The organism is Bradyrhizobium sp. UFLA06-24 (assembly GCF_054967145.1).
Genome location: NZ_JADFUE010000001.1, coordinates 56,310 through 517,682, shown reverse-complemented (window position 1 = coordinate 517,682; position 461,373 = coordinate 56,310). Strand labels below are relative to the sequence as shown.

Below are 461,373 nucleotides of genomic sequence, written 5' to 3'. Positions count from 1 at the left end.
ACCCAGCTGTTCCTGCAGCAGGAGAGCGGCACGACCCGCATCATCGATCCCTGGGGCGGCTCGTATTATGTCGAGCGGCTGACCCGCGATCTCGCCGCCAAGGCCTGGGGCCACATTCAGGAGGTCGAGGAGCTCGGCGGCATGGCCAAGGCGATCGAGGCCGGCGTGCCCAAGCTTCGCATCGAAGAGGCCTCGGCCAAGACCCAGGCCCGGATCGATGCCGGCAAGCAGGCCGTGATCGGTGTCAACAAGTACAGGCCGACGGATGAGGCGCCGATCGACATCCTGAAGGTCGACAATACCAATGTCCGCCGGCTTCAGATCGACAAGCTGAAGCGGCTGAAGGCGGAGCGTAACCAGAAGGACGTCGATGCCGCGCTCGCCGCGATCACGCGCTCGGCCGGCGAAGGTAATGGCAATTTGCTCGCGCTCGCGATCGATGCGGCGCGGGCCAAGGCCACCGTCGGCGAAATCTCGGACGCGATGGAGAAGGTGTTCGGCCGGCACCGCGCCGAGATCAAATCCATCACCGGCGTCTACAAGCGGGAAGCATCCAGCATGGGCAACCAGGTCGAGAAGGTTCAGGCGCTGATCGATGCCTTCGAGGAAGCCGAGGGAAGGCGCCCGCGTATCCTGGTTGCCAAGATCGGCCAGGACGGCCACGACCGCGGCCAAAAGGTGATCGCGTCGGCCTTTGCCGATATAGGCTTCGACGTCGACATCGGACCGCTGTTCGCCACCGCCGACGAAGCGGCGCGGCAGGCGGTCGAGAACGATGTGCACATTCTTGGCGTCTCCTCGCTCGCCGCGGCCCACCTCACCGCCGTGCCGGAGCTGAAGGCCGCGCTGAAGAAGCAGGGACGCGAGGACATCATGATCATCGTCGGTGGCGTGGTGCCGCCGCAGGATTACGATGCGCTCTACGCCGCCGGCGCCGAGGCCATCTTCCCGCCCGGCACCGTGATCGCGGACGCCGCCGAGGAGCTGATCCGCAAGCTGAATGCCCGGCTCGGACATAGCGAGGCGGCGGAGTAGATCCGCCGCCCCTCGGTCTGGCTGCATCAAACCGGTGGGCGGACAATCGCGACCAATCTTCACGACCGAGTTTTCGCACCGCGCGTTCTGCACTGGTTCATTTTGCGGTCGCTATGCTCATGCAGGCGTCCGAGCGCCGCGACGGCGGTCGGATACAAATCAATGGATATTGAAGTGACATATCTTCGTGCAAATGTGCGGGCCGGCCTCCTCGCAATTCTTTCCGCTGTCGCGACGATCGCCCTCGCTTACCCTTCCCTCGCCGCCGACCCCAAGCCCGACGCCGTCATCAAGAACAGGAACATTGAAGCCCGTGTCTTCCTCGACGACAGGATCAAGGCAGATGCGCCGCTCGCCGCCGATTGCCTGGCCGAAGGCAAGAAGTGGCTCGACAAGAACGCCGCCGAAGCTGCCGCCGCGCGCAAGCAGGATCCGCAATTCTTCAAGGACGGCGGCTGGGATTTCGAGCGCAAATATTCGATCCGCTCGGTGGTTGCCGACCGCTATGTCAGCGTGTTGCGCGACGATTACATGGATACCCATGGCGCTCATCCCAATTCGGACGTGAACACGATCGTTTGGGACAAGTCCGAGACCAAACGGATCTCGATCCGCCCGTTCTTCACCGAAACCGCCGACAATGGTCCGACCATGAAGGCGATGGTGAAAGCCGTGATCGCCTCGTTGCAAATCGAGAAGAAGAAGCGCGACAGCAGCGAGACCGCGACCGAGGACTGGTTCAGGGATCTCGCACCCAGCCTGCTGAAGATCGGCGCCGTGACGCTCGCGCCATCGACGGAAACAGGCAAGAGTTCCGGCCTCACCTTTCACTACCCACCCTATGCGGTCGGCCCCTACGCCGAGGGCCAATATGTCGCCTTCGTCCCGTGGGAATCACTGAAGCCCTTTCTGACACCTGAGGGGGCACGCATTTTCGGCGGTGCGCGGCCGAAGGGCGACGCTGACGAACAACCATAGGCAGGGAACCCGTGCTTACGCCGCCCCGGAGCGGCCGCTTGCGACATCCGTGCAAGACCGCGTAACATGTCGCCTCGATACCAGCCCGATTCCTGCGGGCGCCGCCGGGATCATTGATGCCAGGAATCACCCGCCGCATTTTCGCGGCCTCGTCTGTGGCCGCCGCAACGTCTGCTCTCCTCGCACCTGCACGCGCGCAAGCCTATCCGGCGCGGCCGGTGAGTTTGATCGTGCCCTGGGGCGCGGGCGGCGGCACGGATGCAACGGCGCGCATCATCGCCACGCTGCTGGAGAAGGAGCTCGGCCAGCCGTTCAACGTCGTCAATCTCACCGGCGGGTCCGGCGTTGTTGGCCATGCCGAGATCGCAACCGCGCGACCGGACGGTTACACCATCGGCATGCTCACGGTCGAAATCGCCATGCTGCATTGGCAGGCCATGACGCATTTGACACCGCGGAACTTCACCCCGCTGGCGCTGATGAACGAAGATCCGCCCGGCGTCCAGGTCTCCACCTCCTCGCCGTACAAGACCGCGAAAGAGCTGATGGATGCCATCAAGGCTTCGCCGCCGGGACGGTTCAGGGCGTCCGGCACGGGGCAAGGCGGTATCTGGCATCTCGCCCTGGTCGGCTGGATGCAGGCGATGGGATTGCCGGCAAACCAGGTCGCATGGTCGGCGTCGAACGGCGCAGCACCGGCCATGCAGGACCTCGCTGCGGGCAGCCTCGACCTCACCACCTGCTCGGTGCCGGAGGCACGCGCCACCATCGAGGCCGGTCAGGCGCGAAGCCTTGCGATCATGGCGCACGTGCGCAATCCGAGCTTCCCGGACGTCCCGACGCTGAAAGAGACGCTCGGCGTCGACTATTCCACCAGCTCGTGGCGCGGCATCGGCGCCCCCAGGGGCCTGCCCTCGGAGATCGCCACCAGGCTCACTGCAGCCTTGAAGAAGGTCTACGACTCCCCCGCATTCAAGGACTTCATGACCAGACGCGGTTTTGGCACCGTGTGGCGCGACGCCGGCCAGTTCGAGACCTTCATGGACCAGGCGGATCGCCAGATGGGCCAGGCCATGAAGGCCGCCGGTTTTGCCAAGGCTTGAACGACCAAGGGCCTGAGGGCCCCTCGCCTGCCTGCTCCCGCCGTTGTAAAGCAGGGCATGGTTGAGAAGAAGACTCCGCTTGATATCGCCACCCTCGCCCGCGACTTGCGCACCGGCCATCGCGCGGCGCTGGCGCGGGCCATCACGCTGGTCGAGAGCCGGCGCAGCGACCATCAGGCGCTGGCACGCGAGCTGCTGCAGATGCTGCTGCCCGACACCGGCAAGGCGGTTCGCGTCGGCATCACCGGTTCGCCCGGCGTCGGCAAATCCACCACCATCGACGCGCTGGGCACTTACCTGATCGCGCGAGGCAACAAGGTCGCCGTGCTCGCGGTCGATCCGTCCTCGGCACGCAGCGGCGGCTCGATTCTCGGCGACAAGACGCGGATGGCACGGTTGTCGGCGTCCGACGCGGCCTTCATTCGCCCCTCGCCGTCATCGGGCACGCTCGGCGGCGTCGCCGCCAAGACGCGCGAGGCGATGCTCTTGTGCGAGGCGGCCGGCTTCGACGTCGTTCTGGTGGAGACCGTCGGCATTGGCCAGTCGGAGACTGCGGTCTGCGACATGACCGATTTCTTCCTCGCTCTGATGCTGCCCGGCGGTGGCGACGAGCTGCAGGGCATCAAGAAGGGACTGGTCGAGCTCGCCGACATGATCGCGATCAATAAGGCCGACGGGGACAACCTCAAGCGTGCCAACATCACTGCTGCCGACTATCGCGGCGCGCTGCATATCCTCAGCCCCCGGTCCGAACATTGGCATCCGCCGGTCGTCACCTATTCGGCGCTGGCCGGCACCGGCATCGCCGAGCTCTGGCAGAAAGTCTTGGACCACCGCAAGGCGATGAACGCATGCGGCGAGTTCGCCGCGCGCCGGCGTTACCAGCAGGTCAAATGGATGTGGTCGATGCTGGAACAGCGCATGCTGGCGCGGCTGCGCAGCGAGGCCTCCGTCCGCGCCAGGGTGAAGAAGATCGAATCCGAGGTAGCCGACGGTCACCTCACGCCGGCTCTCGCCGCGGAGGCGATCATGAAGCTCCTGCATTGAGACCGCCTCACCTTTGCCCTGAGAAAGAGAGGTGAAGCGAAGCACGAGCCCCTACTGCTCAGCTGATCTGTCCGGCCAGCACCTTCGAGACGAAGCGGGCGGTCGCCTCGCCGACCTCCTGTGGCGCCTCCTCCTGCAGGAAGTGCGAGCCCTTCACAAGGACGGTCTGCTGATTGGGCCAGGCTCTGCAGAACTCGCGCTGTGCGCCGATCAGAAAACCTGCCGGCTCGGCATCGATGAACAGTTTCGGGATCCGGTTCTTCGACATCCAATCCGCATAGGCCTCGACGATCGCGACCACATCGGCGGGCTCGCCCTCGATCGGCAATTCGCGCGTCCAGGTCAGCATGGGCTGCCGGCTCGGACCGGGATTGCGGAAATAGCGGCGGTAGACGTCCATCGCCTCCGGCGCGATATGGCGCAGCGGCAGCAGGTACTCGATGAACAGGTTCTTCTGCAGGATCATGTCTTCGCCTTGCGGAGTCCGTTGCGCCTGGAAGAAGGCGCGCGTCGCCTCGGGCCATTCGGCCCAGGAACGGAACGGGCGCACGATGCCCTCCATGTAGACGATGGCTTTGACCCTCTCGGGATGACGATTGGCCCAGTGAAAACCGAGCGCCGAACCCCAGTCGTGCACGACAAGGATCACGTTCCTGCTCAGGCCCATCACGTCGAACCAGGCGTCGAGATAGCGCTGGTGATCGACGAAACGATATGACCCGTTCGGTGCAGGACCCGAATTGCCCATGCCGACATAGTCCGGCGCGAGGCAACGGCCGTACGGCAGCAGATGCGGGATGATGTTGCGCCAGAGATAAGACGGCGTCGGGTTGCCGTGCAGGAACACGATCGGGTCGCCGCATCCGACATCGACATAGGCCATCTGGGTATCCAGCACCTCGATGTACTTCCGGTAGGAGACTTCCTCGGTCGAGATTGGCGGATGATTGACGTGCAACATGATGAAACTCCGTTCTCTCGTTCGACACCAGTAAACTATTAATACCGGTGACTTGAGTCAACCGTCAAAAGTCATTAAGTGGTGTTCATGTCGAAGGAATCGCGCAAGTTCCAGGTGCCGGATGCATTGGCGAACATCTATGATTTCGCCAACACGCTGGACTTACGGCACTTCATCCATCACGGCGTGCAGCATCAGCAGGCGGAGGAACTGCCTGACGCCGCTGCGCTCGGCGATTGGATGCAACAGCGCCGGCTCGTCGATCGCGCAGTGCTGCCGTCTCAAAAAACCTTCGAAGCTGCTTTGCAATTGCGCGGCGCGATGCGGGATTATCTTAGATGCGATCCTGCGGAACGTCATCGCAAGTCCGCCATCACCACGCGCCTCGACAAGGCGATGGAGCCGTTTGCGCTCCGGGTCGCCAGCATCGGCAAGGATGGATTTGGACTGATCCCGTTGCAGACGGACGCGCAGGCCGGCCTCTCCATGATCATCGCCGAATTGTACAATGCCGCTGCGGCCGGGACGCTCGACCGTTTGAAGATGTGCGCAGCGGACGAATGCCAACGCGTCTTTTTCGATCGCTCCAAACCCGGCACGCGGCGGTGGTGCCAGTCCACGCTGTGCGGCAACCGGGAGAAGACCCGGACCTATCGCGAGCGGCACAGGCATGAAACCGGATCGGAGACCTAGCCGGCAGCTCGCCGGATCGGATATGCCGTGATAGACATGAGCGGGAGCCAATCCATTGTCCGACAAACTCCGCCTTCTCATCACCGGCTTCGGCCCATTTCCCGGAGCGCCGCATAATCCGACCCAGCCGCTGGTCACGCGACTGGCGCAACTGCGCCGTCCGGCGCTCGATGATGTCGCGATCTCGCGTCACATCTTTCCGGTGACCTACGCCGCGGTCGACCGGCAATTGCCGGAGCTGTTGGCAAAGGTGAAGCCGGATGCGCTGCTGATGTTCGGCCTCGCCGCGCGCACGCCTTACTTGCGCATCGAGAGCCGCGCGCGCAATGCCGTCACCATGCTCTGGCCCGATGCCGCCAATACCCGTTCGAGCAAGCGCGGCATCGCCGGTCATGCCGACGCGATGAATTTCGGCCCGCACACCGCAAGGCTGCTGCGCGCCGCCCGGCTGACCGGCATCGATGCGCGCCCCTCGCGCGATGCCGGCGCCTATCTCTGCAACTACTTGAGCTGGCGCGCGATCGAGAGCGTCAACGCTGGCGGGCCGCGGCTGGCGGCGTTCATTCACATTCCTCTCCTGACGCGCGACAGCGCCATGCGCCGCAAAGGCGCCCCTCGGATCACGCTGGATGAGCTGGTGGATGCCGGGGAAGCGATGCTGATGGAGATGGTGGGGTTGGCGCGGAAAGCGCGGAACACGCAGACCTTGCGGTAAACATTTAACCCTACCGCGAACAATCCCGGCGATCCCGCCCGCCCTGCGCTACCTAACCTTTCGCGGACTCTCCCGCGTCCGCCGGAGGACGCGTCATGGACCTCAATCGCCGTCATCTCATCGGAGCTTCGACCGCCGGCATCGCCGGCGCGCTCGCCATGCCTGTTGACGCTGCCCGCGGGGCGCCGCTGACGTCGCTGCTTGGCCGCGATGCGACCCAATATGGCATACGGCCCGGCAGCAACGAGGATCAAACGCGAGCCCTCCAGCGTGCGATCGACGAGACGGCCCGCGCGCAGGTGCCGCTGGCACTTCCGCCTGGAGTCTACCGCACCGGACTATTACGATTGCGTGATGGAGCGCAGCTGATCGGCGTGCGCGGTGCGACGAAGCTTGTCTTCACTGGCGGAGCCTCCGCAATCCAGAGCGACGGCTCTGACTCGATCGGGCTGAGCGGCATCAGCTTCGACGGCGGGGGCATCCCGCTGCCGACCCGACGCGGGCTGATCCATGTGCTCGGCGGACGCGACATCCGCATCACCGATTGCGCGATCACCGCATCCGGCGGCAGCGGCATCTGGCTCGAGCAGGTCTCCGGGGATATCTCCGGCAACATCCTGACCAAGATCGCCGTCACCGCTGTGGTCTCGTTCGATGCGAGGGGCCTCAGCGTGTCCCGCAACACCATTGTCGGCACCAGCGACAACGGCATCGAGATCCTGCGCACCGCCATCGGCGACGACGGGACGCTGGTCGCGGACAACCGCATCGAGGATATCAAGGCCGGTCCCGGCGGCTCCGGCCAGTACGGCAACGCCATCAACGCCTTCCGCGCCGGCAACGTCATCGTTCGCGGCAACCGCATCAAGAACTGCGACTATTCCGCCGTGCGCGGCAACTCGGCCTCCAACATCCACATATCGGGCAACAGCGTCAGCGACGTGCGCGAGGTCGCGCTCTATTCCGAGTTTGCGTTCGAGGCCGCGGTGATCGCCAACAACACCGTGGATGGCGCCGCCGTCGGCGTCTCCGTGTGCAATTTCAACGAAGGTGGCCGCATTGCGGTGGTCCAGGGCAACATCATCCGCAATTTGATCCCGAAGCGGCCGATCGGCACCGCTCCTGACGACGATGCAGGAGTCGGCATCTACATCGAGGCTGACACGTCGGTATCAGGCAATGTGATCGAGAATGCGCCGTCCTACGGCATCGTCGCCGGCTGGGGCAAATATCTGCGCGACGTGGCGATCACGGGCAATGTGATCCGCAAGGCGCTGGCCGGCGTTGGCGTTTCCATCGTACCCGGGGCCGGCACCGCGCTCGTCAACAACAACATGATTTCGGAAACCCCGCGCGGCGCCGTGGTCGGCCTCGACCACGCGCGTGCCGTGACGTCAGACCTGTCGGCGGACGGCGCGCAACGTTTTGCGCAGGTGGTGGTCGGCGGGAATGCTGTGCGGCAGTAGACAGGCGGCGATAGCTGGGCCGTTCATCCTTCGAGGCTCTCCATGGGACGCGTTGCGTCCCATGTCTCGCACTCAGGACGACGGGTTCGAGAAGCGTGAGTCATTCAGCAGCGTTTAGAACGTATTCCTCAGGAGCGGGTACTTCGCTTCGATGCCGTCGAGGCTGAAGGTGAATTCGACGACGCGCTCGGGGGCGGCGACGATTTCCTCGGCTGGCGGGGTGAATTGCGGCAGAAGCGTCGCCATTGCAGCCGGCGCTGGTCTCGCGGCGGGTGCCTTGAGCGTCGGCATCTCCGCGGGCGCGGTGAACGACGCCATCAGAGCGGCCACCTCGGCCGTTGGTGCGGCAAGCGGGGCGATCGGCGCCTCGACGATTTCGGCCAGCACGTCCGGCTTCGGCTCGAGCCTGACCGGAACGGCGCTCTCGCGCGCGATGTGCACGGCCTTCGGCTGCAGCGTCTGAGCCTGCACGGTCTGGGCCTGCTCGCGCGGAAACACGCGCGGCATCGTCGCGGGCGACCAGCCGAATGCGGAGGACACGCTGGCGGCGGCCGCGGCGACATCCCCACCAGTCGCAAGGGCGCGCCAGGTCTCGACCGCGCGTTTGGCTTCCTGGATGTTTTCGAGGAATGCGAGTTCGGAGTGATAGCGGCGCCAGCGCCCGGTCTCGAACATTTCGGAGAGATGCTCCAGCCGCTGCTCGGCGAGAGCGCACCAGCGTGCAGCAATGTCGCGACCTGCAGCCGCGGCACGAACCGACTCTTGGCGATGTGTCATAAATCAGCCCGTTTGGAGAAAATACGGACGCGACGCAACGCACACGAATCAATTTAGAAGCGACATGAATATTTTGTGGAAAAGATTTGACTTGTCCAGCAACGACACGGCTCTCGTCACAAAACTCCGTAGTCGTGCGGAGTTTTCAGCGGTTTGCGAGTCAAGCTTCGCACAAGCATAGCGGGCTTGCTGCGCGCCGGCCCCGACTCCCGGCGACGATCAACGCCCGGACTCAACCGCAAGCTGACCGCGCAAGACGCTTCAAGAAATCAGACGCTGAAAAGAAAAGACCCGTCCGGGGGGACAACCGGACGGGTCAAGCCATATGGGCGCTTGGGGTGGATGGGCGCTCGCGCCTGATATGACTGATGGGGAGGGATGACCGCTCCCACATAATTTGGTCGTGACAGCGGGCTGAACGTTCAAAAGCGGCGTTTGATTTTTTAACGTTTGGCCCGCGCGCAATGGTGTCGCAGGCGCTAGCGCGCCGCCGGTCTATCTGCCTGAGAAACCGTGGGTTTATCGTCCGCACTGGATAGCGACGGCTGTTCGATCGCGCGGACGCCGGGATCCTCGCGACGCTTCTCGGCATCTTCACGTTTAGTTGTACCTGCTACAGATGCGACCGGTGTCGTGTTGTCGGCGGGAACGGCCGTCACCGCGGCAAACGCATCGGCCTCGCCGTCGCCGTAGAGATCGTCACGCCCGGGGGAACCGAGGTCACGCGCGGTCTTTGCCAGCGTCATGCGCAGCGCTTCGGGCTTCAGGGCGTAGTTGCGCTCGAGCAGCAGTGCTGCGACGCCGGAGACATAGGCCGCGGAGAACGAGGTGCCCGACGTCATCTGATATTTGCCGTCGGGCGCCGGCAAGAAGATATCGACCCCGGGCGCAGCCAGGGCGATGTAGTTGCCGCGGTTGGAGGCGGTGAACAACCTGTCCTGCTGGTCGGTCGCGCTGACCGCGATCACGTTGGGATTGGCGGCGGGATAAAGCGGCGGCGATTTGGCGCCGGCATTGCCCGCGGCCGCGATCAGCACCAGTCCGCGCGCAGCGGTCGCGGCAATGGCGCGCTCGATCATCGCGTCCTTCGGACCGGCAAAGCTCATATTGACGATCTGGGCGCCGTGCTCGGCGGCGTAGTTGAGCGAGCGCAGGATGATGTAGGACGAGCTCTCGGCGCTGCCGGTGGTGCCGCCGAAGGCCCTGATGGCGATGATGCGCGCCTCCGGCGCGCTGCCCATCAGCTTCGCATGCGCGACGATGGCGCCTGCAATGCCGGTCCCGTGAACATGGGCCCCCTCGCCACTGCCGAGGGGGTCGAAATTGTCGGCAATGGAATTGGCGAGTTCCGGGTGCCTGGCATCGATCCCGGAATCGATCACCGCAATGGTGACGTTGGTGCCGTGCGCCAGCGTGTGCGCCTGCGGCAGGCGCAGCTTCGACAGCGCGTATTGCGCCGGATCGCCTTCGGTCGGCACGGCCGGCTTCTGGTCCTGAAGCAGGTAGCGGAAGTTCGGCTGCAGCGAGCGAACGCTGCCATCGGCCGCGAATTCGCGCCGCACCGTCTCATAGGGCCGGCCGTCGACAATGCGGAACAGGCCCACCGTGGCCCCGATCAACGGGAAATTCTCCGACGAGACGCGGGTCAAGCCGTGACGTCGCGCGAGTTCGTCGGCTTCGGTAGGCGATAGCGCGCTGTCGATCTCGGCGACGAATTCGTTGGCAAAGCTTCGCGTGTCGACGGTGGCGGGCGTGTTGTTGCCTCGTCCCTTGCCGGCGCTCTTCTTGACCGATTTGCCGGAGCCACCCCCGCCCCCATTCGGCTGTCCGAGGCACTCGCCGTCGGCATCGCGATAGGGCGCGGAGCAGGCCGGATAGAGGTTCGGCGAGTAGTGCGCATAGGGCAGAACGGGGTCCGGCGCCATCCGCGCGGTGATGTGAGGCACCGTCGTCACGCGCGGACCGCGATCGACGTTCATGGCGCGTGCCGCGACGTTCGGAGAGATCGTCGGCGTGCGCGAGGGAAGATTGATCGTAGGCGTACGCATGATCGCCTGGGCGTGCGCCACCTCGATGCCGAGGCAGGCGGCGAGCAGGAGCGCAGCTCCGACCGACGAAGCATGGGCCCCGGCTCGCAACTGACTCTCGGGCTTGCGCATCATGGGTGCGAAGGCGCCTTTAGGGCGCTGCCACGGCGAGATTGACGAACTTCTCGCGCTGCATCCTTGCGAGCAGCGCGTTCAGCTCATCCTGGCTCATCGCCTTGTCGAACTGGAGGCGGAACATGCCGCCCTTGGCATCGCCGATGATCGAGGCCTGGTAGTTATCGAGCAGCGCGGTGATGTCGGCGACGCGCGCCTCGGGCGTGAAGCGCACCAGCGCCCGCGACGGCGCAGCCGCTCCGAGCTCGCGCGTGATCGGCGCGCCGGTCGAGAGCGATGCGGTCTGGAAGGTCGAGGTCTGGGTCTTCATCAGCACGGCGCCGATGATGCCGGCCTGCAGCACCAGCGCGATGGAGCCGAGGCTTGCCGACCACGCCAGCGTGCGCGGCGACAGGCTTGCAAAGAACGCGGCGACACGTGTCGACAGCGGCAGTGAACCCGTCGACCGCGCCGGCTCGGCATCGATCGCGGCAAACAGCTTCTGCATCGCGCGGGCCGACGGAGCCCCCAGGCTCTCGTTCAGGTGGATGGTCTCTTCGTATTCGCCGCGGATCGCCGCATATTGTCTGGCAAGCTCCGGATCGCTGGCGAGCGCTTCCTCGACGCGGCGGGTATCACGTGTGTTCAGCGTGCCGGCGGCGTGCCAAGGCAGCAGCATCTCGATCTCACTGGGCTCTTGCTCCAGCATCTTCTTGCTCAATGCCATCATGGCCAGCCTCGCTCAATGCCGGCTGCCTTCAGCAGTTCGGCCAATTTCTTGCGCGCATAGAACAGGCGCGTCTTTACCGTGTTCTCCGGGATCCCGACGATTTCGGCCACCTCTTCTACTGACTTCTCGTGGTAGTAGACGAGGTCGACGATTTCCCGATGGTCCGGCGAGAGGCCCGTTAGACACTCCCGCAACGCTTCACTGGTATCCTTCTTCTGCACCACCGTTTCCGGATCGTCGGAGGAATCCTCGATCGCGTTGGCGGCTTCGTCGTCCAGCTCAAAATCCTTTCTACGCCTAAGCGCAGACAGGGCCTTGAATCGGGTGATGGCCAGGAGCCAGGTGGAAACAGCGGACCGACCCTCGAACTTGCCGGCCTGACGCCAGACGTCAAGAAACACCTCGCTGATGAGGTCTTCCGCCGTCTGCTCGTCCCGCACGAGCCTGAGCCCGAATCTGTAGACCCTGACATGGTGCCGCCCGTACAGCACCTGCATGGCGAGCCGGTCACCTTGGGCGATCCTGGCGATGAGGACCTCGTCCGTAGCCGCCTGTGTCACGCTCAAAGGCCGTCTCGCAAGGTTGGTCGGGTCGATGCGGAGGACGGTTCGACGGGAGGTGCAAAATTGTTCAACCTACCGCACTCATACGGGGACCTGTGTGATCTACCCCACATACGTGCGGTTTCCTTGTCCCACCTGCGGTCGTCCGCTTCTCTCTGGAACGGTAACATAATATGGAAACGCTCTCTTCGGACTTGCCGTGGGCCGGCACAGACGGCCCGATCGAGCCCGGTCCATAACACGCCCCATGCACCTTATGTCGCGCGGCGCCGGCTTTGGTCCGCGATATCGCCTGCGATGCCTAATTGGCTGCAAAATCCCGCACCGCCGAAGGCCCGTCACCGGCCAGTGGCCCGTTTGGATTCGGTTCGAAAAGGATACCAAACCTAAAGGCTTGCCACGTAGATTTTTTCGGCTGACATCCACCATTGGCGGGACCATGAGCACGGCCGCAACGTCCTTTCCGGAGCGGAATGCCGCTGAGGTTGCGGATCTCGTGCTTGCGTCCGATGCGACGTCCCCGGACGTGTGCGCGCGACGGATGCGGCAGCGCCGCCAGATGTATGTCGGCCAGGTCGCAAGCTATTCGCTCGGCGCCTCGGTGCTGCTGCTCTACGCCTTCGACGGCGCCGTCTCGACCAACGTTCCGACGCTGTTCTGGTTCGGGGGTCTGCTGATCATCGGCACCTTCACGGTGCTGTCGGAAGCCGGCGTCGGCGACAGGTTCGCCGACCACTATCTGACGGTCTTCCAGATCTCGGCGCATATGGCGCTGCAATTCGTGTTCCTGGTGTCGGTGCCGACCCTCGGGATCGCCTTTCTGGCGGTGCTGTTCCTGATCTTCGCATTCGGCACACTGCGCATGACCTCGCGGCAGGCGATGGTCACCTGGGGTCTTGCCACCTGCGGGCTCGCCTTCGTGTTCCTGGGCTCAGACCTGCCGATCGGGTTGCCGGTTGCGAGCCGCATCGAGCGCGCCGCTTCGATGCTGTGTTTCGCATTGGTGATCGGGCAGTGCGCCTTCCTCGGCCTGTTCGGCGCCACGTTGCGGAAGATCCTTTACCAGCGCAGCAACGAACTGAAGGCCGCCTATCGGCGCATCGAGGAGCTCGCCGAACTCGACGAACTGACCGGCTCCTATAACCGCCGCTGCATCATGCGGCTTCTCGACGCCGAGATAGAGAAATCGCGTCGGACCGGCAGCCCTTGCGCCATCGCGCTGATCGACCTCGACTGGTTCAAGCGCATCAACGATGCCTTTGGCCATCCCGTCGGCGACGAAGTACTGCGGACCTTCGCCCTCACCATCTTCGCCAACATCCGGCCCGAGGACCGTTTCGGCCGCTATGGCGGCGAGGAATTTCTGCTGCTGCTGCCCGGCGCCACGAGCGAGGCCGCCTCACGCATGCTCGATCGTCTGCGCCGCATCGTCGCCGAGCTCGACTGGAGCGCATTCTCGCCAGCCATGAGCGTGACGATTTCCGCCGGCGTCGTGACGCTGCGCGACGTTGATACTGCCGACACGTTCCTCGCGCGCGCGGACAGCGCGCTTTATTCTGCCAAGGCGCAAGGGCGCAACCGCATTGCCACGGGCTGACCACTTCAATTGCTGCCGGCGCGTGAGAAGACGCCGCCGGACTGAACGCTCCAGGACAGGGCTATGAGATCGAGATCCGTGAAGTCATCCGCAAATTTGCTCGAGGAATTGCAGACCGCGCTCGCGCACGGCACGGTCGCGCGCCGGGTCGAGACGCTGCGCCGCATCACCGATCTCTTTGTCGGCAACGCGGTGGATTACTCCGACGACCACATCCGCGTGTTCGACGACGTCTTCCAGTGCCTGATCGAGCAGATCGAAACATCGGCGAAGGTGCTGCTCGCCGACCGGCTCGCGCCGATCAACACCGCGCCGCCCCAGATCATCCGCACGCTCGCGCTCGACGACGTTATCGAAGTCGCCGGCCCCGTGCTTTCCAAGTCGGAGCGGTTGGACGAGACGACCCTGATCGAGATCGCGCGCAACAAAAGTCAGGCCCATCTCAAGGCGATCTCGCTACGGCGGGTGCTGTCGGAGGCGCTGACCGATGTGCTGGTGACTCGCGGCAATGAAGACGTGGTGCAGTCGACCGTCAGCAATCCGGGCGCGAGGCTCTCCGAGGACAGCCTCGCCGATCTCGTCACGCGCGCCGAGCGCGACGACGACCTTGCCGCCTGCATCGGCCTGCGGCCCGACCTGCCGCGCCATCATTATCTGAAGTTGGTCGCCAGGGCTTCCATGAGCGTGCGCAGGAAGCTGCAGGCCGCCCACCCCGAACTTGCCGACGAGGTGTCGAGCGTGGTCCGGGAGGCGGCGCTGCGGGTCCGTACCGCCGCCATGACCCGGCAGACCGAGATGGCACGTGCGCTCGTAAAGTCGCTCCATGACGACGGCCGTCTCAACGAGTTCCAGGTCACGACGTTCGCCGAGCAGGGCAAGTTCGACGAGACCAATGCAGGCCTCGCGGCGCTGGCCGGCGTCGCGGTCGAGACTGCCGAGACCATCATGATCGAGAGCCGCACCGAGGGCGTCATGATCCTCGCCAAGGTCGCCGGCATGCAATGGTCGAGCGTGCGCGCGATCATCGCCATGCGCGAAAAGCTCTCGGGCGGCTCGCAAACCGACATGCTGTCGCTGCGCGATACCTACGAGGCGCTGCGCAGCTCCACCGCCCAGCAGGTGCTGCGTTTCCATCGCATGCAGAACACGACGTCGGCGGCTTAATACCGCAACACCTTCGACCCGACCGCCGCGCCGATGGCCGTCACGACCGCGGTCGCGATCGTGTACCAGGTCGCGACGAACAACGGCGAGTCGTCGGTGCAGTGCGAAGCGTAGAGCGTGGCGGCAAGCCCGGCCGACAGCAGGCCGGCGAGTGCGCCGGCGAGCGCCGGCCGCGACGGCGCGCCGTGACGCAGGCCGAACAAGGCGCCGGCAAGAAGGGGCAGCGACATTGCGGGGATCGCCGACAGGCACGCCCGTGAGTTCTTGCCGACGAGCCGCATCGTCATCGGCATGGCCGGTGCCATCATCGCCTCGCTGCCGATGGCAACCGCAAGCAGTCCGACGGGCAGCAACAGGAGCCAACCCCAGCCGCGCATCAAGGCTTCGGGCCGCGACAGATGCAGGCTGATGATGATCGCGGGGATCGCGAGCGACAGCGTGACTGCGAACTTCATGTCGAAGAACGGATTGTGCATGGCGCTCATCACGTCCGAACGCACGCCCAGGAACGTCGCGAAGATCAGGATCGACAGCGGCGCCGCGACCAAAAGGCCCGTCGTCAGCAACGCACCGACGCGTGGAGCGCGGTGGGCGTTGTCGGCCGCGAGCGTGCGGATGAGTTGATCGGTGTCCATGATTAGTTGTCTCGTAATTTGGCCGTCAGGGCCGCAAGCCCGCGATGCAGCGCAACCCGCACCGCACCTTCGCTCATCGAGAATTTCGCCGCCGTATCCTTGATCGAGGCGCTATCGACTGCGATCGACTGCAACACGTCGCGCTGGCGCTGCGGCAGCGTGTCGAGCTGCGCGGCGACCTCGCCCGCCGAAGCCCTCTCCTGCGGCGCCTCGCCGGGCATCGTTTCGGCGAAATCGTCGATGTTGACGAAGACGCGCCGGCCGCGGCGCCTCAGCGCATCGATCAGCTTGTTGCGCGCGATCGCGAACAGCCAGGGGGCGAAGGGCGCTTCGCTGTCCCAGGTGTGCCGCTTCAGATGCACCGCCAACAAAATCTCCTGCACGATGTCCTCGGCCTGATCGGGAGGCTGCCCGGCCCTCGCCAGGCCGCGCCTCGCAGCAGCGCGCAGCACCGGCGTGACCGCTTTCAACAGCCGATGATACGCCGCATCATCGCCTGCCATGGCCGACCGCATCAGGCCGGTCCATTCGTCCTCACGTCCGCGCACGCGCGCCCCTCACCATTGCAATTCGGCCGCTCTTTCAATTTGTTACGCCGGAGCCCAACCGATCACGAAGTCGTGATCACTGGGCCTCGCCCCGAAGCAGCCGCAGATCGTCCGGTCAGGCTCATAACACCGATCGGCCCGTGCCGCACCCGGCCGGCCGGGGCGCCCAACCGCTTTGCCCCGGTTTTGCCCGGTGTGGCCCGAAGATTCCCACTTTTTGCCCCGCTGTCGTCATGCACCAGGGTCTCTGTTCGCCCCCGGGACGGGCGTATTGGGGAGATCGTCGACATGATGAAAGCCAGCGAATGCGCGGCATTGGTGGTTTTGGCCGGAGGATTGCTGCTGTCCGGCCTAACGGCGCAGGCCGCGCCGAGCTCTGCGGCCGGCACGAGCGCCAGCAAACAGGCCGATGAGAGCAAGCCAGCCAAGCCGCGAAGCCATTCGTCTCGCCGTCATACCGACAGCAAGACGGTGCAGAAATCCGACGACAAAGCCGACAAGCCCGACCAGACGGCTGCGACGGCGCAGGCCGACGGGGCCAAGACTGGGAACAAGGCTGGCACAGAGGCCAGCGCCGACGTGCCGGGCTCGAGCCAGATGCCGCCGGAAGTCGCCAATGCCAATGCGCAGCTGGCTCCTGCCGAAGCAACCCCGCCTGCGGCTGCGGCGACCGCAATGACAGGGCGCGCCAACGACAACGTTCAGGCGGCAGCGGATAACACCACGGCTCCCAATGCCGAGAGCCAGGTGGTCGCGTCCGACCAGCTCAACGACCTCGATCGCGCCCTGCAACAGGACAGCCCGCCCGCCCAGAAAGCAGTGATCGCCGCAACCGATGCGCAGCCGCGTCCGGCGCCGGTGATGGCGAGCAGCCAGCCCAACTCGGCCTGGGACCAGAGCTCCCTGATCGGCAAGATCTTCATCGGCGTCGGTACGCTGCTGACACTGGCCTCCGCCGCGCGCATGTTCATGGCCTGATCCGGGCTTAATTTTTGACCTGACGGATACTCCTCGGGGGCGCGCGGGTTGCGCGCGTCCCGGCGGCTCCTGGCCCCTTGAAGCCCACCCCGCCAGCGGGCACATTGCCGGCTCAATCAAAAGCGCGGGTGGAGCATGAGCACGTTCGAACACATCATCGTCGAAAGCAAAGGCGCGGTCGGCATCATCAAGCTGAACCGGCCGAAGATGCTCAACGCGCTCTCGTTCGGGGTTTTCCGCGAGATTGCAGCAGCCGTCGACGACCTCGAAGCCGACGACGCCATCGGCTGCATCGTCGTGACCGGCAGCGAAAAGGCTTTCGCAGCCGGAGCCGACATCAAGGAGATGCAGCCGAAGAGCTTCATCGACATGTTCTCCGAGGACTTTGCCGCGATCGGCGGTGACCGTATCGCACGCTGCCGCAAGCCGACCATCGCGGCGGTCGCCGGCTACGCGCTTGGCGGCGGCTGCGAGCTCGCCATGATGTGCGATTTCATCATCGCCGCCGACACCGCCAAATTCGGTCAGCCCGAGATCACGCTCGGGACCATCCCCGGCATCGGCGGCACCCAGCGCCTGACGCGTGCGATCGGCAAGTCCAAGGCCATGGATCTCTGCCTCACGGGGCGCATGATGGATGCGGTGGAAGCCGAGCGCAGTGGCCTCGTCAGCCGTATCGTACCGGCAGACAAGCTGATGGAAGAGACCATGGCAGCCGCGGAGAAGATCGCCGCAATGTCGCGGCCGGCGGTCGCGATGGCCAAAGAGGCGGTCAACCGCGCCTTCGAGACCACGCTCAGTGAAGGCATGAGCGTCGAGCGCAATCTGTTTCACGCGACCTTCGCGCTCGAAGACCGCTCCGAAGGCATGGCTGCCTTCATCGAGAAGCGCAAGCCGGTGAACAAGAACCGGTAAAGCCGACGGACGGTCAGGCTGGTGTAAGGCTGCGCCCCTTTCCGCAGAACCCCTGTGACGCGCCTGCAACAAGCACGGATTTCATGGGGGTTTCCTCCGCGGCAGTTTGCCTGCGCGACCGGCGCTGGGTAAACAGTTAAGAGAGCCGCCGTCGGCGGGGGCGGACAGCCGGGGTTTGCGGGATTACATGATTGGGCGTGCCGCCAGAATTGGTCGCGTGAGGACGCGGCGTCGATCGGGCGTGGGTCCTGTCCTGGCGACATGGACTACGCTGGCGCTCTGCTGCGCCCTGCCCGCTGCAGCCCACGCCGAGGCCCTGCCGGAAGCGCTGGTCAAGGCCTACCAGACCAATCCGCAACTCAATGCCGAGCGCGCAAGACAACGCGCCACTGACGAGAACGTGCCGCAGGCATTGGCCGGCTATCGGCCGCAGATCGTGGCGAGCCTCAGTGCCGGCTTGCAGGCGGTGCGCAACCTGCTTCCGGATAATACGATTCAGACCGCGTCGCTGAAGCCCTGGACCATCGGGGTCACGGTGTCGCAAACCTTGTTCAACGGCTTCCGCACTGCCAACAGCGTGCGGGTCGCCGAACTCCAGGTGCAGTCCGGCCGCGAGGCATTGCGCAATGTCGGTCAGGGCGTGCTGCTCGACGCGGTTACCGCCTACACCAACGTGCTGGCGAACCAGTCGCTGGTCGAAGCCCAGCGCTCCAACGTCGCCTTCCTGCGTGAGACGCTTTCCATCACCCAGCGCCGTCTCAACGCCGGCGACGTCACCCCGACCGATACCGCCCAGGCCGAGGCGCGGCTCAATCGCGGCCTTGCCGATCTCAATGCCGCCGAGGTCGCCCTCGCGGTAAGCCAGGCGACCTACGCCCAGGTGATCGGCAATGCGCCTACCGCGCTTCGCCCTGCCGAAGTGGTCGATCGCTATCTGCCGAAGAGCCGCGAGGATTCGATCGCGATGGCGATCCGCGAGCACCCGGCGGTCATGGCCGCGAGCTTCGACGTCGACGTCGCCTCGACCAATATCCGCGTCGCCGAGGGCGCGCTGCTGCCGAGCGCCAGCCTCCAGGGCAGCGTCAGCCGCAGCCGCGACAGCGACCAGACACTCGGCACCCGCGCCACCGACCAGGCCTCGATCGTCGCCAACGTCACCGCGCCGATCTATGACGGCGGCCAGGCCGCCTCGCAGACCCGGCAGGCCAAGGAAGTCACGGCGCAGAGCCGGCTGGTGCTCGACCAGGTGCGCAACCAGGCACGCACCGCCGCCGTCAGCGCCTGGGTCGCCAATGAAGGCGCCAAAATCGCGGTGTCGGCTTCGGAGTCCGAGGTGAAGGCCGCGACCGTGGCGCTCCAGGGCGTGCAGCGCGAGGCCGCCGGCGGACAACGCACCACGGTCGACGTGCTGAACTCGCAGGCCGATCTGATCCAGGCCAGGGCCCGCCTGATCGGCGCGCTGCGCGACCGCGTCATCGCCTCCTACACGCTGCTCAGCGCGGTCGGCCATCTCGACGTCAAGACGCTGAGCCTGAACACCCCGGACTATCTGCCCGAAGTGCACTACCATCAGGTCCGAGACGCCTGGCACGGCCTGCGCACGCCGTCGGGGCAGTAACTTTTCGGTCGACACCGATGAAGAGCCGCCGCATTCATCTGATGGGGGCTTCGGGCTCCGGCGTGACGACGCTCGGCCGCGCACTGGCGAGCCGGTTGGCGCTGCCGCATCACGACACCGACGATTATTTCTGGCTGCCGACCGCGCCGCCCTACCAGACGACGCGCCCTGCCGCCGATCGGCTGCGCCTGATGCGTGAGATGTTTCTGCCGCGTCTCGATTGGGTGCTCAGCGGCACCGTCACCGGCTGGGGCGACGAACTCGTCCGGTTCTTCGATCTCGTTGTCTTCGTGACCACACCGCGCGAGCTTCGTATGCAGCGTCTGCGCGCCCGGGAAGCGACGCACTTCGGTGCCGACGCTGTCGCGCCCGGGGGCTGGCGCGGCCAGGAGGTGGAGGCGTTCGTTGAATGGGCCTCGCACTACGACGCCGGTGATCGCAACGGACGCAGTCTCGTGAAAGACGAGGCATGGCTCGCCCGCCTGTCCTGCCCGGTCGTTCGCGTTGACGGGTCACGCCCCGTTGCCGAGCTGGTCGAGCTGCTATGCAGCGAAGCACAGCGACTACCCTGACCATGTGATATTGTTCTTCGCGACAAGGCATAAGGGAACGAAGCAGGAGTGAAGCCATGCTCAACCGACGCAGTGTCCTGCTTACCTCTCTCGCCGCCGGAGTAGCCATGAGCACCAGAGCCCACGCGCGTGCGTCGCAACCCGCAACGCCGGTCAATTTTGACGTCCCGCCGCACGCCTGCGACTGCCACACCCATATCCACGGTGATGTCGAGAAATTTCCGTTCTTCGCCGGCCGGGTCTACACGCCGGAGCCGGCCTCACCGGAAGAGATGGCCGCGTTGCACAAGGCGCTGCATATCGAGCGCGTCGTGATCGTCACCCCGAGCGTCTACGGCACCGACAATTCCTCCACCCTGTTCGGCATGAAGGCGCGCGGAGCGAATGCGCGCGGTGTCGCCGTGATCGACGACAAGACGACGGAGGGCCAGCTCGACACCATGCAGCAGGAGGGTTTTCGCGGCATCCGCATCAATCTCGCGACCGGCGGCATCAGCGATCCCGATGTCGGTCGCGCCCGCTTCACCGCCGCTGCCGAACGCATGAAGGCCCGCGCCTGGCACGTGCAGCTCTACACCACGCTGCCGATGATCTCCGCCATCAAGGATCTGGTGCTGGCTTCACCGGTCCCTGCCGTGTTCGACCATTTCGGCGGCCTCGAGGCCTCGCTCGGACTGGAGCAGCCCGGCTTTGCCGACCTCGTCGCGCTCGTCAAATCCGGCAAGGCCTATGTGAAGATCTCCGGCGCATACCGCTCGTCGAAGCTTGCACCCGATTACCAGGACATGGTGCCTTATGCCCGCGCGCTCATCACAGCGAATGCGGACCGCATCGTCTGGGGCACCGACTGGCCGCACCCCGATTCGAGTCACGTCGAGGGGCGGAAAGCCACCGACATCGCGCCGCTCTATCAGATCGACGATGGCCGCCTGCTCAACCAGCTTCCGGTGTGGGCGCCGGATGCGGATGTGCGCAGGAAGATCCTGGTCGATAATCCGGCGCGGCTGTACGGTTTCTGAGCCGCGGTGGCTGTCAGCGCGCGCGGCGCGAGAAGAAGGAGATCAGCACCGGCAACGTGACGAGGATCACCACCGGCGCCAGCATCATGCCGGTGACGACGACGACCGCGAGCGGCTTCTGCACTTGCGAACCGATGCCTTCCGACAATGCGGCCGGCAACAGGCCGACGCCTGCGACCACGCAGGTCATCAGCACGGGCCGGAGCTGCAACTCGCCGGTGCGGATTACCGCGCTCATGCGATCCATGCCCTCTTCGATCAACTGGTTGAATTGCGAGAGGATGATGATGCCGTCCATCACGGCGATGCCGAACAAGGCGATGAAGCCGATCGCCGCCGAGACGCTGAAGGCGGTGCCGGAGATCAAGAGGCCAAGCACGCCGCCGAAGATCGCCATCGGGATCACGCTCATGGCGAGCAGCGTGTCGGTCATCGAGCCGAAATTGAACCAGAGCAGGATGCCGATCAGAGCCAGCGAGATCGGCACCACGATCGACAACCGCCGAATCGCATCCTGGAGATTGCCGAACTCGCCGACCCATTCCATGTGCGAGCCGGGCGGCAGCTGGACCTGCTCGGCGATCTTCTGCTGCGCCTCGCGGATGGCGCTGCCGAGGTCGCGCTCGCGCACCGAGAACTTGATCGGCAGATAGCGTTCCTGCTGCTCGCGATAGATGTAGGCCGCACCGGAGACGAGGCTGATGGTGGCGACTTCGCTCAGGGGGATCTGGGTGATCGAGCCGTTCGGCCCGGGCGCACCGATCCGGATATTCTGGATCGCCTCGGCGCTGCGGCGATATTCCGGCGCAAGGCGAACGATGATCGGGAAGTGACGGTCGCTTCCCGGCTCGTAGAGGTCGCCCGCAGTGTCGCCGCCGATCGCGACCTTGATGGTGGCGTTGATGTCGCCGGGCGCGAGCCCGTAGCGCGCCGCCTTGGCGCGATCGATGTCGATCTGCACGGTCGGCTGCCCGAGCGAGGTGAAGACCGCGAGATCGGTAACACCCTGCACCGTCGACAGCACCTGTTTGATCTTGTTGGCGGTGTCGGTCAGTGCCTGCAGATCGCTGCCGAACAGCTTGATCGAGTTCTCGCCCTTCACACCGGAGACGGCTTCAGAGACGTTGTCCTGGAGATATTGCGAGAAGTTGAACTCGACGCCGGGGAAGCGGTCGTCGAGCTGCTTGAGCAGCTCCGCCGTCAGCACTTCCTTGTCGTGCGTGCCCGGCCACTCGCTCGCGGGCTTCAGCGGCGCGAAGAACTCGGCATTGAAGAAGCCGGCGGCGTCGGTACCGTCGTCAGGACGGCCATGTTGCGACACCACGGACTCGACCTCGGGCCGCGCACGGATCAACTTGCGCATCTCGTTGACGTAGGTGTTGCCTTCCTGGAGCGAGATGGTGGGCGGCAGCGTGGCGCGGATCCAGAGGTTGCCCTCTTCGAGCTTGGGCAGGAATTCGAGGCCGAGCAGCCGGCCGAACACGATCGTCATCACAACGAGGCCGGCTGCGCCGCCGAGCACGATGGTGCGGTTGGCGACGGCCCAGTTCAGCACCGGCATGTAGAGCCGGTGCAGAACCTGCATCACCCGCGTCTCGGTCTCCTCGACATGCGCCGGCAGGATGATCGCGGACAGCGCCGGCGTGACGGTGAAGGTCGCCAGCAGGCCGCCGGCGAGCGCATAGGCATAGGTGCGCGCCATCGGCCCGAAGATGTTGCCCTCGACGCCCGACAGCGTGAACAGCGGCAGGAAGGCCGCGATGATGATGGCGGCGGCAAAGAAGATCGAACGCGAAACGTCGGCCGCGGCACTGAGGATGGCGTGGCTCTTCATGCCGAACAGCGTCTCGGGAGACATCTGCTCGGATTCCGAGGTCGGCGTGGTCTGCGTCAGACGGCGGAAGATCGCCTCCACCATGATCACGGTAGCATCGACGATCAGGCCGAAATCGATCGCGCCGACCGAGAGCAAATTGGCCGATTCCCCGCGCAGCACCAGGATGATCACGGCGAAGAATAGCGCGAACGGAATGGTGGCACCGACGATCAGGGCACTGCGGAGGTCCCCGAGGAAGATCCACTGCAGCAGCACGATCAAGAGGATACCGACCACCATGTTGTGCAGCACGGTGTGGGTGGTGAGGTCGATCAGGTCCTTGCGGTCGTAGATGCGCTCGATGCGCACGCCCGGCGGCAGGATCGTCGAGCCGTTGATCTGCGCGACGAGCTGTTCGACGCGATTGATGGTCGGCGTGCTCTGCTCGCCGCGCCGCATCAGCACGATGCCCTGCACGATGTCGTCGGCATCGTCGAGGCCGGCGATACCGAGACGCGGCTTCTGGCCCACGGTGACGGTGGCGACGTCCTTCACCAGCACCGGGTTGCCGTTGGTCTGCGCCACCATGGTGTTGGCGAGGTCGTCGATCGACTTGATCAGGCCGACGCCGCGTACCACGGCGGATTGCTGGCCGATATTGACCGTGTTGCCGCCGACGTTGACGTTGGAATTGCTGACCGCCTGGAGCAGTTGCGGCAACGTCAGGCCGTTGGCGACCAGCTTGTTATTGTCGACTTGAAGCTCGTAGGTCTTGCTCTTGCCGCCCCAACCGGTGACATCGATCACGCCGGGCACGGCGCGGAAGCGGCGCTGGAGGATCCAGTCCTGGATGGTCTTGAGGTCGAGCACGCTGTAGTTCGGCGGACCGACCAGGCGATAGCGGAAGATTTCGCCGATCGGACTCAAGGGCGAGATCTGCGGCTGCACATTACCCGGCAGCGGCGCGAGTTGCGCCAGACGGTTCAAGACCTGCTGCAACGCCTCCTCATAGGTGTAGGCGAAGGAGAACTGCATTTTGACGTCGGAGAGACCGTACAGCGAGATGGTGCGGATGGTCGTGAGGTTCTTCAGGCCCGCGACCTGGGTCTCGATCGGGATGGTGATGTAGCGTTCGATTTCTTCCGCCGACAGGCCCGGGCTCTGGGTGACGATGTCGACCATCGGCGGGGTCGGGTCGGGATAGGCCTCGATGTTGAGCTGGTTGAATGCTATCAGGCCGCCGATGAATACGGCGACGAACATGCCGACCATCAGGAAGCGCCGGTTGACGGCAAGGGCGACGAGACGGTCCATTCAGGTTTTTCGCAGTTTCTTGGGGTCGTCGATTCAGCTACCGGACGCCGCGCGGTCGATGAACAGGCTGCCTTTGACGACGATCTGTTCGCCGGGCTTCAGGTTGCTGGTCACCTCGACGAGGTTGCCGTTGATGAGGCCGATCTTGATCTGGCGGAGCTCGACTGACTTGTCCTCACGCGCGACCCAGATGCGGACCTGGTTGCCTTCATAGATCAGCGCCTGCTTCGGCACCGCGGGCGCCCCGCGGTCGCCGGCTGAATAGATCGTGACATTGGCGAACATTTCCGGCTTGAGCAGGCCATCCTTGTTGTCGATGGTGGCCCGGACAAGCAGGCGGCGGGTGTTCGGATCGATCGCGGCAGCGACGTAGTTGATCTTCGCGGTCAAGGGACGGCCCGGCAGCGCCATCACGTTGACCAGGATGTCCTGCCCAACGCTGACCTGCGCAGCATCGCTCTCGCGCACGAAGGCGGTAAGCCAGACCGTGGAGAGGTCGCCGATCACGAACACCGGATCGCTGGCGCCGGCACTGACATATTGTCCGGGACCGATCTTGCGCTGCACGACCGTGCCGGAGAGCGGCGCGTAGATCGTGATTTCAGGATTGATGGTGCCCTTGTTCTGGAACGCCTTGATCGTTTCGTCCGTGAAACCGAGGATGCGCAGTTTGTTGTTTGCAGCCTCCAGCGCCGTCACCGCGGAGCGCATGTCATTCTGCGCCTGGACCTGGGTCGCTTCCGCCTGTTGATAATCCTTGAGGGGAATGGCGAGGCCCTCGTAGAGATCCTTGGCGCGTTTGTATTGGATGTCGGCGAGCTCAAGCGCCGACTTTGCCTTGTTCTGCGATGTCATCGCCGCGATGAAATCGTTCTGGGCCTGCACGGTATCGGCGGCCTCGATTGTAAACAGCGGTTGACCCTGCGTTACGCTCTCGCCGGGCTTGGCGAGCAGCCTGGTCACCCGGCCCGCATAAGGCGAGAACACCGGCGTCGAGTGGTCCTCGTCGACCGCGACCTTGCCTTCGGTGACATACTCGGCCCGAAACGTCTTGGCGTTGACCGGTTCGATCGTCAGCGTCGCCCATTCGGACGGAGTCGGCTTGAAATTCTGAGCGTTCTTGCGCGACTGGCTGGAGACTTCGGAGTGCTGCTTCTCTTTGGCACCCGCAAACATCAGGCCGTAAGCACCCGCCCCGGCAAGCGCCAGTAAAACTACGGATGTGATTACCCGTCGCTTTGTAAGCACCTGCAATCGTTTGGTATTTTCAGCTACCATGGGGCCCGGACATGTCTGCGACGATCTCGGCAGACGACTGCCTCATCGGTCGCGCTAATAGTGCCGAATTGAGATTTCAGACAACCTAAAAAACGCGGCTCGTCTTTCGGTTTGCGTTAAAATTTTGCGACACCGTCAGCTTCACGTCAGCTTCGGCGCGGCCATTGCGGCGGATGGCTGCCGAGCGGCATTGCCGGACGGCGCCATTGCGCCGGCGTCTTCGACAGCACGGCCGAATGGCGCACCGCCTTCAACGTGCCGAAGCCAGATGACACCGTTTCCATGAACGCAGCATGTACGGCCTCACCCGTAAGGTCGGGGGTGTTGAGGCCTCCATCGAGCCGGCCGAGATTCCACAGCCAGCGTCCGGTCTGCGCCAGCGACACGCGCACATGCCAGCTGCCGCCTTCGCTCGCCTGCCGCGCCTTGGCCATCATGGCGCCGAACGCCATCAGATAGCCGGTGGCGTGGTCGAGCATCTGCGCCGGCAATTCCTTCGGGCTATCGATGCCGGCGGCCTTCCCTTCCGCATCGTTGAAGCCGGTCGTGGTCTGCACCAGCGAATCGAAGCCACGCCGCTCGGCCCACGGGCCGGCATGGCCATAGGCCGACAACGTCACATACACGATGCCCGGATTGATCTCCGCGGCCTGCTCCGGCGAGAAGCCAAGAGCTGCGAGAGCGCGTGGGCGATAGCCTTGCGAAAAGACGTCAGCGTCTTTCAGCAGTTCGCGCATTTGCGCCCGACCTGTTTCGCTCTTCAACCCGATAAAGGTGGTGAGCTTGCCGCGGCCGGTATCGATGGTGAGCCAGGGAATGGCCGGCAGATCGGGCCCCGAAACGAGCAGCACATCCGCCCCATGCGCGGCGAGCGTGCGTCCGGCGACGGGCCCTGCGATGACGCGGGAGAGATCGAGGACGCGCAGACCCGCGAGCGGGCGTTCGCCTTCAGGCCAGGGCTTCGGCGGGGCATCGCCGATCTTCTCGATCGAGATCAGCGGCAGCTCGGCGAGTGCTTGTGCTTGCGGCAGCGCGGACCATTCGTCGTAAGAGCGCATCAGCGCAACGACGCCGCCGGCGGCATAGACCGCCGTTTCAAAATCCCCGCCCTTCCATTGCTTCAAGGCGGCCTGCACCTGCTCGCGCTCGGGCGCGCAGCCAAGCACCTTGCAGACGGCGTCGCGGTGGTGCGGGAAATTGGTGTGGCAGCGGACGAAACGGTCGTCGCCGGTCTTGTAGACGCCGGCAATGGCGTCCCAGGCCGGCGGTGGCGGCTTGTCGTCGAGGCGCAGATAACGCTCGGAACGGCATTCGGCAACGGCATGGCGCATGTCGACGGAGACATCCTGTGCCTCGCCGCTGCGCAGTCTCCAGATTTCGGCAGCGGCAAGGCCGGCGGCGGCGATCGTTGCCTGCCCCGCGACGGCAACACGGAACGAGGATGGGATCTGGGGCTCCTCTCCGGTCAGGCGCACGCGTTCGAGCGCGGTCTCATCGCCGCCGGCGGAGGTCCAGATACCCTTGAGGATGTCAGCGGGGCTTTGCATGGCCTCTTTTCTCCCTTTAGCTTTGCCACGATCCCATGAGCACGGAAAGGATTGCAATGGCTGCCATCGATCCCCTCACCGCCGGCGCCGTGTTCGTCGCGACAGCGGCCACCGACGCGGTCTATGTGATGTTCACCTCAGCGGTCGTCGCGCGCAAGCGTGTGCCGGCGGCGAGCTGGAGCGCGATCTGGTATCTGCTCTCCTCCTACGCCGTGATCAGCTATACCGAAAACGCCGTCTATGTCGCTTTCGCGGCGGCCGGCTCCTGGGTCGGCGCCTATGCATCGCTGACCTTCCTGCATCGCCCGCCCGGCGGTCCGCCGGTGGGGGCTGCGCCGGAGTGAGCCGGGGTCCTCCATCCGCGTCGTCATTGCGAGGAGCTCTTGCGACGAAGCAATCCTGGCTGTTTCCAGAGATGCATTTCTGGATTGCTTCGCTGCGCTCGCAATGACGAATTGGAGAGTTCTGGGGATCGATCGAAACAGCTACACTCTCTGCACCAACAACAAGGAAAACCCCACAATGGATCTCGGTCTCAAAGGCAAAAACGCCGTCGTGCTCGGCGGCACGCGCGGCATCGGTCGGGCGATTGCGGCGACGCTGGCCGGTGAAGGCGCCAATGTCGCGGTCTGCGCGCGCAATGCAGAGCAGGTCGCAGCGACCGTCAATGAACTGAAAGCGAGCGGCATCAATGCCACCGGCGGCACCGTCGACGTCACCGATGGTGTGGCGCTGAAGGCGTGGGTCGAGGGCGCAGCAAAGGAGCTCGGTGGCATTGACATGCTGTTTTCCAATGCCGGCGCCATGGCGCAAGGCCATGATCCCGCGTCATGGGAGCAGAACTTCCGGCTCGACGTGCTCGGCGCCGTGCACGCGTTCGATGCCGCTCGGCCGTTCCTCGAAGCCAGCGGCGCGCGCAACGGCGACGCCGCCTTCGTCATCATCTCTTCGATTTCGGCGGCGCAGGCCGATCTCGCCAGCTCCTACGGCCCGATCAAGGCTGCCCTGATCCACATGGCCAAGGGATTGGCGCGGCAATACGCCAAGAAGAAGATCCGCGTGAACGTGGTCTCGCCCGGCACCGTCTATTTCAAGGGCGGCGTCTGGAACATGATCGAGCAGAACATGCCCGAGCGTTACAATGATGCGATGAAGCGCAATCCGACCGGACGCATGGCAACGCCGCAGGAGATCGCGAGCGCCGCGGTGTTCCTGGCCAGCCCGGTGTCGGGATTCACCACGGGATCGAATCTGGTGGTGGACGGCGCGATCTCGAACCGGGTGAATTTTTGAATTTCACTCGGTCATGGCCGGGCTTGTCCCGACCATGAGGATGAGAATGTGTCGCGCGATCGCTTCAACAAACTCGTCATTGTGAGCGTAGCAACATCCTGCGCCATTCCCTCAATGAAAATCCCGCGACGGCGGCAGGATGCGGACGTTGCGGGGGTGGCGGATTTTTTGCGCGGGCATGTCCGCGAGGGCGCGGGGGTCTTCGTTGAGCGGCTCGACCAATGTGGCGCCTGCGGGTACCGGATGCTTGCGGCTCAGGGCATCGTTGGCGAGACCAACCAGATCGTGCGAGCGGTCGATCATCCGCTGGGCGATCAGATGCGTCACCTTCTCGGGGCTGCTCTGGATATAGCCCTGCACCTCGATGAGGCGCGCGCCCATCAACTCCTTGCGGTACTGCTCCATGACCTTGGGCCAGACCACGACATTGGCGATGCCGGTTTCGTCCTCCAGCGTCATGAACACGACGCCGCTGGCGCTGCCGGGCCGCTGCCGCACCAAGACCACGCCGGCGCAGCGGACACGGCGCCGCTCGTTCTGGTGGCTGATCTCCCTGCAGGCGACGATGCGCTCGCGCGTAAACATCTCGCGCAAGAATTCCATCGGATGGCCTTTGAGCGAGAGCCGGATGGTCTGGTAATCGGCAACAACCTGCTCTGGGCGCGGCATCTCAGGCAACGGCCTGGCGTGCTCGTCCGGCTGCTCGCGCGCGGTGGCCGCTTCGAACAGCGGCAGCGCGACGTCATCGGGCAGCCGCCGCACCTGCCACAGCGCCTCGCGGCGGTCGAGCCCGAGCGAGCGGAACGCATCGGCATCCGCCAGCAGGATCAGCGCGCGCTTGGGCAGGCCTGTGTCGCGGGCGAAGTCTTCGAGCGAGGTGAACGGACGGCGATTGCGCGCGGCGATGATGCGATCGGCCCAGTCTTCTTTCTTGTCATTCCGGGGCGACGCGTCAGCGTCGAGCCGGGAATCCATTCCTCTAGGCATATGCGGTCGGATGGATTCCGGGCTCGCGCTACGCGCGCCCGGGAATGACGACTGTGAGCGCTTCAGCCTCTCCTCGTCCTCGTCCAGCCAGTGAAAGCCGTCGATCTGACGAAAACCCAGACGCACTGCGCAGTATTTGCTGCTCCCCTCCTCCAGCGTGTTCTGCGCAAAGCTGTAGGACACATCGATCTCGCGCACCTCGACGCCGTTCTTGCGAGCATCGCCGACGATCTGCGCCGGCGCGTAGAAGCCCATCGGCTGCGAGTTCAACAGGCCGCAGCAGAAGGCGTCGGGATGATGATATTTCAGCCATGACGAGATGTAGACCAGCTGGGCAAAGCTCGCGGCATGGCTCTCCGGAAAACCATAGGAGCCAAAGCCCTTGATCTGGTCAAAGCAGCTTCGGGCGAAGTTTGCATCATAGCCGCGCGCGACCATGTTGCCGATCAGCTTCTCCTCGTATTGGCCGATGGTGCCGACATTGCGAAAAGTCGCCATCGAGCGGCGCAGGCCGTTGGCCTCCTCGGAGGTGAAATGTGCGGCCTCGATCGCGATGCGCATCGCCTGCTCCTGGAACAAGGGCACACCCAGCGTTTTGTGCAGCACATTGTAAAGTTCATTTTTGTCGCCGTGATCCGGCGACGGAGACGGATAGCTCACCTTCTCCAGACCATTCCGCCGCCGCAAATAGGGATGCACCATATCGCCCTGGATCGGCCCCGGGCGCACGATCGCGACCTCGATGACGAGATCGTAGAAGGTCCGCGGCTTCAGCCGTGGCAGCATGTTCATCTGGGCGCGGCTCTCGACCTGGAACACGCCGAGCGACTCGCCGGCACACAGCATGTCGTAAACCTTGGAGTCGTCCTGCGGGACGGTCGCCAAAACCCAACGCTTGCCCTTGTGCTGGTCGATCAGATCAAAACATTTCCTGATGCAGGTCAGCATGCCCAGCGCCAGCACGTCGACCTTCATCATGTTCAGCGCGTCGACGTCGTCCTTGTCCCATTCGATGAAAGTGCGGTCGTCCATCGCGGCATTGCCGATGGGGACATAGGTGTCGAGCCGATCCTGGGTCAGGACATAGCCGCCGACATGCTGAGAGAGATGGCGCGGGAATTCGATCAGCTCGGTCGCCAGCTCGACCGCGAGGTTGATCATGGGATTTTTGGGATCGAGCCCGGCCTGCCGGACCTGCATGTCGTTGAGGCCCTTGCCCCAGCTGCCCCAGACGGTATCGGCGAGCGCGGCGGTGACGTCCTCGGTCAGCCCCAGCGCCTTGCCGACGTCGCGGATGGCGCTGCGTGGACGATAATGGATGACAGTGGCGATGATCGCGGCGCGGTGACGGCCGTAGCGGCGATAGACATATTGCATCACCTCCTCGCGCCGCGAATGCTCGAAATCGACGTCGATGTCGGGCGGCTCCAGCCGCTCCTTGGAGATGAAGCGCTCGAACAACAGATCGACCTTGGTCGGGTCGACCGAGGTGATGCCGAGCACGTAGCAGACGGCCGAATTCGCCGCCGATCCCCGCCCCTGGCACAGAATGTTCTGGCTGCGTGCGTAGTGCACGATATCGTGCACGGTGAGGAAGTAATGCGCGTATTTCAGCTCTGATATCAGCGCGAGCTCCTTGTTCAGCGTCGCGCGCAGCTTGTCGTCGATCTCGCCGCCGAAATATTTGTCGACGCCCGCCCAGGTCAGATCCTCCAGATGCCCTTGCGCAGTCTTGCCCGGCGGCACCGGCTCATCAGGATATTGGTATTTGAGCTGGTCGAGCGTGAAGTCGATCCTGTCGGCAAAGCGCATGGTCTCCGCGATCGCCCCCGGAAAATCGCGGAACAGCCGCGCCATCTCGCGAGGCGTCTTCAGGAAGCGTTCGGAATTGGCTTCCAGCTTGCGTCCGACCGCCTCGATCGTGGTCTTTTCCCGGATGCAGGTCAGCACGTCCTGAAGCGGACGGCGGCCGGGATCGTGGTAGAGCACCTCGTTGGTCGCGAGCAGCGGCACTTTTGCCCTGGCGGCGAGATCGTCGAGCCGTGCCAGACGACGACGGTCGTAGCCGCGATAGATCAGGCTCGCCGCCAGCCACACGCCCTCGGCGCGGCTTGCTTTCAGCTTTGCGAGAAGGTCAAGCGCTTGCGCCTGATCGAACCGATGCGGCAGCATCAGGATCAGAAGCTGCCCCTCGGAAAATTCGAGCAGATCGGCAAAGCTGAGGCGGCATTCGCCCTTCTCGATCCTCGTGATGTCGTCGCCGCGCTTGCCCCGGGTGAGAAGCTGGCACAGCCGGCCATAGGCGGCACGGTCGCGCGGATAGACGAAAATGTCGGGCGTGCCGTCGATGAAGACGATGCGCGCGCCGATCAGCAGCTTCGGCTTGTGCAGCACCTTGTCATTGTCGAGCTCATTCCAGGCGCGCACCACGCCGGCGAGCGTGTTGTGATCGGCGATGCCGATCACTGGAATGTTGAGCTTGCTGGCCTGATGCACATAAGCGCGCGGATCCGAGCCGCCGCGCAGGAAGGAAAAATTGGTGGTGATGCCGATCTCGGCATAAGCGGGCGTATTCATGCGAAGAGACCATGCACATACCAGTTGGGCGACGCGGGCTTGCCGTCGGCGTCGAACACCTCTCCCTCGTAAAGGCCGTCGCGAAAGATCCAGAAGCGCAGGCCCTCGGCATCCTCGATGCGGAAATAATCCCGCGTCAGCTGCTTGCCGTCCTGCCGCCACCATTCCATGGCGATGCGCTCGGGTCCTTCCACCCGCACCACCGCATGTTTCGCCCGTCGCCAGGTGAATTGGTGCGGCGGACCGTCAGGCACGGTCGCGAACGGCACGGTGACCGGCTCCGGCTGGTCGAACAGCCTTAAGGGGCGCAGCGGCGGCTCACCCTCGGCACGATCGGGCCACTTGGCCTGCATGGCAGTGGCGAGATGATGCTGGGCGGGCGCGGCCAGCACCGCCTGCTCGGGGATGTGCGTGTCTTGCGGCAAATGTACGACGACGCGTTTTCCGCCGATACGCGCAGCGATACGATCGATCAGCGCCGCAAGTTCGTCATTGTCGTGGACATGCGCGTCGAGATCGCGCTGCTCCTGCACCACGATCTCGGTGCGGCTTGCCGACAGCCGCACCATGTCGAAGCCGAAGCCGGGATCGAGGGGATCGGCAAGCGCATCGAGACGTTCGCGGAACAGGCGGTCAATGACCGCGCTTCGCGTCACGGGACGTCCGGTTTCGACCGTGATCGCGCGCACCACGCCGTCGGTGCGGAAGAACGCGGCCTCCAGGCGGCGCGCGCCCTTGCCCTGCTTCTCCATGGAGGTAATCAACGTGTCGGCCAGCCGCGACAGCGTCATCGCGATCATGGTGTCGGTCGCGATCGGCTCGGCAAAACGTTTTTCCACGATGTAGTCGGGCAGCGGTTTTCGCGGATTGATCGGCGCATCGCCCTGCCCCAGCGCATGCGCAAGCAGCGTCGAGAACCGCGCACCGAACCGCGCCGTGATTTCGCTCGGGGCGCGCGAGGCGACATCGCCGATGGTCTTCAGACCGGCGCGGCGCAGGCCGGTGGTGATGGCCTCGTCCGCACCGAGCGCGGACACCGGAAACCTATCGATCGCCGCCGCCTCCCCGCCGTCGGCGACGATGCTGCCCGTGGCTTGTCGCGTCAGCGTGCGCGCGCAGACCGAGGTGCCGGCAATGGCCGCGCTGACGGCAAAGCCCTGACGTCCCAGCGCATGAACCAGCATCTTTAGCAGCGCCGCCTCACCGCCGAACAGATGCGCGCAGCCGGTAATGTCGAGGAACAGACCGTGCGGCGGATCGAGCGCCACCAACGGCGTGAAGCGGTCGCACCAATCGGCGATGTCGCTGAGCGTCTTCGCATCGGCCACGACATCGGCGTCGAACACTTTCAGATCCGGGCACATCGCCCGCGCATTGGCGAGCGGCTGGCCGATATACAGGCCGAGCCGCTCGGCGGGCTCGTCCAGCGCGTGGATCACCAGCGCATTGTTGTTCTTGATAATAACGATGCTCGGCTCATTGGTATTCTTACCCAGCCCGGCGCTGTTGAAGAACCGCTGAATCCGGTCGATGGGCAGGCGCGGCAGCCACAGGCTGAGAATACGCCGACGGTTCACTGAACTGGCACTCATCACAATTCCATTCCATGATCCAGCGGCCGCACGGGCCATGACGATTGCGCAACAGCTCGGCATCGAAGCGCGGGGCGCCCCAGGCACTCCACGCAGATCCCGGCGGCGAATGCGCCGCGCGCAGCATCCATCGCGTCTCCGCGGTTGAGGGTAGCGGCTGCGCGGCCAAGCGCAGCAACAGGCCGGTGACGCCGGAGCCTTGTGCAGCCAGCGTCAGCTTGCGGCTCGCCACGAGATCGAACTGTCTTGTCTCGCCCCAGAGCTCGAGCACGACGGCGCCGAGTGCATCGCAGGCGAGCGCATCGGCCGAGGTGCGCAGCGCGCTCTCGACATCAGCGGCGCGCACCATCACCACGCGGCGCGGATCGAGGCCGAGCTCGGCGAGCCCGCTCATCGACAGCGCGCCCGCTTCAAGCTCCGAAAAATCCTGCCGCACCCATAACAGCGGCCGCTGTGTCGTGACGCGGCCCGCAAGCCCCATCACGAAGCCCGTCCCGGACGCGCCTTGCCGGCCCTCGCAAAACACCTCGTGGATCGCCGCACGTGCGAGCCCGCCCTTCAGCGCGCGGTCGGCCTCACTATGGCCGAGCGCGACGCGGTCGTGATGATGCACGACCTCCGCCGTCTCGATCCGTTCGATCTGGCTGCGCAAGGTCGCAAGCGCGCTCATGCGTGCGCCGCTCATGCTCGCCGCTCCTTCAGAGGTGATTGCCGTGGCCTTCAAAAGAAGAACCAACGGCTGGCTCATTTGTTCATGATATGTTCTAATATAAAGCTAACGGCGCGCAGAGAGTCAATCGAATTGGCGCGCAAATGGATTCATGAACTGAATCAAAGGGATTCTAGGATGGACGTACAACGCAAGCTGGCAATTCTCGCGGACGCCGCCAAGTACGATGCGTCCTGCGCATCCAGCGGCACCGAAAAGCGGGATTCCAGCGACGGCAAGGGCATGGGCTCGACCGCGCCCGGTATGGGCATCTGTCATTCCTACGCGCCGGACGGACGCTGCATCTCGCTGCTCAAGGTGCTGCTGACCAACGCGTGCAATTACGATTGCCTCTATTGCGTCAACCGCGCCTCCTCCAATGTGCCGCGCGCCCGCTTCACCATCGATGAAGTCGTCAAGCTGACGCTCGACTTCTACCGGCGCAATTACATCGAGGGGCTGTTTCTCTCCTCCGGCATCATCCGCAGCCCCGACTACACGATGGAGCAAGTGGTCAGTGTCGCGCGCAAGCTGCGCGAGGAGCATCACTTCCGCGGCTACATACACCTCAAAACCATTCCCGAGGCCGACGACGCGCTGATCGCGGAAGCCGGCAAATATGCCGACCGCCTCTCCATCAACATCGAGATGCCACAGGAGACGAGCCTGCAGCAATTCGCACCCGAGAAGGACGTGCGCGCGATCCGCCGCTCCATGGGCCGGCTGCGGCTGAAGCTGGACGAAGCCGAAGAAGATCGAAGCGTGAAAACAAAGGCGAAACCACAGCGCTTCGCGCCGGCCGGTCAAAGCACACAGATGATCGTCGGGGCCGACAGCGCGAACGACCACACCATTCTCCACACCAGCGCCAATCTCTACGGCTCGTACCGACTGCGGCGCGTCTACTACTCAGCCTTCAGTCCGATCCCCGATGCCAGCCGCGCACTGCCTCTGGTCCAGCCGCCCTTGCTGCGCGAGCACCGGCTCTACCAGGCCGACTGGCTGATGCGATTTTACGGCTTCGCCGTCGGCGAGATCGTCGACGACAGCGCCATGCTGCCGCTCGACATCGATCCAAAGCTTGCCTGGGCGCTGCGCCATCGCGACCGTTTTCCCCTCGACGTCAACCGCGCCAGCCGCGAGGAGCTGCTGCGCGTGCCGGGCTTCGGCACCAAGGCGGTCGAGCGCATCATCGCGACGCGGCGCACCACAACGATCCGCCTGTCCGATCTCGCACGGCTGCACGTGCCCAAGCACAAGGCGCTGCCGTTCATCGTTCTCAGCGACCACCGCCCCTCGCCGCATCGCCTCGACGAGGCGCGGCTGATCGAACGGTTCAAGCCGAAAGCAACACAATTGGGGTTTGGCTTCTGATGCAGTACATCACCCTCGACAGCGAAACCGATTTCGACGGCTGGCGCAAAACCGCGCGCGCCCTCGTGCTTCATCATGTTGCGCCTGACGATGTAAGCTGGGCCGTGCGAGGCGGCGAAGCCGATCTGTTTGCACCGCCCGCGCCGTCGCCGATCCTCGAGGTGAACGACGGCACCTTCAGCGTATCAAGCAAATTTATCGACCTCGCCAAGGCTGCGATCCTGCATCGGGACGGCGAGCGCTTCGCGATCCTCTATCGCCTGCTGTTCCGGCTGAAAGACAATCACGATCTCATCGATGTCGCGACCGATCCTGATGTCGCGAAGATCACGGCGATGGCACGCGCGGTTCATCGCGACGAGCACAAGATGCATGCTTTCGTGCGGTTCCGCGAGATCGGTCGGGAACGCGAGCCGCATTACGTCGCCTGGTTCGAGCCCGAGCATCACATCGTCGAGCTCGCCGGGCCGTTCTTTGCAAAGCGCTTTGCCGACATGCCCTGGTCGATCCTGACGCCGGACCTCTGCGCGCATTGGGACGGCCACGCGCTCTCGTTCACGCCCGGCGTCAGCAAGAGCGAGGCACCGGGCGAAGACCGGCTGGAGGAAACTTGGCGGCGCTATTACGCCAGCATCTTCAATCCGGCACGGCTCAAGGTGAAGGCGATGCAGACGGAGATGCCGAAGAAATATTGGAGGAACCTGCCCGAGGCCTCGATCATTAAGCCCTTGATCGAAGATGCCGAACGCATGACCGGTGCTATGATCGCCAACGCCGCGACCGATCCGCACAAGCCTCAGAAGCGGCCGGAGGCTCCTATGAAACGCAAACCTGCCACCGACAGTCTCGAAACGCTTCGCGAGGAGGCCGCGCATTGTCGTGCCTGCCACCTCTACAAGGATGCGACCCAGACCGTGTTCGGCGAAGGCCCGAAGTCTGCCAATATCATGCTGGTCGGCGAGCAGCCCGGCGACAAGGAAGACCTCGCTGGCCATCCCTTCGTGGGCCCGGCCGGCCAAATGCTCGACCGGGCACTGGCGGAGGCCGGCGTCGACCGCAAGAAGGTCTATGTCACCAATGCGGTGAAGCATTTCAAATTCGTGCCGCGCGGAAAGATCCGCCTGCACCAGAAGCCGGCGACGCCGGAGATCAAAGCGTGCCGGCAATGGTATGAGCGGGAAGTATCGGCAATTCAGCCTGATCTCATCGTGGCGATGGGTGCGACCGCCGCGCAAAGCGTGTTCGGCAAGATCACGCCCATCGGCAAGACCCGCGGCCGGCTCATAGACCTCCCCGATGGACGCAAGGCTCTGGTGACCGTACATCCGTCCTATCTACTGCGGCTCCCCGATCCCGAGGCGAAGGTGGTGGAATATCAGCGCTTTGTCGCGGATTTGAAGATCGCCGCCTCCTTGCAACGGAGATCGTCGCGCGCCGCCTGACGCGAACCAACGCCAGGGCAACAAGCCCTGGATGACTCGCGTCGTTGCACTCGTCTGCCCGTCATTTCAACCGCCTGTCACATGCCACGCGCAAAATTGGGGCCTTGGGACAGGAGAATTTCCAATGAGTGACGTTGCATTGCCGGGCTCCATCGAGCCGGCCTTGAGTAGGGGGCCCGACCTCAATCGCGGATTCCATCCGCTCACCGGTGTGATCTACATGGGGGTGATCGCCGCCGCCCTGCTCTTCGTGGCCTACAGCATCTGGGTCGATGTCGATGCCACCGGCACACAGGTCAAGGCTTTCGCTCCCTTCCTCCTGCTCTTCGTCGCGCTTCTGATCGCACTCGGCTTCGAATTCGTGAACGGCTTCCACGACACCGCCAACGCGGTCGCGACCGTGATCTACACCCGCTCGCTGCCGGCCCATGTCGCCGTGGTGTGGTCCGGCATGTTCAATTTGTTCGGCGTGCTGCTGTCCTCAGGCGCGGTCGCGTTCGGAATCGTCTCGCTGCTGCCGGTCGAGCTGATCCTCCAGGTCGGCTCCAGCGCCGGCTTCGCCATGGTGTTCGCGCTGCTGATCGCCGCCATCATCTGGAACGTCGGCACCTGGTATTTCGGCCTGCCAGCCTCGAGCTCGCACACCCTGATCGGCTCGATCATGGGCGTCGGCATCATGAACGCGGTCCTGCACGGCCGCAGCGGCACCTCGGGCGTCGACTGGACCCAGGCCACCAATATCGGAAAGGCGCTGTTGCTGTCGCCGCTGTTCGGCTTCGCGCTCGCCGCCGGCCTGCTGCTGATTCTGCGAACGGTGCTGCTGCGCGCGACGCCCGCACTGTTCGGCGAGCCGAAGGGCGACCAGCCACCGCCATGGTGGATCCGCGGCATCCTGATCCTCACCTGCACGCTGGTGAGCTTCTTCCACGGCTCCAATGATGGCCAGAAGGGCATGGGCCTGATCATGCTGATCCTGATCGGCACCGTGCCGACCGCCTATGCGCTCAATCGCGCCCTGCCGGAGAGCCAGATCGCTGCGTTCAGCCAGAACTCGGAGGCGGCCAGCAAGATCATCGAGGGCAAGGCCGCCGGCTACAGCGTGATCGGCAACCCGCGCCCTGCCGTGACCAACTATGTCGCGCAGCACGAGGTGAACGGCGGCACCTTCCCGTCGCTTGCCGTGCTCGTGCGCGACATCTCCAAACAGGTGACCACCTACGGCTCGCTCGCCAAAGTGCCGGCCGAGCTCGTCGGCAACACCCGCAACGACATGTATCTCGTCTCCGAGGCGCTCCGGTTCCTGATGAAGGACAAGGAAGCCGAGCTCAGCGCCGCTGACGTCACCGTGCTCACTGCCTACAAAGGCTCGCTCGACAGCGCCACGAAATTCATCCCCGGCTGGGTGAAGATCGCGGTCGCCATCGCGCTCGGCCTTGGCACCATGGTGGGCTGGAAGCGCATTGTCGTCACTGTCGGCGAGAAGATCGGCAAGACCCACCTGACCTACGCGCAAGGCGCCTGCGCCGAGATCACCGCGGCCGCCACCATCGCCGCCGCGGACGTCTACGGCCTCCCGGTCTCGACCACCCACGTGCTGTCGTCAGGCATTGCCGGCACCATGGCCGCCAATGGCTCGGGCCTGCAATGGGCGACGATCCGCAACATCGCCATGGCCTGGGTTCTGACCCTGCCGGCCGCGATGATCATTTCGGGCGTGCTCTACTATCTGTTCTCGCACCTGTTCTGAGCGCAGCACGGCACGTGAAACAAAGGGGCCCGTGCGATGCACCGGCCCCTTTCATTCGTCCTTCGCTCAGCGGCTCATGACGCCGCGAGCTGTTCCTCGACCAGCTTGACCCAATAGGACGTGCCGAACACGATCGCCTCGTCGTTGAAATTATAGGCGGGGTGATGGAGACCGGCGCCGTCGCCGTTGCCGCAGAAGATGAAGGCGCCGGGGCGCGCTTCCAGCATGTAGGCAAAATCCTCACCGCCCATCAGCGGCGGCATTTCGAGCACATTGGCCTCGCCCGCGACCTGCTTGGCGATACGCGTCGCCACATCGGTCTCCGCGGCGTGGTTGTTCACGACGGGGTAATTGCGCTTGTAGTGCAAGTCGATCTTGGCGCCGGTGATCTGCGCCACCCCCGCCACCACTTCGCGGACGCGCTTCTCGACCAGCTTGCGCACCTCCGGCGACAGCGTGCGGATGGTGCCCCTCAGCGTCGCCGTTTGCGGAATGACGTTGCGGGCGTTGCCGGCGTGGAATTCGCAAATCGAGATGACAGCCGATTCCAGGGGATCGACACTGCGCGCAACGATCGACTGCAGCGCCGTGATCACCTGGGCACCGACCAGCACGGAATCGATGCATTTGTGCGGACGGGCGGCGTGGCCGCCGAGGCCCTCGATCATGATGTCGACCTCGTCGGTCGCCGCCATGATCGGGCCCGGCCGGATTGCAAACGAGCCGATCGGAATGCCCGGACCATTGTGCATGCCGTAGACCTGCTCGATGCCGAAGCGCTCCATCATGCCGTCCTTCACCATGGCCGCGCCGCCGGCGCCGCCTTCCTCGGCCGGCTGGAAGATCACGACCGCGTCGCCGGCGAAGTTGCGGGTTTCGGCGAGGTAGCGTGCAGCACCGAGCAGCATCGCGGTGTGGCCGTCATGACCACAGGCGTGCATCTTGCCGGGAGTCTTCGAGGCGTAAGGCAGGTTGGTCTGCTCCTCGACGGGCAGCGCGTCCATGTCGGCGCGCAGGCCGATCACCTTGAGCCCCTCGCCGGCCGGCTTGCTGCCCTTGATCACTCCAACCACGCCAGTCTGGCCAATCCCGGTGACGACCTGGTCGCAGCCGAACTCGCGCAGGCGATCCGCGACGAATGCTGCGGTGCGGCGGACGTCATACAGCAATTCGGGATTCTGGTGGATGTCCCGCCGCCAGGCCTGGATATCGGGTTGAAGGTCGGCGACGCGGTTCACGATCGGCATGGAGCGGTCTCAAGTTTTGTTGAAAATACAGCGCTGTCTACCATGCAAGCGCCAGTCCACCTAACCCCCGCAGATCAAGGGTGGTCCTGTCCCTGCTCATGGCCGGGCTTGTCCCCGTGGTCGCCGTCTGCCTATTAGGACGGAACGTTTAGGGACCATCCGGGTGGAAGCAGAATGCCAAGACGGCTCGAAGGTGAGTTTGACTACATTGTCGTGGGCGCCGGCACGGCCGGCTGCATCCTTGCCAACAGGCTGTCGGCCGACCCCAGGAACCGGGTCCTCATTCTCGAGGCCGGCGGGGACGACAACTGGATCTGGTTCCACATTCCGGTCGGCTATCTCTTCGCGATCGGCAATCCACGCTCGGACTGGATGTTCAAGACCGAAGCCGAGCCGGGACTGAACGGCCGCGCGCTGGCCTATCCCAGAGGCAAGGTGATCGGTGGCTGCTCGGCGATCAATGCCATGATCTCGATGCGCGGCCAGGCTGCCGACTACGACCATTGGCGCCAGCTCGGCATGACCGGCTGGGGCTATGATGACGTGCTGCCGCTGTTCAAGCGGCTGGAAGATCATTTCCTTGGCGCGAGCGAGCATCACGGCGCCGGCGGCGGCTGGCGGATCGAGGCGCCACGGCTGTCCTGGGACGTGCTCGATGCGGTCGGCGACGCCGCCGAGGAGATGGGCATCAGGCGCATCCCTGACTTCAACACCGGCGACAACGAAGGCACCAGCTATTTCCACGTCAACCAGAAGCGCGGCCGGCGCTGGTCGTCGGCGCGCGGGTTCCTCAAGCCGGCCTTGAGGCGCCCCAATCTGCGGCTCGAGAAGCATGTGCTGGTTGACCGCCTCATCGTCGAGCAGGGCCGCGCCGTCGGTGTTCGCTTCATCCAGAACGGCGAAATCGTCGAGGCGCGCGCGAGGCGCGAGATGATCCTCGCGGCCGGCTCGATCGGCTCGGTGCAGGTGCTGCATCGCTCCGGCATCGGGCCTGCCGACTGGCTGTCGCCGCTCGGCATCGACATCGTGATGGACAAACCCGGTGTCGGGCGCAATCTCCAGGACCATCTCCAACAGCGCGCGATCTACAAGGTCGAGGGCGTGCGGACGCTGAACGAGACCTACTACAATCTGTTCCGCCGCGGCCTGATGGGCCTCGATTATGCATTCCGCCGCCGCGGTCCTCTGACCATGGCGCCCTCGCAGCTCGGCATCTTCACGCGTTCCGATGCGACACGCGCGCGCGCCAACATCCAATTCCACGTGCAGCCGCTGTCACTCGACAAGTTCGGCGATCCCCTGCACCGTTTTCCCGCGATCACCGTCAGCGCCTGCAATCTCCAGCCGAGTTCGCGCGGCACCGTACGCCTGCGCTCGGCAAGCCCGGACGAGAAGCCGATCATCGCGCCGAATTATCTGTCGACCGACGACGACCGCCAGGTCGCCGCCGACGCCATCCGCACCACCCGCCGCTTGATGCGGCAGAAGGCGCTCGCAAGATATCGTCCGAGTGAGTATCTGCCCGGCCCGACCGTCGGCGACGACGATGCCTCGCTCGCAAAAGCCGCCGGCGACATCGGCACCACGATCTTCCATCCCGTCGGCACCGCGAAGATGGGATCGGCGAACGATCCCCTGGCCGTGGTCGACGAACGGCTGCGCTTCTATGGCCTCGACGGTCTTCGCGTCGTCGACGCCTCGATCATGCCGACCATCACCTCGGGCAATACCAACACGCCCACCGCCATGATCGCCGAGAAGGGTGCCGCGATGATTTTGGAGGATGCGAAGTAGCATCCGATCATATGATCAGTCATCGCTTTTCAATCGGTACCGCCAGTGCAGAGATCGCCATGCTGCAATGGGGTGAGAGCGGCAAGCCGCCCGCCCTGCTCGTGCACGGCACCGGCTTCGTCGCTGATGTCTGGGACGAGGTCGCGCGTGATCTCGCGTCGACCTACACTGTCTATGCACTCGATCGCCGCGGCCATGGCGCGAGCCACAAACCCGGCGCCTATCACTTCGCGGACTATGCCGACGATATCTGCCGCGTGATTGACGCTCTGGACTTGCGCGACGTGTACGGCATCGGCCACAGCGCGGGCGCGACCGATCTGCTGCTGGCAGCGAAGCTGCGCCCCGGGTACTTCAGGCGCCTGTTTGTGATGGAGCCCACCGTGATGAATCCGCGGGCAGAGCGCAATCCATCGGCCGGATTAAGCGAACAATCGCTCTCCCGCGTGCAGAGCGCCCTGCGTCGGCAGGCGGAGTTCGACAGTCGCGACGCCGTCTTCGAACGTTACCGGGTCGCGCCCGCCTTTGCGGATTGGACGGACGCTTCGCTGTGGGCCTATGTGCGGCACGGCTTCACGCCGCTCGATAATGGCCGGGTGCGCCTCTGCTGCACCCCCGAGATCGAGTCGGCGATGCTGCATCCGATCTACGAGGCGATGGAGCAGGTCTATATCGGCGACGCGCGCGGCAATCCCTTTGCCTGGCTCCGCGAAATCGCGTGTCCCGTGATGGTGACGACAGCCGAGACGTCGTGGCCGATCTACAAGGAGATGGCCTCACGCGCTATGGCGCTCATCCCGCAGGCCCGCGCCCTCGCATTCGAAGGCGCCGGCCACTGTGTGGCGCAGGAAGCACCCGCCCGCGTGGTGCAGGCGATCCGGGAATTTTCCGCTTAGATCCGCGTTCACCTCGCTTGTTCCGGGCGCAGTGCACCAAACTGCGCGCAGCCGAGTTGGGGGCTCAACCCCTGTGGCTCCCGCTCTGCAATGTATCGCCAACAGGCGCTGCGTTGCTTCCACGTGTGATCCCACCTCACGAAAACGTCATCGCCATCCCACGAATAAATCCGCCCCTCCCCCGATCAGCTCCTCAACGCCCAATTCCGGGCAAAAGGAGACGTGCGATGAGCGGACACGATCACGGGGAAGACGGCGTCAGCCGCCGCAAGGTGCTGGAATGCATGACTTGGGCCGGCACCGGGGTGCTCTGGACCATCACGGGTGGCGTGCCGCGCTCGCTCGGCATCATCGACTCGGCTGAGGCCGCAACCGCCGCCGCGCCCGGCATGACCTTCCTCCAGATCAGCGACAGCCATGTCGGCTTCGACAAGCCTGCCAACCCCAATGCGCTGGGCACGCTGGAGGAAGCCGTCAACAAGATCAATGCGATGCCGGTCAAGCCGTCGTTCATGATCCACACCGGCGACATCACCCATCTCTCCAAGGCCTCCGAGTTCGACAACGCCGACCGCATCATCTCACAGTCCAAGCTGGACGTGCACTACGTCCCTGGCGAGCATGACTTCCTGGACGAGGAGGTTAAGTTCTATCGCGAGCGCTACGGCCGCGGCACCAAGGGCGCGGGCTGGTACTCGTTCGATGCCGGCGGCGTACATTTCATCGGCCTCGTCAACGTCGTCGATCTCAAGGCCGGCGGCCTCGGCAATCTCGGCACCGAGCAGCTCGCCTGGCTCGAGGACGATCTCCGCGGCAAATCGAAATCCACCCCTATTGTCTTGTTCGCGCATATTCCGCTCTGGACCGTCTATCCGGAATGGGGCTGGGGCACCGAGGACGGCGGTCGCGCGCTCGAATATGTCAAGGGTTTTGGCTCGGTCACCGTGCTGAACGGCCACATCCACCAGGTGATGCAGAAGGTCGAGGGCAACGTCACCTTCCACACCGCGCGGTCGACCGCTTTCCCGCAACCGGCGCCGGGCACAGCCCCCTCGCCGGGACCGATGAAGGTCGAGGACGCCAAGCTCCGCTCGATGCTGGGCGTCGCCAGCGTCAACTTCAAGCAGAACGAACAGCGGCTGGCGATCATCGACACGCCGCTCCAGGGTTAATCCAGGGCTGAAGAGAAGCTGACCATGAAGACACTCAATCGCCGCGACTTCTCAGTCGATTTCGGTCTCACTTTGGCCGCGGCCATCCTGCTTCCCGTCGCGACAGCCCGTGCCGACGACACCAACATGGAGGTCCATATCGACAATTTCGTCTTCCAGCCGCCGGAGCTCAAGATCAAGGTCGGCACGACCGTGACCTGGACCAACCGGGACGACATTCCCCACACCGTGGTGTCGGCCGGCAAATTCAGGTCCAAGACTCTGGACACAGACGACAAATTCTCTTTCACCTTCACCGATGCGGGCGACTACAAGTATTTTTGTTCGTTGCACCCGCACATGACAGGGATGATCAAGGTTGAGTAACGTCTCCAACCAAGGCATCTCTGTCTTGCCCGGCCGGTGGTCCCACGCCGGCCGGGCTCGCACGCCTTCGGTCAGACCCAAAGGCGCAACGAGTTACGAAACGCAGCGAGAGGCAAAGCGAGAGGCGATGCCGGCAAGCGACGATTTCCAGAAGGCGCAGCGCTTCCGCGAGGCGGCCCTGCCCTATCTCGACGACGTCTACACGCTCGCACGCTATCTGCTGCGCGATGCCTCCGACGCGGAGGACGCGGTGCAGGAATGCTATTTGCGTGCACTGAAGCACTTCGACAGCTATCGCGGCCCGGCCATGAAGCCGTGGCTGTTCGCGATCCTGCGCAATGTCTGCAATGCCGAATATGCCAGGCGTGCGCACTCGCACGCCGCGATCGAGGACACACCTGGCGCGGCCGACCAGACGCCGATGTGGCAGGAGAACGAGGCAAGTCCTGAGACCGAGGTGCTGCGCAGCCGCGATGCCGGCGCCGTCCGCAAGATGATCGACGCGTTGGCCGAGCCGTTCAAGGAAACCTTCGTGCTGCGGGAGATCAACAACCTGTCCTATCGCGAAATTGCAGAAGCCGTCGGCGCCCCCGTGGGCACCGTGATGTCCCGCCTCGCCCGCGCCCGCGCCATGTTGCGTGCGGCCTGGACGGCGGAAGAGGAGCACTCGAAATGACCTGCGACGAAGCAAAAATCCTGCTTCACGCGCTGCTCGACAACGAGCTCGATGCCGGCCATGCGCGCGAGGTCGAAGCCCACATCGCCTCCTGCCCGGCCTGCACGGCCGAGTTCGCGGCGCAGCGGGAGATGAAGCGCGTGCTGGCCGACACCAAGCTGCGCTATAGCGCGCCGGCGGCCTTGCGCGCCCGTATCGAGGCCTCGATACCGCAAGCGCGGCCGCAGCCGAGCCGTCGTTCCGTGCTGCGCGGGTTCGCCATGGGGTCGGCGGTTTCCGCCCTCGCCGCCACGGGCATCGTCGCCGTCGTGCTGCGCCAGGACGACCAGCAGCGCATCCTCTCCGAGGTCGTCTCCGCGCATCTGCGCTCGCTCCAGGCCGGCCACCTCATCGACGTCGTCTCGACCGACCAGCACACGGTCAAGCCCTGGTTCAACGGCAAACTCGACGTCGCTCCGCCGGTGATCGACCTCACCGCGCAAGGTTTTACTCTGGTCGGCGGCCGGCTCGACTATGTTGATGCGCGCGCCATCGGCGCCGTCGTCTACCGGCGTCGGCAGCACATCATCAACTTGTTCGTGGCGCAGACCGCAAGCACCGAGCACCGGCCGCCGAAGACGCAAACCATGCAGGGCTTCAATTGCCGTCGCTGGGGCGAGCGCGGCCTGAACTTCTGGGCCGTCAGCGACATCGGCGGCGACGAGCTCACCGAATTCGTCGACAAATTCGAGGCGGCGATGAAAGCGAATGTCGAGGGATAGCGGCGCTTCCTTCGGAAGACGAGATTACAACTTTCGATTGCGATGACGGGGGCGCACTGCTAATTCAGCGCCATGATGCGCTCCCTCTTTCTTGCAGCAGCCGTTGCCTGGACGATAGCGGCTTCCGGGCCCGTAGCAGCCCGCGATGGACTCGCCACCACGATGCGAGCCGTCCTCTACGAGGAAGACCTGAGCGATCCAAAGGGTCATCGCGCAGAGGGACAAATCACCTGGCGGGTTGAACCGACGGCCGATGCCTCCGCACCATCGGGCGACGTCACGATACGCGGAAGCGTCGAGGTGCCTTCGCGAAGCCTGCGAATGACGCTCTCCATCCGCCGCAATTTCGATCCCACATTGCCTGCCACTCATACAGTGCAGATCGATGTCGCTCCAGGCTTTGCCGCTGGCAAGATCAAACAGGTCATGGGCCTTCTCATGAAGGCCAACGAGCAGGCCAAGGGTGCACCCATTACCGCGCTCTCGGTGAGGGTCGACGACACGCAATTCCTGATCGGCCTGTCCGCGGTGCCGCAGGATGCGTCCAAAAATTCGCTGCTGATCCGAAACGAGGACTGGATAGACATCCCGATCCTCTATGCAACGCAACACCGCGCCATTCTCGCCGTCGAAAAGAACAGCGACGTCCTTCCGCTGTTCAATACGGTCTTTGCCCACTGAGGTGGATACGGCCTGAACCCGCCTGAACGGCCGGCCTTACGCCGAACGCCGCACCGCGTTGTCGACCAGCGTCTTGCCGAGCGACCAGATCGCGCCGGGGACCTTGTGGCTGCCGGCGATGACTTCGTCGAAGGCGCGCTCGATCCAGCTGCAGTCTTCTTCGGTGATGGTGAGCGGGGGCAGCAGCTTGATGGTATGGCTGCCGTGGCCCGCGACCTGCGTCAGGATCTTGTGATCCTTGAACAACGGGACGGTGATGAGCTGGCAGAACAGGCCCTTGTTGGCGGCCTCGAGCACGTTCCAGGAGGCCCGCAGCCGCAGCGATTTCGGCGGGCCGAACTCGATGCCGATCATCAGGCCCTTGCCGCGCACTTCCTTCAGAAGCTCGTAGCCGGGCACCATGCGCGTCAGCGCGAGGCGAAGCTCGGCGCCGCGCTTGGCCGCGGCATCGATCAGCTTCTCCGATTCCATCACGTCCAGCGTGGCGATGCCCGCAGCCATCGCGAGGTCGTTCTTGGAGAAAGTCGAACCGTGCACCACGGCGCGGTCCATCTGATTGAAGATCTTGTCGAAGATGCTCTTGCGCGTGAGCACGGCGCCAACAGGCACGTGGCCGCCCGACAGCGACTTCGACAGCAGCACCATGTCGGGCTCGACATTCCAGTGCTCGACCGCGAGGAAGCGGCCGGTGCGGCCCATTCCAGTCTGAATCTCGTCGGCGACGAACAGAGTGCCGTACTTCTTGCAGAGCGCGGCCGCGCCCGGCAGGAACTCGTCGGACGGCATGTTGACGCCCTTGCCCTGGATCGGCTCGACGACGAAGGCCGCGACCTCGCGCGAGGCCAGCGCCTTCTCGAGCGCCGCCAGATCGTTGAACGGAACCGGAGTGCAGCCCGGCAGCAACGGCTCGAAGCCGGTGCGGAAGTTCGAATCACCGGTCAGCGACAGCGCACCATAGGTCAGGCCATGATAGCCGTGGGCGCAATAGACGATGCCGGGGCGGCCGGTGGCGCCGCGAGCGAACTTGATCGCCGCCTCGACGCATTCGGCACCGGAATTGGCGAAGAACGCCTTGTCGAGATAAGGAACGTATTTCAGCAGCCGCTCAGCCAGGACGCCCGCCAATGTCGAGACGTCGAACTGGACGAGATTGGGCAAATCGGCGTCGAGCACGCTTTTCAGCGCCTCGCGCATCACGGGATGATTGCGCCCGATTGCGAACACGCCAAAGCCGGACAGGAGGTCGAGATAGCGCGCCCCCTCGCGATCGTAGAGGTACTGCCCCTGCCCCTTCTGGAAGCCGACGTCGTAACCGATGGTCTTGAGAACCCGGACGAACTGCTCGTTCAGGTACCGATTATGCAGGGCGCTGCGCTGGGCCTGACGGTCCGCGAACAAGTGGGACATGTCTGGATTTGGACTGTTCATCCGCTACATACTTCGGTTGAGGGCCGTTTCGTCAACTGAAAACGGTCAGCAAGCAGAAAAGGGTCTGTGCGGCCTTTTGCCCTTTTTCGGACCATCTTCGCAAGCACAGCTTTAGACCATGTTGCACTGCCGAGGAACACAGATGCGTTTGGCCATTTACACCGCAATAATACTGGCTGGCGGTTACGCCGGCCTGACACCGGCGCTCGCCGCCGATCCAACCGGCGACTGGCGGGTCGCCGATGGCGTCGCCAATATCCGCGTCGCCCAGTGCAATGGAAGCATCTGGGGCGCGGTTTCCTGGGAAAAGCAGCCCGGTGGCCGCGACGAGAACAACCCGGATGTCTCAAAAAAGAACAGGCCGACATTGGGCATGGCGACCCTGATCAACATGAAGAAGACCCCCGGCGCCGAGCAGTGGGAGGGTCAGGTCTACAACGCCAAGGATGGTCAGATGTATAGTGCGACCATCACGCCTGTCGGCACCGACCAGCTCGAGATCAAGGGCTGCGTGCTGGGGTTCCTGTGCGGCGGCGAGACCTGGACTCGCGTTGGTCCGCCGATTCCCGCGAGCACCGCCAATGCCATGGCCAAGGGCGGGCCCAAAACCACCGGAGCGGCGCCCAAGGCTTCGCCGGCCCCCGGTGCCGCAGCAGCGGCTCCGAAGAGCGCCGCCGCGGCCAAGCCCGGTCAGAAGGGCGCTCCCGATCCCGTCGGCGACATCTGCCTACTCCCTGAGATTGCGGGGTTTGCCCATTAGGGCCGGCTGAAACAGCAGCACTGCGGCAAGCGTCGTCACCAACGAGAGTGCGAGCAGCTTGCCCATGCTGGACGTACCAGGATGGCTCGACAGCCATAGGCTGCCGAATGCGGTTGCCGTGGTCAGCGCGCTGAAGAAGATCGCGCGCGTCAGGCTGGTTTGAAGCAGGTTTGTCCTGCCGGAGCGCCACGCCACGACATAGTAGATCTTGAACGCGACACCGACGCCGAGCAGCAGCGGGAACGCGACGATATTGGCAAAGTTGAGCGGCAAGCCGATCAGGACGCAAATCTCGAGCGTCACTGCGCCCGCCACCAGCAACGGCACCAGCGTCATTGCAACGTCGACGAGGCGGCGCAGCGTGATCCAAAGCAGCAAGCCGATCACCAGCAGCGCATAAATGCCGGCATGGATGAACGCCCTCACGACGGTGTCGCCGGATTTCAGGATCGAGACCGGGCCGCCGATGGCGGTCGGTTCGGCCGCGAGCACGGCTGCCGCGAACTTGCGCAGCGTATCGTTGTCGTTCGGATCGCCCTTGGGCTGGGCCTCGACGCGGATGATGCCGTCCTTGCTCTTCCAGGCGTTGACGAGATCGGGCGGCAATGACTTGAGCGTGACCGGTTCGGCCTGCATCGCGTTCCTGAGCTGGCTGAACACGATCTTCATCGGCGTCACGAACACGTCCTGCGCCTTGTTGCGAGTCGCCTCATCCGCGTTGGCCAGCTTTTCCAGCGCATCCGCGAGGCGGCGCGAGGCGATCGCGCCCGGGCCGGCGGCGTCAGCTGCGGTGCGGCGGAGATTGTCGACCGAGGATTTCAGCGACTCGACGTTCTCCTGATCCGACGGCGGCGCATCGATCTGGTCCGGGTTGAGTGCGGGGTTCAGGATCTTGGCGCCCTCTGCGATCAGCTTCAGCTTCGGCTGCTGGTCCTCCGGGACGAAACTGTCGAGCGACATCACCCGCAGCACCTCCGGCACCTTCTCGAGCTTCGCCTCGACCTGCTTGGCCTGCTCTTCCGACGTAGTCATCACGTTGATGGCGTTGGCGCCGGTGTTGGGATCCTTGCGCAGGTCGAGGAAGGTCGCGATCGACTCCGCGTTCGGGTTGCGCAGGTTCATCGGGTTGAAGTCGAACTTCATGAAATAGAGCAGCGGCAGGCCGGCGACCGCCAGGAACAGCGTGCCGCCGACGACCAGCACGCGGTGCTTTTCGAGGAAATGATCGAGCGGCGCGAGGAAGGCGTACCCCACCGGCTCCTTCTCGCCGGGCGGGTTCAGCAGCTTCAGGAGCGCCGGCAGGACGGTGATCGAGGAGATGAACGCCACCAGCATGCCGACGCCGGCGATCTGACCGAGCTCTGCGATGCCTTTGTAGTCGGTCGGGATGAAACAGAGGAATCCGGCCGCGGTGGCCATCGCCGCGAGCGACAGCGGGATGGCGGAGCGTCTGGCGGCAAGCACCAGCGCTTTGCGGAGATCATCGACCTTGTAACGCTCCGAGCGGTAGCGGACGCTGTATTGGATGCCGAAATCGACGCCGAGGCCGACGAACAGCACCGCAAACGCGATCGACAGCAGATTGAGCGAGCCGACCATCATCAAGCCGGCGGCGGTGGTGATCGCGAGGCCGACGAAAAGATTGACGAACACGGCGAAGATGATCTTCGCCGAATGCAGGGCCAGCCACAGGATGAACAGCACGACCAGCACCGTACCGATGCCGTTGACGACGGCGCCTTCCTGGACCGTCGCATATTCCTCGTTGGCAATCGGGACCGGGCCCGTCAGCCGGACCCGCGCCTGATATTTGGTCGCAAAGTCGAGATCGGCTGCAGCTTTACGGATCGCGTCGGTGGCGCCCTTGCCGGGCTCCAACGCGTTGTAGTCGAGAATTGGCTTGAACTCGATGAAGGCGCGCTTGTCGGAATCCTTCAGCGGCTCGTCGCTGACGAGCTCGCGCCAGGAGAAGCTGGCATTGCCCTTGTTGAGCACGGTCTCGACCGTCTGTGCGATCTGGTTGAACGGCCGCGCGGTGTTGTCGAGCTTGACCTGGCCACGCTTGACGCCGGCAAGTCCGGTCTCCAGCGCGCCGGTCAGGCCGCGGATCGACGGATCGCCGGCCATGATCTCGATCAAGGGAGCTGCGGATTCGAACTGGCCGGTGATCTTGGCGACCTCCTCGGTCGGCAGGAACAGCAGGCCGTTCTTCTCGAAGAACTCGCCGGTGCCGAGCTGCTGCATCGACTGGAATTCGGTCTTGTTGTCCTTCAGCTTGGCAAAGAGCGCATCGGCCGCGGCGGTTGCCATCTCCGGCGTCTTGGCCTCGACGACTGCGAGAATCGTCGCGTCGCGGTCGAAGGCGCGGTCGAATTGCTGGTCGCGCTGCCGCCAGTCCAAATTCTGAGCAATCAGGGAGTTGATGTCGGTGTTGATGGCAAAGTGCCGGGACGTGTAATAGCCCGCCCCCACCGCCAGCAGGAGCCCGAGAACGACGACGAGGGAGGCAAACCGGGTACAGGCCCTGACGATGGCAACGACTACGCTCTGCAGCACATCTTTTCTTTCTAGTGTTAACAGCTTGCCGGAAACGCCCGCTGTTTAGCGGAGTTCCCGGGCGAAACCTATTGCCGTTTTGGGTCGTTCTCACCGTAACAAGGTTCGAGGTAAACGGCGAAAAACGATGGCAAAATCATGCGGGACGGCCGGTATAGCCGGCGACTTGAGGCGTTAAAGTGACGGAGGAGTCTGCGACAAATATCGTCGCCTTGCCGGCCTGAAAGGCTGCATTATAATACCAAAAATCGCCCGTCGCCGGAGCCCGCGGCTCATTCCTACCTTTCCTGATTGCCGATTTTTTGACACAAAGTGCTGCCGGAACCGGGTGGGCAGTTACCGCAGCCGCGAACCTATGATGCGGTTATTGCAGCATCGGCCCGTACAACATGCGCCCCTATCTGGGTGCCACGGGGACAATTGAGCAGATTGGTGCAACTTGCGTGATGGGCGTCCCATGGAAGTTTATCTGGCCCAGCCGCGCGGCTTTTGCGCGGGGGTGGTGCGCGCGATCGACATCGTGGAGCGGGCGCTGGAGAAATACGGCCCGCCGGTCTACGTGCGCCATGAGATCGTGCACAACAAATACGTCGTCGAAAGCCTGAAGGCCAAGGGCGCGATCTTCGTCGAGGAGCTGTCGGAGGTTCCGCCGAAGGCCGTGACCGTTTTCAGCGCCCATGGCGTCGCCCGCAGCGTCGAGGAAGAGGCCGCCGCGCGCGACCTGCCGGTGCTGAATGCCACCTGCCCGCTGGTCACGAAAGTTCACAATCAGGGGAAGCGCTATATCGCCAAAGGCCGTACCCTGGTCCTGATCGGTCATGCCGGCCACCCCGAGGTCGAGGGCACGGTGGGCCAGGTCCCAGGGCCCGTCCTGCTGGTTCAGAGCGTCGAGGAGGCCAAGGCCCTGGCGCTCCCGGCAGATACGCCAATGGCCTACATCACCCAGACCACCCTGTCGGTCGACGACACCAGGGACATCATCGGGGCTCTTCAAGCCAAATTTACAGATATTCAAGGCCCTGACATCCGGGATATCTGCTATGCGACACAGAACCGCCAATCTGCGGTAAGGGACTTGAGCAAGCTGGTCGACGTGATCTTGGTGGTGGGTGCTGCCAATAGCTCGAACTCGAACCGGCTCCGCGAAATCGGCACTGAGGCCGGCGTCGCGAGTTATCTGATCGCCGATGGCAGCGAGCTCAATCCCGAGTGGTTGAAGGGTGCCAGGACCGTCGGCCTCACGGCCGGCGCCTCGGCGCCCGAGGTGCTGGTGGATGACGTGATCGAAGCGCTGCGGCGGATCGGACCGGTGACGGTCTCGGTGCTTCCCGGCCACGAGGAAAACATCGAATTCAGGCTTCCGGCCCAGTTGGCTGCGAGCTGACCTACCGAATTTCAAGCCCAGAAAGAAACCTGTAATGGCAATCCCCTTCTTCAAGGAAATGCGTATCGGCGGCTATTTGCTCAAGCAGAAACTGCTTGGCCGCAAACGCTATCCGCTCGTGCTGATGCTGGAGCCGCTGTTCCGCTGCAACCTCGCCTGCGTCGGCTGCGGCAAGATCGACTATCCGGACGCGATCCTCAACCGCCGCATGACCGCGCAGGAGTGCTGGGACGCGGCCGACGAGTGCGGCGCGCCGATGGTGGCGATTCCCGGCGGCGAGCCGCTGATCCACAAGGAGATCGGCGAGATCGTGCGCGGCCTCGTCGCGCGCAAGAAGTTCGTCTCGCTCTGCACAAACGCCCTGCTGCTCGAGAAGAAGCTCGATTTGTTCGAGCCCTCGCCTTACCTGTTCTTCTCCGTGCATCTCGACGGCCTGCGTGACCACCACGACAAGGCCGTGTCGCAGCAGGGTGTGTTCGACCGTGCCGTGTCCGCGATCAAGGCGGCGAAGGCGCGCGGCTTCACCGTCAACGTCAACGCCACCATCTTCGACGGCCATCCGGCCGAGGAGATCGCGAAATTCCTCGACCTCACCGTCGAGCTCGGTGTCGGCGTCTCGATGTCGCCCGGCTATGCCTATGAGCGCGCGCCGGACCAGGAGCACTTCCTCAACCGCACCAAGACCAAGAAGCTGTTCCGCGACGTCTTTGCGCTCGGCAAGGGCAAGAAGTGGAATTTCATGCACTCCGGCCTGTTCCTCGACTTCCTCGCCGGCAACCAGGAATACGAGTGCACGCCGTGGGGCATGCCCGCGCGCAACATCTTCGGCTGGCAGAAGCCCTGCTACCTGCTCGGTGAAGGCTACGCCAAAACCTTCAAGGAGCTGATGGAGACGACCGACTGGGACAGCTACGGCACCGGCCGCTACGAGAAGTGCGCCGACTGCATGGCCCATTGCGGCTACGAGCCGACGGCGGCGACCGCGGCCCTCAACAACCCGCTCAAGGCGATGTGGGTGTCACTGCGCGGCATCAAGACCTCAGGTCCGATGGCGCCGGAGATCGACATGTCGAAGCAGCGCCCGGCGCAGTACATCTTCTCCGAGCAGGTCCAGAAGAAGCTCTCGGAGATCCGCAAGGACGAAGCCGAAGCCGCCGCGGCGAAGGCGGCGCGAAAGGCTTCAACGGCCGCTTGAGCGCGCGAACCATTACGAACGAACGAGGCCCGGTCGCCGATGGCGATCGGGCCTTTTGTTTTGCTCGGCGCGAGCGGCCCTCTGTGCACGGGACCTCCATTGGAAAAGATAGAAAACAACCCCATGCACAGTAGACGCGCGGTTGCTCGCTGCCGGGATCCAGATCGGCGAGCTTCGTTTTTTACGAAATTCGGTTGACCCGTCGGGCAACACAGTGGCACTATGCCAAGCTGGCCTTTTCGTAAATTGCGCCCGCACGGTGTTTCGTGAGACGCACCTTCTGCAAGGCCAGGGTTATCTTCATCCGAGGTCCATCGTCCCCTCGCGGACGATGATCCTCACGCCGCCCTGAGGATGCCGAGCTGCTGCAGCGCCGTCGCGCCGTCATCCAGCCCGATCTCCTCGACAATCCGGCCCTCCCTGACGCGGAGAACTGTCGTTCCGGTAAAGTGCATCTTGCGCCCGGAGTTGGCCGGAAGCGATCCGATCAGGAAATCACCGAAGGCGGGGCCGGTGTGCGTTCCGCCGCCTTCCCAGCGGCCCACCACCTGATCGCCCTCCGCGATGAGATCCGCCGTGCCCCAGAACTTGAGGTCCGGGAAGGCCTGCCGGAAGCCGGTGATGAACTTCATCACCTCGTCGCGCCCGCGCCGCGGCTCGTGCAGCGAATATTGCAGCAGCATGTCGGGCGCGGCGAGCTCCTCTACGATATCGGGGTTGAAGGGATTGCCCCAAAAGCCCTCGAACCAGCGGCCGACGATGGCCTTGTTGTCCTCTTCCTTCGACATGAGTGTCGCTCCTTGTTCTGCTCTAACCGTGCACCGACCATAGGCGCGCAAGGCCCGCGCCGACGACCCGATTTCCGACAAGCCGCAAATAGCGCCGCGACCGATCAGCCCCTTCCCGTTTGCGATTGCTCAAGAACCGCTCGACCAGCGTCGCTAGGGTCCATCTGCGCCTCAGCTGGTTCGGAGTCCGCCATGCACACACAGCACACGCGAACACCCTACGCGTCGGCCGCGCTGATCGTCCTCCTCTGCGTCATGGTCGATGTGGCCCTGCATCGCTTGTTTTCCTGGACGTTCGACTTCGACTATTTCGACAACGGCCTGCCGCAGAGTGTCTTCGTCAGAAACGGCACCTTTCCGCTCGCGGCCGTCGCCGGTTTCCTTCTGATGTTCGGATTCCTCGCGGCAGTCTTCCTTCGCGTGCGCCCCTCGCTCGGCGGATTGGCTCTTCCGGCCCATCAGCGCTTCTTCATGCCGATTGCGCTCATCATGTTCTTCGGCGTCCTGGAATCCGCATTCGTTTTCCCGACCCCACTCAGGGCGGAGATCATCACCGCGGTCGCCGACGCGCTTCCCTATCTCCTGCTCGGCTTGTTGCTCGACCGCTTCGTCCGTCCGAAGGATGGCCTGCGACAAGGACCGGCTGTCGAGATTGCACCCTGGTGGTCGATGCTGTGGGTCGCGCTCTTCTATGTCGGGGGACGCTACCTCGTCTCCTATCCCGTCCTGCACATCGCCTCCGGCTACATCGCGCGGCCGGCCGGCACCTTGATCTGGACCGTGGCCTGCGGGCTCAGCATGGGCGCCTTCCATTGGCTGGCAGGCTCTGCCTTCCCCGCGGCGACACCGCTGCAAAAGCCGCTGCGCGTCGCCGCGACGCTCGGGATATTCTGGCTCATGGTCCAGCTCTTTTATGCGCTGATCTCGGCGGTCTCGGTCGCCGACCTCGTCATCCGTGGCGCCGCCGATACGGTCTATCTCGCCGCCGGCATCTACAGTCTCGAGGCGCTGTTTCGAAGAAGCAAACCTAGCGCGTAGGATGGCGGAGCCAAGCGAGACCCATCAACTTTACGAGGCACGAAGCATGATGGGCCTTGCATGGTCGCGGAGCTCAGCGCGAACAGCGCTGCGACAGAAGAAGTACGGCTCTCACCGCAATTGCCGAGGGGCCGCGGGCCCAAAAGAAAAGGCCCAATCGCCAATGCGACCGGGCCTTGCTTTTCAGTAGTTCGCCAATCCCGCTCAGATCGTCTCGGCCACCAGCGCTTCGCTGTCCACCAGCTCCGTCCCGATCAGGAAGTCGCGGCAGCCGCGCAAGCTACGCAGCGCGCGGTTGAAGTCGATGCCGGTCGAGACCAGCGCATGCAGCGTCGCCGGATTGCGGACGATGCCGCGCAGGACGGCGGCGAGGTCGATCTGGCCGTTCGGCTTGATGGCGGCGCGGGCGAGCGCCGGCAGTGCGCGGTGGGCGGGGTCGCTGATGACGCGCACGGCCGCGAACGGCAGGCCGGCCTCGGCGGCATAGGCGGCGGCGATGTGGCTTTCCATGTCGACGGCGGAGGCGCCGGTCTCGGAATGCAGCGCCGCCTTGCACGAGGAGCCGGTGACCACTTCCTCGGCGCCGGCGAGGCTGCCGCGCACGACGCGGCGGCGGCCGGAGGTCAGCTTGTCGATGAGATCGTCGCTGAGCGACAGGCCGGCGGCCCAGCGGGCGTCGCCCGAGAGCACCTCGGTCGCCACGACGACGTCGCCGGACCGCAAGCTCGGGTCGAGCCCCCCGGCCACGCCGAACGAGATCACGCCGCGAATCGTATCAGGGTCGACCACGGTCAGCAGCGCCCGCAACTGGGTCGGGCTGCTGGATGAGCAGATCACGGCCATGCCCGGCCCGGCCGCGATGCGGGCCTCCTGAACCAATCCAGTCACGATCAGGATCGGCCGCGGATCAATGGCATTGCCCGCGGTAAGATAGTCCCCCGTCCCCAAAGTCACATTCCGACCCCTACCACCCTGCTGTTGGTGTTCCGCAAGTTCCGATATCGCGCCAGCGCCCACAGCGGAAAGAACTTCGGGTAACCATGATATCGCAGATAGAACACGCGGGGGAAGCCCGTGGCGGTGTACCGCTGCTCGTCCCACAGTCCTTTTTCGCCTTGTGTTGCAATCAGGTACTCCACCCCGCGGGCGACGGCCGGGTGATCAACCTCGCCCGCGGCCATCAGGGCAAGCAAGGCCCATGCCGTTTGCGAGGCGGTCGAGGGGGCGGCTTCCCATCCCTTGTAATCCAGCCGGTAGCTGACGGCGTCCTCGCCCCAGCCGCCGTCCTCGTTCTGGATCGAGGTGAGCCAGGCCGCGGCCTTCCGGATCATGGGATCCTTCTGGTCGACGCCGGCCATATTGAGGGCGCAGAGCACCGACCAGGTTCCATAGATGAAGTTCATGCCCCACCGGCCGTACCAGGACCCCTCCGGGTGCTGGGTCTTGCGCAAGAAAGCGACGCCGGCGGCGACCTGCTTGCTGGTCGCCTCGGTCTGGCCGAGCTGGGCCAGCATCGAGATGCAGCGCGCGGTGACGTCCTCGGTCGGCGGATCGAGCAGCGCGCCATGGTCCGAGAACGGAATGTTGTTCAGGTAGTATTCGAGGTTGTTGACGTCGAAGGCCGCCCAGCCGCCGTCGTCGCTTTGCATGCCCTCGATCCACTCCCGGCCGCGATCGATCGCGGCATCATAGCCGGCGACGCCGTGCTCGCGGCGCATGCGGTCCATCGACATCACCACCACGGCGGTGTCGTCGAGGTCGGGGTAATGCGCATTGTTGTACTGGAAGGCCCAGCCGCCCGGACGCACATCCGGCCGCTTCACCGCCCAGTCGCCCTTCACCTCGAGCTCCTGCTTGGGGATCAGCCAGTCGAGGCCCTGCTTGGCCGCGGGCACCGCCTTGTCGCCGCCGGCTTCCAGCAGCGCGTGCGCCGTCAGCGTCGTGTCCCACACCGGCGAGACGCAGGGCTGGCAATAGGCCTCATCGCCCTTGATGACGAGCAGCTTGTCGATGCCCCGGCGCGTGGTCGCGCGCGGCGGATAATTCTCGTCCTTGCCGAGCGCGTCATACATCATGACGATGTTGGCCATCGGCGGATAGATCGCACCCATGCCGTCCTCGCCGTTGAGCCGCTCCTCGATGAAGGCGAGCGCGGCGTCGATCGCGCGCTGGCGCAGGCTCTTCGGAAACATCGGCTCGACCACGCGCAAAATGCCGTCGAGCGCGCGGAACAGCACGAACCAGGCCATGCTCTGATGCGGCGCCTTCGCGGTCATGCCGATCGAGCGCGGATCCTGCAGGAACAATTCGTCGATGCCGACGCGCTTGGGATTCTTCGCCAGCGGCTTCAGCGCGGCGATCACCATCAACGGCACCATGGTGGTGCGTGCCCAGTAGGAGATCTTGTTGAGGTGGAACGGCGACCAGAACGGCAACAGCACAATCTCGATCGGCAGCACCGGCACCGCGCGCCAGGTCATGACGCCGAAGGTCGCCAGCAGGAAACGGGTGAAGACGTTGCTGTTGATCGCACCGCCGCGCGCGTGGATCGCCTCGCGCGCACGCACCATGTGCGGCGCGTCCACGGAATCGCCGATCATCTTCAGCGCGAAGTACGCCTTCACGCTGGCGCTCATGTCGAACTCGCCGTCATGCACCAGGGGCCAGCCGCCATGGGCGCCCTGGACGCGGCGGAGATAGTTGCCGATCTTGACCTCGAGCGCGGTGTCGACGGGCTCGGCCAGATAGTGGCGCAGCAGGATGTATTCGGCCGGAATGGTGCAGTCGGCTTCGAGCTCGAAGACCCAGTGGCCGTCGGGTTGCTGAAAGCCGAGCACGCCTTGCGTGGCCGACGCAATGCTCGATTCCAAAGCTTCACGGCTGATCGCGTTCACAGCATCCATGTCGCTCGATTGCTCCTGGCGTCGATTGAAAATGACCGGCACATGGCCGTCAGGGCCGCTTTGCGGCGAGGACAAGATCGGCGGCGCGATCACCCGACCGGACCGATCCCTCGATCGTTGCAGGCAATCCCGTAGCAGTCCAGTCGCCGGCGAGAAACAGGTTTTTCAGCGCGGTGACCGGCCCCGGACGCAGGGCATTCTGGGCCGGTGTTGCCGCAAATGTGGCACGGCGCTCGCGCACGATCTGCCAGGGCGGCAGTTCGCCGGAGACGCCGCCCGCCTTGCAGACGTCGTTCCAGATCGCCTGCGCCAGCTCCTCGCGCTGGAGGTCGACGAGGCGGTCGCCGTTGCTGATGGTGACGGAGAGCCGGTTCGGGAAGGCGAACAGCCATTCCACGACGCCGCCGATCACGCCGAGGATCGGCGCCGAGCCCGGCGGCGGTTCAAAGCGGAAATGCGCGTTGACGATGGCGCGGAATTCGGTCGGCGCGGTCAGGCCCGGCAGCAGGCTGGTCGCCGCGCGCGGCGGCACCGCCATCACGACCACGTCACCTGCAGCGAGCTGGATCACGTCCTCGCCGCCGAAATTGAGCGCGCTGACCTTGCCGTCGGCGCTGATAAAAGAGCGCAGCTCGTGGCCGAGCTGAACCGTGTGGCCGCGCTCGGTCAGGAATTTCACGGCAGGCTCGATCAGCACGGCGCTGAGCCCGTCGCGCGCGATCAACGGACGGCAGGCCTGCCCCCCCGCAAGCAGCGTCTCGCGCACGATGGCGCCGGCGAGCCCGGCCGAGCCCTCGGGCGGATCGACATTGAGCGCGGCGAGCAGCAGCGGCTGCACCAGGCGCTGATAGAGAACGCCTTCGGTCGGAATCGACTTGCCGACCAGCGTCTGTTCGGAGGCCCAGATCAGCGGCGCGAGCTTGAGATAATCGGTGAGGCCGGTGTCGGGCACGCGGCGGCTCTCGTCGAGCACCCAGGTCGGCCACCGGCCCGTGCCGAGATCGATCTGCCAGCGCTGCCCGGTCTTGATGTCGACGAAGGGAAATTGCGCGCTCGCGGGTCCGACGAGCCCCGCCTCGGTACCGATCGCGCGCGCATAGGCCCGCGCGTGGCTGTTGCCGGACAGCAGCAGGTGATTGCCGTTGTCGATGGTGAGGTTGGTGGCGCCGTCGAAATATGAGCGGCAGCGGCCGCCGGCCTGGTGCGTCGCCTCGTGCACGGCGACCTTGAAGCCGGCATTGGCGAGCCGCACAGCGGCGGAGAGGCCGGAAATTCCAGCGCCGATGATGTGAGCCGTGTTTTGCATCAGATGAAAGCGTAGCGGAGCAGGATCAAGATGCGTGTGATCTTCGACACACGCACCGGCTCGCGCGGCGCCGTGAAGCCGCGCGCGATCAGGAGGTCCAGGATGGAATGGTAGTATTTCGACATGATCCGCGGCGCGCGCACCGCGCGGCGCCTGTTGCGGTTCATGATCTCGTCCGACTTCTCGAAATGCGCCTTCGCGCGCTGCGCCAGCGGCAGGCACACTTTCGGCAGCGCCCGCTCGGCGATCACGCGGTTCGGATCGTTGGAGGTGATTCCGGCATGCAGCAGCGCCTCACGCGGCAGATAGAGCCGGCCGAGGCCTGCGTCCTCGTCGATGTCGCGCAGGATGTTGGTGAGCTGGAGCGCGCGGCCGAGATGGTAGGCGAGCAGGATGCCGTCCTCTTCCGGCAGGCCGAACACTCGCACCGACAGACGTCCCACCGCGCTGGCGACCCGGTCGCAATAGAGATCCAGCGTCGCCATGTCCGGCGCGCGGATGTCCTGCGGCACATCCATCTCCATGCCGTCGACGATGGCGATGAAATCCTCGCGCTTCAATCCGAAGGTCTTCACCGAGGCGACGTAGTCCTTCAGCCGCGGCGGCGGATTGCCCTGATAGAGCGCATCGATGTCGTTGCGCCATTGCTGGAGCGCGGCCAGCCGCGCATCGCGCGGACCGTCGGAATCGGCGATGTCGTCGACCTGACGGCAGAAGCTGTAGATCTGGAACATCGCCTCGCGCTGGTCGCGCGGCAGGATCCGCATCGCAGCGTAGAAGGAGCTGCTCGATGCGGACGAGCCATAATCGGCGCCGGGCGCGGTCGCCTCAAGCGTCATGGGCAGTCCCCGGATTTGTGATGGCCTTGCGGCCGAGCGCACGGCGGCCGAGTTCACCGGCGATGCCGGCAAGGCTGAAGGTGAGCAGTTCGAACTTGTTCAGATGCACGCGCTCGCGCAAGGGATCGCGCACCTTCAAGAGGCGCACGATGCGGTCGGCGTAGGCCTGGATCACCGCGACGTCGACGCCGAGGCGGACATCCCTGATCTCGGCAGCGAGTGACCTGCCCTGATTGAGCAGCGCCTCGTTGCGCGCGGCGAGCGACTGCAGGCAGGCCAGCATCGCCGGCGCCGATTGCGCGAGGCCGAGCTGCTCGACCGAGGCGCCGTGTGCTGCCAGCGCATCGCGCGGCAGATAGACGCGATTGAGCTCGCGAAAATCCTTGCCGCAATCCTGGAGGTGGTTGTTGATCTGCAGGCCCGCGCAAAGCGCGTCCGACGCCGCCCAGGTCGAGGTGCTCTCGCCGTGGACGTCGAGCATGAAGCGGCCGACCGGCATCGCCGAATAGCGGCAATAGTGGATGACTTCGTCCCAGCTCTCGTAGCGCAGCTTGGTCACGTCCATGCGGAACGCGATCAGCACATCGAGCGCGTGGCGCGGCGCCATGCCGCGCTCGGCCAGCGCGCGCCGCAAGGCGACGGCCTCCGTCTGGGTGTCGCCCTTGCCGAGCAGTTCCGCCTCGAGCAGGTCCAGATAGCGAAGCTTTTCGTCCGCCGGCAGGGTCGCATGGTCGGCGATGTCGTCGGCGGTGCGGACGAAATTGTAATAGGCCAGGATCAGCGCGCGATGACGCGGATGAATGATCCAGGACGCGACGGGAAAATTCTCGTCGCGGTCACCCTTGCCGGATCGCAATTCGCTCGCAGAGGTCATCGAGGGCTGATCAACAATCGTTTGGACAGAAAGGGCTTTTGCGCTCGCGGGCTCATGCCGGCGACGCCGCCGCGGCCCCCATATAGGGGAATACGGCCGCAAAACCAATCCTGTCTCGCGACGGCAGCCCTTCCCGATCCGGCCTGAAAAAGGCGGCCCGCGGCCGCCTTTGTGGGCCAATGGCCGAACTTACTGGTTATGGTTCTTCAGGACCTGGTCGCAGGCCTGCGAGATCTTGGCCCGGTTCTCCTTGAGGCAGGCCAGGATGGTGAAATCGCCCTGGTCGATGACCGGACGGCAGTACTTCTGCACATCGCGCGTGCAGGCCTTCTGCTCGGCGTCCGTGCCACGCCCCTGCTGGGCGAACGCAGCAGTGGACAGGGTGGCCGACAGCACGGTGAGGGCGACGAGAAGCTTACGCATTGTATTCCTTCATTCTGACGGCAGAATCGCACCGATCCCGGACAGCACAGGGCCGACGGAACAGATTGTTCTGATGGCAAGTTACCGCGGGATGAGAGCGGCACCGGAGAAGACCACAAGCGCTGGCAAATGCGGCCAAATTGGCGCCGCGCCTGCCAAACCAGGACTTCCCTCAACCTTCATTGACAGATGTAAGGGATTGATACTACGTCACAATTCTGGCGCTCGGCGTTTTACTGCATACCTGTTGCAGAGCTGCATCTGTCCGCCCGGCCTTTTCTGCCAGAAACACCTTGAAACAGAGAGAAATCGGGGCGGGTCGGTGACGGGCCCTCCGGGCGCAAAGCGCCATCAGCCGTCAGGCCTTGAGCCCGGGTGCGCCTCTTGAACCTGACACCGGCTCACAACACTAAACTTTCGATGTGGCGAGACTGCCCCGTGATCAACGGGGCGTCGTTCCAAAACGGGATATTGATGATGAAATTCATTGGACGATCTGAACTGGCAATCAAGGCAGCCGGCATTGGCGCGGCGCTGCTCTTCTCAGTTGCGGCGAGCCACGCCCAGTCGTCCGGACCGTTCGCCGGCTTCAACGGAGCCTGGAGCGGCACCGGCACGGTGTCGCTGTCCGACGGCTCGACCGAGCGCATCCGCTGCAAGGCCGACTACAAGGTCGCCGGCACCGGCCTCAACCTCAAGCAGGCGCTGCACTGCGCCTCCGACAGCTACAAGTTCGACCTCACCAGCGACGTGACCAGCCAAGGCGAGCGTATCTCCGGCAATTGGAGCGAATCCAACCGCAACATCTTCGGCAACCTCCAGGGCACCGCCGGCGGCGGCCAGATCGACGTGTTCGTCGAGGCCAACGGTTTTGCCGCCAACCTGTCTCTTCGCACCAATGGCGCCAAGCAGACGGTGCAGATCTCGTCCAAGGGCGAGATCCGCGGCGTCAACATCACGATGACCAAGAGCTGATCGCCCTTCCCGCTTCCAAGAGAAACAGGCCCCCGGTTCTCGCGAGCCGGGGGCTTTTTGCGTGATGCCTGCTGAATGCGCCAGCTAGACTAGACGCACTTCACCAAGCCCGCTCAGATCGCGGGCTTGTCCGGGCCTTGAAGCCTGGCGTGCAGATTGATCAGCCACATCGCCGTCGGCCGCAGGATGAACAGGTCGGCGACCAGCGCCGCCACCATCGAAAAAGCGCTGAGCCAGCCGAACAGCCGCAGCGACGGCAAATCCGAGAACACGGTGACGACGAGGCCGCAGGCCAGCACCACCGTGGTCAGGATCAGCGCCGGGCCAACCAGCACGGTGGCGCGCTCCACCGCGAGCGCCGAGCCGACGCCGGGCTTGCTCTCCAATCGCAGGCGGTTGAGGAAGTGGATGGTCGCGGAGAGGCCGAGGCCGAACGAGACGGTGAGCGCGACGACGCTGGCGAATTGCAGCCCCTCGCCCATCGCCCACAGCACCGTGCCCGACATCACCACCGGGAAGATGCCCGGCAGGATGCAGGCGAACATCACCACCCAGGAACGGAAGGCAAGGCCGATGAAGATCGCAACCAGCGCGAATTCGACGGTGAGGCCGCGGTTCAGCTTCTCGATCATGCCGGCCGAGTTGCGCGCGGCGATGGCGGCAAGACCGGTGACGGCGATCTCATAGCCGGGATGCTTCTTGCGGACAGCGTCGAGCTCGGAATCGAGCTTGTCGACGATCGGCAGGAGTTGGCTGGAATCCTTGTCCGGCACGCGGCCGGCCACGACCACAGCGTCCTGCTCGGCGTCGATGAAGCGCCGCACCAGATGCTCGGGGATCACGCCCACATATTCCTTCAGCGTCGCGACGTCCGCGCTGCCGGCCTTTTCCGCCAGCCAGCGGCGCAGCGTCTCCAGCGACCAGACGTTGCCGACGCCGGCCGCTTTCTCGACGGTCGCGTGCACGTCAGCGATGGCTTGCAACGTCTCAGGCGAATAGAGCGATTCCCCCTTGGGGAACTGGATCAGCACGTTGACCGGATTGGCGCCGGTCAGCTTGGCATCGAGCCGGTTGCTGGCGGCAACCGCCTGACGCTTGTCCGGCACCTGGTCGGCGAGCCGGTAGCGCGGCTGAAGATTGGCGTAGATGACGCCGAGGCTGGCCACGAACAGCAGCGCGATCAGGCTGAACAGGCCGGGCCGGCCGACCATGCGCACTGCGATCCAGTAGCAGAAATTGCGCAGCGCCTGCACGCCGGCATCGGCGCTCTGGAACTTGACCGCGAAGATCTTCTCGTTGCGCACGAACAGCACGCCGAACACCGGCACCAGCGACAGCACCGTGATCAGCGCGATGATGGTCGCGGCGAGACCGGCCTCGCCGAATTTACGGATCAGGTCGGAATTGGAGAACTGCAGCGCGATGAAGGAAATGCCGGCGGTGCCGTGCGTCAGCACGCAGGCCGGGCCCACCACCAGCACCGCGTTCTTGAACGCGGTGAACTTGTCCTGGCCGGCGATCAGCCGGTCGCGCGCGGCGAAGGTGAGCTGCATCGAGTCCGAGAACGAGATCACCATGATGAGCGGCGTCATCACGTTCAGGAACATGTTGAGATTGAAGTTGGCCCAGCCGAGCGCGCCGAGCGCGATCAGGATCGCGATCATCGGCGGGAACGCCGCCACCACCATGAACGATATCTTGCGGAAGAAGATGATGGCGATGATGCAGCCGGCGAGAATGCCGAGGATGTTGTAGGTGAGGCCGTCGCGCTCGACAGCGTTGCGGATCTCGAGCTGCATCACCGGCACGCCGGAGAGCTGCACGTTGAGCCCGGTGTCGCCGAGATCGTCCTTCATCAGCGCGCGGATGTCGCCGACGACCTTGCCGAGCTTGCTGGAGGCGACCACCTGCGGATCGAGCGACAGCACGACCAGCGCGAGCGTGCCGTCCTCCGACAGCAGCTTGCCGCGGATGATCTCGTTGTTCTTCACGGTCTCGATGAACTGGTCGTAGGCCGCCCCCTCGGGCAGCTCGGCCGGAAACAGCGCCGCCGGCAGCTTGCCCGGCGCCGGCGCCTGACGCGCCGAGAACAGCGAAACGAGGCCGCGGGTGCCCTCGACCAGTTGCAGATCGGTGACGAAGTCGCGCAGCTTCTCGAGGTTGTTCCGCGCCAGCAGGGTCTTGCCCTCGACCACGACGAGAACGTCGAACTCCTCGGCCGGGAACTTTTTCGTGACCTCTTCGTACTGGCGGAATTCCTGGGTGTTGGAGCGGAACAGCTGCGAGAGCGAATCGTCGATCTTGATCCGCTCGATGCCGAACACCGCGGCGACGATCAGCGCGAGCAGGACGATGCAGGAGACGATCGGCGCCCGGACCGCGATCAGCCCGAGGCGCTCCAGCCCGAAGGCGATCGAGGACGCAGGCCCCTGCTCGACCTTGTCGACATGAACCTCACTCTCGCTGTGCTTTTCGAGCATGCCTTGTCCAGTTCCTCAATCGGCTCTAGCTGTGAGCTTATTGCGCTCCGCGAACGGCTTGAAAACGCCATACCAATGGGAGGTTTGCCAATGGGAGGCTTGCCCTTTGAAAATGCGCGGAAAATCGCCGGCAGCGGTTTAGCAGGTCTAAAGCCCCCCTCGCAAGCGCACCAGAGGGCTGCCAACAGATCAAGATGCGGCGATTTCGCCAGAATGCCGGTCAATCCGGCTCAGTCGCGCCGATTCGACGCGGCGCGCGGTCCGCGCTCTCGTCCTTGAGCGCCACGCCCGTGACCTGCCGCGCCAGCCCCTCGCGCACGAGCCAGGCGATCTTGAGGGCCGCCTCGTCATAGCTCAACCCGGCCTTGTGGATATTCGAGACACAGTTGCGATCGGCGTCGGTCAGGCCGGGCCTGGGCGCAAAGGTCAGATAGGCCCCGAGGCTGTCGGGCGCCGACAGGCCCGGCCGCTCGCCGATCAGCATCAGGACCATGCGGGCGCCGAGGATAGCGCCGATCTCGTCGGCGAGCGCGACGCGCGCGCCTGAGGCGACGACGACACGGCCGGTCGCGACGGCCTCGCCCTCGCCGAGCCGCGGCAGCAAGCTTTGCAGCAGCGCGACGGAATGGGCATGGACCGCGGCGGCCGACAATCCATCGCCGATGACGATCGCAAGCTGGCATGGCGCAATGGCGACCTCCGCCAGCGCCGCAGCGGAGGGGGGATCGAGCTGCCGTCCGAGATCCGGCCGGCGCAGATAATCGCCGCGATCGGCGGCCCGGCTCGTGACCTCGGTGGCGGCAAGGCCGAGCGCCCTCACCTCGGTCATAAGACGCGGGCCGTCGAAGACGGCATGTACGGCATCGCGCGCGCGGGCATGGGCCAGCGTGAAATCGAGCAGCGGCTTGGTCGGCAGGCTCGCCCCGCTCCGCCCGAGCGCAACGCGCGCAGGCGTGAACGATCGGAGGTCGACGGTCGGGCGGGCCGGAACGGGCTTGTCGTTCATTCGGCGGGGACGGACGCTTCGCGCAGCCTGATCGAATAGTTCGACGCGTTCTGCTTGCCGCTGGAGGCCGCGCGCGCAAAGGTGATGAGATGATGCGCGATGACGGTGCAGCCGATCAGGCCCTCGATATCGCCGCGCTTGATGCGCCCCAGCGCGAACTTCCAGAATACGCGCCTGTAGTCGCCGAGAACGCCGACCTTCCAGAAGATGTTGCGCAGCATGACGAGACCGCGCCGGATGTTCGGCCAGTTCTTCATCTCGTCCGGCACCGGCATCTTGAGGCGGTTCACATAGACGTGGTCGCATTGATGCTGGAAGCGCGCGAATACTTTCTCGGGCGCGTAGGCGACGTTCATGGCGTGCTTCCAGGACGCCACGACCTCGTCATAGGGCAGCAGGAAGTCGACGTTGGAATCGCGGCCGTCGTCGTCGAGCAGACGCCCCTCGCGCTCGAGACGATCCCATAGCGGCGTCTTCGGCAAGGCCTGCAGCAGGTTGATGGTGAGCAGCGGAATCCGGGACTCCTCGACGAAGGCGAGCAGCGCATCAGCCGTGTTCGGCTTGTCGGTGTCGAGCCCCATGATGATGCCCGAGACCACCTCCATACCGTAGGAGTTGATGGTGCGCACGCCCTCCAGGATCGGGACCATCATGTTGTGGTCCTTCTGCATCGCTCTCAGCGCATCCGGGTCCGGCGTCTCGATGCCGCAGAAGATGGTGATGAAATAGGCCTCGCGCATCTTCTCGAGGATCTCAGGGCGCTTGGCGATGTTGAGCGTCGCCTCGCAGGCGAGCCTTGTCACATAGCCGGTCTTCTTCTGCCACTCGATCAGATGCGGGAGCAGGTCCAGCGCCGCCTTGCGGTTGCCGATGAAGTTGTCGTCGACGAAATAGACGGTGTCGGTCATGCCGCATTCGCGCAGGCGGTCGAGCTCGGCGATGATCTGCTCCGGCGTCTTGATGCGCGGATTGCGGCCGTACAGGCCGGGGATGTCGCAGAACTCGCACTGATAGGGACAGCCGCTGGAATACTGAATGCTGCCGAGGAAATAGCGCTTCACGTCGGCGAGCTCATAGGCCGGGATCGGAAACTCCGTCATCGGCACCCGGTCCTTGGTGGCGAGCACCACCTGGCTTTCGGGCCGCGAGGTATCGCGCGACAGAATCTCGATCAGCTGGTTGGTGGCATCGCCGAGCTCGCCGACATGGAGATAGTCGAACGAGGGATAATAGTCGGGACAGGCGCTGACCGAGGGGCCGCCGAGCGCGACCGGCAGATCGAATTCATGGGCACGGCGGCAGATGTCGTTCATCTGCTGGCGCTGGATGTGCATGCCGCTGACGAAGACGGCTTCGGCCCATTCGAATTCTTCCTTGGTCGTGCGGCGGAGATTCTCGTCGACGAACTTCACCTGCCACTCCCTGGGCAGGTAGGCGGAGATCAGCAGCAGCCCCTGCGGCGGCATGAAGGCGCGAACGCCATCGGTCAGCGGATAGGCGTGCTCGAAGGTACCGAACGAGGACGTGTAACGCGGAAAAACGCAGAGAATCCGCCGCGACGTACCGTTGCTTTCAGCTCGCATTCAAGCTCCCCCGCCACGCTCGACCTGGTTGCGGAAATTGCCAGCCAGACACATAGCGTAATGCTGCCGCCGGAATTTCTCAATATTGTGGCGCGAGCATAATTCCTGGAAGGACGGATGGTTTCCTTCGCGCCGCGGGGTCAGGCGATCAGCCGCGCAGCAAAATCGGGCAGCAGGCCTGCATCACCGGCCAGGCGGAAATCAGCGCCTGCGATGCCTGACTGCGCCAGCCAATCGTCGAATTCCGGCGCGCGGCGCAGGGCGAAGACGTCACGGACATAGAGCGCGTCGTGAAACGACGTCGACTGGTAATTCAGCATGACGTCGTCGGCGCCCGGCACCCCCATGATGAAGCTGACGCCGGCGGCGGCGAGCAGCGTCAGCAGATTGTCCATGTCGTCCTGGTCCGCCTCGGCATGGTTGGTGTAGCAGATGTCGACCCCGAGCGGCAGGCCGAGCAGCTTGCCGCAGAAATGATCCTCCAGCCCCGCCCGGATGATCTCCTTGCCGTCGTAGAGATATTCCGGGCCGATGAAGCCGACCACGCTGTTGACCAGCAAGGGCGCAAAGGCGCGGGCCACCGCATACGCGCGCGCCTCGCAAGTCTGCTGATCGACGCCGTGATGGGCGTTGGCCGACAACGCCGAACCCTGGCCGGTCTCGAAATACATGACGTTCGCGCCGACCGTGCCGCGCTTCTGCGACAGTCCCGCCGCCTGCGCCTCTTTCAGCAGCGCGAGGTCGATACCAAAGCTTCGGTTGGCGGCCTCGGTGCCGGCGACCGACTGGAAGACAAGGTCGACCGGCACGCCCTGCCCGATCAGCGACAGCGTCGTCGTGACATGGGTCAGCACGCAGCCCTGCGTCGGGATTTTCAGCCGCGCGACGATTTCATCGAGCAGCCGCAGCAATTGGGCGATCACGGCGGGATCATCGCTCGCCGGATTGATGCCGATGCAGGCATCACCGGCCCCGAGCAGCAGGCCATCGAGGATCGAGGCGGTGATGCCCCTCGCATCGTCAAAAGGATGGTTGGGCTGGAGCCGCGTACTCATCCGGCCCTTCAGGCCGATGGTGTTACGGAACGCCGTCGTGACCTCGCATTTCCGCGCCGCCAGAATCAGGTCCTGGTTGCGCATCAGCTTCGACACCGCGGCCGCCATCTCGGGCGTGACCCCCGGGGCGAGCTTGCGCAGGACCTCAGGCGTGGCCGCGTCCGACAGCAGCCAGTCGCGGAACGCCCCGACCGTCAGCGAAGCCACCGGCGCGAACGCCCTGGCGTCGTGGCTGTCGATGACGAGCCGGGTAACCTCGTCGGTCTCATAAGGAATGACGGCCTCGTTGAGGAATTGACCGAGGGAGATGTCCGCGAGGGCCATCCGCGCGGCGATCATCTGCTCGGCGCTCCCAGCGGCGAGCCCGGCCAGGCGGTCGCCGGAGCGCGGAGGCGTGGCCTTGGCCAGGAGGTCGCGCAGGTCGGAGAACGTGTAGGTCGTGGCGTCGATCGTGTGGCGGTAGACCAAAGGCCCCTCCTGAAATCCTCGGCCAGTGGCCGACCTCAATCGATCCTGAAGCCGGCGCTGAACTCAGGGAATACGCGCTCGGCCGCCGGTATGCACGCCGATGTTTGGCGCATCCGGCCGATCCTCGGGACCGACCTGCCGGGAACCACGTGGAATGACACCAAGCTTCTGAGATAGCTCGCATTTCCTGCGACGTCCGGCGTCCATCCCCGGCCCGCGCGTTAACGCTGCGTCCATCTTCATTCTGCATAATTTTCTCTCAATTTAATACGACCGCGCGCACCGGCCGCTCCTGGCCAATCGGGCCCGAACACCATGCAAATCGATCGATCTGGGAATTCTGCCAGCCTGGCAGGCCGTTTCACGCTGGCGAGCAAGCTCTACGCGATCTTCGCGCTTTTCGCCGTGCTCACCGCGGCGATCGCGATGCTGTCCGACTACAACAGCCGCCGCAGCGCCGAGCTGACCAGCGCGATCGAGACGGCGAATGCGGCCGCGCTGAACGTCGAGCGCGTCAACTCGCTCGTCTACGCGGTCGTGATGGAATCGCGCGGCGTCTACATGTCGACCGAGCCGAAGGTCGTGAAGAAGTTCGGCGACGGCCTGCTCAAATTCAACGCCCAGATTCTCGATGTCGTGAGAGGTTGGGAAAGCATCGTCAAGGCTGACGACGCCGAACAGTTCGCGACCTTCAAGAAGCGCATCGAGCAGTTCGTCGAGTTCCGCAAGGAGCTGGTTCGCCGCGGCGTCGAGATCAATGCGGCGGCGGGCCGCGAATGGGGCGACAACGACGCCAACCGCGCCGTGCGTTCTGCGTTGAACAAGGATCTCGAGGCGTTGTCCAAGGTCTATGCCGAGCGTGCCAAGCAGATCGCGCGCGAGACCGAGACCAACCGCACGCTGTCCTTCGTGCTGACCTGCCTCGGCGGCGTGGCGCTGGCTTTGGTCGTGATCGGCATCGTCATCATCGCCCGTTCGATCGCCCGGCCGCTTGCCGCCATCACGGCGACCATCAAGCAGGTCGCCGACGGCGCCGAGAACGTCGCTGTGCCGCACACCGAGCGCGCCGACGAGATCGGGGCGCTGGCCCGCGCCATCCAGATCTTCCAGGACGCGATGGGACGCAACCGCAACCTCGCCTCGCAGGTCTCGCAGGATTCGGCCGCACGCGAACAGCGCACGCGCCACATCGAGCAATCGGTCGAGGCGTTCCGCGAAGCGATCGGCGCGATCATGCGCGGCCTCAGTGACAATGCCAGCGTCATGCGCGAGACCGCGCAGACCATCACCCGCGTCACGGCGGATGCCAGCAACCGCGCCAGCACCGCGGCCAACGCGACGAAGCAGGCCTCGCACAACGTCACCGCGGTGGCGGGTGCGGCCGAGGAGCTGTCGGCATCCGTGGAAGAGATCGGACGCCAGGTGAGGCAGAGCGCGGGCGCAGTCGAGCAGACCGGCCAGCGCACCGAGAAATCGATCGCCGAGATCGAGAGTCTCGCGGCCGCGACGCAGCGCATCGACGGCGTGCTGACCCTCATTCAGGCGATCGCCGAGCAGACCAATCTGCTCGCGCTCAACGCCACCATCGAGGCGGCCCGCGCCGGCGACGCCGGCCGCGGCTTTGCCGTCGTCGCACACGAGGTGAAGGCGCTGGCGGGACAGACCGCCAAGGCGACCGCCGACATCAGCGAAAACGTCGCGATGATCCAGTCCTCGACCCGCAACGCTGTCGATGCCGTGCGCGAAATCGGCGGCGCGGTGCGCGAGATCAACGAAGTCACCACGGCCATTGCCGGCGCCGTCGGCCAGCAGGACGCCGCCACGCGCGAGATCTCCTCCAATGCGCAATCGGCCGCCCAGGGCAACGAGACGCTGGTGGCGAACATCACTTCGCTGCGCGATGCGATCGGCGAAACCGACACGGCCGCCGCCTCCGTGCTGACCGCCGCGAGCAGCGTGACCGCGACCGCGGAGACGCTGTCGCGCGAGGTCGAGAAGTTCTTCCAGAACCTGCGTTCGGACAGCCGTATGGCCAAGGCGGGATGACGGCGCGGCGTGCCTGCGCCAAGAGCGGCGGCCGGGGCCGGCCCTCCTTCTCCCTCACATCGTCAGCAGCGTCGTGATGGCGCGGCGCTGGTGCGTCCGGTTACCTTGACGAGCCGACAACCGAGGACGTCGCCCGAACTTCGCATTCGGACCACAAGCAGATGTTCATAGGCGCATCTCATGCCGGGAGATGTTACGCCGGAACGGCCGCACAAACATGGCGGCCAAGGGAACAGCGACCAGCGGCGCCGCCGATTTCGGCTGCGTCGAGGCTGCCAGTGGACTTGCAACGACCACCGCCGTCAGGCCTTTAGACGCGTGGATCGTCATCGCAGCCACAGACAGCCCCGCGATCACATCCACAAAGTAATGCCCCCCGACCAGCGGGGTCGCGACGAGCATTCCCCCATTCAGAATCAGCAGGGCGGGACGCAGCCACCAGATATTCCACAAGCTCCAGACGCTGACGAGCGCCATGGCAGCGTGAAAGCTCGGGAAGGTGAGGATGCCGCCGAGCTTGGTAAGGTTGAGAACTCGCAACGTGCCGTTGCGCAGCATCGGGATGTCTCGTGCCTGCCCTCCATATCCGTTCGCGTTGAATAGCTCGGTGTCGGAGGGCAGTCCGAATTCAAAATAGGTGCCGATCGCCGGAAGCAGGGAGGAGACGACAATCACCGCCCACAACGCCAATATTGATGCCATCACGAACTGCTGTAGACGGACATATTGCCCCGTCATCCCCAGTGCGACAGGGACGACGAAGCCCGGCACGAGGATCATCGCGTAAAACAATTTAGCGTAGATCAGGGATTTCGGGTGAGCCATCGCGAAATGGAAATATGCAGGCCAATCCAGGCCGAGCAATCGGTCAAGCTCGGCAAATCTCGCGTCCTGCAGTGGCATCCCGGCGCCCAAACCGATGTACGACAGCGGCGCCGCGCAGATCACGAAAAGACCCATCTGCGCAAACGCGAGCAGGGTAAACGCCGACCGCTCGCCCCAGCGCCGCCGCGTGAGCCACAACCCGGCAATCGCCAGTGCCGGCGCGGTGAGGACTTCCCTGCTCATCAAACCTTCCAGCGTGAAGGTCGTTGCGGCAAGCGCGATGCAGAGTGTCAGCGCACATCCGGCCACCAGACTCCAGTTGACCAGTCGTAACCTGTTCGCAATCCCCTGGTCGTGGCGACCGACCGAACGCCGCTCCTCCTTGACAGCACAACTTGCTCTCTCGAAGGGCGGGGCACCGAACATTCCAATTCCCATTCCAACGTACGTGCAATTTCGGGCGGCACTCCCGGAAGTTTAGTCGACGCACCGTCTGGTTGCACCTCTTCACTGGCGCCATCGTTACTATTGGTGAAAAGTTCGTTTCCTGATGTCGCGAAGGTCCTTCCGGTAATGGAACCTCGCTCACGAGCAGGAACAGGCGAGCCTCGAAGGCCTCGGCAACCGCGCATGATGCCACCGTGCAGTTGACCGACACGTCGGTTGGGCCGCGTGCATCAACATGGGCCTGCATCAGCCAAAAATAAAAGACCGTGCATGGGACGCATCGTCGAAACATCCAGAAGCAATTTGTTGACCAAACGAAATGATTGAGGCAGACCGCTATCGCAATTAGAAAGTGTACTCGCTAAGGTTGAATGATGGAATGACGCCCTTATCGGGCGTGGGAATGCTGGAATGCTGGAATGCCCGAAGAATTGTGGGATGCGCGATGGACGAGGTCCGCCGGCTCGATCGAAACTTGGGGACCTGTTACGGGCAAAGCCGCGATCGGACGGCTCGGGAGCCGCGCACCACACGCGCTGACGCAGCGTTGCTCCTGGCTGGTTGCCGGCCTTGCAACCGCCTTTGCAGCATCTTTGATGTCCACGCTCACTGTCGCAATCGATCGGGGCAGCGTCGAAACTTCAGTTCTCTCATTGCTGTTCCTGGTTGCGATCCATCTTGTTTACGGCAAGTGGTGTCCGGCCCCGGTGCTCTCCAACCTTGGCGGGGCGGTTGCCGTCCTCTTCGTCTCTATTGGAATGGCCGGCATCATCAGCCTTGTTGGCCTCAGGCACAACGCAGCGTTCATCGATGAAACGTTGGCGCGGGCCGATCAATACCTGGGGTTCGACACGCCTTCGATGATCGCGTGGTTCGCCGATCATCCGGTCTGCTCCGAGCTTCTCAAGCTGGCTTACGCGAGCTCCTTCGTTCAACTCTTCGGCCTCGTCGTTCTGCTTAGTCTGCTCCGCCGCTTCGACAAACTCTGGGAGCTCGTCTTCGTCTGCAGCTTTACCATCGTGGCATCGACGACGTTCTCGGTGTTCTGGCCCGCCATAGGCGCGTTCGCCCACTACGACTATGCAGCCGGGATCCTCGAGCGTCTGCCCATCGGTGCGGGACTCTATCACCTCCCAAAGCTTGAATATTTCCGGAACGCGGCATTGCCGGTCGTCTCCTTTGCGAACCTGCACGGAGTCGTGACCTTCCCCTCCTTCCACTGCTGTCTCGCCCTCATGACGGTCTTCGCCGCCACCGGAACGCGATGGTTGTTCTGGGCGTTGGTCGCCCTGAACGTCCTGGTCTTGGTCTCGGCTCTGCCGATCGGCGGTCACTACGTCATCGATCTGCCCGCAGGTGCGCTGCTGTGGCTGGCCGCCACCGCGGCTGCCGCGATGCTGAATAAACCGGAATCCGCGCGAGCATCGTCCGGTGATTTCCAATCCGTCTCGGCGCCAGCGTCAGGTGGCCGGCGCGCATTTCAAAACGAAAAGCCCCGGCGCGAAGGCCGAGGCTTGCGATCCAATCCGCGTACATCCGGCGAACCAATCGTCGAGACAGAGGTTAGCCACGAATCTTGTACAGATGATGACGGAATTCGGCGCCGACAAAATGACGCGGCGGCCTCGGAACCGGATCAACTGATCTCGGCTGGGCACTCCCTTTAGCCGCGCCGCTTTAGCGCGAGGCCGAGGCTGATCCAGCCCGCGCCCGCCATGATCAGATCGATGCCGAGGAAGAGGCCGAGGATGTACACGCTGTTGATCGGCCAGCGCGCGACGATCAAGAACCCGAGCAGCAGCGTGATGGCGCCCGACAGCGCCACCCACACCCACGGGCTCTCGCGCTTCATGCTGAAAGCGAGAAACAGCCTGACGGCGCCGGAGGCGATCAGCGATGCGCCGAGGAACAGCGTCAGCAAGACCGCCGCGAACAGCGGGTTGTCGAAGGTGAGAATGCCGGCGATGACATAGAGCGCGCCGAGCAATACCCAGATCATGAACTTGCCCCAGCTCTTCATCTGGAAGGCGCCGATGATCTCGGCGGCACCGGCGACGATCATCATCGCCCCGACCACGATCACACTCGCAACCGTCGCCATCACCACGCTGCCGAGCGCGACGAAGCCGGCGACGAGGTAGACGACGCCGAGGGCGACGATCCAGCCCCATTTCCCATGCAACGCTGCGATGCCGGAGCCGAGGCCGAGATGGGGAGAGGTATCCGAAGCAGATGTCATGACGCACCTCCTGCAGGTGATGCCCGAGCGCATCTCAGGTGATGCGGCGCCGGGACCCGGCAACCACAGCAGCCCGGCGGCCGCCTGCGTTGACGCAGATCAAGCGCGCGACCGCTCCATGGCCAGTTCGGCCTTGAGATTGTCGAGATCGCGATAAATTGAGGCGACCGCCAGGATCCGGCCGTCCTTGCGGTACTTCAGCAGACAATCCCGGTCTTTGATGCTGCCGTCGATGGCGATATCGTCAAAATTCTCGGCGTGGCCGACATAGTTGATCGGCACGTCGTAATGCTGGCTCCAGAAGAACGGCACGGCATCGAAGCGCTCGCGCTTGCCGAGCATGTTGCGCGCCGCGGTCTGGCCCTGTCGCTCCGCGACCACCCAGTGCTCGACGCGGATGGTTTGCCGCGAGTGCGGGTCGGGCCAGCGCGCGATGTCGCCGGCCGCGAAGATGCCGGCCACGCTGGTCTCCAGATATTCGCTGACGCTGACGCCGCGATCGGCCGCAAGCCCGGCCTGCTCGGCCAGCGCGAGGCGCGGCTTGACGCCGATGCCGACCACGACGAGGTCGGCATCGATGACGCCGCCGCTCTTCAGCGTCGCACGGGCGCCGTCGAGCTTTTCGACGGTGTCCTCGAGGTGAAAGACGACGCCGTTCTCCTCGTGCAGCGCGCGCACGAAATCGCCCATCTCGGGCCCGAGCACCTTCTGCATCGGCCGCTCTTCAGGCGCGACCACGTGCACTTCGAGCTTGCGCGCGCGCAGCGACGCCGCAACCTCGAGACCAATGAAACTCGCACCGATCACCAGCGCGCGCCGGGCGCTGCCGGCGGCCTTGATGACGGCGCGGCTGTCGGCGACGGAGCGCAAGGTATGGACATGCGGCTGGTCGGCGCCTGGTATCTGGAGTTTGACCGACTCTGCGCCGGTCGCGAGCAGCAGCCGGTCGAACGGCAGCTTGTCACCGTTGCCGAGCGTCACGCTGCGCGTCTTCGGATCGATCGCCGCGACGTTGGTGTTGAGCCGGAGGTCGATGCCCGCGTCCTTATAATAGTCCTCGCCCCGCAGCGGCAGCCAATCCTCCGGCGCGTTGCCGGCAAGATAGTCCTTGGAGAGATTTGGTCGGTCGACCGGCATCGCGCCGTCATTACTGAGCATGGTGATCGCGCCGGCAAATTCCTCGCGGCGAAGCGTCGCGGCCGCCGCGAAACCCGCCGCGCCGCCGCCGACGATGACGAACTTTTCGGGCGTCGGCGCGCTGCGATGTGCCATCGAGGGCTTTGGCGCCTTGCGCTTGCGCGCAACGGTAATCCTGTCGCCATCGTGCGTGACGTCCCACACCGCCAGCGCATTCAGCGCCGGCGGACGCGCCGCCTCGCCCGATCGCAAGGCGAAGCAGCCGTGATGCCAGGGGCAGCGGATGGTGTCGCCGACCACGAGACCCTCGGCGAGCGGACCGTGGTAATGACTGCACAGCGGCTCGATGGCAAAGATCTCGCTGCCGGCCTGCACCAGCAGAACATCCTCCTCGCCGACATGACCGAGCAGTTTGCCGTCCTTGAACTCGGCGAGCGCAACGCCTTTGGTCAGGTCCGGGCCGCTTGGCTTCTTCTCCTCGGTCATGGCAGCGTCTCCTTCGCTGGCGTGGATCAATCGTCCGAGTTGGCCAGCCCCAGCAATTCCTGGCGCGTCAGCGCATTGTCGCGGAACACGCCGAGCATGCGGCTGGTGACGAGATCGGTCCCCGGCTTGTGCGCGCCGCGCGTCGTCATGCAGTGATGCGTCGCCTTGATGATGACGCCGACGCCTTCCGGCTTGAGCACATCGTTGATCGTGTTGGCGATCTGCGCGGTCATCTTCTCCTGGATCTGAAGGCGCTTGGCGTAGACGTCGACGACACGGGCGAGCTTTGAGATACCAACCACGCGTCCTTGCGGGATATAGGCGACCCAGGCGCGTCCGACGATTGGCGCCATGTGGTGCTCGCAATGGCTTTCGAAGCGAACGCCGCGCAGGACGATCATCTCGTCGTAGCCTTCGATCTCCTCGAAGGTCTTTTGCAGGATTTCGGTCGGATCCTGCGCATAACCGGAGAAATATTCTTCGAAAGCACGCGCGACGCGATCCGGCGTGTCCCGCAAGCCGTCGCGCGCGGGATCGTCGCCGGCCCAGCGGATCATCGTGCGGATCGCCTGCTCGACCTCTGCCCTGTCAGGCCGCTCGCTCGGCGCCTGCGCGACCGCGACACGTTCCAGCCTGCGCGCTTGTGATTTCATCGAAAACCTCCCCTGCAACGGGCCGCACACGGAAGCGGCCCCACAGCTTGGACGGCGGCGACTGGAAAAGGTTCCCGGGATCAGGAAAAATCGGAGACTGGCCTCAGATCCTCATCGTGAGGCGCTGGATTCAGCCGCTTTCCGCACGTCGAGCACCGCCTGCGCCCATTCTGCCGGGCGCTCCTGCGGCAGATTGTGACCGGCGCCGGTGAACACGCGTCGCTCGAACAAGCCCTCGAACTTGCGCGCGTGATGGGCGGTGCCGGGATTGACGCCGTCGCTGTCGCCATCGATCGCGATCGTGGGAACGCGGACCGGAGGCTGTTGGGCCAGCTTGGCTTCGATCTCGGCATAGGCCGGATCGCCTTCGACCAGCGCGTAGCGGTGACGATAGGAATGGATCACGACATCGACGAAATCGGGATTGTCGAAGGACGCCGCACTTCTTTCGAACGTGGCATCGTCGAACTGCCATGCCGGCGACCACATCGCCCAGAGCTGACGGGCAAAACCGCGGCGGTTGCGCTCCAGCGCACGGCGGCCGCGCTCGTTGTGGAAGAGATACTGATACCAGAGCGCCGCCTCCTCCTGCGGCGACGCCGGCTCCATAGCGCGCGCAATGTTCTGGATATTGTAGGAATTGCCGGAGACGAGTCCGGTCACGCGGTCGGGATGAAGCACCGAGACCACGCAGGCCGCGCGGCCGCCCCAATCGTAGCCGCCGACGACGGCGCGCGCGATGCCGAGTGCGTCCATGAAGGCGAGGAGATCGGCGCCGAGCGCGGCCTGCTCGCCGGAGCGCAGCGTCGCCGGGGAGCGAAAACGCGTCGGCCCGTAGCCGCGCAGCCACGGCACCAGCACCCGCGCACCACCTTGCGCGATGAGAGGCGCGGCCTCGGCATAGGCGTTCACGTCGTAGGGAAAGCCGTGGCCCATGATGCAGGGCCAGCCGTCCGGCTCGCCGTATTCGCGATAGGCGATGTCGAGGACGTCGGTGCTGATGGTTTTTTGTTGCATGATTTTGCTGACGGAGTTGGAGGCCGCAGCCCGGATGGAGCGCAGCGCAATCCGGGCACGCAGCCATCCGCGAATCCCGGATTTCGCTGCGCTCCATCCGGGCTACTATAGGAGCGTTACTTCTGCGGTCCCGACAACGAGATGTCGCGCTCCGCACGGAAAACGTTGCTGTAGAGGTTGGCTATCCATTGCCGGCCGATCTCGGTCTTGTTGAGATAACCGATCTCGGTCTGGATGTGCGGTGCGACGCTGTTCCAATAGAATTGCGGATAGCGGTTGACGATGTCGGCGGGCGAATCGTAGCCGAGCTGGCGGTTGATGCCGACCTCCTCGAACTCGTAATAGAGCGCATTGGCCTTGCGCAGATAGTTGGGATCGCCGAGCTGGCCGATGAAGTCGGCGGCGCGCAGGATCGAGGCGTCCTCGTCATAATCCTGGCCTTCCCGGGCAGGAAAGCGTGTTCCCTCGATGGCGCGGGCAATGCGTTCCGGATCGAGCCCAGGAATATGCTGCAGCCGCCGCGTCACATAGAGTTTCGAGCGGTCGACGTGATACATCATCAGGCTCGCATCCGACGCGCCGCGCGGCAGCGAGATCTTGCTGTCGGCCGCATCGATCACGAAGCCGTCGGCGTCATCCTCCTCGAACAGGCCGCGAACATAGCCGATATCGTGGGCAAGGCACGCGATCAGGACGTGGACGTAGTCCCCGGCCGACAGATGCGTATGAAGGCTTCGGCCAGCGAGAATGGAATGACCGGCCAGCGTCACAAGCATCGTATGTTCGATGTTGTGGTAGAGCGCATCGCTGTTGCCGATACATTCCATTGCGGTGCGGGTCGCGCTCTCGACGATGCTTGCGGACGTTTCGTCGTACCGGCGGCGCATGAACGTTCCCAGCAACTTCTCCAGGGATTCTGCCGCTAGTCTCGGTAACGTGATCATGGATGCTGTCCCACGCCAACTCCCGACGTCTCAAACTTGCCCTCGACGCAGGCTCAGCATAGCGCAATCTGGGGCGGCTGGCCAAACTCGGGAACAAAAATACGTAAATATGTTGCCGTGCCGCCTCCGCAGCACCACGGCTGTGGCCACATTTCGATACACTCTCAGGTTGGGATACAATCCGGCCAATGGCCGACCGCAGGGGGATCGACGGGAGGCGTGAGCCGAACGTCCGTCGCTGTCAGACCAGGACCTCTGCACCGCATTGCGGACAGGCGCGTCAATTCCCTCGCGGATGCGATCGCGAATGACTCGCAACGACCTCCACCGTCACTCCACCAGCAGCACGTCCACGGCGACGCCGAGCTTCTGCTTCGGCGAGCCGACGATAATGCCGTCGATCGGCGAGACATCGGAGAAGTCGCGGCCGACCGCCAGCACGATGTGGTCGTTGGCGACCAGAAGGTCATTGGTCGGATCGAAATCGATCCAGCCGAGCTCCGCCCCGCACCACAGCGACACCCAGGCATGGGTTGCGTCCGCGCCCTGCAAGCGCGGCTGGCCCGGCGGCGGGATGGTGCGCAAGTAACCGCTGACATAGGCCGCCGGCAGGCCGAGCCCGCGCAGCCCTGCGATCATCACATGCGCAAAATCCTGACAGACGCCGTGCCGCTTGTCGAACACCTCGTTCAACGGCGTCGAGATCACCGTGGCCTTGGCGTCGTAGCGAAATTCGGTGCGGATGCGATGCATGAGATCGACCGCACCGGCGAGGATACCCGTATCAGGCGCAAAGCTCGAAGCCGCATAGGCACTGACGGGGCGCAGCACCGGCACCAGCGGGCTCGCGAAGACATAGCCGACCGGCGAAGAGGGCCCGAGGCTGGTTGCTTCGAACGCGACGTCGCGGATGCTCTCCCAGGACGGGCTGACGGCATCGCGCGCCGGCGGCTTCCGATCGACGGAGACGCGCGACCGGGAATCGATGCGCAAATTGCGATGCGCGGCGTCGATCACGACGCTCTCGGTCAGCGTGCCGAAGAAGTCGCGTCGGACGTGGCGCTCGGACGGACGCGGTCGGATCTCGACCTTGTGCGAGATCAGCTCCTGGCCATTGCCGTTCCTCGGCTCGAGCCGCAGCGTGCAACGGGCGAAGCTGACCGGGCTCTCATATTCGTAGGTCGTGACGTGCCTGATGTCGTAGATCACGCCAGCCCCGTCAGCTTTTCCGGTCGGCTCGCGTTGGGGCCGTGCGGGAAGTAGTGCAGCCCGATCGCTTCGGCGAGGCTCAGCAGATCCTGCTCCAGCGCAAACAGCGTCTTGACCTCGAGCTTCTCGGCTTCGGCGGTCGCCAGCATTGCCTGCACGGCCACGGCGAGCCGCTGCGGCTTTTCGATCAGCCCGTGCTCCTTCAGGCTCGGCAACGCCGCGATGTGCTCGTTCAAGGTCGCCACCTGGAATGCGACCGAGCGCGGATTGTAGGGATCGAGCACCGCGAGGTCCCGCACCGGCGCCAGGATCGGCGCCAGCAGATAGCGCGAGCGATAGGTGATCTGCGAATCCACCAGCGTCAGCAGGATATCGAGATCCTCGTCGCCGGCCTCGTCATAGGCAAATTGACGAGCAAAACGCGTGGTGTTGATGGCGCGCTCGGCGCGGCGACCGATATCGAGGAAGCGCCAGCCGGCGGCGCGGTTCATGTTCTCCTGCGCAAGGCCGGCAAAGCTCGCGAGCTCCTGCAGGGTCAGCTCGGCGGCGCTCAGCACGCTGTCGTCGTCCTCGACCTGGTAAGACAGGCGCTCGGCCATCTCGGTGATGACCTGCCAGGCGTCCGGCGAGAGCCGCTCGCGCAACGACGTCGCCGTGCGCAAGGCCGAGCGCACCAGCGACAGCGCCGAGCCGAAGCGCGCCTCGCTCTGCAGCGCTTCGGCAACGATGCGCGCCGGCGTCGCGCGCGAGGTTTGCGAGATCGCGCCCCAGGTCACCAGCAGGCGCTGGATCCGTTCGGCCGCCTGCAGCGAGGCCGCGGTACCCTTGTTGGGTCCGCTCGGCGAGCCCAGCGCGCGCACCAGCCGCAGCGTCGCTTCGGCGCGTTCGAGATAGCGGCCGAGCCAGAACAGATTGTCGGCGGCGCGGCTCGGCAGCACGCCGGCGATGCGGCGGATCCGCACCTTGTCGGTCGCCGGCAGCAGCGACGCGGTGGGAACCTTCTTGTCGGAGACCACCCAAACGTCGGCCGCGCGGGCGCCGTCGCCCATCGACACGGCGCGCGCGTCCGGCTGCTCCGCGATCCGGCAAAAACCGCCCGGCATGATGGCCCAGCCGTCCGGCGTCGCGGCCGCGAACACGCGCAGCACGAAGGGACGCGGCTTGAGCTGGCCGTGCTCCCACACCGGCATGGTTGAAAGCCGCACCACCTCCTGGCCGACATAATCCATGCCGCGCGCGCTGATGGCCTCGACCAGGCGCTGACGCCCGGCCGCATCGAGCTCGCTCGCCAGCACGGGGCCGCGGCTCTCGAAGCCTGGCACGCCGCGCTGATAGGCGCCTTCGATCGCGACCTCGCCGAGCCGCGACAACACCTCGTCGCGCGCGGAGCGCTGGCCGCACCACCAGGTCGCGATATGCGGCATCTTCAGCTCTTCGCCGAGCAGGCGGCGGCTGAGCGCCGGCAGGAAGCCGAGCAGCGCCCTCGCCTCCAAGACGCCCGAGCCCGGCATGTTGGCGACGACGACACCGTCCTTGCGCAGCACGTCGATCAGCCCGGGCACGCCGAGATGCGAGGAGGCATCGAGCTCGAGCGGATCGAGCGAATTGGAATCGACGCGGCGCAGCAGCACGTCGAGCCGCTTCAGCCCGGCCACGGTGCGGATGTGGATCCGGTTGTCACTGACGGCGAGATCGTCGCCCTCGACCAGGAGGAAGCCGAGATAGCGCGCCAGCGTCGCGTGCTCGAAATAGGTCTCGCTGAAACTGCCGGGCGTGAGCACGCCGATGCGCGGCTCGTCGCGATCGGCGCGGGCACGAAGCGAGTCGCGGAACGCTTCGAAGAACGGCGCGACACGCGGCACGTTCATCGACTTGTAGAGATCGTAGAAGGCGCGCGAGAGCACGAGGCGATTCTCCAGCGCGTAGCCCGCGCCTGATGGCGCTTGGGTGCGGTCGCCGAGCACCCACCAGCGGCCGTCGGGCCCGCGGCCGACATCGGCGGCATAAAGCGAGAGATAGCGCCCGCCCGGCGGCGGCACGCCGCACACGGGCCGAAGATATTCCGGGCTGCCGGCGATCGCGCCGGCCGGCAGCGCGCCCTCCGCGACCAGCCGCCCCTCGCCATAGATATCGCGCAGCACGAGCTCCAAGAGCTCGGCGCGCTGGGTGATGCCGGCGCAAAGCTGCGTCCAGTCGGACTCGTCGATCAGGAGCGGCAGGTGGCTGAGCGACCAGGGCCGGTCGGCGCTGTCGCCCGGCGCGCGGTAGGTGACGCCGGCCTCGCGGAGGTGGCGGTCGGCCATGCCGAAGCGGCGCTCGACCTCGTCGGGCGCGAGCGCGCCGAAGGCATCGAAGAAGCGGCTCCAGACCGCGCGCGGAGCGCCGTCGGGCCCGAGGAACTCGTCGGGGATACCAGGCAGGCGGCGATAGTCGCGGACCCATTGCGCGAGCCGGCGCTGGCCTTCACGCTGGCCTTGCGCCTGCCCTGCCTTGTTCTCTTCGGCCGCGCCCTCGCCCATGCGCCTCTCCCTGCCCCACCATCATACTCATTGCAGGAGCGGGGTCCGCAAGTCGAGGGTCAGCGGAAATTCACTTGTGCGTTCCTCGGGCGGCGGCTGCATCGGCCCCGGCGTATGGCCGTGGTCCTGGAAGCGCGCCAACCGCCGCGCCTCGGCCTCGTAGGTGTTGACCGGCTTGGTGTCGTAGTTGCGGCCGCCGGGATGGGCGACATGGTAGACGCAGCCGCCGAGCGAGCGGCCATTCCAGGTGTCGATCAGGTCGAAGGTCAGCGGCGCGTGGACCGGGATGGTCGGGTGCAGGCCGGACGCCGGCTGCCAGGCCTTGAAACGGACGCCGGCCACGGCCTCGCCGGAGCGCCCGGTCGAGGTCATAGGCAGGCGGCGGCCGTTGCAGCTGATGACGTGGCGGCCCTCGACAAATCCGTCCGCCTTGACCTGGAGCCGCTCGACCGAGCTATCGACATAGCGCACTGTGCCGCCGGCCGAGCCTTCTTCGCCGAGCACATGCCAGGGCTCCAGCGCCTGCCGCAATTCCAGCGTCACGCCGGCATGATGGACGCGGCCAAAGGCTGGGAAGCGAAATTCGAGCTGGGCCAGATACCATTCCGGCTCGAACGGATAGCCGGAGTTCTTCAGCTCCGAGAGCACGTCCTGGAAATCTTCCCAGATGAAATGCGGCAGCATGAAGCGGTCATGCAGCGCGGTGCCCCAGCGCACGAACTTGCCCTGTTGCGGCTCACGCCAGAATCTTGCGATCAGCGCCCGGATCAGGAGCTGCTGGGCCAGCGACATGCGGGGATCCGGCGGCATTTCGAGCGCACGGAATTCGACGAGGCCGAGGCGCCCGGTCGGACCGTCAGGCGAATAGAGCTTGTCGATGCAGATCTCGGCGCGATGGGTGTTGCCGGTGATGTCGACGAGCAAATGCCGGAACAGCCGGTCCACCAGCCACAGCGGGGTCTGGTAGCCCGGCGGCGGCACATGCGAGAGCGCAATCTCGAGCTCGTAGATGCTGTCGTGACGCGCTTCGTCGATCCGCGGCGCCTGGCTGGTCGGGCCGATGAAGAGGCCGGAGAAGAAATAGGACAGCGAGGGATGCCGCTGCCAGTACAGCACCAGGCTCTTGAGCAGATCGGGCCGGCGCAGGAACGGCGAATCCTGCGGGCTCGAGCCGCCGATCACGACGTGGTTGCCGCCGCCGGTGCCGGTGTGGCGGCCGTCGACCAGAAACCGGTTGGCGCCGAGGCGCACCTTGCCGGCATCCTCATAAAGACCAGTGGTGATGTCGACCGCATCGCGCCAGCTCGTCGCCGGCTGGATGTTGATCTCGAGGACGCCGGGATCCGGCGTCACCTTGATGACCTCGATGCGGGGATCGAACGGCGGCGCATAGCCCTCGACATGAACCTGGAGCTGCATCTCCTCGGCGGTGGCCTCGACCGCCGCGACCAACTCGAGATAATCCTCGATGCGCTCGACCGGCGGCATGAAGGCGCAGATCACCCCATCGCGGACCTCGATCGACAGCGCAGTACGGACGGGGACGGTCGTGTTGAGCTTCTCCGGCGCGACGCGCGACGGTGCTTTCGGCCGCTCCGGAAGAGTGAACACCGGCAGCTTGCCGCGCGCCTCCATGGGATCCTGCTCGACGATGTAGGGATATTGATTGGGCGGCACATAGCCGAGCGAGCCGATCGGCAGGCGCAGGCCGAGCGGTGAATCGCCCGGCGACAGGAACAGATGACCGCGGCGAAGCTGCCAGCGCTCGCTGCGCCAGCGCGGCGGCGCGTTCCAGCGCTGCACCGGTAGTACGTAGCCGCGTGGCTTGCGGAGACCTTGATCGAACACCCGCGCCATGCGCGCGCGATCCTCCGGATTGGACAATTTGGAGTCGGACGGATCGACATTGAGAGGAAGCTCGGCCTCCTTCAGCAGCCAGTACGCGGTGTCCTCATAGGCCGGAATGATGTAGCCGGGATCGAGACCGAGGCGGGCCGCCGTGCCCTCCATGAAGTCTTCGGCGTCCTCGGTCATGGCGCGCTTGGGATTTTCGATCTTGGCGATGAGATCCGCGTTCTTCCAGATCGGCACGCCGTCCTTGCGCCAATAGAGGCCGAAGGCCCAGCGCGGCAGGCTCTCGCCCGGATACCATTTGCCCTGGCCGTAATGCAAAAGGCCGCCCGGCGCGAAGCGCGTGCGCAGACGGCGGATCAGATCGTCGCCAAGCGCGCGCTTGGTCGGACCGACAGCTTCCGTATTCCACTCCGGCGCTTCGAGATCATCCACGGAGACGAAGGTCGGCTCGCCGCCCATGGTGAGGCGGACGTCCTGTGCGGCAAGATCGCCGTCGACCTGCTCGCCCAGATCGTTGAGCCGCGCCCAGGAATCATCAGAGAACGGCTTTGTGATGCGCGGCGCCTCGCGGATGCGCTTGACACTCATGTCGAAAGCGAACTCGACTTCGGCAAAGCCGGCGCCGCCGGAGATCGGCGCGGCCGAGCGATAATGCGGCGTGGCGGCAACGGGGATGTGCCCCTCGCCCGCCAGCATGCCCGATGTCGCGTCGAACCCGATCCAGCCGGCGCCCGGCAGATAGACTTCGGCCCAGGCGTGCAGATCGGTGAAATCGTTCTCGACTTCAGGCGGTCCTTCGATCGGATCGATATCGGGACGGATCTGGATCAGATAGCCGGACACGAAACGCGCGGCGAGTCCGAGATGACGGAAGGTCTGGATCAACAGCCAGGCGGAATCGCGGCACGAGCCGGCGCAGAAGGTCAGCGTCTCCTCCGGCGTCTGCACGCCGGGCTCCATGCGGATGATGTAGCTGATCTTCTTCTGCAGCTCGCGATTGAGCTCGACCAGGAAGTTGACGGTGTTCGGCGCCTCCCGCGGGATCGAGGCCAGATATTTTGCGAAGGCGGCGTCGGGCTTGATGGTCTCGAGATAGGGCGCCAGCTCGGTCTTGAGATCCCCGGGATATTCGAACGGAAAACTGTCGGAATAGGGTTCGACGAAGAAGTCGAACGGGTTGACCGTGGTCATTTGTGCCGTGAAGTCGACTTCGAATTTCAGCTCGGTGGTCTTCTCCGGGAAGACGTAGCGGGCGAGCCAATTGCCTTGCGGGTCCTGCTGCCAGTTCACGAAGTGGTTTGATGGCGTGACCTTGAGCGAGTAACTCAGGATCGGCGTCCGCGTGTGCGGCGCCGGCCGCAGGCGGATGGTCTGCGGTCCGAGATCGATCGGGCGGTCGTATTTGTAGTGCGTGACGTGGTGTAATGCGACGTAGATCGACACGGGATGCGGTGCTCCAGCAGCTTTTTTGAGCAGAACACCTGACGTCAATGCGATCAAGCACTAACAACGGGCAGAGAGTGCCTATGCAAGGTGCTGAGTGGATGCTTTCTTCCTTCTCCCCCTGTGGGAGAAGGTGGCGCGAAGCGCCGGATGAGGGGTTCTCTCCACTCGCGAGTCCGCTCGTGAGGGTAGATATCCTGACCCGATTTCGCTTTTAGCGAAGCCGCCCTCTCGCACAAGGGGAGAGGGTTACAGCGTGCTCTTGAGCAAACCTCACGCCGCCGAGGTCAATCGCTGCAGGAACTGCGTCACCTCGCGGCGGAGCGTCTCGACCTCGTTGTGGACGCGCTCGGAGGCGCTGTTGACGCGGGCAGCGACGCGGCCGGTGTCGGCGGCGGCTTCGCTGATGCCGGTGACGTTGGAGGACATCTGCGACGTGCCGGCCGAGGCCTCGTGAACGTTGCGTGCGATCTCGCGCGTTGCGGAGCCCTGCTCTTCGATCGACGCTGCAATCGACGCGGTGATGCCGTCGATCTCGGCGATGGTCTGCGCGATCGCCTCGACGGCCGCGACCGAATTGGTGGTCGACTGCTGCATCTCGCCGACTTTGGCGCTGATCTCCTCGGTCGCCTTCGCGGTCTGATTGGCGAGGCTCTTGACCTCGGAGGCCACGACCGCGAAGCCGCGGCCCGCCTCGCCGGCGCGCGCTGCCTCGATGGTGGCGTTGAGCGCCAGAAGGTTGGTCTGCTCGGCGATCTCGCTGATCAGCTTGACGACGTCGCCGATGCGCAAGGCCGCATCCGCAAGCGTGCGGATCTCGCTGCCGGCGCGGTTGGCTTCGTTCACGGCGCGGCCGGTGCTCGCAGTCGAGCCCGACACCTGGCGGCCGATCTCGGCAATCGAGGATGCGAGCTGCTCCGCCGCGCTGGCGACCGTCGCGACGTTGCGCGAGGCGTGGTCGGAGGCGCTCAGCACACCCGAGGTCTGGCGGCTGGTCTTCTCGGCGGCGGCCGCCATCTGGCCGGCATCGGATTCGAGATCGGTCGCCGCGCCCATCAGCGCGCCGGCCACTTGATCAAGATGCGTGCCGAACTGTTTGGCGAGACCGGCGATCTCCACCACGCGACGGCCGAGGCTGTCGGTGCCGGAATTGATGACGACGGCCGAACGGCGGAACGAGCCGGGCAGACCGCGCGCGAGTATCTTGCGAAAATACTTGCCGCGGCTGGCATAGTCCATCGACGCCGAAGCTTCGCGGACGAAGGCATCGGCGATGTCGAGCATGTCGTTGACCGACTTCTGCAGCGTCCCGATTCGTCCGGCCTGGCGCTCGCTCAGGATGCGCGCTTCGAGATCGCCATGCGCCGCCTTGCGGCACACGTCGGCCGCCTCATCGAGAGCGGCGGCGGTGCGCTGCTGGCTCCAGAGCGCGTAGCCGAGCAGCACGACGATCGCGGCGAGCAATGCCGCTGCAGGGATTCCGCTGACGCCGACCAGCAAAAGGGCGAACGCAACGACGGCAAGGCCGCAGGCGAGCGTGGTCGCGCCTTGCGCCTTAGAGAGAGAGCACAAATTCATCGTAACCGACACCCTGTTGCTTCAAGAGTCCGACCATCGCGTCGAAGCTCGCATGCATGCCCTCCTTGGCATTGGCATGCCGCGCCTCTTCCTCGCACAGCGTCTTGTAGATCGGCTTGATGCGTTCGACCTGCGCCGGATCCGGCTTGCGACGGTTGGAGTGATAGCCGACGATATTGCCGCGTTCGTCGAAAGTCGGCGTGACGTGGGCGAACACCCAGTAATGGCTGCCGTCCTTGGCCAGATTGACGACGTAGGCGAAGATTTCCTGCTTGGCCTGAAGCGTGTCCCAGAGCAGCTTGAAGACGGCGCGCGGCATGTCGGGATGGCGGATCAGGCTGTGGGGGGCGCCCATCAGCTCTTTCCAGGAATACTTCGCCATCCGGATGAAGACGTCGTTGGCGTAAGTGATGCGGCCCTTGAGATCGGTCTTCGATACGATCAGTTCCTCCTCACCGAGGAGATTTTCCACCCCAGTGGGACGTATCGCTTGCATCGGCTCGATCCTTCCAGGCCGGCCCGCAACGGTGCGGAGCCGCATCAGACCCTGTCTACGGCAACAGTGTTAACCAGATGTAAGCCGGGGAACTTTTGGCGGAGACCCCTGCCTCCGTATCATTACCTAGCGAAAGATCGTTGCAATTCGGGTCATCACACGCGCCGCCGAGCCGGTGCGCAAACACCGGTTTTTCGGCTGGTTCGAGTGTATTTGCGTGCTCGGCGCACGCAACACGGCTACATCGTTGCGCCGAGCACCCAGGGCGCGAACTCGGCGCCGCCGAAATCAAAACTCTCGCTCTTGGTCGGCTGTCCGGAGGCCGTCTTCAGGATGAGGTCGAAGATGCGCTGGCCGCACTCCTGGACGCTCTCCTCGCCTTCGAGGATGGTGCCGCAATTGACGTCCATGTCCTCTTCCATGCGCTTGTACATCGGCGTGTTGGTGGCAAGCTTGATCGAGGGCGCCGGCTTGCAGCCGAACACGCTGCCTCGTCCCGTGGTGAAGCAGACGAGATTGGCGCCGCCGGCGACCTGCCCGGTGGCTGCAACGGGGTCGTAGCCGGGCGTGTCCATGAAGACAAAGCCCTTCTTGGTGACGGGCTCGGCATAGCGCAGCACCTCGACGAGGTTGGTGGTGCCGGCCTTCGCCATCGCGCCGAGCGACTTCTCCAGGATGGTTGTGAGGCCGCCGGCCTTGTTGCCGGGGCTCGGATTGGCGTTCATCTCGGCGCCTTCGCGCGTCGTGTATTCGTCCCACCAGCGCATCAGGTCAACCAGCTTCTCGCCGACCTCGCGGCTGACCGCACGGCGCGTCAAGAGATGCTCGGCACCGTAGGTCTCCGGCGTCTCCGACAGGATCACGGTGCCGCCGTGACGCACGATCAGATCGCTCGCCGCACCCAGCGCCGGATTGGCCGACACGCCGGAATAGCCGTCCGAGCCGCCGCATTGCAGCGCCACGGTGAGCTCGCTCGCCGGCACCGTTTCGCGCTTGACCGTGTTGGCGTCGGCCAGCGCCTCGCGCACGAAGGCGATGCCGGCCTCCACCGTCTTGCGGGTGCCGCCGACCTCCTGGATGTCCATCGCGCGCAGGCGGCCGGCGAGCTTCTGTTCTTCCATCAGGCCGCCGATCTGGTTCACCTCGCAGCCGAGGCCGAGCACGATGACATGCGAGAAATTGACGTGCCGCGCGTAGCCGCCGAGGGTGCGGCGGAGCAGCGCCAGCGGCTCGTTCTGCGTCATGCCGCAACCGGTCTTGTGGGTCAGCGCGACCACGCCGTCGACATTGGGGAAATCAGCCAGCGGATTGTCGCCGGTGAAAGGATTCTTCTTGAAGACATCGGCGACGAGGCTTGCGACGTGCGCGCTGCAATTCACCGAGGTGAGAATGCCGATGTAGTTGCGCGTGGCGACACGGCCATCGGGACGGCGAATGCCTTCGAAGGTCGCCGGCAGATCGAAATTCGGCGTCGGCTTGACGTCGACGCAATAGGCATAGTCCTTGGCGAAATCGCCCATGCCGCAATTCTGCACGTGCACGTGCTGGCCCGGCGCGATGGCCTGCGTCGCAAAGCCGATGATCTGGCCATAGCGGATGACAGGCTCGCCCACGGCGATCGGCTTGATCGCGACCTTATGGCCGGAGGGAATGCGCTCGACCGTGGTCACGCCGTCGGCGACGACGGTCCCCGGCGGCAGGCTCGCGCGCGCGATCAGCACGCCATCATCGGGATGCAGGCGGATGACGGGACTGATGGTCATGGTGGTCTCCTTGGATATAACTATTGTGCCCCGGACGCAGCGCAGCGTGAAACGGTGCGCTGCCGAGCCGGGGCCCATCTATCGTGCGTCTCGCAAGCCACTGGGTCTCGGCTCTGCGAAGCAGCGTTACGCGCTGCATTCGCATCCGGGACACGAGGCTCAGGCCTTGCCGCCCGAATCCTTGCGGGTCGCGTTGACCTGCATCTTGGCATAGGTCGTCATCAGGCCGACCTCGTTGGAGAGCGTCACGAGCTTGAAGCCCATGTTGATGGCGCGCGTAGCGCCTTCGGCGCCGCTGCAATGGATGCCCGGATTGAGGCCGCGCTTGCCGCACTCCTTGATGATCTTCTCGTAGATCGCGAGGATCTCGGGCTCGGAGCGGTCGAGCTTCGGCTCGAGCCCGTAGGAGAAGCCGAGGTCGGACGGACCGATATAGACACCGTCGATGCCTTCGACGTCCAGGATCGCCTCCATGTTCTCGACCGCGGTCTTGGTTTCCATCATCGGCAGCAGGATGGTGTCGGCATTCGCGGTCTTCTGATACGAGCCCGCGGTACCGTACATGCCGGCGCGGATGGGGCCGTTGGAGCGGACGCCCTGCGGCGGATATTTGGAATAGGAGACCAGGTTCCTGGCTTCCTGCGGCGTGTTGACCATCGGGCAGATCACGCCATAGGCACCGCCGTCGAGCACCTTGCCGATGATGCCGGGCTCGTTCCAGGGCACGCGGACCATCGGGGTGACCGGATGCTTGTCCATGGCCTGGAAGCACTGCACCATCGACAGATAGTCCTGCACGCCGTGCTGCATGTCGACCGTGACGCTGTCGAAGCCGCATTGCGCGATCATCTCAGCCGAGAAGCCGGACGGAATAGCGAGCCACGCGTTGACCACGGCCTTGCCCGATTTCCAGATTTCCTTGACCTTGTTCGCCACGTTGCCTTCCTTCCCTGTTGCTCTCACTCGCCGCGGATCGGATTGGGCCGCACTTTGAGCGAAAAAAAGCGTCAATGTCCATGGCTCTCACCGCGCACGCACGCATATCTGGGATCACTCCTCCGCGCGTGTATCATCCTCGCTTCCAAGCCCTTCGAGACTCAGTTCGAGCTCGCCGAGCATCTCCTGCAACTCGACAAGCTTACGCGCCCCGAAACGTCGCGTGATTTCGGCATAGATTGCCTCCGATGTCGGCGCCACCGCGGCCATCAGTTTCACCCCGTCTTTCGAGATCGAAACCATGCTGCGGCGCTGGTCCGTCTTCGCCGTCTTGCGCTCGATCAGGTTGCGCGCCTCCAGATCGCGCAGGATGCGCGACAGGCTCGGCCCGAGGAGAAAGGCCGTGCGCGCGAGTTCCGTAACCTCGGCGGCCTCGATGGCCGCAAGCGCGCGCAGGATGCGCCATTGCTGCTCGGTCAAGCCGTGCTGGCGCAGCGACGGGCGAAATTGCCGCATCACCGCCTCGCGTGCCCGCAGCAGCGACATCGGCAACGAGCGCGAAAAGTCGCGCATCGGCACCTGATGCGCGGCAGGCGCGTTTCCATTGATGGGATCAGCCGGTCTCTTCGCCATGTCGCCCCTTCAAAGTCGCTCTTCAGACCGCAAAGCGTGTGCAGCGCAACATGCCCGAATTGGACTTGATGTATTCACTTAACATGTTAAGTATCTCCAGGCACCACGTTACGTGTGATCACAGATGGCGCTTTCCAAAGACGATATCCAAGCCTGCGCGAGCCGTCTGCACCAGGCGGAGAAGACCCGCGTGCAGATCCGGCAGCTCTCGCAGGATTTTCCGGGCATCTCCATTGCCGATGCCTACGCGATTCAGAAGGCCTGGGTCGACGTCAAGATCGCCGAGGGGCGCGTCGTCAAGGGCCACAAGATCGGTCTGACCTCGAAGGCGATGCAGAGCGCTCTCAATATTGACGAGCCTGACTCCGGCGTGCTGCTCGACGACATGTTCTTTGCCGACGGCGGGATCATCCCCACCGAGCGCTTCATCGCGACCCGCGTCGAGGCCGAGCTCGCCTTCGTCATGAGCAAGCGGCTGTCGGGGCCCGACTGCACGATGTTCGATGTGCTCAACGCCACCGACTTCGTGGTACCGGCGCTGGAGGTCCTGGACACGCGGATCGAGCGCGTCGATATCAGGACCAAGGCGACGCGCAAGATCTTCGACACCATCGCCGACAACGCCGCGAATGCCGGTATCGTGCTCGGCGGCCGGCCGATCCGCCCGCTAGACGCCGACCTGCGCTGGATCGGTTCGCTCTGCTTCAAGAACGGCCAACTGGAGGAGACCGGACTTGCCGCGGGCGTGCTCAATCATCCGGCGACGGCGGTCGCCTGGCTCGCCAACAAGATCGCGCCGCTGGGCCTTGCGCTCGAACCTGGGCAGGTTGTGCTCGCCGGCTCCTTCATCCGTCCGATCGAGACCCGCAAGGGCGACACAATTCAAGCCGATTACGGCGCCTACGGCTCGGTGAGCTGCTACTTCGCGTAACGCGACAAGAAGAGACAGGGAGCGAAACCGCAAATGCCGCATTTCACGATCGAATATTCGGCCAATCTCGACGGCCGTCTCGACATCGCCGCGGTGTGCGAGGTGGTGCGCAAGGCGGCGGTGGAGACCGGAATCTTCCCGCTCGGCGGCATTCGCGTCCGCGCCGTCAGGTGCGAGCATTATGCGATCGCGGACGCGCGGCAAGACTACGGATTCCTCGACATGGTGCTGCGCATCGGCGAGGGCCGCGACCTTTCAACCCGCCAGAAGGCCGGCGAGCACGTGTTTCAGGCGCTTTCAAAGCACCTCGATCCCGTCTTCGCCGCCAGCAAGTTCGCTTTATCGTTCGACATGCAGATCAACGACAAGGACACCAGCTGGAAGCGCAACAACATCCACGACGCACTGAAAGCGGAGGCAGCCCATGGATAAGTCCACGCCGAAAGCCGATGTGTTCCACGCCAATCGCGAGCGCGTTGCGCCGCTGCTGAAGACGCTGCGCGCGAGCGGCATCGGTCACATGATCGACGGCAAGATCGTCCCGTCGATCTCAGGTGAAATCTTCGAGACGAAATCTCCTGTCGATGGCGCTGTGCTCGCGAGCGTTGCCCGCGGCAATGCCGAGGACATCGACGCCGCGGCCACGGCCGCCGCCCTCGCCTTCAAATCCTGGCGCGACATGGGGCCGGCGATGCGGCGCAAGCTGCTGCATCGCGTTGCGGACGCGATCGAGGACAATGCCGACGAGATCGCCGTGCTCGAATGCGTCGACACCGGCCAGGCCTATCGCTTCATGGCCAAGGCTGCGATCCGCGCCGCCGAGAACTTCCGCTTCTTCGCCGACAAATGCGCCGAGGCCAGGGACGGTCTCAACACGCCGAGCGACGAGCACTGGAACATCTCGACCCGCGTGCCGATCGGCCCCGTTGGCGTCATCACGCCGTGGAACACGCCGTTCATGCTCTCGACCTGGAAGATCGCTCCTGCGCTGGCCGCCGGCTGCACCGTCGTGCACAAGCCGGCGGAATGGTCGCCGGTGACGGCGTCCATCCTGGCGAAGCTCGTCAAGGAGGCCGGTGTGCCCGACGGCGTGCTCAACACCGTGCACGGGTTCGGCGAAGAGGCCGGCAAGGCGCTGACCGAGCATCCCGCCATCAAGGCGATCGGCTTCGTCGGCGAGAGCGCGACGGGCTCGGCCATCATGGTCCAGGGCGCACCGACCTTGAAGCGCGTTCATTTCGAGCTCGGCGGCAAGAACCCCGTGATCGTGTTCGACGATGCCGATCTCGACCGCGCGCTCGATGCCGTCGTGTTCATGATCTACTCGCTCAACGGCGAGCGCTGCACCTCGTCGAGCCGCCTATTGGTCCAGCAGAACATCGCGGAGAAATTCGTGGAGAAGCTGACCGCGCGGGTGAAGGCGCTGAAGGTCGGCCATCCCCTCGATCCCGCCACCGAGATCGGCCCGCTGATCCACGAGCGGCACCTCGCAAAGGTCTGCTCCTATTTCGAGGTCGCGCGCCAGGACGGCGCCACGATCGCGGTCGGCGGCAAGGCCTATGACGGTCCGGGCGGCGGACATTATGTCGAACCGACCCTGGTGACCGGCGCGCATGGCAAGATGCGCGTGGCGCAGGAAGAGGTGTTCGGCCCGTTTCTCACCGTGCTGCCCTTCAAGGATGAAACAGACGCGATCGAGATCGCCAATGACATCCGCTATGGCCTCACCGGCTATGTCTGGACCAACGATGTCGGCCGCGCGCTGCGTGTCGCCGATGCGCTGGAAGCCGGCATGATCTGGCTGAACTCCGAGAACGTCCGCCATCTGCCGACCCCGTTCGGCGGCATGAAGGCCTCCGGCATCGGCCGCGACGGCGGCGATTACTCGTTCGACTTCTACATGGAAACCAAGCACGTCTCGCTGGCGCGGGGCACGCACAAGATTCAGAAACTGGGAATTTGACGCTCGTCCTTCCCTGGGGAAACGCCAATGCCCGTACCGCAACACGTCTTCGAACCGCCGTTCAACATCATCCGCTCCAGCCACGTCGTGCTCGACGTGACCGATCTGAAGCTGAGCCGCGACTTCTACGAGAGCACGGTCGGCCTGCATGTCGAGGACGCCGACGACAAGGTGGTGTACCTGCGCGCAGCCGAGGAGCATCAGCATCACTCGCTGGTGCTGCGCAAGGCGGCCGTGCCGGCCTGCGCCCGACTGGGCTTCAAGGTCGGCAATGACGGCGATCTCGACAAGGCCGCAAAGTTTCTCTCCGAAAACGGCCTCGCCCACGCGTTTGCGGATCAACCGTTCCAGGGCCGCACGCTGCAATTCACCGATCCCTTCGGCTTCCAGATCGAGCTCTATGCGTCGATGGAGCGGCGGCCGCATCTCCTGCGCCGCTATGACCTCTACCGCGGATGTCATCCGCAGCGGCTCGACCATTTCAATGTCTTCGCCGCCGAAGTACAGGACACCGTCGAGTTCTATGCGCGGCTCGGCTTCCGCCTCACCGAATACGCCGAAGAGGACGGACCGAACGGTCGCATCGCCGCCGCCTGGATGCATCGCAAGGGCAATGTCCACGATTTTGCGATCACCAACGGCAAGGGCCCTCGCCTGCACCATTTCGCCTACTGGACGCCGACGGCGATGAACATCATCCATCTCTGCGACGTCATGGCGTCCCAAGGTTTTGTGAAGAACATCGAGCGCGGCCCGGGGCGGCACGGCATCTCGAACGCGTTCTTCCTGTATGTCCGCGATCCCGATGGGCACCGCCTCGAGCTCTATACCAGCGATTATTTCACCGGAGATCACGACCACGAGCCGCTGCGCTGGTCGCTGCGCGATCCGCGCCGCCAGACCCTGTGGGGCGCGCCGGCACCGCGCTCCTGGTTCGAACAGGGCTCGCCCTTCACGGGCCAGCCCGTACGCGAGCCGAAATTCGTCGCCGACGTGCTGGTGGCGGATTGAGCCATGAAGCTCCCCCGCCTCGCCACATATTCCGTCAAGGGTGATGCCCGCTATGGCGCCGTCCTGGAGGGCGGCATCGTCGATCTCTCGCCGCGCTATGCCAAAGACTATCCGACGCTGCGCGAGGTGATCGCCGCCGGAAGGCTCGTGCGCCTTGCCGAAGAGTCGGCCAGCCTCACGCCGGATCGCGCGCTCGGCGATATCACCTGGCTGCCGCCGGTGCCGGCGCCGGAGAAGATCATCTGCATCGGCGTCAACTATCCCGATCGGAACGCCGAGTACAAGGATGGCCAGGAGGCGCCGAAATATCCGAGCATGTTCATGCGCTCGCCGCGCTCCTTCGTCGGCCACGACACGCCGCTGGTGCGCCCACGCGCGTCCGCGCAGCTCGACTACGAAGGCGAGATCGTGCTGGTGATCGGCAAGCAAGGCCGGCACATCCCTGAAAGCAGCGCACTCGATCACATCGCCGCCCTCACCCTGTGCAACGAAGGCTCGGTGCGCGACTGGCTACGCCACGCCAAGTTCAACGTCACCCAAGGCAAGAACTTCGATTCCAGCGGCAGCCTCGGTCCGTGGCTCGTGCCCTACACAAGGGAAGCGCAGATCGCCGACATCAGGCTGACCACGCATGTCAACGGCGAGCTCAGGCAGGACGATCGTACCAGCCGGCTGATGTTTCCGTTCCGCTACCTCATCAGCTATATCTCCACCTTCGCAACGCTCGTTCCCGGCGACATCATCGTCACGGGCACGCCGACCGGTGCAGGTGCGCGGTTCGATCCGCCGCGCTATTTGAAGCCGGGTGACGTGATCGAGGTCGCGGCTGAAGGCATCGGCACCTTGCGCAACGGCGTCATCGACGAAGCCTGAGACATCGATTGAAGTGGAATGATGCAATGACCACCCTCACCGGCGGCGAAGCGATCGTAAGCGGGCTCGTCGCCCATGGCGTCGACACCGTGTTCGGCCTGCCCGGCGCGCAGGTCTACGGCCTGTTCGACGCCTTCCACCAGGCCCAGCTCAAGGTGATCGGCGCGCGGCACGAGCAGGCCTGCGGCTACATGGCTTTCGGCTATGCGCGCTCCAGCGGCAGGCCCGGCGTGTTCAGCGTGGTGCCCGGTCCCGGCGTGCTCAACGCCAGCGCGGCGCTGCTCACCGCGTTCGGCTGCAACGAGCCGGTGCTGTGCGTTACCGGCCAGGTGCCGACGCAGTTCCTCGGCAAAGGCCGCGGCCATCTCCACGAAATGCCGGACCAGCTCGCCACCTTGCGCACCTATGTGAAATGGGCCGACCGGATCGAATATCCCGGCAACGCGCCGACCGTCGTTGCGCGCGCCTTTCAGGAGATGATGTCAGGCCGGCGCGGACCCGCCTCGGTCGAAATGCCGTGGGACGTTTTCACCCAGCGCGGCGATACCGCCGCGGCACAGGTGCTGGAATCTCTGCCTGCACCGCCGCCCGATCCTGACATGATCAAGCAGGCGGCTGCGCTCATCAAAAGCAGCAAGGCGCCGATGATCTTCGTCGGCAGCGGCGCGATCGAGGCGGGCGAGGAGATCCTCGAGCTCGCCGAGATGATCGATGCGCCGGTGGTCGCCTTCCGCAGCGGCCGCGGCATCGTCTCCAATGCGCATGAGCTCGGCCTGACCATGGCCGCCGCCTATAAGTTATGGGCCAAGACCGACCTGATGATCGGGATCGGCACGCGGCTGGAACTGCCGACGATGTCGCGCTGGCCGTACCAGCCCGACGGCCTCAAGAGCATCCGCATCGACATCGATCCGGTCGAGATGCGGCGCTATCAGTCGACCACCGCGATCGTCGCGGACGCCAAGGCGGCGACCGCCGATCTCGTCGCAGCCGTGCGCAAGGCCGGCTACAGCAAGACCGCCGGACGCCGCGCCGCGATCCGTGAAGCGACCGCGACGGCGCAGCAGGAAATCCAGCGCATCCAGCCGCAGATGGCGTACCTGAACATCCTGCGCGAGGTGCTGCCGGCCAATGCGATCGTGACCGACGAGCTGTCGCAGTTCGGCTTCGCCTCCTGGTACGGCTTTCCGATCTACCAGCCGCGCACCTTCATCACCTCGGGCTACCAGGGCACGCTCGGCTCGGGCTTTCCGACGGCGCTCGGTGCCAAGGTCGCAAATCCCGACACGCCCGTGGTGGCGATCACCGGCGACGGCGGCTTCATGTTCGGCGTGCAGGAGCTTGCCACCGCCGTGCAGTTCAACATCGGTGTGGTGACGCTGGTGTTCAATAACAATGCCTATGGCAATGTCCGCCGCGACCAGCGCGAAAGGTTTGAAGGCCGCGTCGTGGCCTCCGATCTGGTCAATCCTGACTTCGTCAAGCTCGCGGAGTCCTTTGGCGTGGCTGCCGCGCGCGTCAACGCCCCGGATCAATTCAAGGCCGCGATGGAGAAGGCGCTGGCGCATGGCGGGCCATACTTGATCTCGGTGGAAGTGACCCGGGACTCGGAAGTGAGCCCCTGGGCGTTCATTCACCCGCCGAAGCCGTAGTCCGTCATTCCGGGGCGCGCGTAGCGCGAGCTATGATGCGCAATTGCGCATCTGAGAATCCATAACCACGATCGGGAGTATGGATTCCGGGCCTGCGCCTTACGGCGCATCCCGGAATGACGAAAAGGATCACCGCGTCCTGCGAAACGTCAGATTGATCCTGATACGCCCCAGCAGCGCGTGCTCGCCTTCTGCAAGCGGCGCGACGCCGTGATAGGCAAGCCTGGAGGGTCCACCCCAGACAACGACGTCGCCATGGACCAGCCGAAAACGCCGCGGCTTGTCGCTGCGCGCAAGGCCGCCGAACAGGAAGGTCGCTGGCAGGCCGAGCGAGGCCGAGACGATCGGCGCCGAATAGTCGAGCTCATCCTTGTCCTGGTGCAGCGACAGCCGCGTGCCGGGCTCGTAGCGATTGACGAGACAGGCATCCGGCGCGAAGTTTTGGAAGCCCCCCTGCTCCGCCGCGCGGCGGGCGAGATCGCACAGTACCGGCGGCATCGCCGGCCATGGCGCACCGGTCTTGGGATCGATGGGATCATAGCGATAGCCGGTGTGATCGGTGATCCAGCCGCGCTCGCCGCAATTGGTCATCGCCACCGACATCTGGTAGCCGCCGGGCGTCGTCATGCGGCGGAACGGCGATTGCGCGACGATCGCGCGCACGGCTTCGATCAACTCGTTCTCGATCGGCCTGACAAAACCGCGCAGCAGCACGGCGCCGTCGGCGATCTCCTCACGGGACGGCTGCGCCTCGGCAACGTTGTCGAACAAATCAGCCGTCAATCGGAATTCTCATTTGGCATCGTGAAAGATCACACCCAGCGTGTGGCGCTGGCCGGACCTGATGCGGCTGACGCCATGGCGGAGATTAACGCGATAGGTGCCGCGTGTCCCCTGCACCGGGCGGTGATGCACAGCGAAAGCGACCGCATCGCCCTGCGCCAGCGGCACGACTTCGGCACGGGATTGCATGCGCGGGCGCTGCTCAGTCAGCACGAATTCACCGCCGGTGAAGTCGCGCCCCGGCTCGGACAGCAGGATCGCGACCTGAAGCGGGAACACGTGCTCGCCATAGAGATCCTGGTGCAGGCAGTTGTAGTCGCCGGCCTCGTATTGCAGCAGCAGCGGCGTCGGCCGCGCCTGGCCCGCCTCGTGGCAGCGCTTCAGGAACGCCGCATGCGCGGCGGGATAGTGGATGTCGATCCCCATCGCCTGGTTCCAGCTATTGGCAACGGCTTGCAAATGCGCATAGAGCGCCGGACGCAGCTCCGCGATGAGATCAGGCAACGGGTAGGAGAAATATTTGTATTCGCCGCGGCCAAAGCCGTGGCGCCCCATGACGATGCGGCTGCGGAAGTGGGCGTCGTCGGGATAGAGCGCGGCGATGGCAAAGCACTGCTCGGGCGTGAGCAGGTGTTTCAGAACGGCGCAGCCCTGAGAGTCGAGCTCGGCGGTGATTTGGGGCCAGTCGAGGGCGTCCACGTGGGTTGTGAGGTCCGCGGCGAGATTAGCAGGTGACTTGCGTGCTGTTGCTGTCATGGCTACGCCTTTCGCAAAACTATCCCGCCCCGCGCCACCCGATTTCCGATGACTTGCTCCGTCCGTCATTGCGAGCGGAGCGAAGCAATCCTGAGCTTCCCCCAAATCGGTGGACACCTATAGCTTAGGTAGCGAGAGGTGTCAGATGGCGAGACGGCAGCGTCGGTCCTATTCGGACGAGTACAAGCGGCAGGCAGTTGATCTGGTTTTGTCGAGCGGCCGCTCGGCGAAGTCGGTGTCGAAGGAGCTCGGGCTTGACGGCTCCGTGCTGAGCCGATGGGTGAAGGAGCGGGGCACGGTGGCAGCCGGCGGCAGCGCTGCGGCGCCCACGTCGCAAGCGGCGGTGCCGTCGGCGGACCAAGCCGACGTGATTGCGCGGTTGCAGCGGGAAAACGAGCAGCTGCGCATGGAGCGCGATATTTTAAAAAAGTCGATCGCGATCTTTGCTGGACCCCGGACATGAGGTTCCGCTTCATCGAAGATCGCCGCGCGGACTATCCAGTGAAGGTCATGTGCCGTGTGCTCGGCGTCTCGCCCGCGGGCTACTACGCCTGGCGGTCGCGGCCGGAAAGCCCCCGGGCCATGGCCAATCGAGAGCTGCTGGAGGACATCAAGCGGGTTCATCGCGACAGTCATGGCCGCTACGGCAGCCCGCGCATCCATGCCGAGCTCAAGGCCCAGGGACACCATGCCAGCCGTGGCCGAATCGAGCGGCAGATGCGCCATCATGGCGTTCGAGCCATCTCCGCCGGGCCACGACGATGCCGCACCACCGATAGCGGGCATGGCTTCCCGATCGCGCCCAACTTGCTCGGCCGAAACTTCTCCGCCGCCATGCGCAATCAGGTCTGGCTCGCCGACATCACCTATGTCTGGACCGGTCAGGGATGGTTGTACCTGGCCGCCGTCATGGACCTGTACAGCCGTCGTATCGTGGGCTGGGCGATGGACGACCATCTCCGTGCCGAATTGCCGCTCGCCGCGCTACGAATGGCGATCAAGGCACAAAAGCCCGGCGCTGGCCTGATCCATCATTCCGATCGCGGCATCCAATATGCTTCAACCGAGTACCGCCAAGCGCTGCAGGCCGCCGGCTTCCGCCCCTCGATGAGCCGCAGAGCCGACTGCTACGACAATGCCCCGATGGAAAGCTTCTTCCACACGCTCAAGATCGAACTGATCCATCACCGTCAATATGCGACCCGCGACGAAGCTGAGCGCAACATCTTCGCCTACGTCGAGGGCTTCTACAACCATCACCGCAGACACTCGGCCATCGGCTATATCAGCCCGGTCGAGATGGAGCTAAGATCGGCTTGATCCCTGTCCACTTTTTTGGGGGAAGATCAATCCAGGCTCGCTTCGAGGAGGGATTCTGGATTGCTTCGTCGCAAGAGCTCCTCGCAATGACGCAGGGAGAGAGTTACGGCGCAACCACTGCGGAAGCGCCTCTGGCCTCAGCCCCGCACCGGCAGCGTCGCCACGTCATATCCGTGCGTGATCGTGCGCTTCAGCACGGGATCTTCCAGCTCGAACTCGAAGCGTTCGGCGGGACGGATGCCGCCTTTGGCGGCGAAGGTTCCGCCGAACATGGCGCAGCCATCGGGGAACTTGCCGCCCTCGAAGCCGCGCGCGATCAGCTCGGTGACCGGCAGCATCGCATCCAGCGTACCCTCCTGGTAGAGCACGCGCTCACCTTTGATCGTGGCGTAGGAGCGCAAGATCATCCTGTCCCAATGGCCGATGACGTCGTCGAGCTCCCACAGCGTGGAGGCGATCGGCTTGTCGCACATCTGCTTGGAGACCGTGACGTTGTAGGCCTCGACCTTGCGGTCGGTGTGGTCGGAGCCGCAGCCGACGAAGATGCGGCCCTGCCAGCCGATCAGCACGAACTCGACCTCGCCGGAGGAATCGCCGCCGGTGCATTCGATGCTGTCTTCCTGGGTCAGCCGCCGTGCCGAGGCACGGTAGTAGATCGGCGTCGACGCCGGCGGTGCGATGCCCATCTCTTGCAGCTCTTTGATGTGCTTGTCGCGCGCGACCGGATCGCGGCCGGTCCAGCCGGCGATGACCATCTGGTCGATCGCCAGGGTCAGCGGCGTGGTGGTGTCCTGGGCATCAACGGTGAAAGTGAGGTCAAACACGAATGACGGTCTCCATGCCGGCAGCAAGTTCAAAGATACGGCGATCGGACCCGCCGGCACCCGCAAGCATCAAGCCGACGGGGATATCGCCCTCCCGATGCGCGGGCAGCGAGATGGCACAGCCGTCGATCATGTTGATCAGGGTGCAGTTGCGCAGCGCGCGCAGGTTTTGCGCGGTGAACGCCTTGTCGTCGGCAAGGTCTGCGATCTTCGGCGGCGTGTTGGCCGTGGTCGGCAGCACCAAGGCGTCATAGGGCGCGATGCGCGCATTGACGCGGGCGATCAGCGAGCGGCGCTCGTTGAGCAGATCGATGTAGTCGGCCGCGCTCTGCGCCTCGCCGCGCATGATGCGGACGGCGACACGGGGATCGTAGACGTCGCCCTTGGCGGTGATGAGATAGCGATGCCAGGCATAGCTCTCGGATGCGGCAAAGCCGCCCTTGGCGTTCATCGGGCCGATGTCATGGAACTCCGCCATCTCGATGCGTTCGATGACGGCGCCGTGGTCGGAAAGCGTCTTCAGTGCGCGCTCGAAAGTCTCGGCAACCTCCGCATCGAGATCGTCGAGCGCAATCGTGGTCGGCACCGCCAGCCGCATGCCCTTCACGGGACGTGGCTTCAGCGCGACGTTCGGCTCGTTGGCGAGCACCGCATCCATTATGGCACAGCAACTGACCGAACGCGCCAAGGGTCCGATACTGTCGAGCGAGAAGGACAGCGGCACGGTGCCATCGAGCGGCACGCGGCGCTGCGTCGGCTTGTAGCCGACGATGCCGTTGAAGGCCGCCGGAATGCGGCAGGAGCCGCCGGTGTCGGTGCCAAGCGCGCCATGCGCCATGCCATCGAGCACGGACACCGCCGCACCCGAGGACGAGCCGCCGGGCACGTGGCCCTCGGCCCGGTTCCAGGCGCCCTTCGGCGTGCCGTAATGCGGATTGATACCGATGCCGGAATAGGCGAACTCGGTCATGTTGGTGCGCCCGATCACGACGAAGCCAGCCTTGCGCAGGCGCGCCACCGCCGGCGCATCGTGCTCGGCCGGATCGGAATCGTCGAGCGCGCGGGAGCCGGCCCGCGTCGTCTGCCCCTTGATGTCGAACAGATCCTTGATCGAGACCGGGATGCCGGCATAGCGCGACGGCGCGGCTTTGGCCTTGCGCAGGCCGTCCATCGCATCCGCAACCGCCAGCGCGGCGTCCTTGTCGACATGGAGGAAGGTGCGCTGCCCTTCGCCGGCGGGATCGGCGATCCTGGCGATACAGGCTTCGACCAGTTTTCGGGAGGTCGTGCGACCGCTTTCGAGGTCTTCGGCGAGCTTCGCCAATGTCGGGAAATCGGGCATGTCTGTCTCACGGAATATTTGCGCGCGCAATCTATAGCGCGGCCTAAGTTCGACACAAGCATTGTGCGCATGATGGCATGCATGCGCATTGCTGGACCGTTGACGCACGATAGCCGATTGTCGCATCAAGATCGAAACAGGCGGGCACGAAGCCCGCCGTTTGGGAGGGTTTTCCGAGATGGCCGAACCGCAGCGTGCGCGACCGAAACCGACGCCGGAGACCCAGCACTTCTGGGACGGCACCAAGGCGGGCGAGCTGCGCCTGCAGCGTTGCGACGCCTGCGCGCATGTCTATTTCCCACCGCGTCCGTTCTGCCCGTCCTGCGCCTCGCGCAAGGTCAGCGTCTTCAAGGCGAGCGGCAAGGGCTTCCTCTACAGCTATGTGATCAACCACCGCCCCGCAGCGCCCGGCTTTACGCCACCTTATGCCATCGCCGTGGTCGAGCTTGCCGAGGGGCCGCGGATGATGAGCAACATCATCGACTGCCCGCAGACGCCGGAGGCACTCGAGCTCGACATGAAGCTCGAAGTCGCCTTCCAGCAGCTGGACGACAAGATCACTCTCCCCGTGTTCCGTCCGGCGAAAGGGTAGACCATGCGCAAGAACCAGGTTGCCGTGGTGGGCGCGGCCGAGACCACCGAGCTCGGTGTCATCCCCCATGCCTCGCAGCTCCAGCTGCACGCGGACGCGGCACTCAATGCCATTGCCGACGCCGGGTTGAAACTCTCCGACATTGACGGCTTTGCCACCGCGGTCGAGACGCCGCAGCAGGTCTGCCACTATCTCGGCATCAAGCCGACCTGGGTCGACGGCACCTCCGTCGGCGGGTGCTCGTTCATGCTGCATGTCCGCCATGCGGCTGCGGCGATCGAGGCCGGTCTGTGCAGGACCGTGCTGATCACCCACGCCGAGAGCGGCAAGTCGATGATCGGCAAGCAGCCGCGCTTCACCGCCGCGGACAGCCTCAACGGCCAGTTCGAGGCGCCCTATGGCGTCTACGGCCCGCCCAGCATGTTCCCGATCCCCGTGCTGCGCTTCATGAAGACCTACGGCATCACGCATGAGCAGCTCGCCTCGGTCGCTGTCGTGCAGCGGGAATGGGCAGCGAAGAATCCGCGCGCGATGATGAAAGATCCAATCACGGTCGCCGATGTCCTCAACTCGCGCATGATCGCCTATCCGTTCCGCCTGCTGCAGTGCTGCCTCGTCACCGACGGCGGCGGCGCGCTGATCCTGACGTCGGCCGATCGCGCCAAGGATTTTCCACGCAAGCCCGTCTATATCATGGGCACCGGCGAGAGCGTGGAGACGCCGATGGTCAGCCAGATGGAGACTTTTAATTCGTCGCGCGCGTTCAAGACCGCGGGGCCCCTTGCTTTCAAGGAGGCTGGCATCGCACACAAGGACGTGGATCATCTCATGATCTACGATGCCTTTGCGCATCTGCCGCTGTTCGGCCTCGGCGACCTCGGCTTCATGCCGCACGAGGAAACCGGCAAGTTCATCGCAGACGGCAACACCCGGCCCGGCGGCAAGCTGCCGCTCAACACCAATGGCGGAGGCCTCTCCTACATGCATTCGGGCATGTATGGCATGTACGCGCTTCAGGAGAGCGTGCGCCAGATGCGCGGCATCGCGCCGGCGCAGGTGCCGAACGCGAAGATTTCAGTGTGCCACGGCGTCGGCGGCATGTTCGCCGCCTCGGGCACGATCGTGTTTACGAACGAGAGGTAATCGATATGAGCAAATCACTGCAGGACAAGGTCATCATCGTCACCGGCGCGGGCCGTGGCATCGGGCGCGAGATCGCACTGCTTTGCGCCGGCGAGGGCGCCAAGGTCGTGGTCAACGATCCCGGCGGGGCCGCCGACGGCGCCGGTGCGAACGCCGCGCCGGCCGAGGAAGTGGTCGAGGAGATCAAGAAGCGCGGTGGCACCGCCGTGGCCAATTTCGAGTCGGTCGCCGAGGCGATCCCGGCCAGCAAGATCGTCAAGACCGCGACCGATCATTTCGGCCGGCTCGACGGCGTCGTCAACAATGCCGGCATCCTGCGCGACATGATCTTCCACAAGATGAGCGTGGAAGCGTTCGAGGCTGTCATCAAGGTGCATCTGATGGGCTCGTTCTATGTCAGCCACGCCGCGGCGCGCATCTTCCGCGAGCAGGAGTCGGGCTCCTTCGTGCACTTCACCTCGACCTCGGGTCTGATCGGCAATTTTGGCCAGGCCAACTACGCCGCCGCCAAGCTCGGCATCGTCGGTCTGTCGAAGTCGATCGCGCTCGACATGGGCCGTTTCAACGTCCGCTCCAACTGCGTCTCGCCGTTCGCCTGGACCCGCATGATCGGCACCATTCCCACCGAGACCGAAGCTGAGAAGGCGCGCGTCGAGAAGATCAAGCAGATGGGCCCGGAGAAGATCGCGCCGCTCTGCGGTTATCTGCTCGGCGATTCCGCCAAGGACGTCACCGGCCAGATCTTCGGCGTGCGCATGAACGAGATCTTCCTGTTCAGCCAGAACCGCCCGATCCGCTCGGTGCAGCGGAGCGAAGGCTGGACGCCGCAATCGATCGCGGAACATGGCATGCCGGCACTGAAGGGCTCGTTCTACAAGCTCGACCGCTCCGCGGACATCTTCACCTGGGATCCCGTCTAGCCTTATTTCAGGCATCTCTGCGCCGCGATCTCTGGTTGTCTTGTCCAGAGATCGCCCCGCTTTATGCCTGAATGCGGGCGAATGGTGTCCTCCCAACACAATCTTGGGAGGAAACCATGACAAGAATACTGACCAACCCCAACGACACTTCAGCAACGGAACCCGGCGGCCTCGGCCGCCGTACGCTCCTCAAGGGCGCCGCGACCGTCGCCGCCTCCGCCCTGCTGGCCTCCAGGGCCGATGCGCGCGACTACGGCGCCAATGCCGAGCCGCAGCGTTACCCCGACCCCGACATTGTCGTCATTGATCCCAAGCGCTTCAAGGCCAAGGTCGGCAACACCTCGATCAAGCGGCTCTATACCGGCTGCCTGTGGGCGGAGGGACCGGCCTGGAACGCGCAGGGCCAATATCTCGTCTGGAGCGACATCCCGGCCAACCGGCAGCTGCGCTATCTCGATGACGACGGCCACATTTCCGAGCAGTTTCACAAGCCCTCGAACGAGGCCAACGGCAACTCGTTCGACACCGAGGGCCGCCAAATCAGCGCCGAGCGCACCCGCCTCGTCCGCTACGAGCATGACGGCTCGGTCACAGCGCTCGCCGAGCAGGCCAACGGCAAGCCGCTCAACGGCCCGAACGACATGGTCGTGCACCCCAACGACAAGTCGATCTGGTTCACCGATCCCGGTTATGGCGCGATCAGCATCTACGAGGGCAAGCTCGCCAACACCGGCTCGGTCCAGCCTTACCAGAAGGAAGCCGTGTATCGGCTCGACGCGCAGTCCGGCCAGTTGACGAAAGTCGCCGACGAGCCGTTCAAGCCGAACGGCATCGCCTTCTCGCACGACTACAAGAAGGTCTATGTCTGCGACACCGGCATCACGCATTATCCGCAGGCGGAGAACGTGGTGTGGTCCTACGACCTCGACGGGACGAAGCTGTCGAACCCGAAGCGGCTGATCGACATGAAGCTCGACGGCAAGTCGGGCTTCCCCGACGGAATGCGCGTCGACACCGAAGGCAATATCTGGGTTGGCGCCGGCTGGGTCGGGCCGGGTTATGACGGCGTCCAGGTGTTCGCACCGACCGACGGCGCCCGCATCGGCCAGATCATGCTGCCGGAGACCTGCGCCAATCTCTGCTTCGGCGGCAAGAAGCGCAACCGCCTGTTCATGACCGCGAGCCAGTCGCTCTATGCGGTCTATGTGGAGACGCAGGGCGCGCACTTCTGTTAAAGGAAGCCTGTCTCCCTCCGCGTCATGGCCGGGCTTGTCCCGGCCATCCACGTTTTGCCGCGCGCCCGAAGAACGTGGATGCACGGGCATGACGGCTGAGCGAGCGTCCCTACCCCGTATTGCGCAACCCCGCCGAGATGCCGTTGATGGTGAGCTGAATCCCCCGCAGCACCTGCTCGTCCGGGTTCTGCGCGCGATGCTCCCGCAAGAGCTCGACCTGCACGTGATTGAGCGGGTCGAGATAGGGGAAGCGGTGCCGCACGGATCGCTCGAGCAGCGGGTTGCCTTGCAGCAGGCGGTCCTGACCCATGATGTCGAGCAGCGTCTCGATGCAGGAATGCCATTCGCGACGGATGCGGCCGAAGATTTTTTCGCGCAGGGCCTCGTCCGGTACCAGCTCGGCATAGCGCGAGGCGATCGCAATGGAGCTTTTCGCCAGCACCATGTCCATGTTCGACAGCAGCATGCGGAAGAACGGCCATTCCTGGTAAAGCTCTTTCAGGAACGGCATGCCCTTGTCGGGGTGCTCAGCGATCCACTGCTCGACCGCGCTGCCGAAGCCGTACCAGCCCGGCAGCATCAAACGGCATTGCGCCCAGGAGAACACCCAGGGAATTGCGCGCAGATCCTCGATGGCGCGGGTCTTCTTGCGCGAGGCCGGACGGCTGCCGATGTTGAGCGTGGCGATCTCGTTGATCACGGTCGAGGACCAGAAGTAGTCGACGAAGCCGTCGGTCTCGTAGACCAAGCCGCGATAGGCCTTGAAGGCGAGGTTCGACAATTCGTCCATCGCAATCAAGTATTCGCGGCGGGGCGCGCTCTGGCTCGGCTGCAACAGGCTCGCATCCAGCGTCGCAGCCGCCAGTATCTCGAGATTGTTGCGGCCGACTTCGGCGTTGGAGTATTTCGACGAGATGATCTCGCCCTGTTCGGTGATGCGTATCTGGCCGTTCACGGCCCCGCCGGGCTGCGCGACAATGGCGTCGTAGCTCGGACCGCCGCCGCGGCCGACGGAGCCGCCGCGGCCGTGGAACAGACGCAGCCGCACATGGTGTCGCTCGAACACCTCGACGAGGCCGATCTCGGCCTTGTAGAGCTCCCAGCCCGAGGTGACGAAGCCGCCGTCCTTGTTCGAGTCGGAATAGCCGAGCATCACCTCCTGCACGCTGCCGCGGCTGTCGACGAGGCGGCGGTAATCATGCACGGACAACATGCGATCCATGATGCCCGATGAGGCCTGCAGATCCTCGATGGTCTCGAACAGCGGCACGATGTTGATGGCGCTGCGGCCGGAGGGATGAACCAGCCCCACCTCCTTCAGCAGCACCGCGACCTCGAGCATGTCCGACATGCCCTTGCACATCGAGATGATGCATTGAGGAATCGCATCCGAGCCGAACATCGCATGCGCTTCCGCGGCGGCATGGAAGACGTTGAGCTCGCCCATGGTCTCGTCGCTGTACTTGACGAACGGCGACACCAGCGCGCGCGTCGAGCGCAACTCGTTGGTCAGCAGCGAGATGCGCGCCTCCTCGCCGAGCGCGAGATAGGACATGCCGGTATTGGCGGCATCCATCAGCTCCGCGATGGTGCGTTCGTGCACCGCAGAATTCTGCCGGATGTCGAGCCGGGCCAGATGAAAGCCGAAGCAATCCACCGCGCGCCGCAGCAACCGCAACCGGCCGCGGGCGATGACGCGGGCATTGTTCGAGATCAGCGAGCGGTGCAGCACGTCGAGATCGGCTTGCAGCTCCTTGACGTTCTGATAGGGCGCCCCCTTGCCGACCGGACGGCGGGTGATCTCGACCTCGAGCTTCTCGGCCGTGGCGGTCAGGCGGGCATAGATCCCGGACACCGCGAGACGATAGGGCTCACCACTCCGGTGCGGCGAGGTGTCGGGCGAGCGCTCCGCGAGCGTGCGCAGCTCCTCGGAGACATCGGCGAGATGGGCTGCGATCGACAATTCCGAACCGAGCACGTGCAGCTCTTCCAGGTAGAACTGCATGACCCGGCTCGACTGCAGCCGCAGCGTGCCGCGCATCACATCGGCGGTGACGAAGGGATTGCCGTCGCGGTCGCCGCCGATCCAGCTTCCCATGCGCAGGAACGAGGCGAGCTCGCCGGCCGCCGCGCCGCCCTCCTCCAGCCGGTCCTCCAGTGCGTTGACCAGCCGCGGCACCTCGCGCAGGAAAGTGTAGTCGTAGAACGACAGGCCGTTGGCGACCTCGTCGAGCACAGTGAGCTTGGTTCGGCGCAGCAGGTTGGTCTGCCACAGCGTCAGCACCTCGCGGCGGAGTTGCTCGTCGCTGGCGGCGGCCTCGTCCGCGGTCAGCGCGACGCGCTCGCGGCGGTCGAGCAAGGCCGCGACTTCCATCTCGCGGTCCATGGTGCTCTTGCGCCGGACCTCGGTCGGATGCGCGGTCAGCACCGGGCTGACGAGCGCGCTCCTGAAGAACTTGCGCAGTGCGTCGGCGCCAATCCCCGCGCTCTTGGCTTTGGCGAGCGTCTGAGCCAGGACGCCGGAACTGCCGTTCTTGCCGGCGCGCAGCTGACGGATGTTGTTCTGGTCCTCGGCGATGTTGGCGAGGTGCGAGAAATAGCTGAAGGCGCGGACGATCCGCACCGTCTCGGAGATCGACATGCTGTCGAGGATCTGCTCGAGCTCGCGGCGGGCGAGCCGGTCTTCATCACGGTGGAACCGGATCGAGGTCTGCCTGATACGCTCGACCAGGTCGAACACGTCGGCCCCCTCCTGGTCCCGCACCGTGTCGCCCAGGATACGCCCGAGCAGGCGGATGTCGTCGCGCAGCCGGACGTCCGCTTCCAGCGCCTGCACGTCCTCAGGGCGGTTCGGCCGGAGATCGGCGGCGTCGGACGATACGGTCTGGAGGGACATGGCTCGCTTCCCTTGCAGAGCTCCCAATGGCTCCTTGGTCGGGAGGAGTGTGCGATATTTTTCTACCGCAGTGCAAGATGAACTTGGGGGCGGCGCACACGCCAGCCGGATCAGGCCGGCACGATCACCTTGCCGATCGGCCAGAGCGCGATCCCCGCCAGCTTCAGATGCGCCCATGCAAAGGGAATGCCGATGATGGTGATCGCAAAGAGCACGGCAGTCAGCAGGTGGCCAAGCGCCAGCCACCAGCCGGCCAGCACGAGCCAGATGATGTTGCCGATCACCCCGAGCGGTCCGGTGCCGATATCGCCCATGCCGGTGACCTCGTCGCGGCTCACGGCGCGCGAGCCGAACGGCAGCAGCGTGTAGATGGCGATGTTGAAGGCCGCGCGCGCCCAGGGCAGGCCGATGATCGTGAGGGCCATGATGATCGACGCCACCAGCCAGCCGAATGCCATCCAGGCACCGCCGATGAGAATCCAGATGATGTTGAGCAGGATGGAAACGGGGGCCATGGGACGATCCGCAAGAGGATGATTTGACCATATAGCCACGAAAATAGTCGTTGCGAAGACAACGCCCGTGTCCACTCCCCGGTTTTATCTTTCGTGGGCCCAACGACCTCAACCACGAGCACCGGCGTCATCCTGAGGTGCGAGCCTTACGATGCTCCTGCATCGCAAGGCGAAGCCTCGAAGGATGGCCGCGGGCGCTTGCGGCCAATCCTGCGAGACGCCCAAGGGCGCGCACCTCAGGATGACGGTAGAGTTCGCGGAGAGGATTGTGGTCTCAGATATTTCGCCCCGCCCGCTCCCAATAGGGATCCCGCAGGCGGCGCTTGAAAATCTTGCCTGAGTCTTCGCGCGGTAGCCCCGCGCGGATCTCGATGTGCTTGGGCACCTTGTAGTCGGCGAGCGAGGTCTTCAGTCCTGCACGGATCTCGGCGGCATCGAGCGTAATGCCCGGCTGCGGTTCGACCACAGCCATCAGCGCCTCGCCGAATTCGGCGTCGGGGATGCCGAACACCGCGCAATCATGCACGCCAGGCAGGGTGTGCAGCACGGATTCGATTTCGGCCGGATAGATGTTGACGCCGCCGGAGATTACCATGTCGCGCTTGCGGTCGCAGATGAAGACGTAGCCGTCCTCGTCGATATAGCCGACGTCGCCTGAGGTGATGAAGCCGTCGCGATCGATCTCGGCGCGCTTCTCCGGCTTGTTGTGGTAGGTGAAGTCGGCCATTGCAGGCATGCGGGAATAGATCTCGCCGATATCGCCGACGCCGAGCACGCGGCCGTCTTCGCCGATGAAGCGCAGTTCGGCGCCGGGCGAGATCTTGCCGACAGTGCCCGGCTTCTTCAACGCATCCTCTGACGTTGCGAAGGTGACGGCGCTGGATTCGGTCGAGCCGTAGAACTCGTAGATCACCGGTCCCCACCATTCGATCATGGCGCGCTTGACGTCGGCCGGACATGGCGCGGCAGCGTGGATGACGTGGCGCAACGATGAGACGTCGTATTTCTTGCGAACCGCCTCGGGCAGCTTCATCAGGCGGATGAACATGGTCGGCACCATGAAGATGGTATCGATCTCAAAACGCTCGATCAGTTGCAGGAATTCTTCAGCCTCGAAACGCGGCATCAGCACCAGTGCGCCGCCGAGCTTGCCGGCGCGGATGCCGAAGGAGTTCGGCGCGGAATGATACAGCGGGCCCGGCAGGATCGCTCGGGCACCGGGCTTGAGGCCGTAGATCATCGCGCGCATGCGTTCGCCGGCGGCCTGCTGCTCCGGCGTCGGCGCGTTGCGGCGCACGCCCTTGGGATGGCCTGTCGTGCCGGACGTATAGATCATGTTCATCGGCTGCGGCACGACCGGACCGTCATAGGGCTGGAATTGCGCAAGCCAGGATTCGAAATCGATCGCGAAGTCGGGAGTCCCCAGATGATCGCGATCGATCTTGTAGTTGGAGAGGATTTCCGGCGGTGTCGGCACGCTGAGCACGGTGACGCCTTTTGGAATCGCGTCGCGCAAGGCGTGGAGCATGTCGGCATGGCCGATCAGCACGGATGTGCCGGTGTCGCCAAGGATGTAGTTGATCTCCTCCGGCTTGAAGTGCCAGTTGATCGGCACGCCGTAGGCGCCGAGCCGCATCGCGGCGTAGGCCGCTTCAAGGAAAGCGATGTCGTTCCGCATCAGCATGCAGACGCAGTCGCCTTGGCGGACGCCGATCTTGGCGAGGCCGGAGGCGATACGATCGGCGCGATTGGCGACTTCGGCGTGAGTGCGATCGCGTTCGCCGGAGACAATGCCAAGGAAGGTGGACGTTTCGCTCATTGTTGTTGTCCGATCTTTCGTCGGGTTAGGAACTTCGGCGACAACCGCCCTCGTCATTCCGGGATGCGCCGTAGGCGCAAGCCCGGAATGACGAGCTCAATCCGCAAACTTCGGCGCGCGCTTCTCCAGATTGGCGCGCACCGCCTCGGTCTGGTTGGCGCTGCCGATCAGCTTCTGCTGCTCGACGGATTCGGCCAGCAGCGCGCCACCCGGATCGACCGAGAGATTATTGAGCAAGCGCTTGGCGGCGCGGATCGCGTCGGGACTCTTGCCGGCGATTTCGCGCGCGGCTTGGAGCGCGGCTGCGCGCGGGTCGTCGCAGATGCGGGTGGCGAGGCCATACGTCATCGCCTCCTGCGCAGAGAAGATGCGGCCGGTGTAGGTGAGATCGCGCAGGATGTCGTCGCGGACGAGGCTCGCCAGGATCGGCGTTCCCGCCATGTCAGGCACGAGCCCCCATTTGATTTCCATGATCGACATTCGCGCATCTGCCGAGAGAAAGCGCATGTCGGCACCGAGCGAGAGCTGAAAGCCGCCGCCGAAGGCGACGCCGTGCACCGCCGCGATCACCGGTACCGGAAGCTGACGCCAGCCCCAGACCGCGGCTTGCGGGAAGTTCGCCTGGCCGTGTGTTCGCTTGGTGAGATCGCGATTTTCGCCACCCGGAATTCCATTGCCGCCCTTCTCCTTCATGGCGGCAAAACGCCCCATGTCGAGGCCGGCGCAGAATGCACGGCCTTCACCTGAGAGCACGACGGCGCGAACGCCCTTTTCCTTCGAAAGCCGCTCGGTTGCCGCAACAAGGGCCTCGAACATGGGCTGATCGAGCGCATTCATCTTGTCCGCGCGCACCAAGCGCACGTCGGCGACGCCTTCCGAAATCGAGATCGAGACGCGCTCTTCCATGGATGAATTCTCCCCTGTTCTTGTTCGGTGCCGCTTTACAGAAAGCTGTCGGCCGGATTTAGTCAATCGACCAATTAACTGACAATCCGTACGGGAGAAACAGCCATGTTCAAGGAAAATCTTCTGGCTGGGCGGCGCATTCTCGTGACTGGCGGCGGCACCGGGCTCGGCAAGTCGATGGCGGCGCGCTTCCTCCAGCTCGGCGCCGAGGTGCACATCTGCGGCCGGCGCAAGATCGTCTGCGACGAGACCGCGACCGAGCTGATGGATCAGTATGGCGGCCGCGTCACCAGCCATGGGGTCGACATCCGCAACGCGCTCGCGGTCGAGGAGATGGTCGAGACCATCTTTCGCGATGGGCCGCTCACCGATCTCATCAACAACGCCGCCGGCAATTTCATCTCGCGCACCGAGGAGCTGTCGCCGCGCGGCTTCGATGCCGTCGCCAACATCGTCATGCACGGCACGTTCTACGTGACCCATGCGGTCGGCAAGCGCTGGATCGCGTTGAAGCAGCCCGGCAATGTCGTCTCGATCACGGTGACCTGGGTGCGCAACGGCTCGCCCTATGTGGTGCCGTCGGCCATGAGCAAGTCGGCGATCCACGCCATGACGATGTCGCTCGCCACCGAATGGGGCCGCTATGGTATCCGCCTCAACACCATCGCGCCGGGGGAAATCCCGACCGAGGGCATGAGCAAGCGCATCAAGCCGGGTGACGAGGCCGGCGCGCGCACCAAGGCGATGAACCCGATGGGCCGCGTCGGCACCATGGAGGAGCTGCAGAACCTCGCGACATTCCTGATCTCCGGCGGCTGCGACTGGATCAACGGCGAGACCATCGCCATGGACGGCGCCCAGGCGCTCGCGATGGGCGGCAATTTCTATCAACTGCGCGACTGGAGCGACGACGACTGGAAAACCGCGCGCGAGAGCATCATGGCGCAGAACGAGAAGGATCGGGCGAAGCGGGGGTAATCTCTCGTGCCCGGACGCATCGCAGCAGCGTTGCAGCGCGTCCGGGACACGAAGCCGCGGCCGATTTCTCCCTTCTTGTCTTCACGCGCGGATGACGCCACACTCTCCGGCACAAAAACAAAACGCCACACGGGGGAAACATGTCCACACAGCCATTGGCTGATCTCGCCGACATGGTGCGCGAGCGCGCGAAGAGCCGCGGCAGCGCGATCGCCTACGAGTTCGAAGGCCGCGTCACCAGCTTTGCCGAGTTCGAGGTCAAGACCAATAAGGTCGCCAATGCGCTTCTCGCCATGGGCGTGAAGAAGGGCGACCGCATCGCCTATCTCGGCAAGAACAGCGACATCTATTTCGAGCTCCTGATGGGCGCAATCAAGGCCGGAGTGGTCATAGCGCCGGTGAACTGGCGGCTCGCCGGGCCCGAGGTCGCCTTCATCGTCGCGGATTGCCAAGCGCCGGTGCTGTTCGTCGGGCCGGAGTTCATTACACTGGCTCGCCAGATCAGAGATCAGCTTCCGGGCGTGCGCACCGTCATCACCACCGAAGGCGGCGCGCCGGAATGGCAGGATTTCACGGCCTGGCGCGATGCGCAGAGCGGCGATGATCCGAAGGTGCCGATCGACAGCAAGGACATCGCGATCCAGCTCTACACGTCGGGGACGACGGGCAAGCCGAAGGGCGCGATGCTGAGCCACGCGAACTTCCTCAATCTGGTGCAGACCGGAAACGCCGAGGACAAGCCGGAGTGGAACCGGTGGTCGACCGACGACGTCTCGCTGGTGGCGATGCCGATCTTCCACATCGGCGGCTCCGGTTGGGGTGTGATGGGACTTTATCACGGCGCCCGCGGGGTCATTGCGCGCGAGTTCGACCCGACCAAGGTGCTGGATTTCTTCGAGCAGTCGGGCATCACGAAGCTGTTCATGGTGCCGGCGGCGATGCAATTCGTGGTGCGGCAGCCGCGCGCCAGGTCGATGGACTTCTCGCGCCTCAAATACATGCTCTATGGCGCCTCGCCGATTCCGGCGGCGCTGCTGAAGGAGTGCATCGAGGTCTTCAAGTGCGGCTTCGTGCAGATGTACGGCATGACCGAGACGACCGGCACCATCGTCGCGCTGCCGCCGGAGGACCACGTCGAGGGCCTGGAGCGGATGCGCTCGGCCGGCAAGGCGCTGCCGGGCGTCGAGATCGCCATTCTTGATGCAGACGGCACCCCGCTGCCGCCGCGCCAGGTCGGCGAGATCGCCACGCGTTCGGGCTCGAACATGGCGGGCTACTGGAATCTGCCGGAGGCGACGGCCGCGACGCTCCGCAGTGACGGCTGGTTGCGTACCGGCGATGCCGGCTACATGGACGAGGACGGCTATCTCTATATCCACGACCGCATCAAGGACATGATCATCTCCGGCGGCGAGAACATCTATCCCGCCGAGGTCGAGAGCGCGCTATGCGATCATCCTGATGTCGCCGAAGCCGCGGTGATCGGCGTGCCTGACGACATCTGGGGCGAAGCCGTGAAGGCAGTCGTGGTGATGAAGCCGGGCAAACAGGCGAGCGCCACCGACATCATCAACTTTACCCGGACACGCATCGCCGGCTACAAGACGCCGAAGAGCGTCGAGTTCCTGCCGGCACTGCCGCGCAATCCCTCAGGCAAGATCCTGCGGCGCCAGTTGCGCGAGCCGCATTGGGCGGGGAAGGAGCGAAGGGTGAACTAGTTGATCCAGCATCCTCCACGGAGACATTGCTGGATTGCTTCGCTGCGCTCGCAATGACGGTGTGGAGGCAGAAGCGCGCCTCTCTCCTCCGTCATTGCGAGGAGCCGTTGCGACGAAGCAATCCAGACTGTCACCGCGAGAAGCGGTGCCGTAGGGTCGGCAAAGGTACGCGTTTAATGCTTCCCCGGCCCCATATAGCCGAACAGGAATCCCGCGACTTTCCGCATCTGGATCTCCTCGCTGCCTTCGGTGATGCGGTAGCGCCGATGATGCCGGTAGATATGCTCGAACGGTTTGTGGCGCGAATAGCCCATGCCGCCGTGGACCTGCATGGCGCGGTCGGCGGATTCGCAGCAGAGGCGGTTTGCCCAGTAATTGCACATCGAGATGCGGTCGGAGAGCGTGCGCTCGATCTGCTCCTCGGTGAGCTGGTCCATCTCCCAGGCGGTCTTGCGGATCAACAGGCGCAGCATCTCCGCCTGCGTGGCAAGCTCGACGAGCGGGAACTGGATCGCCTGGTTCTCGGCGAGCGCCCTGCCGAACGGCTTGCGCTCGCGCGCATATTTGACACTCTCGTTGATGCAGTAGACGGCCGCGCCGAGCGAGCTCGCGGCCTGGCGGATGCGGTTCTGGTGGACAAAGCATTGCGCCAGCGACAGGCCGCGGCCGACGTCGCCGAACTGCGCATCCTCGGGCACGAACACGTCCGTAAAGCTGACGCGGGGGTGATCGGTCGGCATGTTGAAGGTCCACATATATTCCTCGACCTTCACGCCGGGCGTCTTCGCCGGCACCAGGAAGCAGGTGATGCCGCGGGCATCGCCGTCGTTGCCGGAGGTGCGCGCGAACAGTGCGCAATGCGTGGCGACGTGCATGCCCGTCGTCCACATCTTCTCGCCATTGATGATCCAGCCCTTGAGGTTGTCGCGGGTCGCCGGCACCGCACGCGTCTCCATGTGGGTGGCATCCGAGCCGTGATGCGGTTCGGTGAGGCCGAAGGTGATGCGGTACTTGCCCCTGATGGAACCGTCGATCATCGCCTTCTGGTCGTCGCGGCCGTAGCGATCGAGCATCGTGACGACAGGGAAATTGCCGACGACCGAGTGTTCGTTCTGCAGGTCATTGTGCAGGCCGAGGCCCTTGGCCGCAAAATGTTCGCGGATCACGGCCATCCAGAGGTTGGAGCCGTCCTTGCCGCCATATTGCTTCGGCACCGGAAAGCGCAGGTGGCCGGCGGCATCGGCGAGATCCTTGGCCTTCCGCAGCAACGCTTCCCATTCGTGCCGCGGCAGGCCGCCATTCTCGAAATCGGTACGGGCCCATTCGCGGCGATGATCGAAGAAGCGGATGTTGTCGTCGGCCTCTTCCAGCGGCTTGATCTCGCGTTCGATGAAACGGTCGAGCTCTCCGAGGTATGCGACGAGATCGGCAGGCAATGAGAAATCCACGGCTCTCTCCCGGATTGATTTTTGTCGTTTTGCGTTGAGGCGCTAGGCGCGTCCCTGCTTTGCACGAATAAGGTGAGAAGAGCCCGCGCAAGTCAAGCAAGCCGAGAGTCGCGAGGCGCAAAGCGCACCCGCGCAATTCGATGGCGCGCCGGCGCCTTCGCGGGGTAGTATGGCCCCAATACTCCTTGACGAGAAAATGCGGGAGCACGCGATGGAGCTGAAATTCTCGAAGGTGGAACGCAAGGGACCGATCACGATCGTGACGCTGTCGCGGCCCGAGGTCTATAACGCGATGCACATCGATGCGCATTTCGAGCTCAACAAGGTGTTCGACGATTTTTCCTCCGATCCAGAGCAATGGGTCGCGGTCGTCACCGGCGCTGGCGACAAGGCGTTCTGCGCCGGCAATGATCTGAAGTGGCAGGCGGCGGGAGGAAAACGCGGCTGGGACAAGGGCGGCTTCGCCGGCCTCACCGCGCGCTTCGACTGCGACAAGCCGATCATCGCCGCGGTGAACGGCGTTGCCATGGGCGGCGGCTTCGAGATTGCGCTCGCCTGCGACCTCATCATTGCCTCGGAGAACGCGACCTTCGCACTGCCCGAGCCACGCGTCGGACTTGCCGCGCTCGCCGGCGGCCTGCACCGACTGCCGCGGCAGATCGGGCTGAAGCGCGCCATGGGCATGATCCTTACCGCGCGTCACGTCAGCGCCAAGGAGGGTTTCGAGCTCGGCTTCGTCAACGAGGTGGTGCCGCAGGGCGAGGCGCTCGCGGCCGCGCTGCGCTGGGCGGAGATGATCACCAGGAATTCGCCGATGTCGATCCGGGCGTCCAAGCAGACCATCCGGAAGGGCCTCGCAGTGTCGCTGGAGCAGGCGATCGAGGAACAGCGCGAGTATCCCGCGGTGAAGGCGATGGTGGCCTCGCAGGATTACATCGAGGGCCCGAAAGCGTTCTCCGAGAAGCGGCCACCCAAATGGGTTGGGAGGTAGGCCTCTGTCATTCCGGGGCGCGCCCGCTTGGGCGCGAGCCCGGAATCCATCGTACCTCAGGAACGGTGGATGAATGGATTCCGGGCTCGTCGCTACGCGACGCCCCGGAATGACGGCGGAGAGCGTGGCGCCCGCCTACACTCTGCGCCCCAGCTCCCTTTTGTATGACGCGTAGTTCGGCTGATCGACCGCGAGCTTATCCATCGTGGTCGCCCACAGATGCTCGGCGAGACCCGGCGTTGCGAGGTCAACCTCGCCTTTGGCGATGCGATCGGCGAGGACACGGTTGAGCTCCGTCACCGATCCGTCCATCCCGAGCAGCGTCCGCAGGCGCTCGACTTCCGCAGCATCGCTCCCCTCCTCCAGCGTCAGCTGCCGCGTGACGAGATCGAGGATGTTGACGGCGACGCGCAGCTTGAAAGCCTGATGGCCTGAGATCAGCGGCGCGATGTCGTTGCGCAAGAAATCGGCGACCGCCTTGGTCAGCTCGATCGGCGTCGGTTCGTCCTGCATGGGTCAGCTCCCGCGCGGCGCCAGCAGCCGCAACAGATCGATTTCGGTCTCGCTGGCGCGGCGGCCGATCATGGCACGCTCCATCGAATGATCAGGCCCCTCGCGGAACCGCTGCATCATGCCGCCGCACATGATGCCCCAGCGCAGCGTGCCCATCACTTCCCAGAATTTGACGCGCGCCGGATCGACCTTGCGGCCGACCGCTTCATAGCCCTCGAACAATTCCTCGCGTGCGCCAAAGCCGCCGACGGGCTTGTCGATCTCGCCGAAACGCCACGAATTGACGCAGACCCACCCGAGATCCTCCATGGGGTCGCCGAGATGGGCCAGTTCCCAGTCGAGCACGGCACGAACACCATCGGGGCCGACAATGAGATTGCCGTTGCGGAAATCGCCATGCACCAGTGTCGTCTCGGCGGAGGGGCCGGGATCGTGGTCGCGCAGCCAGCGTAGCGCCAGCTCGAACACGGGCTTTGGCCAGTTCAGGCTGCGATAGTCGCGCTCGAAATCGGAGATCTCCTGCGTGGCGCCGCGATTGCGCAACTCGGGCAGTTTATCCTGCGGCAGTTGATGGAGGCCCGCGAGAATGCAGCCGATCTGTCGCGCAAGCAGCGGCCGTGCCGCCGCGAACTCGTCATCGCGAAGAATCTTGCGCGCGATGGTTTCGCCTTCGACCCGCTGCATGATGAAGCCGGTGCCGAGATCATCTTCCGGCGTCAGCACATGCATCACGCGCGGCGACGGCACGCCGGCCTCATAAGCGAGCTGCATCAGCTGCGCCTCCGCGGCAAGCCCCGCGGCGCGCGTGGGCGCAGCGCCATAGCCCTTCGGCGAGCGGCGCAGAATCGCGCCGATCACGCCATCAGGATGCACGATGTCAAAGCGCCAGGTCTCCTGGCTGGCGCCGCCGGACAGTTTTTCCGCACCGGCGACGCCGGTCGCGCCCTTGCACCACCGCACGACGCTGCGTGAAAGTTCGGCCTCGATCATTTGCCTTTGAACTGCGCGGGCCGCTTCTCCAGGAACGCACCGACGCCTTCGCGAAAATCCTGGGTGTCGCCGGCGCGGAGCTGGCACTGGAATTCGAGGTTGAGCTGATCCTCGAAGGAATTTTCGGGGCTGTCCCAATAGAGCTTGCGGATCAGCGACAGCGCGACCGTCGGTCCGGAGGCGAGCTCGCGTGCGAGCTTCATCGCCTCCTCCATCAACACGCCATCGTCATAGACGCGGTTGACGAGCCCCCATTCCAGCGCCTTCTCGGCCGGCAGCCGCTCGCCCATCAGGGACAATTCGATCGAGCGCGCGCGGCCGACGAGGCGCGGCAACAGCCAGGTCGAGCCGCAATCCGGCACGAGACCGATGCGGCGGAAGGCCTGGAGGAAGTAAGAAGAACGCGCGCACAGGATCATGTCCCCGAGCAGCGCGAAGCTCATGCCCGCACCGGCGGCCGGACCGTTCACCGCAGTGACGATGGGACAGTGCAGATTGCGGATGCGGCGCAGGAACGGATGAAAGCCCGTCTCCAGCGTCAGGCCGGCCTTGGTCTTCTTCGACTGGTTGTTGCGACCTTGCAGATTGGCGCCCGTGCAGAACGCACGGCCCGCGCCGGTCAGCACGACGCTGCGCACCTCGTCCCTTCTCTCCTCGATCGCGTCGAGCGCCTCGGCCAGACCGCCCAGCATGTCCACGGAGACCGCGTTCATCACCTCCTGATGGTCGAGCTTGAGGACCGCGACAGCCCCATCGAAATCGAGCGTGACGTGTTTGAACTGCATGGTTTCCTCGTTGGTTGCGGCGAGCGTCAGTTTCGCAGGCCGGAATTTCGTCTTGCCGGGCCGCATATTTGATTTTTGGCGCGCTCTTGTCCATGGTGATCGGAGCATAGCAAGCAATCTTGCGCGCAGCGGCTGATGCGCATTCGCGCCAAAACAGGAAACGCGCCATGAACCTTTTCGACCTCTCCGGCCGCGTTGCCGTGATCACCGGCGGCAATGGCGGCATCGGGCTCGGCATCGCGCAGGCCCTCGCGGGCCAGGGCTGCAACGTCTCGATCTGGGGCCGCAATGCTGACAAGAACAAGGCTGCTGCCGCGAGCATTGCGGGCCTGCCTGGAAAGGTCGATGCGCGCGTCTGCGACGTCACCGATCCGGCCTCGGTCAATGCGGCGATGAAGGCGACGCTGGATATCTTCGGCCGGGTCGACGGCTGCTTTGCCAACGCGGGCATCGGCGGCGGTGGACGGCGTTCCTTCATCGAGCGCACCGAGGAGGAATGGCGCACGATGTTTGCGACCAATCTCGACGGCGTATTCCACGCTTTTCAAGCGGCCGCGAAGCACATGACCGAGCGCGCCAATGCCGGCGACCGTTTCGGCCGGCTCGTGGCCACCTCGAGCCTCGCGTCGATCTTCGGCACCGCGCGCAACGAGCACTATGCCGCGACGAAGGCCGCCATCAACGCGCTGGTGCGCGCGCTCGGCGTCGAGCTGGCTCGCCACGGCGTCACCGCCAATGCGATCCTGCCCGGCTGGATCAAGAGCGACATGACATCGGGGCTGATGGCCAACGAGAAATTCGTCGCCAACGTGATGCCGCGGATTCCGATGCGCCGCTTCGGCGAGGCATCCGATTTCGGCGGCATCGCCGTGTATCTGATGAGCAAGGCCTCGTCGTATCACACCGCGGACACGTTCGTGATCGATGGCGGCTATACGGCGTTTTGAGTTCGACAATCATCAAAGGAGGGGCAAGATGTTCTCACATGTCATGATTGGTACCAACAATCTCGACAAGGCAAAGACGTTCTACGACAAGCTGCTCGGCACGCTCGACGTGCGACCGGCCAGGGTCGACGGCCATCGCATCTTCTACATCACCAAGACCGGTGTGTTCTCCGTATCGAAGCCCATCAACGGCGAACCGGCGACGTGCGCGAACGGCGGCACCATCGGTTTTGCGGCCAATTCGCCGGAGCAGGTCGAGGCGTGGCATGCGGCCGGCATCGCGGCCGGCGGAACGCCGATCGAGGATCCGCCCGGCGTGCGCGAAGGCTCGGGCGTCAAAATGTATCTCGCCTATTTGCGCGACCTCGATGGCAACAAGATTTGTGCGATGCATCGGATGCCGAGCTAGCCACATCCTCCGCCGTCATTCCCCGCGAAAGCGGGAATCCAATACGCCGCGGCCTCTCAGACCACCGCTGACGTCTCGGAATACTGGATCGCCCGGTCTTCGCCGGGCGTTGACAGCGGAGTGTGAGGCACGCCGCTGCCGCTTGCTCCAGCACCATTCAAACAACATTTCAAACGCCGTCGCGATATTCCATCGCATGGCATGGCCGCTAAAAAAATACGCGCTCGCACTTTCCGGGCGCTGCGATTATTCTCCCGGCCAATACGATCTCTGACGTCCCCGGGAGGAACAATGACAAAACACACCTACATTCCCCGCACCACCAATTACACCCTCAATCCCGGCGACGAGCTCAACGATCTCAGGATGTCGGAGCAGGTCCGACCGCTCTACGATCACGTCAAGAAATTCATCCGCGATACCGTCGAACCGATGTCGATCGAATTCGCCAAGGCGGGCGAAGGCAAGGAGGATCGCTGGAGCTTCACGCCGAAGCAGCTCGAGGTGCTGGAGAAGGCCAAGAACAAGGCCAAGCAGGAAGGCCTCTGGAATTTCTTCCTGCCCGATGACGAGACCGGCCAGGGCCTGAAGAACCTCGATTACGCCTATATCGCCGCCGAGCTCGGCAAGAGCCCGCTGGCGTCCGAGACCATGAACTGCTCGGCGCCCGACACCGGCAACATGGAAGTGCTGGAACGCGTCGGCACCAAGGAGCAGAAGGAGAAGTGGCTGAAGCCGCTGCTCAACGGCGAGATCCGCTCGGCCTACGTCATGACCGAACCGAACGTCGCTTCTTCCGACGCCAAGAACATCTCGACCACCGCAAAGCTCGTCGGCGACGAGTGGGTGATCAACGGCGAGAAATACTACATCTCGGGTCTCGGCGATCCCCGCTGCAAGATCCTCATCGTGATGGTGAAGACCAATCCGGATGCGGCGCCCAGCAAGCAGCAGTCGCAGATCCTGGTGCCGCGCGACACGCCCGGCGTCGAGGTGCTCGGGCCGATGTATGTGTTCGGCCAGGACCACGCCCCGCGCGGTCACATGCATATGCGCTTCAACAATGTGCGCGTGCCGAAGGAGAACATGCTGCTCGGCGAAGGCCGCGGCTTCGAGATCTCCCAGCTTCGCCTCGGCCCGGGCCGCATCCATCACTGCATGCGCACCATCGGCAAGGCCGAGAAGGCGCTCGATCTGATGGTGCAACGCGGCCTCACCCGCGAAGCCTTCGGCAAGAAGATCGCCCATCTCGGCGGAAACATGCAGATCATCGCGCAGGCCCGCTGCGAGATCGAGGCGATGCGGCTGATGGTGCTGAAGGCGGCCAAGGCGATGGACGTGCTCGGCAACAAGGAGGCCCGCGTCTGGGTCTCCATGGTCAAGGCCATGGTGCCGGAACGGGCCTGCAAGATCATCGACCAGGCGATCCAGATGCACGGTGCCACCGGCATCTCGCACTGGACTCCGCTCGCCGAGATGTACCAGGACGTGCGCCATCTGCGTTTTGCCGATGGTCCGGACGAGGTGCACTGGATGGTGGTGGGACGCCACGAGCTGAGCATGGCTTGAGCCTTCCACTTTCACCTCTCCCCGCTTGCGGGGAGAGGTGAAGCAGGAAACCTAGGTCGCCGGCGCGATCTTGTCCTGCGTCTTCGTCTCGAAGTCGCTCGCATCGTGCCGCTCGTGGAGCTGGCTGGCGGGATCGCCGGAGACGCGGTTGACCATGCGGCCGCGCTTCACGGCCGGACGCTGCGCGATCTGGTCGGTCCAGCGCTGCACGTTCTTGTAGTCCTGCACCGACAAAAACTCGCCGGCGCCATAGACCAGCCCCTTGGCCAGCGCGCCATACCACGGCCACACGGCCATGTCGGCGATCGTGTATTCCTTGCCCGCGAGATACTCATTGTCGGCCAGGCGGCGATCGAGCACGTCGAGCTGGCGCTTGACCTCCATCGCGAAGCGATCGATGGCGTATTCGATCTTGAACGGCGCGTAGGCGTAGAAATGGCCGAAGCCGCCGCCGAGATAGGGCGCGCTGCCCATCTGCCAGAACAGCCAGGACATCGCCTCGGTGCGGGTCTTGATGTCCTTGGGCAGGAAGGCGCCGAACTTTTCTGCGAGGTAGAACAGGATCGAGCCGGATTCGAACACACGGATCGGCTCCGGACCCGAGCGATCCATCAGCGCGGGAATCTTGGAGTTCGGGTTGATGTCGACAAAACCGCTGCCGAACTGGTCGCCGTTGCCGATCTTGATCAACCAGGCGTCGTACTCGGCGCCCTTGTGGCCGAGCGCCAGCAGCTCCTCCAGCATGACCGTGACCTTGACCCCGTTCGGCGTCGCAAGCGAATACAGCTGGAGGGGATGCTTGCCGACCGGCAGCTCCTTGTCATGAGTGGGGCCGGCGATCGGCCGGTTGATGCTGGCGAACTGCCCGCCATTCTCCTTGTTCCAGGTCCAGACCTTAGGCGGCTCGTAGGCAGGGGCGTCGGTCATGAGAGGGGCTCCGGCAGAAAGATGCGCGTGCATTAATTAGCCCGACAATGGCCGATGGCAAGCCCCGCCGGCTCTGCGTCCCACGCGGGCCTCAGGGCGGCGTCATGCATCCGGGCTGACCCGCGCCATCCTGCAGGCGCACGGCGCAACGCCTGCGCGCAAGATGCTCGCCCGAATCCGGCGTGGCATCACAGGCAACGAAGGGTTAGCGTCGAACGGCCCTCGCATAGCACAACAAGAGAAGAGCAACGCGAAGGCCGCAGGGAGAGAAACATGAAATCGCCGATCTGCGGCATGCTGGGGATCGAGTTCCCGTTGCTCGCCTTCAGCCATTGCCGCGATGTCGTTGCCGCCGTCAGCCGCGCCGGCGGTTTCGGCGTGCTGGGCGCGACCGTGCATACGCCCGAGACACTCGAACGCGAGCTGAAATGGATCGACGATCACGTCGATGGCAAGCCATACGGCATCGACGTGCTGATCCCGGAGAACATCTCGACCTCGGGCGAGAAAGACGTCACCTGGAAAAGCCTGGAGGCGCGCGTGCCGCAGGCCCACCGCGACTACACGCGCGAGCTCCTGAAGAAATACGATATCGAGCTGACGACGACCGAGGTCGCCGCCGACCAGCCGCAACCGTTCGACGCCAAGACGGCACTGGAGCTGCTCGACGTGTCGTTCAATCATCCGATCCGGCTGATCGCAAATGCACTCGGCGTGCCGCCGAAGGCGATGATCGAGATGGGCAAAAAGCACGACGTCCCCGTTGCAGCGCTGGTCGGCGCCAAGGAGCACGCGCTGCGCCAGGTCGCGGCCGGCGTCGACATTCTCGTGGTGCAGGGCACCGAAGCCGGAGGCCATTGCGGCGAAGTCTCCACCATGGTGCTGGTGCCGGAGGTGATCAAGGCGATCAAGCCGATTCGCGAGGTGCCGGTGCTGGCGGCCGGCGGCATCATGACGGGCCGGCAGATGGCAGCCTGCATGGCGATGGGCGCGGCCGGCGCCTGGACCGGATCGGTGTGGCTTGCCACCGTCGAGTCCGAGACCACCGAGATCTTCCGCGAGAAGATGATCGCGGCGTCCTCGCGCGATGCGATACGCTCGAAGGGCCGCACCGGAAAACCGGCACGGCAGCTGCGCTCGGTCTGGACCGACGCCTGGGACCGCGCGCCGGAAAGTCCGGGCGCGCTGCCGATGCCGCTGCAAAGCATCATCAGCCGCGATGCCTTCAACTCGATCGACCGTGCCGCTGCGAGCGGCAATGCCAGAGCGCGCGATCTCGTCAGCTATTTCGTCGGCCAGGGCGTCGGCCTGATCGACAGCGTGAAATCTGCGGGCGCCGTGGTGCAGGAGTTCAAGGAAGAGTTTGCCGAAGCCGTCGAGCACATGAATGCGCTGGTGGCGGAATAGGCCCTTCCGTCATTCCGAGCGCAGCGAAGCAATCCAGACTGCCTCTGCGGAAAGATTCTGGATTGCTCCGCTGCGCTCGCAAGGACGAAACAACCGACATCGTGAATCAAAGAATGACCGACAAGACCAACACCCCCGAAGACCGTATCCCCGTCATCGTCGGCATCGGCGAGATCGTCGACCGCCCGAAGGAGATCACCGAGGGACTCGAACCGCTCGATCTGCTGGAGCAGGCGCTGCGGCGCGCCGAACAAGATGCCGGCGCCAAGCTGCTCGCCGAGGTCCAATCGCTCGACGTCGTCAATTTCCTGAGCTGGCGTTATCGCGATCCGGAGAAGCTTCTGGCGCAGCGTCTCGGGATCCAGCCTGCGCATTGCTACTACGGCCCGGTGGGCGGCGAGACTCCGATCCGCTACATCCATGAGGCGGCAAAGCGCATCGCCCGAGGCGAATGCACGGTCGCGGCGGTCTGCGGCGCCGAGGCGCAGTCGACGGTGACGAAAGCCGATCGCGCCGGCGTCAAGCTGCCGTGGACGCCGTTCGCGCACGATGTCGCGGAGCCCAAGCGCGGTGCGGCGTTTCAGAAGCCACTCGCCATCAAGCTTGGCGTGTTCCGGCCCGTCACGGTCTATCCGTTCTATGAAGCCGCCTCCTCCGCACATTGGGGCCAGACGCCGCGCGAGGCGATGGCTGAATCTGGAACGCTGTGGTCGCGCTATTCGGAGGCCGCCGCACAAAATCCCAACGCCTGGCTGAAGCGGCGCTATGCACCGGAGGAGATCACGTCGCCAAGCACCGACAACCGCCTGATCGCGTGGCCCTACAACAAGCTGATGGTGGCCAACCCGAGCGTCAACATGAGCGGCGCGCTACTGCTCACCAGCCTCGCCAAGGCGCGTGCGCTCGGCATCGCGGAAGACAAGCTGGTCTATCCGCTCGGTGGGGCATCAGCCGAGGACCCGGCCGACTATCTCCTGCGCGACCAGTTCTACGAGAGCCATCCGCAGAACGCGGTGCTGACGGCCGTGATGAATCTCGTAGGTGGCGACGGCAAAAAGTTCGATGCGATCGAGCTCTATAGCTGCTTCCCCTGCGTGCCGAAGATGGCCCGGCGGACGCTGGGTCTTTCCGCCGAGGTGCAGCCCACCGTCGCCGGAGGCCTCACTTTCTTCGGTGCGCCGCTCAACAGCTACATGACCCATGCGGCCTGCGCGATGGTACGGCGCTTACGCGAGGGCGCCAGGCTCGGCCTGCTGTACGGCCAGGGCGGTTTCGTTACCAAGCACCATGCGCTGGTGGTTGCGAAGACGCCGCCGCGCGAGGCGATGGCGCAGGAGACCAGCGTGCAGGCCGAGGCCGACCGCAATAAGCGCGCCGTGCCGGAGTTCGTCCCGGAGGCTTCGGGTAAGGGCAAGGTCGAGAGCTTCACCGTGCTCTATGGCCGTGGCGGCGATGTCGAGCACGGCGTGGTGATGCTGCGCACCGAGGATGATCGACGCACGCTTGGGCGGATTCATGCCCACGACAGTGCGACGCTGGCACACCTGCTCGACATGAACCGCACGCCGGTCGGCTCGCTCGGCGAGATCACGATGGCCGCCGATGACGTGCCGGAGTGGCGGGTGGCGTAACATCCTCTCGTATTCCCGACGCCTCCGCGAAAGCTCTCGTAGGGTGAGCAAAGCGAAGCGTGCCCACGTCCCGCCTCTTTGGTGAGACGACGTGGGCACGGCGCAAGCGCGCATCTGCCCACCCTACAAGACTGCGCTACCCCTTCGGCGCCTGCTTCTCCGACGCCGTCGCCGGCTTCCCGCCTGCACCGACCACGCGCACCAGGTCGCCGTCGGAGAGTCCATCCGGCGGGGCGGTGATGACGCGGTCGCCCGGCGCAATGCCCGAGGCGAGCTCGATCTCGCGGCCGAGATCGCGGGCGATAGTCACGGTCTTGAACTGAACCTTGTCGTCCGCGCCGACGGTCGCGACGCGCAGGCCGCTGCCGTTGAAGATCAGGGCGCTCGCGGGAATGCTGAGCGGCGCGGCGTCGCGCTGGAGATTCAGCTTCACACTGGCATAACCGCCCGGCATCAACTCACCGCTGGAATTGTCCAGACCAAGCTGCATGCGCGTGGTGCCTGAGGCGACGTCGACGGCTTGCGAGGACGCTTCCACCGTGGCCGGGAAAGTGCGGTTCGGATATTCGGGCAACGTAATCGTGGCCTTGGCGCCGATCTTGATCGCCGGCACGTAGTTCTGGGGAACGTTGACGTAGACGCGCAGCTTGGTGATGTCGGAGATCACGAACATGGCCGGCCCCGAGCCGCCGCCCGCATTGATCAGCGCGCCGACGTCGGTGTCGCGTGCGGTCACGACGCCGTCGAACGGCGCAGTGATCTTCTTGTAACCCGCCAGCGCCTCCAGCCGCTCGACATTGGCCTTGCCGGAATTGACGGCCGCGTTCTTGTTGGAAAGGTCGGCGGTGCGCTCGTCGATCTCCTGCGCGGAGACGAAGTTGGACGCGACCAGCGTCTTGCGCCGGTTCAGCGTTGCCTCCGACAATCTTGCGCTGGCCTGCTGGCTGGCGAGGTCGGCGCGGGCCTGCAAGAGCTGCTGGTCGAGATCAGGCGCCTCGATCTCGGCGATCACCTGCCCTGCCTTCACGCGCGCGCCGATGTCGGCGCTCCAGCTCTTCAGGTAACCCGAGACGCGGGCGAAGATCGGTGCGCGATAATAGGCTTCCAGGCGACCCGGCAGATCGATGGTGGCGTCGAGGATCTTGGCGCTCGGCTGCGTCACCGCGACGCTGGGAACGGCCTGATCGTCGGTCCATTCCTTCAGCTTGGAGCCCTGCTCCTCGCGAGCACGGATGCCGGTGCCCACGACGAGGCCAGCCGCGATCAGCGCCACCACGCCGAAGATGCCCAGTTTCCGGTGCGACACCGGGGCGCGGGATTCAGTGGGCGACATGCGAGGTCTCCAATGCGGCGGCGGCTTTGGCGCCTTGTTTCTTGTGTACCATACTGAACACCACGGGAACAAACATCAGCGTGGCGAAGGTTGCAAAGATCAGGCCGCCGATCACGGCGCGGCCGAGCGGCGCATTCTGCTCGCCGCCCTCGCCCAACCCCAGCGCCATCGGCGCCATGCCGATGATCATGGCGAGTGCGGTCATCAGCACCGGGCGAAACCGGACGAAGCCGGCTTCGAGCGCGGCCGCGATGGGGTCGCCGAGCTCTTCGTAGCGCTCGCGCGCGAAGGAGATGACGAGAACGCTGTTGGCGGTGGCAACGCCCATGCACATGATGGCGCCAGTCAGCGCCGGCACTGAAAGCGTCGTCTGCGTCGTGAACAGCATCCAGACGATTCCGGCCAGCGCGGCCGGCAACGCGGTGATGATCACGAACGGATCGGACCAGGACTGGAAGTTCACGACGATCAAGAAGTAGATCAGCACGACGGCACCCAGCAGGCCGAACAAGAGGCCGGTGAAGGCGCTATTCATGGTCTGCACCTGGCCGAGCAGCACTACCGAAGACCCCTTCGGCACCTCCTTCGCGGTCTCGGCGATCACCTGGCGGATGTCGTTGGACACCGCGCCGAGGTCGCGCCCCGAGGTGGTCGCAAAGATCTGCACCATCGACTGGATGTCGTATTGCGACACCACCGCGCTCGAGGTCGAGCGCTTGATGTCGGCGATGCCGCCGAGGATGGGCGACTGCGAATTGCCGGATGCGGTGATCGGCAGCGTCTGCAGCGCGCTGAGCGAATCGATCTGATATTGCGGCGTCTGCATCACGATCGAATAGGACACGCCGTTATCGGGGTTGAGGTAGTAGGTCGGCGCCACCTGCGAAGAGCCAGCGAGATTGACCACGAGACTGTTGGTGACGTCGCGCTCGGTCAGGCCGACATATTGCGCACGGGTGCGGTCGACATCGATGTTGAACGTCGGCGCGTTCGGCGACTGCTGGATGCGTGCATCGGCGATGCCCGGGACCTTGCGAACCTTGGCCAGCAGCTTGTTGGCATAAGCGAAGTTGGCGCCGAGATTGGCGCCGCGGATCTGCAGGTCGATCGGCGCCGGCGCACCGAAGTTCAGGATCTGGCTGACGATGTCGGCAGGGAGGAACGCGAAGCTGACGCCGGGAAACAGGCGCGGCAGCTGCTCACGCAACACCTTCACGTGCTCTTCGGTCGGCTTGTGGCCTTCCCTGAGCTTGATCTGGATGTCACCATCCTGCGGGCCGATCACACCCGTATTGTTGTAGGTCATGTTGATGCCGGAGATCGGCATGCCGATGTTGTCGGTCATGGTCTCGATCTCGCCCGGAATCAGCCTGCGCACGGCCTTCTGCACGTCGGCGAGCTGGTTTGCAGTCTCCTCGACGCGGGTGCCGACCTGGGTGCGGACATGCATCAGGATGTTGCCGGCGTCGACCGACGGAAAGAAGTTGCGCCCGAGGAACGGTACCAGCGCGAAGGAGGCGCCGACCACGCAGATGAAGCCGATCGCGAATACCGCGCGATGCGCCAGCGCGAGCCCGAGCAGGCCGCGGTAGCCGCCGCGGATGCGCTCGAACCGCGCCTCGAAGCCGCGCTGGAACCAGACCAGCGGGTTGCGCGACTTCGGCGGCTCGCCCTGATGATGGACGTGAGCCTGCAACAGATAGTTCGCCATGGTCGGCACCAGCGTGCGCGACAGGATGAACGACCAGATCATCGCGAACATCACCGCTTCCGCCATCGGCACGAACAGGAAACGCGCAACCCCGGTAAGGAAGAACATCGGCACGAACACGATGCAGATGCAGAGCAGCGAGACGAAAGCCGGCGTCACGATCTGGTTGGCGCCGTCGAGGATCGACTGTTCGACCGGCTTGCCCTGCTCCAGATGGTAATTGATGTTCTCGATCGTGACGGTGGCGTCGTCGACGAGGATACCGACCGCCAGCGCGAGACCACCGAGTGTCATGATGTTCAGCGTCTCGCCGATCGCCGACAGCATGATAATGGCCCCCAGCACCGAGAGCGGGATCGAGACCGCGATGATGATGGTCGAGCGCCAGCTGCCGAGAAACAGCAGGATCATGACGCTGGTGAGCAGCGCCGCGATCACGCCCTCGAAGGCGACGCCTTCGATTGCGCCGCGAACGAACACCGACTGATCGCCGATGAAACCGATCTTGAGCGCGTCGGGCATCTGGTCCTTGACTTCGATCACCTTCTGCTTGATGCCGGCGATGATATCGAGCGTCGAGGTCGCGCCTGCCTTCAGCACCATCATCAGCACCGAGCGGTTGCCGTCGACATGAACGATGTTGGTCTGAGGCGGATTGCCGTCGCGGACGCTGGCGACGTCACGCACATAGACCATGGCACCGTTGACGGTCCTGATCGGGAGGTTGCCGAGCTCGTCGATCTTCAGCGGCGAGTTGTTGAGCTGGATATTGTATTCGAACTGGCCGATCTTCTGGGTGCCGACCGGCGTGATCAGGTTTTGCGCCGCGAGCGCGTTGGCGACGTCCTGGCCTGACAGGCCGCGGGCCTGCAGTGCGGTGGGATCGAGGTCGATCTGGACCTGGCGCTGCTTACCGCCGAACGGATAAGGAATCGCAGCCCCCGGAACGGTGACGAGCGGCGTGCGGAGCTGGTTGATGCCGATGTCGGCGAGGTTCTGCTCGGTCAGGCCATCGCCCGACAGCGCCACCTGGATGATCGGCACCGTCGAAGCGGAGTAGTTCAGGATCAAGGGCGGCGTCGCCCCCGGCGGCATCTGCTTGATCAGCGTCTGCGAGATCGCCGTGACCTGCGCGTTGGCGGTGCGGATGTCGACGTTCGGCTGGAAGAAGATCTTGATGATGCCAAAGCCGTTATAGGAATTGGCGGTGATATGCTCGATGTCGTTGACGGTCGTCGTCAGCGCGCGCTGGAACGGCGTGGTGATACGGCCGGACATCTGGTCGGGCGGCAGGCCGGTGTATTGCCACACGACCCCGATGACGGGGATGCGGATGTCCGGAAAGATGTCGGTCGGCGTCCGCAGCGCCGCGAGCGGTCCGATGATCAGCAGCAGAAGCGCGAGCACGACAAACGTATAGGGCCGGCTCAGGGCAATACGGACCAGAGCAATCATGCGCCAGGCAAATCCAGGTCAAGCGAGAATACGGAATCCGCCCCCACGGCGATCCCGCTTTCCCTTTACCCGAGCACCGCCGGAAACGCTAATCGTCGCGCATTCACTTCCCTGCTACCGCACTGCAAGATTTACATCGCAGCCATGCGGCCGCACCCCTCACGCGGCGCGGACCGTATCGAGGAACTTGCCGACCTCGAGCTTGAGGCGATTGGAGTCGCGGGACAGCATCTGTGCCGCGGACAGGACCTGAGACGAAGCCGAACCCGTCTCGGCGGCGCCACGCTGGACGTTGCCGACATTGGATGACACCTGCTGCGTTCCCTTGGCCGCCTGCTGCACGTTGCGCGCGATCTCCTGGGTCGCTGCGCCCTGCTCCTCGACGGCCGCCGCGATAGCCGAGGCGATCTCGGAGAGGTTCGCAATCGAGCCTCCGATGTCCCGGATCGCGCCGACGGATTCCTGGGTGGCCGCTTGCATGTCGGTGATTTGCTGCGAGATCTCGCTGGTGGCCCTGGCGGTCTGCTCGGCGAGCGCTTTCACCTCGGAGGCGACCACCGCAAAGCCCCGGCCGGCCTCACCGGCTCGCGCCGCCTCGATCGTGGCGTTGAGAGCCAGGAGATTGGTCTGGCCAGCGATCTGGTCGATCAGCTCGATGACGTCACCTATCCTGGCGGCCGCTTTCGACAATTCACCGATCCTGTCGTTGGTCCGCCCAGCCTGGCCAAGGGCGTCGTTGGCCATCCGAGCCTGATCCTGCACCCGCCGGCTGATCTCGTTGACCGACGACGAGAGCTGCTCGGTCGCCGAGGCGACCGATTGCACATTGGAGGAAGCCTCGTCCGAGGCGGAGGTGACCACTACGGCCAACTCCATGGCGCGGCCGGCGGTGCTGTTCAAAGTGCCGGCGGAGGCCTCGAGCTCGGTCGAAGCCGAGGAGACCGTATCGACGATCTCGCCGATGGCCGTCTCGAATTGACCGGCAAGCCGGTGCATGTCTGCCTTGCGCTGCGCGGTCGCGATCTGATCCTGCCTGATCTTCGCCTCCGCCTCCATGCGCGCCTTCTCTTCCGCCTTGACCTTGAACAGTTCGACCGCGTGCGCCATGTCCCCGATCTCGTCGTTGCGGCCGAGGCCGGGCAGCACGAGGGCAAAATTGCCGGCGGCAAGTTCGCCCATGGCGCTCGTCAGCGCGGAGAGCGGGCGCGATATCCGTGCGAACGCGACCCAGAAGCTGAGCAGTGAAAGAGCAATGTTCGCAACGAGAATGCCGCCGCTGACTTCCAGGTTGAAGCTGCTGCTTGCGGCAAGTCCCGCAGCCTCCCGGTCAGCGTCCGCGGCAATGGCCTGCCCGAGCTGCAGGATCGCGTTGATGGCGCTGGTCGCGCTCGCCACGTAGTCGTTGCCACTGATCTTGTATTCACCGGCCTTGCCATCCTTGATCACGTCGGCGCGCAGCGAGCCATAGAGGCGGAAGTACTTCTGCTCGACGTCCTTTATCGCTTGAGCGAGATCGGCCGAAATATCGGCGCGCTGGGCAATGGGAGAGATCGTGTTCCAGGCAAGCTCGACATGGCCACGGAATCCGGACATCAAGCCGATGCCGTCGGCGGTGAGTTTTGCGCGGGCGCTGATCAAGCCTCCGAGAAAGGCCCGCTCGCGGCCGGCATTCTCGGCCATTTCCGCGGTGAGATGGCGAAGCCCCACAAACCGCGTCATCGCCGGCGACGGAGCATCGGTCAACGTCTCCAAGGTGAGCCGCAACCGGTGAGCCGCGGTCTCGATGAGGCCGGTCAGGGCCGGAACGAGCGCGCTGACAATGGCAGGATCGCGCCCGGTCCCCGGCTTGGCGAGTTCGGCGTCGACCTTTTGCCGCAGGCTCTCGATGTTCTGAAGCGCGCGTTCGGCCTCGGCGATGCGAGGTTCGGCGATTTGCATGGCGGGCAGGCTGCGCAGGCGCCGTGCAGCATCGCGGAACGACCGGTCGGACTCCGCGCGGATCCGGCCGATATCGGCACGGCGATCCTCAGCGATGGTCTCGGGCGCGTTCAGCGCCGCGTTCGTCATTCCCCTTTCGAGCGCCCATTGCCCGGCGCTTCGCAGCAATTGCTGCGAGATGCCGTTGAGCTCGACGAAGGCGTGCGCCTCCTCTCGGCTATGATAGGCCCGAACGGCCGTGAAAGCGGTGGCGGCCACTCCCATCAGCGCAAGCGCCGAGACAATCAGAGGCAGGATCGTTCCAATTCGCACGCGCACGGCCAGCTTCCCCTCTCCTGAGCGCTGCCGTCGAACAGGCAGCTGGGTGGAAGCAATAACCGGCTCTCACAACACCTAGTTGTCTCACATCAAAGATCGTCGCGGTTTCAACTCCGCGCCTGATTTCATCGGATTGTATGATTATCGAATGGTTGTCGACCGCGCGCCGGTCAAAGCACAACGATGGCGGCGATCGGAGCGATCGCCACCTTGACGTCCGGTCGTGCGCGCCGCTACGCCGCGCGCACGGAGTTCAGGAACTTGCCGACCTCGAGCTTGAGGCGGTTGCTGTCACGCGACAACATCTGCGCCGCTGACAGCACCTGCGACGACGCCGAACCGGTCTCGGAGGCGCCGCGCTGAACATCTCCGACATTCGACGAGACCTGCTGGGTGCCTTGGGCGGCCTGCTGGACGTTGCGGGCGATCTCCTGGGTGGCCGCGCCCTGCTGCTCCACGGCCGCCGCGATCGCCGCGGAGATCTCCGCCAGGCGCGCGATGGTGCCGCTGATTTCGCTGATGGCGCTCACCGACTCCTGCGTCGCGGACTGGATGCCGCCGACCTGCTGGCCGATCTCGCCGGTCGCCTTGGCGGTCTGCTCGGCGAGCGCCTTCACCTCGGAAGCGACGACGGCGAAACCACGACCGGCCTCGCCCGCACGGGCCGCTTCAATCGTGGCGTTGAGAGCGAGGAGATTGGTTTGGCCGGCGATGGCATTGATCAGCTCGACGACATCGCCAATTCGCGCTGCAGCCCGTGACAATTCGCTGACACGGTCGGTGGTGGCGTGGGCCTGGTTGACCGCTTCGTTCGCAATCCGGGATGAGTCCTGGACCTGCCGGCTGATTTCGCGCACCGACGACGACATCTCCTCGGCGGCCGTCGCCACCGAATGAACGTTGGCGGAAGCCTCTTCGGAGCCTGCCGCAACGGCGACCGACAATTCCTGCGCGCGGCCCGCGGTCGAGGACAGGGTCGAAGCGGAAGCCTCAAGCTCGGTTGCGGCTGACGAGACGGTCTCGACGATTTCGCCGATCGCGGCCTCGAAGCCGTTGGCGAGCTTCGTCATCTCGGCTTTGCGCTGGGCATCGGCACGGCGTTGCACCGCCTGCACCTCGTCGCGGCTGAAGCGGATGATGGTCTGCACGGTCTGAAGGTTGCGCAGTGCCTCGCCGATCTCGTCGTCGCGTTTGATCACGATGCGATTGTCGAGCTTGTCCTGGACCAGGTTGACCAAGGTTTCGTTGAGGTGCTGCATCGGTCCCTGGATCGCCCGCATGGTCGCAAGGCCGGCGAAGCCGCCGATGCCCACGCCCGCGACGGCCAGTAGCGACAGGATCAGACTGGTCGAACCCGCGGCGGACAGCACCCCGACGCCACACAGCGCCAGCATGAACAGCGTCTGAAGCGCCAGCATCGTCACGAGGCGCGCCTTCAGCGTCCTGGTGAAGATGGAAAAGCCGTCAAGCCAGGAACGACGGCGGATGATGCCGCCATCGATCCGATAGCCATGCGGCTTCTTCTCGCGGATCGCTGCGTAAACCTCTTCGGCGAGCCTGCGCTGGTCGGCCGGCAGCTTGGTCCGGATCGAGGTGTACCCCTTGACCTGACCGTTCTCGCGCATCGGTGACGCGGTTGCCAGCACCCAGTAGAAGTCGCCGTTCTTGCGGCGGTTCTTCACCGCGCCGAGCCACGGCTTGCCGGCCTTCAGCGTGTCCCAGAGATTGTCGAATGCCTCCGGCGGCATGTCGGGATGACGAACGATGTTATGCGGCTGGCCCATCAGTTCCGCCGACGAGAAGCCGGCAGCCGCGATGAAGTCGTCGTTGAAATAGGTCAGCTTGCCCTTGAGATCGGTGCGGGAGACGATCAGCGTCTCGTCGCTCACCGGATATTCGACGTCGGTGACGGGAAAATTCTTGCGCATTTGGGCCTCCAAACGAACGGACTATGAATTCATTCCAATTCGGACGGCCGCTATTCGAGTCGTCTGACGCGATTCTCGTAAAGCGAATTTAACTAATGATGAAAACCGGACCTACGTAAGTTTACGGAGGGCCTCACGATGCTACCTGCAGCGACATCATGTTACCGGCCACGAATAGAAAAAGAGCGGCACCAGCGGCGCCGCTCTTGCGTGAGATATATCGCCGCTGCCGCTTACGCAGCGCGGACGTTGGTCAGGAATCTTCCGACCTCGGTCTTGAGCCGGTTCGAATCGTTCGAGAGCATCTGGGCCGCCGACAACACCTGCGAGGAAGCCGTGCCGGTCTCGGTCGCGCCGCGCTGCACGTCCGTGATGTTGGAAGAGACCTGCTGTGTGCCGTGGGCCGCCTGCTGCACGTTGCGGGCGATTTCCTGAGTCGCAGCACCCTGCTCCTCCACCGCGGCCGCGATGGCCGAGGAGATTTCCGAAAGCCGCTCGATGGTCGAGGAGATCTCCTTGATCGCGCCGACCGAGTCGTTGGTCGCCGCCTGTATGCTGGAGATCTGCTGGCCGATCTCGCCGGTCGCCTTTGCAGTCTGCTCGGCAAGCGCCTTCACCTCGGAGGCAACAACCGCGAAGCCGCGGCCGGCCTCACCGGCACGGGCCGCCTCGATGGTTGCGTTCAGCGCCAGGAGATTGGTCTGGCCGGCGATGGTGTTGATCAGCTCGACGACGTCCCCGATGCGCGATGCCGCCTTCGACAGCTCGCTGACGCGCTCGGTGGTCGCACGCGCCTGGCCGACGGCGTCGCCGGCCATCCGCGCCGATTCCTGTACTTGGCGGCTGATCTCGCCGACCGAGGAGGCCATCTCTTCGGTCGCCGAAGCCACCGACTGCACGTTGGTCGAAGCTTCCTCCGACGCGCCGGCAACGGTGGTCGCCAGCCGCTGCGAGCGGTCGGCAGTTGACGTCAGCGTCGAGGCGGAGGCCTCGAGCTGCGTGGAGGCCGACGACACGGTCTGGACGATCTCCCCGATCATGGTTTCGAATTCGCGGGTGATGTTGTCGACGCGGCGGCCACGCTCGATCTTGGCTTCAGCGTCCGCGGCCGCGGCTTCGTCGGCAGCCTTCTTGGCGATCAGCGCGTCCTTGAAGATCTGGAGTACGTCGGCCATGGCGCCGATCTCGGTCTTCTCGCCGCGATGCGGGACTTCGGCTGACAGGTCGCCCTTGCCGAGCGCCTGCATCGGCTCGATGATGGAGTTGATCCCGCTCGACACGTCTTGGACGAGGTAGAAGCCGACGCCGATGCCGATGACGACGGCAGCAGCGAGGATGATCGAGACCAGCATGAACGCGAAGGAATAACTGTCGGCTGCAGCCTGCGCAGCTTCGTCACCACCCCTCGTGTTGAGCTCGATATCCTTCGTAAGAACCTCATCCGCCGCGAGGCTGATCTTGTTGACCGTTTTGAAGTTCAGTTCCTGGGCTTCGTGCGGGACCTTGCCGGCCTCCTTGCGCGAGAGCGCCATCACCTCCTCGGTGCCCTTTTTATAGTCGTCCCAGAGCTTTGCCCATTGGCCGTACAGCGCCCGCTCCTCCGGCGAAGTGATCATCGTCTCGTAGCGGCTGCGGATCTTGGCAAGCGCCTCGATCACGGTCGCCGCCGTCTTTTCGACGGTGAGCTTGTCCTCCAGCGTCTCGGACAACATGTGCTGGCGGACCACGTTGCGGTAGGTGATGACGCTCGCCCGGAGTTCGCCCAGCACGCGCACACTCGGCATCCAGTTCGTGGTGATGTCGACGGTGTTTGCATTCATCGACCGCATCTTCGCGACGGCGAGCAGACCCATACCGGTCATGGCGAGCAGCAGGAACGCCACGACGCTGATGATCTTGGCGCGGATGGAAATCGAAGCGAGCATAATACGGTCTCTTTGTGTTGGCGCGATGTGCGTCCGAAAGGTCTTGCGAATCAACCAAAGGGAGCAGCACCGACATCCTGCACCAGAGCACCTGTGAAGATGTTAACTACGACCCCGTACGAGTACGAAGCCTCAAAGAAGTGAACAGGCAGCTAAGAACGCTCTGCGCTTAGCGCATGAGCCCAAGCGCATCGGTGAAAAACTCCACGCCGCCGAAATTGCCTGATTTGAGGGCGAGCAACATGCCGCCTTTCTCAGCGCCAACCGCGCGCAGCACCGGAACCCCCGGGGCGATTTCTACCCCCACGAGAAATCCGGGAATCTTCAACCGGTCGACCACGGCGCCCGAGGTCTCGCCCCCCGCGACGACCAAACGGCGCACGCCGGCGCCCGCCAGGCCTTCGGCGATGTCCGCCATGGCCTGCTCGATCGCATGGCCGGCGGCATCGCGGCCGTGGCGCGCCTGAACGGCGGCGACAGCTTCAGGCGTCGCGCTCGAAGCGATCAGTACCGGACCGTCGGCAAGCCGCGGTCGCGCCCAAGCGAGCGCACGCTCGGTCTCGCTTGTGCCCGCGACAATTTGCTCCGGGTCGAGATGAAGAACCGGCATGGCGCGCTCGGCATTGGCGATCTGCTGAAGCGTCGCCTGCGAGCAGCTTCCGGCAAGGCAGGCCGCAGGTCCGCCAACGACGGCGCCCGCGTCACTGCTCGCCGAAGCCGGTTTGACCTTGCCCGTCGAGACCAGCGCCCGCGCCAGGCCGAGGCCGATGCCGGAGGCGCCGACCGACAGCCGATGCTCTGCGGCGACGAGGCTGATGGTCTCGAGATCGCGGTCGAACACGGCATCGATGACGGCCGCACCGATGCCCTTGCCCGCGAGTTCGGCGAGCCGTGCGCGCACGGCGTCCGCGCCGCGCGTGACGGTGGCGAGGTCGACGAGGCCCACTTGCGTCCGGCTCTGGCGCGTCAGCACGCGCACCAGGTTGGAATCGTGCATGGGATTGAGCGGATGGTCCTTCAGCGGGCTCTCGTTCAGCGGCACGGCGCCGACGAAGAGATTGCCCTGATAGACGGTGCGGCCGGTCTCGGGAAAGGCCGGCGTGACCAGCACGACGGCCTCGCCGCAATCCGCGCGCAGCGCGTCCATGACAGGGCCGATGTTACCGGCATCCGTGGAATCGAAGGTCGAGCAAATCTTGAACAGCACGTGACTCGCGCTGCGGCCGCGCAACCATTTTTCCGCTGCCCGCGAGCGCGACACCGCAAGGCCGGGCTCGATCGACCGGCTCTTCAGCGACACCACGACGGCATCAACTTCAGGCAGCGCAAGATCGTCGGCCGGCACGCCGATAGTCTGGACGGTACGCAGGCCCGCGCGGGTCAGCGTGTTGGCGAGATCGGAGGCGCCGGTGTAATCGTCGGCGATGCAGCCCAGGGCAAGAGTCACGGTTTCACTCCCGCATAGGGCTTGAACCAGGCAAGACCATCATTGGTCTTGCCGCGCGGATTGTATTCGCAGCCGACGAAGCCGGCATAGCCGAGCCGGTCGAGTTCGTCGAACAGGAACGGATAGTTCAGCTCCTCGCCATCGGGCTCGTTGCGCGAAGGAATGCTGGCGATCTGGACATGGCCGATGATCGGCATCATCTCGCGCAGTCGCATGGTGACGTCGCCGTGGATGATCTGGCAATGATAGATGTCGAACTGGAGCTTCAGGTTCGGAAGCCGCAACTCCTGGATCAGGTCGCGGGCGAAGCCGAAATCGTTGAGGAAGTAGCCGGGCACGTTGCGCGCGTTGATCGGCTCAATCACCACGTCGATCCCGTGCGGCGCGAAGAATTCCGCGGTCCAGGCCACCGACTTGTAGAACGCCTCGATCGCGAGGCGCTCACCGCGATTGGCGATTCCGGCCATCAAATGCAGGCGCTTGACGCCGGTCACCTTGGCATAGGGCAGCGCCGTATCCAGGCTCGCCTTGAGATCGGAGAAGCGCGAAGGCAGCGCAGCAAAACCCTTCTCCCCGGCATTCCAGTCGCCCGGCGGCAAATTGAACAGGGCCTGGGTGAGGCCATTGCGCTGGAGCCGCTCGCCGACGGCTTCCACCGGATGCTCGTAGGGGAAGAGAAATTCGACCGCGGTGAATCCGGCTTGGGCAGCGGCATCGAAGCGATCGAGGAACGGCACCTCGGTGAACATCATCGAGAGGTTGGCGGCGAAACGGGGCATTGCGGATCCTCTCCTACTTGTCGCCGGGAAGCTTGACGCCGGTGACCTGCGCATACATCCGCGCCACCGACGCATCGTCGTCGCGGCCCATGCCGGCGGCTGACGTCATCAGGAACATCTGGAGCGCTGCCGCAGAGACCGGCACCGGGAATCGAGCGCTGCGCGCCATGTCCTGGATGATGCCGAGGTCCTTGACGAAGATCTCCACTGCGCTGCGGGGCGTGTAGTCGCCGTCGAGCACGTGCGGCATGCGGTTCTCGAACATCCAGGAATTGCCGGCGGACGCCGTGATCACCTCATAGACCTTGCGGATGTCGAGGCCCTGCTTGGCCGCGAACGCCATCGCCTCGCTGGCGGCGGCGATGTGCACGCCGGCCAGCAATTGGTTGATCATCTTGAAGGCGGCGCCCTGCCCGGCCGCATCGCCGAGCTCGTAGAGCTTCGCCGCCATGGCATCGAGCGCGGGCCGCGCCTTTGCAAAAGCAGCCGGGCTGCCGGACGCGAGGATCGTCAGCTCGCCTTGGGCCGCCCGCTGCGCCCCGCCGGAGATCGGCGCATCGAGGTAATGCCTGCCGGTCGTTTCCAACTGTTTCGCCAGGCGCCGGGCCACGTCGGGATCCATGGTGGCGGATGAGATGAAGACACCGTCCTTCGGAAAGGTCTCCGCGACACCGTCTTTCCCGAACAGGATCGCTTCGGTCTGGGCGGCATTGACGACGACGCTGACGACGATGTCGGCATCCTTTGAGGCTTCGGCCGGCGTCTTCGCGCCGGCGCCGCCTTCCTTCACGAAACGCGCCACAGCGTCCGCCGAAACGTCACAGCCGGTGACGGAATGGCCGGCGCGCTTCAGCGATGTCGCCATGCCATATCCCATCGAGCCAAGCCCGATGACGGCGATGCGCTGGTTTTGTGAGGTGGAGGCGGACATGCAACTAACCCTTGCGAACGTTTCCTGGACGGCCGGCCTTTGCGGCGGCTCGCGATCTCGAATAACACGGCTTGGCCGCGCTGCCAAAGCGTGAGACAAGCGGACATGACGGCCATGAAAACTGAAACGAGCAACGAGACAAGGCTGCGCGAGGATATCTGCCGGTTCGGACGGTCCCTGTTCGAGCGCGGGCTGACGCCGGGCTCCTCCGGCAATATCAGCGTCAGGCTGGATGGCGGTGGCTGGCTGGTGACGCCGACCAACGCCTCGCTCGGTTTCCTCGATCCCGCAAAATTATCGCGGCTGGACGAACAGGGCCGGCTGATGTCGGGCGATGCGCCGACCAAGGAAGTTCCGCTGCATACCGCACTCTACGATACGCGCGAAAGTGCGAGGGCGATCGTGCATCTCCATTCGACGCATTCGGTCGCGCTTTCGATGCTGCCCGAGATCGACCCGCGCGCGGCGCTGCCGCCGATGACGGCCTATTACCTGATGAAGTGCGGCGCGACTGCACTCGTGCCCTATTACCACCCTGGCGACCCCGCGGTTGTGGACGCGATCAAGGGATTGGCAGGGAGATATTCATCCGTGCTGCTCGCCAATCACGGCCCTGTCGTCACCGGCGACACGCTGGAAGCGGCGGTGTTCGCGACGGAAGAGCTGGAGGAGACGGCGAAGCTGTATCTGCTGCTGCGCGGGATGAACCCGCGCTATCTTTCGCCGGAGCAGGTGAAGGATCTGGTGAAGGTGTTCGGGCTGACGCTGCCGGAGCATGGGCATCGGCATTGAGCCGCAAACTCCGTCGTCATCCTGAGGTGCGAGGCATGGGACGCGACGCGTCCCATGGGGAGCCTCGAAGGATGGGCTACAGGCGGCTTGCGGCTCATCCTTCGAGGCGCGCAAGAGCGCGCACCTCAGGATGACGGCAGCGCTCGCGGAGACAGCTGTAGCGGCTACAGCCCCAGATACGCCTTCCTTACATCTGGATTGCCCTTGATCTCCGCGGCCGGGCCCTGCATCAGCACGCGGCCGGTTTGCAGGATGTAGGCGCGATCGGCGATCTCGAGGCACTCGGCCATGCGCTGCTCGACGATCAGCACGGTCATGCCGGAGTCGCGGATCAGCTTCACCGCCTGGAAGATCTCGTCGACGAGCTTGGGCATGATGCCCTGCGAGGGCTCGTCGAGCATCAGGAGCCGCGGGCGCGTCATCAGCGCGCGGCCGATCGCGAGCATCTGCTGCTCGCCGCCGGAGAGCGTCTCGGCGCGCTGATCGAGCCGCTCGGACAGACGCGGGAACAGCTTGAAGACGAGCTCCAGCGGTCCCTCGCGATCGGCCTCGCCGCGATAGAGATAGCTGCCGAGGCGCAGATTGTCGCGCACCGACAGGCGCGGAAACAGGCGGCGGTTCTCCGGCACATAGGCGATGCCCGCCGCCGTGATGTGGTGCTGCGCCATGCCGTTGAGCCGCTTGCCATCGAAGGTCACGGTACCCGAGCGCGGACGCTCGGCGCCGGCGATCGACTTCAGCAGCGTCGACTTGCCGGCACCGTTGGCACCGGCGACACAGACGATCTCGCCCTTGGTGACTTCGATGCTGACCGCGGAGATCGCGACCAGGCCCTGATAGGCGGTCGTGATTTCATGCACTGACAGCATGACGATCTCCCAGATATGCCTTGATCACCTTGGGATCGCGGACGACCTCCGTGGGCTTGCCCTCGACGAGCACCTTGCCGAGGTCGAGCACGATGGCGCGATCGACCAGCGGCATCACGATCTCCATGACGTGTTCGACCATCAGCACGGTGATGCCGGCATCGCGCACCTTGCGCACCAGCGCCACGCCGGTCTGCGCCTCGGTCGGCGTCAGGCCGGTGAGGACTTCGTCGAGCAGCAGCAATTTCGGTTCGGTCGCGAGCGCTCGGGCGACCTCGAGGCGGCGCTTCTCGGCCGGGACGAGATCGCTTGCAAGCACGTCGGCGCGCGCGGCGAGGCCAGTAAACTCGAGCACCTCGTACGCCTTGCGGCGCGCCTCGCGCATCACGGTGTTGCGCACGAGTGCGCCGACGATGACGTTGTCGATGACGGTCATGGTCTCGAAGCTCTTGACCACCTGGAAGGTGCGCCCCACCCCGCGCTGGCAACGCTCGGCCGCCGGCATGTGGGTGACATCCTCGCCGTCGAACCAGATCGAGCCTTGCGTCGGCGGCAGGACGCCGGCGATCAGATTGAACAGCGTCGATTTGCCGGCGCCGTTCGGGCCGATCAGCCCGACGATCTCGCCGCGACCGACCGAGATCGAGACATCGCTATTGGCGATAAGGCCGCCGAAGCGCTGCCAGACGCCGCGGGTTTCAAGGAGCGCGGTCATCGTGTGGCTCCCTTGGCTTTAGAGCGGGAGAACAAGCTGACCAACCCTTGCGGCAAGGCCAGCGCGATCAAGACGATCAGCGTGCCGTAGACGATCAGATCGACGCCGCGCCCGGAACCGCCGATGAAGGAGCGCGTCAGCTCGGTCATCGGGATCAGGATGGCTGCCCCTAGCACCGGCCCCCAGAGGGTGCCGATGCCGCCGAGCACGGCCGGCAGCGCCATCAGAAGCGAGAACTGGAAGCCCATCACGCTCTCGGGATCGATATAGGCGAGGAACTGCGCATAGAAGGCGCCGCCGATGGCGACGAGAAAGGCTGAGACCGCGGCCGCGCCCATCTTGGAATTGAACACGACGACGCCGAGGCTCTCGGCCGCCTCCGGATTGTCCTTCACCGCGCGCCACCAGAAACCCCATTTGGAGTCTTCCAGCCACCAGGTGACGAACCAGGCGAGGCAGCACAGCGCCAGCGCGAAATAGAAGTACGGCAACTTGCTGCGCAGGAACTGGAATTTCAACCAGCTATCGCCGCGCACGGGAATGGTGATGCCCATCGCTGCCCCCGCCCACTCCCAGTTCTGGAACAGCAGCAAGCCGATCTCCGCAATGACGATGGTCGCAATGACGAAGTAATGGCCGCGCAGGCGGAAGAAGGGGTAGCCGAGCCCCATCGCGATGACGGCCGCGATCATGCCGCCGGCGAGCATGCCGAACCAGGGCAACACGCCGAACTTGGTGAACAGGAGCTCGGTGGTGTAGGCGCCGATGCCGAAATAGAGCGCATGTCCGAGCGAGATCTGCCCGCAATAGCCGGAGAGGATGTTCCAGCTCTGCGACAGCGCCGCATACATCAGGGTCAGGATCAGGATGTTCTGGACGTAGACATCCTTGACGAACAGCGGCGCGAGGGCGGCCAGCGCAGCCAGCACCGCGGCGATGACGAGATCGCGGCGACGCCGCGCGGCAAAATTGTTGTCCATCACATCGACCCGAACAGGCCACGCGGCCGGATGAAGACGACGAGCAGGTAAACAGCATAGATGCCGACCGACTTCAGCGAAGGTGGCAGCATCAAAGCGGTCATCGCCTCGACCAGGCCGACGATGATGCCGCCTGCGAAGGCCCCGAACACGCTACCGAAGCCGCCGAGCGCTACCGTGACATAGGCGATCAGCGCAAAGGACGCACCGACATCCGGATAAATGTAGAAGAACACCGCCATGATCGCGCCGGCGAGACCGACCAGCCCGGCGCCAAGGCCCCAGCCGAATGCGAATACGCGGTTCTTGTCGATGCCGACCAGCGCGACCGCGCCGGGATCCTCGCGGGTGGCCTCCAGCGCACGGCCGAAGTCAGTGCGGTGGATGAAGAAATAGAGCCCGGCGAAGGCTGCGATGGAGACCAGCGCACCGACCAGCTGCGGCTCCGGCAGGAAGATTCCGGCGAACGAGATGGTTTTGCCACCGAGCCAGGACTGCGGGATGCTGCGATAATCCGGCGTGAAGAAGAACTGCGCCAGGCCGCGCAAGACGATGGCGAGGCCGAACGTGGTGAAGATCTGCACCATGCCGGCATTGGTCTTGGCCCGCATGGCAAAGCGTACGATCAGGAGATAGATCACCGCTCCGAATACGAACATCGCCGCAGCGACCAGCGGCGCAGAGAGCAAGGGGTCGATGGCGAAGAACGTGAACAGGAAGAACGACACGTACATCGCGATCATCAGGAACTCGCCATGGGCGAAGTTCGTGACGTCCATCAGGCCGAAGATCAGCGCAAGGCCGACCGCGATCAACCCGTAGAGCAGGCCCATGAGGAGGCCGCTCGCAAGACTTTGGATAATGGCTTGGGCTGTCAATTCTGGTCCCCCGTTCGAAACGCCACGACAGGTTTCGTCATTGCGAGCGCAGCGAAGCAATCCAGAAATGTTTCCAGGGAAGCAGTCTGGATTGCTTCGTCGCCAGCGCAAAATTGCTGCGCAATTTTGTCGCGGGCTCCTCGCAATGACGATGTGGGAGCAGCTTGCTTCCCACAGCGCCAACCCTTACTTCATCGGCCAGATCGCTTCCGCGATTGCCGCCTGCGGCGGGAAGATGGTGACGAACTTGCCGCCGACATATTGCAGCAGCACCGGGTCGGCGTCGTTGTTCTGGCCCATCTCGTCGAACTTGACGCGCTTCCAGGGCATGATGGTCTGCTCGCCCGGGATGTCGGTGGCGGCAAGGGCGTCGCGGATCTTCTCGCCGTCGGTCGACTTGGCACGGTTGATGGCGTCGGCGAGGATGATCAGGCCCATGAACTGGCGCGAGGTGAGGTCGTTGAAATCCTTGCCCGAGCGCGCCTTGAACATGTCGTTGATCTTGCCGACCATCGGGCGCTTCTGAGCAAGGTCGAGCGAGAAGGTGCCACGCGAGATCACGCCTTCGAGCTTGTCGCCGACGGCGTCATAGAGCGCCTTCTCGGAGAAGCCGGCATCCTGTGCCACGATCGCATTCGGCTTGTAGCCGAGCTCGGCCATGGTCTTGACCAGCAAAATGCCGTCGGTGGTGTAGCTCGAGGGCATCAGCACGTCCGCGTTGGCCGTCTTGAGCTGCTGCACCTCGGCCGAGAGCGACGGCGAATTGGCGCGATACTTGATGTCGCTGACGATCTTGTAGCCGCGTTCGCTGGCGATCTTGGTCTGGGCATTGGCGGAATCGGTGCCGAAGATCGTATCCTCGTGGAACAGCGACAGCGTCTCGATCTTGGTACCCTTCTTCTTCATCGCATCGAAGAAGTCGAACATCGCCGCCGAGTACATCTCGTCATGCGGGGCGGCACGGAAGTAATATTTCAGGCCGCGGCGATGCAGGCTGGGCGAGGAATTGTCGGCGGATACGAACGGGACCTGGTAGCGCTCGCAGATCTGGCTGACGGTGACGGCGACCGCGCTCTGATAAGTGCCGATGATGGCGCAGACCTTCTCCTGCGTGATCAGGCGCTCGGCTTCGGCGCGGCCCTTCTGCGGATCGGCCTGGTGGTCGGCGAAGACAAGACGGATCTTCGCGCCGCCGAGCCCGGGCAGGCCCTCGCCCTTCGCTAGCGGCAGGTCGAAATCGGTGCTCTTGTTGATGACCTCGAGCGCGGTCTCGTAGGCCTTCTGCGCGTCGACGCCCTGCTGGGCGCTGCCGCCGGAGAACGGATAGATTACGCCGATCACGACTTCGGACGTCTGGGCCCGCGCCGCGAGCGGCACCAGCGCGGCAGTGGCGGTAGCTCCCAACAGCACGTCGCGGCGAGTGATTGTCATGGCAAAGTCCCCCTGTTCCTGAATTTCGACTGATCGAATGAAGCGATTGACGGATGCGGTAAAGCCCGAAGAAGCAGCAGACGCTGCCCACTAAATCACGGCCATGGCCCTGTTCTTAAGATCCGTCACCAGCATCAGGCCGGGCGAATGCGTGATCGCGAACGGAAGCTTTGCGGCATTGATCACCGATTGCGGCGTCACGCCGCAGGCCCAGAACACCGGGATCTCGTCATCGCCGACAGGCACGGGATCACCATAGTCGGGCTTGGCGATGTCCTTGATGCCGATCAGATGCGGATGACCGAGATGCACGGGAGCGCCGTGCACGGCCGGATAGCGCGAGGTGATCTGCACCGCGCGGATCGCATCGGCAGGCTTGAACGGGCGCATCGAAACCACCATCGGTCCCGCGAACGGACCTGACACGCCGCAGGCGATGTTGGTGCGGTACATCGGCACGCGCACGTTCTGCTCGATGTGGCGGATCGGCATGCCCTCGTCGAGCAGCGCTTCTTCAAACGAGAACGAGCAGCCGAGCACGAAGGTCACGAGATCGTCGCGCCAGTGACTGGTGATGTCGGTCGGCTCGTCGACGACTTCGCCATCGCGCCAGACCCGGTAGCGCGGCACATCGGTGCGAATGTCGAGATCGGCGCCGAGCGCGGGAATGTGCGGGCTGCCGACATCGGACATGCCGATGATCGGGCACGGTTTCGGATTGAGCTGGCAGAAGCGGTGAAAGGCGCTGGCATATTCCGCCGGCAGGATCGCCAGATTGCCCTGGACGAAGCCGGGGGCGACACCGGCGGTCGAGCCGACCTGGCCGCCGCGATAGGCGAGCCGCGCCTTTCGGCTGGGGAGCGTGTCGGGCGTTTCAGTTTGCTGCGCTGCCACCAAAACAGTCATGCGATCGACCTGCCTATAAACTCGACAAAGACAGCCAACACCAAGCGTGCTATAAAGTCTAATCTTCCTTTCTAATCGATATCGATAAATCCATTTTATCGGTCGGGAAAATCCTTCCAATGCTGGACTTCAGATCGATCGAAACCTTCCTCTGGGTCGTGAAGCTCGGCAGCTTCCGCGGCGCCGCGTCACGGCTCAATACGACCCAGCCGGCGATCTCCCAGCGCATCGCCCAGCTCGAACGCGAGATGGGCGTGAAGCTGCTGAACCGCGATCATCGCGTGGCTTCGCCCACCCCGAGCGGACGTCAGATGATGGTCTATGCGGAAAAACTGATCGGCCTTCGCGCTGCGATGATGGCGGAGATCGGCGACCGTTCGGCGATGCGCGGTGTGATGCGGCTCGGCGTTGCCGAAACCATCGTGCACACCTGGCTGCCGCGGCTGGTGAAGAGTGTGAACGAGGTCTACCCGAACCTGTCGCTGGAGATCGAGGTCGACATCACGCCGAACCTCACCGCGCGGCTGCTTGCGCAGGAGATCGAGCTGGCCTTCGTGGTCGGGCCGCTATCGGCCTCCGGCGTGCATAACCGCGTGCTCGCCGATTATCCGATCGGCTTTCTCGCGAGCCCGTCACTCGGACTCGGCGACGGTCCGGTAACACCGTCCGATCTCGCGCGGTTTCCGATCATCACCTTTCCGCGCAAGACCAAGCCTTACGAGGTCGTGCGCGAGGTGTTCGACCGGCCGGAGCTGCCGCCGATCCGCCTGCATGCGTCCGCTTCGCTGGCCACCGTCATCCACATGGCGGTCGAGGGGCTCGGCATTGCCGTGATACCCGATGCCATCGTCGAGAACGAGCTCGCCGACGGGCGGCTGCAGCTGCTCGACACCGATCTTGCCATCGCGCCGCTGACCTTCACCGCGAGCTGGCTCGCCTCGCCTGACGTCGTCGCGGTGGAGCGCGTCGCCGAGCTTGCACGGCAGATTGCGCAGAGCAGCCTCGCGGTTGACGCGGCCGCAGCGGCGCGTCATTGAGAAAGGCGCCGGACAAAAGAGAGAACGACCGCATGAGCCGAGCCGCCACCAACCTGCAAATCGATTCCGCCCGCCTCTGGGGATCCATCCACGAGACCGCGCAGTTCGGGGGGACGGCCAAGGGTGGCGTCAGGCGGCTGACGCTCAGCAGCGAAGACAAGCAGGTTCGTGACTGGTTCCGAAAAGCCTGTGAGGACGCGGGGCTTGAAGTGCATGTCGATGCGCTCGGCTCGCAGTTCGGATTGCGCAAGGGCCGCGACATGTCGAAGCTGCCAGTCGGCATCGGTTCGCACCTCGATACCCAGCCGACCGGCGGCAAGTACGACGGCATTCTGGGAACGCTTGGCGCGCTGGAAGTGATCCGCACGCTCAATGACGCCGGCATCGAGACCGAGGCGCCGATCTGCGTCGTCAACTGGACCAACGAGGAAGGCTCGCGCTTCGCACCCGCGATGATGGCCTCCGCCGCTTACGTCGGCGACTTCACCACCAACGACATCCTGTCGCGCAAGGACATCGAGGGCACGACCGTCGGCCAGGCGCTCGATGCCATCGGCTATCGCGGCGACAAGCCGGTCGGCTTCCAGAAGCTCGGCTGCTTCGTCGAGCTGCACATCGAGCAAGGCCCGATCCTGGAGGCCGAGGGCAAGACCATCGGCGTGGTCGATTCCGGCCAAGGCGTGCTCTGGTACGACGGCAAGATTTCCGGCTTCGAAAGCCATGCGGGCTCGACACCAATGCCGCTGCGGCGCGATGCGCTGGCGACGCTCTCCGAGATCGTGCTGGCGATGGAGGCGATCGCGAGGAAGCACGGGCCGAACGCGGTCGGCACCATCGGCGAGGCCGTGATCGCGAATCCCTCCCGCAACGTCATTCCCGGCGAGATCGCCTTCACCATGGATTGCCGCAGCGCGGATGGCGCCATCATGGATGCGCTCGACCGCGACCTGCGCGCCGCGATTGCCGAGATCGCCGCGCGCCGCAAGGTCGATGTCAAGATTGATCTCGTCTGGCGCAAGCCGCCGACGCATTTCGATCCGAAGCTGATTGCAGCGGTCGAGAACGCGGCCAAGACGCTTGGCTATTCCTCCCGCCGCATCACCTCCGGCGCCGGCCACGACGCCTGCAATCTCAATACCGTCATGCCGGCTGCGATGGTGTTCGTGCCGTGCAAGGACGGCATCAGCCACAACGAGCTGGAAGATGCCACGCAGGGCGACTGCGCCGCGGGCACCAACGTGCTGATGCACACCGTGCTGGCAATCGCCGGCGTCGCGTCCTGATCGGAGACAGACATGCGCGGAGTTTTCGTCGACGCCAACGAAGCCTTGGCCGTGATCATGGAGCGGCTGCAGAAGCCTGACGATCCCAAAGTTCGGATCCACCGGAATCCCGATATCAAGCCCGAGCAATATCCTGAAATCCTCGACGGCGCCGAGATCGCGATCGTCGATCACACGGCGCTTCCGACCGACATCGCCAGGAAGTGCACAGGCCTGAAGCACGTCGTGTTCCTCGGCACCGGCGCGCGCAGCTACATGAACCCGGAGGAGCTCGCGGAACTCGGCATCTCCGTGCATCTGATCAAGGGTTACGGCGACACCGCGGTGGCGGAAGCAGCGATTGCGCTGATGTGGGCCTCGGCGCGCGTCATCGCGATGATGGACCGCGAGATGCGCGCCGGAAACTGGCTGCGCGAGGATGGCATGCAGCTCACCGGCAAGACGCTCGGCTTGATCGGTTTCGGCGGTATCGCTGCCGAGGTCGCGCGCATTGCCTCCGGCAGCGGCATGAAGGTGATCGCCTGGAACCGCTCGCCGAAGAGCCATCCTGGCGTCGAATTCACCGACCTCGACACGTTGCTGGCACGGAGCGACGTGGTGTCGCTGCATCTTCTGCTCAACGACGAGACCCGCGGCATGATCACGCGCGAGACGATCGCCAAGATGAAGCCGGGCGTCGTCCTCATCAACACCGCGCGCGGCGCGATCGTCGATGAACAGGCAATGATCGATGCGCTGAAGTCGGGTCATATCCGCCACGCCGGCCTCGATGTATTCAACATCGAGCCGTTGCCAGCTGACCATCCGCTGACGAAGATCCCGAACGTGACGCTGTCGGCTCATTCGGCATTCCGCACGCCGGAGGCGAGCGAAAATCTGATTGAAGCAGCATGGGTCCATTGCCGCCGGATCGTGCAAGGATAAGAGCAACAACAATGGCCGACTATCGCACCATCAAGGCAGAACCGCTCACCAATGCCATCCGCGCCATCGTCAAGGCTGGCGGCTCCTCGGACCGCGAAGCCGAGCTGGTGTCCACCAATCTCGTCGAGGCCAATCTCAAGGGACATGACTCCCACGGCGTCGGCATGATCCCGCGTTATGTGCAGAGCGTCGTCAACGGCGGCCTTGCGGTGAACCAGCACGTCAAGATCGTGCTCGATACCGGTCCGCTCCTCACTCTGGACGGCCTCACCGGCTACGGCCAGGTGATCGGCCATGAAGCGATGGAGCTGGCGGCTGACCGCGCCAAGCGCAACGGCGTGTGCCTCGTCGGCCTCTCCAACGCGCACCATATCGGCCGCATCGGGCATTGGGCCGAGCAGTGCATCGACCACGGGCTGGTCTCGATCCACTTCGTCAACGTGATCTCGCGCCCGATCGTGGCGCCCTGGGGCGGCAGCGATGCGCGCCACGGCACCAACCCGTTCTGCGTCGGGATCCCGCGCGCGGGCAAGGAGCCGATCGTGCTCGACTTCGCAACCAGCAGGATCGCGCAAGGCAAGACGCGCGTTGCTCACAACAAGGGCGTTGAGCTCGAGCCCGGGACCATCATCGACAACGAGGGCAAGCCCACCACCAATCCGCGCTACACCGTGATCCCGCCGCATGGCGCCATCCTGCCGTTCGGCGAGCACAAGGGCTCGGGGCTCGCGCTGGTATGCGAAATCCTCGGCGGCGCGCTCTCCGGCGGGCAGGTGGTCAAGGGTCCGTCCGACGGCAAGTACAACGTCCTCAACGGCATGCTCTCGATCGTCATCGATCCGACCAAGCTCGGTACCGCTGAAAACCTCGCACGCGAAGTCGAGAGCTTCGTCGCTTGGCACACCGGCTCGCCACCCGCCCCGGGGGTCGACAAGGTGAAGATCGCGGGCGAACCCGAGCGCGAAACCAAGAAGAAGCGTCTTGCCGAAGGCATTCCGGTCGATCCCACCACGTGGCAGGAGATCCTCGAGGCCGGCAAGAAGTTCGGGCTGGATCAGGCGGCGATCGAGAAGATCGCTGGCTGAACAATAGCGCGGCAGATAACACGGCACCGTCCCGTAAACGGGACGGTGCCGTGTCTATTGGGTTGCGTTAGTCGACCATGTCCGCCACCGCCTTGCCGCACGCCGTGGTGTCGGCGTTGCCGCCGAGATCCTTGGTGCGCAGCGTGCGCTCGGCCAGCGTGCGTTCGATCGCCTCGACGATTGATTTGCCGGCGACCTTCTCCCCGAGATGCTCGAGCATCATCGCGCCCGACCAGATCGCACCGATCGGGTTGGCGATGCCCTGCCCCGCGATGTCAGGCGCCGAGCCGTGCACCGGCTCGAACACCGAGGGGAAATCGCCCTCGGGATTGATGTTGCCCGACGGCGCGATGCCGATCGTGCCCGTGCAGGCGGGTCCGAGGTCGGAGAGGATATCACCGAACAGGTTGGAGCCGACCACGACGTCGAACCAGTCCGGATGCAGGACGAAATTCGCGGTCAGGATGTCGATGTGGTACTTGTCCCACTTCACGCCGGGAAACTTCTTGGCCATCGCCTCCACGCGCTCGTCCCAATAGGGCATGGTGATGGAGATGCCGTTCGACTTGGTCGCCGAGGTCAGATGCTTCTTCGGCCGCGACTGCGCGAGCTCGAAGGCGAACTTCAGGATGCGGTCGACGCCGATGCGGGTCATCACCGTCTGCTGCGTCACGAACTCGCGGTCGGTGTCGGGGAACATGCGGCCACCGACGGAGGAATATTCACCTTCGGTGTTCTCGCGCACCACCCAGAAGTCGATATCGCCGGGCTTGCGGTTCGCCAATGGCGACGGCACACCGGGCATCAAGCGCACGGGACGGAGGTTCACATACTGGTCGAACTCGCGGCGGAACTTGATCAGCGAGCCCCACAGCGAGACGTGATCCGGAATCTTTGCCGGCCAGCCGACCGCGCCGAAATAGATCGCGTCGTGCTTGCCGATCTTCTCTTTCCAGTCGTCCGGCATCATCTGGCCGTGCTTCTCGTAATAGTCCCACGACGAGAAGTCGAAATGATCGAAATGCAGGGACACGCCGTGCTTCTTGGCGGCTGCCTCCAGAACGCGCAGGCCTTCGGGCATCACTTCCTTGCCGATGCCGTCGCCGGGAATGACTGCGATCCGGTATTGTTTCTTACTCATTAGGAGCGTCCCTGGTTGATCCGGCAGCTGCCGCGTTTGACCGCACTGCAATGGACCAAAGTCAGCGGCAGCGCAACGCTGCACTGCAATGTTGACCATGGCGCAGCCGAGCGCCTACTGATTTCATCCTGTTCCTCTCCTGCGAGTACCTCACATGGATCTGCATCTGCGTGGCAAGCGCGTCCTGATCACGGGCGCATCCAAGGGCATTGGGGCAGCCGCTGCCGAGGCCTTTGCCGAGGAAGGCGCAAACCTCCTGCTCGCCGCGCGCCGTGGCGATCAGCTCAAGGCCCTGGCCGACCGCCTTCGTTCGGCGCACCAGATCGACGCTGCGACGAGCATCGTGGATCTGCGCAGGACCGAGGACGTCGCGCGGCTCGCCAAGGAAGCCTCCGACATCGACGTGCTCGTCAACAATGCCGGCGACATTCCCGGCGGCTCCATCGACAAGATCGACGAAGCCACCTGGCGACACGCGTGGGACTTGAAAGTGTTCGGCTACATCAACCTCACGCGGCATATCTATGCGCAGATGAAGGCCAGGGGCGGCGGCGTCATCGTCAACGACATCGGTGCCGCCGGCGAAAAATTCGACGCCAACTACATCTGCGGCAGCGCCGGCAATGCCGCGCTGATGGCCTTCACACGCGCGCTCGGGGGCAAAAGCCTCGCAGACAACATCCGCGTGGTCGGCATCAATCCGGGCCCCGTCGGCACGGACCGTCACGTCACCCTGCTGAAGACGCGGGCCAAGCACCAGTTCGGCGACGAGAGCCGGTACAAGGAATTCCAGAAAGGCCTGCCGCTCGGCCGCCCCGCGCATGCGCGCGAGATCGGCGACCTCATGGCCTTCCTGGCTTCGGACCGTGCCGGCTACACGTCCGGCGTGATCTACACGTTGGACGGCGGCATCAGCGCCGGCTGGGGTTAGTTTCTTTCGTCATTGCGAAGCAAGAGTGAGCTAGGAGTCAAATACTTGTCTCAAGACCTGATCCGCGAAACCGCCTGCGCCGTCGTCGACATCTTGCGCTCCGGCGACGTTTCCCCACTCGAATTGCTGGATGTGGTGGAGAAGCGCGTCAAGGAGGTCGACGGCAAGGTCAACGCGCTGCCGACGCTGTGCTTCGACCGGGCCCGGGCCAACGCGACAGCCCTGATGCGGAAACCGGCCGGCGCGCGCGGCCTGCTCGCCGGCCTGCCGCTGCCGATCAAGGATCTGACCGACGTCGCGGGCGTGCTGAACACGCAAGGTTCGCCGATCTTCAAGGACAACATCCCGGCGACATCCGATCTCATGGTCGAGAACCTCGAGGCCAACGGCGCGGTGGTCTATGCCAAATCCAACACGCCCGAGTTCGGCGCCGGCGCAAACACCTTCAACGAAGTGTTCGGCGCGACGCTCAACCCCTGGGATACGACCAAGTCTGCGGCCGGCTCCTCCGGCGGTGCCGCGGTGGCGCTCGCCACCGGCATGGCCTGGCTCGCGCAGGGCTCGGACATGGGTGGCTCCTTGCGCAGCCCCGCGGCCTTCTGCGGCATCGTCGGCATGCGGCCGAGCATCGGCCGCGTCGCACATACCCCCAAATCCGCCATCGACCGCAATCTCGGCGTCGCCGGACCGATGGCCCGCAATGTCGAGGACCTCGCGCTGCTGCTGGACGCCATGAGCGGCGACTATGCAGACGATCCGCTGTCGCTGCCGGCGCCTGCCACCTCCTTCCTGTCGGCGGCGCAGTCCGGCAAGAAGCCGAAGCGCATCGCCTATTCGCCCGATCTCGGCATCACGCCTGTCGATCCCGAGGTGAAGGCGATCACGCGCAAGGCCGCCGAACGTTTCGCGGAGGCCGGAGTGATCGTCGAGGAGGCCCATCCGGACTGGCGCGAGGCGCATGAATGCTTCCATGTGCTGCGCGCCTTCGATTTCGCGATCACCAAGGCCAATCTGCTGCGCACCAAGCGCGATTTGCTCAAGCCCGAAGTGATCTGGAACATCGAGGAAGGCCTCAAGCTCACCGTCGAGCAGCTCGCGCGCGCCGAGGCCCAGCGCGTCGGCATGACCGCGCGCGCGATCGAGTTCTTCAAGACCTACGATCTGCTGCTGACGCCGACGACGATCGTGCCGCCCTTCCCGATCGAGCAGCGCTATGTCGCCGAATGCGCCGGCAAGCGGTTCGACAATTACATCGAATGGCTCGGCATCGTCTACGCCATCACGCTCGCCTGCTGCCCGTCGCTGTCGCTGCCCTGCGGTTTCACGGCTTCGGGCCTGCCGGTCGGCGTGCAGGTGGTCGGCGCCCCGCGCGCGGATGCGCAGGTGATCGCGGGCGCCAAAGTGCTGGAGGACATTCTGGGCCTGCGCGGTCAGACGCCGATCGATCCGCGCGTGAAGTAGTCGCCCTCCTGCCCCGGATGCAGCGCAGCGCGGCTTCGCGGTGTGCTGCAGGGGCCCGTCTCCCCCGAGGCCTCCCGTGCAGCTCTGGGTCCCTGCTCTGCGGCGCAGCGCTTGCGCGCCGCACCTTGTCCGGGACACGAGACCTCACCTCCTGCTCGTCGCCTCCAGACTGCGGCTATAGCGCGACATCGCAAAGCAAAAGGCGAAATAGATCGCAGCGACGAAGATGTAGACCTCGACCGAGAACTGCTGCCAGGCCGGATCGATGATCGCGGTCTTCGCCGTCGTCAGCAGGTCGAAGATGCCGATGATCAGTACCAGGCTGGTGTCCTTGAAGAAGGCGATGAAGGTATTGACCAGCGGCGGAATGACGTGGCGGATCGCCTGCGGCAGTACCACCAGCCGGTGCTTGCGCCAGTAGGACAGTCCGAGCGCGTCGGCGGCCTCATATTGCCCGCGTGGCACGGCCTGAAGGCCGCCGCGGATGACTTCCGCCAGATAAGCGCCCGCGAACAGGATGATCGCGATCTGCGCACGCAGCAGCTTGTCGATGTTGAATCCGGCCGGCATGAACAGCGGAAACATCACGCTCGCCATGAACAGGAGGCTCACGAGCGGCACGCCGCGGATCAGTTCGACATAAAGCACCGAGAGCGAACGGATCGCCGGCAGCTTGGAGCGCCGGCCGAGCGCGACCAGAATGCCCAGCGGAAAACCGAACGCCAAACCGAACGTCGCCAGGATCAGCGTCACCGGCAATCCACCCCATCGGTCCTGCGAGACGAAGGAGAGCCCGAACACGCCGCCCCACATCAGCACGCTGATCAGCGCGAGCGCGCCGATCCAGATGAAGCCGAGCTCGCGCCGCCAGAGCGCGCGCCGCGTGGAAAGATAGAACAGCGCGATGAACAGCACGACCGACAACGCCGGCCGCCACTGCTCGTCAAAGGGATATGTGCCGAACAATATGAAACGGTATTTTTCCGGAATGATCGCCCAGCAGGCGCCGAGGCCCCGTACCGCCTTGCAGGCTGCCGAATCATTCGCCGGCGTGAGCCACACCGCGTTGGCGATGCCCCATTGCGCGAAGCCGATCACCCCTTTTGCCAGCACCGCCAGCAAAACAAGGGTGAGGATGCCGTTGGGAATCGACGAGAACAGATTGGCGCGCAACCAGCGCAGCACCGGATTGCCGATTTGCGGACGGCGAGCCGCACGCGGTACGTCCGGCATGTCGGTGATAACAGTCATGCTCAACGCTCCGCCAGCGCGATGCGCGCGTTGTACCAGTTCATGAAGAAGCTGATCCCAAGGCTGATGGTGAGAAAGACGGCCATGATCAGCGAGATCGCCTCGATCGCCTGCCCGGTCTGGTTCAGTGTCGTGTTGGCGATCGAGACCACGTCCTGGTAGCCGATCGCGACCGCGAGCGAGGAGTTCTTGGTCAAATTGAGATACTGGCTCGTCATGGGCGGCACGATCACGCGCAGTGCCTGCGGCAGGATGATCTGTCGCAGCATGAAGCTGCGGCGCAGCCCGAGCGCGCTGGCGGCATCCCATTGCCCGCGCGGCACCGACTGGATGCCGCTGCGCACGATCTCGGCGATGAAGGCGGAGGTGTAGGTGACGAGCGCGATCAGCAGCGCGAAATATTCCGGCGCGAGGGTCAGCCCCCCGACGAAGTTGAAGCCGCGCAACTCAGGCCATTCGATCTTCCAGGGCACACCGAACAGCAGCGACACCGCCGCCGGCAGCACGACGATGAGGCCGAGCGCAAAGGGCCAGGCTGGCCGCGGCTTGCCGTCGCGCATCTGCTGGGCGACCAGCCATCGCCTGATGACAAAGAATGCAGCGCAGCCCAGCACGGCCGTGCCGAGCACCCGGAGTTGCGACGAGCCAACCGGGATCGCCGGCAGGATCAGGCCGCGATTGGAGAGGAACACGCCCTCGACCGGCCGCCACGCCGCGCGCGCGGCCGGCAGCGCCTGCATCAGCACGTACCAGAACAGCAATTGAAGCAGCAGCGGGATGTCGCGCAGGACTTCGACATAGACCGCGGCCAGCCGCGACAGCAGCCAGTTCGCCGACAATCGCGAAATCCCGATCAGCGTCCCCAGAATGGTCGCAAGCACGATGCCGATCACCGCGACCCGCAGCGTATTGGCGACGCCGACGACAAACGCCCAGAGATAAGTGTCTCTCGGATTATACGTCAGCAGGCTGTCGGCGATCGGCATTCCGGCCTCTCGGCCGAGAAAGGCAAAGCCCGTGGTGATGCGACGGGCCGAGAGGTTGGTGACGGTGTTGGACCAGAGGAAGAGGACGACGGCAACCGCGATGCCGACCACCAGGACCTGCCAGAACAGGCCCTTCAATTCGTTGGGGCCGAGCGCGCCGAAAAAGCTGCGGCGCGGCGGCCTGCGAACATCCGAGGTCACAGCACAAAAATCCTTCCCGAGAACAACGATTTCCGGCGGCGCGCATCAAGTGTTGCATCAAATCCGAAGCCATGCAACAAATGTTTCATGGCTGTGTCGGCGAAATCCTCTCCCTTAAGCGAACTCCGCATCGCGCTGCCCTCGCTTCCCCTGCGGTTGCAGGAGGTCGGACGTTTCGTCGCCGCCAACGATTACGACGCCACCACCCGCTCGATGCGCGATCTCGCCGCGGAAGCCGGCGCCGATCCCGCCGCCTTCACCCGCCTTGCAAAGGCGATCGGCTATTCCGGCTGGGACGAGTTGCGTGCCGCGCTGACCGAGGCCCGGCGACCGTCGCAGGCCTCGCCCTTCTCGGCGCGCGCGAAAGGTCGCCGCCACGGCCCGAACGCGGACGTCACCCTCATCACCGACAAGCTCGAGGCCGAGGCCGCCGGCTTGCCGCGCATCTCGGCTCACGCCATCGCGGACGCAGCCCGCGGCCTCCACGACGCACGACGGATCTGGATCGCCGGCTATCGCAGCTGTCGCAGCGTCGCGGAATTGCTCAACTACGAGCTCCGGCTGTTCCGCCCCGAACAGGTGCAGATCGTCGGCGCCTCCGGCCCCGACGATCTCGATCTCGGCGCATTCCGCCCCGGCGAGGCCGTGATCGTCATCGGCTTCATGCCCTATACAAATGCCAGCGTCCGCGTCGCACAGGCCGCCTATCACGCCGGCGCGACGCTGATCGCGATCGCGGATAGCGTCACCGCGCCGATGGCCGAAGGCGCCGATCATGTGTTGCTGTTCGAGGCGGCCTCCTCGCCGGGCTTCTTCCCGAGCCTCACCGGCGCGCTCGCGATCGCGCAATCGCTGGCCGCGGTGACGTTCTCGCTCGGCGGCGCCGCTGCCAGGAAGCGCCTTCAGGACACTGAAGCCCGGCTCGCCGCGGCTTCCACCTACGTCTCAGAAAGAGATTGACCATGAGCATCCGCACCAGCCGCGTGCTTCATCGCTCGTTACGGGAGACGCCGCCCAAGGCCGTCGGCGGCGAGGGCGTTTATCTCTTTGCCGAGGACGGGCGCCGTATCATCGATGCGTCCGGCGGCGCGGCGGTCTCCTGTCTCGGCCATCAGCATCCGCGCGTGATCGCCGCAATGGTGAAGCAAGCCTCGACCCTCGCCTACGCTCACACCGCCTTCTTCTCGTCCGAGCCGGCCGAGGCGCTCGCGGAGACTCTGGTTGGCCAAGAGCCGGGCGGTCTTGCCTACGCCTATTTCGTCAGCGGAGGATCGGAAGCGATCGAAGCCGGCATCAAGCTGGCTCGGCAATATTTCATCGAGCGCGGCGAGCCGCAGCGGCAGCACTTCATCGCGCGGCGGCAGAGCTATCATGGCAACACGCTCGGTGCGCTCGCCGCCGGCGGCAATGCCTGGCGCCGCGCACCCTATGCACCGCTGCTCTCGTCCGCCTTCAGCCATGTGACTCCGGCCTTCGCCTATCACGAGAAGCATGATGGCGAATCCGATGCGCAGTTCGTGGCACGCCTCGCCGCGGAGCTCGAAGCCGAGTTTCAGCGACTTGGCGCGGACACCATCGCCGCATTTCTGGCCGAACCCGTGGTCGGCGCCACCGCCGGAGCTGTGACCGCGCCGGAGGGCTACTTCAAGGCGGTCCGCGAGATCTGCGACCGCCATGGCGCACTGCTCATCCTCGATGAGGTCATGTGCGGCATGGGCCGTACCGGCACCACGCATGCCTGGCAGCAGGAGGGCATCACGCCGGACATTCAGGCCATCGCAAAGGGGCTCGGCGGCGGTTACCAGCCGATCGGGGCGATGCTTGCGAGCGGCAAGATCATCGACACCATCCGCTCGGGCTCGGGCGCGTTCCAGCACGGTCATACTTATCTCGCGCATCCGCTCGCCTGTGCGGCGGCGCTCGCGGTGCAGAACGTGATCCGCGAGGATCGCCTGCTCGACCGTGTCAAAGAGCGAGGCAAGCAGCTCGAGCAGCGGCTCACCGAACGTTTCGGCAATCATCGTCATGTCGGCGACATCAGGGGCCGCGGCCTGTTCTGGGCGATCGAGCTCGTGGCCGATCGCGCCAGCCGGACCTCGTTCGATCCGGCGCTCAAGCTTCATCAGAAGATCAAGGCTGAGGCGTTCGCCAACGGGCTCGGCTGCTATCCCGGCGGCGGGACCGTGGACGGCGTCCGCGGCGATCATGTGCTGCTGGCGCCGCCTTATATTGCGTCAGCTGACGAGATTGATCAGATCGTCGACAAGCTCGGCACGGCCGTCGACAACGTAGTGCGTAGTGTCAATCACTGAGGGGAGAGTTGCATGATGAGGAAAGTGGCAATCGCCGCGGGCGTACTCGCGGCATCAGCAATAGCCGCGCAAGCGGCGACGCTCGACACGGTCAAGAGCCGCGGCACGCTGGTGTGCGGTGTCAGCGCCGGCTTTGCCGGCTTCTCGGCACCGGACTCGCAAGGCAATTACAAGGGTCTCGACGTCGACTATTGCCGTGCACTGGCAGCCGGCGTGTTGGGGGATCCCAACAAGGTGCGCTACGTGGCACTAACCGCGCAGAACCGCTTCACCGCGCTGCAGTCCGGCGAGATCGACGTGCTCTACCGCAACTCGACGCAGACCTATTTGCGCGGCGTCACCCTGGGTCTGCGCCAAGGTCCGATCAACTTCTACGACGGCCAGGGCTTTGTCGTGAAGAAGGATCTCGGCGTGAAGGATCTCAAGGACCTCAAAGGCGCCACCGTTTGCGTCGCGCAGGGCACGACACACGAAGTTACGCTCGGCGATTACGGCCGCGCCAACGGCATCGACTGGAAGCCGCTGGTGTTCGACCGCGTCGACACCATGTACCAGACCTTCTTCGGCGGCCGCTGCGATGCGATGACCCAGGACGCCTCCGCGCTCGCCGGCGCCGTCACCACCGCAGCGCCGAACCCGGCCGATTATGTCGTGCTGCCGCAGACCATCAGCAAGGAACCGCTTGGACCGTTCACCCGCAACGGTGACGAGGTCTGGAGCGACATCATCACCTGGCTGCATTATGGCCTGATCGAAGCCGAAGAGCTCGGTGTGACGCAAGCCAATGTCGACGAGATGGCGAAGTCGCAGACACCAGCGATCCAGCGGTTGCTGGGCGCCTCCGGCGATCTCGGCTCGCGGCTCGGTCTGGACAACAAATGGCTGGTCGCGGCGATCAAGGCCACCGGCAATTACGGCGAGATCTACGAGCGCAATGTCGGCAAGGCGAGCCCGCTCAAGCTCGAGCGTGGCCTCAACGGCCTCTGGAGCAAGGGCGGCTTGATGTACGCGCTGCCGTTCAAGTAGCGACTTCACCTCTCTCCGCTTGCGGGGAGAGGTCGACGCGCAACGCGCGTCGGGTGAGGGGAACTCTCCGCGGATTCAACTCTCACCGTCTCCGCGGAGACTCCCCCCTCACCCCGACCCTCTCCCCGCAAGCGGGGAGAGGGAGAACAGGCATCCCCATGCGCATCGCCCTGATCCACGCTCTCAAACACTCCATCGCTCCGATCGAGGCGGCGTTCGCGGCCGCATGGCCGGAGGCGCGCTTGATGAACCTGCTCGACGACAGCCTGTCGGCGGACCTGGCGCGCGATGGCAGGCTCAACGACGCCATGACCGAGCGCTTTCTCGCGCTCGGCGACTATGCGGCGGCGACCGGAGCTAATGCGATCCTGTTCACCTGTTCGGCTTTCGGTCCCTGCATCGAGGCGGTTGCGCGGGCCCATGCGCCGATGCCGGTGCTGAAGCCGAACGAAGCGATGATCGAACGGGCGGTGACGATGGGCAAGCGCATCGGCCTGCTCTCGACCTTTCCGCCGACGCTGGTCTCGATGCCGCCGGAGTTTCCGGCCTCCGTCCGGATCGTGCCGAAACTCGTCGAGGGCGCGCTAGCCGCACTGGATCGAGGCGACCGCGCCACACATGACCGGCTGATTGTCGAGGCGTCCAGGGACCTGCACGATTGCGACGTCATCGCGCTCGCTCAGTTCAGCATCGCATCGACGGCGCCGCTGGTCGCGAAGGCTACAGGTCGGCCCGTCGTGACGACGCCGGACAGCGCGGTCGAGAAGCTGATGCGCCTCCTGAAGGCAGCGGCTTAAGCGCCTGCCTGTTTCTGGCGCCGCGCGTCCTTGATCGCGACCGCAAGGGCGGCTTTCGTCTCGTTCACGAAATCCTCGACCAGTTCTTCGCGCGTGGCATGCGCCGCCTCGCCGGTGAACAGGCCCTGCTCGGCGAGCATCACCACGCCGTGCAGCGCCGCCCAGACCTTCAGCGCCTGCCGCTCGCGCAAGAAGCCGACCGCAGGCGCGTCCAACGCTTCGATCACGAGCGCAAATGTCTCGCGCGTAGCCTCGTGCAACTCGCTGCCCTTGGCGGCGCATGACACCGTCCGCGAGGCGAACATCAAACGATAGATGCCGTTGCGGCGCAGGCCAAAATCGAGCGTTGCCTGCGCCAGGCGCGAGAGCTTCGATTGCTTCGACGGCTTTGCCATCGCCGCGCGCAACATCGCGCTGAACTGCCGGAAGGCTTCTGCCGTGACCGCGGCAAGCAATGCGTCGCGATCGGCGAAATGCCGGTAGGGCGCCGGCTGCGAAACGCCGACCTGCTTTGCCAGCGCCTTGATGCTGATGGCTTCAGCCCCGCCCTGCTCCGCCTCGCGCAACGCAGCCTTGATCAAGGCGTCGCGGAGATCGCCATGGTGGTAGGTGTTTCCGGCCTTACGAGCAACTTGTGAGCGCATGTCGCGGCGAAGCCTATAAGTTTGCGCTTGACAGGGGAAGCCCGGCGCTAATGTAATAGCATATAACTTCGCGACCAAAGCCGCGGATAAAACTCATATGGGGAACGCGCCACCTTTCGGGGTCGCGCATACGACCAAGGGAGCCGCCATGACAGAGCGACTGAGGGTTCACGTCGATCCCGACAAATGCCAGGGCCACGCACGCTGCAAGGCGCTCGCGCCGGAGCTGTTCGAGCTCGACGAATACGGCAACGCTCACGAAGCGGGCGACGGCACCGTTCCACCCGGCCTCGAAGACAAGGCCTGGCTTGCCAAGGCCAATTGCCCGGAAATCGCAATCGATGTGATCGAGGAGTAGCGCGGCCCTGCGCGCGCTCCGCGCGCCTTCACCGAACACGAGCCAAGGGATTTTCTCGAGATGTCCGACGTCAGCCAGCCTGCCGCCCATCCGCCTGTGACCGACTGGGTCAACGACTTCGACCACACCGATCCGCAATGGACGAAAGATCCCTTCCCGATCTGGGACGAGATGCGCGCCGCAAGCCCCGTGGTGCATACCGAACGCTTTCTGGGCTGCTATATGCCCACGACTTATGAAGCGGTACGTGAGATCGCCAACGACACCAAGCATTTCTCCTCGCGTCGCATCATCGTGCGCGACGTCCGGCCGGAGATCACCAGCAGGAATGCCGCCCCACCCATCACATCCGATCCGCCTGAGCACAAGCCCGCCAAGCAATTGCTGCTCCCGCCGTTCACGCCGGATGCCATGAAGAAGCTGGAACCACGGATGCGCGCGATCTGCAACGAGCTGATCGACGGGTTCATCGCGGACGGCAAGGTCGACGCGGCGGCGCGTTACAGCAAATACATCCCGGTTCAGGCCATCGCGCATATGCTCGGCATCCCCGAGAGCGACAGCGATCTCTTCATCAAGTGGATCCACATGATCCTCGAGCTCGGCATCAAGGACGAGAGCAAGCTGCTCCAGGCCGTGCAGGAGATGAGCGCCTATTTCATTGCTCATATCGAGGCCCGCAAGAACAAGCCGACCGACGATCTGATCTCCTACCTGATGAACGCCAAGGACAAGGAAGGCAACCCGCTCGAGGATTCCCACGTGCTGGGCTCGCTGCGGTTGCTCCTGATCGCGGGCATCGACACCACCTGGAGCGCGATCGGTTCCTCGCTCTGGCATCTCGCCCGGACGCCGGTAGACCGCGAGCGGCTGATCGCCGAACCCGAGCTGATGCCGACGGCCGTGGAGGAGCTGCTTCGCGCCTATTCGCCGGTGACGATGGCGCGCGAGGTGGTCCAGGAGACCACGATTTCGGGCTGCCCGGTCAAGGCGGGCAACATGGTGCTGCTGTCCTTCCCGGCCGCCAACCGCGATCCCAAGGTATTTCCGGATGCCGACAAGGTCGTGATCGACCGCAGGGAGAACCGCCATGCCGCCTTTGGCCTCGGCATTCACCGCTGCGTCGGTTCCAACCTGGCGCGCATGGAGATGCAGATTGCCCTGGAGGAATGGCTGAAGCGGATTCCGGACTTCCGGCTGGATCCGGCAGGCACGGTGACCTGGTCCCAAGGCACGGTGCGAGGTCCCCGCCAGTTGCCATTTCTGCTCGGAAAGGCGATGTAGGCCTTCTCAAATCAAGGGAGAGGCCGGACGTGTCAGAGCAAGCAACCCACCCGGCCTCCGACCACATCGATCTCGCTGACGCCAGGCGGCGGATCAAGGCGATCTTCATCGGCTCGATCGGCAATCTCGTCGAGTGGTACGATTTTTACGCCTATACGGCGTTCGCGCTCTATTTCGCCCCGGCCTTCTTCCCCGGCAACGACCCCGTCGTCCAGCAATTGAACGCCGCCGTGGTGTTCGCCGCGACGTTCCTGATGCGCCCGCTGGGCGGCTGGTTCTTCGGCTATCTCGCCGACCATTTCGGCCGCCGCATCTCGCTGACCCTGTCGGTCGTGTTCATGTGCTTCGGCTCGCTGATCATCGCACTGACGCCGACCTATGCCACGATCGGCTTTGCCGCGCCGGTGATCCTGGCCCTGGCCCGGGTGATCGAGGGCCTGAGCCTCGGCGGCGAATATGGCGCCAGCGCCACCTATCTCAGCGAGGTCGCCGATCCCAAGCATCGCGGCTTCTATTCGAGCTTTCAATACGTCACGCTGATCGGCGGCCAGCTCACCGCGATCATCGTGCTTTTGCTGCTGCAAAAGGTTTTCCTCACGCCCGAGGAACTCAAGGCCTGGGGCTGGCGCATCCCGTTCGCGATCGGCGCGGCCCTTGCGATCTTTGCCGCCGTGATGCGGCAGGGCCTCCACGAGACCGAGGCGTTCGAGGAAGCCAAGAAGGTGGTGAAGCCGACCGGCTCGATCACCAATCTGCTGCGTTATCCGCGCGAGCTGCTGCTGGTGGTCGGCCTCACCGCCGGCGGCACCGCAGCGTTCTATACCTTCACCACCTACATGCAGACCTTCGTCAAGCTTTCGGTCGGCCTGACCGAAGATCAGACCACCTTCGTGATCTTCGGCACGCTGATCTTCGCGACCATCCTCCAGCCGATCTACGGCGCGATCTCCGACAAGATCGGCCGCAAGCCGCTGTTGATCTTCTTCGGCGTCGCCGGCACACTCGCGACCGTACCGCTGCTGATGACGCTGAAGGAGACCAAGTCGCCCTTCATGGCCTTCATCCTGATCTGCTGCGCCTGGCTCTTCGTCGCCGGCTACACCTCGATCAATGCGGTGGTGAAGGCCGAACTGTTCCCGACCAATGTCCGCGCGCTCGGCGTCGGCCTGCCCTACGCCATCACCGTTTCGATCTTCGGCGGAACGGCACCGGCCATCGCGCTTTATTTCAAGACCATCAAGCACGAGGAATGGTTCTATTACTATCTTGCCGGAATCATCTGCCTGTCGCTGATCATCTATTCTTCGATGCGCGACACCAAGCACGCCTCGGCGATGCATCGCCACGAGTAGCCCATTCACGAGCAGAACATGGCCGACGAAACGCCATCCAACAGCAAGCTGACGCGCACCAAGGAGAAATGGGCGCGCGAAGGCCGCTTCCTCACCGGCAAGCTCACGCGTCCGGAGGATCAGCGCCTGCCGCCCGGCCAGCATCTCACCAAGGACTGGCCGGTGCTCGATCTCGGCGTCGTGCCACCCGTCTCGCGCGGGCGTTGGCGGCTCGACGTCTATGGCGCGGTCGAGAAGCCGGTGTTCTGGACCTTTGCCGAATTCGCCGCGCAGAAGCAGGACCGGTTCACCTCCGACATCCATTGCGTCACGACGTGGTCGCGCTACGACAATGAATGGGAGGGACTTGCGACGCGCGAGCTGCTCGCGGCCTGCCAGCCGCACGAGGATGCGCGCTTCGTCGTACTGCATTCCTACGACGGCTACACCACCAACCTCGCGCTGGAAGACTTTGCTGCCGAAGACGCGCTGCTCGCCCATAGCTGGTCGGGCCAACCGCTGTCGGATGAGCACGGCGGCCCTGTCAGGCTCGTCGTGCCGCATCTGTATTTCTGGAAGAGCGCCAAATGGCTCCAGGCCATCGAGTTCCTGACCGAAGACGCGCCAGGCTTCTGGGAAGTCCGCGGCTATCATAACCGCGGCGATCCCTGGGCCGAGCAGCGCTATTCAGGCGATTGAATCAAACAAGCACGGGGAAGCTCATGCCCACCGAACGCTTTCAATTCACCGGCGAGGGCGGCCATCAGCTCGCGGCCGCGCTGGAGCTGCCGGATGGCGAGCCCGCGGCTTACGCGCTGTTCGCGCACTGCTTCACCTGCGGCAAGGATGCCCTCGCCGCAAAGCGCATCTCGGTTGCGCTTGCCGCCAAGGGCATCGCGGTGCTGCGCTTCGACTTCACGGGCCTCGGCTCCAGCGAAGGCGATTTCGCCAATTCGACGTTCTCCTCCAACGTCGCCGATCTCGTGCGGGCGGCCGATCATCTGCGCAGCGTCCGCAAAGCCCCGTCGATCCTGATCGGCCACAGCCTGGGCGGCGCCGCGATCCTGGCGGCGGCCGGACATATTCCGGAAGCCAAGGCGGTTGCGACCATCGCGGCGCCTTCTGATCCCGCGCACGTCACTGGCCTCTTCAAAGAACATCTCGACGACATCCGCGCCCAGGGGGAAGTCGAGGTCTCGCTCGCAGGACGGCCGTTCCGGATCAGGCGCGAATTTCTCGACGACATCGCCGAACACGAGCTGATGAAGGACATCACGGGACTGCATAAGGCGCTGCTGGTGATGCACTCGCCTGTCGACGACACCGTCGGCATCGACAATGCCACAGGGATCTTCGTTGCGGCGAAACATCCGAAGAGCTTCGTCTCGCTCGACCATGCCGATCATCTGCTGACCAAGCCCGCCGACGCACTCTATGCGGCCGATGTGATCGCCGCCTGGGCGAGCCGTTACATCGACACGGCAAGCCCTTCGAATGCGATGGACCTTCCCGAACAGCCGCGCAAGGTTGTGGTGCGGGAGTCCGGCAAGAGCAAGTTCAACCAGATCATCACCGTCGGTCCGCATCATCTGGTGGCGGACGAACCGAAAGCTGCCGGCGGCGAGGATGCCGGTCCCGGTCCCTATGACTTCCTGCTGGCCGGTCTCGGCGCCTGCACCTCCATGACGATGCGCCTCTATGCGGACCGCAAGTCGCTGCCGCTCGACCGCGTCACGGTCACGCTGAAGCATTCCAAGATCTACGCCAAGGACTGCGCGGAGTGCGAGACGCGCGACGGCATGCTCGACCAGATCGAGCGCGACATCGCGATGGACGGCGCGCTGGATGCCGAGCAGCGAAAGAAGCTGATGGAGATCGCCGACAAGTGCCCGGTGCACCGGACGCTGACGTCGGAGATCCGCATCGTCACCAAGGCCGTGGACTAGCGCGCTAGAAGCACGAGGCCATCGTCCGCAGCGCTGCGCTGATCTCGTTCTCGCGCCAGGCCGCAAAGCCGAGCAGCAGGCCATGATCGCGCGGCTTGCCGAGCGCCAGGCTGGACAGGGCGCGCGTCTCGACACCTGCGTCGACCAACCGCTTCACTGCGGCCTGATCTGCGCGGCCGCGCTTGAGGCGAGCGACGAGCTGGATGCCGCCCGATGGCACCTCGACCGTGAGGACATCACCGAGATGCCGTGCCAGTCCCTCGGCCAGATGATCGCGCCTCGCGTGATAGAGCCGGCGCACCCGACGCAGATGCGCGAGGAAATGGCCGTCGGCGATGAACTCGGCGAGCGCCTCCTGGATATGGCTGGACGCGACCAGCCCGATATGCCGCTGCGCGATCTCGAATGTGCCGACAAGCGCCGAGGGAACAACGAGATAGCCGAGCCGGATATCCGACGTCATCGCCTTCGAGAAGGTGCCGACATAGAACACGCGGCCATGGGCATCCAGCCCTTGCAACGCCGGCACCGGACGGCTGTCGTAATGGAATTCACCGTCATAATCGTCTTCCACGATCCAGGTCTTGCCCGGCTTGCTCGACCGGAGAAACTCGGTGCGGCGCGCCAGGGACATCAGCCGCCCGGTCGGGTGCTGGTGCGATGGCGTCATGAAGATGAGCTTGGGCGCAGCCAATCCCGGCGTCCTCAGCATGCCCTGCTCGTCGAGCCTCATGCCCGTCACATGCGCGCCGGAGGCGCGGAAGGCGGCTGCGGCGCCGGGATAGCCGGGATCCTCGACCCAGACCTCGTCGCCCGGCGCGATGAGGACAGATGCGATCAGGGTCAGCGCGGCCTGCGCGCTCGGCAGGATCATGATCTGGTCCGCGGTGGCGCGAACGCCCCTGCTGGTCGCCAGATAATGCGCCAGCGCCTCGCACAGGCGGATGCGGTTGATCGGACCAAGCTCGCGTTTGGCGGCGCGCAACGCACTGCGGCGCAGGCAGCGCGCCCAGATCTCGTCCGGAAACTCCCTGAAATCTCCATGCCCCGGACGGAGCGGCCTGAGCGACGCCTGATAGGACATCGGCCAGTCGGTCTGCTTGAGCTTCGCGGCCCAGGGCGAGAGCTGCGGCTTGGCCGCGCGACCGCGTGAAGCCGTGGCGCCCGCTCCCTTGATGCGCTCGCCGCCGTCGACCGTCACCACCGGACGCCGGCCGTGCGATGCCGCGAGATATCCCTCGGCGGCGAGCTGCTCGAACGCGTAGGTGACGGTGTTGCGCGAGACGCCAAGGTCGCTCGCGAGCCGTCGGCTCGACGGCAGCGCGCGGCCTTTGGCAAGGCGCCCGGCTGCGATCAGGCTGCGCAGCTGGCTCGTCAGTTGCGCGACCAGCCCGTCGTCGCCGGCTCGCTTCAAATCGATCAGCGCGGAGATCATGTCGTCCGAAACTGGCACCTTGTTCCTTTCACATCTGGATCTTTTTCAGGAGCCAGCGCGGATGCTATCCGCCGGACCGGACTGCTTCAAGGACCCTGCGATGAACTCCTCCCTCTCTCCCCGCACTGCCGTCGGCCTGTTTCTCATCGTCGTCGTGGCCTGGGGCGTGAACTGGTCGGTGACGAAGCAGCTCGTCCAGTTTCTTCCGCCGCTGTGGACCTCGGCGATCCGGAGCTGGATCGCGCTGGCCGGCTTGTTCGTGATCCTTGCCCTGAGCAACAATCTTGTGATCCCGGAGCGGCGCGACGTTCCCGTGATCTTGAGCGTGGCGCTGCTGCACATGACGGTTTTCTCGGTGCTGGTGGCGGCCGGTGTGCGCTTCCTGCCCGCCAGCAAGGCCATCGTGCTTGGCTACACCACGCCGCTCTGGGTCGCGATCGCGGCGCCCATGCTCGGGAAAGATACGCTGACGGCGCCAAAGCTCGCCGGCGCCCTGCTCGGGCTGGTCGGCCTTGCCGTGATCCTGAACCCGACGTCCATCGACTGGACCAATGCCAACGTCCTGCTCGGCGCCGGCATGGTCATCCTGGCCGCGATCTCCTGGGCCGCGAACATCATCTATATCCGTGCGCACCGCTGGATCGCATCTCCACTGCAGCTCCTGATCTGGCAGGTGCTGGTCGCGACCATCGTCCTGACGGGATCGGCGCTGGCCGCGGATGGGCTGCCGCGCGCGGAATGGTCGTGGCGGCTCGTGCTGCTGTTTCTGTACTCCGGCCTGATCGGGACGGCACTGGCCTATTGGGCGATGTCGATGGTCAACAAGAGCATCTCGGCGCTGACGACCTCGCTCGGCACCACGGCGACGCCGCTCGTCGGCATTGCCACCGCCGCGATCCTGCTGGGTGAGCCGATCGACATCAGCCTTGGCATCGCGGCCGCGTTGATCGTCACCGGCATTGGTCTTGCGACGCTGGGTGACCGGTTGCTGCGCCGTCAGGCGACCGCGAGCGGCTGAACCCGCAACGCGCCACGCAGGCCTGCCGTCGTGCCGAGCAGAATGCCGGCGACCGCGATGAACGAGCCCGCCGCAAGCGTCGACATGCCGGTGAGCCCCTGCCCGATCGAGCAGCCGAATGCCATCACGCCGCCGATCCCCATCAGAGCGGCGCCACCGGCCGAGCGCAACATGTGGCGCGGCGAGGAATAGCCTTCGAGGTGGAAACGGCCCGTCAGGATCGCAGTCGCCAGACTGCCGGCGAAGACCCCGCCAACGGTCGCGATGCCGAAATTCAGCGTCAGGCCGGTCGAGAGCATGGCGTATTGCAGGCTGTCGGCGATCGGCGCGATGAAGGTGAGCGAGGTCACCGGCACCGGATTGAAGTCGTCGGCGCCAAGATAGCCGGTCACGTACCAGCCTCCGGCGACGAGGAGACCCACAATGACGCCCGCCGCGATCTGGCCCGGCGAGCGGCGGAACCCCGCATGCGCGAAAGCGAACAGGATCAACGCGAGCACGATCACGGCCGCAGCCAGCATGCGCGAGAGCGCTTCCGTCAGACCCAGCGTCGCCAGCAAGGACGGCAGCGTGTTCATGCTGACGGTCGCCTGCGTTGCCTGCACCAGCGCGATGCGCGCCGGCGCGATCAGGCCCTTGAGTGTCATCTGCGCGGCAATCGCAAGGACGATGACAACGATGAACGAGCGGAGATTACCGCGGCCGAGCAGCACCAGCGCGCGCGAGCCACAACCGTTCGACAGCACCATCCCGTAACCGAACAGGAGTCCGCCGAGGAACAGCACCGGCATCGAGAAGGTTGGTTGCAGGTAGATCGACTTGCCGAGATCCACCATACCCTCGCCGGCGAGGAACTGGCTGGCCGCGATTGCAACTGCGAGCGCCAGCGCATAGCTCCGCACCAGCCGCCCGTCGCCCTGCCCCAGCCAGCCGCGCATGCTGCTCATCAGGCAGAAGCCGCTGAGCAGGCCGACGGAGCCGTAGACCAGGCCAATGACGAGGCCGGCAAGGATGACGAGTTGGGTCGAGTCCATGACTATGGCTTCAGGATCACGCGATCCCGCGACGAGCCGGCGACCGCAACATACGCCTCCTTCGCCCGCTCAAGCGGATAGATCGCGCTCGCCTTGATGGGGAACGGCCTCAAGTGCCCGCTCGCAAAGCCTGGGCCGAGATCGCGCAGCACCGCACCGGTCGCTGCCGAGGACAGGCCGAGCGTGTCGATGCCGACATAGGTATGCTGTCCCCGATAGAATTCGAGGATGTTGAATTGCACGATGCGGTCGATCGCGGCGATCAGGATCTGGCGGCCGCGCAACGCGAGCGACTTGTGCGCCACCTGGAAATAGGGATCGCCGACCGTGTTGAAGACGATGTCGGCGCCCTTGCCGCCTGTGAGTTCGCGCACGCGCGCGGCAACATCGGCGGCCGAGGCGTCGATCACCTCGATCGGCGCATTGGCGTGGCCCGCATAGGCTTCGGCCTTGCGCACCACGCCGATGACGCGCGCGCCCTGCCAGGTCGCGATCTGCACCGCAGCCTGGCCGACCTTGCCGTTGACGCCGAACACCAGAACGGTTTCGCCGCGCTTTGGAACGCCAGCGCGACGAAAGCCTTCCATGGCCGTCACGAACGGCACGCCGATTCCGGCGGCCTCTTCCCATGACAATCCCTTCGGCTTCTCCACCACCGCATCCGCTTCGACAACGAGATGGCTGGCGTGGGTGCCGTCGCGGCGAATGCCAAGATCCCCGGAGGAACCGAACACGTCGTGACCGATCGTGCCGGCGGGCCCGTCGATCACGACGCCGGCGTAGTCGCGGCCGGGCGTGCGGGGGAAGACGGCATAGGGCATCAGGCCGGTCGCGGCCTTGATGTCGGACGGATTGACGGACGCGGCCTTGACCTCGATCAGCAGATCATTGGGACCGCGCATCAGCGTGTGATGCTCCACGACCGGCGCGACCGCGGCGGCGTTCTCGGCCTTGGCAGTGAGGCGAACGCAGCGCGCCTCGACGGTTTTGGGATCGGCTGATGACATGGACAAGGCCCGCGATTTCTCGCGGGCCTTGTCGCCTCTGGGGCCGGTCGAGTCAATCCGTCAAGTCAGTCCTTGGGCCGCTTGTCATAGAGGCGCTTGGCCTTGCCGAGCGAGCGCTCCAGCGTGGCGGGCGGAACTATCTGGACCTTCGAGCTGATCCCGATCGTGTTCTTGATGTGGGTCGAGATCCGGTCGGCGTGGTCGATCAGACCCCTTCCGTCCCAGCTTTCGGTGCGCGCCTCGGCGATGATGGTCAGCTCGTCCATGCGGCCTTCGCGAGTGAGCTCCAGGATGAAGTGGCCGCCGCACCAGTCGGTCGCGAGCAGGATCTCCTCGATCTGGGTCGGGAACAGGTTGACGCCCCGCAGGATGATCATGTCGTCGGAGCGGCCCGTCACTTTCTCCATCCGCCGCATGCCCGGCCGCGCCGTTCCCGGCATCAGCCGCGTCAGGTCGCGGGTCCGATAGCGGATCACCGGGAAGGCTTCCTTGGTGAGGGAGGTGAACACCAGCTCGCCCTTCTCGCCATCGGGCAGCACCGCACCGGTCTCGGGGTCGATCACTTCGGGATAGAAATGGTCCTCCCAGATATGCAGGCCATCCTTGGTCTCGATGCATTCCTGCGCGACGCCGGGGCCGATCACCTCGGAGAGACCGTAGATGTCGGTCGCATCCATGTCGAAAGCGTCCTCGATCTCGGCGCGCATGGCGTTGGTCCAGGGCTCGGCGCCGAAGATACCGATCTTGAGCGAGCATTGCCGCGGGTCGAGCTTCTGGCGCTTGAATTCGTCGAGGATCGCCAGCATGTAGCTCGGCGTCACCGTGATGATGTCAGGCCGGAAATCGTTGATCAGCTGCACCTGCCGCTCGGTCATGCCGCCCGAGATCGGTACCACGGTGCAGCCGAGCTTTTCGGCGCCGTAGTGCACGCCAAGGCCTCCGGTGAAGAGGCCGTAACCATAGGCATTGTGGATGATCATGCCGCTGCGGCCGCCGGCGGCGCGGATCGAGCGCGCCATCACGTCCGACCAGGTGTCGATGTCGGCTTGCGTATAACCCACGACGATCGGCTTGCCCGTCGTGCCGGACGAGGCATGCACGCGCACCAGCTTTTCGCGCGGCACGGCGAACATGTTGAAGGGATAATTGTCGCGCAGGTCCGTTTTCACGGTGAACGGAAATTTGGCGAGATCGGCGAGCTCCCGAAAATCGGACGGATGCACGCCGGCCTGATCGAACGCCTTGCGATAATGCGCGACGTTGTCGTAGGCGTGCTTCAGCGACCAGGCCAGGCGTTGCTTCTGCAACGCCATGATCTCGTCACGCGAGGCGCGTTCATGCGCATCCATTTCGGCGCTGTAGGCGCCGGCGTCATCCTTGAGCCTCGTCACGGCCATCCTCGTTTCCCCACATTGATCCGTTCTTTTCTTGATTGATCGCTAGTTTTCTTGCGCCGGCAGCCACGTGCCGGGAATGACACGTGAATGCCCGCGGAATTCCGCGATGACGACATCGCCGGCGGTGACGCGCACGTCGTAGATGCCGGAGCGTCCGCCGCGGGTGACCTCGCGCGCATTCGCGACGAGGCGGTCGCCGAGCCTGCCCGGCTTGATGAAAGTGATCTGTCCCTGCGCCGCCACCACGCGCTCATTGCGCGAGTTGCAGGCGAATGCAAAGGCGGAATCGGCAAGCGTAAAGATGAAGCCGCCATGGGCGATGCGCTGGCCGTTGACCATGTCCGGCCGCACCACCATCGCCAGCGTCGCAAAGCCCGGGCCGATCTCGACGATCTCCATGCCGAGGCCTTTGGAGGCATCGTCCTCCGCCCACATCGCGTCGGCGCAGGCGCGGGCGATATCCTCGGGCGACAAGGCGGCTTTGACGTTCACGCGCTTCTCCGGGCCAGGTGTTTGCACATGATGTTCTGCTGGTCGCCCCAAACTGTCAAATAATGCGACGCATTTGCATCGTTGAGGCCCGATGCGGCCGATCAGACCGGGCCTCAAACATGATCGTAATCGACCACGACGCGCGCCGAGGATGGCTTGGCCTGGCAGGTGAGCACAAAGCCCGCCTTCAATTCCCAGGGCTCCAGCGAATAATTGATGTCCATCGGCGCCTCGCCCTCCACCAGCTTGGCGCGGCAGGTCGAACACATGCCGCCTTTGCAGGCAAAAGGCAGATCGACACCGGCGCGCAGCGCAGCATCCAGGATCGCCTCGTCCTCGGCGACCGGCACGTCACGGCGTTTGCCGTCAATGATGAGGGACGCGATCGCCTTCGGCGGAGCGTCGGGCGCAACGACCTTCTTCGGCCTCGGCTTGCCGCCGAACTCGGAAACGAAGCGCTCGACGTGGATGCGCTCGTCCGCAATGCCGAGATCGCGGCAGGTCGCCTCGATCTCCTCGCTCATGCCAAGCGGACCGCAGATGAAGACGTGATCCACGCTTCCCGCCGGGACCAGCGAGCGCAACAGCACCCTCACCTTGTCGCCGTCGAGCCGGCCATGCAGGATCGGGATATCCTGTTCCTCGCCGGAGATGACGTGGAAGATCGAGAGACGATCGATGAAGCGATCCTTCAGTTCCTCGAGGGTCTCGCGAAACATGATATTGTCGGTGGTCCGGTTGCCGTAGAACAGGAAGAAGCGGCTGTCCGGCTCGCGCGCGAGCACCCCCTTCACGATCGACAAGATCGGCGTGATACCGGAGCCTGCGGCGAAACCGACGTGAATACGGCCGGTATCGCCGGACGGGATCACGCCAAAACGCCCGGTTGGCGTCATCACGTCGAGCTCGTCGCCGCGCTTCAGCTCGTCCGCCGCCCAGCTCGAAAACGCGCCCCCATCGACCTTCTTCACAGCGATGCGGATTTCGCCGTCATCAGGCCCGGAGCAGATCGAATAGGAGCGGCGCACCTCTTCACCACCCAGCGTGGTCCGCAGAGTCAGGTATTGGCCGGGGCTGAAGGTGTAATCGCCGGCAAGTTCGCCGGGAATGTCGAACGTCATCGAAACGGCGTCCGACGCCTCGCGGCGAAGGTCGTTGACGGCCAGGCGATGGAAGCGCGGTGCGGCTGCTGACATTGGATCGACTCTACATCGCTGTCATTGCGAGGAGCGAAGCGACGAAGCAATCCAGATTGCCTCCGCGGAGACAGTCTGGATTGCTTCGCTTCGCTCGCAATGACGACAGGGTTGGCATCTGGTTCAACTCAATGACACTTGAAATAATCGAATGGTTCGCGACAAGTCTTGCAGCGCCACAGTGCCTTGCAGGAGGTCGAGCCGAATTCGGACAGCAGCTCGGTGTTGTCGGAGCCGCATTGTGGGCACGCGACTGCCTGCTCGCCGAACAGCGCGCGGCGCGAGCCCGAGGCCTGCGGCGGCGCGATGCCGTAGGCGCGCAGCTTGCGGCGGCCGTCCTCGCTCATCCAATCGGTGGTCCAGGCCGGCGACAGCACGGTTCGCACCTTTGGATGACGGAAGCCGGCGCGCTCCAGCGCGAGCTCGATCTCGAGAGCGATCAAGTTCATGGCCGGGCAACCCGAATAGGTCGGCGTGATCGCGACTTCGACCTGGTCTCCGTCGAGAACGACATCGCGGAGCACGCCGAGATCGGCAATGGTGAGCACCGGAATCTCGGGATCAACCACGCTCGCGGCCGCATCCCAGGCGCGCTGGCGCAGCTCGGCCTTGGCATCGAGCACCGTTACCATGTCAGCCCCGGAAAACTCCGCTGCATTGATTGCAGTTCGGACAGGAGGTGGCCGAGATGCTCGCTGTGCCGGCCCGCGCGGCCGCCCTCTTGCATCCAGTCATTCTGCGGGATGCTGAGGGTTGCTTCATCGACGACATCGGAAAGCGTCGTCCGCCAGCGCCCCCGCAAAGCTCCGGGATCGATGGCGACACCGGCATGGATCAGGGCGCGCTCGCCGTCGTCGACGGCGAACATCTCGCCGGTGAAGGCCCAGAGGTGATCGATCGCAGCCTGTGCGCGTCGATGGCTTTCGTCCGTACCGTCGCCGAGCCGGATGATCCATTCCGAGGCATGGCGCAGATGATAGGCGCTCTCCTTCTCCGACTTGGCGGCAATCGCCGCGAGCGTCGCATCGCGCGAAGCCGTCATCGCGCGCCAGTAGAGATCGGCGAAGGCGGTATAGAAGAACTGCCGCACCATGGTCTGGGCGAAATCGCCGTTCGGCTGCTCGACCAGCAACAGGTTGCGATACTGCCTGACGTCCCGCAGATATGCGAGCTTGTCCTCGTCGTTGTCCCTGCCTTCGGTCTTGGCGGCATAGCTGTAGAGCTCGCGCGCCTGGCCGATCAGGTCGAGCGCGATATTGGACAGCGCCATGTCCTCTTCCAGAATCGGCGCATGCCCGCACCATTCCGACAGCCGGTGGCCGAGGATCAGCGCATCGTCGGCGCGTCGCAGCGCATAGAGCACAAGCGGCGTTTCGGAGACCTGGATGTTGGCGCAAGACATCACACCACCCCCATCACATGTGCCCCACTTCCTCGGGGACCTCATAAAACGTCGGATGGCGGTAGATCTTCGATTCCGCCGGCTCGAACATCATGCCCTTCTCGGCCGGATCGCTGGCAGTGATCGCGGCCGACGGCACGACCCAGATGGAGAGACCCTCGCCGCGACGGGTGTAGATGTCACGAGCGGCCTGCAGCGCCATGGTGGCATCGCTCGCGTGCAACGATCCCACATGCTTGTGCGCGAGCCCGTTGCGGCTGCGAATGAAGACTTCCCACAGCGGCGTGTTCGGCGTGGTCATAACGATCTCTCCTATTCGGCGGCTTGCGCGGTCTGGCGCCGTGCGCGCTTGGCCGCATAAGCGGCGGCTGCCTCGCGCACCCAGGCGCCCTCATCATGTGCCTTGCGGCGCGCAGCCATGCGGTCGCGGTTGCACGGGCCGTTGCCGGCGAGCACCTGCTTGAATTCGGTCCAGTCGATCTCGCTGTAGCGCCAGTGCCCTTCCGCATCCTTGATCATGCCGGGATCGGGAATGGTGAGACCGAGATATTGCGCCTGCGGCACGGTGGCATCGACGAACTTCTGGCGCAGCTCGTCGTTGGAGAAACGCTTGATCTTCCATCGCGTCGAGGCGTCGCTGTGCTGGCTCGCCGCATCCGGCGGCCCGAACATCATCAGCACCGGCCACCACCAGCGGTTCAGCGCATCCTGCGCCATCGCCTTCTGCTCATCGGAGCCGCGGCACAGCGTCACCATAATCTCATAGCCCTGACGCTGGTGGAACGACTCCTCCTTGCAGACGCGGATCATCGCGCGCGCATAGGGACCGTACGAGCAGCGGCACAGCGGGATCTGGTTCATGATCGCGGCGCCGTCGACCAGCCAGCCGATTGTGCCGATATCCGCCCAGGTCAGCGTCGGATAGTTGAAGATCGACGAATACTTCGCCTTCCCCGCCAGCATGGCGTCGACCAGTTCCTCGCGCGAGGCGCCGAGTGTCTCGGCGGCGGCATAGAGATAGAGCCCGTGGCCGCACTCGTCCTGCACTTTCGCCAGCAGCGCAGCCTTGCGGCGCAGCGTCGGCGCACGCGTGATCCAGTTGCCTTCGGGCAGCATGCCGACGATTTCGGAATGAGCGTGCTGGGAAATCTGGCGGGTAAGCGTCTTGCGGTAGGCCGCCGGCATCCAGTCGTTCGGCTCGATGCGTTCCTCGGCATCGATGCGCGCCTGGAACTGCGCAGCCTTGGCGGCGTCCTCGAGACCGCGATCGTCGGTCTCGGCCGTGTTCAGCGCCTGGGTGTACATGCGCATTCCTCCCGATGTATTGGGAGCCAATATATAACAAGAATTATCTCATGCAAGATATTTCTGTAACATAAATCAGGTACCGAACCTCCGCTCCAGGAGCTTTCGCGCCGGCGGCAGCGGCCCTTTCTCATTGGTCGCATGATCGTCGAGCCATTGTTCTGAGGGAGCCAGCAGGGCGCGATAGATCTCGCCGCAGAGCTCGCGAGCGGCCCTGCCCGGCCACTCCGCCGGCAACAGGCTCTCGGGCAGCAGCGGATCGCGCAGCACGACGCGGCGGTAATAGTGGATCAGCAGGATACGCGCGGTGAAGGCGTCGGCCTCGGACAGGTCCGTGCCGCGCGCGAGTGCTGCACGCAGCGGTTCGAACGTCTTCATGAATTTCAGATAGGCGTCCGCGGTGCGCTCCAGCGGCCAGCTGGCGCTGAGCAGACGACGGCCGTTGTCATCCTCGGCCGAGACTTCGAGGCGGATGGCACCTGCCGCCTCGTCCGGCACCGGCACGCCTGACGGGGCAACCCACACGCCCGGCAGCGGACTGCCGAAGCCGGCATTGCGCAACGCTTCGCGCGAGGCGTCGCGGTCTTCACCATTGCCGATCAGCAGCAGCTCGAAACGACCGGTCCAATCGGACGGCGGGGGACCGTAGATATGGCGCGTCGCCGCTTCGAAGGTCTCGCGGCCCTTCTCGGCCAGACGATAGAAGCTGTTGCGGCCGACCTTTTCGCGCGTCAGCCAGCCGTCGGCAGCAAGCCGCGACATCGCCGTGCGCACCACGCTGCCGTCGATGTCGAGACCCTCGAAGAATTCCAGCAGCGTGCCGAGCCACACCACACCGCCACGCGGCACGATGGCATCGCCGAACATGGTGATGACGATGGAGCCGGTGCGTGACGGCTCACGCTTGAGCTGATCGATGATGCGAGAGAGCGGATGCGCCATGCGGCAGGCTTAGCGCGTTTGGTGCGGCCGCGACAATGGAGGGAAGCGACGGCGGCTGCTTCCTCCCTCTCCCCGTTCTTACGGGGAGAGGGTTGGGGTGAGGGGCTCTCTCCGCCAACGAGATAGCCGTAAGACCTGTACCCCCTCAACCGGATCGCATCTCCGATGCGATCCGACCTCTCCCCGCAGGCGGGGCGAGGTGAAGAAGCGCACTACCTGTGCGGATCGGGATAGGCCAGGCTGCGCCAGCCGCTGCGATCGAACGGCCGCCACTGACCTTCCTTCTGGGCAAGGCGATCGGCGACCGCATAGACCACGGCCGGATGGTGGCCCATGCCGCAATGGCTGCTCTCGACCTCGATGCTCTCGGTCTGCGCGCCCGATTTCTCCATGCAGCCTTGCCAGGCGCAGACGCCGTCGGTGCGGCTGAAGATCGCGGTGGTCGGCACCGGCGGCGGGACGGCGAGCTCGCCGCCGAACTGCGGATCAACCTCGTCGGACTTCCGCCCGCTCGCCCACTCGTAGACACGCCAGGCATTGGTCGAACGCGGATTACCCGCGAAGGGGCTGCCGAGCGTGATCACCTGGCGCACGCGGTCGGGCATCATCTTGGCGAGCTGACGCGCATAGAGGCCACCGAGGCTCCAGCCGACCAGGCTGATCTTGCGACCGTGAGTGTCATTGAGCTCCTCGACCAGATCGACCATGGCGCGCTGCACGCCGTCGCGCAGGCCATAGTTGCGGCCCTGGCGCCAGCCGCTCACGGCGTAGCCTTTGCTGATCAGAAATGTGCGCAGTGCGCGCGTCGAGGCATCGGAGGCCACCAGGCCCGGCAACACCAGCACCGGATGCCCGTCGCCACGGGGCGCGAGGCTCAGCAGCGGCAATGCGCCGAGGAATGCACCGAACTCGTGGATCGCGCGCCCTTCCAAGAACATCAGGGTACGGGACGGCGGACGCAGCGTCTGGGCAGTAGCGGTCATCGATGGATCCCCTTGGGAAGAATTCGGGAAGAGCCCGCCGGCTGCGATGCCGGCAAACGGGCATGAATTCCAATACGCCGGCTTCTTGATCGTTCCGCAGCGCAATATGAATCAGCTAGGCGGCCGGTTCCATCCATTCAAGCGGGAGAGACGCAAGGCCACAATAGGTCCCGGCGTTAATGCAGTCGGTCGTGACGCAAAAGTCACAACAATCGGAGCAGGAATTCTACGGAGTAGAGCGCCAATCCCGCGAGGCCGCCGATCAGCGAGCCGTTGAAACGGATGTATTGCAGGTCGCGGCCGATGTTGATTTCGATCAGCGAAATCAGCTGCGCCATGTTCCAGGCCTTGACCTGGTCGGAGATGAAGGTCGAGACGCCGCTCTTCTGGTCGGCGACGAAGCTGCGCAGCACCGTCACCAGGCCCTTGTTGATCTCGCCGCGCAGCTCGGCATCGCCGGCGAGCGCATCGCCCGCCGAGACGAACATGCCGGCGAGATGATGCTGCAGCACCTGCGTCTCGCCGCTCGCGCTGCGCTCGATGAAGGATCGCGTGTTGGCCCAGACGGTGCGGGCGAGTTCGGCAAGCTCGGGCCGCGCGAGCAGATCGCGCTTCAAGCTATCGATGCGATCGATATAGGCTTGGTCGGTGCCGAGCCGGTCGACGAAGCTCAGCACCATGCGGTCGAACTCGCCGCGGAACGGATGCTTGGGATCGCTGCGCACCTCGTTGAAGAACGCGGTGGCGGACGCCACGATCTTGTTCACCAGGAACTTGTCGGCGCGATAGAGCTTGAGCAGGGTCGGCAATTCCGCGCGCACCTTCTCGCGGATCATCGCCATGGTCTCTTTCTGGTTCAGCGTCTCGTGCATCACGCGCAGCAGATCGTCGAAAAGGATCTGATGCCGTCCCTCCGCCACGAAGCCGCGCAGCGTGCCGGCCGCGAGCGGAGCGAGGTCGATCGCCTGGATCTGCGAGGACATGCGGCCGATGATGAAATTCATCAGGCCCGAGCTTTCGGTCGCGGAGACGGCCTCCGGCAAGAGACGGAGCGCAAAGCGCGCAAGGTCATCGCTGCGCTTGCGGTCGCGCAGCCAGTCGGCGACGAAGGAGCCGAAATCGATCTCCCTCAGCTTGGCCTCGACCGGGCCGGCCTCGAGGAAATGCACCTGAATGAACTCGCCGAGCTTGTCGGCGATGCGGGCCTGATTGCTCTGGATGATCGCCGTATGGGGAATCGGCAGGCCGAGCGGCCGCTTGAACAGCGCAACGACGGCATACCAGTCGGCGAGCCCGCCGATGGTCGCGGCCTCCGCGAAGGCGGCGATGAACCCGAACACGGGATGCACGGGCAGCAGCCATTTGGCCAGGACGAACAGGCCGAGCGTCGAAGCCAGCACCAGCGTCGCCAACGCCTTCACGCGGCGCAGCTCCGCCGCGCGTTCGGCATCGGCAGGGGAATCGAAGGAGAAGGTGGCGGGTGCGTTCATGGCTACACTACCCTACTCGTCATTGCGAGCGAAGCGAAGCAATCCAGAATCCCTCACGCGGTGACATTCTGGATTGCTTCGTCGCAAGGGCTCCTCGTAATGACGGCTGTGGCCCAAAACAAAAGGCCCGCCGAAGCGGGCCTCAAATTCAGTTTGGTCTCAAGCCGCGCCGGATCAGGCGGTCTTGTTGTAGACCTTGGCGAAGTTGTCCTGAGCGGACTTGGCACCGTTGGCGGCGAGCTTGCCGAGATAATCGGCGGTCGCCTTGGCGCGCGAGACGAACACTTCGCCGCGGGCGCGGAGCAGGCTCGACTGGATCTCGACGGCTTCGCTGACCGACTTGGCGGACGCGAGCTTGTCGATACCCGAGAAGAACGCCTCGGCGTCCTCGTAGATCGCCTGCTGGATGTTGCGGCTGATCTTGCCGGCTTCAGTGACGGACTCGGTCACCGCGTTCTCGACGGCGGCGGTCACGCGCTCGGAGCCAGCGAACACCTCGGCAGCACGGTCCTTGGCAGTGTTGGCGGTCTTCTTGACGAATTCGCGGGCAGCCTCGGGAACTTCCAGGTTCTGGATGTTCTTGAAAGCGTCTTTGAAGCCCTCGAAAGCGGTATTGGTTTCGGCGGTCATGGGGTTCTCTCCATCCTCATTGGTCTGAGCTATGGGCTCACCCCGTCCTCGATGGCCCGGGGCACGGCTTATATGGCATAGTTAATTGTGCGATGCAATATTCATGTTGCATCGCGATATCACGAAATCGTGAACAGCCTTGATAGGAGGCATCCTGATGCCTCCGCTCCCCGCCCTCTACTGTGCATGGGGTTGTTTTGCAGTTTTTGGGCGCATGGTGGTGCGTCAGTGCCGGACGGCGTCCGGCAGACCATAGGCCTCCATCTGGGCCCGGACCTGCGCGACATTGTGCCCAAGGACGACAATGTCGTGGGTCTTGCCCTCGACGTCCCGGACATGATCCCGCAGCAACGCCTCGGCCTTGAAGCCGAGGCTCTCGAACAGCGCGATCGCCGCCTGCTGGTCGACCGTCATCTGCACCGAGAGCTTCTCCAGCCCCGCCCCCAGCGCGAGCGCAAACGTCTCCTGCGACAGCGCCTTTCCCACTCCCTTCCCGCGCACCTCGGACGAGACCACCATCCGGATCTCCCCGACATGGGGCGACCAGGAATGCGGGTCGCGCACCAGGGTCCCGCAGCCGACGACCTTGCCGTCCTTCACCGCGAGCAGGCTCCGAATGGCGCCGCGCTCGATCTCCTTGATCCAGGCGGACAGCACCTTCGGCTCGCTGATGTTGCGCGGCAGAAACAACAGGTCGTGGGTCGGCAGCGCCTTGCCGAAGGCCAAGACGGCGGCCTCATCGGACGGCGACATCAGGCGGATCTCGATGTCGCCCGCATCCGTCTTGACGTGACGCGGGTAGGAACGTGGCTCGCTCATGTCGATCTTGTCCCCAGCCAGGAATCCAGTTTCGGCCATAGCCGCTTGATCGCGTTGGCGCCGGCGACGAGCGAGACGTGCCCGCCTTTCAGCACCACCTCTTCCTTGTCCGCCGACCCGATCTTCGCAATCAGGTGTTTTGCCGCCTCATAAGGCACGATGTGATCGTGCTCGGCGACCGCATGCAGGATCGGCACCTTGATGTTCTCGAGTTTCGCGGGACGACCGCCAACCGACATGGTGTCGTTGTACAGTTTGTTGTCCCACATCAGATCCTTGGTGATGGTGCGGAAATATTCACCCGCCAGCGGCAGCGTGTCGGTCGCCCAGCGATCGAACATCCGATACGATTTCACGAACTCGTCGTTCCAGATGTTTTCCCAGAGCTGGATCTGACTCACCGTGCGCGAAGCCGGGCGCAGCATCTCGAACGAGGACAGGATCATCTCCGGCGGCACGTTGCCGACGCTGTCGACGAGGCGGTCGACGTCGAAATAGCGACGGTCGGAGAAATTCGAGAACAGCTTCATCTCGCGAAAGTCGATCGGCGTGGTGAAGCAGATCAAATTCTTCATCGGCCCGTCCGGAAAGATCGAACCATAAAGCAGCGACAGCACGCCCCCGAAGCAATAGCCGATCACGGAGACATCCTGTTCGCCGGAATCGGCCTGTACGCGGCGGACGCAGTCCGGGATGAAGTCGAGGACATAGTCCTCCATCCGCAGGCTCTTCTCCTCGGGCCGCGGCGCGCTCCAGTCGAGCATGTAGACGTCGTAGCCGTGCTTGAGCAGGAACTCGATGAAGCTCTGGCCCGGCACGAGGTCGAGGATGTAGCCGCGATTTGTGGTCGCCATCACGATCAGCACCGGCACCCGATAGATCTCGTCCGACATCGGCCGATAGTGATAGAGGCTCATCGTTCCCCGCGAATGCAACACGTCCTTCGGGGTCGATCCGAGTGTCGGACCGGAGGTCGAGAAATATTCGACGCCCTTGATGCTGCGCTGGATCGCGCGCTGCACCTCGGCCTGGATGCGCTCCGGGATTGCCGCCAAATCAAGCCCCGTCGGCGCGTTCATTTTGGCCCTCCGCCTTCGGACGGCGGACGCTTTGTGCGCGGTGGCCGGAGCGCGCTGCCGATCGGCGATCCCGCAGGATTGGCCGACATCTGATTCAGCATCGCCCTGATTTCGCCGAGCTGCCCTTCGATCGACTGCAGCCGCTCGGCAATGCCGGTCATCTGCTCGCGGCTCGGCAGGTTCATCGAGAGCAGATACTTCTCCATGAGATCGCCGAACTGCTTCTGAGCACCCGCCGCAGCGCCGCCGGCGCGGTTCATGGCCTGCGAGAACTCGGGGGTCTCCATCGCCTTGGTGGCGAACGAGTTGAAGCCCTTCTCCATCTCGCCGACCATCTTCTGCCACAGGGCGACGGGGTCGGTGATCTTGTCGGTCATCGGCGTCCTCCAGGTCACGGGGGCTTCTTGCCCCTCTTTTGTCGCCATACCACACCGTTGCGACGGGCCGGTCAACGGCTAAGCGACAGCGCGATGTCGCCCGCACGGCTTCTTTGCGCCAGCAAACCATGCGATACAATTCCGACCTGCAAGCCAAGGGAACACACCGGTGAACGCCTCCGCCCATCAGCCGCCCCGGACCGTCCGCGCCAACGGCATCGACATCTGCTACGAGATCTTCGGCAATGACGACGCTGAGCCGCTGCTGCTGATCATGGGCCTCGGGGCGCAGATGATCCATTGGGACGATGCATTCTGCGAGCAGCTCGCCGCACGGGGCTTTCGCGTGATCCGTTTCGACAATCGCGATATCGGCAAGTCTAGCCATCTCACCGGCGGCAAACGCCTGACCCCGCTCGAGCTGCTGAAACTGCGCTTCCTCAAAATTCCCGTGGCCGCAACCTATAAGCTGATCGACATGGCCAAGGACACGGTGGGCCTGATGGATGCGCTCGGCATCAAGTCGGCGCATCTGGTCGGCGCCTCCATGGGCGGCATGATCGCGCAGGAGGTGACACTGTCGTTTCCGCAGCGCGTGCGCTCGCTGACCTCGATCATGTCGACAACGGGCAATCCGCGCGTGCCGCCGCCCACGCGTGAGGCCGCCGCCATGCTGATGGCGCCACCGCCACGCAGCAAGGAAGAGTTCATCGCCCGCTTCGGCGAGACCTGGAAGATCTTGCGCGGCGGCTCCTTCCCGGAGGAAGAAGCGCTCGATCTGGGCCGAGCCGAACGCGTCTTCGCCCGCGGGCTCAACCCGGCCGGGGTTGGCCGGCAGCTCCGCGCCGTGCTCGCCTCCGGTAGCCGGAAGGAGCGGCTGCATGGGGTCAAGATGCCGACGCTGGTGATCCACGGCACGGTCGATCCGCTGGTCCATCCGGAGGGCGGCAAGGATACGGCAGCGTCCATTCCGGGCGCGAAGCTGCTGATGATCGAAGGCATGGGCCATGCGCTGCCGATGCGGTTCTGGCCGGAGATCATCGGCGCCATCGACAAGCATGCGCATGGCGCTGCGGCGCAGGCCGCTTAGGCTTTCTTCGCGATCCAGATCACGTGACGTGCGCCGCCGCCTCTGCCGGTGGCGCGGACATTGACCTCGTTGACATCGAAGCCGGCGCGGCCGAGACGCTTGGTGAAAGCGGGGTTCGGTCCCGACGACCAGACGGCCAGCACGCCGCCCGGGCGCAACGCCACCTTGGCCGCTGTCAATCCGCCCGCACTGTAGAGCGCGTCATTGCCCTTCCGGGTCAGTCCTTCCGGCCCGTTGTCAACGTCGAGCAGAATGGCGTCGAACGCCGAGTTCTTCGTGCGGATGATTTCGCCGACATCGATTTCGCGGATGCTCACCCTGGCATCGTCCAGGCTGTCGCCGAACACCTCCGCCATCGGGCCGCGCGCCCAGGCGACTACCGCCGGCACCAGCTCGGAGACCACGATCTTCGCCTTGCTTCCCAGCACGGCCAGCGCCGCACGCAGCGTAAAGCCCATCCCGAGGCCACCGATCAGGACGACGGGCTTTGCGACCTTCTCGATCTGCTTCGCCGCAAGGGTTGCCAGCGCGGCTTCCGAGCCCGACAGGCGGTTGTTCATCAGCTCGTTGGTGCCGAGCTTGATGGAAAACTCCTTGCCGCGCCGCATCAGGCGGAGCTCTTCGTCGGAGCCGGGGATTTTTGCGGTGTCAAGCTTTTCCCAGGGAATCATGGGAGTGCTTTAGCACGATCCGACGAACAATCACCCTCCCGCCCAGACATCCAGCACATAGCGGTTCTTCGTACCCATATCTTCGATCCAGCGCGCGCCCGCGGCCGCATCGCTGCCGCTCTTTTCGCGATAGATCGCGACGAGCGCGGCCTTCACATCGGGCTCCATCCTGCTGCCGTCGCCGCAGACATAAATGATCGCGCCCCGTTCGATCAGCGGCCAGACCTTGTTCTTTTGCGCAGCGAGGACGTGCTGAACATAGGTCTTAGGGCCGTCCGCGCGCGAGAACGCGGTGAAGAGCTCGGTGATGCCACTTTCGGCGAGTGCCTTCAGCTCATCCGCATAAAGAAAATCCTGGTCGGGATGGCGGCAGCCGAAAAACAGCATTGACGGTCCGAGGCTGGCGCCCTTCGCCTTGCGCGCGGCACGCTCCTGGAGGAAGCCGCGAAACGGCGCGAGACCGGTGCCCGGACCGATCATGATAACAGGTACGGAGGGATCGTCCGGCAGCCGGAAGCCAGCCTTGGTTTCGCGCACGGTGGCGTAGATCGTATCCCCGGCCCGCCGGTTGGCCAGATAGTTCGAACAGATGCCTTTGTAGATACCGCGTCCAGAAGCGGCCGGCCCTTCGACCACGCCGACCGTGACGCTGCAGCGCGCTGGATCCACCGACGGCGAGGACGAGATCGAGTAATAGCGCGGCGCCAGTAGCGAGAGCATTTCCAGATAGGCATGGAACGGCAATTCGCAGGCGGGGTATTCGAGCAGAAGATCGAACACCGATTTGCGCCTCGCCAGAATCTCGCTGCGATAGCGCTCCAGCGGCTCGGCTTCTTCGCCGACAAAGGCCAAAAGCTTCGGCTTGGTAACCGGGCAGCGGGTGTGCTCGGCCATGATCTGGATCTGCTTGCGCGTCGCCACCTGCTGCAGCTCAACAAACTCGCTGAGCAGGCGTCCGACCGAGACGGCCTCGCCGACCGGCAATTGCGCGCGACGGCCCTCGGCAACTTGCAGCCGGATCTGATCAGCCGGCAGGAAGCCGAAGCGGCGGGCGACGGAATCCACCAGCGTCGGATCGTTGCGCGGAACGACGCTGAGGTGATCGCCGACGCGATAGCTGACGCTCGTCGGCAGCTGCACCTCGATGTGGCGCGTCGAGCGCTCCGACGGATTGGTCCCGCTCTTGTTCTGAAGCTCGTCATTGGCCAGCACCTTCATCGCCACAGCACCGCCCTGAGCGACGATGGTATTGACGGCAGTCACCGCGACCGGCTCGATTGCGTAGAGCGGATCGTCCTCGGCGGTGCGGGTGAAATTCCAGTCGATGCCGAACTCCTTGGTGGCGACCTGCGCGGCCGCCGGGAACCACTTCTGGAACTGGCCGTCGAGATCGCTGCGCGCATCGCCCTCGCCGCGCGGATAGACTGCGCGCGCGCCGTGCTTCGACAGCTGCTCATCGATGAAGCGCGGCACCGATTGATAGGTCGCAGCCCAATCGCTGTTGCCGCAGCCGAATACGGCGTAGCGCACGTTAGCGAAGGCATCCCCAGGCAAATCACCGCCGAGCCATTTCACGAACTGCGTCGCGTTGTCAGGCGGCGCACCGTTGTAGGAGGCGCAGATGATGAGGACGCCCCCCTGTTGCGGTAGCTTGCCGACGTACTCGTCGAGCGACCCGAGATGCACGGCAAAGCCATTGATCTCGGCGAGGTCGGCCATACGCGTCGCGAGTTCCTCGGCCGTACCGAGGTTGGAGCCGTAAAGCACCAGCATCGGGGTGTTGTGGCCCGGCCGCGTGGCCGGCTGGCGCGGCGCCGTCGGCGTCGAAGCTGCAGCCGCGACAGGCCCGCCATAAGCACCGCGCTCGCGGTCGGCGCGCGGACGCACCTTGATCTTGAAGCCTTCCGGCTTCATCGTCAGCGTTTCCTTCAGGTGCAACTGGTAGCGCTGGTGGTCGATCAGCTTGAAGCGCTGAAGGATCATGCCGAGCGCGAGCGCCGCCTCGTGCATGGCAAAGCCGCGGCCGATGCAGGCGCGCTGGCCATTCCCGAACGGCTTCCAGGCATTGATCGGCCGCTTGGCCTCGGCTTCCTTGCTGAAGTTCTCGGGATCGAACGCATCGGGATTGGGCCCCCAGACACTGGGATCGCGATGCAGCGCGGTCACCAGGATCGTGGTGAAGGTGCCCTTCCGGAGCTTGTACTTGCCGCCCCCGATGGTCTCGTCGTTCAGCGGCGAGATGCCATAGGCCGGCGCCGGCGGCCACAGCCGCAGCGCCTCCTTCAGGATCTGTGTGATGTAGGTGAGCTGCGTCACCTGCTGATAGGTCGGCTTGGCATTGACGTCGGGGCCGAAGACGCGGTCGACCTCGTCATACGCCTTCTTGAGAATGTCGGGATGCTTCAGCAGTGCATAGAGCGTGTACGACAAAAGGCCGCTGGTGGTCTCGTGCCCCGCGATCAGGAAGGTATTGATCTGGTAGCGAATGTTGACGTCGTCGAGCTGCTCGCCCGTGGAGCGGTCGACGCCGGTCATCATCGCCGCGAGCATGTCCTTCTTGTCGTCGATGCCTTCGGCGCTCTTCCGGCGCTCGGCGATGATCTCGTCGACCATCTTGTTCATGAAGGCGACGTCCTCGCCCAGCGTCTTGCGCCGCTTCTGCATCCAGAGCTGCTCGAACGGCAGGCCGCGCGTCATCATGATGGTTTCGAGCGAGCGCACCAGCGACTCGACGAAGGGATGATAGTCGCGCCGGTAGAACGAATTGAAGCGGTAGTCGAAGCCGCACAGGCCGATCGTGTCCAGCGTCAGCGCGGTCATATCGTGGACGACATCGATCTCGTCATCGGCGTTCAGACGCTCCCATTTCTGGACGAGCTGCTCGGCGATATCGACCATGCTCGGATGATAGGATTGCATGGCACGGTTGCCGAAGGGCTGCAGCAGGATGTTGTGCGCCTTGCTCCAGTTCGGTTCGTTGGTATCAGCAGTGAACAGCCCGTCACCACCGACCGCGCGCACCCGCCGCAGCGCGCCGCGCACCGTCTTGTCGAAACGCTTCTCGTCGGAGAGCTCGTCGACCAGATCATGGCCGGAAACGACAACAATCGGCGAGCCCATCATGTCGAGCCAGAAGATCGGACCCAGCTCCTTCGCAAGCCGCGTTAGATGCTGCACCGGCGCGGCCGAGTCCAGCGACAGCATGTTGCCGACCACTGGCTTGGTCGGCGGATGCGGAATCGGATCCAGACGGTTCTTCGATGACATTAAAAGTGCTTCCCCCTCATATCCCCGTCATTGCGAGGAGCCCTTGCGACGAAGCAATCCAGACGACCTCTGCGGAAAGATGCCCGGATTGCTTCGCTTCGCTCGCAATGACAAGTGCTAACCAAACCGCCTCTTACGCCATTCGATCAAGACGGCGCTGACCTCTTCCGGCTTCTCCTGCTGCGTCCAATGGCCACTGTCTTTCACCAGGTACTTCTCGAGGTCAGCCACCAGTCTCTCCATGCCGTCGGCCGCCGACGGCGGCAGCACGGCGTCGTTCTCGGCCATGATCATCAGCGAGGGCACGCTGATGTGGTGGTCCAATCCTTTCGAGCGTTCCCAATTACGGGTGAAATTGCGGTACCAGTTGATACCGCCGGTGAAACCGGTCTTCGTAAAGGTGTCGACGAACACCTTCTTCTCGTCGGCCGACAGGATCGGCGTGCGCGGGTCGAGCTTGGCGTCATAGGCTGCGACCATCTGCGGGAATGCCAGGTTGGTCTTGGACGAGGCGCCGACGCCCGCGATCGGCGCCTCCTCTGATTTCACCGCCGGCCGCGGCAGCGGCTTGCGCATGAAGGCATCAAAGGTCTGCTCGACGCGGCTGCCAAAGATCCTGTCCGGCTCGCGCGCGGGATCCTGGAACTGGACGATATACATCTGGTCACCGAAGCGCTGGCGAAACAGCGCAATCGGATCCATCGGCGCGCGATCCCAATGCGGCGTGTTGACACCAACGACACCGGCAACTCGCGTCGGATGCCGCAACGGCATTTGCCAGACGACGAAGCCGCCCCAATCATGGCCGACGAAGATCGCCTTCTCGATGTTGAGATGGTCGAGCAGCCCGACGAGATCGCCCGTCAAATGCTCCATGTCATAGGCCTCGACCGGTTCAGGCCGGTCGGTCGCGCCATAGCCGCGCTGGTCCGGCGCGATCACGCGGATGCCCGCCTCGCTCAGCGCCTTGATCTGGTGGCGCCAGGAGAAGGCGAGCTCGGGCCAGCCATGGCACAGCACGACCGGCGGCTTGTCCGTGACCGGGCCCGCTTCGTAATAGCCCATGCGGATTCCGTTCGTCGTCGCGAACTGAAGCGGCGGCATTTCAACCATTGTGAGGATCCTGACAAAGCTTGCTATTCAGCCGCGCCCTTGATGTCCGTCGCCGGCGGTGCATAGGCGGCTTCGAGCGCAGCAAATTCCTCCGGCAGCATGTCGCACATCACCTGCACATGCGGAATGATGTTGGCGCCGACGATGAAGCCGAAATCGAGCTGGTCGCGGTAGCTCTGAACCGTGATGTTGAGCGCCTGCCCGTGCGTCGAGATCGACACCGGGAAGATGTGCAAGAGCTCGGCACCGGCCGCGTAAAGCGTCTGCCGCGGGCCCGGCACGTTTGATACGGTGATGTTGGCGGCCGGCGGCAGCACGTCCGATAGGTTGGAGCGGCTGTAGAGCAGCGCGAGGATCTGCACCATGATCGGCGCGCCCAGCATCGAGATGTTGGAGACTTGAGGCATCAGGGCGCGAAGCGGATGCGACATCTCCTTGGACTTGGTCGATTGCGCGATGATGGCCTCCAGCCGCGCCTTGGGATCATCGACGTTGGTCGCGATCGAACAGATCATGCCGAACACCTGGTTGTTGGCCTCGGTGTTTCCCTCCTCGCGCAACGAGATGGGCACGGCGGCGGTCAGGGATTTCGCCGGCAGCGTGCCGTATTGCTGAAGGTAGCGGCGGACGACGCCCGAGGCGAGCGCCAGCACGACGTCGTTGAGCTTGCCGCCGGCCTGCTTGGCCAGCGCCTTGGCCCGCGACAGCGAGATCGACACGCCGGCAAAGCTCCGCTCCGACGAAATCGTCTTGTTGAGCATGGTCGGCGGCGACACCATGCTGGCGAGGCTTTCGCGCGATTTGGGATCGGCGATCTTGCCGAGGACGTCGGATACGCTCTTGAGCACGGTCGGTATATTGCCGGCAAAGCGCACCGCGCTCTCGATCTGGTACATTGCATTGTCGAACAGGATCGAGCCGATGTCGCTCTTGCCGGTGCGCGGCAGTTGCAGGTTCTTCGCGGCCGTCGACGCATCGAGCGGCTGGCTGAACAGCTGCTGATAGGAATCGAGCAGGTTTGCCGCGATGTCGCGCGGCTCCTGGCCGGGTTTGGCTCCCGCCGTCGGCGGCTCGACCTTCCGCGGGATCGGCGAGATATCGTAGATCATGTTGGTCAGCGCCGCGCCTGCGCCGCCATCGATAGCGGCGTGGTGCATCTTGGAATAGAGGCCGACCTCGTTGTCCTTCATGCCCTCGAACACGTAGAACTCCCACAGCGGGCGGGCGCGGTTCAGGAGTTTTGCGTGCATCCAGCCGACGATGCGCTCGAGCGTTGCGCGGTCGCGCGGCTGCGGCAGGCTGGCGCGGAAGATGTGACGGTCGATGTCGAACTGGTCGTCCTCAACCCAGGTTGGATGATCAATATCAAGTGGCGCTTTCTCCAGGCGCGCCTTGAGGATCGGCGCGATATGCAGCCGTGAGACGATCATCGCCTTGAAGTCTTCGAAGAAGTCGCCCTTGTAATCGTCGGGCAGGCGAAAGATCGCCATGCTGCCGACATGCATCGGCATCTCAGGCGTTTCCAGATACAAAAACGATGCGTCCAGCGACGACAGCTTCTTACCGTCAGCCATAGTTCCCTCCCGAAGAATTTGACGGGCGCTCTTGGACGGCGCTTCTCGTCAGACCGATACTGCCCGCTCTGGCGGGGCATATGCAATGGCAAACGGGCCTGACCGGTCAAACGGCCAGAACTCTCCCTCCGGTTGGGCCAGTCGATCCGCCACGGCCCACAACGCTGCGGGGTTGACGCCGAGCCCGACATGGCTCGCGAAGTACACCTCGATGTTCTCCGCACGGCCCGACGGGTGCAGCAGGCAGGTCCGCCAGTTCACGACACCGTCGCCGCGCGAATAGATCGAGGTCGCCGGCACCGGAAGTTCGCCGGCGATCGCCTCGCGCGCTTCCGCGAAATCCTCGACCCGCTCGCCCGACACCGCCTCGTACAGTGCCGTCGCATTGGTTGCCTTCACGTCGCTGGCAAAGGGACTGCCGAGCGTGACGACATAGCGAACCATCTCGGGCGCCTGAAGCGCGAGATCGCGGGCGTAAACGCCGCCGAGACTCCATCCTACCAGACTGACTTTTCGCCCGCTTGCGCCGTGGATTTCAGCGAGGCGCGCGCGCAGGCCTTCGCGCATTCGCGCTAGACCGCCGAGATTGCGGCCCATCCGCCAGGCATGGGTCTCATAGCCGAGCTCGCCGAGATAGCGCCGCATCGGCGCCATCGAGAGATCGCTGGCGAGAAATCCAGGCAGCGCCAGCACCGGATGGCCGTCGCCCCTGGGTGCGCGCATCAGGAGCGGCGATAGCAGGAGGCTGGCGTTGAATTCGAACAGAGCGCGTACTTCCGCGAGCAACAGGCCGAGGGCCGGCGGACGAAGCCGACCCGAGCCCGGCGCCCCGTCGCGCGCATCAGGCATTACTTCTTCTTGTCGCCGCCGCGCGGGCTGCCGAGACCGGCCATGGTCACGAACATGTCCTGAAACCGCTCGGCGATCTTGGGATCGAAGGTGAACCAGCTCTGGATCAGCGATTCCGGCGAGACCTTCTCGATGTTGCTCAGGACCTGCTGCTGGAGCTTGTCCATCACCGCGGTCTGCATCGGCGCCACGTCAGGCAATCCGAAGAACTGGCGGGCTTCGAGGGGGGTGCAGTCGATTTCGATATTAACTTTCATGTCCCCTCCGGACGAGATTCGAGCCGTCTGCCCGCAGTATCGCCGCGAGTTGTGGTGCGACGCAAGCGACCTGATGCGGGCGCGCCATGGCCGATCCGGCAATCGGCTGATATGGTCAACCAAAGTCGAAAAAGGCGGTGCTCCATGCCGGGCCGCAAGGTCAGCATTGCTGCACAGCGGTGCAACTTGGCGCGTTCCTTGCTGGAATGGCGCTTGCACGGGTCGAGAACTCTGGGCAACATGCATCGATCAGCCCCGCCGAACAATCAAAAATCACGGCGCGGGCGAGTGGAGAGGGTCAAGAATGTCAGTCGGACGAAGTCTTTTTGCGGCGACGCTCGCCGGTGTGCTTGCGTTGGCAGTTTCGCCGGCGTCGAGCCAGACGCTGCGCTACGCCAACCAGGGTGAGCTGAAATCGCTCGACCCCTACACGCTGAACGAATCGACCACCAGTGCGCATCTCGGCCATGTCTATGAGGGCCTGGTTGCCCGCGGCAAGGACCTGAAGATCGTCCCGGCGCTCGCCGAAAGCTGGGAGACGCCGGAGCCGACGCGCTGGCGCTTTCACCTGCGCAAGGGCGTGAAATTCCACAACGGCGATCCCTTCACCGCTGACGACGTGGTGTTCTCGGCGGAGCGCGTGCGAGCAAAGGGCTCGAATTTCCAGAGCCGCGTTCCCGCCGACGCCAAGGTCGTCAAGGTCGACGATTACACCGTCGATTTCATCTTGACCTCGCCCAATCCCATCCTGACGGCGTTGTGGGCGACCTGGTACATCATGGACAAGAAATGGGCAGAGGCGAACGATGCGGTGGCACCGACGCCCGCCGCCGCGACGACCCCGAGCTACGCTTCGCTTCATGAAAACGGCACCGGTCCCTTCATCATCGAAAGCCATCAGCCGGGCGTGAAGACCGTCTTCAAGCCCTATCCGAACTGGTGGCGCAAGCCGGAACACAATCTGAAGGAGATCATCTTCACGCCGATTGCCAACCCCGCCACGCGCGTTGCGGCGCTGTTGTCCGGCGAGGTCGACGTGATCGAGCCGGTTCCTGTCCAGGACATCGAGCGCGTCAAAGCGAGCCCCAACGCCACCGTGCTGACGGGACCCGAACTCCGCACCATCTTCGTTGGCATGGACCAGGCCCGCGACGAGCTCCTGTATTCCAACGTGAAGGGCAAGAACCCGTTCAAGGATGTCCGCGTCCGCGAAGCCGTCTATCGGGCGATCGACGTCGACCTGATCAAGAATCGGGTCATGCGCGGGCTGTCCACGCCCTCCGCTTTGATGGTGGCGCCGGAGATCTTCGCGTCGAAGGACTTCACCCGGCCGAAATTCGACCCTGAGGCCGCCAAGAAGCTCCTCGCCGACGCCGGCTATGCCGACGGCTTCGAGGTGACAATGGACTGCCCGAACGACCGCTACGTCAATGACGCCGCGATCTGTCAGGCCATTGTCGGCATGCTCGCCCGCATCAACATCAAGGTGGATCTGCTGGCGCAGCCCAAGGCCCAATATTTCGCCAAGGTGCTCAAGCCCGGCGGCTACAAGACCTCGCTGTACATGCTGGGCTGGACCCCGGATACGCTAGACTCCCAGAACGTGCTCCACGACATCATGGGCTGCCGGGACGATCCCAAGGATCCCAACCGCGGCGAAGCCAATCTCGCAGGCTATTGCAACAAGCAGTTCGACGAACTCGCCGACAAGGTTCTCGTGGAATCCGATACGGCCAAGCGCGATCTCCTGATCAAGCAGGCCTTCGAGCTTTCGATGAAGGACTGGGCCTATATCCCCCTGCACCAGCAGGCGCTCGCCTGGGGTGTGTCTAAGAAGGTGAAGCTGACCCAGCGCGCGGACAACATGGTCATGCTCTACTGGGCGACCAAGCAGGACGAATAGGTGTCGACATCTTGTGAAGTCCCGGAAGCACCCGCTTCCGGGACTTGCTGTTTCGGGTTAACGCAATGATGCGTGCTGCTGAAGACATGTGAAAGGAACAGATGCTCGCTTTCACACTGCGCCGGGCCATCCAGGCCATCGGTGTCATGATCGCCGTCGGGATCATCGCGTTCTCGATGTTCCGGTTTGCCGGCGATCCCGTAAACCAGATGGTCGGGATGGACACGTCGGGTGCCGAACGCGCCGCGATCCGCAAATCGCTCGGCCTCGACGACCCCGTTCTCGTGCAGTTTGGCCGCTATATCGGCAACGCTGCGCAGTTCAAATTTGGCGTGTCCTACCAGTTCCGCCTGCCCGTCAACAATCTGCTGATGGAGCGGATGCCCGCGACGCTGGAGCTGGCGATCTGCGCCACCATCTTCGCGATGGTCAGCGGCATCCTGATGGGCGTCTATTCGGCGCTGCGCCGTGACAGCTGGCTCGCCCATACATTCCAGGCCGTCTCCCTGATCGGCATCTCGCTGCCGACCTTCCTGATCGGCGTTCTCATGATCTACCTGTTCTCGGTTACCCTCGGCTGGCTGCCTTCGTTCGGGCGTGGCGACGTCGTGCATATCGGTTGGTGGACCACCGGCCTGCTGACGGTCTCCGGCTTGAAAGCGTTGATCATGCCCGCAATCACGCTTGGGCTGTTCCAGATGACGCTGATCATGCGCCTCGTGCGCGCGGAGATGCTGGAAGTGATGCGGACGGACTATATCCGCTTTGCCCGAGCCAGGGGTCTGACCACGCGCGCGATCCATTTCGGCCATGCGCTACGCAACACAATGGTTCCCGTGATCACAGTCGCCGGCCTGCAGTTTGGCTCGGTCATTGCTTTCGCGATCATCACCGAAACCGTGTTCCAGTGGCCCGGCATGGGGCTCCTGTTCGTGCAGGCCGTTCAGAACGTCGATATCCCGATCATGGCGGCCTATTTGATGATGGTGTCGCTGATCTTCGTCACCATCAATCTCGTGGTTGATATCCTCTACACCATCGTCGATCCGCGGCTGCGCTCGACGGTCAGCCGGGCGCACTGACATGAGCGAAGCCGTCGTTCCCCGCACGACCGAGAAGCGCGCTGCGGCCGCGCCCGGCTGGTTCAGGCGCGCACTCGACAGCGACCTGTTCTATTCGTTCCGCCGCTCCAAGATCACCATGATCGCAGCGGGCGTGACGCTGCTGTTCTTCCTTCTCGCGATCTTCGCCTCCGTGCTGTCGGTGCAAAATCCATTCGACCCGGCGCAGCTGCAGCTGATGAACTCGCGCATCTCGCCGCTCTGGACCGCCGACGGCCAGAGCCCGTTCCTGCTCGGCACCGACGAACAGGGTCGTGACGTGCTGTCGGCGATTCTTTACGGCCTGCGCATCTCGCTTCTGGTCGGCGTGCTCGGCGTCGTGCTCTCCGGCGCGATCGGCATCCTGCTTGGGCTGACGGCCGGCTATTTCGGCGGTGCGGTGGATGGATTGATCATGCGCGTCGCCGACGTGCAGCTTTCCTTCCCGGCCATCCTGATCGCGCTCTTGATCAACGGCATCGCCAAATCGGTCTTCGGCAACAAGCTCGACGAGATGAGCATGCTGGCGGTCCTGGTCTTCGCGATCGGCCTGAGCTTTTGGGTGCAGTATGCGCGCACCGTGCGTGGCTCGGTGCTGGTCGAGAAGAACAAGGATTACGTCGCCGCCGCCCAATTGATCGGCCTGCCCGCCCCGGTGATCATGCTGCGCCACGTGCTGCCGAACACCACCGGGCCGATCCTCGTGATCGCCACCATCAACCTCGCGCTTGCCATCATCACCGAGGCAACGCTGTCGTTCCTCGGCTCGGGCATGCCCGAGACCATGCCGTCGCTCGGCACGCTGATCCGCATCGGCAACGGTTATCTGTTCGCTGGCGAATGGTGGATCGTCGCCTTCCCCGGCATCGCACTCGCGGCGTTGATCCTGTCGATCAACCTGCTCGGCGACTGGCTGCGTGACGCCCTCAACCCCAAACTTCGATGAGCATGCCGCGTTCATGACCGAACCCGTTCTCTCCGTCCGTAATCTACAGGTCGAGTTCGCCTCTCGCCGCGGCACGCTGCGCGCCATCAACGGCGTCTCCTTTGATATCGCCAAGGGCGAGGTGCTGGGCGTGGTCGGCGAATCCGGCGCCGGCAAATCCGTCACCGGCCTTTCGGTGATCGGCCTGATCGATCCGCCCGGCCGTATCGCCGGCGGCGAGATTCGCCTCGCCGGCCTGCGCATCGACAATCTGCCGCCGGAGGAAATGCGCCGCGTCCGCGGAAAACGCATCGGCATGATCTTCCAGGATCCCCTCACCTCGCTCAATCCGCTGTACAAGGTCGGCGACCAGATCGTGGAGACGATCCGGACCCACCTCAATCTGTCGGAGCAGGCGGCGCGCCGCCGCGCCATCGACCTGCTCGCCGAAGTCGGCATCCCTGCTCCCGAAAAGCGCATTGACGGTTATCCCCACGAATTCTCCGGCGGCATGCGCCAGCGTGTGGTGATTGCGCTGGCGATCTGCGCCGAGCCGGAGCTGATCATCGCCGACGAGCCGACCACCGCGCTCGACGTCTCGGTCCAGGCGCAGATCATCTCGCTGATCAAGCGGCTCGGGCGCGACCACGGCACCGCCGTGATGCTGGTGACGCACGACATGGGCGTGATCGCAGAAACCTCCGATCGCGTCGCGGTGATGTACGCCGGCCGCGTCGCCGAGATCGGCCCTGTGCAGGACGTCGTGCGTAACCCGCTGCATCCCTATGCCAAGGGCTTGATGGGCGCGATCCCGACGCTTGCCGGTGACGACAAGCGCCTCGTGCAGATCCCCGGCTCCATGCCGCGTCTCTCGGCGATTCCGCGCGGCTGCTCGTTCAATCCGCGCTGCGCTTTCGCTTTTGACCGCTGCCGTGTCGAGCGGCCGGAGCCACTGGCGCGTGGCACACAATCGGTCGCCTGCCATCTCTACGACACCGCCCCGGCGGAGACCGCCGCATGAGCACGCCTTTCGTCCAGGCTACAAACCTGCGCCGCGTCTTCGACGTTTCGAAACCCTGGCTCAATCGCGTACTTGAAGGCGGGCAGCTCGAATATCTCAAGGCTGTCGATCACGTCAGCTTCGACATCAAGAAGGGCGAGACGTTTGCGCTGGTCGGCGAGTCCGGCTCGGGCAAGACCACGGTGGCACGCATGGTGGTCGGCCTGTTGCCGCCGAGCTCCGGCGACGTCCTGATCGACGGAGTCTCCATGACAGATCCGCGGCAAGGCCAGGCGCGACGAAAGCTGCGCCGCCGCATTCAGATGATCTTTCAGGATCCCTATGCCAGCCTGAACCCGCGCTTCCGCGTCGACGCCATCATCTCCGAACCGATTCGCGCCTTCGACCTGATCCAGGGCGAGCGTGATATCCAGGCCCGCGTCGGCGAGCTGCTCAGCCTCGTCGGCCTGCATCCGGACGACCGGCTGAAGTTCCCGCACGAATTCTCCGGGGGCCAGCGCCAACGCATTGCGATCGCGCGAGCGCTCGCCTCCGACGCCGAGTTCATCGTGTGTGACGAGCCCACTTCGGCGCTCGACGTATCCGTACAGGCACAGATCCTGAACCTGATGCGCGATCTCCAGGACAAGTTCGGACTGACCTACATGTTCATCAGCCACAACCTGGCCGTGGTCCGCCACATGGCGAGCCGGGTTGGGGTGATGTATCTCGGCCGGATCGTGGAGATCGCGGAGGGACGCGAGCTGTTCGCCAGTCCCCGCATGCCCTACACCAAGATGCTGCTGGGCGCCGTGCCCGATCTTGCCATGAGCGGCCGCCAGCGCATTCCGGTGAAGGGGGAGATTCCGAACCCGATCAATCCACCGCCAGGCTGCGCCTTCAACCCGCGCTGCCCGCTGGCATTTGATCTTTGCCGCAAGGAAACTCCGGAACTGATCGACGGCGTCGCCTGCCACGCCGTAAACACCGCACCGGTCCCGGCGTGACGCGCGCGTGCCATGCTATCAGCGCATTGCCGGCTCGGCATTGCCTGTGATCAATTGCGCGCGCCGCAGATGAGGTAGCCCATGGCCAGCAATGTCAATCCGGATCCCTTCACGACACGCCCCGAGATCGAGGGCACATTCGGGGTCGTCGCGACCACGCACTGGATCGCGACCGCCGTCGGCATGTCCATCCTGGAAAAGGGCGGCAACGCCTTCGATGCCGGCGTCGCCAGCGCCTTCACGCTGCAGGTGGTCGAGCCGCATCTGAACGGGCCCGGCGGCGACGTGCCGATCATCGTGCACGACGTGAAGCGCGGACGCACCGAGGTGATTTGCGGCCAGGGTCCCGCGCCCGCGCGTGCCACCATCGCTCATTACAAGAGCGAGGGGCTCGACATGGTGCCCGGCACCGGCCTGCTCGCCGCCTGCGTCCCCGGAACGTTCGAATCCTGGATGATGCTCCTGCGCGACTACGGCACCATGCGCGTGCGCGACGTGCTGGAGCCCGCAATCTCCTATGCGCGCGACGGCTATCCGCTGGTGGAACGCGCCTGCGCCACGATCCAGACCGTCGAGCAGCTGTTCCGCAAGCACTGGCCGACCTCGGCGGCGGTCTACCTGCCGAATGGCGAGGTGCCGAAGCCCGGCACGATGTTCACCAACAAGACGCTGGCTGCGACTTACGCCCGCATCCTCAGCGAGGCCGAGAGCGGAGGTGGCGGCCGCGATGCCGAGATCGAGCGCGCGCGCAAGGCCTGGTCGCAAGGCTTCGTCGCGGAAGCCATCGACAAGTTCTGCCGCACCCAGGAGGTGATGGATGTCAGCGGCTCGCCGCATCGCGGTGTGCTCTCCGCCGACGATATGGCACGCTGGCAGCCGACGGTCGAAGCACCGCTTACCTACGACTACGGCCGCTACACCGTCTGCAAGGCGGGCGTCTGGAGCCAGGGTCCGGTGACGCTGCAGCAACTCGCGCTCTTGAAGGGTTTTGCACTGGATGGACTCGATCCGACCGGACCGGAATTCATCCATCTCCAGATCGAATGCGCAAAACTCGCTTTCGCCGACCGCGAAAGATTCTATGGCGATCCGAAATTCAGCGAGATCCCGATCGGGACACTGCTGTCGGATGCCTATAACGACGAACGTCGCAAGCTGGTCACCGACAAGGCTTCGCTCGATCTCCGGCCCGGCGCGGTCGAAGGCTTCGGCGGCGTGGTCAAGCTGCGACGCGCTGAAGGCCAACGCGATGCCGTCGGTGCGCTCGGCGCCGGCGAGCCGACGGTGGGGCGCTTCGGCGAGGTGCGCGGCGACACCGTGCATTTCGACATCATCGACAAGGCCGGCAACATGGTGTCGTCGACCCCGTCCGGGGGCTGGCTGCAATCATCGCCTGTCATTCCGGAGCTGGGTTTCTGCCTCGGTAGCCGCGCCCAGATGTTCGACTTGGAGGAGAACCAGCCGAGCTCGCTCGCCCCCGGCAAGCGGCCGCGCACGACGCTGTCGCCGTCCATGGCGCTGCGCGATGGCGAGCCGTACCTGGCCTGGGGCTCGCCCGGCGGCGACCAGCAGGATCAGTGGATCACACAGTTCTTCCTTCGCCATGTCCATTGCAACCTCAATCTCCAGGAGGCGATCGATGCGCCGGCCTGGCATTCCGAGCACTTCCCGATCTCGTTCTGGCCGCGCACCGCACGCCCCGGCGTGCTCGTGGTCGAGAACCGCGTGCCCAAGGCGACGATCGAGAATCTTCGCGAGCGCGGACATATCGTCGAGATCGGCCCCGACTGGTCGGAGGGCCGACTCACCGCGGCCTCGCGCGTCGGGGTGCGCCGCCGGGCCGCCGCCAATCCGCGCGGCATGCAGGGCTACGCCGCGGGACGCTAAGGGCACCCCATGACCTGGTCGATCATCGCGCGCGACAATGCCACCGGCCAGTTCGGTATCGCGGTTGCGACCCGCTTCTTCGCCGTCGGCGCGCGCGTGCCCTACATCGCCGCCGGTCTCGGCGCCATCGCGACCCAGGCGTTCGTCAACCCCTATTACGGAATTGACGGCGTCAAATTGCTGCGCGAAGGCCTGAATGCGCATGACGTGCTCGCCGCGCTGCTCGCCAGCGACGATGGCCGCGAGAGCCGGCAGGTCCACATCATGGATGTCGGCGGCGCGATCGCCGCCCACACCGGGCGCGATTGTGTCGGCTGGTGTGGTCACATCGCCGGCAACGGCTTTTCGATCGCAGGCAACATGCTGGCGGGCGCCGATGTACTTGCCGAGACGGCGAAGACCTACATTGCCAATGACAGCCTGCCCTTCCCGCGCCGGCTGCTCGCGGCGATGCGTGGAGGCGAAGCCGCCGGCGGCGATAAGCGCGGCAAGCAGTCTGCGGCGCTGCTGATCCACGGCGAGGAGGAATGGCCGGCGCTGGACATCCGCGCCGACGATCATGCCGATCCGCTCGGCGAGCTCGAACGACTCGAACGCGTCAGCCACGAGCTCTGGGTCCACTTTCGCGCCTCCATGCCGACACGACAGAATCCGGCCGGCAACACCGATCGCAGCGTCATCGAAGCCAGCATCAAAGCGGCCCAGGCACGGTAGGCATGAACGCGAGCCCTCTCATTGAGATCAAGGACCTGCGCATCCGCTTTCACGGTGACGAGGGCCGCATCACCCACGCGGTCGACAGCGTAGATCTCAGCGTCGCCAACGGCGCCACACTCGGCCTCGTCGGCGAATCCGGCTGCGGCAAGAGCGTGACGTCGCTCGCGATCATGGGACTGCTGCCGAAACAGACGACCGACATATCAGGCGCGATCCGCTTCGACGGTTTCGACCTGCTAAAGACGACGGACGAGACCCTGCGGGACCTGCGCGGCAACCGGCTCGCGATGATTTTTCAGGAGCCGATGACTTCGCTCAACCCGAGCTTTACGATCGGCGACCAGATCATCGAGACCATTTTGCGCCACCGTGGCGGCTCGCGGAGGTACGCGCGCGAGCGCGCAATTGAGCTGCTGCGCCGCGTCCACATCCCCTCGCCGGAACGGCGGATCGACGACTATCCGCACAAGCTGTCGGGCGGCATGCGCCAGCGCGTCATGATCGCGATAGCGCTCGCCTGCGATCCGCAGCTCCTGATCGCAGACGAGCCGACCACCGCGCTCGACGTCACCTTGCAGGCCCAGATCCTGGAGCTGATGCGCGAATTGAAAGCCGCGAGCGGCGCCGCCATCATCCTGATCACCCACGATCTCGGCGTCGTCGCCGAGGTCTGCGACGAGGTCGCGGTGATGTATGCCGGAGAAATCGTCGAGCGCGCGCCGGTCGACGAACTGTTCTCCGCGCCACAGCATCCCTACACCGTCGGCCTGCTCGGCTCGATCCCGCGTCTCGACCATCGCGCCGAGCAGCTCGCGACCATCGAAGGAATGGTCCCGAACATGGCCCAGCCACCCGCGGGCTGCCGCTTCGCCGCGCGCTGCCCGTTCATGCTGGACGTCTGCACCAAGGCGCGGCCACCGCTGGTGGAGGTCAGCCCGGGACATGTCTCGCGCTGCGTCCGCGCGCCGCTCGAACTCCTGGTGTCGTGATGGCGCTCCTCGAGGTCGAAGGCCTGGTCAAGCACTTCGTCGCCGAACGCTCGTTGTTTGGCCGGGCACGCTCACATGTCAAAGCCGTCGATGGCGTTTCTTTTTCGCTCGAGGCCGGCAAGACCCTTGCCTTGGTCGGCGAATCCGGCTGCGGCAAATCGACCGTCAGCCGCCTGGTGCTGCGGCTGATCGAGCCCGATGCAGGCAGCGTGCGGTTTGGCGGCCGCGACCTGCTCTCGCTCGATGCCGACGCGCTCCGAAAATTCCGCCGCGAGGCGCAGATCATCTTTCAGGATCCTTACGCCTCGCTCAACCCGCGCATGACCGTCGGCCAGATCCTGACCGAGCCGCTGGCGCTGCACGATCTCGTCCCATCCGCACAACGGCGCGAGCGGGTCGCGGAACTGCTGCGGCTGGTCGGGCTGGAGCCGCGGCTGGCCCGGCGCTATCCGCACGAGTTCTCCGGCGGCCAGCGCCAGCGCATCGCCATCGCCCGCGCGCTCGCGGTCGAGCCGAAGCTCATCATCTGCGACGAGCCGGTCTCGGCGCTGGACGTCTCGATCCGCTCCCAGATCCTCAACCTCCTGCGCGAGCTGCAGGACCGGCTTGGTCTCGCCTACATTTTCGTGTCGCACGACCTCGCGGTGGTCAAGCACATCGCGGACCGCGTCGCGGTCATGAATCTCGGCTGCATCGTCGAGGAAGCCGATGCGGACGAGTTGTTCGCCCGGCCCCGTCATCCCTATAGTCGCGCGTTGCTGTCCGCGATCCCCCTGCCGCAGCCTCACGCCAAGCGGGCGAAGGTCGTGCTGCAAGGCGAGATTCCGAGCGCGCTCAACCCGCCGGCCGGCTGTCGTTTCCATACCCGCTGCCCCTTCGTGATTGACCGCTGTCGCACCGAGCCGCCAGCGTTGGCGGCCGACGGAGCCGGGCACGCCACCGCTTGCCATCGTGTCAATGAGCTCCCGCCGGCCGATACCATCCTGCCCGCAACCGGGGGATTCTCACCGGCATTGGCGAAATTAGTCGCGGCTTTCAGCCGAAAGACGGAAGGCGCGAGGACCGTCGGGGTTGGTATACAGAGTGCAAGGCCTTCGCCGCCGTAGCCGAAGCAATGGGGATTGACCGATGAAGATGTTTCGCCTGGCCGCAATGGCGGCTGCCTTCTTGCTATCGTTTGGCGCCGCCCAGGCCCAGACCACGCTCCGCATCGGCCTTGCCGAGGATCCTGACATCCTCGATCCCTCCATGGCGCGCACCTATGTCGGCCGCATCGTGTTCGCAGCGTTCTGCGACAAGCTGTTCGACATCGACGAAAAGCTCAACATCGTGCCGCAGCTCGCCGTGTCGAGCGAGACGGTCGATGACGGCAAAGGCCTCGTCATCAAGCTGCGGCCCGGCGTGAAATTCCACGATGGCGAGCCGTTCGATGCGGAAGCCGCCAAATTCTCGCTGGAGCGCCACCTGACGTTCCCGGGCTCGTTCCGCAAGCCGGAGCTGGCTTCGGTCGACCACATCGAAATCGTCGATCCCCTGACCATCAAGCTGGTGCTGAAGTCGCCGTTCTCGCCGCTGCTCGCCCAGCTCACCGACCGCGCCGGCATGATGATGTCACCGAAAGCGGCCAAGGAAGCCGGCGACAAGTTCGGCCTGCACCCCGTCTGCGCCGGCCCCTACAAGTTCGTCGAGCGCGTGCAGCAGGACCGCATCGTGTTCGAAAAATTCGCGGACTATTGGAACAAGGACAACGTCTTCATCGACAAGATCGTGTTCCAACCAATCGTCGACGCCACCGTGCGGCTGGCGAACCTGAAATCCGGCGGCCTCGACCTGATCGAGCGCGTGCTCGCGACGGATCTGAAGGAGGTGCGCGCGGATTCACGGCTGAAGGTCGCCACCGCCATCGAGCTCGGCTATCAAGGCATCACGCTCAATATCGGCAAGGACAAGGCCAAGGGGCCGCTCAGCCAATCCGCCAAGGTGCGGCAGGCGCTCGACCTTGCGATCGACCGTGAGGCGATCAACCAGGTCGTGTTCAACGGCGAGTTTCAGGTCGGCAATCAATGGGTCAATCCTGATCATCCCTACTACCAGAAATCCCTGCCCGTCCGCGCCCGCGACGTGGAAAAAGCCAAGGCGCTGCTGAAGGAAGCCGGCGTGAAGCCGCCGGTCAGCGTCGACTTTCTGGTGCCGAAAGGCGCGGAAAACGAGACACCGGCGCAGGTGATCCAGTCGATGGCCGCAGAAGCCGGGTTCGACATGAAGATCCGCCTCACCGAGTTTGCGACCGGGCTGAAGCAGGCCGAGGCAGGCGATTATCAGGCCTTCTGGCTCGCCTGGAGCGGCCGCATCGACCCCGACGGCAACACCTTCGTCTTCCTGCACAGTGGTGCGCCTCAGAATTACGGCGACTGGAACAACGCCCAGGCTGACAAGGCACTGGAAGAGGCGCGGCTCGCGACCGATTTCGCCAAGCGCAAGGCGAGCTACGAAACGCTGGCGAAGCTGGTCCAGGATGAGGAGCCCATCCTTTATCTCTACCACCGGCGTATCATCATCGCCCATACGACGAAGCTGGAGGGCTACAAGCAGATGCCGGACGGACTCGTGCGCGTCGTCGGCCTCAAGCTGAAGTGACGCCGCGGGAATGCTGAATTTCCTCGCCCGCCGTCTCGCGCAGATCGTGCCGACGCTGTTCTTCGTCTCGGTGCTGATCTTCTCGCTGCAGCAATTGCTGCCGGGCGATCCCGCGCTGGTGATGGCCGGCGAGGAGCGCGATCCCGCCGTGATCGAGCAGATCCGGCACCAGTACCGGCTGGATCAGCCGGTGCCAGTGCAATACGCCTACTGGATCAAGGGCGTGCTATCGGGTGATTTCGGCGAGTCGCTGCGCAACAAGATGCCGGTGCGCGAGCTGATCGCGCAGAAGCTGCCGGTGACGCTGCAACTCGGTTCGATGGCCATCATCATCGCGTTCCTGATCGGCATTCCCGCCGGGATCGTCGCGGCCGTGAAGAAAGGAACGGCCTGGGACTACGGCGCCAATTTCTTCGCGCTGTGGGGCATCTCGACGCCGAATTTCTGGCTCGGCATCATGCTGATCTTCCTGTTCTCGATCGAGCTGGGCTGGCTGCCGGCCTCGGGCTATGTGCCGCTGACCGAGGACTGGCGTGCGAGCCTTGCCGCCACCATCATGCCGGCCTTCGTGCTCGGCAACGCCATTGCGGCGGTCCTGATGCGCCATACCCGCAGCGCCATGCTCCAGGTGCTGGAAAGCGATTATGTGCGCACCGCGCGCGCGAAAGGCCTGTCCGAGCGGACGGTCATCCTCAAGCATGCCATGCGCAATGCGTTGACGCCGATCATCACACTCGGCGCGCTCGAGCTCGGCACGCTGCTGTCAGGCGCCGTGCTGACCGAGCAGATCTTCTCGATTCCCGGCTTCGGCAAGCTGATCGTGGACGCCGTATTCAATCGCGACTACGCCGTGGTGCAAGGCGTGGTGCTGGTGACCGCGACGATCTACATCACGCTCAATCTGGTTGCCGACGTCGCCTACATCCTCGTCAATCCAAGGCTGCGAGGCTAGTGTCATGACTGATGCTGCCTTGTCTCGCCCGCATGTGCAAGCCGACGAGCTAGACAGCCCGGCACGCCGCGCGCGGCGGCGGCTGTTCAAACGCAAGGCAGCGGTGTTTGGGCTCGTCGTGCTCACGATGTTCATCACTGTTGCAGCCCTGGCGCCGCTCATCGTGCCCTACGATCCCATCGCGACGAGCTGGAGCCTCGTGCGCAAGCCGCCCACGGCCGCGCACTGGTTCGGCACTGACGAGCTCGGCCGTGACGTTCTGAGCCGCATCGTCTACGGCGCTCGGGCCTCGCTGCTGGCCGGCCTGATTTCGGTCGCGATCGCGCTCGGCATCGGCGTGCCACTCGGTCTGCTCGCCGGCTATCGCGGCGGCTTCGTCGATGCGCTGATCAGCCGGATCACCGATGCGATGCTGGCCTGCCCGTTCCTGATCCTGGCGATTGCACTGGCGGCGTTCCTCGGTCCGAGCCTCGGCAATGCCATGATCGCGATCGGCATCTCGGCAACGCCGGTCTTCATCCGCCTGACCCGCGGGCAGGTCTTGAGCGTCAAGGCCGAGGACTATGTCGAGGCGGCACGCGCGCTTGGCAATCCGCCGTGGCGGATCGCCCTCTCGCACATCCTGCCGAACATCCTGCCGGCGCTGCTGGTCCAGGCGACCTTGTCGATCGCCGCGGCCATCATCGCAGAGGCTGCGCTCTCGTTCCTCGGCCTCGGACAACAGCCGCCGTCACCGTCCTGGGGCAGCATGCTCAATGCGGCGCAACGCTTCCTGACCCAGGCGCCCTGGATGGCGGTCTGGCCGGGGCTGGCCATCTTCCTCGTGGTGCTGTCGCTGAACCTGCTCGGCGATGGCCTGCGCGACGCGCTGGACCCGCGCCAGCGTTAGATGACCACCTCGCGCATCACGCGGCGGCAATCCATCTCGTATTCGAGGTCGACCACCGGCGGTCGCGCGAAGTGCCAGGTCAGACCGGAGCGCAATGCGCCGCGACAAACCAGTTCGTCGGCCAGAGTGTGGTGGAAATCGCGGATCGAATAGGCTTGCACGCCCGTGGTGTCCGTCCAGCCAAAGCCGAACGCCGCCATCCGGCCTTCCATCTGCGAGGTCGTGAACCGAACTTTCTCGCGAAGTCCGTCCGGACTGAGGTCGCGGTAGCGCACGGTACGCTCCACATAGCTCCCGCCGCCCTCCCGTGCTTCGGCGCCGCCGGCGATCACGAACGTCGGAGTTTTCGCACGCGTCGGGCGGGTGAAGGAGAACGCATAAAACGACGGTTCCGACGGCGGATCGATCTCGGGGCAGACATTGCTGCGCGCCACCGGATTGGTGGTGCCGTCGAAGATGCCCCACTCCGACAGCGTCTTCACATAATGCAGATTGAAGGCACGAAAGCCTTCCTCGGTGAACGCCGCGGGCGAACGCAGCTCGCAGGCGCAGAAGGCCGTCAGCGGCCGCCCCGCCTCCTGGATGAACTTCGCTGCGCGCGCAAATCCCTCCGCGAGGGGCACGAGACGGTCGAACCGGACACGCTCGATCTCGTAATCATCGTCCGCGACCGCACCAGCCGAATATTGGAACACCGACGGAATGAAGCGATAGTTGCCGGCAGAAAATGCTTGCGTCATGGCGGCCTCCTATTCCAGTTGCATGCGGATGCCTTTGGCGCCGTTGAGCAGACGCTTCAGGTGAAAGCCGGCCAGGGGATCATCGGCATGCATGCCCACCAGCGCGGCAAACGCGGGCATGGCGGCGGCATCGCCGGCCTCCATCTTGGCGAAGGCCTCGGAATAGAGCGCCGTTGCCGGCGCCTCGAACGTGGCCGGTGGCAGCGGCTCGAAGGCGCGCAAGGCTTCGCGGCGCCCGCGTAGCACCAATTCGCCGACGGGGCGTCCCTGAAAATTCTCAGCCCTCTCGGCAACGCTCGAGCTGACGCATATCCGTGTACCCAAGTGCTTGTTGGCGGCCTCCAGCCGTGCCGCGGTATTGATGGTGTCGCCGTAGGCAGTGTAGTCGAAGAAGCGGTTGCCGCCGAAATTGCCGACCAGCGCCGGTCCGGCGTGAATGCCTATCCTTGTGGCGCCGAAGTTCACGCCCCTCGCCTTTTGACGTGCGCAAAACTCCTGCGCCCAGCGGTCGAGGTCATGCGCGCAGGCGACCGCACGCGTCGCATAGTCCGGCTGATCACCCGGTGCATTGAACAGCACCTGGATTGCATCACCGATGATCTTGGCGACTGTCCCCTCATGCGCGAACACCACTTCGGTCATCCCGCCGACATATTCGTTGAGGAGCTCGCCGAGCGTCTCAGGCGCCGCGCTCTCGACCAGCGACGTGAAGCCGGTGATATCGGTGAAGATGGTCGCGACATCGCGCCACTGGACGGCGATCCCCTCGCCCTCTCCACCTGCCGCCAAACGCTTGGCGAGCTCGGGGGAGAAATGACGCGACAGCGCCGCATGCGCGCGCTCGGCTTCCATCTGGCGCCGCCGCACCTCGCGCAGCATCTCGATGTGGCGAACGGTCTTCTGGATCGTTGTTTCCAGGTCGAGGAAGTCGATCGGCTTGGTCAGGAAGTCGAATGCGCCGCGGTTCATGGCCGTGCGGATGTTGCTCATGTCGCCATAGGCAGAGACGATGATGGTCGACTTCTTGTCCTCGGCCTCCTGAAGCTTCGCGAGCAGAGACAGGCCGTCCATGCGCGGCATGTTGATGTCCGAAACGACGAGGTCAACGAGCGGATTCTGTTCGATCGACTCCAGCGCCTCGACGCCATCGCGCGCGAAAATGAAGTTGACTAGCCCATCGCGGATCTGCCTGCGGAATTTTTGCAGGATCAGAGCCTCCAGATCCGGTTCGTCGTCAACGAAGAGGATGGTCGGGATCATGCCGCCTGCTCGAGCCTCGTGTCGATCTCCTGGCGCAACTGCGCAAAATCGATCGGCTTGGTGAGGAGCCCTGTGGCGCCGCCTTCGATCGCCTTCCGGCGCGTCTCGACGTCGCCATAGGCCGTGATCATGATGACCGGGACATGCGGATGGTCGGCGCGTACCTTGGGCAGCATGTCGAGCCCGCTCATGCCGGGCATGTTGATATCGGACAGGATCAGGATCAGCGAGGGATCTCGCACCTCGGCTGCGCGCTTGATCGCGTCAGGCGCCGAGAGCGCGAATTCCATATGGAAGCGACCGGCGCGCAGATCGCGCCGGAACTGCTGGCGGAACAGCGCCTCGACATCGGGCTCGTCATCAACGACCAGGATGTAAACGTTCAAGTCTTGCCTCCGGAAGGACCGCCTGCCGCCATCACGCGCGGCAGGGTGATGATGAATTCGGTAAATACACCGGCCTCGGTGTTCACGTCGATCGTCCCGCCATGCTGCTTCACGACGATGTCGTGGCTCATGGAAAGGCCAAGTCCGGTGCCTTCACCCGCCGGCTTGGTGGTGAAGAAGGGATTGAACATCTTCTCCTTCACGTCCTGCGGAATACCCGTACCGTTATCGCGGATGCGGATCTCCACCCTGCCACCGAGATTCTTCGTCACGGCGCTCAAGGTCGGCTCGAATCCCTCCGCGGCGCTCTCCTTGCGTTTGGCCGCCGCATAGAAACCGTTCGAGATCAGATTGAGGAAGACGCGGGTGATTTCCTGCGGGTAGATGTCGGCCATACCGGCGGTCGGATCGAGGTCGCGCTCGAGCGTCACGTTGAATGATGGTTTTTCGGCGCGCGCGCCGTGATAGGCCAGATTGAGGCTCTCCTCGACGATCGCATTGACGTCGGTGGAGCGATGCTCGCCGGAGCCCTCGCGTGAATGCAGCAGCATGTTCTTGACGATGGAATCGGCGCGCTTGCCGTGCTGCACCACCTTCTCCAGGTTTCCGCGCAGCATGCCTGTCAGCTCGTCCACCTCGTCCTTCGTCTTGTCGTCGAGAGAAGCCGTTCGCAGAACCTCGTTGAGCTCGTCGATCAATTCGGTCGACACCGAGGAGAAATTGTTGACGAAGTTGAGCGGGTTCTTGATCTCGTGGGCAATGCCTGCCGTGAGCTGGCCGAGCGAGGCCAGCTTCTCGGTCTGAACCAGGCGGTCCTGCGCCGCGCGCAGGTCGTCGAGGGATTGCCTCAGTTCTGCGGTCCGCCGTTCGACCTTGTGTTCCAGGTCGGCGTAGGATTCCTGCAAGCGCTCGCCCATGTGGTTGAACTGGTTCGCGAGCTCCTCGAGTTCGTCGCCGGTCCTGATCGATATCCGCTGCGCGAAATCGCCCCCGCCGATGCGCATCGCCCCCGTACGCAGCGCCTGGATCGGGCCGACCATGCGGCGCGCGAGAAAGACTCCGGCGAGCACCGCGAAGATCGATGCTCCGAGCAGGACAATCGCGAGCCGCTCCAGCGAGGCATAGAGCGCCGCATAGGCCTCCTCGACCGGCAGCTCGACGAACATGGTCCAGCCGACCGGGCTGATCGGCGCAGAAGTCGTCAGGACCTTCTGTCCCTGGATGTTGGTCGCCTCCTGCAAAGCATCCGGCATGACACCGCCGCCGGCCAGCGCGGCGCGCACCTGCGCCAGCCCGGACAGATCTGTATTGCGCAGGACCAGGCTGATGTCGGGGTGCGCAATCAGGCGCCCCTCCGGACCGACCACATAGGCGTGTCCATGCTCGCCGACCTTGATCCGGGACACGACGTCCCAGATCAGCTTGAGGTTGACCTCCGCGATGCTGACGCCGGCATCCTTGCGCGCGCCGGCCTGCGCCAGCGTCATGTAAGGCTCGGACTCCCTGCGGAAATAGACCGGTCCGTAAAAGACCTTGTGCGCAACCGCCTGGGTGAACTTCGGATCGCCCGACAGGTCGGCGCCACTGTCGATCACGTCCATGGCCAGACGCGAGACGCGCAGGCGCTCCCTGCCGGTCGAATCCACCTGGGCGAGCTCGGTGATCGCGGGCACCTGACGCAGCAGCCGCAGCGCGTCAAACCGGCGCGGCTCGATCGAGCCTGCCGACCACGGTAGCTGCGTGGTCCAGCCCAGCTGGCTCTCGATCTCCTTGACGAACTGGCTGATCTTCGCGGCGGCCGCCTCGGCCTGCTCGTGCTGGACCCGGATCAGCGCGGCCTTGTGCTCCCGGTAATAGAAGAGAACCTCGAACAGCCCATTGGCCAGCAGGGCGACGGCGACGACAGCCACGAACAGTGCGACATATTTGGTGAACAGCCGAGTCCTGATGCGGCCTTCCGGAGTGCTTGATACTCCGCCGTCCCCGGTCGCGCGTGCCAGGGCCCCGGTTTGCGGGGTATCGGAATGGACGGAAATGCTCATTCCCCCAAGCCTAGCAAGAAGGCCGGGCCTTGTCTCCCGCCGCAGCGGGCAGGGTTACTCGATGACCTCGTCGGCAAGGGCCAGCAAGGTCGGCGGAATTTCAAATCCGGCTGCCTTGGCGGTCTTGAGATTGATCACCAGGGGATAGCGGGTCGGCAGCTCGAACGGCAGATCGCCGGGGCTGGCCCCGTTGAAAATGCGGGCGACGAGCGCTGCAGCCCGCTCGAAGGATTCCGGCACATCCGCTCCGTAAGACATCAGTCCGCCGTCGCGGGCAAGGTCGGCATTTTCGTAGATCGCCGGCAGCTTTCGGACGGCGGCGAACTCGAACACCCGCTTGCGGTTGAGAATGGTGAGCGCGTCGGCCACCATCAGGATGCCGTCCGGGAGATCGCCGTTCATCACGGAGAACGCCTCGTCGAAGTCGTCAGGCTCGCGGACGCCGAGCGCCTGCACGGTCAACCCGAGCTCCTGGGCCGCCTTCGCCGAGGCCTGATAGCGCGTGGTCATGCCGAGGTCGTCCTTGTTCCAGAGCATTGCGACCTTGGACAGTTTCGGCGACATGTCCTTGAGCAGCGACAGCCGCTTCGCGCTGAGCGTTGCCGCGACATCCGAAATCCCCGTGATCTGGCCGCCTGGATGCGCCAGGCTTTCTATCAGCTTGGTTTCGACGGGATCACCGATGCCGCTTGCCGCCACCGTCGCAATGCCAGCCGCCTTCGCCGCCATGGCCGTCGGGTAGCCCACGATCACGACTGCATCGATGTTTTTGGTCTTCAGCTCACCGATCAGTGCGGGAAGCTTGGCGACATCGCCCTGGGCGCCCCGCGCCTCAAAAGTCAAGTTCTGGCCAAGCTTGAAACCGCGCTCGCCGAGCACCTTGATCAGGATCTTGCCGCCCGGACTGGTTTCGGTAATTGGCGAGATCGGGGTCAGTGTGCCCAGATGAAACGTTCGGCCGCCTTCAGCCGCAGCGGAGCACGGTCCCAACAGCGACACACTACCGAGCCCTCCCAGGAATTCACGCCGCCTCATCGTATCTTCCCTGCCCTGGCGCAACAGCGCGCTGGACAAAGTCTAGCACGGGACGAGAAAAAAGCGGCAATGGCGATGGCCATTGCCGCTCTGCAATCTCCGCTTCCGACGGTCTCAGGTGGGGCGTAACGCCTTGCCACTGAGGTCGAGTTCGTTGACCTGCTTATTGCGCTCGGAATCGGCCGCCGCACGATGGTCGGTCGCCAGCACGACATAAACCGCCGGCAGCACGAACAGGGTGAACAGCGTGCCGATCGACATGCCGGCGACGACCACAAGGCCGATCGAGAAGCGACTGGCCGCACCGGCTCCGGACGCTGTCAGCAGCGGGATCAGGCCGGTCACCATCGCAGCCGTCGTCATCAGGATCGGCCGCAAACGGATGCGGGCCGACATCTCGATGGCCGAGCGGCGGTCGAGCCGCTCGTTGACCTGGAGTTCGTTGGCGAACTCCACCATCAGGATGCCGTGCTTGGTGATCAGGCCCACCAGAGTGAGCAGACCGACCTGGGTGTAGATGTTCATGGTCGCCACGCCGAAGAACAGCGGGATCAAGGCACCCACGATCGCCATCGGCACCGAGATCATGATCACGAACGGATCCCGCAGGCTCTCGAACTGCGCGGCCAGCACCAGGAAGATGATGATCAGCGCGAAGCCGAAGGTGATGGCGAGCTGATTGCCTTCCTGCACGTACTGCCTGGAATCCGCGAGATAGTCGTGACTGAAGCCCTGCGGCAGCTTCTTGGCCTCGCCCTCGAGGAAGTCCACCGCGGCGCCGACGGTGACGCCGGGCATCGGCACGGCCGAGAACGTCGCCGAGTTGAGCTGATTGTAGTGCGTCAGCGAATTCGGATCGGTCTTGGTCTTGATCGAGACCACGGTCGACAGCGGAAGCTGCTGCCCGGTATTGGTCGTCACATAATAGCCTCCGAGCGATTCCGGAGAGAGGCGCTCGCTACGCGGCACCTGCGGGATCACCTGATACGAACGTCCTTGGAGATTGAAGCGGTTGATATAGTTGCCGCCGAGCAGAACCGCGAGCGTCGAGCCGAGATTCTGCATGTTGACGCCAAGATCCTGCGCCTTGGTGCGGTCGATCGTGACTTCGACGTTCGGCTGGTTGTAGGCGAGATCGCTGTCGGAGACGATGAACATGCCGCTCTTGCGGGCCGCGTCCTTCAGCTTCTCCATCTGCTCATAAACGGTCTGGAAGCCCGCGGTGGAGCTGATGACCATCTGCACCGGCAAGCCCCCAGGGCCGCCCGGCAGCGGCGGCAGGTTGAATGCGAAGGCCTGGACGCCCTCGATCTTGGAAAGCTCGGCCTGAACCAGAGGCTTCAGCGCGATCGAGGAGCGCTTGCGCTCGTCCCACGGTTTGAGCAGCATGCCGGCGATGCCGCCTTGCGGACCGTTGATGCCGTTCAGCACGAAGCGAAGATCGGTCTCCGGGAAGCTCTGAAACTTCTTGTCGAGCTTGTCGCCGTAGAAATCGACATAGTCGATGTTGGCGTATTTCGGCGCCTTGGTCACCGCGAACACGATGCCCTGGTCTTCCTCAGGCGCCAGCTCTTTCGAGGTGTGCATGTAGAGGAAGCCGACAAGCCCGAGGATCGTCACCGCGAACAGGCCGGTGATGGCCTTGTAGTCGAGCGAGCGATCGAGCCGGCGGCCGTACCAACGGGTCAGCGCGCCGAACACTCTGTTGACGAGCTTTGCGAAGCGGCCCTCTTCGGTGTTCTTGAGGAGCACCGAACACATCATCGGCGACAGCGTCAGGGCGATCACGCCCGACACGATCACCGAGCCGGCGAGGGTGAAGGCGAATTCGCGGAACAGCGAACCGGTGAGGCCGCCGAGGAAGCCGATGGGGGCATACACGGCCGCGAGCGTGATGGTCATCGACACGACGGGGCCGACGATCTCGCGCGCGCCTTGGAGCGATGCCTGGACTGGCGTCTTCCCTTCCTCCAGATGGCGGTGAATGTTCTCCACCACAACAATGGCATCGTCGACCACGAGGCCGATCGCGAGCACCATCGCGAGCAGGGTCAGCAGGTTGAAACTGAATCCCAGCGCCAGCATCAAGGTACAGACGCCGATCATCGACAGCGGGATGGTGACGACGGGGATGATGACCGAGCGGAGCGAAGCCAGGAACAGGAAGATCACCACGATCACGATGATCACGGCTTCGCCCAGCGTCTTCTCCACCTCGTCGATCGAGGATTGGATGAACTTGGTCGAGTCGTAGGCGACCTTCATCTTCATCGACGGCGGCAGGTTGCGTTCGAGCTCGGGGAACAGCGCGCGCACGCCCTTGACCAATGTCAGCGGGTTGCCCTGTGGCGTCGCCTGCACGCCGATGAAGATCGCATGCTCGCCGTTGAAGGCGACGCTCGCGTCCGTGCTCTGGGCGGCAAGCTCGACGGTGGCGATGTCCTCCATGCGCACAAAGCCGCCGTCCTTGGCCTTGACGATCATCTTCTTGAACTGGTTGACGTCGGTCAGACCCGTGTTCGTCGAGACGTTCGAGACGATGAGGTAGCCTTTGGTCTGGCCCGCCGCGGACTGGAAGTTGTTGGCCGTGATCGCGGAGGCGACGTCCGCCGGCGATACGTTGCGGCCGGCCATCTTCACCGGATCAAGCCAGAGCCGCATCGCAAAGGTCTGACCGCCGAGGATGTCGGCCGAGGCCACGCCGTCCACCGTCGACAGCACCGGCTGAACCACGCGCGTCAGGTAGTCCGAGATCGCCGAGCCCGACAGCTCCTCCGAGGAGAATCCGAGATACATCACGGCCGTGGTCTGGCCCGTGGTCTTGGTGACGATCGGGTCGTTGGACTCCTTCGGGATCAGGTATTTGACCGAGTTCGTCTTGGCCAGCACCTCGGTGAGCGCCTGGTTCGGATCGAAATTCAGCTTGATGTAGACCTGGATCGTCGAGGTGCCGAGCACCGAGGATGAGGTGATATAGTCCACGCCCTCGGCGGAAGCGACCGCCTGCTCGATCGGCGTCGTGATGAAGCCCTGGATCAGGTCCGCGGACGCGCCGGGATAAACGGTCGTGATGTTGATGACCGTGTTCGACAGTTTCGGATACTGCCGGATCGGCAGCACCATCGCCGCGCGCAGTCCGATCAGCAGGATCAGCAAGCTGACAACGACCGACAGAACCGGGCGCTTGATGAAAATATCAGTAAAGGCCATCGCGGCGATCTCGATTTCTTTGTCTCAAGAGACGTGATCCGGCCAAGCCGGATCACGTGAGTGTCTCGTCAGTAGCGCGGCGGCTGCGCAGGGATCTGCGGAGCCGGATCGGTCGAAATCGCAACGGGTGCGCCCGACTGCAGCTTCAGCTGGCCGACGGCGACGACCTTGTCGCCCGCCTTGACGCCCTTGATGATCTCGACACGACCGTTGACGCGGTTACCGGTCTGCACGAAGGTACGCACTGCGGAGAGGCTGGTCTTGCCGTCCGCTTCCTTCTTCTCGGTGATCACGAATACCGAGTCTCCATACAGCGTGTAGTCGACCGCGGTTTCGGGAACGGTGATCACGGCCGGGTTGTCCGGCAGCACCACGGTGGTGGTCACGAACATACCCGGCTTCAGGATCTTCTCCGGATTGGCGATCGTCGCCTGCACGCGGATGTTACGGGTATCGGTCGCGATCTGCGGCTCGATCGTGGTGATCTTGCCGTCGAAGGTGCGGCCCGGATAGGCGTCGACCTTCAGCCGGACCGGCTGGCCGACCTTGAGGCTGCCCGAGTCCTTTTCCGTTACCGTGAAGTTGGCCCACAGTTCCGACAGATCCGTCAGCGATACGATCGCCGTGCCGGCGGTCAGATACTGGCCGACCTCGACCTTACGGACGCCGAGCTCGCCGGAGAACGGCGCGCGCACCAGCTTCTGCGAGATCAGCGCTTCGGTCTTGGCGATCCCGGCCATGGCTTGGTCATAGGTCGCCTGCGCGGCATCGACGGTCGACTGCGGACCAAACTGGCGCGCCGCCAATTGTTTGGCGCGGTCGAGCGCGAGCTGCGCGCCAGTCGCCTGCGCCTTGTAATTGGCAAGGTCACCCTGCTCCGGGGCGTCGAACAGCTGCACCAGCGGAGTGCCGGCCTCGACATGCGTACCGGGCTCAAACTTGATCTCGGTCACGCGGCCATTGACGTCGGCGGTGACGTCGACCTGGTGCACGGCGGCGAGACCGCCGACCGCGGTGAGCAGGTTCGGCACCACCTCGGACTTCGCTTCCGCTGCGCTGACCAGGGTCGGCGGCGGCTTGTTGTTGGCGAAGAACTGCTTGATCATCTGGCCGCGGAAATAATTGAACCAGACGAGACCACCGACGAGGGCGCCGAGAAGCGTGCCGACGATGATGAACCACAGCACCGGCCGGACCGGACGCTTGGGAGCCTTGCTGTCGATCGGTTCGCCCGAAATCTTGTGTTCGGTTACGATGTTCATTGTCATACGCTTTCTGCAATTGCCGTCTTGCCCACACCACCGGCCTGATCGTGGCCCAGATGCGAAGCAATTGCGGCGTCGTTAAGTCCGATGCCTCGGAGGAGAAACTCACAAAGCTGCCGCTCCAGATCGTTCGGACCGCCATAGGCGAGACACGGCATGGAGGGCAGCCTGGTCAGCGCAGCTGTCATCACCGTATGATGCGCAAACCAGAACAGGTTGAGTGGCTCACCGCCGCAGACCCGCGCATCGCCGGCGGCGACGGCTCGGTCGAGCGAGGCGACGAAGATCGGTCCGATCAGCGCCTCGATCTTGGCATATAGCAAACGCGCGAACTCGCCGTCATCCAGATGACTGGTGGCCATCAGTCGCAGGCGTTGCGCCTCCTCCTGATCAGGACCGTCGGCGATCAGCAGGAAATGCTGGACCATGCCGCGGATCAGCTCGACCAGGGTAGCCGTCGACGGCTCCCGCTCGAGGAGCTCGGTCAGCGCCGGGTCCGCTTCGCATTCGTCGCTCAGGATCTCGGCGTAGAGCGCCGCCTTGGACGGGAAATGCTTGAACAGCAGCGCCTCGGAAATGGCAGCAGCGGCCGCCACGCTCTTGGTCGTGGTGCCGTTATAACCGTGTCGGGCAAAGCAGCGTTTCGCGGCACCGAGGATCAATTGACGCCTCAGGTCGCTCGTCATACGCAATGAGCTCATGCTAGTGAGTAACCACTCACTAGCCCGAAAGTCAAGCACTATGCTGCATCGCAACCTGAATGCGTTGTAAAATCAGGAGAAATCAGCCTCCCCTGCACGTCCTGCGAGCAGGACTTTGGCGACCTAGATGGGCTGAAAGCCGAGGTCCCCTCGGATCCGGTTGAGAATGTACGTCCCATCCCGCGTGGGCAGGATGCGCTCCAGATTGGCGCTGTCGATCTTCACATTGGCAAATCGAGGCCCGGCCGTGAGGTCGTGGACGGCTTTGGCGAAGGCCTCCACCTCGGCCATGGTCGAGATCGCCCGGCTGTCCTTGATACCGCAGGCCCTGGCGACGCCGACGAGGTCGGCAGCGGCGGAGGTATGGCTGGTCTGGCCGCCGGTCTCGCCATAGGCCTCGTTGTCTAGCACCGCGATCGAGAGGTTGGTCGGCTTCTGCAGGCCAATGGTGGCAAGGCTGCCCATGCCCATCAGCATCTCACCGTCGCCGGTGATGACCAGCACCGGCAGTGTCGGCTGAGCCAGCGCGAGGCCGAGGCCGATCATCGCAGCGCCGCCCATGCCGCCCCAGAGATAGAAGTTGCGGGCGTGGTCGCCGGCGGCGGTGATGTCGTTGGTCGAGGCCCCGAGGCCGCCGATCGCGACGACGTCCTTGCGGTTCGCAAGCAGCGCGGAGACCACCTGACGGCGATCGAGGAGATTGGCCTTGCTCATTTGGTGAAAACCTTGGCGCCGATCAGGCGCTGCGACAGCAGGACGGCGGTGGGCGTGAGTGCGCTGTAGGCCTGCGCCGCAGCTGCTTCCAGCACCGCGGGCACCTCGGCCGCGTTCGAGGCGCGCAGCACCTTGATGCCCGAGAGCTCGAGTACGCCCTGCGTGGTCGAGCCCATCGGCACCTGCCACGGATTGAACTCGCCCCACTCACCTCGCATCGTAACGAGCGTCAGGAACGGAAAGCGCAGGATCGGGATCAGCGACAGCATGTTGATGCAATTGCCGACGCCGCTGGACTGCATCAGCAGGACGCCGCGCTGGCCGCCGGCCCAGGCGCCGGCGAGCAGCGCCACGCCCTCCTCCTCCGTCGTCAGCGGAATGCCGCGCATCGCAGGCGAGTCCAGCACGCGCAGGATCAGCTTCGAATGGCCGGCATCGGGCACGTAGGGCACCTGGCGGACGTCGAAGCGTTGCAAGGTCGCGAAGATATCGTCGGGCCAGGTCGGCGCCGTGTCGGCAGCATCAGTGCGGGCGTGCATTTTCCTGTCCGGTCGGCTAGCAAGGTTCGAAGAGTGTAGACGCGTCCACGCATCGACCAGAACAACAAAAACGGCATAACGGCTTTAACGTGCGAGTATAACGGGATGAACGCAGATGCGAAGGAGCTGGCGGCGAGCTTCGACCTCGAGAGACTGACGCCGGAGTTCTACGACAACCCCTATCCGACCTATCGTGCACTGCGGGAGAACGAGCCGGTCAAGCGCCTGCCTAGCGGCACCGTGTTCCTGACCCGCTATGACGATCTCGTCACCACCTACAAGAACACCAAGTCGTTCAGCTCGGACAAGAAGCGCGAGTTCGCGCCGAAATATGGCGACACGCCGCTCTACGAGCACCACACGACGAGCCTTGTCTTCAACGACCCGCCTTCGCACACCCGCGTACGCCGCCTGATCATGGGCGCGCTGTCGCCCCGCGCGATCGCCAGCATGGAAGGCGACCTCATCAAGCTGGTCGACGGCCTGCTGGACGCCATCGCCGCCAAGGGCCGTTGCGAGCTGATCGAGGATTTCGCCACCTCGATCCCGATCGAGGTGATCGGCAATCTGCTGGACGTTCCCCATGAGGAACGCGCGCCGCTACGCGACTGGTCGCTGGCGATTCTTGGTGCGCTCGAGCCGGTGGTGTCGCCTGAAGCGGCTGCGCGCGGCAATACGGCCGTGACGGATTTCCTTGGCTATCTCGAAACGCTGGTCGCACGTCGGCGCGCGAAGCCGGGCAATCCTGATCGTGACGTGCTGACGCGCCTGATCCAGGGCGAGGAGAACGGCGAGCGGCTGACCGAGAAGGAGCTCCTGCACAATTGCATTTTCCTGCTCAATGCCGGCCACGAGACCACGACCAATCTGATCGGCAACGGCCTCGTCGCGCTGCATCGGCATCCCGACCAGAAGCAGCGGCTGATCGATAACCCCGACCTGATCAAGACCGCGGTCGAGGAGATCCTTCGTTACGAGAGCTCGAACCAGCTCGGCAATCGCATGACCACCGAGCGGGTCGAACTCGGCGGCGTCATGCTCGAGGCCGGCACGTCGGTGACGCTGTGCATCGGAGCTGCCAACCGCGACCCCGCGCAGTTTCCCGATCCGGAACGTTTCGACGTCGCGCGCACGCCGAACCGGCACCTCGCCTTTGCCACCGGCGCGCATCAATGCGCCGGCATGGCGCTGGCGCGGCTCGAAGGCGCGATTGCGATCTCGCGCTTCCTGGCGCGCTTCCCGGACTATGCCGTAAGCGGCCAGCCGGTGCGGGGTGGTCGGGTCCGGTTTCGGGGCTTTTCAAGCGTGCCTTGCGCGACCGGATGAGGTCTTAAAACAAAAAAGTCGAAAACAACCCCATGCACAGTAGACCGCGGCCGGCGCGAATGCCGCGGTGAATCCGCACAACCATTTGGCACCTCAGGCAATCCACTGCGCCGCGCGCAATGGACGCCAGAACGCCTACACCAGCGCCTTGTGCCGCGCGATGCAGGTGCGCAACACTTCGTCCATCGGCTTGCTCCACCAGTCATTGGAGAAGATCTCGATCTCCGAATAGCCGGCAAAGCCCTGCGCCTCCACGGCCGCGCGCACCGATTTGATGTCGATGACGCCATCGCCCATCATGCCGCGGTCGTTGAGGATGTCTTTTGTCGGCACCAGCCAGTCGCAGACGTGGAAGGCGAGCAGGCGATCCTGGCCGGCACGCGCGATCTGGCCCATCAGCTCAGGATCCCACCAGATGTGGTAGACATCGAGCGCGACGCCGAGCATGCCGGTGCGATCGGGATCGAGCCGGTCGCAAATGTCGAGCGCCTGTTTCGTGGTGTTCACGCAGGCGCGGTCGGCGGCATAGGCGGGATGCAGCGGTTCGATCGCCAGCGGCAGCTTCGCCTGCCTGGCATAGTCGAGCATCTCGGCGAGCGCTTCCTCGACCTGGCCGCGCGCTGCAAAGATATCCCTGGACGCCTCGCTGCCGGGCCGCGAATATTGCGGCAGGCCGCCGACGACGAGAACGATGCAGGGCGCGCCCAGCGCCTTGGCCTCATCGACGCAGCGCCTGTTGTCGTCGCGCACTTCGCCCCGGTGCGCCACATCCGAGGTGAACATGCCGCCACGGCAATAGCCTGACAGTTCGAGGCCGGCGTCGCGCACCGCGCGCGCCGCGCGATCGAGACCGACGGCGGCGACCTGGTCGCGCCAGGGATCGATGGCGCGAATGTCGTGCCTGGCACAGGCGTCGATGATCTCGACGAGATCACCCTGTTTGCGGACCGTTGCCGTGTTCAGCGACAGCCAGCGGTGGTCGGAGGAAAAATCGCGCATCAGGGTTCGATACCGTGGGTGGCGAGCACGGTCTTCATCCGCTGCGTCGCGAGTTCGGGATTGGCGAGCAGACCGGCCTTGTCGGCCAGACGGAACAGCTCGGCCAGATGCAGCGTGGAGCGCGTACTCTCCTGGCCGCCGACCATGGTGAAATGGTCCTGATGGCCGTTGAGATAGGCCATGAAGACGACGCCGGTCTTGTAGAAGCGCGTCGGCGCCTTGAAGATGTGACGCGACAGCGGCACCGTTGGACCCAGCACGTCTTGGAAGCCGGCTACGTCGCCGGCCGCAAGTCGCGACAGCGCATAGGATGCCGCCGGCGCGATCGCGTCGAAGATACCGAGCAGCGCGTGCGAAAAGCCCTGTTCGTCGCCGGCGATCAGCTCCGCGTAGTTGAAATCATCGCCGGTATACATCCTGATGCGCTTGTCGAGGCGGCGGCGCATGTCGATCTCGCGCTGCTTGTCGAGCAGCGAGACTTTTACGCCGTCGACTTTGGCCACGTTGCCGTTGATGATGGCGACCGCAATGTCCATCGCCTTGTCGAGATCTTTTGTGCCCCAATAGCCGCTCAGCGCCGGATCGAACATGTCGCCGAGCCAGTGGATGATCACGGGCTCGCGGGCCTGCGACAGCACGCGATCGTAGACCTTGGCGTAGTCGTCGGCATTACGACCGAGCTTGGCGAGCGCGCGAGAAGCCATCAAGATGATGCGGCCGCCGACCTTCTCGACCGCCGAGATCTGCTCCTCATAGGCGCGGATGACGTCGTCGATGGTCTTGGCGTCCTCAACCGCGAGATGGTCGGTGCCGGCACCGGAGAACACCAGCGCATTGCGGCGCTTGGCGGCGCCGACCGAGCGCGTGATCAGCTCCAGAGAGGTCGGCCAGTCCAGCCCCATGCCGCGCTGTGCGGTGTCCATGGCTTCGGCAACGCCAAGCCCGAGATCCCAGATGTGCTCGCGGAAGGCGATCGTCTTGTCCCAGTCGACGGCGGCCGACAGCCAGGGGTCGTTCTCCGCAAGGGGATCGGCAACCGTGTGCACAGCCGAGAAGGCGATGCGGTTCAGCGGCCCCTCGAGCTTGGTGGGGAACGTGCGCGAGGCTGCGAGCCGGTAGGTCTCGATCGAGCGATCGGGTTTCGGCAGTTTTAATGACAATGACGACATGGGTTGAACGGGCTTATTCATGTTCTCAGACCTCTCCCCGTCATTGCGAGCGAAGCGAAGCAATCCAGAATGCCTCTGCGGCAAGAGTCTAGATTGCTTCGTCGCTTCGCTCCTCGCAATGACGGCTGGGTAGACATCGGGGACTTATCCGCCAGGCTCAGACCTTGATCGGGGCGACGTCGATCCAGCGCCGCTCCTTCCAGCTCTTCAGCGCGCATTCGGCGAGCTGCACGCCCTTGGCGCCTTCGAGCAGCGTGAACTTGTAGGGCGCATCCTCATAGACGTGGCGGATGAACATCTCCCATTGCTCTTTGAAGCCGTTGTCGTAGGAGACGTTGTCGGGCAGCTTCTGCCAGTCGCCGTAGAAATCATGCAGGCGCTTCTCATCGGGATTCCACACCGGCCTCGGCGTCGCCTGCCGCGCCTGGATCATGCAGTCGGTGAGACCTGCGACCGCCGAACCGTGGCTGCCATCGACCTGGAATGTGACGAGGTCGTCGCGATAGACGCGCGTCACCCAGGACATGTTGATGTGCGCAATGATGCCACCTTCGAGCTGGAAGGTCGCATATGCGGAATCGTCGGCGGTCGCCTTGTACGCGTTGCCCTGCTCGTCGAAACGCTCGGGAATGTCGGTGTTGCCGATGCAGACGACGCTTCTAACGTTGCCGAAGAGGTTGTCGAGCACGTAACGCCAGTGGCAGACCATGTCCAGAATGATGCCGCCGCCGTCCTCGCTGCGATAATTCCATGACGGCCGCTGCGCCTCCTGCCAGCCGCCCTCGAACACCCAATAGCCGAACTCGCCGCGCACCGAGAGGATGCGACCGAAGAAGCCGGAGTCGCGCAGGAACGCGATCTTCTTCAGGCCCGGCAGGAACAGCTTGTCCTGCACCGTGCCGTGCTTGACGCCCTTGGCATTGGCAAGTTTTACCACCTCGACGGCTTCCTCGAAATTCGTCGCGATCGGCTTCTCGCAATAGACGTGCTTGCCGGCGTTGATGGCCTGGGTCAGCAGGCCGGGGCGCGCCTGCGTGGTCGCGGCGTCGAAGAACATGGTGTCGTTGTTGTCGGCCAGCGCCGCGTCGAGGTCGGTTGTCCAGCGCGTGACGTTGTAGCGTTTGGCGAGCGCTTCGACTTTCTCGGCGCTGCGGCCGACCAGGATCGGATCGGGCATGACGCGGTCGCCGTTCTTCAGGCGGACGCCGCCCTGGTCGCGGATCGCGACGATCGAGCGGATCAGATGCTGGTTGAGCCCCATACGGCCGGTGACGCCGTTCATGATGAGGCCGAGGCGTTGGGTGGTCATGCCAAATACTCCTGAAGTGATCCTGGCTGTTCGAGTGGACGAAGCGCCGACCAGTCCGGATGGACCGAGGTGGCAAAGCCCACCGCATGAAGCGATCCCGTCAGGAGATCGCCGTTGTGAATGTTGAGACGAATGCCCTGCCCGGCATCGGCATAGAGGTCGGGATGCGCGGCGGCGAAGGCCTGCACTTCGCCAGCCGGCGTTTCGCCGAATCCATCGACATAGTGGTGACCGTTGCGCTCGGCATGGGCGACGCCGATGAAGGCGCCGAGCGCGAGATCCTGCTGCACGGCAAGGCCGGCCTGGCAGGTCAGGTCCTCGCCCGTGATGAAGAACGTCTCGCCGCCGGCGCTCCATTTCGCTGCACGGGTCGCGTTGACGATGGATTTGTACAGGCCCTTGCAGGATTTGGAGGAAATACCGTGGTAGCCGAGCGCCCGCGCCGCGGGGAACGCGTCGTAGGAATCATCGGCCTCGTCGATGATGAAGCTGTATGCCGCCAGCGAGCCGAGCGGCGACCGCCTCGTGATGTCGCGCGGCATCGGCTGTTCGATATAGAGCAGGCGCGAGGCGATGGGACGTAGCGCGGTGTCATGATCCAGCCGATCCATCAGCGCTTGCAGCGCGGCCAAATCGGCGTACTGCTCGTTGGCATCGAGCGTCACCTTGGTGTCGCGTCCCAGCGCGTCGAGCTCCTTGCCGATGCGCGCCAGCCGCGCCGCATCGGAGGCGGGATCGCCACTCAGCTTCAGCTTGAAATACCGTGCACCGGCGTTCTCATGTCCGTCGGCAACACCGCCCTCGCCTTCGATGGAATCGTCGAGGCCGACCGTATGCCTGACGGCGACGCGCGGCAGCGGTTTGCGGCCGGCAAGAAAGATGGTGAGATCCGCATCCTTCAGATCGGGCGAAAGCTGCGCATCGATACCGGCAATGTTGCCGGTCATTCCATTGAAAAAGTCGGTCTCGGCCGCACGCAAGAGCGCATCGAGAATGGCCTTGTCGATCTCCGCAGGGCCATAGGCGGCCGCCAGCGTCGGGATGTTTTCTTTCGCGCAAGCCGCGACCTGCACATCGATGCACGAAGCATGCAGATCGAACGCGGACTGGAATCCGGTCCGCGCCAGGTAGAGCCCGCGCGCGATCTCAAGCGAGCGGCGCAGGCCGTCGACCGTCTGCGCCGGCGACAGCTCCGGCCGCTTGTCGAACCATTTCGGCACCAGCAACTCGGCGCTGGCGCCGACCGCTAGGCCCCTGCCCTCGACCTCGATCTCGACGCGTGCGAACAGCTGCGGCGTCGCGTTGATGGTCACAGCGCCAAAGCGGAACGGCCGCGCGAACTGCACGGGACGTTCGAAGAAGGCTATGTCTCGCAGCTTCAGGCGCGGGGGCATGGCTTCAGTCCAGCGAACCTTGCGAAAAGAAATGCTTACGGATGCGCTGCACGAGTTCCGTGAAGACAGGGTCCGCCATCACCTCGAGCGAGCGCGGACGCGGCAGCGGGACGTCGTAGATCGCGGCGATCGCGCCGGGGCGCTCGGTCATGACCAGCACGCGGTCGGCGAGGAACACGGCCTCGGGAATCGAGTGCGTGATCAAGAGAACCGTCTTCTTCGTCTCGCGCTGGATCCGCATCAGCTCGACATTCATGCGCTCGCGCGTCAGTGCATCGAGCGCGCCGAACGGCTCGTCCATCAACATGATCCGGGGATCGTGCACCAGCGCACGGCAGATGGAGGCGCGCTGCTGCATGCCGCCGGAGAGCTGCCAGGGCAGCTTCTTCTCAAAACCTTCGAGGCCAACGAGCTTCAAGAGCGACTTGGCGCGATCGAGATATTCCTGGCGCGGCAGCCGCTTCATGTCGATCGGCAGCATGACGTTACCCAGGATGTTGCGCCAGGGCAGCAGCAACGCGTTCTGGAAGACGATGCCGACATTGCCGTGCGGCGTCGTCACCTTCTCGCCCTCGACCAGCACCTCGCCCGTCGTCGGTGGCAACAGCCCGGAGATCAGCTTGAGCAGCGTGGACTTGCCGCAGCCCGACGGCCCGACCACGACGAAGAACTCGCCATCGTTGATGTGGAAGTCGAGCGGCCGCAACGACGGCACATCGCCGTCGCGCGTCCGGTAGGTCTTCGACACGCCCGACAGCGTGATGCCCGACGCATCGCCGGCCCGGTCGTTCACCAGTCGAAGATGCGCGGCCGGCTGGTCTGTTGGAGTGGCCTTTTTCGGTATCATTCAGTCACATCCGATCGAACACGCAAGTTACATTCGTCATTCCGGGTCGCGACGAAGTCGCGAACCCCGAATCCATCGGGCAGCAGGTTCTGACGAAAAATGGATTCCGGGTCCGCCCTCCGGGCGTCCCGGAATGACGGGAGTGGATGTTTCACGATCCACTCTTCGGCAGGTAGTCGTTGGTGTAGAAGGCCTTCGGGTTCTCCTTGGCCTTGGCGTCGAGGCCGCCATATTCGACCATCAGGTTGACACTATCGGTCATGTTCTGGTCGGTGACCTGGAACGGCCGCTTGCTCTTGGTCTCGGCGGTCCGGTACAGCGGAATGGTCAGCTCGAAGCCCTGCGTCAGCGTGTCGATCTTCCCGCCCTTGGGGTTGGCATCGAGAATCGACTGCGCCGCCGCCTTTGGATCCTTCTCGGCGGCTTCGACGGCCTTGGTGGTCGCCGACATGAAGCGGCGGACGAGATCGGCATTGGCCTTCACATAGTCGGTGTTGGCGATGATGCCTGAGGAGACCATGTTGATGCCGTAATCGGCAAACTTGATCGGGTAGACGTCCTTGCCGGTGGCGTCCTTGATCTTCATGGACTGGTCCATGACGTAGCCGAGCAGGAGATCAGCCTGGCCGTTGATGACGGCATTGAGCTTGGTCTGGCCGTCCCCGGCAACGGTCTTGAAGTCGCTCTCCTTCAGGCCGGTCTTCTTCAGGAACAGCGGCCAGATCTGGGTCATGGAATCGGCCGGCGTGATCGCCACCGTCTTGCCCTTGATGTCCTCGGGCTTCCGGATGTTCTTGTCGGCAAACCCCATGACGGACATCGGCGAGGTCTGCAGCAACACACCGGTCGCGATGACAGGCGCCCCCTTGATCGCCGCGCGCATCATGGTCGGAACGTCGACATAGCCGAAATCGGCAGTCTTGGCCGCGACGGCCTGCGTGGTTGCCGCCGAGCCGCGTCCTTCCTGGATTTCGAGGTCGATCCCTTCGGCGGCATAGATGCCCTTGGCCTTGCCGTAATAGAACGGCGCGTGCTCGCCATAGACGTACCAGTTCAGCATCAACACGACCTTGTCCGCCGCCTGCGCCGGCATGGCTGCAAACGCCATCAGCACTCCGGCTGCAGCCCCGATCCACCGCTTCATCGTCACTCTCCCTTGTCGTTATGTTTCGGCCGTTGGTGGCCGTTCATGGCTTGAACTCAAGAGGCGAAAATCACGTCCTCGCGCTGGCTGACATGCCAGGGAATGACCAGCTTCTCGATCCGGTCGACGATCCAGAACAGGATGACGCCGAGCAGCGCGAGGAGCACGAGCGCTGCGAACATGGTCGGCAGATCGAAGGTGCCGATCGAGCGCTGCATCACATAACCGATGCCGGAATTGGAGCCGACGAACTCGCCGACGACGGCGCCGACCACCGCCAGGGTCACGGAAACCTTCAGGCCGGAGAAGATCGCCGGCAGCGCGTGCGGCAGATTCACCGCGCAAAACACCTGAAAGCGGCTGCCCTGCATGGCGCGGGCGAGATCGACCATGTCAGGATCGACCGATTTGAAGCCCTGTACGGCGGAAACGACCACAGGGAAAAAGCCGAGCAGAAACGCCGAGATCACCTTCGGCAGGATGCCGAAGCCGAACCAGACCACGAACAGCGGCGCGATCGCGATCTTGGGCACGGACTGCGAGAATACCAAGAGCGGATAGACGTAGCTCTCCACCGTCTTCGAGCCCGCGATCAACATCGCGACGGGGATGCCGAACAGCGCCGAGAGCAGGAAGCCCCAGACGGTTGCATAGGTCGTCGGCCAGCACTGGCGCAGCAGTTCGGGCCAATCGGAACGGAGCACGGCGACGACGTCGGCCGGCGCCGGGATCTGATAGGCGGGAATCCTGAACAGCCGGATCGACAGATCCCAGGCCACCACGATGAAGACGAGGAACAGAAACGGCCGAACCCAGGCCGCGTTCAGCATCTTGGACACCGCACTATGCGGCTTCGGCTCGGCCAATTTTCACTCCCGGCAGTCTTCTTCGTTATCAGGAGAAATTAACCCGTTGGATAAATACTGTCCAGAGGATTCCCTGTGGCGTTTTGCGGCGGGTTCCGGGGCGCCGAGGTCTTATGAAGGGACAACGAAGGTGGTTGGGCAGGATAGTCGCGCCGCACACTCGGTGTCATTCCCCGCGAAGGCGCGCGAAGGCGGGGAATCCAGTACGCCGCGGCTTCTCCGTATCTCACCGGCGCCTCTGGGATACTGGATCGCCCGATCAAGTCGGGCGATGACCGCGGAGAGCTTGGAGGGAGCTCGTCGAAAGGCTTTAAACCGTCTGCGCCACCGCAGCGCGCGACTTCGGCGTCTTCGCGATCTCGAACAACGCGGCCGACGAGCCCGTCAGCGCGGCGAGCACCAGACCGACCATGTGCGCAAGCCGCTCGTCCTTGGCGTCCTTGGCGAGCAGGTCACGGCCGAAGATCACGCCTAAGGTGGCCGAGTTCGAGAGATAGAAGAAGCTGAGCGCCGCGATCGAGATGTAGAGCTGCACCGGATCGACCGCGACCTGGAAGTCGCCGCTCTCGACCCCTCGCCGCACCACGGTGCGGATCATCTCGACGAAGGGCGAGTGCATCGACTTGACCTTGGTCGAGCGCTTCAGATGCTTGGCGCGCGCGAGGTTCTCGGTTTGCAGCAGCGACAGGAACTCGGGATTGCGCAGGAAGTAGTTCCAGGTGAATTCGATCAGGCGGCGGATCGCCTCGGGTGGATCGAGATGCTCGAGATCGAGCCCCCGCTCCTCGCTGCGGATCTTGTCATAGGCGCCTTCGAGCACCGCCAGATACAGCTCATCCTTGTTGCCGACGTGGTAGTACAGCATGCGCTTGTTGGCGCCGGCCTTGGCCGCGATGCGGTCGACGCGCGCACCGGCGAGCCCGTGCGCGGAAAACTCCTGCTTGGCCGCCTCGAGAATGCGCAGCCGCATCCCCTCGGGATCGCGCTGCCATTTCAGGGTTCGCTTTGCGGTTGCCTTGGCCAAACCGGGTGCTCGCTGGGTGGTTACAAGACGCATGTAACACGCGCATAGGCGTTTGAGAACGTTCTGTCATTCCGGGGCGCGCCCCCTTTTGGGCGCGAGCCCGGAATCCATTGTGCGGCAGGGTTGGTGGATGATTGGATTCCGGGCTGGTCGCTGCGCGACGCCCCGGAATGACAGCTCACTCCGCCGGCTTCGGCGAACGCTCCAGCAGCACGGTCTGGATTCCGCAGGTGCCGCTGCGCACCGTCATGATGCGGGTGCCGGGCTTGCGGCCGTTTCTGATATCGCTGACGTCGAGGCCGGCGGCGATCAGGCGGGCGCGCGTGGCGTCGATGTCGGCGACACGCCAGCTCAGGCCCCAGAGACGGTCATGCCTGACATCGCCGCCCGCGACGGGGCGGCGCACCACCTCGACGATGAGATCGCCGCAGCGGAAGAACATCAGCTGGCCCCAATCATGATGCGAGCGGTCGAGCGCAAGATCGAGCCCGAGGCGCGCGCCGTAGAGCGCGGCGGCGCGATCGGAATCTTCGGTGGTGATTACGACGTGATCGAGCCCGTCAATCGGTGCGAAATCAGTTGGGGCCGACTTCGGACGCTCCTCGGCAAGTTCGAGGAAGAACATGCGCACGCCGCGCGTCAATTCGGTCGCGGCGCGCGTGCGCTTCCAATGCAGCACCGCCCCGCTCGCATCATCGCTGCTCTCGACCTCGGTGACTGGATCGGGCTTGAGCGCCACCCGGTCCAGCCGCCGGTGCATCTTGCCGATATCAGCGACACGAAAGCACAGGCTGGCGAGCATGCCCTCCTGGTCCTCGAGCAGTGCGCGCATCCGGTCCGCCGTCGCGGTGAAGCCGCTCGGCGCCATCAATTCGATGGTCATGTTGTCGAGGGTGAACAGCACGCGGTCGGCGCCCTCGCCGGAATTCTGCCAGGCCGGCGCGCGGGCGAGCAGCGTCTGATAGGCTGCCTTGGCCGCGGCGATGTCCCTGACCAGAACGACGACGTGATCGAGGCCGGTGATCATCTTTTCCCCTTCTTGATCGACGTCTCGATCAACCTGGAACCCTGGGCCGAAAAGCGGCATTTGTCCGGGCTTGGCATGAGCCTGACATGGTCGTATTCCGGCCATAGGCCGACCTCAAGCGCTCCGGGGCGGTTTTGCGAATAATTTCAGCGTCTCCGGCACGGAACCGGTGTTAGAGTAAATCCGCCGGCCGGACCACAAGCGCATCACGGACAAGCAATGCAGGCTCTCTTCATCGGACAGACCTATATCGACGTCGTCTTCATCACCGACCACATGCCGACCGGCGACGAAAAGCACGTGGCTTCGGACTACGCCGTCTCCTTTGGCGGCAATGCGGTGACGGCGGCGTTCTGCTGCGCCAAGCTCGGCATCGTGCCCGACCTGATCGCGACCGCGGCCAATGACTGGCTGGGACGCATGTTCCAGGACATGTGCGCGAAATACGCGATCTCGCTGCATGGGCGGAAGGTGAACCAGTCTTCGCTCTCCTTCATCATGCCGAAGGACGGCAAGCGCGCCATCGTCCGCTGCCGCGACGACGAGCACATCCACCCCTTCCCGATGCTCAATCTCGGCGGCTGCCGCGCGCTGCATGTCGACGGCCATCAGCCGGATGCCGCGATCCACTATGCCAAAGTCTGCCGCGAGGCCGGCATCCTGACCTCGCTCGACGGCGGCGGCTTGCGCACCAACACGCACGAGCTCCTGGAATTCATCGACGTCGCCATCGTTGCCGAACGGCTGTGCGAGCAGATGGACCTCACGCCGGAGAAGATGCTCGACTACCTCAAGAGCCGCGGCTGCAAGATCGGCGGCGTCACCATGGGCGAGAAGGGCCTGCTCTGGTACGACGAAACCGGGACGGTGCAGGTGATGCCGGCAATGCCGATTCCGCGCGAGCGCGTGATCGACACAAACGGCGCCGGCGACGTGTTCCACGGCGCCTATGTCTATTCTTACCTGGCCCATCCCGGCAAAAGCTGGCGCGAGCATTTCGACTTCGCGCGGGCGGCCTCGACCTTCAAGATCCAGCGCCTCGGCAACGAGGCCGGCCTGCCGACCCTTGTCGACATCGCCAAGGTCAGGCACGAGTTCGAAGTCCGGGTTTAGGGATTTGTAAGGGCGACATGTCATGGGGCGCGTCTTCGTCGCCGGGAGCATCAACATGGATGTGGTGGCGACCGCCGATCGCCACCCCAGGGTCGGCGAGACCGTCGCCGGCCGGCAGGTGCTGTATTTTCCGGGCGGCAAGGGTGCGAACCAGGCGGTCGCGGCGTCCAGGCTCGGCGCCAAGACCACGCTGATCGGACGGCTGGGCAAGGATGCATTCGGGGCCGAGCTGAGGACGTTCCTCGGTGGTCAGGGCATCGATCTCGGGTCGGTGCGCGAGGCTGACACGCACACCGGGACGGCGATCATCACCGTCGCCGCTTCCGACAACACCATCGTCGTCGTTCCCGGCACCAACGCGCTTGTCGGCGCCGATGACGTCGCTGGCGTGCCGCTGACGAAGGGCGATGTTGCGGTCAGCCAGTTCGAGATTCCTCTGCCGACCATTGCCGCGTTCTTCCAGCGCGCCCGGAGCGCCGGTGCCACGACGCTGCTCAATCCGGCCCCGGCGCAACAGATGCCCGGCGAGTTGCTCGCGCTGGTCGACGTCCTCGTACTGAACGAGACCGAGCTTGGGTTTCTCGCCGGCAGCGAGGTTTCCGACAGCGATGAGGCCGCAAAGATCATCGCGGTGGCGCGACAGCTTCAGGCGCGCGAGGACCAGACCATCTGCATCACGCTGGGAAAGCGCGGCGTGCTTGCGCTCGCCGGACGCGAGGAGTTTGCCCTGCCGGGCCGCGCGGTGAAAGCGGTCGATACCACCGGCGCCGGCGACTGCTTCGTCGGCGCGCTGGCTTCGCAGCTCGCCGACGGCGTCCCCTTGCGCGCCGCCCTCGCCTTCGCCAATGCCGCCGCCTCGATCAGCGTGCAGCGCATGGGGGCCGGACCGTCGATGCCGACGGCCGCGGAGGTGGCGGCGGTGCTCGGCGCCGGCTGATCAGGCCAGCGCACTCTTCAGGTCGAAGCTTTCGTCCGCGGCCTGCTCGGGCGTGATCGAGCGATCCATCGCCTGCAAGCGGCGGCCGAACATGTGATCGCCGGCACGGTTGATCGATTCGATCCCGAGCAGTCTGTCGCCGTGATAGCAGAACGCGGAAAACGCCTTCTTGGCGGGATCGCCGCGCAGCACGACGCGATCATAGCCGGCGGTGAGGCCTGCGATCTGGAGCTTGTCGTCGCCCTGGTCGCTCCAGAACCAGGGATGGCCGTCATACGGCTTCTTGTCGCCGGTCAGCCGCGCCGCCAGGCAGCGGGCGTGGTCGGTGGCGTTCTGCACCGATTCCAGCCGCAGCGAGCCGCCGAACCGCGGGCTTGCGAACAGAGCGCAGTCGCCGATTGCCGATATGTTCGGATCGGCCGTCGACAGATATTCGTCGACGATGATGCCGGCCGCAACCGGCAGCCCCGCCTCGGCCGCGAGCTCGATGTTCGGCAGCACGCCGACGCCGACCACGACGAGGTCGGCGGGCAGATGCCGGCCATCGCTCAAGGACACCCCGGTGACCTTGCCGTTCTCGGCCTCGATGCTCGTCGCCTGCACGCCGAGGTGAATACGGATGCCGGCCTCGCGATGCCGCGCTTGAAAGTATTCCGAGACCTCCGCCGTCACCGCGCGCGCCATCACCCGCGGCGCCAGTTCGAGCACGTCGACCTCAAGGCCCTTGATGCGCGCGGTGGATGCGAATTCGAGCCCGATGAAGCCGGCGCCGATGATCACAGCGTGCGTCTTCGACGGCATGATCTGTCGCAGCGCCTCGCTTTCGTCGAGGATGCGCAAGTATTTCACGTCGGGCAGATTGGCGTTGGGCAGATCGAGCAGGCGGTTGCGCGCGCCGGTCGCCAGGACGAGGTGGCCGTAGGCCAGCGTCTCGCCCGAGGCAAGCAGCACTTTGCGCGCGGCGCGATCGATCGAGACGGCGCGGCCGGCGATCAGCTCGATCTTCTGATCCTGATAGAATTTTTCGGGGCGGAACATCAGGCTCTCGGGCCCGGCGGAGCCCTTGATATAGGCCTTGGACAAAGGCGGCCGCTGGTACGGCAAATGCGCCTCGTCATTGACCAGGCAGATCCGTTCGGAAAACCCCGCCTGGCGCAGCGAGGCCGCGACCTGGTAGCCGCCATGGCCGGCTCCGACAATGATGACTGGACCCTCGGTCATCGGACAGCCCATTTCTGCAAGACACGAGCGTAACCCATGTTGCCACTTCTCCCCTGGTTTTGGCTTGGCTTGCCTAGGAGGAGCCGGCGCTCGTGTCCGTCCCTAAACGAAGGCGCCCGCATTTGAGCCCATCGTTCCGCCCGGCGCAAGAGCGGCGGGTGGGGATTGTCACTCCTCGGCTTCTGCGATTTAGTTGCAGCAATAACCTCCAGCCGGGGATTTCCGATGCCAGCTCCCGTCTCAAAGCCTGACGATCCCGCGCTGCTGCGGATTGACGGTGCGATCGCGACCATCACGCTCAACCGCCCCGCCGCGTTCAACTCGGTCAACCTTGCGATCGCGCAGAAGCTCGAACAGCTCGCGACCTATATCGAAGGCGACGACGCCATCCGCGTCGTCGTGCTCGAGGGCGAAGGCCGCGCCTTCTCCGCCGGCGGCGATCTCCAGACGATCGGGGCTGCGGCGGAAGCGGGCACCGTGACGCCAGTCGTTGGCGAGCTGCTCAAGCACTATCATTCATTCATCGAGATCCTCAGGCGCATGCCGAAGATCTCGCTGTCGAGCGTGCACGGCTCGGCGGCCGGCGCCGGCATGGGCCTCGCCTTCGTCACCGATCTCTGCATCGCCGCCGAGGACGCGAAGTTCACGCCCGCTTACGCCAAGATCGGCGTGTCGCCGGATGGCGGCTCGACGGTCGGAATCGTCGGCACGGTCGGCTCGCGCCGCGCGCTGCAGATCTTCCTCGCCGAGGACAATTTCACTGCGCAGCAGGCGTATGAATGGGGCCTGGTCGCCAAGATCGTTCCCGCGGCCGAGCTGAAGGCGGCCACGCGGCAGCTGGCCGAACGCCTGGCGCAGAACCCGCCGGCGGCCATTTCAGGCACCAAGTCGCTGGTTTATCAAGCCGCCACCACGCCGGTAAAACAGCAGCTCGATGCCGAGGAGCACAAGATCATCATGGCGATGAACACGGAGGAGTTCCGTGTCGCCGTGAAGAAGTTCACCAACAAGGGCAAGTAGCGCGCTACTGCGGGCAGATGTAGCCCGTCCCCGCCGGCGACTTGAAGCAGCCGACCGATTCGGGAAGCACGTGCCGCGGCAGCCACAGCACGACGCTCGGGAAATAGATCGCAAAGGCAATGGTGGCGAAGAACACGACATAGATCGGCAGCGCCGCACGCAGCGCCTTGGCAAAACTGATGCCGACGAATTTCGAGGCCATCAAGAGCACGAGGCCGTAGGGCGGCGTGATCAGGCCGAAGGCGAGCGTCGCGATCAGCACCACGCCCATGTGCACGCCGTTGATGTCGCCGGCCTCCGTCAGCGTGTTGACCAGCGGCATGAAGATGATGATGGTCGGCACCGGCTCGATGAAGTCGCCGACCACGGTGAACAGCAGCACCATCAGCAGCATGATCAGGTGCGGATCGTGGCCCGCAATCGAGGTGATCATCTCGGCGATGTAGCTGGCACCGCGCAAGTAAGCGAGCATCCAGCCGAACGCGTTGGCGGCGCCGATGGTGATTAGCGGCAGCGAGAAGATCAGGCCGGCCAGGCAGAAATCGTACGGGATCTTCTTGAAGTGCCCGCGGTTGAGCGCGGGGATCACCACCAGGATGATCCACACCACGGCGACGACGCCGGCCTCCGTCGGCGTGAACCAGCCGGTCAGGATGCCCCCGAGCAGGATTACCGGGATCATCAGCGGCAGCGCCGCATCGCCGGCGGCGAACACCACCTGCCGCAGCGGCGCGCGCGGCTTGCGCAAGCCCGAGGGGCCGAAGAAATAGCAGTAGATCATCAGGCCGAAGCCGATCATCAAGCCGGGCACGACGCCCGCCATGAACAGGCCGGCGATCGAGACGTTGCCGACCGCGCCATAGACCACCGCGGTGATGCTCGGCGGCACCAGCGCGGCGATGGTCGAGGCCGAGGCGATGATCGCGGCGATGAAGGCGGGCTCGTAGCCCTCGCGCTTCATCGGACCGCCCAGCGCCCGGCTCATCACGGCGACGTCGGCGGTGGTCGAGCCCGACATTTCCGAGAAGAACATGCTGAAGACGACCACGACCTGCGACAGCCCGCCCCTGATATGGCCGACCAGCGACACCGAGAGATTGGCTATTCGCACCACCACATTGGCCGAGCTCATGAGCTCGCCGACCAGGAGGAAGAACGGAATGGCGAGCAGCGCTTCGGAATCGACGCCGTCGAAGATCTTCTGGATGATCGCGGCGAGCGACACATCGGACAGCATCGCGCCGATGAAGACGCCGGCCATCAAGGAGAACGGCACGGGCACGCCGAGATAGCCGAACGACAGGAAGCAGATCGACATCAACGCCAGGACGACGGGTGCGCTCACGGCTGCGCCCTCGCCTGCGCCTCGGTGACGACGGGCGTCGCATCCTCGTCCGGCGGCGTGGGATGATCAAAGCCGTTGCGCAGGCCGTTGACGAGCTGCTCGATCGTGAACAGGCCGATCAGCACGCCCGACAGCGGGATGATCGCATAGAGCGAAGCGATCGGCGTGCCCGACGGCAGGCGGAAGCTGCCGAAGCCGCGCAGGTAATTCTGGTAGCCGTACCAGATCAAGCAGAAGGCGACGCCGAGCACGATGATCCGGATGATCACTTCGACGATCACCCGCGGCGTGCCGTGCATCGCCTCGGAGATCGCGGTGAGATAGAGGTGATCGTTGCGCCGCGTCGCTGCCGCCGTGCCGATGAAGATGGCGTAGATGAACAGCGTCGATGTGACCTCCTGGAGCCACAGCCAGGGATGGCCGATCGTGCGGGTGACGACGTCGGCGGTCACCGACAGGGAGAAGCCGAAGCACAGCACGCCGCAGAGGATCATCAGCGCGAGCTCAAGCCAGTCGAGCGCGCGCCATTTGAGATGGCGTTGGCGTTGGAGGATGAGCTTGTCGGCGATGGGCATTGATATCCCCGGCTGCGGCTGGCTACACCTCTCCCGCTTGCGGGAGAGGTCGGCGCGGAGCGCCGGGTGAGGGTTCTTTCCTCTCGGGGATTGTCCCAATGCGGAGACACCCTCTCCCCTGCCCTCTCCCGCAAGCGGGAGAGGGAGCGCACCGTCTTCCGGCATTACGTTAATTGATCGACCGGATCAGATCCTTGATCTTCTCGGCGTGCGGGCCGAGCTCCTTGGCGAGCTTGTCCAGATAAGGATCGGCGATCGCCGTAAAGCTCTTCTTGTCGACGTTGTCGACGACCTTGACGCCCATCTTCTTCAGCTTCTCGGCCGCACTGCGCTCGAGGTCGAACGCCTTCGCCGGCTCTTTCGTGCTGATCTCGTTGGCGGCCGCCTGCACCCAGCCCTTCTGCTCGGCCGAGAGGCTCTGCCAAAGCTTGTCGGAGACGAACACCAGCGCGTTGTTGGCTTCGTGCTCGGTGATGTTCAGCACCGGGGCAACTTCGTAGTGCTTGTTGACGAGGTAGACGTTGATGCTGTTCTCGGCGACGTCCACGACGCCGGTCTGCAGGCTGGTGTAGACGCTGCCGAACGGCATGTGCACCGTCTGGGCGCCGTACGCCGGGAACATGGTGTCTTCGGTCGCGGTCGCCTGTACGCGGACCTTCAGGCCCTTGATATCTCCGACATTGTGGATCTCCTTCTTGGAGTACATGTGACGGACGCCCTGCGAGCCCGTGCCGATCAAGTGCAGGCCCTGCGTGGTCTCCTCGATCATGGTCTTGAGCGCTTCGAACACGCGGGGGTCCGCAAGCCCCTTGATCACGTGCTGCTCGTCCCGGAACAGATAGTGCAGCGACATCACGCCGGCCTGCGGCGAGATCGTCGCTGTGTTGGCGGAGGAAACGATGGAGAATTCGACGTCGCCGGACTTGACGAGCTGGAGCACCTGCGGCTCCTGGCCGAGCTGCGCGCCCGGATACTGGTCGATGATCATGGTGCCTTTGCTCAATTCCTTGAGCTTGTCGGCAAAGAGGTCGCCGGCGATGGAATAGCCGGTGTTACGGGGCTGGTCGTAAGCGAAGCGATAGTGCTTCACCTCCTGTGCCCCCGCGCCCGTGACGAACAGCATGGCGGCCGCAGCCACCAACGCACGCATGGATCGTGCAGTCATCGTCTCCCCCTTGTGTTATCGCCCGCCGCTTTCAGCAGTCTGAGCGTTCGTTGTCAGCCGTTACTCAGTTTGCTTGCCAGTCCTCTGCATGAAGTCGAAGTCGCAGCCCTCGTCGGCCTGCATGATGGTCTCGTTGAACAGCCAGGCATAGCCGCGCCGCGCCTCCTCGAACGCGGCAGCCGGCTTCAAGGCCGCGCGCCGGCGCTCCAGCTCGGCCGCATCGACCAGAAGCTCGATGCTGCGCTTGGCCACATCGAGGCTGATCATGTCGCCGTTCTTCACCAGCGCCAACGGCCCGCCGACCGCGGATTCCGGCGTAATGTGGAGAACGATGGTGCCGAACGCGGTGCCGCTCATGCGTGCATCGGAAATGCGCACCATGTCCTTGGTGCCGCCGCGCGCGAGCTTCTTTGGAATCGGCAAGTATCCCGCTTCGGGCATGCCGGGCGCGCCCTTAGGGCCGGCATTGCGCAGCACCAGCACGTCGTCGGCGGTGACGTCGAGATCGGGATCGTCGACCCGCAAGGTCATATCCTCGACGGATTCGAACACGACGGCCCGTCCCGTATGCTTCAAAAGCTTCGGGCTCGCGGCCGACTGCTTGATCACGGCGCCGCGCGGCGCGAGGTTACCGTGCAGGATGGCGAGGCCGCCTTCTGTCTTGATCGGATTGTCGCGCGAGCGGATCGCGTCCTGGCCGGGCACGTCTTCCGCATTGGCTACGACGTCGCGCAGCGTCTGGCCCGAGATCGTCCTGGCATCGAGATCGACGAGATCGCCGAGTTGCGCCAGCAGCTTCGGCACGCCGCCGGCATGATGGAAATGCTCCATGTAATGCTCGCCGGACGGCTTGAGGTCGACCAGAACCGGCACCTCGCGGCCGATCTTGTCGAACGCTGCGAGATCGAGCCGGTGCGGCGAGCGATGTGCCATTGCGGTCAGATGGATGAGGCCGTTGGTCGAGCCGCCGATCGCCTGCAGCACGACCTGTGCGTTCTTGAACGAGGCCGGCGTCAGGAGTTCGCTCGGCTTCGGTCCCTTGGTCTTGGCCATCTCGGCGGCCACGCGACCGCTGGCCTCGGCCAGGCGGAAACGCTCGGCATGCGGCGCCGGGATGGTCGCGCTCATCGGCAGCGACAGCCCCATGGCTTCGATCATGCAGGCCATGGTCGAGGCCGTGCCCATCACCATGCAGGTGCCGACCGACGGCGCGAGGCGGCCGTTGACCGCTTCGATCTCGGCATCGTCCATGTCGCCGGCGCGATATTTCGCCCAGAGGCGGCGGCAGTCGGTGCAGGCGCCCAGCACCTCACCCTTGTGGTGGCCGACCACCATGGGGCCGACGGGAATGACCACCGTCGGCAGATCGGCGCTGATCGCGGCCATCACCTGCGCCGGCAGCGTCTTGTCGCAGCCGCCGATCACGATCACCGAATCCATCGGCTGCGCCCGGATCATCTCCTCGGTGTCCATCGCCATCAGATTGCGCAGGTACATCGAGGTCGGATGCGCGAAGCTCTCGGCGATCGAGATGGTCGGGAACACGAACGGCATCGCGCCCGACAGCATCACGCCGCGCTTGGCGGCTTCGATGATTTGGGGGACATTGCCGTGGCAGGGATTGTAGTCGCTGTAGGTGTTGGTGATGCCGACGATCGGGCGCTCCAGCGCATCGTCGGAATAGCCCATGGCCTTGATGAACGCCTTGCGCAGGAACAGCGAGAAGCCGGCATCGCCATAGCTCGTCAGACCCTTGCGCAAGCCACTCGTCATCACGTCACTCCCTGAGCTGCCATTGTGGTACAGGCTGCCCCTCGATTGTCAATAACATTGGCGCCCGCCCCGCTATTTCTGGACCGGCGCACCGCCTAGCAGCCAGATTATTGACAATCTGCCCGTTCCCTGCTCCCTAAGGCAAGCCGGCGGGCGCCGGGAGGCTGAGGGCATGTCCGACATCCGCACCGCAGAGGCCATGCCTGTCAGGCGCGACGATCCTGACGATGTCGTTGCGCGGCTGGAGGAGGACATCATCTTCGGCCGTCTCGCACCGGGCGCGCGCCTGACCGAGGACGCGCTGATGTCGCGCTACGGCACTTCTCGCCATTTCGTGCGCCAGGCGCTGGTGGATGCCGAACGCCGCGGCATCGTCCGCCGCGAGAAGAATGTCGGCGCCACCGTGCGGTTCTATGCAGCCGAAGAGGTCCGGCAGATCTACGAGGTCCGCGAGATGCTGACCCGGCAAGCCGCGCTGATGATCCCCCTGCCCGCGCCCAAAAGCCTGATCGACGAATTAACCGCCCTGCAACGGCAATACTGCGCCAAGGCGGATATGAAGGATCTGCGCGGCATCCACGAGGCCAACGACGCCTTCCACCTCGCGCTGTTCTCGGCCTGCGGCAATCCTTATCTCGTGCGCTCTCTGCAGGACTACATGAACCTGACGCTGCCGATGCGCGCGAAGAATCTCGCCGACCGCGACGGCCTCGCGCAATCAAGACGCCAGCACGAGTTGATGATCGAGCTCTTGAAGGGCCGCGACAGCTGGGCACTGGCGCAGCTGTGCGTGGATCATATGCAGTTCAGCAAGGCGGATTATCTGGCGCGGATTGCGGGGGAGGATCGCTAGCGGTCGAGTTCGCTGCGTGCCTTCGCAAACCCGGTACATGCGTGAACCTGGCGACGAGAAAAGGCCGGGCTGTTGGCTCTTCGAAAACCTATGGACATGATCAAAACCGTGAGGGAGAACGCCGCAGATGCCAATTTCAGGATGCCGCAATATGGAATTTGATGATGTCATTCTCGGCCGGAGAAGCATTCGCGGTTACAAGCCCGACCCTGTCCCGCAGCAACTGATCAAGGAAATCCTGGCGCTGGCGATGCGCGCGCCGTCCTCGATGAATACCCAGCCGTGGAATTTCTATGTCATCACCGGAGCACCGCTGGATCGCATCCGCCAGGGCAACACCGAACGCAATCTGGCGGGAGTGCCGCACTCGCGCGAATTTCGAACGGGCCAGCCATTCGAGGGCGTGCATCGCGAACGCCAGATTGGCGTTGCCAAGCAGTTGTTCAGCGCCATGGGGATTTCGCGAGATGACAAGCAGCAGCGGCAGGACTGGGTCCTGCGCGGTTTTCGGCAATTCGATGCGCCTGTGTGCGTGATTATCACATACGATCGCCAGCTGGCCTCCAGTGACGATACGGCCTTCGACTGTGGCGCCGTGGCGACTGCGCTCGTCAACGCGGCCTGGTCGCGGGGGCTCGGGGCCGTGATCAACAGCCAGGGCATCATGCAATCCCCCGTCGTGCGCGAGCATGCCGGCATTGCGGATGATCAGGTGATCATGAAGAGCATCGCGTTGGGCTGGCCGGATCACAGCTTTCCCGCCAATGCCGTCATATCCGAGCGCAAGTCGGTCGACGAAGCGACGACGTTCGTGGGATTTGCGAATGGAGCCTAGAAGAGCCAGAGCGCCCGTTCAGTAGCGCCGCAACAGGCCCCGGTCCACGCTGGCATCGCCATAGTGAGCGCAGGCCCTTCCCGGGTTCTTGATCAAATCGGTCCGGACTCGCCGGAATGTCTTGCGGGCGGCCTCGAAAACTTCGGGTCGGAATTTGTCGTGATCGTAGCTCTCGCCATCGTGAGCCTTGATCGCCGCGGAATAGGCGTCAATCATCGCCATCGCCGCATTGGGGTTGCCGAGCAGCCGCGCGCCGAGCTGGACAGCGCCCGTGCCATCGACCTCGTAGCCGACGCATCGTTGCTCCAGCACGACCGATGCCGTGACGAGCTGGTCGAGGAAGGTCGCTTCGGCATCGCTGAGCGGTGCAGCGCGCAACGGCCCGGACACGATCATCCCGAGCATTGCGACCAGTGACAATTTGAATTTCATTGTCGTGGCTCTCGAATTGCGATCGCACATATCGAGAGCCAGACGATGTCCATGGGCCGTTGATCTAGATCAACGGCCGTCTCCGCAAATTGACACGCTCGGCCACGTCATTGCGAGCGCAGCAAAGCAATCCAGGAATCCCCCCACGGAAAGACTCTGGATTGCTTCGCTACGCTCGCAATGACAATGGTGAGAGTTGGGTATCCTACTCTCACCGCCCTTGCAGACACCGTCCGCGGCGATGTCTCAGCAAACGATTACCGCTTATTCCAATCGATGATCCGGCTCGCGTCCCCGTCGAATTCCTTGCTCGCGAACGCGCCGCCCTGAAAATGATCGCCGATCGGGTCCGGCTTGAGCTTGGCCTGCTCGGCCATGGCGTGTGCCACATGATCTTCGGAACGGCCGACGGGGCGGTAACCGAATTCGTAGGCGCGGCTATTGTCCCACCAGGCGCGCTCGTTCAGCGAGACGCCGTAGAAGACCTCGAAATGGATCTCGGGATGCTCGAGCCCGATCCGGCAGAGCTGCACCAGATCTTCCGGCTTCAGCCACATCGCAATGCGGCGGTGATCGAGCGGCTTCTCGTCGCAGTTGCCGATACGAATGCAGGTGACTTTGAGGCCGTGCTTGTCGGCATAGAGCGCGCCAACCGCTTCGCCGAACACCTTGCTGACGCCGTAGCGTCCGTCGGGTCGCACGGTGACGTCGGTGCCGATCTTCTGGTGGCGCGGATAGAAGCCGACGACGTGGTTGGACGAAGCGAACACGACGCGCTTGACGCCCTTGCGGTACGCGGCCTCGAACAGATTGTAGCCGCCGATGATGTTGGCCTGGAGGATGTCGTCCCAGGGGCCTTCGACCGAATAGCCACCGAAATGGATGATGCCGTCGACGCCCTCGCAGATCGCCTCGCATTGCGCGAGGTCGGACAGATCCGCCGCCTTGAACTGCTCGTTCGGCCCGAGATCCGTCGGGGGACGGATGTCGGAGAGCAGCAGGTCCGGATAGATCGGCGGCAGCAGCTTGCGCAGGCGCGTTCCGATTCCGCCCGAAGCTCCCGTCATCAAGATGCGCGGCATGTCTTTCCTCGTATGTGGCGACCGATTTGCGGTCACGTGTCTCTAATGATAGCTGGATTGTCCAGAGGGAACGAAACGAGAGAACCGACATGAATGAGGCATCGTCCCACACCCAGGATGCCCGCCAGGGCTGGCGGCCGGCGACTCATTACCCAGATCCGGCCATTCACGCGCTCGATCCCCGCTTCGAAAAATACTGGCTGAAGCTCTCGGCCGTGGAGCGGCTGACGACCGGCCTGCGCTGGGCCGAGGGTCCGGTCTGGTTCGGTGACGGGCGCTATCTGCTCTGCAGCGACATTCCGAACCAGCGCATCATCAAATGGGAGGAAGAGACCGGCGCGGTCTCGATTTTCCGAAAGCCCTCGAATTTCGCCAATGGCAATACGAGGGATCGCCAGGGCCGGCTGGTCACCTGCGAGCACGGCGGCCGCCGCGTGACGCGTACCGAATATGACGGCGAGATCACCGTGCTGATGGATCAATTCAACGGCAAGCGGTTGAACTCGCCGAACGATGTCGTTGTCAAATCGGACGGCTCGATCTGGTTCACCGATCCGACCTTCGGCCTGCTCGGCAATTACGAGGGCTACAAGGCCGAGTCCGAGATCGAGCCGAACGTCTACCGGCTCGATCCCGCGAGCGGCAAGGCGACCGTGGTCGCCGAGGGCGTGCTGGGCCCGAACGGGCTGTGCTTCTCGCCCGACGAGACGATTCTCTACGTCGTGGAGTCCCGCGGCGTACCGAACCGCAAGATCCTCGCTTATGACGTCTCGGCCGATGGCACGTCGATTTCGAACAAGCGCGTGCACATCGATGCCGGTCCGGGCACGCCTGACGGCATGCGCTGCGACATCGACGGCAATCTCTGGTGCGGCTGGGGCATGGGCGATCCCGAGCTCGACGGCGTCGTGGTGTTCGCGCCCGACGGCGTCATGATCGGACGTATCGCGTTGCCAGAACGATGTGCCAATCTCTGCTTCGGCGGCGTCAAACGCAACCGCCTGTTCATGGCGGCAAGCCAGTCGATCTACGCACTGTATGTGAATACGCAAGGCGCGGTGGGGGGATAGACGGGTCCTCTCGCCATCGTCATTCCGGGGCACGCCGTCTTCGGCGCGAACCCGGAATCCATCGTGCAGCAGCGCCCGCGGCCAAATGGATTCCGGGCTCATCGCTTCGCGATGCCCCGGAATGACGGCGGAGCAGTCGCTTCGCTCGCAATGACTAGAAAAACAGGAACGCCGGAGCGGTTTGCCGCTCCGGCGTCATGTTTATTCAAGCGCTCAAACTTACGCCGCGTTGAAGCCGGCCACCGCCTTCACTTCGAGGAAGTCCTCGAGGCCGAACTTGCCCCACTCGCGGCCGTTGCCCGACTGCTTGTAGCCGCCGAACGGCGCGGTGCGGTCGTTCGGCACGCCCTGGAGGTTGACGTTGCCGGCACGGATCTGGCGGCCGACGCGCTTGGCGTCCTCGACCGACGGGCCGTAGACGTAGCCGGCGAGGCCATAGGGCGTGTCGTTGGCGATCTTGACGGCATCGGCTTCGTCCTTTGCGCCGATGATGGTCAGTACCGGTCCGAAGATCTCCTCGCGCGCGATCGTCATGTCAGGAGTGACGTCAGCGAAGATGGTCGGACGGACATAGAAGCCCTTGTTGACGCCTTCGGGCAGACCCGGGCCGCCGGCGACGAGCGTTGCGCCCTCATCGATGCCCTTCTTGATCAGGCCCTGAATCTTGTCCCACTGGCCGCGGTTCACCACGGGACCGATCGTCGTGCCATCCGCGCGCGGATCACCCGCCTTGGTCTTGTCGGCGACGGCTTTCGCGATCGCGGCGACTTCCTTCATCTTCGACAGCGGCACGATCATGCGCGAGGGCGCGTTGCAGGACTGGCCGGAGTTGTTGAACATGTGCATCACGCCGCCGGTCACCGCCTTGGTGAGGTCGGCGCCTTCGAGGATGACGTTCGGCGACTTGCCACCGAGCTCCTGGCTGACGCGCTTCACGGTGGGCGCGGCGCGCTTGGCCACATCGATGCCGGCGCGGGTCGAGCCGGTAAAGGAGATCATGTCGATGTCGGGGTGCTCGCTCATGGCGGCGCCGACCTCCGGGCCGAGGCCGTTGACGAGATTGAACACGCCCTTCGGCACGCCGGCTTCATGGAGGATTTCCGCAAAGATCAAAGCCGAGGTCGGCGTGAACTCCGAGGGCTTCAAAATCATGGTGCAGCCGGCGGCGAGCGCCGGCGCGACCTTGCAGGCGATCTGGTTGAGCGGCCAGTTCCAGGGCGTGATCATGCCGACCACGCCGATCGGCTCGCGCAACACCATGGCGGTGCCGACCGGCTCCTCGAAATGATAGTTCTTGAGCACGTCGAGCGTGGTCATGAGATGGCCGAGGCCGGCGCCGGCCTGGAGCTTCTCGGCCATCGGCAGCGGCGCGCCCATCTCGTCGGAGACGGCGGCGCCGATCTCCTTGAGGCGGCCCTTGTAGACCTCGATGATCTTCGAGAGCAGCGCGACGCGCTCCTCGCGGCTGGTCTGGGAGAAGGTGGCGAAGGCGCGCTTGGCGGCGGCGACCGCCTTGTCCACGTCGGCCTTGGAGCCCAGCGCAACCTCGTACATCGCCTCTTCCGTCGCGGGATTGACGACCGGAGTGGACTTCTTGACGGCGGGATCGACCCAGGCGCCGTCGATGTAGAATTGCATGCGATTGACCATCGTTAACCTCTTCTTGCGGGCTTGGAGGGGGCGTTTCGGCAGCATCCTTGCACGAAAGCGCCAGCAGTTGAACCCGCCATATGCGGGGCCAGCGTTGCGGCGGACGGGCGGAATATGGGACGCGTCTCCAACTGAGGCAAGCGCTGTCATGGGGCCCGGTTCGGCACCGCGGCACTTCGTGCCGCAGTGCGCCCGGGACACGAAATTAGAGCGTGTGAAAACACTCTCGTGCCCCGGACGTAGCGCAGCGCTCCAGCGGTGCGCTGCTGAGCCGGCGCCCATCTGGGCCGGTTACCTCGACTACACCGCCATCTTCCGATGCAGCACCGGCGCGCCGGTGGTGAGGCTTTCCGCCGCATCGATGATGGCGTTCGCGTCGATGCCGTAGTGCCGATAAAGGTCAGCGATCGTGCCGGTCTGGCCGAACTGCTCGACGCCGAGCGCTTCGACGCGATGACCGCGGACGCTGCCGAGCCAGCCGAGCGCGCTGGGATGACCGTCGATCACGGTCACGATGCCGCAGTCGCGCGGCAGCGGCGCCAGCAGCTTTTCGATGTGGCTGAGATGCTGCACGCCGCGCCGATCGCGGCGCAATTTCCGTGCGGCGGTCCACCCGGCATGGAGACGGTCCGCCGAGGTGACCGCGAGCAGGCCGACGTCGCGCCTGTCCTCGCCGATGAAGCCGGTGGCCTCGATGGCCTCGGGCGCCACCGCGCCGGTATAGACGATCACGACCTCGGCATTCGGGCCGGGCTTGCGCAGCCAATAAGCGCCGTCGGTGATGCCTTGTTGCAGCTCTGGCGTCATGATCCGCTGCGGCTGCTCGATGCTGCGCGTCGAGAGCCGCAAATAAACGGAACCGCCCTCGCCCGGCTCGCGCTGCATGTGCTGAAAGCCGAAAGCCATGATGACGGCGAGTTCGTCGACGAAGGCCGGCTCGAACGAGGCGAGCCCGTCCTGCGCCATGCCGATCAGGGGCGTTGCGATCGACTGGTGTGCGCCGCCTTCCGGAGCAAGCGTGATGCCTGATGGGGTCGCCGCCACCATGAAGCGCGCATCCTGGTAGCAGGCGTAGTTGAGCGCATCGAGGCCGCGCTCGATGAAGGGATCGTAGAGCGTGCCGACCGGTAGCAGCCGCGCGCCGTTGATCTGGTGCGACAGGCCGAGCGCGGAGAGCATGATGAACAGGTTCATCTCGGCAATGCCGAGCTCGAGATGCTGGCCCTTTGGCGAGGCGTCCCAATTGTAGGTCGAGGGAATTTTCTCGCTGCGGAATAAGTCCGCCTTCTCGGCGCGCGCGAACAGGCCGCGCCGGTTCACCCACGGGCCGAGGTTGGTTGAGACGGTGACGTCAGGCGAGGTCGTGACGATGCGCTTTGCCAGCTCGCTGTCACCGCGCGCGATCTCGTTCAGCACGAGCCCAAAGCCTTGTTGCGTGGACATCTGCGGCGACGGCTTGAAGGCGAGCGACGTGGGCACCTCGATAACAGGCGCGGTCAGCCGGCGGCCATCCCTGTTGAACGGCACGCGCGCGAGAAAGGTCTCCAACTCGGCGGGGCTCTGCGTCAAGCCCTCGAACTTGTCCCATTCGTGCCCGGGCCGGATGTTCTGGCTCTCGCGATATTTCTCCATCTGCGCGACCGTCATCAGGCCCGCATGATTGTCCTTGTGGCCCTGGAACGGCAGGCCAACGCCCTTGATGGTGTAGGCGATGAAGCAGACCGGGCGATCGTGGTCGATGGACTCGAACGCCTCCAGCATGCTCGCCATATCGTGGCCGCCGAGATTCGACATCAGCGCCAGCAGCTCCTCGTCGCTGCGCCTGTCGATCAATTTCGTGATCGGGCCCTGATCGCCAATCTCGTCCTGCAGATGCTTGCGAAAAGCGGCGCCGCCCTGGAAGCACAGCGCTGCGTAGAGTGCGTTCGGACAATTGTCGATCCAGGTCCTCAGCGCTTCGCCGCCGGGTTCGGCGAACGCTTCCCGCATCAGGCGGCCGTATTTCACGATGACGACGTCCCAGCCGAAATTGCGGAACACGGTCTCGAACTTTTCCCATAGCCCCTCGCGCACGACGGCATCGAGCGACTGCCTGTTGTAGTCGACCACCCACCAGGTGTTGCGCAATCCGTGCTTCCACCCCTCCGCGAGCGCCTCGAAGATGTTGCCCTCGTCCATCTCGGCATCACCGACCAGCGCGATCATCCGCCCCTCGCGGCGGTCCTTCGTCCAGCCATGCGCCTTGACGTAGTCCTGCACCAGCGAGGCGAACAGCGTCTGCGCAACGCCGAGGCCGACCGAGCCGGTGGAGAAATCGACGTCGTCGACATCCTTGGTGCGCGAGGGATAGGACTGCGCGCCCTTGAAGCCGCGGAAATTCTCCAGCTTCTCGCGGCTCTGGCGGCCGAACAGATACTGGATGGCGTGGAACACCGGGCTCGCATGCGGCTTCACCGCGACGCGGTCCTCGGGCCGCAGCACGTGGAAGTACAAGGCCGACATGATGGTCGCGAGCGACGCCGAGGAGGCCTGGTGGCCGCCGACCTTCAGGCCGTCCGCATTCGGGCGGATGTGGTTGGCATGATGGATGGTCCATGACGACAGCCACAGCGCCTTGCGGCTGAGGGCTGTCAGGGTTTCAAGACGCGCGGACTCGACGGGCATGGCGATGCTCCGGGAAATAAGGCGGATCATACGCCTGCCGCCGCCGTCAAAATTCTCAAATTTTCGCGCTATACCTCCGTTTATTGGTATAGTTTACCAACATGGGCGCCAAAACACAGGTTCCATCCCAATGACCGACCTCGACGCCATCGACCGCAAGATTCTCGGCTATCTCCAGAACGACAGCCGGCTGACCATGCAGGAGCTGGCCGACAAGGTCGGGCTGTCGGTCTCGCCCTGCCATCGCCGGGTCAAGCTGCTGGAGGAGCGCGGGGTGATCTCGCGCTATATCGCGACCGTCGACCAGAAGGCGCTGGGGCTGCATGTCAGCGTCTTCATCTCCATCAAGCTGGCGCGGCAGAAGGAGGAGGACCTCAACCGCTTTGCCCGCGCGATCTCGAAATGGGACGAGGTGCTGGAGTGCTATCTGATGACCGGCAACCGCGACTATCTGCTGCGCGTCGTCGCCGCCGACCTCGCCTCCTACGAGACGTTCCTCAAGACCAAGCTGACCCGGCTCGACGGCATCGCCTCGATCGAGTCGAGTTTTGCACTCAGCCAGGTGAAATATTCGATCGCGCTGCCGGTATAGGTCGTCACCGCCACGGCTGCACGATGATCTTGGTGTGGGCTTCGGGATTGGCGAGGTCGGCGAACGCCTTTGCGACACCGTCGAGACCGACTTCCGCAGTCACCATGGCCGCCGCATCCACCTCTCCTTCCGCGATCAGGCGCAGCGAGGCCGCGAACTCCTCCGGCGTGTAGCCGAGCACGTATTGGACGCTGAGCTCCTTCATGATGCCGAGCATCGGCTCGTTCCTGTCGCTCTCCATGCAGACCCCGACCACGACGATCCTGGCATCGCGCGGCGCGCCCTCGAACACCTGCTGCAGCAGGCCGGGCACGCCGACACATTCGAAGATGATCGCGGGCTTGAGCGCCGGCAGCATGGCCTGGAACGGCGGCCGCGCCGCCCTCTCCGCCTCCGACATCTGCGCGTGCTCGGCCCAGGTCGCGTAGGGCTGAGATACTTTGGGATCGACGACGATATCGGCACCGAGCTTTGCGGCGAGCGCGCGCCGCGCCGGCGAATAGTCGGCGGCGACGATCGGATGCAGGCCTTTGATCTTCAGCGCAGCGATCACCGCGAGCCCGACCGGGCCACAGCCGATCACGAGCGGCACTTCGCCGCCGCTGATATTGGCTTTCGCCACCGCGTGAACGCCGACGGCCAATGGCTCGGTCAGCGCGGCATGTTCCGGCGCAAGGCCGTTGGGCACCTCCAGCAGCAGCGGCTCGCTGAGCAGCATCTGCTCGGCATAGCCGCCGACGAACTCGTTGGAATAGCCGATGCCCTTGATGCCCTCGGGCGTCAGCAGCGCCGGCAGCGAGCACACATGCGTGCCCGGCTTGAGCTTGCGCGCGGTGCCGGGACCGTAGTCGAGGATCTCGCAGCAGAACTCGTGGCCGAAGACGACGTCGCGCGACAGATCCATCGGCGTCCGCCCGGTCTTCTTCGCCATCTCCACCATCCGCGGCGCATGCTGACGCGCGTGCAGGTCGGAGCCGCAGATGCCGCAGGCGAGCGTCTTGACCAGTACCTGGCCGGGGCCCGGCTTCGGTTCGGCCACTCCGTCAACGACAATCTCACCGTTCCTGAAGATCGCAGCGCGCATCCGGCTCCTCCCATCCTGTTGGAGCCGTTGATAGCACGAAGGCAACGCGCTGACTTGCGTCAGGGGTTCGGGGAACGCTCTTCCAGCACCAGAAGCTGGGCCCGCCGAACGCGCTCGCGATGGGCGATGTAGAGGCCGCTGGCGACGATGAAGGCCGCGCCGGTGACGGTCCAGACGTCAGGCACCTCGCCGAACAGGAAGAAGCCCAGGATGCTGACCCACAGCAGCTGCGTGTAGGAGAACGGCGCCAGCACCGAGGCATCGCCGTAGCGATACGCCAGCACGATGATCCACTGGCCGACGGTGGAGGCTACCCCGATCACGATGCCGAGCCCGATCGCGGTCCAGCTCGGCGTCACCCACACGAACGGCACCATCAGAGAGAGGATGGCGACACCCGTCAGCGCGGAATAGGCCATGGTGGTGAGCACGGCTTCCCGCCCGCTCATCATGCGCGTCAGGATCAGCGCCGCGGCCCAGCAGAAGGCCGAAACGATCGGGAAGAACGCGGCGGCATGAAACGCGCTCGAGCCCGGCCGCAGGATGATCAACACGCCGAAGAGGCCGATCGCGGTCGCGATCCAGCGGCGCATGCCGACCTTCTCGCTCAGGAAGATGATCGACAGCGCCGTGACGAACAGCGGCGAGACGAAACCGGTGGCGGACGCCTCCGCGATGGGAAGGAAGCGCAGGCCGGTGATGAAAAACAGTGAGGAGCCGAGCAGGGCAGCGCCGCGCATCAACTGCAGGCCAAGGCGCTCGGTGCGCATCGCCTGCAGCGGCGAGCCCGGCAGCATCACCGGCGTGAACATCAGCGCGAAGGTGACGAAGCGGATCCAGGTGATCTCGATCGAGGGCAGGCTCGCGGAAAGATATTTCGCGGTGACGTCGGAGGTGCCGAGAAACACCGTCGAGAGCAATACCAATGCAATGCCCTTGAAGGGATGATCGACGCGCGCAGGCGCGCGGCGAGCCTCCTGCTTCTTCTCTGGCACGGGCATGGGAATACTGTCGAGCCTTGCGGCTGCGGCGGGCGGCGGTGTCACTGTGGGAACTCGGCAAAGGCGAATCGAGAACGTTCGTAAAAAACGACAAATGCGCCGCGTTCACAACTTCCGAAAACAGGATGCGGATATGCGCTCACGTCCGCGCGCGTCAATACTCCATTAAGAATGGGCGTTTGTGCACTACAGCATGGGCAGGCTGCGCGGCTTCGGGCCGCGCGGAAAAGCCGCATCCAGCGCCAAAATCTCCTCTTTCGTCAGCACGAGATCGCCGGCGGCCGCATTTTCGCCGGCATGTTCCGCGGACGAGGCCTTCGGGATCGCGAACACCGTAGTCGCACGGGTGAGGAAGCTCAGCGCGACCTGACGCGGCGTCGCGCGACGCGCCTGCGCGATGCGCGCCAGCACGGCGCCGCCCTTGCTGCGGTCGTCGGGAAAATCGTCGTGCCCGAACGGCGAATAGGCGACGACGGCGACGCCGTGCCGCTCGCACCACGGGATCACCGCATGCTCGATCGCGCGCTCCTTGAGATGATAGAGCACCTGATTGCAGGCGACCTTGCCCTCGCCTGAAACCGCGAGAATTTCGTCGAGATCGTCGGCGTCGAAATTCGAAACGCCCCAGGACTTGATCTTGCCGGACGACACCAGCTCCTCGAACGCAGCGACGGTGTCCTCGAGCGCGTACGATCCGCGCCAGTGCAGCAGATAGCAATCGAGGCTGTCAGTCTTCAGCCGCTTCAGCGACCGCTCGCAGGCCGTGATGGTGCCGCGGCGCGAGGCGTTGCTCGGCAGAACTTTCGAGACGAGGAACACCTCGTCGCGGCGGCCCGTGATGGCGTCGGCAATGACGAGCTCGGCATCGCCATACATCTCGGCGGTGTCGATATGGGTCATCCCCAGATCGAGCCCGCGCTGAAGCGCGGCAATCGCGCGCTTGCGATCGCCATGATCGAGATACCAGGTGCCCTGCCCGATCACGGAAACGCTGGCGCCGGTTTTGCCGAAGGGATGCCTGTTCATGTTCGTCTCCAATGCCAGCTCTTCAGGTCAGGCAAACCGCCATCCCGCTCAAGAGTTCAATCCGCTGATATCGGCGACCAGGACACTGCCGGTCGCCGATTCCGTGATATAGATCCGATCTCTGTTCGCGCCACCGATGGCGACATTGGTGCAGTTCGGCCCGGCGCAGGACTTGATCCGCGCGATCAATTCGCCGTTCGGTGCGAACACGAAGACGTGGCCGAGCGAGGCGTGGCCGACGAACAGACGGCCTTTCGCATCCATCGTTAGGCCATCGGGACCCGAGGTGCCGAACAGCGAGCAGAACCGGCCGACCTTGGACACGCTGCCGTCCCGCATGAACGGCAGCCGCCATACTGCGTTGTCGCGCGTCATCGCAACGAACAGCACGGTCTCGGTCGGATCGAGCACCAGCCCATTCGGGCTGACGCCGGTATCGATCAGGCAATCGAGCCGGCCGTTCGACGTCAGCCGATAGACGCGCCCGCTGGGATCGTGCAGGCCGGTCTGGCCCTGGTCGGTAAAGAAGATGTCGCCGTTGGAGCCGAGATGCAGATCGTTGCAGCCGCGGAACGATTCCGAATTGCGCGACGTCAGGACCGGCGTGACGCGGCCGGCCTGGGCATCGAGTTCCATGATGCCATGCATATAATCGGCGACCAGGATACGCCCGTCAGCCGCGATCTTCAGCCCGTTCGGCCAGCCCTCGTACTCGATCACGAGCAACCACGCACCATCGGGCGCGATACGAAAGATCCGACCGAAGGGAATGTCGACGATGTAGAGATTGCCCTCCTTGTCGAATGACGGCCCTTCAACAAAACTGTCGGTCGGCACGCCCGGCCGGTTGGCGTCGGCCCAATCCGTCCGCACGCCCTTGCGGCGAAACGTGTCGGGCATGGCTGAGAAGATCTTGGTTTCGATCAGGCGCGGTGGCGTTTCCAGGTACATCATGGTTGTTGTGATTGTTGAGGGGGAGCGCGGCAGCATAGGGCACTATCGCGGGCGCGTCGATTGGGGCGGAGGCATGGCACTTCCATGCCACTCCCACGGACGTGCGCCGTGTGAAACGCTTCTGCCCTGCATCCGGGGTGCATCAACCCAGTCATTACGGGCGCAGCGAAGCAATCCAGACTGTCACCGTGGAGGGACTCTGGATTGCTTCGCTACGCTCGCAATGACAGGGGAGAGAGCCAGGCCTAGCTCGCGGCACCTGCCAGTTTGACTTCTCTTGCCGACGCAATGTCCGTCGTCGCGATCAGCCGCTTCAGCTCGGGGATGCAGGAGCCGCAATTGGTGCCGGCCTTGAGCTTGGCGCCGATCTCGGCCGCGGTCCGCGCGCCGCCCGCGATGCTGTCGCAGATGGTGCCGCGGCCGACGCCGAAGCAGGCGCAGACGATCGGGCCGGTCGAGGCTGCGCCTTCGCCGGACTTGCCTGACAGCAGCATGCGGCGCTGCTCGTCGGTGACGTAATCGGCCGCGAACAGGCTCTTCACCACCTCCCAGTCGCCGGCATCATGCCCGGGGCCGACGAACAGGCAGGTCTCGATGCGGTCGCCCGCGAACGAGGCCGCGCGATAGATGCCGCCGCCGAAATCGCGATACTCGGCAATGTCCTCGCCGGAGACGGAATCGAGCCAGGCTGGCCAGCGCGACAGATCCGCATTGTCGGCGAAGAGATAGCCGAAGCCGCCGGCGACAGTGGCGCGGGTCCACAACAGGTTCTGTGGCAGATCGAGCTGCTTGCGCGCCAGTGCGAAGCCGCGGAAGACGAACTCGTAAGGAGCGATCGCCGCCGGCGTCGCCTTCGACTCCGGCTGGCCCGAGAACGGATCGGTGAACGGTGCTACCAGCGCGCCGACGCGGCCGTGCGAAGCATTCATCGCGCTCCAGTGGATCGGCACGAACAGCGCGCCGCGTTGCTGGCCTTCGCTGACGACGACCTTCAGGATGCACTGACCATAATCGGTGGTGATGCGGGCGTAGCCGTCATGGACGATGCCGTACTTGCCGGCGTCATCAGGGTGGATCTCGACGAAAGGTTCGGGCAGATGCGCACCCAGGCGCTGGCTCAGGCCCGTGCGTGTCATGGTGTGCCACTGGTCGCGGATGCGTCCGGTGTTGAGCCTCAGGGGCCTCGAGGGCCCTGTCTCGCCACGCAGCGCCGGCACCTCCGGCGCGACGAAGCGGCCCTTGCCGTCATTGGTGAAGAATCCGCCCTGGGCGAAGAAGCGCTCGCCTGGTGCCTCGCCTTCGCGCGCAGGCCACTGCACCGGTTTCAAGGCGTCGAAGGCGTCGTCGGACAGCGAAGTCATCGCACCGATATCGAAGTCGCGGCTGCCGTCGTTCTCGAACGCCGAGAGCGCGGCGTGCTCGCGGAAGATGTCGGCGGCAGATTTGTAGTTGAAGCTGTCGCCGAAGCCGAGGCGCTTGGCGGTCTCGCTGAGAATCCACCAGTCGGGGCGCGCCTCGCCCGGCGCCGGCAGGAACGAGCGCTGGCGCGAGATGCGGCGCTCGGAGTTGGTCACGGTGCCCGATTTCTCGCCCCAGGCCAGCGCAGGCAACAGCACATGCGGGCCGGCCTCGACCGTGTCGTTAGAGAGCACGTTCTCCGAGACCACGAACAGCTCGAGCTTCTTCAGGGCATCGCGGACCATGTCCGCGTCGGGCAGCGACACCGCGGGATTGGTGCCCATCACCCACAGTGCCTTGACCTCGCCGCGATTGATCGCCTCGAACAGCTGCACTGCCTTCAGGCCTTCATGGGTGGCGATGCGCGGCGCCTTCCAGAACCGCCTGACACGATCGATGTCGGGCAGCGTGAAACCCATATGGGCGGCGAGCATATTGGCGAGGCCACCGACTTCGCGGCCGCCCATCGCGTTGGGCTGACCGGTCAGCGAGAACGGCGAAGCGCCCACCTTCCCGATCCGCCCCGTGGCGAGATGGCAGTTCAGGATCGCGTTGACCTTGTCGGTGCCCTGGGCCGACTGGTTGACCCCTTGCGAATAGAGCGTGACGACCTTCTCGGTGTCGCGGAACATCTTGAAGAAGATGGCGACGTCCTGCTCGGAGAGACCCGTGGCCAGCGCGGTCGCGGTGACGCTGCCGGCGATGTTGCGTGCGCGCGCCAGCGCATCGTCGAAGCCGGAGGTGTTCTGCGCGATGTAGTCGCGATCGAGCGCGCCATTGTCGGCAAGATGGACGAACAGGCCGGAGAACAGCGCGGTATCGGTGCCGGGCTTGAGGCCGAGGAACAGATCGACATCGCTTGCGGTATCGGTGCGGCGCGGATCGATCACGATCATGCGCGCGCCGCGCTCCGCACGGTTCTTCAACATGCGCTGGAATAGAACGGGATGACACCAGGCGGCGTTCGAGCCGACGAAGACGAGCAGATCGGCCTGGTCGAGATCCTCATAGCACCCCGGTACGGTATCGGCGCCGAAGGCGCGGCGATGGCCGGCGACCGAGGACGACATGCACAGCCGCGAATTGGTATCGACGTTGGCGGTGCCGACAAAGCCCTTCATCAGCTTGTTGGCGACGTAATAATCCTCGGTGAGGAGCTGTCCGGAGAGATAGAACGCGACCGCGTCGGCGCCGTCGCGCGCCACGATGTGCTGCATGCGGTGGGCGACATGATCGAGCGCATCGCTCCAGGCGACGCGTTCCAGCACGCCCTTGCAGCGGATCATCGGATACAGCAGACGGCTTTCCAGCCCGACGGTCTCGCCGAGCGCGGAGCCCTTGGAGCAGAGCCGACCGAAATTGGCGGGATGATCGGGATCGCCCGCGATCGCCGCCCCACCCTTGCCGTCGGGCGTCGCCAGCACGCCGCAGCCGACGCCGCAATAGGGACAGGTCGTTCTGGTTGCGCGAAGCGTCGGATCGATTGCCGTCATTCCAAACTGCCTTTTCAAGCCGCCCTGGACGGATGCGCCAGCGCGCGGCCGAACATCATGTCGGTACGGATCGCAGCCACCTTCTCGCGATTGCGGATCAGCTCGAGATACCAGAGCGCATCGACGGTATCGCCGATCAGCACGGCCCCGGTGAGCCGGCCGTCGGCGATGACGAGCTTCTTGTAGGTGCCGCGCCTGCGATCGGTGAGAACGAGGCTCTCGCTGCCGTCGCCGCCCATGAAATCGCCGGCGGAGAACACGCTGACGCCGGACACCTTCAGGTTGGTCGAGACGATGCTGCCCTGATAGGCGGCGGGGCGGCCGGCAAGATGCCGCGCCAGCACGCGCGCCTGCTCATAGGCCGGCTCGACCAGCCCATAGCAGGTGCCGCGATGCTCGGCGCATTCGCCAATTGCGTAGATGTCGGGCGACGCCGTCTGCATCACGTCGTTGACGACGATGCCACGGTTGACGGCGATGCCGGCGTCCTTGGCAAGCGCCACGTTGGGTTTGATGCCGGCGGCGAAGATCACAGCGTCGGCCTCGATGCGGCTGCCGTCGGCGAGCTCGACGGCCTCGACATGATTGTCGCCGTGAATCCGGGCCGTCGAAGCGTTGAGCAGGATCCGGATGCCCTTGCGCTCCACCAGTGTCTTGAGCAGGTCGGCGGCCGGCAGATCGAGCTGACGCTCCATCAGCCGGTCCATCAGATGCAGCAGCGTCACCGGCGCTCCGGCCTTGGCCAGCCCGTACGCCGCCTCGAGCCCGAGCAGACCGCCGCCGACCACGACGACGCGCTTCCTGGCAGCAGCGAGCGTCAGCAGCAGGTCGACGTCGCGGCTGTCGCGAAAGGTGTGCACGCCTGCGAGATCGGCGCCCGGCACGTTGAGCCGCAGCGGCGTCGATCCTGTGGCGAGCACGAGCTTGGAATATTCCACGCTCTCCTCGCCGTCGATCTTGAGCTCGCGGCGGCCGGTGTCGATCTCGGTGACGCGATAGCCATACCGAACCGTGACGCCGCGATGGCGCCACCAGTCCGCCGGCCGCAGCTCGATCTCGTGCGAGCCGGTCTCGCCGGCCAGCACGGAGGAGAGCAGCACTCTGTTGTAAGCGAGCCGAGGTTCATCGCCGATAACGGCAACCGCGTAGCGGCCGAGTGCGGTCTTGGCGAGTTCATCGACCAGACGCGCGGCCGCCATACCGTTACCGACGATGACGAGGGGCTCACTCACGAGACATCTCCTATTCGGCGGCCTGCGCCTGTGGGCCATAGGCCTCGGAAATCATGTAGCCGGACAGCACGCCATAGGCGTCGGTCCAGGCGGTGGCGAGTTCGGGTGTCCAGGCCTCGCCAAGGCCCTTCTCGAAGGTCCAGAGCAAGGTCGCGCCGACCACGGGATAGTGTTCGGCCTTGGCGCCGTAAGCGACGTGACGCTTGGCAAGCGCGGAGGCCGCGGGAAGAATCGTCTCGAGGTTCGACAGGCCGCTGACCACGGCAGCGAGCATGCCCATCAGCTTCTTGCGCTGCTCGGTCATGTCCTGCGGAAACATCGCGCGCACGGACGGGGCGACCTCGAACAAGCGGTCGTAGAACAGCTGGGAGGCTGCTTCTGAAATCGGCGCGACCTTGGAAAAGCTCTGCTGCACGAGCGCGATCTGTTGAGGAGTCATGATGTTGTCCTGTCTGTTTCGGTCTGCCTTCGTCCGCGCCGTTGCGGAAAAGGTTCATGGGCCAAACGTCACCAGAGAGACCTCTCCCCGCGTACGGGAAGAGGCGATTTTCGTAACCTCGCTTACACCCGCGCTTCGGCGAGGCTTGGCGCGCCTTCACCCTGCGGGCTGCGACGCAGATAGAACCACCAGGTCATAGCGAGGCAGACGGCGTAGAACGCGAGGAAGATGGCCAGCGCGAGCTGCGGACCGCCGGTCGCCGCGATCGACTTGCCGAAGCTGCTCGGGATCAGATAACCGCCGACGGCACCCACCGCGCCGATGAAGCCGACAGCCGCACCGCTCTCGATGCTCGCCGTCTTCAGCGCCAGCGCGCGCGCCGCGTCGCCCTTGCCGCGCACCTTGAACAGGTTTTCTTCGCGGAAGATCGAGGGGATCATGCGATAGGTCGATCCGTTGCCGATGCCCGTGGTCAGGAACAGGATCAGGAACATCGACAGGAAGCCGGTGAAATCCTTTTGCCCGACGAAGTAGAGGACGCCGATCGTGGCAGCCGCCATCGCGATGAAATTCCAGAAGGTGATGATGGACCCGCCGAGCTTGTCGGCGAGCCAGCCGCCGAAGGGTCGCGACAGCGAGCCGACCAGCGGCCCGAGGAATGCGATCGAGATCGTCACCGTCGGAAACTGGGTCTTGATCAGCAGCGGAAACGCGGCGGAGTAGCCGATGAAGGAGCCGAACGTTCCGATGTAGATGAAGGCCATGATCCAGGTGTGCTTGCGCTTGACGATGGCAAGCTGGTTCTTGATCGACGCCTTCGCCGAGGTCAGGTTGTTCATGAAGAACATGGCGCCAAACACCGCGATCGCGATCGGCAATACCCACATCAGGCCGGCGTTCTGGAGATAGACGCCGCCGACCGGCTCTGCCTGGAACAGGTTGATGACGGCGAGCGTCATCAGGATCGGCGTCAACAGCTGCACGCTCGAGACACCGATATTTCCGCCGGCGGCGTTGAGGCCGAGCGCCCACCCCTTCATCCGGTCAGGGAAGAAGAAGGAGATGTTGGTCATGCTGGAGGCGAAGTTGCCGCCGCCGAGGCCTGCGGTCGAAGCAATCAGCAGCATCAGCCAGAACGGCGTGTCGGGCCGGCTCACGAAATAAGCGAGCGACAACGTCGGGATGAACAGAACGGCTGCGCTGAAAATGGTCCAGTTGCGGCCGCCGAACGTTGTTACAGCGAAGGTGTAGGGAAAGCGCATCAGGGCGCCGATCAATCCCGGCACCGCCACGAGTTGGAACAGTTCGTCGGTCGAGTAGTGGAAGCCCGCCTGCGGCAGCTTGGTCGCAACGATGCTCCAGATCAGCCAGACGGAGAAGCCGATGTGCTCGGCGACGATCGACCAGATCAGGTTGCGCCGGGCGACGTCCTTGCCGCCCCCATTCCAGAACGCCTCATCTTCGGGGCGCCAGTCAGAAATCCACGTCGGATTGCCTTCCTTCATTGGAAATAGTCCCTTTCGCTAGGAAGCGGGACACCGCCTCAGGCGGAGGCGTAAAGTTGCACGCTCGGGGAAGCCCCCGTTTTCGGCGGTGTCACGATTTGAATGATTGCTCGGTGACGGCGTCGATGGCGTCGAAAAGCTTCAATTCAAGCTCCATGCCAAACCACGCTTCGCAGAAAATACGAGCATCCGCAGTGACTTACATCAATTGATGAAAAAATGTTCACGCCCATAATTGCATCAAAAACTTGCTCGCCGCTCATTTCTTGAATGCCGATTCGCCTGTTGATTGTGCGGCGCACAAGTCTTGGGCAGGAGCCCGTTTTCGCGTCAGCTCGCCGCAGCGAGGGGTCAAATGCGACGTCGCGGAGGGGCTATCCGCTTCCGGCATTGGCAAATTCGGCTTCTGACAGGTGCCCGGCATGGCCCGATCGCTTGGCACATCCATTGCTTCCATCCTGCCTAGTCAACGATGACTGACAGTGAGCCGGAGCATCAAGCCACCGAGGCCACTGGGAAGCCTGTTCGCTGGTCCGCCAAGGCGGTCATCGTGACGCTATCCCTTGCGCATGTCGGTGCCCCTCTTCGATCCGCGTCCACTCTCTCGGGCGCAAAGCTCACTGCCTGGCAGAGGCGTCGATCCGGCACGGGCCTGGTCGATCGTGCACGTGAGCAAAGGAGCTGTTGATGTCGTATCTCGCACCCTCGGAATTCGTCACCAAGATGGTGGACGCCGGCGAATCCAAGATCTTCATGTCCACCCGGGATACGGTCATCCGCGCCTACATGGCCGGTGCCATCCTGGCACTCGCGGCCTGGTTCGCCGTCACCATCAACGTCAACACCGGCCAGCCGATCATCGGCGCGCTGCTGTTTCCGGTAGGCTTCTCCATGCTCTATCTGCTGGGCTTCGACCTGCTCACCGGCGTGTTCGTGCTCTCGCCGCTTGCGCTGATCGACAAGCGACCGGGCGTGACGCTCGGCGGCGTGCTGCGCAACTGGGGCCTCGTCTTCGTCGGCAATTTCGGCGGCGCGCTCACCGTCGCCTTCATGATGGCGTTCGTCACGACCTTCGGCTTCACCCAGGACCCGGACAAGGTCGGGGCTGCGATCGGCAATATCGGCGAGGGCCGGACGCTCGGCTACGCGGCGCACGGCGCCGCCGGCATGGCGACCCTGTTCATCCGCGGCATGCTGTGCAACTGGATGGTCTCGACCGGCGTCGTCGGCGCCATGATCTCCACCACCGTCCCCGGCAAGGTGATCGCGATGTGGATGCCGATCCTGGTGTTCTTCTATATGGTGTTCGAGCACTCCGTGGTGAACATGTTCCTGTTCCCGTCGGGGCTGATGCTGCACGCCAGGTTCTCGATCCTCGACTATTTCATCTGGAACGAGATCCCGACCGTGCTGGGCAACCTGGTCGGCGGCCTCGCCTTCACCGGCCTCACGCTGTACGCGACGCACGTATTGACCAAGCCGAAGCGCCAGCCGGCTGCCAATCCGTCGAGCCGCGCTGCGGCGTGATCGATTTGGTTTGAGCAACAAGGGAGCTTTGCCTGATAAGGTAAGGCTCCCTTTCTGTTGGTGGCGAGGATGGGTCGGGGCTTGCAAATCTCGATCGGGCAGCACTCCGACAAGGGGCGCAAGCCGGTCAACCAGGACTTTCACGGCGCGCTGATTCCGACGGAGCCGCTGTTGAGCCTGAAGGGAATCGCCGTCGTCCTGGCCGACGGCATCTCGAGCAGCGCGGTGAGCCAGGAGGCGAGCGAGTCGGCGGTCAAGAGCTTCCTGACCGACTATTACTGTACTTCCGAATCCTGGACGGTGAAGCATTCGGCGCGGCGCGTGCTTGAAGCCACCAACTCGTGGCTCCATGCCGAAACGCGGCGCAGCCGGTACGCCTATGATCGCGACAAGGGCTACGTCTGCACTTTCACGGCCATGGTCATCAAGTCGACCATGGCCCACATCTTTCACGTCGGTGACTGCCGGATCTACCGCGTCGCCGGCAAGGCTCTCGAACAGCTGACCGATGACCATCGCACCATCGTCTCGTCGGAGCAGACCTATCTCGGTCGCGCGCTCGGGATCAACCCGCAGATCGAAATCGACTACCAGGCTCTTCAGATCGAAAAGGGCGACATCTTCCTGCTGGCCACCGATGGCGCGTACGAGTTCGTCAATCAACGCTTCGTCACGGCCACACTCGAGGCCTGTGCCGGCGATCTCGACGGGGCGGCGAGGAGTATCGTCGAGGAGGCCTATCGGCGCGGCAGTGACGATAACATCACCGTCCAGATCCTGCGCATCGACGAGGTGCCACGGACTGGCTCATCGGAGATCTTTGGCAGTACCGCCGAGCTGCCGCTTCCGCCATTGCCGGAGCCCCGGGCGCTGTTCGACGGTTACCGCATCGTGCGCGAAGTGCATGCCTCTAGCCGCAGCCATATCTATCTGGCGGTCGACAGCGAGACCGACGAGATGGTCGCCCTGAAGATCCCCTCGATCGATCTCCGCGACGAGCCCGCCTATTTGCAGCGCTTCCTGATGGAGGAGTGGATCGCGCGGCGGATCGACAGTCCGCACGTCCTGAAGCCGCGCTCGCGCTCCAAGCGGCGAAACTATCTCTACGTCGCGACCGAGTTCATCGAAGGGCAGACGCTGCGGCAATGGATGCTGGACCATCCGCGTCCCGACCTCGAGACCGTGCGCGACATCGTGGACCAGATCGCGTCGGGCCTGCGCGCCTTCCATCGCATGGAGATGCTGCACCAGGATCTCAGGCCCGACAATATCCTGATCGACAAGACCGGCACCGTGAAGATCATCGACTTTGGCGCGGTCAAGGTCGCCGGCGTGGCGGAAGCATCGCCCGATCCGGCCGACGCCGAAATCCTCGGGACGTTGCAGTACACCGCACCGGAATATTTCCTCGGCGAAGGCGGCTCCCCGCGCTCGGACATGTTTTCGCTGGCGGCCATTTGCTACCAGATGCTGACCGGAGAGTTGCCTTACGGCGCCCAGGTTGGCCGCATCAGGGGACGGTCGGACGCATGGAAGCTCCGGTATCGTCCGGCCAGCCACGACGACCGCGCCGTCCCCATCTGGATCGACGGCGCGCTACGCAAGGCGCTGCATCCCGATCCCAACAAGCGGCACGAGGACCTGTCCGAATTCACTTACGAGCTCAGGACTCCGAATCCGGCCTATTTCGCCACGCGGACCACGCCCCTGATCGAGCGCAATCCGCTGCTGTTCTGGAAGCTGACGACGGTGGTTCTGGCCTGCACCGTCGTCGCCTTGCTCGCCCTGCTGCATGCGCGTTAGCAGGGCTGGCCCGGTCAGGCCGGCTCTGCCGCCTTCGTCCCCAGCGGCTTGGGCGCGATGCCGCCGCCCGGCTTGAGGTGGAATTCGTAAGTCATCAGATGCCACTTCCCGGTCGCCTTGGTGCCGTCGGGCATCTCGGCATCGGTGCGCGGCTCGACCTTGGCGATGAGGTCGTCCTTGACCCCGAACACCACGTCGGAATCGAGATATTTGTCGCCGTCCATGAAGACATGGGTGATCAGCGGCTCGTACCCCCTGGCGTTGACCAGGAAGTGCACATGCGCCGGACGCATCGGATGACGCCTGGTCTGCACGATCATCTCGCCGACGGGCCCGTCGGTCGGGATCGGATAGCTGCACGGCAGAATGGTGCGGAAGAAGAAGCGGCCATCGGCGTCGGTGATGAAGCGCGCCCGCGCCGAGGCGCCGACTTCGTCATAGTTCGCCTTCTGGGAATCGTAGAAGCCGTCGTCGTCGGCATGCCAGACGTCGACAGGAACATTGGCGAGCGGCTCGCCCTTGAGATCGGTGACGCGGCTCTGCACGAACATCCGCTCGCCAGTCAGGTTGTTCGGCGAGATGTCGGTGCCGTGGGCGGTTACCTTGTGCTCGCCGACATAGAACGGGCCCAGCACCGTGGTCTCGGTGGCGCCGTCGCGGTCGCGATGATTGACCGCGTCGACCAGCATGGAGACGCCGAGCACGTCGGAGAGCAGGATGAACTCCTGCCTTGTATCGCTGCATTTCTGGCCGGTGCGGGTCAGGAAATCGATGGCGTATTCCCACTCCTCGAAGGTGAGACCGGTCTTGCTCACGTAATCGTGCAGCGACTTCACCAATTCCTGCAGCAGGAATTTCGCGCGGCGGTCAGGCGTGTTGTCGAAGCTTTTGACGACGGCTTCGGTAAGCTCGGTCTCGTTGAACTGGGTCATGGTGCGTTGCCCTTGCTTTTTCTCGTTGCCCCGTTGAGGCTCCTTGGAGGCGTTCCAGGCCGGAGCCTACACCATCGCGCGGGCTCGCGTTAAGCGCGACCCGCTTGGAAGAGGGGCGTCATTTCGGCTATCAACGTCGGACGAAACTGCCCGGAGGAACTGATGCTCGCCCCAACCCCCGCCTCGCCCGAATCCGTCGGCATGTCGAAGGCCGCGCTCGATCGCGTCGATGCCCATCTGAAGGCCAGGTATATCGATGCCGGCCGCTTCCCGGGCACGCACCTGCTCGTCTACCGCCGCGGCAAGATCGCCCACAGCTCGGTGCAGGGCCTTGCCGATGTCGAGCGCAAGGTGCCGGTCAGGGACGACACCATCTACCGCATCTATTCCATGACCAAGCCGCTCACCAGCGTCGCCTTCATGATGCTGGTCGAGGAAGGCCTCGTCGCGATCGACGAGCCGGTCGCAAAGTACATTCCGGAATGGAAAAACCTCGGCGTGTTCGTCGCCGGCACCTCGCCGTCCTTCCTGACCCGGCCGCCGTCCCGCCCGATGCTGATCGTCGACCTGCTGCGCCACACGTCAGGGCTGACTTACGGCTTCCAGCAGCGCTCCAATGTCGACGCCGCCTATCGCGCCGAGAAGATCGGCGAGGTCGAGAAATCAGGCACGCTCCAGGGCATGATCGAGGGCCTTGCGAAGATCCCGCTGGAATTCTCGCCGGGCGAGGCCTGGAACTACTCGGTCGCGACCGACGTGATCGGCTACCTCGTCGGCAAGATTTCCGGCATGCCGTTCGAGCAGTTCCTAAAGGAACGGATCCTGGATCCGCTCGGCATGACCGACACCGATTTCCACGTGCCGGCTTCCAAGGCGCATCGCTTCGCCGCGTGCTACTCGGCAGACCCGGGCGGCGGCATGACCTTCCACGCCGGCCAGCGCCGCGAGGGCATCACGCTCCAGGATGATCCGGCGACGAGCTCGTTCCTCTCCCCGCCCTCCTTCATCTCCGGCGGCGGCGGGCTGTGCTCGACGGTTGCCGACTATCTGACCTTCTGCCGCGCGCTGCTCAACGGCGGCGAGCTTGGCGGCGTGAGGCTGATCGGGCCGAAGACGCTGGCGCTGATGACGAGCAATCACATTCCGGGCGGGCAGACGCTGCCGGAGATGTCGCGCTCGCTGTTCTCGGAGGCCACCTATAACGGCATCGGCTTCGGCCTGGGATTTGCGGTGACCATGCGCCCGGCCGAGACGCTGATTGCCGGCAGCCCCGGCGAATACAATTGGGGCGGCGCGGCTACGACCTCGTTCTGGATCGATCCGGCTGAAGAGCTGATCACGATCTTCATGACGCAGGTTCTGCCGTCGAGCGCCTATCCGCTCCGACGCGAGCTGCGCAGCATGGTCTATGCCGCAATCACCGAGAGCAATCTCTGACCTTCCTAACATTTGTTGCAATGGGCTCCGCGTCATCGCGGAGCTCATTGCTTCTCTGCTAGTGGAAATGGCCGATCAGATAGATTCCACCGCCGATCACCAGCACGGCCGGAACGGCCCACAAGATCAGGACTGGCATTTGTCATCCTCCTCAGTTTGACGTGCAGACCTTGACGGTCTTCATGCTGCTCTCAGCCTCGGTGCGCGATTTGTAGATCGTGCCCGAAGGACTGACGACCGTCATTGACGAGTCCGTCGGCTTCTTGTCGACGACGGTGCATTTCTTGGTCTTGACGTCCTGCACGACGTAGAACTCGTCGGCCGCGAACGCCGGCAGAGAGAATGCAGTAATCATCAGCGCTGCGGTCATGATCTTCAGTTTCATCTGGTTCCTCCTCCAATCGCCGGGCATTCGGCACCCGGTCTATTCAGGAACGGGAAAAACTAGCAATTTGTTCCTATTGAACCGGAACGACGCCTTCGGCGGGATGTTGACGGAGCGGTCATCTCTCGGAGTCGATCGCATGTCACCGCATCGCGAGGCCCGGATCGCCGGGCTGAGCTTGGCGGCCGTTTATGCCCTCTGCCTGCTGCTCACCGCAATCAGCATGAGCTGAGATGAACTGCGTTCCAGAACTCCTGTTCCGAACCGCCCGCCGGATACGAAAAATCATGGCGCCGCGCCTGCCCTGCCCGTATGGTTTGAGAAAATCATAATCCGGCGCGATCGCGCTGGAACCGGGGCGCCCGCGTTTGTCGAAACTCACCTTGCCGGTCCGACTCGCTCTCCTGGTCACGGGAACGATGCTGCCCTTGATCGTCTTCGCGGTCGGCATTGCCTATTTCAATTATCGTCAGGACCGCAGCGACGCGACGCGCCGGGTGCTCGAGACGGTGCGGAGCATGCGTCTCGTGCTCGATGCCGAAGTGCAGCGGATGACGGGCGGCTTGCAGGTGCTCGCGCTCAGCGATTCCCTGCGCAACGGGGACTTCGACGGCTTCCGGCGTCTCGCCGTCGGATTCATCAGTCAATATGGCGAAGACAGCGTCCTGCTGCTGGCCGACAGGTCCGGGCACCAGCTGTTCTCGACGGCCACGACCGAAACGAAGAATCTGCCGTCGCGCAACAACCACGAAATCGTCGAACGGGTCTTTGCGAGCAAGGCGCCGCAGTATTCCGATCTGTTCGTTGGATCGACCAAGAAGCGTGCGATCGTTACGGTCGAGGTCCCCGTAATGCGCGACGGCGAAGTCGCCTAGGCGCTCTCCTTCAGCCCGCCGATCGACATTTTCCAGCACCTGATCGAGCGGCAGCGCCCGGACGAGCGATGGACCGTATCGCTGCTGGACAGCAAAGGTATCGTTTTCGCGCGCGCTCCCAATCCGGGCGAGACGTTTGGCAAGCAGGCATCGCCATCGCTCTTCGAGGCGATGTTCCGCTCACCCGAGGCGGTTCTGTCGAGCGTCTCGCTCGACGGCGTCGCGCTTGCTTCGGCCTATACGCGATCGCGGCTGACCGGCTGGACCATCGCGGCCGGACTCACCGAGAGCTCGCTGATCGCGCCGCTCTGGCGCAACATCGCGATCACCAGTCTGATCGGCGGCGTGCTGCTCCTGGTTGGCCTCACCTTTGCGATCAGGATGGCAACGACGATCGCGCGCGGCGAGATGCTGCACAATCTTCTGATCGAGGAGCTCAACCATCGCGTCAAGAACACGTTGGCGCTGATGCAGGCGATTGCGGTGCAGACTTTTCGCAGCGCAAGTCGCGACGAGCGAACCAAGTTCGAGGGGCGCCTCGGCGCGCTCGCCGAAGCACATAACCTTCTCAGCCAGGAGAAGTGGGCAGGCTCGGAACTGCGGGACGTGATCGCACGCGCGCTCCAGCCGTTCCTGCTTGCAAATCCCGATCGCATCCGCATGGCCGGCCCCGGCGTGCCAGTGTCGCCGCGGCTCGCCGTGGTGCTGTCGATGATCGTGCACGAGATCGCGACCAACGCCGCGAAATACGGCGCCTTGTCCAACGAGACCGGCCGGGTGACGCTGGACTGGGAGGTCCTCGCCGACACGCCGAAGCCGCGGCTGCGGCTGATCTGGACCGAACTCGGCGGCCCATTGGTGACGGCGCCGGTACAGCGCGGCTTCGGCTCTCGCCTGATCGAGCGCAGCGCACGCGACCAGCTCGGCGGCGAAGCCACGGTCGACTTCCTGCCGCGGGGCGTGGTCTGCACGGTGACCTGCGCGCTGGACGGGGAGCGGTGAAGCAAGGATATCCCAAATGAAGATCACCAACGTTCGCACCCACGTCCTCGAAGCCAAACTCTCGCAGCCTTTCGCCTATTCGCGCGCCTGGTACGACACCCGCAGCGCGATGCTGGTCGAGATCGAGACGGACGACGGCGTGACCGGCTGGGGCGAATGCTACGGACCTGCGCGGATGACGGCGGCGGTCGTCACAAGCGTCGCGCCATGGCTGATCGGCGAGGACCCGCTGCGCACCGAAGTGCTGTGGCAAATGATCTACGCGCGCCTGCGCGATCACGGCCAGAAAGGCGTCGTGATCCAGGGCTTGAGCGGCATCGACATCGCGCTGTGGGATATCAAGGGCAGGCATTTTGGCGTGCCCGTGCATCAGCTGCTCGGTGGCGCCGCGCGGAGGGAGGTGCAAGCCTATGCGACCGGGCTTTACCGGCGCAAATCCGGCGATCCGCTCAAATATCTGCCGGAGGAAGCGGCCGCTTATGCCGCCGAAGGTTTTCGCGCCGTGAAGGTGAAGGTCGGCTTCGGCATAGCGGAGGACGCCGCCGTCACCCGCGTCGTGCGCCAGGCGATCGGTCCGGACGTTGCACTGATGGTGGATGCCAACCACGCCTATGATGCCGTCGGCGCGATCCGGCTCGGCCGGCTGATCGAACCCTACGAGATCGGATGGTTCGAGGAGCCGGTGCCGCCGGAGGATGTCGCGGGCTATCGCGCGGTGAAAGCCGCGCTGACGATCCCCATCGCCGGCGGCGAATGCGAATTCACGCGCTTCGGCTTCCGCGACCTGTTCGCCTCGCACGCGCTCGACGTCGCCCAACCCGATACCTGCGCAGCCGGCGGCCTCAGCGAATGCAAGAAGATCGCCGACATGAGCGAGGCGTTCGGCATCCGCTACAATCCGCATGTCTGGGGCACCGGAATTGCGCTCGCGGCCTCGCTTCAGCTCCTTGCCGTGCTGCCTTCGCACACGCCGACTTCACTGGCACCGCTCGAGCCGATGCTCGAGTTCGATCGCACCGAACATCCGATCCGGCAGGCGATCCTGAGAGAGCCGATCGAGCACGTCAACGGCGTGGTTCGTGTGCCCGATGGTCCGGGCCTCGGCATCGAGATCGACCGCGAGGCGCTGGCGCGATTTGCGCTGACTTAGCGTAGCACCGAAAGATCGTCGCGCTTGTCCCGCTTTAGCGGCGACGCAAGCCACCGTCGAAGGGATCAAATGCGCCGTCCGCGACGGCGCCCTACCCGATCGTCTGCAGCGACGGAAACGTCTCCAGCAACCAGATGCTCACGTTGGAGACCGCGCCGGTGAGGAAGCCGATGCCGGTGATCACCATCAACACGCCCATGGCGCGCTCGACATTGACGAGGTGGCCCTTCATGCGCGCGAACAGCTTTGTGAACTGCTCGATCATCAGCGCGGCGATCAGGAAGGGAATGCCGAGACCGGCGGAATAGACCGCGAGCAGGCCCGCGCCCTTCGTCACGGTGGCTTCGGCGGCGGCGATCGAGAGGATGGCTGCGAGGATCGGGCCGATGCAGGGCGTCCAGCCGAAGGCGAAGGCGAGGCCCATGATGTAGGCCCCCCAGAGCCCGACGGGCTTCGGAATCGGAAGCCGCCCTTCCCGCATCAACAGGCCGATGCGCGTCAGCCCGAGGAAGTGCAGCCCCATCACGATGATGACGATGCCGGCGAGGATCGACAGCTCCGCCGACCAGGCGCGGATCAGTCCGCCGATCAGCGAGGCGCTGGCGCCGAGCGCCACGAAGACCGTGGAGAAGCCCAGCACGAACAGCAGCGCCGAGATCATGATAGCGCGCTTCGAGGCCGTGTCAGGCTCGTCGCTCTCGACATGCTCGATCGTGGCGCCGGTGAGATAGATCAGATAGGGCGGCACCAGCGGCAGCACGCAAGGGGAGAGAAAGCTGACGAGGCCGGCAATCAGCGCCGCCGTAATCGAAACATTTTGCATGATGCAGTCAAAACCATCCCGGGCGCTCGGGCTGGGCGCGGTCAACGCGCACGGGACCAGAGCCGAACCGGCTCTGGTGTAGCCGATGCCGGGGAATGCGCAACAGAGGCGCGATCAAAGCAGGGCTCCTCCCGATGCCATCTGCGATCACAGATGCGGCACCGGGACGCGCACAGATCTCGCAAAAAAGCGAGATCCGGCGGCGCGGCTACTTCACCACGCGGAGCAGCGGACGCCGGGGCTGGTCCTGCGTCTGCTTGGAGGGGGACGGCGGCTCGCTGGCAGCGCTCCGCAGCATCTCGTCGCACAGCGCCTTGAGGTCGGCACTGTCAATTCCTTTGAGCTTCATCCTGACGTCGAGGATGACGATCGAGAGCAATTCGGCCGACTCGCGGCTGTTGCCTTCGTTGAGAACCTTCCGGCACTCCTCGAGCGTCTCGAGCACCGCCTGCAACTGTTCGTCTGAATGCGACACCGGCGTTCTTTCCGTTAATTCGGCCTGCGAGACGTGCTTGAAACGATCCCCTCGGCCCCCAAAGAGCACCAAGGATAACACGAGGACTCCGTGCCCTCGAAGACGATTTCGGTGTGTTCCTGCGTTGAAACAGCGGTTCCAGACGGCATCATTCGGCGCAGCAAGCCAGAACGGTGAAGGGTGAAACGTTTGAGCGGGAGCGATTGATCCGTCTCATCGGGGCGCAAGACGTCTTGCATGCCTGCCTCTGGTCCAGTTGGACCCGGCAATCCCGCAGCCATTCTACGGCTCGCAACGGAACGCACGCCTACCCCTCTTCCGGACAGAAATCAGCCCGTTCCCAACCCCAAGCACACCTAAATACCGTCTCTGGCGCGGTAAGTATGAGTTCAAAACTCACCGTTCCCCAACCCGTCGTGGTTGTGGTTTGCGCTAGATTCTGCCAGTTTAGCGGCCCGAAGGGACTTGTATGCATTCCTTAGCGGAAAGGGGCGTTCCACGAGAGGAACGCCTAAAGACAAACATCAGCGGCCTCTCGGACTGGGATGCCGCCCGCATATTCCTTGAAGTCGTTCGATGCGGAAGCTTCCGATCGGCGGCCGAACGCCTGTCGTTATCGATCAACGCCGTCCGCCGCCGAATCGATGATTTCGAGCGCCAGACCGACACCACGCTCTTCACCCGCGACGTCCATGGCACCCATCTTACCGATGAAGGCGCACTGGTGGTCGCGGCCGTCGAGCGCATGGAGGCAGCTGCCTTCGACGTGATGCGCACCAGTGATTCGACCGCCAACGCCCTCACCGGCGAGGTCCGCGTCGCCGTCACCGAAGGATTGGGTACGTTCTGGCTCGCTCCGCGCTTGGTGGAATTCCAGCAGGCCTATCCGAAGATCCTGGTCGATCTGCATTGCGCGATGCGCTCGGCCGACGTCTCCCGCCATGAGGCCGACGTCGCCATTCATCTGTCGCGCCCCTCGGCGCTCGACGTCAAGCTGGTGCGGCTCGGCCGCATGCACCTGATGTTCTGGGCCTCCAGGAGCTACGTCGAGAAATATGGCGCGCCGCGCTCGCCGGCGGAATTGATCAAGCACCGCCTGGTGCTGCAATTCGCCGATCAGATCGCCGCCAAGGAAACCTTCGAGAGCTTCTTCCCGGGCGTTCCGGAGCGTGACCTTCTGGTCATGAAGACCAACGTCTCAAGCGCCAATTATTGGGCGGTCGCGAATGGCGCCGGCATCGGCGTCTTCCCGAGCTATGCCATTGCGCTTGGCGGGAAGTTGATTCCACTAGAGGTCGAGTTGAACCGACCGCTGGATATCTGGTTGTCCTACCATCCCGGTAGCGGCCGGATTCCCCGCGTGCGGCACATGATTGACTGGCTGATCGAAGCTTTCAATCCGGCTCGCTTCCCGTGGTTTAAGGAAGAGTTCGTGCACCCGCATGAATTCAAGGACTCGTATATGGGCGAACCCCTGACCCAGCTCTTCGGGGGATTTTCAACCGAAGAACAAAGGTGAAAACAGAGATGAAAGCAGCGGCGAAAAGGATGAAGCAGCGCAGTGCCGGCAAGCCGGACATTGAGCTTGGCAAGCGGATCCGTCTGCGGCGCGTCGAGATGAAGATCTCGCAGGCCGAGCTGGGCGAAAAGCTCGGCGTCAGCTTCCAGCAGGTCCAGAAATACGAGAAGGGCGTCAATCGCGTCGGCGCGGCTCGTCTTCAACAGATCGCCTCCGCCCTCGATGTGCCCGTGACCTTCTTCTATGACGGCGACAACAAGGCCCGCGAAGTCGAAAGCCTCCTGTTCCTGGACTCGGCTTTCAGCCTCCGCCTGCTGCGCGCCTACAGCAAGATCAAGGACCAGCCGGTGCAGCGTCAGCTCGTCTCGCTGATGGAATCGATCGCGGCGAACGAGGACTGAGCCGGTCGACGGTCCGGTCCTTCCGGCCCGATGTTCAATCCGCCGCGCCGCGGGGGCGCGGCCGGATTGGGCGTGATATGACGACTCCGGTTTGGGCCCGCGCGCCATCCGCGCGGTCTTGGCTTTTCGGGGCGGCCTGGCCGCCCCTTTTGTTTGCGCTATGCCGGCATCCGCCGTCATTGATCGCTGATATCGCGAACCCTTCCTGACCTTGCTGCGACCTAATCGAGAGCCGTGGTGCCAGGAATGCACCGGTTCGATGTGCCACGCTTAATGGGACCGCAACCCCGATGCCCTAGCCTTCCGCCAATTTCAGCGAATCGGCGCATGCGGCCTGGGCGGCCGGGACGCGCCGACACGAGCGCCCGTTGCGGGTCTCGTCCTCATGGGGAAGACCGGACAAAATGTCGAAACGCCATGTCGTGATCATTGCCATGGGCCTGCTTGCCAGCGCTTCGGCGCTTGCGCAGACCGAGACCACGGGCCAGAGCGGCCCCAAGGCCAATAGTTCGTCCGGCACGGTGCCCGCGACCGCCAACCCGGCTCACGCCGCCGCGCCAAAAGCCGCAGCAGCCCCGGCCTCCACCGCCGAGAGCCGCTCCGCCGCGGCGCTCGCGCTGACGCATGAGCCGACCTATGATGAAGGCACCGCCCAGCGGATCAAGGACGCGGCGCTGAGCTATTCCGACCTTGCGGTGCGCGGCGGCTGGCCGACGATTCCCGCGGACGCAAAATTCGCGCTCGGCGTCCAAGGGGCCAATGACGATCTGCTCCGCAAGCGGCTGATCCTCTCCGGTGACCTTGCGTCCGACAAAGCGAGCGGCGCCTATGACCAGGATCTCGCTGACGGTGTGAAGCGCTTCCAGGCCCGTCACGGCCTTGCACCCACGGGCCTGATGACGCCGCGCACGCTCGCGGCCATGAACGTCCCGGTGCAGAAGCGTATCCGCCAGCTGGAAGCCTCGCTCGAGCGGCTCGAGAACACCAATTTCAGCTTCGGCCAGCGTTATGTCGTGGTGAACATCCCCGCTGCCTACGCCGAGGCGGTCGAGAACGACGTGGTGGTGCGGCGCTATCGCGTCATCGTCGGCAAGACCGAAAAGCCCTCGCCGACATTGACGGCCCAGATCACCGGCGTCGTGCTCAATCCGACCTGGACGGTCCCCTCCTCGATCGCCAAGACCGAGATCTCCGCCCACATGCGCAAGGACCCGACCTATCTGTCGCGCATGCACATGGAGGTGCTCGATGCCCACGACAATCCGATCGATCCGCATTCGGTCGACTGGTCGGGCACGCGCACGCCGAATTTCACCGTGCGCCAGCAGAACGGCAGCTTCAACGCACTCGGCGCGGTCAAGATCGACATGCCGAACTCCTATTCGGTCTACATGCACGACACCAACCAGCGCAATCTGTTCAGCGACGACTACCGCTTCGATTCCCACGGCTGCTCGCGCGTCGACAATGTGCGCGATCTCGCCGCCTGGCTGCTCAAGGACCAGCCGAAATGGACCCGCGCCGCGATCGATGCAGAGATCGCCACCGGGCAACATCAGGACGTCGCCATGGCCAGGAAGGTCCCGGTCGCCTGGATCTATCTCACGGCCTGGATGACCAAGGACCAGACCATCCAGTTCCGCAACGACGTCTATAACCAGGACGAACAGTTGCTGGAGGCGACCGCCGAGGAAGCGGCGTTCTTCAGCAACGCCGGCAACCACCCGCTGACCGCGCATATGGCGCAATAGGCATGCAATCGCGGCACGGGTGGCTGCGGATCTCTTCACCCGCCGCAGTTGACCCGGACCTCGGGCTGACAGCACATTGCGCCTTGTCTGAAGACAAGCGAGCGCGCGATGCCTGACCTCTCCCAAAATACCCCCTACGCCGACGGCAAGATCCTCAAGCAGGTCATCGACGGCGTCGGCGTGATCACCTTCAACAATCCCGACAAGCGCAATGCGATGTCGCTGGAGATGTGGGAGGGATTCGGCGAGGCGCTGACAGCCTTGCGCGACGACGAGACGGTGCGCGTCGTGATCCTGCGCGGTGCCGGCGGCAAGGCGTTCGTGTCGGGCGCCGACATCAGCCAGTTCGAGAAGGTCAGGCACAACGCTGCCGCATCCGAAGCGTATGCCAGGCGCAGCGCCGCCCAGCGCGCGCTGCTTGCCGATTATCCCAAGCCGACCATCGCGTGTATCGAGGGCTTCTGCCTCGGCGGCGGCATGCAGGTCGCGATGCTCGCCGACATCAGGATATCAGCGCATGGCAGCCAGTTCGGCATTCCCGCGGCAAAGCTCGGCATCGCTTATGGCTATGACGGCTTGAAGCACCTGGTGTCGCTGGTCGGGCCGTCCTGGGCCCGGCTCCTGATGTATACCGGCATGCGCATCGACGCGGCGGAGGCGCTGCGCATCGGCCTCGTCGAGCGCCTGTTCCCCATCGATCAGCTCTGGGGAGAGACGATGGCGATCGCGCAGACCATCTCCGAAAACGCCCCGCTCGCGATCAAGGCCGCCAAGATCACCATCGCGCAGGTGCTGAAGGACGAAAGCGCCCGCGACATGGACGCGATCAAGGCGATCGGCACGGCCTGCATGGACAGCGCCGATTTTCGCGAGGGCCGGCAGGCCTTCATGGAAAAGCGGAAGCCGCAGTTCAGGGGAAAGTAAAGGGTCGCCTCGAGCGCACGTCTTTCCGCCGTCATTGCGAGGAGCCCTTGCGACGATGAAATCCAGAACGCATCTGCGGAGAGATTCTGGATTGCGTCGCTGTGCTCGCAATGACGCCGGCGAGAGTGCAACGCTTGGAACTCCTGGCTGATCCTGAACCTTCATTCACCAAGATTAAATTCCTCGCGCGGTTTGTCGCGGTAGCAACCACTTGATCCCTCGCAAGTTCTTCCGCCACCAACGAGGGAGATTGCGATGAAACTCAAATTTGCTGTTCTGGCTGCCATAGGCGGTGCCGCGCTGGCGTCGGGACAAGCGCTCGCGGCAATGCCGAACGGCATCCCGCAGGCCGACCAGGTTGCGAGCGGTCCGGCGGCGCATGTCGATCAAGTGCGGATGGTCTGCAATGCCTGGGGCCGCTGCTGGTGGCGTCCGAACTATTACGGCGCCTACGGCTTTTATGGCCCGCGGCCGTTCTACGGCCCGCGCCCCTGGGGCTGGCGCCATCGCTACTGGCACCGCTGGTGAACGAGAAGGGGCCGCAAGGCCCCTTTGCCATGGCGTCTAACTACAATGCCTCAAGCACCGCCTTCGTGATGTCGGCGGTGCCGTTGCTGCCACCAAATTCCATCGGCTTGAGGCCGCCGGCATAGACCTGATCGACCGCGCGCTCGATTTGCTCGCCTGCCTCCGTCGCGCTCTCGATGCCGTGCTTGTCGGCGAGCCAGTCCAGCATCATCGCCGCCGACAGGATCATGCCGGTCGGGTTGGCCTTGCCCTGTCCCATGATGTCAGGGGCGGTGCCGTGGCATGGCTGGAACACCGCGTAGGTGTCACCGATGTCGGCCGAAGGCGCCATGCCGAGGCCGCCGATCAGGCTTGCGGTGATGTCGGAGACGATGTCGCCGAACATGTTCTCCATCACCATCACGTCGAAATCCCATGGGCGCTTGACCAGCATCGCCGCGCAGGCGTCGACATAGAGCCGATCGGTCTTCACGTCCGGATGCTTCTTCGCGATCTCGTCGAAAATGCCGCGGAAGAACGCAAACGCCTTGAACACGTTCGCCTTGTCGACGCAGGCGAGGGTTCCCTGCTTGCCGCGCGCCTTGCGCCGCTCGGCGAGGCGAAACGAGAAGTCGAACAGCCGCTCGGATGTCTTGCGCGTGATCACCATGGTCTCGCGCGCGTCCTCGTGGGTGACGACGCCCTTGCCCATCGAGGCGAACAGGCCTTCGGTGGACTCCCGGATCACCACGAGATCGATGCCGCGCTGGTCGGCGCCGACGATCGGGCTCGGCACGCCGGGAATGAGGCGCGCCGGGCGCACGCCGGCATAGAGATCGAAGATGAAGCGCAGCTCGATCTGCGGCGCGATTTCGGTGTTGTCGGGGTAGCGCACCGACGGCAGACCGCAGGCCCCGAGCAGGATCGCGTCCGCCCCCTCGCACAGCTTGATCGTCGAATCCGGCATCGACTTGCCGGTGGCGAGATAATTGTTGGCGCCCGCCGGCGCCTCGGTGAAGCGGAAGCTCAGGCCCGACCTGTCGCCGACCTTGCGCAGCACTTCGAGCGCGGGCGCCATGACTTCGGGACCAATGCCGTCACCGGCGAGCACGGCAATGTGAAAGGCGTTGTTTGCGGACATGGGTTTCCTACGCGACGAAAGAAGTGGCCCGTCATGGCGAGCGAAGCGAAGCAATCCAGAACTGCATCTGCGGAAACATTCTGGATTGCTTCGTCGCTTCGCTCCTCGCAATGACGCGTCGAACTACGGCACGAGCACGGTGCGCCCGACCACCGCGCCCTGCTGCAATTGCAGCAGCGCCTCGTTGGCCTTGTCGAGCGGCAGCCGCGTCACCGGGATCGGCGGCACCTTCTTCGCACGCACGAGATCGAGCAGTTCCTGCGTCTCGCGCAGGTTTCCCACATAGCTGCCTTGAATCGTCACCGCCTTGATCGGAATCAGCGGCAGCGCCCAGGTCGCGCCGCCGCCGAACAGGCCTACGATGACGAGCTTGCCGCCCTTGGTCAGACAGTCGAAGCCGAGCTGCGTCGTCGCGGCGTTGCCGACGAGATCGATCACCGCGCGGATCGGACCGCCGGCCTTCTTTGCCAGCTGCTCCAGCGCATCCGGCGCCTTGGGATCAACAGTTGCAAGCGCGCCGGCCTTTTCCGCGGCCTCGCGCTTCCTGGCGTCGATATCGACCATGATCGCACCCTTGCCCCCCATCGCCTTCAAGAGCGAGAGCGCCATGAGCCCGAGACCGCCGGCGCCGAACATCACGATCGGCGTGTCGAAATGCTGCTCGACCTTCTTCAGCGCGCTGTAGGTGGTGACGCCCGAGCACGCATAAGGCGCGGTCGTCGCGGGATCGAGCCCTCTGAGGTTGAGCAGGTAACGCGGATGCGGCACCAGCATGTGATCGGAATAACCGCCATCGCAATAGACGCCGAGCGAGCGCGGGGTCAGGCACATGTTCTCGTCACCGGCAAGGCACGTCGCACATTTGCCGCAGCCGATCCAGGGATAGACCAGGCCGACATCGCCGAGCTTGAGATCGCCCTGGTCGGCCGGCTTCACGTGGGGGCCGAACGCAACAACCTCGCCGACAGTCTCGTGGCCCATGGTCAGCGGCAGATTGATGCCGCGATCCCTCAGCGACAGCGGCTTGCGGCCATGGCCCAGATCGTAGCCGCCTTCCCAGATGTGAAGGTCGCTGTGGCAGACGCCGGCGGCCTTGACCTTGATCAGCACCTGCGTGCCCGACGGCTGCGGCGTCGCCTCATCGAACTCCTGCAGCGGCGCCTTGAAATCGGCAACCTTGAAACTCTTCATCGGCTTCCTCCCGGCATTCGTCTTGTCGTCGCCACCATGCCACGGGCGGCCAAGTGAGACAAATCCGGGACTCGTCTTAGTTCAGGCCAGCGGATGGTGGCAAGCCGCGAACTGGCCTGACGTGACCTCGCGCAACTCCGGTATCTCCGCGCTGCATCGCTGGTCCGCCCGCGGGCAGCGGGTGCGGAAGCGGCAGCCGGAGGGCGGTGCGATCGGCGACGGCGGCTCGCCGGTTGCTACACTCTCGGCGGGGCGCACATCCGGATCCGGCACCGGGATCGCCTGCAGCAGCAGCGCCGTATAGGGATGCGCGGGCCTCGCAAACAATTGCTCCGATGGCCCGACCTCGCAGAGCCGGCCGAGATACATCACCGCGACGCGGTCGCTCACGGCTTTGACGACCGCGAGGTCATGCGCGATGAATAGCAGCGTCAGGCCGAACCGCGCCTTCATCTCCTCCAGCAGATTCAGGATCTGCGCGCGAATGGAGACATCGAGCGCCGAGACCGGCTCGTCGCAGACGATAAATTCGGGATTGAGTACCAGCGATCGCGCGATCGAAATGCGCTGGCACTGGCCGCCGGAGAATTCGTGCGGCAGGCGGTTCGCCACGAGTTCGGGATCGAGCCCGACAGCGGCGAGCACGTCGTGAACCCTGCGCCTGCGCTCGGCGGCGTCCTTGACACCGGCGATGATCAGCGGTTCGGCGACGATGTCGCCGATGCGCCGGCGCGGATTGAGCGAGGCGATCGGATCCTGGAAGATGAGCTGCACGCGGCGGCGCATCTTGCGCAGCGCCTCGCCCTCCATCGCGGTGAGGTCCTCGCCGTCGAACAGCACGCGGCCGGACTTGGCGCGGCGCAATTGCAGCACGGCGCGCCCCAGCGTCGACTTGCCGCAGCCGGATTCACCGACCAGCCCCAGCGTCTCGCCGCGCGCTACATGAAGGCTGACGCCGGAGACGGCATGCACGGTCTTGTTGCCGAGCCCATATTCAACGACGAGATTGTCGACGTTCAGGAGCGGCTCGTCGCGCACGGCCAGCTGCATCATGCGCCGATCCTTTCCGCCATCTGGATCGGGTGGAAGCAGGCATAGAGATGATCCGCCGTCTCGGCGCTCATCAGGCCCGGCTTGGCCTCACGACAGCGGCTGGTGGCATAGCGGCAGCGCGGCGCGAAGGAGCAGCCCTTCAGCGGCCGGGTCGGATCGGGCGGCCGGCCGGAAATCGCCGGCAACGGCGTATGCGGCGCGGTCTCCAGCTTCGGGATCGCCGCCAGCAGCGCTTCCGTGTAAGGCATATGCATGCGTTTGAACAACGCCTGCGTCGGCGCGCGCTCCACCACCCTGCCCGCATACATCACCGCGACCTCGTCGGCGCGGCCGGCGACCACGCCGAGATCGTGCGTGATGATGATCATCGCCATATGGCGGCGGCGCTGCTCGCGCGCCAGCAGATCGAGGATCTGCGCCTGGATGGTGACGTCGAGCGCCGTGGTCGGCTCGTCCGCGATCAGCAGTTTCGGCTCGCAGGACAGCGCGATCGCGATCGCGATGCGCTGGCGCATGCCGCCGGAGCATTGATGGGGATATTGCGCGAGCCGCTGCTCCGGCGCCGGGATGCCGAGGGCGGCGAGCAGCTCGATGCTGCGTTTGCGCGCGGCGGGCGCCTCTAACTCGAGATGCTCCTGGATCGTCTCCATCAGCTGAGTGCCGATGGTAAGCACCGGATTGAGCGAGGTCATGGGGTCCTGGAACACCACCGCGAGGTCGCGCGCGCGGAGGCGCCGCAGGCTTTCAGGGGCGAGCCGGACCAGATCCTGACCGTCGAACGTGACGCGCCCCGTGAGCTTCGCCTTCCTCGGCAGCAGCTGAAGGACCGCGCGCGACAGCATCGTCTTGCCACAGCCGGATTCACCGACGATCCCGAGCGTGCGGCCCGCCTCCAGCGACAGATCGACATGGTCGACGGCGCGCAAGATACCGCGCGGGGTCGGCAGCTCGACCGCGACGTCCTCGATGGTCAGGAGCTGTGTGCTCACAGCGCCCCCTGACGCGGGTCGGTCAGCGCCCGCATGGTGTCGCCGACGAGGTTGAACGCCAGCACGGTGAGGAACAATCCGGCCGCCGGCAGGAAGGCGAGCCGCGGCGCGACGTCGAGGCTGTCGCGCCCCTCGCCGATCATGCTGCCCCAGCTCGCCATCGGCGGCGGCACGCCTAGGCCGAGAAAGGACAACGCCCCCTCGACCACGATGGTGACGGCGACACCGAGCAGGAAGAAGGCGAGCAGCGGCAGGATCACGTTCGGCAGCAGCTCGCGCAGCAGAATGCGCGCATGGCTGGCACCCAGTGCCTCGGCCGCGATCACGAATTCGCGCCGCGCCAGAGACAGCGTCGCTGCGCGCGCGACCCGCATGAAGGCGGGAATGCCGAGCACGCCGAGGATGACGGTGAGATTGGGAATGGACTGGCCGAGATAGGCTGTGACCGCGAGCGCGAAGATCAGCGGCGGAAACGCCAGCAGCACGTCCATGCTGCCGACCACCAGCGTTTCGAACCTCCCGCGGAAATAGCCGGCGAGCAGACCGAGCGCACCGCCGATGCCGAGGCCGATCAATGGGGCGATCAACCCGACTGTCAGCGAGACGCGCGCGCCGAAGATCAGCCGGGCCAGTTCGTCGCGGCCGAGACCGTCGGTGCCAAGCCAGTGCTCGCTGGAAAAGGCGGCGCGCCGCTCCAGCATGTCCATGTCGACGGGATTTTGCAGCGGCAGCAGAGGCGCAAGAATCGCAAGCGCGAGGATGATGGCGAGCCAAAGGCTCGCGATCCAGAACAACAGCCCGAGCTTGCGCTTGCGCCTGACCGGCGCGGCTGTCACCTCGTCCTGCATCGAGAGCTCAAGCGTGGCCATGAAGGATCCTCGGATCGAGCACGGCATAGAGCATGTCGACGATGAAGTTCACGAGCACGAAGCCGCAGGCGACGAGCAGCACCACGCCCTGGAGGATGACGAGGTCACGGGTATAGATCGCCCCGACCAGCAGCCGGCCGATGCCGGGCAGCGCGAAGATCGATTCCACGATCAAGGTGCCGCCGAGCAGGCGACCGATGTTGATGCCCGTCACCGTCACCAGCGTCAGCGACGACGGCTTGAGCGCATGGACGAACAGGATGCGCGACGGCTTCAGGCCCTTGGCCTTCGCGAGCGCGATATAGTCCTCCTGCAAGGTCGCGATCATGTCGGAGCGCAGCACGCGCATGATTCCAGGCCATTCCGCCAGCGCCAGCGTCAGCGCCGGGAGCACGAAGAAGCGCAAGTTCGAGAGCGGCTCTTCGGTGAACGGCACATAGCCGGTCGCCGGCAGCCAGTGCAGCTCGACCGCGAACAGATAGATCAGGAGGATCGCCACCAGGAAGGACGGCATCGACAGCATCGCAAAGGCGCTGCCGGTCATGAAGCGATCGAATGCGCCGCCGGCGCGCGCGGCGCAGGCGATCGCGATCGGCACGCCGATCAGGAGCCCGACGAACTCCGCCATCAGCATCAATTCGAGCGAGACCGGAATGCGCTCGGAGACCGCCTGCAGCACCGTCTGCCCGGTGCGGAACGAGCGGCCGAGGTCGCCTTGGAGGACGTGCCCGAGCCAGCTCAGGTAACGCCACCATAGCGGCTGGTCGAGCCCCATGTCATGGCGGAGCGCCGCGACGTTCTCCGGCGTCGCCTGATCGCCGAGGATGACCATGGCAAGATCACCCGGCAGCAGCGAGGCGATCAGGAAGGTGAGCAGCGAGACGGCGAGCAGCACCGGCAGGATCGCCAGCAGCCGCCGCACGATGAAGTTCAGCATCACCAGGTCATTCCAGCCAGGTGTCGGAGACGTCGATCACGCTGTTGTAGATTTTCGCGAAGCCTTTCAGCTTCGCGCTCGACAGCGCATAATAGGTGTTCTGGAACGTCCAGAACCAGATCGCTTCCTTGTTGATGAGCCGGCTGATGGCGCAATAATCCTCGGTGCGCTGGCCGACATCGGCTGTGACGCGCGCATGGTCGAGCAGCCGGTCGAGCTCCGGATCGGAGAAGCCGGCGAGCGCGAGCGGGCTGCCGGTGTGGAAGTTCGCGTACATCTGCGGATCGGGATCGGCGAGATCGACGATGCGCCACGGCGTCAGCTGGAATTGACGCGTGAAAGCGCGCGAGGGAATGGTTGCCTGATCGACCTGCTCGATCTCCATGTTGGCGCCGACGCGCTTCCAGAATTGCTGCAGCACCTGGCCGATCATGCGGCCGCGGGGCGTCGCGGTGACCAGCATCTTGAACTCGACCGGCTTGCCGTAGTCCTTGATCAGCGCCTTGGCCTTCTCGACATCGTAAGGCAGCGCGCCATCGTCCTTGCACTTGACCCAGGACCCATCTCCGTAAGGATTGCTCGCGGGCCGGCTCAGGCCGTTGCTGATTGCCTGCGACATTTTGGGCCGGTCGATCGCCATCACCAGCGCCTGGCGCACGCGGACGTCGTCGAACGGCGCCACCTTGGTGTTGAAGGCGTAGACCTGCGCACCCGAGCCCTTGTAGGTGTGTACGGTGAGCTTAGAGTCCTTCTGCGCCTTCATGATGTTGTCGGCGTCGTTTTCGTCGTCCCAGATAATGTCGGCCTCGCCCGATTGCAGCGAGGCGAAGCGTGACTGCGCATCGGGCAGCGGCTTCAGAACGATGCGGTCGAGGTACGGACGGCTCTTGTCCCAATAATTGGGATTCTTCTCCAGCACCATGCGGTCGCCGGCCGTCCATGATTTCAGGATATAGGGACCGGTGCCGACCGGGTTTCGGTTGTAGTCGTCGCCCTTGGTCTTCCACGCCGTCGGCGAGTGTACGACGTTGTTTTGGCTCTGGATGGTGATCGTCGCCGGCAGGTTCACCGAGGGGTCGGTGAGATGATAGACCACGGTGTATTCGTCGGGCGCCAGCACCTCCTTGACGTTGGTGATGTAGAAGGCGCAACGGCACTTGTTGGCGGGGTCCTTCTGCCGGTCGAAATTCTCCTTGAAGGCCTGCGCATTGAACGGCGTGCCGTCATGGAATGTCACGCCCTTGCGCAGCTTGAAGGTCCAGGTCTTGTAATCGTCGGAATGGGTCCAGGATTCCGCGAGCTTCGGCGCCGCCTCGCCCTTGTCGTCGAGCGTGACGAGCGTGTCGAAGATCGCGGCCGCCGCGGTGAAGGTGGAGGTATCGTAGACGCCGACCTTGAGCGGATCGAAGCCCGGAATGTCCAGCTCCTGGCCGACGGTGATGCTGCCGCCGGCCTTCTGCGCCGACGCCGGCCCGGCCAGCGGGACGATCGCAAATGCCGCAACAAGGAAAATCGGCGCGTGCCTGCGCGCCGCAGCAGCAATCCTGGTCATGGTTCCTCCCGGGATCCTCGTCCGATGTTTCGGATCGTTGAATGACTCGGAGGCGAGATTGGCGACAAACGCGCGCGACGGCAAGAGGGACGCGCGAGCGATCAGTTGCCGCATGCGGCGGCGCAATGTTGCTCGGCGCGTCGCGGATGTTTTGCCTGTCGGAATTGACGTATCATTCGCGAAGGCCGATCTCCTCGCGCAGCGCATCCGTATGCTCGCCGAGCACGGCGATCGTCCTACCCGGCGTGGTGTCGGCACCCGACATCCGGAACGGCAGATTGAGCACCTGAAACGAGCCGCCTCCGTCCTGCACGGACGAGAGCGCTTGCCGGTGCGCGAGCTGCGGATCGGCCAGCGCCTCTGACACGGTGCGATAGGCCGAAGCCGGCACGCCGGCGGCGCCGAGCGCTGCGAGACACGCGTCGGTTGCGAGCTGCCGCGACCAGGCTTCGACCCCATCCATCACCTCTGCCCAGTTCTCGCGTCGCGGGGCATAGGTCGAGAAGCGAGGATCGGAGATCCATTCGGGGCGGCCGATCACGCCCATCAGGGCCTGAAACGTCTTCTCGCTGGCGACCGTGATCATCACATAGCCGTTCGCCGTCTCGGTCGGCCCGAACATCGGGCGCGGCGGCGGCTTTACGGCGAATTGCGCGCCCTGCAATTCGGTCAAGGTCAGCGACAGCATCGATTCCAGCATGGAGACGTCGATGTGCTGGCCGAGCCCGGTCACGCTGCGCTGATAGAGCGCGGAGGCGATCGCGCCGAAGCCGTAGGTGCCGGTGACGACGTCGGCATGATAGATGCCGCAATAGTCGGGCCTGTTGCGGCCGGGCTGATAGGCGAGATGCGCCATGTCGTAGCCGGAGGCGGCATGGATTACCGGCGCGTAGGCCGGCAGCTCGGCCGAGGGGCCGGTCTGGCCGTAGCCGGAGATCGAGCAATAGATCAGCCTGGGATTGACGGGGCGCAGGCTGTCGTAGTCGAGCCGCAGCCGGCGCATCACGCCGGGACGAAAATTCTCGACCAGGATGTCCGACGTGGCGACCAGCCGGCGGACCGCCTCGCGCCCGTCCTCGGACTTGAGGTCGAGCACGACGCTCTTCTTGCCGACATTGAGCTGGCCGAACACGGTGCTGCAGCCCTTGCGCAGCGGTGGCCGGGTGCGCATCGTCTCGCCGCCGTCGGTCTCGATCTTGATGACCTCGGCGCCCATGTCGGCCAGCATCCGCGCGCAATGAGGCCCGGCGATGGTGGTCGAAAAATCCAGCACCCTGAGGCCCGCAAAGGCCTTTGTCGTCATCCTCTCATGCTTATCTGCTAGCTGCATCCCCATGCCCCTTTGGAACCTTCATTGTTCTCTCTTGTTGATGCGGCGACCCTAGAGGGCGGCGGCTGAGTAGGAAAGTCTTTACCGAACAGAGGCGCCGCGTGGGGGGCTGGAGAATTTCCGGAGCAACTGGACCCGTTCTTGCATAGCAGCAAACGGGATCGGATGAGGGCAGCTGTTCTTGAGGGTCTTGTTCGTCACGACAGAGATGGACGACTTCGTCCGCGTCGGCGGACTCGGCGCCGTGTCCGCGGCCTTGCCTCGTGCGCTGCGTCCCTTCGCCGACATCCGGATCATGCTGCCCGGCTATCGCGACATCATCGAGCAACTCACGCATATTCAGATCGTTGGCCGCTGCCCGGCATTCGCGGAAATGCCGGCCTGCTCGCTGGGCCGGGCCGCGACCAAGGACGGAATGCCTGTTTATGTGCTGTTGTGCTCGCAGCTCTACGACCGGCCCGGCAACCCCTATGGCGACGAGTCCGGGCGCGACTGGCCTGATAACGACATCCGCTTCGCGCGGTTTGCTTCGGCGGCCGCTGAGCTGGCCATGGGCATGCTGGACAAGAATTGGGCAGCAGACCTGATCCATGCCAATGACTGGCAGGCCTCGCTCGTGCCGGCCTATCTCGCCTGGCGCGGCGCCAAGCTGCCGTCGATCCTGACGATCCACAACCTCGCCTATCAGGGTCTCTTCCCGAAGGAGTCGTTGCGGCGGGTCGGCGTCCCCGAAAGCTCCTTCCACATCGACGGCGTCGAGTTCTACGACCAGCTCTCCTTCCTGAAGGCCGGGCTGGTCTACGCCTCCCACCTCACCACCGTCAGCGGCACCTATGCGCGCGAGATCACGACCGAGGAATTCGGTTGCGGCCTCGAAGGCCTGCTGCGCGTCCGCTCCGAGGCGTCCGAGCTCACCGGCATCCTCAACGGCATCGACGAGAGCTGGGACCCGCGCTATTGCGCCCAGCTCGCGCAACAATTCGGGGCCGGCGACTGGGTCGGCAAGAAAGCCAATGCGGATTACGTGCGCAAGCAGTTCGGGCTTGCAGTCTCGCGCGGGCCGATGTTTGCGATCGTCGCGCGGCTGGTGCATCAGAAGGGCATCGACCTCGTGCTGTCGGCCGCCGACGAGATCGTCGACGCCGGCGGGCAGATCGTGGTCACCGGCTCCGGCGAGCCCGCGCTCGAGCAGGCGCTGATCGACGCGCATCGCCGCCGCCCCGACGCCATCGGCGTCACCATCGGCTTCAACGACGCTCAGGCGCGGCGCATCTTCGCCGGCAGCGATTTCACCTTGATGCCCTCCCGCTTCGAGCCCTGCGGGCTCAGCCAGATGTACGCCCAGCGCTTCGGCTCGCTGCCGATCGGGCACCAGACCGGCGGCCTTGCCGAAACCATCAGCGACGGCGAGACCGGCTTCCTGTTCTCGAGACCGTCGCACGAATCTTTCCTCGGCGGCGTCCGCCGTGCCTTCGAGGCGTTCATGGCCCACGACCAGCTCGACACCATGCGCCGCAGCGCCATGGGCCGGTCATTCTCCTGGAGCATCTCGGCGGGAAGTTACAGCAAGCTGTACCGGAAGCTGGCGGCGGCGTGAGCTGCGCGTTCTCTCATGCCCCGGACGCAGCGCAGCGTCTCTTCCACGGTGCGCTGCTGAGCCGGGGCCCATGTGGCACCGGATTTCGCGGCTCCTGGATCCCGGCTCTGCGCCGCAACGCTCACGCGTTGCAGCTTGTCCGGGACACGGAGATCATTCCTCACCCCTTCCCGCGCACGTCCATCTGCGAGCGACCAATCCAGGCGCGGTTGAGGCAGCGGGTCATCCAGTCCGGCTGCGGCTCGCCGCGCAGGCGCGCCAGCGCTTCCTGGTAGGGACCGACATACCGCAGCCGGTCGGGCAGTTTCGGATAAACGCGCTTGATCCACCGCAGTGCGTTCTCCGCAGATCTCTTGTCGGGCGCGTCGAACTCAAGACCGAACCCTAAGCGCAGGCGCTCCGGCAGCAGGCTTGCCGTGAGCGCGCGGTACCATCGCGGCGGCCGCAGCCACGGACGCGCGCCGCCGAAAATCTGCGCCGCGATCTCGCGCGCGGCCGGGCTCACGGTGAGCGTCTCCGACTGCACCATCGCGGCCGTGTAGGCCGCAAAGCCGGACCAGTCGGCCGGCAGGTCATCCGCCGTCAGTCCGAACAGCGCGCCGAACGTCCGGCTTTCGGTCCAGTAGCGCTCGCGCTCCGCCACCGAGAACGGCGGCAGCACCAGATCGTGCGCCATCAACGCGGTCTCGACCAGCGTGGCATGAACCCAGCGCAGCGACGGGATGTCGTTGGCACAGTAACGCGAGCCGGCCGCGAACGGACCGACGGTCTCCGGCATCTCGCCGACGATCATGCTGTGGCGCCGGTGTAGTTGCCGCGATGACGACAGCGCCCGGTCGAGCGAGCCGAACACCATGGCGAAGACGATGTCGAAGGTGCGATGGAAGCGCCCGATCGGATCGGCAAGGGTCTTGGAATGTTCGGCGATCGCGGCCGCGACCCAGGGATGCGCGAGCTGAAGCAGCAGCGCCCGGCCGGCGCCGAGGAAGATGACGGCCTCCCGGTCGATCCGCCAGGTCACCGTGTCAGGACCGAACACGCCGGCGACCGGGCCCGCCGCGCGAGCGCGGACCTGATCGAGAGCTATCTCCAGCTCGTTCCCGGATACCACCTGCTGGGACCTCATCGACTGCGGCTTGCTACGATCCGCAAGGCCTGTGGCAATTCGATGAAGCGAACGGCGGCCTGAGGCGCTATTCCGCGGCCATCGGCATGTCGTCCAGATGCTCGTGCAACACTACGCCCGATAGGGGATCGAATTCGCCGACCCACGGCGCGCGCGCCAGCACCGAGCGGGTATGTGCGTAGCCCGCATCCCAGCGCTGCATGATCCCGGACGGGCTGAAGTCGATGTCCTTGGTGTGGCTTTCGCGGTCGAGCTGGGGCGAGAGCAGCCGCACCACATGCATCCGGGTCGGACAGCCATAGCCGGTCAATTCCCTCACCGCGGGATCGGCACGCTCGCTTTCGGGCAGACGCCCGGCGAGCTGGTTGATGACGTGGCGGAGACGATGGGCCTGCTGCTGGCGGACGATCTGGCTCGCGATGCGGCTGGAGTACTGCACGTCCTTGTGACGATTCAGCACCTCCGCCATCGTGGTCGGCTCGGTGCCGACGGGATTCCATAGATGCACCGCGAAGATCAGCGAATCCTTGCGCGGGTTGTCGTCAAAGACCGCCTCGGTCGGCGTGTTCGACAGGATCCCGCCATCCCAATAGAGCTCGCCATCGATGCGCACCGCCGGAAACGCCGGTGGAAGCGCGCCCGAGGCCATGATGTGCTTCACCGTGAGCTCGCCGTCGCGGCTGTCGAAATAGCGCATCTGGCTGCTACGGACATGCGCCGCGCCGACCGTCAGCCGCGGCGCGCAGCGATTGACCAGGCTGAAATCGACGAGCTCGCAGAGCGTCTTCTCCAGCGGCGCGGTCGAATAGAAGCCGGCATGTTCGGCTCCCAGCGGGTAGGAATCGCCGGCATGCGCCAGCGGATTGGGCCGGAAGAAGCCGGGAAGGCCGTTGGTGACGGTCGACCAATAGGCCAGCTTGTCGTTGAAGCCGGGAAACGCGCTGCGCAGATTCCAGACCGGGTTCTGCTCCATCCGCTTCCAGAATTCTTTCAGCCGCGCCAGCCGCTGTCCCGGCTCGTTGCCTGCAATGAGGCTTGCATTGATCGCGCCGATCGAGGTGCCGATGATCCAGTCCGGCTCGATGCCGGCCTCGTGCAGGGCCTGGTACACGCCAGCCTGGTAGGAGCCGAGGGCGCCGCCGCCCTGGAGGACCAGCACGACCTGGCCCGGCAGGTCCTTGCTCTTTGCGTTGTCCTGTGTGCCGTTCATGGTTCGCTCCTGATGGGCCTGCGTCGGTCGAATGTTCGCCGACGGCCGCGACTTGTTACGCCGCTGCGAACGATCCCGTTTCATGTCAATGCGCGGTCCAACCGCCATCGACGGGAAGCGCAATGCCGGTGATCGAGGCGGCCGCGTCCGTCGCCAGGAACACCGTGAGCGCGCCAAGCTCCTCGACCGTGGCGAAGCGCTTGTTCGGCTGCTGCGCGAGCAAGACATCGCGGATCACCTGATCGCGGGAAATGCCGTGCGCGGTGGCCTGCCCGTCGATCTGCGCCTCGACCAGCGGCGTGTAGACGTAACCGGGGCAGATCGCGTTACAGGTAATGCCCTCTTCCGCGGTCTCCAGCGCCGTCACCTTGGTCAGGCCGACGATGCCGTGCTTGGCGGCGACATAGGCCGCCTTGAACGGCGAACCGACCAGGCCGTGCGCGGATGCGACATTGACGATGCGGCCAAAGCCGTTCCGGCGCATCGCCGTCAGTGCGAGCCGTGTCGTGTGAAAAGCCGACGACAGGTTGATCGCAAGGATCTGGTCCCATTTCTCGACCGGAAACTGGTCCAGCGGCGCGACATGCTGGATGCCCGCATTGTTGACGAGGATGTCGAGCCGGCCGGACTCGGCGATGGTGGCTGCGATCATCTCGGCGATCGATTTCGGCCTCGTCATGTCGGCCGGCGAATAGCTCGCCTTGACGCCGAATTCGGCAGCGATCTGCTCGCGCGTCCGGCCGATTTCGCTGACGACACCAAGGCCATTGAGCACAATGTCGGCGCCGGCGGCAGCCAGCGCCCGCGCGATGCCGAGGCCGATTCCGCTGGTCGATCCGGTGATCAATGCCACCTTGCCGGCGAGCACGCGTGACGAAGCGGACGCCTGCGTCTTGATCGGGATATTCATGATCCAAACCTCTTCGGGGCAAACAGCCGGCGCGGGTCAGCGCCGTGGTCAGGCCGAAATGTGCCGGATCATCCAATCCTGTGAAAATGCCGGTTGGCTTCCAAGTCCATACGTCCGCGCTATCGCAGCCGGGATGTTATTCCCGGCGCCGATGGGCTAGATTTTCGTCGATCCTGCTGGGGAGCCGAACCATGGAAATGCATCAGGTCCGCTACTTCCTCGCCGTGGCGCAGCTCTTGAACTTCACGCGCGCCGCCGAGGAATGCAACGTGACGCAGCCGTCGCTGACGCGCGCGATCAAGCAGCTCGAGGCCGAGCTCGGCGGCGACCTGTTTCGCCGCGAGCGCCCGGCCGCCCAATTGACCGAGCTCGGCCAGCGCATGCATCCGCTGCTCAAGCAGTGCTATGACGCCGCCGCCGGCGCCCGTTCGCTTGCCTCCTCATTCAAGAGCGGCGAGATCGGTGCGCTGCGTATCGCGCTGACGCATTCGGTCGACCTTGCGTTGCTGATACCGCACCTCAACGAGATCAAACGACAGTTCAACCGGCTCGAATTCCGATTCCTGCGCGGCTTGAGCAGAGATGTCGGCGACTTCCTGAAGAAGGGGGAGGCGGAGCTCGGTATCGCGGCCGAGATCGACGAGGCCTGGGACCGGCTCGATACCTGGCCACTCTTCACCGAAGGCTTCGAGCTCGTCGTCAGCAGCGGACACCGGCTGGCCGGCCGCAGCAACATATCGGTGGAGGATTTGCGCTCCGAACAATTGCTGAGCCGGACCTTCTGCGAGCATTCCGGCCGCATCTCTGCCAGCCTGCGCGAGCATGGCATTGATCACGGCCACGAGATATCGAGCGAGCGCGACCTGATCGAGCTGGTCGAAGCCGACATCGGCGTTGCCATGGTCCCCCACACCTCGCCCGTGCCGGAAACGCTGACCCGCGCCGCGGTCACAGGGCTCGACGCCCGCCGCACCGTGAGCCTCTACGGTGTGGCTGGACGCCAGCGCACGGCGGTGGCCAATGCCGTGATGCGGATGCTGCGCGGCGCGGACTGGCGAGCGGTTGCCGGCTGAATTCGCTTGAGGAGCGTGCAGGTCGCGTCAGCGATCGGCGCTTGCGCTTTCGAGCGCTGCAAGCAGATCGTCGATCTCCATGCGCTTGCGGAAATCCGGATCGACGAAGCGGGCCTTGACGATGCCGTCGCGGCCGACCACGAACACGGCCGGGATCGGCAGCATCCAGCCGTCATTGCCGTGAAATTTCGCCATGTCTTGATAGGACAGCAAGTTCTGGATCTCGGCGCCGAGCCAGATCGCCAGATTCAACGACAGCGCGTAGCCGTTATCGAGATCGGTCAGGATCGGGAATGGCGCAGCGGAATCGACCTTGAGTTGCCGTGTATATTCCTGGGTTTCCGGCACGATGGCGACGATCCGCGCTCCCATGGCCTCGATGCGATCGAGCGCCTGAACCACGGCACGGACGTTGAGCCGGCAATAAGGACACCAGTGCCCACGGAAGAACATCACCGCGACCGGCCCATCCTCCAGGAGGGTCGGCAAGGTGACGAGACGTCCGCTTTCATCCGGCAGCATGAACGGCGGCATCGGATCTCCCGGACGAGGCGCTGTCTCGCCACCGCCGTTCCCACCCAATCGCGCCACCAGGCGATCGACCGCCTCGCCATAGGCCGGGAAGACCTCGCGGCTGGCATCGGCATAGGCGCGGAGCTGTTCGTTGAGCGTGCCATCCATGTCGCGACAGCGCTGGAAGGCGGCCCTGAGCCGCTCGGCATCGGCTGGCGAGAGAGACGTCATCTTCAGCTCCGGCATTCTTGAGACGAATACTAGTTTCCCGTTCCGGCCGCCCGCAAGGGGCGGCCGCGACTCGGGGCCGATCAGTTGACGTAGAAATTGCCTGTCGGATCCAGCCGGCCCGGCGTGTAGTACAGCGAACCGTTGTCCATGAAGAAGACGGTGTTTTCGGGCACCTTCTTGGCGTTCTTCATCATCGCCTCGTGGTTCTTCTCGGCCGGGGCCATCGCCATCGCCGACATCTTGCCGGGCCCACCATAGACATAGGCCATTCCGGCCTTGAAGTCCCAGGCCGCCTCCGAGAAGGCCGACGTGGCGATCACCGCGAAAGCTGCGGTGGCGATCATGGTCTTGGACAATTTCGTCATGGAATGCTCCTCCGGATTGACGTGAACGCCCGCCGATCGGGCGTGGGCCCATCCGACACCGGCTAGGTCGAAAGCGGAAATGCCGATGCCCAATCGGTTCGATAGCCGCCACGCATCAACATAGCGCTCGGCTATCGCATCGAGAGCAAGCCGGCATTTCAGGAGCGACGCAGCTTTCGCGACACTGCTGGCATAGCCGGCAACCAGCGGGGTTGCGGCCAACACAGGAGACCTCCCATGTCCACGAGCCACACATTGTCGCGCCTGATCTGGCCCGGCCTTGCCATCGTCGGCGCACTCTCGGCGCAGCCCGTGTTCGCCGGCGAATGTCCGGCCGACAAGATCAAGCCGAACGCACAGCAGATGGTCGACTACAAGCCGGTGGGCGTCACCGACGTCACGCTTGGCGCGATCGACCTCGGCAAGCAGCCGGCGCATCTCGAAGGCCGCGAGCTGCGTTTCCGCAAGCTCACCATCGCGCCCGGCGGCATCGTGCCCTGGCACAGCCATGACGATCGCCCTGCCCTGATCTTCGTGCAGCAAGGCGAAATCGTCGAATACGCCTCCAACTGCGTCGATCCGATCGTGCACAAGGCGGGCGACCTTCGCCCGGAAGTGTTTGGCACCTCGCATTGGTGGAAGAACCTCGGCAAGGAGACGGTCGTTCTCTATGTCGGCGACGTCCGCAAGGATCCGCACGATCACAACATGTGACGAGCACGCCGGCCCCGCTTGCTCGTGACGTGGCGCCCGGATGCCTTTCCCCCGCAAGCCGGGTGCCTCTCACTCTTAATAGGAGATGTCGGCTCATGACTGATCTGTCCGCACATATGAAGCCCTCTGCGATGGCGATGCATTCGCCCGGGCAGGCGCTTCGCTCGCTCGTGATCGGGCTGACCGCATTCCTGACTGTCGTCGATCTGTTCGCGACGCAGGCGATCCTGCCCTCGCTGACGCGCCATTACGGCGTCACGCCCGCGGCGATGGGCTTCGCCGTCAATGCCAGCACGTTCGGCATGGCGGTCGCCGGGCTTGTCGTGGGTCTCTTCAGCCCACACATCAATCGCCGCACCGGCATTCTGCTTAGCCTGATGCTTCTGGCGATCCCGACCAGCCTGCTCGCGGTCGCGCCTAATCTTGCTGTGTTCACCGCGCTCCGGGTCGTCCAAGGGCTCTGCATGGCCTCTGCCTTCGCATTGACCCTCGCCTATCTCGGCGAGCAATGCAGCGCGATGGACGCGGGCGGCGCGTTTGCCGCTTACATTACCGGGAACGTCGCCAGCAACCTGGTCGGGCGGCTGATCTCGGCCGCGGTCGCCGATCGCTTCGGGCTTGCCTGGAATTTCTACTTCTTTGCGGCCCTCAATCTTGCCGGTGCCGCGCTGGTCTACTTCAACATCAAGCGTGTCCAGCCGATGGCCACGACGAGGCTGATAGAAGCGCCGTTTGCCGCCATGGTCGCGCATTGGCGCGATCCGCGGCTGCGGGCGGCTTTCGGCATCGGCTTCTGCATCCTGTTCGCCTTTATCGGCACCTTCACATTCGTCAACTTCGTGCTAGTCCGGCCGCCGCTGTCGCTCGGCATGATGGACCTGGGGCTGATCTATTTCGTCTTCCTGCCATCAATCGTGACGACGTTGCTGGCCGGACGGGTCGTATCGCGCCTCGGGATACGTCCGACAATCTGGTGCGCGCTCGCCGTTGCTGGCGTCGGCCTGCCGCTCATGCTCACGCCGCATCTCGGCGAGGTGCTCGCCGGCATGGTCCTGGTCGGCGTAGGCACCTTTTTCGCGCAGGCCGCCGCCACCGGTTTCGTCGGACAGGCGGCAGCCGACAATCGTGGCGTTGCCAGCGGCACCTATCTCGCCTGCTATTTCTGCGGCGGGCTCGTCGGCACAGCCGTGCTCGGCCGCTTGTTCGACGGCTTCGGCTGGCATGCGTGCGTTGCCGGGATCGCGCTCGCCCTCGCGGCCGCGGCCCTGCTCACCTTCGCGTTGAAGCGCTAGCGCTTCGCGGGCACTTCCTGCGGCGGCGGGTCGTCGTCGGCAATCGCCCGCCAGGCCGCGCCGTCGAGATCGTCGTACTGGCCGCTGCGGAGCGACCAGAGGAAGGCGGCAAGGCCGGCGCCTCCGAGCAGCAGCGCCAGCGGCACCAGGTAAACCAGGATCTCCATCACACGATCTCCCGCGAGGCGCTGCGGGCACGCAGCGAATTGAGCATCACCACGATCGACGATCCGCTCATGGCGGCCGCCGCGATCAAGGGCGTGACGACGCCGCTGATAGCGATCGGCACGGCAAGCACATTATAGCCGATCGCAAGCCAGAGATTTTGCCGCATCAGATGCAGTGCCTTGCGCGCGGAATCGATCGCAGCGACGACCGGAGCCAGCGGCCGGCCGAGGAAGACGAGATCGGCGGTGGCCTGGCTGAGATGCGCGGCCGAGATCGGTGACATCGAGACATGGGCGGCCGCCAGCGACGGCGCGTCGTTCATGCCGTCGCCGACCATCAGCACCTTTGCACCACGCTGCTTCAATTCCTCGATCCGCGCGATCTTGTCGGCCGGCGTGACGCCGGCGCGCCATTCGGCGACGTCGAGCGCGTGAGCCGCTGCGACCACCGCGGGTTCGCGGTCGCCGGAGAGGATCTCGATGCCGATATTGCGGGCCTTCAGCGCCGCGATCACCGCCTGCGCGTCCGGACGCAGGCCCTGGCGCACGGAGAGGATGAACTTATCCTCTCCCCTGCTGAAGGCCACGATGGACGCTTCGGGATCGAGACGGGTCGCGTCGGCGACCAGCGCCTCGGCGCCGCAGAAGGATGGACGGCCGAGGCGAAGCTCGACGCCGTCGGCCACGGCGCGCACGCCCTGCCCGGCCTCTTCGATCGCATTGAGGATCGGTGACTTTGCACCCGCGGCCTGCGCGACCGCGGCGGCGACCGGGTGATGGCTCGACAGTGCAAGGCGACCGGCGAGATCGAAAACATCGGCCGGGATGTCGGCGGCGTTGGTGACGTCGAGATCCGGCAACGTCAACGTGCCGGTCTTGTCGAAGATGACATGGTCGGCTTCGGCCAGCCGCTCGATGGCATCGCCGGAGTTGAGCAGCACGCCCGCCTTGAACATCGCGCCCGAGGCCACCGTCTGCACGGTCGGAATCGCAAGACCGAGCGCGCAGGGACAGGTGATGATCAAGACGGCAACGCCGGTGACAATAGCGTCATGCCAGCTCGCGCCCGCGATGACCCAGCCCAAAATGGTGATGAGCGCGGTCGCATGCACCACCGGCGCATAGAGCCGCGAAGCGCGGTCGGCGAGCCGCATGTAGCGCGAGCGCGCCTGGAGCGCGTTGTCGAGCAGCCGCGTGATCTCGGCAAGCAGCGTTGCTTCCGAAGCCGCCGAAACCCGTACCCGCAACGTGCCGGAGATGTTCATCGAGCCGGCATAGATGGGCGTGCCCTGCTCGGCCGTCACGTAGAGCGTCTCGCCGGTAATCAGGCTCTGGTCGATCTCGGAACGCCCCTCGATCACGCTTCCGTCGACCGCGCAGCGCTCGCCGGGCCTGAGCAGCACGATATCGCCGGGATGGATCGCGGCGACCGGCACCTGCGAGATTTCGTCGGGTCCAACGAATTTGGCCGCGGTCTCCGCCTTCAGCGCCGCAAGGTTGCCGGCAACAGCGCGGGTCCGCCGCCGCATGTTCTGGTCGAGGAAGCGGCCGACGAGCAGGAAGGTGAGCAGCATGATCGCCGCATCGAAATAGGCGTGCTCCGCATGGTTGATGGTCTCGACCACGGACATGCCGAGCGCAAGGCACACGCCGATCGAAATCGGCACATCCATGTTGGTGGTCTTGTTCGACAGCGCGCGCCAGGCCGAACGGAAGAACGGCTGGCCGGCATAGGCCGCGGCCGGCAGTGCGATCAGCGCCGACAGCCAGTGGAAGAAATCGCGCTGCTCCGGCAGCATGTCCGTGACGTTGCCCGACCACACCGGGATCGACAGCATCATCACGTTCATGGTGGCGAACGCGGCGACGCCGAGGCAGCGCAGCAGGAAGCGGGATTCCGCGACCTCGGTCGCTTCCGCGCTCTGGGTCTCGTAAGGGTAGGCCTTGTAGCCAAGCTCCTCGAGCCGATCGATGAAGCGAGCCGGATCGAGCGTACCCTCCTTCCATTCCAGCGCGACGCGCCGGTCGGTGAGGTTCACCCGCGCCAGCGTGACGTCGGGAATCGCCGACAGACCGCGCTCGATCTTGGCCATGCAGCCGGCGCAATGAACGCCCTCGACCGCCAGGTCGATATGCTGGACGCCTGCGCCCGCGGCGCGGACGTAGTGAGAGAAATCGCGCGTCACCTGCATGGCGTAAACCTCAGTTCAGGATCACGCGGTTGCGCGACAGGAACACGCGCTCGCCCTTGGCATCGCCCTCGATGACGAGATCCCACTGGCCCGGCGCGACGGAGGCGGCATTGCCGCGATAGACGCCGCTGCCCGCCTCGGCGAGCTCGACCGCAAGGTCGGCGCGCTTGTCGGTCGGCCGCTCGAGGCGCCCCTCGAATGTCAATCCGGTCACCGGTCGGTCCGCCGCGTCGCGGGCCTCGACCTGAAGCACGGCATTGCCGTCGGCGCGCCGCTCGATATGCGCACTGACCTTCCATTTGCGCGCCGCCTGATCCTGCGCCGCCGAGATCTCGCGGTCATAGACGAGGCCTGCGGCATAGGGGCTGTCAACCTCGGTGCCGGGCAGCGTCGCGATCGCGAGCTTCATCATGGTGACGTTGACGCCGATCACGACCCCGAAGAAGGCGACCAGCATCAGCAACACCTTGGTTCCGGTCAGCGGTTTGGCGGCCATGGCGATCTCCTGAACTTACGGCGCGACGAAATTGTCGGTGGTGGAGGCGACCACGCCGAGCCCAATATCGGTGACGTGGAAGCGGACCGGGATCGATTTCTCCGGATTGTTGTCGGCCGGCGCGGTGACGAGCAGACGCAGCTCGCTGGTGGAGTCGCGCGGGATCACGATCATCGGCCTGTCCGGCGTCACCGAATCGACGCCGACGACGTGAATCGTGGGATTGACCGGACCGTCCGCATCGATCGCGATGACGCGATCATAGCCGCTCTTGTTCAAGAGCCGCACCGTATAGGCGTTGCGGATCGAGCCGTCGCTGAGCTTGACCGCGAGCGGGTTGCGGTCGTGCAGCACGTTGACGTCGAGCAGGCTGCGGGTCGCGAGCGTATAGATCATGATGCCGCCGACCGCCGCGATGATCGCGCTGTAGACCACGGTGCGGGCGCGGACGAAGCGGTAGATCGGCGCCTTGCCTTCCTGGCGGCGGTGGATGTTGATGTCGTTGTCGTAGCCGATCAACCGCTTCGGCCGGCCGATCTTGCTCATTACGTTGTCGCAGGCGTCGATGCAGAGTCCGCACTGGATGCATTCGAGCTGCGGTCCGTTGCGGATGTCGATGCCGGTCGGGCAGACCGCGACGCATTGGTAGCAGTCGACGCAATCGCCGACCTGCTCGCCGAGCGCGCGCAGCTCCGCGGCCTTCTTGACCGAGGTGCGCTTCTCGCCGCGGTCGTAGCGATAGGTGACGTTGAGCGCCCATTCGTCGGTGAGCGCGGCCTGGATGCGCGGCCAGGGGCACATGTAGGTGCAGACCTGCTCGCGCATATAGCCGGCGAGTAGATAGGTCGTCGCGGTGAGGATGCCGATCCAGGCATACGCGACCATAGGCGCCTGGAAGGTCAGGAGATCCTTCACCAGCGTCGGTGCGTCGCTGAAATAGAGCACCCAGGCGCCGCCCGTCCACCACGCGATCAGGAGCCAGATCGTATGCTTGGCGGCGATCTCCGAGACTCGCTTCAGCGTCAGTGAACCCGCCTGCTTGTCCTTGCGCATGCGCTCGCGGCGGTCACCCTCGACGAAGCGCTCGACGGCGTAGAACAGATCGGTCCAGACCGTCTGCGGGCAGAGATAGCCGCACCAGATGCGGCCGCCGACCGAGTTCATCAGGAACAGCGCCACCGCGGCGACGATCAGAAGGCCGGTGAAGTAATAGACCTCCTGCGGCCACAGCTCGATGAAGAAGAAATAGAAGCGGCTGTTGGGCAGATCGATCAGCACCGCCTGGCTGGGGGCGCCAAGGCCGCGATTCCAGCGCACGAAGGGCAGGAAATAATAGACGCCGAGGCAGAACGCCATCAGGCCCCATTTGATGCGGCGGAAGGTACCGGAGACGCTCTGGGGATAGACCTTCTTGCGGGCGGCGTAGAGCGGCGCGTTGTCGTCAACCGGTGTGAGGTCTTTCGGATTTACGGCTTTGTTCATCGCTCAGCGCTTCCTGGAAGGTGCGATTGAACCTAGCCCCCGCGCCAACGAGGCCATTGATCCAACGCAAACGGGGGCGGATTTCTTCGCCCCCGCTGGAACCTGTTGTCCGCCGATCGACTATTTGCCGCCGCCCAGCGAGTGGACATAGACCGCCATCGCCTTGATGGTGGCGGGGTCGAGACGCCCTTCCCAGGCCGGCATGACACCGGCACGGCCGTTCGTGATGGTCTCGATCAAGACCGCCTCGTCGGAGCCGTAGAGCCAGATCTTGTCGGTCAGGTTGGGAGCGCCGAGCTCCTGGTTGCCCTTGCCGCCATCGCCATGGCAGGCGACGCAATTGTCCGCGAAGATCTTCTCGCCCTTTGCGGCGTCGTAGCCGTTGCGGGTCGGCAGGCCCGACAGCGAGCGCACGTAATTGGCCACCGTGACGATCTCGTCCGGCTTCAGCACGCCGTCCTTGCCGAAGGCCAGCATCTGGCCCTCGTGAGTCTTGGCGTGGCCGGAGCGCGCGCCGAACTGGATGGTCTGCATGATCTGGTCGAGCGTGCCGCCCCACAGCCAGTCGTCGTCGTTCAGGTTCGGGAAGCCCTTGGCGCCGGCCGCGCCGGAGCCGTGGCACGGCGCGCAATTGTCGCCGAACACGGTCTTGCCCTTGGCGCGGGCGAGCGCCAGCAAGGCCGGGTCCTTCTCGATGTCGGCGAGCGAAGCCGTGGCCAGCGCCGCCATCTTGTCACCCCGGATCTTCTCGAGATTGGCAAGCTCGACCGCGACGTCGGCGCGCGACGAGTAGCCGAACAGGCCCGTCGTGTTGCTCGAGATCAGCGGCCAGGCCGGATAGACGACCCAGTAGGCGATCGCCCAGACGATGGTCAGGTAGAAGCAGATCACCCACCAGCGCGGCAGCGGCGTGTTGAGCTCCTTGATGCCGTCCCATTCATGGCCGGTCGTGGCCCTGCCGGTGACGGAATCGATTTCGCTATGATGGTCGGTCATGATCTCTCACTCCTCCCGCAGGGGCAAGCTGGCCGCATCGTCGAACGCAGCCTTGTTGCGGGGCCAAAACGCGTAGGCGATGATCGCGAGAAAGATCGCGACGAAGACCGGCGTCCAGATCGTGGTCACGAGACCGGACGCTAGATTGTCGAGTGTCAGGATGGCTTTCATCGGTGATGCCTTCTCAGCGAAGATTGGCTTTCTCGTTGTAGATCTTGAAGTCGACCAGGGTGCCGAGCATCTGGAGGTACGCGATCAGCGCATCCATCTCGGTCGGCGTGCCGGGTTTGCCGTCGAAATTGCGCACCACGGCCTTGGCGTAGCGCTTGGTGAAGGCATCGGCGCCGGCGTTGTCCGGATCGGCCTGCGCCTTCATGTCGGTGGCCGCATTGGCGATCTGGTCGTCGGTATAGGGCACGCCCACCGTCCGCAGCGTCCGCATGTGGTCGGCGATCGCGTCAGGATCGACTTCGGTCCTGGCGAGGAACGGATAGCCCGGCATCACCGATTGCGGCACGATCGCGCGCGGGTTGGTGAGATGGGTCACGTGCCAGTCGTCGGAATATTTGGCGCCGACGCGGGCGAGATCGGGACCGGTACGCTTCGAGCCCCACTGGAACGGGTGATCGAACATGCTCTCGGCGGCGAGCGAGAAGTGGCCGTAGCGCTCGACCTCGTCGCGCAGCGGGCGGATCATCTGCGAGTGGCAGAGATAGCAGCCTTCGCGGACGTAGATGTTGCGCCCGGCCAGCTCCAGCGGCGTGTAGGGCCTGACGCCGTCGACCTTCTCGATCGTGCTCTTGAGGTAGAACAGCGGGGTGATCTCGACGAGACCTCCGATCGCGACCACGAGCAGGATGCCCACGACCAGGATGATCGAGTTCTTTTCGAAGACTTGGTGGCGTGTCCAGAACGACATTGTTTGCTCCTCACTCCGCCGGCTGAAGAGCGACGGGCATCTGGACTTCCTGCTCGCCGACGCGAACCGTCATCCAGAGATTGTAGGCCATGATCAGCGCGCCGATCAGGAACAGGGCTCCGCCGGCGGCGCGGATGATGTAGAAGGGATGCATCGCCTCGACGGTCTCGATGAAGGAATATTCGAGGAAGCCGAGCGAGGTGTAGGCGCGCCACATCAGACCCTGGAGGATGCCGGACACCCACATCGCCGAGATGTAGAGAACGATGCCGAGGGTGGCGATCCAGAAGTGCCAGTTGACGAGCTTGAGGCTGTAGAGGCCCTTGCGATTCCACACCCACGGCACCAGGCAGTACAGCGCGCCGAAGGAGACGAAGCCGACCCAGCCGAGCGCACCGGAATGCACGTGGCCGATGGTCCAGTCGGTGTAGTGGCTGAGCGAGTTGACCACCTTGATCGACATCATCGGGCCTTCGAAGGTCGACATGCCGTAGAAGGCGACGGAGACGACCAGCATGCGCAGCACGGGATCGGTCCGCAGCTTGTCCCAGGCGCCCGACAGCGTCATCAGGCCGTTGATCATGCCGCCCCACGAGGGCATCCACAGCATGATCGAGAAGGTCATGCCGAGCGTCTGCGTCCAGTCCGGCAGCGCCGTGTAGTGCAGATGGTGCGGGCCGGCCCAGATGTAGAGGAAGATCAGCGCCCAGAAGTGCACGATCGAGAGACGATAGGAGTAGACCGGCCGCTCGGCCCGCTTCGGCACGAAGTAGTACATGATGGCGAGGAAGCCGGCGGTCAGGAAGAAGCCGACCGCGTTATGGCCGTACCACCACTGGAACATGGCATCCTGGATGCCGCCCCAGGCGATGTAGGACTTCGAGCCGAAGATCGACACCGGCAGCGCGGGGTTGTTGCCGAGGTGCAGGACCGCGATCGTCACGATGAAGGCGAGATAGAACCAGTTCGCGACGAAGATGTGCGGTTCCTTGCGCTTGAGGATGGTGCCCAGGAAGACGAGCAGGTAGGTGACCCAGACGATGGTCAGCCAGAGGTCCGAATACCATTCGGGCTCGGCGTATTCCTTGCCCTGCGTGACGCCGAGCAGATAGCCCGTGCCGGCGATGACGATGAAGTAGTTGTAGCCGAGCACGACGAACCAGGGCGCGAGATAGCCGGCAAGGCGCGCGCGGCAGGATTTCTGCACCACGTAGAAGGAGGTGCCGAGCAGCACGTTGCCGCCGAAGGCGAAGATCACCGCGGAGGTGTGCAGCGGCCGGAGCCGGCCGAATTGAATCCAGGGCAGATCGAAGTTCAGCGCGGGCCAGGCCAGCTGCGAGGCGATGATGAGCCCCACCAGGAAGCCTGCGATGCCCCAGAACATCGCCATGAATGCGGTGAACTTGATCGGGCCCAGATTGTAGTTGGGCCGGCCGTTGATCTCCTGCGGCGGCAGCGCCGCCGGGCGATCGTAATAGCGGTTGATGATGAAGAACACCGCGGCCAGGCTCGCGGCGGCGCTGAGCGCAGCATGAAAGGCGAAGGGCGCATCGAGCGCCTTGGCCGAAGCGATCAGGCACAGGAAGGCAGTGACCGCGAATATGAGCGCCAGGCCGCTTTCGCCTGTCGTCATGGATTTCGAGATGGAGGGCTGGGGCATCGCGGATTCTCTCTGAAAGAACACGCTGCCAGAAACCACATTCACCCTCGCGGGGAATTGATTGAAATCAAGATAGATGGATTTCTGTTAATGCGAGGCTGCCGATCGGCGAGCGCAGCGATGTCTTAAGCCTCGGGCCGAGCATTGCGGGCCGCGACCTCCGGAACATCACGGAGGTGGAACCGCAGGATTCAACAGCGTTGCATCAGTCGTTCGCGGTCGCCTTCAGCGCCACGATGACGTCCTGGCGCGCGACGATTCCGACCAGCTTCTGGCTGCTGTCGAGCACGATGATACTCCGGATGCGATGCTCGACCATGATCTGGAGCACGCGCGTCAACCGCGTCTCGGGGCTGACGTAGATGAATTCCGGAGTCATGACGTCGCCGACCTTGCGGCTCATCAGGTCGTGATAGCGCGGCAGCATCTGACTCGGCGTGAACGCAAAGCACTTCAGGATGTCGAACTTGGTGACGATTCCGACGACCTGCCCGTCGTCCTCGACCGGATAGGAGTTGAAATCGTCCTGCTCGAACATCTCGCTGAGCGCGAGCAGATTCTGGTCACGCTGCACCGTGCTGACGTTGCGCGTCATGTAACCTTCGACGGTCTGCTCAAGGAATTTGTACACGGCACGTCCTCATCAATTCTTGTCTGCCGGTCTTCCCGTCAGTGCGACAGCAGCACGCAGCGGGCGGTTTGCGTGACCAGATATTCAGTGACGCCGCCGAGAACGAGTTCGCGGAAGCGGGAATGACCGTAGGCACCGGCGACGATCAGACCGGCGCCGACATCGTCGGCGACCCTCTCCAATTGCACGGCGGCGGTCTCGTTCCCGGCTTCCGGGACGCGCGCGGTCGCGGTGACACCGTGGCGGGCGAGCCAGGCGGCGACGTCGCTGACATGGGTCATCACGGCCGAGCGGTCATCGTCCTTTTCCGGAATCTCGGCGATGACGACGTCCCTGGCCTTGCGCAGCAGCGGCAGCGCATCGGCCACGGCCCGTCGCGCCTCCGGCGTGTCCTTCCAGGCCACCAGCACGCTGCGCGAATCGAGCCAGTTGATCCGGTCGGGGACGACCAAGAGCGGTCGGCCGGTCTGCATCACCAGATCCCTGGGGCTGACCAGCGAAAAGGCGTCGGAGAAAACAGGGCTCTGCCCGCCGCTGACGATGATGTCGGCGCAGCGTGCCTGCGCCAGGACGTAGCGTGCGGGAAAATCCATGGCGCTTCGCCATTCCGCACGCGCGCTGCGCGTCCTGGTCGCGGCACGGAATTGCGCCTCCAGATCGGCGAGGCGCCGTTTGACGGAGCCCTCTTCCTGGTCGATCAGTCGCTGGGCCGCGATGCCGTCAGTGAAATAGAGCGGCGGGGCGAAGCGCGCCGCGGCGATTCCGATGATATCAGCCTCGAATCGCTCGGCAAGCTCGCCCGCGACCTCGAGGCGTGCGTTGTTCGGCTGATCCAGCGCCAAGCTGACCATCACGGTCGCGTATGTCATGTGGATCCTCCAAGGCAATCAATCTAAGCAAATTGTACGCCTGCCCCCGCGCCGGGAGATGAGATAGATCAATCGCCGGCCTGCCGCGCGCGACGCCAGCCGGCGTCAGACGACGGACCTTGCCTCCGGGCCGGGCTTGGGCGACATTGCGGCCAGCGGTAACCGCATCCGGAGCCAACCGCATCAGAAGAGGAGCATCGCTTGTCGCCGACCCGTGTAACGCACCCGCCGGACGACCATCGCGGCGAGCATTTCCGGGTCCGAATCGAGGGATTCGGCGTCGGTACCTGGGATCTCGACCTCTCGACGCGCGAACTGGAATGGTCGGAAACCGCGCGGATCCTGCTCGGTATCGAGCGGGGCCAGCCGGCAAGCTACGACGTCTTCCTGTCGCGGCTCGAGCCTGCGGACCGTGAACGGGTCGAGAGCGCCATCAAACAGGTCACCGAGCATGGCGGCGGATTCGACGTTTCCTTCCGGATTGCAGGAACATCCGACCGGGGCAAATGGATCAGGGCTCGCGCCGGCCTGATCAGGGATGAGGCCGGCCTTGCCCGCCATCTCAGCGGAATCCTCCTCGATATCGACAAGGAGAAGCAGGTCGAGGAAGCGCTGCGCACCCGCGAGACCCACCTCCGGTCCATTCTTCAGACCATTCCCGACGCCATGATCGTCATCGACGGCCGGGGCATCATGCAGCTGTTCAGCACGGCCGCCGAGCGCCTGTTCGGCTGGTCCGAACAGGAGGCGATCGGCAAGAACGTCAGCATCCTGATGCCGGAGCCGGACCGTAGCCGCCACGACAGCTACATTGCGCGCTATCGCACCACCAACGATCCGCACATCATCGGCATCGGCCGCATCGTGACCGGCAAGCGGCGCGACGGGACCACCTTTCCGATGCACCTGTCGATCGGCGAGATGCAGTCTGGCGGCGAGCCCTATTTCACCGGCTTCGTCCGCGATCTTACCGAGCACCAACAGACCCAGGCGCGGCTCCAGGAGCTGCAATCCGAGCTGGTGCACGTTTCGCGGCTGACGGCGATGGGCGAAATGGCCTCGGCGCTGGCCCACGAGCTCAACCAGCCGCTGGCGGCAATCAGCAATTACATGAAAGGGTCGCGGCGCCTCCTCGCCGGCAGCGTCGATCCGAACACGCCGAAGGTCGAAAGCGCGCTTGACCGCGCGGCCGAGCAGGCCTTGCGCGCCGGGCAGATCATCCGGCGGCTGCGCGATTTCGTCTCCCGCGGCGAATCGGAGAAGCGGGTCGAGAGCCTCTCCAAACTGATCGAGGAGGCCGGCGCGCTCGGGCTCGCCGGCGCGCGCGAACAGAACGTGCAGCTTCGCTTCAGCCTCGATCCCGGCGCCGATCTCGTCCTCGCCGACCGGGTGCAGATCCAGCAGGTACTGGTCAATCTCTTCCGCAACGCGCTGGAAGCGATGGCGCAGTCGCCGCGGCGCGAGCTCGTCGTCGCCAACACCCGCATCGCCGACGGCATGATCGAGGTCGAGGTCTCAGACACCGGCGCCGGGTTCCAGAGCGACGTGCTTCCAAACCTCTTTCAGACCTTCTTCACCACCAAGGAAACCGGCATGGGCGTGGGACTGTCCATCAGCCGCTCGATCATCGAGGCTCACGGCGGAAGGATGTGGGCCGAGAACAACGCATCGGGCGGAGCAACCTTTCGCTTCACCTTGCCGGCAACGGACGAGACCTGATTCATGACGACCAAGGGACATATCTACGTCATCGACGACGACGCCGCGATGCGGGATTCGCTTAACTTCCTGCTGGATTCCGCAGGCTTCGGCGTCACGCTGTTCGACGACGCACAGGCCTTCCTCGAGGCCCTGCCGGGCCTTGCCTTCGGCTGCGTCGTCTCCGACGTCCGCATGCCGGGGCTCGACGGCATCGAGCTCCTGAAGCGCATGAAGGCGCAGCAAAGCCCGTTCCCGATCCTGATCATGACCGGTCATGGCGACGTGCCGCTGGCGGTCGAGGCGATGAAGCTCGGGGCGGTCGACTTCCTCGAAAAGCCGTTCGAGGACGATCGTCTCACCGCCATGATCGAGCTGGCGCTCCGACAGGCCGAGCCGGCGGCCAAGAGCGAGGCCGTCGCCCAGGACATCGCCGCCCGGGTCGCGTCCTTGAGTCCCAGAGAACGCCAGGTCATGGAAGGGCTGATCGCCGGCCTCTCCAACAAGCTGATCGCCCGCGAATACGACATCAGCCCCCGGACCATCGAGGTCTACCGGGCTAACGTCATGACCAAGATGCAGGCCAATAGCCTGTCGGAGCTGGTGCGGCTGGCGATGCGCGCCGGCATGCTGAAGGACTGAAGCAATCGGATTGGGCAAATCCAATTGAGGCAGGTCAAAGCCGTTCCCGGGCGCCGTGCTAGCCAATCAGCATGATTGAGATCAGCGCGCCCCCTGAGCAGCTGTCGTCCCCCACCACAAAGCCCACCGTCTTTGTGGTCGACGATGACGCTGCCGTGTTGGGATCCCTTCGATTCCTGCTGGAAACCGACGGCTTCGCCGTGCGGACCTTCAGGAATGGCACGGCGCTGCTCAACGCCAGCGGTGCGCCCGAGGCGGATTGCTTCGTGATCGACTACAAGATGCCCGACATCAACGGCATCGATCTTGCTGGCCGGCTGCGTCTGTCCAACGGCGACACCCCGGTGATCCTGATCACCGGCTATCCCGACGGCAACATCTCGGCCCGGGCGGCGGCAGCAGGCGTCAAGGACGTGATCCTGAAGCCGCTTCTCGACGAAAACCTGATCAAACGCATCCGCCGCGCCATCCAGGACCGATCGCGGTAACCGGAGCCGGCCTCAGAACGCGCTTCTGTACTGCGCGATCTCGCTGCGAGGACCATAAATCCACATCGGCTCGCCGCACTCGCTTGGGCCGTGATCCGTCATGCAGGCGGCGCTCCAGGGCGGAGCCGCGATCTGCCGGCCCTCGATCGGGCTCGAATGCGGGTAGCTGTGGATGGTGTTGATTCGAGGCCGGGCTGTCGCTGACATGTCCGGCAGCAGCGCAAGCAACAGCGCAGCCAGAACAGGCGGAATCGATTTCGACGTCATCGGGCGTCTCCGTTGGAGAGAAGGCTTCCGATGACCAGACCTGCGTTGGAGGGCCGATATTTCCCGGACACCGAAGTGTGAGAACAGCGGTATTTTCAGCCCGCGGGGACCTCCGGGATAGTACGTAGGTAACCCCCCTTAAGATATCTCGCGAAATTTTCGATGCCCCGGATACCGCGTAGGAAAGCGCCATCACAACGGAGATGGCGCAGATGCTGACCCAGACGTTCAACACCCAGGCGATCAACACCCAAATCGGTGGCAAGATTGCCCCCGCCCATCCCGTCTCGGACCAGTTCGGCGCAATCACCGGCCATGTCGGCCTGGTCGCCACCGAGTTCTCCTACCGAAAGGACGAGGAGATCTACGGTGAAGACGAGCCGGCCGAATACGTCTATCAGGTCGTCTCCGGCGCCGTTCGCACCTACAAGCTCCTCTCCGACGGCCGCCGCCAGATCGGCGCCTTCCATCTTGCCGGCGACGTGTTCGGCCTCGAATCCGGCACCAGCCATCGCCTCGCCGCTGAAGCCATCATCGACACGACTGTGCGCCTGGTGAAGCGCGGGAGCCTCGAGAAGGCCGCCGGCACCGACGTGCAGGTCGCCCGCAAGCTCTGGGCCATGACGGCCGGCGAGCTGCGCCACGCCGAAGACCACATGCTGCTGCTTGGCCGCAAGACCGCGATGGAGCGGGTTGCGACCTTCCTGCTCGAAATGGACCGCCGCCTCGCCGTTGCCGGCATGATGGCGCTGCCGATGTGCCGCCGCGACATCGGTGACTATCTCGGCCTCACCCTCGAAACCGTCTCGCGCGCGCTGTCGCAGCTCCATGCCCAAGGCATTCTCGGCTTCTCCGGCGCCCGCCAGATCGTGCTGCGCAACCGCCAGCGCCTGCACAATCTCGACGCCTGATCTTTTCGTCCTCCCTACCAACTTGGCCGGCTGAATTCGTTCAGCCGGCCATTTCTTTTGCGGCGATCAAGCCCGTGCGCCGCGTTTCCGGCATCACGAAGAGGATCAGCAGCAGCCCGGTCGCAGCAATGCCTGCGAGGCCGAAGAAGGCGGTGGCATTGCCGAACTTGTCGCTGACATAGCCGCCGAGCGCGGTGCTCAGGGAGGCGCCGATCCCGGTCGCGGTGCCGACGATGCCCTGCGCCAGGTTGAAGTGCCCGCTGCCGAAGGCGACATCGGCGACGATCAGGGGAATCATCACCGCGAATACGGCCGCAGTGATGCCGTCGAACACCTGCACCATTACCAGCAGATAGGGATCGCGCACGGTCGCAAACAGCACGCCGCGAATCGCCAGCGCGCCGAAGCCGATCAGCAGCAACGGACGGCGGCCCCAGAGTTGCGCCTTGCGTCCGACCGAGGGCGACAGCAGCGCGACAATGGCCTGCGGCACGACGATGCAAAAAGCCACCAGCACCGTCGCCCACTGGCTCGAGCGCGCCGTCACCGCGCTTGCCATCAGGGGCATCATCGAGGCGTTGGCGAGCTGCAACAGCAACACGCTCAACGCAAAAACGATCAGCGGGCGCTGCCGAATCAGGTGCCAGATATTGGTATCGCCAGGAACAGGCGCCTCGCGCGGCATCTCGCCGTGGCAGCGCGCAATGTCGACCTCCTCCTCGCGGATGCGCGACAGCGCGATCAGGGTCGGGATCGCGAGCAGGAAGGTGACCAGGAACACCGAGCGGCTCGAGAGAAGATATCCCGCCGTCCCCATCACCGCAGCGGCGACGCCGTTGCCGAGCGAGGCAAAGCGGGCGTTGCGGCCGAGCCGCTCGCCGATCGCGAGCGGACCGACGAGGCCAAGGCTGATCGCCGCGATCGCCGGCCCCAGGACGCAGCTCGCCGCCGCATGCAGCGTGGCCGCGGTCACCACCACGGCAAAGACCGGCATCGCCGCATAGGCCAGCGCGCAGCAGCCGATGGTCGCGATCGCAAGCGCGGCGACCAGCCGCTCGGATCTCGCGGCATCGATGATGGCGCCGCCCGGCATCTGCCCGATCAGCGCGACGATGCCGCCGATCGACAGCACGAAGCCGATCTCGACTTGCGTCCATTTCTGCGTGGTCAAATAAACGGCGATGAACGGACCGAAGCCGGTCTGCACGTCGGCGAGGAAGAAGATGAACCAGTCGAGACCGCGCAGGCTGCGGCGCGACGGCGCCGGAACGCCCGCAAGCATGGGCGCGGCGACGTTGTCCTGTTCAACGCGTCCCTCGCGCTTCTCATGATCAGGCTTCCTCGACAAGAGCACAGGCGGTCAGCCCTCCCGCATCTCACTGGATGGCTTGCAGCGGTTGAAGACTGCCGGACGCCCCCAGCACGACCATCGGCGTGTCTTCCTTGTATTCCGGCGCGGCCGCGACCTGCGCCTTGGTCAATTCCAGCGTGATGCTGTCCTTCTTGTTGGCGATCTTGCCGAAACGCAGCGCATTCCAGTCCACCACGATCTTGCGGCTGCCGACCCCGAGGAAACCGCCGAAATCGATCACGGCGGCGCGGACATGACCCTCGCGATCGACGATGACGTCGACGATGCGGCCCATGTCCTCGTCGGCAGCACTACGCACATCGCGTCCGAGCACACCGTGGGCGTCGCTGGCGCCGATGATCGTCACCGAGGGCGGCGGCGCGGCGTCCTTCGGCGTCACGGGAACGACCGATGCCGGCGGGTGAACCGTCGGAGGCGCGTTCGCCTCGGTCGTCGCCGCGGGCTGTTCCTCAGCGGCCCGCGATACGGCCACCGTCGCACCCGCGACGATCGCCACACTCAGGATCAACCATCTGCCGGTACGCATGACCCCTCCTTGCCGGCCGCTAATGCGCCAGCACGATCGACACCTGGATACGGCCGCGCGTGCGCAGAACCTCCAGCGCCACATCGTGGCCGTGGCGGCTGACGCGCAAATCGACGCTGGATTCGCCGAGGCACAGATCGCGCAGGATGACCTCGTTCAGGAACGCCGGCAGATGCGGATTGCGCAGGCGAATCTCGCAACGCGGGACGTCGAACTCGATGCCGAGCGCCGCTTCCAGCAGCGTGAACGGCGTCGCGCTGGCCCAGGCCTGCGGCGCGCAGGCGACCGGATAAAGCGTCGGACCGCGCCGCTTCTCGCGGCGGAAGCCGCAGAACAATTCCGGCAGCCGGCGCAGATCCATATAGGTTGCGGCATCGAACAGGCCCTTGAACACGTGCGCGACCGAGTGCTTCAGCCCGTAATGCGCGAGCCCGAGCGCGATGAGCGCGTTGTCGTGCGGCCAGATCGATCCGTCGTGATACGACATCGGATTGTAGCGCACCTCGCCGCGCGCGACGGTGCGGATGCCCCAGCCCGAGAAGAAGTGCGGGCGCATCAGATCGGCGGCAACGAGGCGGGCGCGGTCCTGGCGGATCATGCCGCTGAACAGCACCTGCCCGGCATTCGAGGTGCGGACCTCACACCGGCGCTTGTTGCCGTCGAGCGCGAGCGCGTAGGTACCGAGCTCTTCGCACCAGAACGCCTGTTCGAAGCGTTCGGCCAGCGCCTTGGCTTCCGCCTCGAGCTTGCCGGCGAGATCGGGCTTGCCGAGCTTCAATGCACATCGCGCGGCGAGCTGCTTGGCGGCGTAGACATAACCCTGGACTTCCGCAAGCGCGATATTGCCTTCCGCAAGCTTGCCGTCGGCGTGAAAGATCGCGTCGTAGGAATCCTTCCAACCCTGGTTGGCGAGGCCCTTTTCGGTGGCGCGCTGGTATTCGACGAAACCGTCCTGGTCGGGGTCGCCGGGACCGTCGATCCAGGCAAGCCCCGCCTCGATCGCCGGCCACAGTTCGATCAGCGTCTGCTCGTCACCGGTGCGCTCGAAATAGCGACCGGCAAGCAGGACGAACACGGCGGTCGAATCCACGCTGCCGTAATATTGCGAGAACGGCACCTCGCGCAGCGCCGCCATCTCGCCGCCGCGCATCTCGTGCAGGATCTTTCCTGGCGCGGCATCGGCGAGCGGATCGACCGCCTTGGCCTGGAAATGCGCGAGCCGCCGCAGCACGCCCTTGGCGACCCGCGGATCGACCCACAACATCTGAAGCGCGGTGATCAACCCGTCGCGGCCGAACGTCGTCGAGTACCAGGGAATGCCGGCATAAGGATAGCGCCCCTGCGGCGTTTCCGTCATCAGCATGTTGAGGTCCGCCATGGCCTGGCACAGCACCTCGTTGAAGATGTTGTTGGAGGTCTCGATGCTCGCCGCCCCGTTGGTGGACTGCCGCATCTCGCGGCGATGGGCGAGCAATCCCCTGAAGAAGCGCGCCGGCTTTTCGCCGACCGGCCGGTTGCAGGAGACGGCGACGAACAGCGATTTGGCCTCGTGCGGATCCAGCTCGAGCTGCCAGGTCGCGGCATTGACCGAGAGCCGCGTCGGACGCGGATCGAAATGCAGGCCGGTGGTGCGCTCGGTGTCGTCGAGGCCGCGATATTCGAACAGCACGTCGGTCGGTCCGAGCAGCTTGCTGGTGCCGGTCCCGCGGCGAGGCCGTCGCTCACCGCGCACTTCGAACAGATCGGCAAAATCATTGTCGAACAGCAGCGTCAGCTCGAAGCTTGCGCGCTGCTCGCCGTGGTTCTGCAGCCCGATGCGCTGATACGCCGTGCCGCGCCACAGGAAGATCGTACGCACGATGTGCAGCAGGTCCTTCTGCAGGACGAGACGGTCCTCGCGATAGATGTCGGGATTGGTGAGATCGACCGTCAATCCCGAATTGTCGTCGCGCAGGTTGGACCCGAGCAACAACGGCTGCAGATCGTCGAGCACGAGCTCCAGCCGCGCCAGATAGCGCGTGTCATGGTTGAACAGACCGTCGGGCCCGCCGGCCGAGGCGCCGATGTCGCCATGGCTGTCGAGAACGATGAAGGTGTCGTCGTGCTTGAGCGACCGCCGCGGCCGCGCGGCGGGGCCCGTCATCGGAATGTAGAAGGCCTGCTCCGCGACGGACTCCACCGTCTGCGATACCGAAATGATCTTGGTGACGGCTTCGGCTGCCATGAGCTGCTCCCCTGCGTCTTGATTTCGAACGCGACCAACGCAAACGCGACAGTTTGTGTTACGCGGCGAACTTCGCGAGCCGGCTCATTTCCTGGGTCACCAGCTCACGGTACGGACCGTGGCCCTGCATCAGGCGGTCGGGCGCGCCGTCCTCGATGATCTTGCCGTTCTTCAGCACGACCACGCGATCGAAATTGCGCAGCGTCGCCAGCCGATGCGCGATCGCGATCACGGTGCGGCCGCGCATCAGGCGGCTCAGCGCCTCGCGGATCGCCTCCTCGGATTCGCTGTCGAGCGCGGCGGTGGCCTCGTCGAGCAGCAGGATCGGCGCATCCTTCAGGAAGGCGCGTGCGATCGCGATACGCTGGCGCTGGCCGCCGGACATTTTCACGCCGCGGTCGCCGACCATGGTGTCGAGACCTTCGGGCAGGCTGTCGATGAAATCGCAGCGCGCCGCGATCGCGGCGCGGAGCACCTCGTCGTCGGTCGCGTTGGGCCGGCCGTAGCGGATGTTCTCGCGGATGGAGCGGTGGAACAGGGAAATGTCCTGCGGCACCACGGAGATCGCCTCGCGCAGGCTCAGCTGGGTCACCATGGAGATGTCCTGACCATCGATGGTGATGCTGCCCTCGTCCACGTCGTAGAAGCGCTGCAGCAGCGTGAACAGGGTCGACTTGCCGCCGCCGGATTGGCCGACCAGACCAACGCGCTGGCCCGGCTGCAGGCGCAGGCTGAAGCGCTCGAAGATCTTCTCCCCGCCGGGGTAGCCGAAGGTGACGTTATTGAACGCGATCGCGGCGCCGCTCTTGACCAGCGGCTCGGCCTCGGGGTGATCGCGCAGCTCGTGCGGCACCAGGAGCGTGGCGATCGCCTCGGTCAGACGCGCCACGTGCTGGGTGACGTCGACCAGCGCCACCGCGAGATCGCGCGTCGCGTTGAGGATGGAAAGGCCCAGCGTGCAGACCAGCACGACATCGCCGGTGGTGGCCTCGCCCTGCTGCCACAGCGTGATCGCCCAGGCCATCAGTGCCACCGTCAGGACGACGGTCACGGCGGCATGAGTGAGCCGCAGCTTCTCGAGATAGCGCAGGCTGCGCCCGCGGGCCGTGAGTTCCCGGTTCACGGTCGCATCGAACCGCTCATGCTCGTGGCCGATGCCGCAGAAGGCGCGGACCAGCGGCATGTTGCTGATGACGTCGATCATTTCGCCGTCCACGACCGCCGCCTTGTCGGCGAAATCGTCATGCAGCGGCTTGCCGGCCGCCGCCAGACGGAACATCGCGATCACCATCCCGCCGGCGACCACGATCAGGCCTGCCGCCATGTACGGGCTGACGGTTCCGATCAGCATGATCGCCGCAATTGTGGCGATACACGGCGGCAACACGTTCCAGACGAACATGTTCTCGACGGTGAACACCGCGTTCGATGTCGCCGTGATGCGGCTGGTCAGCATGCCCGGCATCCGGTCCGAGAAGTAGCTCGGCGCGTGTCCGGTCAGATGACGAAATATGTCACGACGTAAATCGCCCGTGACACGAACGAAGGTGAAGCTCGCGGTCCAGCTCGCGATCCGCCACAGAAAATTGTCGGCGGCGATCAGCGACATGAGCAGAATGAATGCCAGCCATACGCTGCCGCCATGCGAAGTTCCTGCAGACAAACTGTCGACAAGAGATTTGACGCCGTACTGCGTGCCTACGGAGCAGGCAACCGCGGCGACGACAGCGCCCAGGATCACCAGATGCGACGCCAGCCGATGCCGCAGATAGCGCAACACAAAGGCAAATGGTCTGCGCGCGTATCTCGAAAGATGATCCATGTGACTACCGACCCCGTCGTGATGACTTCAGTTTTCTCTTAAGCCGACTGAACATCGACCGCTTCGCCTCGGTTCCCGGGCAAGTTCATCACGACATGCGGATGCGGACGATGTGAGAAGAGGTGATGGCAGCTGCACTGTGTCGAAGAAGTAACGTTCGGGATAAGGAACTTCGCAACTGCGGGAACGTTCCCTTGTCGGCATGCCGGTGCCCGATACACGGCGGGGGTTTCAACCACATGATCGCAGAGGAGATGGTGAGATGCGCATCGCGCAGGTAGCTCCGTTGACGGAGGCTGTTCCACCCAAGCTGTACGGCGGCACCGAGCGGGTGGTGCATTGGTTGACGGAAGAGCTGGTTGCGCTCGGACACGACGTGACGCTGTTCGCCAGCGGCGATTCGCAGACGTCCGCGAAGCTGGACGCGCTATGGCCGCGGGCGCTCCGGCTCGACGGCTCGGTGCGCGATCCGAACGCGCTGCACATGGTGCTGCTGGAGCGCGTGCGGCAGAAATGCGACGACGAGCAGTTCGATTTCGTTCACTTCCATCTCGACTATTATCCGTGGTCGCTGTTCTACCGGCAGCCGACGCCGTTCCTGACTACGCTGCACGGCCGGCTCGACCTGCCGGAACATCAGCCCGTCTTCAACACCTTCTCCAAGATGCCCGTCATCTCGATCTCAAATGCGCAGCGGCGGCCGGTGCCGCAGGCAAACTGGGTGTCGACCATCTACCATGGGCTTCCCGAGAACCTGCTGACGCCAAAGCCCGCAAAACAGGAATACCTTGCCGTGCTCGGCCGCATCGCCCCGGAAAAAGGCGTCGACCGCGCCATCAAGATCGCGACCCATTGCGGCATCCCGCTGAAGATCGCGGCGAAGGTCGACAGGGCCGACCAGGATTACTACGACGAGCTGATCAAGCCGATGATCGATAACAATCCGCTGGTGGATTTCATCGGCGAGATCGGCGATCACGAGAAGTCGGACTTCCTGAGCGGGGCGCTCGGTCTGTTGCTGCCGATCGACTGGCCTGAGCCCTTCGGCCTCGTGATGATCGAGTCCATGGCCTGCGGCACACCGGTCGTGGCCTTCAATCGCGGCTCGGTTCCTGAGATCATCGACGAGGGCCTCACCGGCTTCGTGGTCGAAGACGTCCTCAGCGCCGCCGGCGTGGTCAACCGCCTGGCACAGCTCGACCGCACGGCCATCCGCAAGCAGTTCGAGAAGCGCTTCACCGCGCGGCGGATGGCGCTGGACTATCTGGCCGCCTATCGCAGCCTCGCGGAAGAGCAGGCGCCGCGGATCAAGCTGGTGAGCAGCGCGGAGTAAGGGCTCCACAGGACTGCGCGCGTCCTGGCCGGGCTCGTCCCGGCCATAGACGTTTTGAGCCCCACTCTATCAACAGGTCATTGCGAGCGTAGCGAAGCAATCCAGGCCGTCTCGCGGAGGCTCTGGATTGCTTCGTCGGATTGCTTCGTCGCAAGAGCTCCTCGCAATGACGGGGGTCGGAGCGAGGAACGCCCCCTACACCACCACCGCCCGCTTCGGCTCCACGATCTCGAACATCCGCGGGAATTCGTCCATCAGCCCCATCAGCTCGGCGAGCTTCATCGGATTGCCCGACAGCTTGACCTTGCCGGCGGCGACGGCTTCCGGAAAGCTCGTCAGCTTCGCGATCACTTCGTCCAGCGTCGCGCGCGCCAGCGTAAAGCTGGCGTCGGCGTTTTCGGCCTGCACGCCTTCGGTATAGGTGAGCGCGCAGTTCTCGAGGTTGAGCACGAATGTCTCGCCAGTGTCCGAAAAACGCCAGTTCAGCACGATGCGCTTGCCTTCCGCCTTCGGGCCGTTGAGGCGGATGCCGAGCACGTCCCAGAGCTGCGAGGTGCGCAGTGCGGCCAACGTCTCGCGCGGCATCGGCGGGCGCGGCGGCGTCTTCGGCATGCCCTGCCGCAGCTCCTGGGCGCCGAACAGATAGGCATTGCGCCAGGTCGAGCTCTCGGCGGCGTAACCGAGCTGTTCCAGCGTATCGGCCAGCAGGCTCCGCGCCGCCCCATGATCGGGCTCGGCGAAGACGAGATGGCCAAGCGCCTGCGCCACGAAGCGGAATTCGCCCCTGTCGAAATCCGCGCGCGCCCGCGCGAGGATCGCATCCGCGCCGCCCATGTATTCGACATATTTCTTGCCTGCCGCCACCGGCGGCAACGGATCGAGATTGACCGGGTTGGCGTCGTACCAGCCGAGATATTTCTGGTAGATCGCTTTCACGTTGTGCCTGATATGGCCGTAATAGCCGCGGCCGTGCCAGGCGCCTTCGAGGCTCTTCGGCAGCTGGATCGTCTCGGCGATCTCGGCCGCGTTCAGCCCGTGATTCATCAGCCGGATGGTCTGGTCGTGCGCGAACTTGTAGAGGTCGCGCTGCTCGCGGATCATGGCGTCGATGCGCTCGCGGCCCCACACCGGCCAGTGATGCTGGCCGCACATCGCCTCGGCCTTGCCGCCCCACAGCTGCAGCGCTTCGCCCAGATACTTCGACCAGGCCAGCGCGTCGCGCACGTCGGCGCCGCGGAACGGCAGCAAGTTGTGGAAATTATGCGTGCAGTTCTCGGCGAGGTTCAAGAGCTTGTAGCGCGGCAGGAAGAAGTGCATCTCCGCCGGCGCTTCGCTGTTCGGCGCCATCTGGAATTCGAACTCGACGCCGTCGATCACGCGCTTGTCGCCGGTTGCCATGATCAGGTCGGTCGGTCGCAGCAACGCGACCGCGCCCGCCGCCATGGTCTTGCCGAGGCCGCAATCGACCTGCCCGCGTACCCCCTTGGCGAGGAACGGCCCGAACTGGTACTGCGCCCGGCGCAGCATCGCAGGTCCCGCGATGATGTTCTCGGAGACAGCATGCTCCATGAACAGATCAGGCGCGATGATCGGCACGCGGCCCGTGGCGAGCGCATCCTCCTCCAGCACGCCGCGCGCCCCGCCCCAATGGTCGGTGTGGGTGTGAGTGAAGATCACCGCCGCGACCGGCTTGAGGCCGCGGTGCTTGAAATACAGATCGAGCGCGGCGCGCGCGCCCTCGATCGAGGTCAGGGTGTCGACCACGATGACACCGCTGTCGCCCTCGATCAGCGTCATGTTGGCGATGTCGAGCCCGCGCACCTGGTAGACGCCCGGCACGACCTCGAACAGGCCGTGCTGCATGTTGAGCCGCGACTGCCGCCACAGGCTGGGATTGACCGTCGGCGGCGCCTCTTCAGCCGACAGAAAGCCATAGGGCTCGAGGCTCCAGACCGTCCGCCCCTGTGGATTCGTGATCTTCGCCTGCTCGATCGTGCCGAGGAAGCCGCGCGCGGCATCATCGAAATCCCGCGTATCGGAAAACGGCAGCGCCTTCAGCATCGCCTGATGCTGCGCAATCACGGACGGCGTTGCATCCTTCGGCGTGTCAGCTGCTTCAATGCTGCTCATATGGCCTCTCCCCGGCGCGTCTCGTTTGGGGAGACATCTAACCGCATCTCGATTGCGGTTCCAACCGTTCCTTATGCCGCCAGTCCTTCGGCGCTGAGCTGGCCGGCTGCGGTCGGGTCAGGCGTGCGCAGCTGCCGCGCCAGCACGTAGCCGCCGCGGCTCTCCTTGGCGCGGTAGAGCGCCCTATCGGAGCGCGACAATAGCGCCTCTGCAGTCCGGCCGTCGCCCGGCGCGACGGCAACGCCGACGCTCACGCCGAGTTCGATCGCGTGTCCAGCGACGTCATAGGGCGCGCTGATCGCCTGCACGATACGGCCTGCCATCGCTTCCGCGTCAGCCGCCGCGCGCTGCACCACGACGAATTCGTCGCCGCCCATCCGGACCACGAGGTCGTCGGACGCAGCGATCGCTTTCAGCCGCCCGGCGACGTGCTTCAGCAGCGCGTCACCGACGGGGTGGCCGAACTTGTCGTTCGCCTCCTTGAAGCGGTCGAGGTCGAGCGTATGGACGGCGATCGTCCCGGCCGCGAGCATGGCGGGCAGATCCGCCGCAAGCACCAGACGATTGGCCACGCCCGTCATCGGATCCAGGCGCGACAGCTGCTCGTACTGCCGCTTCAACGTGATCTGATTGATCGAAGCATTGAAGCTCAGCCGCACCATCTCGAAGCTCGCGACCACATACATCAGAATGAGAAGCCCGAGCCCGACATGGCGCAGATCAGGCTGCATGAAGGTCACGATCGCGGCAGGCGCGGCGATGGCGATGAGATCGAGCAGTGCCGCGACAGGCCGCAGCGCCAGCCGTGCCACCACGCCGGCACCAAAGCCGAAGCCGATGCCGATCGCCATCACGGAGCAGAGCGCATCACCCAGCACGATGCTGCGCGCGGCAAACACGCCGAGCACCAGGGCCGTCGCGACGGTGCCCGCCACATAGCGCCGCTCCCAGATCGCCGCTTCCGCCCGACCGAGCTGCGGCGAACGCGAAAGGCGGCGGCGGAACGCAAAAATCTCGATCAGACGAACGATGGTGACCACGATTCCAGCGACCGTCAGGACCGCCGCCACCCCGTCTCCGGTCTCGTAAGTCGTGATGGCGCCGACCATGGCCAAACCAGCGGCGGCAAGAATGTTGGGCATCGTCGTGCCGTGAAGGCCCGTGATGACTTCCATATAGACGGCGTCGGAGATCGACGCCCGTCCGGTTTCCATTCTGTTGAACAACATGTCAGCATCCATCTCGCTGGCATGGTCCTACCGCACATCCGTAAAATGCGTGCGTTGCAGCGCGACGGTATTTGAGCAAGCCGGTTTACCCGACATTAGCCATCAGCCGCCGTCGCAAACCCGGCTAGTGCATCCCAAGCACCCGCGGCAGCCAGAGCGTCAGGTCGGGCCAATAGGTCACGATGACGAGGAAGCCGAGCATGGTGAGCAGCCACGGCATCACCGCTCCCGCGAGATCCGTGATGCGCATTCGCGCGATCATCGATGCGACGTAGAGGTTGAGGCCCACAGGGGGATGGCAGAGGCCGACCTCCATGTTGACGTCCATGACGATGCCGAAATGGACGAGGTCGATGCCGAGCTTCTTGGCCGCCGGCGCCAGGATCGGCGCCATGATCAGGATGATCGAGTTCGGCTCCATGAAGTTGCCGGCGAGCAGCAGCAGCACGTTGACCAGCAGCAGGAAGCCGACCCAGCCGAGGTTCTGCGCCGCGATCCAGTCGGCGAGCGTCGCCGGCAGGTTCTCGTTGGAGAGCACGAAGGAGAACAGCACCGCGTTGGTGACGATGTAGAGCAGCATCGCGCTGGTGTTGGCGGCGCGGAGCAGCACCCGCGGCACGTCCTTCATCCCGATCGCCTTGTAGACGAACACCGAGATGAAGAACGAATAGACCGCGGCCATTGCCGCCGCCTCGGTCGCGGTGAACAGCCCGCTGTAGATGCCGCCGATGATGATGACGACCAGCATCAGGCCCCAGACACTCTCGCGGAAGGCGTGAACGGTTTCCGCCCAGGTTGCCTTCGTCAGCCGGGGATAGTCGCGCTTGCGCGCCAGCCACCAGGTGACGATGCAGAGCATGGTGGTGAGCAGGATGCCGGGCAACAGGCCGGCGACGAACAACGCGCCGATCGAGGTATTGGTCGAGACCGCGTAGACGATCTTCGGGATCGACGGCAGCATCAAGATCCCGAGCGAGCCCGCGACCGTGATGATGCCGGCGCCGAAACGCATCGGATAGCCGTGGCGGACCATCTCCGGCAGCACGATGGCGCCGATCGCGGCGACCGTCGCCACGCTCGAGCCGCACACCAGAGCGAACATCGCGCAAGCGACGATGCCGGCAAGCCCGAGACCGCCGTGCCAGTGCCCGATCAGCGAGGTCGCGAAGTTGATCATGCGCCGCGCGACGCCGCCATGGGTGAGGAAGTTGCCGGCGAGGATGAAGAACGGGATCGCCATGATCTCGAAGCCTTCGATGCCGGTGAAGAGCTTCATCGAGACCGCTTCGATCGGCACCGCGGTCAACGTGAACAGGAACGTCATCACGGTGAGGCCGAGCGCGATCGAGACCGGAATGCCGGTCAGCATCAGCGCGATCAGCAGTGCGAACACGGTTGCCGCGCGCATCCAGTGCGGCAGCACGATGAAGCCGGTTTTCTCGGCGAGACAGAGCATGAAGATCAGGATCGGCGTCAGGATCAGGATCACGCCGAGCGGCGAGACCTTTCGCGACGCCGCTTTCGTCGCCGCGCCCGCGGGCTGCGGATGCAGCGCCGGCGAGACGTCGGCCTGGACGCCCTCGACATGGGTCTCGTCGTGATGCGGCAGATCGCCGGTCCAGAAATAGAACCAGGAGACCTGGAGGAAGCGGAAGCACATCAGGCCGGAGCCGAGCGGGATCGCCAGATAGACGAACCACATCGGCGCTTCCAGATCGTTGGATTGCTGCCCGGTGTGGAACATCTCGCCCACGAAGGAGGCGCCGAAGGCGGCGATCATGCCGGTGAACAGCGCGCCGCAGAGCAGCGCGAACAGGATGACGTGCTTGCGCGAATGCTCCGGCAGGCGGTTGACGAGCAGATCGACGCCGACATGGATGCCGGTCCGCACGCCATAGGCCGCGCCGAACTTCGCCATCCAGATGAACATGTAGATGCAGAGCTCCTGCGCCCACGACAGGTCCAGCTCGGACATGAAGGTGAACACGGCCATCGCGAGCGACGCCAGCCAGGGCATTCCGTGTGCGGTCGCCCATCGCGCGAGGTTGATCGATTCGCCCGCACCGTAACGGTGCACGACGGCGATGAAGATCAGTCCGGTTGCAGCGGCAATGAGCGTCGCGATCAACCATTCTTCGAGATGGTTGAGCGCCTGGTTGAGCAGGCGAAGCAAATCAAAGTCCCCCTATCGATACGAAACGGCCGGGAGTGCATGCACTCCCGACCGTTCGTCTTGTTCTCCCGGACAACGCGTCAGTTCATCTTGACGTCGAGTTCCTTGGCAACGAGATCGAGCACCTCCTGCCCGACCCGGCCCTTGGCCCATTTGTAGGTCGGCTGCATCGCCTCCTGCCAGGCCTTGCGGTCGGCGTCGGTCAGATAGTGCAGCGTGGTCTTGCCGGACTTCTTGATCTCGGCCAGCGCGTCCTCGTTCTCCTGGTGCGCGATCTGGTTGGTGTAGTCGGTTGCGTCCGCCATCGCCTTCTCGAGCTGGGTGCGGATATCAGCCGGCAGGCCCGACCAGAATTTCGAATTGACGATGACGGCGTACTGCAGATGCGCATGATAGGACACGGTGATGTCCTTCTGCACCTCGTAGAACTTCTGCGTCAGATAGTTCGACGCCGTATTCTCGCAGCCGTCGACCACGCCGGTCTGCAGCGCCTGGTAGACTTCCGAGAACGCCATGATCTGCGGGATCGACCCCATCAGGCGGAAGTATTGGTCGGCGATCTTGGATCCGGAGATGCGGAATTTCAGGCCCTTGAAATCCTCCGGCTTGATCAGCGGACGGTTCGAGGACACCATGTGGAAACCGTTGTCCCAATAGGCGAGCCCGGTGATGCCCTTGGTCTCCAGCTTCTGGAACAGCCACTTGCCGACGGTGCCCTTCATCGCGGCGGAATAGGTCGCCTCGTCCTTGAACAGCCAGGGCAGATCGAGCGCCTCGAATTCCTTGATCCCGAGCGGGGCGAATTTCGCCGTCGAGGGTGCCAGCATCTGCACCGAGCCGAGCTGCAGCGCCTCGATCTCTTCCTTGTCCTTGTAGAGGGAGGAGTTCGGATAGACTTCGACCTTCACCTTGCCGTCGGTGTACTTCTCGGCAAGCTCCTTGAACTTCAGCGCGCCCTTGCCCTTCGGAGTGTCGTTGGCGACGACATGGCTGAACTTGATGATGATCGGGCTCTGGGCCTGGGCAACGGCCGGAGCCAGAGCGAACGCCGCCGCAGCGGCCGCAAAGAGCAGTTTGCGCATGAAGGACCTCCCCAACAACCTAGGAAACCGGATTCTTTTTTGTTTTTAGGATTTCAGTAGTGGCAGCAATCCGGACCCCGAACAACTAGACCTAAGCCCAATTTGCCACAGCGAAGCTATGCCGCAGGCAGGCTAGCTTGACGGCGGTCGCATGCGCAACCCGGCGTTCGCTCGCCCGCGAGGAAGCGAGCGCTTATGTCGCATTGCCGAAGGTTGTTAACCTTTGCGCTGGGCGACCATGAACAGCCGCCGGAACGGGAACAGGGTCTGCCCCGCCGCATTCTTCGGATACGCCTTTGCAACCCGCATCCCGTAGGCCGTTTCGAACGCAACCTTCTCGTCGCCCTCGAGCACGTCGAGATAGCGCGTCAGCCAGGTGCCCTTGGTCCATTCCTTCACAGGATTTTCGCCTTCCAGCACCTGAAGATATTCGGTCTCCCAGATATCGATATTCTGGGACAGCGGCGCGAGCACGTCGTGATAGAAGGCCGGTCCCTCGACCGGGGGCGGCGTGACGAGGTGTTCGAGCTTGGATCGCCACGGTCCGTCCAGGGCGGTCTCGCCGATCAGGACATGCGATGGCGCCAGGAAGTTGCGCGGCATCTGCACGGCAAGGATCCCGCCGGGTGCGACCTTCTCCATGACCGAGGGAAATAGTGCCGCATGATTGGGCAGCCAGTGCAGTGCGGCATTGGAATAGACGATGTCGTATTGCTTTGCGGGATGCCAGTGGCCGAGGTCTTCATGTGACCATTCCACATCGGGCGCGGCTTTGCGTCCGGCGGCAACCATCTCGGCGGAGCCCTCGACGCCGGTCACCGCCGCAGACGGCCAGCGCTCCTTGATCAGTTTTGTCACGTTGCCGGCGCCCGCGCCGAGATCGGCGATCGTGCGCGGACCGACATCCGGAATTCGCATCAGCAGGTCCACGGCGGGCCGAAGCCGGTGGCCGGAGAATTTCAGATATTGCTGCGGATCCCAGACCATCGGCCTACGCCTTTTCTTTTTGGTGTTTCCTTCACTGTCGCTCTTGGTTACCACTGCTCGTCCCGCCCAGGCAATTCGCAAAGCCTGCGAGGCGAGCGGGAAACGAAAGCAAAAAGCAAGAACCACCAAGAGAGCGTGTGACCATGGACCTCGGCCTGAAATCGAAAACCGCTGTCGTCACCGGCGCGAGCATCGGCATCGGCCGTGCCATCGCCAAGGGCCTGGCAGCCGAAGGCGTCCGCGTCGTCGGCGTGGCCCGACGCACCGAGCTGCTCGCAGAGCTGGTGAAGGAGGTCGGAGGCGGCCTGATCACCCCGTTCGAGCAGGACGTGATGGCCAAGGACGCCGCGGAGAGGATCACCGCTTTCGCGCTGAAGCAGCTCGGTCATGTCGACATCCTCATCAACAATGCCGGCGGCAGCCGCCCTCTCCCCGTCGATGCGCCCGACAGCAAATGGGACGAGGCGATCGCGCTGAACTTCACCAGCTACCGCCGCATCGCACATGCGCTCTTGCCGCAGATGATCGAACGCAAATGGGGCCGCATCGTCAACATCACCGGCAAGTCCGAGCCGGAAGGCCTCAATGCCGCCTTTGCGGCAAAGGCCGCCGTGCATGCCTGGGCCAAGGGCCTGTCGCGCGAGATCGGCGAGCACGGCATCACCATCAACTGCATCCCGCCCGGCCGCATCATGAGCGAGCAGATCCGGCGCAACTATCCTGAGGATTATCGCGAGCGTTTTGCCGAGGAGGAGATTCCGGTCGGCTATTGGGGCGAGCCGGAGGACCTCGCCGCCCTCGCGGTGTTCCTGGCGTCGCCGGTGGCGCGCTACATCACGGGCACGGTGATCCCGGTGGATGGCGGGTTGAGAAGGTATCAGTTCTAGCTAACGACGCCCCCAACCCGCTCGGTGCCGTCGCGTGGGCAAAGGCGCGCTTTCGCGCGCCGTGCCCACGATCTTTATCCTCATTGCCAATAGTGGGCACGCCACCCTACGAGATCTGGCTCCACCCGGTGGCGCGATACATCACGGGCATGGTGATCCCGGCTTCGCAACTACACGATCACAAAGTTCGACGCGTGCAATTGGCTGATCGCGGTGTCGACGAAATCGATGGCCCCCGCGTTCGGCGCACTGCCCAGGGCCAGCACGGTCCCGCCATGCCCATCGCCCCTCAGCGCGCTCATGATATCGGCAACGGAATGGTAATTGCCGACGCCGTTCGCAAGATCGACGACGCCCGACACGTCATTGCCAAATCCGGAGATCGTATCGATCTGGTTGCCGGAATTGACAGCGACGATCAGGCCCGTGCTGTGATCGTTGATGACGACATGGGCCGGGCCATTGATGATCGCCTGGTTGCCGAACCCGACGAAGTTGAACTGGTCCGATCCGCCATTGGCCGTCACGACGTCCAGGCCAATCTGGTTCGTCACGGTCGCCTGGGAGCCGTTGAGCACCACGTGGTTGCCGGCTCCACCCAGTGTGATCGTGTCGTGGCCGGCGCCGGCGACGACGCTGTCCGCCCCGTTGCCGGCGACGATGGTGTTTGTCCCTGAACCGACGGTGATCTGGTTGACCATCCCGCCGAGATTGACGGTGTTGTTGCCATCGCCGAGCGTGACGCTGTTGGCGCCGCCTCCGCCCGTGACGAGATCGTTTCCGTTCCCAAGTATGACCGTATTGCCAAACCCGGAAAGCGTCACCTGGTCGTTGCCGTTGCCGCCTATCGTTGTGCTGGCGCCGTCGCCCGGATGAACAACATTGTTGCCGTTGCCCAGCGTGATGTAGTCACCGTATCCGCCGGCGTCGATGGCGTTGTTGCCGTTCCCGAGCGTCATCATGGTGGCGCCTGTCGATCCCGTCACCGTGATGTTGCCGTCGCCACCTGTGACGCGGTTGCCGAAACCCTCCAGATGGACGGCGCTATCGCCGCTCGACACATCGACCGTCCCGTACAGTCCGGCATAGATCGTGTCGTTGCCGCCATTGCTGTGGATGACATTGAACATGCCATAGGCGTGGATGATGTCGTTGCCCGTCGTGCCCTGAATGGTCGCGTAGCCGGATGCCGGACCGTTGATCACAGTGGGACCGGCCTGATGCGTGTCTATGACGGAGGTGTTGATATCGTTGACAGTCAGGCCGACGCTGCTGGTGTCGCTCAGCGTGAACGTGGTCGTCGCGCTGCCGTCTCCGTGAGGCGAAGCGACGAAGGTGAGGTCGTGCAGCTCGGCGGTCAGCTGGGCCGCACTGGTCGCCGCCAGTTCGTAGGTCTCGCTTCCGAGCGAGATCAATCCTGCCCCGGACAGGCTACCAGCCGCGCCCGCGAGGGTGATGATCAGACTATCCATTGCCCCTGCGTTCGGATCTGTGATCGTGACGGCTGCGAACGGATTGATCGCAGCCTCGTTGCTGGTGGTTTGCCCGGATATGGCTCCCGCGATGGTCGGCAGAGCGGCGGCCGTCAGCAGAATGCCGCCGGCGCCGTCCTTCGTGATCCCGAAATGCGTGACCGAGGTATCCGCCAGCGTTAAAGTCTCGCTGGCCATGCCGTTGCTGACCGTGAGTTTCGAGCCGGATATGGTCGCCGTTGCGCGGCTGGTATAGGACAGCCCGGAAAGATCGATCCGGTCGCCGAGCGAGACGCTCTTGATCTCGCTGACAAAGGTCGCCGCACCCGACGTCAGCCTCTGCTCGAGCTTGAGTGTGCCTTGTCCGGAGAAGGTGATCGCATCGTCGGAGATCGCGCCCGCCTTGAGGTCGAGCATGCCGCCGGCGATCGTGGTCGCACCGACAATGCCGCCGGTCTCCACGAACTCCGAGGCCCCAAGATGAATGGTTCGAAGCGTTCGCGGTGCCCCGATTGAGCACATCGAGCGTGCCGCCGTTCAGGGTCGTGGAGGTAATGATGCCGCCCTCGGAGACGGAGAGGCTTCCTGAATTGAGGATGGTCCCGCTCGCCGCGCTGGCATCGACCGCCGGTGCGTTTGGGTCGTCGGTTACGGGATCAGGAATCGATCCCGACACCGTCATCACGCCACCATCGATCGTGGTGTTCTTGGCGATCCCCGCCCCGGTCAAGTGCAATTGCCCGCCGCTGTCGACGACAGCTGAATCGACTTCGCTTCTGATGACGGCGGCGTACATGCCTCCGGGCGAATGATAGACGGTTTCTCCCGATGCATTGAGGACGCCGCCAGATTTGACGATCGTATTGCTTGCAATTCCGCCGTTCGTGAGATTCTGAACGCCGCCGGCATTGACGGTGGTCGACGTGACGATGCCGGTATCGACGTCTTGCTCGCCGCCATTGTTGATGGTGGTGTGATCGGCCCGCCCCGGCCCAGGCAAATCGTGGATGTAAACGCCGGTGACGCGCTGAAGCCCGCCTGCGTTGATGGTCGTGTAGCTCGCGGTGGACTGCAGTCCGACATCCTGTTCGCCGCCATTGATGATCGTGTGGCTGGCGACTCCACCCAGATCGTATTCGCCGACGAGTTGCTTGCCGCCGGCCGATATCGTGGTGTTCGTGGCAGTGCCGAACACCTTGAACAATATGCCGTTCGCTACGGTGAAGCCGTCTTCGGTGTAGCCATAGTCGGCAACGAAGGTTGCCCCGCTTTGGAACGTCGTATGGGATAGCGTCGCGCCGGCTTCGGCGAACAGTGTTCCCCCCGCGGCGACGATGCTGTCATTGAGGATACCCCCGTTCAAAACGTCCAGCGTCGCCCCGTTCGCGACAGTAAACCCGCCTTCAATCGTACCGTCGCCGATTTCGAAGGTGCTGCCGGCGTTGAAGACCGTCCCGGAAAAATGGGCGTTCCCCAGCACAATGAAAACGCCGAATTGACTGACGGTCGTGTTGGTCGCCGTGGCGCCGGCAGACAGTTGCATTGTGCCGTAATTGACCGTCGTGTCGCTCGCTGTGCCACCGGCATCCACGTTCATCTTGCCGAAATTCTGGAGCATTGTTCCTGATACCAAGGCTCCGTTCGATACCGTCAGCAGTCCAAAACCTTCGACAATGGTGCCGGTCGCCATGCTGGCGTCGACGGCCGGCTGACCGGGAACATTGGCGAACGGATCCGGTATCGATCCCGAGACCGTCATCACGCCGCCGTTGACGGTTGCGTTCACGGCGGTCCCGCCGCCGGTGACGTTGAATTCGCCTCCGTAGTTGACGGTTGCACCGGTCGCAACGCTTGGAATCACCGGCGGTGGATAGACGGGGGCGATGTCTATGGTTTCACCGGATACGTTGAGAACACCGCCGGACATGACGATCGTGCCGCCGGCGCTCCCGCCCTTCGTCACGTTCTGGACGCCGCCGGAATTGACCGTGGTCGCCGTTGCGGTGCCCGTATCGATATCCTGCTCGCCGCCGCTATTGATCGTGGTGTGATCGACCGCCCCGGGCGTCGGACCTTCATGGGCGAATTGGCCAGTGACACGCTGCACGCCGCCTGCGTCGATGGTGGTATAGCTGGCGACGCCGTCAAGGATAACGTCCTGCTCTCCACCATCGATGAGGGTGTGGGTCGCCGTACTCGTTCCGAAAGATCCGCCGACCGTCTGCAAGCCGCCAGTCAGGATCGTCGTGCTGTCGACGGAAGCGCCGTAGCTGACATCCATCGTATCGCCATTATGGAGCGTAACTCCACTGGCGGGAGGAACAACCGTCATCTGAATGCTCCGCGTTTGGTGCCTGGAAAATCAAACGAGCAAAGCAAAATCATTCGAAGGTCATTCAACCTAAAACTGCGGCAGTTCAGAATGACTGTCAAGCAACCGATATCTTTCACCGAAGTTTGAAACGGATGCTCGCGCGATTCTTAGCTATTGAAAATCGTGACGTGTATGCGCGTGCATATTGCTGGATGAATTTATCAACAGCATGACGCAGCGGCATCGGGTGAAAGAGTGAAAACGGGAAAGGTGGTCGCGCCGTCATGCGCATCGCCGCCATGGTGACATCGTGCCGGTGTTTTGCCCGACGTGTCAACCTTGCCGGAGCGACGCGGGTCGAATCCGGTTCGGATGGAAAATCCCTTGTCGATCAACGGGGCTTCTACTGTGCATGGGGTTGTTTTCGAGTTCCTGCTTCGAGAGCGAAAGAAAACGCGCGAAAGGAAACTCACGCCGCCTGCAGGATCGCCGCGATCGCGGCGCCGGCGGCGATCGTGCCGAGCGTGCCGCCGACGTCGCGCGTCGCCCTGCCCTCTGCTATCGCCTTCGCCACGGCCGCCTCGATCGCGCGCGCCGCTTCCTCGTAGCGGACGGCGCCGGTCTTCTCGCCATGCCAGGCGAGCAGCAGCGCGGTCGAGAGGATCAGCGACACCGGATTGGCGACGTCCTTCCCCGCGATGTCGGGCGCCGAGCCGTGCGCGGCCTGCGCCATGGCGTAGCGGTCGCCGACATTGAGCGAGCCGCCGAGGCCGAGGCTGCCGGAAAGCTCCGCGGTGAGATCGGACAGGATGTCGCCGAACATGTTGGTGGCGACGATGACGTCGAAGCGGTCGGGGCTGCGCACCACATGCGCCATCATGGCATCGACCAGGATGTCGTCGACCGCGAGACCGGGATAGGATTTCGCCGCCTCGCGGCAGATGTCGAGGAACATGCCGTCGCCGATCTTGAGCACATTGGCCTTGTGCACGACGGTGAGATGCCTGCGCCGTTTCATCGCCAGCCGACAGGCGGCGTGCGCGATGCGCTCGCAGCACGCCCGCGTGATCCGGCGCAGCGAGATGACGACGTCGGACGTGACCAGGAGCTCGCCATTGCCCTGCTCCATGTTGCGATCGGCATAAAACCCTTCGGTGTTCTCACGGACCACGACGAGGTCGAAATCGCCGAGCCTGCCCGGTCGGCCTGGATAGGTGCGTGCGGGCCTGATGTTGGCGTAGACGTCGAGGTTCTTGCGGAAGTACCTGGACGGATTGATCTCGCCATGCGCCTCGTCCTTGAAGTCGAAAGTCGCGGTCGGCCCCAGGATCACGCCGTCGGCGCCGCGGACGATGGCGAGCAGCTCGGGGCGCACCGTGGTGCCCGACAGCTTCAGGCTGGCATGGCCGACCGCATGCTCCTCCAGACGCAGATCGAGCTGGAAGCGTTCGGAGGCGGCGCGCAGCACGCCCGAGGTTGCGGCGGTGATCTCCGGTCCGATGCCGTCCCCCGGCAGAACGACGATATGCATGGTGATTCCCTTTCCAAGCGCGGCGACTGACCTTCGCGCATACAATGCATGCAAGCATATGGCTGTGGAAGCCGCCTCAAGCGTAGTACATGGCCTGGGATCATCGACGCCAGACCGCCGGAGCGAAGCGCTGAGGCAATGACATCAACGTTACCTGCCGCTGCGCGTAAGCCCGATCATCCCGCTGCCGATGGCCTGCCGGCCGAGCAGCGCCGCTGGGCGATCGCCGCGATCTTCACGGCGCTGGCGATGGCCTCGCTCGATACCGCGATCGCCAACATCGCGCTGCCCGCCATTGCCGCCGACCTGCATGTCAGCCCCGAGCAGTCGGTCTGGGTGGTCAACGTCTACCAGATCGCGCTGGTGGCGACGCTCTTGCCGCTCGGGGCGCTCGGCGAGATCGTCGGGCACCAGCGCATCTATCTCGGCGGCCTCGTGCTGTTCACCATCGCCTCGCTGTTCTGCGCGGTGGCGTGGTCGCTGGACAGCCTGCTGGTCGCGCGCACGCTGCAGGGCTTGGGTGCCAGCGGCATCATGAGCGTCAACACCGCGCTGGTGCGCTTCGTCTACCCCGGCCGGATGCAGGGCCGCGGCTTCGGCCACAACGCGCTGGTGGTCGCCACCGCCTTCACCTTCGGCCCGTCGATCGCCTCCGCGATTCTCGCGGTCGGCCCTTGGCCGTGGCTGTTCGCGGTCAACATTCCCTTCGGCCTCGTCGCAACCGGCATCGGCTTTGCGATGCTGCCGAAGACGCCGCGCGCCGATCACGGTTTCGATTTCCTCGGCGCGCTGCTCGCCGCCGTCTGCCTCGGCCTGTTCATCACGGGTATCGGCAGCGCCGCGCACAATCTGTCGCCGGCTCTGGTGGGCATCGAGTTGATCACGGCGCTCGCGCTCGGCTTCATCCTGACGCGACGTCACGCCGATCATCCGGCGCCGATGCTGCCGATCGATTTGTTCAGCCGGCCGATGTTCGCGCTGTCAGCGGCGACCGCGGTCTGCTCCTTCGCCGTGCAAGGCCTCGCCTTCGTCTCGCTGCCATTCTATTTCGAGGATGTGCTGGGGCGCTCGCAGGTCGAGACCGGCTTCTTCATGACGCCGTGGCCGCTGGTGGTCGGCATCATGGCGCCGATCGCGGGGCGCCTCTCCGACCGCCATCCGGTCGGCCTGCTCGGCGGCGTCGGCCTCATCCTGCTCGGCCTCGGCATGGCGCTGCTCGCGCTGCTTCCGGCGAATCCCGGCATCCCCGACATCGTCTGGCGAATCGTGATCTGCGGCATGGGGTTCGGCTTCTTCCAGGCGCCGAACATGAAGGCGATCATGTCGAGCGCGCCGCCGCACCGCGGCGGCAGTGCCTCGGGCATCGTCGCCACGGCACGCCTGACCGGACAGACCACCGGCGCGGCGCTCGCCGCCGCTTGCTTTGCGTTCGCCGGCCATGACGGCGCCACCGTGGCGCTGGCGCTGGGTGCAGGCTTTGCCGCGCTCGGCAGCGTGATGAGCTTTTTGCGGCTGGCGGTGAAGTAAACCGGCTTTCACGGTGCCTTCTGCACCATCGGCCGGCTTACGACTGCCGCCGCATCGAGCGGCTCGCATGTGATCGTCCGTCTCAGTTTTGGCGGACCGTTCCACCCCGCGGTGTCTCTCACCGGCGTGAACGTATCCCCCTTCGGTGCGAGAATGATCGGCTCCGATTTCAGACAGGCATCGGGAAACGCGATGGCATGGCCGGCGCTTTTCGAGAAATGCCCGACCAGCATCTGCGAGGCCTGCATCCGAGCGGCCGGCGAGGCCCGCATCGAACGATCGGGATCGAAAGCGCGATAGCATGGCCAGTCGGTGTGGTGGGCTGCGAATTCATAGGTGATGCGGCAAGCCGCGCCTGCCGATCTGACGAATGGCGCATCCGCAGGCGCGGCTGCGTCGCGTTCGAACACCAGGGTCTGCAATGTCAGCGCTTCCGTCGTCGCGTCGGGCGCGACGGGCTTGCCCGGGTCGATCGCGATGTCGCCACGCGAGAACACCAGCCTGGTCTTGGGTCGAGCGTCCCGGGTCTCCAGCACCATCACGGGCCTTGCGGCCCAGGAGCGGTCCAGCTCCACGTCGGCACCTCCCGACATCAAGCGGACATTGCCCATGGCGGGGTTGTTCCTGGCGAAATCGATCTGCCGAAGGCGCACGGTCTCTTTCGACGCCTCCAGGCTCAGGAAGCGCAAATCATCGACTTTGCGCGTCATCGGCATCATCGGATCGAAGCGATCTTCGACGTTGAACCGGACGACCTTCTTCAGGCTGGCCGACGCTGGTCCTTTGGGCGTGGTCGGCGGCCCGACGTCGATCACGAGGAGCGCTCCTCCCGGTGAATAGGTGTCGCCGAAGGCACGTTGCAAGATCGCCGTCAGCGGCGAAGTCGTCCGCTGGTCGACGTCCCGCGCGAAGACAATCTGTTGTCCGGGACGAATGATCGGAAAGTCCTGAAATGCGCCGAGGGCTGCGCCCTTGCTGACATCGTCTCCGGAGAAGTCGATGCATGCGGACCGGTCGTCGTTCCCGGATCGATCGACGGGCCGGGATGCCGAGCGCGAGCAGAAACTAAGATCGTTGTCGGGTGTCCTCTGCGGGCTGATCGCTGTCGCGTAGATCGGGTCCGGCGCGCCTGGAATTTCCATCGGCAACGGCGACGTCGCGAACATGTCGATCTCCACCATGGTCAGCGACGAGCCGGAATCGATCGAGCACAGATCCCGCCGCGGCAACGTGTTGGTCAGAAGCCGCGCGGCATCGGAACCAACGATGCAGGACATGGTGTCCTGCGGATTGTTCCGGCTCATCCAGATCAGATGATCCTTGCCCGCAGCATCGACCAGCAAATGCGGAGCCGCATGATGGCGCCGTGGCGGCAGCCAGATCGGAACGGTTTCCGACAACATCGGCTCGCGCTTGAGCAACGCCTCCGGCAGTTTCGTCACGCCGACCGAACGCAGTTCGGCGTCGACCTGGTTCGGATCCTGCGTATATTCGAACACCGGCAGTTGCCCGCAGGTGATGCAGGTGACGGCAATATCGGATCGAATGTTCTCGAACGTCAGGATGACTTGATCCGGGTCGTTGCGATATTTGACGGGATCGACGGCCTTGAACGGATGATCTACCACCCGGCTGGCCTGGAAGCCGTCCGAGCGGAAAGGATCGGATTCGAACTCGAAATAGGTTGACCGGTCCCAGCCACGAAAGGCGTTGTACCCGCCCATGCTGACACCCGCCAGGACCATCTTCGAGTCGGTCTGGCACCGCGTCGCGCTGCCGGTGCCGCTGCCGTTGCGGATATAGACGCACAGCCGGAACGCCGCATTCTGCAGGATGCGATCGCAATCATTCTGGTTATAGCCGTAGGTGGCGAGGCCATGGCGGTAGCAGAGGTCGTGGAAGACGCAGGCCTGCCGGAACCGCTGCAGCACGAGATGGCGTCTCCCTCGAGAATCGCTGCTTCCGTCGAAAAAGAGGTTGGTTAGCGCAGGAAGGCTGCAATTCAACCCCTCACCACTGCCGCCGATCGTGCTGACGACATCGGGCCCCGATTCAAATGAGGTGACGGTGGCGGGCATCTCCCCGTCGGTGATGTCGTCGACGTTCTTGTAGAGGGAGTCGGCGACGAACGAAGGCAGATAATTGAAGATCAGAACAACTGCGACGATCGCCGCAACCGACCAGCCGATCACCTTTCTGGACATGCCGCACTCCGCTGCCACTGCAACTGGCGTTATCCAGAGAACGATCCCCTTCAGGCTGTCACGCTGTCAAGCGACCGGCTCACAAGTGCGGTCGAGAATTCGACTTCAGTCCCGGGTGTCAGGCCAGATTTCGTGCCGCGGTCGCGCCATCGGCAAGGACCGGAACAGGCATTTGCTCGTCGAGCGCGGCGAGGCGCGCGTCGATGGCATCGATGACCTTGCGCGAGAACGGGCCGAGATGCGCATAGGCTGCGATCATCTGCACTGCGATCCGCGCCGACGAGGTGTCGCGCTTGGCACAGTTCATGAAAGTCTGCCAGAGCGGCCCCCGTGCCTCGGGAATCGCGGTGACCACGCGGTGCACGGTCTCCATCGCACCAACCCGCGCGCGGATGTCGCCGTCGGCGAGCTCATGGCGCTGCCTCGAACGGTCGAGCAAGGTCATCAACTTGTCGACACGGCCTGCATAGGCGGCCGGGCTGTAGATCCGTTCCAGCACGTTCCTGTAGTCCGTCAGTATCTCGCGCAGCGGCCGCACCGGATCGAAATTGATACCGCCGGTGCATTGGTCGCCGCCAGTCGTCGAGGCAAGATCGTGATCGGGATGCAGACGACCTTCCTTGGCCAGACGCCGCGTGAGCTGCGTGTTCGGCAAGGCATAGAGCAGGCCGACCATGGCGACGGGGATCGCGGCCTCCTCGATGAAGTCGACCATGGCATCCGCCATCGAGACCTTTTCATTGTCGAAGCCGACGATGAAACCCGCGGTGACGAGCATGCCGGCGGCATAGATCTTGTGGATGCTTTCGGCGATGTTGCGCCGCGTGTTCTGCTTCTTGCGCATTGCGACCAGCGTCGCAGGATCCGGACTTTCGATGCCGACGAAAATGCCGAAGAAATTCGCCGCCCCCATCAGCTCCAGCAATTCAGGATCGTCAGCCAGATTCACCGAGGCCTCGGTCGACAGCTCGAAAGGATAGCCGTGTGCGCGCTGCCACTCGGCCAATTGGGGCAGGAACTGGCGCAGCGACTTCTTGTTGCCGATGAAATTGTCGTCGACGAAGTCGAGATGGCCGCGATAGCCCATCTGGTAGAGCCGCTCGAGCTCGACGAACATCTGCTCGGTCGTCTTGGTGCGCGGCACACGGCCATAGAGCTCGATGATGTCGCAGAACTCGCAGGTGAACGGACATCCCCGCGAATATTGCACACCGAGATAGAGGTAGTCCTCGAACCTCAGCAGGTCGAACCGGGGCACCGGCGTCTTGGTGACATCGGCCTGGAATTTCGGCGCCGTGAAGACGCCCGAGCGCTTCCCGCTGTCCCAGGCGGCAATGAACTCGTCGATGACGCCTTCGGCTTCGCCGAGCACCTGGAAGTCGGCCTTCTCATAGATGTGAGGGCTTGACGTCGGATCCGGCCCGCCGACCACCACCGGCTTGCCCGCCGCGCGGCACTTGTCGATCAGCCGCAGCGTATCGGCCTGCTGCGGCAGCATGCCGCCGGTGAAGACCACGTCGGCCCAGGCGAGATCCTCATCGCAAAAAGGCTGCGTGTTGCAGTCGATGAGCTTGACCGTCCAGCTCTCCGGCAACATCGCCGCGACGGTGATCAGCCCCAGCGGCGCGGCAGGGCGCCGCACACCCATCAGCTTGCAGGACTCGCCAAAACTCCAGAAGGACTCCGCGGTGAACAGCGGATAGAGCATGAGCACGTTGCAGGGCTGCGGCACGTTTACGGAACTCCCAGGGAACTTTCGAATGCTTGCCATCACTCTAGCAAAGCAGCGCAGCCTTGCACCCCAGTAAAAGGGACAAGCTGTCGCGCGTCGCTGGCGTCCGGACGTCGCGCCAGGCCATGCTGCTGGCGTTCAGGGAGAGGGCGCGACCATGCTATTCGGGAGACTTTCAGAAAGCGCCATAACACCTCCCGCCTCACAATCTTCCCGCAGCCGCGATAATTCTTCGAGGACAACCCTCAGACTCTTGATTTGAACAGTTCCAGTTGGCCGGACAGATTGCGCCGCTGAGTCCATCGGTGGATGGGCCAATCAGGGGACTTGCGATGGCAAACCTAACAATCAACGGAAAAACCTTCATCCTCGACGTCGAGCCGGACACTCCGCTCCTTTGGGCAATCCGCGAGAATGCGGGCCTGACCGGCACCAAATACGGCTGCGGCATTGCACAATGCGGCGCCTGCACCGTGCACGTGGACGGTATAGCCACCCGCTCCTGCGGCATTTCGGTAGCCGAGGCCGAGGGCAAGAAGATCACCACGATCGAAGGGCTCGCCTCCGGCGCTACGCTGCACAAGGTACAACAGGCCTGGATCGCCAAGGACGTCCCGCAATGCGGCTATTGCCAGAGCGGCATGATCATGGCCGTGGCGGCCTTGCTGAACGAGAAACCGAAGCCGACCGACGCCGATATCGACGAGGCCATCACCAATATCTGCCGCTGCGGCACCTTCCAGCAGGTGCGCGAAGCGATCCACACGATCGCAAGCGCGTAAGGAGCCGGCACATGAACAAGCATGTTTCTCCCAGGATAAACCGCCGCGCTTTCGTGATCGGCACCGCCGCTGTCGGCGCCGGCCTCGCCGTCGGTCTCGATATCCCGTTCGGCGGCCCCGCCGTGGTGCGCGCGGCCGACGGCTCGCCCGAGGTCAATGCCTGGGTCGTGGTCAGGCCCGACGACACCGTGGTGATCCGCATTGCCCGCTCCGAAATGGGCCAGGGCTCGCTCACCGGCCTCGCCCAGCTCGTCGCCGAGGAGCTGGAATGCGACTGGTCGAAAGTCACAACCGAATATCCGACTCCTGGTCAGAGCGTCGCTCGCAAGCGCGCCTGGGGCGATTTCTCGACCGGCGGCAGCCGTGGCATCCGCTCCTCGCAGGACTATGTCCGCAAGGGCGGTGCAACTGCCCGCGTGATGCTGATCGAGGCCGCCGCGAATGAGTGGAAGGTTCCAGCCTCGGAGTGCACCGTCGCCAGGGGCGTCATCACCCATAAGGCGTCGGGCCGGACCACGACCTACGGCAAGGTCGCCGAGGCCGCGGCAAAGCTGACCCCGCCGGCCGACGTCAAGCTAAAGGATCCGAAGGACTGGACGATCGTCGGCAAAGGCTTGCTGCGGCTCGACACGGCCGACAAGACCACCGGCGCGATGGTCTACGGCATCGACTTCAAGCTGCCCGGCATGCTGAACGCCGCGATCAAGGATTGCCCGGTGTTCGGCGGCAAGGTGAAGAGTTTTGACGATACCAAGATCGCCGGCATGAAAGGTGTCAAGAAGGTCGTCAAGGTCGGCGATTCCGCGGTCGCGGTCGTCGCCGACACCTGGTGGCACGCCAAGACCGCGCTGGAAACACTGCCGATCGTCTGGGACGAAGGCGACAACGCCAAGGTCTCGAGCGAGACGATTGCGAAATGGCTCGCCGAGGGCCTCGACGATGCGCAACCAGCTTTCGTCGGCAACAAGAACGGTGATGCAAAGGCGGCGATCGCCGGCGCGGCAAAGAAGATCGAGGCCGTCTACAACTATCCGTACCAGAACCACGCCACCATGGAGCCGATGAACGCCACCGCGCTCTATACAGCGGACAAGTGCGAAGTCTGGTGCGGCACGCAGAACGGCGAGGCGGCCTTCGCGGCAGTGCTGGAGGTCTCGGGCCTGCCGGCGGAGAAGTGCGACGTGCACAAGCTGATGCTCGGCGGCGGCTTCGGCCGGCGCGGCACGACGGACTACGTTCGCCAGGCCGTCGCGATCGCCAAGCAGATGCCGGGCACGCCGATCAAGCTGTTGTGGTCACGCGAAGAAGATATGACGCACGGAAAGTATCACCCGGTCACCCAGTGCAGGATGACAGGCGCGTTCGATGCCAACAACAATCTGATCGCGCTGCACTACCGGCTATCGGGACAGTCGATCCTGTTCTCGGTGCGTCCCGAAGCGCTGCAGAACGGCATGGACCCGGCGGCCTTCCAAGGCGTGGCGCAATCCGGCGAGGCCGCATTCGGCTACGCGGTGCCGAACCTGCTCATCGAGCATTCGATGCGTAACCCGCACGTTCCGCCCGGCTTCTGGCGCGGCGTGAACGTCAATCACAACGCGATCTACATGGAATGCTTCATGGACGAGCTCGCCCATGAAGCGGGCCAGGATCCGCTCGAGTTCCGCCGCAAGCTGATGGGCAATCACCCCAAGCATCTGGCGGTGCTCAATGCCGTGGCCGAGAGGATCGGCTGGGACAAGCCGGCGCCGCAGGGCGTCTATCGCGGCATCGCGCAGGTGATGGGCTATGGCAGCTATGTCGCCGGCGCCGCCGAAATCTCGGTGACGGACGGCAACAAGATCAAGGTGCATCGCATCGTCGCCTCCACCGATCCCGGTTACGTCGTCAATCCGGCACAGGTTGAGCGGCAGATCGCCGGCTCCTTCGTCTATGGCCTCTCGGCGCTGTTCTACGGCGGCTGCACGGTCAAGGATGGTCGCATCGAGCAGACCAACTTCGATAGCTACAACTCGATGCGCATCAACGAAATGCCGAAGGTCGAGGCGGTGATGGTGCCAAGCGGCGGATTCTGGGGCGGCGTCGGCGAACCGACCATCGGCGTCGCCGCGCCGGCGGTGCTCAACGCCTATTTCGCGGCGACCGGCAAGCGCATTCGATCGGTCCCGCTGCGCGACCAGAACATCACCTTTGCCTGAGAAACGCCGCGGCGGCCATCATGGCCGCCGCGGCATCTTGCCTGGATGATCCTGATGAGCATGCGACCGGTGACACGGCGAAGTGCCGTGCTCGGTATCACCGCTACGGCCGCGACCTTGGCGCGGCCACAGGTCTTGCGCGCGCAGTCGACGGGCCGCGTCGTCGTGGTCGGTGGCGGCTTTGGCGGAGCGGCCTGTGCTCGCGCGCTCAAGCGCGCGCAAGCCGACCTGCAGGTCATCCTGATCGAACCCGATGTGGTCTTCACCGCCTGCCCCTTCAGCAGCGAGGTAATCGCGGGCCTGCGCGACATCGAAGCTCAACAGTTCAGCCATGACAAGCTCGCGGCCGAGGGCCTGACCATCGTCGGCCAGGCCGTGACCACGATCGAGCCGCAACAGCGCAGCGTCCTGACGGCTGATGGCGTCGCGCTACCCTATGACCGTCTCGTGCTCTCGCCCGGCATCGATTTCAATTTTCAAGCCTTGCCGGGCTATGACGAGATCACATCGGAAAAGATGCCGCACGCCTGGAAGGCGGGGGCGCAGACGCTGCTGCTGCGCCGGCAGTTGGAGGCGATGGGCGATGGCGGCACGGTCGCCATGGCGATCCCTGCCAATCCCTCCCGTTGTCCGCCCGCGCCCTACGAGCGCGCCAGCCTGATCGCCCACTATTTGAAAACGAACAAGCCGCGCTCGAAAGTCCTCATCCTCGATGCCAAGGACAATTTCCCGCAGCAGCGGCTGTTCGAGAAAGCATGGAAGGAGCTCTATGGCGACATGATCGAGCGCATCGGCCTGTCTCAAGGTGGCCGCGTGACATCCGTCGATGGTTCGACCAAGACCATCGTCACGGAGTTCGGCAATTACACCCCTGACGTCGCCAACGTCATCCCACCACAGCGCGCCGGCCACATTGCCGCGGTCGCGGGCGCCGTGGATGCCACCGGCTGGTGCCCGATCGATCCCGTGACCTTCGAGTCAAAGCTCGTCAAGAACGTCCACATCATCGGCGACGCGTGCCTTGGCGGCGGCATCCCCAAGTCGGCATCGGCGGCAAGCGCGCAAGGCAAGGCTTGCGCCGCTGCGATCGTCGCCTTGCTCGGCGGCCGCGCGCCGGAAACACCGCGGCTCACCGGCGTCTGCTACAACATCGTGGCGCCCGGCTATGGTTTCTCGCTTGCCGGCAATTACCAGCCTAAAGGCGATATCTTCGCCGAGGTCGAGGGCGGAGCGACAAGCCCGGTCGATGCGCCGCGCGAACTGCGCGCCCGCGAAGCGGCTGAGGCCGAACACTGGTTTCAAACCATCACGGCGGACACCTTTGGCTAGATCCGACCTTTACATCGCCGTGCTGCTGGTCGGTCTCGCGTTCATCTCCGATACGCACGCGGAAGGACTCGTGCCTTACAAAATCACAGCTGACGGCATTGCGGAATCGCTTACCGGTGCGCCCGGCGACGCCGCGCGTGGACGCGCGCTGGTGGTCGCACGCACCACCACCTGCATCCTCTGTCATTCCGGCCCCTTCCCGGAAACGCGGTTCCAGGGCGACCTCGCGCCTGATCTCGCCGGTGCCGGGAACCGCTGGACGGTGAGCCAGTTGCGACTTCGGCTGGTTGACGCCGCGCGGTTCAACCCGCAGACCATCATGCCCTCCTATTATCGAAACGACGGGCTGGTGCGGGTTGGGCGTACTTTCGCCGGCAAGCCGATATTGTCCGCCGCGGAGATCGAGGACATCGTGGCTTTTCTCGCAACGCTTCGGGACTAGGACCGTTCATGCGAACGACGCGACGACAATTCCTGAGCCTTGCCGGCGGGGTTACGGTCATTCCGATCGTCACCCTGCGGCCGGTCGAGGCGACGCCAGCGATGCTCAACAGCGCGATCCGCAACGTCGTTGGCGAAGCGCCCATTCGCAGCGGCAGGATCAAGCTCGACATTCCACCGCTGGTCGAGAACGGCAACACGGTGCCGATGACGGTGAGCATCGCAAGCCCGATGACGGCGACCGAGTACGTCAAGAGCATTCACATCTTCAACGAGAAGAACCCGCAGCCGAACATCGGTAATTTCTATCTCACTCCCGCCTCCGGCCGCGCCCAGGTCTCGACCCGGATCCGGCTCGCCGACACCCAGAAGGTGGTCGCGATTGCGCGCCTCTCCGACGACACCTTCTGGCAAGTTGCCGTCGACGTCGTCGTCACCCTGGCCGCCTGCACCGAGGAGATGAACTGATGGCTGCGCTCATCAACGTTCCGGCGAAAGCCAAGCGCGGCGACATCATCGAAATCCGCACGCTGACCTCGCACATCATGGAAACCGGTTTCCGCCACACCATGGACGGCGCCTTGGTGCCGCGTGACATCATCACGAGCTTCACATGCCGCTACAACGGCACCGAGATCTTTCGCGCCGATCTGTTTCCGGCCATCGCGGCCAATCCTTATTTGTCGTTCTTTACGGTCGCCAAAGAGAGCGGCAAGTTCGAGTTCGAATGGATCGGCGATAACGGCTATTCGTCCACCGCATCGGCATCGATCACGGTCGAATGATATTCCGGCGCGCGATAGCAGTGGCGGCACTTCTTGCCACGGCCCCGGCCCTGCTTGCAGGAGAAATCCCGCCTGATGCACGTCGCTCCGGCTATTCCTTCATGGGGTCTGACACCCGCGCCATGCAGGATGACGACACGTCCAATCCGGGCATGCTGTTCGTGCTCGACGGCGAAGCACTGTGGACGAAGAAGGAAGGCAGCGCAGACAAGGCCTGCGCGGATTGTCACGGCGATGCCAAGAGCAGCATGAAAGGGATCGCGGCACGCTACCCCGCCTTCGACAAGGCATTGGGCCGTCCCGTTACGCTCGACCAGCGCATCAATCTCTGTCGAGCCAATCATCAACACGCCCCGCCGCTGCCTTTTGAGAGCCACGACATCCTCGCGCTGTCCGCATTCGTCGCCCACCAATCGCGCGGCATCGCGATCACGGCAGGGGACGCCCCGGAGGCAAAACCTTTTGTCGAACAGGGCCGCCATCTCTTCATGGAGCGTGAAGGTCAGCTCAACCTGGCCTGCGTAAATTGTCACGACGACAACTTCGACAGGCATCTCGCGGGCTCGCCGATCACGCAAGGGCAACCGACCGGCTATCCGATCTATCGGCTGGAATGGCAGACTCTGGGATCGCTGGAGCGGCGCCTGCGAAGCTGCATGAGCGGTGTTCGCGCCCAGGCCTATGATTATGGCGCGCCCGAACTGGTTGCGCTCGAGCTCTATCTGATGTCGCGGGCCCGCGGAATGCCGATGGAAACGCCGGCAGTGCGACCGTAGCGGCCAAATTAGGACTAGGCAGGCGCGGAACGGCCGCTAGTATCCCCCCAAAACGAGTCACAGGGAGGGACTGAAGTGGCTGACCACAAAATCTCGCGCCGTACGCTTTTGACGGGCACTGCGGCGGCTGGCGCGCTCAGCTTGACAGGATTGCCCGCGCGCGCCGAGGTGAACTGGAAGAAGTATGCCGGGACCAAGCTGGAGGTGATCCTCGCCAAGGGACCACGCGGCGACAATCTGCAGAAATACGTCAAGGAGTTCACCGAGCTCACCGGCATCCAGGTCGAATCCGAGCAGATCCCCGAGCAGCAGCAGCGGCAGAAATGCGTGATCGAGCTGACCTCGGGACGACCGAGCTTCGATGTCGTCCATCTCAGCTATCACGTGCAGAAGCGGCAATTCGAGAAGGCCGGCTGGCTCGCCGACTTGACGCCCTTCATGAAGGATCCGACGCTGACCGCGCCTGATCTTGTCGAGAGCGATTTCTCGGCCGCCGGCCTGCAATACGCCAAGAATGACAAGGGCCAGATGCTGTCGCTACCCTGGTCGGTCGACTATTTCATCCTCTACTACAACAAGGAGCTGTTCCAGAAGAAGGGCGTCGCGGTCCCGAAGACCCTCGATGAAATGGTCGCCGCTGCCGAAAAGCTCACCGATCCGAAGGAAGGCACCTTCGGCTTCGTCGGGCGCGGCTTGCGCAACGCCAACATGACATTGTGGACCAACTTCTTCCTCGACTATGGCGGCGAATTCCTCGATGCCAAGGGCAACATCCTGACCGACGGCCCCGAAGCGATCGCTGCGACAAAACTCTATCAAACGCTGTTGACGAAAGTCGCCCCACCCGGCGTCGCCGGCTTCAACTGGATGGAGTCCATGGCCTCGTTCACGCAAGGACGCTCGGCGATGTGGATCGACGGCGTCGGCTGGGCGCCGCCGCTGGAGGATCCCGCAGCCTCGCGCGTGGTCGGCAAGGTCGGCTACACCGTCGTACCCGCCGGACCAAAGGGACAATATTCGGCCACCTACGGTGACGGCGTCGGCATTCCAGCTGCCAGCAAGAACAAGGAAGCCGCCTACCTGCTGTGCCAGTGGATGGTCTCGAAGCAGCAAGGCGCCCGGCTGTTGCAGGCCGGCGGCGGCGTGCCGTTCCGCAACTCGATCCTGAACGATCCTGAAATCCAGAAGGGCGTGAAGATGCCCAAGGAATGGCTGCAATCGGTGATCGACTCCGCCAAGATCAGCAAGCTCGGCCTTCCCGTCGTGATCCCGGTCGCGGAATTCCGCGACATCGTCGGCGCGGCGCTCACCGCGACATTGTCGGGCGCCGATCCCGCCACCGAGTTGAAGAAGGCCAACGACCAATACCGGCCGATCCTGGAGCGTAGCGAAAAGGCGTGAGTGCGTTGACACAGGCGACTCCGGGCGCGGTAGAGTCTGGTGCCGCGCCGGAGAAGGAATTGCGGCCACCGTCCTATTGGCCGTTCGTGGTGCCGGCGCTGGTCGTTGTACTCGCGATCATCATCTTCCCGTGGGTCTTCACCATCTGGATGAGCCTGAACGAGTGGAAGGTCGGCTCGCCGACCACCTTCGTCGGGTTCTCCAACTATTTGCGGCTGACCAGCGATCCCCGCTTCATCGAAGCCATCGGGCATACGCTTGTCTATACCGTGCTGTCCGTGCTGCTGCCGCTCGCGTTCGGCACATTCGCAGCTGTGGTCTTTCACCAGAAATTCGTCGGGCGCGGCTTCCTGCGCGGCATCTTCATCATGCCGATGATGGCGACGCCTGTCGCGATCGCACTGGTCTGGACCATGATGTTCCACCCGCAGCTCGGCGTGCTGAACTACCTGCTCTCGCTGGTCGGCATTCCCGCGCAGCTCTGGGTGTTTCATCCGGCGACAGTGATCCCCTCGCTGGTGCTGGTCGAAACCTGGCAATGGACGCCGCTGGTGATGCTGATCGTGCTGGGCGGGCTCGCCGCGATCCCGACCGAGCCCTATGAGAGCGCGCAGATCGACGGCGCCAGCCTGTGGCAAGTGTTCCGTTTCATTACCCTGCCGCTGATCACGCCGTTCCTGTTCATCGCCGGCATGATCCGCATGATCGACGCGGTCAAGAGCTTCGACATCATCTTCGCAATCACCCAGGGCGGACCGGGCTCGGCGTCGGAGACGATCAACATCTATCTCTACAGCGTCGCCTTCACCTATTACGACCTTGGCTACGGTTCGGCGATCGCGGTGGTGTTCTTCCTCCTGATCGTCGCCCTCGCGGCCCTGATGCTCTACATGCGCCAGCGCATGCTGTGGAGCGAGATGGCGAGCGACGCATGACCGTAAAGCAAATCATCAGCAGGATGAGCCTGTGGTTCGCGGTGCTCGTCATCGTATCGCCGGCCATCCTGTTCTTCCTCTGGATGCTGTCGCTGTCGCTCAAGTTCGAGGTCGACAACGCCGCCTACCCGCCCGTGTTCATTCCCGAGCATGTCGCCTGGAAGAACTATGCCGACGTGCTCGCCTCCAACCGCTTCGTGACCTATTTCTTCAACAGCCTGATCGTCACCGGGGGCGCGACTGCACTTGCGCTAATGGTCGGCGTTCCCGCCGGCTACGGCATCGCACGCATGGCCGCGCACAAATCCGCGATCGTGATCCTGATCGCCCGTATCACGCCCGGCCTGTCCTATTTGATCCCGCTGTTCCTGCTGTTCCAGTGGCTCGGCCTGCTCGGCACGCTGGTGCCGCAGATCATCATCCATCTCGTGGTGACGGTGCCGATCGTGATCTGGATCATGATCGGCTATTTCGAGACGACGCCGTTGGAACTGGAAGAAGCCGCCCTCATCGACGGTGCAGGCCGCTGGCAGGTGTTCCGGCACGTCGCGCTGCCGATCGCCAAGCCCGGCATCGCCGTCGCGTTCATCCTGTCCGTAATCTTCTCCTGGAACAATTTTGTGTTCGGCATCGTGCTGGCGGGACGGGAGACCCGCACCCTGCCCGTCGCCGTCTACAACATGATCTCGTTCGACCAGCTGAGCTGGGGCCCGCTCGCCGCGGCCGCACTGATCGTCACCCTCCCGGTGCTGCTGCTGACGGTGTTCGCGCAGCGGCAGATCGTGGCCGGGCTGACGGCGGGGGCCGTCAAGGGCGGGTAGTCACACCTGAAATTGAAATGGCCGACCCACACAAGGAAACCGGCCATTTCTTGAAATTGGCCTACTCCGCCGGTGCGGCGTGCATCTCCGGATGCGCGGCATAATGCTCGGTGGCGCCGAGCTTGCTCGCCGCGAACAGGCCCGCGGCCATCACGGCGTAGGCGAACGCCACCGCGGGCGTCACGCCAAAGCCGCCGCCGAGGCCGACAGCTTCGCCGTGCATGAAACCGAAGTAAGTCAGCACGGCACCGACCAGTGCGAAGGCCGACGCCTTTTCGAAATCGCGCTCGATGATGAAGACACCGATCGCCCCCAGAATGAGACCGCCGAGGATGGAGCCGCCGCCCATCACCTCGAGGCCGTGATAGAACACGCCCTGCTGGGGCAGCGCGGCGATCGCAGCAGCCTTGACGGCGTCGACCTTGTCGGCGGCGAGGCCTCCGACACTGGTCGCGGCCATCATGGTCGAGCCAAGCATGGTGTCGATCTGGAGCTTGGCCCAGGCGGCGAGGTGCGGCGTCAGCGCCAGCACGATCGCGGGCGCGTGCTTGACCGGCGTTGTCTGGAACGCCTGCGCGCCGATCAGCATGCCGATGTAGAGCAGGATCGGCGAAATCGCGACGACAGGCACCAAGGCCAGCAGCACCGAGATGATGCCGAACCAAGCCAGCACCACCACCATGATCCCGGTCGCGGCCGAATAGCCGATGCGTCCTCCCATCGCCTTCCAGCCGGGATGGCCGATATAGACGGCGTTGATGAAGGGATTGCCCATCATGCAGCCGATCAGGCTGACGACGCCATCGGCGGTGAGCACGCGCGTGGTCGGATATTCGTCGCCGGCCGCCTCCGCGCTCTCGACGTTGTCCATGGCCTCGACCAGATCATAGATGCCGAACGGAATGGCGGTGACGAGGATAACACCGAGGAATTCGAAGCCCGAGAAGACGTAGCCGACAGCGGGAAGCGGCACCGAGAAGCCGAAATTGGCGAAGGCTGCGCCGACACCCGCGACGCTCAACCCGCCGAGACCAAGCCCGAACAGGTTCGAGCCCCAGGCGATGATCATGCCCGCTGCGATGGCGACGAGACCTGCGGGAATGCCCTTCGGATACTTTACGCCGCCGAACCAGCTCACCAGGATGATGGCGAAGCAGACGAGGCCAATCTGCGGCGTCATGTACATCTCGAGCGCCGGCCGCATCGAGATGAAGGTGACGGAGACGCCGGCAAGCGTGCCAAGCAGCGCCGCGCGCGGCGTGATCTTGCGGATGAACGGCGCGATGAAGCCGCCGATCATCAGGATGAAGCTCTGGAAGAACACCCAGACGAGGCCGGCCGACCACCCCTTCAGCGGATCGCCGGTCTTGAGCGTGATCGGCAGCATGATCACGAAGGTGACGATGAACATGTGCGGCACGCTGACGCCAGACGGCAGCGCGCAGACGTCGCTGCGGCCGGTCTTCTGCGCGAGGCGATAGGCGAGGTAAGCGTAGTAGAAGGTGGAAAGGCACATCATCAGCCCCAGCGCGGGCAGGATGCGGCCGAACACGAGGCTGTCAGGCATCTTCAGGACGAAGCGCAGCAGGCCCGTGAGCACCAGCATGTTGACGAGGATGTTGGTGCCGAAGCCGAAAAACGCGTTCCAGTCGCCCGATGTCCATAACGCCGGCTGAAAAGCGGACTTGCCGGCCGTCCCCGTCGATGTGCTCATGATAACGCCCCTATGTGATCGAAACTTTCATCGCCTCCAGAACTGCGGCGGAGTCTGCGACCCAGCCGAAGATGCCGCCCTGGGCCTTGATCATCTTCAGGCCCATCTCGTGAAACTCGGGGAAATAGGATGCGCAACCGTCCGAGACGACGACGCAGCGATAGCCGCGATCATTCGCCTCGCGCACGGTGGTGTTCACGCACACTTCGGTGGTGACGCCGCACACCAGCAGGTTTTCGATGCCGTAATTCCCGAGCACTTCCGCAAGTTCGGTGGCGTAGAACGCGCCCTTGCCGGGCTTGTCGATCACGACCTCGCTGTCGAGCGGATAGAGCTCGGGGATGATGTCGTGGCCGGCTTCGCCGCGGATCAGAATGCGCCCCATCGGGCCGGGATCGCCAATGCGCAACGACGGCGCGCCGCGCTCGACTTTTGCAGGCGGCGCATCGGAAAGATCGGGCAGATGGCCCTCGCGGGTGTGGATCACCAGCATGCCGGTGTCGCGTGCCGCCTTAAGCACCGCGCCGATCGGCTTCACTGCGCGCGCAAGCTGGCTGACATCGTTGCCGAGGGTCTCGCCGAAGCCGCCGGGCTCCATGAAGTCGCGCTGCATATCGATGATGAGGAGCGCGGTAGCGGCCCAGTCGAGCTTGATCGGCTCGGGCTCGGCATTGATGACGCCCAGTGTCGGCTTGGCTGAGTTCAACATGACGCCCCTCGCGAGAACTCTCTTTGCCAGGAGTTCTGCAAGCGGCGTGCCATTGTGTACAATCGCGGAGCCGAACAGGCCGCGGTGAAATTTGCTGTTTGGTCAGAAGTTTACGCTAGCAATCGGCACCTGCTTATTCAATGTGCGACCGCTTTGCGACGTGCATCTGCTTAAAGGATGAGCGGCGGTCGCGCACTCTCCACCCGTCATTCCGGCGCGCGACGAAGTCGCGAGCCCGGAATCCATACTCCCGATCGTGGTTATGGATTCCGGGCTCGACGCTTCGCGTCGCCCCGGAATGACGAGCGGAGTAAGTGGGCGAAGCGCGTTCCCACTACCGCCCGGCCCCATAGAGCCGCCCATACTCCTCCTCATACGGCGCATAAGAGTCCTTCAGCGTCGCCATGTTGAGCAGCATCGTCGCCACCACCGCGCCCGCCTTGTCGAACACGCGCGTCTTCACCCAGGCGCTCTCGGTGCGGCGGCTGCCTGAGAGCATTACCACTTCGCGCTCGACCTCATACTCCTCGTCGACGAAGAGCGGCCCCTTCACCAGACGGATCTCCTGGTCAGCAAAGAGGCCGACAGCGGGTCCCTTCGCCGGCAACGGATCGTCCTTGGAGCGGTACTGAAACAGCACGCTCAGCATCTCCATAGGGATGATCGGCTTGCTCCAAGGATTCTCGCTGCTCGAATAATAGGGCGAGTTCTCGGTGATCACGGCGAGCTTCTGCCGCAGCGAGAAGGGATAGAGGTCACCCATGTTCTGGTCGAACGCCATCCGCACCGTCTGTCGCTTGCTGGTGTGGGCCACCTGCACGTCGCGCAGGATCACGGGATCGGCGAGCGGCTTGAGTTCGGAGAGGCGCGTCTCGAGCGCGGTCGCGACCTGTGCATCGCCGACGGAGGCCGTGCCGCGCAGCACCTCGGTGCCGTCGCGCTTCACCATCTGGATTTGGCACTGGCCCGTTCCGGGCAAAGGTTTTGACAGGATCGCCTGCACCTCCTCGCCCTCATAGCACACGCTGCGATAATGCGCGGAGAGACAGCCGCTCTCGAACCAGGCCTGTCCCCACAGCCGCGCGCCGAGCGGGGCGAACTGGCTGAAATGCGTCGGTCCCTCGATGGTGCCGCCCTTGAAGCCGAGCTTCTGCGCGGTGGTATCGTCGTGGATGGAGGCATGCGCGTCGTAAACCTGCGCGTGCAGCATCTGGCGCGGCTGACGCCACGGCCCGATCAGGGCCTCGGTTGTCTCGACGATCTCGGTATCGAACGCTCTTGCAGTCATAGGCTCCTCCACAGGCAGCCATGACTAGCAGGCCCGCCACGGATGCGGCCAGCGATATTGACTTCGGGGCTGCATGCTTTTGACTGGCAACATCCGCTTCGCAGATCGCCCGTCTTTCCGCGGCGCAAAATTCCCCACCGGACACGACGACAAGGACTCTTGAAATGACGCTGTTGCAGGTCGAGCTGGACGACAAATACCGGCTCGAATCGAAGCGGATATTCCTGTCCGGTACGCAGGCCCTGGTCCGCTTGCCCATGCTGCAGCGCGAACGCGACCGGCTCCAGGGGCTCAACACCGGCGGCTTCATCTCCGGCTATCGCGGCTCCCCGCTCGGCATGTACGACCACGCGCTGTGGCGCGCCAAGTCGCATCTACAGCAGCACGACATCGCTTTCGTGCCCGGCCTGAACGAAGACCTGGCGGCCACCGCGGTCTGGGGCAGCCAGCAGGTCGGCCTGTTCCCGGGCGCCAAGGTCGATGGCGTATTCGGCATCTGGTACGGCAAGGGCCCCGGCGTCGATCGCTCGGTCGACGCTCTCAAGCATGCCAATGCGGCCGGCACCTCGCGCAACGGCGGCGTGCTGGCGCTCGCGGGCGACGACCACGGCTGTCAGTCCTCGACGCTGGCGCATCAGAGCGAGCAGGTGTTCGCCGCAGCGCTGATCCCCGTGATCAATCCGGCAACGCTGCAGGATTATCTCGATCTCGGCCTCTACGGTTTCGCGCTGTCGCGCTTCTCCGGCTGCTGGGTCGGTTTCAAGGCGATCAGCGAAACAGTGGAGAGCTCGGCCTCGATTGATAGCGATCCTGAACGTATCCAGATCACGCTGCCCGAGGATTTCGAGATGCCGCCCGGCGGCCTCAACATCCGCTGGCCCGATCCGCCGCTGGAGGCCGAGAAGCGCCTGTTCGGTCCGAAGATGGAAGCGGTGCAGGCCTTCGCGCGCGCCAACCGGCTCGACCGCATCGTGCTCGATTCCAAGCCGGCCCGGCTCGGCATCATCGCAACCGGAAAGGCTTACCTCGATCTGCGCCAGGCGCTCGCCGACTTGGGCATTATCGACAAGGACGCGCAGGACCTGGGCTTGCGCATCTACAAGGTGGCCCTGACTTGGCCCCTGGAGGAAAGCGGGGCAAAGCGTTTCGCCGAAGGTCTTCAGGACGTGCTGGTTGTCGAGGAGAAGCGCGGCTTCATCGAAGACCAACTGATGCGCATCCTCTACAACATCGATGCATCGAGGCGCCCGACCGTCACCGGGAAACGTGACGAGCGCGGCGCGCCATTGCTGCCGAGCGAGGGCGAACTGACGCCGACCATCGTTGCTGGTGCGCTGGTGGCGCGCCTGCGCAAGCTCGGCCATCACAGCCCGCTGCTGGAGCAGCGCCTCGCCCGGCTCGAGGCCTTCGACCATCCCGTCACGTCAAATGCGCCGATCAAGCTCGCACGCACGCCGTTTTTCTGCTCGGGCTGTCCGCACAACACCTCGACACGCGTGCCCGAGGGCAGCCGTGCCATGGCGGGCATCGGCTGCCACGGCATGGCCCTGAGCATGCCGACCCGTCGCACCGATCTGATCTCGCATATGGGCGCCGAGGGCGTGAACTGGATCGGCCAGTCGCCATTCACGAGCGAGAAGCACATCTTCCAGAATCTCGGCGACGGCACCTACACCCATTCCGGGCTCCTGGCCCTCCGTGCGGCATCGGCCGCCGGCATCAACATCACCTACAAGATCCTCTACAACGACGCCGTCGCGATGACCGGCGGCCAGCCCGCGGAGGGCGCCTTCAACGTCGCGCAGATCGCGCATCAGGTCTGGGCCGAGGGCGTCAAGCGGCTCGCGATCGTCTCCGACGATCCCAGCAAATACCCTGACGGCAATTACTTCCCGCAGGGCGCGACCATCCATCACCGCCGCGAGCTCGACGCCGTGCAGCGCGAGCTGCGCGACATCGAGGGCCTCACCGTCATCATTTACGACCAGACCTGCGCTGCGGAAAAGCGACGGCGCCGCAAGCGCGGGCTCTATCCGGATCCCGCCAAGCGCGCGTTCATCAACGAGCTCGTCTGCGAAGGCTGCGGCGATTGCTCGCAGGCCTCCAATTGCGTCTCGGTGCAGCCGCTCGAGACCGAGTTCGGCCGCAAGCGCCAGATCGACCAGTCCAACTGCAACAAGGACTTTTCCTGCGTCGAAGGTTTTTGTCCAAGCTTTGTCACCGTCCACGGCGGCAGCCTGAAGCGCATGAAGACCTCGGCAGTCGATTCCGGCCAGCTGTTCGCCGATTTGCCGCTGCCGCCCACGCGTGAACTGGACAGCCCCTACAACATCCTCGTCACCGGCATCGGCGGCACCGGCGTCATCACCATCGGCGCCCTGCTCGGCATGGCCGCCCATGTCGACGGCCGCGGCTGCTCGGCGCTGGACTTCACCGGCCTGTCGCAGAAGAACGGCGCGGTGATGAGCCATGTGCGCATCGCGCCGAAGCCGGAGGACATCTCCGCCGTTCGCATCACCACGGGCGGTGCCGACGTCATCCTCGGCTGCGACATGATCGTCTCGGCCGGCCCGAGCGCGCTCAGCCGCGCCGAGCGCGGTGTGACCAAGGCCTATATCAACGCCGACCTGCAGCCGACGGCGAGCTTCGTGCAAAATCCGGATCTCGATTTCGAGATGGGCACGATGCAGACCGTGTTGCGTGACGCGGTCGGCGACAAGAACCTCGACATCATCGACGCCACGGGCATTGCCGCGGCGCTGCTGGGCGACAGCATCGCCACCAATCCGTTCATGCTCGGCTTCGCTTTCCAGAAGGGCGCGATCCCGCTGTCTCTGGAAGCGCTGCTGCGCGCCATCGAGATCAACGGTGCGGCGATCGAGATGAACAAACTTGCCTTCACCTGGGGCCGCCTCGCTGCCCACGATATGTCGCGGGTGCGCAGCGTGCTGCAGTTCAAGAGCCGGGCCTCTGCGCCGACCAAATCGCTCGACGACATCATCGCGACGCGCGCCGAGTTCCTGACGCGCTACCAGGACAAGGCCTATGCCGACCGCTACCTCGCGGTCATCGCCAAGGTACGCAAGGCGGAAGCGGCCGCCTCGCCCGCGTCCACGGAGCTGACCGAGGCGGTCGCGAAGAACCTGTTCAAGCTGATGTCCTACAAGGACGAGTACGAGGTCGCGCGGCTCTACACCGATGGCAGCTTTACTAAAAAGGTGTCGGAGAAGTTCGACGGCGACTTCACGCTGAAGTACCATCTGGCCCCACCGATTTTCGCAAAGCGCGACAAGGCGACGGGACGGCTGCAAAAGCAGGAGTTCGGCGGCTGGATGATCCATGCCTTCCGCATTCTCGCCAAGTTGAAGTTCCTGCGTGGCAGCACGCTCGATCCGTTCGGCCGCACCGAAGAGCGGCGGATGGAGCGCAAGCTGATCCAGGACTACCTTGGCATGATCGATCAGCGGACCGCCGCATTGAAGGCTGAGCAGATCCCGCTGCTGGCGCGTCTCGCCCGTGTGCCGGAGACGATCCGTGGATTCGGCCACGTCAAGGAAGCCAACGTGAAACTGGCGGCCGCCGAGACGGCGCGGCTGGAAGCGGAGCTGGAGAACAGCCGCTTTGCAGCGGCGGCGGAGTGACGAGCCACAACCACACACTCCGTGTCATCGCCCGGCGAAGACCGGGCGATCCAGTACTCCGAGACGGTTGTGGTTGAACTGAGAAGGCGCGGCGTACTGGATGCCCCGCCTTCGCGGGGCATGACAGCGGTGGGAGTGCTTAGACCGGCGTTGTAGCCGCGCTTGCCGTCACCGACGTCATCGCGCCCTCCGCCAGATGCCGCCCCGCGATATACCCGAACGTCAGGGCCGGCCCGAGCATGATTCCCGGCCCCGGACAATTCCCGTTCATGATCGAACCCATGTCGTTGCCACAGGCATAAAGCCCCGCGATCGGTGTACCGTCCTCGCGCAGTACGCGCGCCTGCGCATCGACCTTCATGCCAATCGCGGTACCGATATCCGCCGGATAGATGCGCATCGCGAAGAACGGTGGACCAACGATCGGCGCGACGCACGGATTTGGCTTGTGTGCGGCATCGCCGAGGTGGCGCTGGTAAATGTTGCTGCCGCGGCCGAATTCGGGATCGCGCCCCTCCTTCGCACCGGAATTGTAACTTGCAATGGTCGCCGTGAGCACTGCCGGCTTGATGCCGATCCTGGCGGCAAGCCCTGCGATGTCGCGCGCCTCGATCAGCTCACCGGCCGCCACGTAGCGCCACACATTGTGCGTGAACGGCTTGATGCGGCCGAGACCGTAACGCCAAAGGAACTGACGATCACAGATCAGATGGAACGGCCGATTCGGCTCCCCATCGAGGTCGCGCAGCATGGCGAGCACGAACTCATGATACGGCAACGCCTCGTTGACGAAGCGCCGGCCGGCGGCATTGACGGCGATCACACCGGGCTTGGCGCGGTCCGTCACCGTATGCGGAAACACGCCGCGGCTGCCGTCGGCACGGCGGAACAATGAGGCCGGCACCCAATAGGCCGGGCTTGTTGCGTCCATGTTGAGCGCCGCGCCGATAGCGGTCGCAAGGCGGAGCCCATCACCGGTAATTGACGTGTTAGCTGCCGAGACGACGCCGGCAGCCGTCGGGAAAAAGCGTTTGCGCAAGATCGCATCATGCGAGAAGCCGCCGGTCGCGATCACCACGCCGCGCCGCGCCGCAATCGAACGATCGCGTGACCCGTGGCGAATGACCACACCACCGACGCGATCGCCCTGCATCGACAAATCCTCGACGTCGGCGCTGAACAGGACCTCCACCTGCCGCGCCAGCAGCGAGGCATAGAGCCGGGCCGCGAGCGCGTTGCCGAGATGCAGCGTCGTGCCGCGCGAACTGCCCAGCCGCTGCAATGCGTATTCGCAGATGAGCCGCGCCGCGCGCAAGGTCGAACGAAGCGACTTTCCGATCCGGCGCAGATGCGGGATGTCGAGCCGGTCGACCATCATCCCGCCGAACAGCGTGAATTCCGGCAGCGGCGCGCGCAGACGTGAAAAATGCGCGCCGAGCTTCGTGCCATCGAATGCAACCGGCTCCAGCACGCGCCCGCCTGATGTTGCGCCCAGCCGCTCCGGAAAATAGTCAGGACAGGCTTTCACCGGCTGGAGGCGCACCTCCGTCTTGCCTTCGAGATAGGCGACCGCCTCCGGCCCACGCGCAAGAAAGGCCGCGCGCAAGCCTGCATTGGCGGTCTCAGGCACCGTGCTTGATAGATACTGGACGGCATCGGTGATGCTGTCGGAGAGCCCTGCCTCCTGCATTTTAGGATTGGCGGGGATCCAGACCATTCCGTCAGACCACGCCGTTGTGCCGCCGACAAAGGCGGTCTTCTCGATCACCAGCACACGCAGGCCTTCCGCGGCAGCGACAACGGCCGCTGTCATGCCACCGGCACCGGCGCCGATGACAATGACATCGTAAGTCTCCTGGGCCGGCATCATGCGGCAAAGGTCCGGAGGCGAGGCATGACACCGTCATACCCCGCCTGCGAGCTCACAGCTAGCGCTGCGGCTTCCGCTCGATCGGATCGATGTCGATCGCGCGCAGGCGGCCGAGCCGCAGCACGTCCATCGCGAGCCGCCGCCCGATCCGGTCGCGGTCGAGCACCCGGATCAGATCGTCGACGCCGTTGATCTCGACGCCATCCAGCCTGATTACGACGTCACCGGGCAACAGGCCGGCCTTGGCCGCAGGGCCATCCGGCTCGATCTGCATCAGCAGCGCGCCCATCTTGTTCTCGACGCCGGCCAGCACTGCGTGCCGCCGCGGGACCGGTGCGGTCTGGCCGGCGACGCCGATAAAGGCGCGGCGGACGTAGCCGTGGCGAATGATCTCCGACAGCACGAATTGCGCAGTGTTGCTGGCGACCGCGAAGCAGATGCCCTGCGCGCCGTTGATGATGGCCGTGTTGATGCCGATCACCTCCGCATTCGACGACACCAGCGGCCCACCGGAATTGCCGGGATTGAGCGCGGCGTCGGTCTGGATCACGTCCTCGATGGTGCGCCCGCTGACCGACCGGATCGAGCGGCCCAGCGCGGAGACCACGCCGGCAGTCACAGTCGATTCGAAGCCGAGCGGATTGCCGATCGCGATCACGAGCTGGCCACGCCGCAAACTCTTGGAATTGCCGAGCGCAGCATAGGGCAGATCGCGCACGCCGTTGGCGCGCAGCAACGCCAGATCCGTGTCGGGATCGACGCCGAGCACCCGGGCATCCCCGACATTGCCCTCGACATCCCGCAGCCGGATCTCCTTGGAGGCGCCGACCACATGGCTGTTGGTGAGCACGAGCCCATCAGGCGAGATCACGATGCCCGAGCCGAGCCCACCGCGCTCACGGCCGTTCGGCGTCTTTGGCCCGGTCTCGACGCGCACGACGGCGGGACCGACGCGGTCGGTCACGTCGATCACGGCATTGGAATAGGCGTCCAGCAGGGCCCGGTCGTCGACCGGGGCAGCCGCTGTCGTTCGCGATGACACGGCGTCACCGGCGATATCCGAGGTAAAATCCAGCATGGTAGGAGTCCTTGAGGCTCACACAAATGGTGGCCTGTTCCCCCTCACGCAAGTGCCCGGCCGGGGAGGCTGGGGCTGGACTGCCCAGGTGGCTAGGGCGCCCGCCGCAGCCTGCCCCCTCTTGCCTTGACCGGATCAAGCAGCGACCAGTCGCCATCCGGGAGCACGTGGCCCTTGGGGAACGGCGCTCGCAGCTCCAGCCCGAGCGAGCGCAGCACGCGGTCGTCGCGATAGTAGCATTGCAGGACCACGCGGACGAGCGTCGCGGCCGCTGCGCCGCCGTGCTTGCGAAACTCTTGCGCTACGGCATGGCGTCTGGCGGCATCGAGCTCCGCAATCGGCTGCCCTGCCAGCCGCGCCAGATGATCCAGCGCCGCCGACACCAGTTTGAGATCGCGACCGAGCGTCGCCAGCATATCGGCCTGGATCGCGGGATCATCGGCGCCGGGCACCTTGTACTCGTCGCTGGGCGGCACGATCATCCCGGCGATGGTTCGGAGATCGTCGCGTTGGGTCCGCGTGAGTTGAAGACTTTCGGACATGACGGCCTCAGTCGAACAAATTGGCGAGGCGCTGCTTCATCTGGTCAGCGATGTAGAGCGCAAGGGCCTGGATGGTGGAGGTCGGATTGACGCCACCCGAGGTGACGAAGATGCTGCCGTCGACGATGAAGAGGTTCTTGACGTCGTGCGCGCGGCCCCATTCGTTGACGACGGATTTTTTGGGATCGGTGCCCATCCGCGCAGTGCCGAGCAGATGCCAGCCGCCCCAGGGAATCGGAGAGTTGATACAGATGTCGGTCGCGCCCGCCATCTCCAGCACCTCTGTGCCGCGAGCGAGCGCGTGTTCCATCATCTTCCGGCTGTTATCGGAGATCGTGTAATCGATCTTCGGCGCGGGGATACCGTGGCTGTCCTTCAGCACGGGATCGAGCGTGACCTGGTTGTGCTCCTCCGGTAGATCCTCACAGATCGCGGAGAACCCGAGCCGGTGACCATTGAGCTTGCGGAAGACACGGTGATGATCCTCGCCCCACGGCAAAATGCCTTTCTGCTCGCTGACGACCGCCTCGAACACCGGCCCGGCGCCGCGCACGAACTGCACTCCGTAACCGCGCACGAAACCGCGCGACAAATCCGTGTCGTACCACTGCTTGCTCCACAGGCAGGTCGGCGGCGCGCGATTGGAGTCGGTCGGCTCCTTCACATAGCCGTAGATCTGCGCATAGGGATGGAACATCAAGTTCTTGCCCACGAGGCCGGATGAATTGGCAAGCCCATTCGGAAAGCGGTCGGATTTCGAATTGAGCAGCAGCCGCGGCGTGCCGACGCCGTTGCATGCGATGATGACGACATGCGCCGGCTGGAACTGCTCGACGCCATCCTTGTCGTAATAGATCACGCCGGAGGCCATGCCGTTCTCGTCGGAGGTGATCTCGCGTACCCGGCAATGCGTGCGCAGCTCGACGCCGGCGCGGATCGCATGCGGCCAATAGGTGATGTCGGTGGAAGACTTCGCGCCCTGCGCGCAGGCGGGCGTGCAATGGCCGAGATTGATGCAGCGGGCACGGCCTTCATAGTCCATGGTGGCGACCGTCGTGTCCGACGGCCACCAGTGCCAGCCGAGCTTGTTCATGGCCTTGCCGATGATCGCGCCGGACAGGCCGAGCGGCTGCTGCGGCATCGGCGGATGCGTCAGCGGCGAGAGCGGGTCGCCTGACAGGCCCGACGTCCCCATCATCCGGTCGTTCTCTTCGAAGAACGGCGTCAGCGCGTCGTAGTCGATCGGCCAGTCGTCTGCGACGCCGTCGAGAGTCTTCACCTTGAAATCGGAGGGATGCAGCCGCGGCCAGTGGGCGGTGTACATCACGGTCGAGCCGCCAACGGCGTTATAGTTCACGACCTTGATCGGCGAATTGTCGTCGTTAACAGGATAATCCTCGGGACGGCCGCGAACGTTGGGGCTGGACGACCATTCGCCGAAGAATTTGGCTTCCCAGTCCCGCCCTGTGCTCGGATATTCCGCCGGGTTCATCCAGCCGCCCTGCTCCAGGCAGAGGATGTGCATCTTGGTCTCGGCCAGCGACCAGGCCACAGCCGCGCCCGAAGCGCCGGCGCCGATGATCAGGACGTCCACAGGGTCTTTCATCAAACCTTCTTCCTCCCGCCCTCGCCGCTTCCCGGGCGATTCGGCCATCACGGCTTGCAAAGCCCGAGAACGATAGGGGCAGACCGGCGGGCGAGTAAAGACTGGCGGGCGAATGTCGCACTTCGCACAGCGCAGACCATTGGTCTTGCGACTGCCGGATGCTAGGAACGAGGGGCAAGAGCAATCGATAGTGAGAAGTTATGTCCTTCGAGAATTCATTGGCCGTCGCCCGCGCCTTCGCGCTTGTTGTATTTCTCGCTCTGTCCGGTTTTCTGGGGACCTCCAGCCCCGCCGCCGCATTGACCGCAGCCGCGACGGTGCGGGACGCCAATTCGATCCAGCTCGGCGACGTCACCTACCGGCTCGACGGCGTCGACGCGCCCGAGCTGGACCAGATCTGCATCGACGACCATGCCGATCCCTGGACCTGCGGCATCGAGGCCCGCGACCAGCTCACGAAGCTGATCGGCGGAAAACCGGTGCGCTGCGACGATGTCGGTCCCGAGAAGAATTTTGGCAAGCGCCATCGCGCGATCTGCACGGTCGAGGGCGACAAGGCCTCGTTGAACGAGCAGTTGCTCAAGCTGGGCTTTGCGATCGCGCGCGAGCCGATCAAGGCCAACGTCAAACCGGCGGCTGCCGAGGCCAAGACGGCCTCATCAGGCATCTGGAAGGGCTGCTTTGTTGCACCGCAAGAATTCCGTACCGGCAAGAAGGACGGCGCATTGCTCGGCGCCGCCTGCCGGGCCGACCGTGACAAGGAGATCCGCGCGGTGCTGTTTCCGGAGGAGCTGACGGCGCCGCCGAGTTGCACCATCAAGGGCAAGCTCGCGGTGCGCGCCCGTGTCACCGGGAATATCGGCATCTACCACTTAAGGGGCTGCCCGAGCTATGCCGCGACCACCAAGCCGGACCGCTGGTTCTGCTCGGAGGACGACGCCCAGGCGGCTGGCTTCCGCAAGGCTTATAATTGCCGACGGCCAAAGTGAACAATTACGGTCACGCATCCGTGAGTGGTAGTCCGAGACCGTATTGATCCGGAATTGAACTGAAACGGGAGTTGCTGCACTTATATGTGTACGCAAGCGCTTCGCGCGAGCGTTTCCTTGGCGGCAATCCGGCTTTGGTCCGATTGCTTTGCTCGGGCGTTTCCTCCCTAGACTTGGGCCGCTTGTCACCAACAAGCGGCTCTTCTTTTTTGGACGGATCTAGCTGTGCATCTGAATGAATTGATCCATCGGCGGCATGTTCTGATTGAGATGCGCCATGATCCAGACCGTTCCGCCGACCACCAGAAAGACGACGAGCAGACCGAAGGCCAGCGCCAGCACGTTGTTGGTGTTGTCAGGTCCAGTTGTGATGTGCAGGAAGAAGACGAGATGCACGCCCATCTGCGCGATCGCCAGCACGATCAGCGCAACGGGAATCGAGGGCTGCCAGACCAGATCAGTGCCGGCGATGAAGAACGAGGTCGCGGTGAGTACCAGCGCCAGGCCGAGACCGACGACATAGCCGAGCACGCGCTCGCCGACGCTGTGTTGCTCCTCATCACCAGGGGCGATGTCGTGTTCGAGATGCATGTGCGTCTGATCGCTCATGTGCCACCTCCCAGCAGGTAGACGACGGAGAACACGCCGACCCAGATGATGTCGAGCGCGTGCCAGAACAGCGCAAAGCACATCATCCGACGCAGGACGTCGGCGCGAAAGCCCTTGGCGAAGACCTGGGCCATCATGGTGAGGAGCCAGAGCACGCCGGCCGAGACGTGCAGGCCGTGACAGCCGACCAGCGAGAAGAACGCGGTCAGGAAAGCGCTGCGCGAGGGGCCGTAGCCGCGGGCAACGAGGTCGGCGAACTCGTTGAACTCGATGGCGAGGAAGATCAGCCCGAGCACGCAGGTCACGGCCATGCCGAGATAGAACCAGAGCCGGTTGCGGACGTCGGCCGCGATGCTCGCCATGCCGCAGGTAAAACTCGAGAGCAGCAGGCAAACCGTCTCGATTGCGACGTTGCGCTGATCGAAGATCTCCGATCCCTTGGGGCCACCGGCGGTCTGGCCAGACAGCACCGCATAAGCCGCGAAGAAGCAGGAGAACATGACGATGTCGGAGAGCAGGAAGATCCAGAAACCGTATGCGGTGACGATCCGCTTCGGCGCAGGTCCCGGATTCTCGCTGACCCGGCCGATGTGGTGGGGATCAGCATGGGCGTGCTCGAGAGTCGCAGTCATTGCCATCAGAGCGTCCCCGCCAGGCTGACGAGGTCACGACGCTCCTCGATGTTGAGACGATCGATCCGTTCGACCTCGGCTGCCGGTATGACGTATTCGTCGTGATCGCGCCAAGCGAACACGACGAAGGTCGCGAACGCGCCGACGCCGCCGAGGATCACCATCCACCAGATGTGCCAGATCAGCGCAAAGCCCATGACGGTGGCAAAGAACGCGCAGACGAAACCGGTCGGCGAATTTCTGGGCATCTCGATGTCCTGATATTCCGGCCCCGAATGGTCGCCGAGCTGCTGCTCCTTGGCATGCTGCTTCAGCGCCCAATAGGCGTCCTCGCCACGGACATCGGGATAGAACGCGAAGTTGAAGACCGGTGGCGGCGAGGAAGTCGCCCATTCGAGCGAACGCCCGTCCCATGGATCTCCGGTGCGATCCCGCAAAGCTTCGCGGTTCCTGATACTGACCACGACTTGCGTGATCTGCGCGAGCACGCCGATGGTCAGCAACAACATGCCGAACGCGGCCACCAGCATCCAGGGTCGCCACTCCGCGACGTCGTAATGCTGCATGCGCCGGGTCATGCCCAGCATGCCCGCGATATAGAGCGGCATGAAGGTCACCCAGAATCCGACGAAGGTGAACCAGAATCCCACCTTGCCCCAGCGTTCGTCGAGGCGGAAGCCGAACGCTTTTGGGAACCAGTATTCGAAGCCCGCGAAGGCGGCGAATAACACGCCGCCGATGATGACGTTATGGAAGTGGGCGACCAGGAACATGCTGTTGTGGAGCATGAAATCCGCCGGCGGTACCGCCACCAGGACGCCCGTCAGACCGCCGATGATGAACGTCACCATGAAGCCGACCGACCACAGCATCGGCGTCGCGAAACGGATCCGGCCGCCATACATCGTGAACAGCCAGTTGTAGATCTTCACCCCGGTCGGCACCGCGATGATCATGCTGGCGATGCCGAAGATGGCGTTGACATCGGGCCCGGCTCCCATCGTGAAGAAGTGATGCAGCCAGACCATGAAGGAGATGATGCAGATCGCCATGGTCGCGAGCACCATGGAGCGATAACCGAACAGCGGCTTGCTGGAGAAGGTGGACACCACCTCGGAGTAGACGCCGAAGGCCGGCAGCACCAGGATGTAGACCTCCGGATGTCCCCAGGCCCAGATCAGGTTCATGAACATCATCACGTTGCCGCCGGCTTCGTTGGTGAAGAAGTGGAAGCCGAGATAACGGTCGAGCAGCAGCATCGCGAGCGTGGCCGTGAGGATCGGAAACGCCGCGACGATCAGCAGGTTCGAGGCCAGCGTGGTCCAGCAGAACATCGGCATACGCAGGTAGTTCATGCCCTTGGTGCGCAGCTTCAGCACCGTCGTCACGAGATTGATCCCGGCCACCAGCGTGCCGACGCCGGAGATCTGCAGCGACCAGGCGTAGTAATCGACCCCGACGCCGGGCGAATAGGACAGCTCCGACAGCGGCGGAAAGGCGAGCCAGCCCGTGCGGGCGAACTCACCGATCACCAGCGAGAGATTGACCAGCAGTGCGCCGGTCGCGGTCAGCCAGAAGCCGACGGAATTGAGGGTCGGGAACGCGACGTCGCGCACTCCGAGCTGAAGCGGCACGACGAGGTTCATCAACCCGATCACGAACGGCATTGCCACGAAGAAGATCATGATGGTGCCGTGCGCCGAGAATATCTGGTTGTAGTGTTCCGGCGGGAGATAACCCTGCGACTGGTAGGCGACCGCCTGCTGGATCCGCATCATGATGGCGTCGCTGCCACCGCGCAACAGCATCACCGAGGCCAGCAGAATGTACATCACGCCGATGCGCTTGTGATCGACGCTGGTGATCCATTCGTGCCAGAGATAGGGCAGATGCCCCTTCACCACGACCCAGATGAGCACCGCGAGGATAGCTGCCAGTACAACGCCACCCGCGATGAGCGGAATGGGCTGATCGAACGGAATGGCCGACCAGTCGAGCTTACCGAGCATCGTGGCCTCCATTCTGCGACCGGCCGGCTTCGGATGCGAGCTCCGGCCCTGGCCCTGGGGGAATGTGCTGGGTCGCGATCAGGTCGAACAGGCGCGGGTCTTCGAGCCGATAGGTCGGCCTGCCCTTCTCGATGCCCTGCTGCATCAGCTTCTTGTAGCTGTCCTCGTTCAGCACGGCGTCGGTCTTCGCGGTGGTCGCCACCCAATCCGGAAATGACAGCGGCGAGATCACGTTGACGTCGAACATCATGTCGGGGAAGCCGTCGCCGGAGAAATGCGCCGAGAGGCCCCTGAACTTCCCCTCGTTGTCGGCGCGCAAGTTCAGCTTCGTCACCATGCCGTTCATGGTGTAGATCATGCTGCCGAGCTGAGGGATGAAGAACACGTTCATCACGCTCGATGATGTCAACTGGATGTTCAGCTCTGCTCCCGCCGGCACTGTCAGCGTATTGACGGTCGCAATGCGCTGGTCGGGATAGATGAAGAGCCATTTCCAGTCGAGCGAGACGGCCTGGATGCGCACCGGGCTGCCGGTGCCCGGTACCGGTGCTGCGGGATCGAGCTGGTGCGAGCCGATCCAGGCGACGCCGCCGAGCAGGATCACTGTGAGTGCGGGAATCGCCCACACCACCATCTCCACCCGTCCGGAATAGACGAAGTCGGGACGGAAGCGCGCTTTCGGGTTGGAGGCGCGAAACCAGAACGCAAAGGCCAGGATCGCAATGATGGTCGGCACCACGATCGTGAGCATGATGAAGACGGAATCGACCAAAATGGTGCTGTTGGCCGCAGCCACAGGGCCTTGTGGATCGAGCAGATTCATCGGCAAGCCACTGGCGGTTGGGAGCCCCGGGAAACAGCCTAACGTGGGGAAAGGCTCCGCAACAAACGCGATCGCGTGAAGACGGTTCCTACTGCCGTCGCACCGACCGGCCCGCTTCTCGCGGGCGGCATGCAAATTCCCGCGATGTCAATGACATGAGCGCGGGACGCCCGGCCTTCTCACCCTCGCAGTCCGTTGCTATCGTCGAAAGAAACAACGGGATGGAACGCGGTACTCGAGCAGTACCTCTGCCGGGAGTGAACTGAGATGCGCTTGCAGGACAAGGTTGCGATCGTCGTGGGCGCCGGCCAAAGCCCCGGCGAAGGCATGGGCAACGGCCGCGCAACCGCGCTGACCTTCGCGCGCGAGGGCGCGAAGGTGCTGTGCGTCGACCATCATCTGGAATCAGCGCAGGAGACCGCGGACCTGATCGCGGCAAAACAAGGCACCGCCGTGGCCCTCAGGGCCGACGTGACCAAGTCTGGCGACATCAAGGCGATGGTCGCCGACGCCAAATCGCGCTGGGGCCGCATCGACGTGCTGCACAACAATGTCGGTGTCAGCCTGTCCGGCGGCGATGCCGAACTGCTTGATATCACCGAGGAGGCGTTTGACCGCGTCGTGGCCATCAACCTGAAAAGCTGCATCCTCGCGGCGAAAGAGGTGATCCCGATCATGCGCGCGCAGAAGAGCGGCGCCATCATCAACATCTCCTCGATGGCGGCAATCACCACCTATCCGTATGTCGCCTACAAGGCGACGAAATCGGCGATGATCGCCTTCACCGAGCAGCTGGCTTACCAGAACGCCGAACATGGCATCCGCGCCAACGTCATCCTGCCTGGCCTGATGAACACGCCGATGGCCGTCGACACCCGCGCCCGCGAGTGGCACAAGAGCCGCGCCGAGGTCGAGGCCGAGCGCGACAGTAAGGTGCCGCTGCGCAGGAAGATGGGCACGGCCTGGGACGTCGCGAATGCCGCGCTGTTTCTCGCATCCGACGAGTCGAATTTCATCACGGGTGTGACGCTGCCGGTGGATGGCGGGGCCAGCGTGAGGCGGGGCTAGGTCTTTCTTCGTCCTTCTCCGCTTTGCGGGGGAAGGCGAAGAGAGCTCGCTCAGTGCGAATACGTCATCCGCCAGACAGTGCCGCCGGTATCCTCCGAAATCAGCAGCGATCCATCCCTGGTAACCGCGATGCCGGCCGGCCGTCCCCATACCTGCGCGTCGTTCACGACAAAGCCGGTGACGAAATCCTCGTACTCACCGGTTGGCTTGCCATCCTTCATCTTGATCCGGATCACCTTGTAGCCGGTGCGCTTCGAGCGATTCCAGGAGCCGTGCTCGGCGGCAAAGGCGTCGCCCTGGTACTCGGATGGAAACTGCGGGCCCTGATAGAAGGTCATACCGAGCGAGGCCGAATGCGCCTGCAGCAGCACATCGGGCACCGTCACCTTGTCTTTTAGATCCGGCCGCGCACCAGCGTGGCGCGGGTCTTCGTTGTTGCCGATGTAGAACCACGGCCAGCCGTAGAAGGCGCCTTCCTTCACGCTGGTGACGTAGTCGGGTACGAGATCGTCGCCGAGGCCGTCGCGTTCGTTGGTCGAGCACCAGGGCAGGCCAGTCTGCGGCTGGATCGCAAGACCGACACAGTTGCGAATGCCGGTAGCGTAGAGCTTGCGGTCCTTGCCTTCGGGCGTGAAGGAGAGCACCGCGGCACGCTCTGCCTCATACCCCCAGGAGGCGCCGAGGGCTTGCGTGCGCGACCAGGCTTCGAGTCCGCCGGGTGGGCTCCCCATGCCTTCTGCGACGTTGCTGGCGGAGCCCACCGACACGAGCATGCGCTTGCCGTCGGGCGTGAACGCGATATCGCGGGTGGAATGGCCCGATCCATGCGCCAGGTTCGCCACCACGATTTCGGGCTTACCCGAGGCCTTCAGGTCGCCAACGCGATAGGGAAAGCGGACGATGTTGCCGGCATTGGCGATATAGATCCATTGCGGATTGTCGCCGTTCGGAAAGAAGGCGATTCCGAACGGGCGGTTGAGTCCGCTGGCAAAGACCTCGTTGGTCGCGACTTTGGCGCCCTCCCCAAGACGCAGCACGCGAATGCGTCCGGGTCCGGTCTCGGCAACGAAAATGTCGCCGTTCGGCGCGACGCGCAGCACGCGTGCGTCGGACAGGCCATCAGCCAACAGTTCGATCTTGAATCCCTGTGGCACGAGCGGCGTCGCGCCACCACGCGCCGTCACGCGCGTGGGGTTCGCAACCGAGCGCGAGGCGCCGGGCGCCGGCAAGTCCTGCGCGCGGATCAGCCTGACGGTGCCGGGCTTGTCCGCCTGCCAGTCGCCGAAAGCGTCCTTGCCCTGCAGCACGGGCTCGGCTTGCGCGCCAACGCAGGCAACCCACAGCCATGCGGCTAAGGAAATGTGCGAAATACGAGATATCACGTCGCCTTCCTCCCGGACTTTGCCTGCCAAATCCCACGTCAGCTCGTGCCCGCACGATGTGCATTCGTTGCGACCCATCGTACTGGAAAACGGGGCGGATCGGTGCAACACATTGTAAGGACTCGACCGCCGGGCGCGGTCATCAAAGCTGCGGCATCGGCGCGCGATTGATGGGGTGATCATGTGGGGATCAATCGTCACGGAATGGGCCAGCCTGCTGCTGCGCTGGCTGCACGTGGTGGCCGCGATCGCCTGGATCGGCAGTTCGTTCTATTTTATTGCCCTCGACCTCAGCCTCAAGCCTCGGCGTGATCTGCCCGATGGCGTGCAGGGCGAGGCCTGGCAGGTCCATGGCGGCGGCTTCTACCGGATCATGAAATATCTGGTGGCACCAAGCCAGATGCCGGACGAGCTGACGTGGTTCAAATGGGAGGCCTACACCACCTGGCTGTCGGGCTTCGCGTTGATGGTGGTGGTGTACTATCTCGACGCCGATTTGTTCCTGATCGATAAGTCGGTTCTCGATCTGACGCCGGTCCAGGCCGGCTTGTTCAGCTTCTGCAGCCTCGCGCTGGCCTGGTTGCTTTACGAAGTTGCCTGCCGCACTGGCCTCGCGCAGCGGGAGCTGCCCTTCGCCGTCGGCGGCTATCTGTTCCTGGTCGCCCTCACCTATGCCTTCACCCATGTGCTGAGCGGCCGCGGCGCCTTCAACCAGATCGCCGCGATCATCGGCACCATCATGGTGGCCAACGTCTTTGCGGTGATCATCCCGAACCAGAAGAAGATCGTCGCCAGCCTGATCGCGGGAGAAGCGCCCGATCCGAAGCTGGGCAAGACCAGCAAGGAACGCTCGGTCCACAACAATTATCTGACGCTGCCCGTCGTCGTGCTGATGATCAGCAACCACTATCCCCTGCTCTACGCGACGCGCTTCAACTGGATCATCGTTGCAATCGTGCTGGCGCTGGGACCGGTGATCCGCCATTTCTTCAACGAGGGCCATGCCGGGCGCAAATCGCCATGGTGGGTGTGGGGTGTCGCAGCAGCGGGCGCAATTGCCATTCTCTTCCTCTCCGCAGCCGGACCGCGCGAGGTGAAGACGGGCGCGTTGTCGGCGCCGCCGACGCTCGCCAATGTCGAGGACATCGTGACGTCCCGTTGCAGCATGTGCCACGCCGCCGAGCCGGTCTGGGCCGGCATCGTGACCGCGCCGAAGGGTATTCTGCTCGACGCGCCGGGGCGCATCCAGCGCAACATCCGCCTGGTCGGCCGCGTCGCGGCGTGGTCCAATGCGATGCCGCCGGGCAACGTCACGGAAATGACCAGCGACGAGCGCGCCATCCTCGCGGCCTATATCGGCGAGCGGGATCGCTGACGCCATGACGCGTCCCTGCCGCATTTCGCGGAATGAAATTCCCGACCTTCCGCTGAATTGAAAATGACTTGATCGCCCATCCGGCGTAGACAGGGAGAGCGGCAGTTCAAACTGTCCAAGATCATTTTGCATTCGGGGAAATCACAGTGGCCCTCAAGAACATCATCGGTATCGACCACGCCGTAGTCATGGTGAAAGACCTCGACAGCGCCGCCGAAAACTACCGGCAGCTCGGCTTCACCCTCTCGCCGCGCGGCACCCACAGCGCACATATGGGCACCGGCAACTACACCATCATGCTCGACCCTGATTACATGGAGCTGCTTGGCGTGCTGGTGCCGACCGAGCACAACGCGCCGGCGCGCGCCTTTATCGAGCGGCACGGCGAGGGCATCGAGCGCATCGCTTTCACTGCGGTGGATTCCGCCGAGGGCGCCGAAGAGATCCGCGCGCGCGGGCTCACCCCGATCGGCCCGACCGATTTCGAACGCCCCGTGACACTGCCCGACGGCACCGTCTCGGCTGCCAAGTTCCGCACCTTCATGTGGCCGACCGCGGAAGCACCGGGCGGCGTTCGCATCTTCGCCTGTCAGCACAAGACACGCGAGACGGTGTGGATCCCCGCGTTGATGACCCACGCCAATGCGGCAAAGCGGATCCGCGAGGTGCTGATCGCAACGCCAGAGCCGGCGAAGGAAGCGGCGCATCTGGCGAGGCTGATCGATCGCGAACCGACAGCGGGAGCCGACGGTGCCGTGACGGTGGCCTCAGGCGGCGACCGCGCCGACTTCGTCTATCTGACGCTCGACCAGCTCGGCAAACGCTATCCCGGTGTGCCGCTCACTGGCCTCTCCGAACGCGGCGGCGCGGCACTGGTGCTCGTCAGCGATGACCTCGTGGCAACCGAGAAGGCGCTCGGCTCGGCGGGCGTCCGCAGTAGGAGCGCGATCGTCGTGCCGCCCGCCAAAGCCAACGGCACCCTGCTCGCCTTCATTGCCGGCTAATTCGAACCACCACCGCGTTCCTGCACTGGGAACACCGTACTAACACTGGAGGTGCCCGCATCATCGCAGCTTCGCCGCAATTACGGTTAAGAAGTCCTTGTCACCGGCGCGCCGCTGGTCGTTCCCCCACAGTTCGAGGACTTTTACCGAGATGCGATTTCTCGTCGCGGCTTGCGCTGCGTTCCTGCTTCTGATGTGCGACGTCAGCTCTCCGCCGACCCAAAGCGCTCATGTCGACGACGCGACGCCAAAGTCCGATCGCGCACCCTCGCTGGTTCCGCTCGTCGAAATGTTCCTCGCAAGCGTGCAGGCCATCGAGCTCGCCAATGCGCGCGCCTCGTACGAGGAGACGATCGAGCCGCCGCCCGCGGTCGAAACGGCCGAACAGGTTCCGGTTTCACCGACCGAGCAATTCTGCCGTGCGCTCAAGGAAGCGGCCGAGGAGAGCGGCATTCCCGTGCCGTTCTTCGCCCGCCTGCTCTGGCAGGAGAGCCGCTTCAAGTCCAACGAGGTCAGCCAGGCCGGTGCGCAAGGCGTTGCGCAATTCATGCCGGAGACAGCCGCAGAGGTCGGGCTTGACGATCCCTTCGATCCCATCAAGGCGCTGCCCGCCTCGGCGAAGTTCCTGCGCAAGCTCCGCGACGATTTCGGCAATCTCGGTCTCGCCGCGGCCGCCTACAATGCAGGCCCCGGCCGGATCCAGAAATGGCTCGCGAAGGAAAGCGACCTGCCGCGCGAGACGCGCGACTATGTCCGCATCATCACCGGCACCAGGGCCGAGGACTGGATCGAACGCGCCGATGCGCTCGCGATCCGCATCGACCTGCCGCGCGAGGCGCCGTGCGAAGGCGTCGGCAGCCTGTCCAAGAGCAAGGACGTCGCCTGGGTCCCGGCGAGCCTCACGCCTTCGGCCACCAGCATCATCCGCAGGGCCGAGCAACTGGCGGCACGGCTCGCAGCAAACCGCGCCCGCAAGCACCTCGTGTCCCTGCTCCGCAAGAACGGCGCGGCCCACGGCAAGGCACGCAGCATGATCGCGGCGCGCGCCAGGAGCGCAAAGACGCACGCCATCCGAGTCGCGGCGCGCTAGCGGAACTGATAAGCAGGCCCAGAGAACCACAGCCTGCACGGAACCTCGCGATGCCATCGAGAAGCGCCGGCATCCTTGCCTATCGAAAACGCCGCACATGCGAGGTGCTCCTCGTCCATCCCGGCGGACCGTTCTGGCGCAACAAGGATCTCGGCGCGTGGTCGATTCCCAAGGGCGAATATGGCGAAGACGAGGACGCCGAAGTCGCAGCACGCCGGGAGTTTGCCGAAGAGCTCGGACTTGAAGTCTTGGGGCCGCTGACCCTGCTCGGCGAGGTCAAACAGCGCGGCGGGAAAATCGTCACCGCCTTCGCAGCCGAGCTGGACGTCAAGGTCGCCGACATCCGCAGCAACACATTCGAGATCGAATGGCCGCCCCGCAGCGGCCACCGGCAGCGCTTCCCGGAGGTCGACCGCGCCGAATGGTTTGCACTCGCGCAGGCGCACGAGAAGATCAACCAGGGACAACGCCCGTTGCTCGACCTGCTCGAACAGCTGGGCCGCAGCGCAAAGGCGCCTTGATCGTCCTGGAAGCCGCCCTGGCGTCCGCTATCCGGACGAAATCGTCAGAACAACCCCATGCACAGTAGCAGGCGCCATCAGAAACAACGACCTAGGCCGACCCGATTGCGGAATCTCAGAAATCGCGTTTGACACGTCGGGCAAAACAGGCGCATAATGACATGATCGCGATATCAGCCTCTGCCTGCGCCATAACGTCATGGCGCGCATCTCGGCCAGGCTGCGCGACAACGCCTCACCAACATCTGACAATCTCAACCGCCGCGACGACAGACGCGCGATCGGCCTCGCTTGCCGCGAGCCACTGCGTCTGCGCTGGCCAAGGACACATCGCATGACGACATTGCTGACACATCCCGAGACGGCCCTTGCGCCCAGCGCTCCCGCCGCGATCATCGCAAGCCCGAAAGTCAAGCTCCGCCGCAACCGCATCGTGATCGAGCATCCCGATACGCGCGCGGGCGAAAAGCTGCTGGCCGAGGCGCTCGGTGCCGTCGACCGCGACGCGCTGCATGGCCTCCTGGGCCAGCTGGCCAAAGCCAGCGCGGTGGCGCGCAAGCCCGACCAGGGCAATCTGTCCTTCATGATCTCTATGCTCAAAAGCATCACGCCGAAGGACTCGCTCGAAGCCATGCTGGCAGCGCAGATGGTGAGCATCCACGTCGCCTCGATGCGCTGCGCCTGCCGCCTCGCCTGCACCGACGACGTGCCGCAGCAGGAGAGCCTCACGCGCGCCCTGACCCGGCTGGCCCGCACCTATGCAGCCCAGATGGAGGCGCTGAACCGCCATCGCAGCAACGACGCCTGTGCGATCACGGTGCAGAACCTGTCGGTGCAGGACGGCGGCAAGGCCGTCGTCGGCCATTTCACGCAACACGCAAACCTGATCGCGGCGCAGCCGAACCTGGTCGATGCGGTCACGGCGTGAGCCACAACCGCAACACCGGTCCGATGCGAGCAAGCCCGCGCTGCGGCGCCCGGACACGCAATGGTGAAACCTGCCGCGCGCCGGCGCTACGCGGCAAGGTACGTTGCCGCATGCATGGCGGAGCATGGGGATCAGGAGCCCCATTCGGGAACGGCAACGCCGTCAAGCACGGCTTCTTCACCGCCGAAGCCATCGAGGAGCGGAAGTTCGCTCGGACCGTGCTGACCGAAGCGGAGGCCTTCCTGCGCAAACTCCCCGCGGGATCTTTGCCAAGCGGCAGGCCCGACGCGAGCGGAACCCCACACGGCGCAGCGGGAACGGATTCCCCTCCTCCGCACTTAACAAAGGCTGGGAAGTGAGGTGCAACATGGGCCAATCGATGCCGATCCGGCCGACCGCCATCGTCGTCGAGGACGACGATATCCAGCGCGAGATGCTGACGATGCTGCTCGAGGACAACAATTTCGACGTGCTCCAGTGCGAGGACGCCGAGACGGCAGCTCTGGCGGTGAAGGCGCGGCATCCGTCCCTGATCGTCACCGACATCAGCCTGGTCGGGAAGATGAACGGCGTCGATCTCGCTCACTTCGCGCAACAGCAGAATGCCGGTGTGCGGATCGTCGTGATCTCGGGCCGCCCGCTGTCCCGTCCCCTGCCGCCGGGGGCAAGGTTCATCACCAAGCCGGTCTTTCCGACGGCGCTGCTCGCGGAGACCGCGCAATAGCAGCTGTTTGCTGCCGCGCAGCCCGCACGCTCACCGTTCGATCCAACCGCTAGCGATCGCGCTGGCCCAGCTCGCCATGCCCTTGTCGCGCGCGAGCGCAGCCATGGCCGTGCCGTCGTAGAGCACGTAGCGAAGCGTCGCGGACCAGCCGGCGCGGGTCCGCTCCAGAATTGCGTAGCAGGCGTGCGGTGTGCCGACCTCGACCACATAAGGAACCGGCGTGCGTCCATCGTAGCCCGGCAGCCCGACGCTGCCGGGATTGACGATCATTCGCCCATCCCTGAGGCGGACCACACGCGGGATATGCGTGTGTCCGCAGAGAATGAGCTCTGCGTCGATACCTTCAGCGCCGGCCTCGATCAGATCGATGGGGCTCGCGCGGACGCTGCCGTCGGCAGCGACCTGATCGAGCCAGAAGGCCGCATCGTCTTCGGGCGACGCATGGCAGAGAAACACGCTTTCGCGATAGACGAGCGTCGGCGGCATGCCGGCCATCCAGTCGAAATGCCTGCGCTCCAGCTGCCGGAAATCGCTCCGCGCCGACGTCCCTCCCCGCCAGAGCTCGACGAGAATGCGGTCCTGGTCACCCTGCACCGATGGAAAGCCCCGCGCCATCAGCAGGTCCGCCGTCCTGGCAGCCTCGAGCGGGCCGCTGACGTGATCACCGAGGTTGACGATCGCGCGGATGCCGAGCTCAGCGATATCGGCGAGCACGGCTTCAAGCGCCGGGCAGTTGCCATGGATGTCCGCGATCGCAGCAAATTTCATCTCGCCCTCCGCCTTCAGGGACGACCGACGATGCTCGTGTTGCGGGAGGATGCAGGACTGGCCGTTCGCTTTAGCTGCATTTTGAGAAGCGCCCGCAAGCTGAGTGTCAAATCGGCGCCGTGCGGAAACGTAGCACCGTATTGACGGCGCGAGCAAGTGACGATGCCAGTCCATCGGCTAGGCTGCGCTTGATCTGAGGGAAGTCCGCTCATTGCGCAGAGCGGACCAGATTTGCCCAACCGGGCTCTTTGCAGTTTGACCGTGAGCGGACCTTCGCGTCGGGCGCCCAGGATCAGAGACATGAAACTACGGTCGCGCAGGCAGCGCAGCCTGCAATCCGACCCAGCTAGGGCACGTTGACTGGTGGCATAGATGCGGTCGGGCGGTACCAAAAATTTGTTTGATGCTGGCCTCGTCCGGCCAACATAAGCGAGAAAGCTACAAAAACAATGAGAAGCCCCCGCATCGAGCGACTCATATCAAGGCATAGCCACCATCATCGGAAGGGCAGCCTCGCCGTTTCCAGGACCGCCCAACGCAAAGTAGAGCGCAATGAGAGCGATTGCTCCCAAAATGCTATAACCAGCAGTGATCCATCCGTCGTAGTCTCGTGTCGCCTGCGCTGACGACGCGGTGTGAGTATATTCGGTGGTTGCCATGACCGGACTCCTTCGAGTTTTGGCGCACCATAAGGCGCGCCGAGATGACGGCGAGTGGCTCCTCACTTATGAAATGCGGCAGACGTTAGTGATTCGATCGAATGTCGGTGCGCAAGGTGGCGTGCTGTTCTATGCCGCTTGACGTGGTCATGCGCTGGTGGACACCAATCGCGGTTCCGCCAGCCAAGAACAAGCAGGTGTAGAAGCCCAGCACGACTTTAGTCCAGCGCTTGTGAGTCATCCTGTCTTCGCGAGTGCTTGCAGCAGGCTCGTTTGGTGAAAAGCCGTTGGTGATGTGTGCGGAATCTTCGCTAAAATAATCCATGGAAAAGCTCCTTGGAATTTGATCAGGCATGAATTCCGAAAGTTTTCATCAAAAGTGAATTGGTCCTACTTCCTGACAATCGGAAAAGCGTTTCGCCAGCAGGATTTTCTGTTTCACGCCGTGAAGATTACTCAGAGACACGCAATGCCTGCCCAGCGCTTCTCTGCGAGCCAGTCCTTGTCAGACAACGGAGAGTTGACTGAGATCCAGTGACGCCTCAGCAACTTTCAGTGTTCTCGCACGTGGCGTCAGAACCGCGATCTGATGGGGAGAGGCCGGCATACCGTCCAACATTAGCGTCGGCCTAACTGTGCTCTCCTCCACCTGGGCCGAGCCTAGCACGGCTACTTGATGCTGGGAGATCGGCAAGCCCGCAAGTTCAAAAGTTGGAAGGTGTAATGCGCACGCGTCGGCGTGATTGGTTACACCGATGGCGGCAATGGCGGTTACCATTAAGAAGAGATTTTTCATGGGACTCACCTTTTGAATCGGAGGTATTCCCAACGCGAATTCCAACCTCAGCCTAGCCCCGGCCCCGGATGCCCTATGTGAAGTTGTTCACTATGGGTCGGGAAAAACTTGCAAAGGTTCATCGGATGGTGCACGCGAATAAAGGTCAACGTGACTGCATGTTTTGCGAAAGTCCGAGCCCTTTGTCCGGAATTGGCCCGCTGCTGACCCTCTTGCGAACCGCCGCAGCCCGCTTTCCGACGTGGGCCGGACCGGCCGTGAGGCGCGGTCGAAGTCGCAGTTGACCCAAAGCGGTCATTGCTCCCCAACAACCTGCTGTTGCAATGGATAAGTTCGTTGACTCGGCCGGTGGGTCGTCGAGAAAATGCATTCTATGAACGATAGCCAGCGTCTTCTTGATTTCGATCCCGACTTTTGCCGCAGGATTGCCAAGTGGGGAGCAGTCGTCTGCTTAGTGTGGTTGGCGCTCGCTATTTGCATTCTCGCCCTCGTCCATCCTAGTAGCCAATGTCCAGCCTGGACCATTCACGACAAGAAGGGCGGGGCCACGTCGTTGTGGGTCGTCGTGGGCTACTTCACAGGTTTTCCCACGGCTTGGCTTTGCTTCATCGTCTTGCGATGGAAAGGCTTCGTCCGAACCATTTGCGGTAGCGGTGAGGATCGTTACAAGCGCTTTCTTGCGTCGAAAGGATGGGATTATGAGAGCAAGCCCGCCGCTTACGTTTTTCCGGTAAACGCGTTGTTCGGGTTCGTCATCGCGATGTGGAGCCTGTTTTGCTCCATGCCTCTATGGGTGATGGTCCTGCCTTGTCTTTAGTGACTCAGAGCTTGTCCGCTTCTGGCCCGACTGCGAAGTTGCGCCGCATCGCTCGGAGGTCCGCTTATTGCCCTAGGGCAGACGAGATTTGCTCAACCGGAGCTCATTGCAGTTCGGCCCAAAGCTGAAGTCCGCGGCCAGCGGACCAATTGCTGATAAACGCTCTGCGTGACAAGAAGCAGCGGGTCATCACGGCGGGCCGCACTCTCTCAGGATCTGCGCTACGCGCAACCTCGCTGCGCGTGTGGCGTGGATAAAGTGGATGAGGCCTAATTGGTTACGCTCATCTTCCGACACTTTGACGGTCGAGACGATGCCCGTAATGCCACTGGGAATCGGTTCGCATTCGATGTGCATCAGGCCTTGGTGCCGCAGAACGTCCCGTCCAAGAGCGAGGGCTAACACAATATTCGCGGGGATAAGAACCAGCGGACCGACCAACGCAAGCGCCGCATATGCAGCGCCAATCAACAGGGCAACCAGCAACGGCACTTCGATCACGGAGCTAAAAATCCCCGCTGCAACGTGCCGTGCCAATGCAACTGGGTCCGTCTCGATAAGGAGCCACACGGTTTGCGGATTGTAGCTTCCGTCCATTAACGACGTAACAATGAATAGCACTAAGCCCAATCCAAGCGAAAGTTGCAACCGCCCGATCCAAGTCTCACGGTTTAGACGGGCTCGAAGCCAGTCGAACGGGATAAGCATGCAGCGCGTGAACAGCAGATCCGACACCAAGTCAACGAACTGCGAAGTGCTAATTGCGATGTTCGCTTCATCGCTGGGGCCACGAACTGCATAAAGTGACCAATCCTGCAACTCTGGTCGAAACCCTTTGTGAATCTCCGCAGCCCTCACTTTGATCAGTCCAATCTTCCAAAGAACGAAGAACGTCGGTGTGACCACTGCGATCATCGCCGTCACATACACTGGAAACACCATCCACAAGAGCGCGGGATCAGCAAGAGGATCACGAAACTCGAAAACATACACCAGGCAGGCAAAGAGCGTTAAAGGCGCCCACCCGAACCTCAGGGCCATATAGCGCGCCGCGAGTTCCGGATGTCTCGATCGCTGGGTCTGATTTCTGCAAAGGGAGTTGCAAGAGTGATGATTTTCGAGAGAAGATTTCGATTTTGGTCATCCAATATGCAAGCCGCTTCAATCGACACAGACCCTCCGTGGCTGTGAGCGATAACGACGTGTTCGGCCTCAGGCTCTTTGTCGAACCAGCCGGTCAAGTGTTGCGCAAGCGCTTTGGCTGCACCGTGTCTCGCTTCGAACGAATTTTTGCCGTTCCATCGGTACGGCACCCACTCGAAGCGTCGGCCCGTCAGAGTAGCCAATTCGATCTGAAAAGATGAGTGGTCTTCAAACCACGGCGTCTCCTTGTCTTGACTCGAAAGGTCTTTCCAAACATCTGACGCCAAAGGCCATAGGGCCAAGTGCCATGAACGGAATGAATAATGAGCTTTGACGAAGGAACTTCGTTCATAAATCACCCTGCGAAAGGCGAGTATGTCTTTCGAACGTGCTCCGAAGCATAACACGTTCTCGATCGATGGAGGTCCGCTTCTCGCCCGTCTGGGAAGTTGCGCCTGATCTGACGGAGCTCCGCTCGTCGCGGCAGGACGGACCCAATTTGCTCAACCGGAGCTCTTCGCAGTTTGATCCGGAGCCGACCTCTTCACGCAGCCCGCCGACCGCCGGCTTTTGCCCCAGCCGGGCTTGGACTATTTTTTCGGAGCCGCGAACCGTTTCTCATTTTCCAAGCCTCTAAGTCTTGAGGGCGTCAGAAACGACGCTACAAAGGCAGGAGGTTAATATGCTGTACAAGAAGAACGTGGCTGGCTGGGAAAGTTGGGTCCGGCTCCTGGCTGGGGCAATCATGATCGCGTGTGGACTACTAGGTCTTAAAGGGTTGCCCGTTGGATATCTGATCGCCGGTGTCGGGGTCATGACCGCGCTGACAGGCGTTTTCGGATACTGCCCGGCATGCGCGGTCGCAGGTCGAAAGCTGCGCGCCGAGCCATGAGCAGATCCTTTTTATCGCCGGGCACGACGGAAGCGGCCATCGGCGGGGACGCCGACGCCATCCTGACGCTGCTCAAAACGTCGCAGCCCGACATACGCCGCTACGCGCGAAGAACCTGCCGCACGACGAGCGATGTGGAAGACGCGGTTCAGGAAACCTTATGGATCGTGTACCGTCGCATCGGTCGTCTCCAACGTGCCGGAGCCTTTTCCCTCTGGCTTTTTCAGATCGTTCATCGAACCTGCCTGAGGTTGGCCAAGCAGCATATAGGCGTTCCCGATGACGTCTCTTCCCTGGAAAATGACCTGCAGCTTTCGAAGAGGCCCGAATCAGAACTCCGCATCGATATAGCTGCCGCGATCCAGTCGCTGCCGAGCCACTACCGGCAGGTGCTGATGTTGCGGGATGTGGACGAAATGACGATCAGCGAAATAGCACAATCGCTGCAGCTGACCCGAGAAACCGTGAAGGCGCGACTGCATCGCGGTCGAGCGCTCGTGCGTGAATATATGGTGCGCTGAGGAGTCGGAATGTTCGTCAGCAGTTCACTCACCGAGCACCTTATCCGAGGTCTCGTCGGAATTGCAGCTCTCTGGACGGCGGTTTGGGTCGGGACAGACGCAGGCTGGACGGCAGTGCTTGGCTCCGTGACTCTGGGGCTGATATCATTGATCGCCTTTCGAGGATGCCCGGTCTGCTGGTCTATCGGCCTGTTTTCGATGGCACGCAGGTCGTTGACCTCGCTGTAATCGGGTTCACGTCTGCTTCCGGCGGCTCGTATGCGAAATTGCGCCACGTCCGTCGGAGGTCCGCTCATCGCGGGAGAGCGGACCAAATATGTTCGACCTGAGCTCTTTGCAGTTAGGCCCGTCAGCGCCGCCGAGGCGTAGCGCCACGACGTCCGCTTGCAGGGACAGACCGGACGTTTTCAGCCGGGCGCAACCACCGCGTTTGACCCGTCCCGGAGTCCACCAACGCCCTTGGGAGAGGCATCTCGGCTAAAGGTCTCCGGATGCCGCTCCCCAGCCCGCCTCAGCAAGCGGCCGGGATCATCGGAATCCCTAGCCGGCTTCAATCGGTACCGGCGGCCGGCTTCGCCCGGACTCCACGGCCGAGCTCGTCGGAATGCGCAACTCACGAACTTACGCGCACCCCTGCCGGGTGCAAGCGACGCGATACGAGGCTGTTTCCCCGAGCAATGGAACGCTCGGCAATCCGGATGCACCTATTTGGAGACACGGAGCTGAGAGATTGATGTGCCGATCGCGGCAAACGCCGAGCTGATTTGACTTGCTTGAGTGAGCATGAAGAAATTACCCGGGCCGCTGGCACAGGCCGGCAAAACGGCCGATTGTCCAGCGCCGTCAGTGTCTATCTGGACCGTGTAGATGACGACGCCGCTCGCCTTGATGGCGCTGCACAGCGTGGTCATGCGATTGTCGACCTGTGTGGAGATGCTACTGCCATCGCCATACCAGCGGTCGGCCGTATTCAAGCCGTCCGTAAAAAGGATGATGATGTGCTGGTACTGGTTGTTCGACGATTCGGCGGGTGCGTTGAGAGGGCTCTGCTGCAGCAACGAGAGCCACCCCCATAACAGACCGATAGTCTGGTTTGTGGCTCCGTTCGGCGACATGGCGTTGATCGTATTGTTGACGGTGGTCCAATTATAAGTGAGCGGCAGGATGGCGGCTGCCGGGCAGTTGCCCTCTTGATTGGCCGGAAACGAAGTCGGCAGTGATGACGGTGCGGTGGCGCTCACGTCATAGCTCTGGTCGCGATCTGCAACGCAGCCGTTCCAGGACGATTTATTCGTCGAAGGGCTGCCGTCGCTCCAACTATAGCCGTGGCCCACACATTCGGCTCTGGCAAACCAGGAGTAGGTGCTCTGACTGCAATAGGAACGACCCCAGGAATCCTTGTTACTCGGATCCCACTGATCCCACCGCAGCCAAGTTGCGCTCGTATTTGCAGTCCCGACGTTGACGTTGACCTCGAACGGTACAACGGAGATGTAGACATCGCCCTGGTTTTGGGCGAGCGCCGAAAGTTGGCTCACGAGTTGCTGCGCTGCCGGCTTGAGTGCCGCCATTTTGCCGCTCTGCGACATCGAGCCGGTATTATCGAGAACGAGCGCTACGCGCAGCAGATTGGCGCCCCACGTCGATGTCGAGTTTGCATTAAAGCCCAACGACGGAAACCCGACGATCTGCATGAAAGCGGTCTGGATTTTGGCAGAGCCGCTGACCTGGACAGTCGAGCCGTTGCTGCCGCTGGACTGAGTATATACCGCACTGATGCTGACCGACTGGGCCTCCGTATCGGTATAGAGCGCAGTGAAGTAGGTCTGAGCCTTTGAATTGATCTGTGCGGTCGTGATGAGTCCGCTCGATAGATCTTTAGCGACCATCAGCGATACGGAGTCCAGAACTGACTGCATGGTGGCTTTTGCGCGGCTCGCGCGCGCATAGTCGATCGCGGCGCCCGCAAAGCTCAGCACAGGGATAATCATGATCCCGAAAATGACGGCTACATTACCGCGCCGATCCTTACGGAAGCGCTTCATCAGGCTTGAATTCGAGAGCATGAGTGCCTCGCCTCTCTTCCTGCCGCGTTCACATCCTCGCAACGCGGACCTCACGCTGTGGGACAGATGTTCGTCTGAGGGATCGACGGATAGAAAACACAGGATTTCTGGCGCGGCCTGGTGTAGGAATCATCCGTCAAGCTAACGCCCGATCTCAGCACGACCAGGGTAGCGTTGGTGTAGAGATAGCTGACGTGACTGTAGATCAGATACTGATTGGCCAGGACCTGGTTGTTCGAACCGCGGGAAATCAAGCCGCTTGGAATTGGGACAGGCGTACCGGTCGGTATTGCCGCCGTGTTGTATCCCTTGCTCCATTCAACGCGCACCTGCCCGCTGGAGGGGTCCACGTACAACAAGCTCACCGTTATGCTGATCGGCGTCGTGTCGTACGGCATCACGATCCCACTGCTTGCCGCGAAAAAGTTCGCGAGGTCCGCGTCGGTGACCACACCGGCTTGGGACGTCAAATCCGAAACTGTCCGGGCTATCGACGTAACCTTGCGCTTGATCTCGATGGCGCTGGTCAGCTCGACCGTGCCGAAAAACAGCGCAAGCATAATCGGAGCAATGAAAGCGAATTCGACAGCTGCCACGCCGCGGCGATCCTTTGACAGGCGTGCAATCCAGCAGAAAGACCGCAGGGCACTTCTTTTTGATTTCACGAGATAGGTCATGTCCCGCAGGCTCCGCCGTAGGGCTCATTGCGGAAGACGGCCGTCGCCGTCAAAAGTCGCTGATTTCCATTCAAGTTGGCAAGGTTGAGACCGAGCCGGGTCACGAACAATGGCCATTTATAGAACAGCCGGGCGACCACGACATCGCAAGAGCCTCCGAGGTTGTAGCTGAGAGTGCTCGTGTCGAAGTTGCCGCCAACGATTTGACTGCTGACGGACATCGTCTGAAAGGACGAATAGCTCTTAACATCGACGGATATGCCGTTTGAGGTGCCGTTGCTGGGGTTACAGGTAAATAGCGCCGGCGCTGGATTGCAGATGACTTGTGTGAGGTAAGCGCCAACATTCGGGTAAGTCGACTGTGCCTGTCCTGTTCGAATTAACCGCGCCGCGTTGTCATTGATCGACTCGAGGTAATCCGATGCCAGGAACATCAGTGACGTCTCGATGATTGCAAACAACAGCGCGATGAAGACGGGCGCGATCAACGCGAATTCGACGGCCGCTGATCCGCGGCGGCTGCAGCGAAATCGACCAAGCGCTGTTCTGATGAAGAACAATAGCGGAGCGAACGACAACATCGAGAACTCGCGTGGCTGGCGGATTCCTTCAACACCAACCTAGAATAGAATTGTTGTTGAAAGGTTGAGGCGGCCGCCGCTGCGAAGCTGGTCTTGTTAACCGGCTATTAGGGAATGGCACGAGGGGGTAACGGGCCTGGTGGAACGCTGAGCGCTCAACGCTTCGGCTCGCGCCCGCGGATGTGATCGAAGCCTTGCTTGATCGCGGCAAAGCGCGCCTCGATGATCGGCTCGAATTCGAGATCGGTGAAGATATAGGGCCAATCGTTTTCGACGCCTTCGCGGACGAGTTCACCGACATAGAGGGGATCGATGCCCTGAGAGACGCGCTCGCGGATCTGATTGATCCGCTCGGCAATCGGGCCCGAGGCCGGCGGGGCCCGGACTGCCCCCTCGAAGCGCTTGGGGAGGTTGCGGCTCGAGTTCATGATCTGCGTGCGGATGAACCCGGGACACAGCACCGATACGCCGATCCCGCGGGGCGCGAGTTCCTGCCGCAGTCCCTCGGACAGCGCGACAACGCCATATTTCGAAACGTTGTATGAGGTGCTCCCCCCTGAAATGAGGCCGGCGATCGAGGCTGTGGAGACGATGTGTCCGCCCTCGCCATGCTGCTCGATCAGGGGGCCGAAAATCTCGATTCCCCAGATGGTCGCCATCAGGTTGACGCCCAGGGTCCAATTCCAAGACGCATCGGTCCAGGTGCCGTAGGGGCCGCCGCCGCCGACGCCCGCATTGTTGACGAGGATATGCACCTTGCCGTAGCGAGCCGTCGTGGCTTCGGCGGCCGCCACGAGCTCGGCCTTGAGTGAGACGTCGGCTTTCACGCCCTCGACGTCCACGTTGGTGAGCCTCAACTGCCTGAGGGCGGCGGACAGAGCCGCTTCCTCGATGTCGCACAGCATGACTTTCGCGCCCGCCTGGGCGAAAGCGGTCGCGATTCCCAATCCGATGCCTGACGCTGCACCGGTGACGAACGCGGTCTTTCCAGCGAGTTCTTTCACGCGCATTCTCCTCCCGCAAGCCGAGACCTCTCGCGCCATCCGCCAAGTGTCCGCGGACGGCATATGACCGCACTTTCGGATTGTTGGGAAGCCTGCTACCAGCGCCATCGTTTCAGCGTGGAGGGGAACGTCATTGAGAGTAGCCATTGCGATCTCGCTGCTGTTGCTGGCGCCTCAAATCTCCGCTCAGACGCATCGTGGAGAGCAGCCATCCGTTTCACGCTTTCGAGCTTGTGTTCGGTTGCACGCACCTGATGCGAAAGCGGCGGGGGTTCGGACCTCCGAGGACGCTGCGAGCTACGCGATGAAGGCGTGCATGCCCTCGACCGGGATGTTCTTGGACCGAAACGCGCCCTCGAAGGGCGACGTCCCGGAGCAAGCTCCGCCTCCCGGAAGCTATCGCGCGGTCCTAAGGGAGGAGTGGGGCGATTTCCTTGAGGAGTGAACATCGCCTTCCGCCCATCTTCCCGCGCTACGTGCCGCCCGATCCTCGCGCCATCGTCGTCGCCGGCCCTCGCACGGCCTCGACATTGCCACGTTGCAACGTGGCGCGCCTCTCGGCGATGGCGTTGCTCAACAGCTCGAGCACCAGGCCGAACGCCGCGAGTTCCTCTTCCTCGAGCGAGCCGTCGTCGTAGCATGCCAGCGTCTCGCGGATGATCCCGTCGGCCTCGCGCTGGAGGGTCAGAAGCTCCTGGTTGGACTCCGCGGTCCGCGCGCTGGACACCATGGCGAGGATTCTCCTGCGATGGCTGGTGTTTTCCTCCCTTTCGTCGCGGTTCAGATAGCGGCGCAGCCAGGCAGCGGCCGAGCCGATGCCGGAGAGAAGCAGCAGCCCGAACCAGAAGTAATCGCCGTAACGGTCGAGAAAGGTGCGCTCGTTGCCGTCGATCACGGCCGCAGCTCCGCGATGGACCGGCAGCTCGGTGTCCTTCTCGAGGTCCGGCTTGGTGATGTGAGCGGCGCCGGGAACCTGCCTCGCGATCGCCTGGCGAACGGCAAAGAGCTCGCGAAAGAAAGCGGCCACCGTCGTCTCCGAGAGAGTCTTTCTCGCCACGATGAGGTGGCTGACGCTGACGGTCTCGACCTTGTCATCCGGCCAGGCCGGATCCGCATTGAAGACGCTGGGCGGAATCTCCTCGGATTCGTAGCGGGGATGCTTCAAGGCGATCGCTTCCGAGGTCTCGACCGCGAGAAACTTCGGCTCGCCGCGCAGGTGCGCGGTCGCAGCAATGGCGTCCGATGTGATCTTGCTGTCGAGCGGCCCGACCGCCATGAAGGCATCGAGGTGAGGATCGCGCGCCAATTCCTCGAGATGCTCGGTGCCGAACTGCGTCACCGCGACCTTGTCGGCGTCCACCCCGGAGGTGCTCAGGATCACCCGCAGCAACACGGCATTCGCCGCCGTCTTGCCGATGATGCCGACATGATGCCCGGCGAGATCTGCAATTTCCTTGATTTTCGGCGTCGGCTTTTTCTTCGAGTTCTTGGTTGCAAGTCCGGAAGGCGCCCACAGCACGACGAAGTTCTTGCGCACCACCGCGACTTGCTGCGCCTCGGCAGGCATCTCCAGGTCGCCGCGGCCGACGGCGAGGTCGGCCTTGCCGGCGCCAAGCAGGGCAAGGGATTGCGCCGCCCCCTCGGTCCTGACCGGCGACAGCCTGACGGTTCGGCTCTCGGCAGCGAAGGCATCGGCCATCGCCTGGATGACCTTGTCGTCGTCGCTGCCCGGCGGTCCAACGGCGATGCGGAGCGTGTCCGGCCGCAACGCGTAATAGAGGGCGCCCGACGCCGCGCCAAAGACAAGAAATCCGACCGCAAGAACCAGCAAGAAGGTATTGCGTCTTCTCCGCTCCCAGCGGGCGGCGTCATTGGTCGTCTGGCTGGTACTCTCGGACAAGGACATCACCGCTGGCAACTGCAGACCGGGAGCGCCTGCTCCCGGTCATACCACGTTTTGCCGAGAACAACGTCTTGACGGCGGGGCCGGTTCATCGGCCTGAGACCTGAAATGGACCCGATGGCCGGAGGCCGGCCGCCATGGACCGGCGCGCAAGCCTCGCCGGCGTGATCTGCCCCCAGGTCTGGTCCGCCCTGCGCCAACGCCTCCCTCCAGCTGTTGGCACGGGCCGCACCATCGTGTAACGGCACGAAAAAGCCCATTGGGACGGAACGCTGATGAGTGTGGTTGCCAGGGAAGAAGCGGGACATGGCACCCGCGCGCTGATCTTCGCGCTGGTCGCGCTCGCCTGCGGGCACATGCTCTCGACCCTGCTGCGTACGATCCCGGCGCTCAGCCTCGATCTGATGGCGGCTGATTTCCGTATCGAGCCACAGGTACTGGCGAGCCTCACCTCGGTCTATCATTTCGCCTTCGCGGCCTCGCAGATTCCCGTGGGCGCGGCGATGGACCGCTTCGGCGTGCGGCCGGTGTCGCTGAGCCTGCTCGCAGGGACCGTGGTGGGCGCGATCGCGTCGGGCTTCGCGACCGGGCCCGCAAGCTTTGCCTTCGGGCAGCTGCTGCTCGGAATTGCCACCTCGGGCATGCTGATGTGCCCGATGACGCTGGCGGCGAAACAATTGTCGGCGGCACGCTTCGGGCTGTGGTCCGGCGCGATCCTGTCGATCGGCAATATCGGCATGCTGTTGTCCGCGAGCCCGCTCGCCTTCGTGGTCGACGCTTACGGCTGGCGCGCCGGATTCTGGATCGCCGCAGCAGGCGGCATCGCGGTGGCGCTCGCGGTGTTCGCGCTGGTACCGAACCAGCCGGCTGAGCACAAGGACGATTCTTCGCCGCTGTTGCAGATGATCGAGGTGCTCAGGCTCGGACTGTCGCGCCCCTTGCGCGGCCTGATCGCGCTGGCGCTGGTGTCGCTGGCGACATCGCTGGTGCTGCGCGGCCTGTGGGGCGGACCGTGGCTGATGCAGGTCAAGGGACTGACGCGGGTCGAGGCCGGCAACCAGCTCGGCGCCTATACGCTGGCGATGATCGCAGGTCCCCTGTGCATGGGCATGATCGACCGCAGGGTCGGCCGCCGAAGAGAGCTCGTGGCCGGCGCGCACGCCGTGGCCGCGCTACTGGTTCTGCTGATGGCATTGGGGGCGCCGCATTATGCCGTCGCATGGCTGTTCGGCGTGCCGGTCATGCCGCCGCAATATGATCTGACGCTGTTCGTGCTGATCGGGCTCGCGTCTTCGGCCCAGCCGCTGCTGTTCGGCATGTGCCGGCAGCTCGTCGATGCGCAGGTCGCGGGCAAGGCACTGGCCGCGGTGAACCTCGCCTTCTTCCTCGGCACTGCCTTGATGCAGTCGCTCACCGGCGCGGTGGCGGCGTTCGCCGGATTGCCGGCCGTGCTGCTGTTCATGGCCGCGGCGCTGCTCGGGGGGGTGATGATCTTTTTGACTTACACCTCGTCGCATTCGTAGGATGACGGCTTCGCATCCAAGGAAATCAATCATGCCCGTCGACACCAAGGCCGCCACCGACCGTCTCATGCGCTTCCTCTCCGTGGAAGGCGTCACCGGACAGGAGGCGGCGATCGGGCGTGAGCTCACCGCCGCGCTGAAGCAGGCCGGCGTGCCTGCCAAGGCTATCCGGCTCGACGATGCCAACACCCGCATCCCCGTGCCGACCGAGACCGGCAACCTCATCGTCGACCTGCCCGGCCGCGGCGCATTGCACAACCAGCCGCGCATCATGTTCATGACCCACATGGACACCGTGCCGCTCTGCGCCGGCGCCAGGCCGAAGAAATCCGGCCGCAAGATCGTCAACGAGGCCAAGACCGCCCTCGGCGGCGACAACAGATGCGGCTGCGGCGTGCTGGTGACGCTGGCGGCCGAGCTCGAAAAGCAGAAGCTCGACCATCCACCGATCACGCTGCTGTTCTGCGTGCGCGAGGAGAGCGGGCTCTACGGCGCGCGCCACGTCAAGCTCGACGAGCTGGGCTCGCCGGTGATGGCCTTCAACTATGACGGCGGTTCGGCCTCCAACGTCGTGATCGGCGCTGTCGGCGCGGACCGCTGGACCGTGGAGATTTTCGGCCGTGCCTCCCATGCCGGCGTCGCGCCGGAGCGCGGCATCTCCTCGACCATGATCATGGCGCTGGCGCTTGCCGACGTGAAGGCCGGCGGCTGGTTCGGCAAGGTGGTGAAGGGCAAGGGCGCGAGCGCGCGGATGGGCACCAGCAATGTCGGCCCGGTCACCGGCGGCGAGGGCCGCCCGGCGGGCGATGCCACCAACGTCGTCACCGATTACGTGCATGTGCGCGGGGAATGCCGCAGCCATGACGGGAAATTCTTCAAGGAGATCACGAAGGCTTACAAGGCTGCGTTCGAGAAGGCGGCGAAGAAAGTCACCAATGCGCAAGGCAAGTCCGGCAAGGTCAAGTTCAAGGCCGAGACCGACTATTATCCGTTCCGGATGAAGGAGAACCTGCCGGTCGTGAAGCGCGCGATCGAGGCAGTGTCCGCCGTCGGCGGCACGCCGAACGTGCGCGCCGCCAATGGCGGCCTCGATGCCAACTGGATGGTTCGCCATGGCATTCCGACCGTCACCTTCGGCGCGGGGCAGAACGAGGCGCACACCATCGACGAGTGGATCAATCTCGACGAATACGACCGGGCGTGCGCACTCGCGTTGCAACTCGCGACGATGCGGTGAATTGGTGGGGTGGGTTAGCCCTGCAGATGCGCGAAGTGCATCTGCAGGGTGTAACCCACCACTTCTGTTCCCGCGGACAGCAAGGAGGTGGGTTACGCCTTCGGCTAACCCACCCTACAAAAAGAAAAATCGGGAGGTCCCATGCCACACATCGCGAACATCGAATCCGCGCTCTACCGGATCCCCCTCCCCGTCACGTTGTCCGATTCCACGCATGGCGACATGTCGGCGTTCGAGCTGGTCACCTGCCGCGTTCGCGACACCGAGGGTGCGGAGGGTGTCGGCTACACTTACACAGTCGGACGCAATGGCGGCGCCGTCGCCGATATCCTCAAGCGCGAGATTCCGCCGCTGGTCGACGGCCGCGAGGCCGACGATACCGAGGCGCTCTGGCATCATGTCTGGTGGGGCCTGCATTACGGCGGCCGCGGCGGGCCGGCGGTGCTGGCGCTGTCCGCGCTCGACATCGCGCTGTGGGACCTCAAGGCGCGGCGCGCCAAATTGCCGCTCTACCGATTGCTCGGCGGCTTCGATGCGCACGTGCCGTGCTATGCCGGCGGCATCGACCTCGATCTCTCCGTCGAGGCGCTGCTGAAGCAGACCGGCGGCAATCTCGCCAAAGGTTTTCGCGCCATCAAGATGAAGGTCGGCCGGCCCGATCTGAAATCCGACGTCGCACGGGTCGCGGCGATGCGAAACCATCTCGGCGACGGCTTTCCGCTGATGGCGGATGCCAACATGAAATGGACGGTGGAGGAAGCGATCCGCGGCGCCCGCGCGTTCGCGCCGTACGATCTGACCTGGCTGGAGGAGCCAATCATTCCCGACGATGTCGCCGGCCACGCGCGCATCATGCAGGCCGGCGGCGTGCCGATCGCGGCGGGCGAGAATCTGCGCTCGCTGTGGGAGTTCAAGAACTACATCGCATCGGGTGCGGTGTCGTATCCGGAGCCTGACGTCACCAATTGCGGCGGCGTCAGCGCCTTCATGAAGATCGCGCGGCTGGCGGAAGCCTTCAACCTGCCCGTCACCAGCCACGGCGCCCACGACATCACCGTGCACCTGCTCGCGGCCTGCCCGAACCGCTCCTATCTGGAGGCGCACGGCTTCGGGCTCGACACATACATCGAACATCCGCTGGTGCTCGAGGACGGCAAGGCGCTCGCGCCGGACCGTCCGGGCCACGGCATCAGCTTCGATTGGACGGGGTTGGCGAAGCTGGCGTGACATCATCCTCCGTCATTCCGGGGCGCGACGAAGTCGCGAGCCCGGAATCCATCCGGCCACGGTGATTGCTGCACAATGGATTCCGGGTTCGCGCCAAGGGCCGCGCCCCGGAATGATGGAGGCTCATGTTGCTGCACCTGGGCCATTCGATAGCGCTTGATGCACCGCGCCGATAATCCGCTATGGTGACCACCAGCCATCACCATCCGAGAGAGCCGCGCCTTGACCCCTGAGCTGCACAAGAAACTGACCGCCTGGCGCCAGCATCTGCATGCCCATCCCGAGCTGTCCCTGCAGGAGAAGGCGACCGCCGCCTTCGTGCAGGAGCGCCTCACCGAGCTCGGCATTCCCTTCGTATCAGGCATCGGCGGCCACGGCGTGGTCGCGACGCTGACGCGCGGATCGGCACAAGCGCGCGTCGGCCTGCGCGCCGACATGGATGCGCTGCCGATCACCGAGGATACCGGCCTGCCCTATGCCTCGAAGACATCGGGCGTGATGCACGCATGCGGGCATGACGGACACACTGCCGCGCTGCTCGGTGCCGCCGCGCTGCTTGCCGCGGACACCAGCTGGAGCGGCACGGTGGACTTCATCTTCCAGCCGGCCGAGGAAGGTTTCGGCGGCTCGCGCGCGATGGTCGCGGCCGGGCTGTTCGAGCGCTTCCCGATGGAGCGGGTGTTCGGCTTCCACAATTGGCCGGGCCTGGAGGCCGGCACCATCGCGGTCCATGACGATGTCGTCATGGCCTCCGGCGGACGCGTCACGATCACCATCGAGGGCCATGCCGGACATGCCGGCATGCCCCACCTCACCCGCGATCCCGTCATGGCGGCCGGCCATCTGCTCGTCGCAATGCAATCCATCGTGTCGCGCAGCGTCGATCCGCTCGACACCGCCGTGCTTTCGCTGTCGACGATCGAGGGCGGCACTGCGCCCAATCAAGTCGCGGGCAAGGTCGTGATCCGCGGCACGCTGCGGCATCACCGCAACGAGGTGAAGGACATCATCCTCAATCGGATCGGCGAGATCTGCGCCGGCATCGCCACGAGCTTCGACGTCAAGGTGACGCCCGACATCGTCATGGGCGTCGGCGTGGTCGTCAACTCGCCCGACGAAGCCGGCTTCGCGCGCATGGCCGCGGACAGAGTGCGCGCACCCGTGCGGCGCGACCTCGCGCCCAGCATGGCCGGCGAGGATTTCGCCTTCTATCTCCAGCACCGCCCCGGCGCGTTCGTGTGGATCGGCAACGGGCCCCTGCGCGACGGCGCCGAGCTGCACGGCCCGCGCTATGATTTCAACGACGCGATCCTGCCGGTGGCATCAAGCTGGATGGCGGAAGTCGCCAAGACGGCGCTGTCGGCGAATTAGAGGCGGCCATCGGCGGGCAGCAAGTCGTGGGCTGCGGCGGCAGCTCGCTTTTGAACTTTGACCTTTCCGAATCTACGGCTTGGTCCACCTCTCCCCAGCGGGGAGAGGTGTCCGTTTGGGCTCACATCGATTCAACCAAAGTTCAGCGCGTCCTCAGCTGAGTGCCGCCGGACCCAGTTCGGACGGCTGGTCGAACCGCGCGATGCGCTTGTCCAGGCGCCAGAGTTCGATGCGGTGGACCAGCACGAGCGCTGCGGCCTGGCGCTTGGCGTCCTCGTCGTCGCCGCAAACGAGGTTGATGCAGCCGAACACATGGCCGTCGGGATCAATCTGGAAAGCGCGGTAGTGCTTGACGGATTGCATCATGCCCCTCCATGGCGTCTGTAGGCCGGTGCGCTCAGCAGATCGGTCAAATCGGAAGCCACCTCGTTCTGCTTGGCGCGCCTCAGCAGAGATTCGCGCTCCTTGCCGGGCGGCATTCCGCGAGCGCGCTCCTTGGCGACGTCAGCGAATGCCATCAGTCGCTCCTGGAGCGATTGCGTCTGTTTCCTTCGATTGCGTTTGGCCGTCATCGGATACCCTGCGAGACTTAGGTTCGAGAGAGAGCCGGCTCCGGCGGGGAGGTCATGCGCCGGAGCCTTGTTCTTGCCGGGTGAGCGAGACCCGCGCCGGCAATGTTTGTAGCTTCGGGCTGCAAACGGGTTCCGGCATTTCCATAGGTTAACGAAGGGGATTTTTGTGCTGATGGCGCGCTCTGCGCGGATTCACCTGCTTTAATGCAGGGCTTCGGGCAAACGCGGACACTGAATATTCCCGCCGTCGCAAACAGCGGTGGGCATCTTGGCCCCAGCGCGCGATCCTCTCAGGAAGCCCCCAGAGCGCTGGGGCCATTTTCAGCCAGCAGCGCCAGCTGCGGCGGCTTAGCCCTTGCTGTAGAGTTGCAGGTATCCCGGCGAAAACAGCGCGGCACTCTTGAGGGCATCCAGATCCGGGATCGTGAGCATCCGGTCTCGCAGCGTGATCAGCCCGGCTGCCCTCAGCTCCTGGATCGTGCGGTTGAGATGAACGACGGAAAGCCCGGTCGCATCGGCCAAATCCATCTGGGTCACCGGAAAACCGCATGAATTGCCGTCGATCAGACCGACCGGGCGAAGCCGCTCGTAAATTTCGCAGAACAGGTGAGCGACCTTCTCCAGGGCGGCGCGCCGGCCGAGATTGATGCCCCATTCGCGCTGAATCGCGTTGTTCAGCGCCGTTTCGCACAGGAAGGCTTCGGCGAGCGTGCGATCGCTTGCCATGAGCTTTTCGAACCGGGAGCGTTTGATCTCGGCGTAGGCGACCGGCGTCGCCGTCGTGATCGAGTGATCGATGGCGGGCAGGAGATAGGCGTAGGCGTCGCAGGTCTCGCCGGGCAGGATGAAATTGACGATCTGCCGCCGGCCGTCCTCGAGCGTCTTGTGCCGGAACAGCCAACCCGAGAGCACGACCCGCACGCTGTCGACCGGATCGCCTTCGACAACCAGATCTTCCCCGGGACCGGCACGAAACAGGCCCTCGAGAATAGCTTGCTCGAGGGCCGCAACGGCTTCCTCGGATAAAGGCCGCAACAGGTTGAAGCGGCGAATGACCGCCTGCGCCAAAGTTCCTTCGTTGCCTGGGGCGCGCATCAGCCGTCCATCGAGGGTGTGTGAAAGGTTCGCTTGGTCAAGGGAATTGCAATCTGGCAGTGAAGTCCCGAGGAGTTGAAGGACATCGTGGTGTGCCCCTTGAGGTCAAACGCCAGGGTCCGCTCCAGAAGCTCCGAACCAAAACCCTTCCGCGCCGGCTGCGCCACAGGCGGCCCGCCCCGCTCGCGCCAGTCGAACAGCAGTTGCGGCGGTTCGGCCGATTCATCGATGCGCCAGGAGATTTCGAGGCGGCCCGAGGGATGTCCGAGCGCGCCGTATTTGAGCGCATTGGTCGCGAGCTCATGGATCGCGAGGGCAAAGGTCTCGGCGGCCTTGGGCTGGAAGCGGACCACGGCGCCGGACACGCGCATCTGCTCGCCCTCGCGAGCATTGTAGGCGAGCAGCTCCTCGACCACGAGATATTCGAGATCGACGCCGCCTTCGGGATCGCGCGTCACCAGCGCCTGGGTTCGCGCAAAGGCGTTCAGGCGGCCGTCGAGATGCGCGGCATATTCCTCGACCGTCGAGCTCGTCTCGGCCGAACGGCGGGCGATCGACCTGACAACGCCGAGCGTGTTGCGGACGCGATGCTGAAGCTCGGCCAGCAGCAGCCGCTGCCGTTCCTCCGCGCGCGTGATCGCGGTGACGTCGACGAAAGTGATGACCACGCCGGCGATGAAATTGTCGATGCTGCGGTACGGCAGGATACGGACGATGTAGCGTGTGCCGCTGTCGGGCGCGGTCAGCTCGCGCTCGGCGCTCGCGAGCGTGCGCAACACGCGGCGAACGTCATCATAGAGCTCCTCGATCGGGATGCGCGCCTTGATGTGCGCGATCGGGCGCCCGGCGTCGGTCTCTACCAGATGCAGTATCTGGGTAATCGCCGGCGTGAAGTTCATCACGCGCAGGTCGTTGTCCAGGAAGACGGTCGCGATCTGAGTGCTTTCGAGGAAGTTCTTCAGGTCGCTGGTCGCGCGCGTCAGCTCCTGGACGCGGTGCGCCAGCTCGCCATTGACCGTGGTCAGCTCTTCGTTGACCGACTGCAATTCCTCGCGCGAAGTCTCGAGCTCTTCGTTGGCCGATTGCAGCTCTTCGTTGAGGGACTGGTACTCCTCGTTGGAGGACTTCAGCTCCTCGTTGGTGCTCTCGAGCTCCTCGATGGTGGCCTGAAGGCGCTCGCGCGTCGCCCGCAATTCGCCCTCGAGGCGTTCAACATGCTCGGTGCGAACCAGCGCGCTCGGATTGCTTTCACGCTCGTCATCGGTGCGCGCGGGACCGTCCTTGAACAGGACGACGAAATTGCGATGGCCGTCCGTACCCTCCTGGATCGGCTCGACGGTGATGTCGACGAGAACCCGGTGGCCGTTGACGCCGAGCTGGACCTGCTCGGCATGCGCGGGCTCGCTGGTTTCGGCCGCGCGGCTGAGCGCCGTGCGCAATTCCAGCCTGAGGTCGCGGTGCACGAGCTGGAGCAGGTCGAGCGAGGCAGCCCCCGCCGTCGGCTCGATATAGCGCCCGGTGCGGCCGGAGAAATGCAGGATCTGGAAATTGCCGTCCGTGATCACGTAGGCGGGCGCATAGCGCTCCGCGATGCGCTGGGCGCGGCGCTCCAATCCGACGTCCGGACCGAACGAACGGACCGGCGGCAGCTCGACCGGCACCCGGCCAGCCGCGGTCGAGATCGGAAATTCCGGCGGCAGCCGCGTGCCGGTCTCCAGCTTCTTGAAGATGCGGGCACGGCGGTCGACCGGCGCGAACAGCTTCGGATGCCGCGTCACGTTCTCGGAATTGCCGAGGAAGAGGTAGCGCTCGGGCAGCAGGGCAAAATGAAACAGCGGGATGACGCGGTTCTGAAGCTCGGCGTTGAGATAGATGAGCAAATTGCGGCAGGAGACCAGGTCGAGCTTCGAAAACGGCGCATCCTTGATGACGTTGTGCTGGGAGAAGATGCACATCTCCCGGAGCTCCTTGACCACGCAATAGGTATCGCCCTCACGTACGAACCAGCGGGCGAGACGCTCGGCGGTCATGTCCTGCTCGATGTTGGTGCGGTAGCGACCGACGCGCGCGGCCGCCAGCGCCCTTCCGTCGATGTCGGTTGCGAAAATCTGGACCTGCGGGGCGGAATCCATTCTTGCCATATGCTCGCGCAGCAGAATGCCGATCGAATAGGCTTCCTCGCCGGTGGCGCAGCCGAGCACCCAGACGCGAACCTGCTGCCCCATCCCCTTGTTCTCGAAGATCTTGGGAATGATCTGGCTCTCGAGCACCTCGAATTCGCGCTTGTCGCGAAAGAACTCGGTGACGCCGATCAGGAGATCGTTGAAGAGATGCTGGGCCTCGTCCTTGTCGTTCCTGAGGAAGTCGACATAGGACGCGATCTCCTCGATCTGCACCACCTGCATGCGGCGCTGGACGCGGCGCAAAAACGTGTTCTGCTTGTAGCCGTGGAAATCGTTGCCGGTCTTGTTGCGCAGGATGTCGGCGATGCGCGACAGCGAGGTCGCGGCGGCCGCCAGCACCTCGTCGAAGCCCTGCTTCTCCTCCAGGCGCCGCAGATGGCGCGCATAGACCTGGATATGTTCGGGGATATCCTCGGGGACCAGCACGTAGTCGGCGATGGCAGCCGGCTTGCTGCTGTCGGCGAGTTGCTCGGACTCCTCGTCGCCGACTTTTTCCGCGATCGCCAGGCCACCATGGTCCTTCAGTGTGGCCGCGCCCAACGTGCCGTCGCCGTCGGTGCCGCTCAGCAGCACGCCGATGGATTGCTCGGCCCGCTCTTCCGCCAGCGAGACCAGGAAGCTGTCGATGGTCGCCCGCTCGCCGGGCCCCTGCTCCGCCTTACGCACCGCAAAACGACCACCCTGGATCGTGGTGATCATGGCAGCAGGGCTGAGATAGATCGTCCCGCCTTCGATCGCCGCCCCGTCGCCGGGCTCGGAAACGCGGGCTCCCTCCGCGCGCTGGATGAGGTCCCTGAGCCGCTCGTCCGCGAGCGCCTCGCGGTGCTGAAGCACCAGCACGAGCGTCTGGTCGTCCGCAAGAGCAAGCTTTCCGAAGAAGCGCTCGATGCTGTCGATCGCGCCGGCCGAGGCACCTACGCCAATGATCAATGGGGCCTTGACCTGACGCTCCCCACCCCCCGGCGCTTTGCCGACTTCATCCATAATTGCCGTTACTCTCGTTGTCGGGTATCAAGGAACCCAGCCGTCTGCAGATAGCAGAAAACCAGCCTATCCCAACAGCTAAATGGCGGAAATAGCTCCGCGTTCCCGCCCGGAGATGGGGTGATGAGACGGACGGAAAAAGCTGACCGGATCCCCCGAAGAACGGCGATCAGGGGCTCGCGGGCGGCACGGAATCGACCTCGCGCTGGAGGTAGTTGACCCGCTGCACGATCAGGCCACGGTGTCGCTCCCATTCCAACAGGGTTTGCTTGAGCAGATCGACCAGCCTTTCAGCCTGCCGAGTGTCATGCCCGCCGGCGCGAAGCTCGCGCACCCGATCTTCCTGGTTGCGAATCCGGCGCCAGCCCTCGTCGATGTCGGCATCCGCCTTCACAAGAAGGCGCTGCTCGGCGTGGAGTTGTTCGGTCCGCTCGGCAAGGGATATGGCCATGGGAGCGCCTGTTTACGTCTCTCGCGCGCGGATCGCCGGGTCGAACGATTGTAGCACGACACGCCGGATCATGTCGGCATATTCGCGATATTCGGCAGCGCGTTTGTCGTACATTTCCGCGACCGCGGCCCGCCCGCTGCGCCGCCCGTCGTCGGCCATGCGCTGCACCAACTCGGCGCGCTCCTCGATGATCCGCAACGCCACCCGCAGGGCTTCATCGACCTGCCCCTCCTGCTCCCTGGCGAGCGTATCGGCGGTATAGGCGTGACCGACCTGGCAACGAAACCGCATGGGATGGCCACCCTTCACCGCGGACAACACCCCGCCGCAGCTCGGACAGGTCAGCGCCGCGGGATCGGCGATCTTGGCCAGGCTTTCGGATCCGATCCTTTCGCCGGCTGCAATTTCGACCTCGAGGCGAATGTCGGGAGCAATCGGCAGCGCGGTCCCCGGCGCCTCCTGCGCGAGATCGGACAGCACGTCGCCAAGCCTTGCAGCGGGGACGCAGAGATCGGCGATGGTGGCTTCCAGCGCGCGCTGCGGCATTTCCGGCGAGATCGCGTCGGCGGGGTCCTGGACCAGCGCCATTCCGCCGCAGCGCTTGATGGCATGGAGCCCGGCGGCGCCATCGGACAATAGTCCGCTCAGGACGATTCCGATCACGCGCGGACCGTGATGCACCGCAGCCGACCGGAACAAGGCATCGATGGCCGGACGGACCATGTTTTCGCGCGGGCCGCGTCCGAGCTGGATGTGGTTTCCGGAGAGCAAAAGATGGTGGTCGGGAGCCGCCAGATAAACGTGGCCGCGCTCGAACGCCATCCCGTCCACCGCCTGATGCACCGGAAGCCTTCCGGCGGCCGCAGCCACTGTCGAGAGGATGCCGATGCCCTGGGCCGGAATGTGCAGGACGATGAAGATGGCGGCCGGCAAATCGAGCGGAAGTGCCGCCAAGATCTGCTTCAACGGGGCAGTGGCGCCGGCGGAGCCACCGATCACAATGATATCACGGTTGCTCATTGGGAACCCGCCATCGCATGCTTCGTTTGCACCAAGGCGGCCCTTCGCCGTATGTTCCTATGCTTTTCGGGCGCTGGAGGGAAACATGGTGATGCCGGAAACGCTGTCACGTGAGCGCGCGCAATTATCCGGACGCAGGGTTCTGGTCGTCGAGGATGAATATTTCCTCGCCGACGACATCAGCCGCGCGCTGCGATCGGTCGGCGCCGATGTTGCCGGGCCGGTTGGCGAAGTCGGCGACGCGCTGCGCATCCTCCATGACGGCTCGGTCGTCGACGGTGCCGTGCTCGACGTGAACCTTCGCAACGAGATGGTGTTCCCGATTGCGCAAGAGCTCAGGGCGCGCCAAGTGCCGTTCGTGTTCACGACGGGCTATGACCCCGTCAGCATCGCGCCTGAATTCCAGGACGTCCTGCGCTGGGAAAAGCCGATCGACGTCGCGGCCATGATCCGCGGGCTCGGCGGACTGATCGGCCCGCGTGAGATGTGACGCGCTTGCCTTGGTCGAAGGTCCCGGCCTGCCTAGAGCAGCCTGCTCCAGGTCAGCCACGCCGCGACCGCGATGCAGATGAAGATTGCGAGAAACGGCAGGGCGATGCGCAACGCCGCGGTCGCTCTGCCCGCTAGCTCAACATCATCCATATGATCGCCCCGAGCATGATGAGAAAGCCCGTGATCGCAGTGCCGACGAATACTTTTTCGACGCGATCCATTGCCGTCGCAGCCCCGGTCCCGGAACCATTGTGGCTTGTCCAGGTGATTTCCGCATTAGGCTATGTGAATCGGTCGGGCGATAACGCCTGATGCATGACGCGATCACGTCTCGTCCAGAAGGTCCAGCAGCTCCTCGACACGCTCGAACGGAGCATCGCGCATCGGTGCGTGGTAGACGACGCGATCGCCGTCACGTTGCAGCGACTTGCCCTTGGATTTCCGCAACCGTCCCGGCAGGAACGTCGCGGCCACCGCGCTCTGGCCGACGTCGAGACGGATGATGCCTCTGCGCTTGCAATCCAGCCGCAGTCGCGCCGCCGCAAAGAAATCGCGGGCGGCCTGCGGCAAGGGCCCGAAGCGGCGCGAGGTCTCCTCCTCGAGATCCTCGAGCTCGTCCTCGCTGGCGCAGCGCGCGGCACGGGCATAGAGCTCCAGCCGCACCGGCGCGGATTGCACGTAGCTCGGAGGCAGCATGTCCGCGACCGGCAAATTGAGGTCGGGCACCCACACCACCGACCTGCCGTCGTCGACCTTCTCCGAGGCCATCTTCAAGAGGTGGCTGTAGAGCACCGGGCCGAACACCTGGACGTGGCCGGATTGCTGCTCGGAGAACAGATCGCCCGCGCCGCGGAGATCGAGGTCGCGCTCGCTGATGGCAAAGCCTGCACCCGGCCGGCTGAACTCCTCCAGCACCGCGAGCCGCTTCTCGGATTGCCCCGAGGCCGACTCGGTCAGGAGATAGGCGAAGGCGCGGATGCCGCCGCGGCCGACGCGACCGCGCAGCTGATGCAGCTGGGCGAGGCCAAAGTTTTCCGGCCAGCACACCACGATGGTGTTGGCGCGCGGGATGTCGAGGCCGCTCTCGACGATGTTGGTCGCGAGCAGCACGTCGGCCTTGCCTTCGACGAAAGTCATCATGCGCTCGTCGATCTCGTCGGCCGGCAATTTGCCGTGCAGACAGATGATCTTGAGATCGGGCGCGACCGCCTGCACGCGCGCCAGCATCGGCTCGAGATCCTGGATGCGCGGGCAGATCAGGAAGCTTTGCCCGTGCCGCCGCTGTTCGCGCAGCAGCGCCGAGGCGATCGCGGCATCCGACAGCGGTGCGATCTTGGTCGCGACCGGCAGGCGATGCACGGGCGGGGAAGCGATGACGCTGAGATCCCTGAAGCCGGCGAGACCTGCGGCGAGCGTGCGCGGAATCGGCGTCGCGCTCATCCAGAGCGTGTGAGCATTCCTGGCAAGCCCGGACAGCTTGGCCTTCTCGGCCGCGCCGAAATGCTGCTCCTCGTCGATGATGACGAGGCCGAGATCACTAAACTTCACGTCCTTCGAGGTCAGCGCCTGGGTGCCGACCACGACCTTGATCCGGCCGCTGCGCAAGCCCTCCCTTGTCTCCCGTACTTCCGCACCAGAGGTGGCGCGCGACAGGCTGCCGACTTCGATATCGAGAGGCGCAAACCGCTTGCGGAAGGTCGCGACGTGCTGCCGTGCCAATACGGTCGTCGGCACCGCGATCGCGACCTGCTTGCCCGACAGCACCACGGCCGCCGCCGCGCGCAGCGCCACCTCGGTCTTGCCGAAGCCGACGTCGCCGCAGATCACCCGGTCCATCGGATGGCCGGATGCCAGATCATCCAGCACGTCGTTGATGGCCTTGGCCTGATCGATGGTCGTAAAATAGGGAAAGCGCGCGACGAATTTCTCGTAAGGCGCCCCCGGCGGGACCAGCCTGGCCGCCTTTCGCCGCTTGCGCTGGCTGATGTGCCTGGCAAGCACCTTGCCTGCGGCCTGGATCTCCTGCTCGGCCTCGCCGCGGCGGGCCCACCATGTGCTGCCATCCGCCTTGTCGAGCGCGAGCTTGCCGCGCTCCGTCGAGTAGGGCCACATCAAAGCGAGATCAGACGGCGGCACCAGCACGGCGTCGTCGCCGGCGAACGACAGCCTGACCATTTCGCGCATCGCGCCGCCGCCGGTGTTGATCGTCTGCAGACCGTCGAGCACACAGATGCCGCGCTGGAGATGCACGACCACCGTGCCCTGCTCCGGCACGTCGGCATGGTCGAAGGCCGCGCCCCAGTTGCGCGCCATCGGCTGCGGATGATGCGCGCGGCTGCCGAGCACGTCGCTCGCGGTGAGGACGACGGCAGACTTCCTGCCCGGAATGACGAAGCCGGCGTCGAGATCGGCCAGCAGCGCCACGTCGCGCTGGCGCGCGCTCTCGACCTCGTCCCAATCCGTGACGCGTTCCACCTTGACGCCGCTCATCCGCTCCATCACGCGCAGATCGTCCTCCTGCGCCGCGACGAAGATCAGGCGCGAGCCCGCGCGCCTGGCATCCTCGACGAAGGCGCGCAGGGCTTTCCTTGATGACGTCAGCTTGGAGAATTCCGGCGTCGCCTGGAACGGCGCGCTGCGCGGCAGCACTTTCATGCCGCGGGTCGCCTGCTTCCAGTCGCTCCGCCCGAGATATTCGCGCTCCCGGTCCGCGCGGCCGGCCGCCTCCTCGATCGTGCTCAGCCAGGCATCGGCGTGCACGGGCGCGCCGGCATCGGCGATCCACTTGGCCTTGCCGCAATAATCGAACAGCGTCACGCGCTTCGCCCGCGCGCCCGACATGGCGAGCCGCGTCGACATGGGATCGACGAGCAGCTCCTTCGTCTCGAAGATGATCTCGTGCTCTTGCGGATCGAACGCCACGATCCGCTTGATGGTGCGCGCCGAATGCTCGACCCGGAACGGCCCCAGGGCGCCTGCGGGAAAGATCTCGAAGGTCTGGCCGTGAAACAGGGCGCCGCCCGGATAATCCGGCTCGTCGTCGAGATCATAGCCCAGCTCTTCCAGACGGCCGCGAAGCTCGGCCTCCGAAAACGTACCGCCGACCTTCAGGCTCATGTTGAGGCGCAGCAGGCTCGCCGGCGGCGGCAAGCGCTCCATCACGGCTTCCGCCGTCGAGATGAGAAAGATCGGCTGTTTGGATTTCGCAAGGCGCCGCAGCACCTGAGCCCTGCGGCCCGCGATCTCGCGCGACGGCTCCAACTGATCGAACGGCAGGGTGTTCAGCCGCGGAAACACCAGGACTTCGCAGGACGGGTCCAGCGCATGAATGACGCTGCCGAGCCGCTCGGCCCTGTTCTCGTTCTCGGCGAGGAACACGAGGCCGCTGCGCCCGGACTCCTTCCATTGCGCCAGCAGATGCAGCGCCATCATTCCGAGCGGCGACGACGACGATATCGCGGCGCGCTGCGGGCTCTTGCCCGGCTTCGGCGAAGGCTTGGCCGGTGTGCGCCTGCTTGTGGAGCTCTTTGTAGCTCGCTTGGCCGGCGAGCGCGTCTTGGGCGAACTCTTGACCGGCGAGTTCTTTGCTGGCCGCACTTTCTTGGAATGACGCACGTTGATCCGTTTCTCGTCGTAAGCAATCGTCGATGGCACGCGCGGCCGGGCTCGTATTGATTCGGTCGCGGACATGCACATTGGACGAGGCGCACGAACGAACATGCGCCTCCCATCAACCCTCAGACGACGCAAAGGTCGTCGGCCAACGCACAAGCGCGAGGGCAGGCCGCCCGTCGTCTAGCAGACGCGCCGGCCCATTTCCACTCTTGTCTCGATGCGGCGACTAAATGATGCCGCCCTGTCGAAGCGCTGCGATCGCAGCCTCGTCGTAGCCAAGTTCCGCCAGCACGGACTCGGTATGCTCGCCGAGCGTCGGCGGACGCGCTGCGATCTCGCCGGGTGTTTCCGACAACCGAATCGCGGCGCGGGCAATTGGCGCCTGTTTCGGCAGGCCGGGATAGTCGACATCCTGCAGAAAGCCTGCGGCGCGGATGTGCGGATGATCCAGCGCCTGCTGCGGGCTCAAGACCGGCCCGGTCGGAATCATCGCCTTGCCGAGAGTATCCACAGCCTCCTGCGTGGTGCGCTCGGCGCACCAGCGCGCCATCCGCTCGCTGATGACGGCGCCGTTGTTGCCGCGGCTGATGTCGTCGGCAAAGCGCGGATCGTTCAGCCAAAGCTCTTCCTCGCCCATCAGCCTCGCCCAGCGCTTGAACAGCGGATGTCCCGTGACCTGGCACAGCACCCAGCCGTCCTTGGTGCGGTAGATATCCGCCGGCGCCGCGGTCTGACCGAGATTGCCCGTCGGCACGCGATTCACGTTGATGACGGCCTGCTCGATCAGCGTGGCATTGGTGAAAGACAGCGCGGTCGCGAGCAGCGCGCCTTCGACGATCTGCCCGCGCCCGGATTTGCCGCGCTCGATCAGTGCGGCGAGCGTGCCGAACGCGCAGTGCAGCGCGGTGCCGAAATCGACCCAGTTCACCGCCGCGCGATAGGGCGGATCGCCGGCGCCGGTCATGTAGACCGAGCCGGACATCACCTGCCCGACGCCGTCGAAGCCGACGCGGTCGGACCAGGGGCCCGGTCCGCCGAACGCGGTCGCCGTGGTCAGGATGATGTCGGGCTTGATCGCCTTGAGCTGCTCGTAATCGAGCTTCATTGCGCGCAAGGTCTGCGGCGGCAAATTGGCGACGACGACATCGGCGGTCGCAATCAGCTTGCGCATCACCTCCTGCCCCTCCGTCGTCATCGGATCGAGCGTGATGCACTTCTTGTTGCGGTTGACCTGCAGGAACAGCGCCCCCTCGCCGCCTTCACCGACCGGCGCCACGAAGCGATCCTCGCTGCCGTCGCGCTTTTCGACGCGAATGACCTCGGCCCCGAACTCGGCCAGCAATGTCGCGCAATACGGCCCCGCGATATAGCGCCCGAAATCGAGGACGCGCACGCCTTCCAGAACTCCCCCCATCGACCTCATTCCCTCCGCATGTCCGCGCAGATTACAGGGAATGAGTGCCGCGGCAAGGTGGCAGCGCGCGCCATGCGGAGTCTTGCAAGATGTGATCGCCCAGGTGTTTCGGCCGGCGGCAATTCTGCTCTAGTATGGACCACCCGCCCTCGAGCCAGAGGCACACCCATGCCGCAACAATTCGATCGATCCGCAGAAGATCTCGGCAACGCCATCCATTTCGAGCACGTCAACATCCAGGTTCCGGACCAGCGCCTCGCCACGCTGTTTTACGTCGCCGGCCTCGGGTTGACCCGCGATCCCTATCTGATGGTGTCCGACACCAACATGTGGATCAACGTCGGCCGCAGCCAGTTTCATCTTCCCAGCGGCAGTGCGCAGGTGCTGCGCGGCCGCACCGGCCTCGTCATCGAAGGACGCGAGGCGCTTCTGGCGCGATTGGCCTCGGTTGCGAAGAAGCTCGAAGGCACCGCCTTCGCGTACGCCGAGCACAACGATTATGTCGAGGCGACCTGCCCATGGGGCAACCGCATTCGCATCCACGAGCCGGACGCGGCGCGCTTCGGCCGCATCACGCTCGGCATTCCCTATGTCGAGTTCGACGTGCCGGCCGGATCGGCGCAGGCGATCTGCGCCTTCTACCCTGAGGTCATGGGCATGCCCGCGGCCTTGCGCAACGGTGACGGTAAGGTTGCGGCAGTGAAGACCGGGCGTGACCAGTACCTCTTGTTCCGCGAGACCGATCGGCCGCAGCCCGCGTACGACGGCCACCACGTGCAGATGTACATCACCGATTTCTCCGGTCCCTATCGTAAGCTGCTGGCGCGCGACCTGGTCTCGCGCGAGGACAACCAGTACCAGTACCGCTTCTGCGACATCGTCGATCCAGACAACGGCAAGCCCGTCTTCACCGTCGAGCACGAGGTGCGCAGCGCGACGCATCCGATGTTCATGCGGCCGATGGTCAATCGCAATCCCGTGGTCAACAACCGCAACTATGCGTTCGGCCACGATCAGGCGTCATGGGCGATGGGGCCGGATCAATATGACGGATAGGACTCCCGCGACGAAATTCGCGACAGGAAGCGCAACGTGATACCGGTCACGGCGCTCGTATGAAGCATGCGGCATGCTGTCCACAGTTGCGGGGATGATCCCGCGGCATCAAAACAGGAGAGACAACATGACCCATGAGATCAATAACGACAGCATCAATTGCGAGCTCTCGATGGAAGAGCTCGACAACGTCGCCGGCGGCGGCTGGTTCAGCAGCATCGTGCACGCCGTCGAGCACGGACTGAAGTCGTTCTTCACCAACCCGGTCGTGGCAGGGATTGCCGCCGGCGTCATCCTGGTCGGCGGGATCGTCACGGGTGCCGGTGGTGGCGGTGGTGGTGGCTCCAACATGAAGCTGAACTGAGGGCGGGACCGAACAAAGTTGGCTGCCCAAGAAACTCCCGGACAAGGACGTCCGGGAGTTTTTCTTTTGCGCGGAAGGCCGGCGAACGGGTCAGAGCATCTGACGCCGCGCGAAGGAGGCGAACATGCCGGACGCGGCATTCAGCTCGGCGAATGTCCCTGTTTCGACGATCTTGCCGTCGACCAGCACGATGATCCGATCGGCTCGCTGAACGGTGCTGAGCCGGTGCGCGATCACGATGCGGGTGACGTTCAGGTTTTCCAGCGCGTCGCTGACGATGGCCTGGGATCGATTGTCGAGCGAGCTCGTCGCCTCGTCGAACAACAGGATGCGCGGCCGCCGCGCGATCGCCCGCGCGATCATGATGCGCTGGCGCTGGCCGCCGGACAGCGTGCTGACGCCCTCCGCGACCTGGGTGAGCATGCCCATCGGCATCGCCTTGATGTCGTCAGCGATACCGGCAAGGCGCGCGGCCTCCCAGGCCTGCTCGAGCGGCAACCGGATTCCGCCGCAGATGTTCTCGTAGATGTTGCCGTTGGCGAGCTTGGCGTTCTGCAGCACCACGCCGAGCTGGCGCCGCAGCGCGCTCGCATCCAGCGTCTCGATCGACTTGCCGTCGTAGAACACCGCGCCCGATTCCGGCCGCTCGAACCCGAGCAGCAGCCGGAACAGGGACGATTTCCCGCTGCCCGACGGCCCCACCACCGCGACATACTCGCCGGGCGTGATCTTCAGGCTGACATTGTCGAGCACCAGCGGCCCATTCGAAAGATACCGGAACGAGACGCGCGCGAGCTCGACCGATCCGGACAATTCTCCCGGCGACTTCCGGTCATCCGGGATTTCGGTCGGGCTCGCGATCAGAGGCCGCAGCCGAAGCAGCGGCGGGATGGCGATCAGCGCTTCGCTGACGCCGGCCGCCCAGGAGCCGACCGATCCCATCGACTGGCCGAAAGCGGAAAAAAACGCGAAGAAAGTGCCGATGTCGGTGAGCAGGCCGCTGCTCGAATAGGACGCGTAAGCGTAGATGATCAGCGTCGCGATGGTGGGAAATGCGGTCTCGAACGCGCCGAGGCCGTTGCCGGCCAGCTGCGACGAGACGAAATACTGCTTCTGCGTCGCAAATTGCCTCGACCAGATCGCGAGCGCGCGCGAGGTCGCCGCCGAGACACGCAGTTTGCCGACGCCGGTCAGGAGCTGGAGGACAAATCCGCTGACCTTGCCCTGCTGGTTGAAGTGCTTGCTCTCGAAATGCAGCCGCACCAGATTGGTGCCGATGATGGCGACCGCCCTGAGGAATGTCAGTGCGATCGCGACCAGCGCCAGCTTGAAACTGTAGTAGAGCATCAGGCCGAGGCTGAACAGGCAGAACAGGCCGGCGATCATGCCGCGCAAGGCGTGACCGGTCAGGGCCCGCCGCGCCGCATCGATACCCATGGCGCGGTCGACCAGTTCGCCCGCCGTGTACTCGCGGAAGATGGCGGTCGGCAGCCGCAGCAGGCGGTCGATCATCGCCGCCTGAAGCCGCCAGTCGATCGTGGCCTCCATCCGCAGCATGACGAAACCCTGCATGACCTGGACGCCCGCCACCGACAGGCCGGCGAGAACCAGCGCGAGCGCGCAGAAGGCGAGCTGGTCGAGCTCGGATCGCGGAATGATCGAGCTGATCAAAAGGTTGGTGACGAACGGCGTCACCAGCGACAACAGACCGATCATGACGACCGACAGCGCGATGCGCAGCCCGCTGCCACGGGCATGGCGCAGCGAGAATTGCAGAAGGTCGGTGAACTTCAGCGCCCGCGAGGGCAGCGGCGGATAGAACGTGGCCGCCTCCGGCGCCATTTGCGCCGCGATGCTGCGATCGACCGCCCGGCGCGCCTTCGTGAGCGGGTCGATCATCAGATAGCCGCGGCGTGGCTCGTAGACGAGCGCGACCGGGGCGCGCGTCTCGCCGTACCAGCCGACAAGCGGACCCGCATCCAGTCTCCACCAGTCCGACCGGAGCAGGACCTGACGGAGCCGCAGCCGCGCCGCCTGCGCGATCTGTGCGAGGCCGGCAAAATCCTGCGCGCTGCCGTCGACACGGCCGGAGATCGCAATCGGCGCCCGCATCGCGCTGCCGACGATCTGGCAGGCGCCGGCCAGCCTGTCGGACCAGGAGGCATCGACCGCGTCATGATCGAAGCGCCGCACGATGATGCCTGAGAGGCGGTCGAAGGCTTCGACCGCCTGCGATGCGGCGAGCCCGGTTCGGCTCTGCAGCCGCGCGCTCTCATCTTGCGTGTCGCGGACCAGGATGTTCTGGATGCACTCACCAAACCACAGATGGAACTGGTCGATCGCCGGCCAGATCAGATCGTCGGCCGGCGCATGGGTCGCAGCGCTCGTGGCACATCCGTCGGTGCCCGCCTCGATCCACAAGCCCGATGTCAGAGGCAGCGGCGGGCTCGCGGCGGCATAGGGCGCACCGGTCCCGATCAGCCTGAGCGAACCACGCGCCACGTTGAGCCAAAGCAGACCGCGCATCGGACCGCGACGCGACTCGCCGCTGGCCAACGTCACCTCGCCCTCCGGCAGTTCGGCCATCTGCCACGACGGCGCCGGTCCCGCGACGAAGCGGGCGAGCCGCTCGATCCAGTGCACCGCCTGTTCCGGCTCCAGATCGGTCCTGGCCACGACGGACGCCCGCGTGTCCTGCGCGCCGACCGCAATGAAGCGCAGGCCGTCCGGAGACGACGCCGGGAATCCAGGCAGATCGGGAATGACATCCCCACTTTCGACGCGGAACAGGTGATGGCGGCTGCCGGATCGGCCGTCTTTGACCTCGATGGCAAAGAGGTCGGCGTGACCGCTGACGATTTCGAACACGTGACCGTGGTGATCGAGCAGAATGGGCCGGCGACCGTCGAGGGTCACCTCCCCCGCCGCCACGAGGCTCGCACCGGACACGATATTGTCGATGCTGCCGGTCATTCCTGCGACACCAGGCGAGCATATTCGCCGTTCAGGGCAAGAAGGGTTTCGTGCGTGCCGCGCTCGGCGACCTTGCCCTGCCGCAGGACGATGATCTCGTCGCAATCCCTGATCGTGCTGAGGCGATGGGCGATGATGATGCAGGTGCAGCCGCAACGGCGCAGATTATCGTCGATGGCCTTCTCCGTGACGGGATCGAGCGCCGCGGTCGCCTCGTCGAGCACGACGAGGGACGGACGGTCGACCAGCGCGCGGGCAATCTCGATGCGCTGGCGCTGGCCGCCGCTGAAATTGGTGCCGCCCTCGTTGACGTAGGAATCGTAATTGCCGGCGCGGATCGCGATGTCGTCCTGGATCTCGCCGTCCTTGAGCGCCCGCGTGAGATCGATATCCGGGACGGTCCGATCCCAGAGCGTGAGATTGTCGCGGACCGTTCCCTCGAACAGGAAGATGTCCTGGTCGACATAGGCAATGGAGTTGGCGAGGATGTCGGGCGGGATGTCCGCGAGCCGCGTCCCGTCGATCAGGATCTCTCCCGCCCAGGGCTTGTAGAGCCCGCAGACCAGGCGGCCGAGGGTCGACTTGCCGCTGCCGGAGGCGCCGACCAGTGCGACGCGCGAGCCCGGATTGACGGTGATCGACAGATCCGAGATCAGCGGCGGCTCGAGCAGCGAATAGCCGAACTGCACGTCCTTGAATTCGATGCGTCCAGCGAGCCTTGCCGGAAAGGCCTTGTCCGATGTGCGCGGGGGATCGCCGAGCGGATAATTGTAGACGTCTTCGAGGCGGTCGAGCGCGCCCTTGATCAGCTGGAAGCTGCCGGCCTGATTGACGAGCGTCGCCACCGGCTCGGAAAAGCTCGCCATCAGCGCCTGGAAGGCAACGAGGCTGCCGAGCGTGAGCGAGCCTTCGATCACCCTGAGGCCACCGAGGACCAGTATCGCAGTCATCGTCAGGCCGGCGATCAGGGTCGGGATCATGTCGAGGATGATCGACGACGACGCCAGATCGCGCTCGGCGTTCAGGACCTTGGCCTGGACACCCGCCCATTGTCCGAACGCCTCGTCCTCCAGCCCGCTCGCCTTGATGGTCTCGATCGAGCGGACGATGCTGACGACGGCTCCCAGCAGCTTGCCGCGTTCCAGCGAGAGCCCGCGGCTGAGATCCTCCCGGCGCCGCATCGACAGCCGCAAGGTGAGAACGTTGAGCAGCGACAGGCTGATGCACACCGCGGCGAGCCAATGGTCGTAGACGATCATCGCGAAGGCGAAGAACACCACCGAGGTGAGGCTGAGCGCATTGGCGGCGATGCCGCCTGCGAGCAGACGCGCAATCTGATCATTGGCGCCGACTCTTGCCGCGATGTCGCCGGCATGACGCTGCGTGAAGAATTCGATCGGCAAGGCCATCACCCGCCAGAGGAAGCGGCTGATCATCACCACCGAGAGTTTCGTCTGGAGCCGCAGCAGCAGGGATTGCTGCAGCAGCACCAGGATGGTGCGGATCAGCGCGGTTGCGGCCATCCCGATCAGCAGCGGACGCAGCCACCCGTTCAGATGCTGAATGAGAATGTCGTCGATGAAGATCTTCGAGAAGCTCGCGGCGACGAGGCCGGGCACGACCATGACGAAGCTGAGCAGGATGAGCAGCCCGACCGCGGCTTTCGACCCGCGCAGCTCCCGCAGCAGCAGCCGCAGTCCCGCCGGCTTGCCGCCTGATGGCGCAAAGCCCGGCCCCGGCTCCATCGTCAGGACGACGCCGGTGAAGCACCTGTCGAGCTCGTCGATGCCGATCTGCCGGCGTCCGAAGGCGGGGTCGTTGATGGAGGCGGACTTGCCCTTGATGCCTTCCAGGACGACGAAATGATTGAAGTTCCAGTGAACGATGCAAGGCATCGGCGCCGAGCCGAGCGATGCAAGGTCGAGCCGAAATCCCTTCGCCGACAGCCCGAAGCGCTTCGCCGCCCTGACGACGTTGCTCGCCTTGCTGCCGTCACGGGAGACGCCGCATTCGACGCGCAGGCGTTCGAGCGGCACCCAGGCCCCGTAATGCGCCAGCACCATGGCGAGGCACGCAGCGCCGCATTCGGCCGCTTCCATCTGCAGGATGGTCGGCGTGCGCTTGATGCCTGCGGTCGGCGTCACAGGACTAGCCATCGATCCCCGTCCACTTCCGCAGCAAGGGCACGACGAGGTCGATCGGGCGGCGGCTGCGCGTGGTGATTTCGGCCTGCGCCAGCGTGCCGCTGGTCAGATGCACCTGCGGCCCCTGACCCACAGCCCAGCGATAGCCGCTTGCGGTCGAGGGATCCTGCTCCAGCGACACCGAAACGGCGTAGGGCGCGCCGTCGTGGGAGAACACTTTGACGAGCTGATCGTTGTGGAGCACGGCGGTCATGCCCTGCGGCGTGACCGGAAATTCCGAGACGCTGGAGACGACGCCGATCATCGTGCCGAATTCCTCGCGCTTGACCGTGCTGGGCGCGACGCGGACCTGATAACCCGGCTTGACGCTCTTGCCTTGCTCAGCGGGGATGTAGACCACCGCCTCCAACCGCGCCCCCTCGTCCTCGATGAGAACGACCGGCGTACCCACGGCAAGAACCGAGCCTGACGAGGTCTTGATCTCCAGCACGCGGCCCGCGATTGGGCTGACCACTTGCGAATTGCGCCCCAGGGTTCCCGCCAGCGCCTGCATCTCGCGGCGCGCGTTATTCGCAGCGAATTCGGCCTGCTGCAGTTCGCGCTCGCGCTGGGTTTCCAGGTCGGTCTTCTGCGCGTGCAGCTTGAGGATTTCGTTCTGCGAATCCGTCCGGCGCTGCTGCGCCTCGGTCAATTCGAGACGGCGGTCCTCCAGCGTCTTCCGCGTCGTCAGGCCCTTGGCCATCAGCTGCTCGAGATTCTGCACGTCCACGGCAAGAGCCCGGACCCGCTGATCGGTGGCTTCGATGACCTTGTTGAAGGCCGCTTCAAGCTTCTCGAAATTGGAGGCCTTGACCGCGAGCTCGGCGGCGACTTTCGCCGCCATGTCGTCATGCTCGCGCTGGCGCTCCCGATAGGTTTCGACGGCGTTGCGGTACTTCTGCTCGATCTCGGTCTGCGAGATCTGGGCGATCACCTGCCCGCGCTCGACATGGTCACCGACGGAGACGCTGAGCGAAGCCAGCCTGCCTTCGGCAGCGGACACCGCATCGACCACGCGACCGCTGCCGACCAGGATTCCCTGCCCGGAGACGCGTGACGGGATCCGCCCGTAGATGCCCCAGACGAGCGCCGCAAGCATCGCGATCGTCACGATCGCCGTCAGGATCCAGTCGGCCGGCCGGGTGATCGCAACGAGGTGATCAAGCTCCTCCGGCGAGGCCGCGCGCTGCAGCGCGCTGGCGCGGAAGATTCTGTCAGTGCCATCGGTCACGCTGCGCCCCTTCGCGAAAATATTGCAGCGCCAGCGTTCACGCGCACGACGCCGAGAATAGGATTGAGCGAAATTGTCAGCGGGGATAAGCTTACTACGAGAACTGCATTTGTCGAGGCAGAGGACATCGGACGCATCAGATGAACCGGCAAGCCGATCGCATCACGCCCGTCGCAACTGTCCGCGCCCTGACGGCTCGGCTGGGGTGGTCCGGGCTTGCAGTGCTGCTCGCCACCAATGCGTGTGTGGCCGGCGTCCTGAGCCAGGCGGACCTGAAGAGAGTCGAAGATCTCAGGCCGATGTTCGCAGGCCTGATGGGCGATCTCGTACAGACCTCTAAGCGACCCGACATCTCCGCTGTCGACGCAGATTGCGTGAAGTCCACGATCCAGAATCTTGTCGAGATTTCTCAAGAGCTGTCCAGTTTCGAATATCTGATCACGATTGAGAAAGATCTGACCAATGTCAGTGAAAATGACCCGACCCGCGACGTGGTGAAATTCGCCGTCGAGCAGTCGACCAACATCCTGACCAGCCAGCGCAAGAAGATCGCCCAGCTGCCCGATCAATGCGCGAGGTCGCCCCTCGCCTTGGCCAAGGCTCAGCAGGCTCTGCAAGTCGTCGACGCGACGACCGGAATTTTGAGTTCTATTCGCTCTCGACTTTGAGGGGAATTGTCGACAGTTAGGATGCCCGGACAAGGTTACCGGGTGGCCGATCGAATGAGGTCATCCGAACGAATGACACCGGCGCACATTGTCATTTCCGGGACGGCTTGTTCTCGAAGGTTGCAGACTCGGTCATCGCCATCTCCTATTCGCCTTGGGAGGGACCACCCCTCTTGATCAGTGGTGATACGTATAACATCGCCGGAGCGTTGGTGCTGTGAGGCCAATCACACAGCGGTGCGCCGGAACCCGCCGCCAGCTCGCGATTTCTGTGGCCCGATTGTATCATCCGCGCATGGGCGAATCCGACACGGTGGTAGGCGAGGCGACACGCGTTCGCAAGATCATCCATATCGACATGGATGCCTTCTACGCATCCGTGGAACAGCGCGACAATCCGGAGCTGCGCGGCAAGCCAGTCGCGGTCGGCGGCTCGGCCGAGCGCGGCGTGGTGGCGGCGGCGAGTTATGAAGCGCGCAAGTTCGGCGTTCGCTCCGCCATGCCGTCGGTTACCGCGAAGCGGCAATGTCCGGACCTGATCTTCGTCAAGCCGCGCTTCGAGGTCTACAAGGCGATCAGCCGGCAGATCCGCGAGATCTTTGCCGAACACACTGACATCATCGAACCGTTGTCCCTCGACGAGGCCTATCTCGACGTGACCGAAAACCTGCAGGGCATCGAGCTCGCCCGCGACATTGCGCGGCTGATCCGCGAGAAGATCAAGGCCGAGACCGGCCTCAACGCATCGGCAGGCATTTCCTACAACAAGTTCCTGGCCAAGCTCGCCTCCGATCACCGCAAGCCCAACGGGCAGTTCGTGATCTCGCCGGAGATGGGACCCGCCTTCGTGGAGACGCTGCCCGTCGGCAAGTTCCACGGCATCGGCCCGGCGACCAGCGCAAAGATGAATGCGCTCGGCCTGTTCACCGGCCGCGACATCCGCAACCAGACGCTCGAGTTCATGAACGCCAATTTCGGCAAGTCGGGCGCCTATTACTACTGGATCTCGCGCGGCGTCGACGAGCGGCCGGTGCGGAGCAACCGGATCCGCAAGTCGATCGGCGCAGAGACCACATTCTCAGCCGATCTGGCCGAATTCGACGCACTCGTTACGAGGCTTCGGCCTCTCGTCGACAAGGTCTGGCGCCATTGCGAGACCACCGGCAGCCGCGGCCGCACCGTCACCTTGAAGATCAAGTTTGCCGACTTCGAGATCATCACGCGCAGCCGCTCCCTCCTCGCGCCGGTCGCAGGACGGGACGAGCTGGAGCGCCTCGCCTGCGGCTTGCTCGAAGTCGAGATGCCGTTGCCGAAGGCCGTCAGGCTGCTCGGCGTCGCGCTGTCTTCCCTCCAGGCCGGGGACGATGCGGAGCCACAATTGACGCTGGGAATCTGACGGGCGGCTGCGCGCCGTCCGATCAAGCCGCAATGTCTTCTGCCCCGCCTCGTCCCTCGTCGCGCTTTGCGTTGATCAGGTTGAGGAGGTGCGCTGCCGCGCGCGCGTCGCACAGCGCGCGGTGGTGGTCCTTCAGCTCGATATTGTAGGCACGGGTGAGCTTGCCGAGCCCGTAGGATTTGTGACCGGGATAGTGCCGGCGCATGCCGACGCAGGTGCAGAATTTTGGAAAGCGGAATCGGCGTTCGAGGCGTTCGTATTCCGCGGCGATGAAGCCATAGTCGAAGTTGACGTTGTGGGCGACGAAGACGCCGTCGCCCATGAATTGCATGAAGCTGTCAGCGATTTCCGCGAAGAGCGGCGCGCTCCGCACCATGTCGTTGGTGATGCCGGTCAACGCGACGATCTTGGCCGGGATCGACCGCTGGGGATTGAGCAGCGAATGCCACTCCGCCACGACCTCGTGATTGCGGATCCTGACGGCGCCGATCTCGGTGATGCGATCGCCGCCGATCCAGCCGCCGGTGGTTTCGATGTCCACGACGACATAATCCTGGTCCGGATCGAAACGGAAATCGGCGCGGCCGATCTCCGCGGGAATTCCGGCGTGACCGAGCTGGCGAAGCCGCGTCAGCTGGTTGCGCCTGATGACGTCGCCCTCGGCCTTCACTTCCATGAACGAGACGGCGCCATTCGTGACGAGCATGAGATCGGGAAAACCGTCGCGCATGGCGCGATAGTCTTCGCACATCAGGCGAAGCATCGTGGCGAGACCGGTCCCATTCGCGCCGGCAAGCAGCGCCCGGAGCGCATCCATGTCGACATGGTCCCAGGCGAACACGCCGTTCGGCTTTCCCCATTTCCCGGCGACGATCCGCAGGATCTGGGGCAGCGCAGCATTCGATGCGACGGCCTGCAGCTTCGTCTCGATCCGGGACGAGAACATCAGCGCGAACGTTCTGTCCTTCAGGCAATGCGGCATCCAGTCGAACCCGCTGTGCAGCTGCCCGGATTCGAACAGCTCGTCCCAGAACAGCAATCCGAACAGGCAATGCCAGAGCGTGTTTTCCGCGTGGAAGACCTCGAGGCCCTGCCGGCGCAAGACGCCTGCGATGCCTGCCTCCGGATGACCGCGCCAGATATCGTCGACCCGGAGCGTCCGCCCTGCCCGCAGCAACTCGGTGCAGAGTCCCGTCCGGCGTCCATCGAACTTGCGGGCATAGAAATCGCTTGCGAAGACGAATTCGTCGTCGCTTGCGGGATCGTCGATCATACGGCGCAGCAGGTCTTCGGCGGCGTCCCTGTCTCCTTCCGCATAAAGCAGGCGCGCGAGGCGCTCATGGCATTCGGCGGAAGAGCCGGCGCGGTAGAGCTGGACGGCGAGGCCGGCCTCGCTCTTCTTTTCAAAATGCAGACCCGCCTTGTGCGCCGCGCGGCTTCTCAGATCGAAGGCATAATCCGTCGGACAGACCGGGCCGCCGAGAATGGCGGCAACGGAACTGCGATAGACCTCGTCGGATTTGGTCTCGAGCTGGCGCAGCAGGCGGGCGTAATGGAAGCAGGCCCTCGCTTCATCCGCGTCGGCAAACCGGGCGCTGAAATCCGCTTGGTCGTTGGTACTGAGGATGCCGAGGTCGCGCAGCGCGAAGTTCTTGAGGTTGTGCTCCGTCTTGCCGAAGTAGAGATAGAGCAGAAACTCCAGCGGCTCGGTGTCGCCGAGTGCGATGAACGCCTCGCCCCCGCAGTGTCGGAATGCCGTGCCGAACGATAGATGAGCGAGGCAATACTCCGTCAACTTGCCCTTCGGCCACGATGCCCGGACATCGCTCAAGCCGGCCGCCTTCGCACCGTCGAACAGCACCGGCTTGGCAAGGCACGCCAGGAACGCTGCGTAATCCTGTTCGACCAGGGCTCGAACATAACCGGCGACAGCAAGCTCACCCAGCGCGCCGACGGGATCCGCGATCTCCGTGTACTTGAACGTCGAGGGATTGAAGACCGTACCGCTGCGATTGACCATCCGAATGAACAGGCACTGGGCGTCTTTCGACAGCGACAAGAAACGATCGACGAAGGCGTGATGAGTTTCAGTCAGCACCGGACCGTAGGTGTCGCAAACGAAGCTCAACATCTCCTTGAAGTGGTCGTGGTAGTAGTAGACCGGCAGAACTGGCAGGCTCATCGGTGCTTCGCCCCGGGCGCGGCGTGGCGAAATCCGGCTTTGGTCAAGCTTGCGCGGCATGCGGAGGCGCCGGCCGCCGTTGATTCATGGGCGTGCATGTTCGACTTCTGTTCTTTTCGCCAGACAGTGTCAAGCTTGGAATTCAAACGGCTTCATTCTCTTGCCGACCCTTTCGCCCAACCAGCGGTCCGCCGATTCAATGGCCTTGTCGAAACTCCCATGCCCAGACGGAATCGCCGGCGTCTCGGCGGCTGACCAGGGTGACGCGCATGAAACGATCGTGGGCGAGTGCCGCGCCCAGCCATAATTCGTTCCACGCATCGAATATGGCGGGAGACATCTGCTCCCGACCGGACATGAGGCGCCACGTGGTTTGCCGTACGATCGCCGTGTCACCTTCAAGATGCATCTCGGCGTCATCGCCCTGGCCCCGCAACAGCCTCGTGAATGCGCTCGCAAATCCCGCGACGCCTCGGTCCACTCCGCCGAGCATGGCGGCAACGTCGTCGAACGTATGCATGCCGATCAATCGGGCAGCCAGACCTCCCATATGGCCTCCCTCGGCGGGTCCAAGCACCGCCATCATTTCAGGCAGAATCGAGGTGATATAATCCATCGCGTAATTGCGGAGCGCCTTTCGCAACCGGCTTTCCGGCCAGTGCGTTTCGGGAAGACGCGGCGCAAGCTCCGGCCTGAACGGCGGGCATCGCTCTCCCGGAGAGAATTGCAGCCGCTCCTCCGGCGCAAGCTCGTGATCGTATTCCCGGTAATATCCCTCAAGGCCCGGCTGCCCGTCGACGGTCTGTCCCGTGCAGACGAAGCCCAGGCGGGGATTACCGAGAACCACGCCGTTGTTGCCGTGCCATCCCCTGAGCATCCCGCGGGACACTTCCGAGGGAATTCCACAGATCGCGGTGCCATGCCAAAGCCAGCGGGGAGGCGGATAGCGGATCCACGCCTTCTTGTCGCTCTCATAGACATATTCGACCTTTACGCCGCCTACCTGATTGGCGAGGTAGTTGTACTGCGCGCTGGCGACCGCATGCGGCAGCCCGTCCAGACCGAGCTTTTTGAGGCTCGCGACGAAATGGGTCGCTTGCTGGCGGCGAAACATCCTGAACACGATCTCGGCCGCACGCGTCGCCCCGGCGCGCGACGAGAGATGAAGGATGAGTCCCGTGAGATAGGAGTGATAGATCCGCTCGACCGCGCGATAGGCCTGCACGTCATCCGGCGCACTGTTCGTCATCCTCATTGTTTCTCCCGGAGCTTGTTCGATGCACAGAGAATGCAGCGGCGGGGCCGCCGGCCCGCGCTGCTGATGACCTCAGTCAGGCCGCTTCATTTCGTCCTCGCGGCCCACGCCGGCGGCTTGTCGCGATCTGGGCCGACGCGATGCAAACACTGCTCGATACGAAAACGAAGAAACGCCAAAAGTAAAGAGCGTTGAGGACGGCCTCACCGCACGCGCAACAGATCTTCCCGGGCGCCCTCGAGACGCTGACGGCCGATGTCAACAAGATGTCAGGCCGAGGGAGCGACCGACACTTTCGCCGGGCGGCTCGGCGGGCCAGACACCCCTGGCCTCACGGCGATGACCGCCTTCAGGCCGCCGAGCTCCGAGCTGGAGAGCTCCAGGCCCCATCCGTACGCATCGAGGACGTCCTGCACGATGGCCAGGCCCAGGCCCGCAGCGCCGCCGCGCTGATCGAGGCGCACGCCACGTGCGAGCACGCGCGACAATTGGGCCGGGTCGATGCCTTCGCCGTCGTCCTCGACGACAACAGACGGCTGGCCGTCATCCGAGGTGATCCGGACCCGGTCTGCAGCATGGCGGGCCGCGTTTTCGATCAGATTGCCGAGCACCTCGGCGAGGTCGGTCCGATCAAGCGGGATGGTCAAGTCGTCGCGGATGAGGTTCTCGAACGCCACTCGCATGCCGTCGGGGGTGCGCGACATCGTCGCCACGATGGATTCGACGAGAGGCCTCACGACGGTGGACGTTGCGGCCTTCCCCCTTGCGTGACCGCGGACCCTGGCCCGCGCGAGCTCGCGGTCGACATGGCGCCCCATGGCCTCGCCGACAGCCTCGATGTCGCGGGCGATCTCGCGCTCGCCGCGCTCCCGGAGGCGTGAAGCGTCGGCGGCAAGGGCGGCGAGTGGCGTCTTGAGCCCATGGGCCAGATCCGCTGCGCGGCCGCGGGACCGCTCTATCTCGGCTTCCTGCGCATCGACGAGGGCGTTGACCTCCTCGACGAGCGGTTGGACTTCGCTCGGGACCGAGGACGGCAGATGCCGGCTGCGTCCTGCCCTGATATCGGCCACTCCCCGGCGCAGCGCGACCAGCGGATGCAGTCCGACGCCGACCTGGACCCAGGTCGCGAGGGCCAGTACGGAGCCGAGCAGGACGAGCGCGATGGAAAGATCCTTGGCGAAGGCCGAGGTCGCCGCCGTGACCCGCGCCAGGTCCTCCGCGACGGCAAGGCGTACGACCACCGGCTTCCCCTCCGCGGAAAGCGTCACCGCCCGTTCGGCGACCAGCACGCGCTGACCGCCCGGTCCATCCGCTTCGTGCTGATGCGTTTCACCGGGGCTCAGCCGATCCGCCGGCAGTTTCATGGCGGAATCCCACAGCGAGCGCGAACGCAGCAACTGCCCGCGATCATCGCTGACTTGCCAGTACAACCCGGACAGCGGATCGGCGAAGCGTGGATCGACCGGTGTCTGCGCGAGCACCAGCTTGCCCTGAGCATCCAAGTCGATGTTCGCGAGAAGCTGCTTCAGATGGACGTCGAGATCCTGAGCCAGGGTTCGCGAGACATGGCGTTGGAATACGACGACGAGCGCGCCGCCAGCGATCGCAAGCGCGATCAGGATCGCAACGATTCCGCCGGCGACCAACCGCAGCCTGAGCGAATGCCGGTTCATGCGGGCGCCTCCGGCATGAGATAGCCGAAGCCCCGCCGCGTTTCGATCGCCTCCGCGCCCAGCTTCTTGCGCACGCGCGCGACCAGCACCTCAAGCGTATTCGAATCGTGCTCTTCGCCGTGGCCATAGACGTTCTCGTCGATCTCCTGCTGCGAAACGACCCTTCCTCGATTGCGGAGGAGATGGGCGACCAGCCGATACTCGAGCGGAGAGAGCGTGATGGGCACGCCACGGCGGGTTACCTTCATCTGCCGCTCGTCGAGCGTGATCTCGCCCGCGGTGATGACCGAAGAGCCGTGCCCGGCAGAGCGCCGCACGATGGAGCGCAGCCGCGCCAGCAACTCCTCCATCCGGAACGGCTTCGGCAGGTAGTCGTCGGCCCCGGCGTCGATCCCGTCCACCCGCTCCGCCCAGCTTCCGCGCGCGGTGAGGACGAGAACGGGCATGTGCCGACCGTTGGCGCGCCAGCGCTTCAGGACCGCAAGCCCATCCATTCCAGGCAGACCAAGATCGAGGATGACGGCTCCGAAGTCCTCGGTGTCGCCGAGGAACCAAGCGTCCTCGCCATTCGCGACAGCTTCGACCACGTAGCCGGAGGCTTCGAGCATTCGCGAGACATCCGACGCAATCCGCGGGTCGTCCTCGACAACAAGCACGCGCATCACTTCTCCTTGGTTCGCTCGATTTCGCCGCTCTTCGCATCGACGTGGATCTCGAGCAGCCGGCCCTTGCCGTCGAGCACACGGAGCTCGTACATCCAGGCGCCGGCTTCGCGCTCGAGCTTCACGCCCACGACCTCACCCGGGAGCTTACCCTTCATCACATTGAGGATGTCGGCGTAAGGACGGATTTCGCCGGCCTCGACGGCCCGTTTCGCGTCATCGTGGTCGCGCGCGAACGCCGGTATCCCACCGCCCGCGCCCACAAGGGCGGCCGTGAGGATCAGGATACGGATTCGGCGCAGTCTTGGGCACATAAGAAGCTCGTCATCGGGAAGATATGGATGCCAGATATCACCTGACAAATAGCTGACGTAGCTCAACAGGTGTCCGTCAGGCCGCTTCTGGCAGGTTGCTCCGCATGGCCGGCGCATGGTGCGGCCGGCCACCGTCAGGAGATACCCATGCGCAAGATCTTCATTCTTACCGTTGCCGCCGTGATCCTCGGGGCGGCGTCCGCCCAGGCCGGCAGCCTCGGCAAGCCGTGCACGTCGGCCCCGGAGGCTCAATGGCTGCCGATGGGGCAGTTGCAGGCCAAGGTCGAGGCCCAGGGCTACAAGGTCCAGAAGGCCAAGCTCAAGAACGCTTGCGGCGAACTCTATACGCTCGACAAGAACGGTCATCGGGTGGAGCTGTTCGTGGACCCGACCAACGGCCAGATCATCGGCCAGATGTAACGGTCCGCAAATGAGAACCGTGAGCAACACGATCGGAGCCGGCGGCGCGATGCCGCCGGCCACGGTCAAGGTCTGGGATCCCTTCGTCCGGATCTTCCACTGGTCGCTGGCGAGCTTGTTCGTTCTGGCTTACGCTACCGGCGACGAGATCGAGCGGGTGCACGTCGCGGCCGGCTACGCCATTGCCGGCCTCCTCGCGATCCGCGTCATCTGGGGCTTCATCGGCCCGCGACATGCGCGCTTTTCGAACTTCGTTCGTCCGCCACGCGAGGTGCTAGCCTATCTTCGCGACGTCGCTCTCCTCAGGGCTCCCCGCTACATCGGACATAACCCCGCGGGCGGTGCCATGATCATCGCTCTCGTCGTCGCGCTGGCCGGCACGTGTGCGACGGGCTACATGATGACGACGGATGCCTACTGGGGCTCCAAGCTGATCGAACACGTCCACGAATTCCTGGCCAACCTGACCGTCGGCCTGGTCGTGGCGCATGTGCTCGGCGTGTTGATCGCAAGCTTCGAGCATCGCGAGAACCTGGTCGCGTCCATGATCTCCGGCCGCAAGAGAGCTGCCGACTAGGCAGCTCTCTTCAAACCCAAACCACAACCAGGAGCGTCCTGTGCCAGCCACCCCTCACATCGAGAAGCACTTCACCGCCTCCGAAAGCGTCCGCGACGTCGTGATCGGGATGGCTGACGGCTTGACGGTCCCGTTCGCGCTGGCGGCGGGCCTTTCGGCGGCCGTCACCAACACGGACGTGATCGTCACTGCCGGATTGGCCGAGGTCGTCGCCGGTGCGATCGCGATGGGCCTTGGCGGGTATCTCGCCGCGCGCACGGATGCAGAGCATGACGCAGCTGAAGAACAGCGCGAACACCATGAAATCGATCACATGCACGAGCGGGAGATCGACGAGGTCGAGCAGATCTTCCGCGAGTATGGCCTTGAGGGCGATGCGCTCAAGTCGGTTGTCGGTGCTGTGGCGTCAAACCGGCAGCGATGGGTCGACTTCATGATGCGCTTCGAATTGGGTCTGGAGCGCCCCGACCCGAAGCGCGCGCCGATCAGCGCCGCCACGATCGGAGGCTCATACGTGGTCGGCGGTCTGATTCCGCTGGTGCCCTACATGTTCACCCAGAACATCGGGACGGCGCTGCAGATCTCCGTCGCCGCGACCGGCGTCGCGTTGCTGTGCTTCGGGGCCGTCAAGGGGCACTTCACGGGCGTCAACAAGATCAAGTCGGCGTTGCAGACGTTGCTGGTAGGCGGATTGGCCGCCGGGGCGGCGTATTGGCTCGCGCATTTGTTCGGGTAAGCGCGCACCTTCGGGTGGGGAATTCCATTTGCGACGTCAGGGCGCGGCTTTTGTCACGGCCATGGGCGAGGCGACCCTTACGGCGCGATGGGGACATTGTCGGCGGGGCATTCCTCATCCGTCCATGCAGAGGCCTATCATCGGTGGAGCTCGAGCAGGCATCTCCAACAAGCTATTTGTTGCAAATCCGTCACTTGCGAATGAGAGAAGCTGCGAACCGCCGATTGCTGCTTGACCGCGGTTTTGAATAGGGCTGTTGAACGACGATGAAGCGGATATGTCTCACAGGCGCAGTCGCAAGCCTCGCCCTTGCTGCGCCCGGTGCAGCGAGCGCGGCGGAGTCGTATCCAATCAAGGCTCCAAGGCCTGACGCTGCGGAATGGACCGGCTTCTATCTCGGCGGCCATTTCGGATATGCCGGCGGTCGGTCCAATTGGAGTGCGAACGACGGCTTGTCCACCGTGAACGGATCGGCCGGCTTGTTCAGCGCCTATGACGCGTTCAAAGGGACAGGCAGCTATCTCTTCGGCGTGCAGGGCGGCTACAATCTGATGCTACCCTCGCGCTTCGTGATGGGTTTCGAGGCCGACTTGTCCGCCCCGAACACCATGGCTGGAGATCAGAGCGTAACGTCGCTCTCCGGCGGGACCGCCAGCTATCGCGACACCGTCCTCGGCATGGGGACGGCGCGCGGCAGGCTCGGCTATGCCTTCGACCATTGGCTGCTCTATGCGACGGGGGGATTCGCCTGGTCCTATGACAGGCTGGAGCGGACGCAACTCGCGGGCACCCCACTGGTCGGCAGCGCGGCCATCGGCACCGTGGATACGGCCTTGACATGGCGCCTCGGCTGGGTCGCCGGCATCGGAGCCGAGTTGCCGGTCGCACCGCACTGGACGGCCAAGGCCGAATTCCTGGCTTCGGAGTTCGGCGATCACCACAAGAGCCTCGCAGCATCGGCAGAACAGCTGAACTCCGGCCTCTCGGTCCAACGTGTCCAGGTCGGGCTCAACTATCAGCTTGGTCCCGATCCCGCCCACACCGACTTTGCCATCAAGGGCATCGCCCCCGCGGAGACCGATAATTTCGCCGTGCATGGGCAGACAACGATCGTCACGCAATATGCGCTGCCGTTCCGCGCGCCCTATGCCGGCCAGAACAGCCTCTCGCCCAATCAGGTGCGCGAGACATTCGATGCGGACCTCTTTGTCGGCTTCCGTCCCTGGGACGGCGGAGAAATCTGGATCAATCCGGAAATCGACCAGGGCTTCGGTCTCAACGGCACATTCGGCGTGGCGGGCTTCCCGAGCGCGGAAGCCTACAAGGTCGGCTCCACCTATCCGTATGCGAGGATTCCGCGCGCCTTTTTGCGGCAGACGATCGATCTCGGCGGCGACGTGCAGAAGGTCGAGTCCGGGCCCATGCAGTTCGCGGGCTCCCAGACCAGCGATCGCCTCGTGCTCACCGTCGGCAAGTTCAGCGTCGTCGACATCTTCGACTCCAACAAATACGCGCACGATCCGCGCGGCGACTTCCTCAACTGGACGCTGGTCAACACCGGGGCATTCGACTACGCCGCCGATGCCTGGGCCTTTACCTATGGCGCCGCGGCCGAGTGGTACACCGGCCCTTGGACCTTCCGTGCCGGCGTGTTCGACGGGCCCGTGACGCCCAACAGCACAAACCTCGATCCGGCCTTCGGCCAATTCCAGATGGTTGGCGAGGTCGAGCGTCGCTACGAGGTCATGGGGCAGCCCGGCAAGATCGCCGTGACTGGCTATCTGACGCGCGCGCGGATGGGAAATTTCCAGGACGCCGTCAATCTTGCCAACCTGACCGGCGCCGCGCCGGACCTCTCGCTGGTGCGCACCTACACGAGCAAGCTCGGAATTGCCGGCAACATCGAGCAGCAGATCATCCCCGGTGTGGGCCTGTTTGCACGAGCTGGTTACACGCCCGGCAGGCTGGAGGCCTACGCATTTACCGATGCAGACGCGACGCTCGCGGGTGGCGCCTCGATCTCCGGAAAATTCTGGAACAGGCCGAACGACACGCTCGGGATAGCAGGCATTCGCAACACGATTTCCGCACCGCACCAGGCTTATTTCGCGACAGGCGGTTACAGCGCGCTGATCGGCGACGGGCAGCTTCCGCATCCGGGCGCCGAGAAGATCATGGAAATATACTACACGCTTCCGATCGCGGCGTGGACGCTCGGCTTCGATTATCAGTTCATCGACAACCCCGCCTACAATCGCGATCGCGGACCAGTCTCAGTCGTCGCGACTCGCTTGCATGCGCAGTTCTGATTTTCTTTTCACGTGACGCTGCCATCTGATAGGATTCATTGATCAAGTCGATGACCGATCGGTGCTGCAATGCGCAATTGGAAGCCGCACTCGTTGTCGCTGCTCGCGATCGTTTTCCTGGTGCAAGCGGCCTGCTTCCCGGGCACCGTGTTAGCGCTCGGAAGCTCCAGTTCGCACGACGGCCCGTGGAATCCCGATCACATCGATCGGTTGCCGCCCGACATTCGCAATACCGTGCTCCAGAGGTGTGGCGGGCGCGCTCAAGCCCTCCACTACTTCGGGACCTATCTCAACCGATCAACGACCGTCAGACTTCATTTCGAGAACGTGCGATGCGACGGCGACAAGGCATTCCGAAGGGGCGAGAGCTGCCTGCACGAGGAGTATGTTGCATACGGAAGGCACTATCGTCTTGCGAAGCACTACTATGGCCCGTGCGATGATTGATATAAGTTCGCCTGTACCCCGCATGGCCAAGATGCCGGCCGCCTATGCCGCCACGGCTTCGTAGATATCCTCCTCCTGGGCCGTGTGCATGCGCACCAGCGTTTCGATCGCCTCGATTACCCGTTGAGCGTCTCGGACGAGATAGCGATCGACCTTCTCTGACGGCAGATCCTCCACGATCCGATCGAGCAGCCGCGTAAGATGCAGAATTTCACGGTGGGCGCGGCTCATGGCTGAGAGGCCGTGGCGATCGCGCAGCACTGTCGCAAGCTTCGGATAGACGCTGTCCTCATCCGCGCGCTCGTGCATGACGACGCTGCTCTGAACGATGCGTTGAGCATCCCCGATCAACGCCGCGGCTGACTCGGGGGCTGCGTCATCCAGCGCATCGACGATTTTGCGCAAGCGATCGAGGTCCTTGAACAGGGCCTGATGATCGTGATGCAATGCCAACCCCTGCTCCGCGGTGATGTGCGCACCGCCCCTCATAAGAGCCGGAGCGAGCGCCCGCAGGGCGTTCAGAATGACGGCAACGTCGATGACCTCCTGGACGATGGCCGCAGGCACCGGTTCAAGGCAGCCAACGGCGGCGGCGAGCATCGCCAGCAATGACAACCCCATGCCGACAACAATGCTTTGCAAGGCAATGCGTCGGGCCCGTTGCGCGATGATAATGGCCTCCCCGACGCGATCGAGCCGGTCGGCCAAGATCACCACATCGGCGGCCTCGGACGAGGCGGTCGCGCCGCGCGCGCCGAGCGCGACTCCGATATCGGCCACGGCCAATGCCGGGGCGTCATTGATGCCATCGCCGACCATGATGGTCGGATGCAGCCTCTGTTCGGTGCGCACCGCCTCAACCTTGTCCGAAGGAACGCGGTCGGCCAGCACGTCGTCGAGGTCGAGCGCCGCACCAATCGCCTGCGCAGCCGCGGCGCGATCGCCAGTGACCATCACCATTCGTGCGATCCCCGCATCGCGCAGCAGGCGGATCGCCCGCGGCGTATCAGCCCGCAACTCGTCCGCCAGCAGCAGCGCGCCGATCGGGCGGCCATCCACGGCGACGAAGACGATCAGCGCCGAGCGCCACGAAGCGCGCCGGATCGCCCGCAGCTCCCACGCCGACAGTTCGCCACGCGAGCGCAGCAGTTCTCGCGAGCCCGCGGTGACCTGGCGCCCGTCGACCAGACCGCGCAGGCCGCTGCCCATGGTCTCCTTGACTTGTTCCGGCGCTTTCAGCTTGAGGCCTCGATCGAGGGCCGCAGCGACGACGGTCTTGGCAAGCACGTGATGCGAGGCCTGCTCGAGCGATGCGCCGAGCCGCAGGACCTCGTCAGGGTCTTCCCCCGGAGCAACCTCGATCGAAAGCAGCCGTGCCCCTCCGACGGTCAGGGTCCCGGTCTTGTCGAACAGCACCGTGTGAGCGCGGGCCAGCGCCTCCAGCGCCCCTCCCCCTTTGGCAAGAATGCCGCGCCGAGCCGCTCGCGCCACCCCGGCAATGAAGGCGACCGGTGCAGCCAGGATCAGCGGACACGGCGTCGCCGCCACCAGCACGGCAAGGCTGCGCGTCAGATCACCGGACAGGCGCCAGGCCAGGAAGGCGACGACGAGCGTCACCGGCAGAAGGACCAGCGCGAAACGATCGGCCATCCGCACGAAGGGAGCCTTCGCGGTCTGCGCCGCCGTCACCATGCGCACGATGCCCGAGTAGGTGCTCTCGCCTGCCGGCGCGGTCGCGGTCAACTCGAAAGTCTCGCCCGCATTCAGCGAACCGGAGAAAACCGCGCTGCCGCGTGTCTTCTCGACCGGGATCGGCTCGCCCGTAACCGCGGATTCGTCGATGGTCGCCGCGACCGAGCCAACGACGCCATCGACCGGCACGATCTCGCCGGCCCTCACCAGGAGCTCTTCGCCGACCAAGACTGCGTCGACCGGAATGTCCTCGATCCCACCATTGATTTTGCGGTGCGCCTGCCGCGGCGCCCGATCGACCAGGGAGTGCAGGTCACGCTCGGCTCGTGCGATCGCAATGTCCTCCAGCACGTTGCCGCCGGAATACATCAGCGCAACCACGGCCCCCGCAAGTGGCTGGCCGAGCGGCAACGCTGCGCTCATCGACAGCAGCGCAATCGCATCCACTCCGAAGCGACCGCTCAGAAGATCCCTGACGATCGAGACGGCCAGTCCGCCGATCACGGGCGCGGTGCCGAGTTGCCATGCAATATCCGCGAGATCAGCGCGACCCGCCACTCCCGCGAGAAGACCCGCGGTCAATCCTGCGATTGCAATCGCAACCAGGCCCCATCGCAGGACCCGCTCTATGGATTTGGTCTCGCTCCACATCACATGATGATTATCCTCTGGAACCAGCCGGTTGTTTGAGGAGAATCAACATCGCGTCCCGAACTCCGCTTTCCAAGCAATTTGCTCGTATAGAACGCCTAAAACGGTTTCGGACCACGCCGGTCGAGCTTGGCTTCCCAGGCAAGAAGGCTTGCAATCGCGATCATCAAGATAATTCCTGAGGCGCTGACAATGGCCTCCATTGCCAGTCCGCCGGAGATCTCATTCAAGACGACGAAGCCGAGAAATGAAGCGAGTACGCTGAAGCAATAGATCGAGAGTGAGTTTTCTCCGCAGCGAATCATTGCAACCGCCCACGGCTTCAGCTTGCTATGCTTGATCGGTAATAAGAAGCGCATTCCCAACACCATCAGGGCTAAGAAGTGCACGAGCCGGGGCGGCGCCAAATGGGTTTTGTAAATCGGATAAATCCAGCCCACAACTGCGTCCGGGACCAGCCATTTGAGCTGTTCGATACGCCAGCTCAGCGTGACGACAAGGCTGAATATGACGACGCTCGCGGCAACCGAAACCACAACCGGAGATAACGAGATCCCTGCGAGCCGGGCGGCGCCGGGAGTTGCGCAGTAAGCGCCGAGCACGAACAACATCTGCCAAGCCAACGGATTGAAGTATGCTTCACGGGCCGGCCAGGCCGGCAAATTCCAGCTATAGAGCTGCACCATCATGTAGAGCAGAAAGGAGGCGCTGAGCGCGATCGTTGCGTTGCGAATCATGAACCACAGCACGAGCGGAAAGCCGAAATGCAGCATGACAAACAGCGGCAGGATATCTGTATTCACAGGCGTGTATTGCAGCGCCAGAAGATGGATGAGGGCAATTCCCGGATTGTCAAAAAAGACCCGGGTATTGGTCTCGTCGCGATAGAGGTCACTTCCCGTGACCCAGACCAGAGCAAGATAGGCGATCACGAGCAGCAGAAATGCAGTGTAAATTTCCAGGCTTCGCCGCAGGCTGCGGACAACGACGGTTGGCCAACCCTGCCGCCGCAGCGCCCCGCCATAGGAAAGCATGCAGGTATAGCCGGACACGAACACAAAAATTTCTGAAGTATCAGAAAACCCGTAGTTCCGAAGGGTCAACCAGTCAAAAGCGTTGCCAGGAATGTGATCAATGAAAATGAACCAGAGTGCGAGGCCGCGACAGGCGTCGAGGCGCAAGTCACGATCGCCATCGAGATAACCAACGTGATCGCATCCGTGCTTGGGATCGTGGTTCAAGTCGTTCGTTCCTGCATTGAGACGTGCCCCGCGTACCAGCATTTTCCGTTTCTTCGTCCACAAAGCTCCGAGCGGTTCATGGCGCGGCCTCTTAACGTGGTCGCTGTGCGATGCGCACACCCGGTACAACCCGGTCGCTCGGATAGACAATCACCTCTTCCCCCGGCGCGAGGCCCTTGGCAACAGCCGCGAGGCGCCCGGAACGCCGCAGAACCTCAATTTGGCGCAATTCGGCGCGCCCGTCCCTCGCGACATATACATTCCAGCCTTCTCCGCGACGAAACAACGCGCCCGCCGGAATGGTCGTCGCATCGTCCCGCGCGAAGACGCCGATTTGAACATCCACCTGATAGGCGTCACCCAGCCGCGCCCACTGCTCCGGCGGCGAGAGGATGTCGACGAGAACATTGACCCTCTGCTCCTCGACGCCGAGCGTTGATATCTTGGTGAAGGCTGCCGGCTCGACCCGGCGTACCCGGCCCTTCAGCTTCCCCTCCCCGCCCCAATGATCGATGACGACATCAGCTCCGGGACGGATCTCGACGGCATCGGTGCTCAAAACGTCGACCACGACTTCGATATCCCCGGCGTCGCCGATGTCCAGGAGTGGAGCGCCCGGCTGGACGATCGTCTCGCTTTCCTGGGCGACCTTCAGCACCACGCCGGCAACAGGCGATGCGACATTCCAGCTATCCGGGTGCCCGCCGCCGTCGCTGCCGTATCGCGCCAACAATGCGCGCTGTTGGCTGATCTCGTGCTCTGCGGCGTGATCCTGAAACTCCGCCGCGCGCAAATCCCTGTCGGCAAGGCGCATCGCGAGTTCTCCACGCTCGAGGGCCTGCGCCGTCGCGGCCCCTTGCTGAGCCAAGGTTTTCGTCCGCACCAGGTCGGTGTTGGCCTGCTCCCTCTGGGCCCGCGCACGCTCGACAATGGCCTTGGCGCGCTCCAGGTTGGCTTCGGCTGTTCCGAGCATTTCCTCGACTTCGCGGCGGGTGCGGGAATCCATCAGCGGCGCCGGAGAAGGGGTGATTGTCGCGAGGGCGTCATCGACCCGAACCTGGTCGCCGACCTTGAAGCGGATTCGGCTCAGCCGCCCGGCGAGCGGCGCTGCGACCACGTATCGCTCACGCACACGCGTCTTGCCGTCCTCATCGACGGTGGCGACGAACCTTCCCTTCGTCACCGCGGCAGTCTCGACCGGCACCGGGGCGGGGATCAAGAGCCAGACCGCGATGCCGACGGCGGCCAGAAGCCCGGCAGCGATGGCGATATGGCGGCCCGTGATATGCATGTTCATTCCCTGGTCTTTAGAGCCGCGACCAGATCGAGCCGATCGACACGGCCTTTGACGATGTACGCGCTGGCTGCGGCCGCCGCCAACACGACGCCCGCTGCAATGAAATAGGTCTGCGTCGCGATCACGGCGGGTATCTGGAAACTCTCGTTGGAGTGAAATCCGGCGATCAGGCCGATAACGGCGTGAGAGAGCGGCAGGCCAATCAGAATTCCAAGCACGATCTCGATGGCGAACTCGCCGAACAGGATGCCCCCAACCTCACCGCGGGTGAAGCCCAGCACGCGCAGGCTGGCCAACTCCCAGGCCCGCTCCTGCAGGCTGATGCGCGCACTGTTGTAGACCACGCCAACCGTGATGATCGTGGCGAAGGCGGCAAGAATGCCGGCCGTCACGAACACGAGGCCGGCGATCTTCTCCATGAAGGAGGAGAGCGTGTACGCCTTCATCGTCACGGACTCGATGGTCGGGAGGTTCTTGAACCTCCGCCCCAACGCCGGCATCGCCGTCGGCTCGACATACAGACTCGCAGCCGAGATCACGGCGCCCTCGTCCGTGAAGCGGTTCAGGGTTTCGATCTCCATGTAGGAGGCCATTCCGATCGACTCGTCGACGATGGCGGTGACCGGGAGGTCGCGCTTGCGCCGCCGGCCCTCCATCGCCTCGACGACGATGATGTCGCCGACCATCACATCGAGCCGCTCGGCAAGCCGACGGGTGAGCGTGATCCCGTCGGGCATGGCCGCGATCGGATGCAGGATGGCGTCGTGCGGCCGACGCAGCTCATCCCCTGCAGACAGGCCGATCACGGAGGTCAAATAGCTGCGCTGCCCGGCCCGAAGGCGCACCGGCACGATGCGCTGCCCTTCCGCCACGAGAACGCCTGGCTCGCGTGCCAGATCGCGCAGGATGGAACGATCCAGGGGGTGCGGAAACGTCACCGTCGCGTTGCCGCGCTCCACCAGGTTGAACTGCAGGTCGATCATCTCATTGATGGCGTCGCGCCAAAAGATTCCCAGCACCATCATCGGGATCGCAAAGGCCACTCCGGCCACGGTCAGTACCGAACGGAATGGACGCCCGGCGGTATTCCGCAGGATCATCAGCCGGCGCGATCTGGTCGCAGCGCGTGGCAGAAGCGCTTCGATCCAGGACCTCCGGAAGCCGAGAGGCGCAGCCGGTCGCATTGCGACCGCGGGTGCGAGGCTGACGACCTGCCGTAGCGCGGTCAAGACGCCGAGAGAAGCCGCCGTCAGGCTGATCGCAATTCCCAGCACGGCCGACCAAGGCGTCAGCCCGAACGGCAGCTCCGGCAGACGAAAGAACCCCTGATAGCTCGCGATCATCGCTCGTCCGAAGCCCCAGCCGGCGGCAATTCCAAGCGCCGATCCAATCAACACGATGACGAGGACGAGCTTCAGATAGTGCAGCATCAGCGTCGCGGTTGGAAAGCCCAATGCTTTCAACGCGGCGATCTGCTCGCGCTGGGCTGCCACCAGCCGGCCCAGTGCGCTGTTGAGCAGGAACGCCGCAACGCCGAAAAAGATCAGCGGGATGGTGGTCGACATCACCTTTTGCTGGTTCAGCTCATCCTCAAGGAAGCGGTTGGATGGTTGATCCCGCCGCGCGACGGCACCGATCGATCCATAGGGCTCGAGCAGCCGATCCAGTTCGTCGATCACAGGCTTCGGATCGGCTCCCGGCGCCAGCGAAATGACGGCATCATTGAAGGCCGCCTTCATGTCGAACGCGGCTTCCGCCGCGCGGCGGTCGACCCAGAGAATGGCATAGAGCCGGTCGTCCGGAATGGGCAGACCGGGCTTGACGGCATAGACATATTCCGACGAGAGCGCGACGCCGGATACGTGAAAAGCTTCCACCTTGCCGTTGAGCAGCACACGGATGTCGTCGCCGGGATTCACACCATTGGCTTCGGCAAACGCTTCGTTGACTGCCGCGCTTCTTGCGGAGCCCGGTTCGGGCGCCGCGCCGCGGCGCAAATGCAGACGGGCAAGCCGTTCGTCGCCAGCATGGTTGAGCGACACCATGCGCGCCGAGACCGGCTGCGAAGCGGCCGGCCAGTCCACGATGACCTCGCGAACAATACGGGCTTCCACCGTCGCAACCCCGGGGATGGCGTTGAGCTGCGGAACGATCGATAGCGGCGCACGCTTGAGCGTCACGAAGACCTGCGGGAATCGCGCGGTAGCGTAGAAGCGCTCGACGGCCGTGCCGAGCGAATTGTAAGTCGAGACTGAGCCAACGAAGACGGCGACGCCGGCGGCAACCAGCAGGGCGATGGTGATCACCTGGCCCCGCATTGCGGCGACATCGCGCAGCAGTTTTCGATCGAGCAGGCTCACCAGTGCACCTCGTCGGCCGAGAGTCGGTGCGCATTACGTTCCTCTCCGACGATCCGCCCGCCACCGAGCCGCAGCACGCGGTCCGCCATTCCCGCGATCGCCGCATTGTGCGTGATGATAATCGTTGTGGTACCGAGACGCTCATTGGCTCGCGCGATCGCCGCCAGCACCACTTTGCCGGTCTCGTAGTCCAGAGCCCCTGTCGGCTCGTCGCACAAGAGAACATCCGGCGACTTGACGATGGCGCGGGCAACCGCCACACGCTGCTGCTCGCCGCCGGACAACTGTGAAGGAAAGTGGTCGATCCGCTTTTCGAGACCGACGAGCGCAAGGACCTCGAGCGGATCGAGCGGCTTGTCGGCAATCTCGTTCACCAAAGCGACGTTCTCCAGCACCGTGAGGCTGGGGATAAGATTGTAGAACTGAAAGACGAAGCCGACGTGCTCGCGGCGGTAGCGGGTCAATTCGGCATCCGTCGCGCCGACCAGGTTGTGGTCGCGCCAGTGGGCCTCGCCCGAGGTTGGACTGTCCAGACCTCCCAGGATGTTCAGCAGAGTCGATTTCCCCGACCCGGACGGCCCGAGGAGCACAACGAACTCGCCTTCGAAGATGTCGAGATCGACGTCCCGCAGGGCGTGCACCTCAACCTCCCCCATCCGATAGGTCTTTGAAAGCCCGCGGGCGCGAAACACCGGAGCGTTCTTGCGATCCTGTTTGGCCGGAAAGACGTCCATGAGTTTCAAGTTCGAAGTCGGAGGCCGGACTTGCGACCTACATTGTGATGTCGTCGGCCGCTCGCCGCTCAGTGAGAGAACAGGACCGGAATCGGCGGCTTCGTCAGGATGCTTCGGGTCGCGCCTCCCAATATGAACTCGCGGAAGCGCGAATGGCCGTAGGCGCCCATCACGAGGAGATCCGTTCGGCGGGACGCAATCTGCGCTGCAAGAACCTCGCCGATGGCCCGCCCGGCGGCATCCACCTCGTCGACGATCACATCGATGCCGTGCCGCGATAGATTCTTGGCGAGTTCGGACGAGGAACGCCGGCTCGATATCGCCTTCTCATTGATCACGGTGAGAATGCACACTTCGCGCGCCTTCTCCAGGATCGGGATGGCATCGGAGACTGCGCGCGCCGACGCGCGGCTGAAGTCCCACGCGACGAGTACCCTATTCAAGTCAGCCGCCCTGGACGCCGGGGCTTCGGGGAGCACCAAGGTGGGTCGTCCGGATCCGAAGATGACGGCTTCGGCATACCATTGGTCGTAGGATTCCGGCACTGACACGATGGTGAGGTCGCGCAGCCGCGCATATTCCACCAGCAGGTCCGGCACTTCGGATGTCAGGCAGCGTTCGAGAATGATCTCGTGCAGCGCGCCGGCTTTCTGAGCGGCCGCTTCAAACGCGGCCAGCAAGTCCTGCGCATTCTTTCTGCTCTTCTGCGCCTCGCTGGCCACGATCGACCCGAGATGCCCGGCGCCGCCGAGGAAGGTGCCGGGAACCTGCACATGAGCCTCACATGAGATCGCCGCAATGTGGGCGCCGAGCGTTGAAGCAAGCGCCACGGCGCGATCAATCACTGAAACCGGCGCCGGATCCGGGTAGCTGGTGAGCGTGAGCAAAACGTCCTTGATGGCCATGGTGTCTCCGAACGACCTAGTGCGACATCATCACGCAGATCGGCGCCTCGTTCAGCAGATCGCGCGTCACGCCTCCGAACATCCACTCGCCGAGGCGACTATGGCCATAACCTCCGGTTACGATCAGATCGGCGTCCTCGTCCTTTGCCACCCGAAGAAGCTGGTGCGCATCGGGCTCAGCCATGTGCACGCGCACTTCGGCTTGGCATTTTACCGCATGGGCCTGCAGATATTTCGCGATATCGCGGACGCGGCGGCGCGCTGCGTCCTGTTCCTCGCAGGTGCAGATCTCGACGATCGTGACCTGCGAAGCTTTAGAGAGGAACGGTAGCGCATCTCGCAGAGCGATTCTTGCCTCGCGAGTGTCTTTCCATCCGACCAGAACGCGATCGGCCTTCAGCGCCGGAACGTGGTCAGGAACCAGCAGCGTCGGTCGTCCCATCCGCATCATGGCCTCGGCGGCATCAATGAAATGGAACTGGTCTGTCCCTTCCTGCCTGCACCTGATCACCACCAGATCGGCCGATCGCGCTTCATTGGTCAGGAACGCGGTAGGGTAGTCTACGCTGCAGCGCCACTCGACCCGCTCTTTCGGCAGGCCGGCCACGCTGCGAAACCACTGCTCCTTGTCCGAGAGTGCCGACTTCATCCGCTTCAGGTCGTCTGCGGTGGTCTCCTTGATGATGACGCCCTCGGCCACGAAGAGAGGCTCGACCGCGAAAGCCGAAGCGCCGATCAACGATGCTCCAAATCTGTCTGCAATGTCCCGGGCGATGCGGACTTGACCTTCCGCCTGCTGCTCGGGGTCAACGTAGACCATCACGGTCGCGATCGTCATCGGCATGGCTCCGCTAATTGATGCGCTTCCACTTTTTGGCACCTCTTGCATGCGTCCAATTGACCCAAATCAAGAGGCTGCGCGCCAGGCCCGCTGATATAATCTCTCGGAATTCAGCCCTCGCTTGCAATGATGTGAATGGAAACAGTGCCGCAAGATCGGATCCTGCCTGCGGCCGGTTTGCGACGGCGGCTGGGGCTGCCATTGCTGGTCCTCTACGCGACGGGGGTCACCGTGGGAGCCGGGATCTACGTATTGATCGGCGCCGTTGCGGGCCATGCAGGCGTCTACGCCTCGTGGGCGTTCGCATTAGCGGCCGCTGTCATGGCCTTGACAGCCGCCTCGTATGCCGAGCTCGCCACCCGCTACCCCGTCAGCGCCGGGGAAGCCGCCTACGTCCGTGCCGCATTCAACTCCCGATTTCTATCCAGGACCGTCGGCTCATTGAGGCTCGCCATTGGCATCATCTCGGCTGGGGCGGTGACCGTCGGGGGTGCTGGCTACTTAGGCCAGTTGATCACACTGCCTGCACCAGTGATCGTCGTGGCGATCGTCGCTGCCCTCGGCGTGGTCGCCGCCTGGGGCATTCTCGAATCGGTAATGCTCGCGGGGTTTCTGACGTTGATCGAGACGGGCGGACTGGTATGGATCATCGTATCCGCCATTCATTCGGATGTCTCGTTCAGCTCCGCGCTATTTACGCCGCCCCCGCTCGACGGCGGTACCTTTTCCGGAATCACCTTTGCCGGCGTGCTGGCATTCTTCGCCTTCGTCGGTTTCGAGGACCTCGCCAACGTCGTGGAAGAGGCCAAGAGCCCACAACGGGATATCCCCTGGGCTATGGCACTCACGCTGCTGATCACGAGCGTGCTTTACGTCCTGATCGCGGCGATTTCAGTCAGCGCCGTACCGCCGAGCGTCCTTGCCGGGTCAACGGCGCCGCTGAGCCTGGTCTTCGGCGCCGTGGCGCGCATAAGTCCGACGACGTTCAGCGTGATCGCGGTCGTGTCGACGCTCAACACCGTGCTCGCCCAGATGACCATGACGGCGCGTGTCATTTATGGCATGGCACAACAAGGCGACCTGCCCGGACTTGTAGGACGTGTCCATTCGCGAACCGGGACGCCGCTGATCGCCACGGGGATGGTCATGCTGAGCGTTGCGGCTCTCGCGCTGATATTCCCGCTGGAACGGCTGGCAGAAGGTACGTCTCTCGCGACGCTGTTGATGTTTGCCGTTGTCAACCTGTCTCTGCTTCGAATCCGCGCGCGGCACACTCGATCCGATCCAGCGGCCGTCCGCGTCCCGCTCTGGATAGCGTCCCTTGGTCTCGTCTCCTGCGTGCTCATGATCGGAACCGCCCTTTTCACGGCATAACAAGACCGATGGGAAAGAACAGTCAATCGCAGCCAATGTTTCAAACGACACAATTTCCCGATCGAAGGCTGGCTCGGACCACTCTTGCAGTGGTCATCGGGCTGGGCGTTGCCGTCTGCGCGTTCATGGCGAAGCCTTTCCTCGGCGCGCTCGTCTGGTCCACGACGCTTGCAGTCTTGTTCGTCCCGCTGGACATGGCCATCAGCAAGCGCTTGGGGTCGCGTAGTCTTTCGGCGCTGACGACGGTGACGGTGACCGCCTGCATTGTGGTCGTTCCTGCGATCCTCGTAGCGGGGACCTTGCTCAACGAGGCCGTCCGGAGCGCAACGCTCGTCGTGCCGATGTTCGACGCGGAGGACTGGACACGTTTCATGGGCGGGCATCGTTGGCTTGCCCCGGCGCTGCAATGGATCCACGACAAGGTGGACTTTGCGGATCTGATGCGAACGGCTACTTCGGCGCTTGCGACGGGCAGCGGCTCCGTCCTGCGGGCCTCCTTTTCCGGAGTGGCAAACCTGCTGTTGACCTTCTATTTCCTGTTCTATCTGCTGCGCGATCGGGAAAGGATAGCGGACGCCGCGCGGCTCTATCTGCCGCTCTCGGAGCCGGAGTTTTCGCAGGTCAGCGTTCGGGTGACCGATACGATCTTCGCCACGGTCTTCGGGACCATGGCGGTTGCCGCGCTGCAGGGCGGCCTCGGGGGCCTCATGTTCTGGTGGCTGGGGCTGCCCGCCCCTGTGTTCTGGGGTGTATTGATGGCTCTTCTCGCCATCGTGCCGTTTCTCGGCGCCTTCGTGATTTGGGCGCCGGCTGCCGCCTTTCTCGCGCTGAGCGGCGCCTACACATCAGCCGTCGTGCTGACGATCTGGGGCACTCTCGTCGTCGGCCTCGTGGACAATGTTGTCTATCCGATCCTGGTCGGCAACAAGCTTCGAATGCATACGATGCTGTCGTTCATCGCCGTCGTCGGCGGGCTCGTTCTCATGGGCGCACCGGGCGTAGTGCTTGGCCCGTTGCTGCTCGCGGTCACCCTGACATTGGTGCAGATCTGGCGGGGTCGGCTGGCAGCCCCGATCGATGCACCACCGCAACAGCGTGACGCAGTACAGGTTCCGTGATGGATTTCCTGAATCCGAGCCTGAATTCCGAGGTGATCGGCGTCGTCGTTGCACTCGGCATCGGGCTCCTGATCGGCCTCGAGCGGGAACGCCGCAAGGGCGAGGGTCCAGGGCGCTCGCCTGCCGGGCTGCGCACCTTTGCGGCCGCATCACTCGCCGGCGCCATCAGCGTGATGATCGGTGGCAAGGGTCTGCTGGCGGTCGTGACCGCCGGGATCATGGTCCTGGTTGCGATCGCTTATCTGCGGTCCAGGAGCGACGACCCCGGTTTGACGTCGGAGACCGCACTCATCCTGACGGTTCTGCTCGGCGGACTGGCCACGCAACGTCCCGTCTTGGCCGCTGGCGTTGCCGTTATCCTGGCCATTCTGCTCGCGGCACGTGCGGCATTGCACGACTTCGTTCACAAGGTGCTCAGCGGCGACGAGGTTAAGGATGGCCTAATCTTTGCCGCTGCTACGCTCGTTGTCTTACCCTTGCTTCCGGATCAGCCGGTCGGCCCGTTCGGCGCCCTCAATCCACGCGCCATCTGGATCATTGTCATCCTGGTGATGGCGATCGGCGCCGCAGGGCATGTTTCAACACGTTTGCTCGGCGCAAAAGGAGGCCTCGCGATCTCAGGGTTCGCCTCGGGTTTCGTCTCCAGCACAGCCACCATCGGAGCGATGGGCGCCCGCGCTCGCAAGGCGCCGGAGTTGCTCGGAGCCGCTATCGCCGGCGCAACGCTTTCCACGGTCGCAACGATCGTGCAGCTTTTCGCGGTTCTCGCAGCCACGAGTCTGCCCACGCTGCAAAGTCTGCTCGTTCCGCTCCTTTGCGCCGGTGCGGCCGCAACGCTCTACGGCGTCATCTTCACGGTCAAGGGCATGAGGGAGACCGGCACAGCCGAGTTCGAGCAAGGACGTGCTTTCAGCCTTCCGTCCGCCTTATTGCTGGCTTTGACGCTTTCCGGAGTCCTCCTGCTCTCCGCCAGCCTGCGGGAGGCCTTTGGAGAAATCGGCCTGGTTGTCAGCGCGGCTGTAGCCGGGCTAGCAGATACGCATTCGCCCGCTGTCGCCGCAGCCAGCCTCGCCGCCTCAGGCAAGATCAACTCCACGGACGCTGTCGCTCCGGTACTGGCGGCGCTGTCGACCAATACTCTCAGCAAGATCGTCGTCGGCTGGGTCAGCGGCGGGCGCTCCTTCGCGCTGCGGCTGATCCCTGGCCTCGTTCTGGTCATCGCTGCCGCATGGGCTGGCGCCTGTTTGGTCTCGATCTCCTGATGGCGCAGCGCGGCTATCGCTCACGACTGCCCCAGGCATTTGGTCCGCTGTTGGGGAAATCCGCTCCTACACCTGCCATTCGATCCCCGCGCGGCGAAGCCTGCGCTCACTGCTGCGGGAGCGAGATCTTGGTTCCCCGCATGAACGCAATCATCTCCTCTGGAGTGACCTTTCCATCCTTATTGCTGTCCATTGCCTTGAAAATGCGTTCGTGCGCGACCTGAAACTCCGGCAATGAGACGGTCCCGTCCCCATCCGCATCCATCAGCGCGAAGATCATACGGAACATGGGCGGTGGGCCCATCGCCTCGCCGCCCATCATCATACGCCCCTTCATCCCGCGCCCCATCATGTCCATCATATCTCCCCCGTGCATCGCGCCCTGCCGCTCCGTGCCTTGACTTGCAGGAGGATTCGTCTGCGGGGATGCGGTTGTCTGGTCCTGGCCGGGATGATGGGCGTCGTGGTCGGCTGCCGATTGAGCGAAAGCGGGATGGCTCAAGCTGGCGAGTAGCAGGGCCGCAGCAATGGTTTGGCTTCGCATGGTGGTTCTCCGGCTTTGTTGTGCCGTAACAACCTGTCGAACGCCTCCGAGTTCGCTTTGAGCCAGGTCAATACGCAGTGGAACATCGCGACGATCAGCGCGCCGCGGGACCGCTCAGGTTCGATGCTCCTTAGAAAGGTTAGCTTGTCAGGAACGACCGGACGCCTCGATCCGGCATTCTTGAAGGCCTAGGCCACCCCGCGAGCGGGACAATGCCCTATAGCTCAAACGAAGACCTTCCCGTTGGCATGCGGCGTCATTTGCCGCCTCATGTTCTGGACATCTACCGGGAAGCGTTCAACCAGTCCTTTGCCTCGCATGTCGGCGACGTCCGGCAGGAAGAGATCGCCCATCGCACCGCCTGGTCGGCAGTAAAGCGCTCCTATATGAAACGAGAGGATTACCGGCGCTTGTTACGACCACGCAAATTCAATGCCTCACGCACCTCGTCGTCTTCCACAGCGTCCTTGATCGCACGATCCACCGGCTCCGTTTCGACGACGCGCCCTCCGCGATGCGGAGCGGGGCGTTCCGCCTCTTGTTTCGCAGCACTCTCCTGCGCCGCTTGACCACTCTTGCCCATTGCGCACACTCCTTCCCACTCCTTGGCAAAATAACGATAGCAAGCGAGTGAAATGCCATTGTTGCGCCCGATCAAACCTGGGGCTGCCATCTGTCGAGCAGCCGTTTCGCCGGGGTGAGGTGGGACGCGCGGGAACGCCGGCTTAGACGTGACGAGGACGCCGGCGAGGAGACTGTTCCGCGCCTTGTCGCAATCAGATCGCGGTTGAAACGGCAGCAGCGTGGATACTCTCTGCCGCGGCATTGACCCGGGTCATCATCTCAGTCAGCTCATCGTAAACCCGGTCTTCGATGGTCACCGTGCCGAAATTGGAATTCTCGCCGTCAAAGCGGCCCTCGGCCGGTTGATCGGCATGCTCAAACCAGTGATAGCCGATCACATTCGGCTTGCTGAGGGCTGCCACCACGTAGCCCTGGAAGGCCCGGGCGCGCTCGGTCTGGGTAGGCACGCGTGGTCCGGCTCCACTCGAATTCGGCAGGCCCGCATCATCGCCGCGGAATGAGAATTCCGAAATCAGGCACGGCCTGCCGGCGGCGGCGTAAGCATCGATGACCGGCCCCGGGTCGAAGTCGTAGCAATTGAAGGAAACCACATCCAGGTGACGACCGGCCGCGGCAATCACGCCGCTGAGCGGTTGATATCCGAACCGCGAGCCGAGCACGAGATGATTGGGATCGGCTGCCTTGATCGCCGAGACGCACAGTTCGAAATACTTGTCGGCCACGACGGCCACGAAGGCATCGCAATCGGCCGAGAAGGCCTCGCGGGAGGGATCTGCCAAGTTGGCCTTGGTCTCGATCGCATCGTTCAGGACGCCAGGCCGGAGTCTGACAAATGGCGCCACGACGTGCTCGATCCTGCCGAGCTCCTCCCAAGATCGCGCTTGTGTGCGCCATACCGTGTTGAATTGGGCAAAATCCCGATAGTGCGCCTGCAGAGCCGAGATTGCGGCAATCCTGCCCGGACGATGCGATGGCAGGTTCAGAAACAGCGTCAGAAGCTCATCAGTGCCTCGCCAGTCGGGCGACCAGTAGAGCTCGTTGTCGATGAAGGTACCGAGCAGGCCGGGATCGTTGCGGCGATGCCTGCAGCGTTGATGGGCGCTTACGCGGATATGCGCCGGGAATTCGGGATCGTAGACATCCGGAAAGATCTGATCGCGGCGATGCAGGCGAAAGGACGCGCCGAGCTCCGCGGTTGGCGTGCTCGCCAGCAATTGCGATCCCGCACTGGCGACGAGTTCATCCGACCAGCAGCCGACCGTGTTGAACTTCCAGCTCGCCAGCCGGTCGGACGTCGCGGTGCGCCAGATCTGCGGGCTGCCGTACTTGGCCGTGCAGGCCTTGGCGTAAGGCACGCGATCGGTCCGTCCGACGTGGTCCTGATCGAAACGGATGTTATTGACGCCCTTGGAAAGAAAGCGGCCACCGTCGGGATCAACGAGCCAGAATACGCCGTTGCGCTCGGCAACGCGGAAGAAGCCACTTCCAGTGAGCCCGTTGTCGACGACCCCACCCCACTTCGTTCTCTGCAACTGTGGCCTCCCCCGACGAGCAACCAACCTTCTTGATTGGTCGCACGGCCCTATCCGGGCCGCTTGACCTATCTCAATACCATTCGGAACCAGCCTGACTATCAATGCTCCGAAACCCAACGGGCTCGCACGCAACGGCATAGCCGGGACAAGCGGAGCAGAACCCACGCAGGTGTTTGATGTCGACAATCCAACTGCCAAACACCGCCAGTCTGCGCTCCGACTTCATCTGGGGCGTTTCCACCTCGAGCTTCCAGATCGAAGGAGCCACGCGGGAGGACGGCCGCGGAGCCAGCATTTGGGACGTCTATTGCCAAAACGGCACGATCAAGAATCACGATACCGGCGACGTCGCGTGTGACCACTATCATCGCTACCGCGAGGATGTGGCCCTGATGAAAGCCCTGGGCGTGCAAGCGTACCGGTTCTCGATCGCCTGGCCACGCATCCTGCCGCAGGGACGCGGAGCTGCCAACGAGGCCGGTCTTTCGTTTTACGACCGTCTGATCGATGAGCTCCTGGCCGCCGGCATCGAGCCGTGGCTGTGCCTTTACCATTGGGACCTGCCGCAGGCTCTGGAGGAGCACGGTGGCTGGCAGAATCGTGAAATGGCGACTTGGTTCGCCGACTATACGGCTCTGGTCGCAACCCGCTTCGGCGATCGGGTCAAGCGATTTGCGACGTTCAATGAGCCATCGATCTTCAGCCTGTTCAGCCGATCACTCGGCGAGCGGGATCGCAGCAGCGAAGAAAAGCTCCATCGCATGATCCACAATGTCAATCTCGCGCATGGTGCGGCGGTTGATGTTCTGCGCGCAAACGTTGCCGGCGCATCGATCGGGTGCATTCACAACAGGCAGCCCTGCCGGCCGTCCAGCAGCAGCGAGGCCGATGCAGCTGCGGCGGCACGCCTGGACGTTTACTGGAACGGTGCCTTTCCGGACCCGCAATGCCGTGGCGCGTATCCGGAATCGATGCGAGCGGCGATCGAACCGCATCTGCAGCCGGGCGACATGGCGCGCATTTGCCGGCCGGTCGATTGGTTCGGACTGAATCACTACAGCCCGGTCTATGTGAAGGCAGATCCTGTTTCGATGCTGGGCTACGACTTCGGCGACAAGCCAGCCGGCGCGCCCTTGACGCCGATCGATTGGCCGGTCGATCCCGAGGCTTTCAGCGACACATTGCAGAGTGTCCACGACTGCTACGGCTTGCCGATCTATGTTCTCGAGAACGGATACGGCAACTTCGACCAGCCGGACCAAAACGGCGCCGTGATCGACACTGGCCGGATAGAATTCCTGAAGGCCTATATCGCCGCGATGGCTGCCGCCGCCTGCCGCGGCGTCGACGTTCGCGGCTATTTCGTTTGGTCGCTGCTCGACAATTTCGAATGGGATTCCGGATACAGCATCAGGTTCGGCCTGGCCTATGTGGACTATGCATCGCTGCGGCGAACACCAAAATCCTCGTTCGACTGGTATGCAGGGCTGATCAAGGCGGGGCAGCCATGATGAAGCCAACTCCTCCAACGCGAACCGCCTTGCTCGCCGATATCGGAGGAACTAACGCTCGCTTTGCACTCCTGACGAACGGCAAGCTTGGCACGATCGCTCATACGGCCGTCGGCGATCACGGCACCTTTTCGGAGGCGCTCACTGCCTATCTCGGCGAGGCGGCAAAGGCCGGGACCATTCAGCACGCAATCCTCGCCGCCTCCGGCGCAGTCCAGAACGGCCGCTGCGCTCTCACGAACAATCCCTGGGTCATCGATGCAGAGGAGTTGCGCAGGGCATATGGATTCTCGTCCGTGCGCCTGATCAACGACTTCGAAGCGATCGCGCTGGCCCTGCCCCGTCTTCTCCCGGGCAGTCTGCTGCAACTGGGGGGACGAGAACGGGTCGCCGGAGCGCCCCTCGCGGCGATCGGCCCCGGCACCGGCCTGGGCATGGCTGTCACCATACCGCACGGCGACAGTCAGATCGTCCTTTCCAGTGAGGGCGGCCATTCCACGATGGCGGGAGGCTCTTTGCGCGAGGACGCCGTCATCGCGCATTTGCGGCAACGTTTCGGACATGTATCGTCCGAACGCCTCCTGTCGGGCGCGGGATTGGAGAACCTCCATGACACTCTTGCGTTTCTAGACGGGGTGACCGTTCCAAAACGCCGATCGGCCGAGATCACGCGGACCGCAATCGAAGGGACTTGTCCGATCAGCCGCGCTGCCGTCGACATGTTTTGCGCGATGCTGGGATCCGTTACGGGCAATTTTGCGCTCGCAGTCGGTGCAAAAGGCGGGATGTTCATCGGCGGGGGCATTTTGCGTCATATGCCCGACTATCTTGCCGCGTCCCAGTTTCGCATGCGCTTCGAGGAAAAGGGGCGTCTCAAGACATTCCTGGCGCCGATCCCGGCCTATCTCATCCTCGACGACGATGTTGCATTCACCGGTCTTCGTGCCCTGATGGAGGTCGAAGGCCTTGACTGAGATGCCACCGGTCCAGATCGTAACCCTGACCATCAACCCCGCCGTCGACATCTCGACCTCGGTCAGGAAGATGATGCCCTTCACCAAAATGCGCTGCGCGGAAGCCCAGCGCGATCCCGGCGGAGGCGGAATCAACGTCGCCAGGGTCCTGACGCGCCTCGACATCGACGCGATCGCGATCTATCCGGCCGGAGGCGCCACCGGGCAAACGCTGGCGCGGCTGGTCGAGCGCGAGTCCGTGCGCAGCATCGTGATCCCGACCGCGAACGATACCCGCGAGGACATCACCGTCTTCGACGAGACGACCCGCGAGCAGTTTCGTCTGGTTTTTCCGGGGGCCTCGCTCAGCGAATTCGAATGGCAGCAGTGCCTCGACGCCGTCACGCGCATCAGCTCCGAAGCTGCATTTGTCATCGCCAGTGGCAGCCTGCCCCCTGGAATACCGGTCGACTTCTACGGACGGGTGGTCCGGGCATCGAAAGGAGCGGCCAGGGTCATCGTCGATACGACCGGTATTTCGCTGAAGGCCGCCTTGGATGCCGGCGTTTATCTCATCAAGCCCAATCTTCACGAGTTCCAGGATCTCGCCGGCATTAGCACCGAGGACGAGCCTGCGCTGCTCGAAGCAGGGCGCAGCCTATTCGCTCGCCACCGCATCGAGATGATCGCGCTCTCGATGGGCTCGCAGGGCGCCCTGCTCCTGACGCGCGACATCGCCTTGCGCGCGAACGGCCTTCCGATCCAGCCCGTTAGCGTCTCCGGGGCCGGCGACAGCTTCCTGGGAGCGATGGTGTCGAGCCTGGCACAGGACGGCGACCTCGAAGCGGCTCTGCGCTATGGCGTCGCCGGCGGTTCGGCCGCCCTGCTGAGTCCCGGCACGGGGCTATGTGTGAGAGAGGACATTCATCGGCTCGCTTCCAGCGTGGAAGTGACTGCCATCGTCGGCTATCATGCCTAGCGACGACGTGGATCAGTTGCCGAGTGAACGCCAATTGCTGAGATCAGCAGCTGGTTTACGGGCAACTATCCGCGGCTGCGCTTCGGCCAACCGCGTTGCGTCGCCTTATCTTGCTCTGGACCAGATCGATCAATATCCCGGGTATGATGAGCCAGCGCGTATACGCGGTTCATCGCCGCGGACCGAAAGGCACACCAGGTGGAAGACGAACTGCTTTTGAAACTGGAGCAGCGTCTGGGGCGGATCCACGCCCGGCAGCGGCTTGGCATCGAAGCTGATCATGAGGCACAGATCTTCGGCCAGGGACTCAACTTCTTCCATATCGAGAACTGGTATTCTGTCCATTCGCTGATACGAAATATTCTGAAGCTGTCCGGGCTGTACTGGCGGGGCCGCCGAAATGCCGAACGAATTACGCTGAAGTATAACACGATCGAATGTGCAAATTTACCAGCTCTGTTCGACGGCTTCACGATCCTTCACATCAGCGATACCCACGTCGATATGAGCCAGCGCGCCATGCGGCGCCTGGTCGAGCTGATCCCAGGGCTGGACTATGATTTATGCGTCCTCACCGGCGACTATCGTGGCAAGACTTTCGGAGCGTTCGACGCCGCGCTGGAGGGCATGGCACGGGTAGTTGCCCACCTGAAGCAACCCGTTCTCGGCGTGCTTGGCAATCACGACACCATCAGGATGCTGCCCGGTCTGGAGGCGATGGGCATACGCATGCTCCAGAACGAGTGCGCGACGATCAAGCGCGGCGAGGAGGAGATATTTGTCGCCGGGATCGACGATGCGCATTATTTCAGAGTCGATAACATTGAGAAGGTCGGGTCGGAGATCCCCGACGGCGCATTCTCGATCCTGCTGTCCCACACCCCGGAAATCTACCGACAGGCGGCGCATGCCGGGTTCGATGTGCTACTCGGCGGACATACGCACGGAGGTCAGATCTGCCTGCCGGGCTCGATCCCCATCACGCTTGACTCGGTGCTACCACGTCGGATGGGCGCGGGCGCCTGGCGCTATCGCGGCATGGTCGGGTACACCTCCGTGGGCGCGGGATCAAGCGTCGTTGCCGTGCGCTTCAATTGCCTGCCAGAAATCACGCTGCACCGATTGTGCCGCCCAGCCGATCCCTCTAATAGGGCTGATCCCTGATACGCAACATGTACAGCACGCGAGAGATCGCGAGCTCGCCAACGAAGAACATCAAGACGACGACGAAAATGTCGGCCTCGCTCAGCCCCAGGCTCTCTTGGCAGGCCAGGAGCGGAAACAGCGATTCGGGAACCTGGTCCAAACCCAGCGCCTGGCTGCTCGGTGGCATGTTCATGCGCCGTTTCAAGAAGCTAGAGAACAGGTCTCCCGCCATCGCGACGATCGCGACTGCAGCACCGACTTCGTAGCTTAAGCCAAGAAGAGCTCCGCCGAATGCGGTCACGATGATTGAGGCGACGATGCCGCGAAAAGTCTTCGACGCTCCGAATACCGGTCGGCCGTCAAAGAACAGAAGTCCTCCATCCAGCGCAAATGCAAAGCGCGAACCGAGGAGCTTCTTCGCCACGACCGGCGTCCCGTTTGCGAGCGTCAGAAGCACAATTGCGTAAAGAATGGGGAATGTGGACATCAAGCATCTCGCTTGCGATGAACCGCCGTCGGAGCGTGCACCGCGGCGTCGAGCAACTACCTAACGAAATAGCGCGTTCCAAGCGCCGCCGAACCCGGGCCTTCTTTCAGATGCACTTGCGAATATAGGGCCGATTGATTTCCCACAGCTCGTCGAGCAGCCCTCGCGCGGCGTCCTCCGAATTTATGACGGGATCGATCAGCAGTGCCTGCAGTGCGAGCTCCTTTGAGCCCTGCATAGCCGCCTCGACCGCGAGCTGCTGAACGCCGACCTGGATTGCCATCAGCTTGGAGACCGCATCCGGAAGCGGTCCCAAGGAAACAGGGTGAATCCCCGCGGCATCTGCAACGACCGGTACTTCGACCGCCGCGTTCACCGGCAGATTGGGGATAATTCCGCAGTTAGGGACAACGGCCGACTCGATCAGCTGCTTGCGGTCATGAAGGACCGACGAAATGATGGTTGCAGCGCGTTCGCCGGAGGGCTGGAACCACCACGACGGGATTGATGCCTTGCCAGCAAGGACATCATCTATCAGTCGTATCAGCTTGCCACGTTCGTCCTCGTCCCAGCCGAAGTTGTAACCGCCCTCGCCCGCCTCCCATCCGAACGACAAATACTCGCCGACATGCGCATCGCCGCAGCCAAGCCAGGAGCCAAAGCCGCGCAACAACTTTCGCGTCAGCGGTGCGACGGACGCATCGATACTCTTTTCCTTCTCTTTGAGAAGCGGATAGAGATCGGCACCGGTCTCACGGTCACGGATCTGCATGAGGCACTGAAAATGGTTCAGACCGGCGCCCCAGACATCGATCCGCTCCTCAGGCAGCCCCAGTATCGAAGCCACCTGCCCGCGCGCCAAAAAGATGCCATGGCATAGGCCCAGGCTCCGAATCGTACTGTGCTGGCCAAGGGCGAGAATGATCCGGCTCTCCGGATTGGAAAAGTTGATGAAGAGCGCTCGCGGACAGCGCCGCTCCATCTCACGCACGAAGTCGAAGACGACAGGCAATGTCCTCAACGTGAAGAACAATCCGCCCGGTCCCCCATTTTCGCCGAGCGTGTGGCGAATGCCGTATTTCCGCGGCACTTCGAAATCAAAGCGCCACAATCGATTGCGATCGATCGCTGTCGAATGAACAACGAAGTCAGCGCCGTCCAGCGCCGCGCGCCAATCCGTCGTCGATTCGATCCTCAACCCTGCCCCGGTCTTTTCATTGAGCAACTGCGCAAGGCGTAGCGAACGATCAAGCCGTTCGATGTTCCGACCCACCAGGATCAACTCGCTGCCCGCAAGATCGGACCTTGAGAACAGGTCTCGAAACATGCTCATGCCGAACGCCGCGCTGCTGGCGCCCAGAAACACGATCTTGCTCATGGAAGACATCTCGATGCTCCGGTCTCCTCCATTGAGCATGCGTTCTTTGCCAAAGCCGATCTTGAGCAAGATCAAGCTGCCTTCCTTTGAGCCGCATATTCTGTGGAAACGCAGATGCGCCTTGCCGCGCGCGAAAAGGTCCTCCGCTGCAATGCGAGAAAACGCGATGGCCAACTCCAGCTACATCCGGCGTTTCGGCGAGATCGGTCTCGACGATGTGCCCTTGGTGGGCGGCAAGACCGCATCGCTCGGCGAGCTCTATTCGGCACTCGCCAGCGCAGGCGTGAGGGTGCCAAACGGCTTTGCGATCACCGCCGCCGCCTACCGGGATGCGCTGACCGCGAGCGGTGCATGGGACGCATTACGCGAGCTGCTGTCCGGACTGGACAAGCGCAAAATTGCCGATCTGGCCAGACGCGCTACGGCAGCCCGCGCGATCGTGTACGACGCAACTGATCGCGCTGATTTGCGCGCCAGCGTAGCAGCAGCCTACGGCGAGCTCGAAAAGCAGTATGGCCGCAATCTCGCTGTTGCGGTGCGCAGTTCGGCGACTGCCGAGGATTTGCCGACCGCCAGCTTCGCGGGGCAGCATGACAGCTTTCTCAACATTCGTGGCGCTCGCGCGCTATTCGATGCGTGCCGCCGCTGCTTTGCTTCGCTGTTTACCGACCGCGCCATCTCTTATCGCATCGACAATGGCTTCGATCATTTCAAGGTCGCGCTTTCGGTCGCTGTCATGAAGATGGTGCGGTCCGATCTCGCGGCCAGCGGCGTGATGTTCACACTGGATACTGAATCCGGATTTCGCGATGTCGTTTTCATAACGGGCGCCTACGGGCTCGGCGAAAACATCGTTCAAGGCGTGGTCGAACCGGATGAGTTCTATGTCCACAAACCGACCTTCAAGACGGGATCTCGTGCGGTTCTGTCCCGTCGCCTCGGCGCCAAGGACAAGAGAATGGTGTATGGCAGTGGCCGCTCGACCACGCGCAATGTGGCCGCTTCGCCCATCGAACGCCGCCGCTACTGCATTTCGGACCAGGACGTTCTCGAACTCGCCGGCTATGCCATTGCGGTGGAGGACCATTACTCGGCCAAGGCGGGGGCCCCCATGCCAATGGACGTCGAGTGGGCCAAGGACGGCAAGGACTGCGAGCTCTACATCATCCAGGCGCGGCCGGAGACCGTCGCGTCGCAGAGGAGCCCTGCCACGTTGGAGAGTTACAGCCTGAAATCGAAAGGGCGCGAGCTCGCGAGCGGCCGAGCCGTCGGCGAAAAGATCGCGACCGGCAATATCCGCAAGGTCGCGACCAAACAGGATCTGCGCTCGTTCAAGCCCGGTGAGGTGCTGGTCGCACCGTCGACGAGTCCCGATTGGGAACCGGTCATGAAGCAGGCCGCCGCAATCATTACCGATCATGGGGGACGGACCTGCCATGCAGCGATTGTTGCACGAGAGCTGGGTATACCGGCTGTGGTCGGCACGGAAAACTTCAGCCGCCATGCCAGGAACGGTACGAACGTTACGGTTTCCTGTGCGGAAGGGGACATCGGCCACGTTTACGAAGGTGCCGTGCCATTTGAGGTCGAGCACATCGCAATCAGCGCACTGAAGGCTCCGCGGACCGAAATCATGATCAATCTCGGCAACCCGGAAATTGCATTGAAGACAGCGATGCTGCCAAGTTCCGGCGTCGGACTTGCTCGAATGGAGTTCATCATCAATCAGCACATCGGCGTGCACCCGATGGCCTTGGCCTGTCCGGAAAAGGTCAAGTCCGCAAAGGATCGGCAAAGAGTCAGGCGGCTTACTGAAGCGTACGCCAAGCCAGCCGATTTCTTGGTCGAGCGATTGTCCGAGGGAGTCGGCTTGATTGCGGCGGCCTTTTACCCGCGCCCCGTGATCATCCGCCTCTCCGATTTCAAGACCAACGAATACGCCAACCTGATTGCCGGGTCCGACTTCGAAGCGAAGGAAGAGAACCCGATGATCGGATTTCGCGGCGCCGCCCGCTATGCGCATCCCGCCTACGCGCCGGGCTTCGCGCTGGAATGTGCGGCCCTGCGGCGGGTCGTGAAGGAAATGGGTTTGACCAATCTGAAGGTCATGATTCCATTCTGCCGCCGCGTGGACGAGGCGCGCCGCGTGATCCAGGCCATGGGCGAACATGGCTTGAAGCAGGGCGAGAGTGGCCTCGAGATCTTCATGATGTGCGAGATACCGAACAACGTCATCTTGATCGACCAATTCGCCGAGCTGTTCGATGGTTTCTCGATCGGCTCCAACGACCTTACCCAGCTCACCCTCGGAGTGGACCGCGATTCCGACATCGTGGCGTTCGATTTCGACGAGCGAGACCCCGGTGTGCTGGAGATGTTGCGCATGGCCGTCAAGGGCGCAAAGCGCAACCGGCGCCATGTTGGAATATGCGGCGAAGCACCGGCGAACTATCCCGAGATCGCGGCCTTTCTTGCAGAACTCGAAATTGATTCCATCAGCGTCAATCCGTCGAGCGTCCTGCGCACGATCAAGGTCGTGCGAGAGGCCGAGCAGAAGGGCCGACTGCGTCGGGTGGGCTCAACTTGATTGGTCTCAGTGTATTCCGATGAGATGCCTCTCGATCTCCCCCACGGGATGCTTGGTCAGATCCTCGTGCACTTCGGCTGTGGTCAGCGCCTTCACATCAGGTCGGCCAGCATCCTCGGCGGCGCGACCATCATGACCTCGGACACCTTCTGGGCCTCGTCAGTTTGGTGCGCGTCGGACTCGCGGCCGCCGATCAGCGCCCGGTTATTGCTAGGACCTTCAGCTCTGTCGCTTGGGTAAAGCTACTTACGTAACGAACTCAGGAGCTTAAGTACTGGCTGGGGCGGGAGGGATCGAACCTCCGAATGGCGGAATCAAAATCCGCTGCCTTACCGCTTGGCTACGCCCCAATCCGATGGAATGGAAATCCAAAAAGCTAAATGCTTTTAGGCGGTTACGCGTATAGTCGCATTTTCTGGAATTTGCAAATCCGGTTCGCAAATACCCCCATGCTGCGTCTATGCTGCGTCCAGATTCGGTCTGGAAACGCTATCCTAGCAGAGCTCGCTCTGCCGCGGCTAGTTCCTCGCTGTCGTCCACCCGGGGGAACAGGTGGCCGTAGATATCCAGGGTCATTGCGACGGTGGAATGACCTAGCCGCTCCTGAACCATTTTTACGGGCAGCTCAAGGCCTCCGTCGGCCTTTCGGTTGATGCACCAGCTGGCGAAAAAGTGCCTGAGAGCATGGAGGCCTGAGTATTTCGCGACCTTCCCGGGGTTGCCCCGGCTATTTATACCGGGCCTGGTGAGGCCCGCGGCTACCTGCGTCGTCCAGAAGCCCTGTCTGACTATGTATTGCAGACCAACTACGCCGACCCCTTCAATCGGGCTCGGGAAGACTAATCCAAGCTCGGTTTTCGGGCATTGCAGCTTCCATCGCCGGAGCTCGTTCACCACGATGGGCGGCAGCGGAACAGTTCGCTCGCCCGCTTCGGACTTCGGATTCCCAAGTTGCTTGTACTCGTCGGCCCGCTCCCGAACGTGCAGCTCGCGCCGGGAAATATCAACATTTGGCCAGCGCAAACCGCGCAACTCAGAAGCTCGGAGCCCGGTGAAGATCGCCGTCAGGAGGATAGGACGCCATTTATCCTCCATCACATCGATCATAAGTTTGATTTCCTGCGGTAGCGGAATGTCCTTACCGACCTGGAGCTTTCGCTTTGCACGACGCTCGACCTGGACACCTTTCCGTCGGCGCCTTGACCGCATTTCGCGGACGACGTTGCGAGCCACCAGCCCTTCATCCATTGCGTTGGCAAGCAAGGAGCCTAAGTCATTGCGGACGCGCTTGACCATCGCTGGAGAACGCGGCTTTAGGTCCTCAGATCCGTCCCTAAGCTTGCGCTCCCAATCTGTAATCATGGGCACGGTCAACTGCGAAAGCTTGCGGCCACCGAGAAACGGCTTGATGTGCAACTCAAGGTGAGTGCGATAGCTGTCTATTGTCGTCCGCTCAAGTCCGGCCTTTTCGCAATCGGCAATCCATCGGTCGCCAGCCTCATTGACCGTTATGCTCGCGACATCTGCTGTGTGAGTCCCAGAACGCAGCTCGCTTCTGACTGTGGTCTCGAACTGCTCGGCGGCCTTCTTCCGGTCGAACTGCTTGTTGCGGCGCGTGCCGCCAAGGTCGACATAGTCGACAACCCATGCCTCATGCTCAAGGCCATCGGCGGATTTCCATTTGCGCTTGCGGATCGACATGAGGCAGACCTCCGGTCGAAGCTAACACTGACCAAGATGCTTGAGAATCCCCAAAACGCCGATTACCGAACATTCCGAATTGTCCGGGACGACAGGTGTTTGACGCATTGAAAAGACCCATAAAAAGGCGACCTGACCGACTTCCCTTAGAAGGCTGTTCTATATCAGGTGAAAGCCTTGGGGGCCGTGCAATTGCTCTAGAAGGTCCTGCGGGGCATGCAAGCCCTGTGCTGTGTCTGTAAGCTCGGTCGGATGGGTGATACCGCCGATGACCTGTTCGTGTGCCGGACCGAACGCACGAGCGTGATCATCCACGAAGGATACAGGATCTGGCAGCGCAGCTGGTCGAGTCATCTGATCGGCGTGGAATATGAACTGATCACCGCCGGCCCACAGATTGGCTTGCGATCCCCCGCCTGCCACTTCATGCGCGGCATGGCGGAATTGCGCGTCATCGAAGGCAGCGAACTTGAACCCGTCCGCGAGGCTAGCTGTCGCATAGCTATTTGGACCATCGGGTGGGTCCTGCAGCAGAGTGCCGCCGTTGCCATCGGGGCGTACGATAAAGTTGCCGATGGTGGTGATATTGGTCAGGTTAATTGTATCGACCGTGACGCCGTGATCCTGCACGGTAAGCGTACCGGATGAGCCGCTAACCGACTTGGTGACCGTTATCGAAGTATCAAAACTGAGGCTTGGCAGGTCGATCAGTTGGTTCGTGCCGTTGAAGTGGTTGATAGTCGTCCCGTTGCTGACTGTCAGAACCGTATCCGTTGTGACGGGGTCGTTTGAGCCGTTGATGGTGCCGGTATCGCCGGAGCGGATATGAACCACGTCATTGCTGCCATTAAGCGTGACATTGGTGGTGTTGGCGTCCAGCCATAGGGTGAGGTTTGAGCCGTTGACGGTGATGTTCGAGCCCTGGATGTCAAAGTTGTCGCCACTGCTTCCATAGATGGTGTCATTGCTGCCAACGATGGTGGCACCGTGAATATTTGCCGCCAGATCGATCTCGGAGCCGGAAGTCGTGATGATTGTATAATTACCGCTGTTGACCCAGACATCGCTGCCTGAGCCCGCTGCTACCTGATTATGGTCGCCGCTGTAAATACCGATCTGATCGGTACCGGTACCGTTGATGATGTCGTTAGCTCCGGCAATCTGCATGGAGACATTGGTGGCTACGTTAACGGTGCCGCCCGACATCGTGATGCTATCGGCCCAGCCGAATTTGCCGTTACCGCTGATGGCGATGGTGTCACCGCTCGCGCCAGAAATACTATCGCCGCCGCCGACAATGGAAGCGCTCACACCTGTATCGAGGTTAACAACACCGCCGGTTTCATTGATGATCGTGCCCGTGCTGGCTTCCACATAAACGTTGCCGTTGTTGCCGACCGTGATGTTTTCGTTATTGCCGCTGTCGATGCCGATATGGGCGTGATCGCTTCCAGTGAGCGTATCGTTAGAGCCGACAACTTCTAAAGACGAGTTTGGGGCTACAGTAATCGTACCACTGTTTAGATGGACAACATCGGCCCAGCCAAATTGATTATTGCCTTCGATAGTTACGGCATTGCCATTAGCCTCAGTGACAGTATTACCGCCGCCGTTAATCGTCAGCGCAACACCGGCTACCGCGTTGATGACGTTACCGACAGAATTAACGGTTTCACCGGTGCCGTTGTAGAAAGTAAGTGTGTCACTGCTGCCGAGTGAGAATGTATCGTTTGAGCCAAGCACAGAAAGACTGCTGTTGTTGCCGGCTGTGACCGTGTCGTTTGAGCCCTGCAGAATATCGCCTGTGCTGTTGGCTCCAAGCGTTACGGCCGCACTTGAACCGACAATCAGCTTATTGGTACCCGTAACCGAAAGACTGCCGCCATTGGCAATGGTCGATACAGTTCCTGTCTGGGTCGCCAGCGCAATACCCGCTGCACTAAATTCGGCAATGGTAGCGACGCCGACACTCGTCTGTGTAACGACGTCATAGCCATTGTCACCGAGAAGGTCTTGCGCTGTCTCAAAGAGCGTCGTTCCGGACGAGACAACATAGGCAGTACCATTCGTATTGTTCAGCCCAGCGGCATAAGTGATGTTGCCACTACTGTCGAACTCAGAAACCGTGAGCTGTCCGGTCGTGTTCAATGAAGCGAAATGGCTTAAATTTCCCGAGCCATCAAAGGAAGGGCCTGTTCCGAGAACGTGGGAAACGTTGGCAAGAGTTGAGGCAGAAACGATCTGACCAAACACATTGACGCTTTCCTGCTGGGCCGGTGTAAGGGCAAACATTGCGTCGATCTGTGCCGACGTGATGGAAGTGCCGTCAGCGAATTGGAGGGCGTTAATTTTGTTGCCGGTGCCCACGAAGTAATTCTGGACTGTAATCGGATCGACGCCGATGGTCAGGACAAGGTCATTGTTCACTTTTGCAAGAGCAACTTGCGCGACAGCGACTCCCGTGCCGAATTGGATAATGGATTTATTGGTGCCGGTATTGTTATTGATGACAGTCGTGTTGCCGGTGCTGGACGCAGGGAAAATATAGGTATTATTACCTTTGCCGCCTTCGATCGTTGCATCGCCTGGCCCCGCGATGAAGGTATTGTTACCGACGGCGTTTGTGGCATTTAGCAGATACCCATTGCCCAGGCCGGCGATCTCCGTGTTGTTGCCCGAGCTGTTGCTAATATCCAGCGTGTCACCGCCAGCGCTTTTGCTTGCATCGAGTATGTTGTTACCGATGGTATTGCTGGCGTTCAGGTTGTATCCAGTGCCTGTGCCGGTAAGCAGCGTCGTGTTGGTAACACTATCGGCTGTCAATGTCTGGCCGCCGGTATTGCTCGCCGCAATTGTCATGCCCCCGCTTGAAGGGGTAGTGACGGTGATGGCTCCGCTTAGGTTCTGAAGACTATAAGTCCCGCCAGTCGTGAGCGCGATCGAGCCAGCTCCTGTGATCGCGCCAAAGCCGTTCAACTGGGCGACGGTCATCGTAACTGTACCAGTGACCTGCAGCGTTTGAATGTCGGAGATCGTGATGCCGGAGATATCGCCGGAGGCTACGAGCGTATTGCCAGTACCCTGGCCCTGGATAACTGAGCCATTGGCGGGATTGCCTGCCGCGTAAGTGTATGTGGGGACAGTAAGGCCTGGTGGCGGGTTAGAAAATGTTGACACAGTCACTGACGTGCCGACATAGAAGGTATCACCACCGGTGCCGCCCGTCATTGTGTCGACGCCATCGCCGGCGATGAGGTTGCCGCCCGTTATATTACCTTCCTTCAGCGTATCATTACCGAAAAGGCTGGCGACCAGAAATGGGGTGTACTCATTGCCGATGAGCGTTGTGCCGCTCCAGGCCGTAGCCACCAGACTTTGCGCGCTGTAGCCCGCATAATCAACGAGCACGTGCCCCTGGACCGTCATATCAAACACACCACCACTTGCAGCGGTAACAACGCCAGCGCCCCAGACGATATGAAAACTGTTGAATTGGGCAGCCGTTAGTGTGACATCGCCGGTTGCTGCCAGCACCTGAATATTGCTGAAGGTATCGTGCGACAGGTCACCGCCGGCATCCAAAATGTTAATGGCAGTTTCGACATTGGGATACGGTTGTGAAAAAGTTTGACCGTAGCTGTCCGTTCCTACCGTGTAATCCGTAACGGGCACGGTGGACTGCCCTGTAATAACAGCCCCCGGTGACGAGGAATTAGCCAGGTTGTAGTAGACGAAAGCATTTTGAGTATCGGGCGCATTGGTGACATTCACATTGCCCCCACTAATGGAGCTCGACGACACCACGTAAGAGCTCTGCGCAGCCGGATAAAGATGCGCCAGATGCAGCTGGTCCAACTGCAAGGCCGTCATCGGCGTTCCAAGATTGTTGTTGAGATAGCTGAGCAGTGCTTGTTCGGGGGTCTCGCCCGCTGGAGGGGCGGTGAGATTGACGGAGCCATTCACATTGACAGGGATCACCGTGCCGTCAACGAGCGTGACATTGCCATCATTGGATGTATTGAGGGTGAGCGTCCCCAGAGGCGTTGAGCCATAAACCAGAGTTGCCGTCGTTTGGCCGGTCGCATCGCTATAGGCCAGATTCTGAACGGTCGATACCGGCGCCGTCAGATGCAGGCCGTTGGTGTAATTCTCGGTCGTCGAAACCAAATGACTTGATGTGTCGTAGCTGTACGTGGTGCTGCTAATCTTTTCGCCTGCGCCAGCATATTGGATAACCTGCAGTCCCGTACTCTGATTGTAGATGATCGAGGTTCCTGTGGTGTTTGTGCTGGCGCCAACCAGCGTAATTGCTGTACCGGTCGAAGCGTTATAAATCTCTACGTTCCCGCTTCCAGCGTCATTGTTCAAGCCCGTCGGCGCATTCGCGGCCCCGAAAGTCCAATGTGGGTTCGAAAGCCAGCTTGGTGCAGTGAAACTCTGATTGGTCGGGAATATCGCCGAGAAAAGTGCGCTCCAATCAAAATTCTTAGGCAGCAAGCCTTCGGCTGCGGCTATCGCGTCGTTTATCGATGCATTAGCTGAGACACCTGCCATACCGGCAAAAAATCCGGCAATCACGGCGCCGGCGTCTTTGGTGCCAAGGCCAAGTTCAATATTGTAATCATGAAAATATGATTGGTCGCCCAGCTCTGCCCTCGCAAAAAGCGTCCCACCCCATATTGCATTGTCGAAATTGGCTGACGGATACAAACTATTGATTACCTGCAATCCAGCACCTGCGTCGTCGGCAATGATGCTCTGCATCGAGAAAGCGCCGACGTTGTTGCTATCAAAGAGAAAGTTATTGCTCACCAAGGCATTAAATACTTTGGTCGCAATCGCGTTGGATGCATCTTGTATATTGGCCTGCGTCAGTCTAACCCCACCCTCGGCATACGCTGCTGCTGCCATGTAGTCCCAGATAAACGTTCCTTGCGCACTCGGACTGGAAGCTTCCTTATTCACGAGTGGGGCTTGCTGAAACCACGAAAGTACGTTGGCTGGAATACTGTTTCCGTGGGCATTTGCATTTACTAGATCGTTGTAGATCGCCTGATACGCTGCGACGTAATTCGGATCGTATGTTCCTGATGCAACATTGTCGGCTAAAGCGAGATTGATGGCGTTGATGGTGCTTTGGCTTAGCGTAAATGGTGTCATTGTTTAGTTCCCACAACAGTGAATGATTCAATCAATGCACGAATGCCATCGTCGATTTTCTCGGCGTATGGCATCTGATCGAGAGAAAGCCGGTAAGAAAGAGAACTGCCACTAAGCAAGGGCGAAAAATAATTTCCGCATACAGCGTCGCGCTTGCCTTGATAGCCGACGAACAGATTGCACTCGATGAACAGAGTATGTTTCGAGGTCTGCTTGTGATAGATCTCAAGCCCCGTTTCTTTGGATCCGATTATGTACAGGTCAAATCCGGCGGGCCCTTTTTGCACCGGCGGCATTGCGGTGTATTTCTTGAAATTCTCGAAATGCTGATCGTCCGTGCCTTGAGACCCACCTAGCCAAAACTCCACGGGAAAGCATCCTTCAGGCCAGTAGGCGCGAGGCTGCGTCAGGCATTGCTTCGTCTTTTCGGTGAGCGGCTCGAAACCGGGGTATGTCACCCTAAAGACAGCTCCCCGAAGGGGATTGTCTGGTGTACTGACGAGATAATTGCGAGGCACCCTGTAATGCACGCCCAAGAAATCAAACTCGACCGGGGTCGTATCGAACGATTGTTGATCTTTAAGTGCTAGCGTTTGTGTTGATAGGTCGTCTTTTGAGCTTGGTGTGGCAGACGGCGAGGCTTGGTCGTTTGCCGCTGGCGAGGAAGTACTTATCAAGCACGAGATAAGAAATAAGCTTAGCGCGGCGACGACTCGCTGTAGCGGGTGAGACTGGCTTCCTTGCTTCGACAGAAGCGGCTCTTTCATCAACGCGCCTAACCAACCGGGTTAACTAGACGCGCATCTTGTGCCAGACACAACCTTGCGCTGTCAAAAGGATTCCGTAAGAATTTTTGGTAACGTAAAACGACAACTTATTACTGATACTGTGCATTACAGATTGGCGCCGGGGGTTCGGTCCCGACGTCTGGTCAGCCGACGCTGTACACGGAAGTACGCACGATCCTGGGTGCGCTTATCTCGTAGCGCCTTGAAAGCAACTCTTCGCCACTCCCGCACCTGACGCCTTGCACCGGCTCGGGCGTGACGGGGCAGCTTGCGGATTCCGGTGAGCTTGCGACGATACTCTGCCTCGATCTCGAGCTCGGCGCCATCGCATTCCTCAGTCGCGTCTATAGTTGCCCCATCCGTATCGGTCACATCCGCGCGCGCCGCTACAAACGTTTTTGCTATTGCTGCCCGCTCGCTTTCCTCTCTGCCTTTAGTTGCCGGAATAACAGGGGGCGCGACCGTGGCTGGGCCCACCCCTGTGTCACTCTCGTATGTAACCCATCTGCTTCTCGCGCCATCGCTCGTAGTCCTCCTGGGTGCACGCGTCCTGCTCTCGCTTCACCGCATCTTCCGCAGCCTTCTGGAATTGGTCTTGTCTCTCTCCGGGCGAGACCTCTTCTGGCCCGGCGGAACCAAGATTGGTGAAATACGAAAACAAACCATCGACCAGAGATACGACGCCTGCGCCGACGGGATCCCTTGAATATGCCCGGGGCTTATGATGCGGTTCAGGAACTTTCGGAGCGGCATTCCGGGTAGCAACGATTTCCACATCCGGGCCGGGCGGCTTTCTTTGGCCAACCTCGGCAGCGGCCCGAGCAAATCCGCTCATCAACGCAGGCCTGAGTGTCTCTGAGCGCTGCTCATCAAAAAACGCCTCCGTACTCAGGTTGGCCTTTTGCAGGTAGCGCAGCTCGGCTCTGGCCTCCTTCTGTTCTTCGAGCAGAATTTTATATCGGTCCTTGCCATCCCGCTTGAATTCCTCGACCAGCACCAGTTTTTCGTCCAGCACTGCTTTCCGGTCCGCAGTAATTCTTTCCTTCAGACGATTGACGAATTCCTTGTCCATTCCAGAACGCTTGAAGGAATAATAGGTAGACCAGCGGTCGCGAAATTGGTCCCGAATTTCCTGATAAACTGCATCGCGTATTGAGCGCGCACCACTGCGATCGCTTTCGACAAACCGCATTCGCTCTAGCCGTTGATAATTCTTGAGCTTTATCCACTCAGCGTCCCTGGCGTCCCTCGGTTCGCGCTGTTTCTTTTCAAAATATTCATTCAGGCTGGACGAAATTCCGGATTCAATACGCCGCATATCCATCCAGAGATTTCGCGGCATATTCCTTTCCCGGTCATGGGCGGGTAATAGACGCTGTTCGCAGTAAATCCGGCCTTGTTCCTGCTCGTAGCCAAGCGCCCATTTTTGCGCTCGCGCCCATTCGAAATCATCATTCAGGCGCAGCCCCGTTTCCGGATGGATCGCATTAAGCAAAATGTGGACGTGCTTAAAGGACTTATCGTTGTGCGCGACCAGAATAGCTTGATGCTGCTCCCAGCCCATGGTTTTCAAAAAACCCAGTGCGGTTTCGATCATGTGCTCCTTGGTGGGATTGTCCTCCGGAGACCAATTCAAGCTGATGTGTTTCACGGTTTTTTCGGTGGCTCGCCCTCCGCCCCGAATACCGGCTTGCTGTTTTAGCCATTCGGCGCTCTCGGCCGTGAGGTACATTTCATTGATCGCTGCCGGCACGAAATCATTCGACAGGTTAAACGTGTGTGTCCAATCGACCCGTTCCTGCGTCTTCGCATCCTTATCGTGCATTAGATAATTAATGCGATCCTTGAACGACGCTCCGTCCGCGTTAATGTTGGGAATCATGGTGTGATCCGCACAATGAGGCTACGGATGTCAGTGAGCAGGGGCTCAAGATCGGGTGGTAGCGGATCTCCGGTCTGATGGAGATGCCGGGCAATCTGGTTGAGGTTATTTCCTAGCCTCGACAGTTGCAGCGCAAGCGCTCGCCAACCGTTGTCAGCGACGGGCGCTGGAGAATGATTTCCGTCGGTTTCACCGAGCAGGATGGCGCGTCCAAAGTGCACGGGACGGACGCCGAATGCATCGGCGCGCTTTGCTATCTTTTCATATTCCGCTCGTGTCAGGCTCATATTAAGCTGCACGCTTCGCGGCTCATTTATCTTCGGGCGGCCCATGTTTTTCCTTCTTATGCAGAGCGCATGCGTCCAGGTGGAGCGGATCATTCGATGATCCGCGCGAGGTCCGTTTGCCCTAGGCAAACGGTACAACTCGCCTAGCTTTTGCCCGTGATTGTATTCGACCACCTACCCTCATCCGATCGAAATGCCTGGTATTCGCGAACATTCCAAATCACGCAGAAAAAAAGAGCCCACCTTTCAGCGAGCTCTTTTCATCGGTTCGTGGCTATGGATTATATTCTGAACCACTCTTCAAGCAGCCAATACATTTCCTCTTGAGCTTCCTGCATGGAATGCTGCTTTAGGCGGAAGAGCTCGATTGCAATGCGTGGAAGGCTGCGTAGGCGTATTGCAATGACACCGCCTCCTGAGAGAACGCGTCGCACAGCAAGGATTGATACGAATACGACTGGATAGAATTTCCCACAGCCGTCGTGCCACATTGTCATGTATAGGCGGCCGGAGTTGGGATCAATGCAGGCAGCGTATTCCTGGTCCCCTACCCAGAGGAATCTGGTCGGACCGTACTCACTGTGCATGAAGGGCTTCCAGAGAGCTTTGATGCGTTTGATCATAGTTTTTTCCCAAGTTATCGTTGAATCGAAAAAGGGGACGCCGAACGGCGTCCCCTGGCCAGGTCAGGCTGACGCTTTTTCGGCTGACGCCTTGTCGTCCTTCGGTTCAATCAGAACGATGCGATCACCGATGGGTAAGGCGTTGAGAAGAATTGTCAGACCTGCCCCTTTTTCGTGAGGGAATGCAGAGCCGATCCGACAAAAGAAATCGTCCTTGCCTTCGCCGCGTTCTTTGATGCTGTAGGCGATAAAGCTCGGTTGGTGGCTGCTCATGGTATTCTCCTTTCGATAATGAAGCCCCACAGCGGGGCTTGATGCGGTTCGCCGCGTCCGGCGTTGGCGCGCGTCAATCGCTTTTGAGTGGACCCGGAACGCAAGGGCGTCTGCGCTCCTGCGCAACGCCCTCTGCGTTATGGGGAAAAGCGATTGACGGCTTCGCGTCGGCGCACGGTCGCAAGAACCCGCTCAAGCAAGCACCGCTGGGCTTCCGAAAGGAAATGCCACGAGCGGCGAGCAACCCGAAGGCAGCGTCAAGGAATGCGGCGAAGGCAAGCGGCCATAGTCTTCCTCATGCGCCTGCTCTCACCCGGCCACGGCAAGTCCTGCTGACTCTAGCGACGCCGCCACATCCGCTGAGCGATCTCACGCTCCTCCGCCCCGGAGACGTCGAGGTAAACGGCTGTACTGCGGAGCGAGGCATGGCCAAGCCAGCGTTGCAGAAGCGTGACCGGCACTTGCGCCTGAATGGCGCCAACGCCAAACCCGTGCCGGAGTCCTTTGGGCATGGCCTGTGAGCCGACAACGCCAGCGAGCGCCATAACCGCTTTCACATATCGCCAGGCAGATGCACGACAAAAACGCCAGAGTCTTCGCCGCGCCAGCCGAGGGTCGCTTTGAGCGGAGCGCAGCTTGAAAAACGTCCGGAGCTCGGCATTGAGCGAGGGCGGGATTGGGACCTGCCGGACCACGCCGTGCTTGCGCCGCTTCAAGGTCACGATGTTGACGACGCCGCTCTCGAAATCGATAGATCCCGGTACGAGCGCGAGTACCTCTGAAATGCGGGCACCGGTCCAGCGCAGGAGCAGGCAGAAGAGCCGTATCTCAGTGGTGGACTGCCGCGCGGCGTTGGCGAACCGCCGAAGCTCATACGCGTTCAGATATTTGCGCCGACCGGCGAAATCAAACAAGGTGCCGTCTTGATAGTGGGAGTGCCGCATTCGCGCCTCCGGCAACAGTATTGCCGATAAGGTTGCAGCACAAGAATCCCCTAAAACTCTGCGAAGAACGTGCAATCGGCCGAAAATTCGACCTAGAGTCTACCGTCGTTTTCTAGCTTAAATCAACACTTTTCGCGCAAGTTAAACACTATCGGCAATACGGGCTCAGAGCTGACGCTCAGCGGACCCGACGCGCGCTTCAATTCTTGCTCCTTCTCGCCAGCTCTTTGACTGTTGGGGCGATATGTTCGCAACCCTTCGTATTCGGCCGCGTGTACGCCCAGTCGGACTCCGGCTCAATGAGCGCTTTGTCGGATGACGAGGTGTTCCGGCGTGCAAAGGAGGCTGTGGCAAAGGATAACTATGTTATTGCCGGATCATATCTCAAGGAGTCCGCAAAGCGCGGCAATGCGACCGCGCAAGCGACTCTCGGTTACTACTATGAGAGCGGCGTTTTTGCGCAAAAGGACTGGAAACAAGCACTGTATTGGTATGGAAAGGCAGCCGATCAGGGTAACGCGCAGGCTCAATTTAAATTAGGGCAGGCCTATTTCGAGGGTCTTCTAGGTGTCAAGATCGATCTTCCAAAAGCATTTGACCTTCTAAGCAAAGCAGCCGCAACCGGCGACGCGGATGCTAAAGCCGAGCTAGGTCGGATGTATGAGTTCGGCGAGGGAGCGCCACTCGATTACGCGAAAGCCCTCGAACTTTACCGCTCGGCAGCAGACAGTAATAATCAGTACGCGCAAACGCATCTCGGATTCATGTACCAATTCGGAAAAGGCGTGCCTAAGGATTATGTCGCCGCGGCCGAATGGTACCGAAAAGCGAGCGATGCGGGCTACGCCGAGGCTCGTACAATGCTTGCGATACTCTATCTGAATGGATCAGGCGTCGATAAAAACCCCGTTGAAGCGGCAAGGCTCTTTGGCATCGCTGCGGATGCGGGCGAACAGCAAGCGCAATACAGTCTGGGAGTAATGTATGTTGCTGGAATTGGTGTCGCGCAGGACACTGAGAAGGCCAGACTGTGGCTCGGGAAGGCAGCTGCGCAAGGCAATACGAAGGCCAAGTCTGCGCTCGCGACACTTGACGCACATCGGGCTAAGAGCTCATTCGACACAGCAGGCAAGGTTCCACCGGCTCTCGAATATCGATGTGTTCTGGAGGCGCGCATCCCGGCTGTGGCTGCCGGCGACGATCTCAAGACGGTCGAGACGAAATATGTCGGATGCCTTCGCACCAACTGGAAGAAAATGTGGGGCTCGCGACCGTTCCCTGCCGACCAATAGTCGCCTTAATTCCCAGTGTTTTCGAGTGACATGACGCGCCGGTGATCTATCGAGAGTCATCCAGCAAAGGAGACCTCGATGCATTTTCCCTGGGACGAATTCAGTAAATACGGAGTGCCTGCCGAGAGCGCGGGCGTCAGAAGCTATCCCGCCTTGCCGGGCATGGACGATCGCTCACGGCTGCTCTTTGAGCAACTCCTGCGGCGCGGTATTCCGATCGCGCGGCTACAGAAGGACCGCGAACGGACAAACTACTATATGTCGCCGGGTGAGCTGCTCGGCTATCGCTATGAATTCGGGCAATTGGTCATCGGCAAGCTGGGCAACACTTTCCTCGGCCATACCGATGATCGGCCAATCATGACCATCGCCGGCACACGGGCGGGCAAGACGACCACGATTCTCGAACCAAACATCTATCTCTATTCTGGCTCAATGCTTGCACTTGATCCGAAGGGGGAGCTCTCAAAAGCAGCGAGCTTCAAGCGGTCAAGAGGGCACAGGGTTTTCATTTGTGACCCGTTTCAGCAATCGGGTGAACAATCTGCGTGCTTCAATCCGCTCGACGAGCTCGACCCGCGGAGCCCGTCGATTGTAGACGATGTGATGGCAATCGCGAACGCGATCGTCCCAGACACTGAGAGCGGCGGGAATGCGAAATTCTTCAACAACAGCGCAAGAACCTTACTGGCTGGTCTCATCTATATCGTGCTGTCTCTCCCGGAATCAGAACGCAACCTTATCACCGTCCGCGACCTTTTATGCCTCTCGTATGGTCCTCTTGTAGCCGACGGAAAGCGCCGTGCCTCTCAGATGCTGGCCGAAGCATCCGAAGGGGAGAAGAAACGCTACTTCGACGCAAACGGCGTATTGATGACAGCACTGTTCGACATGATGAGAGACATTGCCGCACCATTCGGCCGTGCAGCCAATAACGTTGCTAACCGGATGGCGCAGGCGCCCGCAAATGAAAGAGGTTCGATCTTCAGCACGGCCGCTGTGCACACGGACTTTCTGGAGAGCATACTGTTGCAGCGGATTTTGCGGCGGTCCGACTTCTGCCTTGCCGATCTGCGTAGCGACAGACCAACATCCATTTTCCTTTGCCTGCCCATCGGGCAAATGGAAACACACTCTCGTTTTCTGCGAATAATTGTGCAGCTTGCCTGCACGGTCCTCGAACGCATGGGAACTTATCCGCTGGGTCGTGATCCAATCCTCTTCATGCTTGAGGAGTTCGCGACACTCAACATGCCCTTTATGGAGCGCGCTTCGGCTTACTTTCCAGGGTTTGGGATCAAGCCCTGGTTCGTTGTCCAGGACATCACGCAGCTCAAGGCTACATATCGCCAATCATGGGAATCTTTTCTAGGCAATAGCGGTTTAGTTCAGGTCTTCGCCAATGGCGATGGTGAGACACTTGAGTACGTTACAAAACGGCTTGGCAAGCTCATCGTACCCTGGGAGTTCGAGCAGAGCTTCGCCCGCGAGCATCAGAGCCAGTTGCTCCTTATGAAAGGAAAGCCGCCGGCAGCGGCTTCGCGCCTCTCGCATGAGGACGTCGTTCGCATTCGGACGGGCGCTGGTTGCCTCTGAACAGTCAACGGGCCGCTGGGAAGAACGCTTCCCGGCGGCCCCAGAGCTGCTCCATCGCCATCTCAAGGTCCGGCGCCAGCACCTCGGGTGTGCGGTCGTTGCGGTTCAGCCGATTGCAGGTGGCAAATTCAATGAACCGTGTGCCATAGACCCCACAAAACACCAGACGATCAACATTATCGCCCTTCGCTTGCAGCTGAGGCCATTGCTCGCCCAGCCCGTCGAGCGAAAACATCCGATCGTCGACGATCATTCCGTCGGGATGGATTTCGATGCTGTGCCAGCGCTTGAACTTCCAACGGACCGCAAGTGTGATGAGCAGGACCGCCACAACGAACGCACCAAATGCGGCACTTCCGGACAGCGGGCTCTTATACACCAACCAGATGGCCGAGCTGGTCGACCCAAGCCAGGTAAGGCAGCGCAACGTGTCGAGAACGCGATTGCCGGCCTGGTCTCGGTACAGAAACAGCAGTCCTCCGCGAGGCGTGAGGCTGCGCGCATAGCTCTCAAATGGATCGCGACCTAGGGCCAGCGCAGAATGCGCAGCCGTCCGCGCCGCGTCGTACCCCACCAATTCGTCAGCCAAGGAAGTGGAGTATTCCAAGAGATATTTGGAAGGAGTTGATGTGTTCATCACCGTGACATAGGGAGGAAGAGAAACACGAGAAAGGGCTTTCCCGTTCGTTACCAAACATTCCTGATCTCTGCGCAGAAAAGCCGCGCCCCGAATTGGCAAGCGGCTACCGCTTCAGATCGATCAAGTTTTTGGATCATTTGCTTTTGCCCGCTGCGCCCGACTCTCGATCAGTGCTTGCAAGCAGAGAGTCCGAGACACAGGGTGCTACCAAACCGAATACGCGATCCTAAAGCGCTCCGAGAGTTAATAGATTTTGCGTCGGCTGCGCCGATCACCGAACACAGGTCCGACGATCGCCTCAGCCAGGATGATGGGGTCATTCGGGCCCTGGTCGATGGCCCGCGCGATTTTCCTGCGGCGTAGAGGGCATACCTTGAACCGGGTGCTAGGTTGGCCTGCGTCAGCCTGCTCAACTGAGTGGCGATGCGCTCCGCGTTGCTGCCCCGAGCGTCATGTTCCTCTTATGTTCCTTTCGGCGATCTGGGTTAATTATTTGTGCGATCCGTTTAGAAGATTACCACTCGTCCAAAATACCAAAGGAGATTGTGATAGGTCATTCACACCTCCCGGACCCAATGCCGGAAGATCGAAGTTGGTGAAAACCATATGGGCCGTAGAGCGGATCCAATGGTGTCGCACAACATGGGATTGCCCGCTGTTCTCGTATTGATCACTGAGAAACCACATGGCTAAGACAAGGAAGTTGGTCTCAATAAATCATGGAACGCGGACAAAAATAGCTACCGAACGACGCGCCATCCTAGACAGCGGAGAGCCGCCTCGTTCTCGGCAATTGGAAGCCGTGGAGGAAGCGCGGGCTCTATTGCGTGACGCTAAGATAACCGAAGATATGGTCGCAGAACTGAGGGAGCTTCTGCGCGAGGCGCATCTCCCGATTCTTGGGGCACGCCGTGAGGACGGATGCATGGCGACCGTGTCAGTTACAGAGAACTTCGACCGCTTATTGTTCAAGTTTTATCGCAGCAAGAGGAATGCGACTTCGGAAATTGCTAATATCGGTTCTATCGTCTATGATTTTAGATCACCTCCAAGAAAAAGGCGGGCCCCGGGCGATATCCCGGCAGCAAAGGAATTGAGCATTGAGAACGAGCTTAAAGAACTAAAAAGAATTCTTAAGAGGCTTCCCCTGTCCAGTGATCGGGCGTCCCAGCTTATCGGTGCCATCAAGAGCGAAGTTGAAAATGCCGGGCGGGCAACTTGGAAGCCCCCAAAAGACAAGAAAGACCCGTTTCCTCATCTTCGCCATCTCACTGCCCCGCTTTTCATCAAGGAAGTCTGGAAGAGCCAGATTCAAAACGGTGAGATTTCTCGCGCCCTTATCGCCAATTACGACAAGGACCTTCTCCAAGCGTATGATGTCTACGTATCGGCGAGGCGAACAAGGAAACTCGATCTTGGAGATGCGACAGGTCTGACGCTGGTCCGCTCACGGAAACCCCGCAGAGATCCGCGTCCGTAGAGTATAGCGTCTTTACAAGATAGTTACTTAACTATACAATGCGCGCTACCCTAGAGGCGCGCCTGATGTCGTTTATCGCACGCGGCATAGAAATATCCGTCCTTCGACCCGAAGTGACTTGGCCGGGCAAGCACGCGGCTGCCGCTCCAGCCGCGTAGCCAATCGAGCGGAATTCCCGACTTCCCGCGGTCTGAACCACCGGCGCCAGCGTTCGGCGCCGAGAATTCGCAATCCACCCCGACGCCGCTCCCTCGGCGCCGAACGGCTCGTCACGTCCGGTTTCACCTCATACGGAGAAATGGAATGAGCGATTTCACGACTGCCAATAACGGACACAAACAGGAGAAAGTAGTTTCTTCTGTATTGCCGGTCCGGGAAATGCACGATCTCACCGGTCGATCGTTCGACCGGCCAGCGAACCGAACGACGTCTCTTTCTTCCACGATGCAGGGCCTGCTCATCATCCTTGGTGGTGGGCACCCGACGACCGTTCGACAGATCTGCTCCGCGCGGGAAGCTTTGGATTTCATGATCCTCGGGCTACTTCTCCTCGGGACGGTGGTGATGACGACTTTGAGCGTCACGACTGTACTTCATGCCGGTCTTGGAGATGGCGACTTCCACTCGTTCTTTGGTTTGATTGGCGCACTCGTCGGTGTCATGCAGGGCACGATCGACAATCTGCTCCAGTACAGAAAGCCGATGCTTGAACGCGGGTTCGCCGAGCTGCGGCGCACTGGGATGCGCTTGCCCGAGATCGTGCATGACCGTTTCGTTTCCGTCGCGACAAATCTTGTGCGAGGAGCACAGGGAACCGCCCTCGGTATGCTGGGCGGCGCCTGTATGCTGCTGGGCGTCATGGCCCCCTCGATCGAGGGGTATTATCAGCACAGATTCATGACCGATAATCCAGTCGCATCGGCGGAAGCGACCAAGCTCGTCGATGCGGCTATCGCACGTACGGCAGACGATCTCAAAGCAGCAACCAGACGGCTTGATCAGACCAACGCTATGTTGTCGTCCCTGCGCCAGAACAACGTGCGCCAGGTCACTCGCGCCACCTCTCGCACATCCGCTTCAACGGCAGCTTCAGATGCGCAAATCGGAGCACTTGAGCGAGCGCTTGCTGCCGAAACCTCTAACCGGGAGACCATCAAGACGAAGCTCGATCAGCAGCAAAAGGATCGCAACGCCGAAATCGAAAAGAGGATTCAGTCGTCGCCGAATGCTGTCCCGCGCCTCTCCGGCCTCGGTGGTGCGCTTGAGGCCATCACGGCTCTCACTAAAAACGACATCAAGATTCTCCTCTTCGTTCTCGGATTCCAGGCGATTTCGCTAGCGCTCGAACTTGGGCCGATGTGGGTGTCACTGAGCGGCAGGTTCTTTCCGTCCGCCTATGCGGCTCACATGGCAATGCAGCACTTCCTCGATATCTCGCGCGTGAGCGAAGACGGCGCGCGGCGCCTGGGTCTTGAACCTCCTTCAGATGATCCGCCGGCCGCCAGCCCGGCGACCCCGAAGCCGGGCCCCTCTGACACTCCGCCCTCACCTTCACCGACCACAGCAGTAGTGAGAAGGGGTCCAGGCAGGCCTCGGAAGAATAACTTCGATCACACCAATGGAGCAGTGCAATGACCCTTCATGAACCGCTTCCCGAAGGCGCAGGGCCGGAGCCCGTTCGAACATCGGATGCGTCCTATTATCCGCGGCTGAGCGACGACATTCTCATCAGCGTGCGGGAGATTGCGATGTATACGGTCGGCCGAGCGGACCCGAAGGCCGTCCGGGCTACGTATTGGCGCTTCGACCAGAACCAGAACTCCCGGATCCCAACATTCCGCTGGCGAGGACGATTGTGCGCCCGCAAGTCGAGCATACTCGGCTTCATCTGGGCGAAGGAGATTCGTGGGATTCAGCAACATGACGTGCTGCTCATGAAGACGCACACGGCTTTGCAGGCGGCTTTGCCCTTGCTCGATCGGCTGCTCTCCAGATCAGCGGTGGAGGATGACATCAAGCTGCTTGCGGCTCTCGCGGTCGCACGCACAAGCATCGAGCAACTGCTGAACCATCATGAACCTTGAGACATGGCCGCCCCTGCTGTGGAAACAGCGGGGGCGGCTGTCGCATTTCGGTATGACCAATCCTCGGAGAAAGCGATATGACTGACCCTGTCCGCTTAGCTGCCGAGCGGTCGCTTTCCGTGTCTCGCCTGGTAGTCGCCGCCTGGGAAGCGCTCAAGGCGATCGTTCTCGTGATGATCGGCGTGTGGCTTGCGACGCTTTTCAGCAATACGATTTTCAGGGCATTTGACCTGTTCGTCACGTGCGCCTGGGCGGGACATCATTTCATGCAGGCGTGTGAGCAGTATCTGGCGGCGCGACCTCAGCCGCGCACCGACGAGGTGCAGCGGCAGCGCGAGGCGCGCGGATTGTTCGTACCGGGACGGATTGATGAACAGCGCCGCCAAAGCCGCCAACCGCGAGGCGAGTAACGGACTTTAGCGGGAGTGCGCCCGGGCCCGTTCTTCATCATCCGCAATCCGG

391 protein-coding genes, 1 tRNA gene and 4 pseudogenes (1 of these 396 cut by a window edge) are annotated in these 461,373 nt (G+C 63.8%); 162 read left to right on the top strand and 234 right to left on the bottom strand.

From position 1 onward, the window contains the following. From scpA to meaB, 4 genes are all read left to right on the top strand, one after another. Window positions 1-1,035, top strand: partial view of a methylmalonyl-CoA mutase gene (gene scpA, locus IF809_RS02265; RefSeq protein ID WP_128969405.1) — the final stretch only. Its footprint begins 1,122 nt before the window's first position; 1,035 of the gene's 2,157 nt are visible here — the last part of the coding sequence; its start codon lies beyond the left edge, outside the window; its stop codon occupies window positions 1,033-1,035. Between the two features lie 216 nt (window positions 1,036-1,251). After that, window positions 1,252-2,013 carry an RsiV family protein gene (locus IF809_RS02260; protein ID WP_244659306.1) on the top strand — a complete coding sequence of 254 codons (762 nt, stop codon included), beginning with the start codon at window positions 1,252-1,254 and terminating at the stop codon, window positions 2,011-2,013. A 116-nt stretch (window positions 2,014-2,129) separates the two neighbouring features. Next, window positions 2,130-3,116, top strand: a complete 987-nt coding sequence (locus IF809_RS02255; RefSeq protein WP_128967340.1) for a tripartite tricarboxylate transporter substrate binding protein — start codon at window positions 2,130-2,132, stop codon at window positions 3,114-3,116. Window positions 3,117-3,173: 57 nt separating this feature from the next. Further along, entirely contained in the window at window positions 3,174-4,163 is a 990-nt protein-coding gene (meaB, locus tag IF809_RS02250; RefSeq protein WP_128967341.1) for a methylmalonyl Co-A mutase-associated GTPase MeaB, read from the top strand. A 58-nt stretch (window positions 4,164-4,221) separates the two neighbouring features. Here meaB and IF809_RS02245 read toward each other — a convergent pair whose 3' ends face one another. After that, window positions 4,222-5,124, bottom strand: a complete 903-nt coding sequence (locus IF809_RS02245) for a haloalkane dehalogenase (RefSeq protein WP_128967342.1) — start codon at window positions 5,122-5,124, stop codon at window positions 4,222-4,224. 87 nt (window positions 5,125-5,211) lie between these two features. On the opposite strand from IF809_RS02245, the gene IF809_RS02240 reads away from it, so the two are divergent. The 3 genes from IF809_RS02240 (at window position 5,212) to IF809_RS02230 (ending at window position 7,998) form a co-directional block, all read left to right on the top strand. Then, window positions 5,212-5,817 (top strand): CGNR zinc finger domain-containing protein, encoded by a 606-nt coding sequence (locus IF809_RS02240; RefSeq protein ID WP_462836702.1) that lies wholly within the window; start codon window positions 5,212-5,214, stop codon window positions 5,815-5,817. A gap of 55 nt (window positions 5,818-5,872) precedes the next feature. Continuing rightward, a complete protein-coding gene (locus tag IF809_RS02235) occupies window positions 5,873-6,532 on the top strand; it encodes a pyroglutamyl-peptidase I (protein WP_462836701.1) in 660 nt (219 codons plus the stop codon). Between the two features lie 95 nt (window positions 6,533-6,627). Next, window positions 6,628-7,998, top strand: a complete 1,371-nt coding sequence (locus tag IF809_RS02230) for a TIGR03808 family TAT-translocated repetitive protein (RefSeq protein WP_462836700.1) — start codon at window positions 6,628-6,630, stop codon at window positions 7,996-7,998. 114 nt (window positions 7,999-8,112) lie between these two features. On the opposite strand, the gene IF809_RS02225 is transcribed toward IF809_RS02230, so the two are convergent. From IF809_RS02225 to IF809_RS02210, 4 genes are all read right to left on the bottom strand, one after another. Further along, the gene (locus IF809_RS02225) at window positions 8,113-8,775 is read right to left on the bottom strand and encodes a TIGR03809 family protein (protein WP_462836699.1); all 663 of its coding nucleotides are present in this window, start codon (window positions 8,773-8,775) and stop codon (window positions 8,113-8,115) included. Window positions 8,776-9,254: 479 nt separating this feature from the next. Beyond that, window positions 9,255-10,937, bottom strand: coding sequence for a S8 family serine peptidase (locus tag IF809_RS02220; RefSeq protein ID WP_462836698.1), 1,683 nt, complete (start codon window positions 10,935-10,937; stop codon window positions 9,255-9,257). Window positions 10,938-10,953: 16 nt separating this feature from the next. After that, entirely contained in the window at window positions 10,954-11,646 is a 693-nt protein-coding gene (locus IF809_RS02215; RefSeq protein WP_462836697.1) for a hypothetical protein, read from the bottom strand. Next, window positions 11,643-12,212 (bottom strand): sigma-70 family RNA polymerase sigma factor, encoded by a 570-nt coding sequence (locus IF809_RS02210; RefSeq protein WP_164938793.1) that lies wholly within the window; start codon window positions 12,210-12,212, stop codon window positions 11,643-11,645. Before IF809_RS02210 ends, IF809_RS02215 begins: the two co-directional genes overlap by 4 nt. 436 nt (window positions 12,213-12,648) lie before the next feature. Between IF809_RS02210 and IF809_RS02205 the strand changes: the two genes are divergently transcribed. Together IF809_RS02205 and IF809_RS02200 are read left to right on the top strand one after the other, a co-directional pair. Next, window positions 12,649-13,806: a GGDEF domain-containing protein gene (locus IF809_RS02205; RefSeq protein ID WP_453991966.1), complete on the top strand. Its 1,158-nt coding sequence runs from the start codon at window positions 12,649-12,651 to the stop codon at window positions 13,804-13,806. 63 nt (window positions 13,807-13,869) lie between these two features. Beyond that, window positions 13,870-14,970, top strand: a complete 1,101-nt coding sequence (locus IF809_RS02200; RefSeq protein ID WP_128967350.1) for a DUF2336 domain-containing protein — start codon at window positions 13,870-13,872, stop codon at window positions 14,968-14,970. Here the strand turns inward: IF809_RS02200 and IF809_RS02195 are convergent. Both IF809_RS02195 and IF809_RS02190 read right to left on the bottom strand, forming a co-directional pair. Continuing rightward, a complete protein-coding gene (locus IF809_RS02195; protein ID WP_128967351.1) occupies window positions 14,967-15,605 on the bottom strand; it encodes an NrsF family protein in 639 nt (212 codons plus the stop codon). The two genes, IF809_RS02200 and IF809_RS02195, sit on opposite strands and share 4 nt — an antisense overlap. 2 nt (window positions 15,606-15,607) lie before the next feature. Then, window positions 15,608-16,153 (bottom strand): sigma-70 family RNA polymerase sigma factor, encoded by a 546-nt coding sequence (locus IF809_RS02190; RefSeq protein ID WP_128967352.1) that lies wholly within the window; start codon window positions 16,151-16,153, stop codon window positions 15,608-15,610. A gap of 288 nt (window positions 16,154-16,441) precedes the next feature. Here IF809_RS02190 and IF809_RS02185 point away from each other — a divergent pair, with 288 nt between their 5' ends. The 5 genes from IF809_RS02185 to IF809_RS02165 all read left to right on the top strand — a co-directional run bounded on the left by IF809_RS02185 (window position 16,442) and on the right by IF809_RS02165 (window position 21,255). Continuing rightward, on the top strand, window positions 16,442-17,131 hold the full coding sequence (locus IF809_RS02185; RefSeq protein ID WP_462836696.1) for a hypothetical protein: 690 nt from the start codon (window positions 16,442-16,444) through the stop codon (window positions 17,129-17,131). A gap of 135 nt (window positions 17,132-17,266) precedes the next feature. Next, window positions 17,267-18,046, top strand: coding sequence for an enoyl-CoA hydratase (locus IF809_RS02180; RefSeq protein WP_128967354.1), 780 nt, complete (start codon window positions 17,267-17,269; stop codon window positions 18,044-18,046). A gap of 187 nt (window positions 18,047-18,233) precedes the next feature. Further along, the gene (locus tag IF809_RS02175) at window positions 18,234-19,664 is read left to right on the top strand and encodes a TolC family outer membrane protein (protein ID WP_128967355.1); all 1,431 of its coding nucleotides are present in this window, start codon (window positions 18,234-18,236) and stop codon (window positions 19,662-19,664) included. A gap of 17 nt (window positions 19,665-19,681) precedes the next feature. Then, window positions 19,682-20,236, top strand: a complete 555-nt coding sequence (locus IF809_RS02170) for a P-loop NTPase family protein (protein WP_128967356.1) — start codon at window positions 19,682-19,684, stop codon at window positions 20,234-20,236. Window positions 20,237-20,292: 56 nt separating this feature from the next. Next, a complete protein-coding gene (locus IF809_RS02165; protein ID WP_128967357.1) occupies window positions 20,293-21,255 on the top strand; it encodes an amidohydrolase family protein in 963 nt (320 codons plus the stop codon). Window positions 21,256-21,268: 13 nt separating this feature from the next. Here the strand turns inward: IF809_RS02165 and IF809_RS02160 are convergent, their stop codons facing one another. The 3 genes from IF809_RS02160 to IF809_RS02150 form a co-directional block, all read right to left on the bottom strand. Then, on the bottom strand, window positions 21,269-24,385 hold the full coding sequence (locus IF809_RS02160) for an efflux RND transporter permease subunit (RefSeq protein ID WP_128967358.1): 3,117 nt from the start codon (window positions 24,383-24,385) through the stop codon (window positions 21,269-21,271). A gap of 33 nt (window positions 24,386-24,418) precedes the next feature. After that, window positions 24,419-25,663 (bottom strand): efflux RND transporter periplasmic adaptor subunit, encoded by a 1,245-nt coding sequence (locus IF809_RS02155; protein ID WP_462836695.1) that lies wholly within the window; start codon window positions 25,661-25,663, stop codon window positions 24,419-24,421. 146 nt (window positions 25,664-25,809) lie between these two features. After that, window positions 25,810-27,210: a CoA transferase gene (locus IF809_RS02150; protein ID WP_462836694.1), complete on the bottom strand. Its 1,401-nt coding sequence runs from the start codon at window positions 27,208-27,210 to the stop codon at window positions 25,810-25,812. Window positions 27,211-27,266: 56 nt separating this feature from the next. Between IF809_RS02150 and IF809_RS02145 the strand changes: the two genes are divergently transcribed. Together IF809_RS02145 and IF809_RS02140 are read left to right on the top strand one after the other, a co-directional pair. Continuing rightward, window positions 27,267-27,554 carry a hypothetical protein gene (locus IF809_RS02145; RefSeq protein ID WP_128967361.1) on the top strand — a complete coding sequence of 96 codons (288 nt, stop codon included), beginning with the start codon at window positions 27,267-27,269 and terminating at the stop codon, window positions 27,552-27,554. Window positions 27,555-27,732: 178 nt separating this feature from the next. Then, entirely contained in the window at window positions 27,733-28,503 is a 771-nt protein-coding gene (locus IF809_RS02140) for an SDR family NAD(P)-dependent oxidoreductase (RefSeq protein ID WP_128969407.1), read from the top strand. Between the two features lie 111 nt (window positions 28,504-28,614). Here IF809_RS02140 and IF809_RS02135 read toward each other — a convergent pair whose 3' ends face one another. The 3 genes from IF809_RS02135 to IF809_RS02125 are packed head-to-tail and all read right to left on the bottom strand — an operon-like array spanning window position 28,615 to window position 34,344. Next, window positions 28,615-32,067, bottom strand: a complete 3,453-nt coding sequence (locus tag IF809_RS02135; protein ID WP_462836693.1) for an error-prone DNA polymerase — start codon at window positions 32,065-32,067, stop codon at window positions 28,615-28,617. Continuing rightward, window positions 32,064-33,659 (bottom strand): Y-family DNA polymerase, encoded by a 1,596-nt coding sequence (locus IF809_RS02130; RefSeq protein WP_462836692.1) that lies wholly within the window; start codon window positions 33,657-33,659, stop codon window positions 32,064-32,066. The genes IF809_RS02135 and IF809_RS02130 overlap by 4 nt, the downstream gene beginning before the upstream one ends. Beyond that, window positions 33,556-34,344: an ImuA family protein gene (locus tag IF809_RS02125; RefSeq protein WP_462836691.1), complete on the bottom strand. Its 789-nt coding sequence runs from the start codon at window positions 34,342-34,344 to the stop codon at window positions 33,556-33,558. The genes IF809_RS02130 and IF809_RS02125 overlap by 104 nt, the downstream gene beginning before the upstream one ends. Before the next feature lie 162 nt (window positions 34,345-34,506). Between IF809_RS02125 and IF809_RS02120 the strand changes: the two genes are divergently transcribed. From IF809_RS02120 to IF809_RS02110, 3 genes are all read left to right on the top strand, one after another. After that, window positions 34,507-35,742, top strand: a complete 1,236-nt coding sequence (locus tag IF809_RS02120; RefSeq protein WP_462836690.1) for a putative DNA modification/repair radical SAM protein — start codon at window positions 34,507-34,509, stop codon at window positions 35,740-35,742. Continuing rightward, a complete protein-coding gene (locus IF809_RS02115) occupies window positions 35,742-37,184 on the top strand; it encodes a UdgX family uracil-DNA binding protein (RefSeq protein ID WP_462836689.1) in 1,443 nt (480 codons plus the stop codon). The genes IF809_RS02120 and IF809_RS02115 overlap by 1 nt, the downstream gene beginning before the upstream one ends. A gap of 124 nt (window positions 37,185-37,308) precedes the next feature. Then, window positions 37,309-38,931: an inorganic phosphate transporter gene (locus IF809_RS02110; RefSeq protein ID WP_462836688.1), complete on the top strand. Its 1,623-nt coding sequence runs from the start codon at window positions 37,309-37,311 to the stop codon at window positions 38,929-38,931. A gap of 74 nt (window positions 38,932-39,005) precedes the next feature. Here the strand turns inward: IF809_RS02110 and IF809_RS02105 are convergent, their stop codons facing one another. Further along, entirely contained in the window at window positions 39,006-40,178 is a 1,173-nt protein-coding gene (locus IF809_RS02105; protein ID WP_462836687.1) for a M20 aminoacylase family protein, read from the bottom strand. Window positions 40,179-40,352: 174 nt separating this feature from the next. On the opposite strand from IF809_RS02105, the gene IF809_RS02100 reads away from it, so the two are divergent. The 7 genes from IF809_RS02100 (at window position 40,353) to IF809_RS02070 (ending at window position 46,524) form a co-directional block, all read left to right on the top strand. Continuing rightward, window positions 40,353-41,972, top strand: coding sequence for a GMC family oxidoreductase (locus tag IF809_RS02100; protein ID WP_128967368.1), 1,620 nt, complete (start codon window positions 40,353-40,355; stop codon window positions 41,970-41,972). A gap of 59 nt (window positions 41,973-42,031) precedes the next feature. Then, a complete protein-coding gene (locus IF809_RS02095; protein ID WP_373291599.1) occupies window positions 42,032-42,868 on the top strand; it encodes an alpha/beta fold hydrolase in 837 nt (278 codons plus the stop codon). A gap of 227 nt (window positions 42,869-43,095) precedes the next feature. Then, a complete protein-coding gene (locus IF809_RS02090) occupies window positions 43,096-44,040 on the top strand; it encodes a metallophosphoesterase family protein (protein WP_128967370.1) in 945 nt (314 codons plus the stop codon). Between the two features lie 24 nt (window positions 44,041-44,064). Next, the gene (locus IF809_RS02085) at window positions 44,065-44,406 is read left to right on the top strand and encodes a cupredoxin domain-containing protein (RefSeq protein ID WP_128967371.1); all 342 of its coding nucleotides are present in this window, start codon (window positions 44,065-44,067) and stop codon (window positions 44,404-44,406) included. A gap of 127 nt (window positions 44,407-44,533) precedes the next feature. Further along, window positions 44,534-45,082: a sigma-70 family RNA polymerase sigma factor gene (locus tag IF809_RS02080; protein ID WP_128967372.1), complete on the top strand. Its 549-nt coding sequence runs from the start codon at window positions 44,534-44,536 to the stop codon at window positions 45,080-45,082. Beyond that, a complete protein-coding gene (locus IF809_RS02075) occupies window positions 45,079-45,843 on the top strand; it encodes an anti-sigma factor family protein (RefSeq protein WP_128967373.1) in 765 nt (254 codons plus the stop codon). The genes IF809_RS02080 and IF809_RS02075 overlap by 4 nt, the downstream gene beginning before the upstream one ends. A 321-nt stretch (window positions 45,844-46,164) precedes the next feature. Next, a complete protein-coding gene (locus tag IF809_RS02070; protein WP_128967374.1) occupies window positions 46,165-46,524 on the top strand; it encodes a hypothetical protein in 360 nt (119 codons plus the stop codon). A gap of 36 nt (window positions 46,525-46,560) precedes the next feature. On the opposite strand, the gene hpnO is transcribed toward IF809_RS02070, so the two are convergent. Next, window positions 46,561-47,952, bottom strand: coding sequence for an aminobacteriohopanetriol synthase HpnO (gene hpnO / locus IF809_RS02065; protein ID WP_128967375.1), 1,392 nt, complete (start codon window positions 47,950-47,952; stop codon window positions 46,561-46,563). A gap of 142 nt (window positions 47,953-48,094) precedes the next feature. On the opposite strand from hpnO, the gene IF809_RS02060 reads away from it, so the two are divergent. Further along, the gene (locus IF809_RS02060) at window positions 48,095-48,712 is read left to right on the top strand and encodes a DUF2147 domain-containing protein (protein WP_453992005.1); all 618 of its coding nucleotides are present in this window, start codon (window positions 48,095-48,097) and stop codon (window positions 48,710-48,712) included. On the opposite strand, the gene hpnN is transcribed toward IF809_RS02060, so the two are convergent. Continuing rightward, window positions 48,680-51,268, bottom strand: coding sequence for a hopanoid transporter HpnN (gene hpnN, locus IF809_RS02055; RefSeq protein ID WP_453979728.1), 2,589 nt, complete (start codon window positions 51,266-51,268; stop codon window positions 48,680-48,682). The two genes, IF809_RS02060 and hpnN, sit on opposite strands and share 33 nt — an antisense overlap. Window positions 51,269-51,725: 457 nt before the next feature. Between hpnN and ispH the strand changes: the two genes are divergently transcribed. Next, complete coding sequence (ispH, locus tag IF809_RS02050; protein WP_128967378.1) at window positions 51,726-52,652, top strand: 4-hydroxy-3-methylbut-2-enyl diphosphate reductase; 927 nt, start codon at window positions 51,726-51,728, stop codon at window positions 52,650-52,652. A gap of 34 nt (window positions 52,653-52,686) precedes the next feature. Then, entirely contained in the window at window positions 52,687-53,847 is a 1,161-nt protein-coding gene (hpnH, locus tag IF809_RS02045) for an adenosyl-hopene transferase HpnH (RefSeq protein ID WP_128967379.1), read from the top strand. A 338-nt stretch (window positions 53,848-54,185) separates the two neighbouring features. Here the strand turns inward: hpnH and IF809_RS02040 are convergent, their stop codons facing one another. Continuing rightward, window positions 54,186-54,635: an ester cyclase gene (locus IF809_RS02040; RefSeq protein ID WP_453979730.1), complete on the bottom strand. Its 450-nt coding sequence runs from the start codon at window positions 54,633-54,635 to the stop codon at window positions 54,186-54,188. Between the two features lie 192 nt (window positions 54,636-54,827). Between IF809_RS02040 and IF809_RS02035 the strand changes: the two genes are divergently transcribed. After that, window positions 54,828-55,673 carry a hypothetical protein gene (locus IF809_RS02035; protein WP_462836686.1) on the top strand — a complete coding sequence of 282 codons (846 nt, stop codon included), beginning with the start codon at window positions 54,828-54,830 and terminating at the stop codon, window positions 55,671-55,673. 204 nt (window positions 55,674-55,877) lie between these two features. Here IF809_RS02035 and IF809_RS02030 read toward each other — a convergent pair whose 3' ends face one another. From IF809_RS02030 to IF809_RS02005, 6 genes are all read right to left on the bottom strand, one after another. Further along, window positions 55,878-56,627, bottom strand: coding sequence for a phosphorylase (locus IF809_RS02030; protein WP_164938796.1), 750 nt, complete (start codon window positions 56,625-56,627; stop codon window positions 55,878-55,880). Then, complete coding sequence (shc, locus tag IF809_RS02025) at window positions 56,624-58,576, bottom strand: squalene--hopene cyclase (protein WP_462836685.1); 1,953 nt, start codon at window positions 58,574-58,576, stop codon at window positions 56,624-56,626. Before shc ends, IF809_RS02030 begins: the two co-directional genes overlap by 4 nt. A 49-nt stretch (window positions 58,577-58,625) precedes the next feature. Beyond that, window positions 58,626-59,882, bottom strand: a complete 1,257-nt coding sequence (hpnE, locus tag IF809_RS02020; RefSeq protein ID WP_462836684.1) for a hydroxysqualene dehydroxylase HpnE — start codon at window positions 59,880-59,882, stop codon at window positions 58,626-58,628. Beyond that, window positions 59,882-60,721: a presqualene diphosphate synthase HpnD gene (hpnD, locus tag IF809_RS02015; RefSeq protein WP_453979735.1), complete on the bottom strand. Its 840-nt coding sequence runs from the start codon at window positions 60,719-60,721 to the stop codon at window positions 59,882-59,884. Before hpnD ends, hpnE begins: the two co-directional genes overlap by 1 nt. Further along, on the bottom strand, window positions 60,711-61,595 hold the full coding sequence (hpnC, locus tag IF809_RS02010; protein ID WP_462836683.1) for a squalene synthase HpnC: 885 nt from the start codon (window positions 61,593-61,595) through the stop codon (window positions 60,711-60,713). The genes hpnD and hpnC overlap by 11 nt, the downstream gene beginning before the upstream one ends. A 189-nt stretch (window positions 61,596-61,784) precedes the next feature. Further along, entirely contained in the window at window positions 61,785-62,018 is a 234-nt protein-coding gene (locus IF809_RS02005) for a hypothetical protein (protein ID WP_128967387.1), read from the bottom strand. A gap of 477 nt (window positions 62,019-62,495) precedes the next feature. On the opposite strand from IF809_RS02005, the gene IF809_RS02000 reads away from it, so the two are divergent. Next, complete coding sequence (locus tag IF809_RS02000) at window positions 62,496-62,993, top strand: hypothetical protein (protein ID WP_128969409.1); 498 nt, start codon at window positions 62,496-62,498, stop codon at window positions 62,991-62,993. 113 nt (window positions 62,994-63,106) lie between these two features. On the opposite strand, the gene IF809_RS01995 is transcribed toward IF809_RS02000, so the two are convergent. The 4 genes from IF809_RS01995 to IF809_RS01980 form a co-directional block, all read right to left on the bottom strand. Beyond that, on the bottom strand, window positions 63,107-65,473 hold the full coding sequence (locus IF809_RS01995) for an efflux RND transporter permease subunit (protein ID WP_462836682.1): 2,367 nt from the start codon (window positions 65,471-65,473) through the stop codon (window positions 63,107-63,109). Between the two features lie 220 nt (window positions 65,474-65,693). Continuing rightward, window positions 65,694-66,479 carry an ethanolamine ammonia-lyase subunit EutC gene (gene eutC / locus IF809_RS01990; RefSeq protein WP_128967389.1) on the bottom strand — a complete coding sequence of 262 codons (786 nt, stop codon included), beginning with the start codon at window positions 66,477-66,479 and terminating at the stop codon, window positions 65,694-65,696. Then, on the bottom strand, window positions 66,476-68,062 hold the full coding sequence (locus IF809_RS01985; protein WP_453992023.1) for a B12-binding domain-containing radical SAM protein: 1,587 nt from the start codon (window positions 68,060-68,062) through the stop codon (window positions 66,476-66,478). The genes eutC and IF809_RS01985 overlap by 4 nt, the downstream gene beginning before the upstream one ends. A gap of 140 nt (window positions 68,063-68,202) precedes the next feature. After that, window positions 68,203-69,585: an ethanolamine ammonia-lyase subunit EutB gene (locus IF809_RS01980; RefSeq protein WP_128967391.1), complete on the bottom strand. Its 1,383-nt coding sequence runs from the start codon at window positions 69,583-69,585 to the stop codon at window positions 68,203-68,205. A 315-nt stretch (window positions 69,586-69,900) separates the two neighbouring features. Between IF809_RS01980 and IF809_RS01975 the strand changes: the two genes are divergently transcribed. Then, the gene (locus IF809_RS01975) at window positions 69,901-71,631 is read left to right on the top strand and encodes a methyl-accepting chemotaxis protein (RefSeq protein ID WP_128967392.1); all 1,731 of its coding nucleotides are present in this window, start codon (window positions 69,901-69,903) and stop codon (window positions 71,629-71,631) included. Between the two features lie 165 nt (window positions 71,632-71,796). On the opposite strand, the gene IF809_RS01970 is transcribed toward IF809_RS01975, so the two are convergent. Then, window positions 71,797-72,882: a phosphatase PAP2 family protein gene (locus IF809_RS01970; RefSeq protein ID WP_453992026.1), complete on the bottom strand. Its 1,086-nt coding sequence runs from the start codon at window positions 72,880-72,882 to the stop codon at window positions 71,797-71,799. Between the two features lie 440 nt (window positions 72,883-73,322). On the opposite strand from IF809_RS01970, the gene IF809_RS01965 reads away from it, so the two are divergent. Next, window positions 73,323-74,570, top strand: a complete 1,248-nt coding sequence (locus IF809_RS01965; protein WP_128967394.1) for a phosphatase PAP2 family protein — start codon at window positions 73,323-73,325, stop codon at window positions 74,568-74,570. Here the strand turns inward: IF809_RS01965 and IF809_RS01960 are convergent. The 13 genes from IF809_RS01960 to hpaR form a co-directional block, all read right to left on the bottom strand. Beyond that, complete coding sequence (locus tag IF809_RS01960; protein WP_128967395.1) at window positions 74,567-75,142, bottom strand: HdeD family acid-resistance protein; 576 nt, start codon at window positions 75,140-75,142, stop codon at window positions 74,567-74,569. The two genes, IF809_RS01965 and IF809_RS01960, sit on opposite strands and share 4 nt — an antisense overlap. Window positions 75,143-75,241: 99 nt before the next feature. Beyond that, a complete protein-coding gene (locus IF809_RS01955; RefSeq protein ID WP_462836681.1) occupies window positions 75,242-76,765 on the bottom strand; it encodes an FAD-dependent oxidoreductase in 1,524 nt (507 codons plus the stop codon). Window positions 76,766-76,791: 26 nt separating this feature from the next. Next, window positions 76,792-77,418 (bottom strand): GTP cyclohydrolase I FolE, encoded by a 627-nt coding sequence (gene folE / locus IF809_RS01950; protein WP_128967397.1) that lies wholly within the window; start codon window positions 77,416-77,418, stop codon window positions 76,792-76,794. Window positions 77,419-77,529: 111 nt separating this feature from the next. Then, window positions 77,530-78,435 (bottom strand): alpha/beta fold hydrolase, encoded by a 906-nt coding sequence (locus IF809_RS01945; RefSeq protein ID WP_128967398.1) that lies wholly within the window; start codon window positions 78,433-78,435, stop codon window positions 77,530-77,532. Window positions 78,436-78,551: 116 nt separating this feature from the next. Continuing rightward, window positions 78,552-79,379 (bottom strand): metal-dependent phosphohydrolase, encoded by an 828-nt coding sequence (locus IF809_RS01940; protein ID WP_128967399.1) that lies wholly within the window; start codon window positions 79,377-79,379, stop codon window positions 78,552-78,554. 330 nt (window positions 79,380-79,709) lie between these two features. After that, complete coding sequence (locus IF809_RS01935; RefSeq protein WP_128967400.1) at window positions 79,710-80,588, bottom strand: transglutaminase family protein; 879 nt, start codon at window positions 80,586-80,588, stop codon at window positions 79,710-79,712. After that, complete coding sequence (locus IF809_RS01930; protein WP_462836680.1) at window positions 80,585-83,107, bottom strand: circularly permuted type 2 ATP-grasp protein; 2,523 nt, start codon at window positions 83,105-83,107, stop codon at window positions 80,585-80,587. Before IF809_RS01930 ends, IF809_RS01935 begins: the two co-directional genes overlap by 4 nt. A gap of 27 nt (window positions 83,108-83,134) precedes the next feature. Then, the gene (locus IF809_RS01925) at window positions 83,135-86,404 is read right to left on the bottom strand and encodes a transglutaminase family protein (protein ID WP_462836679.1); all 3,270 of its coding nucleotides are present in this window, start codon (window positions 86,402-86,404) and stop codon (window positions 83,135-83,137) included. 273 nt (window positions 86,405-86,677) lie between these two features. Further along, window positions 86,678-87,982, bottom strand: a complete 1,305-nt coding sequence (locus IF809_RS01920) for a methyl-accepting chemotaxis protein (protein WP_462836678.1) — start codon at window positions 87,980-87,982, stop codon at window positions 86,678-86,680. Beyond that, on the bottom strand, window positions 87,960-88,478 hold the full coding sequence (locus tag IF809_RS01915; protein ID WP_128967404.1) for a PAS domain-containing protein: 519 nt from the start codon (window positions 88,476-88,478) through the stop codon (window positions 87,960-87,962). The genes IF809_RS01920 and IF809_RS01915 overlap by 23 nt, the downstream gene beginning before the upstream one ends. Window positions 88,479-88,717: 239 nt before the next feature. Next, window positions 88,718-90,241, bottom strand: coding sequence for a UxaA family hydrolase (locus IF809_RS01910; protein ID WP_453979750.1), 1,524 nt, complete (start codon window positions 90,239-90,241; stop codon window positions 88,718-88,720). A 159-nt stretch (window positions 90,242-90,400) separates the two neighbouring features. Further along, window positions 90,401-91,177, bottom strand: coding sequence for an HpcH/HpaI aldolase family protein (locus IF809_RS01905; protein WP_128967406.1), 777 nt, complete (start codon window positions 91,175-91,177; stop codon window positions 90,401-90,403). A 114-nt stretch (window positions 91,178-91,291) separates the two neighbouring features. Then, the gene (gene hpaR, locus IF809_RS01900; protein ID WP_462836677.1) at window positions 91,292-91,810 is read right to left on the bottom strand and encodes a homoprotocatechuate degradation operon regulator HpaR; all 519 of its coding nucleotides are present in this window, start codon (window positions 91,808-91,810) and stop codon (window positions 91,292-91,294) included. 124 nt (window positions 91,811-91,934) lie between these two features. Between hpaR and hpaH the strand changes: the two genes are divergently transcribed. Genes hpaH through IF809_RS01870 form a run of 6 tightly spaced genes read left to right on the top strand, consistent with a single transcriptional unit; the run spans window position 91,935 to window position 98,240 of the window. Next, window positions 91,935-92,741 carry a 2-oxo-hept-4-ene-1,7-dioate hydratase gene (hpaH, locus tag IF809_RS01895; RefSeq protein WP_462836676.1) on the top strand — a complete coding sequence of 269 codons (807 nt, stop codon included), beginning with the start codon at window positions 91,935-91,937 and terminating at the stop codon, window positions 92,739-92,741. A 33-nt stretch (window positions 92,742-92,774) separates the two neighbouring features. Further along, a complete protein-coding gene (locus tag IF809_RS01890) occupies window positions 92,775-93,173 on the top strand; it encodes a 5-carboxymethyl-2-hydroxymuconate Delta-isomerase (protein WP_128967409.1) in 399 nt (132 codons plus the stop codon). Further along, complete coding sequence (gene hpaE / locus IF809_RS01885; RefSeq protein ID WP_462836675.1) at window positions 93,166-94,704, top strand: 5-carboxymethyl-2-hydroxymuconate semialdehyde dehydrogenase; 1,539 nt, start codon at window positions 93,166-93,168, stop codon at window positions 94,702-94,704. Before IF809_RS01890 ends, hpaE begins: the two co-directional genes overlap by 8 nt. Before the next feature lie 27 nt (window positions 94,705-94,731). After that, complete coding sequence (hpaD, locus tag IF809_RS01880; protein WP_128967411.1) at window positions 94,732-95,715, top strand: 3,4-dihydroxyphenylacetate 2,3-dioxygenase; 984 nt, start codon at window positions 94,732-94,734, stop codon at window positions 95,713-95,715. Between the two features lie 3 nt (window positions 95,716-95,718). Then, on the top strand, window positions 95,719-96,588 hold the full coding sequence (locus IF809_RS01875; RefSeq protein WP_462836674.1) for a fumarylacetoacetate hydrolase family protein: 870 nt from the start codon (window positions 95,719-95,721) through the stop codon (window positions 96,586-96,588). Window positions 96,589-96,614: 26 nt separating this feature from the next. After that, window positions 96,615-98,240, top strand: a complete 1,626-nt coding sequence (locus tag IF809_RS01870; RefSeq protein WP_453992046.1) for a thiamine pyrophosphate-dependent enzyme — start codon at window positions 96,615-96,617, stop codon at window positions 98,238-98,240. Window positions 98,241-98,369: 129 nt separating this feature from the next. Here the strand turns inward: IF809_RS01870 and alkB are convergent, their stop codons facing one another. Both alkB and IF809_RS01860 read right to left on the bottom strand, forming a co-directional pair. After that, complete coding sequence (gene alkB, locus IF809_RS01865) at window positions 98,370-99,023, bottom strand: DNA oxidative demethylase AlkB (RefSeq protein WP_128967414.1); 654 nt, start codon at window positions 99,021-99,023, stop codon at window positions 98,370-98,372. A 9-nt stretch (window positions 99,024-99,032) separates the two neighbouring features. After that, window positions 99,033-99,779 (bottom strand): 2OG-Fe(II) oxygenase, encoded by a 747-nt coding sequence (locus tag IF809_RS01860; RefSeq protein ID WP_128967415.1) that lies wholly within the window; start codon window positions 99,777-99,779, stop codon window positions 99,033-99,035. Window positions 99,780-99,924: 145 nt separating this feature from the next. Here IF809_RS01860 and IF809_RS01855 point away from each other — a divergent pair. Next, window positions 99,925-101,099, top strand: a protein-coding gene (locus tag IF809_RS01855; protein ID WP_462836727.1) for an IS3 family transposase whose coding sequence is annotated in 2 segments (ribosomal slippage) — window positions 99,925-100,234 and window positions 100,234-101,099 — 1,176 coding nt in all. Because the reading frame shifts where the segments join, the coding sequence is not laid out codon by codon here. A gap of 137 nt (window positions 101,100-101,236) precedes the next feature. Here IF809_RS01855 and IF809_RS01850 read toward each other — a convergent pair. Next, a complete protein-coding gene (locus IF809_RS01850) occupies window positions 101,237-101,923 on the bottom strand; it encodes a DUF2848 domain-containing protein (protein WP_128967417.1) in 687 nt (228 codons plus the stop codon). After that, window positions 101,916-103,265, bottom strand: coding sequence for an amidase (locus tag IF809_RS01845; RefSeq protein WP_128967418.1), 1,350 nt, complete (start codon window positions 103,263-103,265; stop codon window positions 101,916-101,918). The genes IF809_RS01850 and IF809_RS01845 overlap by 8 nt, the downstream gene beginning before the upstream one ends. Before the next feature lie 178 nt (window positions 103,266-103,443). Between IF809_RS01845 and IF809_RS01840 the strand changes: the two genes are divergently transcribed. The 4 genes from IF809_RS01840 to IF809_RS01825 all read left to right on the top strand — a co-directional run bounded on the left by IF809_RS01840 (window position 103,444) and on the right by IF809_RS01825 (window position 107,155). Further along, window positions 103,444-103,857 carry a Zn-ribbon domain-containing OB-fold protein gene (locus tag IF809_RS01840; protein ID WP_128967419.1) on the top strand — a complete coding sequence of 138 codons (414 nt, stop codon included), beginning with the start codon at window positions 103,444-103,446 and terminating at the stop codon, window positions 103,855-103,857. A gap of 3 nt (window positions 103,858-103,860) precedes the next feature. Further along, on the top strand, window positions 103,861-105,000 hold the full coding sequence (locus tag IF809_RS01835) for a thiolase C-terminal domain-containing protein (RefSeq protein ID WP_128967420.1): 1,140 nt from the start codon (window positions 103,861-103,863) through the stop codon (window positions 104,998-105,000). A gap of 5 nt (window positions 105,001-105,005) precedes the next feature. Next, the gene (locus tag IF809_RS01830) at window positions 105,006-105,920 is read left to right on the top strand and encodes an SDR family NAD(P)-dependent oxidoreductase (protein ID WP_128967421.1); all 915 of its coding nucleotides are present in this window, start codon (window positions 105,006-105,008) and stop codon (window positions 105,918-105,920) included. Between the two features lie 116 nt (window positions 105,921-106,036). After that, on the top strand, window positions 106,037-107,155 hold the full coding sequence (locus IF809_RS01825; RefSeq protein WP_462836673.1) for an SMP-30/gluconolactonase/LRE family protein: 1,119 nt from the start codon (window positions 106,037-106,039) through the stop codon (window positions 107,153-107,155). 109 nt (window positions 107,156-107,264) lie between these two features. Here the strand turns inward: IF809_RS01825 and ppc are convergent, their stop codons facing one another. The 4 genes from ppc to IF809_RS01805 all read right to left on the bottom strand — a co-directional run bounded on the left by ppc (window position 107,265) and on the right by IF809_RS01805 (window position 113,291). Beyond that, window positions 107,265-110,051 (bottom strand): phosphoenolpyruvate carboxylase, encoded by a 2,787-nt coding sequence (gene ppc, locus IF809_RS01820; protein WP_462836672.1) that lies wholly within the window; start codon window positions 110,049-110,051, stop codon window positions 107,265-107,267. 110 nt (window positions 110,052-110,161) lie between these two features. Then, window positions 110,162-110,566, bottom strand: a complete 405-nt coding sequence (locus IF809_RS01815) for a YccF domain-containing protein (protein ID WP_128967424.1) — start codon at window positions 110,564-110,566, stop codon at window positions 110,162-110,164. 274 nt (window positions 110,567-110,840) lie between these two features. Further along, window positions 110,841-112,385 (bottom strand): acyl-CoA synthetase, encoded by a 1,545-nt coding sequence (locus tag IF809_RS01810; RefSeq protein ID WP_462836671.1) that lies wholly within the window; start codon window positions 112,383-112,385, stop codon window positions 110,841-110,843. Between the two features lie 96 nt (window positions 112,386-112,481). Next, window positions 112,482-113,291 carry a crotonase/enoyl-CoA hydratase family protein gene (locus tag IF809_RS01805; protein ID WP_128967426.1) on the bottom strand — a complete coding sequence of 270 codons (810 nt, stop codon included), beginning with the start codon at window positions 113,289-113,291 and terminating at the stop codon, window positions 112,482-112,484. A gap of 105 nt (window positions 113,292-113,396) precedes the next feature. Here IF809_RS01805 and IF809_RS01800 point away from each other — a divergent pair, with 105 nt between their 5' ends. Both IF809_RS01800 and IF809_RS01795 read left to right on the top strand, forming a co-directional pair. Beyond that, on the top strand, window positions 113,397-114,269 hold the full coding sequence (locus IF809_RS01800) for an SDR family oxidoreductase (RefSeq protein ID WP_128967427.1): 873 nt from the start codon (window positions 113,397-113,399) through the stop codon (window positions 114,267-114,269). 140 nt (window positions 114,270-114,409) lie between these two features. Continuing rightward, a complete protein-coding gene (locus IF809_RS01795) occupies window positions 114,410-115,987 on the top strand; it encodes a fatty acid--CoA ligase (protein ID WP_462836670.1) in 1,578 nt (525 codons plus the stop codon). A gap of 173 nt (window positions 115,988-116,160) precedes the next feature. On the opposite strand, the gene IF809_RS01790 is transcribed toward IF809_RS01795, so the two are convergent. After that, the gene (locus tag IF809_RS01790; RefSeq protein WP_128967429.1) at window positions 116,161-117,435 is read right to left on the bottom strand and encodes an acyl-CoA dehydrogenase family protein; all 1,275 of its coding nucleotides are present in this window, start codon (window positions 117,433-117,435) and stop codon (window positions 116,161-116,163) included. A gap of 211 nt (window positions 117,436-117,646) precedes the next feature. On the opposite strand from IF809_RS01790, the gene IF809_RS01785 reads away from it, so the two are divergent. Next, window positions 117,647-118,426 carry an enoyl-CoA hydratase-related protein gene (locus tag IF809_RS01785; RefSeq protein WP_128967430.1) on the top strand — a complete coding sequence of 260 codons (780 nt, stop codon included), beginning with the start codon at window positions 117,647-117,649 and terminating at the stop codon, window positions 118,424-118,426. 135 nt (window positions 118,427-118,561) lie between these two features. On the opposite strand, the gene IF809_RS01780 is transcribed toward IF809_RS01785, so the two are convergent. Genes IF809_RS01780 through IF809_RS01770 form a run of 3 tightly spaced genes read right to left on the bottom strand, consistent with a single transcriptional unit; the run spans window position 118,562 to window position 120,714 of the window. Beyond that, entirely contained in the window at window positions 118,562-118,939 is a 378-nt protein-coding gene (locus IF809_RS01780; protein WP_453992068.1) for a DUF6285 domain-containing protein, read from the bottom strand. A gap of 3 nt (window positions 118,940-118,942) precedes the next feature. After that, window positions 118,943-119,929 carry a phosphotransferase family protein gene (locus tag IF809_RS01775; protein ID WP_462836669.1) on the bottom strand — a complete coding sequence of 329 codons (987 nt, stop codon included), beginning with the start codon at window positions 119,927-119,929 and terminating at the stop codon, window positions 118,943-118,945. Then, window positions 119,926-120,714, bottom strand: a complete 789-nt coding sequence (locus IF809_RS01770; protein ID WP_128967433.1) for an enoyl-CoA hydratase/isomerase — start codon at window positions 120,712-120,714, stop codon at window positions 119,926-119,928. The genes IF809_RS01775 and IF809_RS01770 overlap by 4 nt, the downstream gene beginning before the upstream one ends. Before the next feature lie 167 nt (window positions 120,715-120,881). Here IF809_RS01770 and IF809_RS01765 point away from each other — a divergent pair, with 167 nt between their 5' ends. From IF809_RS01765 to IF809_RS01755, 3 genes are all read left to right on the top strand, one after another. After that, entirely contained in the window at window positions 120,882-121,661 is a 780-nt protein-coding gene (locus IF809_RS01765) for an SDR family NAD(P)-dependent oxidoreductase (protein WP_462836668.1), read from the top strand. Window positions 121,662-121,689: 28 nt separating this feature from the next. After that, window positions 121,690-122,070 carry a VOC family protein gene (locus IF809_RS01760; protein ID WP_128967435.1) on the top strand — a complete coding sequence of 127 codons (381 nt, stop codon included), beginning with the start codon at window positions 121,690-121,692 and terminating at the stop codon, window positions 122,068-122,070. Window positions 122,071-122,361: 291 nt separating this feature from the next. Beyond that, a complete protein-coding gene (locus tag IF809_RS01755; protein ID WP_128967436.1) occupies window positions 122,362-123,639 on the top strand; it encodes an acyl-CoA dehydrogenase family protein in 1,278 nt (425 codons plus the stop codon). Between the two features lie 51 nt (window positions 123,640-123,690). On the opposite strand, the gene yghU is transcribed toward IF809_RS01755, so the two are convergent. Further along, window positions 123,691-124,566 carry a glutathione-dependent disulfide-bond oxidoreductase gene (yghU, locus tag IF809_RS01750; protein ID WP_453979773.1) on the bottom strand — a complete coding sequence of 292 codons (876 nt, stop codon included), beginning with the start codon at window positions 124,564-124,566 and terminating at the stop codon, window positions 123,691-123,693. Window positions 124,567-124,839: 273 nt separating this feature from the next. Here yghU and IF809_RS01745 point away from each other — a divergent pair, with 273 nt between their 5' ends. After that, window positions 124,840-125,973: a nitronate monooxygenase gene (locus tag IF809_RS01745; RefSeq protein ID WP_453979775.1), complete on the top strand. Its 1,134-nt coding sequence runs from the start codon at window positions 124,840-124,842 to the stop codon at window positions 125,971-125,973. A 113-nt stretch (window positions 125,974-126,086) separates the two neighbouring features. Then, window positions 126,087-127,604: an acetyl-CoA acetyltransferase gene (locus IF809_RS01740; RefSeq protein ID WP_453992072.1), complete on the top strand. Its 1,518-nt coding sequence runs from the start codon at window positions 126,087-126,089 to the stop codon at window positions 127,602-127,604. Between the two features lie 136 nt (window positions 127,605-127,740). Here IF809_RS01740 and IF809_RS01735 read toward each other — a convergent pair whose 3' ends face one another. The 8 genes from IF809_RS01735 to ltnD all read right to left on the bottom strand — a co-directional run bounded on the left by IF809_RS01735 (window position 127,741) and on the right by ltnD (window position 141,369). Beyond that, complete coding sequence (locus tag IF809_RS01735) at window positions 127,741-128,937, bottom strand: efflux RND transporter periplasmic adaptor subunit (RefSeq protein WP_462836667.1); 1,197 nt, start codon at window positions 128,935-128,937, stop codon at window positions 127,741-127,743. Continuing rightward, window positions 128,924-132,103, bottom strand: coding sequence for an efflux RND transporter permease subunit (locus tag IF809_RS01730; RefSeq protein ID WP_462836666.1), 3,180 nt, complete (start codon window positions 132,101-132,103; stop codon window positions 128,924-128,926). Before IF809_RS01730 ends, IF809_RS01735 begins: the two co-directional genes overlap by 14 nt. Before the next feature lie 159 nt (window positions 132,104-132,262). Further along, window positions 132,263-134,359, bottom strand: coding sequence for a methyl-accepting chemotaxis protein (locus IF809_RS01725; protein ID WP_462836665.1), 2,097 nt, complete (start codon window positions 134,357-134,359; stop codon window positions 132,263-132,265). A gap of 233 nt (window positions 134,360-134,592) precedes the next feature. After that, window positions 134,593-136,287 (bottom strand): methyl-accepting chemotaxis protein, encoded by a 1,695-nt coding sequence (locus IF809_RS01720; protein ID WP_462836664.1) that lies wholly within the window; start codon window positions 136,285-136,287, stop codon window positions 134,593-134,595. Between the two features lie 233 nt (window positions 136,288-136,520). Further along, on the bottom strand, window positions 136,521-138,212 hold the full coding sequence (locus tag IF809_RS01715; protein ID WP_462836663.1) for a methyl-accepting chemotaxis protein: 1,692 nt from the start codon (window positions 138,210-138,212) through the stop codon (window positions 136,521-136,523). A 169-nt stretch (window positions 138,213-138,381) separates the two neighbouring features. After that, a complete protein-coding gene (gene otnK / locus IF809_RS01710; RefSeq protein ID WP_462836662.1) occupies window positions 138,382-139,659 on the bottom strand; it encodes a 3-oxo-tetronate kinase in 1,278 nt (425 codons plus the stop codon). Further along, entirely contained in the window at window positions 139,656-140,438 is a 783-nt protein-coding gene (gene otnI, locus IF809_RS01705; protein ID WP_128967445.1) for a 2-oxo-tetronate isomerase, read from the bottom strand. The genes otnK and otnI overlap by 4 nt, the downstream gene beginning before the upstream one ends. A 13-nt stretch (window positions 140,439-140,451) precedes the next feature. Beyond that, window positions 140,452-141,369 (bottom strand): L-threonate dehydrogenase, encoded by a 918-nt coding sequence (gene ltnD, locus IF809_RS01700; protein WP_128967446.1) that lies wholly within the window; start codon window positions 141,367-141,369, stop codon window positions 140,452-140,454. 105 nt (window positions 141,370-141,474) lie between these two features. Here ltnD and otnC point away from each other — a divergent pair, with 105 nt between their 5' ends. Further along, the gene (gene otnC / locus IF809_RS01695; RefSeq protein ID WP_462836661.1) at window positions 141,475-142,161 is read left to right on the top strand and encodes a 3-oxo-tetronate 4-phosphate decarboxylase; all 687 of its coding nucleotides are present in this window, start codon (window positions 141,475-141,477) and stop codon (window positions 142,159-142,161) included. 164 nt (window positions 142,162-142,325) lie between these two features. Here otnC and IF809_RS01690 read toward each other — a convergent pair whose 3' ends face one another. The 6 genes from IF809_RS01690 to IF809_RS01665 form a co-directional block, all read right to left on the bottom strand. Next, the gene (locus IF809_RS01690; protein WP_128967448.1) at window positions 142,326-143,030 is read right to left on the bottom strand and encodes an ABC transporter ATP-binding protein; all 705 of its coding nucleotides are present in this window, start codon (window positions 143,028-143,030) and stop codon (window positions 142,326-142,328) included. After that, entirely contained in the window at window positions 143,014-143,745 is a 732-nt protein-coding gene (locus tag IF809_RS01685; RefSeq protein WP_128967449.1) for an ABC transporter ATP-binding protein, read from the bottom strand. The genes IF809_RS01690 and IF809_RS01685 overlap by 17 nt, the downstream gene beginning before the upstream one ends. Beyond that, the gene (locus tag IF809_RS01680; RefSeq protein WP_453979787.1) at window positions 143,742-144,725 is read right to left on the bottom strand and encodes a branched-chain amino acid ABC transporter permease; all 984 of its coding nucleotides are present in this window, start codon (window positions 144,723-144,725) and stop codon (window positions 143,742-143,744) included. The genes IF809_RS01685 and IF809_RS01680 overlap by 4 nt, the downstream gene beginning before the upstream one ends. Continuing rightward, window positions 144,725-145,603 carry a branched-chain amino acid ABC transporter permease gene (locus IF809_RS01675; RefSeq protein WP_092296099.1) on the bottom strand — a complete coding sequence of 293 codons (879 nt, stop codon included), beginning with the start codon at window positions 145,601-145,603 and terminating at the stop codon, window positions 144,725-144,727. Before IF809_RS01675 ends, IF809_RS01680 begins: the two co-directional genes overlap by 1 nt. 186 nt (window positions 145,604-145,789) lie before the next feature. Next, window positions 145,790-147,034 carry an ABC transporter substrate-binding protein gene (locus tag IF809_RS01670; RefSeq protein ID WP_453979788.1) on the bottom strand — a complete coding sequence of 415 codons (1,245 nt, stop codon included), beginning with the start codon at window positions 147,032-147,034 and terminating at the stop codon, window positions 145,790-145,792. Between the two features lie 90 nt (window positions 147,035-147,124). Continuing rightward, window positions 147,125-147,940, bottom strand: a complete 816-nt coding sequence (locus IF809_RS01665; protein WP_128967452.1) for a putative hydro-lyase — start codon at window positions 147,938-147,940, stop codon at window positions 147,125-147,127. Window positions 147,941-148,059: 119 nt separating this feature from the next. On the opposite strand from IF809_RS01665, the gene IF809_RS01660 reads away from it, so the two are divergent. The 4 genes from IF809_RS01660 to IF809_RS01645 are packed head-to-tail and all read left to right on the top strand — an operon-like array spanning window position 148,060 to window position 152,269. Continuing rightward, window positions 148,060-148,977, top strand: a complete 918-nt coding sequence (locus IF809_RS01660; RefSeq protein ID WP_462836660.1) for a LysR family transcriptional regulator — start codon at window positions 148,060-148,062, stop codon at window positions 148,975-148,977. Window positions 148,978-149,009: 32 nt separating this feature from the next. Beyond that, window positions 149,010-150,260: a Zn-dependent hydrolase gene (locus IF809_RS01655; RefSeq protein ID WP_128967454.1), complete on the top strand. Its 1,251-nt coding sequence runs from the start codon at window positions 149,010-149,012 to the stop codon at window positions 150,258-150,260. A gap of 12 nt (window positions 150,261-150,272) precedes the next feature. Next, complete coding sequence (locus tag IF809_RS01650; RefSeq protein WP_128967455.1) at window positions 150,273-151,184, top strand: NAD(P)-dependent oxidoreductase; 912 nt, start codon at window positions 150,273-150,275, stop codon at window positions 151,182-151,184. A gap of 11 nt (window positions 151,185-151,195) precedes the next feature. Continuing rightward, a complete protein-coding gene (locus IF809_RS01645) occupies window positions 151,196-152,269 on the top strand; it encodes a malate/lactate/ureidoglycolate dehydrogenase (RefSeq protein ID WP_128967456.1) in 1,074 nt (357 codons plus the stop codon). 67 nt (window positions 152,270-152,336) lie between these two features. Here IF809_RS01645 and IF809_RS01640 read toward each other — a convergent pair whose 3' ends face one another. After that, the gene (locus IF809_RS01640; protein ID WP_128967457.1) at window positions 152,337-153,410 is read right to left on the bottom strand and encodes a tartrate dehydrogenase; all 1,074 of its coding nucleotides are present in this window, start codon (window positions 153,408-153,410) and stop codon (window positions 152,337-152,339) included. Window positions 153,411-153,564: 154 nt separating this feature from the next. On the opposite strand from IF809_RS01640, the gene IF809_RS01635 reads away from it, so the two are divergent. Together IF809_RS01635 and IF809_RS01630 are read left to right on the top strand one after the other, a co-directional pair. After that, window positions 153,565-154,341 (top strand): SDR family oxidoreductase, encoded by a 777-nt coding sequence (locus tag IF809_RS01635; protein ID WP_462836659.1) that lies wholly within the window; start codon window positions 153,565-153,567, stop codon window positions 154,339-154,341. A 45-nt stretch (window positions 154,342-154,386) separates the two neighbouring features. Then, window positions 154,387-155,802: an amidase gene (locus IF809_RS01630; protein WP_462836658.1), complete on the top strand. Its 1,416-nt coding sequence runs from the start codon at window positions 154,387-154,389 to the stop codon at window positions 155,800-155,802. A gap of 144 nt (window positions 155,803-155,946) precedes the next feature. On the opposite strand, the gene IF809_RS01625 is transcribed toward IF809_RS01630, so the two are convergent. Together IF809_RS01625 and IF809_RS01620 are read right to left on the bottom strand one after the other, a co-directional pair. Then, a complete protein-coding gene (locus IF809_RS01625) occupies window positions 155,947-157,053 on the bottom strand; it encodes an amino acid ABC transporter permease (protein ID WP_462836657.1) in 1,107 nt (368 codons plus the stop codon). A gap of 2 nt (window positions 157,054-157,055) precedes the next feature. After that, window positions 157,056-158,240: an amino acid ABC transporter permease gene (locus IF809_RS01620; RefSeq protein ID WP_462836656.1), complete on the bottom strand. Its 1,185-nt coding sequence runs from the start codon at window positions 158,238-158,240 to the stop codon at window positions 157,056-157,058. Between the two features lie 87 nt (window positions 158,241-158,327). Between IF809_RS01620 and IF809_RS01615 the strand changes: the two genes are divergently transcribed. The 4 genes from IF809_RS01615 to IF809_RS01600 all read left to right on the top strand — a co-directional run bounded on the left by IF809_RS01615 (window position 158,328) and on the right by IF809_RS01600 (window position 162,375). Continuing rightward, entirely contained in the window at window positions 158,328-159,200 is an 873-nt protein-coding gene (locus IF809_RS01615) for a MurR/RpiR family transcriptional regulator (RefSeq protein ID WP_128967462.1), read from the top strand. Between the two features lie 2 nt (window positions 159,201-159,202). Then, a complete protein-coding gene (locus IF809_RS01610; protein ID WP_462836655.1) occupies window positions 159,203-160,552 on the top strand; it encodes an aspartate aminotransferase family protein in 1,350 nt (449 codons plus the stop codon). A 12-nt stretch (window positions 160,553-160,564) separates the two neighbouring features. Then, entirely contained in the window at window positions 160,565-161,578 is a 1,014-nt protein-coding gene (locus tag IF809_RS01605; protein ID WP_453992097.1) for an amino acid ABC transporter substrate-binding protein, read from the top strand. Window positions 161,579-161,736: 158 nt separating this feature from the next. Continuing rightward, complete coding sequence (locus IF809_RS01600; protein WP_462836654.1) at window positions 161,737-162,375, top strand: aspartate/glutamate racemase family protein; 639 nt, start codon at window positions 161,737-161,739, stop codon at window positions 162,373-162,375. On the opposite strand, the gene IF809_RS01595 is transcribed toward IF809_RS01600, so the two are convergent. Then, window positions 162,372-163,019 (bottom strand): TetR/AcrR family transcriptional regulator, encoded by a 648-nt coding sequence (locus IF809_RS01595; RefSeq protein WP_462836653.1) that lies wholly within the window; start codon window positions 163,017-163,019, stop codon window positions 162,372-162,374. The genes IF809_RS01600 and IF809_RS01595 overlap by 4 nt on opposite strands. A gap of 148 nt (window positions 163,020-163,167) precedes the next feature. On the opposite strand from IF809_RS01595, the gene IF809_RS01590 reads away from it, so the two are divergent. From IF809_RS01590 to IF809_RS01570, 5 genes are read left to right on the top strand one after another with little or no spacing between them, the layout of a single operon-like run. After that, entirely contained in the window at window positions 163,168-163,377 is a 210-nt protein-coding gene (locus tag IF809_RS01590; RefSeq protein ID WP_453979803.1) for a ferredoxin, read from the top strand. 60 nt (window positions 163,378-163,437) lie between these two features. Continuing rightward, window positions 163,438-164,661 (top strand): cytochrome P450, encoded by a 1,224-nt coding sequence (locus IF809_RS01585; RefSeq protein ID WP_453992101.1) that lies wholly within the window; start codon window positions 163,438-163,440, stop codon window positions 164,659-164,661. Between the two features lie 29 nt (window positions 164,662-164,690). Beyond that, window positions 164,691-166,013 carry an MFS transporter gene (locus tag IF809_RS01580; RefSeq protein ID WP_128967469.1) on the top strand — a complete coding sequence of 441 codons (1,323 nt, stop codon included), beginning with the start codon at window positions 164,691-164,693 and terminating at the stop codon, window positions 166,011-166,013. A gap of 18 nt (window positions 166,014-166,031) precedes the next feature. Next, window positions 166,032-166,691: a sulfite oxidase-like oxidoreductase gene (locus IF809_RS01575; protein WP_462836652.1), complete on the top strand. Its 660-nt coding sequence runs from the start codon at window positions 166,032-166,034 to the stop codon at window positions 166,689-166,691. A gap of 23 nt (window positions 166,692-166,714) precedes the next feature. Next, window positions 166,715-167,938, top strand: a complete 1,224-nt coding sequence (locus IF809_RS01570; RefSeq protein ID WP_462836651.1) for a bifunctional alpha/beta hydrolase/OsmC family protein — start codon at window positions 166,715-166,717, stop codon at window positions 167,936-167,938. 4 nt (window positions 167,939-167,942) lie between these two features. Here the strand turns inward: IF809_RS01570 and pdxR are convergent, their stop codons facing one another. Continuing rightward, window positions 167,943-169,373, bottom strand: a complete 1,431-nt coding sequence (pdxR, locus tag IF809_RS01565) for a MocR-like pyridoxine biosynthesis transcription factor PdxR (RefSeq protein WP_462836726.1) — start codon at window positions 169,371-169,373, stop codon at window positions 167,943-167,945. Window positions 169,374-169,473: 100 nt separating this feature from the next. On the opposite strand from pdxR, the gene IF809_RS01560 reads away from it, so the two are divergent. After that, window positions 169,474-170,391: a DMT family transporter gene (locus tag IF809_RS01560; protein WP_462836650.1), complete on the top strand. Its 918-nt coding sequence runs from the start codon at window positions 169,474-169,476 to the stop codon at window positions 170,389-170,391. Here the strand turns inward: IF809_RS01560 and IF809_RS01555 are convergent. The 16 genes from IF809_RS01555 to IF809_RS01480 all read right to left on the bottom strand — a co-directional run bounded on the left by IF809_RS01555 (window position 170,370) and on the right by IF809_RS01480 (window position 184,544). Beyond that, window positions 170,370-171,425: a YeeE/YedE family protein gene (locus tag IF809_RS01555; protein ID WP_462836649.1), complete on the bottom strand. Its 1,056-nt coding sequence runs from the start codon at window positions 171,423-171,425 to the stop codon at window positions 170,370-170,372. The genes IF809_RS01560 and IF809_RS01555 overlap by 22 nt on opposite strands. Before the next feature lie 2 nt (window positions 171,426-171,427). Then, on the bottom strand, window positions 171,428-172,432 hold the full coding sequence (locus IF809_RS01550; protein WP_462836725.1) for a quinone oxidoreductase family protein: 1,005 nt from the start codon (window positions 172,430-172,432) through the stop codon (window positions 171,428-171,430). Between the two features lie 65 nt (window positions 172,433-172,497). Further along, on the bottom strand, window positions 172,498-173,829 hold the full coding sequence (paaK, locus tag IF809_RS01545) for a phenylacetate--CoA ligase PaaK (RefSeq protein ID WP_462836648.1): 1,332 nt from the start codon (window positions 173,827-173,829) through the stop codon (window positions 172,498-172,500). A 42-nt stretch (window positions 173,830-173,871) separates the two neighbouring features. Further along, window positions 173,872-174,321 (bottom strand): hydroxyphenylacetyl-CoA thioesterase PaaI, encoded by a 450-nt coding sequence (gene paaI, locus IF809_RS01540; protein ID WP_462836647.1) that lies wholly within the window; start codon window positions 174,319-174,321, stop codon window positions 173,872-173,874. Between the two features lie 113 nt (window positions 174,322-174,434). Next, the gene (gene paaE, locus IF809_RS01535; RefSeq protein WP_462836646.1) at window positions 174,435-175,517 is read right to left on the bottom strand and encodes a 1,2-phenylacetyl-CoA epoxidase subunit PaaE; all 1,083 of its coding nucleotides are present in this window, start codon (window positions 175,515-175,517) and stop codon (window positions 174,435-174,437) included. A 128-nt stretch (window positions 175,518-175,645) separates the two neighbouring features. Beyond that, complete coding sequence (gene paaD, locus IF809_RS01530) at window positions 175,646-176,149, bottom strand: 1,2-phenylacetyl-CoA epoxidase subunit PaaD (protein ID WP_453992117.1); 504 nt, start codon at window positions 176,147-176,149, stop codon at window positions 175,646-175,648. Beyond that, window positions 176,143-176,919: a 1,2-phenylacetyl-CoA epoxidase subunit PaaC gene (paaC, locus tag IF809_RS01525; RefSeq protein WP_462836645.1), complete on the bottom strand. Its 777-nt coding sequence runs from the start codon at window positions 176,917-176,919 to the stop codon at window positions 176,143-176,145. Before paaC ends, paaD begins: the two co-directional genes overlap by 7 nt. Before the next feature lie 13 nt (window positions 176,920-176,932). Further along, complete coding sequence (paaB, locus tag IF809_RS01520; RefSeq protein WP_128967480.1) at window positions 176,933-177,220, bottom strand: 1,2-phenylacetyl-CoA epoxidase subunit PaaB; 288 nt, start codon at window positions 177,218-177,220, stop codon at window positions 176,933-176,935. Window positions 177,221-177,231: 11 nt separating this feature from the next. Beyond that, window positions 177,232-178,224 (bottom strand): 1,2-phenylacetyl-CoA epoxidase subunit PaaA, encoded by a 993-nt coding sequence (gene paaA, locus IF809_RS01515; RefSeq protein WP_164938804.1) that lies wholly within the window; start codon window positions 178,222-178,224, stop codon window positions 177,232-177,234. A 75-nt stretch (window positions 178,225-178,299) separates the two neighbouring features. Next, window positions 178,300-179,166, bottom strand: coding sequence for a phenylacetic acid degradation operon negative regulatory protein PaaX (paaX, locus tag IF809_RS01510; protein WP_128967482.1), 867 nt, complete (start codon window positions 179,164-179,166; stop codon window positions 178,300-178,302). Between the two features lie 212 nt (window positions 179,167-179,378). Then, window positions 179,379-180,149, bottom strand: a complete 771-nt coding sequence (locus IF809_RS01505) for an esterase/lipase family protein (protein WP_164938805.1) — start codon at window positions 180,147-180,149, stop codon at window positions 179,379-179,381. Between the two features lie 203 nt (window positions 180,150-180,352). Beyond that, window positions 180,353-181,639 carry a DUF445 domain-containing protein gene (locus tag IF809_RS01500; protein ID WP_462836644.1) on the bottom strand — a complete coding sequence of 429 codons (1,287 nt, stop codon included), beginning with the start codon at window positions 181,637-181,639 and terminating at the stop codon, window positions 180,353-180,355. Window positions 181,640-181,813: 174 nt separating this feature from the next. After that, window positions 181,814-182,269: a phasin gene (locus IF809_RS01495; protein ID WP_128967485.1), complete on the bottom strand. Its 456-nt coding sequence runs from the start codon at window positions 182,267-182,269 to the stop codon at window positions 181,814-181,816. Between the two features lie 225 nt (window positions 182,270-182,494). Continuing rightward, window positions 182,495-183,088 carry an N-acetyltransferase family protein gene (locus tag IF809_RS01490; RefSeq protein ID WP_462836643.1) on the bottom strand — a complete coding sequence of 198 codons (594 nt, stop codon included), beginning with the start codon at window positions 183,086-183,088 and terminating at the stop codon, window positions 182,495-182,497. Next, window positions 183,085-184,167: a PHA/PHB synthase family protein gene (locus IF809_RS01485; RefSeq protein ID WP_128967487.1), complete on the bottom strand. Its 1,083-nt coding sequence runs from the start codon at window positions 184,165-184,167 to the stop codon at window positions 183,085-183,087. The genes IF809_RS01490 and IF809_RS01485 overlap by 4 nt, the downstream gene beginning before the upstream one ends. Continuing rightward, window positions 184,164-184,544, bottom strand: coding sequence for a hypothetical protein (locus IF809_RS01480; protein WP_128967488.1), 381 nt, complete (start codon window positions 184,542-184,544; stop codon window positions 184,164-184,166). Before IF809_RS01480 ends, IF809_RS01485 begins: the two co-directional genes overlap by 4 nt. Window positions 184,545-184,713: 169 nt before the next feature. On the opposite strand from IF809_RS01480, the gene IF809_RS01475 reads away from it, so the two are divergent. After that, complete coding sequence (locus tag IF809_RS01475) at window positions 184,714-185,634, top strand: alpha/beta fold hydrolase (protein ID WP_128967489.1); 921 nt, start codon at window positions 184,714-184,716, stop codon at window positions 185,632-185,634. Here the strand turns inward: IF809_RS01475 and IF809_RS01470 are convergent. The 6 genes from IF809_RS01470 to IF809_RS01445 form a co-directional block, all read right to left on the bottom strand. After that, window positions 185,631-186,305 carry a spermidine synthase family protein gene (locus tag IF809_RS01470; protein ID WP_128967490.1) on the bottom strand — a complete coding sequence of 225 codons (675 nt, stop codon included), beginning with the start codon at window positions 186,303-186,305 and terminating at the stop codon, window positions 185,631-185,633. The genes IF809_RS01475 and IF809_RS01470 overlap by 4 nt on opposite strands. 30 nt (window positions 186,306-186,335) lie before the next feature. Then, window positions 186,336-189,572 (bottom strand): bifunctional cytochrome P450/NADPH--P450 reductase, encoded by a 3,237-nt coding sequence (locus IF809_RS01465; protein ID WP_462836642.1) that lies wholly within the window; start codon window positions 189,570-189,572, stop codon window positions 186,336-186,338. A gap of 117 nt (window positions 189,573-189,689) precedes the next feature. Beyond that, window positions 189,690-190,685 carry an alpha/beta fold hydrolase gene (locus tag IF809_RS01460; protein ID WP_462836641.1) on the bottom strand — a complete coding sequence of 332 codons (996 nt, stop codon included), beginning with the start codon at window positions 190,683-190,685 and terminating at the stop codon, window positions 189,690-189,692. A 23-nt stretch (window positions 190,686-190,708) separates the two neighbouring features. Further along, on the bottom strand, window positions 190,709-192,259 hold the full coding sequence (locus IF809_RS01455; RefSeq protein WP_453979828.1) for a WS/DGAT/MGAT family O-acyltransferase: 1,551 nt from the start codon (window positions 192,257-192,259) through the stop codon (window positions 190,709-190,711). A gap of 48 nt (window positions 192,260-192,307) precedes the next feature. Then, entirely contained in the window at window positions 192,308-193,108 is an 801-nt protein-coding gene (locus tag IF809_RS01450; RefSeq protein WP_462836640.1) for an esterase/lipase family protein, read from the bottom strand. After that, window positions 193,108-193,365 carry a DUF6489 family protein gene (locus IF809_RS01445; protein ID WP_092295962.1) on the bottom strand — a complete coding sequence of 86 codons (258 nt, stop codon included), beginning with the start codon at window positions 193,363-193,365 and terminating at the stop codon, window positions 193,108-193,110. The genes IF809_RS01450 and IF809_RS01445 overlap by 1 nt, the downstream gene beginning before the upstream one ends. A gap of 304 nt (window positions 193,366-193,669) precedes the next feature. On the opposite strand from IF809_RS01445, the gene IF809_RS01440 reads away from it, so the two are divergent. The 12 genes from IF809_RS01440 to IF809_RS01385 all read left to right on the top strand — a co-directional run bounded on the left by IF809_RS01440 (window position 193,670) and on the right by IF809_RS01385 (window position 207,371). Beyond that, complete coding sequence (locus IF809_RS01440; RefSeq protein WP_462836639.1) at window positions 193,670-195,268, top strand: ABC transporter substrate-binding protein; 1,599 nt, start codon at window positions 193,670-193,672, stop codon at window positions 195,266-195,268. Window positions 195,269-195,369: 101 nt separating this feature from the next. After that, window positions 195,370-196,350, top strand: a complete 981-nt coding sequence (locus IF809_RS01435) for an ABC transporter permease (RefSeq protein WP_128967495.1) — start codon at window positions 195,370-195,372, stop codon at window positions 196,348-196,350. A 1-nt stretch (window position 196,351) separates the two neighbouring features. After that, window positions 196,352-197,314: an ABC transporter permease gene (locus tag IF809_RS01430; protein WP_462836638.1), complete on the top strand. Its 963-nt coding sequence runs from the start codon at window positions 196,352-196,354 to the stop codon at window positions 197,312-197,314. Between the two features lie 13 nt (window positions 197,315-197,327). Continuing rightward, window positions 197,328-198,314: an ABC transporter ATP-binding protein gene (locus IF809_RS01425; RefSeq protein ID WP_128967497.1), complete on the top strand. Its 987-nt coding sequence runs from the start codon at window positions 197,328-197,330 to the stop codon at window positions 198,312-198,314. Next, window positions 198,311-199,300, top strand: coding sequence for an ABC transporter ATP-binding protein (locus IF809_RS01420; RefSeq protein ID WP_128967498.1), 990 nt, complete (start codon window positions 198,311-198,313; stop codon window positions 199,298-199,300). Before IF809_RS01425 ends, IF809_RS01420 begins: the two co-directional genes overlap by 4 nt. Window positions 199,301-199,381: 81 nt before the next feature. Continuing rightward, window positions 199,382-201,187, top strand: a complete 1,806-nt coding sequence (locus IF809_RS01415; RefSeq protein ID WP_462836637.1) for a gamma-glutamyltransferase family protein — start codon at window positions 199,382-199,384, stop codon at window positions 201,185-201,187. A gap of 9 nt (window positions 201,188-201,196) precedes the next feature. Next, window positions 201,197-201,901 carry a DUF1028 domain-containing protein gene (locus IF809_RS01410; protein WP_128967500.1) on the top strand — a complete coding sequence of 235 codons (705 nt, stop codon included), beginning with the start codon at window positions 201,197-201,199 and terminating at the stop codon, window positions 201,899-201,901. A gap of 2 nt (window positions 201,902-201,903) precedes the next feature. After that, window positions 201,904-202,893, top strand: coding sequence for an ABC transporter ATP-binding protein (locus IF809_RS01405; protein WP_128967501.1), 990 nt, complete (start codon window positions 201,904-201,906; stop codon window positions 202,891-202,893). Beyond that, complete coding sequence (locus IF809_RS01400) at window positions 202,893-203,999, top strand: ABC transporter ATP-binding protein (protein ID WP_453992144.1); 1,107 nt, start codon at window positions 202,893-202,895, stop codon at window positions 203,997-203,999. Before IF809_RS01405 ends, IF809_RS01400 begins: the two co-directional genes overlap by 1 nt. Before the next feature lie 22 nt (window positions 204,000-204,021). After that, window positions 204,022-205,530 (top strand): ABC transporter substrate-binding protein, encoded by a 1,509-nt coding sequence (locus IF809_RS01395; protein ID WP_462836636.1) that lies wholly within the window; start codon window positions 204,022-204,024, stop codon window positions 205,528-205,530. Window positions 205,531-205,540: 10 nt separating this feature from the next. Beyond that, window positions 205,541-206,482, top strand: a complete 942-nt coding sequence (locus tag IF809_RS01390) for an ABC transporter permease (RefSeq protein ID WP_128967504.1) — start codon at window positions 205,541-205,543, stop codon at window positions 206,480-206,482. A gap of 4 nt (window positions 206,483-206,486) precedes the next feature. Further along, on the top strand, window positions 206,487-207,371 hold the full coding sequence (locus IF809_RS01385; RefSeq protein ID WP_128967505.1) for an ABC transporter permease: 885 nt from the start codon (window positions 206,487-206,489) through the stop codon (window positions 207,369-207,371). Here IF809_RS01385 and cnbZ read toward each other — a convergent pair. From cnbZ to IF809_RS01335, 10 genes are all read right to left on the bottom strand, one after another. Then, on the bottom strand, window positions 207,368-208,111 hold the full coding sequence (gene cnbZ / locus IF809_RS01380) for a 2-amino-5-chloromuconate deaminase CnbZ (RefSeq protein WP_462836635.1): 744 nt from the start codon (window positions 208,109-208,111) through the stop codon (window positions 207,368-207,370). The genes IF809_RS01385 and cnbZ overlap by 4 nt on opposite strands. A gap of 9 nt (window positions 208,112-208,120) precedes the next feature. Then, window positions 208,121-209,371: an adenylate/guanylate cyclase domain-containing protein gene (locus IF809_RS01375; RefSeq protein WP_128967507.1), complete on the bottom strand. Its 1,251-nt coding sequence runs from the start codon at window positions 209,369-209,371 to the stop codon at window positions 208,121-208,123. Further along, window positions 209,368-209,757 (bottom strand): response regulator, encoded by a 390-nt coding sequence (locus IF809_RS01370; RefSeq protein ID WP_128967508.1) that lies wholly within the window; start codon window positions 209,755-209,757, stop codon window positions 209,368-209,370. Before IF809_RS01370 ends, IF809_RS01375 begins: the two co-directional genes overlap by 4 nt. Continuing rightward, window positions 209,754-211,799 carry a sensor histidine kinase gene (locus tag IF809_RS01365; RefSeq protein ID WP_462836634.1) on the bottom strand — a complete coding sequence of 682 codons (2,046 nt, stop codon included), beginning with the start codon at window positions 211,797-211,799 and terminating at the stop codon, window positions 209,754-209,756. Before IF809_RS01365 ends, IF809_RS01370 begins: the two co-directional genes overlap by 4 nt. A gap of 54 nt (window positions 211,800-211,853) precedes the next feature. Further along, on the bottom strand, window positions 211,854-212,834 hold the full coding sequence (locus IF809_RS01360; protein ID WP_462836633.1) for an ABC transporter substrate-binding protein: 981 nt from the start codon (window positions 212,832-212,834) through the stop codon (window positions 211,854-211,856). Window positions 212,835-212,948: 114 nt separating this feature from the next. Next, window positions 212,949-216,044 carry a MexW/MexI family multidrug efflux RND transporter permease subunit gene (locus IF809_RS01355; RefSeq protein ID WP_128967511.1) on the bottom strand — a complete coding sequence of 1,032 codons (3,096 nt, stop codon included), beginning with the start codon at window positions 216,042-216,044 and terminating at the stop codon, window positions 212,949-212,951. Window positions 216,045-216,112: 68 nt separating this feature from the next. Next, the gene (locus IF809_RS01350; protein WP_128967512.1) at window positions 216,113-217,306 is read right to left on the bottom strand and encodes an efflux RND transporter periplasmic adaptor subunit; all 1,194 of its coding nucleotides are present in this window, start codon (window positions 217,304-217,306) and stop codon (window positions 216,113-216,115) included. A gap of 2 nt (window positions 217,307-217,308) precedes the next feature. Then, window positions 217,309-218,010, bottom strand: coding sequence for a TetR/AcrR family transcriptional regulator (locus IF809_RS01345; RefSeq protein WP_128969412.1), 702 nt, complete (start codon window positions 218,008-218,010; stop codon window positions 217,309-217,311). A gap of 123 nt (window positions 218,011-218,133) precedes the next feature. Further along, window positions 218,134-218,724: a thiamine pyrophosphate-dependent enzyme gene (locus tag IF809_RS01340; RefSeq protein WP_462836632.1), complete on the bottom strand. Its 591-nt coding sequence runs from the start codon at window positions 218,722-218,724 to the stop codon at window positions 218,134-218,136. Then, window positions 218,721-219,263 carry a phosphonopyruvate decarboxylase gene (locus tag IF809_RS01335; RefSeq protein WP_462836631.1) on the bottom strand — a complete coding sequence of 181 codons (543 nt, stop codon included), beginning with the start codon at window positions 219,261-219,263 and terminating at the stop codon, window positions 218,721-218,723. Before IF809_RS01335 ends, IF809_RS01340 begins: the two co-directional genes overlap by 4 nt. A 105-nt stretch (window positions 219,264-219,368) precedes the next feature. On the opposite strand from IF809_RS01335, the gene IF809_RS01330 reads away from it, so the two are divergent. Further along, window positions 219,369-220,589 carry a cytochrome P450 gene (locus tag IF809_RS01330; RefSeq protein ID WP_462836630.1) on the top strand — a complete coding sequence of 407 codons (1,221 nt, stop codon included), beginning with the start codon at window positions 219,369-219,371 and terminating at the stop codon, window positions 220,587-220,589. Window positions 220,590-220,724: 135 nt separating this feature from the next. On the opposite strand, the gene IF809_RS01325 is transcribed toward IF809_RS01330, so the two are convergent. The 9 genes from IF809_RS01325 to IF809_RS01285 all read right to left on the bottom strand — a co-directional run bounded on the left by IF809_RS01325 (window position 220,725) and on the right by IF809_RS01285 (window position 230,368). Next, window positions 220,725-221,588: a sugar phosphate isomerase/epimerase family protein gene (locus IF809_RS01325; RefSeq protein WP_462836629.1), complete on the bottom strand. Its 864-nt coding sequence runs from the start codon at window positions 221,586-221,588 to the stop codon at window positions 220,725-220,727. Continuing rightward, window positions 221,588-222,778 carry a dihydrodipicolinate synthase family protein gene (locus IF809_RS01320; protein ID WP_462836628.1) on the bottom strand — a complete coding sequence of 397 codons (1,191 nt, stop codon included), beginning with the start codon at window positions 222,776-222,778 and terminating at the stop codon, window positions 221,588-221,590. Before IF809_RS01320 ends, IF809_RS01325 begins: the two co-directional genes overlap by 1 nt. A gap of 136 nt (window positions 222,779-222,914) precedes the next feature. Beyond that, window positions 222,915-224,066, bottom strand: coding sequence for a Gfo/Idh/MocA family protein (locus IF809_RS01315; protein ID WP_462836627.1), 1,152 nt, complete (start codon window positions 224,064-224,066; stop codon window positions 222,915-222,917). Beyond that, a complete protein-coding gene (locus tag IF809_RS01310) occupies window positions 224,063-225,460 on the bottom strand; it encodes an enolase-like domain-containing protein (RefSeq protein ID WP_462836626.1) in 1,398 nt (465 codons plus the stop codon). The genes IF809_RS01315 and IF809_RS01310 overlap by 4 nt, the downstream gene beginning before the upstream one ends. 4 nt (window positions 225,461-225,464) lie before the next feature. Further along, on the bottom strand, window positions 225,465-226,307 hold the full coding sequence (locus IF809_RS01305) for an ABC transporter ATP-binding protein (RefSeq protein WP_462836625.1): 843 nt from the start codon (window positions 226,305-226,307) through the stop codon (window positions 225,465-225,467). A 151-nt stretch (window positions 226,308-226,458) separates the two neighbouring features. Further along, window positions 226,459-227,451 (bottom strand): ABC transporter substrate-binding protein, encoded by a 993-nt coding sequence (locus IF809_RS01300; RefSeq protein WP_462836624.1) that lies wholly within the window; start codon window positions 227,449-227,451, stop codon window positions 226,459-226,461. A gap of 56 nt (window positions 227,452-227,507) precedes the next feature. Continuing rightward, window positions 227,508-228,317, bottom strand: a complete 810-nt coding sequence (locus IF809_RS01295; RefSeq protein WP_453979853.1) for an ABC transporter permease — start codon at window positions 228,315-228,317, stop codon at window positions 227,508-227,510. A gap of 310 nt (window positions 228,318-228,627) precedes the next feature. Then, window positions 228,628-229,374 carry a TetR/AcrR family transcriptional regulator gene (locus IF809_RS01290; RefSeq protein ID WP_188637363.1) on the bottom strand — a complete coding sequence of 249 codons (747 nt, stop codon included), beginning with the start codon at window positions 229,372-229,374 and terminating at the stop codon, window positions 228,628-228,630. Window positions 229,375-229,519: 145 nt separating this feature from the next. Beyond that, window positions 229,520-230,368, bottom strand: a complete 849-nt coding sequence (locus IF809_RS01285) for a VOC family protein (protein ID WP_128967523.1) — start codon at window positions 230,366-230,368, stop codon at window positions 229,520-229,522. 219 nt (window positions 230,369-230,587) lie between these two features. Between IF809_RS01285 and IF809_RS01280 the strand changes: the two genes are divergently transcribed. Beyond that, window positions 230,588-231,481 carry a sugar kinase gene (locus IF809_RS01280; RefSeq protein ID WP_092295859.1) on the top strand — a complete coding sequence of 298 codons (894 nt, stop codon included), beginning with the start codon at window positions 230,588-230,590 and terminating at the stop codon, window positions 231,479-231,481. 22 nt (window positions 231,482-231,503) lie between these two features. Continuing rightward, window positions 231,504-232,418: a ribokinase gene (locus IF809_RS01275; protein WP_462836623.1), complete on the top strand. Its 915-nt coding sequence runs from the start codon at window positions 231,504-231,506 to the stop codon at window positions 232,416-232,418. Here IF809_RS01275 and IF809_RS01270 read toward each other — a convergent pair whose 3' ends face one another. Beyond that, entirely contained in the window at window positions 232,419-233,639 is a 1,221-nt protein-coding gene (locus tag IF809_RS01270) for an NAD(P)/FAD-dependent oxidoreductase (RefSeq protein WP_462836622.1), read from the bottom strand. Window positions 233,640-233,864: 225 nt separating this feature from the next. On the opposite strand from IF809_RS01270, the gene IF809_RS01265 reads away from it, so the two are divergent. Beyond that, window positions 233,865-234,659 (top strand): enoyl-CoA hydratase/isomerase family protein, encoded by a 795-nt coding sequence (locus tag IF809_RS01265; RefSeq protein ID WP_462836621.1) that lies wholly within the window; start codon window positions 233,865-233,867, stop codon window positions 234,657-234,659. 4 nt (window positions 234,660-234,663) lie between these two features. On the opposite strand, the gene IF809_RS01260 is transcribed toward IF809_RS01265, so the two are convergent. The 4 genes from IF809_RS01260 to IF809_RS01245 all read right to left on the bottom strand — a co-directional run bounded on the left by IF809_RS01260 (window position 234,664) and on the right by IF809_RS01245 (window position 239,517). Then, window positions 234,664-236,004: a TRAP transporter large permease gene (locus tag IF809_RS01260; protein WP_453992180.1), complete on the bottom strand. Its 1,341-nt coding sequence runs from the start codon at window positions 236,002-236,004 to the stop codon at window positions 234,664-234,666. Further along, window positions 236,001-236,579, bottom strand: coding sequence for a TRAP transporter small permease (locus IF809_RS01255; protein ID WP_462836620.1), 579 nt, complete (start codon window positions 236,577-236,579; stop codon window positions 236,001-236,003). Before IF809_RS01255 ends, IF809_RS01260 begins: the two co-directional genes overlap by 4 nt. 169 nt (window positions 236,580-236,748) lie before the next feature. Next, window positions 236,749-237,744, bottom strand: coding sequence for a TRAP transporter substrate-binding protein (locus tag IF809_RS01250; protein ID WP_453992184.1), 996 nt, complete (start codon window positions 237,742-237,744; stop codon window positions 236,749-236,751). A 60-nt stretch (window positions 237,745-237,804) separates the two neighbouring features. Continuing rightward, the gene (locus IF809_RS01245; RefSeq protein ID WP_462836619.1) at window positions 237,805-239,517 is read right to left on the bottom strand and encodes an IlvD/Edd family dehydratase; all 1,713 of its coding nucleotides are present in this window, start codon (window positions 239,515-239,517) and stop codon (window positions 237,805-237,807) included. Window positions 239,518-239,689: 172 nt separating this feature from the next. Here IF809_RS01245 and IF809_RS01240 point away from each other — a divergent pair, with 172 nt between their 5' ends. Further along, window positions 239,690-240,370 carry a GntR family transcriptional regulator gene (locus tag IF809_RS01240; protein ID WP_453992188.1) on the top strand — a complete coding sequence of 227 codons (681 nt, stop codon included), beginning with the start codon at window positions 239,690-239,692 and terminating at the stop codon, window positions 240,368-240,370. A gap of 151 nt (window positions 240,371-240,521) precedes the next feature. Further along, window positions 240,522-241,205, top strand: a complete 684-nt coding sequence (locus IF809_RS01235) for a nitroreductase (protein WP_453992190.1) — start codon at window positions 240,522-240,524, stop codon at window positions 241,203-241,205. A gap of 18 nt (window positions 241,206-241,223) precedes the next feature. Here IF809_RS01235 and IF809_RS01230 read toward each other — a convergent pair whose 3' ends face one another. Both IF809_RS01230 and IF809_RS01225 read right to left on the bottom strand, forming a co-directional pair. Continuing rightward, window positions 241,224-241,637 carry a hypothetical protein gene (locus IF809_RS01230; RefSeq protein ID WP_462836618.1) on the bottom strand — a complete coding sequence of 138 codons (414 nt, stop codon included), beginning with the start codon at window positions 241,635-241,637 and terminating at the stop codon, window positions 241,224-241,226. A 257-nt stretch (window positions 241,638-241,894) separates the two neighbouring features. Further along, window positions 241,895-242,719, bottom strand: coding sequence for an NAD-dependent epimerase/dehydratase family protein (locus IF809_RS01225; protein WP_462836617.1), 825 nt, complete (start codon window positions 242,717-242,719; stop codon window positions 241,895-241,897). Window positions 242,720-242,808: 89 nt separating this feature from the next. Between IF809_RS01225 and IF809_RS01220 the strand changes: the two genes are divergently transcribed. Continuing rightward, a complete protein-coding gene (locus IF809_RS01220; protein ID WP_462836616.1) occupies window positions 242,809-243,789 on the top strand; it encodes an SMP-30/gluconolactonase/LRE family protein in 981 nt (326 codons plus the stop codon). A gap of 219 nt (window positions 243,790-244,008) precedes the next feature. Here the strand turns inward: IF809_RS01220 and IF809_RS01215 are convergent, their stop codons facing one another. Further along, window positions 244,009-245,439, bottom strand: a complete 1,431-nt coding sequence (locus tag IF809_RS01215) for an aldehyde dehydrogenase family protein (RefSeq protein ID WP_128967535.1) — start codon at window positions 245,437-245,439, stop codon at window positions 244,009-244,011. A 300-nt stretch (window positions 245,440-245,739) separates the two neighbouring features. Then, window positions 245,740-248,103 (bottom strand): transketolase, encoded by a 2,364-nt coding sequence (locus IF809_RS01210; RefSeq protein ID WP_462836615.1) that lies wholly within the window; start codon window positions 248,101-248,103, stop codon window positions 245,740-245,742. 130 nt (window positions 248,104-248,233) lie between these two features. Between IF809_RS01210 and IF809_RS01205 the strand changes: the two genes are divergently transcribed. Next, window positions 248,234-248,695, top strand: coding sequence for an Lrp/AsnC family transcriptional regulator (locus IF809_RS01205; RefSeq protein ID WP_128967537.1), 462 nt, complete (start codon window positions 248,234-248,236; stop codon window positions 248,693-248,695). Between the two features lie 4 nt (window positions 248,696-248,699). Here IF809_RS01205 and IF809_RS01200 read toward each other — a convergent pair whose 3' ends face one another. The 8 genes from IF809_RS01200 to IF809_RS01165 form a co-directional block, all read right to left on the bottom strand. Next, window positions 248,700-249,779, bottom strand: coding sequence for a zinc-binding dehydrogenase (locus tag IF809_RS01200; protein ID WP_462836614.1), 1,080 nt, complete (start codon window positions 249,777-249,779; stop codon window positions 248,700-248,702). Window positions 249,780-249,838: 59 nt separating this feature from the next. Then, window positions 249,839-250,780: a DMT family transporter gene (locus IF809_RS01195; RefSeq protein WP_453983705.1), complete on the bottom strand. Its 942-nt coding sequence runs from the start codon at window positions 250,778-250,780 to the stop codon at window positions 249,839-249,841. Between the two features lie 186 nt (window positions 250,781-250,966). Continuing rightward, window positions 250,967-251,806, bottom strand: coding sequence for an aldo/keto reductase (locus IF809_RS01190; protein WP_128967540.1), 840 nt, complete (start codon window positions 251,804-251,806; stop codon window positions 250,967-250,969). A 48-nt stretch (window positions 251,807-251,854) separates the two neighbouring features. Next, window positions 251,855-252,757 (bottom strand): SMP-30/gluconolactonase/LRE family protein, encoded by a 903-nt coding sequence (locus IF809_RS01185; protein ID WP_128969414.1) that lies wholly within the window; start codon window positions 252,755-252,757, stop codon window positions 251,855-251,857. 248 nt (window positions 252,758-253,005) lie between these two features. After that, window positions 253,006-255,711, bottom strand: coding sequence for a nitrate reductase (locus IF809_RS01180; protein ID WP_462836613.1), 2,706 nt, complete (start codon window positions 255,709-255,711; stop codon window positions 253,006-253,008). A 14-nt stretch (window positions 255,712-255,725) separates the two neighbouring features. Further along, the gene (locus IF809_RS01175; protein WP_462836612.1) at window positions 255,726-256,943 is read right to left on the bottom strand and encodes an NAD(P)/FAD-dependent oxidoreductase; all 1,218 of its coding nucleotides are present in this window, start codon (window positions 256,941-256,943) and stop codon (window positions 255,726-255,728) included. A gap of 10 nt (window positions 256,944-256,953) precedes the next feature. Further along, window positions 256,954-257,382 carry a globin family protein gene (locus IF809_RS01170; RefSeq protein WP_462836611.1) on the bottom strand — a complete coding sequence of 143 codons (429 nt, stop codon included), beginning with the start codon at window positions 257,380-257,382 and terminating at the stop codon, window positions 256,954-256,956. A 122-nt stretch (window positions 257,383-257,504) separates the two neighbouring features. After that, the gene (locus tag IF809_RS01165) at window positions 257,505-258,887 is read right to left on the bottom strand and encodes an MFS transporter (protein ID WP_128967543.1); all 1,383 of its coding nucleotides are present in this window, start codon (window positions 258,885-258,887) and stop codon (window positions 257,505-257,507) included. Between the two features lie 687 nt (window positions 258,888-259,574). On the opposite strand from IF809_RS01165, the gene IF809_RS01160 reads away from it, so the two are divergent. Both IF809_RS01160 and IF809_RS01155 read left to right on the top strand, forming a co-directional pair. Continuing rightward, complete coding sequence (locus tag IF809_RS01160) at window positions 259,575-260,414, top strand: formate/nitrite transporter family protein (protein ID WP_462836610.1); 840 nt, start codon at window positions 259,575-259,577, stop codon at window positions 260,412-260,414. A 69-nt stretch (window positions 260,415-260,483) separates the two neighbouring features. Then, window positions 260,484-262,217, top strand: coding sequence for a protein kinase domain-containing protein (locus tag IF809_RS01155; RefSeq protein WP_462836609.1), 1,734 nt, complete (start codon window positions 260,484-260,486; stop codon window positions 262,215-262,217). 14 nt (window positions 262,218-262,231) lie between these two features. Here the strand turns inward: IF809_RS01155 and IF809_RS01150 are convergent, their stop codons facing one another. Next, on the bottom strand, window positions 262,232-263,149 hold the full coding sequence (locus IF809_RS01150) for a dioxygenase family protein (RefSeq protein ID WP_453979875.1): 918 nt from the start codon (window positions 263,147-263,149) through the stop codon (window positions 262,232-262,234). A 162-nt stretch (window positions 263,150-263,311) separates the two neighbouring features. On the opposite strand from IF809_RS01150, the gene IF809_RS01145 reads away from it, so the two are divergent. Next, entirely contained in the window at window positions 263,312-264,586 is a 1,275-nt protein-coding gene (locus IF809_RS01145; protein WP_453992205.1) for a serine hydrolase domain-containing protein, read from the top strand. A 151-nt stretch (window positions 264,587-264,737) separates the two neighbouring features. Here the strand turns inward: IF809_RS01145 and IF809_RS01140 are convergent, their stop codons facing one another. Continuing rightward, complete coding sequence (locus IF809_RS01140) at window positions 264,738-264,971, bottom strand: hypothetical protein (RefSeq protein WP_128967548.1); 234 nt, start codon at window positions 264,969-264,971, stop codon at window positions 264,738-264,740. Between the two features lie 419 nt (window positions 264,972-265,390). Between IF809_RS01140 and IF809_RS01135 the strand changes: the two are divergent. Both IF809_RS01135 and IF809_RS01130 read left to right on the top strand, forming a co-directional pair. Next, window positions 265,391-266,848, top strand: a pseudogene (locus tag IF809_RS01135) (sensor histidine kinase). 16 nt (window positions 266,849-266,864) lie between these two features. Beyond that, window positions 266,865-267,998, top strand: coding sequence for a mandelate racemase/muconate lactonizing enzyme family protein (locus IF809_RS01130; protein ID WP_462836608.1), 1,134 nt, complete (start codon window positions 266,865-266,867; stop codon window positions 267,996-267,998). A 91-nt stretch (window positions 267,999-268,089) separates the two neighbouring features. On the opposite strand, the gene IF809_RS01125 is transcribed toward IF809_RS01130, so the two are convergent. Both IF809_RS01125 and IF809_RS01120 read right to left on the bottom strand, forming a co-directional pair. Continuing rightward, window positions 268,090-268,821 carry a cytochrome c biogenesis CcdA family protein gene (locus tag IF809_RS01125; protein WP_128967550.1) on the bottom strand — a complete coding sequence of 244 codons (732 nt, stop codon included), beginning with the start codon at window positions 268,819-268,821 and terminating at the stop codon, window positions 268,090-268,092. A 208-nt stretch (window positions 268,822-269,029) separates the two neighbouring features. Then, entirely contained in the window at window positions 269,030-269,296 is a 267-nt protein-coding gene (locus IF809_RS01120) for a hypothetical protein (protein WP_453979879.1), read from the bottom strand. A 469-nt stretch (window positions 269,297-269,765) separates the two neighbouring features. On the opposite strand from IF809_RS01120, the gene IF809_RS01115 reads away from it, so the two are divergent. The 5 genes from IF809_RS01115 (at window position 269,766) to IF809_RS01095 (ending at window position 274,419) form a co-directional block, all read left to right on the top strand. Beyond that, window positions 269,766-270,815 (top strand): LysR family transcriptional regulator, encoded by a 1,050-nt coding sequence (locus tag IF809_RS01115; protein WP_453979880.1) that lies wholly within the window; start codon window positions 269,766-269,768, stop codon window positions 270,813-270,815. A gap of 29 nt (window positions 270,816-270,844) precedes the next feature. Further along, window positions 270,845-271,216 carry a helix-turn-helix domain-containing protein gene (locus IF809_RS01110; RefSeq protein WP_462836607.1) on the top strand — a complete coding sequence of 124 codons (372 nt, stop codon included), beginning with the start codon at window positions 270,845-270,847 and terminating at the stop codon, window positions 271,214-271,216. A gap of 404 nt (window positions 271,217-271,620) precedes the next feature. Then, window positions 271,621-272,967: a L,D-transpeptidase family protein gene (locus IF809_RS01105; protein WP_462836606.1), complete on the top strand. Its 1,347-nt coding sequence runs from the start codon at window positions 271,621-271,623 to the stop codon at window positions 272,965-272,967. A gap of 108 nt (window positions 272,968-273,075) precedes the next feature. Beyond that, complete coding sequence (locus IF809_RS01100; protein WP_462836605.1) at window positions 273,076-273,891, top strand: enoyl-CoA hydratase; 816 nt, start codon at window positions 273,076-273,078, stop codon at window positions 273,889-273,891. Window positions 273,892-274,146: 255 nt separating this feature from the next. Next, window positions 274,147-274,419 (top strand): hypothetical protein, encoded by a 273-nt coding sequence (locus tag IF809_RS01095; protein ID WP_462836604.1) that lies wholly within the window; start codon window positions 274,147-274,149, stop codon window positions 274,417-274,419. Window positions 274,420-274,459: 40 nt separating this feature from the next. On the opposite strand, the gene IF809_RS01090 is transcribed toward IF809_RS01095, so the two are convergent. The 8 genes and pseudogenes from IF809_RS01090 to IF809_RS01055 all read right to left on the bottom strand — a co-directional run. Further along, window positions 274,460-275,539: an isocitrate/isopropylmalate dehydrogenase family protein gene (locus IF809_RS01090; protein ID WP_462836603.1), complete on the bottom strand. Its 1,080-nt coding sequence runs from the start codon at window positions 275,537-275,539 to the stop codon at window positions 274,460-274,462. A gap of 123 nt (window positions 275,540-275,662) precedes the next feature. Beyond that, complete coding sequence (locus IF809_RS01085) at window positions 275,663-276,730, bottom strand: alcohol dehydrogenase (protein ID WP_128967559.1); 1,068 nt, start codon at window positions 276,728-276,730, stop codon at window positions 275,663-275,665. A gap of 81 nt (window positions 276,731-276,811) precedes the next feature. Continuing rightward, the gene (locus tag IF809_RS01080) at window positions 276,812-277,783 is read right to left on the bottom strand and encodes an ABC transporter ATP-binding protein (RefSeq protein WP_128967560.1); all 972 of its coding nucleotides are present in this window, start codon (window positions 277,781-277,783) and stop codon (window positions 276,812-276,814) included. Next, complete coding sequence (locus IF809_RS01075) at window positions 277,780-278,772, bottom strand: ABC transporter ATP-binding protein (RefSeq protein WP_462836602.1); 993 nt, start codon at window positions 278,770-278,772, stop codon at window positions 277,780-277,782. The genes IF809_RS01080 and IF809_RS01075 overlap by 4 nt, the downstream gene beginning before the upstream one ends. Further along, complete coding sequence (locus IF809_RS01070; protein ID WP_128967562.1) at window positions 278,769-279,641, bottom strand: ABC transporter permease; 873 nt, start codon at window positions 279,639-279,641, stop codon at window positions 278,769-278,771. Before IF809_RS01070 ends, IF809_RS01075 begins: the two co-directional genes overlap by 4 nt. Next, the gene (locus tag IF809_RS01065) at window positions 279,628-280,578 is read right to left on the bottom strand and encodes an ABC transporter permease (protein ID WP_462836601.1); all 951 of its coding nucleotides are present in this window, start codon (window positions 280,576-280,578) and stop codon (window positions 279,628-279,630) included. The genes IF809_RS01070 and IF809_RS01065 overlap by 14 nt, the downstream gene beginning before the upstream one ends. A gap of 7 nt (window positions 280,579-280,585) precedes the next feature. Further along, on the bottom strand, window positions 280,586-282,130 hold the full coding sequence (locus IF809_RS01060) for an ABC transporter substrate-binding protein (RefSeq protein WP_462836724.1): 1,545 nt from the start codon (window positions 282,128-282,130) through the stop codon (window positions 280,586-280,588). A gap of 144 nt (window positions 282,131-282,274) precedes the next feature. After that, a pseudogene (locus tag IF809_RS01055) lies at window positions 282,275-283,460 on the bottom strand (CaiB/BaiF CoA transferase family protein); the annotation flags it as partial. 181 nt (window positions 283,461-283,641) lie between these two features. Here IF809_RS01055 and glgA point away from each other — a divergent pair. Further along, window positions 283,642-285,057, top strand: a complete 1,416-nt coding sequence (gene glgA / locus IF809_RS01050) for a glycogen synthase GlgA (RefSeq protein WP_462836600.1) — start codon at window positions 283,642-283,644, stop codon at window positions 285,055-285,057. A gap of 160 nt (window positions 285,058-285,217) precedes the next feature. Here the strand turns inward: glgA and IF809_RS01045 are convergent, their stop codons facing one another. From IF809_RS01045 to IF809_RS01035, 3 genes are all read right to left on the bottom strand, one after another. Further along, window positions 285,218-286,183 (bottom strand): oxygenase MpaB family protein, encoded by a 966-nt coding sequence (locus IF809_RS01045; RefSeq protein ID WP_462836599.1) that lies wholly within the window; start codon window positions 286,181-286,183, stop codon window positions 285,218-285,220. Between the two features lie 67 nt (window positions 286,184-286,250). Then, window positions 286,251-287,393 carry a patatin-like phospholipase family protein gene (locus tag IF809_RS01040; protein ID WP_462836598.1) on the bottom strand — a complete coding sequence of 381 codons (1,143 nt, stop codon included), beginning with the start codon at window positions 287,391-287,393 and terminating at the stop codon, window positions 286,251-286,253. An 85-nt stretch (window positions 287,394-287,478) separates the two neighbouring features. Beyond that, the gene (locus IF809_RS01035) at window positions 287,479-288,303 is read right to left on the bottom strand and encodes a 3-hydroxybutyrate dehydrogenase (RefSeq protein WP_462836597.1); all 825 of its coding nucleotides are present in this window, start codon (window positions 288,301-288,303) and stop codon (window positions 287,479-287,481) included. Window positions 288,304-288,494: 191 nt separating this feature from the next. Here IF809_RS01035 and IF809_RS01030 point away from each other — a divergent pair, with 191 nt between their 5' ends. Next, on the top strand, window positions 288,495-289,376 hold the full coding sequence (locus IF809_RS01030; protein ID WP_462836596.1) for a LysR family transcriptional regulator: 882 nt from the start codon (window positions 288,495-288,497) through the stop codon (window positions 289,374-289,376). A 27-nt stretch (window positions 289,377-289,403) separates the two neighbouring features. Here IF809_RS01030 and IF809_RS01025 read toward each other — a convergent pair whose 3' ends face one another. After that, window positions 289,404-290,120: a peroxiredoxin-like family protein gene (locus IF809_RS01025; protein ID WP_128967569.1), complete on the bottom strand. Its 717-nt coding sequence runs from the start codon at window positions 290,118-290,120 to the stop codon at window positions 289,404-289,406. An 80-nt stretch (window positions 290,121-290,200) separates the two neighbouring features. Continuing rightward, on the bottom strand, window positions 290,201-290,485 hold the full coding sequence (locus tag IF809_RS01020) for a hypothetical protein (RefSeq protein ID WP_164939051.1): 285 nt from the start codon (window positions 290,483-290,485) through the stop codon (window positions 290,201-290,203). Window positions 290,486-290,722: 237 nt separating this feature from the next. On the opposite strand from IF809_RS01020, the gene IF809_RS01015 reads away from it, so the two are divergent. Then, window positions 290,723-291,199 carry a cupin domain-containing protein gene (locus IF809_RS01015; protein ID WP_128967571.1) on the top strand — a complete coding sequence of 159 codons (477 nt, stop codon included), beginning with the start codon at window positions 290,723-290,725 and terminating at the stop codon, window positions 291,197-291,199. 95 nt (window positions 291,200-291,294) lie between these two features. Further along, entirely contained in the window at window positions 291,295-292,491 is a 1,197-nt protein-coding gene (locus tag IF809_RS01010) for an MFS transporter (protein ID WP_453992229.1), read from the top strand. On the opposite strand, the gene ccoS is transcribed toward IF809_RS01010, so the two are convergent. From ccoS to IF809_RS00960, 10 genes are all read right to left on the bottom strand, one after another. Next, on the bottom strand, window positions 292,488-292,658 hold the full coding sequence (ccoS, locus tag IF809_RS01005) for a cbb3-type cytochrome oxidase assembly protein CcoS (RefSeq protein ID WP_128967573.1): 171 nt from the start codon (window positions 292,656-292,658) through the stop codon (window positions 292,488-292,490). The two genes, IF809_RS01010 and ccoS, sit on opposite strands and share 4 nt — an antisense overlap. Continuing rightward, window positions 292,658-294,850, bottom strand: coding sequence for a cation-translocating P-type ATPase (locus IF809_RS01000; RefSeq protein ID WP_128967574.1), 2,193 nt, complete (start codon window positions 294,848-294,850; stop codon window positions 292,658-292,660). Before IF809_RS01000 ends, ccoS begins: the two co-directional genes overlap by 1 nt. A gap of 10 nt (window positions 294,851-294,860) precedes the next feature. Beyond that, window positions 294,861-295,346: a FixH family protein gene (locus IF809_RS00995; RefSeq protein WP_128967575.1), complete on the bottom strand. Its 486-nt coding sequence runs from the start codon at window positions 295,344-295,346 to the stop codon at window positions 294,861-294,863. Window positions 295,347-295,361: 15 nt separating this feature from the next. Further along, window positions 295,362-296,828 carry a cytochrome c oxidase accessory protein CcoG gene (gene ccoG, locus IF809_RS00990; protein WP_462836595.1) on the bottom strand — a complete coding sequence of 489 codons (1,467 nt, stop codon included), beginning with the start codon at window positions 296,826-296,828 and terminating at the stop codon, window positions 295,362-295,364. A gap of 120 nt (window positions 296,829-296,948) precedes the next feature. Further along, a complete protein-coding gene (gene ccoP, locus IF809_RS00985; RefSeq protein WP_128967577.1) occupies window positions 296,949-297,824 on the bottom strand; it encodes a cytochrome-c oxidase, cbb3-type subunit III in 876 nt (291 codons plus the stop codon). Window positions 297,825-297,830: 6 nt separating this feature from the next. Continuing rightward, on the bottom strand, window positions 297,831-297,995 hold the full coding sequence (locus IF809_RS00980; RefSeq protein ID WP_092295718.1) for a cbb3-type cytochrome oxidase subunit 3: 165 nt from the start codon (window positions 297,993-297,995) through the stop codon (window positions 297,831-297,833). Between the two features lie 13 nt (window positions 297,996-298,008). Then, window positions 298,009-298,743, bottom strand: a complete 735-nt coding sequence (gene ccoO / locus IF809_RS00975) for a cytochrome-c oxidase, cbb3-type subunit II (RefSeq protein ID WP_462836594.1) — start codon at window positions 298,741-298,743, stop codon at window positions 298,009-298,011. Window positions 298,744-298,753: 10 nt separating this feature from the next. Beyond that, window positions 298,754-300,403: a cytochrome-c oxidase, cbb3-type subunit I gene (gene ccoN, locus IF809_RS00970; RefSeq protein ID WP_128967579.1), complete on the bottom strand. Its 1,650-nt coding sequence runs from the start codon at window positions 300,401-300,403 to the stop codon at window positions 298,754-298,756. Between the two features lie 205 nt (window positions 300,404-300,608). Further along, window positions 300,609-301,034: a CBS domain-containing protein gene (locus IF809_RS00965; protein WP_128967580.1), complete on the bottom strand. Its 426-nt coding sequence runs from the start codon at window positions 301,032-301,034 to the stop codon at window positions 300,609-300,611. Window positions 301,035-301,072: 38 nt separating this feature from the next. Beyond that, complete coding sequence (locus tag IF809_RS00960; protein WP_462836593.1) at window positions 301,073-301,903, bottom strand: universal stress protein; 831 nt, start codon at window positions 301,901-301,903, stop codon at window positions 301,073-301,075. Between the two features lie 201 nt (window positions 301,904-302,104). Between IF809_RS00960 and fixL the strand changes: the two genes are divergently transcribed. From fixL to IF809_RS00945, 3 genes are all read left to right on the top strand, one after another. Further along, window positions 302,105-303,622, top strand: a complete 1,518-nt coding sequence (gene fixL, locus IF809_RS00955; RefSeq protein WP_462836592.1) for a sensor protein FixL — start codon at window positions 302,105-302,107, stop codon at window positions 303,620-303,622. A 3-nt stretch (window positions 303,623-303,625) separates the two neighbouring features. Then, window positions 303,626-304,243: a response regulator FixJ gene (fixJ, locus tag IF809_RS00950; RefSeq protein WP_128967583.1), complete on the top strand. Its 618-nt coding sequence runs from the start codon at window positions 303,626-303,628 to the stop codon at window positions 304,241-304,243. Between the two features lie 71 nt (window positions 304,244-304,314). Beyond that, window positions 304,315-304,731, top strand: a complete 417-nt coding sequence (locus IF809_RS00945; protein WP_462836591.1) for a response regulator — start codon at window positions 304,315-304,317, stop codon at window positions 304,729-304,731. Window positions 304,732-304,743: 12 nt separating this feature from the next. Here the strand turns inward: IF809_RS00945 and IF809_RS00940 are convergent, their stop codons facing one another. Next, complete coding sequence (locus IF809_RS00940) at window positions 304,744-304,998, bottom strand: hypothetical protein (RefSeq protein WP_128967585.1); 255 nt, start codon at window positions 304,996-304,998, stop codon at window positions 304,744-304,746. 212 nt (window positions 304,999-305,210) lie between these two features. Between IF809_RS00940 and IF809_RS00935 the strand changes: the two genes are divergently transcribed. Further along, window positions 305,211-305,909, top strand: coding sequence for a helix-turn-helix domain-containing protein (locus IF809_RS00935; protein WP_164938813.1), 699 nt, complete (start codon window positions 305,211-305,213; stop codon window positions 305,907-305,909). A 40-nt stretch (window positions 305,910-305,949) separates the two neighbouring features. Here the strand turns inward: IF809_RS00935 and IF809_RS00930 are convergent, their stop codons facing one another. The 4 genes from IF809_RS00930 to IF809_RS00915 are packed head-to-tail and all read right to left on the bottom strand — an operon-like array spanning window position 305,950 to window position 311,853. Further along, window positions 305,950-307,263, bottom strand: a complete 1,314-nt coding sequence (locus IF809_RS00930; protein WP_462836590.1) for an MFS transporter — start codon at window positions 307,261-307,263, stop codon at window positions 305,950-305,952. A gap of 22 nt (window positions 307,264-307,285) precedes the next feature. After that, window positions 307,286-307,807 (bottom strand): PRC-barrel domain-containing protein, encoded by a 522-nt coding sequence (locus IF809_RS00925; RefSeq protein WP_462836589.1) that lies wholly within the window; start codon window positions 307,805-307,807, stop codon window positions 307,286-307,288. A 19-nt stretch (window positions 307,808-307,826) separates the two neighbouring features. Beyond that, complete coding sequence (locus IF809_RS00920) at window positions 307,827-310,031, bottom strand: amylo-alpha-1,6-glucosidase (protein WP_462836588.1); 2,205 nt, start codon at window positions 310,029-310,031, stop codon at window positions 307,827-307,829. A gap of 58 nt (window positions 310,032-310,089) precedes the next feature. Beyond that, window positions 310,090-311,853, bottom strand: a complete 1,764-nt coding sequence (locus tag IF809_RS00915) for an ABC transporter ATP-binding protein (RefSeq protein WP_462836587.1) — start codon at window positions 311,851-311,853, stop codon at window positions 310,090-310,092. Between the two features lie 262 nt (window positions 311,854-312,115). Here IF809_RS00915 and IF809_RS00910 point away from each other — a divergent pair, with 262 nt between their 5' ends. Next, window positions 312,116-313,186 carry a glycosyltransferase family 4 protein gene (locus IF809_RS00910; protein ID WP_128967590.1) on the top strand — a complete coding sequence of 357 codons (1,071 nt, stop codon included), beginning with the start codon at window positions 312,116-312,118 and terminating at the stop codon, window positions 313,184-313,186. A 195-nt stretch (window positions 313,187-313,381) separates the two neighbouring features. On the opposite strand, the gene IF809_RS00905 is transcribed toward IF809_RS00910, so the two are convergent. The 6 genes and pseudogenes from IF809_RS00905 to IF809_RS00880 form a co-directional block, all read right to left on the bottom strand. Further along, window positions 313,382-315,316 (bottom strand): alkyl/aryl-sulfatase, encoded by a 1,935-nt coding sequence (locus IF809_RS00905; protein ID WP_462836586.1) that lies wholly within the window; start codon window positions 315,314-315,316, stop codon window positions 313,382-313,384. Window positions 315,317-315,387: 71 nt separating this feature from the next. Next, complete coding sequence (locus IF809_RS00900; RefSeq protein WP_462836585.1) at window positions 315,388-316,545, bottom strand: diguanylate cyclase domain-containing protein; 1,158 nt, start codon at window positions 316,543-316,545, stop codon at window positions 315,388-315,390. Between the two features lie 124 nt (window positions 316,546-316,669). After that, the gene (locus IF809_RS00895) at window positions 316,670-317,953 is read right to left on the bottom strand and encodes a TRAP transporter large permease (protein ID WP_308421656.1); all 1,284 of its coding nucleotides are present in this window, start codon (window positions 317,951-317,953) and stop codon (window positions 316,670-316,672) included. A 243-nt stretch (window positions 317,954-318,196) separates the two neighbouring features. After that, a pseudogene (locus tag IF809_RS00890) lies at window positions 318,197-318,520 on the bottom strand (TRAP transporter small permease); the annotation flags it as partial. Between the two features lie 278 nt (window positions 318,521-318,798). Continuing rightward, window positions 318,799-319,800, bottom strand: a complete 1,002-nt coding sequence (locus IF809_RS00885; protein ID WP_462836584.1) for a DctP family TRAP transporter solute-binding subunit — start codon at window positions 319,798-319,800, stop codon at window positions 318,799-318,801. 216 nt (window positions 319,801-320,016) lie between these two features. Continuing rightward, window positions 320,017-320,787 (bottom strand): methyltransferase domain-containing protein, encoded by a 771-nt coding sequence (locus tag IF809_RS00880; RefSeq protein ID WP_128967593.1) that lies wholly within the window; start codon window positions 320,785-320,787, stop codon window positions 320,017-320,019. A 143-nt stretch (window positions 320,788-320,930) separates the two neighbouring features. On the opposite strand from IF809_RS00880, the gene IF809_RS00875 reads away from it, so the two are divergent. Further along, window positions 320,931-321,674: an SDR family NAD(P)-dependent oxidoreductase gene (locus tag IF809_RS00875; RefSeq protein WP_128969421.1), complete on the top strand. Its 744-nt coding sequence runs from the start codon at window positions 320,931-320,933 to the stop codon at window positions 321,672-321,674. 170 nt (window positions 321,675-321,844) lie between these two features. Here IF809_RS00875 and IF809_RS00870 read toward each other — a convergent pair whose 3' ends face one another. From IF809_RS00870 to IF809_RS00860, 3 genes are all read right to left on the bottom strand, one after another. Then, entirely contained in the window at window positions 321,845-323,146 is a 1,302-nt protein-coding gene (locus IF809_RS00870) for a calcium-binding protein (RefSeq protein ID WP_462836583.1), read from the bottom strand. Continuing rightward, window positions 323,139-325,478, bottom strand: coding sequence for a hypothetical protein (locus IF809_RS00865; RefSeq protein ID WP_462836582.1), 2,340 nt, complete (start codon window positions 325,476-325,478; stop codon window positions 323,139-323,141). Before IF809_RS00865 ends, IF809_RS00870 begins: the two co-directional genes overlap by 8 nt. A gap of 451 nt (window positions 325,479-325,929) precedes the next feature. Continuing rightward, entirely contained in the window at window positions 325,930-326,991 is a 1,062-nt protein-coding gene (locus IF809_RS00860) for an isocitrate/isopropylmalate dehydrogenase family protein (RefSeq protein WP_462836581.1), read from the bottom strand. 138 nt (window positions 326,992-327,129) lie between these two features. On the opposite strand from IF809_RS00860, the gene IF809_RS00855 reads away from it, so the two are divergent. Next, window positions 327,130-328,518, top strand: a complete 1,389-nt coding sequence (locus tag IF809_RS00855) for an MFS transporter (RefSeq protein WP_462836580.1) — start codon at window positions 327,130-327,132, stop codon at window positions 328,516-328,518. An 8-nt stretch (window positions 328,519-328,526) separates the two neighbouring features. Here IF809_RS00855 and IF809_RS00850 read toward each other — a convergent pair whose 3' ends face one another. Together IF809_RS00850 and IF809_RS00845 are read right to left on the bottom strand one after the other, a co-directional pair. Beyond that, window positions 328,527-330,722: a hypothetical protein gene (locus IF809_RS00850; RefSeq protein WP_462836579.1), complete on the bottom strand. Its 2,196-nt coding sequence runs from the start codon at window positions 330,720-330,722 to the stop codon at window positions 328,527-328,529. Window positions 330,723-330,840: 118 nt separating this feature from the next. After that, window positions 330,841-332,493 carry a B12-binding domain-containing radical SAM protein gene (locus IF809_RS00845; protein ID WP_453979917.1) on the bottom strand — a complete coding sequence of 551 codons (1,653 nt, stop codon included), beginning with the start codon at window positions 332,491-332,493 and terminating at the stop codon, window positions 330,841-330,843. Window positions 332,494-332,786: 293 nt separating this feature from the next. On the opposite strand from IF809_RS00845, the gene IF809_RS00840 reads away from it, so the two are divergent. The 10 genes from IF809_RS00840 to IF809_RS00795 all read left to right on the top strand — a co-directional run bounded on the left by IF809_RS00840 (window position 332,787) and on the right by IF809_RS00795 (window position 341,922). Then, on the top strand, window positions 332,787-333,236 hold the full coding sequence (locus IF809_RS00840; RefSeq protein ID WP_164938816.1) for a (2Fe-2S)-binding protein: 450 nt from the start codon (window positions 332,787-332,789) through the stop codon (window positions 333,234-333,236). 11 nt (window positions 333,237-333,247) lie between these two features. Beyond that, window positions 333,248-335,434, top strand: a complete 2,187-nt coding sequence (locus IF809_RS00835; protein WP_462836578.1) for a xanthine dehydrogenase family protein molybdopterin-binding subunit — start codon at window positions 333,248-333,250, stop codon at window positions 335,432-335,434. Between the two features lie 45 nt (window positions 335,435-335,479). Continuing rightward, on the top strand, window positions 335,480-336,763 hold the full coding sequence (locus IF809_RS00830) for an FCSD flavin-binding domain-containing protein (protein ID WP_462836577.1): 1,284 nt from the start codon (window positions 335,480-335,482) through the stop codon (window positions 336,761-336,763). A gap of 19 nt (window positions 336,764-336,782) precedes the next feature. Next, entirely contained in the window at window positions 336,783-337,205 is a 423-nt protein-coding gene (soxX, locus tag IF809_RS00825; RefSeq protein ID WP_128969422.1) for a sulfur oxidation c-type cytochrome SoxX, read from the top strand. 8 nt (window positions 337,206-337,213) lie between these two features. Beyond that, on the top strand, window positions 337,214-337,672 hold the full coding sequence (locus tag IF809_RS00820) for a SoxY-related AACIE arm protein (protein WP_462836576.1): 459 nt from the start codon (window positions 337,214-337,216) through the stop codon (window positions 337,670-337,672). Continuing rightward, entirely contained in the window at window positions 337,672-337,989 is a 318-nt protein-coding gene (gene soxZ, locus IF809_RS00815; RefSeq protein WP_453979923.1) for a thiosulfate oxidation carrier complex protein SoxZ, read from the top strand. Before IF809_RS00820 ends, soxZ begins: the two co-directional genes overlap by 1 nt. Then, on the top strand, window positions 337,986-338,765 hold the full coding sequence (gene soxA, locus IF809_RS00810) for a sulfur oxidation c-type cytochrome SoxA (RefSeq protein WP_462836575.1): 780 nt from the start codon (window positions 337,986-337,988) through the stop codon (window positions 338,763-338,765). Before soxZ ends, soxA begins: the two co-directional genes overlap by 4 nt. Window positions 338,766-338,840: 75 nt before the next feature. Then, entirely contained in the window at window positions 338,841-340,166 is a 1,326-nt protein-coding gene (locus IF809_RS00805; protein ID WP_453992269.1) for an ABC transporter substrate-binding protein, read from the top strand. Continuing rightward, window positions 340,163-341,101, top strand: coding sequence for a carbohydrate ABC transporter permease (locus IF809_RS00800; RefSeq protein ID WP_462836574.1), 939 nt, complete (start codon window positions 340,163-340,165; stop codon window positions 341,099-341,101). The genes IF809_RS00805 and IF809_RS00800 overlap by 4 nt, the downstream gene beginning before the upstream one ends. Then, window positions 341,098-341,922 carry a carbohydrate ABC transporter permease gene (locus IF809_RS00795; RefSeq protein ID WP_462836573.1) on the top strand — a complete coding sequence of 275 codons (825 nt, stop codon included), beginning with the start codon at window positions 341,098-341,100 and terminating at the stop codon, window positions 341,920-341,922. Before IF809_RS00800 ends, IF809_RS00795 begins: the two co-directional genes overlap by 4 nt. Before the next feature lie 61 nt (window positions 341,923-341,983). Here IF809_RS00795 and IF809_RS00790 read toward each other — a convergent pair whose 3' ends face one another. The 3 genes from IF809_RS00790 to IF809_RS00780 form a co-directional block, all read right to left on the bottom strand. After that, window positions 341,984-343,636 carry a regulator gene (locus IF809_RS00790; protein ID WP_128967607.1) on the bottom strand — a complete coding sequence of 551 codons (1,653 nt, stop codon included), beginning with the start codon at window positions 343,634-343,636 and terminating at the stop codon, window positions 341,984-341,986. 10 nt (window positions 343,637-343,646) lie between these two features. Continuing rightward, window positions 343,647-344,345, bottom strand: coding sequence for a cysteine hydrolase family protein (locus tag IF809_RS00785; RefSeq protein ID WP_128967608.1), 699 nt, complete (start codon window positions 344,343-344,345; stop codon window positions 343,647-343,649). Window positions 344,346-344,679: 334 nt separating this feature from the next. Then, a complete protein-coding gene (locus IF809_RS00780; protein ID WP_453979929.1) occupies window positions 344,680-345,633 on the bottom strand; it encodes a hypothetical protein in 954 nt (317 codons plus the stop codon). Window positions 345,634-345,797: 164 nt separating this feature from the next. On the opposite strand from IF809_RS00780, the gene IF809_RS00775 reads away from it, so the two are divergent. Continuing rightward, window positions 345,798-349,274 carry an indolepyruvate ferredoxin oxidoreductase family protein gene (locus tag IF809_RS00775; RefSeq protein WP_462836572.1) on the top strand — a complete coding sequence of 1,159 codons (3,477 nt, stop codon included), beginning with the start codon at window positions 345,798-345,800 and terminating at the stop codon, window positions 349,272-349,274. 139 nt (window positions 349,275-349,413) lie between these two features. On the opposite strand, the gene IF809_RS00770 is transcribed toward IF809_RS00775, so the two are convergent. The 4 genes from IF809_RS00770 to IF809_RS00755 form a co-directional block, all read right to left on the bottom strand. Beyond that, a complete protein-coding gene (locus IF809_RS00770) occupies window positions 349,414-351,144 on the bottom strand; it encodes an FAD-dependent oxidoreductase (RefSeq protein ID WP_462836571.1) in 1,731 nt (576 codons plus the stop codon). A gap of 58 nt (window positions 351,145-351,202) precedes the next feature. After that, window positions 351,203-352,222 carry a S1C family serine protease gene (locus tag IF809_RS00765; protein ID WP_462836570.1) on the bottom strand — a complete coding sequence of 340 codons (1,020 nt, stop codon included), beginning with the start codon at window positions 352,220-352,222 and terminating at the stop codon, window positions 351,203-351,205. 92 nt (window positions 352,223-352,314) lie between these two features. After that, window positions 352,315-352,764, bottom strand: coding sequence for a hypothetical protein (locus IF809_RS00760; RefSeq protein WP_462836569.1), 450 nt, complete (start codon window positions 352,762-352,764; stop codon window positions 352,315-352,317). A 7-nt stretch (window positions 352,765-352,771) separates the two neighbouring features. After that, on the bottom strand, window positions 352,772-354,370 hold the full coding sequence (locus IF809_RS00755) for a GMC family oxidoreductase (protein WP_462836568.1): 1,599 nt from the start codon (window positions 354,368-354,370) through the stop codon (window positions 352,772-352,774). Window positions 354,371-354,570: 200 nt separating this feature from the next. On the opposite strand from IF809_RS00755, the gene IF809_RS00750 reads away from it, so the two are divergent. After that, the gene (locus IF809_RS00750) at window positions 354,571-355,359 is read left to right on the top strand and encodes a thermonuclease family protein (protein ID WP_128967615.1); all 789 of its coding nucleotides are present in this window, start codon (window positions 354,571-354,573) and stop codon (window positions 355,357-355,359) included. Between the two features lie 219 nt (window positions 355,360-355,578). Here IF809_RS00750 and cyoD read toward each other — a convergent pair whose 3' ends face one another. From cyoD to IF809_RS00730, 4 genes are read right to left on the bottom strand one after another with little or no spacing between them, the layout of a single operon-like run. Then, window positions 355,579-355,968, bottom strand: coding sequence for a cytochrome o ubiquinol oxidase subunit IV (gene cyoD, locus IF809_RS00745; protein WP_128967616.1), 390 nt, complete (start codon window positions 355,966-355,968; stop codon window positions 355,579-355,581). Then, complete coding sequence (locus IF809_RS00740; protein ID WP_462836567.1) at window positions 355,965-356,606, bottom strand: cytochrome (ubi)quinol oxidase subunit III; 642 nt, start codon at window positions 356,604-356,606, stop codon at window positions 355,965-355,967. The genes cyoD and IF809_RS00740 overlap by 4 nt, the downstream gene beginning before the upstream one ends. Beyond that, window positions 356,606-358,609 carry a cytochrome o ubiquinol oxidase subunit I gene (cyoB, locus tag IF809_RS00735; protein WP_462836566.1) on the bottom strand — a complete coding sequence of 668 codons (2,004 nt, stop codon included), beginning with the start codon at window positions 358,607-358,609 and terminating at the stop codon, window positions 356,606-356,608. Before cyoB ends, IF809_RS00740 begins: the two co-directional genes overlap by 1 nt. Further along, window positions 358,599-359,432 (bottom strand): cytochrome ubiquinol oxidase subunit II family protein, encoded by an 834-nt coding sequence (locus IF809_RS00730; RefSeq protein WP_462836565.1) that lies wholly within the window; start codon window positions 359,430-359,432, stop codon window positions 358,599-358,601. The genes cyoB and IF809_RS00730 overlap by 11 nt, the downstream gene beginning before the upstream one ends. Window positions 359,433-359,699: 267 nt before the next feature. Here IF809_RS00730 and IF809_RS00725 point away from each other — a divergent pair, with 267 nt between their 5' ends. Further along, window positions 359,700-360,500 (top strand): SDR family NAD(P)-dependent oxidoreductase, encoded by an 801-nt coding sequence (locus IF809_RS00725; RefSeq protein ID WP_462836564.1) that lies wholly within the window; start codon window positions 359,700-359,702, stop codon window positions 360,498-360,500. Window positions 360,501-360,550: 50 nt separating this feature from the next. Here IF809_RS00725 and IF809_RS00720 read toward each other — a convergent pair whose 3' ends face one another. Beyond that, window positions 360,551-361,882 carry a PQQ-dependent sugar dehydrogenase gene (locus tag IF809_RS00720; RefSeq protein ID WP_462836563.1) on the bottom strand — a complete coding sequence of 444 codons (1,332 nt, stop codon included), beginning with the start codon at window positions 361,880-361,882 and terminating at the stop codon, window positions 360,551-360,553. A gap of 181 nt (window positions 361,883-362,063) precedes the next feature. On the opposite strand from IF809_RS00720, the gene IF809_RS00715 reads away from it, so the two are divergent. From IF809_RS00715 to IF809_RS00685, 7 genes are all read left to right on the top strand, one after another. After that, entirely contained in the window at window positions 362,064-363,257 is a 1,194-nt protein-coding gene (locus IF809_RS00715; RefSeq protein WP_462836562.1) for a urate hydroxylase PuuD, read from the top strand. Window positions 363,258-363,403: 146 nt separating this feature from the next. Continuing rightward, window positions 363,404-364,261 (top strand): VOC family protein, encoded by an 858-nt coding sequence (locus IF809_RS00710; protein WP_462836561.1) that lies wholly within the window; start codon window positions 363,404-363,406, stop codon window positions 364,259-364,261. Window positions 364,262-364,412: 151 nt separating this feature from the next. Continuing rightward, entirely contained in the window at window positions 364,413-365,351 is a 939-nt protein-coding gene (locus tag IF809_RS00705) for a lytic transglycosylase domain-containing protein (protein WP_462836560.1), read from the top strand. A 50-nt stretch (window positions 365,352-365,401) separates the two neighbouring features. Further along, the gene (locus IF809_RS00700; protein ID WP_462836559.1) at window positions 365,402-365,872 is read left to right on the top strand and encodes an NUDIX domain-containing protein; all 471 of its coding nucleotides are present in this window, start codon (window positions 365,402-365,404) and stop codon (window positions 365,870-365,872) included. Between the two features lie 334 nt (window positions 365,873-366,206). Beyond that, window positions 366,207-366,800: a hypothetical protein gene (locus IF809_RS00695; protein ID WP_462836558.1), complete on the top strand. Its 594-nt coding sequence runs from the start codon at window positions 366,207-366,209 to the stop codon at window positions 366,798-366,800. 23 nt (window positions 366,801-366,823) lie between these two features. Then, window positions 366,824-367,159: an HGGxSTG domain-containing protein gene (locus IF809_RS00690; RefSeq protein ID WP_462836723.1), complete on the top strand. Its 336-nt coding sequence runs from the start codon at window positions 366,824-366,826 to the stop codon at window positions 367,157-367,159. Window positions 367,160-367,167: 8 nt separating this feature from the next. Further along, the gene (locus IF809_RS00685; RefSeq protein WP_462836557.1) at window positions 367,168-367,524 is read left to right on the top strand and encodes a response regulator; all 357 of its coding nucleotides are present in this window, start codon (window positions 367,168-367,170) and stop codon (window positions 367,522-367,524) included. 30 nt (window positions 367,525-367,554) lie between these two features. Here the strand turns inward: IF809_RS00685 and IF809_RS00680 are convergent, their stop codons facing one another. The 4 genes from IF809_RS00680 to IF809_RS00665 form a co-directional block, all read right to left on the bottom strand. Further along, window positions 367,555-368,292 carry a metallophosphoesterase family protein gene (locus IF809_RS00680; protein ID WP_462836556.1) on the bottom strand — a complete coding sequence of 246 codons (738 nt, stop codon included), beginning with the start codon at window positions 368,290-368,292 and terminating at the stop codon, window positions 367,555-367,557. Between the two features lie 479 nt (window positions 368,293-368,771). After that, window positions 368,772-368,951, bottom strand: coding sequence for a hypothetical protein (locus tag IF809_RS00675; protein ID WP_128967629.1), 180 nt, complete (start codon window positions 368,949-368,951; stop codon window positions 368,772-368,774). A gap of 85 nt (window positions 368,952-369,036) precedes the next feature. Further along, complete coding sequence (locus IF809_RS00670; protein ID WP_128967630.1) at window positions 369,037-369,276, bottom strand: hypothetical protein; 240 nt, start codon at window positions 369,274-369,276, stop codon at window positions 369,037-369,039. A 180-nt stretch (window positions 369,277-369,456) separates the two neighbouring features. Beyond that, complete coding sequence (locus tag IF809_RS00665) at window positions 369,457-369,747, bottom strand: hypothetical protein (RefSeq protein WP_453992305.1); 291 nt, start codon at window positions 369,745-369,747, stop codon at window positions 369,457-369,459. Window positions 369,748-370,120: 373 nt separating this feature from the next. Between IF809_RS00665 and IF809_RS00660 the strand changes: the two genes are divergently transcribed. Beyond that, window positions 370,121-370,564, top strand: coding sequence for a hypothetical protein (locus tag IF809_RS00660; RefSeq protein WP_462836555.1), 444 nt, complete (start codon window positions 370,121-370,123; stop codon window positions 370,562-370,564). 189 nt (window positions 370,565-370,753) lie between these two features. Here IF809_RS00660 and IF809_RS00655 read toward each other — a convergent pair whose 3' ends face one another. Next, window positions 370,754-371,605 (bottom strand): hypothetical protein, encoded by an 852-nt coding sequence (locus tag IF809_RS00655; protein WP_462836554.1) that lies wholly within the window; start codon window positions 371,603-371,605, stop codon window positions 370,754-370,756. A gap of 784 nt (window positions 371,606-372,389) precedes the next feature. On the opposite strand from IF809_RS00655, the gene IF809_RS00650 reads away from it, so the two are divergent. Continuing rightward, window positions 372,390-372,599 (top strand): YgaP family membrane protein, encoded by a 210-nt coding sequence (locus IF809_RS00650; protein ID WP_128967633.1) that lies wholly within the window; start codon window positions 372,390-372,392, stop codon window positions 372,597-372,599. Then, a complete protein-coding gene (locus IF809_RS00645) occupies window positions 372,596-373,120 on the top strand; it encodes an RNA polymerase sigma factor (RefSeq protein ID WP_462836553.1) in 525 nt (174 codons plus the stop codon). Before IF809_RS00650 ends, IF809_RS00645 begins: the two co-directional genes overlap by 4 nt. A gap of 704 nt (window positions 373,121-373,824) precedes the next feature. Here the strand turns inward: IF809_RS00645 and IF809_RS00640 are convergent. The 5 genes from IF809_RS00640 to IF809_RS00620 all read right to left on the bottom strand — a co-directional run bounded on the left by IF809_RS00640 (window position 373,825) and on the right by IF809_RS00620 (window position 379,354). Next, window positions 373,825-375,186, bottom strand: a complete 1,362-nt coding sequence (locus tag IF809_RS00640; RefSeq protein ID WP_462836552.1) for a TadE/TadG family type IV pilus assembly protein — start codon at window positions 375,184-375,186, stop codon at window positions 373,825-373,827. Window positions 375,187-375,236: 50 nt separating this feature from the next. Further along, window positions 375,237-375,863 carry a TadE/TadG family type IV pilus assembly protein gene (locus IF809_RS00635; protein WP_462836551.1) on the bottom strand — a complete coding sequence of 209 codons (627 nt, stop codon included), beginning with the start codon at window positions 375,861-375,863 and terminating at the stop codon, window positions 375,237-375,239. After that, the gene (locus IF809_RS00630) at window positions 375,860-376,444 is read right to left on the bottom strand and encodes a TadE/TadG family type IV pilus assembly protein (protein WP_462836550.1); all 585 of its coding nucleotides are present in this window, start codon (window positions 376,442-376,444) and stop codon (window positions 375,860-375,862) included. Before IF809_RS00630 ends, IF809_RS00635 begins: the two co-directional genes overlap by 4 nt. 155 nt (window positions 376,445-376,599) lie before the next feature. After that, complete coding sequence (locus IF809_RS00625; RefSeq protein ID WP_462836549.1) at window positions 376,600-377,454, bottom strand: SDR family NAD(P)-dependent oxidoreductase; 855 nt, start codon at window positions 377,452-377,454, stop codon at window positions 376,600-376,602. A gap of 466 nt (window positions 377,455-377,920) precedes the next feature. Then, window positions 377,921-379,354 carry a TAXI family TRAP transporter solute-binding subunit gene (locus tag IF809_RS00620; protein WP_462836722.1) on the bottom strand — a complete coding sequence of 478 codons (1,434 nt, stop codon included), beginning with the start codon at window positions 379,352-379,354 and terminating at the stop codon, window positions 377,921-377,923. Window positions 379,355-379,626: 272 nt separating this feature from the next. On the opposite strand from IF809_RS00620, the gene IF809_RS00615 reads away from it, so the two are divergent. The 4 genes from IF809_RS00615 (at window position 379,627) to IF809_RS00600 (ending at window position 384,709) form a co-directional block, all read left to right on the top strand. After that, a complete protein-coding gene (locus IF809_RS00615) occupies window positions 379,627-380,874 on the top strand; it encodes an MFS transporter (protein ID WP_462836548.1) in 1,248 nt (415 codons plus the stop codon). A 31-nt stretch (window positions 380,875-380,905) separates the two neighbouring features. Next, window positions 380,906-382,111, top strand: a complete 1,206-nt coding sequence (locus IF809_RS00610; RefSeq protein ID WP_128967639.1) for a M20/M25/M40 family metallo-hydrolase — start codon at window positions 380,906-380,908, stop codon at window positions 382,109-382,111. A 141-nt stretch (window positions 382,112-382,252) separates the two neighbouring features. Further along, window positions 382,253-383,338, top strand: a complete 1,086-nt coding sequence (locus IF809_RS00605; protein WP_462836547.1) for a mandelate racemase/muconate lactonizing enzyme family protein — start codon at window positions 382,253-382,255, stop codon at window positions 383,336-383,338. Window positions 383,339-383,560: 222 nt separating this feature from the next. After that, window positions 383,561-384,709 (top strand): amidohydrolase, encoded by a 1,149-nt coding sequence (locus IF809_RS00600; RefSeq protein WP_462836546.1) that lies wholly within the window; start codon window positions 383,561-383,563, stop codon window positions 384,707-384,709. Window positions 384,710-384,862: 153 nt separating this feature from the next. On the opposite strand, the gene IF809_RS00595 is transcribed toward IF809_RS00600, so the two are convergent. The 6 genes from IF809_RS00595 to IF809_RS00570 form a co-directional block, all read right to left on the bottom strand. Further along, window positions 384,863-385,075 carry a hypothetical protein gene (locus IF809_RS00595; RefSeq protein ID WP_462836545.1) on the bottom strand — a complete coding sequence of 71 codons (213 nt, stop codon included), beginning with the start codon at window positions 385,073-385,075 and terminating at the stop codon, window positions 384,863-384,865. Next, window positions 385,072-385,227 (bottom strand): hypothetical protein, encoded by a 156-nt coding sequence (locus IF809_RS00590; RefSeq protein WP_308421642.1) that lies wholly within the window; start codon window positions 385,225-385,227, stop codon window positions 385,072-385,074. Before IF809_RS00590 ends, IF809_RS00595 begins: the two co-directional genes overlap by 4 nt. 402 nt (window positions 385,228-385,629) lie before the next feature. Next, entirely contained in the window at window positions 385,630-386,376 is a 747-nt protein-coding gene (locus IF809_RS00585) for a Crp/Fnr family transcriptional regulator (protein ID WP_462836544.1), read from the bottom strand. Continuing rightward, entirely contained in the window at window positions 386,376-389,543 is a 3,168-nt protein-coding gene (locus tag IF809_RS00580) for a CheR family methyltransferase (RefSeq protein WP_462836543.1), read from the bottom strand. The genes IF809_RS00585 and IF809_RS00580 overlap by 1 nt, the downstream gene beginning before the upstream one ends. A gap of 169 nt (window positions 389,544-389,712) precedes the next feature. Continuing rightward, window positions 389,713-389,994, bottom strand: coding sequence for a hypothetical protein (locus IF809_RS00575; protein WP_462836542.1), 282 nt, complete (start codon window positions 389,992-389,994; stop codon window positions 389,713-389,715). 12 nt (window positions 389,995-390,006) lie between these two features. Beyond that, complete coding sequence (locus tag IF809_RS00570) at window positions 390,007-391,014, bottom strand: chemotaxis protein CheB (RefSeq protein WP_462836541.1); 1,008 nt, start codon at window positions 391,012-391,014, stop codon at window positions 390,007-390,009. Between the two features lie 85 nt (window positions 391,015-391,099). Here IF809_RS00570 and IF809_RS00565 point away from each other — a divergent pair, with 85 nt between their 5' ends. Next, a complete protein-coding gene (locus IF809_RS00565) occupies window positions 391,100-391,504 on the top strand; it encodes a response regulator (protein WP_462836540.1) in 405 nt (134 codons plus the stop codon). A gap of 326 nt (window positions 391,505-391,830) precedes the next feature. Here the strand turns inward: IF809_RS00565 and IF809_RS00560 are convergent, their stop codons facing one another. Then, window positions 391,831-394,938, bottom strand: coding sequence for a DEAD/DEAH box helicase (locus IF809_RS00560; protein WP_462836721.1), 3,108 nt, complete (start codon window positions 394,936-394,938; stop codon window positions 391,831-391,833). Window positions 394,939-395,347: 409 nt separating this feature from the next. Then, window positions 395,348-396,535, bottom strand: coding sequence for a CaiB/BaiF CoA transferase family protein (locus IF809_RS00555; RefSeq protein ID WP_462836539.1), 1,188 nt, complete (start codon window positions 396,533-396,535; stop codon window positions 395,348-395,350). Window positions 396,536-396,703: 168 nt separating this feature from the next. Here IF809_RS00555 and IF809_RS00550 point away from each other — a divergent pair, with 168 nt between their 5' ends. Together IF809_RS00550 and IF809_RS00545 are read left to right on the top strand one after the other, a co-directional pair. Then, window positions 396,704-397,591: a hypothetical protein gene (locus IF809_RS00550; protein ID WP_462836538.1), complete on the top strand. Its 888-nt coding sequence runs from the start codon at window positions 396,704-396,706 to the stop codon at window positions 397,589-397,591. 127 nt (window positions 397,592-397,718) lie between these two features. Continuing rightward, window positions 397,719-397,955, top strand: a complete 237-nt coding sequence (locus IF809_RS00545) for a hypothetical protein (protein ID WP_453992341.1) — start codon at window positions 397,719-397,721, stop codon at window positions 397,953-397,955. A 90-nt stretch (window positions 397,956-398,045) separates the two neighbouring features. On the opposite strand, the gene IF809_RS00540 is transcribed toward IF809_RS00545, so the two are convergent. The 3 genes from IF809_RS00540 to IF809_RS00530 are packed head-to-tail and all read right to left on the bottom strand — an operon-like array spanning window position 398,046 to window position 404,342. Continuing rightward, a complete protein-coding gene (locus IF809_RS00540; RefSeq protein WP_462836537.1) occupies window positions 398,046-400,928 on the bottom strand; it encodes an NHLP bacteriocin export ABC transporter permease/ATPase subunit in 2,883 nt (960 codons plus the stop codon). Beyond that, entirely contained in the window at window positions 400,925-403,084 is a 2,160-nt protein-coding gene (locus tag IF809_RS00535; RefSeq protein ID WP_462836536.1) for an NHLP family bacteriocin export ABC transporter peptidase/permease/ATPase subunit, read from the bottom strand. The genes IF809_RS00540 and IF809_RS00535 overlap by 4 nt, the downstream gene beginning before the upstream one ends. Then, window positions 403,077-404,342 carry an NHLP bacteriocin system secretion protein gene (locus IF809_RS00530; protein ID WP_462836535.1) on the bottom strand — a complete coding sequence of 422 codons (1,266 nt, stop codon included), beginning with the start codon at window positions 404,340-404,342 and terminating at the stop codon, window positions 403,077-403,079. Before IF809_RS00530 ends, IF809_RS00535 begins: the two co-directional genes overlap by 8 nt. Window positions 404,343-404,482: 140 nt before the next feature. Here IF809_RS00530 and IF809_RS00525 point away from each other — a divergent pair, with 140 nt between their 5' ends. Then, window positions 404,483-405,010 carry a hypothetical protein gene (locus tag IF809_RS00525; protein ID WP_453992347.1) on the top strand — a complete coding sequence of 176 codons (528 nt, stop codon included), beginning with the start codon at window positions 404,483-404,485 and terminating at the stop codon, window positions 405,008-405,010. 295 nt (window positions 405,011-405,305) lie between these two features. After that, window positions 405,306-406,406 carry a DNA polymerase IV gene (dinB, locus tag IF809_RS00520; protein WP_462836720.1) on the top strand — a complete coding sequence of 367 codons (1,101 nt, stop codon included), beginning with the start codon at window positions 405,306-405,308 and terminating at the stop codon, window positions 406,404-406,406. Window positions 406,407-406,428: 22 nt separating this feature from the next. On the opposite strand, the gene IF809_RS00515 is transcribed toward dinB, so the two are convergent. The 5 genes from IF809_RS00515 to IF809_RS00495 all read right to left on the bottom strand — a co-directional run bounded on the left by IF809_RS00515 (window position 406,429) and on the right by IF809_RS00495 (window position 412,558). Beyond that, window positions 406,429-408,588 (bottom strand): exonuclease domain-containing protein, encoded by a 2,160-nt coding sequence (locus IF809_RS00515; RefSeq protein ID WP_462836534.1) that lies wholly within the window; start codon window positions 408,586-408,588, stop codon window positions 406,429-406,431. Between the two features lie 196 nt (window positions 408,589-408,784). Then, window positions 408,785-409,837 (bottom strand): hypothetical protein, encoded by a 1,053-nt coding sequence (locus IF809_RS00510; protein WP_462836719.1) that lies wholly within the window; start codon window positions 409,835-409,837, stop codon window positions 408,785-408,787. A gap of 275 nt (window positions 409,838-410,112) precedes the next feature. Beyond that, window positions 410,113-411,516, bottom strand: coding sequence for a sensor histidine kinase (locus IF809_RS00505; protein WP_462836533.1), 1,404 nt, complete (start codon window positions 411,514-411,516; stop codon window positions 410,113-410,115). Further along, entirely contained in the window at window positions 411,513-412,178 is a 666-nt protein-coding gene (locus IF809_RS00500; protein ID WP_462836532.1) for a response regulator transcription factor, read from the bottom strand. Before IF809_RS00500 ends, IF809_RS00505 begins: the two co-directional genes overlap by 4 nt. Further along, complete coding sequence (locus IF809_RS00495) at window positions 412,178-412,558, bottom strand: PepSY domain-containing protein (RefSeq protein ID WP_462836531.1); 381 nt, start codon at window positions 412,556-412,558, stop codon at window positions 412,178-412,180. The genes IF809_RS00500 and IF809_RS00495 overlap by 1 nt, the downstream gene beginning before the upstream one ends. A gap of 81 nt (window positions 412,559-412,639) precedes the next feature. Here IF809_RS00495 and IF809_RS00490 point away from each other — a divergent pair, with 81 nt between their 5' ends. The 4 genes from IF809_RS00490 to IF809_RS00475 all read left to right on the top strand — a co-directional run bounded on the left by IF809_RS00490 (window position 412,640) and on the right by IF809_RS00475 (window position 416,534). Further along, window positions 412,640-412,912 carry a PepSY domain-containing protein gene (locus IF809_RS00490; protein ID WP_462836530.1) on the top strand — a complete coding sequence of 91 codons (273 nt, stop codon included), beginning with the start codon at window positions 412,640-412,642 and terminating at the stop codon, window positions 412,910-412,912. 10 nt (window positions 412,913-412,922) lie between these two features. After that, window positions 412,923-413,489 (top strand): cytochrome b/b6 domain-containing protein, encoded by a 567-nt coding sequence (locus IF809_RS00485; protein WP_453979981.1) that lies wholly within the window; start codon window positions 412,923-412,925, stop codon window positions 413,487-413,489. Between the two features lie 40 nt (window positions 413,490-413,529). Continuing rightward, window positions 413,530-414,225, top strand: a complete 696-nt coding sequence (locus IF809_RS00480; protein ID WP_462836529.1) for a VIT1/CCC1 transporter family protein — start codon at window positions 413,530-413,532, stop codon at window positions 414,223-414,225. A 266-nt stretch (window positions 414,226-414,491) separates the two neighbouring features. Next, entirely contained in the window at window positions 414,492-416,534 is a 2,043-nt protein-coding gene (locus tag IF809_RS00475; protein ID WP_462836528.1) for a carbohydrate porin, read from the top strand. Window positions 416,535-417,023: 489 nt separating this feature from the next. On the opposite strand, the gene IF809_RS00470 is transcribed toward IF809_RS00475, so the two are convergent. The 7 genes from IF809_RS00470 to IF809_RS00440 all read right to left on the bottom strand — a co-directional run bounded on the left by IF809_RS00470 (window position 417,024) and on the right by IF809_RS00440 (window position 426,699). Then, window positions 417,024-419,324 carry a heavy metal translocating P-type ATPase gene (locus IF809_RS00470; RefSeq protein ID WP_462836527.1) on the bottom strand — a complete coding sequence of 767 codons (2,301 nt, stop codon included), beginning with the start codon at window positions 419,322-419,324 and terminating at the stop codon, window positions 417,024-417,026. 98 nt (window positions 419,325-419,422) lie between these two features. Further along, window positions 419,423-420,565 (bottom strand): OpgC domain-containing protein, encoded by a 1,143-nt coding sequence (locus IF809_RS00465; protein ID WP_462836526.1) that lies wholly within the window; start codon window positions 420,563-420,565, stop codon window positions 419,423-419,425. Between the two features lie 91 nt (window positions 420,566-420,656). Continuing rightward, window positions 420,657-421,856 carry an efflux RND transporter periplasmic adaptor subunit gene (locus tag IF809_RS00460; RefSeq protein ID WP_462836718.1) on the bottom strand — a complete coding sequence of 400 codons (1,200 nt, stop codon included), beginning with the start codon at window positions 421,854-421,856 and terminating at the stop codon, window positions 420,657-420,659. 2 nt (window positions 421,857-421,858) lie between these two features. Then, window positions 421,859-424,222, bottom strand: a complete 2,364-nt coding sequence (locus tag IF809_RS00455) for an ABC transporter permease (protein ID WP_462836525.1) — start codon at window positions 424,220-424,222, stop codon at window positions 421,859-421,861. After that, window positions 424,219-424,956 carry an ABC transporter ATP-binding protein gene (locus IF809_RS00450; RefSeq protein ID WP_462836717.1) on the bottom strand — a complete coding sequence of 246 codons (738 nt, stop codon included), beginning with the start codon at window positions 424,954-424,956 and terminating at the stop codon, window positions 424,219-424,221. Before IF809_RS00450 ends, IF809_RS00455 begins: the two co-directional genes overlap by 4 nt. Before the next feature lie 68 nt (window positions 424,957-425,024). Then, window positions 425,025-425,861 carry a universal stress protein gene (locus IF809_RS00445; RefSeq protein ID WP_128967668.1) on the bottom strand — a complete coding sequence of 279 codons (837 nt, stop codon included), beginning with the start codon at window positions 425,859-425,861 and terminating at the stop codon, window positions 425,025-425,027. Window positions 425,862-425,877: 16 nt separating this feature from the next. Then, the gene (locus tag IF809_RS00440) at window positions 425,878-426,699 is read right to left on the bottom strand and encodes a universal stress protein (RefSeq protein WP_462836524.1); all 822 of its coding nucleotides are present in this window, start codon (window positions 426,697-426,699) and stop codon (window positions 425,878-425,880) included. A 138-nt stretch (window positions 426,700-426,837) separates the two neighbouring features. Between IF809_RS00440 and IF809_RS00435 the strand changes: the two genes are divergently transcribed. The 3 genes from IF809_RS00435 to IF809_RS00425 all read left to right on the top strand — a co-directional run bounded on the left by IF809_RS00435 (window position 426,838) and on the right by IF809_RS00425 (window position 430,456). Next, window positions 426,838-428,076: an APC family permease gene (locus IF809_RS00435; protein ID WP_462836523.1), complete on the top strand. Its 1,239-nt coding sequence runs from the start codon at window positions 426,838-426,840 to the stop codon at window positions 428,074-428,076. Between the two features lie 89 nt (window positions 428,077-428,165). Beyond that, window positions 428,166-429,194, top strand: a complete 1,029-nt coding sequence (locus IF809_RS00430; protein ID WP_462836522.1) for an AI-2E family transporter — start codon at window positions 428,166-428,168, stop codon at window positions 429,192-429,194. 32 nt (window positions 429,195-429,226) lie between these two features. Further along, window positions 429,227-430,456, top strand: coding sequence for an MgtC/SapB family protein (locus IF809_RS00425; protein ID WP_462836521.1), 1,230 nt, complete (start codon window positions 429,227-429,229; stop codon window positions 430,454-430,456). Window positions 430,457-430,562: 106 nt separating this feature from the next. Here IF809_RS00425 and IF809_RS00420 read toward each other — a convergent pair whose 3' ends face one another. Further along, a complete protein-coding gene (locus IF809_RS00420; protein ID WP_462836520.1) occupies window positions 430,563-431,000 on the bottom strand; it encodes an EF-hand domain-containing protein in 438 nt (145 codons plus the stop codon). A gap of 212 nt (window positions 431,001-431,212) precedes the next feature. Here IF809_RS00420 and IF809_RS00415 point away from each other — a divergent pair. Continuing rightward, window positions 431,213-431,341 (top strand): annotated as a pseudogene (locus tag IF809_RS00415) (ChaB family protein); the annotation flags it as partial. Window positions 431,342-431,400: 59 nt separating this feature from the next. Here the strand turns inward: IF809_RS00415 and IF809_RS00410 are convergent. Together IF809_RS00410 and IF809_RS00405 are read right to left on the bottom strand one after the other, a co-directional pair. Further along, complete coding sequence (locus IF809_RS00410; RefSeq protein ID WP_244659309.1) at window positions 431,401-431,673, bottom strand: hypothetical protein; 273 nt, start codon at window positions 431,671-431,673, stop codon at window positions 431,401-431,403. A gap of 103 nt (window positions 431,674-431,776) precedes the next feature. Next, window positions 431,777-433,237, bottom strand: a complete 1,461-nt coding sequence (locus tag IF809_RS00405) for an agarase (RefSeq protein WP_462836519.1) — start codon at window positions 433,235-433,237, stop codon at window positions 431,777-431,779. Window positions 433,238-433,296: 59 nt separating this feature from the next. Between IF809_RS00405 and IF809_RS00400 the strand changes: the two genes are divergently transcribed. From IF809_RS00400 to IF809_RS00385, 4 genes are all read left to right on the top strand, one after another. Further along, window positions 433,297-434,631 carry a GH1 family beta-glucosidase gene (locus tag IF809_RS00400; RefSeq protein WP_462836518.1) on the top strand — a complete coding sequence of 445 codons (1,335 nt, stop codon included), beginning with the start codon at window positions 433,297-433,299 and terminating at the stop codon, window positions 434,629-434,631. Further along, window positions 434,628-435,605 (top strand): glucokinase, encoded by a 978-nt coding sequence (gene glk / locus IF809_RS00395; protein ID WP_462836517.1) that lies wholly within the window; start codon window positions 434,628-434,630, stop codon window positions 435,603-435,605. Before IF809_RS00400 ends, glk begins: the two co-directional genes overlap by 4 nt. 1 nt (window position 435,606) lies before the next feature. After that, window positions 435,607-436,563, top strand: a complete 957-nt coding sequence (locus tag IF809_RS00390; protein WP_462836716.1) for a 1-phosphofructokinase family hexose kinase — start codon at window positions 435,607-435,609, stop codon at window positions 436,561-436,563. A gap of 198 nt (window positions 436,564-436,761) precedes the next feature. Beyond that, complete coding sequence (locus IF809_RS00385) at window positions 436,762-437,727, top strand: metallophosphoesterase (protein ID WP_462836516.1); 966 nt, start codon at window positions 436,762-436,764, stop codon at window positions 437,725-437,727. Here IF809_RS00385 and IF809_RS00380 read toward each other — a convergent pair. Further along, the gene (locus IF809_RS00380) at window positions 437,708-438,196 is read right to left on the bottom strand and encodes a CDP-archaeol synthase (protein WP_462836515.1); all 489 of its coding nucleotides are present in this window, start codon (window positions 438,194-438,196) and stop codon (window positions 437,708-437,710) included. The genes IF809_RS00385 and IF809_RS00380 overlap by 20 nt on opposite strands. 106 nt (window positions 438,197-438,302) lie before the next feature. After that, the gene (locus IF809_RS00375; RefSeq protein WP_462836715.1) at window positions 438,303-439,583 is read right to left on the bottom strand and encodes a family 4 glycosyl hydrolase; all 1,281 of its coding nucleotides are present in this window, start codon (window positions 439,581-439,583) and stop codon (window positions 438,303-438,305) included. Window positions 439,584-439,740: 157 nt separating this feature from the next. Between IF809_RS00375 and ppsA the strand changes: the two genes are divergently transcribed. Then, window positions 439,741-442,161, top strand: coding sequence for a phosphoenolpyruvate synthase (ppsA, locus tag IF809_RS00370; RefSeq protein WP_462836514.1), 2,421 nt, complete (start codon window positions 439,741-439,743; stop codon window positions 442,159-442,161). A 275-nt stretch (window positions 442,162-442,436) separates the two neighbouring features. On the opposite strand, the gene IF809_RS00365 is transcribed toward ppsA, so the two are convergent. The 9 genes from IF809_RS00365 to IF809_RS00325 all read right to left on the bottom strand — a co-directional run bounded on the left by IF809_RS00365 (window position 442,437) and on the right by IF809_RS00325 (window position 453,819). Then, window positions 442,437-442,511, bottom strand: a tRNA-Gln gene (locus IF809_RS00365). Between the two features lie 139 nt (window positions 442,512-442,650). Further along, a complete protein-coding gene (locus IF809_RS00360; protein WP_462836513.1) occupies window positions 442,651-443,862 on the bottom strand; it encodes a tyrosine-type recombinase/integrase in 1,212 nt (403 codons plus the stop codon). Window positions 443,863-444,021: 159 nt separating this feature from the next. After that, entirely contained in the window at window positions 444,022-449,022 is a 5,001-nt protein-coding gene (locus IF809_RS00355; protein ID WP_462836512.1) for a beta strand repeat-containing protein, read from the bottom strand. Then, the gene (locus IF809_RS00350) at window positions 449,019-449,789 is read right to left on the bottom strand and encodes a hypothetical protein (RefSeq protein ID WP_462836511.1); all 771 of its coding nucleotides are present in this window, start codon (window positions 449,787-449,789) and stop codon (window positions 449,019-449,021) included. The genes IF809_RS00355 and IF809_RS00350 overlap by 4 nt, the downstream gene beginning before the upstream one ends. 505 nt (window positions 449,790-450,294) lie before the next feature. Beyond that, window positions 450,295-451,692, bottom strand: a complete 1,398-nt coding sequence (locus IF809_RS00345; protein WP_462836510.1) for a relaxase/mobilization nuclease domain-containing protein — start codon at window positions 451,690-451,692, stop codon at window positions 450,295-450,297. Continuing rightward, window positions 451,689-452,072 carry a plasmid mobilization protein gene (locus IF809_RS00340; protein WP_462836509.1) on the bottom strand — a complete coding sequence of 128 codons (384 nt, stop codon included), beginning with the start codon at window positions 452,070-452,072 and terminating at the stop codon, window positions 451,689-451,691. The genes IF809_RS00345 and IF809_RS00340 overlap by 4 nt, the downstream gene beginning before the upstream one ends. Window positions 452,073-452,260: 188 nt before the next feature. After that, window positions 452,261-452,602: a hypothetical protein gene (locus IF809_RS00335; RefSeq protein WP_462836508.1), complete on the bottom strand. Its 342-nt coding sequence runs from the start codon at window positions 452,600-452,602 to the stop codon at window positions 452,261-452,263. A gap of 63 nt (window positions 452,603-452,665) precedes the next feature. After that, on the bottom strand, window positions 452,666-452,875 hold the full coding sequence (locus tag IF809_RS00330; RefSeq protein ID WP_462836507.1) for a hypothetical protein: 210 nt from the start codon (window positions 452,873-452,875) through the stop codon (window positions 452,666-452,668). A gap of 338 nt (window positions 452,876-453,213) precedes the next feature. After that, window positions 453,214-453,819, bottom strand: a complete 606-nt coding sequence (locus IF809_RS00325) for a tyrosine-type recombinase/integrase (RefSeq protein ID WP_462836506.1) — start codon at window positions 453,817-453,819, stop codon at window positions 453,214-453,216. Window positions 453,820-454,118: 299 nt separating this feature from the next. Between IF809_RS00325 and IF809_RS00320 the strand changes: the two genes are divergently transcribed. Both IF809_RS00320 and IF809_RS00315 read left to right on the top strand, forming a co-directional pair. Continuing rightward, complete coding sequence (locus tag IF809_RS00320) at window positions 454,119-455,111, top strand: tetratricopeptide repeat protein (protein WP_462836505.1); 993 nt, start codon at window positions 454,119-454,121, stop codon at window positions 455,109-455,111. 78 nt (window positions 455,112-455,189) lie between these two features. Continuing rightward, a complete protein-coding gene (locus tag IF809_RS00315; protein WP_462836504.1) occupies window positions 455,190-456,707 on the top strand; it encodes a type IV secretory system conjugative DNA transfer family protein in 1,518 nt (505 codons plus the stop codon). A gap of 4 nt (window positions 456,708-456,711) precedes the next feature. Here the strand turns inward: IF809_RS00315 and IF809_RS00310 are convergent, their stop codons facing one another. After that, window positions 456,712-457,296 carry a hypothetical protein gene (locus IF809_RS00310; protein WP_462836503.1) on the bottom strand — a complete coding sequence of 195 codons (585 nt, stop codon included), beginning with the start codon at window positions 457,294-457,296 and terminating at the stop codon, window positions 456,712-456,714. 736 nt (window positions 457,297-458,032) lie between these two features. Here IF809_RS00310 and IF809_RS00305 point away from each other — a divergent pair. The 4 genes from IF809_RS00305 (at window position 458,033) to IF809_RS00290 (ending at window position 461,321) form a co-directional block, all read left to right on the top strand. Beyond that, a complete protein-coding gene (locus IF809_RS00305) occupies window positions 458,033-458,827 on the top strand; it encodes a hypothetical protein (RefSeq protein WP_462836502.1) in 795 nt (264 codons plus the stop codon). A gap of 303 nt (window positions 458,828-459,130) precedes the next feature. After that, window positions 459,131-460,462 (top strand): DUF4407 domain-containing protein, encoded by a 1,332-nt coding sequence (locus IF809_RS00300; RefSeq protein WP_462836501.1) that lies wholly within the window; start codon window positions 459,131-459,133, stop codon window positions 460,460-460,462. Then, entirely contained in the window at window positions 460,459-460,911 is a 453-nt protein-coding gene (locus IF809_RS00295) for a hypothetical protein (RefSeq protein ID WP_462836500.1), read from the top strand. The genes IF809_RS00300 and IF809_RS00295 overlap by 4 nt, the downstream gene beginning before the upstream one ends. A gap of 77 nt (window positions 460,912-460,988) precedes the next feature. Beyond that, window positions 460,989-461,321, top strand: coding sequence for a hypothetical protein (locus tag IF809_RS00290; protein ID WP_462836499.1), 333 nt, complete (start codon window positions 460,989-460,991; stop codon window positions 461,319-461,321). Window positions 461,322-461,373 lie beyond the last annotated feature (52 nt).

What these genes read in the sequence shown, in the direction of transcription:
- cyoD (WP_128967616.1), bottom strand. Translation starts at nt 355,968, where the DNA reads ATGAGCGATCAGACGCACATGCATCTCGAACACGACATCGCCCCTGGT.
- IF809_RS00925 (WP_462836589.1), bottom strand. Translation starts at nt 307,807, where the DNA reads ATGCGTACCGGCAGATGGTTGATCCTGAGTGTGGCGATCGTCGCGGGT.
- IF809_RS01740 (WP_453992072.1), top strand. Translation starts at nt 126,087, where the DNA reads ATGACCGACAAGACCAACACCCCCGAAGACCGTATCCCCGTCATCGTC.
- IF809_RS01645 (WP_128967456.1), top strand. Translation starts at nt 151,196, where the DNA reads ATGGCCGACTATCGCACCATCAAGGCAGAACCGCTCACCAATGCCATC.
- IF809_RS02230 (WP_462836700.1), top strand. Translation starts at nt 6,628, where the DNA reads ATGGACCTCAATCGCCGTCATCTCATCGGAGCTTCGACCGCCGGCATC.
- IF809_RS00835 (WP_462836578.1), top strand. Translation starts at nt 333,248, where the DNA reads ATGAACAAGCATGTTTCTCCCAGGATAAACCGCCGCGCTTTCGTGATC.
- IF809_RS00330 (WP_462836507.1), bottom strand. Translation starts at nt 452,875, where the DNA reads ATGAGCAGCCACCAACCGAGCTTTATCGCCTACAGCATCAAAGAACGC.
- IF809_RS01020 (WP_164939051.1), bottom strand. Translation starts at nt 290,485, where the DNA reads ATGACGAAATTGTCCAAGACCATGATCGCCACCGCAGCTTTCGCGGTG.
- IF809_RS01085 (WP_128967559.1), bottom strand. Translation starts at nt 276,730, where the DNA reads ATGAAGAGTTTCAAGGTTGCCGATTTCAAGGCGCCGCTGCAGGAGTTC.
- IF809_RS01490 (WP_462836643.1), bottom strand. Translation starts at nt 183,088, where the DNA reads ATGAGCGAGCCACGTTCCTACCCGCGTCACGTCAAGACGGATGCGGGC.
- IF809_RS01165 (WP_128967543.1), bottom strand. Translation starts at nt 258,887, where the DNA reads ATGAAGGAAGGCAATCCGACGTGGATTTCTGACTGGCGCCCCGAAGAT.
- IF809_RS01015 (WP_128967571.1), top strand. Translation starts at nt 290,723, where the DNA reads ATGTCCACGAGCCACACATTGTCGCGCCTGATCTGGCCCGGCCTTGCC.
- IF809_RS00660 (WP_462836555.1), top strand. Translation starts at nt 370,121, where the DNA reads ATGAACGATAGCCAGCGTCTTCTTGATTTCGATCCCGACTTTTGCCGC.
- ccoO (WP_462836594.1), bottom strand. Translation starts at nt 298,743, where the DNA reads ATGTCGTTCTGGACACGCCACCAAGTCTTCGAAAAGAACTCGATCATC.
- IF809_RS01025 (WP_128967569.1), bottom strand. Translation starts at nt 290,120, where the DNA reads ATGACGTCTCTCTCGCCAGCCGATGCCGAGCGGCTCAGGGCCGCCTTC.
- IF809_RS01100 (WP_462836605.1), top strand. Translation starts at nt 273,076, where the DNA reads ATGCCTGACCTCTCCCAAAATACCCCCTACGCCGACGGCAAGATCCTC.
- IF809_RS01945 (WP_128967398.1), bottom strand. Translation starts at nt 78,435, where the DNA reads ATGCAACAAAAAACCATCAGCACCGACGTCCTCGACATCGCCTATCGC.
- IF809_RS01660 (WP_462836660.1), top strand. Translation starts at nt 148,060, where the DNA reads ATGCTGGACTTCAGATCGATCGAAACCTTCCTCTGGGTCGTGAAGCTC.
- IF809_RS01375 (WP_128967507.1), bottom strand. Translation starts at nt 209,371, where the DNA reads ATGATCCCGACCATCCTCTTCGTTGACGACGAACCGGATCTGGAGGCT.
- IF809_RS01780 (WP_453992068.1), bottom strand. Translation starts at nt 118,939, where the DNA reads ATGCAGGACGAACCGACGCCGATCGAGCTGACCAAGGCGGTCGCCGAT.
- IF809_RS01045 (WP_462836599.1), bottom strand. Translation starts at nt 286,183, where the DNA reads ATGAGGTCCCAGCAGGTGGTATCCGGGAACGAGCTGGAGATAGCTCTC.
- IF809_RS01225 (WP_462836617.1), bottom strand. Translation starts at nt 242,719, where the DNA reads ATGCCGCGCATCTTGATGACGGGAGCTTCGGGCGGAATCGGAACGCGC.
- IF809_RS01445 (WP_092295962.1), bottom strand. Translation starts at nt 193,365, where the DNA reads ATGAAAGTTAATATCGAAATCGACTGCACCCCCCTCGAAGCCCGCCAG.
- IF809_RS02120 (WP_462836690.1), top strand. Translation starts at nt 34,507, where the DNA reads ATGGACGTACAACGCAAGCTGGCAATTCTCGCGGACGCCGCCAAGTAC.
- IF809_RS00900 (WP_462836585.1), bottom strand. Translation starts at nt 316,545, where the DNA reads ATGTTGTTCAACAGAATGGAAACCGGACGGGCGTCGATCTCCGACGCC.
- IF809_RS01250 (WP_453992184.1), bottom strand. Translation starts at nt 237,744, where the DNA reads ATGACTGCACGATCCATGCGTGCGTTGGTGGCTGCGGCCGCCATGCTG.
- IF809_RS00460 (WP_462836718.1), bottom strand. Translation starts at nt 421,856, where the DNA reads ATGCATATCACGGGCCGCCATATCGCCATCGCTGCCGGGCTTCTGGCC.
- IF809_RS00715 (WP_462836562.1), top strand. Translation starts at nt 362,064, where the DNA reads ATGTGGGGATCAATCGTCACGGAATGGGCCAGCCTGCTGCTGCGCTGG.
- IF809_RS01090 (WP_462836603.1), bottom strand. Translation starts at nt 275,539, where the DNA reads ATGTCCGCAAACAACGCCTTTCACATTGCCGTGCTCGCCGGTGACGGC.
- IF809_RS01455 (WP_453979828.1), bottom strand. Translation starts at nt 192,259, where the DNA reads ATGGCTGACGGTAAGAAGCTGTCGTCGCTGGACGCATCGTTTTTGTAT.
- IF809_RS01595 (WP_462836653.1), bottom strand. Translation starts at nt 163,019, where the DNA reads ATGCGCTCACAAGTTGCTCGTAAGGCCGGAAACACCTACCACCATGGC.
- IF809_RS01800 (WP_128967427.1), top strand. Translation starts at nt 113,397, where the DNA reads ATGTTCAAGGAAAATCTTCTGGCTGGGCGGCGCATTCTCGTGACTGGC.
- IF809_RS01125 (WP_128967550.1), bottom strand. Translation starts at nt 268,821, where the DNA reads ATGCAAAATGTTTCGATTACGGCGGCGCTGATTGCCGGCCTCGTCAGC.
- IF809_RS02160 (WP_128967358.1), bottom strand. Translation starts at nt 24,385, where the DNA reads ATGGACCGTCTCGTCGCCCTTGCCGTCAACCGGCGCTTCCTGATGGTC.
- IF809_RS01495 (WP_128967485.1), bottom strand. Translation starts at nt 182,269, where the DNA reads ATGACCGCCGAAACCAATACCGCTTTCGAGGGCTTCAAAGACGCTTTC.
- IF809_RS01735 (WP_462836667.1), bottom strand. Translation starts at nt 128,937, where the DNA reads ATGTCGCCCACTGAATCCCGCGCCCCGGTGTCGCACCGGAAACTGGGC.
- ppc (WP_462836672.1), bottom strand. Translation starts at nt 110,051, where the DNA reads ATGTCCCTCCAGACCGTATCGTCCGACGCCGCCGATCTCCGGCCGAAC.
- IF809_RS01615 (WP_128967462.1), top strand. Translation starts at nt 158,328, where the DNA reads ATGGCTGTGTCGGCGAAATCCTCTCCCTTAAGCGAACTCCGCATCGCG.
- IF809_RS01340 (WP_462836632.1), bottom strand. Translation starts at nt 218,724, where the DNA reads ATGAGCAAGGCCAATCTCCTCGATCGCCGTCAGGTGGTCTCCGCGCTG.
- IF809_RS01390 (WP_128967504.1), top strand. Translation starts at nt 205,541, where the DNA reads ATGCTGAATTTCCTCGCCCGCCGTCTCGCGCAGATCGTGCCGACGCTG.
- IF809_RS01805 (WP_128967426.1), bottom strand. Translation starts at nt 113,291, where the DNA reads ATGGAAGAGCGCGTCTCGATCTCGATTTCGGAAGGCGTCGCCGACGTG.
- IF809_RS01435 (WP_128967495.1), top strand. Translation starts at nt 195,370, where the DNA reads ATGCTCGCTTTCACACTGCGCCGGGCCATCCAGGCCATCGGTGTCATG.
- IF809_RS00820 (WP_462836576.1), top strand. Translation starts at nt 337,214, where the DNA reads ATGCGAACGACGCGACGACAATTCCTGAGCCTTGCCGGCGGGGTTACG.
- IF809_RS01500 (WP_462836644.1), bottom strand. Translation starts at nt 181,639, where the DNA reads ATGAACGCACCCGCCACCTTCTCCTTCGATTCCCCTGCCGATGCCGAA.
- IF809_RS00635 (WP_462836551.1), bottom strand. Translation starts at nt 375,863, where the DNA reads ATGACCTATCTCGTGAAATCAAAAAGAAGTGCCCTGCGGTCTTTCTGC.
- IF809_RS00700 (WP_462836559.1), top strand. Translation starts at nt 365,402, where the DNA reads ATGCCATCGAGAAGCGCCGGCATCCTTGCCTATCGAAAACGCCGCACA.
- IF809_RS01860 (WP_128967415.1), bottom strand. Translation starts at nt 99,779, where the DNA reads ATGACAGCAACAGCACGCAAGTCACCTGCTAATCTCGCCGCGGACCTC.
- IF809_RS01190 (WP_128967540.1), bottom strand. Translation starts at nt 251,806, where the DNA reads ATGAACAGGCATCCCTTCGGCAAAACCGGCGCCAGCGTTTCCGTGATC.
- IF809_RS01145 (WP_453992205.1), top strand. Translation starts at nt 263,312, where the DNA reads ATGCTCGCCCCAACCCCCGCCTCGCCCGAATCCGTCGGCATGTCGAAG.
- IF809_RS02165 (WP_128967357.1), top strand. Translation starts at nt 20,293, where the DNA reads ATGCTCAACCGACGCAGTGTCCTGCTTACCTCTCTCGCCGCCGGAGTA.
- IF809_RS01065 (WP_462836601.1), bottom strand. Translation starts at nt 280,578, where the DNA reads ATGCTGAACTTCATCGTGCGGCGGCTGCTGGCGATCCTGCCGGTGCTG.
- IF809_RS00615 (WP_462836548.1), top strand. Translation starts at nt 379,627, where the DNA reads ATGAGTGTGGTTGCCAGGGAAGAAGCGGGACATGGCACCCGCGCGCTG.
- IF809_RS01690 (WP_128967448.1), bottom strand. Translation starts at nt 143,030, where the DNA reads ATGCTGTCAGTGCATGAAATCACGACCGCCTATCAGGGCCTGGTCGCG.
- IF809_RS01305 (WP_462836625.1), bottom strand. Translation starts at nt 226,307, where the DNA reads ATGATACCGAAAAAGGCCACTCCAACAGACCAGCCGGCCGCGCATCTT.
- IF809_RS02125 (WP_462836691.1), bottom strand. Translation starts at nt 34,344, where the DNA reads ATGAGCGGCGCACGCATGAGCGCGCTTGCGACCTTGCGCAGCCAGATC.
- IF809_RS02040 (WP_453979730.1), bottom strand. Translation starts at nt 54,635, where the DNA reads ATGTCGAAGGAAGAGGACAACAAGGCCATCGTCGGCCGCTGGTTCGAG.
- IF809_RS00360 (WP_462836513.1), bottom strand. Translation starts at nt 443,862, where the DNA reads ATGTCGATCCGCAAGCGCAAATGGAAATCCGCCGATGGCCTTGAGCAT.
- IF809_RS01290 (WP_188637363.1), bottom strand. Translation starts at nt 229,374, where the DNA reads ATGCGTCTTGTAACCACCCAGCGAGCACCCGGTTTGGCCAAGGCAACC.
- ppsA (WP_462836514.1), top strand. Translation starts at nt 439,741, where the DNA reads ATGGCCAACTCCAGCTACATCCGGCGTTTCGGCGAGATCGGTCTCGAC.
- IF809_RS00295 (WP_462836500.1), top strand. Translation starts at nt 460,459, where the DNA reads ATGACCCTTCATGAACCGCTTCCCGAAGGCGCAGGGCCGGAGCCCGTT.
- IF809_RS00320 (WP_462836505.1), top strand. Translation starts at nt 454,119, where the DNA reads ATGAGCGCTTTGTCGGATGACGAGGTGTTCCGGCGTGCAAAGGAGGCT.
- IF809_RS01965 (WP_128967394.1), top strand. Translation starts at nt 73,323, where the DNA reads ATGCCCGAAGAATTGTGGGATGCGCGATGGACGAGGTCCGCCGGCTCG.
- IF809_RS00300 (WP_462836501.1), top strand. Translation starts at nt 459,131, where the DNA reads ATGAGCGATTTCACGACTGCCAATAACGGACACAAACAGGAGAAAGTA.
- soxZ (WP_453979923.1), top strand. Translation starts at nt 337,672, where the DNA reads ATGGCTGCGCTCATCAACGTTCCGGCGAAAGCCAAGCGCGGCGACATC.
- IF809_RS01665 (WP_128967452.1), bottom strand. Translation starts at nt 147,940, where the DNA reads ATGACTGTTTTGGTGGCAGCGCAGCAAACTGAAACGCCCGACACGCTC.
- IF809_RS00685 (WP_462836557.1), top strand. Translation starts at nt 367,168, where the DNA reads ATGGGCCAATCGATGCCGATCCGGCCGACCGCCATCGTCGTCGAGGAC.
- shc (WP_462836685.1), bottom strand. Translation starts at nt 58,576, where the DNA reads ATGGATGCTGTGAACGCGATCAGCCGTGAAGCTTTGGAATCGAGCATT.
- hpaD (WP_128967411.1), top strand. Translation starts at nt 94,732, where the DNA reads ATGCCCGTACCGCAACACGTCTTCGAACCGCCGTTCAACATCATCCGC.
- IF809_RS00910 (WP_128967590.1), top strand. Translation starts at nt 312,116, where the DNA reads ATGCGCATCGCGCAGGTAGCTCCGTTGACGGAGGCTGTTCCACCCAAG.
- paaX (WP_128967482.1), bottom strand. Translation starts at nt 179,166, where the DNA reads ATGGCGCATCCGCTCTCTCGCATCATCGATCAGCTCAAGCGTGAGCCG.
- IF809_RS00915 (WP_462836587.1), bottom strand. Translation starts at nt 311,853, where the DNA reads ATGGATCATCTTTCGAGATACGCGCGCAGACCATTTGCCTTTGTGTTG.
- IF809_RS01650 (WP_128967455.1), top strand. Translation starts at nt 150,273, where the DNA reads ATGCGCGGAGTTTTCGTCGACGCCAACGAAGCCTTGGCCGTGATCATG.
- IF809_RS01975 (WP_128967392.1), top strand. Translation starts at nt 69,901, where the DNA reads ATGCAAATCGATCGATCTGGGAATTCTGCCAGCCTGGCAGGCCGTTTC.
- ispH (WP_128967378.1), top strand. Translation starts at nt 51,726, where the DNA reads ATGGAAGTTTATCTGGCCCAGCCGCGCGGCTTTTGCGCGGGGGTGGTG.
- IF809_RS00610 (WP_128967639.1), top strand. Translation starts at nt 380,906, where the DNA reads ATGCCCGTCGACACCAAGGCCGCCACCGACCGTCTCATGCGCTTCCTC.
- IF809_RS02100 (WP_128967368.1), top strand. Translation starts at nt 40,353, where the DNA reads ATGCCAAGACGGCTCGAAGGTGAGTTTGACTACATTGTCGTGGGCGCC.
- hpaE (WP_462836675.1), top strand. Translation starts at nt 93,166, where the DNA reads ATGGATAAGTCCACGCCGAAAGCCGATGTGTTCCACGCCAATCGCGAG.
- IF809_RS01080 (WP_128967560.1), bottom strand. Translation starts at nt 277,783, where the DNA reads ATGATGCAGCTGGCCGTGCGCGACGAGCCGCTCCTGAACGTCGACAAT.
- IF809_RS01130 (WP_462836608.1), top strand. Translation starts at nt 266,865, where the DNA reads ATGAAGATCACCAACGTTCGCACCCACGTCCTCGAAGCCAAACTCTCG.
- IF809_RS01160 (WP_462836610.1), top strand. Translation starts at nt 259,575, where the DNA reads ATGTCGTATCTCGCACCCTCGGAATTCGTCACCAAGATGGTGGACGCC.
- IF809_RS00445 (WP_128967668.1), bottom strand. Translation starts at nt 425,861, where the DNA reads ATGGCCATCAAGGACGTTTTGCTCACGCTCACCAGCTACCCGGATCCG.
- IF809_RS02060 (WP_453992005.1), top strand. Translation starts at nt 48,095, where the DNA reads ATGCGTTTGGCCATTTACACCGCAATAATACTGGCTGGCGGTTACGCC.
- soxA (WP_462836575.1), top strand. Translation starts at nt 337,986, where the DNA reads ATGATATTCCGGCGCGCGATAGCAGTGGCGGCACTTCTTGCCACGGCC.
- IF809_RS00545 (WP_453992341.1), top strand. Translation starts at nt 397,719, where the DNA reads ATGACCCATGAGATCAATAACGACAGCATCAATTGCGAGCTCTCGATG.
- IF809_RS00595 (WP_462836545.1), bottom strand. Translation starts at nt 385,075, where the DNA reads ATGATGCAATCCGTCAAGCACTACCGCGCTTTCCAGATTGATCCCGAC.
- paaA (WP_164938804.1), bottom strand. Translation starts at nt 178,224, where the DNA reads ATGTACACCCAGGCGCTGAACACGGCCGAGACCGACGATCGCGGTCTC.
- IF809_RS01385 (WP_128967505.1), top strand. Translation starts at nt 206,487, where the DNA reads ATGACTGATGCTGCCTTGTCTCGCCCGCATGTGCAAGCCGACGAGCTA.
- IF809_RS01430 (WP_462836638.1), top strand. Translation starts at nt 196,352, where the DNA reads ATGAGCGAAGCCGTCGTTCCCCGCACGACCGAGAAGCGCGCTGCGGCC.
- IF809_RS01575 (WP_462836652.1), top strand. Translation starts at nt 166,032, where the DNA reads ATGGCCGACGAAACGCCATCCAACAGCAAGCTGACGCGCACCAAGGAG.
- IF809_RS01985 (WP_453992023.1), bottom strand. Translation starts at nt 68,062, where the DNA reads ATGCGAGCTGAAAGCAACGGTACGTCGCGGCGGATTCTCTGCGTTTTT.
- IF809_RS00410 (WP_244659309.1), bottom strand. Translation starts at nt 431,673, where the DNA reads ATGGCAGCCCCAGGTTTGATCGGGCGCAACAATGGCATTTCACTCGCT.
- IF809_RS01930 (WP_462836680.1), bottom strand. Translation starts at nt 83,107, where the DNA reads ATGGGCGAGGGCGCGGCCGAAGAGAACAAGGCAGGGCAGGCGCAAGGC.
- IF809_RS02150 (WP_462836694.1), bottom strand. Translation starts at nt 27,210, where the DNA reads ATGCAAAGCCCCGCTGACATCCTCAAGGGTATCTGGACCTCCGCCGGC.
- IF809_RS01415 (WP_462836637.1), top strand. Translation starts at nt 199,382, where the DNA reads ATGGCCAGCAATGTCAATCCGGATCCCTTCACGACACGCCCCGAGATC.
- eutC (WP_128967389.1), bottom strand. Translation starts at nt 66,479, where the DNA reads ATGAACGACAAGCCCGTTCCGGCCCGCCCGACCGTCGACCTCCGATCG.
- IF809_RS00305 (WP_462836502.1), top strand. Translation starts at nt 458,033, where the DNA reads ATGGCTAAGACAAGGAAGTTGGTCTCAATAAATCATGGAACGCGGACA.
- IF809_RS00565 (WP_462836540.1), top strand. Translation starts at nt 391,100, where the DNA reads ATGGTGATGCCGGAAACGCTGTCACGTGAGCGCGCGCAATTATCCGGA.
- IF809_RS01035 (WP_462836597.1), bottom strand. Translation starts at nt 288,303, where the DNA reads ATGAATATCCCGATCAAGACGCAGGCGTCCGCTTCGTCACGCGTGCTC.
- IF809_RS00780 (WP_453979929.1), bottom strand. Translation starts at nt 345,633, where the DNA reads ATGACTGCAAGAGCGTTCGATACCGAGATCGTCGAGACAACCGAGGCC.
- fixJ (WP_128967583.1), top strand. Translation starts at nt 303,626, where the DNA reads ATGACGACCAAGGGACATATCTACGTCATCGACGACGACGCCGCGATG.
- pdxR (WP_462836726.1), bottom strand. Translation starts at nt 169,373, where the DNA reads ATGATCTCCGCGCTGATCGATTTGAAGCGAGCCGGCGACGACGGGCTG.
- IF809_RS01635 (WP_462836659.1), top strand. Translation starts at nt 153,565, where the DNA reads ATGGATCTGCATCTGCGTGGCAAGCGCGTCCTGATCACGGGCGCATCC.
- IF809_RS00475 (WP_462836528.1), top strand. Translation starts at nt 414,492, where the DNA reads ATGAAGCGGATATGTCTCACAGGCGCAGTCGCAAGCCTCGCCCTTGCT.
- IF809_RS01560 (WP_462836650.1), top strand. Translation starts at nt 169,474, where the DNA reads ATGAACTCCTCCCTCTCTCCCCGCACTGCCGTCGGCCTGTTTCTCATC.
- IF809_RS00770 (WP_462836571.1), bottom strand. Translation starts at nt 351,144, where the DNA reads ATGATGCCGGCCCAGGAGACTTACGATGTCATTGTCATCGGCGCCGGT.
- IF809_RS01910 (WP_453979750.1), bottom strand. Translation starts at nt 90,241, where the DNA reads ATGACCATCAGTCCCGTCATCCGCCTGCATCCCGATGATGGCGTGCTG.
- IF809_RS00865 (WP_462836582.1), bottom strand. Translation starts at nt 325,478, where the DNA reads ATGACGGTTGTTCCTCCCGCCAGTGGAGTTACGCTCCATAATGGCGAT.
- IF809_RS02105 (WP_462836687.1), bottom strand. Translation starts at nt 40,178, where the DNA reads ATGCCGATCGTGAACCGCGTCGCCGACCTTCAACCCGATATCCAGGCC.
- hpnC (WP_462836683.1), bottom strand. Translation starts at nt 61,595, where the DNA reads ATGACCTCTGCGAGCGAATTGCGATCCGGCAAGGGTGACCGCGACGAG.
- IF809_RS00380 (WP_462836515.1), bottom strand. Translation starts at nt 438,196, where the DNA reads ATGTCCACATTCCCCATTCTTTACGCAATTGTGCTTCTGACGCTCGCA.
- IF809_RS02005 (WP_128967387.1), bottom strand. Translation starts at nt 62,018, where the DNA reads ATGCGTAAGCTTCTCGTCGCCCTCACCGTGCTGTCGGCCACCCTGTCC.
- IF809_RS00980 (WP_092295718.1), bottom strand. Translation starts at nt 297,995, where the DNA reads ATGAAAGCCATCCTGACACTCGACAATCTAGCGTCCGGTCTCGTGACC.
- IF809_RS00470 (WP_462836527.1), bottom strand. Translation starts at nt 419,324, where the DNA reads ATGTGGAGCGAGACCAAATCCATAGAGCGGGTCCTGCGATGGGGCCTG.
- cyoB (WP_462836566.1), bottom strand. Translation starts at nt 358,609, where the DNA reads ATGCTCGGTAAGCTCGACTGGTCGGCCATTCCGTTCGATCAGCCCATT.
- IF809_RS01585 (WP_453992101.1), top strand. Translation starts at nt 163,438, where the DNA reads ATGTCCGACGTCAGCCAGCCTGCCGCCCATCCGCCTGTGACCGACTGG.
- IF809_RS01745 (WP_453979775.1), top strand. Translation starts at nt 124,840, where the DNA reads ATGAAATCGCCGATCTGCGGCATGCTGGGGATCGAGTTCCCGTTGCTC.
- IF809_RS01185 (WP_128969414.1), bottom strand. Translation starts at nt 252,757, where the DNA reads ATGTACCTGGAAACGCCACCGCGCCTGATCGAAACCAAGATCTTCTCA.
- IF809_RS00375 (WP_462836715.1), bottom strand. Translation starts at nt 439,583, where the DNA reads ATGTCTTCCATGAGCAAGATCGTGTTTCTGGGCGCCAGCAGCGCGGCG.
- IF809_RS01180 (WP_462836613.1), bottom strand. Translation starts at nt 255,711, where the DNA reads ATGACGGCAATCGATCCGACGCTTCGCGCAACCAGAACGACCTGTCCC.
- IF809_RS00750 (WP_128967615.1), top strand. Translation starts at nt 354,571, where the DNA reads ATGTCCTTCGAGAATTCATTGGCCGTCGCCCGCGCCTTCGCGCTTGTT.
- IF809_RS02115 (WP_462836689.1), top strand. Translation starts at nt 35,742, where the DNA reads ATGCAGTACATCACCCTCGACAGCGAAACCGATTTCGACGGCTGGCGC.
- IF809_RS00885 (WP_462836584.1), bottom strand. Translation starts at nt 319,800, where the DNA reads ATGCGCAAACTGCTCTTTGCGGCCGCTGCGGCGGCGTTCGCTCTGGCT.
- IF809_RS02090 (WP_128967370.1), top strand. Translation starts at nt 43,096, where the DNA reads ATGAGCGGACACGATCACGGGGAAGACGGCGTCAGCCGCCGCAAGGTG.
- IF809_RS00730 (WP_462836565.1), bottom strand. Translation starts at nt 359,432, where the DNA reads ATGAATCTGCTCGATCCACAAGGCCCTGTGGCTGCGGCCAACAGCACC.
- IF809_RS02070 (WP_128967374.1), top strand. Translation starts at nt 46,165, where the DNA reads ATGACGCTCTCCATCCGCCGCAATTTCGATCCCACATTGCCTGCCACT.
- IF809_RS02245 (WP_128967342.1), bottom strand. Translation starts at nt 5,124, where the DNA reads ATGTTGCACGTCAATCATCCGCCAATCTCGACCGAGGAAGTCTCCTAC.
- IF809_RS01320 (WP_462836628.1), bottom strand. Translation starts at nt 222,778, where the DNA reads ATGAATAAGCCCGTTCAACCCATGTCGTCATTGTCATTAAAACTGCCG.
- IF809_RS00335 (WP_462836508.1), bottom strand. Translation starts at nt 452,602, where the DNA reads ATGATCAAACGCATCAAAGCTCTCTGGAAGCCCTTCATGCACAGTGAG.
- IF809_RS01215 (WP_128967535.1), bottom strand. Translation starts at nt 245,439, where the DNA reads ATGGTCAATCGCATGCAATTCTACATCGACGGCGCCTGGGTCGATCCC.
- IF809_RS01610 (WP_462836655.1), top strand. Translation starts at nt 159,203, where the DNA reads ATGAGCATCCGCACCAGCCGCGTGCTTCATCGCTCGTTACGGGAGACG.
- IF809_RS00580 (WP_462836543.1), bottom strand. Translation starts at nt 389,543, where the DNA reads ATGGATGAAGTCGGCAAAGCGCCGGGGGGTGGGGAGCGTCAGGTCAAG.
- IF809_RS01625 (WP_462836657.1), bottom strand. Translation starts at nt 157,053, where the DNA reads ATGACTGTTATCACCGACATGCCGGACGTACCGCGTGCGGCTCGCCGT.
- IF809_RS01815 (WP_128967424.1), bottom strand. Translation starts at nt 110,566, where the DNA reads ATGGCCCCCGTTTCCATCCTGCTCAACATCATCTGGATTCTCATCGGC.
- IF809_RS02220 (WP_462836698.1), bottom strand. Translation starts at nt 10,937, where the DNA reads ATGATGCGCAAGCCCGAGAGTCAGTTGCGAGCCGGGGCCCATGCTTCG.
- IF809_RS01720 (WP_462836664.1), bottom strand. Translation starts at nt 136,287, where the DNA reads ATGCGCAAGAATTTTCCCGTCACCGACGTCGAATATCCGGTGAGCGAC.
- IF809_RS00940 (WP_128967585.1), bottom strand. Translation starts at nt 304,998, where the DNA reads ATGACGTCGAAATCGATTCCGCCTGTTCTGGCTGCGCTGTTGCTTGCG.
- IF809_RS01205 (WP_128967537.1), top strand. Translation starts at nt 248,234, where the DNA reads ATGACCGACCTCGACGCCATCGACCGCAAGATTCTCGGCTATCTCCAG.
- IF809_RS01795 (WP_462836670.1), top strand. Translation starts at nt 114,410, where the DNA reads ATGTCCACACAGCCATTGGCTGATCTCGCCGACATGGTGCGCGAGCGC.
- IF809_RS01770 (WP_128967433.1), bottom strand. Translation starts at nt 120,714, where the DNA reads ATGCAGTTCAAACACGTCACGCTCGATTTCGATGGGGCTGTCGCGGTC.
- IF809_RS00340 (WP_462836509.1), bottom strand. Translation starts at nt 452,072, where the DNA reads ATGATCCGCTCCACCTGGACGCATGCGCTCTGCATAAGAAGGAAAAAC.
- IF809_RS01760 (WP_128967435.1), top strand. Translation starts at nt 121,690, where the DNA reads ATGTTCTCACATGTCATGATTGGTACCAACAATCTCGACAAGGCAAAG.
- IF809_RS00355 (WP_462836512.1), bottom strand. Translation starts at nt 449,022, where the DNA reads ATGACACCATTTACGCTAAGCCAAAGCACCATCAACGCCATCAATCTC.
- IF809_RS01870 (WP_453992046.1), top strand. Translation starts at nt 96,615, where the DNA reads ATGACCACCCTCACCGGCGGCGAAGCGATCGTAAGCGGGCTCGTCGCC.
- IF809_RS01240 (WP_453992188.1), top strand. Translation starts at nt 239,690, where the DNA reads ATGTCCGACATCCGCACCGCAGAGGCCATGCCTGTCAGGCGCGACGAT.
- IF809_RS00440 (WP_462836524.1), bottom strand. Translation starts at nt 426,699, where the DNA reads ATGACGATCGCGACCGTGATGGTCTACGTTGACCCCGAGCAGCAGGCG.
- IF809_RS00790 (WP_128967607.1), bottom strand. Translation starts at nt 343,636, where the DNA reads ATGAGCACATCGACGGGGACGGCCGGCAAGTCCGCTTTTCAGCCGGCG.
- IF809_RS01715 (WP_462836663.1), bottom strand. Translation starts at nt 138,212, where the DNA reads ATGCTCGCTTCGATTTCCATCCGCGCCAAGATCATCAGCGTCGTGGCG.
- IF809_RS01115 (WP_453979880.1), top strand. Translation starts at nt 269,766, where the DNA reads ATGCATTCCTTAGCGGAAAGGGGCGTTCCACGAGAGGAACGCCTAAAG.
- IF809_RS01410 (WP_128967500.1), top strand. Translation starts at nt 201,197, where the DNA reads ATGACCTGGTCGATCATCGCGCGCGACAATGCCACCGGCCAGTTCGGT.
- IF809_RS01350 (WP_128967512.1), bottom strand. Translation starts at nt 217,306, where the DNA reads ATGAACATCGTAACCGAACACAAGATTTCGGGCGAACCGATCGACAGC.
- IF809_RS00880 (WP_128967593.1), bottom strand. Translation starts at nt 320,787, where the DNA reads ATGGTCTGGGATCCGCAGCAATATCTGAAATTCTCCGGCCACCGGCTT.
- IF809_RS01280 (WP_092295859.1), top strand. Translation starts at nt 230,588, where the DNA reads ATGCAGGCTCTCTTCATCGGACAGACCTATATCGACGTCGTCTTCATC.
- IF809_RS00540 (WP_462836537.1), bottom strand. Translation starts at nt 400,928, where the DNA reads ATGACCGGCAGCATCGACAATATCGTGTCCGGTGCGAGCCTCGTGGCG.
- IF809_RS02225 (WP_462836699.1), bottom strand. Translation starts at nt 8,775, where the DNA reads ATGACACATCGCCAAGAGTCGGTTCGTGCCGCGGCTGCAGGTCGCGAC.
- IF809_RS02140 (WP_128969407.1), top strand. Translation starts at nt 27,733, where the DNA reads ATGGATCTCGGTCTCAAAGGCAAAAACGCCGTCGTGCTCGGCGGCACG.
- IF809_RS00585 (WP_462836544.1), bottom strand. Translation starts at nt 386,376, where the DNA reads ATGCGCGCCCCAGGCAACGAAGGAACTTTGGCGCAGGCGGTCATTCGC.
- IF809_RS00630 (WP_462836550.1), bottom strand. Translation starts at nt 376,444, where the DNA reads ATGTTGTCGTTCGCTCCGCTATTGTTCTTCATCAGAACAGCGCTTGGT.
- IF809_RS01010 (WP_453992229.1), top strand. Translation starts at nt 291,295, where the DNA reads ATGACTGATCTGTCCGCACATATGAAGCCCTCTGCGATGGCGATGCAT.
- IF809_RS01775 (WP_462836669.1), bottom strand. Translation starts at nt 119,929, where the DNA reads ATGATCGAGGCCGAACTTTCACGCAGCGTCGTGCGGTGGTGCAAGGGC.
- IF809_RS00640 (WP_462836552.1), bottom strand. Translation starts at nt 375,186, where the DNA reads ATGCTCTCGAATTCAAGCCTGATGAAGCGCTTCCGTAAGGATCGGCGC.
- IF809_RS00740 (WP_462836567.1), bottom strand. Translation starts at nt 356,606, where the DNA reads ATGGCAATGACTGCGACTCTCGAGCACGCCCATGCTGATCCCCACCAC.
- IF809_RS00850 (WP_462836579.1), bottom strand. Translation starts at nt 330,722, where the DNA reads ATGTCCAGAAAGGTGATCGGCTGGTCGGTTGCGGCGATCGTCGCAGTT.
- IF809_RS02135 (WP_462836693.1), bottom strand. Translation starts at nt 32,067, where the DNA reads ATGAATACGCCCGCTTATGCCGAGATCGGCATCACCACCAATTTTTCC.
- IF809_RS00650 (WP_128967633.1), top strand. Translation starts at nt 372,390, where the DNA reads ATGCTGTACAAGAAGAACGTGGCTGGCTGGGAAAGTTGGGTCCGGCTC.
- IF809_RS01040 (WP_462836598.1), bottom strand. Translation starts at nt 287,393, where the DNA reads ATGAACGGCACACAGGACAACGCAAAGAGCAAGGACCTGCCGGGCCAG.
- IF809_RS01395 (WP_462836636.1), top strand. Translation starts at nt 204,022, where the DNA reads ATGAAGATGTTTCGCCTGGCCGCAATGGCGGCTGCCTTCTTGCTATCG.
- IF809_RS00830 (WP_462836577.1), top strand. Translation starts at nt 335,480, where the DNA reads ATGATCCTGATGAGCATGCGACCGGTGACACGGCGAAGTGCCGTGCTC.
- IF809_RS01550 (WP_462836725.1), bottom strand. Translation starts at nt 172,432, where the DNA reads ATGTCATCAGCCGATCCCAAAACCGTCGAGGCGCGCTGCGTTCGCCTC.
- IF809_RS01345 (WP_128969412.1), bottom strand. Translation starts at nt 218,010, where the DNA reads ATGAGCTCATTGCGTATGACGAGCGACCTGAGGCGTCAATTGATCCTC.
- IF809_RS00775 (WP_462836572.1), top strand. Translation starts at nt 345,798, where the DNA reads ATGACGCTGTTGCAGGTCGAGCTGGACGACAAATACCGGCTCGAATCG.
- glk (WP_462836517.1), top strand. Translation starts at nt 434,628, where the DNA reads ATGATGAAGCCAACTCCTCCAACGCGAACCGCCTTGCTCGCCGATATC.
- IF809_RS00435 (WP_462836523.1), top strand. Translation starts at nt 426,838, where the DNA reads ATGGAAACAGTGCCGCAAGATCGGATCCTGCCTGCGGCCGGTTTGCGA.
- IF809_RS00325 (WP_462836506.1), bottom strand. Translation starts at nt 453,819, where the DNA reads ATGCGGCACTCCCACTATCAAGACGGCACCTTGTTTGATTTCGCCGGT.
- IF809_RS01325 (WP_462836629.1), bottom strand. Translation starts at nt 221,588, where the DNA reads ATGCGCGATTTTTCCTCCGACCACCGCTGGCTGTCGCTGAACACGGCA.
- IF809_RS02180 (WP_128967354.1), top strand. Translation starts at nt 17,267, where the DNA reads ATGAGCACGTTCGAACACATCATCGTCGAAAGCAAAGGCGCGGTCGGC.
- IF809_RS01825 (WP_462836673.1), top strand. Translation starts at nt 106,037, where the DNA reads ATGACAAGAATACTGACCAACCCCAACGACACTTCAGCAACGGAACCC.
- IF809_RS00350 (WP_462836511.1), bottom strand. Translation starts at nt 449,789, where the DNA reads ATGAAAGAGCCGCTTCTGTCGAAGCAAGGAAGCCAGTCTCACCCGCTA.
- IF809_RS01960 (WP_128967395.1), bottom strand. Translation starts at nt 75,142, where the DNA reads ATGACATCTGCTTCGGATACCTCTCCCCATCTCGGCCTCGGCTCCGGC.
- IF809_RS02155 (WP_462836695.1), bottom strand. Translation starts at nt 25,663, where the DNA reads ATGGTAGCTGAAAATACCAAACGATTGCAGGTGCTTACAAAGCGACGG.
- IF809_RS01275 (WP_462836623.1), top strand. Translation starts at nt 231,504, where the DNA reads ATGGGGCGCGTCTTCGTCGCCGGGAGCATCAACATGGATGTGGTGGCG.
- IF809_RS01915 (WP_128967404.1), bottom strand. Translation starts at nt 88,478, where the DNA reads ATGCAAGCGATACGTCCCACTGGGGTGGAAAATCTCCTCGGTGAGGAG.
- IF809_RS00895 (WP_308421656.1), bottom strand. Translation starts at nt 317,953, where the DNA reads ATGCGCGCGGCAACCGTGTTCGCACTGCTGATCGCGCTGATGCTGACC.
- IF809_RS00500 (WP_462836532.1), bottom strand. Translation starts at nt 412,178, where the DNA reads ATGCGCGTGCTTGTTGTCGAGGACGACCCGCGGATTGCGTCGGATGTC.
- IF809_RS01360 (WP_462836633.1), bottom strand. Translation starts at nt 212,834, where the DNA reads ATGAGGCGGCGTGAATTCCTGGGAGGGCTCGGTAGTGTGTCGCTGTTG.
- IF809_RS01365 (WP_462836634.1), bottom strand. Translation starts at nt 211,799, where the DNA reads ATGAGCATTTCCGTCCATTCCGATACCCCGCAAACCGGGGCCCTGGCA.
- hpnH (WP_128967379.1), top strand. Translation starts at nt 52,687, where the DNA reads ATGGCAATCCCCTTCTTCAAGGAAATGCGTATCGGCGGCTATTTGCTC.
- IF809_RS02075 (WP_128967373.1), top strand. Translation starts at nt 45,079, where the DNA reads ATGACCTGCGACGAAGCAAAAATCCTGCTTCACGCGCTGCTCGACAAC.
- IF809_RS00510 (WP_462836719.1), bottom strand. Translation starts at nt 409,837, where the DNA reads ATGACGAACAGTGCGCCGGATGACGTGCAGGCCTATCGCGCGGTCGAG.
- IF809_RS01210 (WP_462836615.1), bottom strand. Translation starts at nt 248,103, where the DNA reads ATGCCCGTCGAGTCCGCGCGTCTTGAAACCCTGACAGCCCTCAGCCGC.
- IF809_RS00870 (WP_462836583.1), bottom strand. Translation starts at nt 323,146, where the DNA reads ATGGATAGTCTGATCATCACCCTCGCGGGCGCGGCTGGTAGCCTGTCC.
- IF809_RS02170 (WP_128967356.1), top strand. Translation starts at nt 19,682, where the DNA reads ATGAAGAGCCGCCGCATTCATCTGATGGGGGCTTCGGGCTCCGGCGTG.
- IF809_RS01970 (WP_453992026.1), bottom strand. Translation starts at nt 72,882, where the DNA reads ATGTTCGGTGCCCCGCCCTTCGAGAGAGCAAGTTGTGCTGTCAAGGAG.
- dinB (WP_462836720.1), top strand. Translation starts at nt 405,306, where the DNA reads ATGGGCGAATCCGACACGGTGGTAGGCGAGGCGACACGCGTTCGCAAG.
- IF809_RS00695 (WP_462836558.1), top strand. Translation starts at nt 366,207, where the DNA reads ATGACGACATTGCTGACACATCCCGAGACGGCCCTTGCGCCCAGCGCT.
- IF809_RS00625 (WP_462836549.1), bottom strand. Translation starts at nt 377,454, where the DNA reads ATGCGCGTGAAAGAACTCGCTGGAAAGACCGCGTTCGTCACCGGTGCA.
- IF809_RS00860 (WP_462836581.1), bottom strand. Translation starts at nt 326,991, where the DNA reads ATGCATATCGTCGTTCTGCCGGGGGACGGCATCGGACCGGAGATCACC.
- IF809_RS01890 (WP_128967409.1), top strand. Translation starts at nt 92,775, where the DNA reads ATGCCGCATTTCACGATCGAATATTCGGCCAATCTCGACGGCCGTCTC.
- IF809_RS00690 (WP_462836723.1), top strand. Translation starts at nt 366,824, where the DNA reads ATGCGAGCAAGCCCGCGCTGCGGCGCCCGGACACGCAATGGTGAAACC.
- IF809_RS02145 (WP_128967361.1), top strand. Translation starts at nt 27,267, where the DNA reads ATGGCTGCCATCGATCCCCTCACCGCCGGCGCCGTGTTCGTCGCGACA.
- IF809_RS01110 (WP_462836607.1), top strand. Translation starts at nt 270,845, where the DNA reads ATGAAGCAGCGCAGTGCCGGCAAGCCGGACATTGAGCTTGGCAAGCGG.
- IF809_RS00535 (WP_462836536.1), bottom strand. Translation starts at nt 403,084, where the DNA reads ATGGCTAGTCCTGTGACGCCGACCGCAGGCATCAAGCGCACGCCGACC.
- IF809_RS01465 (WP_462836642.1), bottom strand. Translation starts at nt 189,572, where the DNA reads ATGTCATCGAAGAACCGTCTGGATCCGATTCCGCATCCGCCGACCAAG.
- IF809_RS00935 (WP_164938813.1), top strand. Translation starts at nt 305,211, where the DNA reads ATGCTGACCCAGACGTTCAACACCCAGGCGATCAACACCCAAATCGGT.
- IF809_RS02175 (WP_128967355.1), top strand. Translation starts at nt 18,234, where the DNA reads ATGATTGGGCGTGCCGCCAGAATTGGTCGCGTGAGGACGCGGCGTCGA.
- IF809_RS00290 (WP_462836499.1), top strand. Translation starts at nt 460,989, where the DNA reads ATGACTGACCCTGTCCGCTTAGCTGCCGAGCGGTCGCTTTCCGTGTCT.
- IF809_RS00675 (WP_128967629.1), bottom strand. Translation starts at nt 368,951, where the DNA reads ATGGCAACCACCGAATATACTCACACCGCGTCGTCAGCGCAGGCGACA.
- IF809_RS01505 (WP_164938805.1), bottom strand. Translation starts at nt 180,149, where the DNA reads ATGACCGCTACTGCCCAGACGCTGCGTCCGCCGTCCCGTACCCTGATG.
- IF809_RS01940 (WP_128967399.1), bottom strand. Translation starts at nt 79,379, where the DNA reads ATGATCACGTTACCGAGACTAGCGGCAGAATCCCTGGAGAAGTTGCTG.
- IF809_RS02215 (WP_462836697.1), bottom strand. Translation starts at nt 11,646, where the DNA reads ATGATGGCATTGAGCAAGAAGATGCTGGAGCAAGAGCCCAGTGAGATC.
- hpnO (WP_128967375.1), bottom strand. Translation starts at nt 47,952, where the DNA reads ATGAACAGTCCAAATCCAGACATGTCCCACTTGTTCGCGGACCGTCAG.
- IF809_RS01315 (WP_462836627.1), bottom strand. Translation starts at nt 224,066, where the DNA reads ATGACCACCCAACGCCTCGGCCTCATCATGAACGGCGTCACCGGCCGT.
- IF809_RS00485 (WP_453979981.1), top strand. Translation starts at nt 412,923, where the DNA reads ATGAGAACCGTGAGCAACACGATCGGAGCCGGCGGCGCGATGCCGCCG.
- IF809_RS00905 (WP_462836586.1), bottom strand. Translation starts at nt 315,316, where the DNA reads ATGAGCAGCATTGAAGCAGCTGACACGCCGAAGGATGCAACGCCGTCC.
- IF809_RS00840 (WP_164938816.1), top strand. Translation starts at nt 332,787, where the DNA reads ATGGCAAACCTAACAATCAACGGAAAAACCTTCATCCTCGACGTCGAG.
- IF809_RS02035 (WP_462836686.1), top strand. Translation starts at nt 54,828, where the DNA reads ATGCACACACAGCACACGCGAACACCCTACGCGTCGGCCGCGCTGATC.
- IF809_RS01255 (WP_462836620.1), bottom strand. Translation starts at nt 236,579, where the DNA reads ATGCCCATCGCCGACAAGCTCATCCTCCAACGCCAACGCCATCTCAAA.
- IF809_RS01830 (WP_128967421.1), top strand. Translation starts at nt 105,006, where the DNA reads ATGAGCAAATCACTGCAGGACAAGGTCATCATCGTCACCGGCGCGGGC.
- IF809_RS01155 (WP_462836609.1), top strand. Translation starts at nt 260,484, where the DNA reads ATGGGTCGGGGCTTGCAAATCTCGATCGGGCAGCACTCCGACAAGGGG.
- IF809_RS01440 (WP_462836639.1), top strand. Translation starts at nt 193,670, where the DNA reads ATGTCAGTCGGACGAAGTCTTTTTGCGGCGACGCTCGCCGGTGTGCTT.
- IF809_RS01670 (WP_453979788.1), bottom strand. Translation starts at nt 147,034, where the DNA reads ATGACAATCACTCGCCGCGACGTGCTGTTGGGAGCTACCGCCACTGCC.
- ccoP (WP_128967577.1), bottom strand. Translation starts at nt 297,824, where the DNA reads ATGACCGACCATCATAGCGAAATCGATTCCGTCACCGGCAGGGCCACG.
- IF809_RS02080 (WP_128967372.1), top strand. Translation starts at nt 44,534, where the DNA reads ATGCCGGCAAGCGACGATTTCCAGAAGGCGCAGCGCTTCCGCGAGGCG.
- IF809_RS01420 (WP_128967498.1), top strand. Translation starts at nt 198,311, where the DNA reads ATGAGCACGCCTTTCGTCCAGGCTACAAACCTGCGCCGCGTCTTCGAC.
- IF809_RS00725 (WP_462836564.1), top strand. Translation starts at nt 359,700, where the DNA reads ATGCGCTTGCAGGACAAGGTTGCGATCGTCGTGGGCGCCGGCCAAAGC.
- IF809_RS01845 (WP_128967418.1), bottom strand. Translation starts at nt 103,265, where the DNA reads ATGCCCGATTTCCCGACATTGGCGAAGCTCGCCGAAGACCTCGAAAGC.
- IF809_RS00570 (WP_462836541.1), bottom strand. Translation starts at nt 391,014, where the DNA reads ATGAGCAACCGTGATATCATTGTGATCGGTGGCTCCGCCGGCGCCACT.
- IF809_RS01955 (WP_462836681.1), bottom strand. Translation starts at nt 76,765, where the DNA reads ATGACCGAGGAGAAGAAGCCAAGCGGCCCGGACCTGACCAAAGGCGTT.
- cnbZ (WP_462836635.1), bottom strand. Translation starts at nt 208,111, where the DNA reads ATGACGCAAGCATTTTCTGCCGGCAACTATCGCTTCATTCCGTCGGTG.
- IF809_RS01245 (WP_462836619.1), bottom strand. Translation starts at nt 239,517, where the DNA reads ATGACGAGTGGCTTGCGCAAGGGTCTGACGAGCTATGGCGATGCCGGC.
- IF809_RS02130 (WP_462836692.1), bottom strand. Translation starts at nt 33,659, where the DNA reads ATGAGTGCCAGTTCAGTGAACCGTCGGCGTATTCTCAGCCTGTGGCTG.
- IF809_RS02255 (WP_128967340.1), top strand. Translation starts at nt 2,130, where the DNA reads ATGCCAGGAATCACCCGCCGCATTTTCGCGGCCTCGTCTGTGGCCGCC.
- IF809_RS01030 (WP_462836596.1), top strand. Translation starts at nt 288,495, where the DNA reads ATGGAAATGCATCAGGTCCGCTACTTCCTCGCCGTGGCGCAGCTCTTG.
- IF809_RS01640 (WP_128967457.1), bottom strand. Translation starts at nt 153,410, where the DNA reads ATGAGTAAGAAACAATACCGGATCGCAGTCATTCCCGGCGACGGCATC.
- IF809_RS02200 (WP_128967350.1), top strand. Translation starts at nt 13,870, where the DNA reads ATGAGATCGAGATCCGTGAAGTCATCCGCAAATTTGCTCGAGGAATTG.
- otnI (WP_128967445.1), bottom strand. Translation starts at nt 140,438, where the DNA reads ATGCCCCGTTTCGCCGCCAACCTCTCGATGATGTTCACCGAGGTGCCG.
- IF809_RS01765 (WP_462836668.1), top strand. Translation starts at nt 120,882, where the DNA reads ATGAACCTTTTCGACCTCTCCGGCCGCGTTGCCGTGATCACCGGCGGC.
- IF809_RS00795 (WP_462836573.1), top strand. Translation starts at nt 341,098, where the DNA reads ATGACCGTAAAGCAAATCATCAGCAGGATGAGCCTGTGGTTCGCGGTG.
- IF809_RS01840 (WP_128967419.1), top strand. Translation starts at nt 103,444, where the DNA reads ATGGCCGAACCGCAGCGTGCGCGACCGAAACCGACGCCGGAGACCCAG.
- IF809_RS00680 (WP_462836556.1), bottom strand. Translation starts at nt 368,292, where the DNA reads ATGAAATTTGCTGCGATCGCGGACATCCATGGCAACTGCCCGGCGCTT.
- IF809_RS01300 (WP_462836624.1), bottom strand. Translation starts at nt 227,451, where the DNA reads ATGAAGCGGTGGATCGGGGCTGCAGCCGGAGTGCTGATGGCGTTTGCA.
- IF809_RS02000 (WP_128969409.1), top strand. Translation starts at nt 62,496, where the DNA reads ATGAAATTCATTGGACGATCTGAACTGGCAATCAAGGCAGCCGGCATT.
- meaB (WP_128967341.1), top strand. Translation starts at nt 3,174, where the DNA reads ATGGTTGAGAAGAAGACTCCGCTTGATATCGCCACCCTCGCCCGCGAC.
- IF809_RS01920 (WP_462836678.1), bottom strand. Translation starts at nt 87,982, where the DNA reads ATGAATTTGTGCTCTCTCTCTAAGGCGCAAGGCGCGACCACGCTCGCC.
- IF809_RS00620 (WP_462836722.1), bottom strand. Translation starts at nt 379,354, where the DNA reads ATGTCCTTGTCCGAGAGTACCAGCCAGACGACCAATGACGCCGCCCGC.
- IF809_RS00390 (WP_462836716.1), top strand. Translation starts at nt 435,607, where the DNA reads ATGCCACCGGTCCAGATCGTAACCCTGACCATCAACCCCGCCGTCGAC.
- IF809_RS01570 (WP_462836651.1), top strand. Translation starts at nt 166,715, where the DNA reads ATGCCCACCGAACGCTTTCAATTCACCGGCGAGGGCGGCCATCAGCTC.
- IF809_RS01400 (WP_453992144.1), top strand. Translation starts at nt 202,893, where the DNA reads ATGGCGCTCCTCGAGGTCGAAGGCCTGGTCAAGCACTTCGTCGCCGAA.
- IF809_RS01195 (WP_453983705.1), bottom strand. Translation starts at nt 250,780, where the DNA reads ATGCCCGTGCCAGAGAAGAAGCAGGAGGCTCGCCGCGCGCCTGCGCGC.
- paaE (WP_462836646.1), bottom strand. Translation starts at nt 175,517, where the DNA reads ATGTCAGCAGCCGCACCGCGCTTCCATCGCCTGGCCGTCAACGACCTT.
- IF809_RS01730 (WP_462836666.1), bottom strand. Translation starts at nt 132,103, where the DNA reads ATGATTGCTCTGGTCCGTATTGCCCTGAGCCGGCCCTATACGTTTGTC.
- IF809_RS01060 (WP_462836724.1), bottom strand. Translation starts at nt 282,130, where the DNA reads ATGACCAGGATTGCTGCTGCGGCGCGCAGGCACGCGCCGATTTTCCTT.
- IF809_RS00945 (WP_462836591.1), top strand. Translation starts at nt 304,315, where the DNA reads ATGATTGAGATCAGCGCGCCCCCTGAGCAGCTGTCGTCCCCCACCACA.
- IF809_RS01450 (WP_462836640.1), bottom strand. Translation starts at nt 193,108, where the DNA reads ATGCCTGATGCGCGCGACGGGGCGCCGGGCTCGGGTCGGCTTCGTCCG.
- IF809_RS01330 (WP_462836630.1), top strand. Translation starts at nt 219,369, where the DNA reads ATGAACGCAGATGCGAAGGAGCTGGCGGCGAGCTTCGACCTCGAGAGA.
- IF809_RS01270 (WP_462836622.1), bottom strand. Translation starts at nt 233,639, where the DNA reads ATGACCGAGGGTCCAGTCATCATTGTCGGAGCCGGCCATGGCGGCTAC.
- IF809_RS00670 (WP_128967630.1), bottom strand. Translation starts at nt 369,276, where the DNA reads ATGGATTATTTTAGCGAAGATTCCGCACACATCACCAACGGCTTTTCA.
- IF809_RS01555 (WP_462836649.1), bottom strand. Translation starts at nt 171,425, where the DNA reads ATGGACTCGACCCAACTCGTCATCCTTGCCGGCCTCGTCATTGGCCTG.
- IF809_RS01605 (WP_453992097.1), top strand. Translation starts at nt 160,565, where the DNA reads ATGATGAGGAAAGTGGCAATCGCCGCGGGCGTACTCGCGGCATCAGCA.
- IF809_RS00420 (WP_462836520.1), bottom strand. Translation starts at nt 431,000, where the DNA reads ATGCGAAGCCAAACCATTGCTGCGGCCCTGCTACTCGCCAGCTTGAGC.
- yghU (WP_453979773.1), bottom strand. Translation starts at nt 124,566, where the DNA reads ATGACCGACGCCCCTGCCTACGAGCCGCCTAAGGTCTGGACCTGGAAC.
- IF809_RS01655 (WP_128967454.1), top strand. Translation starts at nt 149,010, where the DNA reads ATGAGCCGAGCCGCCACCAACCTGCAAATCGATTCCGCCCGCCTCTGG.
- ccoN (WP_128967579.1), bottom strand. Translation starts at nt 300,403, where the DNA reads ATGCCCCAGCCCTCCATCTCGAAATCCATGACGACAGGCGAAAGCGGC.
- paaB (WP_128967480.1), bottom strand. Translation starts at nt 177,220, where the DNA reads ATGACCACGCCGAACACGCCGCTGTGGGAAGTCTTCATTCGCAGCCGC.
- IF809_RS00875 (WP_128969421.1), top strand. Translation starts at nt 320,931, where the DNA reads ATGGACCTCGGCCTGAAATCGAAAACCGCTGTCGTCACCGGCGCGAGC.
- IF809_RS00345 (WP_462836510.1), bottom strand. Translation starts at nt 451,692, where the DNA reads ATGATTCCCAACATTAACGCGGACGGAGCGTCGTTCAAGGATCGCATT.
- IF809_RS02205 (WP_453991966.1), top strand. Translation starts at nt 12,649, where the DNA reads ATGAGCACGGCCGCAACGTCCTTTCCGGAGCGGAATGCCGCTGAGGTT.
- hpaH (WP_462836676.1), top strand. Translation starts at nt 91,935, where the DNA reads ATGGCGCTTTCCAAAGACGATATCCAAGCCTGCGCGAGCCGTCTGCAC.
- IF809_RS01170 (WP_462836611.1), bottom strand. Translation starts at nt 257,382, where the DNA reads ATGACTCCTCAACAGATCGCGCTCGTGCAGCAGAGCTTTTCCAAGGTC.
- IF809_RS00645 (WP_462836553.1), top strand. Translation starts at nt 372,596, where the DNA reads ATGAGCAGATCCTTTTTATCGCCGGGCACGACGGAAGCGGCCATCGGC.
- IF809_RS00960 (WP_462836593.1), bottom strand. Translation starts at nt 301,903, where the DNA reads ATGACATACGCGACCGTGATGGTCAGCTTGGCGCTGGATCAGCCGAAC.
- folE (WP_128967397.1), bottom strand. Translation starts at nt 77,418, where the DNA reads ATGAAATCACAAGCGCGCAGGCTGGAACGTGTCGCGGTCGCGCAGGCG.
- IF809_RS00550 (WP_462836538.1), top strand. Translation starts at nt 396,704, where the DNA reads ATGCCGCAACAATTCGATCGATCCGCAGAAGATCTCGGCAACGCCATC.
- IF809_RS01265 (WP_462836621.1), top strand. Translation starts at nt 233,865, where the DNA reads ATGCCAGCTCCCGTCTCAAAGCCTGACGATCCCGCGCTGCTGCGGATT.
- IF809_RS01140 (WP_128967548.1), bottom strand. Translation starts at nt 264,971, where the DNA reads ATGAAACTGAAGATCATGACCGCAGCGCTGATGATTACTGCATTCTCT.
- hpaR (WP_462836677.1), bottom strand. Translation starts at nt 91,810, where the DNA reads ATGGCGAAGAGACCGGCTGATCCCATCAATGGAAACGCGCCTGCCGCG.
- IF809_RS00705 (WP_462836560.1), top strand. Translation starts at nt 364,413, where the DNA reads ATGCGATTTCTCGTCGCGGCTTGCGCTGCGTTCCTGCTTCTGATGTGC.
- IF809_RS00995 (WP_128967575.1), bottom strand. Translation starts at nt 295,346, where the DNA reads ATGGCCGCCAAACCGCTGACCGGAACCAAGGTGTTGCTGATGCTGGTC.
- IF809_RS02240 (WP_462836702.1), top strand. Translation starts at nt 5,212, where the DNA reads ATGTCGAAGGAATCGCGCAAGTTCCAGGTGCCGGATGCATTGGCGAAC.
- IF809_RS00755 (WP_462836568.1), bottom strand. Translation starts at nt 354,370, where the DNA reads ATGAAAGACCCTGTGGACGTCCTGATCATCGGCGCCGGCGCTTCGGGC.
- IF809_RS01000 (WP_128967574.1), bottom strand. Translation starts at nt 294,850, where the DNA reads ATGCAGGTGACGCGCGATTTCTCTCACTACGTCCGCGCCGCGGGCGCA.
- IF809_RS01875 (WP_462836674.1), top strand. Translation starts at nt 95,719, where the DNA reads ATGAAGCTCCCCCGCCTCGCCACATATTCCGTCAAGGGTGATGCCCGC.
- hpnD (WP_453979735.1), bottom strand. Translation starts at nt 60,721, where the DNA reads ATGACGCTTGAGGCGACCGCGCCCGGCGCCGATTATGGCTCGTCCGCA.
- IF809_RS00655 (WP_462836554.1), bottom strand. Translation starts at nt 371,605, where the DNA reads ATGGCCCTGAGGTTCGGGTGGGCGCCTTTAACGCTCTTTGCCTGCCTG.
- IF809_RS00505 (WP_462836533.1), bottom strand. Translation starts at nt 411,516, where the DNA reads ATGAACCGGCATTCGCTCAGGCTGCGGTTGGTCGCCGGCGGAATCGTT.
- IF809_RS01220 (WP_462836616.1), top strand. Translation starts at nt 242,809, where the DNA reads ATGAATGAGGCATCGTCCCACACCCAGGATGCCCGCCAGGGCTGGCGG.
- hpnE (WP_462836684.1), bottom strand. Translation starts at nt 59,882, where the DNA reads ATGCAAAACACGGCTCACATCATCGGCGCTGGAATTTCCGGCCTCTCC.
- IF809_RS02110 (WP_462836688.1), top strand. Translation starts at nt 37,309, where the DNA reads ATGAGTGACGTTGCATTGCCGGGCTCCATCGAGCCGGCCTTGAGTAGG.
- IF809_RS00665 (WP_453992305.1), bottom strand. Translation starts at nt 369,747, where the DNA reads ATGAAAAATCTCTTCTTAATGGTAACCGCCATTGCCGCCATCGGTGTA.
- IF809_RS00845 (WP_453979917.1), bottom strand. Translation starts at nt 332,493, where the DNA reads ATGGCAAGCATTCGAAAGTTCCCTGGGAGTTCCGTAAACGTGCCGCAG.
- IF809_RS02095 (WP_373291599.1), top strand. Translation starts at nt 42,032, where the DNA reads ATGCTGCAATGGGGTGAGAGCGGCAAGCCGCCCGCCCTGCTCGTGCAC.
- IF809_RS01485 (WP_128967487.1), bottom strand. Translation starts at nt 184,167, where the DNA reads ATGAACGCGCCGACGGGGCTTGATTTGGCGGCAATCCCGGAGCGCATC.
- paaC (WP_462836645.1), bottom strand. Translation starts at nt 176,919, where the DNA reads ATGTCTTGCGCCAACATCCAGGTCTCCGAAACGCCGCTTGTGCTCTAT.
- IF809_RS01095 (WP_462836604.1), top strand. Translation starts at nt 274,147, where the DNA reads ATGAAACTCAAATTTGCTGTTCTGGCTGCCATAGGCGGTGCCGCGCTG.
- IF809_RS01460 (WP_462836641.1), bottom strand. Translation starts at nt 190,685, where the DNA reads ATGGTTGAAATGCCGCCGCTTCAGTTCGCGACGACGAACGGAATCCGC.
- IF809_RS00760 (WP_462836569.1), bottom strand. Translation starts at nt 352,764, where the DNA reads ATGTCCGAAAGTCTTCAACTCACGCGGACCCAACGCGACGATCTCCGA.
- IF809_RS01070 (WP_128967562.1), bottom strand. Translation starts at nt 279,641, where the DNA reads ATGGCCACGCTTGAGCTCTCGATGCAGGACGAGGTGACAGCCGCGCCG.
- IF809_RS00315 (WP_462836504.1), top strand. Translation starts at nt 455,190, where the DNA reads ATGCATTTTCCCTGGGACGAATTCAGTAAATACGGAGTGCCTGCCGAG.
- IF809_RS01105 (WP_462836606.1), top strand. Translation starts at nt 271,621, where the DNA reads ATGTCGAAACGCCATGTCGTGATCATTGCCATGGGCCTGCTTGCCAGC.
- IF809_RS01470 (WP_128967490.1), bottom strand. Translation starts at nt 186,305, where the DNA reads ATGATTCCCTGGGAAAAGCTTGACACCGCAAAAATCCCCGGCTCCGAC.
- IF809_RS00920 (WP_462836588.1), bottom strand. Translation starts at nt 310,031, where the DNA reads ATGGCAGCCGAAGCCGTCACCAAGATCATTTCGGTATCGCAGACGGTG.
- IF809_RS01150 (WP_453979875.1), bottom strand. Translation starts at nt 263,149, where the DNA reads ATGACCCAGTTCAACGAGACCGAGCTTACCGAAGCCGTCGTCAAAAGC.
- ccoG (WP_462836595.1), bottom strand. Translation starts at nt 296,828, where the DNA reads ATGAACAAAGCCGTAAATCCGAAAGACCTCACACCGGTTGACGACAAC.
- IF809_RS01680 (WP_453979787.1), bottom strand. Translation starts at nt 144,725, where the DNA reads ATGGACAACAATTTTGCCGCGCGGCGTCGCCGCGATCTCGTCATCGCC.
- IF809_RS01335 (WP_462836631.1), bottom strand. Translation starts at nt 219,263, where the DNA reads ATGCACGCCCGCACTGATGCTGCCGACACGGCGCCGACCTGGCCCGAC.
- IF809_RS01480 (WP_128967488.1), bottom strand. Translation starts at nt 184,544, where the DNA reads ATGACCGACAAGATCACCGACCCCGTCGCCCTGTGGCAGAAGATGGTC.
- ltnD (WP_128967446.1), bottom strand. Translation starts at nt 141,369, where the DNA reads ATGTCCGCCTCCACCTCACAAAACCAGCGCATCGCCGTCATCGGGCTT.
- IF809_RS01310 (WP_462836626.1), bottom strand. Translation starts at nt 225,460, where the DNA reads ATGCCCCCGCGCCTGAAGCTGCGAGACATAGCCTTCTTCGAACGTCCC.
- IF809_RS01200 (WP_462836614.1), bottom strand. Translation starts at nt 249,779, where the DNA reads ATGCGCGCTGCGATCTTCAGGAACGGTGAGATTGTCGTTGACGGAGTG.
- IF809_RS01755 (WP_128967436.1), top strand. Translation starts at nt 122,362, where the DNA reads ATGACAAAACACACCTACATTCCCCGCACCACCAATTACACCCTCAAT.
- IF809_RS01685 (WP_128967449.1), bottom strand. Translation starts at nt 143,745, where the DNA reads ATGACCGCGCTCCTTGAAACCCGCGGCGTCTGGCAGCGCTTCGGCGGC.
- IF809_RS00490 (WP_462836530.1), top strand. Translation starts at nt 412,640, where the DNA reads ATGCGCAAGATCTTCATTCTTACCGTTGCCGCCGTGATCCTCGGGGCG.
- IF809_RS00855 (WP_462836580.1), top strand. Translation starts at nt 327,130, where the DNA reads ATGACATCAACGTTACCTGCCGCTGCGCGTAAGCCCGATCATCCCGCT.
- otnC (WP_462836661.1), top strand. Translation starts at nt 141,475, where the DNA reads ATGACGGCCATGAAAACTGAAACGAGCAACGAGACAAGGCTGCGCGAG.
- IF809_RS01785 (WP_128967430.1), top strand. Translation starts at nt 117,647, where the DNA reads ATGGAGCTGAAATTCTCGAAGGTGGAACGCAAGGGACCGATCACGATC.
- IF809_RS01590 (WP_453979803.1), top strand. Translation starts at nt 163,168, where the DNA reads ATGACAGAGCGACTGAGGGTTCACGTCGATCCCGACAAATGCCAGGGC.
- IF809_RS01600 (WP_462836654.1), top strand. Translation starts at nt 161,737, where the DNA reads ATGCGCATCGCCCTGATCCACGCTCTCAAACACTCCATCGCTCCGATC.
- IF809_RS00605 (WP_462836547.1), top strand. Translation starts at nt 382,253, where the DNA reads ATGCCACACATCGCGAACATCGAATCCGCGCTCTACCGGATCCCCCTC.
- IF809_RS02195 (WP_128967351.1), bottom strand. Translation starts at nt 15,605, where the DNA reads ATGGACACCGATCAACTCATCCGCACGCTCGCGGCCGACAACGCCCAC.
- paaD (WP_453992117.1), bottom strand. Translation starts at nt 176,149, where the DNA reads ATGGTAACGGTGCTCGATGCCAAGGCCGAGCTGCGCCAGCGCGCCTGG.
- IF809_RS00450 (WP_462836717.1), bottom strand. Translation starts at nt 424,956, where the DNA reads ATGGACGTCTTTCCGGCCAAACAGGATCGCAAGAACGCTCCGGTGTTT.
- IF809_RS01425 (WP_128967497.1), top strand. Translation starts at nt 197,328, where the DNA reads ATGACCGAACCCGTTCTCTCCGTCCGTAATCTACAGGTCGAGTTCGCC.
- IF809_RS00400 (WP_462836518.1), top strand. Translation starts at nt 433,297, where the DNA reads ATGTCGACAATCCAACTGCCAAACACCGCCAGTCTGCGCTCCGACTTC.
- IF809_RS01405 (WP_128967501.1), top strand. Translation starts at nt 201,904, where the DNA reads ATGAACGCGAGCCCTCTCATTGAGATCAAGGACCTGCGCATCCGCTTT.
- IF809_RS00590 (WP_308421642.1), bottom strand. Translation starts at nt 385,227, where the DNA reads ATGGCATTCGCTGACGTCGCCAAGGAGCGCGCTCGCGGAATGCCGCCC.
- IF809_RS00785 (WP_128967608.1), bottom strand. Translation starts at nt 344,345, where the DNA reads ATGTTGAACTCAGCCAAGCCGACACTGGGCGTCATCAATGCCGAGCCC.
- IF809_RS01355 (WP_128967511.1), bottom strand. Translation starts at nt 216,044, where the DNA reads ATGGCCTTTACTGATATTTTCATCAAGCGCCCGGTTCTGTCGGTCGTT.
- IF809_RS00525 (WP_453992347.1), top strand. Translation starts at nt 404,483, where the DNA reads ATGAACCGGCAAGCCGATCGCATCACGCCCGTCGCAACTGTCCGCGCC.
- IF809_RS01230 (WP_462836618.1), bottom strand. Translation starts at nt 241,637, where the DNA reads ATGAAATTCAAATTGTCACTGGTCGCAATGCTCGGGATGATCGTGTCC.
- IF809_RS02085 (WP_128967371.1), top strand. Translation starts at nt 44,065, where the DNA reads ATGAAGACACTCAATCGCCGCGACTTCTCAGTCGATTTCGGTCTCACT.
- IF809_RS00555 (WP_462836539.1), bottom strand. Translation starts at nt 396,535, where the DNA reads ATGGGGGGAGTTCTGGAAGGCGTGCGCGTCCTCGATTTCGGGCGCTAT.
- IF809_RS01810 (WP_462836671.1), bottom strand. Translation starts at nt 112,385, where the DNA reads ATGAGCGAAACGTCCACCTTCCTTGGCATTGTCTCCGGCGAACGCGAT.
- IF809_RS00515 (WP_462836534.1), bottom strand. Translation starts at nt 408,588, where the DNA reads ATGAGCCTGCCAGTTCTGCCGGTCTACTACTACCACGACCACTTCAAG.
- IF809_RS01995 (WP_462836682.1), bottom strand. Translation starts at nt 65,473, where the DNA reads ATGCTCGAAAAGCACAGCGAGAGTGAGGTTCATGTCGACAAGGTCGAG.
- IF809_RS01235 (WP_453992190.1), top strand. Translation starts at nt 240,522, where the DNA reads ATGGAATTTGATGATGTCATTCTCGGCCGGAGAAGCATTCGCGGTTAC.
- IF809_RS00765 (WP_462836570.1), bottom strand. Translation starts at nt 352,222, where the DNA reads ATGCTGGATTTTACCTCGGATATCGCCGGTGACGCCGTGTCATCGCGA.
- ccoS (WP_128967573.1), bottom strand. Translation starts at nt 292,658, where the DNA reads ATGGAGATCCTGGTTTACCTGGTGCCGCTGGCGCTGCTGCTCGGAGGC.
- IF809_RS00560 (WP_462836721.1), bottom strand. Translation starts at nt 394,938, where the DNA reads ATGATGGCGCTGCATCTGCTGGCGCAATGGAAGGAGTCCGGGCGCAGC.
- IF809_RS01835 (WP_128967420.1), top strand. Translation starts at nt 103,861, where the DNA reads ATGCGCAAGAACCAGGTTGCCGTGGTGGGCGCGGCCGAGACCACCGAG.
- paaK (WP_462836648.1), bottom strand. Translation starts at nt 173,829, where the DNA reads ATGGCCGTGACGAGGCTCAAGGATGACGCCGGCGCCTACAGCGCCGAA.
- IF809_RS02185 (WP_462836696.1), top strand. Translation starts at nt 16,442, where the DNA reads ATGATGAAAGCCAGCGAATGCGCGGCATTGGTGGTTTTGGCCGGAGGA.
- IF809_RS00575 (WP_462836542.1), bottom strand. Translation starts at nt 389,994, where the DNA reads ATGGCCATATCCCTTGCCGAGCGGACCGAACAACTCCACGCCGAGCAG.
- IF809_RS01285 (WP_128967523.1), bottom strand. Translation starts at nt 230,368, where the DNA reads ATGATCACCGGCCTCGATCACGTCGTCGTTCTGGTCAGGGACATCGCC.